The sequence below is a fragment of the Streptomyces sp. NPDC029169 genome (genome assembly GCF_055563935.1).
Genome location: NZ_JBVHXA010000003.1, coordinates 1 through 453726, shown reverse-complemented (window position 1 = coordinate 453726; position 453726 = coordinate 1). Strand labels below are relative to the sequence as shown.

The window sequence follows — 453726 nt, the reverse complement described above, 5'->3', positions numbered from 1 at the left end:
CGCGTCGGGCCGTCGGCCGCCCGGTTCTCGGCCCTGGGCGCCTCGGCGGCGGACTCCGCCGCCTCGCGGGGCGTCGGACCGTCGGCCACCGTGTCCTCGCCCGGCCCGGAGGGCCGGCCCGCGGGGGTTGCCGCGGCGCGCAGCGCCAGCAGCAGTGGGGCCACCGCCGGTTCGTGGCGGAGGGGGGTGTCGGCGGTGTCGGTTTCCAGGGGGACGCCGGCCGAGGTCAGGGCGCGGCGGAGGGCGGGGACGGAGGAGGTCGCGCGGACGAGGACCGCCATGTCGTGCCAGGGGACGCCGTCCTCCAGGTGGGCGCGGCGCAGGAGGTCGGCGATGTTGTCGGACTCCGTGGACGCGGTGGGGTACGTGAAGACCTCGACGCGGCCGCCGCCCCGCACCGGTGCCAGGTCGCGGTGCGCGCGGACCTTGTCGGCAGGCAGTCGTGGCAGCGGCATCCGCCGGGTCAGCTCGCGGGTCGCGGCGAGCAGCTCCTTGCCCGAGCGCCGAGACCGGGTCAGGACGCGGACCTCCGCCGGCCGCCCGTCCCTGCCCACGAACGTGTCGGGGAAGTCGAGGATGCCGTTCACGTCGGCGCCCCGGAAGGCGTAGATCGACTGGTCCGGGTCGCCGAAGGCGACCACCGTCCTCCCGCCCCCCGCCAGCGCCCGCAGCAGCCGCACCTGCGCCGGGTCCGTGTCCTGGTACTCGTCCACGAACACCGCGTCGTAGCCGGGCAGCGTCACCCGCTCCGACAGCAGCACCGCCCGGTGCACCAGCTCCGTGTAGTCGAGCACCCCCTGGAGATCCAGGACGTCCAGGTACTCCGCCAGGAAGCCGGCCGCCGCCGTCCAGTCCGGCCGCCCCACCCGCCGGGCGAACTCCCCCAGCGCCCGCGGCCCGAGCCCCAGCTCGCGCGAGCGCGCGAGGACGGCCCGTACCTCGTCGGCGAAGCCCCGCGTCGTCAGACAGGCCCGCAGCTCGTCGGGCCACCGCACCCGCGCGAGCCCCGCCTTCTCCAGGTCGAGCTGGCCCGCGAGCAGCTCCCGTACGGCGAGATCCTGCTCCGGTCCGGAGAGCAGCCGCAGCGGCTCCGCGAACAGCTCCGCGTCCTGGTGCGCGCGGATCAGGGCGTAGCAGTACGAGTGGAAGGTGGTCGCCTGCGGCGGCCGTGCCCCTCCCAGCCGCACCGCCATCCGGTCGCGCAGTTCCACAGCCGCCTTGCGGCTGAAGGTGAGGACGAGGATCCGCTCCGGGTCCGCGCCCTTCTCGATCCGGGCGGCGACCGCCTCCACCAGCGTCGTCGTCTTTCCGGTGCCCGGTCCGGCGAGGACGAGAAGCGGTCCGCCCGTGTGGTCAACCACTTCCCGCTGCGCTGCGTCAAGGACAGGGGGATCCATCTGCTCCGGGGCGGTACGCACCAGTCGGTACGCGCCCGTGGTCCGCCCCTGGTACGGCGTACGCCGGGTGGTGGAGGAGGAACTCACGTGGATCGACCGGTCCTGAGCGAAGTGGTGGAGAGGTGGAGGGGTAGCGGTGTACGGGGCGAACGACGACGTTACGGGATACGGAGGGCACGGGTGCCGTACTCCGTACGGGCCTCCGCACCGTCATCGGGCCGCCCGGCCCGCCCGGCCATGGGCAAAGCTGTCAGGTGTGAGTTCCCGCACGCGGCTCCCGGCCCGAGCCGCCCGAGCCGTCCGAGCCGGCCGAATCCTCCGGCCTGGCCAGCCCGCCCGAGCCGCCCAGCCCAGCCGAGTCCGCGCCGTCCCACCGCGCCCGCCGCATGTCGAGCTTCGGCACGTGCCCCTCGGCCGCGCGGCCGGCCTCGCGCAGCGGGGTGCCCTCGTCCCGGTAGTGGCCGAGCGCGCGCAGCTCGTGACCCGGCAGCAGCGTGCCGTCCGCGCGCACCACGCGCCACCACGGCACCGCCCCGCCGTAGAGGGCCATCACCCGGCCGACCTGGCGCGGGCCTCCCTCGCCCAGCCATTCAGCGACGTCTCCGTACGTCATCACACGGCCCGGCGGGATCCGCTCCGCGACCTCAAGCACCCGCTCCGCGTACTCCGGAAGCTCCTCCACGCTCATCCGCCCCATCCTGCCTCACCCCACCGACAACGCTCTGTTGCCTCCGTGGGGCCCCGCTTCGTGCCACCATCGTCCGGGCGGTGACTGGTGATACGAGATCAAGAGCGACAAGACGAACAAGAAGAACAACAATTCGAACAGGACGACGAACGCGCGACAGACGCGGAAGACGCGCTACGCACGACACGGGCAGAGACTGACATGGTGATGGGGCACGACGCTCAGCCTCCTGAGGAGGAGGCGCGCCCCGGCACGCCCGACCGCAAGGCAGCTCCCGGAGGCGGCCAGGGCCACGGTCACAGCCACAGCCGTGGTCACGGTCACGGCCATGCCCACGGCCCCTCCCCCGAGCTCCTCCCGGAGACCGTCCCCGGGGGCGAGCCCAGCGAGCGCGTCTCCCAGGACGAGCCGCTGCTCGCCGCGCGCGTGCACCGGCCCTCCGACCTGATGCGGCTGCTCGTCGGCATCCTCGCGATCGCCCTCGTCATCGCCATCGCCGCCTTCGCCCACGGCACGACCTCCGGTCTGGAGGAGGACATCAACAAGGGCGCGGGCGGCGCCCCCGACGTCTTCGTCAAGATCGCCGGACTGGTCTCCAGCATCGCCGTCCTCCTCGTACCGGTCGCCTTCGCCATCGAGCGGCTGATCAAACGGGACGGACTGAGGATCGCCGACGGCGTCCTCGCCGCCGTCCTCGCCCACGGCGTCACCCTCGCCACCGACCTCTGGGTCGCCAAGGCCGCGCCGGGCACCATCCAGGACGCGCTGACCCAGCCGGCGTCCGGGGGCGGGCTCACCGACCCGGTGCACAACTACCTCGCGCCCGTCATCGCGTACATGACCGCCGTCGGCATGGCCCGCAGACCCCGGTGGCGGCTCGGCCTGTGGACGGTGCTGCTGCTCGACGCGTTCACGATGCTGGTCGCCGGGTACACCACTGCGTTCTCGATCATCCTGACCGTGCTGATCGGCTGGACCGTCGCGTACGGAACGCTGTACGCGGTCGGCTCCCCCAACGTCCGCCCCACCGGGCAGACGCTCCTGGCCGGTCTGCGCCGGGTCGGGTTCAAGCCGGTCACGGCGCTGCGCGCCGAGGGCGCCGGGGTGCCGGACCCGGCCGACAGCGGGGACCGCGGGCGCCGGTACATCGTCACGCTGGAGGACGGGCCGCCGCTCGATGTCACGGTCGTCGACCGTGAGCAGCAGGCGCACGGCTTCTTCTACCGGGTGTGGCGCAGGATCACCCTGCGCGCGATCACCACGCGCCGCTCGATCGTCTCGCTGCGCCAGGCGCTGGAGCAGGAGGCCCTCCTCGCGTACGCGGCGATCGCCGCCGGGGCCAACGCGCCGAAGCTGATCGCCACCTCCGAGCTCGGCCCGGACGCCGTGATGCTCGTGTACGAGCACCTGGGCGGCCGGACCCTGGACTCGCTGGACGACAAGGAGATCACCGACGAGCTGGTGCGCAGCGCCTGGCGTCAGGTGCGGGCGCTCCAGTCGCGCCGGATCGCGCACCGGAGGCTCACGGGGGACGCGATTCTGGTGGATCGTTCCGGCAAGGTGATCCTGACGGATCTGCGGGGCGGTGAGATCGCCGCGGGCGACCTGGTCCTGCGGATGGACATCGCCCAGCTGCTCACCACCCTCGGTCTGCGGGTGGGCGCCGAGCGTGCGGTGGCCGGAGCCGTCGACGTACTCGGCCCGGACGCCATCGCCGACTGTCTGCCTCTCCTCCAGCCGATCGCGCTGAGCCGCTCCACGCGCGCGACGTTGCGGAGACTGGCCAGGGAGCGGTCCAAGCGCGAGCGCGAGGCGGTCCTCGAAGCGTCGAAGGCGGCGAAGCGGGAGAGGGCGGAGGCCACGACCGGCACCGCCGAGACCAAGGCCGACCGCAAGTCCGACCGGCGCCTGGAGAGGGCGGAGAAGCAGGCCGAGAAGCGGGCCATCGACGAGGCGCTCGACGAGGCCCGCGAGGAGGATCTGCTGGCCCAGATCCGGCAGCAGGTGCTGCTGATCCGGCCGCAGGCGCCGGTCGAGCCGGTCCGCCTGGAGCGGATCAAGCCGCGTACGCTCGTCAGCCTCATCGCCGGCGCCGTCGCCGCGTACTTCCTGCTCTCGCAGATCGCCCGCACACCGCTGTCCACGATCAGCTCCGCCGACTGGCGGTGGGTGGCCGCGGCCGTGCTGTTCTCGGCGTTGAGCTATGTCGCCGCCGCGATGAGCCTGCTCGGCTTCGTACCGGAACGGGTCGGGTTCTGGCGGACGGTGGTCGCGCAGGTGGCCGGGTCGTTCGTGAAGATCGTCGCCCCGGCTGCGGTCGGCGGTGTCGCGCTGAACACCCGGTTCCTCCAGCGCTCGGGGGTGCGGCCGGGGCTCGCGGTGGCGAGCGTCGGCGCGTCGCAGCTCTTCGGGCTCGGGGCGCACATCCTGCTGCTGCTCGCCTTCGGCTATCTGACGGGTACGGAGAAGTCGCAGTCGCTCACCCCGTCGAGGACGGTCATCGCCGGACTGTTGACGGTGGCGGTGCTGGTGCTCGTGGTCACCGCGATCCCGTTCATGCGGAAGTTCGTCTCGACGCGGCTGCGCTCGCTCTTCGCGGGTGTCGTACCGCGCATGCTGGACGTGCTCCAGCGGCCGCTGAAGCTGCTGACCGGGATCGGCGGCATGCTGCTTCTGACGGGTCTGTTCGTGATGTGCCTGGACGCCTCGATCCGCGCGTTCGGACACGACGCGCAGGGGCTCAGTTACGCGAGCGTGGCCGTCGTCTTCCTCGCGGGCAACGCGCTCGGCTCTGCGGCGCCGACGCCGGGTGGTGTGGGCGCGGTCGAGGGCGCGCTGACCTTCGGTCTGGTGGCGGTCGGCCTCCCCCTGGAGGTCGCGACCCCGGCGGTCCTGCTGTACCGGCTCCTGACGCTGTGGCTGCCGGTGCTGCCGGGGTGGCTCTGCTTCAACTGGCTGACGAAGCGCGGCGCGCTCTAAAGCGCGGGTACCTGGTGTCGGGCCCTTGTGCACAGGGGCCTTGTCAGGGCACCGCTCCCGTGGGTTGTGCCCACCCGTTCCGCCCCAGCGGAACAGTTGCCCACAACCGGGAGCTCCTCCCCCGCCTGGCCCACTCGCCCGCGCGGGCGACGTGTGGGCGGCTGACCATGGCTGTATGCCGATCTCCGCCGCGCAGCGCGCCGCCCTGTTGACCGCGACCACCGTGCTGCTCGCCGCCGGATGTTCGGACGGGGGTGACGAGAGCGGGGCCCCGGACACGCCCACCGATCTCGCGGGGCTCGCCGCGCAGAAGCTGGACTGGGCGCCCTGTCCGCCTCCGTCCGCCGCGGAGGGCGGTGGGACGGCGCCCTCGCCGCTGCCCGACGGCACTGCCTGGGAGTGCTCGTTCATGGACGCGCCACTCGACTACGCGGACCCCGACGGCGAGACCATCGAGCTGGCCCTGATCCGCGCCCGGGCCCGCGACCAGGACCGGCGTATCGGCTCCATGATCTTCAACTTCGGCGGCCCCGGCGGCTCCGGCGTCACCGGCCTGCCGTCCTTCGCCGCGGACTACGAGAAGCTCCGCTCCCGCTACGACCTGGTCTCCTTCGACCCCCGCGGCGTCGGCCGCAGCGCGGACGTCCAGTGCGAGTCCGACAAGGAGCTGGACGCCTACTACGCCCTGGACTTCACCCCGGACGACGCGGCCGAGGAACGCACCCTCTCCGCCGCGCAGAGGAAGTACGCCGCCGCCTGCGAGAAGAACTCCGGCGCCGTCCTCCCCCACGTCGGCACCGAGAATGCCGCCCGCGACCTGGACCTGATGCGCGAGGTCCTCGGTGACGACAAGCTGCACTACTTCGGCATCTCGTACGGCACGGAACTCGGCGGCGTGTACGCCCACATGTTCCCCGAGAACGTCGGCCGCGCCCTCTTCGACGCGGTCGTCGACCCGGAGTCCGGCACCGAGGACGGCGCCCTCGGCCAGGCCAGGGGCTTCCAGCTGGCCCTCGACAACTTCGCGAAGGACTGTGTCGCCCGTGGCGACGAGTGCGCACTGCCCGGCTCGACGGTCGCGGAGATCGAGTCGTTCATCATCGGTCTGCTCGCCGAGCTCGACAAGAAGCCGATCCCCGGCATCGGGGAGCGCAAGCTCACCCAGACCCAGGCCACCAACGGCATCGTGCAGGCGCTGTACTCCAAGGAGTTCTGGCAGTACCTGGAGCAGGGCCTGGAGGCGGCCGACGGCGGCGACGGCGCACTGCTGCTGGCCCTCTCCGACTCGCTGAACGGACGTGACCAGAACGGCAGTTACAGCAACATCCAGGCGGCCAACGCGGCCATCAACTGTGTGGACTTCAAGGAGCGCTACACGCTGGGCCAGGCCAAGGAGCGGCTCCCGGAGTTCCGCGAGGCCTCGGCGGTCTTCGGGGACTTCATGGCCTGGGCGCTGGCGAGTTGCGCCCCGTGGCCGGTCCCCGGCACCTGGGAGCACCCCGACGTCTCCGCGCCCGGCGCCGCCCCGATCCTGGTGCTCGGCACGACCGGCGACCCGGCGACTCCGTACGAGGGCGCACGGGCGATGGCGAAGGCGCTCGGCAAGGGCGTCGGCGTGGAGCTGACGTACGAGGGCGAGGGCCACGGCGCGTACAACGGCGGCAACGCGTGCGTGCGGAACACCGTCGACGCGTACTTCCTGGAGGGGAAGGTGCCGGCCTCGGGGACCGTCTGCCGGTAGGGCACGGACGGCCGCCTAGGATGGCGGTCCGGTCCGCACCTCGGGGGGTTTCGCTTGTCCATACGGATACGGGTGTCGGTCCTTGCCGCCGCCGCGCTGCTGGTCACCGGTTGCACGAGCGCCACGGGCACCACCGCCGAGACGGCACCGCCCTCCCGCGACGCCAAGGCACCCACGGCCTCGGGCCTGCCGGCCGCCCTCACCTCCCAGCGTGCCGACTGGAAGCGGTGCGAGGCGCCCGAGGACGGCGAGAAGCCCGGCGCCGACTGGCGCTGCGCCACCGTCAAGGTCCCGCTGGACTACACGAAGCCCGCCGGCAGGACGATCGACATCGCGCTGATCCGCAAGGAGGCCCGCGACAGGAACGAGCGGATCGGCTCGCTGCTCTTCAACTTCGGCGGCCCCGGGGCCTCGGGCGTCGACATCCTTCCCCAGGCGGCCCAGGAGTACAGCGGCCTCAACCGCCGTTACGACCTGGTCGGCTTCGACCCGCGCGGCGTCGCGCGCAGCTCCGGTGTCGTGTGCCGGGACGACAAGGAAGTGGCCGCCGCCGAGGCCCGTACGGACGCCACCCCGGATACGGCGGCCGAGGAGGCCGCGTTCCTCCAGGACGGCGCCGACTTCGGCGCCGGCTGCGCCCGCCGCTCCGGCACGGTCATCCCGCACACCACCACCGACAACACGGCCCGTGACCTGGACCTGATCCGGCACGTCCTCGGCGACGAGAAGCTGAACTACTTCGGCATCTCCTACGGCACGCAGCTCGGCGCCGCCTACGCCCACCTCTTCCCGTCGCACGTCGGCCGGACCGTCCTCGACGCGGTGGTCGACCCGACGGCCGACGGCACGGGCAATGCCCGCAACCAGACGATCGGCTTCCAGCGGGCCCTGGACAACTACCTCAAGAGCACCGGCGAGAGCCCCGCGAAGGGAGCCGCCCGGATCGTCCGCCTCCTGGAGAAGCTGGACCGGGAGCCGCTGACCGTCGGCGACCGGAAGCTGACCGACGGCCTGGCGACGACCGGCATCGCCATCACGCTCTACTCGGAGAGCAGCTGGCCCCTGCTGACCGGCGCCCTGGCGAAGGCCGAGCGCGGCGACGGCAGCGAGCTGCTGCGCCTCGCCGACTGGTACAACGACCGGGACGAGACGGGCCACTACGGCACCCAGTCCCACTCCCAGCGGGCGATCTCCTGCGCCGACTCCAGCGAACGTCCCACGCTCGCGCGGGCGAAGGCCCTGTTGCCGGAGTTCCGGAAGCTCTCGCCCGTCTTCGGCGCGTTCCTGGCCTGGGACACGGCCGGCTGGTGCGCGCAGTGGCCGGTGAAGGGCGAGCGGGTCGATCCGGACGCGAGCGCGCCCGGCGCGGCCCCGGTCCTGGTCGTCGGTACGACCGGTGACCCGGCGACCCCGTACGAGGGGGCCGAGCGGATGGCGAAGGAGCTGGGCGCGGGCGTCGGCATCCTGGTCCGCAACGAGGGCGAGGGGCACGGCGCGTACGGCACGGCGTCCTGCGTGACGAAGACGGTCGACGCGTACCTCCTGGACGGCAAGGTCCCGGCGTACGGCACGCGCTGTTCCTGACGACGTAGACGACGTACGAAAGGGCCCGGACCTGATGTCAGGTCCGGGCCCCTTCCGCGCTGCTAGTAGACAGGCTTCTCGGGCTCGATCTGGTGCACCCAGCCGATCACGCCGCCGCCGACGTGCACCGCGTCCGCGAAGCCCGCGGACTTGAGCACGGCGAGGACTTCCGCACTGCGGACACCCGTCTTGCAGTGCAGGACGATCCGCTTGTCCTGCGGCAGGTCCTGGAGGGCGCTGCCCATCAGGAACTCGTTCTTCGGGATCAGCCGCGCGCCGGGGATCGAGACGATCTCGTACTCGTTGATCTCCCGGACATCGATGATGTCGATGTTCTCGCCCTCGTCGATCCACTCCTTGAGCTGCTTGGGAGTGATCGTCGAGCCGAGCGCCGCCTCCTGGGCCTCCTCGGACACGACGCCGCAGAAGGCCTCGTAGTCGATGAGCTCGGTGACGGTCGGGTTCTCGCCGCAGACCGCGCAGTTCGGGTCCTTGCGGACCTTCACCTGGCGGTACTGCATCTCCAGGGCGTCGTAGATCATCAGCCGGCCGACCAGCGGGTCGCCCACGCCGGCCAGGACCTTGATCGCCTCGGTGACCTGGATGGAGCCGATGGACGCGCAGAGCACGCCCAGGACGCCGCCCTCGGCGCAGGACGGGACCATGCCCGGCGGCGGGGGCTCCGGGTAGAGGCAGCGGTAGCAGGGGCCGTACTCGGACCAGAAGACGGAGGCCTGGCCGTCGAAGCGGTAGATCGAGCCCCAGACGTACGGCTTGTTCAGCAGCACGCACGCGTCGTTGACGAGGTAGCGCGTGGCGAAGTTGTCCGTGCCGTCGACGATCAGGTCGTACTGGCTGAAGATGTCCATCACGTTCTCGGCCTCGAGCCGCTCTTCGTGGAGGATCACGTTCACGTACGGGTTGATGCCGAGGACCGAGTCCTTGGCGGACTCCGCCTTGGAGCGGCCGATGTCCGCCTGGCTGTGGATGATCTGGCGCTGCAGGTTCGACTCGTCGACCTCGTCGAACTCCACGATGCCGAGCGTGCCGACACCGGCCGCGGCCAGGTACATCAGGGCGGGCGAACCGAGGCCACCGGCGCCCACACACAGCACCTTGGCGTTCTTCAGCCGCTTCTGACCGTCCATCCCGACATCCGGGATGATCAGGTGGCGGGAGTACCTGCGGACCTCGTCTACGGTGAGCTCGGCAGCCGGCTCGACCAGGGGTGGCAGCGACACGGGGGCTCCGTTGGTCGGTATGTCAGTACGGTTGTTCTCCCCGTAACACTGCCACGGCCCTCCTCATTCCGAGACACCTGGTCCAATGCGCGAGACGATTTCGTCCCAGTAGCCGGGCAGACTCTGGAATGGACTGCTTTGTCCCGTCGGGTCTCCCTGGCCCGTCCGACCCGTCTGATCCGTGAAGAAGATCGTCCCCGCGCCCTGCCAGCGGGCGATCCGCATCGCCTCGTCGAGGTGGCTGCGCGGCACCCCGTGGACGAGGTGGACGAACTTCTCCGGCGGGTACTCGGCGGTCCACTCGGCCACCTGCGACCAGCGGTAGTCGGACCACGGTCCGGAGAAGGTGACCAACTGGTCGGCGGCCTCGGCATAGCCCGGATACGGGTGGGTGCCGTGGCTCAGGACGAGGTGGGCCTCGCCGTCGAGCACCGCCTCCAGGGTGGCCGTGACGCGCCTCACCTCGGGCAGGTCGGCCCGGTCGGTGGGACAGCGGTCCAGATAGAAGCCCTCGACCTTGTACCAGTCGAGGAAGCGGTGGGCATCCGAGACGATCTCGCCGAAGTCCCGCGAACCGTGGCGGAGGTCCAGATGCCCGAGGACCTTCACGCCCGCGTTCTTGAGCCGGCCCGCCGCCTCCAGACAGTGCGGGTCGGGCCGGTCCCCTGGCCCTTCGGCGACGTTGAGCACGGCCCAGTGCAGAGGGGTGCCGGGGCGGGTCAGCTCGGCCCATTCCACGGGGGCGAGCAGCGGGTGGGCGTAGCCGGGGACGCCGAAGCCCATCTCCTGGACGGCTCCCGTCGTGGTCAGATGCGACATGCCGCCTCCATCCAGATGTCGGCGAGGGATTCTTCGAGGTTGATCCGGGGCCGCCAGCCGAGGCGGTCGCGGGCGGTGCGGACGTCGGCCTGCTGCCAGCTGCCGCAGCCGTCGGGGTACGGGAAGGGCGCGGCGGCCAGCTGTTCGGCGATGGACTCGGTACGGGGGGCGCCGATGACCGAGCGCGGGGGCGGGCCGTCGAGTTCGTGCAGGGTTCCGGCGTAGCCGGCGACCCGGGCCAGGACGGCGGCGGCGTCGCGGAGCTTGACGGCGCGTCCGGTACCGATGTTGATGACGCCCTGGGCGGCGGAGAGCGAGGCGGCGTGGACGGCGCGGGCGACGTCCCGTACGTCCACGAAGTCGCGCTGGACGCCGAGGCCGCTGAGCTTGAGCTCGCCGTCACCGGCCTGCATGGCGCGGCGCATCGCCTCGGCGAGCCGCCCGAGGGGCGATCCGGCGGGGGTGCCGGGGCCCACGGGGGAGAACACGCGCAGCACGACCGCGTCGAGGCCGGACCCGAGGACGAGCTCGGTCGCGGCGAGCTTGGAGACGCCGTACGGGCCGCCGGGGCGGGGCACGGCGTCCTCGGCGGTGGAGGAGCCGGGCTGGGAGGGGCCGTACTCGGAGGCACAGCCGACCTGGACGAGCCGGGCGCCGCAGCCGCTGCGGCGCAGCGCCTCGCAGACGGTGGCGACGGCGACGGTGTTGTGCCGGGTCAGTTCGCGGGCTCCGCCACGGGTGGCGCCGGCGCAGTTGACGACGACTCCGGGGTGGACGGCGTCCAGGAAGCGGGTCAGCGCGCCGGGGCTGCCCCCGGCGAGGTCGAACCGTACGTCGGCGTCGTCGCCCCGCCCGAGGGCGGTGAGGTGCACGGCCGGGTCGGCGAGCAGCCGGTCGGCGACGAAACGACCGAGGAATCCGTTGGCTCCGAGCAGCAGCACCCTCATCGTGCGGCCCCTTCGTGCCGACCGGCCGTGGCTGGGGATTGGGAGGTCATGTCTCTTTCGTCTCCTTGGAATGGGGTCCTGCGCGGTGGGTGCGCCCGCGGCGTCGGCTCCGCGGGTGCGCCGGGGTTCAGGTGGCGGCGTGGGCCGAGGCCCGGGAGAGGGCGGCGGTGGCGTGGGCCAGCAGGCCGAGCGCCGCGGTGCCGCAGACGAGGGTGGGTACGGCTCCGGGGCCCCAGTTGTCGACGAGGGTCCGGACCGGGACGGCGAGGGGGTCGCAGCCGGGGACGCGGCCCGCCAGGACGCTCGCGAGGGCGAGCGCCTCGGCGGCGCAGGCGGCGGCGAGACCGCTCGCGGCGGTCTCGGGGAAGCCATGGACGGTGAGGAGCCGGGCGAGCAGGAGCAGGGTGCCGAGGGCGAGGGCGCCGGGGGCGAAGCCGGTCAGGCTCAGCAGGCCGGCGAGGGCGGTGAGATGGAGCGCGACGGTGGCCAGGAGCAGGGGGCGGGTGCCGGCGGCGAAGTCCTCCAGGCCGCGGCTGGCGGCGAGCCGGCGGCGGGCCCGGGCGGCAAAGAGCCGGGCGCACCAGGCGGCGGGGGCGACGGCGAGGGCGAGGCCGAGGAGGGGCAGGGGCGTGATGTCCCAGGGCCCGTCGGGTCCGCCGGTGAGCGTCGCTTCGAGGAGACCGTCGCCGCCGAGCGCGTACGCGAGGAGCCAGAGGGTCCAGAGGCGGGCGGCGGGGACGGTGCGGCCGGCCGCGCGCAGGGGGCCGCGCCGGACGGCGACGGTGAGCGCGGCGGCCAGGGCGAGGGCCCCGGCGGCTCCGACGGCGAGGCGCACGGGTCCTTCGGTGAGCGCGAGCCCGGTGACGGTGAGGGCGGTGACGGCGCCGGGCGCCAGGGCGCCCAGGGTCCACCCGGCCCACCCGGCGCGCGCCTCGCCCTCGCGCGCGGGGCGCATGGGCGCCCCGTTTCCACGCGGCACGCGCGCGTACAGCTCTTCGGCGAGCGAGAACACGTCCCGGTGCCGGAAACGCGCGGCGGTCCGGTCGGTGACCCCGTGCGCTTCGAGCCCGGCGGCGATCTCCAGGGCATCGACGGCCCGCTCACACAGCTCCCGGTGCCGGTGCATGAGCGCCTTGACCGGGTCGGCGGGCCCCCGCCGGCCGGCGGTTCCCGGCGCGCCCGACCCAGCGGCGGCCACGGGGCGGGCCTGCGACAGGGCGGCGGCCTCATCGGCGACGTCGGCCGCCTGAGTGCCAGCCTCGGCCACCTCGTCCCGCACCCCGAAGCCCGCACGGGCTTCCGCGCGGGGTCCCACCTCGGCCTGCGCCCCGAAGCCCGCACGCGCTTCCGCGCCGCATCCCGGCGCGGGCTGCGCCCGCGGCACATCACCGGCCTCCGGCCCCGGGACGGTGACCGTTCCCGCCCCGAGCCGGTCGTCCTCGACGACCGCGGCCGTCGGCCGCGGTCCCAGACCTGCGGCCGCCCCCGGCCCTGCCTCAGGCAGCTGCCAGAAGCCCGCGCGGGCCTCCGCGCCCGGCTGCGCCCGAGACACATCACCGGCCCCCGGAACCGTGACCGTTCCCGCCCCAAGCCGGTCGTCCTCGACGACCGCGGCCGTCGGCCGCGGGCCCGGACCTCCGGCCGCCTCCGGGGCGGGATGCCCGGCCCGGGGGCCGGGCGTTCGGCCTGGACGGGTCGTGGCCGGTTCGCCTGCCGACCGCAGGTCGAGGTCCGTGCCCGGCTCGCTCGGCTCCGGACGGGTCGGAGCGTGCCACGCGGGCTCCGGGGCCTTCATCGGCGGCGGGCCGTCGGTCGTCACGGAGACCGTTACGGCCACGGTCAGCGCCGTCGTCTCGAGGAGCGACTCGGAGTGGGAGTCCCAGGGGCCGGGGCGCATGGGGGTACCTCCTTCAGGCATCGGGGTCTCCCGCGACGGCGGCGGCGCTCACGGGCTGGTCCGCCCAGGTGCCGGGGACGTACGCCTCCGCCGGGTGGCCGAAGGGCACGCCCTCCGCGGCGCGGCGGCGCACCGGCGCGTGGGAGAGAAGTTCGAGGTAGATGCCGCGGAACGCCGCGAGGTTCTGCTCCACGGTGAACAGTTCGAGCGCCCGCGCCCGCGCCGCCGCGCCCAGGCGGTACCGGCGCTCGGGGTCGCGCAACAGCGCCAGGCACGCGTCCGCGAGCGCCCGCGGATTGCGCGGGGGCACCACGAGCCCCGTACCGCCGATGACCTCGACCACCGCGCCGACGTCCGTCGAGACCGTCGCCCGCGCGCAGAACATCGCCTCGACCAGGCTGATCGGGAAGCCCTCCACGACGCTGGAGAGGACGACGACCGCGCCCGCCGCGTACGCCTCGGCGAGCGTCGGCGCCTCCGGCCCGCCGATCTCCTCGAAGGAGACCGGGTTCTCGCCGACGGCGTGCGCCCCCGGCGCCTCGTCGGGGAAGAGCTGCGCCGCGAGCGCCTTGCAGTGCGCGACGTACGCGTCCGCGCCCGGCTCGCGCACCGGCGCGGCGATGATCCGGAGCCGTACGTCGGGCTGGGCCTTCCGCACCTCCGCGAAGGCGTGCAGCAGGGCGATGAGGTCCTTGGCGGGTTCCACCCGGCCGACCCACACGAGGGTCGCCGGGTCACCGCTCTCCTCGTCCTCGCCGACCTCGGTGAACCGCTCGGACTCCATACCCGGGTAGACCGTCCGCAGCTTGGCCCGGTCGGCCCCGCACCTCTCCTGCCAGCGCCGGGCGTGCGTGTTGCCGGGGGTGAGCAGCGCGGCCTGCCGGTAGACCTCGCCGGCGAGCCGGCCGTGGAAGGCGGCGAGCAGCGCCCGCACGGGAGCGGACCGGGTCGCTTCCGCGGCGGCGAGATAGTGCGCGCGCAGCTGTACGCCGTACTCGGTGACCAGCAGCGGAGTGCCGAAGAAGCGTTTGGCCAACAGGCCGGGCAGCGCCGCCGATCCGCCCGACGCGGCGTGGCAGAGGTCGACCGCGCCGAGTCCGTCCTCGCCGTACCAGTCGAGCGACAGCGGGCGCAGTGCGCGCTCCAGCTGGTCGACGACGTCGAGGTAGTCGGGGACGGTCGCGGCGGCCACGCCCCGGCGTGCGCCGGGCGCGCGGCAGGCGGACTCCAGGGTGCGGACCGCCAGTTCGGAGCGCAGGGCCGCGTAGAGGCCGCCGTGCTCACCGGCGAGCTCGGCCAGCCCGTACAGCCCCTCGGCGAAGGAGCGCGCGGCGGTCGCGTCGTCCTCGGCGCAGATGCCCGTCACGAGCGCACCGAAGTGCTCGGCGAAGCACCGCCGTTCGCGCCGCCCGTACGTGCGGCCGTCGTCCTCCGGGGCCCAGAGCGCGGCCGTGCGGACGCGCTGGACCTGCGGCGGCAGGTCGATCCAGCCGGCCTCCTCCTGCCGGGCGCTGCGGCTCAGGGCGTACACGTCGAACTCGTGCGGCGCGAGCCCGCGCACGAGCCGGTCGCACCAGAGCCTGGACTCACCCGTGGCGTATGGGTAGCCACCCTCCGTGAGCAGTCCGATCCGCATGAGGTACACCCCCGATCTCGCTTGTCTCCCGGCCGCCGTGGTCCGGCGACTCGCAGCGGGAAGAACGTAAGCGGATGAGACGGTCGCGCGATGGACGGTTGTCCGTCGCGCCACCGGAAGGGGTGAATGCACGTAACTTTCCCACCCCGGTCGCGTTCCGTCGCGCTACGGGGTGCTTCGTGTACGCAGCGTCATGCTGCGGCCATGCCCGCTCTCAGGTCCGGCGGGCGTTGAGCCGGGCGGCCTGGCGCGTCAGATGGTCGCGCTCGGCAAGGTTGGGCGCCTTCCGGGCCGCCTCGGCGTACAGCCGGGCCGCTGTCCCCAGGTCGCCGTCGCGCTCGTGGAGGTACGCCGCCACCGCAGCGTGGCGGGGCAGGGAGGCGTCCAGCTCGGCGAGCGCCGCCAGGCCGGCGCGCGGTCCGTCGGCCTCCCCGACGGCGACCGCCCGGTTGAGCCGGACGACCGGGCTGTCGGTCAGGCGCGTGAGCTCGTCGTACCACTCGACGATCTGGACCCAGTCGGTCTCCTCGGCGGTGGGCGCGTCGGCGTGGAGGGCCGCGATGGCGGCCTGGGCCTGGAACTCGCCGAGCCGGTCGCGGGAGAGGGCCGCCTGCAGGATCTCGACGCCCTCGGCGATCATCGCGGTGTCCCACCGGCCGCGGTCCTGCTCGGCGAGCGGCACGAGGCTGCCGTCGGAGGCGGTCCGGGCGGCGCGCCGGGCGTGGTGGAGCAGCATGAGGGCGAGCAGCCCCGCCACCTCGGGGTGGTCGATCGCGGCCGCGAGCTGACGGGTGAGCCGGATGGCCTCGGCGGCGAGGTCGACGTCGCCGGAGTAGCCCTCGTTGAAGACCAGATACAGCACCCGCAGCACGGTGGAGACATCGCCAGGCTGGTCGAACCGGACACCGGAGACGGTGCGCTTGGCCCGGCTGATGCGCTGCGCCATGGTCGCCTCGGGCACCAGATAGGCCTGGGCGATCTGGCGGGTGGTCAGCCCGCCGACCGCGCGCAGCGTGAGCGCGACCGCCGACGACGGCGTCAGCGACGGGTGGGCGCACAGGAAGTAGAGCTGGAGCGTGTCGTCCACGGCGGGCGCGGGGCCGGGCGCAGGCTCCTCCTCGACGAGGTCCTCACGCCGGCGGCGGGCCGCGTCCGACCTCGTCGCGTCGAGGAACTTGCGCCAGGCCACGGTGACCAGCCAGCCCTTCGGATCGCGCGGCCGGTCGTTCGGCCAGACGCGGACCGCCTCGACCAGCGCGTCCTGTACGGCGTCCTCGGCCGCCGCGAAGTCGGCTCCGCGGCGGACGAGGATTCCGAGCACGCTCGGCGTGAGGCTCCGGAGCAGGACCTCGTCCATCGGTGAGGTCACTCCGTGATGGTGGGCGACACGCCGTAGAACGGGCGCAGCTCGAGCCACTCGTGGATCGGCTTCCCGCCCGCCCCGGGGGCGGCCGACAGCTCACCGGCCAGCTCGACGGCGCGCTCGTAGCTGTCGACGTCGATCACCATCCAGCCGGCGATGAGGTCCTTGGTCTCGGCGAACGGGCCGTCGGTGACCGGCGGGCGCCCCTCGCCGTCGTACCGGACCCACACCCCCTCGGGGGCGAGCGCCTGGCCGTCGACGAACTCGCCGGTCTTCTCGAGCCGGGCCGCGAACTCGTGCATGTACTGCATGTGGGCCGAGATCTCCTCGGGCGTCCACTGGTCCATGGGCACGTCGTTGACCGCGGCCGGGGCGCCTCGGTAGTGCTTGAGAAGCAGGTACTTGGCCATGGTGTTCTCCTCGGGCTGATGCGACCCATTGTGGTCGCGTTCACTCCGGGGACGAAGCTGGGCACGCGTTCTCGACATCGCCGCCGGAATTTTTTCGAGGGATCACCCGGCACGCCTCAACTCCCCGGATGCACCCAGGGGTTGGGGCGGCATTTGATTCCGTCGATGTCCAGCGACTTGGTCTGCTGCTGCATCACGGGGGCGAGGGCGCCCGGCGTGCGGCAGCTGACGTGGCTGTGCCCGAGCCGGTGTCCGACCTCGTGGTTGATGAGCATCTGGCGGTAAGCCAGCATCGCCTTCGGACCGAACGTCTCCGACCCCTGCGCCCACCGGAACGCGTTGATCATCACCCGGGAGGTGGACAGCGAGTCGCACGACACGTTGTCGACCGTGGTGTCCAGACCCGACTTCGCGCACCAGACACCGGTGGTGCCGGGGCTGGCGAGCGTGATCACGAACTCCGGCTCCCCGCTGGAGATCCGCTCGAACGTCATGGCGCCCTGACCGGCCCAGCTCCGCTCGTCGTTGAGGGTCTTCTGCACGGCCTGCGCGAAGAGCGTCGCGTCGAGCCCGAGCCCCTTCTCGACGTCGACGCGGTAGCGGATCTTGCGGCCCTTGCCCGGCGCCTTGTCGAAGCCGGGCACGGCCTCGAACTCGCCCGAGCCCTTGAGCTTGGGGTCGATCGGGTACTGCCGGGCCATCAGCTGTTCGTACGTGGGCGGTGCGGCGGGTTCCGCGGGCGCGGTCTTGGCGGGCGGCACCTGCCGGTCGTCGGAGCGCGAGGTGCCACCGTTGTCGACGGCCCGGTCGGTGGGGCCTTCCGCCGAGCGGGCGACGGAGCTTCCCGAGTCGCGGTCGATGGCCTGACCGGCCACGACGACGGCGAGGACGGTGGTGACGGCGGCGGCCGCGATGCCGGTGAACGTCCGCCCCTTGCCGGCCTTCTTTGCGGGGGCCTCCTCGGGGAGGTCGGGAAGGTCGTCGGGGCCGCTCTCCCGGCGCGGGGCGGGGATGAAGGGGGCTCGCGAGGCGGTCTCGTCCGGATCGTTCGCGCGGGTGCCCTGCCAGTCGCCGTATCGCTCGGGGGGCGGCGGCGCGGTCTCGGCGTGTTCGGGATGCCCGCCCCGTACGGCCGTGTCGGCGGGGGCGGTGTACATCGGGGTGCCGTGCATGGGCGTGTCCCAGACGGGCCAGCCGCCGCTCTGCTGCCCGTACAAACCCTGAGCGGGGCCCTGCCCGTACGTGCCCTGGGCGTACCCGGTCCGCTGTCCGCCGGGTCCCTGGGGGTACGGATTCTGTGACCCACCCTGGCGGTGCCTGCCCGGGAGGTTCCCGCCCTCGGGGTTCGCGCCCCGGGCATTCGCGGCCGGCGGGTACGTGCCCTGCGGGTACGCGTCCTGCGTGTTCCCGCCCTGCGGGTACGTGTCCTGATCGCCCGGTGCGCGCCTGCGGCGCCCCGTCCCCGTCCCCGGCTCCGCTTCCCGCCGCTGCCCCGTATCGGCGGGGGGAGCGGGCGCGGGCCCCTTGCGACTATGTCGTCCCACGGCCCCGGATCAGCTCCCGCCGCTGTCGTCTGTGCCGGCTCGGTCGGCTGTGCCGACTGCGTTGGCTTCCTTGGCTTCGATCAGCTCCCGTACGGCCTGGGCGACCGTCTCGGGGTACTCCATCATGGCCACGTGCCCGGCGTCCGGAAGCGTCAGGAGGCGCGAGCCGCGGAACGCGGCGGCCGCCTTGCGGGCCATCCGGTACGAGACGAGCTGGTCACGGCCGCCGTAGACGAGCAGCGTCGGCGCGAGCACCCGTTCCGCCTGCCGCCACAGACCGTGCTGACCGCCGAGCGTGTACGCGTTGACGATGCCGCGCGAGGAGCGGGCCATGGCGTCCCAGAAGTACGGGAGCTCCAGGCGCCGTTCCATCTCCTCCACCGCGTGCCGGAAGCCCTCCTCGGTGACCCGCCCGGGGTCTCCGTAACAGAGCGAGAGAACCCCCCGGACGTGCTGCTCCGGCGTCCAGTCCCTGGTCAGCCTCGCGAACAGGGGCGCCATGCCGGGCAGGGCGAACAGCACGGTCGGCCAGGCGCCGCGCTGGGCGCGCAGCTCGGGCAGGGCCGGGGAGACCAGGGTGAGGGTGCGGACGAGATCGGGGCGGACGGCGGCGATCCGGGTGGAGACGGCGCCACCGAGCGAGTTGCCGATGAGGTGGACCGGGCCACGGCCGGCCGCGTCGAGCATCCGGATGACCGCCCGGGCGTGTCCGGTGACGGAGTAGTTGCCGTCGTCGGGCGGCGGGGAGTCGCCGAAGCCCGGCAGGTCGACGGCCTCACCGTCGATCTGGTCCGCGAGGAGCGGCATCAGCGCGGACCAGTTCTGCGAGGAGCCGCCGAGGCCGTGGACGTACAGCGCGGGCGCGAGCCCCGGCCGGCTGCCGGGCCGGGCGCGCACGGTGAGCGTGAGCCCGGGCAGCGCGACGCGCCGCAGCACCTCGCCGTCGGCGACCCGTACGGCGCGGGTGCGCGACGCGGGCGGTGCGGCGGCGGTCCGGGTCTCCGGCAGCTCGGTCGACGACATGGCCGCAATATTACGAGACGATCACGCGGAGGCGCGTGTGTGTGGCGTCACAGGATCGGGTGCGCCGCGCGGGGTGTGCTCCTACGCTCGTAGTGAGGGCCATCGGAGACGCTCCCGCATGCCGGAAGGAACCGCATGACTGTCGATCCGAACGAGCCGGACACATTCGCCGAGGAAGAGGTCGAAGTGCTCGACGAGGAAATCCCCGAGGCCGACGCCGCCGAACAGCACACGGAAGTCCAGCAGCAGGAGGACGAGCACCCCACCCATGTCGAACAGGACTCCGCGAACCCGGCCGACGCCGCCGAACAGACACGGGTAGTCGCCCTGAACGAAGACGACTACCGCTGATTCGTTCGGTTTAATGTTGAATCGCCTATCGCCCTCGGCGTCCGGTCCGTGAAATTCTGCGTCCGCACCGCGCACAGCCGGGTTACCCAAAAGTACGATGGCGGGCGCGGCACCACAGCGCGCATGGATCGATTTTTGGGAGGCGGCGTGACAGCCATCGAGCAGACAGAGGCAGCACGCCCTCGGGGCACGCGCCTTCCGCGCCGAGCCCGACGGAACCAGCTCCTCGGGGCGGCCCAGGAGGTGTTCGTCGCGCAGGGGTACCACTCCGCCGCGATGGACGACATCGCCGAGCGTGCGGGCGTCAGCAAGCCGGTGCTCTACCAGCACTTCCCGGGCAAGCTGGAGCTCTACCTGGCCCTGCTCGACCAGCACTGCGAGGCGCTCCTCCAGGCCGTGCGCACGGCGCTCGCGTCCACGACGGACAACAAGCTGCGGGTCGAAGCGACGATGGACGCGTACTTCGCGTACGTGGAGGACGAGGGCGGCGCGTTCCGGCTGGTCTTCGAGTCCGACCTGACCAACGAGCCGGCCGTGCGCGAGCGCGTGGACCGGGTGAGCCTGCAGTGCGCCGAGGCGATCTCCGACGTGATCGCCGAGGACACCGGCCTGTCCAAGGACGAGTCCATGCTGCTGGCCGTGGGTCTGGGCGGTGTCTCCCAGGTCGTCGCGCGCTACTGGCTCTCCAGCGAGTCGGCCATCCCCCGCGACAAGGCGGTCGCGCTGCTGACCTCCCTGGCGTGGCGCGGTATCGCGGGCTTCCCGCTGCACCCGACGGAGGGCCAGCTGAGCGCCGAGGGCCACTGACGCTCTGTTCGCTCCTGGCGTTCGGCCGGTGCGCCGTACGGGTCGCCTCACCGGGCTAATGTGTGCAGCGTACGGCGCGGGAAGACGCGCAACGCTGACCGTTCGGAGGGACATAGCCGTGGAGGTCAAGATCGGCGTGCAGCACGCACCCCGGGAGATCGTTCTGGAGAGCGGGCAGTCCGCCGAGGAGGTCGAGCGCGCGGTGGCCGACGCGCTGGCCGGCAAGGCGCAGCTGCTCAGCCTCACGGACGAGAAGGGCCGCAAGGTCCTGGTCCCGGCCGAGAAGATCGCGTACGTGGAGATCGGCGAGCCGGCGGTGCGCCGGGTGGGCTTCGGCGCGCTCTGAGACGTACGACCGAACAGGTGAGGGGCCCGGCGGATGCGATCCGCCGGGCCCTTCGTCCGTAAGGGCGCGCGTCGGGCGAAGGTGCAGGTGAGGCGGGCGGGGAGGATTGCGTTCGAGTCGGCCCGGGTAGGACGGCCTACGACCGAATGTCCCGCCCCGCACCGCACGCGAGGTGATCCCGTGTTCCTGGAAGCCCTCGGCTCCGCCCTGCTCGGATTCGCCCTGGCCTGGGCCGCCGTGCACCGGCTGCCCGACCGCCTCCCCGCACGCGGGGTCGTTCTCACCACCGGCACGCTCGGCGCCGTCTTCGGCGCCCTGGTGACCCACGGCGCCCTCGGCCCCGGCCACGCCCTGGCCACGCTCATCGGGGCGGTGGCGATCGCGACGGTCCTGCTCTCCCTGCTGCTCCGCCCGGCCTCCCGCCACCTGCGCCGATCAGCGGCGGCGTGAACAGCGCCACCACGAAGACGGTCCACGTGGGCGCTCTATGCCGTTGGCCTGCGCCCCGGGGCCTGGTCGGCGCAGGGGCCGCGCGGCCCCGCGCCTGAGGGCGCGGGGGCTCGCGTCAGGGGGTTACGCCGCCAGGCCCAGCGCAGCCATGCGCTTCGTGTGGGCCTCGGTGATACGGGAGAACATCCGGCCGACCTCCGCCAGGTCGAAGCCGGCCGCCACGCCGCCGACGAGCATCGTGGAGAGGGCGTCGCGCTCGGCGACGACCCGCTGGGCCTGGGAGAGCGCCTCGCCCATCAGCCGGCGCGCCCACAGCGCGAGCCGGCCGCCGACGCGCGAGTCCGCCTCGATCGCGGCGCGGACCTTCTCCACGGCGAAGTTGCCGTGGCCCGTGTCGTCGAGCACCGACAGCACGAGCCCGCGCGTGTCGGAGTCGAGGCGGGCCGCGACCTCACGGTAGAAGTCGCTCGCGATCGAGTCGCCGACATAGGCCTTGACCAGGCCCTCCAGCCAGTCCGACGGCGCGGTCTGGCGGTGGAAGTCGTCCAGCGCCTTGGCGAACGGCTCCATCGCGGCCGTCGGCTCCGCGTCCACGGCGGCCAGCCGGTCCCGCAGCTGCTCGAAGTGGTGGAACTCGGCGGAGGCCATCTTCGCCAGCTCCGCCTTGTCCGCGAGGGTCGGCGCGAGCTTGGCGTCCTCGGCGAGCCGCTCGAAGGCCGCGAGCTCGCCGTAGGCCAGCGCGCCGAGCAGATCGATGACCGCGGCGCGGTACTGCGGCTCGGCGGATGCCGTGGCCCAGTCCTGGGCGGCGATCCCGGTGAGCTCCTCGGCGGTCTCTTCCGCGGTCTCCCGCCCGGTCTCTTCGGCGGGCTTGGCGTTGTCAGGCGTCTCCATGAAGCGCACAATAGCCCGCTCCCCCGCCCGCTCAAGGCCCTGGTCAGTCACTGTGACCGCGCCCTCATCACGAATCCTCCCGACACACATGCGCGAATCCGGGGTACAGTGATAAAGCGCCTGCTGAGTATGCGGACAAGTTTTCGCACGTTCGGACGTACTCGGTGGGCCGACTCATGAATGAGGATGCCCGGTCGGTGGCCCGACTGGCTCCGACCCGACAACCCTCCCCGCGCACCCGCAGGAGGGACCCTCAGCGGCACGACGCTCGAGCGACGGCAGTGGTCCCGCGCCACCCGGCTGTGATCCATTCGTCGATCCGGCCGGAAGCGAATCGGCACGGTACGACCCCCAGCGTTCGCCTCGCGCCGCGTCTCACAGAAGAGGCAGCACCCTGACTACGACTTTCCGAGAGCTCGGGATCCTTCCCGAGACGGCCGAGGCGCTCGAAGCCGTCGGCATCGTGAATCCCTTCCCCATCCAGGAGATGACCCTTCCGGTCGCCCTCTCCGGCACCGACGTCATCGGCCAGGCCAAGACCGGCACCGGCAAGACCCTCGGTTTCGGTCTGCCGCTCCTGGAGCGCGTCACCGTCCCCGCGGACGTCGAGGCCGGCCGGGCCAAGCCCGAGCAGCTGACCGACGCCCCGCAGGCCCTGGTCGTCGTCCCCACCCGCGAGCTGTGCACCCAGGTCACCAACGACCTGCTGACCGCCGGCAAGGTCCGTAACGTCCGCGTGCTCGCCATCTACGGCGGCCGGGCGTACGAGCCCCAGGTCGAGGCGCTCAAGAAGGGCGTCGACGTCATCGTCGGCACCCCGGGCCGCCTGCTCGACCTGGCCGGCCAGCGCAAGCTCGACCTGTCCCACGTCAAGGCCCTCGTCCTCGACGAGGCCGACGAGATGCTCGACCTGGGCTTCCTGCCCGACGTCGAGAAGATCATGAACATGCTTCCGGCGAAGCGTCAGACCATGCTGTTCTCGGCCACCATGCCGGGCGCGGTCATCGGCCTCGCCCGCCGCTACATGTCGCAGCCGACGCACATCCGCGCCACCTCGCCCGACGGCGAGGGCGTGACCGTCGCCAACATCAAGCAGCACGTCTTCCGCGCGCACTCGATGGACAAGCCGGAGATGGTCTCCCGCATCCTGCAGGCCAACGGCCGCGGGCTCGCGATGATCTTCTGCCGTACGAAGCGCACGGCGGCCGACATCGCCGAGCAGCTGCAGCGGCGCGGCTTCGCCTCCGGCGCGGTCCACGGCGACCTCGGCCAGGGCGCCCGCGAGCAGGCGCTGCGCGCCTTCCGCAACGGCAAGGTCGACGTGCTCGTCTGCACCGACGTCGCCGCGCGCGGCATCGACGTCGAGGGCGTCACGCACGTCATCAACTACCAGTCGCCGGAGGACGAGAAGACGTTCCTCCACCGCGTGGGCCGCACCGGCCGCGCGGGCGCGAAGGGCACCGCGGTGACCCTGGTCGACTGGGACGACATCCCGCGCTGGCAGCTCATCAACAAGGCGCTCGGCCTTGACTTCCACGAGCCGGTCGAGACGTACTCCAGCTCCCCGCACCTGTACGAGGAGCTCGACATCCCGGCGGGCACCAAGGGCGTCCTGCCCCGCGCCGAGCGGACCCGCGCGGGTCTGGGCGCGGAGGAGCTGGAGGACCTGGGCGAGCCCGGCGGCCGTGGCGGCCGTGGCCGCAAGCAGGCCGCCCCGGCTGCCGAGGAGCGTCCGGACCGTACGCGCACCCCGCGCCAGCGTCGCCGTACGCGAAGCGGCTCCACGACGGACGAGACGGCCACGGTCACGGCCCCGGCCACGGCCACGGCCGTCGAGGCTCCGGTGGCGGAGGACGCTTCGGCGGAGCCGCGCACGCCGCGCCGCCGTCGTCGCACCCGTGCCACGGGCGCGTCGAGCGCCCCGGTCGTCGAGGCCGCTGCCGCCGCCCCGGTCGCGGAGGCCCCCGCCCCCGCGGCTCCGGTCGCTACGGCTCCGGTCGCCGTGGTCGCGCCCCGCACTGAGCAGGCCAGGCCGGTGGAGAAGGCCCCCGAGGCCCCGAAGGCCCCGCGCCGCCGCCGTGCGCGCGTGGTGAAGCCGGAGGAGACGGTGACCTTCCAGACCGTGGAGACGGCGGCCGCCGCCCTCGCCGCGGCCGCGCCGGTCGCCGAGAAGGTCGAGGAGCCCAAGAAGGCGGCCCCTCGCCGTCGTACGGCGAAGAAGGCCGTCGCCGAGGTCGTCGAGACGGCCCCCGTGGCCGCCGAGCCGGTCACCGAGGCCGTCGAGGAGCCGAAGAAGGCTCCCCGTCGCCGTACCGCCAAGAAGGCGGTCGCGGCCGAGGTCGCGGAGACCCCGGCCGTCGAGCCCGCAGCCGAGCCCGTCGTCGAGTCCGTCGTCGAGTCCGTCGTCGAGGAGGCTCCCAAGGCCCCGCGCCGTCGGACGGCCAAGAAGGCCGTGGCCGCCGAGGCCCCGGACGCCTCGGAGCCGAAGACGGCCCCGCGCCGCCGGACGACCAAGAAGGCGGCCGCCGCTCCGTCGGAGGCCACCGAGGTCGCCGAGGCGAGCGAGGCCCCCAAGGCCCCGCGTCGCCGCACGACGAAGAAGGCGGCGGCCGCGCAGCCCGAGAGCTGACGCACCGTCGCGCACCACGCAGAGCGGCCCGGCCCCTTTCCCAGGGACCGGGCCGCTCTGCGTTGCCTACGTGGCCGGTGTCGTGTCGATCTCCACCGGCACCGTGCCGACGAGGACCCGGTGATCCGAGCACTGGGTCGGGTCGACCGCCCCGTCCTTCGGATCAGGGACGGTGCAGCCGGTCGGAATGGCGAGGGAGTCCGCGCTGTACGCACCGCCGACGGGGATGCGGTTCTCCCGGACGAAGATGTGGTCGATCTTGGAGTTGCCGCCGCACGGCTCGGATCCCGTGCTGCCGTCGGCCGTCCACTCGCCGTACCCGGGGCAGTGCGTCGCGTCCGCGTCGTCGAGTTCGCGGTGCGCGCCCACGTTGTTCGGGTTGTTCACCGTGTCGGCCGTCGGCGAGTAGTAGCCGCCCAGCCGCCCGTAGTGCGGCTGGGCGTTGAGGTCGCCGGCGAGGAGGTAGGTCTCCCCGGCGGTCTCGAAGCCGTCGAGAATCCCGAGCACCGCTGCCAGCTGTCGCTCGTTGTCCTTCTTCGGCTCGCCCACCTGCCCGGGCGCGACGACGTTGCTGGTGGTGATGTGCACCGTGCAGAACTTCATCTTGTCCAAGGCTGCCAGCGGCGCGCAGAGCATCTTTCGCGGCTCGGGTGTCGGGTTCTCCGCCGTCGGGGTGTCCGCCGGCAGGAGGTACTGGTGTGACGTGCCGAGCGCCCGCTTGCTGAACAGCGCGTTCCCGAAGGACGACTTGCCGTCGCAGAGCCCGGCGCGGGGAGCGAGGGTCTCGGCGAAGCGCGAGAAGTTCGTCGTGGCGCTCTCCTCGGGCCAGCCCTCCGCCACCAAGGCCTGCTGGATGGCCTTGTACTGGCTGAAGCAGATCTCGTTGAACGACACGAAGTCCGCGTTCTGGTAGGTGATGGACGAGACGGCCTTGTCGACGAGCCCCCCGGTCGTCGCCCCGTCCCACATCACGTTGCCCGACACGTTCCAGTGCCAGGCCGTGTACGTCGCGGTGGTGCTGGTCGCCGACGCCGAGGTGGCCCCCGTCAGCAGCAGTCCGACCGACGACAGGACGACCGTCAGTCGTCGTTGCCAGTTCTTCATGATCCCTCCCCTGTCACAAAAAGGGTGATCATAGCCTCGGGTCCGTTCCGACGCCCGACTCGTCGGCGGCTATCGTCGCTGTATGAGCAAGCCCCGGTCCCTGGCGCTGCCACCGCGCACCCGTGCCTACCGGCTGGAGACCACGCGCGGCGGTTTCGCCGTCCTGGACACCGCGCCCGAGGGCGAGACCCGCGGCACGGTGCTGCTGCTGCCGGGCTACACCGGCAGCAAGGAGGACTTCCTCGCCCTGCTCGGTCCGCTCGGCGAGCACGGCTACCGCGCCGTGGCCGTCGACGGGCGCGGCCAGAACGAGACACCCGGGCCGCGCGGACGCCACGCGTACAGCCGCCGTGCCCTCGCCCTCGACGTGGTCGCGCAGGCGGCCGCGCTCGGCGACGGCCCGGTGCACCTGCTCGGCCACTCCTTCGGCGGCCTGGTCGCCCGTGCGGCGGCCGAGCTCGCGCCCGCCGCGTTCCGCTCGCTGACCCTGCTGTCCTCGGGGCCCGGCCGGGTCGCCCGCCCGCAGCGGGTCAGGGTCCGGGTGCTGCGCGGTGCGCTCGCCGTGCTGCCCAAGGAGCGGGTGTGGCTGGCGACGCGCTGGCTGGACAGCCGGGGCGAGGAGCCGGGGGTCGTCGACGCGCCGGAGGTCGTGCTGTTCCTGCGGCGGCGCTGGATGCTCACCCGGATCGCCCAACTGGCGGGCGCCGGCCGGCTGCTGCTGCGCGATCCGGACGGTACGGCGCGGCTGGCCGCGCTGCCGCTGCCGGTGCACATCGCGTACGGCGCGGAGGAGATGGTCTGGCCGGTGCACGGTCTGGCCGCGGCGGCGGCGAGCACGGGCGCGCACCACACGGTGGTCGTGGGCGCGGGCCACTCCCCCAACGTCTCGCACCCGGAGGAACTGGCGGGGCGGCTTGCGGCGTTCTGGGCCCACGCGGACGCACGGGCCGTCGACGCGGGCTAGGTCAGAACTGCGCCTGGAGGTGCTGCCAGAACCCGTCGCGCAGCGCCCGGCGCAGGGCCGCGTGGCCGCGCAGCGAGCGGCTGAGGAGCTTCTCCGCCTCGATGAGCAGGTCCTGGTCGACCGGTCCCGGCAGATACGGATGCCCGGGCAGCAGCTCGGCCAGCGCGTCGCGGCCCCGCTCGCCGAGCCAGGTCGCGGCGATCTGGGCGCCGACGAAGCGGACCTCCTCGCGCGAGGGCGGGGGCTCGCCCTCGTTCTCGTACGTCGTGACGGGCCGTCGGGTGACGTAGGGGCGGCAGAAGTCGAGCTCGAAGGTGCGCCGGCTGTCGACCTCCCAGAGCAGCGGCTCCGCCTGGTTGCGCCCTTCGGCGGCCTCGATGCCCCAGAGGTGGACGCGGGCCCCGTAGCCCTGGGCGGCCTCGACGGCCGGGACGAGGTCCTCGTCGCCGCCGACGAGGGCGGCGTCGCTGATGGCGCGGTGGCGGGCGAGGGACTCCAGATCGGAGCGGATGAGGGAGTCGACGCCCTTCTGCTGGTTGTTGGCGTTGAGGTTGCCCAGCCGGACCTTGACGTCGGGGAGTTCGGCGATGACCTGCTGCTCGGGGGTGTGGATACGGCGCCGTGCGCCGTCGTACCAGTAGACGCGCAGCAGCCGGCTGTCCGCGAAGATCGTGCGGGCCTTGTCGATGAAGGCCTCGATGAGCCCCTCGGCGTCGAGGTCGAAGGAGCGCCGGTCCTCGGTACCCGCCACCAGCAACCCGGCCGCAGCATAGACGTAACCCGCGTCGACGAAGATGGCATGGGTCGACGGGGTCTTCGCCACTTCGGCCAGCATCCGCCGCAGGAGCTCATTGGTGCGCTCCAGGCGGGTGTGCAGCTCGTGGACCGGGTCGCCGGGCGATGGCGTCGTCTGAGTCTGAGGGATCTCTGCGTCGTTCATACGTGCCTCATTCTCCGCCGGTCGGGCCGGGCCCGGCAATGTCCCCTACCGCTTAGTAGTTAGGCATCCAAAAAATTTCCTTAGCGTAGGGAATGTTTGCAGGATGCATCCCGTTGGACCTGTACGTAACACTCCAGACGAAGGGAGAAGCCCGTGCGCTTCGAAATCCTGCGACTCGACGACATCGACGGCACGCCCGTCGACCGGACCGTCGTGGACGCCGCCTCCGTCAACCGGATCGTGCAGCAGGCCGCGTCGATCGGCCAGCGCATCTGGATCCGCCCGGCCGACACCGCGGCCTCGTAACAGGTACGCGCTCGAACGCACCGCGCCCCCGCATGGACTCCGTGAACCGGAATCCGTACGGGGGCGCAGTGGTGTCAAGGGTCAGGCCCCCTGGACGATCTGCATGACGCCGTTGATGATCTGCTGCACGGCGATGGCGGAGAGCATCATGCCGGCGAGCCGGGTCACGAGCACGACGCCGCCGTCCTTGATGACGCGGATGATCAGCAGCGAGTAGCGCATGGTCAGCAAGAGCACGACGTGCATGGCGACGATCGCGGCCCAGACGGAGACCTGCGCGCCGACGCCGTCGGCGTGCTGCACGGCGAGAATCACGGACACGATCGCACCGGGCCCGGCGAGCAGGGGCATGCCGAGGGGTACGAGGGCGACGTTGACGTCCTTGGTCTGCTTGGGCTCGTCCGTCTTGCCGGTGAGGAGGTCGAGCGCGATGAGCAGGAGGAGCAGACCGCCGGCGATCATCAGGGCGGGTACGGAGACGTGGAGGTAGGCGAGGATCTGCTGCCCGAGGATCCCGAAGACGGTGATCACCCCGAAGGCGACGGCAACGGCCTGCCAGGCCATCCGCCGCTGGACCTTGGCGGCCCGGCCGGAGGTGAGGGCGAGGAAGATCGGGGTGATCCCGGGGGGATCCATGATCACGAACAGGGTCAGAAACAGCGAGCCGAATACGGCGACGTCGAACACGGTGTGCCTTGCGATGAGGGGTGTACGAGGGGTGTGGGGCGCGCTTGGGGGAGCGCGATGGGGGTGAACGTGGACGTGGACGAGGACGTTGCGCGACCGCCCCGGCCGCCGGTGGCTCCGCCGAAAGACCCGCCGCGAGCCCAACCGGGCAGCGGCCCTCCGACGGGGGCCCGCAGGGGGCTCCCGGAGGGGGTCCCGCAGGGAGGTCCCGCAGGGAGGTCCCGGATGGGGTCCCGCAGGGAGGTCCCGCAGGGAGGTCCCGGATGGGGGTCCCGCAGGGAAGCCCCGAGCCGGGGTCCCCAGAGGGAAGCCACCCGGCCGGGTCCCGGCAGGGAGCTCCCGGAGGGGCCACCGCAGGGAGCTCCCGGACGGGATCCCCGCAGGGAAGCCACGCCGGCCGGAGTCCCCGCAGGGGGCTCCCGGCCGGAGTCCCCGCAGGGGCTCCCGGATGGGGCCCCCGCAGGGAGCTCCCGGCTGGGGTCGGCCGATGGGCCGAGCCCGGGCCCGAGCGGGACCCGGAGCGGCAGCCGGCGGCGGGCTCCGTCGAGCCTTGGCAGGGTGCGCCCCGGGGGGCCGGTGACGGCCCGGGCTCAGCGCCCGGCACGGGGTACCGCCCCGGAGGCGGGTCCGTGCCGGCCGGTCCTACGTCCCGTAAGGGGCTACGCGGGTCCGCCTGTGCCCGGGACCGGGAAGGCGCCCGTGGCGCGGCGCGTGATCTCGCCGTAGATCTCGGGGTCCGTCGTGTACTCGCCGAGGCCGCACGTCTTGCGGCTGCCGTGGTAGTCGCTGGACCCCGTGGCCAGCAGCCCGAGCTCCTTCGCCAGCCCCCGCAGCCGCGCCCGCGTCGCCTCGTCGTGGTCCATGTGGTCGACCTCGATGCCGTCGAGCCCCGCCTCCGCGAGCCGCGCGATCGCGGACTCCGGGACGACCTCGCCCCGCTTGACCGCGAGCGGGTGCGCGAAGACCGTGACACCGCCGGCCGCCTTGACCAGACGGATCGCGTCGAACGGGTCGAGCTCGTGCTTCTCCACGTACGCCCGTCCGCCGTCCGCCAGCCACTCCGGCGTGAACGCCCCGGACACGTCCGGTACGACGCCGAGTTCGACCAGGGCCTCCGCGACGTGCGGGCGGCCCACCGAGCCGTCCCCCGCGATCCGGGCGACCTGGTCCCAGGTGACCGGGACGCCGAGCTCCTGGAGCTTGCCGACCATCGCCCGCGCGCGCGGCACCCGGTCGTCCCTGACCAGCTCGCGCTCGGCGGCCAGCGCGGGCTCCTCGGCGTCGAAGAGGTACCCGAGAAGGTGCAGACCGACACCGTCGAGGCGGCAGGACAGCTCGGCGCCCGTGACGAGGGTCAGCCCCTCCGGCAGCGCGGCGATCGCGTCCGCGTGGCCCCGCGTGGTGTCGTGGTCCGTCAGGGCGACGACGTCCAGTCCGGCGCGCGCCGCGTTGCGGACCAGCTCGGCCGGGGTGTCCGTACCGTCCGACGCCGTGGAGTGGGTGTGCAGGTCGATGCGCACGACGCGTTGCTCCAGGGCTCAGGGGCGGACTAGGGGGACGCTCCAGCATAACGGCCGAATCCACACCCCGGCCCCGCCCACCGACCCCCGGCCCGCCCCCGGCACCCCGCTCCCGGCGCACCTCCCACCGACCACCGACCACCGACCGCCGACCCCCGGCCGCCCCGCCTACGTCAGCAGACGCGGTGTCAGCGCCCCGCACGGAAGCAGGTCCACCTCGGCGCCCGCGTCCCGCAGGTCCGTGAGGACCAGTTCGTCATACATCAGCAGTCCGGACTGCTCGGGCCACACGATCGCCCACAGCCACAGTCCGCGCGCCTCCCCCGCGAAGACCGCCCGGTCCTGCGGCGTGCCGTTCACGTGCCACAGCGGGGTCGGCCGGCCGGCGGCGAGCACCTTCGTCTGGGCGGGCTTCTCGATGGCCATGCCGGGGCCGGGGTCCGGCCCGTCGATCCCCGCGTACCGCGCCCCGAGTCCGACGCCGAGCTCCTCGGCCACGAGCAGCAGCTCCCCGATCCCGCCGAGCGGTCCGGGCCCCGAGCAGGCGACGACCGTCGCGCGTCCTCCGCTGCGGTCGTCACCGGCGTACGCGACCCCGGTGAAGAGCCATCCCACGGGTAGGGGCCACGGCATCCAGACCGGCACCTGGGCCCGGTGCACCACCACACCGAGGGCCTCGACGCTGGGCGGGATCACGGGCTGCAGCGGGTGCACCGAGCCATGCACGTCGCACTGCCAGGAGTCGGCAAAAAGTCCGGGCGCCCTGACCCGGCCACCGCACTTCGGGCAACTGGGTTCGCCCCTCATAGAGCCCAACGGTCCTACCCCTCCGCGCCCGCGTCAAGGACGATCACCCGTCCGGCCCGACCAGTTCACCCCGAGTGATAGGTGTACGCGTCAACCATGGGAGACCCGGAGGGCGGGTGCGTCAGTCGAGCGGCACCGACCGGCGCAGCGGATCGCGCAGGTCCGTGCCGTTCGCCAGCCAGCGCTCCTCCAGGGCCTGCGCCCCGTGCACCCGCTTCCACGCCGCCTCGTTCGACGTCATCGGCAGCAACGGCAGGAACCGGACCGGCTCCATGGGCTCGTCCAGCTCCAGGTCCTCCACAAGACCGCCCGACTCCGCGACGAGCACCGAGCTGAACGGGGCCCCGGGCCAGAGGGGTTCGCCCACGTCGAGCGAGGCGCCGGGGGCCACGACCACGCCCTCGACCTGAGGGGTCGAGGCGAGGACGGCGAGCGGGCGGAGCACGTTGTCGGTGTCGGCGAGCCCGGCCCGTACCGAGAGCACCAGTTCCGCGCGCGGGCCCTTCACGGGGTCGGCGAGCGCGGCGGTCGGGTCGGTCATCGGGTGCGCGGACATGCCGAGGGTGGCGTAGCGGACCACATCGCCGTCGATGAAGCGGAGCACCTCGATCCGGTCCGTGCCGAGAAACGTCACCGCGGCGCGCGCGTCCGGTTCACCGAGCGCCGAACGCAGCCGGGCCTCGACCAGAGCAAGAACTTCTCCCATGCGGTGAGCATAAAGCGCGTACGGAACGGGCAATGGAAGGGATTGGCCCTCTGTCGGCTGATAGTCTTGGCCGCTGGTCGGTACTCCCGACCACTCGTCATCCCCCAAGGGGGACCGGCCGGAGGAGGTGGGGCTGCGTGGATCGAAGTCGATCGGGCAGTACCAACCGCTCTTCCGCCCCGCACCCGAGCCCGGTGCGTTTCTCCCGGTGATCTGAGGCCTTCCGCAACCGGTCCGCCCACCGTCACCCGGCATCTCGCACGACGGAAGAGCACTTCGCCTTTGCCTGTCTGTAGCGAACGCCGTCACCGCGATCCCGCGGTGCCGCCCGCTTTGTGGACGACGTAGCTCCACGTCCCCATTCCGGGCTGTGCCACGCCTCGCCGACGGCTTCTCCGTGAAGGAGCATGCCAATGTCGATGATCCGTGACCTGCGCGCCGCGGTCCGCCCCTCCCTGCGTACCTCCCTGCGCAAGCCGACCGCCGCCGGTGCCGCCTCGCCGTACGCCAACTACGACGCGACGCGCGACCCGTCCGCCTCCAGCGCCGTCGTCGACTGCGCCGTCTACCGCGACGGGCGCCGCGTGGACGACCGCGCCTGTCTGACTCCGCGCGGCGCGATGCGCCAGGTGCGGGAGAGCGGCGGCTTCGCCTGGATCGGTCTGCACGAGCCGACCGAGTCCGAATTCGCCGGTATCGCGGCCGAGTTCGGGCTCCACCCGCTCGCCGTCGAGGACGCCGTCCACGCCCACCAGCGGCCGAAGCTGGAGCGGTACGACGACACCCTCTTCACCGTCTTCAAGACGATCCACTACGTCGAGCACGCCGAACTCACCGCCACCAGCGAGGTCGTGGAGACCGGTGAGGTGATGTGCTTCACCGGCCCGGACTTCGTCATCACCGTCCGGCACGGCGGGCAGGGCTCGCTGCGCAACCTCCGCCACCGCCTCCAGGGCGAGCCCGAGCTCCTGAGCAAGGGCCCCTCGGCCGTTCTGCACGCCATCGCCGACCACGTGGTCGACGGCTACATCGCGGTCGCCGACGCCGTCGAGCTCGACATCGACCAGATCGAGATCGACGTCTTCTCGCCGCCGGCGAAGGGTTCCACGCGCGGTACGGACACCGGGCGGATCTACCAGCTCAAGCGTGAGGTACTGGAGTTCAAGCGGGCCGTCACCCCGCTGCTGCGCCCGATGCAGCTGCTGAGCGAGCGTCCGATGCGGCTGGTGGACCCGGACATCCAGAAGTACTTCCGGGATGTCGCCGACCACCTCGCGCGCGTGCAGGAGCAGGTCGTCGCCTTCGACGAGCTGCTCAACTCGATCCTCCAGGCCAACCTGGCGCAGGCGACCGTCACGCAGAACGAGGACATGCGCAAGATCACCTCCTGGGCGGCCATCATCGCCGTCCCGACGGCGGTCTGCGGCGTGTACGGCATGAACTTCGAGCACATGCCCGAGCTGGAGTGGAAGTACGGGTACCCGATGGTGCTCGTCGGCATCACGGCGATCTGTTTCGCCATCCACCGCACCCTCAAGCGCAACGGCTGGCTCTGAGAAGGCTGCCGATAGGCTGCGGGCATGACAGACACCCCGCTCGGGCCCGCCCTCGTCGAGGAGGCCACGAAGAAGTCCGGCCTCATCTGGGTCCGTGGGTCCGCGGACGACGCCCCCGCGGCCCGCGCGCTCTGGCACGTCTGGCACGAGGGCGCGGCGTACGTCGTCGGCGACGGACCGGGCGAGCAGCCCCTCCCGGGGCTCGTCGCGGGCTCGACGGCCGAGGTCACCGTCCGCAGCAAGGACAAGGGCGGCCGGATCGTCGCCTGGACGGCGGCTGTGAGCGAACTGGCTCCCGGTACGGAGGAGTGGGACGCGGCGGTCGCCGAACTGAAGGGCAAGCGCCTGAACGCGACGGACGGCGAGGCGATGCCGGAGCGCTGGGCGCGGGAGTGCCGGGTGCTGCGACTGGCCCCGCTGGACTCCACGACGGACCTGCCGACCGGCTCCCTCGCGGCGGCCCCGCAGCCCTCCGACGCGATCACGCGCCGCCCGATCCCGGCGGGCCTCCACCGCCTGCTCCTCAAGCGTCGCAAGCGCTGAGCCCCAGGCCTCGACGCCTCCTTCTCCCGCTACTTCCTCCCGCCACTTCGTCCCGCCACTTCGTCATGCGCGGAAGCTGATCCTCGGGGAACCTGACTGCGACAGAAGCGTCAGAAACGGGGCATCGCATGACGAACCACCACGAGGAGCACGGACGGCGGCGAGGGAGTTCGGTCACCGTCGTGACGACGGCCGTCTGTCTGGCCGTCATAGGCGCGGCCGGCGTCTGGATGGCGGGCAACGACCCGCAGGGCTCCTCGGGTGAGGGTGTCACCAAGGCCCCCGCCGCCAGGCCGCCCGTCACTGCGGACGCCCGCCCCTTCACCCTGGTCGCGACCGGCGACATCATCCCGTACCCGTCGATCATCCAGCGGGCCGCCGCCGACGCCGAAGGCGGCACCGGACACGACTTCCGGAAGATACTCGCGGGCGTCCAGCCCATCGTCTCCGCCGCCGACCTCGCGCTATGCCACCACGAGATCCCCTACGGCGAGCCGGGCGGCCCCTACACCGGCTACCCCACCTTCACGGCGCCCCACCAGCTGGCCGACGCCCTCAAGGAGACGGGTTACGACGGCTGCTCGACCGCCTCGAATCACACCCTCGACGCCGGTTTCGAGGGCCTGACCCGCACCCTCGACGACCTCGACCGGGTGGGCCTGAAGCACGTCGGCTCGGCGCGCGACGCCGAGGAGGCGAAGGCCCCCGCCTGGTACACGGCCGGCGGCGCGAAGGTGGCACAGCTGTCGTACACGTACGGAACGAACGGCATCCCGCTGCCCGCAGGCAGGCCCTGGGCGGTCAACGTGACCGACCGGCAGAAGATCGTCGACCAGGCGCGGGCCGCCCGGCAGGCAGGAGCGCAGGTGGTCCTGCTCAGCATCCACTGGGGCACCGAGTGGCAGGAGGCCCCCGATGAGCAGCAGCGCGAGCTCGCCCGCGCCCTCACCGCCTCCCGGACCGATGGCCTGCCCGACATCGACCTCGTCCTCGGGACACACAACCACGTGCCCCAGCCGTACGAGAAGGTCAACGGCACCTGGGTGGTCTACGGCATGGGCGACCAGGTCGCCAGCTTCTTCACCGCCGACAAGCTGCGCGGCAACATGTCCTCGATCCCGCGCTTCACGTTCGGGCCCTCCACGGAGCACCCGGGCAGGTGGACGGTGACGAAGGCCGAATACCTCACCCAGTACTCCGACATGGGTCCGCCGTTCCGGGTCGTGTGCGCCTCGTGCGACGCGCCGTCCGGCAAGCGCGAGCGGTACGCGGCGGTCGACGCCCGCGTCACCGAGGCCGTGATGTCCCGGGGCGCGGGGGCCGAGGGGCTGACCCGCGCCACCGAGTAGCCCGCGGACGAGGACGGCGTCAGGTGCGCGGCAGCTGCTTGCCGTAGTCGAGCGTCTCGCCCGGGGCCGGGGCCTCCAGCGGGAAGTCCTTGTCCCACTCGGACAGGACCACCACGCCGGCCCCGCCGGCCCGCGCGAACTGGAGCGGGAAGGGGGCGCCCTCCAGGGCGACGTCCAGCGTGCCGCCCTCGCCGTCCTCGCCGCCCTTGACCTTGACCGTACGGATGCCGCCGATCCTGTCGCGGTCGCCCATCACCGGGTCGCCGTGCAGGCCGATCAGCCCGTCCAGGAGCAGGTCCATGTCGGTGAAGCCGCGCAGCTGCTTGTACGAGGGGTCGTCCTGCGGCACCTTGACGTACTTGTCGTCGAGCTTGTCGGCGGCGTCGTCGCCGTTCTCGCCGTCGCTGTTCTGGCCGTCGCCGCCGTGCGTCCAGAACGCCGCGTCGGCCTTCATGTAGAGCGCCTCGCCGATCCGCAGCAGCTCGAAGGTGCTGTTCTTCGTCGTGACCGAGCCCGTCGCGCCGTCGTCCTTGAGGCGCATGTCCAGCTTGAACGTGCCGCCCTTGCTGACCAGCGTGCCCGAGAGCCGGACGGCCTTCGCCCCGTCCGCCGCCGACTGCGCCTTCTCCTCGATGGCGCTCGCGGGCAGCTTCCCGACCCCGTTCGTCCCCTCGTCCGGATCCTCCGCACAGGCGGTGAGTCCCGCCGCGAGACCGGCGCACAGCGCCAGCGGCAGGACGACCCTGCGGATGCGCGATGCAGTGGGGAGTGGGGTCACCTGCGCGCTGCCTCTCGTCGGTGGGGGGACGGCAGATCGCAGCGTACCCGGGCCGCGAGCCGTTGCCGCAGGCAGCCGTACGGGCGCTCTGCCGGGGCGCCACGGATGGGCACGGGCTAGCCTGAATGCGGCATACCTCAGCAATGACCCGAATCGTGCGACACCGAGGAGGCGCGTGGCATGGCGGCAGGCGCCCCCCGGATCTTCGTCTCGCACCTCGCCGGTGTCGCCGTCTTCGACCCCAACGGCGACCAGGTCGGCCGGGTCAGCGACCTCGTCGCCATGCTCCGGGTCGGCCGCCGCCCGCCCCGGCTGCTCGGCATGGTGGTCGAGGTGCTCAGCCGCCGCCGGGTCTTCGTCCCGATGACCCGGATCACGGGCGTCGAGTCGGGCCAGGTCATCACCACGGGCGTGGTCAACATGCGCCGCTTCGAGCAGCGCCCGACCGAGCGGCTCGTCCTCGGCGAGCTCCTCGACCGCCGCGTCCGGCTGGTAGAGACGGACGAGGAGGTCACCGTCCTCGACGTGGCCATTCAGCAGCTGCCCGCCCGCCGCGACTGGGAGATCGACAAGGTCTTCGTACGGCGCGGCAAGCCCGGCGCCCTGCGCCGCAAGGGCGAGACGCTGACCGTGGAGTGGTCGGCGGTGACCGGCTTCTCCCTGGAGGAGGAGGGCCAGGGCGCGGAGAGCCTGGTCGCCACCTTCGAGCGGCTGCGCCCCGCCGACCTGGCCAACGTGCTGCACCACCTCTCCCCGAAACGGCGCGCCGAGGTCGCCGCCGCCCTCGACGACGACCGGCTCGCCGACGTCCTGGAAGAGCTGCCGGAGGACGAGCAGATCGAGATCCTCGGGAAGCTCAAGGAGGAGCGCGCGGCGGACGTCCTGGAGGCGATGGACCCGGACGACGCGGCCGACCTGCTGAACGAGCTGCCGGACGAAGAGAAGGAACGGCTGCTCACCCTGATGCAGCCGGACGAGGCCGCCGACGTCCGCCGTCTGATGTCGTACGAGGAGCGCACCGCGGGCGGTCTGATGACCACGGAGCCGATCGTGCTGCGGCCCGACGCCACGGTGGCGGACGCCCTGGCCCGCGTACGGCAGCAGGACCTCTCCCCGGCTCTCGCGGCGCAGGTGTACGTGTGCCGGCCGCCGGACGAGACGCCGACGGGCAAGTACCTGGGCACGGTGCACTTCCAGCGGCTGCTGCGGGATCCGCCGTTCACGCTGGTCAGCTCGCTGGTCGACAGCGATCTGCCGCCGCTGGCCCCGGACACCCCGCTGCCCGCCGTCACCAGCTACCTGGCCGCGTACAACATGGTCGCGGCGCCGGTGGTGGACAAGGGCGGGTCCCTGCTTGGCGCGGTCACCGTGGACGACGTGCTCGACCATCTGCTGCCGGAGGACTGGCGCGAGACCGAGTTCCACGAGGAGGGGGTGACCCATGGCAAGTGAGCGCTGGGCGGATCGGGAGCGGGAGCGGGAGCGTGAACGGACGACGATGCCCCGCATCCGGCTCGATCTTCCGCGCGAGCGGCGGGCCAGGCTGCTGCCGGAGTACGACCCCGAGGCCTTCGGCCGGCTCTCGGAGCGGATCGCCCGCTTCCTGGGGACGGGGCGGTTCCTCGTCTGGATGACCCTGACGGTCATCGTCTGGGTGCTGTGGAACGTGTTCGCGCCGAGCTCGCTGAAGTTCGACGAGTACCCGTTCATCTTCCTGACGCTCGCGCTTTCGCTCCAGGCCTCGTACGCGGCCCCGCTGATCCTCCTCGCCCAGAACCGGCAGGACGACCGGGACCGGGTCAACCTCGAACAGGACAGGAAGCAGAACGAGCGGTCCATCGCGGACACCGAGTACCTGACCCGGGAGATCGCGGCGCTGCGGATGGGCCTGGGGGAGGTGGCGACCCGCGACTGGATGCGCTCGGAGCTCCAGGACCTGATCAAGGAGATGGAGGAGCGGCAGGACGGCCACCGGGATCTATTCCCTGCCTCCGGGGATCGGGGACGTGACGTACCCGACCGCTGACGGGTCTTTCCGGAGCCGGTGGTGAGCGCCGTACCATCTCCATATGGCTACGGAAGACGCGGTGCGCGAAGCACTGGCGACGGTGAACGACCCCGAGATCAACAAACCGATCACCGAGCTCGGCATGGTGAAGTCGGTGGAGATCGGATCCGACGGCAGGGTCGCCGTCACGGTCTATCTCACCGTCTCCGGCTGCCCGATGCGCGATACGATCACGCAGCGCGTCACGGACGCGGTCTCGCGGGTGGAGGGCGTCTCCGGCGTCGACGTCTCGCTGGACGTGATGAGCGACGAGCAGCGCAAGGAGCTGGCCGCGGCCCTGCGGGGTACGACGGCCGAGCGCGAGGTCCCGTTCGCCAAGCCCGGCTCGCTGACCCGCGTGTACGCGGTCGCCTCCGGCAAGGGCGGCGTGGGCAAGTCCTCCGTGACCGTGAACCTGGCCGCGGCCATGGCTGCCGACGGCCTGAAGGTCGGTGTCGTCGACGCCGACATCTACGGGCACAGCGTGCCGCGCATGCTGGGTGCGGACGGCCGTCCGACCCAGGTCGAGAACATGATCATGCCGCCGTCGGCGAACGGCGTGAAGGTCATCTCCATCGGCATGTTCACCCCGGGCAACGCCCCGGTGGTGTGGCGCGGCCCGATGCTGCACCGCGCGCTCCAGCAGTTCCTCGCGGACGTGTACTGGGGTGACCTGGACGTCCTCCTGCTCGACCTGCCCCCGGGCACGGGCGACATCGCGATCTCGGTGGCCCAGCTGGTGCCGAACGCGGAGATCCTCGTCGTCACGACCCCGCAGCAGGCGGCGGCCGAGGTCGCCGAGCGGGCCGGCTCGATCGCCGTCCAGACGCACCAGAAGATCGTCGGCGTCGTCGAGAACATGTCGGGCCTGCCGTGTCCGCACTGCGACGAGATCGTCGACGTGTTCGGCACGGGCGGCGGCCAGCGGGTCGCGGACGGCCTGACGCGGACCACGGGCGCGACGGTCCCGGTCCTCGGCTCGATCCCGATCGACGTCCGCCTCCGCGAGGGCGGCGACGAGGGCAAGCCGGTCGTCATCACCGACCCGGACTCCCCCGCGGGCTCGGCCCTCCGCGCCATCGCCGGCAAACTGGGCGGCCGCCAGCGCGGCCTCTCGGGCATGAGCCTGGGCATCACCCCGCGCAACAAGTTCTGAGAAAAGGGCGCCCCCGACGGGGGCGCCCTTCCTCGTGCCTAGGAGGCGTACAGCCCGAGGTCCTGCACCCCCGCAAACCCCAGCCCGTACGCGCTCATCCCCCGCCCATACGCCCCGATATGCACCTCACCCGCAGACCCGGCCAGCACCCACCCGAACTCCGACTCCCGGTAGTGGAACGGCACCGGCACCCCGTCCACCGGCAGTGACAGCGTCGACCACGCCGGCCCCGACAGGTCGTCCGCCAGCTCGAAGGCCGTCTCCGTCTGCTGGTCCAGCCAGTCGTCCCGCAGCGCGTGGTCCAGCTGTGCGGGCCAGGTGTACGCGAGGAGCCCCGAGCCGGCCAGCCAGGCGGCGGAGGAGACCGTGGTGGCGTCCAGCACACCCGTACCGTCACCCGTCCTGCGTACGGGGCTCGCCGCGACCGTCACGACGACCGCGAAGCGCTCCTTCTCGGCCCCGCTCGCGTCCGACTTTATGGACGGCTCGTCCCCGTGGCCCATCGACCCGTGCTGGACCGTCCCGTCCGCATCCGTGCCGACCTGCATCAGCCAGCGCGCTCCGGTGAACGCGTCGTCAAGTCCGTACCAGGTGAAGGGTGCGCGCAGATAGCCTTCGGCCGTGCGCCGGGCTGTGGGCAGTCCCTCCACCCGACTCGTCGTCTCCATCTCGGCCGCCTCCTCGATCCGTCGTGCCCGCGTCGGCGGACAACAGATGCGAGGATAGCCACCGGCTCACGCCAGGTCGTGTCAGCCGAGGTCGTCGGGTGTGGTCAGGTCGCGTCGGAGTCGTACGGCGGCCGCTCGCCGGTGCCCGGCTTGTCCTGCTTCTTCAGCAGGTCGGGGGAGCCTGACCCGTTGACGGCCGCAGGGACGGACGGGGTCTCCGGCTCACGCCCGTGCACCGCGTCCGCGACCTCGTTCATCTCCTTCTTGAGGTCGAAGCTGCTGCGCAGCTCCTTCAGCTCCTTGAGGTCCTCGTTCCCCTCCAGCTGCTTGCGCAGGAAGGTCTTGGGGTTGAGGTCCTCGAACTCGAAGTCCTTGAACTCCGGACCCAGCTCGGAGCGGATGTCCTGCTTCGCGCTCTCGGAGAAGTCGCGGATCTTCCGGATGAAGCGCGAGACGTCCTGGATGACCTTGGGCAGCTTGTCCGGGCCGAACACGAGCACGGCGAGGACCACGAGCGTCACGAGCTCGAGTATGCCTAGGTCGTTGAACACCTTGCTGCTCCTTACACCGGGTGCGGGGCCCGCACCACGGTACCCGCCGAAACTGCCGGGCGGGTACCTTGCGGTGTCCCCCACATGGCGCCCAGCCGCCACATGGCGCTCAGCCGCCCTGCGAGGAACCGAGCGTCAACGTCTTGGTCTGCTCCTTGCCGCCGCGCAGCACCGTCAGCTCCAGCCGGTCGCCGGGGCGGTGGGCGCGGATCTTCACGATCAACTCCTCGCCACTGTGCACCCGCTGGCCGTCGACCTTGATGATGACGTCGCCGGGCCGGACGCCGGCCTTGGCCGCCGGGCCGCCCGGGGTGACCGAGGCGGAGCCGTCCTTGCCCTTCTCGCCGACGCGCGCGCCGTCGCCGTTGAACTGCATATCGAGGCTCACACCGATGACGGGGTGGGTGGCCTTGCCCGTGTTGATGAGCTCCTCGGCGACGCGCTTGCCCTGGTTGATCGGGATGGCGAAGCCGAGACCGATGGAACCGGACTGGGCGCCGCTCTCGCTCGAACCGTCGCCGGCCGCGCGGATCGCGCTGTTGATGCCGATCACCCGAGCCTTGGAGTCGACCAGCGGCCCGCCCGAATTGCCCGGGTTTATCGGGGCGTCGGTCTGCAGGGCGTCGACGTAGCTGATGTCGCTGCCGTCGCCCTTCTCGCCACCGGCGGTGATGGGCCGCTCCTTGGCGCTGATGATGCCGGAGGTGACGGTGTTCTGGAGGTCGAAGGGGGCGCCGATGGCGACGACGGGGTCGCCGACGCGGACGTTGTCCGAGTTGCCGAGCGGGAGGGGCTTGAGGCCCGAGACCCCGGCGACCTTGACGACGGCGAGGTCGTAGCCGCTGTCCTTGCCGACCAGCTTGGCGCTCGCGGTCTCGCCGCTGCTGAAGGTGACGGTGATCTTGCCGGAGGCGGCGGCCGCGTCGACCACGTGGTTGTTGGTCAGGATGTGGCCCTGGGTGTCCAGGACGAAGCCCGTGCCGGTGCCGGACGAGCCGGCGCCGCTGACATGGAGGGTGACCACGCTAGGCAGGGCGCTGGCGGCGATGCCCGCGACGCTGTCCGGGGCGCGCCCGGAATCCTCGGCGCCCGCCTGGGGCAGCTCGACGGTGGTGATGCCGCCGTTGCGCTCGACGTACGCGCCGACCGCGCCGCCCAGGACGCCGGTGAGCAGGGCGAAGGTCAGCGCGCCCGCAAGCGCGAGCCCGCGTCGGGAGCGGCGGGGCTTGGCGAGCGGCTCGGCCCCGATGGTCAGCGGGGCGCCGGGGGCACCGGGGGCTCCCCAGGGGTCGTACTGCACCCACTGCGCGGGCTGGGGTGCGACCGGCTGCGGGGCGACCGCCTGGACGGCGACCGCTTGCGGGGCCACCGGCTGCGGGACGGTCGGCTGAGGGGCCGTCGGCTGCGGTGCATTCGGCTGCGGCGGTACGGGGACTCCGTGGGCCGGGGTCGCCACCGGCCGCTGCACGGGCGGGGCGGGAGCCCAGGGTCCGGGCTCGCCGTACGGCGGGGTCCGGTACTCGTCGGGCTCGTGCAGCGGCTGGAGCTGCGGCTGCGCCGGTTCCTGGGGTTCCGGCTGCGCCTGCTGCGGTACGGGTACGGCGGCGGGCGCGGCGTCCTCCGGCGCGGGCACCGGCACCGTGGCCTCCGGGGTCGCGGGAGCGGCCAGCGTGAAGTCCCCCTCGTCCGCGGTCGGCGGCTCCGGCGTAGCAGCCGGTGCAGCCGCCGGAGGCGTACTCGTCGGCCGGCTCCACCACTTGGGCTTCTGGCCGGTCGGCTTCCCGTCGTTCATGCTCTCCCCGCAACAGCTGGCCTGTCCGCGCCCGCCTCACGGCGGGCGCCCGTGCCCTGGATTCAACCAGGTCCCGGGTCAGCGGTGGGAGGTGAGCGGTGTCGTCGTCGGGCTCGGGGCCGTGAGCGGGGTCGGAGCCGGGGTGAGGAGCGGGGCGCCCAACGGGTTGAACCCGGACGTGAACGCCAGGCGCAGGGCCGGTCCCGTGGGCCGTACGAACGGGGAGAGCTCGAGCATCGACTGGGGCGGCGTTCCCTGGCGGCCGGCCACGGCGGGCGTCACCTCACCCGGCACCAGGGGTCCGGCCGACACCGCGCCGGTGGTCCAGCCGCGGCCGCCCCGGGTCGTCGAGGAGTCGGCGGCGGCCCGTTCCTCCGTACGCCCGCCGCGTCCTCCGGCCGTGCCCGCGTTCGTACCCGTGCCCGTACCGGATCCCGTGCCCAGGCCCGAGACCGATCCCGAGGCGGTGCCGCTGCCCGTGGCGGGCGATCGCAGCGGGGTCACGTTCGTGCCCGTGCCCTCGCCGCGCGCGCCGATGTTCACCGTCGACTCCAGCGGCAGGGCACCGCCCAGCGCTATCGCGGCGAACGAGACCGCGCTGGCGGCAGCGATGCCGAAGCGCCGGCCCCGCCAGGACGAGCGGTCCTGATCGGGGCGGCCGCCGACGGCGTGGATACGGAAACCGGAGTGCGGGGAGACGACCGCGGCCGTCGCGAAGCCGTCCGACCTCACTCCGCCGAGGCCTCCGGGGCCTCCGAGGCCGCCGGAGCCGCCGAGGCCACCGGTGCCGCCCAGGCCGAAGAGCTCATCGAAGGGTCCCCCCCGACGGTCCTCACCCCCCGGATCACCAGGGCCCCCGGGCAACCCCTGAAGGCGTGCGAGGAGCCCCTCCGAGGGCGGAGGGGGTGCGGTGGAGGCGAAGACGCTCTTCAGCCGGCGCTGGGCGTCGGCCTCCGCCTTGCATTTGGGGCAGGTCGCGAGGTGCGCGAGAACCCGCTCGCGGGCGTCGTGGCCGAGCTCCCCGTCGACCAGCGCGGCGAGCCGGTCCCCGAGGTGCTGCTCCGCGGGGGTCGGGCCGGCAGGACTGATGCTCACGCCGTTCCGACCTCCCAGCCGACGGTGGCCAGCGCACGCTCCGCCCGGGCTTCGGGCGAACGGTGCTTGAGCGCCTTGCGCAGGTGCGAGCGCCCGCGGTGGATGCGGCTGCGGACCGTGCCGAGCTTCACGCCGAGCGTGGCGGCGATCTCCTCGTACGACAGTCCCTCGATGTCGCACAGGACGACCGCGGCCCGGAACTCGGGCGCGAGGGTGTCGAGGGCCTGCTGGACGTCGGCGTCGAAGTGCGTGTCGTTGAACGCCTGCTGCGGCGAGGGCTCGCGGCTGGGCAGCCGCTCGGCCGCGTCGTCGCCGAGCGCGTCGAAGCGGATCCGCTGCTTGCGGCGGACCATGTCGAGGAAGAGGTTCGTGGTGATGCGGTGGAGCCAGCCCTCGAAGGTGCCCGGCGTGTACGTCGACAGCGAGCGGAAGACGCGGACGAAGACCTCCTGCGTGAGATCCTCGGCGTCGTGCTGGTTGCCGGTCAGCCGGTACGCGAGGCGGTAGACCCGGCCGCTGTGCGTGCTGACGATCTCCTCCCAGGTGGGCGGAGTCCACGCCTGCGATTCCGCATCCGATGCGAAGGTCGCGGTGGTGGGAGCGGAGTCGGCAGTGTGGATTCGGTCAGCGGTGTCGGTCACGGATTTCGGCTCACCCGCCGATCTGAGAAGACGCCGAAGCACTCCTCCCCGATCCACAGGCGCAGCCGCACCTCCCCTGTCGGCTCTGGTGGTGTCCAGTGGAGCCCCTACCATAGCCACCTCGCCCGTTAGCTCCGGATAAGAATCTTTACGCGAATTTGGGACCGGGTCGCCCGCGGCCTCTCCTCGCGTCCTGCCCTCTGTGAACGCGCGGTCCCATCTGCGGGTTCCCGTGTGCAGCGGATACAGTCACCGTTGCGCCAACTACGGGGACAGGAGAGGGCCATTACCGCCAACCGGCAGACGAGCTGGGCGTTCGCCGACGCCTTTGTCGCCGAGGACGAAGCGCTGCACTGGGCCCGTGACCGGGCCCGGGAGGCAGGGGTGCCCTCGGTGTCACCGGGCACCGGCGCCGCTCTGCGCCTGCTTGCGGCGACGGCGGACGCGAAAGCGGTGGCCGAAATCGGTACCGGCACGGGCGTGTCCGGAATCTATCTGCTGCTCGGGATGCGGCCGGACGGCGTCCTGACCACCGTGGACCTGGAGCCCGAGCGCCAGCAGTTCGCGAAGACGGCCTTCCGGGCAGCGGGCTTCGCCGGCAACCGGGCGCGTTTCATCCCGGGCCGCGCCCTGGACGTCCTGCCGCGGCTCGCGGACGGCGGGTACGACCTCGTGTTCTGCGACGGCGACCGGTTGGAGTCCCTGGACTACCTCGCTGAATCGTTGCGCCTGCTGCGACCGGGCGGTCTGGTCTGCTTCGAGGGCGTCTTCGCCGACGGCCGCACCGTCGACTCGGCGGCGCAGTCGGCAGAGGTGCTGCGGATACGTGAGCTGCTGCGGGCGGTCCGGGAGAGCCAGGAGCTGCTGCCCTCGCTGCTGCCCGTGGGAGACGGTCTGCTGTGCGCGGTACGGCGGGGCTGACAGCCCTCAGAACGCCGCCCCACCCCTGAGCCCCACCCCTGAAACACTCTCACCCCTGACACACTCCTGCCCCGGCGCGGTGGGTACCGTGCCGGGGCAGGAGCGGACAATCCTGGCTTGTCGCGTCAGCCGACTACCTGCTTCAGGGCGTCGCCGAGTGCTTCGGCCTCGTCCGGGGTCAGCTCGACGACAAGCCGACCGCCGCCTTCGAGCGGAACGCGCATGACAATGCCCCGCCCCTCCTTGGTCACCTCGAGCGGGCCGTCGCCCGTCCGCGGCTTCATGGCCGCCATGCTTGTTCCCCTTCCTGAAACCAGCTCTTCGTCAGCCGACGGCCCCTGATCGGGAGCACACGTCACCGGCATCGAACACATTGCTTCCAGGTCATTATCCCGCATCACGGGACCCGATGACCAACATCGGGCTGCATCGCTTGCGCAACGCGCTTCCGCAAAACCGCACATTTCGGGGATCGGCCTGCGATACTTCGCCGCCGCTTCGCCACCACGCCACCGCCGGTCTTTGACGCAGCTCACATGTGCGGGGTGGGTGATCTCCGCCATGCTGGGCGGGACAGGGACGCAAAGACGCGAAGGGAAGCCCCGATGGCCGACACCGTGCTGTACGAAGTGACCGACGGACTCGCCACGATCACGATCAACCGGCCCGAGGCCATGAACGCGATGAACGTCGAGGCGAAGGTCGCCCTGCGGGACGCGGCGGAGGCGGCCGCCGCGGACACCGCCGTACGGGCGGTACTGCTGACGGCGGCCGGCGACCGGGCGTTCTGTGTCGGCCAGGACCTGAAGGAGCACGTGGGCCTGCTGATGACGGACAAGGAGACCGGCTCGCAGGCGACCATGAACACCGTCCGGGACCACTACAACCCGATCGTCCGGGCGCTGACGGGCATGCAGAAGCCCGTGGTGGCGGGCGTGAACGGCGTCGCGGCGGGGGCGGGCTTCGGCTTCGCGCTGGCGGCGGACTACCGGGTGGTCGCCGAGACGGCCGCGTTCAACACCTCCTTCGCGGGTGTGGCGCTCACCGCCGACTCCGGAATGTCGTGGACGCTGCCCCGGCTGATCGGCGCGAGCCGCGCCTCGGACCTGCTGCTCTTCCCGCGCTCGATCAGCGCCCAGGAGGCGTACGAGCTCGGCATCGTGAACAAGCTCGTCCCGGCCGCCGACCTCGCCGAGGAGGCCCTGAAGATCGCCCGCACGCTGGCGGAAGGCCCGACGGTGGCGTACGCGGCGCTGAAGGCCTCCCTGGCGTACGGCGCGGACCACTCGCTGTCGGAGGCCCTCGACAAGGAGGACGAGCTCCAGACGGCGGCGGGCGCCTCGGAGGACCACACGATCGCGGTCCAGGCGTTCCTGTCGAAGGAGAAGCCGAAGTACGTGGGCCGCTGACCCCCCAACGGAACCCCTTCGAGCGAGTGGTCTGCGCGTCTATATGATCCGCACACCACTCGTTCATCTCGAGTGCTCCACATTTCACGCACATACCTGGGGGGTTCCGTGCGTCCTCTCTCGGCGTCGCGATCCGTTCGCGGCGCTCTCACCACCGCCCTGGCACTCGGTCTGTCGGCGACGGCCCTCGCGGTCCCGGCGCAGGCCGTCGACGGCTGGGAGCGCTGTCCCTCCGGCAAGGTCTGCGTCTTCAGCCAGCCGCTCCAGCAGGGGGACATGCTCGTCGTGAGCAAGCCGATGTACTCCCTCGGCGCCTGGGACAACCGCATCCGCTCCTTCGTCAACCACAGCGCGGACGCGGTCTGCTTCTATCCGCAGCCCGGCTTGGCTCCCGAAGGGTCCGTGCACTTCTACAACTCGGAGTCCTTCGACGAGAGCGCGTACCCCGAGCTCGACCGCGCGGTCAGCTCGATCGACGTCGGGCCCGAGGCGGACGACTTCTGCGGGGCGGAGAGCCGGCTCCCGCTCTGGTACGGCGACGCCGCTCCGAAGCTCCGGCCCGCCTCGTCGGCGACGCTCGGCGCGTTCGGCGACGTCAACAGCGACGGCTTCGCCGATCTGCTCACCCGTGACGCGGTCGGCGGGCTGTGGACCACCCACGCCTGGGAGAGCACAGGCACCACGCAGCGCATCGGCGGCGGCTGGCACACCATGACCAAGCTGACCCGGCACGGGGACCACAACGGCGACGGCACCGAGGACGTCCTCGCCCGCGACACGGCCGGCGTCCTGTGGTTCTACCCGGGCACCGGCAAGGGCCTGTTCAAGCCCCGCCTCAAGATCGGCGCGGGCTGGAACACCATGCGGGACATCGCCGCCGCGGGCGACCTGACGGGAGACGGCAAGGCCGACCTGCTCGCGGCCGACACCGCCGGTGTCCTGTGGACGTACCCCGGCAACGGCAAGGGCTGGTTCGGCACCCGGCAGAAGGTCGGGGCCGGCTGGACGGTCATGAACGAGCTCGTCGGCGCCGGTGACATGAACTCCGACCGGCGGGCCGACCTCGTGGCCCGGGACACGGACGGCAAGCTCTGGCTCTACCCGGGCAACGGCCGCGGCGCCTTCGGCGCCCGCAAGCTCATCGGCACCGGCGGCTGGAACGGGCTGAAGGAACTGGCCGGCCTGGGCGACCTCACGGGCGACGGCCGGCCGGACCTGGTCGCGCACGCCCCCGGCACCGACCCCTGGGACCGGAACAACCCCATCTACCTCCGGGTCTATCCGGGCAAGGCGGACGGCAGCCTCCAGGCCCCGAAGCCGTTCGCTCTGCTCCGCTCCTCCCACTTCGTCTTCTGAGGGTTCTGAGGCTTCTGAGGCTTCTGATGCCGACTCTCACTCCTCCATCGAAGGGAGTCCGATCCATGGTCGGAACCTCTCGGGCCCGGCGCGCCCTCGGCGCGGCCGTGGCCACCGTGGCCTCGCTGGCCACCCTCGTCGTCGCGGCGCCGAACGCCGCGGCGGACTCGTCCCGCTGTCCGGCGGGCAGGCTCTGCCTGTTCCAGTACCCGGAGTTCAAGGGCGAGATGAAGATCATCTCGACCAGTCAGCCCACCCTGGGCACCTGGAACGACAAGACCTCGTCGATCGTCAACAACTCCGGTCTGTACGCTCATGCCTTCACGGGCCCGAACTACACCGGCGAAGACTCGCTGCACATCAGCCCGCACAACGGCGCGATCGACCTGGGCGGCGGCGCGTTCGACGGGAGCCTCGACAACACGATCAGCTCGATCCGGGTGGCCGCGACCGACTGGGAGCTCTCCTACGGCGTCCCCTGGATGGACTGGCTGGCACCCAGCGCGCGTCCTGAGCCCACGCCCGTGACCGCCCTCGGCGACCTGGACAACAACTGGGTCCCCGACCTCCTCCACCGCGGGGAGGACGGGAGGCTGTGGTTGCTGCCGGGCTACGTCCCCCGGGGCAGCACTACTCCCCCGAAGGGGCGGCTGATCGGTGGCGGCTGGAACGCGATGACCCAGCTCGTCCGGCACGGCGACTACAACGGTGACGGCAACGAGGATGTCTTCGCCCGCGACAAGGCCGGCGTGCTCTGGCTCTACCCGGGGAACGGCCTGGGATGGTTCAAGGCCCGCGTCAAGATCGGCGCGGGCTGGAACACCATGCGGGAGATCGCCGCGGTGGGCGACATCACCGGTGACGGTCGCCGCGACCTGGTCGCCCGGGACACGGCCGGTGTGCTCTGGACGTACCCCGGCAACGGTAGGGGCTGGTTCGGCACCCGTAAGAAGGTCGGGGCCGGCTGGAACGTCATGAACCGCCTGGTGGCGCCCGGCGACATGAACGGGGACGGCAAGGCCGACCTCGTCGCCCGTGACGGCTCGCGCGCGCTGTGGCTGTACCCGGGCACCGGGCGGGGCACCTTCGGTACCCGTACGAAGCTGCCGTACGCCTGGCCCGCCAACGAGCAGCTGCTGACCGTAGGGGACGTGACCGGGGACGGCCTGTCCGACCTCATGCGGACGATCAACTACCGCGAGCTGTACCTCGATGCCGGAAACGGCCGGGGTGGCATCGGCGCCCCGTCGTACCAGATGTCCTTCGACTCCGCCGACGGCGTCCACGTCTTCTGACGCGGGCGCCGGAAACGGCGGGAACGGCCCTGTGTGACCCCGGGGCGCCCCCTAGCGGGCGCCCCGGGACACGCAGCCCTGGACGTGGTCGTCGACCAGGCCGCAGGCCTGCATCAGGGCGTAGGCCGTCGTCGGGCCGATGAAGCGGAGGCCGCGCTTCTTCAGGGCCTTGGAGAGGGCGGTCGACTCGTCCGTCACCGCCGGGACGTCGGTGAGCGTCAAGGGGGCCGGGCGGGTCGCCGGGTCGGGGGCGTAGGACCAGATCAGGCTGTCCAGCTCACCGGGGGCCCACTCCGCCAGCACCTTCGCGTTGGCCATCGTCGCGTCGATCTTCGCGCGGTTGCGGATGATGCCCTCGTCCACGAGGAGCCGCTCCCGGTCCGTCTCGCCGAACTCCGCGACCGAGGCGATCTTGAAGTCGGCGAAGGCCCGCCGGAAGCCCTCGCGGCGGCGCAGGATCGTGATCCACGAGAGCCCGGACTGGAACGCCTCCAGGCACAGCCGCTCGAACAGCGCGTCGTCCCCGTGGACCGGGCGGCCCCACTCCTCGTCGTGATACGCGACATAGTCCTCGGTCGACAGGCCCCAGGGGCAGCGCAGCAGACCGTCCGGGCCGGGGACCGCCTCGCCGGTCACTGGTCCTCCTCCTTACGGAAGGACGGCCCGGACGACGGGCCGTGGCCGTCATGTCTGCCCGCCAGCGCCGCCTGCAGCTCCGCGATCCGCGCGTCCCGCTCCGCGAGCTCCGCGGCCAGCCGGCCCAGCACGTCGTCCACGTCCGCCATGCGGTACCCCCGCACCGTCACGGGCAGCCGGAGCGCCTCGATGTCGGCGCGGTCCACGGGGCGGGCCGCGGGCAGCGGATCCACCAACTGCTCCGGCGCCACCTCGGGCAGCACCTCACTGTCGCCTCCGCCGACCACCGCGAGGGTGACCGCCGCGACGACCACGACCATCGCGATCAGCAAGAACCAGAACACCAGCGCGCCTCTCCCCGGAGTGGAAATCGTCCCAGTGCCGATCGTGCCATGCGCCACCGACAGTTAGGGTCGCAGGCGAATGGACGCGAGGGAGGACAAAAGGGATGCTGCGCTTGGGACGGCGTGAATTCGGGCCGCACGAGCCGGTGATCATGGCGATCGTGAACCGGACCCCGGATTCCTTCTACGACCAGGGCGCCACCTTCCGCGATGAGCCCGCCCTCGCCCGCGTCGAGCAGGCGGTGGCCGAGGGCGCCGCCATCATCGACGTCGGCGGCGTGAAGGCGGGCCCCGGCGAGGAGGTCACGGCCGAGGAGGAGGCGCGCCGCACGGTCGGCTTCGTCGCGGAGGTACGGCGCCGGCACCCGGACGTCGTCATCAGCGTCGACACCTGGCGCGCCGACGTCGGCGAGGCGGTCTGCGAGGCCGGCGCGGACGTCCTCAACGACGCCTGGGGCGGCGTGGACCCGCGGCTCGCGGAGGTCGCGGCGCGCTACGGCGCCGGTCTCGTGTGCACCCACGCGGGCGGCGCGGAGCCGAGGACCCGGCCGCACCGGGTCGAGTACGAGGACGTGATGGCCGACATCCTGCGGGTGACCGTGGGCCTGGCCGAGCGGGCGGTCGAACTGGGCGTGCGGCGGGACGGGATCATGATCGACCCGGGCCACGACTTCGGGAAGAACACCCGCCACAGCCTGGAGGCGACCCGGCGCCTCGGCGAGATGGCGGAGACGGGGTGGCCGGTGCTCGTTTCCCTGTCCAACAAGGACTTCGTCGGGGAGACCCTCGACCGCCCCGTCAAGGAGCGGGTGTTGGGGACGCTGGCGACGACGGCGGTCTCGGCGTGGCTGGGCGCCCAGGTCTACCGCGTGCATGAGGTGGCCGAGACGCGGCAGGTACTGGACATGGTGGCGTCCATCGCGGGGCACCGGGCGCCCGCGGTGGCGCGGCGCGGGCTGGCGTAGCCGGTCGGGCGGCTGCGGCCGGTGGTCGGTCGACCACCGGCCGGGGAGTCGCGCCCGGCACCGTTACCGGCCGACCTCCTTCGACACCAGCGCCACCGCCTCCTCCACGTCGTCCGTCACGTGGAAGAGCAGCAGGTCCCGCTCCGAGGCCTTGCCGCCGGCGACCACCGAGTCGCGGAGCCAGTCCACGAGGCCCTTCCAGTACTCCGTACCGAAGAGCACGATCGGGAAGCGGGTCACCTTGCGCGTCTGGACCAGGGTGAGCGCCTCGAAGAGCTCGTCCAGGGTGCCGAGGCCGCCCGGGAGGACCACGAAGCCCTGGGCGTACTTCACGAACATCGTCTTGCGGACGAAGAAGTAGCGGAAGTTCACGCCGATGTCGACGTGCTGGTTGAGCCCCTGCTCGAAGGGGAGCTCGATCCCCAGGCCCACCGAGATGCCCTTGGCCTCCCGCGCGCCCTTGTTCGCCGCCTCCATCGCGCCCGGGCCGCCGCCCGTGATCACCGCGAAGCCGGCCTCGACCAGCGCGCGGCCGAGCCGCACGCCGGCGTCGTACTCCGGGGAGTCCGGCTTCGTGCGGGCGGAACCGAAGACGCTGATCGCGCTCGGCAGTTCGGCGAGCGCGCCGAAGCCCTCGACGAACTCGGACTGGATGCGCATGACCCGCCAGGGGTCGGTGTGCACCCACTCCGAGTCGCCCTCGGTGTCCAGCAGACGCTGATCGGTGGTGCCCGGCTGGACCTGATCCCGGCGCCTCAGCACCGGTCCCAGCCGCTGCTCCTCCGGCTTCGACGCTCCCTCGGGGATACCCATGGCCTGCTCCCTCCGCCGATCCACTGATCTTCTGATTCGGTCAGGGTAGGTCTACAGACGTGACAAAAAGCAGAATTACGGCTTTCAGGCGGTGAGCCAGTCCCGGAGACGTGCCTCGCACTGGACGACCCGTTCCACCACCACGTGCTCGTCCACCTTGTGCGCGTAGATCGGGTCGCCGGGACCGTAATTGACGGCGGGGACGCCGAGGTCGCTGAAGCGGGCCACGTCGGTCCAGCCGAACTTGGGGTGGGCGGTGCCGCCGACCGCCTTCATGAACGCCTCGGCGGCCGGGTGGGAGAGGCCGGGCAGGGCGCCCCCGCTGTGGTCGTCGACGACGAACTCGGCGACGCCGCAGTCGGCGAAGACCTCGCGGACGTGCGCCTCTGCCTCCTCACGAGTGAGGTCGGGGGCGTACCGGTAGTTGACGACGACTGTGCAGGCGTCCGGGATCACGTTGTTGGCGACGCCGCCCTCGATCCGTACCGCGTTGAGGCCCTCGTGGTACTCCAGGCCGTCGATGACCGGCTTGCGCGGCTCGTACGCGGCGAGGCGGGCGAGGATCGGGGCCGCGGTGTGGATGGCGTTGGAGCCCATCCAGGAGCGTGCGGAGTGGGCGCGCTCGCCCTCCGTACGCAGGAGGACGCGCAGCGTGCCCTGGCAGCCGCCCTCGACCTCGGCGTTCGACCCTTCGAGGAGGACCGCGAAGTCGCCCTCCAGCCAGTCCGGGTGGGCCTCGGCGACCTTCCCGAGGCCGTTGAGGTGGGCGGCGACCTCCTCCTGGTCGTAGAAGACGAAGGTGAGGTCGCGGTTGGGCTCGGGGACGGTGGCGGCGATCCGGAGCTGGACGGCGACGCCCGACTTCATGTCGGAGGTGCCGCAGCCCCACAGGATGCCGTTCTCGTCGAGGCGCGAGGGGACGTTGTCGGCGATCGGCACGGTGTCGATGTGCCCCGCGAGGATCACGCGCTGCCCGTGGCCGAGGTGGGTGCGGGCGACGACGTTGTTGCCGTACCGGTCGACGGTGAGGTGGGGCAGGGTCCGGAGGGCCTGCTCGATCGCGTCGGCGAGCGGCTTCTCGGTCCCGCTGACCGAGGGGAAGTCGACGAGCGCGGCGGTGAGCGCGGGGCCGTCCAGCGTGAGGTCGAGGGGAGCGATGTCAGCCATGTGCCGACCCTAACCCGGCCTCCAGTACGGTGGGCCCCGTGTCCGAGCCCACCCGTAGCCCCCGCAGCGCCCGCACCTCCCGCACAGGCCGTCTCGCCAGGTTCACGGCCGCCTTCGCCGTGCTCTGCGGCCTGATCGTCTATGTGGCCGTGCACCAGGTCACGGGCCCCAAGGGCGCGCCCCGGTGCCGTGTGGGGAGTGGCGAGAACACATACGAGTTCACGCCGGAGCAGGCGTCGAACGCGGCCACCATCTCGGCCGTGGGCACCACGCGCCGGATGCCGGAGCGCGCGGTGACGATCGCGCTGGCGACGGCGCTCCAGGAGTCCGCGCTGCGCAACATCCGGCACGGCGACCGGGACTCCCTGGGGCTGTTCCAGCAGCGCCCGTCCATGGGGTGGGGAACGCCGGAGCAGATCATGGACCCGGTGTACTCCTCGGGGAAGTTCTACGAGGGTCTGGCGAAGGTTCCGGGGTATTCGCGGCTGCCGTTGACGGTGGCGGCGCAGAAGGTGCAGCGCAGTGGTTTCCCGCAGGCGTACGCGAAGCACGAGCCGGACGCGTCGCTCCTTGCGGCGGCGCTGACGGGCCGCTCGGCGGCCGCGCTCAGCTGTACGACGGGCAAGGTGCGGGACGGGAAGCCGGGCGATCCGGCGAAGGTGCGGGCGGAGCTGGTACGCGCCTTCGGCGCCAAGGCCGCTCCGCGGGCGACGGCGGGGGGCAGCGCGGGCGCGAACGCCGCCCCGGCGGCGAGTCCCGCGCTGGTCTCCGTCCCGGTCCCCGCGCCCCGGCGCGGCTGGGAACTCGCCCACTGGGCGGTGGCCCGCGCCGACGACCTGCGGATCACGGAAGTGACCTACGCGGACAAGACCTGGCGCGCGAGCGACGCCACGGGCACGTGGACGAGGACGACGGACGCGGCCGCCCCCGAGACGGTCCGCATCCGCCTGGCCCGCTAGCGGGGCGGAGGCAGCCTGCCGGCGATGCCGGGGTAGCCCCGCCGCAGGTCCGCATCCGCCTGGCCCGCTAGCGGGGGCGGAGGCGGCCTGCCGGCGATGCCGGGGCAGCCCCGCCGCGCGCCGCGCGGTTTGCCAGGCGCCCGCCCGGCGAAGCCCGGGCACCAGCCCCGGCGACTCGCCCCGCGCCGCGCGGGCAGCCCCCAGCAGCCCGCCAGGCGACACCCGGGCAGGACCCTCCGTCAACGCGGGGCAGCAGCCCCCTTGGCAACGCGCGGGTAGCCCGCGCGGCGGCGTCCGGGTAGTCGCTCGGCGGCGAGCCTGGCGCAGCGTGGGTAGTTCCTGGCGGCTCGACCCACAGCCTGCCGAGCGACGCCCCGGCACCCCGCCCGGCGAAGCCCGGGCCGCAGCCGGCAGCTCGCCCCGCGCCGCGGGGGTTGTCCCGGCGCGCCGCCCGGCGAAACCCGGGCAGCAGTCCCCGGCGGCGCGACCGACAGCCAGCCGCGCAACGCCCCGGCACCCCGCCCGGCGAAGCCCGGCCAACAGCCCCCGGCAACGCGCCAGGCCAGGCGCGGGTAGCCCGCCCGGCGAAGCCCGGGCCCAGCCCCGCCCCACGCGCCCCGGCGGCTCGTGCCGCAGCCCGTGCGACCGCGCCCCGGGCAGCCGGGGCCCCAGCCGGGCACATGTACGACCCTTCCCCCGACCGGGTATTCACGGTCGCGGGCGGCGTGCGCCCGCGCAGCTAGCCGTCGCTTCCCTTGTGCCGCAAGGGAAGTGACGGTTCGGCAGGCCCTGGATCTTCGGCGCGTTCGTCCGCTTTCCTCCCCACCCGATAATGCGATGCATTACGCAGCCTTTACCTTCGGCCGCCGCAACCTCCCCCTCCCCCGTCTCGGTTGTCACGGCGTCAGAACGTCCTCTTCGTCGAAGGAGCACCATGTCCCTCCCCCTGACCCGTCGGATCGCCCGCGCCGCCCTCCTCGTCGCGGCCGGAGCAGCCCCCGTGGTCGGTGCGGCCGGCTCCGCGAGCGCCATGGACCACAGCATCGCGCCCACCGGCGCCCTCTCCGGCATCAGCTCGCTCGACGGCGCCGCTGCCGGCAGCGCCGTCGACGGTGCCTCGCAGACCGCCACCGGGGTCGTCGGCGACACCGGCAGCAAGGCCGTCGGCAAGGCCGTCCCGGCCGCCGGCAAGACCGTGGGCAAGGCGGGCAAGACCGCCACCCCGGCCGCGCAGAAGGTCGCGGGCGACACCGCGGGCAGCGCGGGCGAGGTCCTCGGCGAGACCGCCGGCGCGGCCTCCGACAGCGCCCCGTCGACGGGCGGCCTCGGCCAGGCCCTGCCGACCGGCGGTGTGCCGTCGCTGGGCGGCCTGCCGATCGGCGGCTGACCCCCGTCCGGTTCTCCAGCACCGGCACGGGAAAGGGCCCGGGGAGCGTCACGCGTCAGCGTCACGTTCCCCGGGCCCTCTCGCCGTACGGCGTCAGGCGCGCCCAGGCACGTCACGCGTCAGCGTCACGTTCCCCGGGCCCTCTCGCCGTACGGTGTCAGGCGCGCCCAGGCACGTCACGCTCCCCGGGCCCTCTCGCCGTACGCCCGTCAGGCGCCCAGGCGCTTGACCGCCGCCTCGACGCGCTCGTCCGTCGCCGTGAAGGCCACGCGGACGAACCGCTCCCCCGCCACCCCGTAGAAGTCGCCGGGCGCGACCAGGATGCCCTTCTCCGCCAGGTACGCCACCGTCTCCCAGCACGGCTCGTCCCGGGTCGCCCACAGGTACAGGCTCGCCTCGCTGTGCTCGATCCGGAAGCCGTGCGCCTCCAGCGCCGTCCGCAGCGCCGCGCGCCGGGCCGCGTACCGCTCCCGCTGCTCGGCCACGTGCGTGTCGTCGCCGAGTGCGGCGACCGTCGCGGCCTGCACCGGGGCGGCCGTCATCATCCCGCCGTGCTTGCGGATCTGGAGCAGCTCGCCGAGGACCGCCGCGTCGCCCGCGATGAACGCGGCCCGGTAGCCGGCCAGGTTGGAGCGCTTGGAGAGCGAGTGCACGGCGACGATGCCCTCGTACGTACCGCCGCAGACGTCCGGGTGCAGGACCGAGACCGGGTCGGCCTCCCAGCCCAGCTCCAGGTAGCACTCGTCGGAGAAGACGAGGATGCCGTGCTCACGCGCCCAGGCCACGATCCGGATCAGCTCGTCCTTGCCCAGGACCTTGCCGGTGGGGTTGGACGGCGAGTTCAGCCACAGCAGCCTCACCCGCGCCGGATCGAGGTCCGTCACCGGGTCGTCGTACACGACGGGCTCCGCGCCGCAGAGCCGCGCGCCGACCTCGTACGTCGGGTAGGCGAGCCGCGGGTACGCGACCTGGTCCCCGGCGCCGAGGCCGAGCTGGGTCGGCAGCCAGGCCACCAGCTCCTTGGAGCCGACGACCGGCAGCACGTTGTGGTGGGTGAAGCCGACCGCGCCGAGGCGCCGCCCGCACCAGCCCGTGAGCGCGTCCCGCAGCTCGGTGGTGCCCCAGACCGTGGGATAGCCGGGCGAGTCGGCCGCCGCGACCAGCGCCCGCTGGATCAGCTCCGGCACGGGGTCGACCGGGGTGCCCACGGACAGGTCCACGATGCCGTCCGGGTGGGCCACCGCCGTCTTCTTGTACGGCTCCAGCTTGTCCCAGGGGAAGACGGGCAGGCGCGAAGAGACTGCGCCCGAAACTGCGCTCACGAGTTGGCTCACTTCCTCGTACGTACGGAAAACGCGTCGGTCCCGTACAGCGGGCGAGGCCGTACGGGACCGAGGGCGGGTGTATCAGCCGTTCTGCGGCGGCAGAGCGGCGATGAAGGGGTGGTCGCGCTCGATCAGGCCGAGCTTGGAGGCACCACCGGGCGAACCGAGCTCGTCGAAGAACTCGACGTTCGCCTTGTAGTAGTCCTTCCACTCCTCCGGGGTGTCGTCCTCGTAGAAGATGGCCTCGACCGGGCACACCGGCTCACAAGCACCACAGTCGACGCATTCGTCCGGGTGGATGTACAAGGACCGGGAGCCCTCGTAGATGCAGTCGACGGGGCACTCCTCGATGCATGCCTTGTCCTTGACGTCGACACAAGGCTGCGCGATGACGTAGGTCACGCTGTCGTTCCTCCTCGGTAGGGCTGGTCTGCGCGGGAGCGCGGCGTCGTCGATGCCCGCCCCTAGTATCTCCGTTCTTGGGGACGATCCGAACAGGAGGGGCGGAGAAGCTGTGGAATTCACCGCAGGAGGGCGCCTTGAGGTACGTATTACCCGCGCTGACGTGGGAAAACGTGTCTCAGTTCGGTACGTGACGGAGGCGGGTGACTCCGGTGGGAAATTCACCGACGCGGTCGGAGTTCTCACATCCTGGGAAGGTGGTGTGCTCTTGATCACACGCCGGACCGGGGAGACCGTCCGAATCGCGGAATCCTCCCTGGTCGCGGGCAAGGTCGTGCCCGCCGCCCCGGCCCGCAGGCGTGGCCCCGCCGCCTCCTTCGAGGAGCTGGCGCGGGCGATGGCGCGCGCGTGGCAGCCGGTGGAGAGCGAGGCGATGGGCGAGTGGACGCTGCGGGCGGCCGGCGGATTCACCCGGCGGGCGAATTCGGTGCTGCCGCTCGGCGATCCCGGGCTGCCGATGGACGAGGCGCTCGCCCGTGTGCGCGACTGGTACGCGCAGCGGGACCTCCCGCCTTATATCCAGACGGCGACCGGCGCCGAGGGCACGCAGGAGCTCCTCTGCGCGGATCTCGAGCGGCGCGGCTGGCGGTCGGAGGTCACGGCGGAGGTACGGGTCGGAGGCCTTGCCCCGGTCGGCGACCTGGACGCGGACGTGTCACGCGTCCGGCTCGCGCGGAACGTGGACGAGGCGTGGCTCCGTCGCTACAACCGGTCCGGTGTGGTCGGACCCCATGTGCTGAGCGTCCTCTCCAGCGGCCCGAGTGTGTGGTTCGCATCCGTACCGGGCACGGGAGACATACCGGCGGCGATCGGACGGTGTGTGGTCGACGGCCGCTGGGCCGGATTCATGGCGGTGGAGGTCGACCCCGGGTCCCGGCGCCAGGGCCTGGCCACGGCCGTCATGACGGCGCTCGCCCGGCAGGCCCTCGACGAGGGCGCGTCGGCGGCCTGGCTCCAGGTGGAGACGGAGAACGACGGGGCCCGGGCGATGTACGAGGGGATGGGCTTCGCGGTCCATCACCACTACCACCACTACCGGCCGGCGGAGGCGTGAGTGAGGTGACGGGCGTGACCGACTGGCGGAGGGAGTTCGCGGAGGAGGCCCGTACGCGGCGCCCGGACCTCGCGCGGCTCTGTCTGCTGATCGGCGCCGTGGCGGACGACGGGCTGAGCACGGCGGACCTGGACGCGGCGGAGATCGAGCTGGACCGGCTGGCCGGGGAGCTGCCGTACGGCCTGCACGATCCGGAGGACTGGGTGACCGCCCTGGCCCGGCTGCTCGGCGGCCGGTACGGCTTCCAGGGCGTCCCGGCCGACTACCAGCGCCTGGAGTCCTCGCTGCTCCACGAGGTCCTGAAGCGGCGGCGGGGGCTGCCGATCCTCCTCTCCGTGGTGTGGATGGAGGTGGCGCGGCGGGCCGGCGCGCCGGTGTACGGCCTCGGCCTGCCCGGCCACTTCGTGGTCGGCTTCGGCGACCCGGCGGCCCAGGTCTTCGCGGACCCCTTCGCGGGCGGCCGGCCGATGACGGGCATGGACGCGGAACTGCTGGTGGCCGGCGCGACCGGCGAACCCCTTGAGCCCTCGATGCTCCGCCCGGCGGACCCGCTGGACATCGTCCTGCGCATCCTGAACAACATCCGCGCCTGGGCCTCGGCCCGCCCGGAGCGCTCCAGCGTGGCGCTGTGGGCGGTGGAACTGTCCCTGCTGCTCCCCTCCCACCCGGCGCGGCTGCGCTACGAGCACGCGGAGCTGCTGGTGCAGCGGGGCGAGTTCCTGGCGGGCGCGGCGGAGATGGAGGCGTACGCCTCGGTCGTCGACGCGGTCGAGCCGAGCGCGGCGGCCTCGATCCGTCACCGCGCGCAGGCGGCACGGGCGCTCCTCAACTAAGACTTGATCCGCAATTCCCGAAGCGGGTACGGACTGCGAGGTCGCCGCCTCGCGAAGGGTCTCGGGGGCCTATACGGCCGCGGTGATGGACGCCGACGCGGACGCCGAGCTCCCTTGGCTGGCCTCGGTGTTCGTGGCCGGCCCTTCACTGGGCGCGGCCGTGGAGGCCGCCGGGCCGCTGCCCGCGGAGACCGTCCACCGGCTGGCGGTCGGCCTGGTGACGGCGCTGGACGAGATCCACCGGGTGGGCCTCATCCACCGCGACCTCAAGCCGGAGAACGTCCTGCTCGCCGAGGACGGCGTCCGCGTGATCGACTTCGGCATCGCCCGGGCGGCGGAGGCTGTGGGGGCGACGGCGCTGACACAGACCGGGTGGGTGATCGGCTCACCCGCGTTCATGTCGCCCGAGCAGGCCGAGAGCAAGGAACTCACCCCGGCGAGCGATGTGTTCTCGCTCGGTTCGGTCCTCGCCCTCGCGGCGACCGGCCGCGCGCCGTTCGCCGCCGACTCGACGTTCATGACGCTCTACAACGTCGTCCACGCCAAGCCCGACCTCAGCGGTATGCCTAAGGACCTGCGCGGGATCGTCTCCCGCTGCCTCGCCAAGGACCCGGCGGCCCGCCCGGCCCCGGCCGAGCTCCTGGGCCTGCTGGACCCGGTCTCCCCGAAGACCCGGCCGTGGCCGCCCGCGGTCCACCGGCTGATCGCCGAGCAGAAGGACCGCCTGGAGGCACTGCTGGGCGGGGGTGACGACCAGGAGCGCACGCCCACCCCGTCACCGCCCGACCCCCGACCCGCCCCGGACGCCGAGACCGTCACGGCGGCGGCCCGGGTATCCGCACCGGCACCCGCCCGGCCGCCCCAGCGAAGGCGCGGCAGGCTCGTGGCCCTGGTCACCGCGGGCGCGCTCGCCCTGGCAGGCGGCGGAGTCGGTACGTATCTGCTGCTGCGAGAGGAGGGCGGTACGGGCGGCGGTACGGGCGGCGGTACGGGCACCGGTCAACCCGACAAGTACGCGAAGGCGCCGGTCTGCGCGGACGCGGCCCCGAAGCTTCCGCTGCCCGAGCGGCGGAAGAACGAGGACAGCAACTTCCGGAACGGCCCTCTCTCGGTGACCCGCTGCTCCTGGTACGACGAGGAGGACACGCCGGACTGGGCGAACTGGACGGAGAAACCGCACGCGGTCGTCCGGTGGACCCTGCGACGGACCGCCGGCGGGGACGGGAACGCGACGGAACGCCAGAACGAGGCCTTCGACAAGGAGGCGTACACACGCCAGGAGGTCGACTTCGGGGACGAGGCGTTCTGGGACTCGTTCCGCGAGGACTGGAAATGCTCCCTGAACGTCCGCGACGGCAACCTCGTCGTGTGGGTCATGCTGACCGGCGACCAGCACCCCTCCTGCGCCAAGGAGGCCATGACGATCGCCAAGGCGGCCGTGTCGGCGATGCCCAAGTGACCCCGAGCGTAACGTGGGCCACGCCACTGTGTGACCGGTACAACACACAGAGCGAAAGGGCTCGCACGCAATGGAAACCCCCCACGGTCCCGGCGCCTTCGTCGCCCACACCGGGACGGACGTCTACGGCCCCGGCAAGGTCATCGGCATGGACGGAGTCCACCGCCGCGTACGGTTCGTGCACTTCGTGGCCACGGTCCGCGCCGCCGACCTCCGGCCCGCCTCACCCCGCGAGAAGCGGGAGATCCAGGAGTGGCTGCGCTCGAAGCGGCAGCGGTACGGGGGCGAGTGGTGACCATGGCGCCCGTCCTGCCGGTCATGGCCGGCGGGACGGGCGCCGCGGTCGTCAGCCCTCGCCGTTGAGGTCGATCGCCTTCGTCCGCTCGGCCAGGGTCTTGCCCTTCAGCGCGTCGCGCAGGACGAACGCGACGTCGTCGGCGGAGACCTGGTGCTTCTTGCCGTCGGCCTTGGTGATCATGATGCCGTCGAAGACCCCGTCGAGGAGCCTGTCGATCGCCTTCTTGTCGTAGACCTCCACCAGGCGGCCGTTGACGGCCTTCATGGAGAGGATCTGCGGCAGCGACCGCGCCGGGCCGAACTTGATCTCCTTCGGGCCCGCCTTGATCACGACCACGCCGGACATCGCGGGCTGGGCGAACTCCTTCATCGCCCGGTCCAGCTCGGCCTTGGTGATCGTGGGCTCGCGGGTGACGACGGGCAGCTCGACGGCGTTCGACCGGCCCGTCTCGACCTGGGCGCGGAACGCGTCCTTGACGAAGATCATCGAACGGCCCACGTCCAGGCCCTTGCCCGGCTTGCCCTCCACGGCGGTGACCTTGCCCGGGGAGAACGTGATCGTGCCCTCGGTGGCCGAACCGGAGGTGCCGGCCACGTCCCGCAGGGCGACGGCCAACTTCTCCTCGTCGACCGGGAGCTTCGGCTCGGCGACGCGCTCGCCGCCGAAGAGCGAGCCGATCACCGAGACGGGGTTGTAGTCGCTGCCCGCGGCGGCGCGGACGGTCTCCTGGCTGTCCAGGGAGAGACCGGCCTTGTCCGGGGAGAGCTCGACCTTCTTCCCGCCGACGCTGAGCTGGAGCGGGGCGTGGGCGCGCTGCCCGAGGGCGGTCTCCAGCTTGTTGACCGCCTCCTCCTTCGTACCGCCGCCGATGTCGACGCCGAGGACGGTCGTGCCCTTGGGGACGTCGGAGTGGTTGAGGAGCAGCCCGGCGCCGTAGGCGACACCGGCCAGGCCGAACACGCCGACGCCGACGAGGACCAGCTTCGAGCGGCCCTTCTTCGCGGGCGCGGAGGACGAGGAGGAAGGAGCGGGCGCGGGGCGCGGGGCGACCGGAGCCGGGGTGCCGCCGACGAACTCCGGGGCAGAGAAGCCGAGGTCCGGGCCCGCGGGTACGACGGGGATGCCGCTGGTGAGCGTGTCGCCGGAGACATGGCCGACAGGGCCCGGGGGCGGGGCGGCCGGGCCGGGCTTCTGCGGGGTCAGGACGGCGGTGTCGTCGGACATCCGCGGCGCTCCCGCGCCTCCGAAGGGGTCACCGCCCATGCCGCCCAGCGGCGCTCCACCCATGGGGGCCCCGCCGAGCGGACCGCCGCCGCGCGGGGCTCCGCCCATGGGGCTGCTGCCCGTGACCGGGCCCGTGGTCGGACCGGTGGGCGGCTTCGGCGCACCCTGGGGGTACGGCGAGCCGCCGGGGCCGTACGCAGCCTCGTCCTGCGGCGGGGTGGTGAGGAACATCGGCGTACCGGACGCGGGGGTGGCCGAGATCGAGGCGCCGCCGACCCTCGGGATGCCGCCCGTCGCGGGACCGGCGAAACCGGCACCACGGGCCGGGCCGCCCGCCGCCGGGGGTCGTACACCCGCCGGAGGCGTCCGCCCGGGACCGGAAGCACCGGGACCGGAGGCACCGGGTCCGGGGGCACCGGGACCGGAGGCACGCGGACCGGCGGCACCGGGACCGGGCCCCTTCCCCGACAGCTCGGACAGCCCCGACGTCGCCGCCGGAGCCGCGGGCGCCGCGGGAGCGGCGGGAGCGGCGGGCGCTCCGGGCGCAGTCGGCGCGGCCGGCTTGCGCGGGGCGAACCAGTCACTCGCCGGCTTCTCCTCCGCCCGGGGCGGCTCGGCCTCGGCCGGAGCGGGCGCGGGAGCCGGGGCCTTCGGCGCGGGGGCCGGTGCCGCCTCGGCGGCCGGAGCGGCGGTGCCGGGCTCCGCGCCCGCGTCCCCGACCGGCTTGCGGACCACCACGGGCGGGATCGGCCGCGAACCCGGGATGTTGATCCGGATCCGGGTGGTCAGCGTGGTCTCGGTCTTCGGCTCTTCCGGCTGCGCAGGAGCGGGCGGTGCGGCAGCGGCACCGGCCCTCTCGTCGGACCCGTCCTGCGTGGGGTGGAGCGACGGATACTGGCGCGATCCGTACGGCGGCGTGCCCGAGGGGTACGCGGCTCCACCGCGCCCCTGGGCGCCGGAGGACGAACTGTCAGTCTCTCGACCAGTTTCACGACTCAAAGCAGGTTCTCCCGGTTGGCTCCACCGCCCGCTCTTGCTGGTGCACGTGTACCCGGGCGGCTCGGCGGCGCGCACCACCATACTGGCCGTCGCCGACACGCACCCGACGGCCGGGGATCGAGTAAGGGGCAATCCGGCCGAAGTGTGGGCACCCCTTCACCGAAGCTCCTCTCAAGTCGGCCTGTTCACGGGGCCGGTCGAGGAAGCCGCGACATCGTGGCACACATCACAGCGATCGCCATGCCCCCGAGAAGATAGATCATCTCCCCGACTCCGCCGCCGAAGACCCCGTCGCCTTCCGGGCGTCCGAAGCTGAGCAGCACGATGGCGACGAGCCAGCCCGCCCCCGCGGACGCGAGGCCGACCTGGGTGTCGGTGGCCCGCAGCCCGCCGTAGAAGACTCCGGCGGTGGCGAGCAGAGCGAGGATCAACCCGCCGGGGAACCAGGCGGGTTGGACGATCGAGCCGGCGGCCCCGACCAGCGCTCCGAGGACGAGGAACACGACGTACCAGACCATGCGGACGTTCATACGCGCACGCCCGCGAAGAGGTCGTGCTCGCGCACGCCCGCCGGTGCGCCGGGCGTACCCCTCACCAACTGGTAGTACTCCGTGGTGAGGATCGGCTGCCCGAGGTCGTTCGAGAGCGCGAAGAAGGCGCCGTCGACGGCGATTTGTGTGGCATGGGCCCGCATCGCGGCGGTCTTACGGGCCGCCCAGGCCGTGCCGCCGTCGATCTCGGCGGTGATCAGGGACTCCTCGACGACACCCGGTACGTCGTCGATGTCCGCGATGCCGGGGAAGGCGGCGCCCTCGGCGCGCAGCCGGGCGAAGCCGGCCTCGGCGACCGGGCGGGGGACGCGGTTCCAGTAGATCTTCGCGATCGCGTGCGCCGGGCCGAGGTCGGGCCGGTACGCGGCGTCGGCGGCCAGGTCGGCGGCGCGCATGGCGACGCGGTGGGCCTGGATGTGGTCGGGGTGGCCGTAGCCGCCGTCGGGGTCGTACGTGACCAGGACCTGCGGCCGGGTCTCGCGGATGATCTCGACGAGGTACGGGGCGGCGGTGTCGACGTCCGTGTTCCAGAAGGCGTTCGCGCGCCGGTTCTGCTCGACGCCCATCATTCCGGAGTCGCGGAACCGCCCCGGGCCGCCGAGGAAGCGGTGGTCGGTGACGCCCAGCTCCTTCATCGCGTCGGCGAGCTCGCCGACGCGATGGTCGCCGAGCCGGTCCTCCCGGTCGGGTGCGAGGTGGGCGAGCCCGGGCGGGATGACCTCGCCCTCCTCGCCGAGTGTGCAGGTCACGAGCGTGACCTGGGCACCCTCGGCCGCGTACCTGGCCATGGTGGCGCCGTTGTTGATCGACTCGTCGTCCGGGTGCGCGTGCACCAGGAGCAGACGACGGGCTGGGAGAACCGTCATGGCCCCACCCTACGAGGCGGGGCCGGGGACGAGCACGAGGCCGGGAGCACGAGGCTCAGAACTTGAGGCCGCCGATCATGCCCGCCACGTTGGTGGTGAGGGTGCTGATGGACGGGGCGATGGACGAGCTCGCCAGGTAGAACCCCAGGAGCGCGCAGACCGCCGCATGTCCAGCCTTCAGCCCGGATTTCCGGATCAGCAGGAAGACGACGATCGCCAGCAGCACCACCGCCGAAATCGAGAGTGCCACGGCGGTTCACCTCCACACTTCTTCGGTCGGATATTCGGACGGTCAGGTCGGCGAGCATGTGCCAGGTGTCCCCTACCCACCTAGCGCTACGGATCATAACTATGTGTGGCTCCGCATTGATGGTGTACGGGGGCACAAGGGGGCGCACGACGCTAGGTTCGGTCGCATGACCTCCACGCAACTGCCGTCGTTCCCGCTCTCGTTCCCTCGTCAGTACGCCCGCACCCAACGCTTCACCCTGGGCGTTCCACGCGCTTTCACGGTCTCTCCCGACGGTGAAAGAGTCGTGTTCGTTCGCTCGTCCTCCGGTACGGACCGCTCGCACGCGCTGTGGGTCCTCGACCTGGCCCGGGGCCAGGAGCCCCGGGAGCGGCTCGCGGCCGACCCGGAGACGCTGCTCGCGGGCGAGGCCGAGGAGTTGTCGGCGGAGGAGCGGGCGCGGCGCGAGCGGAGCCGTGAGGGTTCGGGCGGGATCGTGGCGTACGCGGTGGACACGGCCGTGGAGTTGGCGGCGTTCGCGCTCTCGGGGCGGCTGTTCGCGGCGGAGCTGCGAGCGGGGACGGCGCGGGAACTCCCGGTGCCGGGACCGGTGATCGACCCGCGGCCGTCGCCGGACGGGCGGCACATCGCCTATGTGGCGGGCGGCGCGCTGCGGGTGACGGGCGCGGACGGGGAGGCGGACGGGGAGGGCGACCGGGCGCTCGCGGAGCCCGAGGACGCCCATACGACGTACGGGCTCGCGGAGTTCATCGCCGCCGAGGAGATGGGCAGGCACCGGGGCTTCTGGTGGTCGCCGGAGTCGGACCGGCTGCTGGTGGCGCGGGCGCACGACCGGGCGGTCCGGCGGTGGTGGATCGCCGATCCGGCGCACCCGGACCGGGAGCCCCATGTGGTGCCGTATCCGGCGGCGGGGACGCCGAACGCGGAGGTGCGGCTGTACGTGGTGGATCTGGCCGGGGAGCGGACGGAGGTCGAGTGGGACCGGGAGCGGTATCCGTATCTGGCCCGGGTGCACTGGTCGGAGGGCGGGGCTCCGCTGATCCTCGTACAGGCTCGTGACCAGCGCACCCAGCTGCATCTGGCGGTGGACGCGGCGACCGGGGCCACGCGGACGGTGCATGTGGACGAGGACCCGGTGTGGCTGGAGCTGCTGCCGGGGGTGCCGGCGTGGGCGCCGGACGGGCGGCTCGTGCGGATCGCCGACGAGGGCGGGGCGCGGGTCCTGGCGGTCGCGGACCGGGCGCTGACGGGTGGGGCGCTGCAGCTGCGGTCCGTCCTCGACATCGGGGAGAACGACGTCCTGGTGTCGGCGTCGGCCGGTGAGGAGCGGGCGGAGCCGGAGACCGGGGAGATCCATGTGTACCGGGTCAACGAGCTGGGGGTGGAGCGGGTCTCGGAGGGCGTGGGCGTGCACTCGGCGGTGCGGGGCGGCGCGGTGACGGTGCTGGTCTCCGCGCGGCCGGACGCGCCGGGGAGTGTGGCGCGGGTACTGCGGGACGGCGTCCAGGTCGCGGTGATCGCCTCGCACGCGGAGACGCCGGTCCTGTCGGCGGGCGTGCGGCTCATGGAGGGGGGCGCACGGCGAATTCCGTGCGCCGTCCTGCTTCCGTCCGGATACGCGGAAGGGGACGGGCCGCTTCCCGTGCTGATGGATCCGTACGGCGGTCCGCACGGCCAGCGGGTGGTCGCCGCGCACAACCCGCATCTGACGTCGCAGTGGTTCGCCGACCAGGGTTTCGCCGTGATCGTGGCGGACGGGCGGGGTGCGCCGGGCCGGTCGCCCGGCTGGGAGAAGGCGATCAAGAACGATCTGACTCCGACCCTCGACGACCAGATCGAGGCCTTGCAGGCGCTGGCGAAGGACCTCCCGCTCGATCTGGGGCGGGTGGCGATCCGGGGCTGGTCGTACGGCGGTTATCTCGCCGCGCTCGCGGTGCTGCGGCGGCCCGACGTCTTCCACGCGGCGATCGCGGGGGCGCCGGTGACGGACTTCCGGCTGTACGACACCCACTACACCGAGCGGTATCTGGGGACGCCGCAGGAGAGCCCGGAGGTGTACGCGGCGAACTCCCTGGTCACGGACGACGGCCTGACGGCGCCGGGGGAGCCGGCGCGGCCGATGATGATCATCCATGGCCTGGCAGACGACAATGTGGTGATGGCCCATACGCTGCGGCTCTCCTCGGCCCTGCTGGCGGCCGGGCGACCCCATGAGGTGCTCCCGCTGTCGGGCGTGACCCATATGACGCCACAGGAGCAGGTGGCGGAGAACCTGCTGTTGCTTCAGGTGGACTTCCTGAAGCGCGCGCTCGGGCTCGACTAGGAGTTCACCAGCCGGGCGGGCGGGGGGACGGCGGGGCGGGCGGCAGCGCGGCCACTGGCTGACGGAGTACGGGACGGGGTGCGCCGCGCACGGAGAGCAGGACGAGCACGGCGGCTCCGGCAAGCAGCCCGTACGCGGAGGTGGCGAGGGCGAGCCGGCCGTCGTCGTCCAGTGCTGCGAGGTGCTCGGGCCGGCCGAACCGTAACGCGATGGCGGTCCCGGCCAGCCCCCAGCCCGCCATGAGCAGCCCGGCAAGGAGGCCGAGGGGGCGGGCGAGCGGGGCGCGGGCGAAGGCGGTGCCGGTGGCGGCGAGGAACAGGACGGCGACCATCACGTTCTGCCAGGCCGGGGGGACGGCGAGCGCGGGCAGGAGGAGCGAGCGGCCGCCGGTGAACCGGTCGACCGTCGCCTCGGCCGGGAGCACGGTCGCCCAGTACACCTCCCAGGCGACCCAGGCGAGCCCGGCCACGGCGCAGAGGACCCCGGCGGCGACGGCGGGACCCGTGCGGGGCGGGGCCGGTAACTCGTACCGGGACTCGGCGGGCTGGCGGCCGGCGGCCGCGGTGACGACGAGCCCGGCGGCGAGGGCGAGCGTGAGGAGGGTCGTGACGAGCGCGTCGACGCCGGTGGCCCACAGTCCGGGCAGCCGCAGCGCGAGCGTGACGGCGCCGGTGGCGGCGAGCGCGGGCGCGGCGAGGGAGGAGCGGCAGACGGCGACGGCGGTGGCGACGTACGCGACGAGCAGGAGGGGATCGACCAGCGAGGTGGCGGCCCTGCGGCGCAGCAGGAAGCTGCGCTCCCCGGCCCAGTACCAGCCAAGTCCGGCGGGCGAGCCGAAGGCCGCGAGGTCCCGCAGAAGCCAGCCGACGCTGACGAGCGCGAGCGCACCGCACAGCGCGGCGCCGGTGAGACGTGCCGGTCGTGTCACTGTCACGAAGCCGATACTCACCGCTACCACGCACCGAAACAAGCGGTTCCGCATATTCGAGCGGCAAGGACGCGGGAGTGTCGGCCGGCCGGGGCGACATGGCGCGTCCCGGCCGGCCTACGGCACCCGCACGGCCGTACGCTGTCGAGCATGACCCGTTCGTATATCGGATCCGGGTCGGCCGAGTTGCCTGCGGGTTAACGAATTTGACGGTGGTTCATACGGAAATGCCCTACCCCGGCTCCTCCTCCGCAGGAACCACCTGCTTCTCCTCCGCGAAGTGGCACGCCGAGTCGTGCTTCGCCGGCGTGTCCGTCAGCCGGAACTCCGCCGGGACCGCCAGCAACGGCACCTCCAGCGCGCAGCGCTCCTGCGCCTTCCAGCAGCGGGTGCGGAAGCGGCAGCCCGAGGGGATGTTGGCCGGGGAGGGCACGTCCCCGGCGAGGAGGATGCGCTCGCGGTGCTCCCGCGCGTCCGGGTCGGGTACCGGGACCGCGGAGAGCAGCGCCTGGGTGTACGGGTGCGTGGGGTGCTCGTAGATCTGGGCGTCCGTGCCGGTCTCCACGATCCGGCCGAGGTACATGACGCCGACCCGGTCGGAGATGTGCCGCACGATCGACAGGTCGTGGGCGATGAACACGTACGACAGCGAGAACTCGTTCTGAAGCTTCCCCATCAGGTTGATGACCTGGGCCTGGACGGACACGTCGAGCGCCGAGACCGGCTCGTCGGCGACGATGATCTCCGGCTGGAGTGCGAGGCCGCGGGCGATGCCGATGCGCTGCCGCTGGCCGCCGCTGAACTGGTGCGGATAGCGGTTGATGTACTCCGGGTTGAGCCCCACCACGTCCAGCAGGTCCTGGACCTTCCGCCGCCGGTCCCCCTTGGGGGCGACCTCGGGGTGGATCTCGTACGGCTCTCCGATGATGTCGCCGACCGTCATCCGCGGGTTGAGCGAGGTGTACGGGTCCTGGAAGACCATCTGGATGTTGCGGCGGACCGCGCGCAGCGCCCGCGGCGACAGCTTGGTGATGTCGTCGCCCTTGTAGCGGATCGACCCCGAGGTCGGGCGCTCCAGGTTGACCAGCATCTTCGCCACGGTCGACTTGCCGCAGCCGGACTCGCCGACGATGCCGAGGGTCTCCCCCGCCGCCAGGTCGAAGTCGACGCCGTCGACGGCCTTGACCGCGCCGACCTGCTTCTTGAAGAGGATGCCCTGGGTCAGCGGGTAGTGCTTGTACAGGTCCCGGACCTCGAGAATCGGCTCAGCCACGGATGGCCTCCTGCCAGTAGTGGCACGCGCTGCGGCGTTCCTCCGACACCTCGTACAGCGGCGGTTCCTCCACGCGGCACCGGTCCCGGGCCAGCGGGCAGCGCGGGTTGAAGGCGCAGCCGGGCGGGATGGCCAGCAGGTTCGGGGGCAGACCCTTGATCGCGTAGAGCTCCTGGCCCTTCTGGTCCAGGCGCGGGATCGAGTCGAGCAGGCCGCGGGTGTAGGGGTGAGCGGGTGACTTGTAGATGTCGTGGACGGGGGCGGTCTCGACGATCCGGCCCGCGTACATCACGGCGATCTTGTCGGCGACGTCCGCGACGACGCCGAGGTCGTGGGTGATGAGGATGAGGCCCATGTCGAGCTCGCGCTGGAGCTCGGCGAGGAGCTCCATGACCTGGGCCTGGACGGTGACGTCGAGCGCGGTCGTCGGCTCGTCCGCGATGATCAGCTCCGGTTCGAGGGAGAGCGCCATCGCGATCATGATGCGCTGGCGCATGCCGCCGGAGAACTGGTGCGGATACTGCCCCACCCGCTCCTTGGCCGCCGGGATGCGGACCCGGTCCATCAGCTCGATCGCCTTGGCCCGGGAGTCCTTGCGGGACAGCCCCTGGTGCACCTGGAACATCTCGCCGAGCTGGTCGCCGACGCTGATGACGGGGTTGAGGGAGGACAGCGCGTCCTGGAAGATCATCGCCATCTTCGCGCCCCGGACCTTGCGCCGGTCCTCCTCCTTGAGCTTCAGCAGGTCCTCGCCCTGGAAGCGGATCTCGCCGCCGGTGATCTTCCCCGGAGGGATGTCGAGGATGCCCATGACGGCCTGAGCGGTGACGGACTTCCCGGAGCCGGACTCGCCGAGCACGGCCAGCGTCTCGCCGGCGTCGACCGAGTAGCTGACCCCGTTGACCGCCTTGGCCACCCCGTCCCGGGTGTGGAACTCCACGTGCAGATCGCTCACTTCGAGCAGCATGGGCGCCTACCTCAGCTTCGGGTCGAGGGCGTCGCGCACCGCGTCGCCGAGCATGATGAACGCGAGCACGGTGATGGCGAGCGCACCCGCCGGCCAAAGCAGCATGTGCGGGGCGTTGCGGATGTACTGCGAGGCCGAGGAGATGTCGATGCCCCAGGAGACGGTCGGCGGCTTCAGCCCGACGCCGAGGTACGACAGGGTCGCTTCGAGCGAGATGTACGTCCCGAGGGCGATGGTCGCCACGACGATGACCGGGGCGACGGCGTTGGGGGCGATGTGCCGCAGCAGGATGCGGGAGCTGGGGGCGCCGAGGGCGCGGGCCGCCTGGACGTAGTCGTTCTGTTTGGCCGTGATGACCGAGCCGCGGGCGATGCGGGAGATCTGCGGCCAGCCGAGCAGCACCATGAAGCCGATGACGGGCCAGATGGTGCTGCTGGTGACGACCGACAGCAGGACGAGTCCGCCGAGGACGACCGGGATGGCGAAGAAGACGTCGGTGATCCGGGAGAGGACCCCGTCCCAGCCGCCGCCGAAGAAGCCGGCCAGTCCGCCGAGGGTGGAGCCGAGGATCGCGACGCCGAGGGTGGCGAGGACGCCGACGGCGACGGAGGTGCGGGCGCCGTAGACCGTACGTGTGTAGACGTCGCAGCCCTGGCCGTTGAAGCCGAAGGGGTGGCCGGGCTGGGAGCCTTCCTGGGCCCTGGCGAGATCGCACTGGAGGGGGTCTCCACTGGCGATCAGGGAGGGCCAGATGGAGATGATCACCAGGAAGACGATGATCAGGCCCGAGACGATGAAGACCGGGTTGCGGCGCAGGTCGCGCCAGGCGTCGGACCACAGGGAACGGGGCTTGCCCGCGGGGCCGGTGCCGAGGGGGCCGCCGGGGGTCTTCTCGAGGGTCTCGGCCTCTTCCATCGCGAGGTCGATCGGGCCTCCGGCGCCGGTGTGGTCGATCGCGCGGCCGTCGTCGAACGGCTGAGGCTGCTCAGGCATAGCGGATCCTCGGGTCAAGGACGGCGTACAGGAGGTCGACGAGGAGGTTGGCCAGCAGGAAGACGAGGACGAGGATCGTCACGAAGCCGACGACGGTCTGGGTGTTCTGGCGGACGATGCCCTGGTAGAGCTGGTAGCCGACGCCGTGGATGTTGAAGATCCGCTCGGTGACGATGGCGCCGCCCATCAGCGCGCCGATGTCGGCGCCGATGAAGGTGACCACCGGGATGAGCGAGTTGCGCAGCAGGTGGCGGGTGACGACCCGGCGGCGCGGCAGGCCCTTGGCGATGGCGGTGCGGACGTAGTCGGCGCGCTTGTTCTCGGCGATCGAGGTCCGGGTGAGCCGGGTGACGTACGCGAGGGACACCGAGGCGAGGACGAGGCCGGGGACGATCAGCTCGTCGAAGGTGGCTTCGGACGAGACGGCGGGCTTGATCCAGCCCCACTTCACGCCGAACAGCAGCTGGAGCAGCAGACCGGTGACGAACGTCGGGACCGAGATGACGACCAGCGTGAGGACCAGCACGGAGGTGTCGACGGGGCGGCCCCGCCGCAGGCCCGTCAGGACGCCGAGGCTGATGCCGATGACGATCTCGAAGAGGATCGCGACGATCGTGAGCCGGATGGTGACGGGGAAGGCGCTGGCCATCAGCTCGGTCACCGGCTGGCCGTTGAAGGCCGTCCCGAAGTCGCCGGTGAAGAGGTTGCCCATGTAGATCAGGTATTGCTGCCACACGGGCTTGTCGAGGCCGAACTCCTTCTCCAGCCGGGCGGCGGTGGCCGGATCACAGGCGCGGTCGCCGCAGAGGCCGGCGATGGGGTCGCCCATCACGTTCACCATCAGGAAGATCAGCAGGGTGGCGCCGATGAAGACCGGGATCATCTGCAGCAGACGCCGGATCACATAACGACCCATGAGGGGCTCCGGGGGTGTGGGGTAGGCGTACGGCCCGGCGCGCGGGAGAACGCCGGGCCGGGCCGTACGCCGACGCGCTGCGTCAGCCGACCTTGATCTGGTCGTAGACCGGGACGCTGAAGGGGTTCAGCACCACGTTGGAGACGTTCGGGGAGTATCCGGCGCTGCCGTTCTGGTACCAGAGCGGGATCGCGCCCATGTCGTCGCGGAGGATTTCCTCGGCCTTCTGGAAGGTCTCGACGGCCTTCGCGGTGTCGGACTCGGCGTTGGCCTGGTCGACGAGCTTGTCGAACTCGGGGTCGGTGTACTTGCCGTCGTTCGAGGAGGCGTTGGTGTAGTACAGCGGCTGGAGGAAGTTCTGGATGAGCGGGTAGTCCATCTGCCAGCCGGCCCGGAACGGGCCCGTCAGCTTCTGCGTGGAGACCTGGCTGCGGTAGTCGGCGAAGGTGCCGATCGGGTTGCCGACGCAGGCCCTGTTGTTGCCGAGCGCGTTGTTGATGGAGTTGCAGACGGCGTCCACCCACTCCTTGTGGGAGCCGGTGTCGGCGTTGTACGAGATCTCCATCGTGCCGCCCGGGATGCCGCCGCCCTCGGCGACCAGCTTCTTCGCCTCTTCGGCGTCGAACTTGCAGAAGTCGCCGCAGATGTTCTTGAAGCCGCCCTCCTCGCCGAGGACCGGGGAGGTCCAGTCGACGGCGGGGGTCCGGGTCTTCTGGAAGATCGTGTCGGTGATCTGCTGACGGTTGATGGCCCGGGAGATGCCCTGCCGGAGCTTCTCCTGACCCGGCTTGTTCCACGCGGGGTCGTAGAACGGGAACCCGAGGGTCTGGATGATGCCGGCCGGGACGTTGATGTACCGGTCGCCGAGGTCCGCCTGGACGTTCTTGAGCTGGGAGGCGGGCACGTCGTCGACGAGGTCGAGGTTGCCGGCCGTCAGGTCGGTGTAGGCGGTGTTGTTGTCGGTGTAGACCCTGAGGGTCACGCCGCCGTTCTGCGCCTTGTCCTCGCCGGGGTAGCCGTCCCAGCGCTTCAGCTCCATCTGCGAGCCCTTGGTGTACGAGTCGACGGTGTACGGGCCGTTGCCGACGGGCTGGTTCAGCCAGGCGGCGTGGTCGTCGAAGAAGGCCTGGGGCAGCGGGGCGAAGGCGTTGTAGCCGAGGGTCTCGGGCCAGGTCGAGAACTTCTGGGTGAGCTTGACCGTGAAGGTCTTGTCGTCGACGACCTTGAGGCCGGACATCGTCTCGGCGGTCGGCTCGCCGCTCTTGGGGTGGACCTGGTCGTAGCCCTGGATCTGGCCGAAGAAGGGGGCGTTCTTCTGGTTGTTCTTCAGATGGGCGCCGTAGTTCCAGGCGTCCACGAAGGACTTCGCGGTGACCGCCTGGCCGTTGGAGAAGGTCCAGCCGTCCTTGAGGGTGATGGTGAAGTTGGTCGAGTCGGTCGTCTCGATGTTCTCGGCGACCATGTTCTTGGCCTCGCCGGTCTTCGGGTCGTACTGCTTGAGACCCCGGAAGATCATGGAGAGGACCTTGCCGCCCTGGACCTCGTTGGTGTTCGCCGGTTCGAGCGGGTTCTGCGGATCGCCCCACGAGGAGGTCACGATGCCGTCGGCGCCACCACCACCACCGCCGCCGTCTCCGCCCCCGCAGGCCGTGGCCGCGAGGACGACGGCTGCGGCGAGTGCGGCCCACTTGACGTGTGTGGCTCCGCGCATGAGGTGCCTCCTGGGGTCCTGATGGTGACGTAGGCCCCAATATCACCCGACTGCATACCCTATGCACCTTTACGACACCCGTACGGAAGCGACCCCGCAGGGAAAAGCACCGAGGGCGCCCCGGCCGTCATGGCCCGGGGCGCCCTCGGTGTACAGCAGAGAGAACTACGACGCGTGGACGACGTCCTTCTCCTCGGCGAAGTGGCACGCCGACTCGTGCGCGGCCGGGGTGTCCTGGCCCTGGAAGCGCTCGGGGATCGCCAGGAGCGGGACCTCCGTGGAGCACTTCTCCTGCGCCTTCCAGCACCGGGTGCGGAAGCGGCAGCCCGACGGCGGGTTGGCCGGCGAGGGGACGTCACCGGTGAGGATGATCCGCTCGCGGCCCTCACGGGCCTCCGGGTCCGGAACCGGGACCGCCGACAGCAGCGCCTGGGTGTAGGGGTGCGTCGGGTGGTCGTAGATCTGCGTGTCCGTACCGATCTCGGCCATCTTGCCGAGGTACATCACGCCGACCCGGTCGGAGATGTGCCGGACGATCGACAGGTCGTGCGCGATGAAGACGTAGGAGAGGTTGAACTCGTCCTGCAGCTGCTCCATCAGGTTGATGACCTGCGCCTGGACGGAGACGTCCAGGGCCGAGACCGGCTCGTCGCAGATGATGATCTCCGGGTTGAGCGCGAGGCCCCGGGCGATGCCGATGCGCTGGCGCTGACCGCCGGAGAACTGGTGCGGGTACCGGTTGATGTACTCGGGGTTCAGACCGACCACATCGAGCAGCTCCTGCACCTTGCGGCGCCGGTCGCCCTTCGGGGCCACCTCGGGGTGGATGTCGAAGGGCTCGCCGATGATGTCGCCGACCGTCATGCGCGGGTTCAGCGAGGTGTACGGGTCCTGGAACACCATCTGGATGTTCCGGCGGACGGCCTTCAGCGCGCGGCCGGACAGCTTGGTGATGTCCTGGCCCTTGTAGAAGACCTCGCCCGCGGTCGCCTGCTCCAGGTTCATCAGGAGCTTGGCGACCGTGGACTTGCCACAGCCGGACTCGCCGACGATGCCGAGGGTCTCGCCCTGGTAGAGGTCGAAGGAGATCCCGTCCACGGCCTTGACCGCGCCGACCTGACGCTTGAACAGGATGCCCTGGGTCAGCGGGAAGTGCTTGACCAGGTTGCGCACCTGCAGGATCGGCTCACCGCGCTCGACCGGGGCGTCGAGGGCGGCTACGGCCTCCGCCTCGCTGACGGCCTCGACCTCGTGCACCTCGGTCACGTTCGGAGTCGCGTCCGCGGCGTCGTCCTTCTTGCTGAGCTCAGCCATGGATCGTCTCCTTCCAGAAGTGGCAGGCGCTGCCGCGGCCCGGCAGCTCCGTGCCGTCCTGCTCGGTGACCGGCACGAGCGCCGGGATCTCCGTGCGGCAGATGTCGTCGGCCTTGGGGCAGCGCGGGTTGAAGGCGCACCCGGACGGGATCTTCAGCAGGTTGGGCGGCAGGCCCTTGATCGCGTAGAGCTCCTGGCCCTTCTGGTCCAGGCGCGGGATCGAGTCGAGCAGGCCCTTGGTGTAGGGGTGGGCCGGGCGCGCGTAGATCTCGTGCACCGGCGACTGCTCGACGATCCGGCCCGCGTACATGACCGCGATCTTGTCCGCGACGTCGGCGACGACGCCGAGGTCGTGGGTGATCAGGATCAGGCCCATGTTGTACTCGCGCTGGAGCTCCGCGAGGAGGTCCATGACCTGGGCCTGGACGGTCACGTCGAGCGCCGTGGTGGGCTCGTCCGCGATGATCAGGTCCGGCTCCAGGGCGAGCGCCATGGCGATCATGATGCGCTGGCGCATACCGCCGGAGAACTGGTGCGGGTAGTCGTTGACCCGAGCGACGGCGGCCGGGATCTTCACCCGGTCCATCAGCTCGATGGCCTTGGCCTTGGCCTCCTTCTTGGAGAGGCCCTGGTGCACCCGGAACATCTCGCCGAGCTGGTAGCCGACGCTGAGCACGGGGTTGAGGGAGGACAGGGCGTCCTGGAAGATCATCGCGACCTTGCTGCCGCGGAGCTTCCGGTGCTCGTCCTCGGACATCTTGAGCATGTCCTGGCCACGGAAGAGGATCTCTCCCTTGGTCACGAACCCGGGCGGGGTGTCGAGGATGCCCATGATGGCCTGCGCGGTCACGGACTTGCCGGAACCGGACTCGCCGAGGACGGCGAGGGTCTCGCCGGCGTTCACGGAGTACGAGACGCCGTTCACGGCCTTTGCGACACCTTCACGGGTGCGGAACTCCACGTGGAGGTCGCGCACGTCGAGGAGTGGACCGTCAAAGGTCTCGCCGTCGCGCGGCGCGGGGACGGTCGCTGTCTTGTCGATGGTGGTCACTGCGTTCGTCCTTACTCTCAGCGCAGCTTCGGGTCGAAGGCGTCACGGACCGCGTCGCCGAGCATGATGAAGGCGAGCACCGTGATAGTGAGCATTCCGGACGGGAACAGCAGCGGGTGCAGCCCCGACGAGATGCGCTGCTGCGCCTCGGAGATCATCACACCCCAGGAGATGGCCGGGGGCCTGATGCCGATACCGAGGAAGCTCAGGGTCGCTTCCGCGCCGATGACCGCACCCAGCGAGATCGTGGCGACCACGATCAGCGGGGTGATGGAGTTCGGCAGGACGTGACGGAACATCATCCGCGAGGTGGAGGCACCGAGCGAACGCGCGGCGGCCACATAGTCGGCCTGCTTGACCTGCATGACGGCGCCGCGCATGACGCGTGCCATGGACATCCAGCCGACGACGGAGAGCGTGATGACCACGGCCATCACACCGGCGTTGCGCATGCCGTTCTCGTCACGGAAGTTGTTCAGGATGACGATCGCGGCGAGCAGCAGCGGCAGTCCGAAGAAGACGTTGGTGACGAACGAGAGGAGGGCGTCCGCCCACTTGCCGAAGAAACCGCCGAGGACACCCACGAGGCCGCCGATGAGCAGGGAGAAGACCGTCGTCAGCACACCCACGATCACCGAGTTACGGGTGCCGTAGATGGTCTGTGAATAGACGTCGCAGCCCAGGAAGTTGTAGCCGAACCAGGCACTGCCGCTGGGGCCCTCCATCGAGTGCTTCAGGTCGCACGAGCGCGGGTCGACGCTGGTGAAGAGGCCCGGGAAGGCGGCGATGGTCAGGATGAAGAGGATGAGGACCGCCGAGACGAGGAACATCGGGTTGCGGACCAGGTCCCGGAAGGCGTCCTGCGCGAGACTGCGCGTCTTCTCCTGCTTGTTCGAGGCCGGGGCGGGCGCGGTGGGCCCGGCGGGGCTCTCGACGGCCGTGTCGGTCTTCTGGGTGGTGTCACTCATAGCGAATCCTCGGGTCAAGCACGGCGTACAGCAGGTCCACGACCAGCGCGGAGATCAGGTAGACGAGCACCAGCAGGCTGACGAATCCGACGACCGCCGGACCGTCCTCCACCCTGAGCGACTGGAACAACTGGTAGCCCACGCCGGGGATGTTGAAGATGCCCTCGGTGACGATCGCGCCGCCCATGAGGCTGCCGAGGTCGGCGCCCAGGTAGGTGACGACCGGGATCAGCGAGTTGCGCAGCACGTGGATGCCGATGACCCGGCTCTTCGGCAGGCCCTTGGCCTTCGCGGTCCGGATGTAGTCGGCGCGGAGGTTCTCCGCGACGGACGCCCGCGCGAGACGCGCGATGTAGGCGAGCGACACCGAGCCGAGCACCAGACCCGGCAGTACATAGCTGATGAATCCGTCATCGGTACTGGAGACGGGGAACAGTCCCCATTCCTGTCCGAGGAAGGTCTGGCTGACATTGCCGAGCACGAAGATCGGGACGGCGATGACGGTCAGGGTGGAGAGAAGCACCAGGTTGTCGATGAAGCTGCCGCGGCGCATGCCGGCGAGCACACCGGCGACGACGCCGAGGACGAGCTCGAAGGTGAAGGCCACAGCAGCGACCTTCAGGGTGTGGGGCCAGGCCTCGGCGAGGAGCTCGGCGATGGGCCGGCCCTGTTGGATGGACTCACCGAAGTTGCCCTGGAGCAGTCCGCTGAAGTAGTACCAGTACTGCATCCACCACGGCTCGTTCAGGTGGTACTGCGCGGTGAGCGTGGCTTTGATGTTGTCGGGTACGGGCTTCTCGCCGTACAGGTTCTGGATGGGGTCGCCACCCATCTGCGTGACGAGCAAGTAGACGATCAACGTGGTGCCGATGAAGACGGGCACCATCTGAAGGATTCGTCGGATGACGAACCGGCCCATGGATCCTCCTCGCGAGAAGCGGCGGGGGCTGGTGTTGCCGGCCCCCGCCGCCGTTCTCGACTCTTAAATGTGGGTCAGATGCCTGAGGCTGTTAGGCCTTGGAGATCTTGGTGACGTCGACCCGGTTGAAGAGGTCCATCTCGACGTTCGACACCTTCTTGCTGTGCGCGAACACGTTCTTGCCGAAGCGCAGCGGGATCACCGGCATGTCCTGGACGAGGACGTCCTCGGCCTGCTGCCAGAACTTGATGGCCTCGGCAGGGGTCTTGGCGGCGCGGCCGTCCTCGACGAGCTTGTCGAACTGCTTGTTGCTGTAGCCGTAGTAGTTCGAGGAACCACCGGTGGTGAACAGCGGGCCGAGGTAGTTCTCCATGGACGGGTAGTCCATGATCCAGCCCATGCGGAACATGCCCGAGAACTTCTTCTGCTCGACCTGGGTCAGCAGCTCGGCGAACTGCGGGACGGCCTGGCCGACGCAGTCGATGCCGAGGTTCTTCTTGACCTGGTTGCAGGTGGCGTCCACCCACTCCTTGTGACCACCATCGCCGTTGTAGCCGATGTTGATCTTGTTGCCCTCAATGCCGCCGGCCTTCGCGAGGAGCGCCTTGGCAGCGGCCGGGTCGAACTTGCAGGACTCACCGCAGGTGTTGTCGCGGTAGCCGCCCACGACCGGGGAGACGAAGGAGCGAGCCGGGGACTGCGAGTCGTTGAAGATCACCTTGGTGATCTCCTCGCGGTCGATGGCCATCGAGATCGCCTTACGGACGTCGGGCTTCGAGTACTTCTTGTCGTACGTCGGGAACGACACGAACTGGAAGGTCGAGGCCGGGGACGACTTGAAGCGGTCACCGAACTGCTTCGGAGCGTTGGCCAGCTCGGAGGTCGGAACCTGCGGGATGACGTCCAGGGCGCCGGCGACGACGTCCTTATACATCGTCTCCTGCGTCTGGTAGATCTTGTACGTCACCGAGTCGACGTTGGGCTTGTTGGTGCCCGTGTAGTCGGGGTTCTTGACGACCTTGATCGACTTGTTGTGGTCCCACTTGCCCTCGATCTTGAAGGCGCCCTGGCCGATCGGGGCCTCCTCGAACGCCTTGATGTTGGCGATCGCGGAGTCCGGCAGCGGGTAGAAGACCGTGTAGCCGAGGACGGTCTTGTAGTCGGCGAAGGGCTTCGCCAGCTTGACCGTGAAGGTGGTGTCGTCGACGACCTTGAGGCCCGACATCTCCTTGGAGGTCGGCTCGGGGGCCTTCTTCGGGCCCTCCTCGCCGTCCGGGTCCGCCGGGTTGAGGGCGTCGTAGCCGTCAATGGTGGCGAAGAAGTAGTTGCCGTCGGCCGCGTTCGGGCCGTAGGCGCCCCAGTTCCAACCCTGGACGTAGCTCTTGGCGGTCACCGGAGTGCCGTCGTGGAACTTCTGCCCCGGCTTGATCTTGATGGTCCAGGTGGTGTTGTCGGTCGTGGTGATCGACTCGGCAGCGTCCTCGACCGGCTGGTTCTTGTCGTCGTAGGAGACGAGCGGACGGAACAGCGCGTCCAGCACCTGCGAGCCCTCGGACTCGGTCGTGGTCTGCGGGACGAGGCGCTTCGGCTCGGAGATGCCGACGCTCACCGCGCCGCCGGCCTTCGCCTTGCCCTCTCCCTTGTCCTCACCCTTGTCGTTTCCGCCACAGGCGGTTGCTGCCAGGGCGACGACGATCGCGCCCGCTACCCACTTGGCGCTCTTGGCACCGCGCATGGGTTCCTCCTCATGAGTCCACTTGTCACTACAAGGGGGGCACTCCGCGTCCGCCGACACCCCTGACGGCATTGGACTCAAGTGCCCCTAGTGTGCTCGTGAGTCGACACTCCCCACAGTGCGTGACCCATTGACCCGAGCTCAACGGAGCCAACTATTAAGTACGTCCGGGCTGTAAACCACACTTAAGTGGTCTCGTTTTGGCAACATCACTCGGGGCCTCCTGACCGAAATCCGGACAAACTGATCACAGACAGACACCCCCGAAACGGACCGTTAACACACGTTCCGGAGAGCGACGTCCGGAAAGCGGACAAGCTGACGGGAAATCAGTTTGACTCGAATCGGTGCGTCCGAAGTGCCGCGTTCGCGTGTTACGCCCACCCGGGGAGCCGCCCGGGAACCACCCACGGAACGGGCCACGGACAACGGGAACGGCCCCCGCGGAGATCCGCGGGGGCCGTTCCCGTGTCAGGCTCTGAGGCTGCTCTCAGGCTCAGCTGTTCTTGGCGCGCGACGCCGTGCGGCCACGCTCCTTCTGGTCCAGGACGACCTTGCGGATACGCACGGCCTCCGGGGTGACCTCGACGCACTCGTCGTCGCGGCAGAACTCCAGGGACTGCTCCAGGGAGAGCTTCCGCGGCGGGACGATCGCCTCGAAGGAGTCGGCGGAGGAGGAGCGCATGTTGGTGAGCTTCTTCTCCTTGGTGATGTTCACGTCCATGTCGTCGGAGCGCGAGTTCTCGCCGACGATCATGCCCTCGTACACCTCGGTGCCGGGGTCGGTGAACAGGACACCGCGCTCCTGGAGGTTGGTCATCGCGAAGGCGGTGACCGCACCCGCGCGGTCGGCGACCAGCGAACCGTTGTTACGGGTCGTCAGGGTGCCGAACCACGGCTCGTGGCCCTCGTGGATCGAGTGCGCGATACCCGTACCGCGGGTGTTGGTCAGGAACTCCGTACGGAAGCCGATGAGGCCACGGGACGGAACGACGAACTCCATGCGGACCCAGCCGGAGCCGTGGTTGGACATGTTGTCCATGCGGCCCTTGCGGACACCCATGAGCTGCGTGACCGCGCCCATGTGCTCCTCGGGCACGTCGACCGTCAGACGCTCGACCGGCTCGTGGACCTTGCCGTCGACCATCTTGGTGACGACCTGCGGCTTGCCGATGGTCAGCTCGAAGCCTTCGCGGCGCATCTGCTCGACCAGGATGGCGAGCGCGAGCTCACCACGGCCCTGGACCTCCCAGGCGTCGGGACGCTCGGTGTCGAGGACGCGGAGCGAGACGTTACCGACGAGCTCGCGGTCCAGACGGTCCTTGACCTGGCGGGCGGTGACCTTGCGGTCCTTGACCGCGGCCTTGGCGTCCGCGCCCTTGCCGGTGCCACCGCGGCCGACGAGCGGCGAGGTGTTCGTACCGATGGTCATGGAGATGGCGGGCTGGTCGACCGTGATCAGCGGCAGCGCGATCGGGTTCTCCGGGTCGGCCAGGGTCTCGCCGATCATGATGTCCGGGATACCGGCGACGGCGCAGATGTCACCGGGGCCGGCGACCTCGGCCGGCTTGCGGGTGAGCGCCTCGGTCATCATCAGCTCGGTGATGCGGACGTTGGAGATCGAGCCGTCCCGCTTGATCCACGCGACCGTCTGGCCCTTGCGCAGCTCGCCCTGCTCGACACGGAGCAGCGCGATACGGCCGAGGAAGTTGTCGGCGTCCAGGTTGGTGACGTGGGCCTGGAGGGGCGCCTCCTCGTCGTACACCGGGGCGGGGACGTGCTCCAGGATCGTGGAGAAGAACGGCTCCAGGCTGTCGCTGTCGGCCGGGACGGTGCCGTCCTCCGGCTTGGTCAGCGAGGCGATGCCGTCACGGCCGCAGGCGTAGACGATCGGGAACTCGATCTGGTCCTCGTCCGCGTCCAGGTCGAGGAAGAGGTCGTAGGTCTCGTTGACGACCTCGTCGATCCGGGAGTCCGGGCGGTCCGTCTTGTTGATGCAGAGGATGACGGGCAGGCGCTGCTGGAGGGCCTTGCGCAGCACGAAGCGGGTCTGCGGGAGCGGACCCTCGGAGGCGTCGACGAGGAGGACGACCGCGTCCACCATCGACAGACCGCGCTCGACCTCGCCACCGAAGTCGGCGTGACCGGGGGTGTCGATGATGTTGATCGTGATCGGGGCCCCGCCGTCCTTGGGGTGATACTTCACCGCCGTGTTCTTGGCGAGGATCGTGATGCCCTTCTCACGCTCCAGGTCGTTCGAGTCCATCATGCGGTCGTCGAGGTGCTGGTGGGCGGCGAAGGCACCGGCCTGCTTGAGCATGGCGTCGACGATGGTCGTCTTGCCATGGTCGACGTGGGCGACGATGGCGACGTTACGGATGTCGTGGCGCGTGGGCATGGGTGCTTGCGCTTCTCTCGGATCGTGGGATGCGGCGTCAGTTCCTCTTACGCCCGCCGGGCGGACGCGCCACGGCTATGTCCTATGGTACGGGGCCGCCACGCAAGGGGCTTCCTCGCCCGGATTCGAGAGGGTCTACTGGGAGGCTTTGGGATGCCTCCGTGATGCACTGGGGTGCACTGGGATGCGCTGGGATGCCCTGGGGAGGGCCGAACCGGCCGGGTCAAGGGGCCGGACGTGATCCTGCCCGCCGGGATCACCGGCGGGCAAGGAACTTGAGCCGCTTCTGAGGTTGCGACCTGCGGTTTCGCCTACTTCTTGGTGTTGCGTTACTTCTTGGTGTTGCGCTCCGCGCCCTTGGCGGATTCGGGCTTCTTGAAGCCGATGTCCTGGTAGCGCGGGGCCGCGAAGCCCCAGGCGCCCGCGTTCACGATCTCGGGCTTGGCCGCCACCAGCTGGGGGCGCTGATAGAGGGGAATCGATCCGGCAGCGGCCCAGATCCGGGCGTCGGCCTGGCGGACCAGGTCCCGCGCCTCCTCCTCGTCGAGGGTGGCCACCGCCTGATCGAACAGTTGATCGATACGGTCGGTGCCGACGCGGGCGTAGTTCTGCTCGACCAGGAGGGAGCCGTCCGAGGCCGGCTCGGGCTTGGCGAAGATCGGCCGTGCGTCGGTCGCCGGGAAGGCGGACGCGGGCCAGGAGTAGAGGGCCAGGTCGTAGTCGCCCGAGGCGATGTGGTCCTTGAAGAAGCTCTCGTCGGCGACCTTGGTGACCTCGGTGCGGATGCCGACCTCGTCGAGCATCCGGACGATCTTGTCGCCGACCGTGCGGAGCGACTCCGAGCCGGCGCCCGACGGCAGGACGAAGCGCAGGCTGAGCGGCTTGCCGTCCTTCCCGAGGGCCTGGGTGGCGGCCGCGGGGACGGCCGGGGCGGCGGTGCCGACCGGGGCGTAGGCGCCGGCGACGCCCTTGTCGGGCCGGGCCGGGTTCTGGACCTTGGCCTTGGCCTCGGTATCCGCGTCCGCGTCGAGCAGGCCGGCCTGGCGCAGCAGCGCCACGTTCTGCAGGACCGCGCCGGGGCCCGGGGCGAGGATGTCGGTGCCGTTCTCGGGGCCTCCGGCGCCGATCACGGGCTCACCGGCCTTGCCGTCGGTACGGGCGGCGGTGCCGCCGCGCTTGTCGTCGCCGACGATGTAGAGGCCCTCGTCGGAGGCGACGTCGGCGTCAGGCTTCTTGGGCTTGTCGCTCTTGGCCGTCTTCGTGGCTTCGGGCTTCGTGCCCGTCTTCTTCTCGGCCTCGCCCCTCTTCTTCTCGGCCTCGCTGCCCGCCTTCGTCCCGGCGGGCTTCTTGTTCGCGCCGCCCGGCACCCAGCCCGCGTCCGCGAGCAGCGCGCGCGCCTCCTTGGTGTCCTGGTCGCCCAGCGCGTCGCTGCTGTCGGCGTACGCCGCCTGTCCCGCGAGCGCCAGGTGGCTGCCGGGCGGCTGGGCGGGCAGCCCCAGCGGCTTCAGTACCGATTCGGCCAGTTCCCGGCGGTCGAGCGCGCGGGCCACCGCCCGGCGCACCCGCTCGTCGGAGAGCGGGCCGGACTCGCCGTTCAGCGAGAGCTGGGTGTAGGCGGGCTCCAGCGACTTGCGCACCACGAACTTCCCGAGCGCCCGCTGCTCGGCCGCGTACCGCTCGATGGCCTGCTGGTTCTTCTCGCGCGCAGCCTGGACGGTCGCCGCCTTCTCCTCGTCGGAGCCGTTCGCGAGCGCCCAGGACTTGAGCGCCGCGGAGGGGGCGATCGCGGCGCCCGGGCCGTGCGGGACGGCCTGCGCGCCGCCCTGGCCGGCGCGGGCGTCCCGTACCGCGAGCGCGATGCGGTCGGCGGCGGCCCGGTCGATCTCGGCCAGATCGAGCTTGCCGGCGGCGAGCGCGGCGATGCGGTCGGCGCGCGCCACGGACTTCAGGACGAGCTGGTCGAGCTTGGCGGGCTGTCCCCACCAGCGGGGGTTGCGGACGAGCGTGACGGTGGCGGCCTTGGTGTCGGCGGCCTTGAGCAGGAACGGTCCTGCGGTCGACTTCAGGGTGGAACGCGCGCCGTCGTTGAAGGCGCCCGGGGTCCCCATCACCTCCTTCGGGTAGAGGGGGGTGAAGAGCGACTGCCAGTCGGCGTACGGCTTGGCGAAGGTGACCCGCACCTCGAGGTCGTTCTTGCCGCGCTCGATCTTCTCGATCCGCTCGTAGCCGGAGTTGCGGGCGGTCCAGTACGCGGTGTCCCGCCCGTTCAGGGCCCGCCATTGCGCGACGAAGTCGGGGGCGCCGATCTCCCGGCCGTCACTCCACACCGCCTGCTGGTTGAGCTTGTAGAGGACGACCTGCTTGGGCTCCGTCTCGACCACCTGGGCGGACTCCAGGTAGTCCGCGTTGCGCTGGGGCCGGCCGCGCCCGTCGAGGGTGTAGAGGGAGGGGAGTACGGCTCCGGTGATGCGCGAGGTCGTGCCGTCGGCGTCGGCCTGGAAGGCGTTGAGCGTGGTGGGCATCGTGTCCACGGCCCAGTTCAGCGTCCCGCCGTCGGCGACCTGGTCGCGGGCGGCGGGCGCGTGGTCGGGACCGGCGGCCGGGTCCACGTCGGCCGGATCACTGGAGCTGCATCCGGCCAGGACGGAGACCGCGAGCACCGCGCTCGTGAGGGTGGCGACGGAGCGGAGCGTGCGGGAGCGGGGGCTCCTGGAACATGTCCTCCCGCGAGGGGCGCCGACCTGGGACATGACTTGTACCCCTTCGTCCAGTTTTATGGCATTTGGCGATGATCACACCTATTGCTCATACACTGAAAACGACGGATCGGATCAGGCCACGGCGACACGGCGGCAGGGCGGACAAACGCCACCCGTGCGGCCCAACCGCCGGGCGGCGCGGCTCACCGGACGAGTGGAATCCCGTACACATGGCTTCACAAAGCGGGATGTGACGCGCGACACTCTCAGGCGCGTGTTCGCCACCCGCACTCGCGGAAGTGAGGGCAGTACATGTCCCTTCAGGATGATCTGGCGGCCGTCAAGCGCTGCCTCGAAGACCTGGTCCGCACAGTCGGACAACTGGAACGCAGCATCGCGGCCGAGCGGGGCGTCCCCACGGCTCCACCCCCGGCCCGCCCGGAGAACCTCGTGACGATCCCCGACACCCCGTACGACCGCGGGCTGTGGACGGACGCCGACGACGAGGGCCTGGGAGCACGCGACCGGCACGCACCCTGAGGGACCGACAGCCCCCAGGAGACCGACCGTCGGAACGCGTCCCAGGAGACCGACCTTGGCCACAGGAACCGAACCGCCGTCCACCGGAAGGGGGGTGCGCGCCACCGGCGTGCACTCCCCTTCCCGTGCGGCCATCGCCCCCCGCCACCTCCGGACCGACCGCTGGTGGCTGGCGCCCGCCGCCACCGCCGCCGGACTGCTCGCCTTCATCGCGTACTCCACCTGGCGAGCCTTCGCCAACAGCGACTACTACGCGGCCCCCTACGTCTCGCCGTTCTACTCGCCCTGTCTGGCTGAGAACTGCGTCCCCATGAAGGGCGGGCCCAACTGGGAAATCCTCGGCAGCTGGTGGGGCCTCTCCCCCGCGCTGCTGATCCTGATCTTCCCGCTCGGCTTCCGGCTGACCTGCTACTACTACCGCAAGGCGTACTACCGGGGCTTCTGGGCCTCGCCCCCGGCCTGCGCGGTCGCCGAGCCGCACCGGACGTACACCGGCGAGACCCGCTTCCCGCTGATCCTGCAGAACATCCACCGGTACTTCTTCTACGCCGCGCTCCCGGTCGCCGCGATCCTCACGTACGACACCGTGCTGGCCTTCCGGGACTCCTCCTACGCCTGGGGCCACGCGGGCCTGGGGACCGTGATCTTCCTGGTCAACATCGTGCTGATCTGGGCGTACACCCTCTCCTGCCACTCCTGCCGGCACATCGTCGGCGGCCGGCTCCGGCACTTCTCCCGGCATCCCGTGCGCTACCGCATGTGGAGCCTGGTCGGGCGGCTGAACACCCGTCACATGGTGCTCGCCTGGGCATCGTTGATCTCGGTCGCGCTCTGCGATCTGTACGTGTACCTGCTTGCCACCGGCACCTTCGAGGACCCGAGGATCTTCTGACATGACGCGAGTCGAGCGGCAGCAGTGGGACGTGGTCGTGGTCGGCGCGGGCGGCGCCGGGCTGCGGGCCGCGATCGAGGCGCGCGAGCGAGGCGCCCGTACGGCCGTCATCTGCAAGTCGCTGTTCGGCAAGGCCCATACGGTGATGGCCGAGGGCGGCATCGCCGCCTCCATGGCCAACGCCAACCCGCACGACAACTGGCAGGTCCACTTCCGCGACACCATGCGCGGCGGCAAGTTCCTCAACCAGTGGCGGATGGCGGAGCTGCACGCGCGCGAGGCGCCCGAGCGGGTGTGGGAACTGGAGGCCTGGGGCGCCCTCTTCGACCGGACACCGGACGGCCGGATCTCCCAGCGCAACTTCGGCGGGCACGAGTACCCGCGCCTCGCGCACGTCGGCGACCGGACGGGCCTGGAGCTGCTCCGCACGCTCCAGCAGAAGACGGTCGCCCTCCAGCAGGAGGACTTCCGGGAGACCGGGGAGTACGAGTCCCGGCTGAAGGTCTTCCAGGAGTGCACGGTCACCCGGATCCTGCTCGATTCCGCCGGCCGGGTCGCGGGGGTCTTCTGCTACGAGCGGGAGACCGGCCGCTTCTTCGTCCTGGAGGCGCCGGCCGTGGTCCTGGCGACCGGCGGGATCGGCAAGTCCTTCAAGGTGACGTCCAACTCCTGGGAGTACACGGGCGACGGGCACGCACTCGCGCTGCTCGCGGGCGCGCCGCTGGTGAACATGGAGTTCGTGCAGTTCCATCCGACCGGGATGGTCTGGCCGCCGTCGGTGAAGGGGATCCTCGTCACCGAGTCGGTGCGCGGGGACGGCGGGGTGCTGCGCAACTCCGAGGGCAGGCGGTTCATGTTCGACTACGTGCCCGACGTCTTCAAGGAGAAGTACGCGCAGACGGAGGAGGAGGGCGACCGCTGGTACGAGGACCCGGACACCAACCGGCGCCCGCCCGAGCTGCTGCCGCGCGACGAGGTGGCGCGGGCCATCAACGCCGAGGTGAAGGCGGGGCGCGGCTCGCCGCACGGCGGGGTGTTCCTGGACGTGTCGACCCGGATGCCGGCCGAGGTGATCAAGCGGCGGCTGCCCTCGATGTACCACCAGTTCAAGGAGCTGGCGGACGTCGACATCACGGCGGAGGCGATGGAGGTCGGGCCGACCTGCCACTACGTGATGGGCGGCATCGCGGTCGACTCGGACACGGCGGCGACGGTCGGCGTGCCGGGGCTCTTCGCGGCGGGCGAGGTCGCGGGCGGAATGCACGGGTCCAACCGGCTGGGCGGCAACTCGCTCTCCGACCTGCTGGTCTTCGGGCGGCGGGCCGGCTGGCACGCGGCGGAGTACGCGGCAGCTGTCGAACACCACGCTGTCTCGGAGTCGGGGGTCGAAGCGGCGGCGGCCGAGGCCCTGGCCCCGTTCGGGGCGGCGGAGGAGCCCTCCGCGGAGAACCCGTACACCCTCCACCAGGAGCTCCAGCAGACGATGAACGACCTCGTCGGCATCATCCGGCGGGAGGGCGAGATGGCCGAGGCGCTGGAGCGGATCGCCGAGCTGCGCGTACGGGCGCGGCGGGCCGGGGTCGAGGGGCACCGGCAGTTCAACCCGGGCTGGCACCTCGCGCTCGACCTGCGGAACATGCTGCTCGTGAGCGAGTGCGTGGCCCGCGCGGCGCTGGAGCGGACCGAGAGCAGGGGCGGGCACACCCGGGAGGACTACCCGTCGATGGACCGGTCGTGGCGCCCGGTGAACCTGCTGTGCCACCCGGCGGAGGACGGCGTCAAGCTCGAGCGGAGGCGTACGGAACCCATCCGTGCGGACCTGCTGGCGCTGTTCGAGAAGGAGGAGCTGGCCAAGTACCTCGCCGAGGAGGAGCTGTACGAGTGAGTACCTATGACGCGCACTTCAGGGTATGGCGGGGCGACACAGACGGCGGGGAGCTGACCGACTTCACGATCGAGGTGAACGACGGCGAGGTGGTCCTCGACATCATCCACCGGTTGCAGGCCACACAGGCCCCGGATCTCGCCGTGCGCTGGAACTGCAAGGCGGGCAAGTGCGGTTCCTGCTCCGCCGAGATCAACGGGCGGCCGCGGCTGATGTGCATGACGCGGATGTCGGTCTTCGACCGCGCGGAGACGGTCACGGTGACCCCGCTCCGCGCCTTCCCGGTGGTGCGCGACCTGGTGACGGACGTGTCCTTCAACTACGCGAAGGCGCGGGAGATCCCGGCCTTCGTGCCGCCGGAGGGGCTCGCCCCGGGCGAATACCGGATGCGGCAGATGGACGTGGAGCGCTCGCAGGAGTTCCGTAAGTGCATCGAGTGTTTCCTGTGTCAGGACACCTGCCATGTGGTGCGGGACCACGAGGAGAACAAGCCGGCGTTCGCCGGGCCGCGCTTCCTGATGCGGGTGGCCGAGCTGGACATGCACCCGCTGGACGCGGCGGCGGAGGCCGGCCTCGACCGGAAGCGAACGGCGCAGGACGAGCACGGGCTCGGGTACTGCAACATCACGAAATGCTGTACGGAGGTGTGCCCGGAGCACATCAAGATCACGGACAACGCCCTGATTCCGCTGAAGGAGCGGGCCGTGGACCGCGCGTACGACCCGCTGGTGTGGCTGGGGAACAAGATCCGCAGGCGGGGGGAGTAGGGCCCCTGGTAAACCGCGAGGGGTCCGCAGGCCGGGGGGTAGGCCCCCCGGCCACCGCGAGGGTCAGTGCCAGCCCTCGCGGTAGGCCGTCCAGTCCTCCTCCTTCGCGGCGAAGTCGACGTAGAGCGCGACGCCGAACCGTTCGCGGTCGCGGTCCGTGCGCCCGAGCCCCAGTCTGGTACCGCGTATCGCGGCCGCGACGGTCTCGGCCGAGTCGTGGTGCCCGAGGTCGTCCTCGTGGAAGAACGGCAGGCCGATCAGCAGATCGGTGTCCTCGGGCGTGACCTCCAGGGCGAGGCTGGTCTGCTGGGCGACGTACCCGCCGTACAGGCTCTCCAGCGGCATCCAGGTGTCGTACGACATGACGGCGATCTGGTCGACCCGGCGAGCGACCTGTCCGAAGAACTCCTGCGACCACCATTTCTCGCTGCCGCTGAGAGCACCGTTCACGGAGTGCGCGGCGGGCAGCGGGTCGATCTGGTGCGCGGCGACGGACAGCGGGGCCTTGCGGGCCCTGGTCAGCTCGCCCAGGTCGTCGAGGAGGGAGAGGTAGTTCGCGTCGTCGGAGAGCAGGGGCTCCAGATCGAAGTGGACCCCCTCGAAACCGGCGTCGAGGATCTGCCGGGCCGAGCCCACCACGGCGGCCCGCGAGGCCGCGTCCTCCAGCCGCAGCCCCTCGGGTCCCTCGGTGGCCAGGATGTCGCCCAGCCAGGCGTGCACCCGTATCCCGGGCATCGTCCGGTGGACGCCGTCGATCAGCCACCGCGCGCGGGGATACCGGGCGGCGGGCAGGGTGCCGTCGTGCTCCAGGGGACCGGCGTGGACGTAGAGGTCGCGTATCCCCGTCCCCTTGATACGGGCCGCGAAGGCCGCGAGGTCGGCGTCCTTCTTCCGTCCGTCCACCCAGGCGTGGCCCAGCCAGATCGCGTCCTTGCCGCGGGTCTTCGTTCCTTCGCGGAGGTCGCCCGCGTAGTTCACGCGCAGCGCGAGCGCGCTGCCGGCCGGGGGCAGGACCAGGAGCAGGACCAGGCCGAGCGCGACCCAGCGCCCCCGCCGCCACCAGGCGCGTACGCGTCCCTTCACCGAACCCCCCAAGATCGTCGTCCGCCATCAGTGATCACCACCGTAGCGGCGACTACCGACAGTGACGCGAGGCTGTGGAGAATGGTTTCCGCGGGGTCGCGAGGGGTCTCCGCCCGGTGGCGAGGCGTTTTCCGCCCGGTCGCGAGGGGTCTCCGCCCGGTCGCGGATCGGTTTCCGCGCGGTCGCGACGGTGCAGATCGGGACATAACCTCCCCCTTGTGACGCGAAAAGCCACCCGAGCCCTTCTCGCGGTGCTGGTGGCGGCGTGGTGGCTGGTCGTGCCCGCCGTTCACGGCGCCCGTGCCGACGACCCTGTCGTGCTGTCCCGCGAGGGCCAGATCACCGACAGGGTGGGGGCTCTCGGCGAACGCCGCGGCGCGGTCGTCCGGGCCCTGGACCAGCTCTACGACGACCGGCGGGTCCAGCTCTTCGTCGTCTACGTACGGGACTTCTCCGGGCGCCCGGCCCAGAGCTGGGCCGACGCGACCGCCGACCGCAACAGCCTGGGCGTCGACGACCTCCTGCTCGCTGTGGCCACGCACGACCGGCAGTACGGCTATGCGGCCGACCCCGGCTCCCGGTTCACCCAGACGCAGCTCGACGACGTCGCACGGACCGCGATCGAGCCCGCGCTGCGGCAGAACGACTGGGCGGGGGCCGCGATCGGCGCGGCGAACGGCTACGGCGCCGTACTCGCCGGACAGCCCGTGCCCACGCCCACGATCACCCCGGGCGCCGCCGATCCCGGCGGCACCGTGGACGAGGGCAGCTGGGAGACGGACCTCGTCCTGCCGGTCGTCCTCGTCGGCGGGGCGGGCGCCGTCGCGGCGTACGCCTTCAGCAAACGCCGGCGGAGCGCGGCGGCAGGCGGCGCGAAGCCGCGGGGCGCGCCGGGTCGGGGCGCGCCGAAGGAGCCCGCGGAGCCCACGCTGGACGAGCTGGACGGCCGGGCCCGGCAGGAGCTGGTCGCCACCGACGACGCCGTCCGCACGAGCCAGGAGGAACTCGGCTTCGCGACCGCCCAGTTCGGCGAGGAGGCGGCCGATCCGTTCACCGACGCGGTGGCGTTCGCGAAGGAGCAGCTGACGGCCGCGTTCCGGCTGCGGCAGCAGCTCGACGACGCCTACCCCGAGGACGACGCGACGCGCCGCTCGATGCTCGACGAGATCATCCGGCGCTGCGACGAGGCGAATACCCGCCTCGACGCGGAGTCCGAGGACTTCGACCGGCTGCGGGCCCTGGAGCGCAATGCCTCGGAGGCGCTGGCCGCCGCGGAGGCCGCGTTCCGCGAGGAGTCCGGGCGGGTCGGTACGGCGGAGGCGGCGCTGACCGCGATGCGGGAGCGGTACGCCGAGTCGGCGGCCGCCCCCGTCGGGAGCGACGTCGAACAGGCAAAGCACCGGCTGGTGTTCGCGACGACCCACCTGAACCAGGCCCGGCAGGCCGTCGACGTGGGCGACACCGGCGTCGCCGCGGTCCACATCCGTGCGGCCGAGGGGGCCGTCGACCAGGCGGCCCGGCTGAGCGAGGCCGTGGACCGGCGGGCCCGGGAACTGGCGGAGGCCGTGGGCAAGCTGTCCACCGCGCTCTCCGAGACAGAGGCCGACCTCGCCGACGCCCGCGGTCTGCTCCAAGGCACGGCCGAGGGGGTCTCCACCGCCGGCCTCCAGGGCAGGATCGCCCGGGCGGAGGCGGTCGTCGCCGATGTGCGGCGGGTGGTGGAGGCGGGCCGCTACGACCCGATGGACGCGCTGCGCCGGATCGAGGAGGCCGACGCGGCGCTCGACGAGGCGCTGGCGGGCGCACGGGAGCGCGAGTCGGGCACGCGGCGCGCCCGCGCGCTCCTCGATCAGGCGATGCTGACCGCCCGTTCCGCGATCGGGGCGGCCGCCGACTACATCACCACCCATCGCGGGGCCGTGGGCAGCGAGGCCAGGACCCGCCTGGCCGAGGCCCAGCGCCTGCTGGAGGAGGCCAGGGCTCTCGCGGACGCCGACGACCCTCAGGCGGGCCTCGCCGAGGCCCGGCAGGCGGACGCGCTGGCCCGTCGCGCCCAGGACCTCGCCGAGCAGGACGTGCGGATGTACGGGAACCCGAACGGCCTGGGCGGTGTAACAGAGGCAGGAGGTGGCGGCGGCGGGCTCGGCGGTGCGGTGCTCGGCGGCATCATCCTCGGCGGACTGTTCGGCGGAGGTTCAGGCAGAGGCGGAGGGGGTTTCGATGGTGGCGGTTTCGGGGGTGGAGGTTTCGGCGGCGGTCCCGGCAGATTCGGCGGCGGGGGCACCCGCGGCCGGCTGGGCGGCGGCGGCCGTTTCTGATCTTTTCAGGCTCATCGCGTCGCTGATCGCGTGGCTCATCACGTGCAAGGAGAAGGACCATGACCAAGCAGACCGTCCTCGGCCGTGTCACCCAGCTGGCGAAGGCCAACATCAACGCCCTGCTGGACCAGGCCGAGGATCCGCAGAAGATGCTGGACCAGCTGATCCGCGACTACAGCGACAACATCTCGGAGGCGGAGCAGGCGGTCGCGACGACGATCGGCAATCTGCGGCTCATGGAGCAGGACCACCAGGAGGACGTGGGCGCGGCGAAGGAGTGGGGCGAGAAGGCGCTGGCCGCGAGCCGGAAGGGGGACGAGCTGCGGGCCGGCGGGCAGACGGCGGAGGCGGACCGGTTCGACAACCTGGCGAAGGTCGCGCTGGGGCGCCAGCTCCAGTCGGAGAAGGAGGCCAGGACGGCCGAGCCGACGATCGCGGCGCAGACCGAGGTGGTCGAGAAGCTCAAGAGCGGACTGGACCGGATGAAGGCCAAGCTGAGCGAGCTCCAGGCCAAGCGCGACGAGCTGGTGGCCCGGGCCACGTCGGCGCAGGCGCAGAACCGGATGATGGACACGGTGAAGAGCATCGACGTGCTGGACCCGACGAGCGAGCTGAGCCGCTTCGAGGACAAGGTCCGGCGCGAGGAGGCGAAGGCGATGGGCAAGCAGGAGCTGGCCGCCTCCTCGCTGGACACACAGTTCGAGCAGCTGGACGCGCTGGGCGACAGCGCGGAGATCGAGGCGCGGCTCGCCGCGCTCAAGGGGTAGCGGGCGGCCCGCGGGCACGGGAGCTGTTCGACCGGGCCCGCGGGGTGGTGCGGCGGCTGTCAGAACATGCTCAGCAACTGCTCCACGGTCGGCTCGGTGGCTCCGTCGCCGTCCGGCAGGGGCAGTTCGAACCAGACGGTCTTGCCGCGGGGGGTACGGCGCGAGCCCCAGGCGGCGCTGAGGAGTCCGACCAGTTGCAGTCCGCGCCCGCCCTCGTCGGTGTCGCGGGCGCGGCGGCGGCGCGGCTGGACGAGACCGGCGTCCCAGACCTCGCAGACCAGGGTCCGGTCGCGCAGCATCCGGAGCCTGATCTCGTCCTCGCCGTAGCGCAGGGCGTTGGTGACCAGTTCGCTGACGAGCAGTTCGACGGTGTCGACCAGCGGTTCGAGGTCCCAGGCGGTGAGCTGGGCGCGGGCCATTTCCCGGGCCCGGCCGACCGAGCGGGGTTCCCGCGGCAGCCGCCAGTCGCCGACCGCGTCGGCGGGCAGTCCCTGGATACGGGCCATCAGGAGGGCGATGTCGTCCTCGCCGTGCCCGGTGTCGAGGGTGGTCAGCACGCGGTCGCAGACGTCTTCGAGGGGAAGGGCCGCGTCGGTGAGCGCGCTGCGGAAGGCGCTCAGCCCCTCGTCGAGGGGATGGTCGCGGGACTCGACGAGTCCGTCGGTGTAGAGGGCGAGCAGGGAGCCCTCGGGCAGTTCGACCTCCACCTCCTCGAAGGGCTCTCCGCCGACGCCGAGCGGCATGCCCGGGGGGACGTCGAGCAGCAGGGCCTTCTCGCCGGGTTCGACGAGGACGGGCGGCAGGTGGCCGGCGTTGGCGAAGGTGCAGCGCCGGGTGACGGGGTCGTAGACGGCGTAGACGCAGGTGGCGAGGTAGACCTCGGAGAGTTCCGGTCCGCGGGCCTTGTGGGCGCGGGCGCTCTGCTGGGCTCCGGCGGGGGCGCCGAGGCCGCGGGCGATCTCGTCGAGATGGGAGAGGACCTCGGCGGGTTCGAGGTCGAGCTGGGCGAGGGTGCGGACGGCGGTGCGCAGTTCGCCCATGGCGACGGCGGCGCGCAGACCGCGGCCCATGACGTCCCCGATGACGAGGGCGGTGCGGTGGCCGGGCAGTTCGATGACGTCGAACCAGTCGCCGCCGACCTCGGTGGCGGTGGTGCCGGGGAGATAGCGGCAGGCGATGTCCAGGCCGGCGGCCTCGGGGTCGCCGGGCGGGAGCAGGCTGCGCTGGAGGATCAGGGCCCGCTCGTGTTCGCGGCGGTAGAGGCGGGCGTTGTCGATGCAGACCGCGGCGCGGGCGGCCAGTTCGACGGCGAGGGCCCGGTCCCGCTCCCCGAAGGGCTCGCTGCCCTTGGTGCGGGAGAACTGGACGAGGCCGACGACGGTGTCGTGGGCGACCATCGGCACCACGAGGGTGGACTGGACGAGACTGCCGTCGCCGCCGGACACGGCTCTCACCCGGCCCGTGCGGAGCGCTCCGGCGCACGGCGAGTTGAACGGGTAGCGGTGCACGGAGCCGACGTCGACGGGGCCGGTGCCGCAGCAGCCGCCGCTCGCGTCCGTGCCGACGGTCGCGTCGGGGGTTCTGAGCGGGGTGTCGGAGACGGCGCTGGCGAAGGCGACCCGGCGCAGTTCGGCGCTGCCGGCACCGTAGCCGACGTCGTGGGAGCTCCCCCACCGTCCGGGCGGGGCCTCCTCGCCGGTCAGCAGGCCCTGGTAGAGGTCGACGGAGGCGAGGTCGCAGAAGCCGGGGACGGCCACGTCGAGCAGTTCGCGGGCGGTCGCCTCCAGATCGAGGGAGTTGCCGATCCGGGAGCCGGCCTCGTTGAGGAGGGCGAGGTTGCGGCGGGCGCTGGCCGCCTCACGGGCCGCGTTGTGGCGGCGGGTCACGTCGATGCCCAGGCCGGCGACGCCGACGGGCCGGCCGGAGCCGCTGTGCACGCGGTAGAGGTTGATCGACCAGTGGCGCCGGTCGGAAGAGCCGGGCGGGGCGCCGACGATCTGCAGTTCGGTGACGGGCTCGCCGGTCTCCAGGACGCGCTGCAGCGCGGCGGTCAGCCGGTCGGCCTCGGGGCGCGCGAGGTAGTCGTGGACGGTACGGCCCCGGTGGTCGTCGGCCGAGCCGCCGAAGACCGCGGCGAAGCGCTGGTTGGCCCGTTTCACGGTGAGGTCGGTGCCGAAGAGCAGAAACCCGAAGGGGGATTGACCGAAAATCGCCTGCGAGGCGGCGAGGTCGGTCTCGATGTGCCGAAGGGCCCGGACGTCGACGACGATGCACAGCGCGGCCCGCTCCCCGGCCGGGGTCTGGCTCGGCATGACGTACATCTCGGCGATTCCGTCGCGGCTCTCGCGGCGGTTCTGCCCGGGTATCCGGAACGGGACGAGGCCCGTCCACTCCCTGCCGTCGAGGATCTCCGTGACCCGGCGACGACCGCGTTCCCGCAGGTCGGCGGGCATGAAGGCCTCGACGGGATCCTTGCCCACGGCCTCCTCGGCGGGCACGCCGAAGAGATCGACGGCCCGTCGGCTCCACTGGTCGACGAGCCCGTCGGGCCCTATCGAGAAGGAGGCGACACGGATGTAGTCATAGATCGAGCCGGGCGGGCTGCTCTGCCACACGACGCCGCTCGCCGTCTCAGGTATCTCGCTCACGCGACCGTCCCCTCCAGCTCACCGCACCGGACCGGCCATGCCCGCAGTATTCAGCACTACGGCCCCCGACGGCACGACGTTCACGATCACAGGGTGGTCTCGTTCATTTCCGGCCGAGCCCTCGGTGATCGTTGTCCCTCCCCTCTCTTAACCCGGCAGGGCCAGCTCGAACCACACTGTCTTGCCCGTTCTGCCCTTGCGGGTCCCCCAGCGGCGCGCGGAACAGGCGACGAGCTGAAGACCGCGACCGCCCTCGTCGTCGGGGCCTGCGGCGCGTTCGGTGGGCGGATCCGGAAGCGGATCGGAGACTTCCACGAGCAGGGCGGGGCGGTGGACGGTGTCGTCGGTGTCCGGCTGAAGGTGGACGAGCCGGACGCCGATCGGGCCGGAGGCGTAGCGCAGGGAATTGGTCACCAGCTCGCTCACCAGCAGAACGGTGACATCCCTCACTGCCGTGTCGATCCGCCAGCTCCGAAGGGTGTCACGTACCGCATGACGCGCGGTGCGCACGGCATTGGCCTCCGCCGGGAAATTCCACTCGACGCAGTCGCCTTCGGTGTCGATCACACCCGATCACTTCCCCAGCCCATCACCAGAAGGAAGGCCCACGTCCTATTTCGGGGGGTTAATCAGCACATACCCGATATTCGGGGCGGGATATCGCGGCACGTGCGCCACTAGGCGCACGGTGGCACGAACGGCGTAGAGGCTCAGCCGCGCGCTCCGTCGGCAGCGACGGGCGGCAGCCGCAGCCCCGCCTCGGCGACGGCGGGCCGGTCCTGCTCGAGCCAGTCGACGGAGTCCAGCTCATGGCGGGCCAGCCAGCGCAGCTCGTCGTGGTCCTCCAGCGGGCGGGGCTCCCCGGAGAGCAGCCGGGCGGTCCACACCTGGAGGACGTAGCCGGGCTTCAGCGGCCACTCGCCGGGGATGCGCTCCCCCGGCTCCGTCTCCACGCCGAGCTCCTCGCGCAACTCGCGCACCAGGGCTTCTTCGGCGCTCTCCCCCGGCTCCAGCTTGCCGCCGGGCAGTTCCCAGCGGCCGGCAAGCTCGGCGGGGGCGCTGCGGCGCGCGGCCAGCAGGCGCCCCTGGTCGAACACGGCTCCGGCGACCACGACCACGTGGTCGGCCACGTGGTCGGCACTGCGTTCAGTCATGGGCCGGAGCGTAACCCGCATGGGTCAGGTGCGGGTCAGACAGCGGGCTGGCCGATGCGCTCCACCCAGTAGAGCTGCTTGTGTCCCCGGTCGTCGAGGCTGTCGGCCACCTTCTGCGCCTCGTCCTCCGTCGCGTACCGCCCGACCCGATAGCGGTTGCCGTTGTCGTCCTGCCGTATGACCAGCCAGGCCAGGACAGGGCCACTGTCGGTCATCGGGCTTCTCCCTCCGCCGGTCCGGTCGTCTCTAAGGATCTCCCTGAAATGGCAATCCGCATATGCCCGACCTTACGCCTGACATTTACACAGCGGATACGGGTTTTCACAAAGAGGTACGGATCCGGCCGGGAACCGACGGAGGGAGGCCGAAGATCAGGCCTCGGCGGCGGCCTTCGGGACGGTTGGCACCGGCATCAGGACCGGACCGGCGGCCTCGGGGTCCGTGCGGCAGATGTCCCCGCACTCGGCGTCCAGGGAGCAGCACAGCGAGCAGATCGGCCCTGACTGGACGGGGCAGTCGGCGATGTCCGGCAGCTCGTACGCCGTCTCGCAGACGGAGCAGGTGTGAGTGGCCGTCACGTCGGCCACGTCCGCGCCGGGACCGTTCACCGGGTTGGGGCGGGCCAGGTAGTAGCGGCCCTTGGTCGCCCAGGCGATCAGCGGGCAGAGGGCCAGTGCGAGACCGGCGGCGATGAAGGTGGAGAACGCCTCCGCGTAGATGCCGAAGAGACCGAAGAAGGCGAGGATCGACACGGTCGAGGCGATCACCATGGCACCGAAGCCCGCCGGGTTCACGGCGTAGAGGTAGGCGCGCTTGAACTCGATGTAGGGCGGGCTCCAGCCGGCCCGCTTGTTGATGACGAGGTCGGCGGCGACGGCGGCGATCCAGGCGATGCCGACGTTGGAGTAGAAGCCGAGCAGCTTGCCCAGCGCCGCGAACATGTTCATCTCCATCAGCGTCAGCGCGATGGCGAGGTTGAGGAAGATGTACCAGACCCGGCCGGGGTGCCGGTGGGTGATGCGGGAGAAGAAGTTCGACCAGGACAGCGAACCGCTGTAGGCGTTGGTCACGTTGATCTTGATCTGCGAGACGATCACGAAGACGGCGGCCGCGGGCAGGGCGAAGGAGCCGAGCCAGGGCTTGAGCGCCTCGATCTGCGGGGCGATCGGCTCCAGGGCGTGCGTCCTGCCGACGGCCTCCAGGGCGACGAAGGCGAGGAAGGCGCCGCCGAGCTGCTTGGCCGCTCCGATGATCACCCAGCCGGGTCCTGCGGCGAGCACGGCGAGGTTCCAGCGCCGTGCGTTGGCCTCGGTCTTCGCGGGCATGAAGCGCAGATAGTCGGCCTGTTCGCCGATCTGGGCGATGAGGGAGAGAGCGATGCCCGTACCGAGGCCGAAGCCGATCCAGGAGAAGCCCGAGCCGGCCCCCTCCGTACCGCCGAAGGAGCCGAAGGCGCCCCAGGCGTCCGGGGCCTCGAAGGCGAGCACGACGAAGGGCAGCACCATGCCGATGATCCAGACCGGCTGGGTCCAGGCCTGCACCTTGGCGAGCGCGCCCATCCCGCGGAAGACGATCGGGATCACGATGAGGGTCGTGACCAGATAGCCGATCTCGACCGGCAGCCCCACGGCCTGGTGCATGGCCTGGGCCATGATCGAGCCTTCGAGCGCGAAGAAGATGAAGGTGAAGGAGGCGTAGATGAGGGACGTGAGGGTGGAGCCGAAGTAGCCGAAGCCGGCGCCGCGGGTCACCAAGTCCATGTCCAGGCCGTACGTGGCACAGGCCTTGGCGATGGGGATTCCGGTGAGGAAGATGATCAACGCGGCGGTGAGGATCGAGGCCGTGCCGCTCGTGAAGCCGTAGGTGAAGACGATCGAAGCGCCGATGGCGAAGTCGGCGAGATAGGCGATACCGCCGAGCGCGGTGCCGGCCACCATCGAGGGGGACCAGCGCCGGAACGAGTGCGGCGCGTAGCGCAGCGAGTAGTCCTCGCGGCTCTCGTCTGCGGCCAGCCTGGCGTAACTGCGGCGGGGTGGCGGCGGGGCCGCCGGGGACTCGGCTGCGGTGACCGTATCCGTCATGGGGGCTCCTGTCGTCCGACCGGATTGCGGGTACGGACGAGGAAGCTAGGAGCCGGTGATGACAGTCCGTCGCGGCCCGCGATTGCCTCGCGGTTACGGGAGTTGACGCCCCGTAAACTCCCGGCAACACCCCCCGGACACACCCGTCCGCCCACCGGGCACGGCTGCCCTGGTCACCGCGCCGCGCCCCTGGTCACCGCACCGGTAGGTGGTAGGCGATGCGGTAGCGGTCGGCCGGGACCACGACGTCGGCCGTCTCGACCGCGCGCCCCGACGCGTAGTACGTCCGCTCGACGACCATCACCACATGGCCCGGGACGCCGCCGAGCGTCAGGAGCTCCTCCGCGAGCCCCGGGCGGGCGCCGACCTCCTCCACCACGTTGTCCACGACCACGTCGATCGCCGCCATCCGCTCCACGACGCCGCAGCCGCCGAGCGGCCCCTCCTCGGGCAGCATCACGGGCGTCCGACCGGTGACCGCGAGCGGCTCCCAGGAGGTGGAGAGCATCATCGGCTCGCCCGCGTCCCGGTACACGTACCGCGTACGCATCACACGCTCGCCCGGCTCGATGCCGAGCCGGGCGGCCACGGCGGCGCTCGCGTGCTCCTGCTCGCTGCTGGACTCCCAGGTGCCGCGCGCCCCGTCGGCCGCCTGCTCCTGCCGGAAGGGGTTGGCGCCGGACGGCGGCCGGTACCCGGAGCGGGCGATCCGGCGCGGCACCGGCCGCTCCCGTACGTACGTCCCCGAGCCCGAGCGGCCCTCGACGAGCCCCTCGGCCATCAGCACCTTGCGGGCCTCGAGCGCCACGGTGTCCGAGACGCCGTACTCCTCGCGGATGCGGGCCTGCGAGGGAAGTCGCGTATGCGGCGGAAGCGAGCCGTTGGCGATCTTCTCCCGAAGATCGCTCGCCACGCGCAGATAGGCGGGCTGCTCACCGAACGTCACAGGACACTCCCCTCAGGTTGACGGACAGCTACAGACTGACAACCCAGGGTGTCCACCGCAAGCATGGGCCAGAGTTTCACCCGAAGTGATGATTCGCCTTTACGCCTGCGCTTACCGCAGGTATAGCCGCCCGCTGAAAATGGCCGGGTCTCCCGAAGGAGGCCCGGACCCGCGCCACGGTCCTCAGGCCGACGAACCCCTCAGACCTCAGGCCGACGATCCTCCGTCCGAGGTGCCGTTCTCCAGCGTCGCCGTCAGCTTCAGGGCCGCGCGCGCCGCGGTCTCCGAATCCCAGTACGTCCCGTCGTACGCCCGGTCGTAGTGCTCCCAGAAGGCGTCCGCGTCGGCCGCCTTCGCCAGCTTGTCCCACTGCTTCACGTTCGCGTCCAGGTCCTTGGCGAGGGCGGCCACCCGGGGCGCGGAGGCGGACGGCCAGGAGTGGCTCTTCAGGCCCCGGCTCGCCCCGCTGAGCACGTCGTGGACCTTCCCCGCCCAAGCCTTGTTGGCGGCCAGATCCTCGTCCGCGTCGTCCTCCGGCTCCGCGTTCAGCACGTCGTCGATCGGGTTCATGGTGGTGAGGAAGTGGAGCTGGTGGGCGTCCAGGGTGGTCTTGTCGCTGCGCAGCGAACCCTTCATCGGCTCGCCGCCGTCGACGATGAACGCGCAGGTCACGGCGCGGTCCCCGGCCCGCCAACTGGCGGGGCTCGGCATGTAGTAGAAGTCGTAGACCTCCTCGGGGAAGGCCCAGGTGTCCAGCGCGTACGCGTTGCCGATGTCCGCGCAGCGCTTCTCCGCGAGGTCGTCGATGGGGCTCTCGCCCGGCCACTCGGTGAAGCCGGTGAGGCGGAAGCCGCCGGTGACCTCGCCCTCGTGCGGCCGCGCGCAGTCGACGACCTCGACCTCCGAGGTCTCGGCCTCCATGTCGCCGTCGACGTTGTAGCACTGGCCCATACGCAGCGAGAACGCGGACCGCGAACTCCCCGCCTCGTCCATGCCCTTCTTGAAGCCCCGCCAGGCCTCTCCGAAGCCGCCGGTGACCAGCCCGAGGACCATCAGGAGGCAGGCGAGGGAGGAGAGGACGATGCCCGTGATCGCGAGTCCCTTGCCGGTCTGGTTCCTCTTCCTGATCTGCGGGAGGGCGATCAGGCCGAAGACCAGGCCGAGGGGCGGGAGGCAGCAGACGATGCCGGAGACCAGGGACGCGATGGCCAGACCGTTGGTGGTGGGCTGCGGGGTGCCGTAGGGAACGGGCCCTACGCCGGGCCCGTAGGGGCCGTACGGGGCGTAGGGGCCGGAGTTGTACGGCCCAGGAGCCCCCGGAGCCCCCGGAGCGGCGTACGGAGACCCCGTCGGGTTCGACGGCTCAGGGGCAGGCCAGCCGTGGCGGGGCGGCTGAGAGTCCTGGGGCGGCTGGGAGGGCTCCACGAGTACGGTGCTCCTGTAGGGGCGGATGAAACGAACGTGCGATCGGGCGCGCATCGTACGTGTTCCAGGGGTGGGGGCGGTATACGGGTGACATCCACGACGATCGGGACACCGGCGAGCGCGGCTCTGGAGGGGCTCGCGCTCAACCCGGCCGCGCCCGTCGACGTACTCCTGCGGCTGCTCGACTCCGAGGACGGCGCCGTGATCTCCGCTCTGTGCCGATCGCGGCAGGCGTTCCCGGACGAGGTGGTGGAAGCGATCCTCGCGCATCCGGAGGCCCTGGTACGGCGGGCTTTCGCCCGCAACCCACATGTGGAGGGGGAGGTGCGCGGGCGGCTGGTCGACGACGACAACTGGTTCGTGCGGGCCATGCTGGCGGACGGTCCGGGGCTGGCGGCATGGCCCCGCTATCTGCCGGACTGGGTGATCGACCGGATGTTCACGACGTACGAGAACGACCACCTATGGTCACTGGTCTCCTCCGGCCAGATCCCGCCCGGCACCTACGTCGCACACGCCACGCACCCCATGGCGTCCTTGCGACGGAACGCGACGGCGGTGTGGCGCTCTCTGTCCGACGAGCGGCGCGCGGCACTGCTCTCCGACCCGCACCCGGACGTCCGCACCTCCGCCGAGCGTAGGGCGGCGGAGGACGACGCGGAGGAGATGGAGCGTCAGCTGCGCGCGCTCCCCGGGACGAGTTCGCACGCCCACAGCCACATCCTCGTGAACTGCCGGCTCTCCCGGGCCGTCGTCGAGGAGCTCCTCCAGGAGCGCCGGGACGACGACCTGTGGTGTCTCGCGCACAACTACAGCACCCCGCCGGACGTCGTCGCGCACGTCGCCCGCGTCGGCGACGCCAAGACGCGCTGTGAGGTCGCGCGGCGGGCGGACCTCCCCCGCGAGCTCGTGGACCTCCTTGCACGCGACCCGGACCCCGGTGTCCGTACCGCCGTCTCCGTACGGCCCGAACTGACCGAGGCCGAGCGGGCCGCCATCGACTACGTCGTCGAACCGGAGGAGGTCCATTGGCTTGGAGTGGATCCCTACCGGGCGCCGCTGTCCTACGCGCACTCGGCCCATCCCCTGCTGCGCCGCCGTGTCGCGTACAACCCCGAACTACCCACCGAGCTCGTCGAACTGCTCGCCGCCGACGACGACCTCGGCGTACGCGTCCTCCTCGCGCAGCACCACCCGGAGGCACCGCCTCAGCTGCTCCTGCGCTGCTATCTGGAGTACGAAGGGAGTCGCCGCGACCGCCTCCTCGGCCTGCCGCGGTTCCCGGTCGCCGGGCTCGGGGCCCGCTTCGGAGCGGCGGAGGACCCCGCCGTACGTCTTCTCGCCACGCTGGACCCGGAGTTGCACCCGGCCCTCGCCGACGCGCTCACGCGGGATCCGGACGCACGCGTGCGTGCCGGGGCGGCCCGCAATCCCGCTCTCCCGCAACAGCGACTTCTTCAACTCCTTGAAGACGAGGAGTTGTCCAGGGAGGCGGCCGCGAACCCGGCCCTCCCCAAGGAGACCATGGACGCGCTTCTCGGCTCACCCTGACGCAGACGAAGGGGCGGCCGCCGAAGCAAGCCGGCGACCGCCCCTCACCTTTCACTCACGTCAGAACTGCAGCGCCCAGGAGTCGATCTTCCCGGTGTCGATGCTCGCGTTGTCGCTGACCCGCAGCTTCCACGTGCCGTTCGCGACCTCGGAGGAGGCGTTGACCGTGTACGTGGTGTTGATGTTGTCGGAGCTGCCGCCGGTTCCGTACCCCTTCAGCGTGTACGCCGTACCGTCGGGAGCGATCAGCTGGACCTGAAGGTCACCGATGTACGTGTGAACGATGTTCACAGGCACCTGGAGGCCGGAGGGGGCGTTGCCCGCGACGCCGCTGACCGTGATCGGGGACTCGACGGTCGAGTGGTCGGCGATGGCGTAGTCCGCGGTGTTCTCGAAGCGCGGACCGGTGGGCGGCGGGGTGGTGCCGCCGCCGACGAAGAGGAGCCTGTTCGGGGAGCCGGTGCCGGGGTTCGTCACCACGCCCGAGGTGGCGGCGTTGGTGAGCGCGGTCGAAACGGCGGCCGGGGTCGCGGTCGGGTTGTCGCCGAGGTAGACGGCAGCGGCGCCCGCGACGTGCGGGGTCGCCATCGACGTACCGGAGATGGTGTTGGTGGCGGTGTCGCTGCTGTTCCAGGCCGAGGTGATGGAGGAGCCCGGGGCGAAAATGTCCAGCACGCTGCCGTAGTTGGAGAAGCTGGAGCGGGCGTCGCTGCTGGTCGTGGAGCCGACCGTGATGGCTTCGGAGACGCGCGCAGGCGAGTAGTTGGAGGCGTTGGAGTTGTCGTTGCCCGCGGCCACGGCGTAGGTGACGCCGGAGGCGATCGAGTTGCGCACGGCCGTGTCGAGGGCCGAGTCGATGCCACCGCCGAGGCTCATGTTGGCGACGGCCGGCTTGACCGCGTTCCGCGTCACCCAGTCGATACCGGCGACGACCTGCGCGGTCGTACCGGAGCCCTGGTTGTTGAGCACGCGGACACCGACGATCTTGGCCTTCTTCGCGACACCGTAGGAGGATCCCGCGACGGTGCCGGCGACGTGCGTGCCGTGGCCGTGGCCGTCCTGGGCGACGTTGTCGTTGTCGATGGCGTCGTAGCCGTTGAACGCCCGGCCGCCGAAGTCGCTGTGCGAGATCCGTACACCGGTGTCGATGATGTACGCCGTCACGCCCGTGCCGGCGCTGTCCGGGTAGGAGTAGCTCTGGTTCAGCGGGAGGGCCCGCTGGTCGATCCGGTCCAGGCCCCAGGACGGCGGGGAGGGCTGGGTGCCCGTGACCGTGAAGACGCGGTTCTGCACGACGGCGGCCACCGCGGGGTCGGCGGCGAGCTTCTTCGCCTGCGCCTCGGAGAGTTCGACGTTGTAGCCGTTGAGCGCCGAGGTGTACGTCTTCTTGATCGTGGCGCCGTGCTTGGCCGCGACCGCCCGGCCCTTCGAGGTCTCCGCCGGGGCGGACTCCTTCAGGGTGACGATGTAGCTGCCCTCGATCGTCCCGGGGGCACCGGCGTTCTGGATGACGCCTTCGGGAGCGGACTCGGCCGCGGCGGCGGGGAAGGTGGCGGCGGTGCCGAGAGCGAGGGCGGCGACGGCTATGGCGCTGGCCGCGGCGAGTCTGCGCCGCGAGTCACGCATCACTGACATGTGAGGGATCCTCCTCATTGGTGGTGCGCTGCTGTGGGGGAATGGCAGGCACATGTCAAGACGACATGAGGTGTCCACGCCGTTTCGCACAAGCGGCTGCCGAGCGAAAGATTGACTGATCCATAGGAATCCCACAAGAGTCCCGAGCGCCCCGTAACGCGTGTGCCACACAGCTGCCATGCTGGCGCCCATGACGGCCTACGTGTGTCCCCGATGCCGGGTTCGCTCCCCCGCGGATGCCCTCACCTGGTGTTGTCCGCGATGCCGCGGCCCCTGGGACCTCGATTTCACGAGCGCGCCGATGTCACTCAAGTCCCTTGCGTCACGTGTGAATTCATTGTGGCGTTACGAAGAGGCGCTGCCGCTGGCCGCCCCGGCGACCGGGGCCCCGGGGGTGACGCTCGGCGAGGGCCGCACCCCGCTCGTCCCCCTCGACGACCATGTTTCGGCCAAACTCGACTTCCTCATGCCGACGTTGTCCTTCAAGGACCGGGGCGCGGTCATGCTCGCCGAGCTCGCCCGCCGGCTCTCCCCGAGCCGCGTCAGCCGCGTCCTCGCCGACAGCAGCGGCAACGCGGGCACGGCGATCGCCGCGTACTGCGCACGGGCGGGCCTCGACTGCGTCGTGTACGTACCGGAGGCCACGTCCGCCAAGAAGCTGGAGCAGATCAGGGCGCACGGAGCACGGCTGACCCTCGTGCCCGGCGACCGCGAGGCCACCGCGCGGGCGGCCCGCGCCGCGGCCGACGAGCCCGGCACGTTCTACGCCTCGCACGTGTACAACCCGCACTTCCTGCACGGCACGAAGACGTACGTGTACGAGCTCTGGGAGGACCTGGGCGGCCGGCTCCCGGACACCGTCGTCGTCCCGGTCGGCAACGGCACGCTCCTCCTGGGCGCCGCGCTGGCGATCGAGGAGCTGTACGGCCACGGGCTCGTCGACACCCGCCCCGCCCTGGTCGCCGTACAGGCCGAAGCCGTGTCTCCGCTGGCAGCGGCGTTCCACGCGGGCGCCGACGAACTCCTCACGACCGCCCCCGCGCCCGTGCGCCCCACGATCGCCGAGGGCATCGCGATCCCGAACCCACCCCGCGCCGCGCAGATCCTGCGGGCGGTACGGGCGACCGGCGGGACCTTCCTCACGGTGACGGAGGGTCAACTCCACACCGCACAGGTGGACCTGGCACGGCGCGGGCTGTTCGTCGAATCGACGGGCGTGGCCTGCTGGGCCGCCGTACGCGCGACGGCCCCGCGCCCGGGCCTGACCGTCGTACCGCTGTGCGGGGCGGGAGCGAAGACGGGCCTGAGCCGGTCTTGAAGGACTCGGCGGGCGCCGACTCTCGGCCATGGCGCGACGATGAGAAAATAGGGAGAACCGGACAAAGCAGATCACCAGGATCCGAACCACGGAGGTGGATCATGGGAGAGGCGCGCGCGGTCATGGACCGCCTGACGGATGCACTGACCACGAAGAACCCGGACCTCGAGGTCGTCGCGGACCTGTACGCGGAGGACGCGGTGGCGTACTTCCCGGACGTGGGCGAGGTGCGGGGACGCGAGGCCATCGTCGAGCAGTGGCGCACGATGACCGAAGCGGAACCGGAGTCCGCGTACGAGCCCCTGAACCAGTACGAGATCGGTGACACGGCCATCGACGAGGGCACCTTCAGCGGCAGGAACACGGGCCCGATCCTGCTCCCCACAGGGGAGACTCTGCCGCCGACAGGCAAGGACGTCCGCATCCGTGGCGTCGACTTCGCGACGGTCAAGGACGGCCGGATCCAGAGCTACCGCCTCTACTACGACCAGATGCAGTTCCTGGACCAACTGGGCCTGCTCCCGGAGGCGTGAGCCGGCCGGATCCGACAAGAGCCCGACCTCTTCCGACCTGCGACGTTGAAGCGGAACGCACACGACACCCTTTTCGCGAGCCCGATGAGCGCCTCCACCTTCGGCAAGTCGGCCACAACCTCCTCCGACGTCACGGTGGGGGCCTCCGACGACCGGTACTCGACTTCGCCGCGCTGGGCTCGCATTCCAGCCACTCGGCGGGGGTCCACCCGACGATCGCCGCATGCCGGAGAAGCGTCCCGTCTCCCAGGCTGGTGGCGAGCGGCGCATCCGCCCGGGAGGCGACGGGTGCCGGCTCCCCCCTCGTCCGCGAGACGCTCAAGACGCTGTACGGGTATGTACGCCCACACCGGTGGGCCGTGGCACTCGTTCTGCTGCTGGCGCCGGCAGGAGCGGCCGGCGGGCTGCTCCAGCCACTGGCCACGAAGGCACTGGTCGACCGGCTCTCGTCCGGCGACACGATCGCCACCATCCTGCTGGCCCTGATCGTGCTCGCCCGTGAACGGGCCCAGCTGGCCCGCGAGATGCACGACGTGGTCTCCCACCAGGTCAGCCTCATCGCCGTACAGGCCGGGGCCCTACAGGTCGCCTCCAAGGACCCCGATGCCCGCGAGGCCGCCCGCACCATCCGCCCACTGAGCGTGGACACCCTGGACGAACTCCGCCACATGGTCACCCTGCTCCGCGCCTCCGGCGGCAAGGAAACCGAACCGCCCGGCCGTAGCCCTGCCCAGCTCCCGCCAGGGCCTGATCGGCCTGCGAGAACGCGCCGAACTGCTCCACGGGCCCCCGCCCGACCCGCCTGAAACCGCCCGCACGAGCCCCTGCCGCCGCGCCCTCGACCTCAGGAACGCGCAGCTCACGCTCAACCGCGCGGGAGCCGACCGCCATCCCAGCACGGGATAGACCAGGGGCCGGACCCCGAAGAGTCGGACCCCTTATGACCTGCGCGTTTACCAGATCAGCGACGTCGTGATGCGTCAGGCACTACACGTTGAAGCGGAATGTCTGGGATCTGATCCTGACCCGCGGCGGAGCCCCCTCCAGGGCTCTGACCTGGGATTTCCTCGTTGGCATGCGTTGGCTCTCGACGGCCGTTTACGAGTGTCCTGCGGACTGGCTGCGGACCGGAGGACACCCTCACTCGGATGACGTGGGCCTCTCGTCCGTCATACCCAGACGTGCCTGTTCCTCCTCGACGATCCGACGTGCCAGCTCGGTGTCCGACACGTCGACCGCGTCCGGGGTGGCTTCGGCCACGGCGCTGCGGCGGGCATAGGCATCGAACAGGCGCGTCTTGGTTTCCAGCATCTTCACCATGCGTTCGTCCACGCCTCGGGTGGCGAGGAGACGGTGCACGCGAACCGGCCTGACCTGGCCCATACGGTGGGCCCGGGCCACCGCCTGATGTTCGATGGTCGGCTTGATCTGGGGTTCGCAGATGACGACGACGGAGGCGGCCTGCATGTTGAGGCCGACGCCCGCTGCCTGGATCTGTCCTAGGAGCACCGCCGGGCCCTGGACACCGGCGAAGTCGTCGACGATCTCCTGGCGACGCTGGGCCGGGACGCCGCCGGTCAGCGGACCGAACACCGGAGTGGCCCTGGCGGTTTCGGCCGCGAGGGCCTCCTTCACCACGCCCAGTACGTCCTTGAAGTTGGAGAAGACCACCGTCTTCTGCCCGTTCTCGCTGGCCTCCTGAACGATCTCCCGGAGCCGGTCCAGCTTGGCCGACTTCTCGGGGCGCATGTACGCGGCCCTGCGCATGGCCATGAAGTTGCCCGCGCGCACGGCTTCGCGGTACGCCTCCTCGTCCGAAGCACTCAGCTCCTCCCACTCGTCGGTCTGCTGAAGGCTCGGGAGTTCCGTCAGCACGTCCTCCTGGTTGCGCCGCAGATAGACCGGGGCCACAGCCTTGCGGAAGGCGACCGATCCGGCCAACGCGTCCCGTTCACCGAGGGAGTCCGCGACATCGCCATCGAGCATCTGGACCAAGTTGCGGAACTCCACCACCCGGTTCTCCATCGGGGTTCCGGTCATGAAGAGGCTGCGCTCACAACGCTCTGTCCACAGGGCGACCGACTGAGACCGCTTGGTCTTCGGGTTCTTCACGGAGTGCGCTTCGTCGACGACGAGGAGTCCGACCTCCCCGCCGCCCGGCGCCGGAAATCCGCGCAGTGCGTCGAACGTGGTCACCCCCACCCCGCCCCGCCCCTTCCAGTCGGCGAACGCGTAGTGCCGGTCGGGGCCGTGGAGCACCATGACGCGAAGGGCGCTTCGGGCCTCGATCTCCCGAGTCCAGTTCACGAGAACGCTCGCCGGGCAGACGACCATGAAGTGACTCTGCCCCTCGGCTGCCAGGTGGGCGAGGACGGCGATCGCCTGGATGGTCTTCCCGAGGCCCATCTCGTCGCCGAGTATCACCTTGCGCTGCGCAAGCGCGAAACGTGCGCCGAATGCCTGGTAACCGCGCAGGGAGACCCGCCGGTGCGTGTCGTCGAGGTGCTGGGTCCGTACCCGCTCCGCGATCTCGTCCGGCAGAAAGCCCTCCGCGGCAGCCGCGTCCGGCAGCCGCCCGGAGATCTCGGCGAGCAGGCTGTAGTACTCGGCGGAGCGGAGTTCGAAGTCCACCCAGGCCGCGACGTCGGACGAGAGCCCCCGGAGCAGGTCCACCGACGCCTGGGCGAGCAGCTCGGGCAGGCCGGCCCGCTCCGCCTCGTCCACCAGCGACCGGGTCTCGGCGACCGCCGCCCACGCGCGAGCCTTCTTCTCCCGGCCGGCCAGCAGCATCCGGACCCTTCCGGCGGCGGGCCTAGCGTCGGCCAGCAGCGGACCGAGCCGTTCCGCCAGGACGGTGGCCTTGTCGACCGCACGCCGGGCGTCCGGGCCGGCCTCCACCAGGACGTGCAGGGCCATGACGAGCGCGGTGGTGCGCGGTTCCGGCCGGTCCACGTCGATGTGGACGGCCACGGTCTCGTGCACAGCCTCGGAGAGCCTGCGGGCGGCGGCGAGCATCTGGTCGACGGTGCGCTGCCCGACACCGGGAATCTGCCGCAGCCGGTAGGGACCCGCTTCGAGAACACTGCCCAGGGTGCGCAGTCCGCTCTTCTCGACGCTCCCCAGCCGCAGCCGCCCTTCGGTGACGTCCTGCAGCCGGGCGACGGGAATGGCGTCGAGCTCCTGCTTCACCGCCGCATCGTGGATCGGCTTCAGTGCCGCCCTTACCTCCTCCACTGCCCTTCCGTGGTCACCGACCACTGCCTGCGCCGCCTCACACAGTCGCGCTCCCCTCGCGACTGTGTCCCGCTCGCCACGCCCCACGCTTCCCGCCCCTCTCTGGCCCTCCCGGCATCTTCCCACCGCCCACACCCGGCCTCGACGGGCGTTCGCAGCTCCCTGTGGACCGATCGAACCTCGGGTCAGTCATTCACACCCCCCAGGCTTACGACCGCCGGTAGGATCGGCACCATGAGCGGTAGTAGGAAGTATTCGATCAGCCTGCCCGAGGATCTCGCCGAGGCCGTACGCGCCCATGTCGGGCCCGGCGGTTTCTCCGCCTACGTCGCCGATGCTCTCGAACAGAGGGTCGCCATGGACAAGCTGCGGGAGATCGTCGCCGACTTCGAGACCGACAACGAAGCTCTCACCCGCCAGGAGGTCGAGGCCGCCCGGGCGCTGCTGCGCCACGACCACCGGCAGGCCGGCGGGGCCGCCGCCTGATGCCCGGCATCCTCCTGCTCGACAGCGAAGGACTCTCGAAGCTCTACCGCAAGGACCGCACCGTCGTGGCTCTGGTCCAGGCGGCGTCGGAGGAGGGCGTCCGCGTCGCCACCAGCGCCATGACCACGCTTGAGGCCGACTACGAGCGCATCCACCCGGCCCGCATCAAGTGGGTCCTCTCCCGCGTCGACGTTCACGACGTCACCAAGGAGATCACCGACCAGGCCGCCGTCCTCCTTCGCCCCCATCACCTTCACGGCCACAAGTACGCCATCGATGCCGCTCTCGCCGCCATCGCCCGCAACGCGCCCCAGCCGGTTACCGTCCTCACCTCCGACCCCGAGGACCTGACACTCCTGTGCGGCCCTTCCGTGGAGGTCGTCCAGGTCTGAGACCGTGTCGCCCCCACGCCGTCCGACCAAACGCTGTCACCGCATCGCGGGATCGAGGACTCACCGCGGACAGACATCTGCGCCCGACCCGCCAACAGGCGAGTCGGGCACAGATATTGACATAGCGTCAGACGTTGAAGCGGAACTCCACCACGTCGCCGTCCTGCATGACGTACTCCTTGCCCTCCATGCGGGCCTTGCCTGCCGCGCGGGCGTCGGCCACCGAGCCCGTTTCGACGAGGTCGGCGAAGGAGATGACCTCGGCCTTGATGAAGCCCTTCTGGAAGTCCGTGTGGATCACGCCGGCCGCCTCGGGGGCCGTCGCGCCCTTCTTGATCGTCCAGGCGCGGGCTTCCTTCGGGCCGGCCGTCAGGTAGGTCTGGAGGCCCAGGGTGTCGAAGCCGACGCGGGCCAGGGTCGCCAGGCCGGGCTCCTCGGCGCCGACGGACTGGAGGAGCTCCATGGCGTCCTCCTCGTCCAGCTCGGCCAGGTCCTGCTCCAGCTTGGCGTTGAGGAAGATCGCCTCGGCCGGGGCGACCAGCGCGCGCTGCTCGTCCTTGAAGGAGTCGTCCGTCAGCTCGTCCTCGTCCACGTTGAAGACGTAGAGGAAGGGCTTGGTCGTCAAGAGGTGGAGGTCGTGGAGGAGCTCCTCGTTGCCGGAGTCCTGGACGATGCCCTGCGAGAACAGCGTGTCGCCGCGCTCCAGGATGTCCTTCGCCGCCTCGACCGCCGCGACCTTCGGGGCCACGTCCTTCTTGATCCGCGACTCCTTCTGCAGGCGCGGCAGGACCTTCTCGATCGTCTGCAGGTCGGCGAGGATCAGCTCGGTGTTGATCGTCTCGATGTCGTCCTTCGGCGAGACCTTGCCGTCGACGTGCACGACGTTCTCGTCCTTGAAGGCGCGGATGACCTGGCAGATCGCGTCCGACTCGCGGATGTTCGCCAGGAACTTGTTGCCCAGGCCCTCGCCCTCGCTCGCGCCGCGGACGATGCCCGCGATGTCCACGAAGTCGACCGTCGCCGGCAGGATCCGCTGCGAGCCGAAGATCTCCGCCAGCTTCGTCAGGCGGGCGTCGGGGACACCGACGACGCCGACGTTCGGCTCGATCGTGGCGAACGGGTAGTTGGCCGCCAGGACGTCGTTCTTGGTCAGGGCGTTGAACAGGGTCGACTTGCCGACATTCGGCAGACCGACGATTCCGATCGTGAGCGACACGGTGGCGACTTCCTGGAGTACGGATGGGGGTGCGGTGGGTGGGCCGATCCCCCAGTTTACGGGGGGTCCGAACCGGCCTGCGACGCCGACCTTCGGCCGTTCTCGACGGCTACGTCACCCAAAGGGCGTGTCCTGTGCCGGTCCCCCGCCCCTTCCCGACCTACGTTGGTGTAGTGGAGCAGCACAGGACAAGTCAGCCGCAAGGCCGCCGACGGCCGCAAACGCCCCTCACGCCGCCCGGCGCGCTCGTGGAGGGCGCCGCCGTCTACCGCGTCGCCGCCCGCCCGGGGCGTCCCGGCAGCGGCCGGGTCGAACGGGCGACCGTGCCCGTACGACGCCCCGTACCGCCCGTCGTATTGGCCCTGCGGCGGCTGCCCAACCCGAGGCTGACCGGTCTCGGCGCCGGGCTCTTCGCCTCCGCCACCATGCTGGTGCTCGGCTTCCTCGACCGGCTGATCCTCGACGGCTCCCCTGTCGTCTTCGGCCTGCTCTTCCTGCCGGTCAGCGCCCTGACCGCGCTCTGGGTCCGTACCGCCGACCTGGTCACGGCCCCGATCAGCGTGCCCATCGCCTTCGCCGTCGGGGTCATCCCGATCTCCGGCGGTAGCGGTGGCTTCGGCGGGCAGGCGATGGCCGTCGTCACCGCCCTCGCCGTGCACGCCGGGTGGCTGTACGGCGGCACGCTCGTCGCCGGGCTGATCACCAGCGTCCGGAAGGTGCGTGACATGGGCCGCCGCCAGCGCCTCGCCGCCGCGAGGGCGGCGGGTGGGAGTGGGGGGGCGGGTGCGGGTGCGGGTGCGGGTGCAGGTGGGGCCGGGAGTGGCTCTGGGGGCGGGGGCAGGTCCGGCGCGGCGCCCCAGGCCGTCCGGCGCCCCGCTCCGTAACCCCTCTCGCCGCCCCGGCCCCACCTGCACCTGCACCCGCGCCCCAGACCCGCCCGCCGCCCCGCGGGCTACCGCCCCGCCGCCATCGCCGCTCCCACGATCCCCGCGTTGTTCTCCAGTTCCGCCGGGACGATCTCCGCCCTGATGCCCTCGAGCAGCGGCAGGAACCTGTCCGCCTTCCGGCTCACTCCGCCGCCGATGATGAACAGCTCCGGCGAGAACAGCATCTCCACGTGCGCCAGGTACTTCTGCAGGCGCCGCGTCGCCCAGTGTTCCCAGCTGAGGTCCTCGTCCTCCTTGGCCTTCGTCGAGGCACGCTTCTCCGCGTCGTGGCCCTTCAGCTCCAGGTGGCCCAGCTCCGTGTTCGGCACGAGGCGGCCGTCCACGAAGAGCGCCGAGCCGATGCCCGTACCGAGCGTCAGCAGGATCACCGTGCCCGTACGGCCCCGGCCCGCGCCGAACGTCATCTCGGCGATCCCGGCCGCGTCCGCGTCATTCAGGATCGTCACCGGGAGGCCGTCGAGCCGGCCGGAAAGCAGCTTGCCCGCGTCCATGCCGATCCACGCCTTGTCGACGTTCGCGGCCGTACGGATCGTGGAGCCGGTGACGACACCCGGGAAGGTGACACCCACCGGGCCCGACCAGCCGAAGCTCTCCACGACCTCGACGACGCAGCCCGCCACACCGTCGGGTGTGGCGGGCTGCGGGGTCAGTACCTTGTGGCGGGGCTCGGCCAGCTCACCGCGCTCCAGGTCCACGGGAGCGCCCTTGATGCCCGAGCCGCCGATGTCCACTCCGAAGACGTTCATGGACCCAACGTTACGGGCAGACGCCGACAGTTACTCCTTGACGAGCTTGGCCGCCTCCGCGCGCAGGTCCTTGTTGCGGAGCTCCTTGGGGAGCGAGAAGGTCAGCGACTCGTCGGCCGTCTTGACGATCTCCACGTCCGCATAGCCGCGCTCGCCGAGCCACTCCAGGACCTCCTGGACGAGGACGTCCGGGACCGAGGCGCCCGACGACAGGCCGACCGAGGTGACGCCCTCCAGCCAGGCCTCGTCGATCTCGCTCGCGAAGTCGACCAGGTACGCGGCCGGGACGCCGGCCTGCTTGGCGACCTCGACCATACGGATCGAGTTCGAGGAGTTCTTCGAGCCGACGACGATCACCAGCTCCGCCTGGCCGGCGAGCTCCTTGATGGCCAGCTGCCGGTTCTGCGTGGCGTAGCAGATGTCGTCGGACGGCGGGGAGATCAGCTGCGGGAACTTCTCCTTCAGCGCGTCCACCGTCTCCATCGTCTCGTCGACGGAGAGCGTGGTCTGGGAGAGCCAGACGACCCTGGACGGGTCACGGACCTCGACCTTCGCCACGTCCTCGGGGCCGTCGACGAGCTGGATGTGGTCGGGGGCCTCGCCAGAGGTGCCGATGACCTCCTCGTGGCCCTCGTGGCCGATCAGGAGGATGTCGAAGTCCTCCTTGGCGAACCGCACGGCCTCCTTGTGCACCTTCGTGACCAGCGGGCAGGTCGCGTCGATGGTCTTGAGGCGGCCCTGGCGGGCCTCCTCGTGCACGGTCGGGGCCACGCCGTGCGCGGAGAACATCACGATGTTTCCCGGCGGCACCTCGGTCGCCTGGTCGACGAAGATCGCGCCCTTCCGCTCCAGGGTCTGCACGACGTACTTGTTGTGCACGATCTCGTGGCGTACGTAGATCGGCGCGCCGTACTGCTCCAGGGCCTTCTCCACGGCGATCACGGCACGGTCCACGCCCGCGCAGTAGCCGCGGGGAGCGGCGAGGAGGACACGCTTCGGGCGGTTGGTCGCGGGCGTCGCAGTCATGCGTCCCATCGTAAGGCCGCGTCGTACCCCGGCCCGCTACGGCCGCGTCGGTGCGGCGAGTGATCGAGAACGTGGCCGAGACTGGGGCGCATGGCCGAGGAAGCACAGGTGGCAGCGCACACCGGACTGCGGCGGACCCTGGGGTTCCGCGACCTTGTCGTCTACGGGCTGCTCTTCATCGCGCCCATGGCCCCCGTCGGCATCTTCGGCACGCTGGACGCGAAGTCGCACGGCGCGGTGGCACTCGTCTACGTCGTCGCGACCGTCGCGATGGCGTTCACCGCTTTCAGCTACGCGCAGATGGTGCGGGTCGCCCCGCTCGCCGGCTCGGTCTTCACGTACGCCCGCAAAGGTCTGGGCGAGGGGCCGGGGTTCATCGCCGGGTGGATGGCGATGCTCGACTACATGCTGATCCCGGCCGTGGCCTACCTCTTCTCGGGCATCGCGATGGAGGCGCTGGTTCCGGAGGTGGACCGGTGGGTGTGGACGGCGATCGCGGTGGTCGTCACGACGCTGCTCAACCTGTGGGGGGTCCGGGCGGCGGCCCGGGTCGGCTTCGCGGTCCTCGCCATGGAGATCGTGGTGCTGCTGGTGTTCGTGGTGTCGGCGGTGGTCGTACTCGTACGGGACGGGGCGCGGCGCGAGTGGTGGTCACCGCTGGCCGGGGACGGGACGTTCTCGATGGCGGCCGTGCTGGGCGCGGTGTCGGTGGCCGTGCTGTCGTACCTCGGCTTCGACGCGATCGCCTCGTTCGCGGAGGAGGTCACCGGGGGCTCGGAGAAGGTGGCGCGGGCCGTGCTGTTCTGCCTGGCGCTCGCGGGCGCGCTGTTCGTGGCGCAGACGTATCTGGTGTCGCTCCTCGAACCGCTGTCGTCGGCCGAGCTGGCGGCGGATCCGTCGCTGCAGGGCTCGGCCTTCTATGACGCGGTGGACACGTCCGTGGGGACCTGGCTGCACGACCTGGTGGCGGTGTCGAAGGCGGTCGGCGCGGCGTTCGCGGCGCTCGCGGGGCAGGCGGCGGCGGGCCGGCTGCTCTTCGCCATGGGCCGGGAGCGGCGGCTGCCTCATCTGCTCGGCCGTACGGACTCGGGGGTGCCGCGGGTGGCGCTGCTGCTCGCGGCGGCGGTGACGATGGTGGCGGCGGTGTGGGCGGCCCAGCGGGACGACGGCCTGGACCACCTGGTGTCGGTGGTCGACATCGGGGCGCTGACGGCCTTCGTGCTGCTGCACGCGAGCGTGGTGGGGTGGTTCGCGGTACGGCAGATGGCGGGGCCGCCGCACTGGCTCCGGCATGTGGTGATGCCGGTGGTGGGGGCGGCGATCCTGATCGCGGTGATCGCGGAGGCGACGGTGTCGGCGCAGGTGGTGGGCGTGATCTGGCTGGGCGTGGGGCTGGTGGTCCTGGCCGTGCAGGGTGCGACTCGGAGCCCTTGAGCCCCGGTTGTGGGCAAACGTTCCGCATGGCGGAACGGGTGGGCACAACCGGGGTGCGGCGCCCCGGCAAGGCCCCTGTGCACAAGGGCGGTGTCCGTGCCCGCCGCTAGTCTCGGTCGCATGGGTCTCAATACGTCCGCCGAAGCGCCGCTGCCCGTCGGGGAGGTCTCCCGGTTGATCGGGGGGTGGATCGACCGGCTCGGTGCCGTGTGGGTCGAGGGGCAGATCACGCAGTTGTCGCGGCGGCCCGGCGCCGGGGTCGTCTTCCTGACGCTGCGCGATCCCTCGTACGACATCTCCATCGGCGTGACCTGCTACCGCCAGGTCTTCGACGCCGTCGCCGACGTCGTCTCCGAGGGCGCCCGCGTCGTCGTGCACGCCAAGCCCGAGTGGTACGCGCCGCGCGGGCAGCTGTCGATGCGGGCGGTGGAGATCAGGCCGGTCGGCATCGGGGAGCTGCTGGCCCGCCTGGAGCAGCTCAAGCGGAGCCTGGGCGCCGAGGGGCTCTTCGCGCTCGACCGCAAGAAGCCGCTGCCCTTCCTGCCCCAGCTCGTGGGCCTCGTCGTCGGCCGCGCCTCCGCCGCCGAGCGGGACGTCCTGGAAAACGCGCGGCGCCGCTGGCCGGCCGTCCGCTTCGAGGTGCGGAACGTGGCCGTGCAGGGGGTGAGGGCCGTGCCCCAGGTCGTCCAGGCCGTGAAGGAGCTGGACGCGCACGACGGGGTGGACGTGATCATCGTGGCCCGGGGCGGCGGCAGCGTCGAGGATCTGCTGCCGTTCTCGGACGAGCAGCTGATCAGGGCCGTCGCCGAGTGCCGTACGCCGGTGGTCTCGGCGATCGGCCACGAACCGGACTCGCCGCTGCTCGACCTCGTCGCCGACCTGCGCGCCTCCACGCCGACCGACGCAGCCAAGAAGGTCGTACCGGACGTCGGCGAGGAGCTGGACCGGGTGCAGGCGCTGCGCGACCGGGCGCTGCGGACGGTGCGGGGGCTGCTCGACCGGGAGGAGCGCGGGCTCGCGCACGCGCTCGCGCGGCCGGTCATGGAGCATCCGCAGCGGATGGTGGAGCTACGCGAGGACGAGCTGGACGCGCTGCTCGCGCGCAGCCGGCGGACCCTCGGGCATCTGCTGGACCGGGCGGACTCGGAGCTCTCGCACACCCGGGCGCGCGTCCGGGCGCTGTCGCCGGCCGCGACGATGGAGCGGGGGTACGCCGTGCTCCAGCGGGCGGACGGGGCGGTCGTGCGGTCCCCCGAGGAGGTCGCGGTGGACGAGGAGCTGCGGGCGCGGGTCGCGGCGGGCGAGTTCACGGTACGGCGCGTTGTCGGACCCGGCGCATAGGGTGGTTCCCATGGCAGCCACCACGGAAGAGGCGCTCGGGTACGAGCAGGCACGCGACGAGCTGATCGAGGTCGTTCGCCGTCTTGAGACGGGCGGGACGACCCTGGAGGAGTCCCTCGCGCTCTGGGAGCGTGGCGAGGAATTGGCGAAGGTGTGCCGGCGTTGGCTGGAGGGAGCGCGCGCCCGGCTCGACGCCGCGCTGTCCGCTCCCGAGGACGGCGACGAGGCCGAAGAGGCTGAGTAGCAGACCGGGGAGATGTGAAGCGGATCACTATCCGGTTGAGATGGTTGAAAGTTCACCAATCACCGTCGTACGGTGATGGCATCGCTTGAAACCACCTGCAGTCGGAAGGTACGCAGCATGTCCCTCGCCCTTGACCCCGCCGCCCAGGACCTCCTTTTCCGCGAGGCCCGCACCGCCAACACCTTCACCGACGAGCCGGTGACCGACGAGCAGGTCCAGGCGATCTACGACCTCGTCAAGTACGGGCCGACCGCCTTCAACCAGACCCCGCTGCGCATCACCCTGGTCCGCTCCCCCGAGGCCCGTGAGCGCCTGGTCAAGCACATGGCCGAGGGCAACCAGGCGAAGACCGCCACCGCCCCGCTGGTCGCGATCCTCTCCGCCGACAACGAGTTCCACGAGGAGCTCCCGAGCCTGCTGCCGCACTTCCCGCAGGCCAAGGACATGTTCTTCGCCGAGCGCCCGGCCCGTGAGGGCTCGGCCCTGCTCAACGCCGCCCTCCAGGCCGCGTACTTCATCGTCGGCGTCCGCGCCGCCGGCCTGGCCGCAGGCCCGATGACCGGTCTGGACTTCGCCGGCCTCCAGAAGGAGTTCCTGGACGACGACCACACCCCGCTGATGGTCGTCAACATCGGCAAGCCGGGCGAGGACGCCTGGTTCCCGCGCTCCCCGCGCCTGGCCTACGACGAGGTCGTCACCACCGTCTGACCCACGTCGCGTACGTGAAAGCCCCCGGACTCCAGGAGTCCGGGGGCTTCCGCGTACGTTTACTACGCCTTCTTCGCCTGCAGCGCGCCCGCCATCTCGGCCAGCCGCTCGAACGAGGCCGTCCCGGTCACGACCGTCGTCGCGCCGCCGTGCGTGCGCACCAGGGCGTCGTACTTCGGGCCCTCCCAGCGCTGCCAGACCTGACCGGCCACCGTCTGCGTCTTCCCGGTGTCCTTGGCCTGCTGGGTGACCTTGGGGACGTACTTCTCCGGCTCCGCCGTCGACTGGTGGAGCGCCACGTACTGCGTGTCGGGGTCGAGGAAGCCCAGCTGCCAGGCGTCGTTCTGCTCGCGCTTGTACGAGACGACGGTCGCCCTCCAGCCCTCCCCCAAGCCCTCGGGGGCCAGCACCTCGTACGGGGCGACCCGCTGGGCCGTCACCAGCTCGACCCGGTAGTCCTTGGTCTTGACCGGGTTCGCGTTCTCGTCGTGCGGGATGAAGAGATACATCACGCCCGCGGCGGCCAAGATCACCGCCAGGGACTGGAACATCCCGCGTACCGTCTGCCTGCCTCGCATACCTGCCACGCCCACCATGGTCGCATCATGGTGTTGTGCTCATACGTGGGCCCCTCTGCTCAATTTGTCGACGTACCGATAGAGTCGCACCACCCTCTTTATTCCGGCCGTCGCCGTACAGAAAGGTGCGCTCCGATGACCGAGCATTCCCTGCCGTCCGAGCTCGAGGTCTCCCCCGAGGCCCCCGACCGCAACCTCGCCCTCGAGCTGGTCCGCGTCACCGAGGCCGCCGCCATGGCGGCCGGCCGCTGGGTCGGGCGTGGCGACAAGATCGGCGCGGACGGCGCCGCGGTCAACGCGATGCGGACGCTCATCTCGACCGTCTCGATGAACGGCGTCGTCGTCATCGGCGAGGGCGAGAAGGACGAAGCCCCGATGCTGTTCAACGGCGAGCGGGTCGGTGACGGGACCGGCGCCGAGGTCGACATCGCCGTCGACCCGATCGACGGCACCACGCTGAACGCCAAGGGCATGCCCAACGCGATCGCCGTCCTGGCCGCCGCCGACCGCGGCACCATGTTCGACCCGTCCGCGGTCTTCTACATGGACAAGCTGGTCACCGGCCCCGAGGCCGCCGACTTCGTCGACATCAACGCCCCCGTCTCGGTGAACATCCGCCGGGTCGCCAAGGCCAAGAACATGTCCCCCGAGGACGTCACCGTCGTGATCCTGGACCGCCCGCGCCACGAGGGCATCGTCAAGGAGATCCGCGAGACCGGCGCCCGGATCAAGTTCATCACGGACGGTGACGTCGCGGGCTCGATCATGGCCGTCCGCGAGGGCACCGGCGTGGACCTGCTGCTCGGCATCGGCGGCACGCCCGAGGGCATCATCTCGGCCTGCGCCATCAAGTGCCTGGGCGGTGTCATCCAGGGCAAGCTGTGGCCCAAGGACGAGGCCGAGCGCCAGAAGGCGATCGACGCCGGGCACGACCTGGACCGCGTGCTCTCCACGAACGACCTGGTCAGCGGTGAGAACGTGTTCTTCGTCGCCACCGGCATCACGGACGGCGAGCTGCTGCGCGGCGTCCGCTACCGCTCGGAGACCGCGACCACGTCGTCACTGGTGATGCGCTCGAAGTCCGGCACGATCCGCCAGATCGACTCCACGCACCGGCTGTCGAAGCTCCGCGCGTACAGCAAGATCGACTTCGACCGGGCCAAGTAACCCGAACCCGGCCAAGGAGCACCGGGCCAATTAGCACCCCGGCCAAGGAGCACCCGGCCGAGCAGAAGCAACGCCCGGAAGCGGTACGAGGAGAGGGGCGCCCCCTGTGCGGTGGGGGCGCCCCTTCCCGTACGGCCGACGTCGAAAGGCGCGTGGCGGCTCAGCCCGCCGCGGCGATCCGGTCCGGTGCCGCGGCCTTCTTGAGCTCCACCTCGCGCCGCCTGCGCCGGGCGAGCACGACGCGGCGCTCGGCCGCGGTGAGCCCGCCCCACACGCCGTACGGCTCCGGCTGGAGCAGCGCGTGCTCCCGGCACTCGACCATCACGGGGCAGCGGGCACAGACCTGCTTGGCGGCCTCCTCCCGTGAGAGCCGCGAGGCGGTGGGCTCCTTGGAGGGGGCGAAGAACAGTCCGGCTTCGTCCCGGCGGCACACCGCCTCCGTGTGCCAGGGGCCGGCCTCGTCCTCCCGAGCGGGGGCACGCTGGGGCGGGACGGCGGCGACCCGCAGGGGCTGATGCGGCGGTTGCAGCACGGTCTACTCCTGACGACGGCTTCGCGAGCGAGAGACGATGCAGCAGCCCTACCCGCTGTGCGCGCGCCTATGCACTGCGTGCCGCCGAGTTCCGGAGTGCGGAACCCGAGGGGCGGAATCCGGTCACTCCGTCACCCCAGGTCGGGGCCGGTGAACCGGTTCAGTGACCGAGGTGCTTGCGCAGTTTGTCGTGCACCTGGTTCTGCAGGTCCGTGATCCACTTGCCGCGCTTGGGCCTGGCCTCGACGTTGCCGAAGACCGAGTAGCCGTTGATCACGACCACCGGGGCCTGCGGGTCGGCGGCCTCCATGGTCACGACCTCGAAATTGCCGAAGATGCCCGTGCCGTTGCCCCGCAGGCTGATGTTCTCCGGGACGCGCACCTCGACGTTGCCGAAGATCGAGGTGGCGTTGATGGTGGTCAGCCGCTGGGCGAAGAGCGCCTCGGTCAGGTCGATCTCGATGTTGCCGAAGAGCGAGAACGCATTGGTCCTGCGACCCACGCGCCATCGGCCCTTGCGGGTGGTGCTGGAGAAGACGGCGACCAGGTTGTCGGCGGGGCCCGAGGTGTCGTCGGGGCCGTACGCGTGGGCCGGCTCGGGCTCCCGGCGGGCGCGGTTCCCCGCGGGCAGGTCGCGGACGATCGGCTCGAGTTCGCCCACGGTCTTGGCGCGATAGACGGCGTCGATGCGCTCGGAGTGCTCCTCGGCGTCGATCCGCCCCTCGGCCAGCGCGTCCCGGAGGATGTCCGCGATCCGGTCCCGGTCGGCGTCCGAGGCCCGCAGGGAATCCCCCGGAGCCGGAGCGACGGGGGCGGGGGCGGGCTCGGCGGGGGCGACCGGCTTCTGGGGCTGCTTTTCGAGGTCCACGGCCCCAGACTAGCGAAACGCGATAGATCGCGACTAGGGGGCGCGGCCGAAGCCGTACATGAAGAAGCCCTCTCCGGCCCTCGGGCGGGCCGGAGAGGGCTCGGAGAGGGTCAACTCACCGTCGTCTGCAGGGTTGCGGTGTTGTTGCCCTGGTTCGGGTCGGGCGTACTGCTGGTGGCCGTCGCCGTGTTGGAGATCGTGGTTCCCGGCGTCGCCCGGACCGTGACCCTGATGCTCACGGTGGCCTGCGCGTTGCCGCCGATCCGGCCCAGGGCGCAGGTCACGGTGTCGGAGGAGCCGACGGGCGGAAGGACGCTGCAACTGCCCCTGCTCGGCGTGGCACTGACGAACCGACCCTCGCCGGGCAGGCTGTCGTCGAGCACCACGTTGTCGGCGGCGGTCGGGCCGTCGTTGCGGACCGTGATCGTGTACGTCAGGTCCTCGCCGTTCGCCACGGGCGCGTCCGAGGTCATCGTGACGCGCAGGTCGGCACGGAGCCGGACGATGGCCAGGCTGTGGAGGCCGCCCGCGGCGATGGCACCTACGCCCTCCAGCAGGCGGGTGCACGGTGCGGTCTGCCCGGGAGCGCACACCCGGGCCGGGGTGAACTTGGTCGTAGAGGTCCCGTCGCCCACGTTGCCGGCGTTCTCGCCCCAGCCTCGTGCGGTTCCGTCGCCCTGCCGGGTCACATTGTGCCGTCGCCCGGCATCAGCGGCGACGACGCCGCCGAGGAACGCGGTGCATGGCGAAGTCGTTCCCGTCGCGCAGACCCGCACGGGCGTGCTTCTGCTGGTGCTGGTGCCGTCGCCGAGCGCGCCATAGATGTTGTTGCCCCACGTGCGGACGCCGCCGTCGGACAGCACCGCCAGACTGTGGTGTTCGCCGGCGGTGACCGAGGCCACTCCGCCGAGGAAGCTGGTGCAGCCCCCGGTCGTTCCGACCGCGCAGACCCGCACGGGCGTGGTTCTGTTGGTGCCGGTGCCGTCGCCGACCGCACCGTAGAAGTTGTAGCCCCAGGCGCGGACCGTGCCGTCCGTCATGGCCGCCAGGCTGTGAATGTCTCCCGCTGCGATGCTCCGCACGCCGCTCGTCAGCGAGTTGGGGACCGGTACGAGCCGGTTCTGGGTGGTGCCGTCGCCGAGCTGACCCCAGCGGTTGTATCCCCAGGCGCGCACACCGCCTCCCGCGACCAGTGCGAAGCTGTGCTCACCGCCTGCGGCGATGGCGGTCACACCGGTGAGGAAGCTGGTGCAGCCGGCGCCGGTGTTCTCGGCGCAGACCTGGACAGGCACCAGGCTGTAGTCGGTCGTGCCGTGGCCGAGTTGACCGTTGCCCCCGCGTCCCCATGCCCAGACCGTTCCGTCCGAGCGCAGCGCGAGGGTGTGATACAATCCCGCGGCGATGGCGGTCACGTTCTCGAGGCCGCCGACCTGTACCGGCGCGCTCCGCCCGATGGTGGTGCCGTCGCCCAGCTGGCCGGTGCCGTTCTCGCCCCAGGTCCAGACGGTGCCGTTCTCCGCGCTCAGGGCCACGCTGTGGCCCCCGCCGCCCTCGACGGCGATCACGTTGTCCAGAGGCTTGGGGCACGGGGCTTTGCCGCATACCTGTACCGGTGTCGTGGTGGTCCCGTCCCCGTCACCGATCCCTTCGTTGTCTCCCCAGGCCATCACGGTGCCGGGCTCGGCCGCCCTGTCCGCGACCGCCTCCCCTGGGGACACTCCCGCCCACAGCAGCACGGTCAGCCCCGCGGCCAGGGCCCGCCTCAACCCACGTCTCATCGATCGTCCTCTCGTACGCATCAGCTCACCGGCGTCCGGAGCGTCGCGGTGTTGTTGACCTGCTTGGGGTCGGGCGTGCTCGTGCTCACCGACACGGCGTTGGTGAGCATGGTCCCTGCCTGGGCGGTGACCGTGACCCTGATGGTCGCGGTGGCCTGGATATTGGCGCCGACCCTGCCGAGCGAGCAGGTCACGGTGCCGGAGGTGCCGGCGGGCGGGCCGGTGCAACTGCCCCTGCTGGGTGTGGCGCTGACGAAGCCGCTCTGGGTCGGCAGCGCGCTGGTGACCGTGACGCCGTCGGCGGCGGTCGGCCCGTCGTTGCGGACCGTGACCGTGTAGGTCAGGGTCTCGCCGTTCGCCACGGGTTCGTCCGCGCTGATCGCGATCCGTACGTCGGCGCGCGGCCGGGCGATCGCCAGGCCGAAGTCGGAGCCCGCAGCGACGGTGCCCACGCCATCGAGGAGACGGCCGCACGGCGCCGTCTGCCCGGAGGCGCAGACGCGGACGGGTGTGGTCCGGGTCGTCTGGGTTCCGTCGCCCAACTGACCGAAGGTGTTCATGCCCCAGGCGCGGGCCGTGCCGTCGGCCTGCCGGCTGAGGCTGAAGAAGGCGCCCGCGGACACCTGGTTGACGCCACCGAGGTACGCGGTGCAGCCGACGGTCGTTCCCGTCCCGCAGACCCGGACGGGCGTGTACCGGTCGGTTGTAGTGCCGTCACCCAACTGCCCGGAACCGTTGTATCCCCAGCTGCGCACGCCGCCGGACTGCACCGCCAGGCTGTGGAAGCCGCCCGCGGCGACGCTGCTCACCCCGGTGAGGAAGCTCGTGCAGCCCGCGGTCGTTCCCACAGCGCAGACCTGAACAGGTTCACTCCTGTCGGTCGTGGTGCCGTCGCCGAGCTGACCCCTGTCGTTGCGTCCCCAGGCCGAGGCCGTGCCGTCGCTCACCGCCGCAAGGCTGTGGGAGCCGCCCCCGTCGATTCCGGTCGCCACGAGGGGGAAGCACCCGTATTCGGTGCTCACGAAAACGCAGACCGGAACGGGTGAGGGCCGGTCGGTGGTGGTGCCGTCGCCCAACTGCCCGAAGGCGTTGCCGCCCCAGGCACTCACGTGGCCCCTCACGTTCATGGCGAGGCTGTGCTCGTCGCCGGCGGCGATGGCGGCCTGGCGATCCAGAGCACCGAAGCACCCCAGTTCCGGATTGCAGTTCACCCGCACAGGCGAGGGCCGGTCGGTGGTGGTGCCGTCGCCCAGCTGGCCCGCGTTGTTGCGACCCCACGCGAAGACGGTGCCGTCCCGCTTGAGCGCGAGCGTGTGGTTACCGCCCGCGGCGATCGCGGTCACATCCGTCAGGGAGGGGACCTGTGCCGGCGTGGTCCGCGCGTTGTTGGTGCCGTCGCCGAGCTGTCCGTACTGGTTGTACCCCCAGGTCCAGACCGTACCGTCGTCACGCAGGGCCACCCCGTGGCCGGATCCCGCCTCCACCGCGACCACGTTGTCCAGGGAGTCGGCGCAGGCGGCGCCGCCGCAGACGGTGACCGGGGTGGTGCTCAGCCCCGAACCGACCCCGCGGCCGAGCCGACCCGAGTCGTCGTTCCCCCAGGCGACCGCCACACCGGGATCGGGCGCCCTGCCTGCCGCGTACGCGCCCACGGCGGCGCCCGTACCCGGGGACAGGCCGGCCCACAGCAGGGCCGCCATTCCGACGGCTGCGGCACTTCTCAACCCACGTCTCATCAATCGTCCTCTCGTGCGCCGTGTCGACACCGCTCAGCTCACCGTCGTCTGGAGGGTCGCGGTGCTGTTGCCCGGATTCGGGTCGGGGTTGCTGCTCGTGACCGTCGCCTTGTTCGTGATCACGGTTCCGGGGATGGCCCGTACCGTGACCGTGATGGTGGCGGTGGCCTGGGCGTTGCCGCCGATACGTCCCAGCGCGCAGGTCACGGTGTCGGACGTCCCGGACGGCGGCAGGATGCTGCAACTGCCCCTGCTGGACGTGGCGCTGAAGAACCGTCCTTCACCGGGCAGGGTGTCGTCGAGCACCACGTTGTCGGCGGCGGCCGGTCCGTCGTTGCGGACCGTGATCGTGTAGGTGAGGTTCTCGCCGTTGGCGACGGGGGCGTCCGAGGTGAGCGTGACCCGCAGGTCCGCGCGTGGCAGGGCGACGGCCACACTGTGGCTGGAGCCCGCCGCGACCGTGCCGACACCGTCGAGCAGACGGGTGCAGGGCGCGGTCTGCCCGGGAGCACACACGCGGACCGGGTTGGTTTCGTACTCCGGTTCCCCGCCCCCCGGGATGCGGCCGGTGCCGAGCTGCCCCGAGAGGTTCTCGCCCCATGCCCGGGCGGTGCCGTCGGCCTGCCGGGTCAGACTGTGCCTGAAGCCGGCAGCAGCGGCGGTCGCCCCACCGAGGTACGTCGTGCAGAACCCGATGGTGCCCGTCGCGCACACCCGCACGGGGATGGGACTGTCGGTTGCGCCCCGGGCGCTGCCGTTGCCCAGCTGACCACTGAAGTTGTCGCCCCAGGAGCGCACACCGCCGTCCGAAAGGACCGCCAGGCTGTGCTCCGGGCCTGCGGCGACCGAAGCCACACCGCTGAGGAAGGTGGTGCAGCCGGCAGTCGTTCCCACGGCACAGACGCGCACGGGTTCAGGCCGGCTCGTGGTGGTTCCGTCGCCCAACTGCCCTGTCCAGTTGCCTCCCCAGGCGCGGACCGTGCCGTCCGACATCACCGCCAGGTTGTGCCCACCTCCGGCCGACATGGTCCTCACACCACTGGTCAGCAAGGTGGGGACAGGGACGAGCCGCTGCTGGGTGGTGCCGTCACCGAGACGGCCTTCGCCGTTGTAGCCCCAGGCACGCACACCGCCCCCCGCGCCCAGCGCAAGGCTGTGGGCACCGCCCGCCGAGATCGCGGTCACCCCGGTGAGGAAGCTGGTGCAGCCGGCCTCGGTGTTCTCGGCGCAGACCTGGACGGGCACGCTGCTGCCGGTGGTGGTGCCGTTGCCGAGCTGGCCGCTGCCGTTGGCTCCCCAGGCCCAGACCGTGCCGTTCGAGCGCAGGGCGAGGTTGTGGTTGCTGCCTGCGGCGATGGCGGTCACGTCGGTGAGGGAGCTGACCTGGACAGGTGCGCTCCGGAGTTCGGTGGTGCCGTCGCCGAGCTGGCCGTAGGTGTTGTCGCCCCAGGCCCAGACCGTGCCGTCGGTGATACGCAGGGCGATGGTGTGGTAGCTCCCGGCGTCGGCCTCGATCACATTGTCCAGGGGCTTCGGGCACGGGGCGGTGCCGCAGACCGTGACCGGGAGGTTGCTGTCGCCCGCGGAGAACGCGTCGCCCAGCTGACCGATGTCGTTGTCTCCCCAGGCCATCGCGTTGCCGGGCAGGGCCGACCTCCCCGCGGTGGCCTCCCAGGGTGCCAGGCCCACCCACAGCAGGCCCGCCACACCGAGGGCCAGGGCCCGCCGCAGGGCGGAGCCGCCGCGCACAGCACGTTCCATCGATCGTCCTCTCGTACGCATCAGTTCACCGGCGTCCGGAGGGTCGCGGTGTTGTTGACCTGCTTCGGGTCGGGCGTGCTGCTGCTGACCTCCACCGTGTTCGTGATCATGGTTCCGGCCGGCGCGGTGACCGTGACCCGGATGCTCACGGTGGCCTCCGCGTTGGCCCCGACCCGACCGAGGGGGCACGTCACGGTGCCGGAGGCGCCGGCGAGCGGGCCGGTGCAGGGGCCACCCCTGCTCGGCGTGGCGCTCACGAACCCGCTCGCACCGGGCAGCGTGCCGGCGACCGTCACGTTCTCCGCCGCTGACGGCCCGTCGTTCCGGACCGTGACCGTGTAGATCAGCTGCTCCCCGGAGGCCACAGGTTCGTCCGCGCCGATCGCGATCCGCACATCCGCCCGGGGCTTGAGGATCGCCAGGCTGAAGTCGGAGCCCGCCGCAACGGTCCCCACGCCGTCCAGGAGGCGTCCGCACGGCGCGTTCTGGCCAGTGGCACAGACCCTGACCGGGGTCGTCCTGTTCATGGTGGTCCCGTCACCGAGCTGGCCGAAGGCATTGGAGCCCCAGCTGCGGACCGTGCCGTCGGCCTGTCGGGTGACGCTGAAGGAGGCGCCTGTGGCGACAGCGGTCGCCCCGCCCAGGAAGACGGTGCATCCCGCGCTGGTTCCCGACCCGCAGACCCGGACAGGCGTGGCCCGGTCCGTCGTGGTCCCGTCGCCCAACTGACCGACGCTGTTGTCCCCCCAGGCGCGCACACCACCACCGGACAGCACCGCCAGCGTGTGGGAGCCACCGGCGTCGGCGCCGGTCACCCCGGTGAGGAAGCTGGTGCAGCCGGCACTGGTGCCCACCGCGCACACCGGGCCGGGCCAGAGCCGGTCGGTGGTGGTGCCGTCGCCCACCTGACCGTTGTCGTTGCGTCCCCAGGTGTAGATCGGGCGGCTGCCGCCGCGGAAGACCGCCGCGCTGTGCGCGGAGCCGGCGGCGAGCGAGGCCACCGTGCCACCCACCCCCGCCGCGACCGGGATCGCGCTCGAAAAGGTGGTTCCGTCGCCCAGTTGACCGTTCGAGTTGCTTCCCCAGGCGTTGACGGTGCCGAACCCGTCCGCCGCGAGGCTGTGCGCACCGCCCGCGGCGATGGCGGTCACCGTGGCGAGCCAAGGCGGATTGAAGCACTCCCCGAACTCCGGACTGGGGCTACAGACCACCCGGACGGGTGAGGGCCGGTCCGTGGTGGTTCCGTCGCCCAACTGGCCTGCGCTGTTACGTCCCCAGGCCCAGACGTAGCCGTCCCGCGTGAGGGCGAGGGTGTGGTTGTCGCCCGCGGCGATGGCGGTCACGTCCGCGAGGGACCCCACCTGGGCGGGCGTGGTGCGCGGGCTGGTGGTGCCGTCGCCCAGCTGCCCGTACTGGTTGTCTCCCCAGGTCCAGACCGTGCCGTCGTCGCGCAGCGCCACCCCGTGACCGGCCCCCGCCTCCACCGCGACCACGTCGTCCAGGGGGCCGACGCACGTGGCACCGCCGCAGACGTTGACCGGGGTGGTGCTCACCCCGGAACCGACCCCGCGGCCGAGCCGGCCCGCGTCGTCGTTCCCCCACGCGACCGCGGTGCCGGGCTCGGACGCCCTGCCCGCCGCGTACGCGGCGCCCGGCGCCGGGCCCTGGGCACCGGCCCACAGCACAGCGGCCAGACCCACGGCCGCGGCACGTCTCAGCCCACGTACCAACCCACGTCTCATCGATCGTCCTCGTTCTCTCGTACGCGGCGGAGACTCCGCGGCCCCCGGGAGGGCCGCGGAGTCATCGGGGTGCCGGGCTCAGCCCACGGGGGTCTTGAGGGTGGCGGTGTTGTTGCTCGGCCGCGGATCGGGCGTACTGCTGCTCACGGTCGCCGTGTTGGTGACCGTGCTCCCCGCCGAGGCCCTGACCGTGACCACGATGCTCGCCGTGGCCTGCGAGTTGACGCCGAGCGTGCCCAGCGAGCACGTCACGGTGTCGGAGGACCCGGCAGGCGGGACGACACAGCTGCCCCGGCTGGAACTGGCGCTGACGAACCTGCCCTCGGCAGGCAGGCTGTCCTCGAGCACCACGTTCTCCGCGGCCGTCGGGCCGTCGTTGCGGACCGTGATCGTGTACGTCAGGTCGCCGCCGGCCGCCACCGGTTCGGGGCTCGCGCCGATGGCGATACGGACGTCGGCGCGGGGCTGGATGATGGCGAGGCTGTGGCCACCGCCCGCGGCGACCGCACCCACACCGTCAAGCAGCCGGGCACAGGGCGCGGTCTGCCCGGTGGCACAGACCCTGACCGGGGTGGTCCTGTTGACGAAGGTGCCGTTGCCGAGCTGGCCAGCACCGTTGGCGCCCCAGCCACGGGCGGTGCCGTCGGAATGCCGGGCGATGCTGTGGTTGCTGCCCGCGGCGACGGCGCTCACGCCGCCGAGGAAGGTGGTGCACCCAGAGGCCGCGCCCGTGGAGCAGACCTGGACGGGGACGGACCGGTCCGTGGTCGTGCCGTCGCCCAGCTGACCGTGACCGTTGTATCCCCAACTGCGCACACCGCCGCCGGGCACGAGGGCCAGGCTGTGGAAGCCGCCGCCGTCGAGGGCGGTCACTCCGCTGAGGAAGCTGGTACAACCCGCACTCGTTCCCACGGCGCAGACCGGGACGGGGACGGACCGGTCCGTGGTCGTGCCGTCGCCCAGCTGGCCATTGCCGTTGTCTCCCCAACTGCGAACCGTGGCGTCCGACCACACGGCCAGACTGTGCTGGCCACCCGCGGCGACGGCGCGCACCTCGCTGCCCGCCTGCACGAGGACCGCTGTCAGCCGCTGCAGGGTGGAGCCGTCGCCCAGCTGGCCATCGGCGTTGGCTCCCCAGGCGGTCAGGGTGCCCTCCGTGTGCAGTGCGAGGCTGTGGGAGCCGCCCGCGGCGACGGCGGTCACGTTCCCGCAGTCCGTGGGTCCCGCGCAGACCGACACGGGCGTCGTCCTCATGGTGGTGGTGCCGTCGCCCAGCTGACCGCTGCCGTTGTACCCCCAGGCCCAGACGGTGCCGTCCGAGCGCAGCGCCAGGTTGTGCAGATCCCCCACCGCGATGGCGGTCACGCCGGTGAGGGAACCGACCTGGACCGGCGTGGTCCTGTCGGTGGTCGTGCCGTCGCCGAGCTGACCGGAGTTGTTGTCCCCCCAGGTCCAGACCGTGCCGTCCGAGCGCAGGGCCACGCTGTGGAAGAGCCCGGCGTCGACAGCGACCACGCGGTCCATCGGCGCCGGGCAGGGGGCGCCGCCGCAGACCGCGACCGGGGTGGTGCTCCTCGGCACGGTGGCCCCGTCACCGAGCTCGCCCGAGCCGTCGGACCCCCAGGCGACCGCGGTGCCGGGCTCGGGCGCCCTGCCCGCCGCGTACGCGGCGCCCGATGCCGGGCCGCCCTGGGCGCCGGTCCACAGCAGGGCGGCCATACCCACGGCCACCGCACGTCTCATCCCACGTCTCAATCCACGTCTCATCAGTCGTCCTCTCGTATGTGCTGGAAGTCCGCGGATCAGCTCACCCAGGTCTGGATGGTCGCGGTGTTGTTGATCTGCTTCGGGTCGGGCGTGGTGCTGCTCACCGTCGCCGTGTTGGTGATGTCCGTGCCGGCGGGAGCCCTGACCGTGACGACGACGTCAGCCGTGGCCTGTGAGTTGACGCCGAGCGTGCCGAGCGAGCACGTCACGGTGTCGGAGGACCCGGCAGGCGGGACGGTGCAGCTGCCCCGGGACGAGGTGGCGCTGACGAACCGGGTGCCGGGCGGCACGGTCTCGTCGATCGTCACGTTCTCGGCGGCGGTCGGCCCGTCGTTGCGGACGGTGATCCGGTACGTCAGGTCCTCGCCGGTCGCGACGGGTTCGTCGGTCGTGGCGATGGCGATGCGGACGTCGGCGCGGGGCAGGGTGATGGCCAGGCTGTGGAACGCGCCCGCGGCCACCGCCCCCACACCGTCCAGGAGCCGGGCACAGGGCGCGGTCTGCCCGGCGGCGCAGACCCGGGTCGGGGTGGGACTGCTCTCCGTCGTGCCGTTGCCCAACTGGCCGAAGCGGTTCCAGCCCCAGCTGCGGGCGGTGCCGTCGGCCTGCCGGGTCAGGCTGTGATTCGTACCGGCGGCGACGGCCGTCACGCCCCCCAGGAAGGATGTGCAGGCCAGGGCGCCCGTGGCGCAGACGCGCACGGGCGTGAGCCTGTCGCTGTTGGTGCCGTCGCCCAGCTGGCCGAACGCGTTGTCTCCCCAGCTGCGGACCCCGCCGTCGGAGCGCCGCGCCAGGCTGTGCTGCTCGCCTCCGTCGACGGCGGTCACGCCGCTGAGGAAGGTGGTGCATCCCGCGGCCGTACCCACATCACACACCGGCACGGGCACGCTGCTGTCGGTGGTCGTGCCGTCGCCCAGCTGCCCGGAGGCGTTCCAGCCCCAGCTGTTGACCGTAGTGTCCGACAGCACGGCCAGACTGTGCGCGGTCCCCGCGCCCACCGCGCGGACCCCGCTGGTCAGCAACGTGGCGACGGGCGTCGTGCGCGGCGACTCGGTGTTTCCGATACCGAGCTGGCCCGAGGCGTTGTATCCCCAGGCGACGACCGAGCCGTTGGAGCGCAGGGCGAGACTGTGCTGGCCGCCCGCGGCGATGGCGGTCACCCCGGTGAGGAAACTGGTGCACCCGGCCGCGGTGCCCTCGGCGCAGACCTGGACCGGATTGCGCTTGTTGTCGATGGTGCCGTCGCCCGCCTGACCGGTGGTGTTGAACCCCCAGGCCCAGACCGTCCCGTCCGAGCGCAGCGCGAGGGTGTGGCCGCCCCCGGCGGAGATGGCGGTGACGCCGGTGAGGGTTCCCACGCGTACGGGAGTGTTCCGCTGCTCACCGGTGCCGTCGCCGAGCTGCCCCGCGCCGTTGGACCCCCAGGCCCAGACCGTCCCGTCGGCGCGCAGGGCGACGCTGTGGAAGTTCCCGCTCTCGACCGCGATCACGTCGTCCAGCGGCGCCGGGCAGGGGGCGCCGCCGCAGACCGCGACGGGGGTGGTCGTCGACTCCACGGTGGCTCCGTCGCCGAGCTGGCCGTTGCTGTCGTTTCCCCACGCCATCGCGGCCCCCGGCTCGGCGGCCCTTCCGGCGGCGTACGCGCCCCCCGCCGCCGCCGGCGAGAGCCCGGCCCACAACAGCGCCGCCGCGGCCACGGCGACGGCGCGCCTCGTTCCATGTCTCATCGCTCGTCCTCCCGGACACATCGGGGTCAGCCGACCCGGGTCTGAAGGGTCGCGGTGTTGTTGACGGTGTTGGGGTCGGGCGTACTGCTGGTGACGGTCGCGGTGTTGGTGACGGTGCCGCCGGAGGCGGCCCGGACCGTGATCACGATCGAGGTATTGGCCTCCGAGCCGACGCCGAGGGTGCCGAGATCGCACGTCACGGTGTCCGAGGACCCGGGCGGCGGGACGACGCAGCTGCCCCGGGCGGGCGTGGCACTCACGAACCCGCCGTTGACCGGGAGGGTGTCGTTGAACACCACGTTGTACGCCGTGGCCGGACCGTTGTTGCGGACGTGGACGGTGTACGTCAGGTTCTGGTCCGTCGTCGCGCTCGCGGGGCCGCTCAGGGCGATACGGACGTCGGCGCGGGGGGTGGTGACGGCGAAGCTGTGGAAGCCTCCGGCCGCGACGGCGCCCACGCCGTCAAGGAGGCGGCTGCAGGGGGCGGTCTGTCCCGCGGCGCAGACCCGTGTCGGGGTGGTCCTGAAGACCACACCGGTGGCGTCACCGAGCTGGCCGTCTTCGTTGTAGCCCCAACTGCGGGCGGTACCGTCGGACTGCCGGGTCAGGCTGTGGCGTTGACCTCCCTCGACGGCGGTGGCGCCGCCGAGGAAGCTGGTGCAGCCCGCTGACGTTCCGGTCGCGCAGACCTGGACGGGTACATTCCGGTCCTGGGTGCTGCCGTCGCCCAGCTGGCCGTAGGCGTTCCATCCCCAGCTGCGGACACCGCCACCGCCCACCACGGCCAGACTGTGGCCGTAGCCGGCGCCGATGGCCGTCACCCCGCCAAGGGCCGCGCCACACGGATCGACCTCCCCGGGGGCACAGACCTGCAGGGGCGAGCTGCTGTCCGTGTTGGTGCCGTCGCCCAGTTGGCCCGTGTCGTTGCGGCCCCAACTGAGGACGTTGCCGAATCTGGTCAGCGCGAGGCTGTGTTGGACCCCGGCGGCAATGGCTCGCGCATTGGTGAACACTTGCGTGTGGACCGGGATGGGTTCCGCGGTGCTGGTGAAGCCGGTGCCCAGCTGGCCGAATCTGTTGTCGCCCCAGGCCGTCACATCCCCGGATGTCCGCAAGGCGAGGCTGTGCCCGGCGCCGGCGGCGATGGCGGTGACGTTTGTGAGGAAGCTGGTGCACCCGAGGCCCGTCCCGACGTCACAGACCTGAACAGGCGTGTTGCTGACGTTGCCTACGTTGCCGTCGCCCAGCTGGCCGCCTCCGTTGATGCCCCAGGCCCAGACAGTGCCGTCCGAGCGCAGCGCGAGAGTGTGGCCCTCACCCGCCGTCACCGCCGTCACACCGCTGATCGCGACCTGGACAGGGGTGGTCCTGTGCGTGAACGTGCCGTCGCCGAGCTGCCCGGCGTTGTTACGGCCCCAGGTCCAGACCGTCCCGTCGGAGCGCAGCGCCACGCTGTGGAGCTGTCCGGCGTCGACGGAGACCACGTCACTCAGCGGCGAGGGACACGCGGCGCTGCCGCAGACGCCGACTGGCGTGGTGCTCCCCACCACGGTGGAACCGTCGCCGAGCTGCCCCTCGATGTTCCTCCCCCACGCGACCGCCGTCCCCGGCTCCGCCGCCCTGCCCGCCGCGTGGGCGTCGCCCTGCCACCCGCCGGGCGAGAGCCCCGCCCACAGCACCGCTGCTGCCACTGCGGCACGTCCCAGTACGGACCGGCCACGGGGAACACGTCTCATCGGTCGTCCTCTCGCATGCGGGTACGCCGGCCCTCGGGCGGGCCGGCGCGCTCGTCGGGCGTCAGCTGACCCGGGTCTGGATGGTCGCGGTGTTGTCGGCGGTGTCGGGGTCGGGCGTGCTGCTGGTCACGGTCGCGGTGCTGGTGACCGTGCCGCCGGAGGCGGCCCGGACCGTGATCACGATCGAGGTGGGGGCCTGCGAACCGACACCGAGCGCCCCGAGATCGCACGTCACCACGCTGTCGGCGGCACCGGCCGGCGGGGTCTTGCAGCTCCCGCGGGTGGGCGTGGCACTGACGAACTCGCCGTTGATGGGGAGGGTGTCCTTGAACACCACGCCGTACGCGGTGGCCGGTCCGTCATTGCGGACCGTGACGGTGTACGTCAGGGGCTGGTCGGTCGTCGCGGAGGCGGGGCCGCTGATCGCGATGCTGACGTCGGCGCGGGGGGTGGTGATGGCCAGGCTGTGACTGCCGCCTGCGGCGACGGCGCCGACGCCGTCAAGGAGTCGGCTGCACGGAGCGGTCTGCCCGGTCGCGCAGACCCTCGTCGGGGTCGCACGGATCGTGGTCGTGCCGTCGCCCAGCTGGCCGTCGTTGTTGTTGCCCCAGCTCCGGGCGGTGCCGTCGGACTGCCGGGTCACGCTGTGAGCGGCGCCTCCGGCGACAGCAGTCGCGCCGCCGAGGAAGGTGGTGCAGCCCCCTGAGGTTCCCGAGGCGCAGACCTGGACGGGAACGTTCCTGTCCTGTGTGCTGCCGTCGCCCAGCTGACCGAGACCGTTCCAGCCCCAGCTGCGGACACCTCCACCGGTCACGACCGCGAGGCTGTGCGACTGACCGGTGTCGATGGCGGTCACTCCACCGAGGGGAGCGGCGCATGGGCTGACCTCTCCCACAGCGCAGACCTGAAGGGGGTTGCTGCTGTCGGTATTGGTGCCGTCGCCCAGCTGACCAGTGTTGTTGCGTCCCCAGCTGAGGACCGTAGTGAACCGCGTCAACGCGAGGCTGTGGTGCGTGCCGGCTGCGATGGCTCTCACATCATTGAACAGGAGCGTGCCGACCGGTGTGGTGCTGGTGATGGTCGTGCCGTCGCCCAGCTGGCCGAAGGCGTTGTTGCCCCAGGCGGTCACGCCGCCGTAGGTGTGCAGGGCGAGGCTGTGCTCACCTCCGGCGGCGATCGCAGTCACACCACTGAGAAAGCTGCTGCACGGGGCGCCCGCACCCGGCTCACAGACCTGAACGGGCGTGTTCCTGAAGGCGGTCGTGCCGTCGCCCAGCTGACCGGAGCCGTTGAACCCCCAGGCCCACACTGTGCCGTCCGAGCGAAGCGCCAGGCTGTGGAACTCACCTGCGGCGATGGCGGTCACGCCACTGAGGGAGCCAACCTGGACGGGCGTGGTCCTGTTGGTGAAGGTGCCGTCGCCCAGCTGGCCTGAGGCGTTGGCCCCCCAGGTCCAGACCGTGCCGTCCGAGCGCAGCGCCACGCTGTGGAAGCTCCCGGCGTCGACGGCCACCACACGGTCCAGCGGAGCCGGGCACGGGGCACCTCCGCAGACGCCGACCGGGGTGGTGCTCGAGTCCACGGTGGCACCGTCGCCGAGCTGGCCATCGGCGCCGGCGCCCCACGCGACCGCCGTCCCGGGCTCCGCCGCCCTCCCCGCCGCGTGGGCCTCGCCCTGCCATGCCGCCCCCGGCGAGAGCCCCGCCCACAGCAGGGCGGCCACACCCAGAACGGCGGCCTGTCTCCTCATGGACCGGGCCCGGAACGCGAATCTCATGTTTCGTCCTCTCGGCGAGCGCGGGCGCTGTGCGCGCGTACGCGCACAATCTGGACGAATTACATGTAGTGACGATGCAGACACGCAAAGTGAGCGGTCATTTGGCCGACATGGACACCCCCCGCCCGGAACTGAGCCTTACCTCACAGGCCCGGCCACGTAGCCGCGCTCTACGCTGGAGTGCGCGCCGCCAATGGAGGCGGCGTCGCGCTGTCTGCCGAGTGAGGAATGGCCGAAATGCCAGAGTTTTCGTACTCCGATCTGCTCCCCCTGGGAGAGGACACCACGCCCTACCGCCTGGTGACCTCCGAAGGTGTCTCCACCTTCGAGGCCGACGGCCGTACGTTCCTCAAGGTCGAGCCGGAGGCGCTGCGCACCCTCGCCGCCGAGGCCATCCACGACATTCAGCACTACCTGCGCCCGGCCCACCTGGCCCAGCTGCGCCGGATCATCGACGACCCCGAGGCGTCGGGCAACGACAAGTTCGTCGCGCTCGACCTCCTCAAGAACGCGAACATCGCCGCCGCGGGCGTCCTCCCCATGTGCCAGGACACCGGCACCGCGATCGTCATGGGCAAGCGCGGCCAGAACGTGCTGACCCGGGGCAAGGACGAGGAGGCCCTGTCCAAGGGCATCTACGACGCGTACACCAAGCTCAACCTGCGGTACTCGCAGATGGCCCCCGTCACCATGTGGGAGGAGAAGAACACCGGCTCGAACCTGCCCGCGCAGATCGAGCTGTACGCGACCGACGGCGGCGCGTACAAGTTCCTCTTCATGGCCAAGGGCGGCGGCTCCGCCAACAAGTCCTTCCTCTACCAGGAGACGAAGGCCGTGCTCAACGAGGCGAGCATGATGAAGTTCCTGGAGGAGAAGATCCGCTCGCTCGGTACGGCCGCCTGCCCGCCGTACCACCTCGCCATCGTCGTCGGCGGCACGAGCGCCGAGTTCGCGCTGAAGACCGCGAAGTACGCCTCCGCTCACTACCTGGACGAGCTGCCCACCGAGGGCTCGGCCGAGACCGGCCACGGCTTCCGGGACAAGGAGCTGGAGGAGAAGGTCTTCGAGCTGACGCAGAAGATCGGCATCGGCGCGCAGTTCGGCGGAAAGTACTTCTGCCACGACGTCCGCGTCGTCCGCCTGCCGCGCCACGGCGCCTCGCTGCCCGTCGCGATCGCCGTGTCCTGCTCGGCCGACCGTCAGGCGGTCGCGAAGATCACCGCCGAGGGCGTCTTCCTTGAGCAGCTGGAGACGGACCCGGCGCGCTTCCTGCCGGAGACGACGGACGAGCACCTCGCCACCGACGAGGACGTCGTGAAGATCGACCTCAACCAGCCGATGGACGAGATCCTCGCCGAGCTGACGAAGTACCCGGTGAAGACCCGGCTCTCGCTGACCGGCCCGCTGGTCGTGGCGCGCGACATCGCGCACGCCAAGATCAAGGAGCGGCTCGACGCGGGCGAGGAGATGCCGCAGTACCTGAAGGACCACCCGGTCTACTACGCCGGCCCGGCCAAGACCCCCGAGGGCTACGCCTCCGGCTCCTTCGGCCCGACGACGGCCGGCCGGATGGACTCGTACGTCGAGCAGTTCCAGGCGGCGGGCGGCTCCAAGGTCATGCTGGCCAAGGGCAACCGGAGCAAGCAGGTCACCGACGCGTGCGGTAGCCACGGCGGCTTCTACCTGGGCTCGATCGGCGGCCCGGCGGCGCGCCTCGCGCAGGACTGCATCAAGAAGGTCGAGGTCGTCGAGTACGAGGAGCTCGGCATGGAGGCGGTCTGGAAGATCGAGGTCGAGGACTTCCCGGCGTTCATCGTCGTGGACGACAAGGGCAACGACTTCTTCCAGAACCCGGCGCCGGAGCCGACGTTCACCCACATCCCGGTCCGCGGCCCGGGCCTCGGCTGACCACGGCGCCCGCCGCGCCGCCCCGGCTGTTACGGGACGCCCACCACGGTCTCGCACTGCGTGGCCGAGTCCGCCGTGCCCGCCTCGCCGTCGCAGCGGTCGTTCTCGGTCCCGCCGTCGAGGCGGTCGTTGCCGGGGCCGGCGAAGAGGGCGTCGTCGGCGGGGCCGCCGCGGAGGAGGTCGTTGCCGCCCGCGGAGCCGACGGTGGTGTCCGCGTCGAAGTTGACGTTGTCGCCGAAGAGCACGTCGGCGCCGCCACGGCCGTCGATGATGTCGTGGCCGACGGCGGTCGGGCTGTCGTCGCCGACGGAGCTCTCCCCGATGAGGAGTTCGCCGGCCGTGCCGCCTGTGATGCGGTCGTTCCCGGCGCCGGTGGCGGGGCCGCCGTCGTGGGCGTTGATGTTGTGGTCGCCCACGGCGAAGAAACCGCCGTCCGCTCCGAGGTCGATGACGTCGTCGCCGTGGTCGCCGTGGGCGGCGGTCACACCCTCGCTGTCCCCGATGACGTTGTCGCCGACGCCGGGGCCGGCGAGGAGGACGTCGTCGCCGGCCCCGGTCGCGGAGCCTTCGAAGGGTGCGACGGAGTCGCCGAGGAGGCCGTCGTCGCCGGGGCCGCCCTCGATGCGGTCGTGGCCACCGCCGACGGCGTTCCCGCCGCCCAGGCTGAGGCTGTCGCCGTCGAGGTGGGCGTCGTCGCCGGGACCGCCGTAGATCCGGTCGTCGCCGCCGCCGACGGCGTTGCCCTTCTCGGCCGTGGAGTCGCCCTGGATCGTGTCGTTGCCGTCGCCCCCGTACAGGGTGTCGTGCCCGCCGCCGACGGCATCGCCGGTCGCGGCGTACCGGTCGCCCTGCATGCTGTCGTCGCCCGCGCCGCCGTCGAGGCGGTCGTGGCCGTCGCCGCCGATGACGTGGTCGGCGCCGCCGAGGGCGCAGATGGTGTCATGGCCGCCGAGGCCGTCGATGGTGTCGGCGCCCGCCGAGCCGACGATGACGTCGCTGCCCGGGGTGCCGGTCAGGGTTCCCGTCCCGGAGATCGTGGCGGGGAGGCCGAAGCAGGTGGGCTGGGCCGCGCCTGTCGCGGTCGCCGGGGTGCCGAGGACGAGCAGGGCTGCCGCGGCCAGGCCAGTGGTGAGCGGGCGCGCCATGAAGACCTCCGTGTCGCAGTGCGTCGGCGCTCCTACGGCGCCCCAATCCGGACGCTAGGCCGATGGGACGCCGTCGGCGAGCGCCGCCCGGCAACCGGGTGAGGGCGCGGCGGCTTCCCCGGCGCCCGCCGCCGACCTCGCTTCTTCCGCTCAGATTGACGCTACCGACCGGTAGCCATCTCTTCACCTACCGGCCAGTATTAGCCGCGAGCATGTCAACCAATGAGCCGGTAGACCACTCGGGAGCCCCCCATGCCCTCCATGCCTCTCCTCAGGCGCGCCGCCGCCGGAACCACGGCCACCTTCGCCCTGACCACCCTTCTCGTCGTCGTCCCCGCGCCCGCCGCCTCCGCGGCCGATCCGGACACGCACTCGACGTCGGCCGCCGCCATCGACGGCGTCGACTACACGACCTGGCGCCGTGACGTGGCGGCCGTCGTCGCCGAGGCCCGCCCGTACATCGAGGAGCGCTCCGAGGACGCCGACAGCGAGAAGCAGGCGATCGTCCTCGACATCGACAACTCCTCGCTGGAGACGGACTTCCACCCCTTCTGGGAGCTGCCGACCCCGGCCATCGCCGACGTCCGCGACCTGGTCCGCGACGCCCACGACCGCGGCGTGGCCGTCTTCTTCGTCACCGCGCGGCCCGGGATCATCTACTCCCTCACCGACTGGAACCTGAGGAAGGCCGGCTACCCGGTCGACGGTCTCTACGTGCGCTCCCTGCCCGACCTGTTCGCGGAGGTCAGCGCGTACAAGACGGAGAAGCGTGCGGAGATCGAGGCGAAGGGCTACACGATCATCGCCAACATCGGCAACAACACCACCGACCTCGTCGGCGGCCACGCCGAGCGGACCTTCAAGCTGCCGGACTACGACGGCAAGCTCTCCTGAACCGTCTGAGCCGTCAACCATCCCTGACGGGCCCTCAGCGGCTGATGTGGAACTCCAGCCGGTCGTATTCCCCCTCAGGGGTCGAGCGGATGTAGCCGCGCGCGTCCTTGAAGTCGCCAGTTCCGCCGGTGATGGCGATGTCGAACGCGGGCGGCTCCCGGTCGGTCTCGTCGAAGGGCAGCAGCGTCTGAGCGGTGATCTGTCCGCCAGGTCCGCCGGTCAGCACAAAGGTGCCCACGCACTGCATGTCGCCCGGATTTCCGGCGCGCACCACGGTGCAGGTCACGCCGTCCCGGCCGACCTTCTCCCCGCCCTTGGCGCGGTAGAGGTCGTCGGCGAAGGAGAACCCTTCTCCGACACCGGGAGGTCCGCCTTGTTCCTGGCCTTCTTCCTGGCCCGTCGCCTCCTTGGAGTACAGGGTGAAAACGAGGTCCTGGGCATGGGCGGTGGTGGCGAAGGTCGGGACGCCGAAGGCGACAACCGCGGCCGCGCAGGCGCCGAGCGCACCGATTCTCCTGAAGTAGCGGGACATGTCCTGCCTCCTGGGCGTAGCGGGACTCCCCCCGTCCTCCCCTGCGGATCGACGGCCTCCTCCATTGTCCGACGGTCGTCGGCAGCCCGCCCGGCGAGCGGATGTCCGGCCCACTCCGGTGTTCAACTAGGCCAGCACTTGGCCTAGTTGGCTCGTACGATCGCGCCATCAGGCCGGGACGCGGTGTCCGTGGCGGTGAGACAAGGGGAACAGCTATGTTGCGAGGGCTCACGACGGTCAGCTTCTGGACCGCCGACCTGGCGGGGGCGAAGGCCTGGTACGCGGAACTCCTGGGTGTGGAGCCGTACTTCGAGCGCCCCGGGTACGCGGAGTTCCGTATCGGTGACTACCAGCACGAGCTCGGGCTGATCGACAGCGCCTACGCCCCCGCCGGGGCCACGCCCGGGCCCGGTGGCGCGATCGTGTACTGGCACGTCGACGACGTGCGGGCGGCCTTCGAGAGGCTGCTGTCCCTGGGGGCGAAGGAGTACGAGCCGGTCACTCCCCGCGGCCCGGGATTCGTCACCGCCTCGGTGACCGATCCCTTCGGGAACGTCCTGGGAGTCATGCAGAACCAGCACTATCTGGACGTGCTCGACACCCCTCGGTAGAGGTCCCGGCCGCCCTGGATACTCTCGCGCGTATGAGACATCCGATACGGGTTCTGGTCCCGGCCCTCACCGTCCTCGCGGCCGCCGCCACGCTGACCGGCTGCCTGGGCACCGAGCCGAAGCCCGACAGGTCGGCCGGCGAGCCGAAGGCACCGGCCACCACCTCCGCCGCCCCCAAGGCCACGCTGGGAGGGCCCGGGACCGCCTGCGCGCTGCCCGTCTCCTTCGAGCTCGCCGCGGCCTGGAAGCCGAAGGCCGTCGAGGTCGGCGACGACGAGGTCTCCGCCGCGCTCGGCAAGCAGGGACCGGCCACCATGGTCTGCGAGATCGACGCGAAGCCCGCCGGCAACATCGGCTATCTGCGCGTCTGGAGCGCCGGAAAGGGCCCCGCCCGCACGGCGCTCGAAGGGTTCGTGAAGGCCGAGCGGAACGCTTCCAAGGTCGCCTTCAACGAGATCGCGGTGGGTGGGATGCCCGCCACCGAGGTGACGTACACGGTCTACAGCAAGATCATGGAGGAGTCCAAGGAAGAGCGGGCCTTTGCCGTCTCCACCCCCAAGGGCACGGTCATCGTGCACCTCGGCGGGCTCGACTCCGAGGAGCACCGGGAGATGCTCCCGGCCTACGAGCTGGCCCGGTCCAGCCTCAAGGCCCTGTAGGCGCCACGGACATGACAGGACCGTGGCCCCCGTCCCGCACCGGACGGGGGCCACGGGGTCGGGTCAGGCGAACCGCTGGTTCGCCGAGCCGTCGCAGTTCTGCAGCCGCAGCGGCTGCTTCGCCGCCGCCTGCGTCAGGCAGAGCCCGGTCGCGGCCGCCGGCCGGATCGTGGCCCCGTCGCGTACGAACTTCTGGTTCGCGGCGCCCGAGCAGTTCCAGATGATCAGCGCCTCGCCGGCCTGGTAGCGGGCGGCCGGCACGTCCAGGCAGCGGTCCTGGGTGAGTTCGGTGTGGACGGTCCGGCGGGCGGAGTCGTACCACCAGCCCTGGTTGCGGCCGCCGTGGCAGTCCCAGCCGAGGACGGCGGTGCCGTTCTTGGAGGTGGCGGCCTCGACGTCCACGCAGTTGCCGGTGGCCTGGTTCTTCAGCGGCTTGTAGACATCGTCCCAGGCGTACGGGAAGAGGGTCGGCGTCCCGCTGGAGTTGACGTCCGCGCAACTCGCCTCACGGAGACCGGAGTCGTAGATCTGCGTGAGGCAGGACGCGAAGGCCCGGTGGCCGCTCGCGTTCGGGTGGAAGGACTGCCGGACCGAGTTCTCGTCCGGGGTGCCGGGCTTGGAGAGGTCGATGTACAGACCGCGGGCCCAGGTGTCCTCCATGCAGACCTCGTGGCCGTGGAAGAGCCGCGAGTTGTCGAGGTAGGTCGCCCCGGTGCTCGCCGCCGCCTTTCGCATGCCGCGTTCGAAGGCGGGGACGGCGGTGTTGCGGCCCCAGACGGTGTCGGAGTCGTATCCCAGGCCGCCGCAGGCGAGCTTGCCGGGGAAGTTCGGGTTGTCGTGGAAGTCGGGGCCGATGGGGCTCGGGTAGCCCATGACGACGAGCTTGTAGTCGCCGTCGGCGTACCCGGCGTCGCGCATCACGGTCCTCAGGTCCCGGACGGTCTGCTCGACCTTGGGCACGAGGGCGTCGACGCGGGCCTGCCAGCCGGAGGCGTACTTCGGCTCGCACGGTCCCTGGAGGGTGAGGTAGCGGGTGACGCAGTCCGTCATCACGGGCCCGAACTGGAGGTCGTCGTTGGCGCCGGCGACGAGCAGGACCATCTTGATCCGGGTGTTGCGGGCCTTGATGGCCAGGTTGTCGCTCTGCACGAGTTCGTCGGCGTACTGCTTCGATCCGCCGATCCTGATGTTGCCGCTGTAGGCGCCGGAGCAGGACACGTTGAACGTGAGGTCCGTGGGGATCCCGGTGCGGTGGATGGCGGCCTCGGGCGAGCGGTGGCACCAGTTGCTCGGGCCGTTGGTGGGCGGCTCGTACGTGCCGACGCCCTCGCCGGAGATCTCGCTGTCACCGAGCGAGATCAGGCCGGTCCTGCGCTGCGCGAGCGGGCGTTCCTCGGGGCTGCCGTAGATCGTGGTCGCCTCGGCCGCCCGGATGGCCTCCAGCTCGGGTGAGAGCGGTACGGAGGAAACGGTACGGGGTGCGGCTTCGGCCGCTCCGGCGGGTGCGGCGGCCGTCATGGACCCGAAGGCCGCGGCTGCCGCGGCCGTGGCCGCGATCGCCCAACGGAGTCTGTACCTGGTGCGCCTCATTGCGCCTCCTGGAAGTGGGGTTACCCACGGTTTTTACTGGCCGGTAAGCGCAATGGGAATAGCCAGAACAAGACAAGTGCTCACCTTTACATGGAGGTTGACGTCATGAGCGAGTACCGGATCGAACACGACTCGATGGGCGAGGTGCGGGTTCCCGCGCACGCCAAGTGGCGGGCGCAGACCCAGCGGGCGGTGGAGAACTTCCCCATCTCCGGGCAGCGTCTGGAGCGCGCCCACATCGCGGCCCTCGCCCGGATCAAGGCCGCCGCCGCCAAGGTCAACGCGGGGCTCGGGGTGATCGACCAGGACCGCGCGGACGCCATCGCGGCCGCCGCCGGCGAGGTCGCCGAGGGCCGCTGGGACGAGCACTTCCCGGTCGACGTCTTCCAGACCGGCTCGGGCACCTCGTCCAACATGAACACCAACGAGGTCATCGCCACGCTCGCCACCGAGCGGCTCCCCGAGGGCCTCGAGGTCCACCCCAACGACCACGTGAACGCCTCGCAGTCGTCCAACGACGTCTTCCCCTCCTCGATCCACATCGCCGCCACGGCCGCCGTGACCGGGGACCTCATCCCGGCGCTCGATCATCTGTCCGCCTCACTGGAGCGGAAATCAGCCGAATTCGCGGACGTGGTGAAGTCCGGCCGTACGCACCTCATGGACGCCACGCCCGTGACCCTCGGGCAGGAGTTCGGGGGCTACGCGGCCCAGGTCCGGTACGGCGTCGAGCGGCTGCGCGCCGCGCTCCCCCGGCTCGCCGAACTCCCCCTCGGCGGTACGGCGGTGGGCACCGGCATCAACACGCCACCCGGCTTCTCGGCGGCCGTCATCGCCGAACTCGTCGACGCGACCGGCCTGCCGCTCACCGAGGCCCGCGACCACTTCGAGGCCCAGGGCGCCCGGGACGGTCTGGTGGAGACGTCCGGCCAGCTCAGGACCATCGCCGTCGGCCTCACGAAGATCGCCAACGATCTGCGCTGGATGGCGAGCGGACCGCGCACCGGACTGGCCGAGATCAACCTCCCCGACCTCCAGCCCGGCTCCTCGATCATGCCGGGCAAGGTGAATCCGGTCATTCCCGAAGCCGTCCTGATGGTCGCCGCCCAGGTGACCGGAAACGACACCACGGTGGCGGTGGCGGGCGCGGCCGGCAACTTCGAGCTCAACGTGATGCTCCCGGTGATGGCCAAGAACCTGCTGGAATCCGTACGCCTCCTGGCCAATGCCGCGCGCCTGCTGGCCGACCGTACCGTCGACGGCATCACCGCCAACGCCGAACGGGCCCGGGAGTACGCCGAGTCCTCGCCGTCCGTCGTCACCCCGTTGAACAGGTACATCGGCTACGAGGAGGCGGCGAAGGTGGCCAAGAGGTCGCTGGCCGAACGGAAGACGATCCGCCAGGTCGTCCTGGAGGGCGGGTACGTCGAGCGGGGGGAGCTGACGGTCGAGCAACTGGACGAGGCACTCGACGTACTTCGTATGACTCATCCGTGACCTGGGTCGCAGCGACGCGGAGGGCGCACCCCTAATATCTGCGCATGACAGGATCGGGCGGTTCTCAGCACTGGGCGCCGGGGGATCACATCCTCTGGCGCTACCGCGACAACGGCTCCGGCGACGTGCACATCTGCCGCCCGGTGACGGTCGTCCAGGACACCCCCGAGCTTCTCGCCGTCTGGATGGCGCCGGACACCGAGCTCGTCAAGCCCGTGCTCGCCGACGGGGCGCCCGTCCACCACGAACCGCTCGCCACCCGCTACACCGCCCCGCGCACCACGGCCCGTTCGCGCTGGTTCGGGGCGGGCGTGCTGAAGCTCGCCCGGCCGGCGGACCCGTGGTCGGTGTGGCTGTTCTGGGAGCGCGGCTGGCGCTTCCGCAGCTGGTACGTCAATCTTGAGGAGCCGCGCACCCGGTGGTCCGGCGGCGTCGACTCCGAGGACCACTTCCTCGACATCTCCGTCTACCCCGACCGCAGCTGGCTGTGGCGGGACGAGGACGAGTTCGCGCAGGCCCAGCGATCTGGTCTGATGAACGCGGCGCAGGCCGCGCGGGTACGGGCGGCGGGCAGCGCCGCCGTCGAGACCATCCGGGCCTGGGGAGCGCCTTTCTGCGACGGGTGGGAGGACTGGCGGCCCGATCCCGGGTGGACCGTGCCCGAGCTGCCGGCGGACTGGGATCGCACTCCGGCCCACACGGCACCGTGAGACCCTTGATGCGCCCCCGGGGTGCAAACGTAGGATCGTCCTCCGCACGGTGGTGATCCACCGGACGAGGCGTCAACCACAGAGTGCAGCGCAGGACCTGACCGTAAGTCATTCTTGAGGGGGAGAGCAGTGCCGGACGTCTGCCCGGGTGTGCCGACCCCTGTCGTAGCCGCTGCTCGCGGGGCATTCACATCCACCGCGTGCCAGGGGTTTATCCCCGGTGAAGGCGCGGCATCGGCGAGAAGAGCGAGTGCATCGCACCACCGGCCCGGACGGACGGAACCCCACGCGTGACGGAGCATCCCACCTCCCACGAAGGCCGACAGCCGCTGGCTGCCCGGCCGCAGGAGCGCACCCGCCCCCGGCAGGAAGCGGACCCGGCCGCCCGGCCGGCCCGCGCCGACGCCCGGGGCGCCTCCCGGGGCGCCTCTCGCCCACAGTCCCCGCGCGGCGAGGCCGCCGCCGAGGCGCCGGTGCCCGCGCAGCAGTCCGGCACGGGCCGCGGCTCGTCCGCGGGCGACGGCAACCCACCGAGCGCGACCGGCCCGGTCGCGGAGGCCCCCGAAGCCCGTCGCCGCGCGGCGGGCGACGAGGCCGCCGCCGAGGCGCCGGTGCCCGCGCAGCAGTCCGGCGCGGGCGGTGCGGACTCCGTGCCCGCTCAGGTCACGCCGGCCGAGGCGCCCGCCGACGGGGAGCACGCCGCAAGCGGGACCGGCGGCGCCATCGGCCGGACGGTGCCCGGGCAGGGCACCACCGCCGCGGCCGCCGTGGGCGGGGTGCACGCCCAGGCCGGCGCGCCCGCCGCCGCGGTGGCCGTGAACGCCGCTCCGGGGGGATCGGTCGCGCCGGACGGCGCCGCGGCCCGGCGGGAGGGCGACCGGCTGCGGTTCGTGGGCGCGGCGACCCGGCGGATCGCCCGCGGGATAGACCTCGACGAGATCGTGCTCGGCCTGTGCCGGGCGTCCGTGCCGACCTTCTCCGACGCGATCCTGGTCTATCTGCGCGACCCGCTCCCGGTGGGCGACGAGCGGCCGGTCGCCCCGTTCGTGCTACGGCTGCGCCGCACCGACCGGCTCCGTTTAACGGACCTGGAGGGCGAGGAGCTGGTGCTCGTCCCGGACCCGGACCCGACCCCCGCGGCCGAACTCTGCGAGGTTCGCTCCGGCGGGGCGCTGGCCGAGGTGCTGCGCGGAGTGCGGCCGGTCTTCGGCGACTCCGCCGCGGCCCGCGCCGCGCTGCCCGAACTGCTCGGTGGCGACCATGTGCTGCCCGGCGGGCACCGGGCGATCCTGGCCCCGCTGCGCGGCCGGCGCCGGGTCATCGGCGCCGCGGTCTTCCTGCGCCGCCCGGAGCGGCCCGGGTTCGAGCCCAACGACCTGCTCGTGGCGGCCCAGTTGGCGACCCACACCGCCCTCGGCATCGACAAGGCGGTGCTGTACGGCCGTGAGGCGTACATCGCCGACGAACTCCAGCGCACGATGCTGCCGGACTCGCTGCCGCAGCCGACCGGCGTCCGGCTCGCCTCGCGCTATCTGCCGGCCGCCGAGACGGCCCGGGTGGGCGGCGACTGGTACGACGCGATCCCGCTGCCCGGCAGCCGGGTGGCGCTGGTCGTCGGCGACGTCATGGGCCACTCCATGACCTCCGCGGCGATCATGGGCCAGCTGCGGACCACGGCGCAGACCCTGGCCGGGCTCGACCTGCCGCCGCAGGAGGTGCTGCACCACCTGGACGAGCAGGCCCAACGGCTCGGCCAGGACCGGATGGCGACCTGCATGTACGCGGTGTACGACCCGGTCTCGCACCGGATCACCATCGCCAACGCGGGCCACCCGCCGCCGATACTGCTCCACCTCGGCGGCCGGGCGGAGGTCCTGCGCGTACCGCCGGGGGCGCCGATCGGCGTGGGCGGGGTCGACTTCGAGGCCGTCGAGCTGGACGCCCCGGCGGGCGCCACGCTGCTGCTGTACACGGACGGGCTGGTCGAGTCCCGGCTGCGTGACGTCTGGACGGGGATAGAGCAGCTGCGCGAACGCCTGGCGGCGACCGCCCAGTTGACCGGCCCGGACCACTCGCCGCCCCTGGAGGCGCTCTGCGACGACGTCCTCGACATGCTCGGCCCGGGCGACCGGGACGACGACATCGCGCTGCTCGCGGCCCGCTTCGACGGGATCGCGCCCAGTGACGTGGCGTACTGGTTCCTGGAGCCGGAGGACGCGGCTCCGGGGCGGGCCAGGCGGCTCGCGCGGCGGGCGCTCGCCCGCTGGGACCTGGAGGAGCTCTCGGACTCGGTCGAGCTGCTGATCAGCGAGGTCGTCACGAACGCCGTGCGGTACGCGGAGCGGCCGGTGACGCTGCGGCTGCTCAAGACCGACGTGCTGCGCTGCGAGGTCGGCGACGACTCCCCGCAGCTGCCGCGGCAGCGGCGGGCTCGGGACACGGACGAGGGCGGGCGCGGGCTCTTCCTGGTGAACCGGCTGGCCAGGCGGTGGGGGGCGACGCGCCTCTCGGGCGGCAAGGTGGTCTGGTTCGAGCTGTCCACCCGTACGTGACGAACGTAAGGCCGGCATGACGAAGGCCGGGCCCTCTCGGGTCCGGCCTTCGTCATGTCACAGCTGGAGGCTTCGTCACGTCACGGCTCGAGGCGTCCGTTCTCCCCGCCGTCGGCCGGCGGTTCGATCGTCGGCGGCACCGGGTCCGTCGTCCCCGTCGGCGGCGGCGGGATCGTGATCGTGTCCGTCGGCTGCGGCGGTGTGGTCGCTGTCGAGGTCGGCGGCGGCGTGGGGTTCGGGTTCACGGTGACGGGCGGCGGGGTCGAGGTCGGTGCCTCGGTGGACCGCGACGGGGTCGGGTCCGGTTCCACGACGTCCTGGGAGCTGTCGGTCTCCAGGTCGAACGTGGCGTCCGAGCCGCCGCCGAGGGCCGCGGTGGTGTAGGCGCCCCAGATCTGGGCGGGCGTCCGGCCACCGTTGGCGCGGCCCGGGTTGATCGTGTCGGTGAGGGTGACCTGGTTGCCCTTGACGTCCTCGCCGAACAGGCCGACGGCGGTGACCAGTTCGGGGGTGTAGCCGACGAACCAGGCGGAGCGGTTGTTCTCCGAGGTACCGGTCTTGCCGGCCGCCGCGTAGTCGCCCGCGGCCCGGGAGCCGGAGCCGCTGCGGACGACGCCGGTCATCGCCTTGGTGACGGTGTCGGCCGCCTCGCGGCTGATGACCTGGCTGCCGATGGGCTTCACCGGGTCGGCCTTGCGGTCCTTGTGCTCGGCCGACTTCACGATGGTCGGGGTGACCTTGACGCCGTGGTTGTCGAGCGTGGCGTAGACGCCGGCCATGTCCCAGGTGGAGGCGCCCATGGTGCCGAGCGACATTGCGGGGGTCTCGCCGAAGTCCGCGCCGTCCTTCATGCCGAGGTCGAGGGCGGTCTTCTTCGTGTTGCCCGGGCCGACGTCCACGATCATCTGCGCGTAGACGGAGTTGATCGAGCTGTTGGTGGCCTTCTGGACGGTGACCGGGCCGTAGCTGCGGTTGTCCTCGTTCTCGGGGGCGAAGCTGATGTCGCTGCCGACGACCTTGCGCTTGCTGGTGCCGTCATAGATCGTGCCGAGGCCGATCTTCCGGCCGTCCTGGGTCTCGGCCCCGTTGTCGAGGGCGGAGGCGAGGACGATCGGCTTGAAGGTCGAGGCGGGCTGGTAGTCGCGGCGGGTGGCGTTCGACGTCCAGTGCTCGGTGGCGCCGATGCCGCCGTACAGGGCGACGACGTTGCCGGTCTTCGGGTCGACCGAGGTCGCGCCGGCCTGGACGGTGGCGTCCTTCTTGTCGCCCTTGCGGTCGAGCTTCTCCTCCAGCTGCTGCTCGACGGCCTTGACCAGCGCCTTCTGCTTCTTCTCGTCGATGTTGAGGGTGATCGTCCAGCCGCCGGCCTTGAGGTCCTCCTCGCTGACGCCCTGGCGCATCAGCTCCTGGTTGGCGGCCTCGACGATGTAGCCGCTCTGGCCGCTCAGGCCCTTCGGGGCCTTGGGCTTCTGCGGGACGGGGAACTTCAGGCCGGCGCGCTCGCCGGCGTCCAGCCAGCCCTCCTCGACCATGTTGTCGAGGACGTAGTTCCAGCGCTGCTCGACGAGCTTGCGGCCCTCGGGGCTCGCGGATGTCCAGTCGTACTGGCTGGGGGCCTGGAGCAGGGAGGCGAGGTAGGCGCCCTGGCCGACGGTCAGCTTGGTGGCGTCGACGCCGTAGTAGGCCTGGGCGGCGGCCTGGATGCCGTAGGCGTTGCGGCCGTAGTAGCTGGTGTTGATGTAACCGGCGAGGATCTCGCTCTTGTCCATGCGCTGGTCGACCTTGAGGGCGATGACCATTTCCTTGAGCTTGCGCGTGGCCGTCTGGTCCTGGCTCAGGTAGTAGTTCTTGACGTACTGCTGGGTGATCGTAGAGCCGCCCTGCTTGCCCTTGCCGGTGACGGTGTTCCACGCGGCGCGGACGGTGCCCTTGATGTCGACGCCGTTGTCCTTGTAGAAGGTCTTGTTCTCGGCGGCGACGAAGGCCCTCTGAACCTCCTGGGGGACCTTCTCCAGGCCGACGATCTCACGGTTGATCTTGCCCGTGCGGGCCATGACCTTGCCGTCGGAGTACTTGTAGACGTTGCTCTGCAGGGTCGCGTCGGCATTGGCCGCCGCCGGCACCGGGACCATCAGATAGAGCGCGTAGAAGGCGCCCATCACGAGCAGGCAGACGACGAAGAACGTACCCAGGAGTTTCCTCCAGGTGAAGAGGCGGCGTATCCGCCCGCCCTTCTTTCCCTGGCCCTTGTCCGCTCGGCCCATGTTCTCCGTCGCTCCGCTCGTCGTGTCTCTCGGCTCGGTGGGGTCGGGTGTCCGCTCCGAATCAGCTCAGCAAGCTAACACCGCCGATGCTGACAAAGGGCTATCGATCCGGTCTTTTCCGGACGTGAGAATCAGCACCTGTCCCGGTGGAACCGACGCTCAGGGGGCCCGGATGGTTGTGCGGTACCGGTCACATCCACCCGATCGGGACGCTATACATGGTGCGTATACACCCGGTGTACAGTGAGCGGTATGTCAATCGGGCACACCCTTCTCGGGCTCCTGGAGTCCGGTCCGCGCCATGGCTACGACCTCAAGCGCGCCTTCGACGAGAAGTTCGGTCACGACCGGCCGCTGCACTACGGGCAGGTCTACTCGACCATGTCCCGGCTGCTCAGGAACGGCCTGGTGGAGGTGGACGGCATCGAGGCCGGCGGCGGCCCCGAGCGGAAGCGGTACGCCATCACCGAGGCCGGCGTCACCGATGTCGAGCAGTGGCTCGCCCGGCCCGAGAAGCCGGAGCCGTACCTCCAGTCCACGCTCTACACCAAGGTCGTCCTGGCGCTCCTCACCGGACGCGGGGCGGCGGAACTGCTCGACGTGCAGCGGGCCGAGCATCTGCGGCTGATGCGGGAGCTGACCCGGCGCAAGAAGGACGGCGATCTCGCCGACCAGCTGATCTGCGACCACGCGCTGTTCCACCTCGAGGCCGATCTGCGCTGGCTGGAGCTGACCGCCGCCCGGCTGGACCGGCTCGCCGAGGAGATCCGCCGATGACCGCCGCTCCCCTGCTGCGGGCGAGCGGCCTGACCAAGGCGTACGGACAGACCCTCGCGCTCGCGGGCGTGGAGTTCGCCATCCGGGCCGGCGAGGTCGTCGCCGTCATGGGCCCCTCGGGCTCGGGCAAGTCCACGCTCCTGCACTGCCTCGCCGGGATCGTCCGGCCGGACGCCGGGACCCTCACGTACGACGGACGGGAGCTGACCGGGCTCTCGGACGGCGCCCTCAGCGCGCTGCGCCGGACCGACTTCGGTTTCGTCTTCCAGTTCGGGCAGTTGGTGCCGGAACTGACCTGCGTCGAGAACGTCGCCCTTCCGCTGCGTTTGAACGGCGAGCGGCGCAGAAGCGCCGAGGCGAGGGCGCGCGACTGGTTGACGCGCCTGGAGGTCGAGGATATTGGATCCAATCGGCCGGGTGAGATATCCGGCGGCCAGGGCCAGAGAGTGGCGGTCGCCCGCGCGCTGGTCACCGCCCCGCGCGTGGTGTTCGCCGACGAACCGACCGGCGCGCTCGACTCGCTCAACGGCGAACGCGTGATGCGGCTGCTGACCGACGCGGCCCGGGACACCGGCGCCGCCGTCGTCCTGGTCACCCACGAGGCCCGGGTAGCCGCCTACTCCGACCGCGAGGTCGTCGTCCGCGACGGCTCGGTGCGCGACTCGGAGTGGGCGGTATGAGCGCCCTCGGGATGAGGCTCCGTACCTGGTCCCGTGATCTCGCGCTCGGCGCACGGTTCGCGGTCACCGGCGGCCGCAGCGGCTGGATCCGTACGACCCTGACGGCCGTCGGCATCGGCCTCGGGGTGTCCCTGCTGCTTCTCGCCTCCGCCGTGCCGCACATGTCGTTCAGCCGCGAGGTGCGCGAGTCGCAGCGGAGCGTCGACGGGAGCCGGGAACTCACCCGCCCCACCGCGGACTCGTTCCGCTACGCCACCCCGTCCACCGTCTACCACGGCGCGTCCGTCACCGGGCTCGTCCTGCGCCCAGAGGGTCCGGACGCACCCGCCCCGCCGGGGCTGCCGAAGATCCCCGGGCCGGGCGAGATGTGGGTCTCCCCCGCGCTCGGGGAACTGCTCGGCTCCCCCTCGGGCGAGCTGCTCCGGGCCAGGCTGCCGTACCGGATCACCGGCACGATCGGCGAGGCAGGGCTCATCGGCCCGGCCGAGCTGCGGTACGTCGCCGGGAGCGCCACCCTCACCACCGACACGAACGGGGGCCGCGGCCGCGCGTACGGCTGGTCCGTGCCGGAAGAGCCGCTGAACGCCTTCCTGCTCCTGCTCGTCGTCATCGCCTGCGTCGTGCTGCTCCTGCCGGTCCTCGTCTTCATCGCGACCGCCGTCCGCTTCGGCGGCGAGCAGCGCGACCGGCGGCTCGCCGCACTGCGGCTCGTGGGCGCGGACACGGCCATGGTGCGGCGGATCGCGGCCGGCGAGTCCCTCGCGAGCGCGCTGCTCGGACTCGGGCTCGGCGCCGTCTTCTTCGCCCTCGGCCGGCAGCTCGTCGGCCTCGTGCAGGTGTGGGACGTCAACGCCTTTCCCTCCGACGTGGTGCCGCTGGCGCCGCTCGCCGCGCTCGTCCTCCTCGTGGTGCCGGTCTCGGCGGTCGTGGTGACCCTCTTCGCGCTGCGCGGGGTCGCGATCGAACCGCTCGGTGTCGTACGGACCTCCACGCCCCGTCCCCGCAGGCTCTGGTGGCGGCTGCTGCTCGTCGCGGCCGGGGTCGCGCTGCTCCTGCCGATGGCCGGCGACGTCGGCCTGGGCGACACGGCGATCAACACCTCCGCCGTCGCCGCGGGCGCCACCCTTGCCCTCATCGGACTCACCACGCTGCTGCCCTGGCTGGTGGAAGCCTGCGTCAAGCGGCTGCGCGGCGGGCCGGTGGCCTGGCAACTGGCGACGCGTCGGCTGCAGTTGAGCAGCGGTACGGCGGGCAGGGCGGTCAGCGGCATCGTCGTCGCGGCGGCCGGGGCGATCGCGCTCCAGATGCTGTTCCACGCGATGCAGAGCGACTTCATGCGGCCCACGAACATGGACACCGCGCGGGCCCAGTTGGAGACCCGGATCGACGCCACGGACGGCGGCGAGGCCCGCGAGATGATCGCGAGGTTCTCGAGGACCGAGGGCGTCACCGGGGTGATCGGCACGATCGAGGCGAACGTGTGGCGGCCCGGCCCGCCGCCGAAGGACAAGGACTTCGCCCCGATCACTTCGATCGGCGTCGGCGACTGCCCCTCACTGAGGGAGGTGGCCGTCCTGCCCTCCTGCGAGGACGGCGATGTCTTCATCGCTCTGACACACGGCGCCCAGGGCGGCCCGGACGACGCCTGGGTCGCGGAGACGGCCAGGCCGGGCGCCCTGGTCGCGCTGCGGGACGTCGAGCGGAACGAGGGCAAGCCGGTGCCGACCTGGCGGATCCCGGCGGCGGCCCGCACGGTCGACTCGCGCCCCGACCCGATGGGCGCGTACCGCTTCGGGGTCCTCGCCACCCCGTCGGCGATCGACATCACGCGCCTGGACGGCCCGATGGCATCGGCGCTGGTCCAGATCGACCCGGCGGTGCCGGACGCCGCCGAGCACGTACGGAACACGGCGGCGTCGATCGACCCGCTGGCCTGGGTCCGCACCCTCCAGGACACCGAGCGGGACGCGCAGTACAGCAGCGTCCGCACCGGCATCCTGGCCGGCGCGACCGCGACGATGACGCTGGTAGCGGCCTCGCTCCTGGTCACGACTCTGGAGCAACTCCGCGACCGGAAGCGGCTGCTGTCCTCGCTGGTCGCCTTCGGGACGCGGCGGACCACCCTCGGCCTGTCGGTCCTGTGGCAGACGGCGGTCCCCATCGGCCTCGGCCTGGCGCTGGCCGTGGCGGGCGGGCTGGGGATCGGTGTCGCGCTCCTGAGGCTGATCGGCAAGCAGGTCGAGGACTGGTGGGTCTTCCTGCCGGTGACCGGCGTCGGCGCCGCGATCGTCCTGGCCGTGACCCTGCTGAGCCTGCCGCCGCTGTGGCGCCTGATGCGGTCGGACGGCCTCAGGACGGAGTAGCGGGCCTACGGTGGTGGGCGCCGGTCATACGGCGCCGGCGCCCACCACCCGTACCGGAAGGCGCTTCATCGCACCGCGCAACGCCTCGGCCAGCTCCTCGAACTCCGCCTGGCGGGCCGCGCCCGCGCGCATGGCGAGGGCGACCTGGCGGGCGGGCGCCGGATCGCTGAAGTAGCCGGTGAACAGGGCCGTGTTGCGGGCCGTCTCGACCTTGACGGCCGTGCGCGGCAGCAGGGTCACCCCGAGGCCGCCCGCCACCAGTTGGACCAGCGTGGACAGGCCCGCCGCGGTCGTGGTGACCGGCGCCCCCTCCGTGCGCCCGGCCTCCCGGCAGATGTCGAGGGCCTGGTCACGCAGGCAGTGGCCCTCGTCGAGGAGCAGCAGGTCGAGCTCCTTCAAGGCCTCGCGCGGAATGTCGCCGCGTCCGGCCAGCGGGTGGCCCTGCGGGGTGACGAGCACGAAGTCCTCGTCGAAGAGCGGGAGTTCGGTGACTCCGGGCACCCCGAGGGGCACGGCGAGCAGCAGCAGGTCGAGCCGCCCGGCCGCGAGCCCCTCCAGGAGCGAGGAGGTCTGCTCCTCGTGGACCTGGAGGTCGAGTTCGGGATAGCGCTCGTGGACCAGGCTCAGGACGGTGGGCAGCAGATACGGGGCGACGGTCGGGATCACGCCGAGCCGCAGCACCCCGGTGAACGGGGCCTGGGCCGCCTCGGCCTCCTCCAACAGCTCCGCCACGGCGTCCAGGACGGCCCGGGCACGCACCGCGAGCCGCTCGCCGGCGGGCGAGAGCAGCACCTTGCGCGTCGTACGCTCGAGGAGCTGGACACCGAGTGCCTCTTCGAGAGCCGACACCGCGCCCGAAAGAGCTGGCTGGCTCATGCCGATGGCCGCCGCCGCGTCCCGGAAGTGCAGATGCTCCGCGACCGCCGCGAACGCTCTGAGCTGGGAAAGACTGGGCTGCTTCACCCGTCGGGTCTGGGCCACTGATAACCACCTTCGATCAACCCGACGCAGTTTAGCTATTTCACTGATCAATGCACCCCGTGTCAGGATGTGAGACGTCCAACCCCTCACGGAAGGCCCCAAAAGGGACCTTCCAACCTGCAAGGAGAGCGCGTGCTCACTGTCGGCGACCAGTTCCCCACCTACGACCTGACCGCCTGCGTGTCGCTGGAGAGCGGCAAGGAGTTCGAGCAGATCGACCACAAGTCCTACGAGGGCAAGTGGCGTGTGGTGTTCTTCTGGCCCAAGGACTTCACCTTCGTCTGCCCGACCGAGATCGCCGCTTTCGGCAAGCTGAACGACGAGTTCGCGGACCGCGACGCCCAGATCCTCGGCGTCTCCGGCGACTCCGAGTTCGTGCACCACGCCTGGCGCAAGGACCACGCCGACCTGCGTGACCTGCCCTTCCCGATGCTCGCCGACTCCAAGCACGAGCTCATGCGCGACTGTGGCGTCGAGGGCGAGGACGGCTTCGCCCAGCGCGCCGTCTTCGTCGTGGACCCGAACAACGAGATCCAGTTCACGATGGTGACCGCCGGCTCCGTGGGCCGTAACCCCAAGGAGGTCCTGCGGGTCCTGGACGCCCTGCAGACCGACGAGCTGTGCCCGTGCAACTGGAACAAGGGCGAGGACACCCTCGACGCCGGCAAGCTCCTGTCGGGCGAGTGATCTGACATGGCTCTCGACGAACTCAAGTCCGCCATACCGGACTTCGCCAAGGACCTGAAGCTGAACCTCGGTTCGGTCATCGGCAACAGCGAGCTCCCGCAGCAGCAGCTCTGGGGCACGGTCCTGGCCTGCGCGATCGCCTCGCGCTCGCCGAAGGTCCTGGCGGAGCTGGAGCCGGAGGCGAAGGCCAACCTCAAGCCCGAGGCGTACACGGCGGCCAAGTCCGCCGCCGCGATCATGGCGATGAACAACGTCTTCTACCGGACCCGGCACCTGCTGTCGGACCCGGAGTACGGGACGATGCGCGCCGGTCTGCGGATGAACGTCATCGGCAACCCCGGTGTCGAGAAGGTCGACTTCGAGCTGTGGTCGCTGGCCGTCTCGGCGATCAACGGCTGCGGCCAGTGCCTGGACTCGCACGAGCAGGTCCTGCGCAAGGCGGGCGTCGACCGCGAGACGATCCAGGAGGCGGTCAAGATCGCCTCGGTGATCCAGGCGGTCGGCGTGACGCTGGACGCGGAGGCGCTGCTCGCCGAGTGAGGCGTGTGACGTGACGCGAAAGGGCCCGGGGCATATACCCCGGGCCCTTTCACTCGTTCGGGCGGATGCTCGCCTACGGGACACGGCGCGAGGGCCCGCCCTACGATGATGGTCTCGACACCAGCCCCTGGGAGGCCCGCGATGTCTGCTGAAGCAGTCGAGTACCCCTACGGCGACGAACAGCCGAAGGGCCTGCTGAGCCTGGCCGACCGTCTGATGGAGCAGAATCCGGGCTGCCGCGTCGAGATCATCGGAGGCGTCATCACCGTGGCCCCATCACCGGACGGCCCGCACGCTCGGGCATTGACCGAGCTCATGTTCCTCTTCTTCGAGGCGGGCCTGCATGGGGGCGAGACTTCGGTACTCCAAGCTGTAGGACTCTGGCTTCCGACCGGGCCCGAGGACTATGCCATCCCGGATCTGTCCCTGGTTGACGCGGACTTCGACGAGCACGTCATCGAATTCAACTGCTACGACCCTGCCTGCTTCCGCCTTGTGCTCGAAGTCACGAGCTCCAACCACAGCCACGACCTCCGTACCAAGGTCCGCGCCTACGCCGCGGCGAAGATCCCCGTCTACGTCATCCTCGACCGCAAGAACGCCCGAATCCGCGTGCTCGCCGATCCGTCCGGCGATGAATACGCCACCCATGCCATGTACGCCCCCGGCCAGCAGCTCACGCTCCCCGAGTCGATCGGCGCGAAGGTCGCCCTCGACGTCACCACGCTCCTGGAGGCCGGAGGGGTCAAGCTCGGCTGATCACCCCTCCTCCCGAGACGCCCCCGGCGCAGGCGTAGGCGCGACCGCCCATGCCGTCGCGCCGCGTGGCTCCGGGGTGCTGAGCAGGGCCTGTTCCTGGCTGTACGCGCGGAGGTAGCCGACCACCGTGTTGGTGACCGCGACCAGCGGTACCGCGACCACCGCGCCGCCGATGCCCGCCGTCAGGCCGCCGGCCGCGACCGCGAGGACGACGGCGAGCGGGTGGACCCGGACCGCGCGGCCCAGGATGAACGGCTGCAGCACATGGCCCTCGATCTGCTGCACGGCCAGGACCACGACCAGCACCATCAGGGCCGTGAACACCCCGTTGGTGACCAGCGCGACCACGACCGCGAGCGCGCCCGAGATGACCGCGCCGACGAGCGGGATGAACGCGAAGAGGAAGATGAAGACGGCCAGCGGCACGGCCATCGGCACGTCCAGGAAGTACAGGCCGAGGCCGATGAACACCGCGTCGATCAGGGCCACAAGCACCGTGCCCCGCACATACGCGGTCAGCGTCCGCCAGGCCCTCGGCCCCGCGCCCGCGACACCGGGCCGGGCCTGCGCGGGCACCAGCTTCAGCGTCCACTGCCAGACCTTCTTCCCGTCGTAGAGGAGGAAGAGGGTCGAGAACATCGCGAGCAGTATCCCGGTGATCGCCTCGATGACGACGGTCACGCCCTGGAGTCCGGCCGAGGTGATCTGCTCGGTGTTCGCGCCGATCGTGTCGCTCAGGTTCTTGGCGATGTCGTTGATCTGCTTCTCGGTCACATGGAACGGGCTGTCGAGCAGCCAGCGCTTGAGCTCCTCGATACCGTCACGGACGCGGTCCGAGAGGTTGTCGATGTTGTCCATGACCTGCCAGACCACGAACCAGCCGACAAGCCCCATGATCACGAAGCCGGAGACGGCGGTGAGGGCGGTGGCGACCCCGCGCGGCAGGCCCATCCGGCGCAGCCGGGTGACCGTGGGCTGAAGCAGCGCGGTGATGAGGAGGGCGGCGACGAAGGCGAGGACGACCAGCTGCACCGAGCTGATCACCTTCATCAGCACCCACACCGTGCCCGCGAGCACGAGCAGCCGCCAGCCGGCCTCGGCGGCAACCCGCATGCCCCACGGGATCGCCGCGACGGGGTCGGGCCGGGCGGCGACCGCGGGGGCGTAGTCGGGCGGCGCGGGTACGGAGACGGCCACCGCGTCCGGCTTCGGCGCCCGCCGCCCGGGCCACCGCTCGGACGGGTCGGACGGGTCGGACGGGTCGGACGGGTCGGACGGGTCGGACGGGGGCATCCCCTCGGGATCCGGGCCTCCGGCGACGGGCCCGGCCGGTCGGGGCGCCCCGTCGACGGGGCCGCCGATGGGGCCGCCCGCGCCCTCGTCGCCCGCGGCGGCCGGCCGGGTGCCGGGGGCACCGGCGGGGAACGGCCCCCGCTCGGCCGACAGGTGCGGCGCGTCCAGCGCGTCCGCACGCTCCGCCCGGGCGCGGCGCTCGTCCAGCTCTTCGGCAAGGCGGCTCAGGCTCCCGCCCAGCCGGCTCAGCCATCCTGGCAGTCTCGACATCTTCTTCCCTCTTCCCCCGCTCACTCCCCCGGGGAGCACGTGGGCCCGAACCTACACGCATGAAGCCCCCCACCGTAGGACGGTGAGGGGCTCCGCGAGGTTGAGACGCCGGTCTAGTACCAGCGGTTGGCCTGCCAGAAGTTCCACGCGCCGCACGGGCTGTCGTAGCGGCTGTTCATGTAGTTCAGGCCCCACTTGATCTGGGTGGCCGGGTTCGTCTGCCAGTCGGCGCCGGCCGACGACATCTTCGAACCGGGGAGGGCCTGGACGAGACCGTAGGCGCCCGAGGACGGGTTGGTCGCGCGGTAGTTCCAGCCGGACTCGTGGTCCACTATGTTGCTGAAGCACTGGAACTGCGAGGCCGGGATCATCTGACGTGCGATCGCCTTGACCTCGGCGATGGAGTACGACCCCTGAGCCGAGAAGCTCGACGCGTCACGGACCGAGGAACGCTCGGCGCGCTCGGCGGCCTCCTTGCGCTCCTGCTCCGCCTTGTCGGCCGCTTCCTTCTTGGCCTCGGCGTCCTTGGCCGCCTGGATGCGGGCAGCCTCTTCCGCGGACTTCTTCGCAGCCGAGTCGGCCGCGGCGGCCTGGACGTCGGCCTGCTCCGAGAGCGAGGAGACCTGTACCTGGGCCTGCTCGCCCGCGGGGATGTCCGCGAGCAGCGTGGTGTCGGCCGCGGTGGCCTCGAAGTTGTCGTCCGAGGGCTGGGTGTTGCCCGAGGCAACACCCACGACGGCGCCGACGGTGGTGACCGCAGTGGCCGAAGCCACCGCGAATCCCCGGACCGAGATCCGGCTCACACGGTTTCCTTCCAGCATCGCCCACGCAGGTGACCAAGCGGGCGAAATCGTGCCCCTGGCGCTGGTCTCCGACGTACTGGGTCACAGAAGACACGGGCCCGTGGTGCTGTGGGCGGCATACGGCGAACGACTGTTGAGTTGTGTGGTGCCGCACCCCTGGGGGTGCACGTGTGCCGTATGCGGGGCCTGACGGAAGCAAGACTCTGCCGGACGGCGACGCCGCAAGGCAATTCCGAGTTGCGTGTGAAAGCTCACACCTCGTACGTCGCAGAAGTTTTGGCGGATTTCCGCGACAGCACGACGCCGCCCGGCTAAGCTCCTGCGCTCTGCCGGGCGGCGCCAACTCCCGTACGGGTACGGGACGGTACGGGACCGTGCGAATCTGATCAATCAGCTCAGATCTGACCATCCTCCAGCATTTCGGTCACCAGGGCGGCGATCTGCGAGCGCTCCGAGCGGGTCAGCGTGACGTGCGCGAAGAGGGGATGCCCCTTCAGCTTCTCGACGACGGCGACCACTCCGTCGTACCGGCCGACCCGGAGGTTGTCGCGCTGGGCGACGTCATGGGTCAGCACCACACGGGAGTTCGCCCCGATCCGGGACAGAACGGTCAGCAGAACGTTCCGCTCCAGGGACTGTGCCTCGTCCACGATGACGAACGCGTCGTGGAGGGAGCGGCCCCGGATGTGGGTGAGCGGCAGGACCTCCAGCATCCCGCGGCCGAGGACCTCCTCGATGACCTCACGGCCCGCCACGGCCGAGAGCGTGTCGAAGACCGCCTGCGCCCAGGGGCTCATCTTCTCGGCCTCGCTGCCCGGCAGATAGCCGAGCTCCTGGCCGCCGACCGCGTACAGCGGACGGAACACCATCACCTTCTGGTGCTGCCGGCGCTCCAGGACCGCCTCCAGGCCCGCGCAGAGGGCCAGCGCGGACTTGCCCGTACCGGCCCGGCCGCCCATCGAGATGATGCCGACGTCCGGGTCGAGGAGCAGATCGAGCGCGATCCGCTGCTCCGCGCTGCGGCCCCGGATTCCGAACGCCTCCCGGTCGCCGCGCACCAGCCGGACGTTGCCCTCCGACGTGATCCGGCCGAGCGCCTTGCCCCGCTCGGACTGCAGGACCAGACCCGTGTGCACCGGAAGCCCGGCGGCCTCCGGGACGTACAGCGTCTCCTCGTCGTAGAGGATGTCCACCTGGTCGGCGGCGAGGGCCAGTTCGGACATTCCGGTCCAACCGGAGTCCGTGATGGCCAGTTCGGCGCGGTACTCCTCGGCGAGGAGACCGACCGAGGACGCCTTGATGCGCAGGGGCAGATCCTTGGAGACGACCGTGACGTCGTACCCCTCGGCCTGGAGGTTGCGCGCGACCGCGAGGATCCGGGAGTCGTTGTCCCCGAGCCGGTAGCCGGCCGGGAGGACACCGGGGTCGGAATGGTTCAGCTCGACACGCAGGGTGCCGCCCAGGTCCCCGATGGGGAGCGGGGCGTCCAGGCGCCCGTACCGGACCCGGAAGTCGTCCAGGAGGCGCAGGGCCGCCCGGGCGAAGTAGCCGAGCTCGGGGTGGTGCCGCTTGGCCTCCAACTCGGTGACCACGACGATCGGGAGCACGACCTCGTGCTCGTCGAACCGTGACACGGCGTTGGGGTCGGCCAGCAGGACGCTGGTGTCGAGGACATAGGTGCGCCTGTCGGACAAGCGGCGCTTAGTGCTGGTCACCACGGAAGGACAGACCCCCTTTGACGACCCCTGAGAGGTCGGGGCGCGACGGAAGCGGTGTCGCTGCGGGATGGGACCGGGCTCTGGCCACGATGCGCGGGCCGAGCTCCGGCCCTCCGCTTCGTCCGTACATGTCCTGCACGGTCGTCCTGGTGCAACGGGCCTCCCGGGTGGCGGTCTCCGTGCCGCTCACTCTGGAAGGGATATGCCCTCGAACGCCCTCGGCCATGCCATGGCATATGACGACGTGTTCGTGAACACCAGGAGGCAGGAGGAGGGTCGGGTGCGGGCGGGCGCCGGGGGGTGCCGGGTGGGGTGTCCCGGGGGGGTGTCGGGGGGCCGGGGGGCGTGTGCTCAGCCGCCGTAACGCCGGTGCCGCGCCGCGTAGTCCCGCAGGGCGCGCAGGAAGTCGACCTTGCGGAAGGCCGGCCAGAAGACCTCGCAGAAGTAGTACTCGGAGTGGGCCGTCTGCCAGAGCATGAATCCGGACAGGCGCTGCTCTCCGCTGGTACGGATCACCAGGTCGGGGTCGGGCTGGTCGCTCGTGTAGAGGTGCTTGCCGATCATGTCGATGTCGACGATCTCGGCGAGCTCCGCCATGGACGTGCCCTTCTCGGCGTGGTCCGAGAGCATCGAACGGACGGCGTCCGCGATCTCCTGGCGGCCGCCGTAGCCGATGGCGACGTTGACGAGTATCCCGTCGACGTGCCGCGTGGACTCCTCCGCCTCCTTGACGACGGACTGCATCCGCGCGGGCAGGATGTCCTGCGTACCGACGTGGTGCACGCGCCAGCGGCCGTCGGCGGCGAGGGTACGGACGACGTTCTCGATGATCCCGAGCAGCGGGACCAGCTCGTCCTCCGGACGGTCGAAGTTGTCCGTCGACAGCAGCCAGAGGGTGACGACCTCGACATCGGTCTCGGAACACCAGCCGAGGAATTCCTCGATCTTGTCGGCCCCGGCCCTGTGCCCCTGGGCGGCGGTGCTGCCCGCCGCCTTCGCCCAGCGCCTGTTGCCGTCCATGATGACGCCGATGTGCTTGGGCACCTGGGCGTGGTCGAGGCGGCCTTCCACCCGGCGTGCGTAGAGCCCGTACACCAGGTCGCGCAGGTTCACTGTTCTTAACCCCTCCATGCAGCGGCGGTCCCCGAAGCCGCCACATTACTGCGGACGGGTCACAGGCTCCCAGCCCGGGACTGTCACAAGTACGTGATAAGCAGTGTGGCGTGACTCATTCCCCGATCTACACCGCCTCGGCGGACCGCTACGAGCACATGGAGTACCGCCGCACGGGCCGCAGCGGACTCAAGCTCCCCGCCGTCTCGCTCGGCCTCTGGCACAACTTCGGCGACGACAAGGCGCTCGACACCCAGCGCGCGATCCTGCGCCGCGCCTTCGACCTCGGCGTCACCCACTTCGACCTGGCGAACAACTACGGGCCGCCGCCCGGCTCCGCCGAGCTGAACTTCGGCAAGATCTTCGCCCAGGACTTCGCGCCGTACCGGGACGAGCTGATCGTCTCGACGAAGGCCGGCTACGAGATGCACCCCGGCCCGTACGGCGAGTGGGGCTCCCGCAAGTACCTGATGTCCTCGCTCGACGCCTCCCTGAAGCGAATGGGCCTCGACTACGTCGACATCTTCTACTCGCACCGCTTCGACCCGCACACCCCGCTGGAGGAGACGATGGGGGCGCTCGCCTCCGCCGTCCAGCAGGGCAAGGCGCTGTACGTCGGCGTCTCGTCGTACAACAGCGAGCAGACGGCGGAGGCCGCGCGGATCCTGCGCGAGATGGGCGTCCCGGCCCTGATCCACCAGCCCTCGTACTCGATGATCAACCGCTGGACCGAGGAGGACGCCCTCCTCGACACGCTGGAGGCGGCCGGCATGGGCTGCATCTCCTTCGTGCCACTGGCCCAGGGGCTGCTCACGAACAAGTACCTGAAGGGCATCCCGGAGGGGTCGCGGGCCACGCAGGGCAAGTCCCTCGACCCGAACCTGCTCTCCGACGAGGTGCTGCGGCGACTGCGCGGCCTGGCCGACATCGCCGAGCGGCGCGGGCAGTCGCTGGCGCAGCTGGCGCTGTCGTGGGTGCTGCGCGACGAGCGGATGACCTCCGCGCTGATCGGCGCGTCCAGCGTCGGGCAGCTGGAGGAGAACGTGGCGGCGCTGGCCGGGCCGCCGCTCACGGAGGAGGAGCTGAAGGAGATCGACTCCTTCGCCGTGGACACCGAGGGCACGAACATCTGGGCCGGACGGGGCTGAGGTCCGGAGCGGCGAAGCCGGACGGGGCCGGCGTCCGGAGGAGCAAAGAAAAACGGGCCGGGCCGGCAAAGAAAAACGGGCCGGTCCGTGGGGGGGATACGGACCGGCCCGAGGGGGGGTTTCCACCATAACCCTTCATAAGCGGTGCTGCGTGCCATGCGGCGCCGCCGGTCTCACCAGGATTCCCCGGAGCCCAGTCGGCACAAGGCCCGTGGGGGCGCCTGGCGGGTTTGCGCCCCGGCGTGGCGGCGGGTTCCGTCCCTCCCAAGAGGGACCCCCGGCGAAGGGCCCCCGGTTGACGGATCGCCTTCGCCGACGCAGGTCGGGCGGTCGTACGACGCTGGTCGGGCGGTCGTACGACGCTGGTCAGGCGGCGTCGGCGTCCTGCCGGGCTTCCGACTCCGCCACTCGGCCCGACTCCTCGGCCAAGGCGGACAGGCCCTGACCTGTTCGGCCCCTACCGTCGGGGCATGACGACCTCCACCCCACCACAGGTCACCTGGGCGCGGGCCGACGCCCGGAGGCTCCACCGGCAGTTTCTGGACGAGCCGACGGACGCCACGCCGGCGGCGGTCGCCGGCGCGATGCTCGGGGCGCACGCCCAGGTCCTGTCGGCCGCCGAGCTGTCCCTCGCGCTGCGTACGGCCGAGGCGACGCGGGTGGACGTACGGGCGGCGCTCTGGGAGGACCGCACGCTGATCAAGACGCACGGCCCGCGCGGCACGGTCCATCTGCTGCCTGCCGCCGACCTGCCGATGTGGACCGGTGCCCTGTCGGCGATCCCCACCGGGACGAATCCGATGCCGTCGGAGGTACGGATGACGGCGGCACAGACGGACGAGGTCCTCGCGGCCATCGCGGACGCCCTGACGGACACGGAGCTCACCGTGGACGAGCTGACCGACGCGATCGTGGCGCGCACCGGCCCCTGGGCGGGTGACCGAGTGATGGACGCCTTCCAGGACAAGTGGCCCCGCTGGCGGCAGATCACCCACGTGGCGGCGCACCGCGGAGTGCTGTGCTTCGGCCGGGACCGGGGCCGGAAGGTCACCTACACCAACCCGGGAGTGGAACCGGCGGAGGGGACGGCGGCGCTCGGCGACCTCGTGCAGCGCTATCTGTACGCCTACGGACCGGCGGCCCCGCGGCACTTCGCGAAGTGGCTCGCGGTGCCGCCCGGCTGGGCGACCGGGCTCTTCGCCTCGCTGGCGGCGGCCGGCCGGATCGAGGAGGTCTCCTTCGACGGCGCGCCGGCCTGGGTCATCGCCGGGGACACCGACTTCCCCGACGAGCGGCCGGCGCGCGGGGTGCGCCTGCTGCCGTACTTCGACGCCTTCACCATTGCCTCCCAGCCACGCGAACGGCTCTTTCCCGGCGGGGCCTACGAACGGGCCCTGGCGGGCGGCCAGGCCGGCAACTATCCGGTGCTCCTGATCGACGGGGTCGTTGCCGGGGTGTGGCACCAGCGGCGGTCCGGGAATCGGATCACGGTGACGGTCGAGCCGCTGGAGCGGCTGAGCGCGACGCGGCTGCGGAAGGTGGAGGCGCAGGCCGAACGGGTGGCGGAGATCCTGGAGGGCCGGCCCGAGCTGGTCGTGGGCGAGGTGACGGTGGGCCCGCACGCGTGACCGGAGCCGCCCGTTGTGGGCATACGTTCCGCAGGGGCGATGGGGGTCCCCCCGGACGAAGTCTGGGGGAGGGTGGGCACAACCCACGAGCGCGGTGCCGCTTCCGGGCCGTTCACCCCGAGCGCCTCGCACGGAGCAACGTCACGCCCTCCCGGGTCGCCACCACCTCGTAGCCGCCTCGCCGCCCTCAGGGGGAGGCGGAGAGCGCGCCGAGGAGCAGCCCGAGCAGGGCGCCGGCGATCATGAAGGGCCCGAAGGGGATCGCGGACTTCCGGCTCCCGCGCCGGGCGAGGACGAGACCGAGCCCGTACAGCGAGCCGAGGAGGAAGCCGGCGAACGTACCGGCGAAGAGGACGCCCCAGCCGTACCAGCCGAGGGCCGCGCCGAGGGAGAGCGCGAGCTTGACGTCGCCGAACCCCATGCCGCCCGGGTGGATCAGGAACAGCACGAAGTAGCCGCCGCCCAGGGCGAGTCCGCCGAGCAGCGCGTGGAGCCAGGAGCCGGCGTCGTACGGCAGGAGTTCGGCGCCGAGCAGGAGCAGCGGGGTGACGGCGGCGAGCGGGAGCGTGAGCTGGTCGGGCAGCCGGTGGACGCGGACGTCGACGGTGGCCAGGAGCACGGCGAAGGGCGCGTACAGCAGCCAGACGGCCAGCTCGGGGCGGGGGCCGGTGGCGGCGGCGAGGGCGGCACAGGCGAGGGCGGTGAGGAGGGGCGGGGCGAGGGCGTGGGCTTGCGCTTGCGCTTGCGGGGTGAGGTGGCGTTCAGCGGAGGCGGTCGCGCAAGAACCGCAGCCCGGGGTGGAGAGCCAGCCGCGCGCCGGGCCGGACAGGGCGTGGCCCGCCTCACAGGTGTTGCGCCACGGCTCCTCCGGTTCGACGGAGAGCCGGTACGCGGCGCGCGGCACGAGCAGCCCGGCGGCGGCGCCCCACAGCGCGGCGACGGTGATCAGCGTGGCGAACACCCGCCGCACCCTACCCAGCCGCACCGCTACCGTCTCCCCCATGGGGAGACCGGGGAAGTGGCGCGACGGCACCGGCAGCCTGCTCGTCGGGGAGGACGGGGACGATCCGATCCCGCTCGGGATCGCGGCCTCCTACCGGGCGCGGCGGCGCGGGCTCCTCGGCCGGGACGGCGTCGAGGGCGCGCTGCTCATCACCCCGACGAACAGCATCCATACCTTCGGTATGCGCTTCACGATCGACGTCGCCTATCTGGACCGGAACCTCAGGGTCCTGGACGTCGTGACCATGAGGCCGGGGCGGCTCGGCCTGGTGCGCCTCCGGGGCCGGCACGTCCTGGAGGCGGAGGGCGGGGCGATGGCGGGCTGGGGGCTGCGGAAGGGCGTGCGGGTCACGGTGGTCCCGAGCCGAGGAGCGTGAAGGCGCCGTAGGCCCCCGAGGCGAGGGCGAGCCCGGTCAGGACCAGGACCCGGTTGCGTATGCGGAGCCGTACGAGCGCCACGGCGGCCGGCAGCAGGAGCCCGAACGCGGGCATCATCAGGCGCGGCCGGGAACCGAAGTACGCGGCGCCGATGAGCGAGACGACGACGACCCCGATCGTGTACACGAGCAGCGGCAGCGGCTGCTTCTGCCGTACGCACAGGACGACCAGCCAGGCGAGCAGGGCGAGCGCGGCGCACAGGCCGAGCGCGGCGAGCGGCGGCAGGCCCCAGATGAAGCGGGCGAGGGCGACACCGCCGTCGATGGAGTTGCCCCAGGCGGCCTGGACGTCGAAGTAGGCGGTGGGGCTGGACTCGCGGACGCCGACGTAGACGATGTACGCGAGCCAGCCCAGCGGCGCGAGGAGGACACCGGCCACCATGCGCGCGGGCAGCTTCCGTTCGCGTACGACGGTGACGAGAGCCGTGATCCCGAGGGCGGCGATCAGGGCGGCGGCCGTCGGCCGGGTGAGCCCGGCGAGCGCGCAGAGCGCGCCGGCCAGGATCCAGCGGTCGCGCAGCACGGCCAGGATCGACCAGGCGGCGAGGGCGGTGAAGAGCGTCTCGGTGTACGCCATCGACTGCACGAACGCGGTCGGGTACACGCCCCAGAGGACGGCGAGCACGACACCGGCAGGCCGGCCGGCGACGTGCGCGCCGACGGCGTAGACGCCCCAGGCGGCGGCGAGTGAGGCGGCCCAGGAGACGAGGAGTCCGGCGGTGGCCGCGTCGAGGGGGAGAGCTCGTTCCAGGAGGGGGAAGAGCGGGAAGAAGGCGAGGTCGGAGTGGACGCTGCCGTTGGGGAGGGTGACCACGTAGCCGTAACCGTGCTCGGCGATACGGACGTACCAGACGGAGTCCCAGCGGCCCGTCAGCCGGTGCAGTCCGTCCTTGCCGGTCGCGGCGGCGGCGAGGAAGAGGATCGCGAGGCCGATGACGCGGGTGGCGGCGTAGCCACCGAGGGCGAGGGCGAGGGAGGACCGGGGTGGAGCGTGGGACATGTGCTCGATTATGTCCGGCGGGCGGAGGGGGTCCGAGGCGCGGGGGCCGAGGCTCAGCCACCGGGGCGGAGGGGGCCCGAGGCGGGGGCCGAGGCTCACCCCGCGGGGAGGAGAGGGTCCGAGGCGCGGGGGCGAGGCTCAGCCCCCGGGGCGTATGCGGCCGAACCTCGCCGCCATGACCGGGCCGAGCTCCTGGACGATGGCGTGTCCGGGCTCGTGCGGATACGGCAGGTCGTTGAGGAACGAGGTGACGATGACCTCGTCGATGCCCAGGACCCCGCGCGCGCTCTGCTCCTCCAGGAACTGGAGCGTGCGGCGCCAGTCGGCCGCCGCCGGGTCCTCCCCGAGGAAGGAGCGCACGGTGTTCTGGACAACGTCCCAGAAGAACACGTGCGGCAGCACACCGCCCTGGCTGAAGACGTGGGCCTCGTACGCGTCCCGGAACTCCGGGATGTGCGTCACGAGGTCGCTGACCAGTCGCACGCTGGGGGATGTCGTCGGCATCGGCAGTCCACTTCGGTGCGGGCCCGGCGCCCGTTCGCACCAGGATGCGGCATGACAGCGCAAGTTATCCACAGGGGATGCGAACCTTCCCCCGTCCGGGGATCGTTGGGGCATGGCGGGAGAGACGGAGGAGTTGGTGAGGGTCGCCCGGGGCGGGGTGCTCCTGACGGTGTGGGCGTACGAAGCGGGGTGGCCGCCGGGCGGCCGGGTCGGAAGACGGTTGCGCGCGGAGGGGTGGCAGCGGATCTGCCGGGGTGCGTGGGCGGCCCCCGGCAAGGACGTGGACTGGCGCGTCCGCGCCCGGGCCCACCAGCTGATGCGCCCGGAGCTGGTGTGCAGCCACGGCACGGCGGCGGCACTGCACCGGATCGAGGTACTCGGGGGCAGGGGGGAGGGGGTGGGGGCGGGGGACCCCCGGGGCACAGGTGGTGACGCAAGGGACTTGCTCGAGTTCACCGTCCGACGCCCTCACTCCTCCCGTACCGCCGAGGGCGTGCGCGTCCACTCCACGGAGTTCCTGGCCGACGGCGACTGCGTCACGCGCGGGGGCCTCAGGACGACGGGTCCGGCGCGGACGGTCGGCGACCTGATACGGAGTTGCCGTACGCGCGAGGCGGCCGTCGTGGTCGCGGATTCGGCGCTGTCACGGCGCACGGTCCGGGGCGTCCGCCGCGAGCCGCTCGTCCACCGCGCGGAGCTGGCGGCCGAACTGTCCGCACCCCGCCCCGGCGCCACTCTCGCCCGCCGCTGGCTGAAGCTCGCGGACCCGGCGTGCGGCTCCCCGGCGGAGACGGTCGCACGCCTCCACATGCGCGACGCCGGCCTGCACCCGGAGTCCAAGCCGCTCCTCGGTTCCCGCTCCGGCCGCACCCTGCGCCCGGACTTCCTCTTCCGTACGGCGGGCCTGGCCGTCGAGATCGAGGGGTACGCCTTCCACGGCACCCGCCAGGCCCACGACCGCGACATCCGCCGCTACAACGACCTCGCCGACTGCCCGGAGGTCCGCCGCGTCCTGCGCTTCACAGCACGGGACGTCTTCCACCGCCCGGAGGCGGTGATCGCGACGATCCGGGCGGTGCTGGGGCACTTGGCGGCCGGGGCCTGACGGGATCCGCCGAAAAAACTTCCCGGAACCGGTCACATCTCCGTGCGCCCCTCCGTCAGTGCTGTGAAGACGGCGACAAGGCCTGAACGAAGGAGAACAGCCATGACGAACAAGACGCCCATCTCGCGGATGTCCAACCCCGGCGAGTTCGTCCCCGAGCTGGCGGACGTCAGCGCCGCCCTGTTCCGGGCCACGGGCAACCAGTCGGTGCCGCGTACGACGATGAACCTCATCCACCTGCGGGCCGGGCAGATCGTCCACAACACGTACCTGACGATCCTGAACACGAGCTTCCTGCGGAAGGCCGGGGAGTCCGAGGAGCGCATCACCGCGGTCTCCTCCTGGCAGGACGCCCCGTACTTCACCGACGCCGAGCGCGCCGCGCTCTCCCTGGTGGAGGCCACCCTCCAGCCGGCCCCGCACGGCAGGGAGCGCGTTACCGACGAGCTGTACGCGGAGGTGGCGAAGCACTACGACGAGAAGGCGCTGGCCACGCTCACGGTCGCGATCGGCCAGATCAACTTCTTCATCGCCCTGGCCGTCATCGGCAAGCCGCAGCCGGTCACCTCCCTCGCGGACCAGCAGTGGGACTGACTACCTGACCCCGTCCGTCATCGGCTGTCCACGGCCCCGGCGCTCGGCCCGTGGCGCTGGGGCGCGTATCGAGTCGTGATCAACTGCCCGCTGCATAAGTCCGTGGCGGCCGCCTGCGGCGACTCGCGTGAGATCATCCGTCCATGAGCAGTGACCTGGAAGTGAGTGCTCTGGCGATCAATGTCACGATCCCGCAGGCGCTCCGCTGGACGGACACTCGACGCGGCGAAGCGTTCACGCTGACCACACTCAACGTCCGGCTGCTCCCGGACGGTCGCCTCGCCGCAAAGGCCTATGGCCGACCAGTCGGTGGTGGTCGGGGCGCATACGTCTCGTTCCCTGTCCCCGACAAACCCGAACTGGCGGCCCTGGTCGCCGACGCTGCCGGCCGTGCCGGGGCATTGTGGGCCGCTCATCGTGGTCTCGGCTGACCCTGTTCGACTCGAGGGCGGACGGTGGCAGTCCCGGACTTCGCCCTCGCGGCGCGGCGGGACGGCACCTCAGCCGGCGTAGTCGCGGATGACGGTCCGTGCCAGCGCGCTCCGGGCGGGCGCCAGTTCGTCGGCTATCGCCGCAAGGCGCTTGTCGTCGCAGACCACCCCCGCTGGGTGGGGCCCGCCCGCGGCCGCGCACCGCCGCCGCAGATGTGTCGGCGGATGAGTGTCGTCCACGCTGTGGCCACGGCGGGCGGAAACCCTCCGCAACCGCTCGTATTCGTGCGCTGGTACCGCCCTGATTCGCTCGGCCATCAGCCCCCACAGGACCTGCTCGGCGAGCGCCCTGGCTTCCCGGCCGGCCGCTCCGCCTCGCATCTGAGCGGCCACCGCCTCCCGTTGCAGCTCCGCTTCGGCCGACCTGCACAGCAGCAGCCGGTCCATCAGAGCGACGGCGGCCTCGGTGGACCCTGCCCGGGCCGCACTCACATCGGCCAGGTACTCGGCCCGCTGCGAGGCGCGCAACGTCAGGAGGTCCAGTACGGTCACCGCTCCCAGAACCAGGCATCGGGGCAGGAAGGTCATGGCATTCACGAATCGGTCCATCAGCCCCTCTGGCTCGGAGGGTGCCAGGAAGTAGAGCCACAGGTGCAGCGAGCGCAGTGCACCGCTGGTGACTGTTCCGTGGCGGATGTCGCCGTGGGCGAAGTGCCCGAGCTCGTGACCCAGCAGAGCCACGCGTTCCTGCGGATCGAGCATTTCCCAGAGCCCAAGCCCCAGGTACAGCACACGTCGGCTGCGCAGGCCGTACGTTGTGACCGCCGCGTTGGCCTTGGCATCGACGACCACGGTGTCCACCCCGGTCGTTCCAGCCACAGCGCCGACCTCGTCGATCAATGCGAACAGCTTCGGCGCGTCGGCGCGGTGCATCACCAACGCGTCCTTGGGCAGGCGCCCGAACCGCGGTCGCAGCACCGCCGCGACCGCGAGGAGCAGCGCCCCCACGACAGGCAGGGCACCGGAATCCCACCCGAGCGCAACCAGCATGACTCCGGCGACGGCGAGGAAGACGGTGAGCCCATGGACGAACATCGAGAGCGTCAGCGCGAGAACAGCGGCGGCGTCACGCCCAGGCCGTGCGACCGCGGCCCCCTCCATCTCCCTGGCCAGCTCCTGCCCGTACCGATGCGCGAGCCGACGCCGCGCCGCCGCGATCCGTCCGGGCTCCGGATCAGGAGCCCCCGGATCCACGTTCCAGTCGCAGGAGGCACACCACTGCACGTAGTTGGCGTCCGCAGGCAGCAAGGCCGAGCACTCGGGGCACGCTCTGGAGGCCAATGCGGTCCTCGACCGCACGTCACCGCTGGCATCCATGTTTCCTCCCCACACTGCGGCCCCTCCCCAGGACCTACGGCACGGAGGATATCCGGCTCGTGGACGCGGGCCGGCCGCGTTGTTCCCGGCTGTCGATCACAGAGCCGAAATCCCGCGAGCAGCCGGCAGGCATGCGCCCACGATGTTCTTCCTGGACGTCGTTTCATTTGGTGGGTCGCGGACCTGCTTCGGATACGAGTTGAGCCAGCTGATGCAGGCGCTGCCAGTAAGGGGGGTCCTCTGTTGCGCTGAGCAACGGCAGGATCTGCTCCAGGTCTGCGATGCGGGTGCGCAGGATCCTGCGGCGCTCTACATCGAGAGAACCGTCGTTGTTCTGCCAGCTGGACACGCAGCCGGCGATGCCGGCGTCGAGTAGTACCAGGTCGATGCCTGCCCGCTCCGCACCGCGTAGTCCGGCGGGGAACGGCGCGCGCATGTGTTGCTGCCACAAGTGGGCCACGACAGCTTCGGGCGCATGAGCTCTGTTCACCCGATTCATCATCGTGCAGCGTTCCCTGTGAAGGGTGCTGTTCACCTGTTGAGGCGGCGGTGGCAGATGAGGGCTGCAGCTATGCCGACGAAGGCGAGGAAGTGCTCCGTGCATCCGGGCGATGTCGCGCATGGCGTTGCGTGCCCCGTCAGCAGGCCCTCCCCGCCTCAGCGGAACTCGTGGACCACCTGGATCTCGCCGACAATGTGGGCGTTGAAGTCGTCCAGTTCCTCGGCCGGAACCCAGAGCTCGAGGATCGTCTGCCCGCCTGCCTGCTGGATGGGATACCGGCTCAAGAACTCCGACTCGACCTCGAATCGGGTGACGAAGCCCGCGCCGCTGTGCTTCACGTTCCAGCCCCGCGCGATCCTGATCGCGTAGTCCTCGTTGAGGACCGGGTAGAAGATCGGCTGCTCGGGCAGCCGGGGCGGCCACGCACGCCAGTTCAGCTCCCGGACCAGATCCAGCTCCTTGGGGCCGGTCGGGCGCCACAAGGTCGTCGTTGCTTGCCGGCTGGTCATGTGCATCGCTCTCTGAACGTAGGCCGCCGGTACGGCGGGGCGGGAGACCGGACGATACCGGCACCGCGAACTCGGCAGCTACGCAGTTTCCGCACCTGGCCAGCTTCGTGGCCAGCAGTTACGGGCCGGGCAAACGGTCAACTACGCCGAAGCGCCGGTCCCTGCTGTAGAGAGCACAAAAGTCGCACGCGCATTTGCTACCAGCTTTGCCACTCTGGGCTCATGGACAGTCCCCTGGAGTACGGGCCGGACGAAGGCCCCGCACAGAAGGTCAGCCTCTCGATGCCGGCCGGGCGGATCGCGGCCGTGAAGGCCCGCGTGGGAGCGCGGGGCTTCTCGGCGTACGTGAGCGCGGCCGTCGAGCGGCAGATACAGCGTGATCTTCTGGATGAGCTCATCCGAGCGAGCGAGCAGGAAACCGGCGAGATCCCCCCAGGCGATGCGAGACCGCGCCGCCGAGGCAATCCTCACCGCTGAAAGTCTCGCCGCCATGGAGAACAGCGAGGACGTCAATCGGGGGGACGAGAAATGGCGCGACCGCCCGGACAGTTGAGCCACGGAATCCTGCTGCTCGACAGCGAGGGCCTCTCCAAAGCCGTGAACGCCGACCCCCTGGTGACCGCTTTCATCAAGGCCGCACAGGAAAAGGACCTCCTGGTCGCGGTGAGCAATCTGACCCTGATCGAGGCGTGGCACGCTCGGATCCAGATGCCCCGATTCCGTTGGTACGTGTCACGGCTCGAAGTGCTGCCGGTCACCGAGCCAGTCACCTGGAGCTCCATCGACCTGCTCCGCAACGCGAACCTGCACGGACACAAGTACGCCATTGCCGCCGTCGTCGCGGCTACCGCGTTGAGCAACTCGCCCGGCCGCGGATCATCCTCACCTCGGACGTCGACATGACCGACCGTGATGCACCGGCCCGTCCGTGCGCGTAGTGCCATCCCGGGCGTACATCAACGACGCCGCATCGGTGCTGCTGTGGTGGCGGCGGGCGCGCGTCATCGTGGAGGCCACCGCAGCCTCTTACATTCTCTACGACCAGAACTCGTCGCACGTTGCTTGGTCAGCCCAGAGCTCCCAACCTTCGACGATCCTGCCGTCGCTGATGTGGAAGACGATCGCGTAGTCCATGTCGAGCTGCTTGCCCTCGCGCGACGCAGTGGCATGGAGCAGGGCGACTGTATGGGCATCGTTGGCGAGGACATCGTGGAGCTGAGGGCGGTACGTGCCACCTGACAGCTCGAAGTCACGAGCGAACATCTCGAATGTGGCCTCTCGGCCGTGAAAGTCCCCCGACAGCGGCCCGTGACCCCCGCTGTGCCAGACGACGTCGGGGTGGAAGACCTCCGCCAGCGCCTTCATGTCGCCTGCTGAGAAGGCCTCCATGGCGCGCCGGAACACACCGATGTGCGGGTGATCAGTCATCGCTTCCTCCCTTACCGGCTGTCAACGTAGGCCCAAGCCCGTGAGCCGCTTGATGGGCACACCGACCCGGTCGGCGATGCCACCTGATCGGATGCGACCACAGCAGACAGCGGCCAGGGCAGCCCACTGTTGGGCAAAGACGGAGTCCGCCTACGAAACGACAGAGCACTGACATCACGCGCCGTCAGCCCTCCACGGAATAGCGAGCCAGAACCCGAGAACGGGAGTCACCGCGTGGGGCGGTGAGATTGAGAGCCACCGCGTCGGCAATGAGGTTGGGAGCCAACCTCTCTGACGGTGTGTGACATGCCGTTGATGGCGTAATAGTGGCTTTGGGCTGTTTAGCCGGTCACGCTGTGCTGCGTCATCAATTTGCAGGACCGACTGTGCTGCCAGCACCTGCATATCGACCCTACCGCCTGCCTGGTTAGCTCCATCGACGCCATCGCCGTCGATGAACACGCGAAGGAGGAAACGGATGCCGCGCGTTGAGGGCTCCGTCGAGGTTGCTGCTCCTCGAGAAGTCGTGTGGGACCTGCTCGCCGACCCGCGCCGACACACGGAATTCGGGACCTTCGTCAACGAGGTCACGCTAGTTGGCGAGGGCGAGATCGGTGAGGGGACGGTGTACCGGGAGCGCAGCGGGCCAGGTTTCATGAAGTCGGAGAGCAACTGGACGATCACGACGTTCAATCCAATGCGCAAGCTGGTGCACGTGAGCAAAGAGAGTTCGATGGCAGCTGAGGCGACCTGGACCTTCGATGAGGTGGACGCAGGTTCCACCCGAGTTACACAAGCTCTTGAGTTTGAGATGACGCCGCGGTTCAGACCCCTAGGAAGGCTGCTCGAGGCGGCCTTCGCGAAGCGACTGACGCAGCGCGAGACCGCCAGGATGTTGCACGACATCAAGCGCCTAGCTGAAGCCAACGCCCCCGGATCGTCATAAGCCTCCCACGCGGTCGAGGCGCGAACGTCATCACAGCAGAACCGGGACTTCAAGATCATCCCATGGCCCCTCTTGGACTCACCGATACTGACCCTCCATAACGGAGCCGGGTCCTGCTGAACCGCGACATCGCTACAGCGGACACTCCCGCCCCATCCCGGCATGGCCGGATGTCACCCGATAGGGGTGGCTCCCCTTCTTGTTGCCGATCACGGGCTTGTGTCGTGCCCATCCCCTTCACCGATGGAGCAACGTGGCTCTCGTTCCCATTGCCCAAGTGGCACCCGTTCACCCTGTCGAAAACACTGAGTGTCACTGAAGCAGGATCGTGCGGAGACCTACCCGGTCGTGGTGCGGGGGAAGGAGATCTCGACGCGGCGGTTCTTGGTGCGGCCTTCCTCCGTGGCGTTGTCGGCGATCGGGTAGTCCTCGCTGTAGCCGCGGATGTCGAAGGTCTTCCCCGGGGCGAGCGTCCTGGCCAACTCCTGCTGCACGGCGTCGGCGCGCTGCTTGGACAGCTTGAGCCCGTGCTCGTAGGTCCCGAGGTTGTCGGTGAACCCGAAGACGCGGACCCGGCTGGAGTTCTGCTTGTTGATCTCGATCGCGATGGCGGCGATACGGGAGGTGGCGGCGGGGCTGAGCTTGGCGCTGTCCTTGGAGAAGAGGACCTCGGCCTGAAGCGCGAAGGTCACGTCGACATTGGTGTCCTCCCGCCGCTGCTCCCCGCCCTCCTCCTCGACGACCTGCTTGATGTCGAGGATCTTCGGCGCGGCGAGGGTGGCCCCGTCGGGAAGCATGAGCTCGGGCGAGTTGGCGTCGATCTCGGGGGGCGGGGAGGCGGCGGATGTGGAGTTGGGGGGATCGTCGGCGAGGACGGGGCCGGCTCCGCCGGCGTAGAGGAGGAGGGTGGCGGCGGCGAGGGCGGCGAGGCGGTGGGGAGTCATGGCGGCGTCCGTCAGGAGAGTTTGATGGTGCCGGGCCGGAAGGTGGGCAGCTGGAGCGTGACCTCGGAGGCGTTGGCCGGAGGCGCGGGGAACTGCATGAACACGTTCGTCGAACGACCCGCTCCGAGGTCCGTCAGGCCGGTCGTCGTCAGCGGTCGGCCGTCCGTGTCCCGCAGGACGTAGTAGCGCTTCTTGCCGACGGAGTCCACAAGAGTCGCACCGCCGAGCGAACTCCCGTGTTTGACGATCTCGGTCTCGCCGCCCGCCAGTTGTGCCGGAATGATCTGAGGCCCATCGGAGGTATTGGTCAGCTTGCCGCTGACGGTCAGGAACCCTCCAACGTCGCGCTTCGCCGACTCGACGCTGAACTCGAGCCCCTGCTGTCCCTTGAGTACGGCCAGGACCTCGGTGGGTTCCTCAGTCTGTGCGCCCTTGTTGCCTTCCGGGGTCTTGGGGGGCTGAGAACTCGCTGAGGTGCCCTTCTGCGGAGGCTCGTCGTCACTGCCGCAGGCGGCGGCACCGAGGGTCAGACCAGCCGCAAGGACGACAGCGACCATCCCCCTGCGGGTCTTCGTCGCGTAGCGAACACTCATGAGTCGGGATTCCTCTGCTTGTCAGTCGGCCAGTCGAACGGTGAAGAGATCAGCGGCGCTGGGCAACTGCGGTCGCTCCGGATCGATCTCCCAGGGATCACCGTCGCATGACAGGCCCAGGATTGGGGCGGGTTCCGTCGGCGTGGGGCGCGGATCCGGCACGGGGTCAGGTGCCGGTTCCTCGGTCGGCTCGGGAGCCTCGAAGGTGCACAGCGGCTCGATCACGGCCGTGGCTGTCGCCGTTGCGTGCTGGTTCTCCGTGCCCGGGATGACGGATTCGCCGACAGAGTTCAGCGTGCGCACCTCCACGCGGAATCCCTGCTCGCCGGAGGAAAGGGGGTTGCATCCCTCACCCCAGAGTTCCGCGTCGTTCTTGGCTGCGAAGGAAGCCGCGCGCTGACAGGCGGCGTACTTGTCGTAGTCCGCACCCGAGAGGAACTCGCCCCACTGCGCGGGGTCGAGGATGACTCCCAACCAGCCGTCCCGGAGCTGGTCCCGAGCGTCCTGTGCCGCCGCCAAAGCAGCGGCGTCTGCGGCCGTCTGCGCTCCATTGCGGGTCGCGGCAGCCTGCCCTACGGCGAAGTACACGAACGAGAGGAAGAGCAACCCCGCCACTACCGTGATGTAGATGGGGAAGGCCTGCCCCGCATCGCCGGTTCGGCGATCGGTCACTCGCCTCCGCCACCGCCGGTAAGACTGGCGATCTTGGTGCTGATGGCGTTCTTGATCGACTGGCCGATATCCGTGCCGGTGATCGCCACCACGATCGCCACCACCACCACGATGATCCCCAGGTACTCGACCGCCGTCTGCCCCCGGTCGTTCGCCCTCGCGCGCACCCAGCCGCCGAAGTGGACCTTCGCCCTCGTCACGGCCTTCAGCAGCACGTCGCTCATGGTGGTCCCCTCCGGATGTGTAGGCACGCGCACCGTACGCCCCTGTGCCCTCCTCCCCACAGGGCCCGTAGGCCCAAACCCGGGCCCACCTCGTCTCTCCGGTCACGACGCCGCCCTCGTGCCCAGCCAGGCTGCTATCGCCTCGCTGCGCGAGGTGGCGTGGAGCTTGGCGAAGATGCGGTTGATGTGGTTCTTGACCGTCTTCTCGCTGATGAAGCACGTGTCGGCGATCTGGCGATTGCTCAGGCCCGACGCGATCAAGTCCATCACCTCCCCCTCCCTCACGCTCAGTCCAAACCGTGCCACATCTGGTTGCACCTGCGAAGACATTCCGCCAAATCGCAATGAAGTCGAGACGATTGGTCTTACATCGTCGTGTGCAGTCGCACCCCGCACCAACCCCAGCAACGCGTTCGCCGCCGTCGGTGTGAACCGCGCCCGGCCCGCCCCCACATCGCGGACCGCCGTCACCAACTCCTCCGCCGTGAACTCGCCGTGGACCAGGTAGCCGCCCGCGCCGAGGCGTAGCGCCTCCTGGACCACCTCGGTCTCCCCGCTGTACGTCAGCATCAGCACCGGGGCCACCCGGACCAGGTGCGGGAGGGCTGTCAGGCCGTCGACGATCGGCATGCGGACGTCGAGGAGGACCACGTCCGGGCGGTGGCGGCGTGTCTCGTCCATCGCCGTGCGGCCGTCGGGGGCCTCCGCGACGACCCGGAGGCCTGTGCCGGCCGCGTCGAGCAGGGCGCGCAGGCCCGCGCGGACCACCGGGTTGTCGTCCGCGACGACCACCGTGAGCGTCATCGCGGAACCCCCTCCAGCGGGAGTTCGAGGCGAACCTCCGTGCCCCGCGCCACGCTGCCCCGTCCGATCCTGATCCGCGCGCCCACCCCGGCCGCCCGCTCCACCATCCCGACCAGGCCGAAGTGGCCCGTCCTGCGCAGGCCGTCCAGGGTCGTGCCCGGCGGCAGGCCCCGGCCGTCGTCGCAGACGCTGATGCGCAGGAGGCCCGCGACGACGCCCGCCGAGACGTCCACGCGCGTCGGCCGCGCGTGCCGACCCGCGTTCTCCAGCGCCTCCGAGGCGATCGTCAACAATTGTCGAGCCACCGCATACGGCACTGGCGGGACGGATGGTTCACCCACGTACCGCGCCTCGATGCCCGATCGCCGCCCGAAGTCCCTTACACGGTCGCTGAGTTCTGAGGGCAGGTCGACCTCCGAGCCGGAGTACGCATGGCTTCGTAGGTCCGCCAGCAGCTCCCGCGACTCCGCCGCCGCCCTCCGCGCCGAGCGCGCCACCACCCGCGCCTGCTCTCTCGGGTCCGGCACGACCGCCAGGGCGTCCGCCGCCAGTGCCAGGCCGTGCAGGGTCTTCGCCACCGTGTCGTGCATGTCGCGGGCGAGGCGCGCCCGTTCCACCGCCGCCGCACGGGCCGCCGCTCGGGCCGCCGCGAGGGCCTGCGTCGCCGCGCCGAAGCGCAGCAGGAGCTTGCGCATCGTGACCCCGAGCGCTCCCGTGATCACGCACAGGCCGGGGAGCAAGGTCGCCCCGCCCACGCCCGCTGCGTAGACCGCCAGCAGGATCAGCGACTGGAGGCACGCGAAGAAGGCCGCGCCCCGCCAGCCGTAGGCGAGGCCCGCGAGCAGCGGGGTGCAGACGCTGACGTACCCCAGGGTGCTGTCCGGGCCCGCCGTGATCAGGAGCAGCGAGCCGAAGAGGGTGTCCGCCCCGAGCAGCGCCGGGTGGCGGAGCAGCAGGGGGCCGAACCGTTCCCAGTCCCGGAACATCACGTACGAGCCCATGAAGGTGACGAGCACGGCCGCGCCGACCAGCCACACCGCGAGGCCGGAAGCAGCCCCGAGCAGTGCGCTCGGGCTCGCCAGGGCGATCATCGCCAGCCGGAAGCCGAAGATCTGCCGGCACAGCGCCTGGAGGGCGTTCACCTCGAGCGACACAGAGACGGACACGGGCGCCCTCACTCTCCCGTGATCGAGCCGAAGTTCGTGCCCGTGCCCAGGAACAGCCCCGCGCCCAGCAGGATCATCGTCGCCGGGACCATCAGCGTCGTGATCACCATCGTCGCCTTGGGGACCGCCTTCGCCGCCTTCCTGCGCGCGTTCTGCGCGTCCGTCCGCCGCATGTCGTTGGCGATCTGGATCAGCGTCTCCACGATCGGCGCGCCCAGCTCCTCGCCCTGCTGGAGCGCCGTGACGAACTGGGCGACCTGCTCGCTGTCGTTCCGCCGGCGCAGTTCGTCGAAGGCCTGCCGCCTGCTCACGCCCATGTCCATCTGCCGCAGGGTGATGCGGAGTTCGTCCGACCACGGGCCCTCGTACTTCTCCGCCACCCGGTCGAGCGCCTGCCGGAAGCCGAGTCCGGCCGACACCACCACCGCGAGCACGTCGAGGAAGTCCGGCAGCGTCCGCTCGATCTGGTCCTTGCGGATGCGGATCGCCGACCAGATGCCGACCTCGGTCCAGAACGCGCCGAAGGCGAAGAGAAGGAGGGCCACCAGGACGTCTCCGTTGGAGAGCATGACCAGGCCGCCCAGGCCGCCCAGGAAGCCGTAGACCGCGCGCCTCGCTCCGTACCGGTCGATGGTCAGCCCGCCGGGGTTGCCCGCCAGGTCGATCCTGCGGCGGACGGCGTTGACGCGCTTGGGGCCCATCAGGCGCAGCACAAGGGGGGAGTACCGCATGCCCAGGCGGTCCACCACCGAGTCCACGGCACCCGTGCGCGTGGAGCCGACCTCCAGGGCGAGTCGCAGGTCGTCGGGGAGTTTGGCGTCGGCCCGGTAGAGGCGGACGCCGTAGAGGATTCCGGCTACCGACAGGCCGGCGGCCAGCGCGAGGAGCAGATCCATGCCCATCCACCTCACACGTCGATCTTCGAGAAGCGGCGGATCACCGCGAAGCCGACCACGTACAGCACCACCGCGCTCACGACCGCGAACTGGCCCAGGCCCGAACCCGTCATCCGGTCCAGCGCCCCCGGCTGCATGTTGTCGATGAGGAGCAGGGAGCCGACCCCGATGACCGGGACCGCGTACGCCGTCATGCTCACCTGCGATAGCTGCGTACGGACCTCCCTGCGTGTCTCCTTCCGCTCCTCCAGCGTCTCCGTGAGGTTGCGCAGCGAGGAGACGACCGTGCCGCCCGCCTTGTTGGCGAGGACGAGGGTGGTGACGAGGACGACCAGCTCGCGGGAGGGGAGTCGCTCGGCCAGTTCGCCCAGCGCGTCGTCGATGGACGTGCCGACGGCGAGCTGCTGGGCGACCTTCTCCAGTTCGTCGCCGGCCGGTGCCTCCAGTTCGTCGGCGGCCATGCTCAGCGCCATCCGCAGGGCCAGTCCGGCCTGGGTGGCGTTGGCGAGGATCCTCGACAGCTCGGGCAGCTGGTTGATGAACTTCTCGATCCGCTTCTGCCGCTGCCAGTTGAGGAAGCCGATCGCCACCCACACGCCGAGGAAGCCGCAGATCGGGCCGAAGAACGGGGAGAGCGCGGCCTGACCCGCGATCCACAGCACGGCCACGGTCACCGTCATGGCGACGACGAACTCGCCGGGTGTCACGTCGAGTCCGGTGGCGGAGATCCGCAGCTCCAGTTTCCGGCCGAACGCCGTACGCCGTACCCGCCGGTCGAGGGAGCGGAAGCGTCGTCTGCGGCGCCCCGCGCCCTCCGGCTCGCCGCTCTGCGTGAGCCGGGCGACCAGCTCCGCGCGCTGGGCGGACCCGCGCGCGTAGGTGTGGACGCCGAGCACGCCGAGGACGCAGGCGAGCAGTGCGGCGCCGGTCACCAGCCACGTCAGGTCGTTCACGGACGATCCCCCCTACTTTGCTTCTCGGGTGGCGAGCTGGTCCTCGGACGCGGCGACCCCGAAGGCCTGCGGTATCGGCTGGCCCGCCAGGTACAGCCGGTCGGCGACCAGGCGGGGCAGCGGGTGGTACTCGTACACGCCGTAGACCCGTCCGTCGGCCGCGATCGGCTGGGCGCGGAAGGCGCAGACGGTGGCGAGGGTAAAGCGTTCGCGGCCGTTCGACGCGAGGACGGCGATCTCGGTGATACGGCGAGTGCCGTCGGCATGCCGGGTGAGCTGGACGAGGACGTCGACGGCGCTGTTGATCTGGTCCCTCAGCGCCTCGAAGGGGACTTTGACCTCGGACATCGACGCCAGGGTCTGGAGCCGCATCAGGGCGTCCTCGGCCGAGTTGGCGTGGACGGTGGCGAGCGAGCCGTCGTGGCCGGTGGACATGGCCTGGAGCATGTCGAGGGTCTCGCCGCCGCGGACCTCGCCGACGATGATGCGGTCGGGGCGCATGCGCAGGGAGTTGCGGACGAGGTCGCGGATGGTGACCTGGCCGCGGCCCTCGATGTTCGGGGGGCGGCTCTCCAGGCGGATGACGTGGGACTGCTGGAGCTGGAGTTCGGCGGAGTCCTCGATGGTGATGACCCGTTCGCCGTCCGGGATCAGTCCGGAGAGCGCGTTGAGGAGGGTGGTCTTTCCGGTGCCGGTGGCGCCGGAGACGATCAGGTTGAACTTGGCCTGGACGAGTCCGGCGAGCAAGAAGAGCATCTGCTCGTCGAGCGAGCCGAGGCCGATCATCTCCCGCAGGGTGTACGCGCGGGGGAAGCGGCGGATCGTCAGGGTCGCCCCGGTCAGGGAGAGCGGCGGGATGATCACGTTGACGCGCTCGCCGGACGGCAGCCGGGCGTCGACCATCGGATTCGACTCGTCCACGCGCCGGTTGACGGTGGAGACGATCCGCTCGATGGTCTGCATCAGCTGCTCGTGGGAGGCGAAGCGGAGGGGGAGCAGTTCTACGCGTCCCGCCCGCTCGATGTAGATCTGGTCGGGGCCGTTGACCATGATCTCGGTGATGGACGCGTCTTCGAGGAGCGGTTCGAGGACACCGAGGCCGAGCGCCTCGTCCACGACACGACGGATCAGCTGGGCCCGTTCGACCGTGGAGAGGACAGGGCCCTCGCGGCTGATGATGTGGCCGAGGACGCGTTCGAGCCTGGCCCGCCGCTCGGCGGCGGCGAGGGCCGACATCTCGGTGAGGTCGATCTCCTCCAGGAGCTTGGCGCGGAAGGAGGCGACGAGGTGGCCGTCCTCCCTGGCTCCCGCGCCGTTCTCCTCGGGGGTGCTGATACGGGCCCGCAGACTCATGGTTGCTCGTCCTCCTCGGGCAGGGGCAGGGTGGCGCTCTTCTCCACCTGACCGAAGTCCCAGAAGGGGACGACGGACGGGATCTGTACGGTGACGGTCGCCACAGCCTCGTCGCCCCCCTCGTTGACGGAGACCCGCGCGCGTTCGGCGATCCAGTCGCTCATCGCCGCCGTGCCCGCCGCTTCCGGGCCGAGGGTCGTGTCGTCGTGCGAGGCGGCCCGGGCGGCGGCGCGCGCTCCCGTGCCCGCCTGCTGGGCGGCGTACGCGGCGATGCCGAGCTGGATGCCCGCGAGGGCGACGAAGAGGAGGATGGGCAGGAAGCCGAGGTACTCGACGGCGACCTGGCCCCGGTCGCGTCGCTTCATGACCCGTTCCTCTCTTCCCGTACGGATCCGGCCTCACCGGTCACCTTGAAGGGGAAGCTGATCGCCCCCGGGAAGAGGACGGGAACCTGGAGCACCACCGTCGCCCGCACCATGTCGGTCCCGTCCGGGCCGCAGCGCACGTCGGCCTCCCACGCCCCGCCCACGTGCCGCCTCCCGGCCTCCGCGCAGTCGCCGCCCACCGCCGCCGCCCGTGCCGCCTCGTCCGCCGCGTTGGCGGCCAGTGTGAAGGTGTAGCCAACCAGGACGCACTGCCAGAGCAGGACGAGCGTGATCAGGATGAGCGGCACCATGCCGAGGAACTCGACGGCCACCTGCCCCCTGTCGTCCCTCCGCGTACGCCCGGAAGCCGGCATGGCTCAGCGCCCGCCCTTGCCGCGCGTCAGCCGCGCGAGCTGCTTCCCCGACCCGCCCGCCGCCACCCCCGCGGCCCCCTGCCCCGGAACACCGATAAGCCCCAGCTCCCCGGCCAGCGACCACAGGGCCTGCTTCACGCTCGACTTGGCGTCGAGCTCGTGCATGCGGCCCGCGTCGACAACGCCTTGCAGTTCCTTGAAGTTGGCGGGCACGACCACGCCCGCCATCCGGGTCCCGGTGATCTTCTGGATGAGCGCGGGCTGGATCTCGGTGGCGCGCGCGTACCGGTTCACCAGGACCGTCGTCTCCTCCGCCTTGCGGATCTGGAGCCGGTCCCACATCCGTACGATCCGCTTCGCCGCCCGCACCGCGACCACGTCGGGCGTGGTGACGAGGAGTGCCGTGTCGGCCATCTCGACGGCCGCCGCGTTGGCGCCGTTGAGGTACGTGCCGCAGTCGACGACCACGACGTCGTAGCGGGTCCGCAGCGCGCTGACGATCTGGCGGGCGGAGCGGTCGGCGACGTCCTCGGCGCGTTCGCCCTCGCCGGGGGCGAGGAGCAGGGCGATGCCCGTCTCGTGGACGTACACGGCGTCCTGGAGGACGCGGGGTGAGATGTCGTCGACGGCCGCGAGGTCGGCGACCGAGCGGCGGAACTGGACGTCGAGGTACGAGGCGATGTCGCCGCCCTGGAGGTCCATGTCGACGAGGGCGACGCTCCGGCCGGAGGCCCGGGAGGCGAGGGCGAGCTGGACGGCGGTGACGGTGGTCCCGACGCCGCCCTTGGCGCCGCTGACGGTGACGACGGTGCCGCCGGGGCCGGAGAGGACGTCCGCGCCGCCGCCGAGGTGGCGGCGGACGCCGGCGGACCACTGGGCGGCGGCCTGGACGCGGCTGGCCAGCTCCTCGTACCCGAGTGGGAGGGTGACCAGGCCGCGGGCGCCGGAGTCCATGGCGGCGGAGAAGAGCACCGGGCTGGCGTCCGCGGTGATGAGGACGACGCCGACGGCGGGGAAGCGGAGGGCGACCTCGCGGACCAGTTCGAGGGCCGGGACCGGGCCGATCCGCTCGTGGACCAGGACGACTTCGGGGAGTTCGTCGAGGGACTCGGCGGCCAGCCGGGCGAGGGTGTCGACGAGCTGGGTGGAGTCGGCGACGGGCGGGGCGGGTTCGGCGTCGGGGAGCTGGCTGAGGAGGGTGGTGACGGCCCGGGCCGCGTCGGGGTCGGCGACGGCCGGCAGGATCCTGGTGGTCATACCGGGCCTCACTTGTCCTTGTCGAGCGTGTAGGTGCGGTCGCCGGGGCCGAGGGCGGGCTCGCCGCCGGGTGCGACGAGGGCGAGCCGTACGTGCTCGGCGAAGGACTCGGCGTACGCGACGCGCTGGGTGTCGAGGGTGGAGAGCGCGAAGGTGATCGGGACGGCCTCGGTGGGACGGCTGCTCCGGTCGGTGGTGTCCTGGATGTGGGTGAGCCTGCCGACGTCCAGGACGCGGGCGTTGCTGACGATGACCTTGGACTGGGCGGCCTTGCCGCCCTTCTCGCCGGCGAAGGTGGCGTAGATGTTGACCGTGGCGCCGGGGGTGATCTTGCCGGCCACGCCCGTGGCGGCGTCGATCATGATGGCGATCTCCTGCTGGCCGGGCTGGAGCGCGGGCCGCTGGACGATCATGTCGGACTGGAGGAGGGAGCCGGCTTTGAGGGTGGTGACGGCGATCTTGCCCTTGATCTGGTCGAGATCGGTGACGGCGGTGTCCGAAAGCCAGCGTTTCGGCATCGTGATCTTCTCGAACTGCTCCGCGCTCAGCGGGGTGTAGGGCGCTACCTTCTCCTTGACCTGGTACGCCGTCACCTCGGGTCCGACCTTGGAGTTCACGTCGCCGATCACCGAGAGGACACCGGCGAAGACGCCGAGGGCGCACAGGACGGACAGCAGGAGCAGGATGACGCCACGACGCTGGCGGGAGTTCATTGCCGGACAACCTCGTTCGGGGTACGTGTGGCTCAGCGGACGGGGGACGTGAGCGCGCGGGGTGAACTGGCCGGCCCGAGCGCCCGTGCCGACCGCCGGCCGGCCGCCGTGATGGCGCGCGGCCCGGAGGCATGGGTACCGGCGGCCGGGACCTCGGAGGTCAGCGGGGCGGAGCAGAAGCCGCAGCGGTCGCCGATGAGCTCCATCCGGCACCAGTGGCAGGTCTCGCGCCGTACGGAGGAGACCAGTCGGTGCAGGACGGCGATGTCCGGCAGGTACGCGGCGAACTCCACCAGCTTTCCCGTTCCCCACCAGCGGGGCGACTCGGCGGGCAGCGGCGCCTCCTGCACCGCTTGGACCTGCCAGCGCGGGGCGAGGGTGCCGGTGGGCCAGTCGGTCTGCAACTGCCCTCTGGCCAGGAGGAGCTGGGTGGCGAACTCGGGGCCCGCGGGCGGTTCGGCGCCCGGTCCGATGCGGACGAGCTGCGGGACGGGCCCGGCGAGTACGGCGAACTGGGCGCCGGGCAGCCAGCCTTTGAGGTGGGACGTGAGGCCGACCGGGACGCGGTCGAGCTTGGCGACGGAGCCGAGGACGGCTCCCGCGTAGATGTAGTGGGCGAGGAGCCTTGCCGCCGAGGCGACGACGCCGGGGCTGAAGTCGCAGACGGAGAGCTGGCGCAGCTGCCGGGCCAGTACGGCGGTGCCGAGGGGCGGCAGGTCGGTCTTGACCAGGGCGATCCGGTCGCTCTCCAGGAGGGAGCGGACGGCGTGCAGTCGCTGTTCCGCGACGGTCGGCAGGGAGGTCGGGCAGACCACGACCACATGGCCGTAGCGGTCCAGGAGGAGCTGGAGGTCGGCCACGGCGGAGGCGAGGGACCGGGTCTCGAGTGCGGGCAGGACGGCGGCGGTGGGTGTCTGCTGGTCGGTCGGTGGCAGCACCAGGTCGGCACTGGTGACCGCGATCGCTGTCGGCACGTCGGGCTCCCCGTCCCCATGTCCCATGTCCCCATGACTCACTGCGTTCACTGCGTTACTGCACAGCGCGATGCTCCTGCACTTTATCCACCACCTGCGGGGTGGTGAACACACAATCCGCCAAGCACAACGAGAAATCTGGGCCCGAATGGGTCTTGTGATGGGCCTGGTCCTAGGCCCGGACATAGGTCCCCGCGTGGGTCCTCGCGTAGGCCCCGCATGGGTCCGGAGGCCCATGCCCCCAACTCCCCTTCGCTCCACAGGACTTGACAACTCGATTGGTCTGGACCAGCTTGTTCCCTCAGCGGTGGCCACCGTTCCCGACCCCTCCCCTCCCCCGAATCCCCCACCGGAGGCAGCAAGTGGACCGCACCACCACACGCTCGCGCAGATGGATCGGCGGCGCCCTCGCGCTCGCCGTCGGCTCCGGGCTCGTGCTCGTCGGCGGCGCAGGCACCGCGCAGGCCGCGGACGTCAACGTGGCCAAGAACGCGGGCTTCGAGTCCGGTACCGCCAACTGGACCTGCACCGCGGGCAGCGGCACCGCCGTCTCCTCGCCCGTACGGACCGGGGCGGGCGCCCTCAAGGCGACCCCCGCCGGCCAGGACAACGCCCGCTGCAGCCAGGTCGTCACCGTCAAGCCCAACTCGACGTACACGCTGAGCGCCTGGGTGCAGGGCGGGTACGCCTACCTCGGCGCGACCGGGACCGGGACCACGGACGTCTCCACCTGGACCCCCGACAGCGCCACCTGGAAGCAGCTGACCACCAGCTTCACCACCGGCGCGAGCACCACCTCGGTGACCGTCTACACCCACGGGTGGTACGGCCAGTCCCCGATCCACGTCGACGACGTCTCCGTCTTCGGTCCCGACGGAGGCGGCGGCACCGACCCCGACCCGGTCGTCCCGTCGACCCCGGCGGGCCTCGCCGCGGGTACGGTCACCTCGTCATCCGTCGCCCTGAGCTGGAACGCGGTCTCCGGCGCCACCGGCTACAAGGTGTACCGCGACGGCGCCCTCGCGCAGACCGCCTCCGGCACCTCGGCCACCGTGACGGGCCTCGCCGCCGGCACGACGTACCAGTTCCAGGTCTCCGCGACCAACGCGGCGGGCGAGTCCGCCAAGTCCACCGCCGTCTCCGCCCGGACGAGCGCCACCAACCCGGGCCCCGGCCCGTCCGTCCCCAAGCACGCCCTGACCGGCTACTGGCAGAACTTCAACAACGGGGCGACCGTCCAGAAGCTGCGGGACGTGCAGGCGCAGTACGACATCATCGCCGTCTCCTTCGCCGACTCGACCACGACGCCCGGCCAGATCGTCTTCAACCTCGACCCGGCCGTCGGCTACGCCTCGGTCGCCGACTTCAAGGCCGACATCGCCGCGAAGAAGGCAGCGGGCAAGTCGGTCATCATCTCGGTCGGCGGCGAGAAGGGGAACGTCACGATCAACAGTGACGCCTCGGCGACCGCCTTCGCCGACAGCGCGTACGCGCTGATGCAGGAGTACGGCTTCAACGGGGTCGACATCGACCTGGAGCACGGCATCAACTCCACGTACCTGACGAAGGCGCTGCGCCAGCTCTCCGCCAAGGCCGGTTCGTCGCTGGTCCTGACGATGGCCCCGCAGACCATCGACATGCAGAACACGGGCACCGAGTACTTCAAGACCGCGCTGGCCGTGAAGGACATCCTGACGGTCGTCAACATGCAGTACTACAACAGCGGTTCGATGCTGGGCTGCGACGGCAAGGTGTACAGCCAGGGCTCGGTGGACTTCCTCACCGCGCTCGCCTGCATCCAGCTCCAGGGCGGCCTCGACGCCTCCCAGGTCGGGCTCGGCGTGCCGGCCTCGACCCGGGGCGCGGGCAGCGGCTATGTCGACCCGTCGATCGTGAAGAACGCCCTCGACTGCCTGGCCCGGGGCACCAACTGCGGCTCCTTCAAGCCCTCGCAGACCTGGCCGAACCTGCGCGGTGCGATGACCTGGTCGACCAACTGGGACGCGACGGCCGGCAACGCCTGGTCCAACGCGGTCGGCCCGCACGTCCACAACCTCCCGTAACACCGGTAACCGCGATACACGCAGCGCCGCCGGGGGAACCGGCGGCGCTGCGCCACGTCCGGCCTACCAGGGCAGTTCGCGCACCTGCTGGACGCAGAGCACGACGAAGAGCAGCCCGGCCGCCCCGAGCATCACGTTGCTCAGCGGACCGTTGCGCCATTCGGCGGGCGTACGGGTGGAGTTGAGGAGCCGGATCAGGGTCAGCGCCAGGAACGGCATGAAGAACGCGCCGATCACTCCGTACACGATGACCAGGCCGAACGGCTGGTCCAGGAAGAGCAGCGAGATCGGCGGGAAGGTCAGCCAGAGCAGGTACGCGCGGAACGGCAGCGACCTGTCGCGGTCCGTGCCGGCGGGCACGAGGGCGGGCCGGTAGTGCGCCACGAAGTCCGCGAACATCAGGCTGACGCCGTGCCACACCCCGATGAGCGAGGTGAAGGAGGTGGCGAAGAAGCCGATCAGGAAGAGCTTGGCGGTGGCGTTCCCGTACCGCTCGGACAGGATGCCGCTGAGGTCGAGCAGACCCTTGTCGCCCTTGGCGAGCGCGATGCCGGAGGAGTGCAGCAGCTCCGCGCCGACGAAGAGCATCGCGACGACGAAGAGGCCGGTGGTGATGTAGGCGACGCGGTTGTCGAGCCGCATGACCTTCATCCAGCCGGTGTCCCGCCAGCCTTTGGCGTTGATCCAGTAGCCGTACGCGGCCAGGGTGATGGTGCCGCCGACGCCGCCGATCAGCCCGAGGGTGTAGACGAGCGAGCCGTCGGGGAGCACCGGGGCGAGACCGGCAAAGGCCTCGCCGAGGTGGGGCGTGACGCGGACCGCCAGATAGACGGTGACCACGAACATCACGCCGACCAGGACGGTCATGACCTTCTCGAAGACGGCGTAGCGGTTGAACCAGACGAAGACGAGACCGACCAGACCGCACAGCACGGCCCAGGCCTTGAGGTCCATGAGGCCAGGGAAGAGCGCGCCGAGCGGCAGGGCGCTGGAGGACATCGCGGCCGCTCCGTAGACGAAGCCCCAGACGACGACGTAGCCGACGAAGTAGACGGTGGTCCAGGCCCCGAGGCTGCGCCAGCCGTCGAACAGGGTGCGGCCGGTGGCCAGATGCCAGCGGCCGGCGGCCTCGGCGAGGAAGATCTTGACGAGGCAGCCGATGACGGCGGCCCAGAGCAGGGTGTAGCCGAACTTCGAGCCGGCGACCAGGGTCGCGACCAGGTCGCCGGCGCCGACCCCGGTGGCCGCGACCACGATGCCGGGGCCGATGTACCGCCAGGAAGCCTTGCGCGGGCGGGCATCCGCGTCACCGATGCCCCCCTCCTGAGTGATCTCCGCCATGTCCGACCGCCTTTCACCCGTCCGCTGTGATCTTCTGTGTGACCCAGGTCACCAAAGCGGGTGCGGCGCGGCAGCGCAAGAGGGCACATGGCCGAACTACTACTTGACCGGTTCATGTCACCGTCGGACGATGTGCCCGGACACCCCGCACAGCCTGTCGCACACCCCCACACTCCCCACCCAGGAGACAGCATGCGACTTCGAACCCGCGGAAGAAGGTCCGCCACCCTCGCGGCCCTTCTGGCGCTCGCCCTCGCGGCGCCGCTCTCCGCCGGCGCGTACCAGGCCGGAGCCGACTCCGAACCGACCCCCGCCGCCGAAGAAGTGATCCGCCAGTACGAGATCCACGGCCCGTCCACCGTTGCCGAACGCAGCGCGCTCGCCGCGACCGGTGTCTCGATCGACGAGGCCGACGCCCACAGCGTCGTCGTCAGCGCCAACTCGGCCCAGCTGCGCAAGCTCCGCGCGCTCGGCCACCGCCCCGAGGCGCTCCCGGCCCCGCCCGACCGGACGGCCAAGGGCCTGGCCGTCGAACCCTTCGACTTCCCCTCCGCCGACGCGAAGTACCACAACTTCGCCGAGATGAACGCGGAGATCGACCAGCGCCTCGCCCAGTACCCGAGCATCATGAACAAGCGGGTCATCGGCAAGACGTACCAAGGCAGGGACATCGTCGCGATCAAGATCAGCGACAACGTGGCCACCGACGAGGCCGAGCCCGAGGTCCTCTTCACCCACCACCAGCACGCCCGCGAGCACCTCACCGTCGAGATGGCGCTGTACCTGCTGCGCGAACTCGGCGCGGGTTACGGCTCCGACAGCCGCGTCACGAGCATGGTGAACAGCCGCGAGATCTGGATCGTGCCGGACCTCAACCCGGACGGCGGCGAGTACGACATCGCCTCCGGCTCCTACCGCAGCTGGCGCAAGAACCGGCAGCCCAACTCCGGCTCCTCGTACATCGGTACGGACATGAACCGCAACTGGGACTACAAGTGGGGCTGCTGCGGGGGCTCCTCGGGCTCGTTCAGCTCCTCGACATACCGGGGCGCGGCCCCCGAGTCGGCCCCCGAGGTGAAGGTCGTCGCCGACTTCGTCCGCTCCCGGGTGGTGGGCGGAAAGCAGCAGATCAAGGCGGCGATCGACTTCCACACGTACAGCGAACTCGTCCTCTGGCCCTTCGGCTGGACGACGGCGGACACCGCGACGGGCATGACCCAGGACGACCGCGACGCGTTCGCCACGGTCGGCCAGAAGATGGCGGCGAGCAACGGCTACACCGCCGAGCAGTCCAGCGACCTGTACATCACGGACGGGTCGATCGACGACTACCTCTGGGGCGCGCAGAAGATCTTCGGCTACACCTTCGAGATGTATCCGGCCTCGTCCTGGAACGGCGGCTTCTACCCGCCCGACGAGGTGATCGAGCGCGAGACGAGCCGTAACCGGGATGCTGTCCTCCAGCTCCTGGAGAACGCGGACTGCATGTACCGATCGATCGGCAAGGCCTCGCAGTACTGCGCCAGCTGACGCAGCTTCAGGGCCGGTCCGTCCCGATGCCCTCGGGACGGACCGGCTCCCGCGTTCTGCCTCAGTCCTCCCGGAAGACGATCCGGCGGTGGCCCCCGGCGCCCGGAGTCGCCGCCGCCATCGCCGCCCGGCCGGCCGGGACGGCCCGCTCGCGGCCCCACGCCCGGATCTCCTCGATCTGCTCGGGGTTGACCCTGCTCAGCGGAACGGTGTTGGCGAACGTGTCCAGGATGAGCGAGGGCTTCAGGTGCCCCGCGCCGCCGCTCAGGTGCGCCTCGACACCCACGTCGTGCAGCGCAGCCGCGATGTCCGAGCCCGCGAAGCCCTCGGACAGGTCCACCAGCCGGTCGAGCTGCTCCGCCTCTGGCTCCTGCTGGAGATAGAGGCGGTGGTACAGCTGGATGATCTCCCTGCGGTCCTGGGCGTCCGGCAGGTCGACGAAGAAGAGCTCGTCGAAGCGGCCCTTGCGCAGCAGCTCCGGCGGCAGACTGCGGACGTCGTTCGCGGTGGCGACCACGAACGCGCGGGAGTCCGACTCCTGGAGCCAGAAGAGGAACTGGCCGATGATGCGCTGCGGCACGCCCGAGCCGTCGTCCCGCCCGGCGAGCCCCTTCTCGATCTCGTCGATCCAGAGGATGCAGGGCGCGACCCGGTCCGCCATCGCCAGCGCCTCCCGGAACCGGCCCTCCGACTCGCCGAGGTACTTGCCGTGGATGCTGCCCATGTCGAGTCGGTAGAGCGGCAGTTGCCACTCATGGGCGATGGCCTTGGCGGACAGGGACTTGCCACAGCCCGGGACACCCACGAGCAGCACCCCGCGCGGCGGGCGCAGCTTCGTCTCCCGCAGGTCCTCGTGCATCAGCTGGTGCTTGACCTGGAGCCACTTGCGCAGGCTGGAGAGCCCGCCGATCGAGTAGTCCTCGTCCTTCAGCTGGACGCGCTCCAGGCCCGTCAGATCGCTGAAGATCCGGTCCTTCGCCTGGGCGAGACCGAGCACGTCCTGCTTCTCGATCGCGCCCTTGGCCGCCACGGTGGCCATCAGGTTGATCGCCTCCGCTTCGGTGACCCCGCGCAGGAACTCGGCGGCGCGGCGGGCGTCGCTCTCGTCCCAGCGGACCGGGATGTGACCCTCGTGGTCGGAGAGGAAGGCGCTGAGGATCTCGTACATCTCCTCCGGGTGCGGCAGGTCGAGGTGCAGGCTCATGCCGAGCCGCTGGAGTCCGCTCCAGATGGGGTTGTCGGTGATGACGACGATGCTGCCCATGTTGTTTCCGGCCAGTCGCGCCAGCTCGGACATGTGCCGGGCGACCGGGGTGTCCACTTCCAGGTCCGTCGGGTCGACGAAGACGACGGTGGCGTTCGCCCGGCTGGTGAACTGGGAGGCGGCGAAGTCCATCGCGCCGGTCAGCGAGCGGTCGTCGATGACCGTCGCGTTGGTACGCAGGTCCCGCAGGCCCGTGGCCCTGGTGTAGATCCAGAAGGGCAGGCTGCTCCGGCGCGGCTGGGTGGCGGCCTCCCTGAGCAGACGCAGGGCCCGCTCCTGCTCGATGGTGCGCATGCCGATGACCGGCACGCGCGCGGAGATGTAACTGTCGAGGTGCTGCAGACAATCGGCGTAGTTCGACATCCGGACCTTCGGGTCTCGAAGCGGGAAGAAGAGGGAAGAGGACGGACGGAGGGAGCGGGCCGGTGCTGGGTCAGTCGCTCAGGATCCGCCGGCGGGGTGTCGCGGCCGGATCGTAGGACCAGGCGTCGGCGGCGGCCCCGGGCCGGGGCGCCGACGACGGAGGCTGCGGCGGCTGCGGCGGCTGCGACAGGACGGCCGTGAGGGCGTTGTCGCGGAGGGTGCGGCGGCGCTCCTCGACCCAGCGGGCCCCGGGTTCGTCGTGGGCCGCCTGCTCGAGGAGCCGCTCCAGCTGTGCCTGGAGTTCGGGGATCTGCCGGTCCACCATCTCGGTCAGCCGCTCGCGCAGCCGTTCCGGAAGGCCGGGGTGGCCGGCCAGGTCCCTGATCGTGCGCAGCCCGGTCCGCGCCTGGGCCAGCTCGCGCCCGGCCGAGAACTCGTCGGTGGCCGCGTCCATGGCCCGGACCAGCGTGTCGGCCCAGGTCTGCAGCCGGGTGCTCAGGGCCTCGCTGAGGTGGTCGGCAAGCCGGGCCACCGTGTCACCGTCGTACGCGTCCGCCGGGATCGCGGGCAGCCGTGCCGGGTCCACCGGCTCGAACGCTGCCCAGGAGCGCAGGAACGTCACCCACTCCTCGTACGGGCCCTGGTGCCCCCAGAACCCGCTCACAGCCCGACGCCCGGCCGGCGCACCAGCGTCTCCCCGGGCGGCAGCGGCTCCCAGTCCGGGAGTCCCTCGACGACACGGCGCAGCCGGCTGGTCGACCGCTCCGTCGAGGCGGGCCGCTGGTTCCCCCACGGCGAGTCGGCGACGGGCCTGCGGACGGGCGGCGGCGGCACGGGCGCGGCCTGCGGCGTGACAGGCGGGACAGGCGCGCCGTGCGGCGGGACAGGAGGGGCGGAGGCGGCGCGCGGCCGGGCGGCGGGCTGGCGCGGTACCTGTGGGGTGCTCACCGGTGGTCCTCCTTCAGGACGGTACGGCCCTCGAACGGGGAGGCACCGTGGTGGGCGGTCTCGAGTGACGTGATGAGCTCGCGGCACTGGGCCTCGACGGCGTCGGCGGCGCGGAACTTCTCGTACCAGTCGGTCAGTTCGGCGGCGGCGCCGCGCAGCTGGTGCAGCGAGTCGAGCTTGGCCTGCTCCAGGAGCCTGCGGGCGTTGTCCTGGTGGTTCTGCGCGGCCTTGGCCTGCTTCTGGATGACCAGGCCCCAGATGCCACCGGTGACCAGGGCGGCCACGAGGGCGAAGGGGAGGCTGATCTGGCCGATGATGAACAGGATGCCGGCCACCACAAGGGCGGCGGGCAGCACCTTCTTCGCCATCGGGTAGGCGAGCGCCGCGATGAACGGCGCCATGTGCTGGTCCCAGTGCGCGGCGAGCGAGGCTTCGTTGCTTGCCAGCGGCTGGGTGAAGGAGCCCTGCCACGGGGGCAGTTGGAAGGTCTGCGCGCCGACGGAGTGCGTCGTGCCGAAGACCGCCTGGACGTCCTGCGGCACGGCGCCGCGCGTGTCACGGGTGAACCCGGTGTGCGCCTGGAAGAACCACTCGTGGCAGGCGGCGACCGCGAGCCGCTGGGTGGCTCCCGACGTGCCGATGGCCGAGGGGTTGAGCGCGGCGGCGCTCTGCACCGTCAGGTAGTCGAGCGTCTCCTCGTACGAGGCGGAGTCGGCGTCGGTGTCCTTGCGGGCCGAGTCGAGGTCACCGCCCAGCTCGACGACCTTCTTGTTGAAGGCGAGGTCGCGGCGGAGCGGCAGCTCGTCGTTGTCGTACTCCGAGACCAGCCGGTCGAGGATGTCGTCGACCGTGTCCTCAAGGCGCCCCGTCGGCTCGGGCTCCCGCTCCATGATCCCCCGGTACTTGTCCAGTACGTGCTGGTGTGTACGGGCGGCGGAGAGGACCCCGTCGAGTTCGGGCCACTGCGGGGAGAGGACGGACAGCTTCGGGAACTCGTTCTTCGCCGACGGGGCGCGCAGCGACTCGATCTCGTCGCGCCAGCGCTGGACCTGCCGGGCCCGGCTGTCCGAGTCCCCGGTCAGGAACTCGCGCCACTCGCCGAGGGTCTTGGTGAGCATCTCGCGCCCCTCCGGGCCGAAGGCGCCCTGCGCGATCGACTCCAGGATGACCGCGAACTCGCGTCCCAGGCGCGCGGGGTCCTGGGCGAGGAGGTAGTGCCTCAGCCAGCGCACCGCCCCCTGCCGCCGGTTCTGCCGGCGCAGGACGAGCGCGAAGAAGAGGGACGTACGCCCCGGGGAGCGGCGGAACGCCTCGTCGACCGCGCGCTCGCACAGGTCCCGGTCGTCGGACGACCAGGAGGCGAGCGCGACGAGGGCGGGGGCCAGCCAGTAGCGCGGGGTCTGGAGCATCAGCTGATCGCTGACCGCGCGGACGCTGTCCTCGGAGACGATGCCCACGTCGAAGGCCTGGAGCATGCCGACGGCGGTGCGCCGCACCGACTTGTGGTGGCCGTACTCGTGGTCCAGTTCGTCCTGGATGACGCCGATCCGGGTCTCGGCGCGCTGTACGTTCGCGATGAGCTGGGACGTCTGCATGAAGGCGAGGAAGTCGGCGCGCAGCTGCTGGAGTTCGCTGCTGGTCTGCTGCTGCCTGGCTTCCACGGACTGGACCTGGCCCGACACCGAGCCCACCTGTTCGCTGAGCCGGGCCACGAGGTTGCCGACCTCCCGCACCTTCTGGTGAAGGGCGATGTCCACGTCGACCATTGCGTCGGATCTCCGTTCGGGATGGGGAGTGCGGGTGTGCGAGGGGTTGTTCAGGGAGTTTCAGGGAGTTCAGGGACGGACGACGGTGCCGTCGGTGAGGACGGGAAGGATCAGTCCGTTGTCGTAGATCTCGATGTAGGCGTAGCCGTCGGAGCGCGCCAGCATCCTTGCCTGGGCGAAGGGGTCGGGCATCTGCTCGCCCGGCGTGAAGTGCTGGACGATCACATGGAAGAGGTTCAGGATGTGGTCGACGTAGGGCGGGCCGAGGTAGCAGCGGGCCACGAAGCCCAGGGGTACGGTGCCGTGGGCGCCCGCGTACTCCTCGCGGGCCCAGTCGGCCAACTGCGCCCGCGCGGCCTCGTCGAGACCGGCGTCGAGCCGGGCGACGGCCCCGCGCAGCCCCTCGGACCTGCGCTCGTAGAGCGCGCGCGCCGCCGGTCCGCCGGACGCGGCGCCCGGACGCGCGACGGGTCCTGCCGGGCCCGTGGTGAGCCGACGGGCGGGTCCGCTCCGGCGCACCTGACCGGGCGTCTCCGTCTCGCCGGACCGCACGACGCGTCGTGGTCGTTCGATGTGACCCATGTGTCCCCCGAATGACGTCTGTTCTGTCACCACTTCTGTCACCACTGGTCACGGGCGTGGCCGTGCCGCACAGAGGTGTATGACACCTCGTCAATAGTGATCGGTGAAGGCCATATTGTGGCGGCCGATTCCGGACTGCGCCCAGAACACGACCAGTTTCCGGCCGCCCCCGGCGATCCTCGACCTCCGACCTGCTGGAAGACTCTCCGTATGGGTTCGCTCTACGCACTGCTGGTGGGGGTCGACGACTACCCGCCCCAGACCGCCCCGCCGCTTCGCGGGTGCCTCAACGACATCGAGGAGGGCCGCCGTCTCCTCGAGGAGCGCGCCGCGGGCGATGTCGACGTCCGTGTCCTGCTCGACCACGAGGCCACGCGCGACGCGGTCGAGGACGCCTTCCGGAGCCACCTGGGCCGGGCGGGCGCCGGGGACACCGCGCTGTTCTGGTTCTCGGGGCACGGCACGCAGTCCCTCGCCACGGAGGAGACCCACCTCCGTATCGAGGCGACCGGACGGAACCAGGCCATCGTCTGCATCGACGGACCGCTGCTCGACAAGCGCCTGGGCGGGCTCCTCGACGAGGTGGCGGCCCGCGGCGCCCATGTCGCCGCCGTCCTGGACTGCTGCTTCTCCGGCGGCGCCACCCGGGACGAATTCGTCGCCCGCTACGCGCGCCCGGCCCCGGAGTGGGATCTGGACGACCCCGGCGGCACGTCGACGGCGCCCCGGGACGCCTCGGTCGGCGACGGGCAGGGCAGGCAGCTCCATGTGCTCCTTGCCGCCGCCCGCCTCAACCAGTACTCGTACGAGGGCGACTACGGCGGCCGGCGCCACGGCGCCTTCACGCACGCCCTCCTGGGTGCGGTGCGCGACGCGGGTCCCGACGTCTCGTACCGGGAGCTGATGGCCTCCGCCGACGCCCGGCTGCAGCGCTCCGGGGGGCAGCAGCAGCCGGTGCTGTACCCGGCGGAGTACGGAGGCATCGCCGACACCCCGTTCCTCGGCGGCGCGGCGGCCCGCCGGGTGAGTCCGCATCTGCTGCGCTTTGGCGCGCACGGCTGGGAGGTGGACTGCGGCGCCGTCCACGGTCTGGCGGAGGGAGCGGACGGCCCGGACCTCCCGGGCGCCGAGTTCACCGTCGTACCGGACGGCGAAACGGGTCACCTCCCCGTCCCCGCGCCCGCTCTCCGGGCGCGGGCGGTGCACACCGCGCACACCCTCGTCGAGCCCGTCGGCTGGACTCCCGTACCCACGCGCGTCTACCCGGTCGCGCTCTCCGCGCTGCCGCAGCCGCCCGCCACCGTGTCGCTCCCCGGCCCGGACGGACCGGGCGCCCACCTGTACGAGGCGGTCCGTAAAGCCGTCGCCGCCTCTCCCCTCCTGCGGGTGCTCGACGACCCGGCGGATGCGGGCGACCTCCACTTCCGCATCCAGGCGGAGGGCGACCTGGCCCATGTCCTGCGCCGCGACGGCACCCCGTTCACCGAGCCGCTTCCACTGCGGCGCCCCGAGGACGCCGCGCGGGTGGCCGACTGCCTCACCCACCTGGCCCGCTGGCACCAGATCCGCGATCTGACGCCAGGCCCCTCCCCGCTGGACGGTCTGGTACGGGTCGAGATCAGCCCCTGGGACGCACCGGACGACCGGCCGCTGACCCCCGACGGCAGCGGCGAGATCGTCTGCTCGTACGCGACGGGCCCGGCCGGCCTCCAGGAGCCCCGGGTCTCCATCCGGCTGCACAACCGCTCGGCCGACCGGACCCTGTGGTGCGTCCTGATCGAAATGACCGACCGCTACGCCAGTCATACGCTGCTCTACCCGGGGCACTTCATCGGTCCCGGCCGCACCGGGTACGCGTTCGACGGCGACGCCGTACAGCTCTCCCTGCCGCCGACCCGTCCCGCCGTACCCGGAGCGAGCGTCCGGGATTGGCTGAAACTGATCGTCGCCGAGAGGGAACTCAACACCGCCCCCTACCTGATGGATGCCTGGGACCCAGATCCGTGGGCGTCCGGCTCGCGGCCGCTGGGGCGCGTGAGCGGGCCCCGGGGCCGCTGGACGGCGCGCACCATCCCCCTCCGTACGGTCGTGCCTACTGGCCCAGGTGCGTGAAGCCCGCCCAGGCGCTCAGATCGTGCGGGTCGACCCGCCGGGCCCGCTCGGCGAGCAGCGGTGGCAGCCCGGCCGGCGGGCGGCGCTCCGGGTCCAGCATCCACAACTGGGCCCGGCGCAGGGCCTTCGCGGGCGTCTCCCCCTCCCGGCGCAGGAAGTGGTGGGTCAGGAACATCAGCACCGACGTCGCGTCGTCGGGCACCGGCCAGAGCGAGCCGATCACCGAGCGGGCACCGGCCACCAGGAACGCGGTGGCGAGGCTGTACGCCTCGTTGTGACCGCGCCCCGACACATGGCTGCGGCAGGCCGCCAGCAGGACCAGGCCGAGCCGGCTCCGGCCGGCTCCGATCGCCTCGGTCAGCTCCTCGGCCGCCAACTCCCCGCCGTGCAGGGACAGATGAGCCGTCCGGCGGGCGTCGCGGGCGATCGCGGCATGGCAGGCGAGATGGAGCACGCCGCCCTCGTCGGCACCGCCGTCGGCCAGCCACGCCACCACGTCGCCCGGGGTGCCGGGGCCGTCGGCGGTGCCGTCGGCCCGCCGCCCGAGGAACGTGCCCCTCGGGTAGAAGACCCGCTGCACGGCGTCGGCCTCCTCGCCCGCGTACGGCAGGTCTCCCGTCGGGTTCCCCACCACCAGGGCACGGCCGGTGTGCTCCGCGGGGGTGCGGGCCGCCACGTCGCACAGGAGCCGCGCCGATGCCGCGTACGAGATCTCCGCCTCGTGCACCGCGTAGCGACGGCGGCCGTCCGCGCCCTCCTCCCAGGCGGCGTGCCACGGGACGAGCCCGAGGGCGTCCATCGGCACGAGGACCAGACGCGGAACCCGATCCGGATCGGCGGGGGCGGCGAAGGCGTCGAAGAGCGGCCGGATGCCCGCGTACCAGGCCCAGCCGCCCAGCCGTTCCAGCTGCTGGCGGAGGGACGCGGCGCGCGGGACGGCGTGCCCTCCGCCGGGTACGGGCCCCAGATCGCGGCCAGCGCCCGCGGGCCCCTGGGCGTAGTCCCGCAGGGGTGCGGCGTCCTCCTTGAGGCGCGGAAGGGGCACCGCATGGACGTCGCCGCCGGAGGTGACGACCACCGCGGTCCCGCCCGCGTCGTCCGAGGCGGGCACCAGATAGACCAGGGCGTCCTTGCGCAGCGAGCGCAGCGCCGTGGCGATCTCCTCGACCGTGGGCGGGTCGAGGAGGCGGTCCTGGCTGCTCTCCGCGCCGGTGAGGGCGGAGAGCACGCGGCGGCGGAGCGTGCTCGGTATCGAGAGCGGTGCCTGCGCCGCGGCCAGGGGGTCCGCGGCGGGTTCCGCGGTGACACCCGTGGCGCGCCACTCCTCGGCCAGGTCCCGGTGGCCCGCCGCGACGAGCCGCTCGGGCACCTGGCGGGAGGTGACGGCGGCGTGCAGCACCAGGCCGCGGCAGGCGTCGAGGGCCTGGACCGCCTCCTCAAGGGCGTTGTCCCGCAGGCACCAGGCCGCGACCTCCCGTGCGGCCGAGGTGGCCTGGAGGGCGGCGTTCGTGGCGTGGTCGGTGCCGGACTGGAGCAGCGCGGCCCAGGTGTGGCCGCGCAGCGAGTCGAGGCCGACGTGGCGGCCCGTCGTCCGGTCGTCGCGCCGCAGCTCGTTGCGGGTGCGGTAGGCGCGGCCGAGGGCGAGCCCGGTGGAGGCGTACAGCCGGTGCTCGGGCCCGCCCACGCCACGGAAGGCGATCTCCAGGAGGGCGATCCCCTGGGCGAGTTCGCGCGACCGCGCGACCGGGTTCGGCTGCACGGAGGCGAGACCGCAGTGCGCCACGCCGAGGACGGAGGCGTACCGCAGCCGGCTGTCGGTGCCCTCGTCGACCATGTCGTGGGCTTCCCGCAGCAGGCCCATGGCCTCCTGCAACGCGACCGCGTTCCCGCTGTTCACCGCGCGCTGGAAGAGGGCGACGCCGTTGTCACCGAGCACCCAGGCGGCGTGGTCCCTCGGGAGCCGGCGTGCGGCGCGGCGCAGCTCGGTCACGGTGGGGCGGCCCGCGAGTGGCGGACCGGGCGGGGCGCCGATCCTGCGGGCCAGATCGTCGCGGCCCATGCGGGCGTTCTCGATCGCCGTCCACAGTTCGATGCGGGCGGGATCCTCGGGGTCGAGAGCGGCGTGCGTCTCCAGCATCCGGGCGAGATACCCGTCCGCCGCGCCGAGGTCACCGGCCTGGAGGGCCCGCTGCGCGTCGATGCCCGCCTGGTGGGCGTCCATCATCCGGCGCACGTACGGCGAGATGTCCGGGTCCTCGCGCAGCCGCTGCCATGTCGCGCCGGCCGCCTCCACGTCGTCGATGGCGCCCGCGGTCTGCCCGCGGTGGGTGGTGGCCATCATCCGGGTGAGGTCGATGGCGTTCCCCATCGCCGGCGTCGTGCCGGCGGCGGCCGAGGCGCGGGAGAGGTGGTCCATCACGTCGTCCGTGCCCGCGCCGCCGAGGCCGGTCATCTCCTCCCAGAGCCGTACCTGCGCGACACCGGCGTGCGCGCGGCGCTGCCAGTTCGGGTCGTCGTCCTCGACCTCCAGGACGCAGGTGATCAGCGCGGTCTTCTGCTCCGCCGTGATGTGGGTGCCGTGCGGGTCGAAGATCATCACATGGGACAGCAGCGCGAGCGCGAACTCGGCGCGTTTGCGGTCCGGTTCCATGCCGAGCCAACGCGCGTACATCTCGTCGAAGGCGGTCCGCAGCCGGGACGGATGGGCCGTCGCCTTGAGGAGACCGGGGAAGTCGTCGTCGGTCTCGCTGAAGTCCAGGAAGCTGCGCCCCTGCCCGACCTCCTCGAAGAGCCGCCGGTAGGACTTTCCCATCTGGGCCAGGCGCATCCCCTCGGGCACGTCCTCCGGGGACTCCGGGCGGACACCGTGGTCCTCCAGGGTGAGCCAGGCCCAGCCGCCCATCATCCGGGCCATGTCGCGCATGTCGTCCGAGAGTTCGTCGTCCTCCAGGACCAGAGCGGCCGCCCAGGTGACGTCGTGCAGTCGCTCCGGGTCCGGATCGTCCTGGTAGCGGCCCTGCTGGAAGGCCGCGAGGAAGAAGGCGGTCGCGGTGATCTTTCCGTCTCTGGCCGGCTGCCACCCCTCGACGGCCCGCCGCAGCAGGCCGATCGCCCGGTCCTGTCCGGCGCCGTCGCCCCGGACGCTCGCCCGCTCGAACAGCAGCCGCCCGAAGCCGTCGAGGTAGTGCGGCAGGAGCTGGTCGACGGCGTCCGGCTCGGCGAGCAGGCCGTTCAGCTCCACCTCGGCCGCGGCGCCCTGGGCCTGGTCCTTCCAGGTGGACCAGATCATGGCGCGGACGAAGGTGGCGCGGATCTCCGCCTCCCAGGCCCAGGAGGGCCGTTCCCCGGACCGCCGGGCTTCCTGGACCGCTGCCTCGAACGCCTCCCTCGCCTCCTCCAGGAGGTCCCGGCTGCCCGTCGCCCGCCCCTGGATGATCAGGGCCAGGCCGACGCTGTTCCGCACGAGCGGCAGGTCGCTGGTGGGCAGCGCGGCGTCGAGGACCGCGCGGTAGTGCGTGGCCGAGGCCGCGGCGTCCTCCACGTCGCCACCGCCGCCCGAGGCCCGTTGCAGATGCAGCCAGCCCAGGGCCTCGTGAAGCTCCACCTCGTCCTGGCTGCCCGGTTCGAGCAGCGGCAGCACCGCCTCGTGGAACGCGATCGACTCCACGAGGAGTTCGGCCCGGCGGCCGTCGCCGTCCTGTTCCGCGAGCCCCAGGACGCGCGTCTTCGTGCCGTTCGCGAGGAGTTGGAGGCCCATGAGGCGCTCCTGGTCGTACTCCTCGTCCTCGGGCAGCTTCGCGAACCCCTCGCGGACGAGGTCGAGGGCCTCCTCCAGCAGCTCGGGGTTCTCGTCCCTGTCGTACTCGCAGGCGCGCACGAACCCGTACCGGACGCGCCAGGCGGCCCAGAGGGCGGTGTCCCCCGGGGTATGGAAGGCCAGCTCGAACGCCTCGGCGGCAAGCGTCAGGTCCTCCGGCTCGCCGAGCCGTGCGAAGAGCACGGCGCTCAGCGCGCCGACGCGCGCACAGTGCTCGGGTGCCTCGGGATCGTCCGGCGCGGTACGGGAGAGGAGGTCGAGGTACGCGTCCCGCTCGGCGGCCAGTTCCTCGTCGGTGAGATCGTCGGTGGGTTCGAGGTCGGTCAAGTCCTGCTGTCCGTTCATGGTCAGGTCGCGAGCCTCACGTGGTACGGCTGGAGTACGGAGTCGAGCCACTCCTCGCCCTCGGGCGTGGAGAAGTCCACGGCCCCCTCGGGAACGGTCTCGATCGCGTCGGGCGGGCAGCGGTCGCCAAAGAGGACGACGGTCCGGTCGCCCGGCTCCCTCTTGGAGGACCAGATCAGCCCCTGCGCCCAGGGTTCGGTGTGCCGCCGGATCCAGTGCGCCCAGTCCCGCGTGTAGGCGTAGTCGTGCGCCTCGGTGTGGACGAGCCAGCTGTCCTGGTGCACGGCGGCCAGGTCGCGCGCGGACACCAGGGGGACGACGTCCAGGTCCGCGGCCAGCCGGAGCCGGGACAGCTTCCGCCGCGCGATGCTCACGCGGGGCAGCAGCCGGGGCCCGCCGGACGGGTCGAACGGCAGGGACCGCAGCAGCGTCTCGCAGAGCGCCGCCTCGGCGCCGAGACCCGCGTACAGATAGCCGTACGGGTCGCACGCCGTGCCGTCGAACCGCCCGCCGCCGTACAGGCAGTGGGCCGGCACGGGGTTGAACGCGGCGGCGTCGCGGTGGGCCGCGTGGACGCGGTACAGGATGGTGCCCCGCGACAGTGTGACCTTGCCGGGGGTGCCGGTCATCGCGGCCGGCGGCCGGTAGTGGGGCACGGCTACTCCCCTTCCATCAGGAGCAGTGCCAGGTCGGACAGTTGGCGCTCCCGGGGGCTCCCGAGGAGCTCGGCGGGCGCGGCGCCCAGCCAGGCGTTCGGGGACAGCCACCAGTCCGCCGCGCCCCAGGGGTCGCGGTCGGCCTCCAGGAGCCGGTTCACCTCCAGTACGGCCATCCAGGGCAGGCTCTCCTCGGCGAACTGGAACCGCGGCAGCCGCAGCACGCCTCCCGCGCCCCGCAGCCGGATCAGTTCGCGCGCGTACGGGTCGCCCCCGCGCCGCAGTACGGTGTCGGCGTTCAGCGCGGGCGCCGCGAGGAGCCGTTCGCGTACCGGTCCGAGTACGGGCCCGACCATGCGGTGCCCGTCGAGGACCAGGACCGCGAGGTCCTCCGCGCGGAACCCCCGGTAGACGTCGTCGAGGACGTCGGCGGAGAACCGCCCCTGCGCCTCGGCCTCGCCGAACTCCTCCGGCAGCCCCTCCCGCAGCACCTCGACGGCCGCCTCCACAGCCGCGTCACGGTCGCCCGCGTCCTGCGCGCGGCGCACGGCGGCCAGGTGCCCGGCCAGCCGCTCGCGCAGCGGTCCGTGGAGGCCGTCGACGACATGCTCCCAGTGGGCCGCCGCGGCCGCCAGCACGGCGTACGGATTCACGCTGTCCCCCTGTCGTGGTGGGTGGTCGGGGCGGTCGGGGCCGCGAGGGGTGCGAGGAGGCGCTCGATGAGATCCGCGCGCTCGTGGGCGCGTACGACGAAGTGGATCTCCCAGTCGTGGCGCCGGGCGAGCTCCGCCTCGACGGCCGGCCAGAGCGCGCCGAAGCTCTCCAGCGGGGTGAGCCCTCCCCGGCCGGCGCCGAGCAGCGGCAAGCACACGGAGGTGAGGGGCGGGTCGAAGCGGGGCGCCTCCTCGGCGAGCACCGCGAAGGCCCGCGCCACGCCCCGGGTGACGTCGGCCGGCTGGACGTCGTAGTCGTTGGTGCCGGGCCGGGGCTGGGCGACGGCCACGTGGTAGATCCGCCGCACGCCCTGGTCGGCGAGGGCTCCCGCCGAGGTGACGGCGACCGTCCCCGGAAGGGCCGCCCGACCCCCCGTTCCGCGCCGGGCGGCCCATTCCCCCAGCTCGTCGTGGATGTGGTCCTCGACGAGTCCCCCGGCCGGGTCCAGCCGTGCTCCGGCACGCCGGAGCGTGGCGGAGACGGACGATTTGTAGGGCGCGGGGAGGGCGAAATACGTGTTGGAGGGCGAGAGGACGACGTCGACGTCGCGCAGCAGATCGACGGAGTGGACGTGGATCCGCGCGGTCACCGGTTCGGACCGCCCGTGGATCCGCAGCCGCAGCGACCGGTGCACGGGGGCCAGCGGCCGTGCGGTACCGGCGTTCGGCCGGCCGGCGAGCACGATGATCTGCTCGGTGATCTGCCCGAGCACCATCAGCTCGTGGTGCTTGCGGAACCGCTCCACGCTGACCCCGTACACCTGGGCCGCCCGCCGTCGCCGGTCGGAGGCGGGCCAGTCGCGGGTGCCCTGCGCGAGGCCGAGGCTGTACTCGGCCGCGGCCTGGAGGGATCCGCCGCCGATCCGGGAGACCGCGGTCCGTAACAGCTGTTCGACACCGGCGGTGGATAACTCGCCTGCGATTCGGGTGAGTCCGGGCAGGGACAGCTCACGCAGCCTGACGACGCCCGCTCGCCTCACCTGTCTCACCTCCGCGAGGACCGATCCGTGTTCCGGCAGTTCCGGCACGAGGGAGTGAGCAGGCATGACGGCAAGCTTCGCACCGCCACCGCCCAGCTCACAAGCCTCGTTCTCTCCCCCTCCATTGCACCGGACCGCCCGGTCGGACACCGGCCGCTTCCGGGGCGGAAACGGGTCGGCGTACGTTCAGCCGAGTACGGCGAGGGCGTCGATCTCGATGAGGAGCCCCTTGGGGAGGCCGACGTAGACCGTCGTACGGGCGGAGGCGGGGGCCTTGAGGCCCTGCTCCTCGAAGTACGCGTCGTAGATCTCGTTCATCTCGGCGAAGTGGTCCACGTCGGTGAGGTAGACGCGCATCATGATCACGTCGTCCCAGCTCGCGCCGCCCTCCTCCAGGATCGCCCTGACGTTGGCGAAGGTCTGGAGGGTCTGCTCGCGCAGGGTGGGCCCGGCGGGCGTGGGGGCCTTGCCCTCTTCGGCGGGCAGGAAGCCGACCTGGCCGGCGACCTGAAGGATGTTGCCCTTCTTGACGCCGTGCGAGAACTTCGCGGGCGGGGCGGTGTGGGTGGCGGGGGTGAGCGCGATCTTCTCGGTCATGCGTGGTCCTTGCCTGAGTAGTCACGGCTGATGGCGTCGGCGGTGCGGCGCACCAGCGGGAGCAGGGTGAGGAGTTCCTCGGCCGTCACGACGACATTGGGCGCCGAGACCGACATGGCGGCGGCGACACGGCCGTCGGCGCCGCGGATGGGCGCGCCGACGCAGTTGATGGACTCCTCGTGGCCACCGAGGTCGGTGGCCCAGCCCTGTTCGCGTACGGTCGCCAGCTCCTTGAGGAAGGCGGCGGCGTCGGGGGTCGAACGGGGCGTGTACATGGGGTAGTCGAGCTTGGCGGCGAGGGCGCGCCGCTCGGGCTCGGGGAGGTCGGCGAGCAGCAGCTTGGCGACGGCGGCGACGGTGATCGCGACGGGCTTGCCGATACGGGAGTACATCCGGACCGGGTAGCGGCTCTCGACCTTGTCGATGTAGAGGACCTCGCCCTCCTCGTGGACGGCGAGGTGGACGGTGTGCCCGGTCTGCTCGTTGAGCGCGGCGAGGTGCGGGTGCGCGATCTCCCGGATGTCGAGGTTCTCGACGGCCTCCTGCGCGAGGGCGAAGAGGCGGGCGCCGAGGCGGTAGCGCAGGTCCTGCTGCCGGTGGACGAGCCCGTGCTCGTGCAGGGTGCGGAGCAGCCGCAGGGCGGTGGACTTGTGCACGCCGAGACTGTCGGCGACCTGCCCGAGGTCGGCGGGGCCCTGGGCGAGCAGCGGCAGGATGCTGAGCGCGCGGTCGACGGTCTGGCTCATGGCGTACGTACCTCCTGGTCCTCCCCGGTCCGCGTCCAGCCGGGGCCGAGGTGCAGTCTCCCCCAGCCCTCGTCGTCGAGCCCGACGAGCCGGTCGGCGTGCACGGTCCGGGCGGGGGCGCCCAGGTCTCCTTCGGCAGTGAGCGCGGCGGCGGCCATGAGATGCCCGTGCCGCATCCGCTCCCGTACGGGCAGCCCCCGAAGGGTCCCGGAGAGGAAACCCGCGGCGAAGGCGTCCCCGGCCCCGACGGGGGAGACGACGTCGACGCGGGGGGCGGGGACGGAGGTGACGGTATCGGGGGCGGGTGCGGGTGCGGGTGCGGGTGGGGGTGCGGGCGTGGGGGCATGGGGGCCGCTGCGCGGGGCCTTCCCCCACCCCGCCCCTTCCCGAAACTGGGGCTCCGCCCCAGACCCCGTACGGCCTTCGGCCGTGTCCTCAAACGCCGGACGGGCTGAACATTCAGCCCCCAGTTCGGGAAGGGGCGGGGTGGGGAAAGAAGCCGCGCAGCGCTCGAAGACGACCGCCCCCGCCCCACCCCGCTTCACCACCAGGACCCCCGGCTCCGGGAGCGCGCGCCGGATCGCGCCCGCCCCCACCACCCCCCACGCCGACTCCCCCTCGTCCTCCCCCACGAACACCACATCCGCCCCCCGCGCCAGCTCAAGCAGCACCCGCCCACCCTCCGCGGCGTCACGCCACAGCCCCGGCCGGAAGTTCACGTCGAACGACACCAGGGGGCGACCGGCCCGGGGCGCGGTCAGCTCGCGCATCAACGCGAGGCAGCCGTCCGACAGCGCGGCGGTAATGCCGGACAGGTGCAGGATCCGCCCATCCGAAACCGCCTCCCACCGCACCGTCTCCGGCGACATCGCCGACGCCGCCGACCCCGCCCGGTAGTACGCGACTTCATGCGCCGCCGTCGCCCGGTCCGTGGCGGTACGGAAGTAGACCCCGGTCGGCCGCCGGCCGTCCCGCCCGACCGCCGACACGTCGACCCCGTACGCCCCGATCGCCTCCACCAGGTGGTCGCCGAAGCCGTCAACCCCCACCCGGCTCACCCACTTCGCCCGGTGCCCCGCCGCGGCCAGCGCGCAGGCCACGTTGGACTCGGCGCCTCCGATGGCGCGGCGGAAGGACGGCACGTCGGCGAGGCGGCCCGGCCGGGAGGGCAGAAAGGTGACCATGGACTCGCCGAGGCAGACGACGTCCAACGGCGGGCTCCCGGTCATGGCCACGTACGGGCTCCTCGTCGATCATGTAGGTCCATTGACCCGCGCTGGCCCGGATGTTAGACACCCGTAAGCGACATACGCAATGAACGTTGCACAGAATGCAACGCACAGGAGACCTCATGCAGCCCACCCCCACCCGGCAACTGGCGGACGAGCGCGTCGACCACCGCTTCAAGGCCCTCCCGCCCGACGCCGAGGGGCTGACCGTCGGCGAACTGGCCGCCCAGCGCCGCAACCTCTTCACGGGCGGCTTCACCACCCCCGTCCTCGCCCTCTCCGCCGAGTCCGTCGAGCACAACCTGCGCCTCCTGGAGACCTACGCCGAGCGCCACGGCCTCGCCTTCGCCCCGCACGGCAAGACGTCCATGGCCCCGCAGCTCTTCGACCGCCAACTGGAGCACGGCGCCTGGGGCATCACCGCCGCCGTCCCGCACCAGGCCCGCGTCTACCGCGCGTACGGCATCGCCCGGATCTTCCTCGCCAACGAGCTCGTCGACGCGCCCGCCCTGCGCTGGCTGGCCTCCGAGCTCGATGCCGACCCCGGCTTCCGCTTCATCTGCTACGTCGATTCGGTCCGCGGGGTCGAGCTGATGGACGCGGCGCTGACCGAGGCCGGGGCCCGCCGCCCCGTCGACGTCGTCGTCGAGCTCGGCGCCGGCAAGGAAGGCCGTACCGGAGCCCGTACCGAAGCCGACTGCGCCGCCGTCGCCGACGCGGTCGCCGCGACCACGACCCTGCGCCTGGTCGGCGTCGCCGGATACGAGGCGCAGGTGCCGCAGGCCACACCCGAGCGCGTCAAGTCCTGGCTGAACCGCCTCGTCTCCCTCGCCGCCGACTTCGACAAGGCCGGCCTCTTCTCCCCCGGGATCGAGGAGATCGTGATCAGCGCGGGCGGCAGCGAGTGGTTCGACGCGGTCGCGGACGTCTTCGCGGAGATCCCCGAACTCTCCCTGCCCGTACTGAAGTTGCTCCGCTCGGGCGCGTACGTCTCGCACGACTCCGGCCACTACCGCGACCTCACCCCCTTCAACCGCGTCCCCGAAGAGGGCGCGCTGGAGCCCGCGTTCCGGCTCTGGGCCCAGGTCGTCTCCCGCCCGACCCCCGAGCAGGCGTTCACCAACGCGGGCAAGCGCGACGCGGCGTACGACCTCCGTCTCCCCGAGGCTGAGGTCGTACGCGACGCCCGCACCGGAGCCGTCCGACCCGCCACGGGCATGACCATCACCGCCCTCTCCGACCAGCACGGCTGGGTCCGCACGGAGCCGGGCGCCGAGATCGAGGTCGGCGACTGGCTCGGCATGGGCCTGTCCCACCCCTGTACGTCCTTCGACAAGTGGCAGTTGATCCCGCTGGTCGAGGCGGACGGCACGGTCGTCGACTACATCCGTACGTTCTTCTGACCGAAGGAGCCGGTCGCCGTGGACCTCGTCATCCGCGACGTGGACGTCATCGACGGCTCCGGCGGCGACTCGTACCGCGCCGACGTCGCCGTCGACGGCGGCCGTATCGCCGCCATCGTCAAGGAGGGCGCGGCGGCGGGCTGTCAACGCCCCATCGCCCGGCGCGTCCTGGACGCCGAGGGCCTGGCCCTGTCCCCCGGCTTCATCGACATGCACGCGCACTCCGACCTCGCGCTGCTCCGCGACCCGGAGCACACCGCGAAGGCCGCGCAGGGCGTGACCCTCGAAGTCCTCGGCCAGGACGGTCTGTCGTACGCCCCGGTCGACGACCGCACGCTCGCGGAGGTCCGCCGGGCGATCACCGGCTGGAACGGCGACGGTTCCGACATCGACGTCGACTGGCGCACGGTCGGCGAGTACCTGGACCGCCTCGACCGCGGCATCGCGGTGAACGCGGCGTACCTCATCCCTCAAGGCACGGTACGGATGTACGCGGTGGGCTGGGACGACCGCCCGGCGACGGAGTCCGAGCTGAACCGGATGCGACAGCTGGTGGCCGAGGGCATGGAGCAGGGCGCGGTAGGCATGTCCTCCGGCCTCACGTACACGCCCGGCATGTACGCCCCCGACGCCGAACTCACCGACCTCTGCCGCGTGGTGGCCCAGTACAACGGCTACTACTGCCCGCACCACCGCTCGTACGGCGCCGGTGCGCTCCAGGCGTACGAGGAGATGGTCGCCCTCACCCGGGACGCGGGCTGCGCGCTGCACCTGGCGCACGCGACGATGAACTTCGGCGTGAACAAGGGCAAGGCGCCGGACCTCCTGGCCCTGCTCGACAGGGCCCTGGCGGAGGGCTCCGACATCACCCTGGACACGTACCCCTACACCCCCGGCTGCACGACCCTGGTCGCCATGCTCCCGAGCTGGGCGAGCGAGGGCGGCCCGGAGGCGGTCCTGGCGCGCCTCCGGGACGAGGAGACGTCGGAACGGATCCGTCACGACCTGGAGGAGACCGGCTCGGACGGCTGCCACGGGGTGCCGGTCGAGTGGGACACGATCGAGATCTCGGGTGTGAGCGACCCGGGCCTCGCGGGCGTCGTGGGCCGCCGCCTGGACGGCTGGGCCACGGCCCGCCGCCTCCTGGTCGACGACAGGCTGGGCTCGGCGATCCTCCAGCACGTCGGCCACGAGGAGAACGTCCGCACGATCATGCGCCACCGGGTCCACACGGGCGGCTCGGACGGCATCCTCCAGGGGGTCAAGCCGCACCCGCGGGCGTACGGCACGTTCCCGGAGTACCTGGGGAAGTACGTACGGGACGAGGGCGTCCTCTCCCTGGAGGAGTGCGTGGCCCACCTGACCTCGCGCCCGGCAGCCCGCCTCCGCCTCCCGGACCGCGGCCTGATCCGCGAGGGCTACGTCGCGGACCTGGTCCTCTTCGACCCGACGACGGTGGCAGCAGGCTCGACATACGAGACCCCGCGCACGCTCCCGACGGGCATCCCGCACGTCCTGATCAACGGCAGATTCGTGATCGAGAACGGCAAGCGGACGGACGCCCTGGCGGGCAGATCAATCCGCCGATCCCCCTGACCCCACCCCACCCCGTTGTGGGCAATCGTCCCGCAGGGCGGGACGGGTGGGCACACGGGACGGCGCCCTTACGGGCGCGTCCGCTCCATGTGCCCGCCCACCACGGGAACCCGCACCGACCCGAACCCCGGCGCCTCCGGCGCCCACCGCACCCACACAAGCCCCAGCGCCAGCACAACCCCCGCCACCACGAACCCGTACCACGGCGTGTGCCCCGACGGCGCCGTCTCGTACACAAGCGCCGCCGAGAGAACGGCCAGCACCTGCCCCACCCGCCCCCGCCACGCCCCCGCCGCCACCACAACCGTCCCCCACAGCAGGTACCACGGCTGCACCATCGGCGACAGCGCCACCAACGCCACCAACGCAAGCCCGAGCCCCCGCACCGGATCGATCCGCCCGCGCCACGCCCGCCACGCCAGCGCCAGGATGATCACCACCGCCGCCACAAGCCCCAGCTGCTGCACGACGCCCTTCACCGCCCCGGAGCCGTCCCCGAAGAGCAGCCCGAGCCCCACCCCCACGTCACTCGTCACGGACAGCGCCGTGTGAATCGTCCCCGCGACGCTCTGCGTCCGCAGCCACCCGAAGCCGGTTCCGGCGGCGACCGTGGCCGCCGCGGCGACGGCCCCCGCGACCGCCCCGGGCAGGACGAGGCCCTTGACCAGGCCGCGCACCCCGCCGCCCCGCGCGACCATCACGCCGATGAACAGCAACGCGACCGCCGCCGGCGACTTGACCATCATCGCGAGCCCGACGAGCACGCTCCCGAGCACCCACCGCCCGCGGGTCGCCAGCAGCACCCCGCCCAGCATGAGCCCGATCATGAGCCCGTCGTTGTGCATCCCGCCGACGACATGGATGAGCACCAGCGGATTGAGCACGCCCAGCCACAGGGCTCCCCCACCACCCCCCGGCCCCGCCAGCCCCCGCACCGCCCACACGATCAGCGCGAGCGCGCCCAGCGCGATCAGCCGCATCCCGAGGACCGCCGGGACGATCTCCCCGCCGGTCACCTTGACCACGGCCTGCGCGAGCACGAGAAAGACCGGTCCGTACGGCGCCGGGGTGTCCGTCCAGTGCCCGCCGACGCTCGCCGCCGCGTCCACGCCGAGGTCCCCGGGGCCGAGGACCGAAGGACCCGCCCCGTACACGTCGTACCCCTCCAGGACCATGGCGCCCTGGGCGATGTAGCTGTAGACGTCCGCGCTGTACAGCGGTGGCGCGAGGACCAGCGGAGCGGTCCACCAGGCGAGCGTGCCGAGCACCCGCTCCCGCGCCCCGCGCGCGAGCAGCACCCCGTACCGCCACCAGGCCGCCACGAGCAGCGTCAGCCCGACGTACGCGAGGAGGGCAGCGGCCACGGTCGGTCCGGACCCCTGGGGCACCCACACCCCCCACGGCTCACGCACCGGCAGCGTCCCGGCCGCGTAGCCGCCCACCGCGACGGCGAGCGATCCGATCGCACCGAGCCACCGGCACCCGGAGGCGTCGAAGACGGCGCTCAAGACGGGACGCCTCACCGCGGGCGCTTCGTCTTCCCCGGGGCCGAGGCCGACTTCCCGGGCCTGACACCGGTCGAAGCGTCGGAGCCGTCGGAACCGTCAGAACCGTCGGAGCCGTCCCCCGTGGCCGTCGGCCGCTCGGTCGCCTCGCCGGACTCGGTCGGCCGGGCAGCGGCATCCGAGGCGGACGCGGACGCCTTCGCCCCGGTCGGCGTCGGGACCCCCGTGGCCGACGACTCCCGGGACGGGCCGTCCGTGGGATCGGCCTGGATCAGGGCCGGCAGCCCCGGACGACCGTCGTCGCCCGTCGGCGCCGACCCGCCGGCCTGACCGGACCGGAACGCCCCGGAGACGACCGCGACCAGCAGCCCGAGGCCGAGGATCCCGCCCCCGGCCAGCAGCAGGCGCGGCCCCGGGCCCCGTCGCGCCGAGGCATGACGGCGGCGGCGCCCGGGGGCGCCTTCGGCACGGTCGTCCTGGTGGCTCATGGCCGCGAATTCTACGGAGCGGGGTCCCCGCCCAGCGACCCAGGTCACATTCGGGCCGAGCGCCCGACGGCAGTCGTCCGACGCCCCCGTCCGACGCCCGACGGCTGGCGTCCGACGACCCCGTCCGGCATCCGACGGCAGGCGTCCGACGACGGGCGGCTGGCACCCGACGGCGCACCTCCGACGGCCCCGTCCGGCACCCGGCGGCGCACGTCCGACACCGCACGTCCGACCTCTCCCTTCCGCCCGACGTGTCCCAAAACACGAAGCGTCCCGCGCCGCCCCGCCGTAAGCTCAGGACATGCAGGTGATCCAGTCCACGAAGCTCGCCAACGTCTGTTACGAAATCCGGGGCCCGGTGCTCGAAGAGGCGATGCGGCTGGAGGCTGCCGGTCATCGCATCCTCAAGCTCAACACCGGAAACCCGGCCGCCTTCGGTTTCGAGTGCCCGCCGGCGATCCTCGAGGACGTCCTGCGCAATCTGCACGACGCGCACGGTTACGGCGACGCAAAGGGCCTGCTCTCCGCCCGCCGCGCGGTGATGAGCCACTACGAGACCAAGGGCATCCCGCTCTCCGTCGAGGACATCTACCTCGGCAACGGCGTCTCCGAGCTGATCCAGATGTCGATGCAGGCGCTGCTCGACGACGGCGATGAGGTCCTCGTCCCCGCCCCGGACTACCCGCTGTGGACCGCCTCCGTCGCGCTGGCCGGCGGCACGGCCGTGCACTACCGCTGCGACGAGCAGGCGGACTGGATGCCGGATCTCGCGGACATCGAGCGGAAGATCACCGACCGCACCAAGGCGATGGTGATCATCAACCCGAACAATCCCACGGGCGCCGTCTACGACGACGAGATGCTCCGCTCCCTCACGGAGATCGCCCGCCGCCACAACCTGGTGATGTGTTCGGACGAGATCTACGACAAGATCCTCTACGACGGCGCCACGCACACTCCGACCGCGGCCATCGCCCCCGATCTCCTCGTCCTGACGTTCAACGGGATGAGCAAGAACTACCGGGTGGCCGGTTTCCGCTCCGGCTGGCTGGCGGTCTGCGGCCCCAAGGCCCACGCCTCCTCGTACATCGAGGGCCTGACGATCCTCGCGAACATGCGGCTGTGCGCCAACATGCCGGCGCAGCACGCGGTGGCCGCCGCGCTCCAGGGCCGGCAGTCGATCGAGGACCTGGTGCTGCCGGGCGGGCGGCTGCTCGAACAGCGTGATGTGGCGTACGACCTGCTGACGCAGATCCCGGGCGTGACCTGTGTGAAGCCGAAGGGCGCCCTGTATCTCTTCCCGCGGCTCGACCCGAGCGTCTACAAGGTCAAGGACGACCGTCAGATGGTCCTCGACCTCCTGCGGGCCGAGAAGATCATGGTGGTCCACGGGACGGGCTTCAACTGGCACGAGCCGGACCACTTCCGGATCGTCACGCTGCCGAACGCCAAGGACCTCGCCGACGCGGTGACCCGGATCGGCACGTTCCTGGACGGCTACAGCCAGCCGTAACGGCCGCCGCGCCCGAGACCGCACTCAACTTTAGATTGAATCTAAGCTAGGATGGATCCAGAGATACCTCAGGAGGCCATCCCCATGTACGAGCCGATCCGCACGAAGTCGGTCCACCGGATGGCCGACGACGACCAGAACGCGTACCCGCACCGCTCCCGCGAGGAGGAGCTGGACATCCAGCTCGCCGGACACCTCGCCGCGCTGCTCGCCGTCACGGACGAGCTGGGTGACGCGGAGGCCGGCGACCTCATCGCCCGCCAGGTCGCCCGGCTGCGCGGCGCGCCGCCCGCCCGGCACGCGGGACTGAGCGGCTCGGACACCCCGTCTCTGCACCGGCGCGCCCACGCCCTCGCGGGCCGCGCCCTGGTCGTCGCCGCCTCCCGGGCCGACACGGCCGCCGCGATCCTCGCCGCCGAGCGCATGGACGCGCACACCGCGGCACTGACCTCGCCCGAGCCGGCCGGCGCCCTCTGACGGCCCCGGTCCGCGCGCGCCACCGCCGCGCGGCCCGGGCGCCACCCACACCACCGGCCCACCTCCGAGGCGCCACCCACACCACCGGCCGCCTCCGGGGCGCCACCCACACCACCGGCCGCCTCCGGGGCGACGCCACCCACAGCACCCCCCTCCGGTTCTGTACCGGGATCACCACTTCACCCCCCGTCCACCCAACTCCCCCTGGAATGTGGGCTTCCGCGAGCAACCTGCCCTCGTGAGACGCATCCTGGGAATCGTCCTTGCCGTCCTGCTCCTGGGCGGCGTGGCCGCCGTCCTCGTGGCGGGCGGCGACACCAAGGACAAGGGCACGGCAACGAAGACCGTGCGAGGAGTGATCGGATCGGAGAAGGCGGAGTTCTTCGCCGATCCCAAGGTGGTGAAGGCCCTGGCCGACAAGGGCTTCACCGTGCGGACGGAGACCTCCGGGTCCTGGGACATGGAGGAACTGCCCCTCACGGGCTACGACTTCGCGTTCCCATCCTCCAAGGCACCCGCCGACGAGCTGCGGGCCAAGGCGAAGGTGAAGGGCGCCCCGCTGCGGCCCTTCTACTCGCCGCTGGTCGTCGTCGCCCACCGCGGCGCCGCCGAGGTCCTCGCCGGAAACGGCCTGGCCACGCTCGGCTCCGGGGGCCAGACGGGCACGCTCCGCATGGAGCCGTACCTGGCCGCCGCGAAGGCCGACCGGACCTGGCAGCAGCTCAAGGGGGTAGCCGGGCGGCCCGAGTTGAGCGGCACGGTCTTCATCACCTCGACCGACCCCATCGCCTCCAACTCCGGCGCGCTCTACCTCGCCGCGGCGAGCTTCGTCGCCGACGGCGGCAAGGTGGCCGGCGACAAGGCGGCTGTGGACCGCACGGCACCGCTGCTGCGGAAGCTGATCCAGGTCCAGGGCGCCCAGCAGTCCAGCTCCGACGCCCCGTTCCGCGACTTCATCAGCGGCGTCGGCAACCAGCTGGTGCTCGTGTACGAGTCCCAGGTCGCCTCCCAGCTCCTCGCGAAGCGGCAGATGGGCGACCTCGTGGTGCTCTACCCGGACACCACCGTGATCAGCGACCACACGGTCGTCCCGCTCACCGACAGCGGCCGCGAGCTCGGCGAACTCCTCACCATCGACCCGGAGTTGCGGGAGCTGGCGGTACGCCACGGCTTCCGCCCGCAGGGTGCCGCCGCCGAGTTCACGGCCGGCACCAAGGGTCTCGAGGACCGCCTCAACCAGACACTGACCGGGGTCCGCCAGGCGCCCGTGCCTACCAGCGAGGTGCTGCACGACATGGCGCGGCGGGCCCGCAACCAGGGGGACACCGCATGACCACGCCCAACGACCCCGCCACCGCGCAGCTGATCCTCACCCCGCCGGAGCCGGTGCCCCCGGTCCGTGCGGAGCAGGCCTCCGGCCTCGTCCCGCTGGAGGAGTCCGTCCGTACGGAGATGAGCAGGCGCGCGGTCGAGTACGTCGACTCGCTCGCCGGACTCGACACCCGCTCGCCCGAGTTCGCGGGCCGCATCGGGGAGATCGCAGCCCTCGGGGCGGGCGAGATGCGCAGCGCCGCCGCCCAGTCGAACCGCATGCTCGACCGCACGGTCCGCTCGCTGAGCGAGGGCGGCGGCGACGCGCAGTCCCGGGTCGGCGCCTCGCTGGTCGAGCTGCGCCGCACCGTCGAGGACCTCGACCCGCGCGATGCCCCCGGCAAGGGAATCAACAAGTTCCTGTCCAAGCTGCCGGGCGGCAACAAGCTGCGCGACCACGTCGCCACGTACGCCTCCTCGCAGGGCACGCTGACGAAGATCGTCAGTACGCTCCGGGGCGGCCAGGACGAACTGCGCCGCGACAACGCGGCGTTGCAGACCGAACGGGCCCGGCTCTGGGAGACCATGGGCAAGCTCCAGGAGTACGCGGTGCTCACCGAGGCCCTCGACGCGGCCGTCGAGGAGCGCATCGCGCTGACCCCGGACCCGGCCGCGGCGGACGCGCTCCGCTCCGACGTGCTCTTCCCGGTCCGCCAGAAGCACCAGGACCTGCTGACCCAACTCGCCGTCTGTGCCCAGGGATACCTGGCGATGGACGTGGTCCGGCGCAACAACGACGAGCTGATCAAGGGCGTCGACCGGGCTGCGACGACCACGGTCTCGGCGCTGCGGATCGCGGTCATGCTCTCCTCCGCGCTGGAGAACCAGCGCAAGGTGGCCGAGCAGGTCAATGTCCTCCGCTCGACCACCGAGGACCTGATCCGCGGCAACGCGGAGATGTTGGCGACCCAGAGCGGCGAGATCCAGCGCATCGCGGCGGACCCGGCGGTCGGCGCGGAGACGCTGCGCACGGCGTTCCAGCAGATCTACCGGACCCTCGACGCCATCGACACGTACAAGGTCCAGGCGACCGAGTCGATGGCGGCGACGGTCGAGTCCCTGACCGCGGAGCTCCAGACGGCCAGCGCCTACCTCGCCCGCACCCGCCGCACGAGCGCCCTGGAAGGCGGCCCCGAATGAGATCCGTCCCCCGAGGCATGAGATCCCTCCCCCGCCGTGCGACGGCCGCCCTCGCCCTCCTGACCGCCCTGACCCTCGCCGCCTGCACCGCCGACGGCGGGACCGGCAGCGAAACCGGGGACGGCAACGCCGCCGCCCCCCACACCCTGCGCGTCCTCGCCTCCTCCGAACTCGCCGACATGGAGCCCGTCCTCGAAGAGGCGCGGAAGGCGACCGGTGTCACCGTCAGGCCCACCTACGCCGGCACTCTCGATGCCGTCGAGCAGATCGCGTCCGGCGCGGCGGAGAAGTCGTACGACGCGGTCTGGCTCTCCTCCAACGACTATCTGCGGCTGCGCCCCGACACCGCGAAGAAGATCACCGCCGAGACGCCGGTCATGACCTCCCCGGTCGCCCTCGGCATCCGCCCGGGCGCGGTGAAGGAGCTCGGCTGGGACCCCGCGAAGGTCACCTGGTCGCAGATCCACCAGGCGGTCGCCGAGAAGAAGCTCGGCTACGGCATGACCGACCCGGCCCGCTCCAACTCGGGCTTCTCCGCCCTGGTCTCCGTCGCCTCCGGCCTCTCCGGCGCCCAGTCCGCGCTCACCGAGAAGGACGTCGCCGCGGCCACACCCAAGCTCAAGGAGTTCTTCGGAGGCCAGCAGCTGACCTCCGGCTCCTCCGGCTGGCTGGCCACCGCCTGGTCCCGCCGCACCGACGTCGACGCGCTGATCAACTACGAGTCCGTGCTGCTCAAGACGGCCGAGAAGCTCACGGTCGTCCGCCCCGCCGACGGTGTCGTCACCGCCGACTACCCCTTCACGCTCCTGACCTCCGCGAGCCCGGACGCCAAGCAGGCCGCCGCGCGGCTCACCGCCCATCTCCGTACGCCGGCCGCGCAGCGGATGATCACCGAACGGACCCTGCGCCGCCCGGTCGTCCCCGGCGTGGAGCTCGCGAAGCCGCTCACCGCCGACCAGCGCCGCGAGCTGCCGTTCCCCGGCAGCCGGGCCGTCGCCGACGGCCTCCTCGACGCGTACGAGAACAAGCTCCGCCGCCCCTCCCGTACGGTCTACGTCCTCGACACCTCCGGCTCCATGGCGGGCGAGCGGCTCACCCGGCTCAGGTCGGCGCTCGCCGAGCTGACCGGGGACTTCCGGGACCGCGAGACGGTCACCCTGATGCCCTTCGGCAGCGCGGTGAAGCGGGACGAGGTCCGTACGTACACGGTCGACCCGGCCGCCCCGCGGAAGGCCATCGACGCCATGCGCGCCCAGGCGAACGGGCTCTCCGCCTCGGGCGGTACGGCGATCTACTCCAGCCTGAAGGAGGCGTACGAGCAGCTCGGCAGCGCCCCCGACGGCGAGGTGTTCACGTCGATCGTGCTGATGACGGACGGCGAGAACACCGACGGCGACCCGGCCGGCGCGTTCGACGCCTTCTACCGGGACCTGCCGCCCGGCCGGCAGCGGACGCCGGTCTTCCCGATCCTCTTCGGGGACTCCGACCGTGCCGCACTCGACCACATCGCGACCCTGACCGGCGGCCGGCTCTTCGACGCCACGAAGGGCTCGCTCGACGGAGCCTTCGAGGAGATCCGTGGCTACCAGTAGTCCGGTCCTGCGGTACCTGGAGTCCCGCAAGAACTTCACCGGCAGCGCCTGCGGGATCGCGGGCCTCGCCCTCTCCTTCACCGGCGCGGCCGGCGCGCTCTGGCCGCTGGTCGTCGTGGGCCTGTACGCCGCCGGCGCGCTGATCGCCCCGCCCGAGCGGCCGCCGGCCCCGGCGTTCCCGGACGCGGCGGAGCAGCTCGACGCCCTGCGGGCGGACTTCGTGACCCTGCGCGGCTATCTCACGGAGGTCGAGCTGCCGCCGGCCGCGGCCGGCCGTCTCACCGATCTCGACGCGCTGGTCGAGGCGCTCCTCGAACCGGGCTGGGTCAGCGATCCCGAGCATCTGCACGTCCTGGCCCGCGCGGTGCGCCAGGACATTCCGGAGGCGGTGGACACCTTCGTACGGACGCGTTGGTGGAGCAGGGTCACGCCGGGCTCCGAGCCGCCCGAGCGCCATCTCGAGCGGCAGCTGGCGGCGCTGCACGAGGAGGCGGCGGGGATCGCGGCGGCGCTCCAGGACGCGGAGGCGATCCGGCAGGAGGCGCACACGCGCTACCTGGAGGAACGTGGAAAATCCTGACGGCGGAAGATCCCCCTACGTCGTCACGATCGGTTATGTTCCGGCCATGACCATGGATCATGCCTCCGCCCCTCGTTCCGCCTCCCGCCGCACGGTGCTCACGGCCCTCGCCGCCGCGGCCACGGTCGGTTCCCCGCTGCTCGCCCACCTGGCCTCCGCCGCGCCCGCGTACGCGGAGGAGGCCGAGTACCCCTCGAACACCGCCATGTACCAGGAGCTGGCCGGCCAGGAGGGCACCACCTTCAGCCGACGCTTCCGGCGCCACGAGCAGTTCGACACCTCGATGACCACCGTCGCCCCCTTCCGCCGGACCGCGATCCTCGCCCTGCACGGCGGTGGCATCGAGACCGGCACCAGCGAACTCTGCCTGGGCATCGCCGGCTACAGCCCGAGCGACGCCGCGGGCGCCCCGGTCCTGCCGGTCGTGCACGACTACTGGATGTTCGAGGGGCTGCTCTCCTCCGGCAACAGGGCGCTGCACGTCACCTCGAAGAACTGCGACGACCACGTCGCCCTGTCGACGGCGGCGAGCCATCTCAACGTCCTCAGCCTGCACGGCTGTACGTTCGACCAGCTGGCGCTGCCCACGGCCACGTACCCGCCGACCGGGGACCGCCGGGTCGCGGTCGTCGGCGGGCTCAACGCGACCTTCCGGCAGGAGCTCGTGAAGGAGCTGAACGCGGCCGGCTTCCCCGCGATCGACTCCCTGTCCCCCGAGTGGGCCGCGAAGCTCACCGAGTACAACGGCGACCACATCTCGAACCCCACCAACAGGACGATGCTCGGCAAGGGCGGCCAGCTGGAGCTCACCACCGAGCTGCGCAGGAGCCTGTTCGACGACCCCGACAGCCGCGGCGGCCGGGCGGCCACCTGGAACGGCGAGTTCGTGAAGTTCCGCGACGCCTGCCGCCGGGCGATCGCGACCGTCGAGGCCGGTCAGCCGATCCTGTAGGAGGACATGCGCCGGCCCCCGAAGCCGTGAGGGGGCTCCGGGGGCCGGCGTGCATCGCGGCGAGCCGTTCGTGACCCCACTGGTCAGGGCGGCGTTCGGGGCGACTCGCCACGAGTCTTGGGGTGCGGGTCTAGCCCAGGCGCTCCACCAGCGCGCGGTACTCGTCCCACAGCTCCTTCGGCGTGTGGTCGCCGAAGGTGTTGAGGTGCTCGGGGACCAGAGCGGCCTCCTCGCGCCAGACGTCACGGTCGACCTTGAGCAGGAACTCCAGGTCCTCCGCCGGCAGGTCCAGGCCGTCGGTGTCGAGCGCGTCCGCGGTCGGCAGGATGCCGATGGGGGTCTCGACGCCCTCGGCCTTGCCCTCCAGGCGCTCCACGATCCACTTCAGGACGCGGCTGTTCTCGCCGAAACCGGGCCACACGAACTTGCCCGCGTCGTTCTTGCGGAACCAGTTCACGTAGTAGATCTTCGGCAGCTTGGCCTGGTCCGCGTTCTTGCCGACCTTGAGCCAGTGCGCCATGTAGTCGCCCATGTTGTAGCCGCAGAACGGCAGCATGGCGAACGGGTCGCGGCGCAGCTCGCCGACCTTGCCCTCGGCGGCGGCGGTCTTCTCGGAGGCGACGTTCGCGCCGAGGAAAACGCCGTGCTGCCAGTCGAAGGACTCGGTCACCAGCGGGACGGCGGTGGCGCGGCGGCCGCCGAAGAGGATCGCCGAGATCGGCACGCCCTTCGGGTCCTCCCACTCCGGCGCGATGATCGGGCACTGCCCGGCCGGAACGGTGAAGCGGGCGTTCGGGTGGGCGGCCGGGGTCCCGGACTCCGGCGTCCAGTCGTTGCCCTTCCAGTCGATGAGGTGCTTGGGCGCCTCCTCGGTCATGCCCTCCCACCACACGTCGCCGTCGTCGGTGAGCGCGACGTTGGTGAAGACCGAGTTGCCCCACATCGTCTTCATGGCGTTGGCGTTGGTGTGCTCGCCGGTGCCGGGCGCGACGCCGAAGAAACCGGCCTCGGGGTTGATCGCGTACAGGCGGCCGTCCTCGCCGAAGCGCATCCAGGCGATGTCGTCGCCGATGGTCTCGACCGTCCAGCCGGAGATCGTGGGCTCCAGCATGGCGAGGTTGGTCTTGCCACAGGCGGACGGGAAGGCGGCGGCGACGTACTTGGCCTCGCCCTGCGGCGGGGTGAGCTTCAGGATCAGCATGTGCTCGGCGAGCCAGCCCTCGTCACGCGCCATGACGGAGGCGATGCGCAGCGCGTAGCACTTCTTGCCGAGCAGGGCGTTGCCGCCGTAGCCGGAGCCGTACGACCAGATCTCGCGGGTCTCGGGGAAGTGCGAGATGTACTTGGTGGTGTTGCAGGGCCACGGCACGTCCTCCTGGCCCTCCGCGAGCGGGGCGCCGAGGGTGTGGACGGCCTTGACGAAGAAGCCGTCCTCGCCCAGTTCGTCGAGGACGGCCTGTCCCATGCGGGTCATGGTGCGCATGGAGACGGCGACGTACGCGGAGTCGGTGATCTCGACGCCGATCGCGGAGAGCGGCGAGCCGACGGGGCCCATGCAGAAGGGCACGACGTACATCGTGCGGCCCTTCATCGAGCCGCGGAAGATCCCCTGCTCACCGCGGAAGATCTCTTTCATCTCCGCCGGGGCCTTCCAGTGGTTGGTCGGGCCCGCGTCCTCCTCCTTCTCGGAGCAGATGAAGGTCCGGTCCTCGACGCGCGCGACGTCGGACGGGTCGGAGGCGGCGTAGTACGAGTTCGGGCGCAGAGTCGGGTCGAGCTTCTTGAACGTGCCCTTGGCGACGAGCTCCTCGCACAGGCGCTCGTACTCGGCCTCGGATCCGTCGCACCAGACGATGCTGTCCGGCTGCGTGATCTCGGCGATCTCGTTCACCCAGGCGACCAGTTCCTGGTGCCGAGTGGGGACGGCGGTGGTGGGAGCCGCGTTGTCGCGCGCCACGATTGCTCCTTGATGAGGGGTTTTTTGATGTCTGCCCCGTGGGGGCTGCGACCCGGACGCGTCGTAGCTGCTCATCCGGTGCCGACCACACTCATTTGATCATCCGACGCAAGTGCCCATATGTCCAGAGGGCCGCACACGTGAGCATCACCACTCGTATCCGGGACCTACGGACGCGTAGGTAGCATTCGGCTCATGACTTCTGCCGTGCCGGACGTGACCCGGATAGACCGCACCTCGTCCCACCCGTCGCACGCGCTGAAGCCACGACTCAGGGGCTGGCTGCACGCGGGCATGTTCCCGGCCGTGATCGTCGCCGGTCTCACGCTCGTCGCCCTCGCCGACTCGCCCCGGGCCCGGATCGCCTGCGGCGTCTACGCCCTCACCGCCTGTCTGCTCTTCGGCATCAGCGCGCTCTACCACCGCGGCACCTGGGGACCGCGCGGCGAGGCGGTACTGCGGCGCCTGGACCACGCCAACATCTTCCTGATCATCGCGGGCACCTATACCCCGCTGACCCTGCTCCTTCTCCCCGATTCGACCAGCCGGCCCCTCATGTGGGCGGTCTGGGTCGCCGCCGCGGCCGGCATCGCCTTCCGCGTCTTCTGGGTCGGCGCCCCCCGCTGGCTGTACACGCCCTGCTACATCGCGATGGGCTGGGCCGCCGTCTTCTTCCTGCCCGACTTCATGCGGGCCGGCGGCATCGCCGTCTTGGTCCTGGTGATCGTCGGCGGGGTGCTCTACAGCGCGGGCGGGGTCATCTACGGCATGAAGCGCCCGAACCCGTCCCCCCGCTGGTTCGGCTTCCACGAGGTCTTCCACTCCTTCACCCTCGCGGCCTTCATCGTCCACTACGTCGGCATCTCCCTGGTCGCCTACAACGTGTGACCCTCACGGCCGGCCGCCCAGCGCACCCCTGACCACCTCGCCCGACTCCGGATTGTCCGCGCACCCCCACACTCCGTGCGGGCAGTAGTCCGTGAACGTCTGGTAGACGGGCCGGTGCCGCGCGAACCAGTCGAGCATCCCCCGTACGTACGCCGGATTGTCCCCGTTGCGGAAGAGCCCCCACTCCGGATACGAGACGGGCTTGCCGTGCTCCGCCGCGAACCCCACATGGTGCGCGAGCCCGAAGTCCTCGGTCACCTGCTCCTCGAACCCGAGCCCCTCCGGCTGGTCGTAGGCGTCGAGACCGATGATGTCGACGTACGCGTCGCCCGGGTAGCAGCGCGGCCACTCGACGGCGTCCCGCCCCCGGCTCGCCGTGAAGTCGAAGCGGAACCGCTGCCCCGGCACCTCCCGCAGCACTCCCACGACCCGCTTCCAGTACGCCTTCCAGGCCTCGGGGTCCGGACCGCAGCGATGGCTGTACGTGGTGCCGTTCATCTCCCAGCCGAGGACCAGGACGGCGTCGGAGAGCCGGTGCGCGACGAGCCGCTCCCCCAGGGTGCGGAAGTGGCCGTCGTACGCGCCCGCCGCCCCGCGCCGCAGCCCCGCCCGGACCTTCTCGTCCGCCAGCCGCTCCTCGCTGCGGTCGAGCAGCGGCACGTTGAGGACGAAGAGCCGCCCGGGCCGCTGCTCCTTCCACCGCGCCCACGGCCCGAAGAGCGCGGCATGGCCCTCGATGTTGGACCACCGGTCGCCCGGCAGGTAGGTGTGCCCGACGGTCAGCGACCCGCCGCCGAGCCAGCGCTCCACCTCGGCGATCCGCGCCACCCCGGCCGCGTCGGAGCCGGTGAAGAACCCGGACGGAACGTTCCACCGCTCCGGTACGGACCGGGGCTCGGGCCCCCCGGGCGCGAGGCGGCCGGCGGCCAGGACGGCGAGCGCGAGAACGGCCGCGAGCAGCACGGTCAGTGCGGCCCGCGGCCAGGAGAAGAGGGTCACGTCAGCTGGTCCAGAAGTCCCACCATCGGGTCAGGATCAGCATCCCGATGATCCCGACGTGCAGCACCGGCAGGGCGAAGGTGAACTCCTCGAGGAAGCCCTTCACGGCGGCGGGCGCCGGCAGCACACCCGTACGGACGTTGTGCGAGGTCACGTACCAGAACATGACGAGGGTGGCGACCCAGGCGAGGCAGCACCACAGGCAGAGCGCGTTGATCTCGTACAGCGACTGGTACATCAGCCAGGTGCAGAACCCGACGCCGAACACCATCCCGGCGTTCAGCCCGAGCCAGAACCAGCCGCGGTAGCGGGCACCGGCGAGCAGCCCGGCACCGATCGCGACGACCATCGCGTACGTCACGAGACCGAGCATCGGGTTCGGGAAGCCGAACACCGCCGCCTGCTCGCTCTTCATGATGTTGCCGCAGGACACGACCGGGTTCAGGCTGCAGCCCGGCTGGAAGTTCGGGTCCTCCAGGAGCTTGAACTTGTCGATCGTGATGACCCAGCCGGCCAGTACCCCGGCCGCCCCGGTGATCACGAGGAGCAGGCCGAGCGCCCGGCTCGCACCGACCGTCCCGGCGCCCTCCCGGGACTCCTCCTGCCGCTGCCCCGGCTCTCCGCCCCGTACGTTCACCGTCGCCATGCCGCCGCCCCCTCCCTCCGTCGTCTCCGCTCAGCCCTGCAGGCGCCGCACCGGCAGCAGCACGTGGGCTGCGGCCGCCACGACCTCGTCGTCGGTGACGAAGGACTTCAGCCGCTCCTCGGTGACAGGCTCGCCGGGCACGGCGTCGGGCCAGGGGCGTACCGAGCAGATCAGGTAGACGTGCCCGTTCTCCTTGGCGGCCGCCTCCCACTCCGGGGGCACCGGGCACTGCGCCTTCATGAACGGCATCGTGAGCACGGCCCGCTGGGCCTCGACGAGCAGGTGGGCGCCGGTCGCGCGCTCCTGGGAGGCGTCGAGGACACGGTCCCCGAGCGGCAGGCCCATGCCTTCCAGGGCGGCCCGCATCGCTTCCTCGCCGGCCTCGGGACCGTCACGGCCGTCCCCGAGCGAATACACCATCAGAAAGGGGGTGACGGGGGTGTCGGCGGTGGGACCGATGGTCCACGGAACGACGGTGAGCGTTCCCAGCGGATTGTCGCTGCGCGCCGCGGAAACGACGTTTGGAGTGGTCATGCATCCGGATGCTAGTGGTCCAACGGCCGCCGCCCCGCGCCGAATTCACTCGATCGGCCGACATTCCACCGGCTGGCATTTCCCTCGCAACGAACCCGGGTTTCGATCGTTGTCCCCTGAGGGCATTCTCCGACCACCTGGAGATCACTCATGATCGTCCCTCGCCGCTTCGCACTGCGGTCCCTCTTCACCCTGGCCGTCGCCGCCTTCACCGGCGGCACCCTGGCCCGCATCGCCGCCGCACCCCGCGAGCGGCACCCTCGCGCCTCCGACGAGACGTCCGACGCCTTCGACGAGATGTACCGCGGGCGGCACATCCGGGGCCTCGCCGGTCCGTCGGGCGAGCCGCTCGTCCTCGTCGACGGCCGGCCGCTGCACCTGATGCGCCGCGCCGACGGCGGCTATCTCACCCCCATCGACCACTACGAGTCCCATGCGACACCACTGGCGGCCACCCGCGCGGCCGTGGACGAGCTGGGGTCCGCCCCGCTGACCCGCTACGCCGCCGCCCACGGCGTCCACCCGGGAGGGAGCCCGCGTGGCCTACACGCGTAAGAACCAGCGCGATCTGACGAGCGCCGAGCGGAAGAAGTTCGTCTCCGCCGTCCTGGAGCTCAAGCGCAGCGGAAAGTACGACGACTTCGTCCGTACACACATCGACTACTACGTCGCCGACGGCGACAACCGGCTCCGCGTGGCCCATATGACCCCCAGCTTCCTGCCCTGGCACCGCAAGTTCCTGCTGGAGTTCGAGCGGGCGCTGCGCCGGATCGACCCGACGGTGACCGTGCCGTACTGGGACTGGACCCGGGACAACACCCCGGCGGCCTCCCTGTGGAGCGAGGACTTCATGGGCGGCAACGGGCGCCGCGGAGACCTCCAGGTGATGACCGGCCCCTTCGCCTACGCGGGCGGACGCTGGACGGTGAAGCACAACATGACCGAAGGCCGCTTCCTGACCAGGGACTTCGGCCGCCCCGACAACCCGGTCGCGCTGCCGACGAAGGCGCAGCTGGACGAGGTGATGCGGGAGACGGTGTACGACGTGGAGCCGTGGAACTCCATGAGCCGGTCCGGGTTCCGCAACGCGCTGGAGGGCTGGGCCCCGGGCCGGGGCAACGACCGGTTCCGTATCCACAACCGGGTGCACCGCTGGGTCGGCGGCCTGATGCTCGGCGGAGCGTCGGTCAACGATCCGGTCTTCTGGCTCCACCACTCCTTCGTCGACCTGCTCTGGTCGCGCTGGCAGCAGCGCAACCCGCGGGCCGGCTATCTCCCCGTCGAGCCGCCGCAGCTGGGCGAGTCGCAGTACCGCAGGATCGCGGCCCGTGACGAGAAGATGGGGCCCTGGGGGGTCACCCCGGCCGAGATGCTCGACCACAGCGCGATCTACCGGTACGCATGACAGAACGTCCCCCCGGCCGACGGGCCGGGGGGACATTCCGACGAGAGTGGGAAGGTCAGCCGCCGTAGCCGCCGTCACCCTTGCCGTTGCCGTCGATGTTCGCGCAAGTGTTGCCGAACGCCGGGTTGATCAGGCCGATCACGCTGACGGTGTTGCCGCACAGGTTGACCGGGATGTGGATCGGCACCTGGACGGCGTTGCCCGAAGCGACGCCGGGCGAGTGGGCCGCGACGCCGTGGGCGCCCGATTCGGCGACGGCCATGCCGGCTCCGCTGAGGGCAACGGCACCCGTGCCGGCGAGGACAGCGGCAGCCTTCGCGATGCGAGACATCAAGAACTCCTTGGACGTGGAAAGCCGACCGCGAGAATCACGGCCGTCGTTCCCCTTCAACGCCGAAATGGCGCACGGGTCACGGCCTTTAGGCCGGACGGGACGGAAAGTCGAAGGAAAGGCCCGCAGAACCGGTGGGCCGCCCGCCGTCGGATACGACGGAACGAACCGGGGATCTGCGGGCCACGGCCATGCGACCAGCCTTCTGTTGCAACGAGCAACGACCCCTCGGGTGGCGGGGAAGAATCGTGTCTTCACCCGCCGGGTAATTGGTCGTACAAACGAACGCGGTCAGGCCGTCGGCTGCGCCAGACCCAGCTGGGAGTCCAGCGCTCCGCGCAGCGTCGGGGCGACGAGGCCGGCCTGCGGCACGGCGAGGTCCGGCAGCCCGAGCCGGTCGCCGCGCGGCGTGACGACCGGGTTGCCGACCGTCGCACCGGGGGTGGCGGCCGCCATCTCCGAGCGCGGGGTGGTGAAGAGGGCCTTGCCCGGCTCGCTGCCCTCGACGACCTCGGGCAGCGGGGCGGCCAGGACGGTCTCCGGGAGCGTGCTGGTGAGCGGCACGCGCGGCAGGGTGACGTCCGGAAGCACGCCGGACTGCCCCTCCGCGAAGCCGGTGGGTCCTCCCGGCACGGGCAGCGGTACGCCGGTGGCCACGGTGGGGGCGTCCATCGGGATCACCGGCTCCAGCCCCTGGAGCGGAACGACGACCGGCGCGTCGGCGGCGACGGCGGGGGAGGCCATGGCCGCGGAGGCGAGAGCGGTCATGAGGATTCCCATGCCGGCGTGAGAGCGCAGATTCATGACTGCGTAGGCCCTTCAGAGCAAGTGTCGACGGTACTGAGGCATTGCGCCCTGAGAACGAGCCCGCCCGGAGAAACGTCGCTGAATTCCCCTGGTTGCAGCAATGCGAAGGCCCCCACCGGTGAAGGTGGGGGCCTTTGTTGACGCTTCGCCACGAGGCGGGATCGAAGTGCGCGGTGGAGCGGCGGTGCCGGGTGTGCGGGGTGTGCGTCAGCCGCCGACCGGGAGGCCGCCGAGCAGCGGCGCGCTCTTGGTCGTCTGGTTCAGCTGGTTCGCCGTGTCCCCCACGGTCTTGACCACGGAGCCGTCGGTGGTGCTGCTCAGCGCGTCCGTCTTGAGACCCTCGCTGGTGAGCGCCGAGAGACCACCGTTCAGGCTGGTGGGGGTCGCCATCGGCTCAGCGGCCATGGCGGGCGCGGCAGCACCCAGGGCCATGACGGAACCGGCGACGACCGCGGCAACCTTGGTGGGCTTCATCAATCGAGTCCTTTCCTCTTTCGCGTCACTGTGAAGCAAGCAAGTCGCTTGCCGTACAGGCCTCTTGGCCGATTCCTGTACGTCGTTCTGCCTTCTGTAACGAGAGGTGCGCTCCCCGGAAACTCCGGGAGGGGGGATTTCTCCCCACTGCACTCGAATGAATGGGCCCGGTGCTATTTGCCTATCGGATACCTGGACGCCGTGCCGTCCGGCGGACAGCCGGGCGACACGGCGCGGGTGGTGCGGGTGGTGCGGGTGGGGCTACCTGACGGGCAGCGGCGCCTTCGCCGGAAGCTCGACGGGCGGTTCGACCGGCACCTCGGGCGCCTCGACCGGGAGTGTCGGCAGGGTCGGCAGGCCCTCGAGGTCCGGCGCGGGCAGCCCGCTGCCGAGCAACGTGGAGACGACCAGGTTGACCAGGGAGGTCAGGGTCGCGGTGACGGTCGGTACGACACCGGTGGCCTCGCCCGAGGTGACCGCCGCCAGCAGATCGGCGACGGCCTTCTCGATGGTGGCGAGTGCGTCGCCGATGAGGTCGGCGGGGGCGGCCGCCTCGGCCTTCGCCCCACCGGCGACGAGCAGGGCGGCAGGCGCCTGGGCGGCGGGTGCCTGGACGGCCGGCACCGCGGCAGCGGGGGCCTCGACGGCAGGCGCTTCGGCAGCGGGGGCCTCGACGGCCGGCGCTTCGGCAGCGGGGGCCTCGACGGCCGGGGTCTCGGGGAGCGGCGCCGGGGCGGTTCCCTTGGCGGCCTCGACGGCCGCCGCGACCTTCGCCTTGAAAGCATCGGCGTCGGCTGCGGGGAGCTGGCCGTCGTCGGCCTTGAGGGTGGCCTCGAGGAGGCCGGTGACCGGCGTGATCACGGAGCCCAGGTTGCCCAGCGCGCCGACCTGGCCGAGCAGTGCCGTGGCGTCGGGCAGGGGCGCCTCGGCGGTCACGGCGGATGGGCGGGACGGGTGGTGTACGTCGGCCAGGGCGGGGCCCGCCGTGCCGAGGGTGATGGCGGCGGATATCGCCAGGGCGGTGAGTCGGCTTGTAGCCAGGGGACGCATGTCTGTTCCTTTTCCGTATGCGCCGGACAACATCTCGACCACCGTGCCTGCGGACATAACGCTCCGCAACGAGAGGACTACGGAGCGCCACCCCTCCGTTCGAGTGAATCCGTCGCCCTGACCTGGTCCTCCGAGGGGCGTACGCCGTTGCACCGGTACGGCGCACGAGGGTGCGTCCGAATGAGCAGAAGGCCGGCGCGTCGCCCGGGGAAGGGGCGGCGCGCCGGCCTCGGAAGGACCGCGATCCGGCGTGCGAGATCAGGCGTTGATGCAGGTGTTGCCCCAGGTCGGGTTCAGGGCGCCGATGACGCTGACGGTGTTGCCGCAGACGTTGACCGGCACGTGGACCGGGACCTGCACGAGGTTGCCCGACAGGACACCCGGGGAGTGCACGGCCTTGCCCTCGCTGTGGGCGTCGGCAGCGGCGACACCGGCGGCACCCGCGACGGACGCGGCGACACCCATGGACAGGACTACAGCCTTCGCGATACGGGACATGGAGAAGCGCTCCTCGATTGTTGACAGACCACTGAGACGGCGCGGACGGATTTGCCCGGCCCCTTCAACAACGCTTGCGCAATTCAACGGTTGCTCTCCCGAACGGGTGACGTTCAACCGATCTTTGGGCCATAAGAGCGCTGTTCGGGCGAGTGGTCGAGGAATGGCACAACACGTCCAACGAGGAAAATGCCGAACAGATACGGGAGTTAGCGTTTGTGAGCATCTAATGCTTACTATCGCTCGGCGTCGGGGTTATAACGATCCCGAACGTCGCTTCCGGTCGTCCAGCCGCGCGAACACCCTTTTCGCACGGTCGACATCGCCATCTCCCCCGGTCTTCACGGGTGTTCCTTTGCTTCTCTCATCAAAGCGGAGAACCTGTATGCGGAATTCAGCGGTTCGTGCTGTGCGCCGCGGTCTGTTGTGCGCCCCGTCGCGTGCGGCCCTGTCCGCCACGCTGCCGGCCCTGCTCTCGGAATGCGCCCATTCCGCGGACACTGTCCGGCGCTGACGTGCTGTCATTCTCCGTTCTGCACGCCGTCCAGCCCGGTGACGGCGGGGTCGCGCGGGTCGTCGTCGACCTCGTGCGCGCCCAGCTCGGCGCGGGGCTGCGGGTCGCCGTCGCCTGCCCGCCGGGCACCCGGCTGGCCGCGGCCATCCAAGCCGAGGGCGCGGTCCTGTTCGCCTGGCGGGCCGGGCGCGACCCCGGCCCCGGCCTGGTGCGGGAGACCCGCGACCTCGCCCGGGTGATCCGTACGGTCCGCCCCGCCCTGGTCCACGCGCACAGCGCCAAGGCGGGGCTGTGCGCCCGGCTCGCCCTGCGCGGGCGGATCCCGACGGTGTACCAGCCGCACGCCTGGTCGTTCGAGGCGGTCGACGGCACGGTCGCGGCGCTGGCCCGCCGCTGGGAGGGGTGGGCGGCGCGCTGGACGCACCGGATCATCTGCGTCAGCGAGGCGGAACGCCGTACGGGCGAGGCCGCGGGCGTACGGGCTCCGTGGTCGGTCATCCACAACGGGGTGGACGTGGCGCGGTTCGCGAGGGCCGGGGCGACCGGCCCCGACGCGGACGGCAACCTGCCGAAGCCCGGCGACTCGGCTGCCGTGGCTGCCGGTCCCGGCGACTCGGCTGCCGGTCCCGGCAGGCCTGGCACGTGTGCCGACGGCGGCGCTGTGGCCGGCGTGCCCGCGCGGCACCACGACGGGCCCCTCGTCGTCTGTGTGGGGCGGCTCTGCCGGCAGAAGGGGCAGGATGTCCTGCTCGCCGCCTGGCCCGCGGTGCTCCAACACGCGCCCGGCGCCCGGCTCGTGCTGGTCGGCGACGGGCCCGACGGGGAGCGGCTGCGGGCCGCCGCTCCGCCGTCCGTGCGCTTCACCGGGAACGTCGACGACACCGCGCCCTGGTACCGGGCGGCCGATCTCGTCGTACTGCCGTCCCGTTGGGAGGGGATGGCGCTCGCGCCCCTGGAGGCCATGGCGAGCGGAAGCCCCGTCGTGGTCAGCGATGTGGACGGAGCGCGCGAGAGCCTGCCGCCCGGCCACGAACCCCTGTGCCTGGTCCCGCCCGAGGACCCGGCCGCCCTCGCCGCCGCCGTCGGCCGACTGCTCGGCCCGCCGGAACTGCGGCGAACCCTGGGCCGCGAGGCCCACGAACACGTACTCAGCAGATTCGATGTGCGGCGCACCGGCGCGGCCGTCGCGGACGTGTACCGCGAGCTGACCGGAGTGCGGTGCACCGAGCACAGAGAGCCGATTTCGCCGTGACTACGGAAAGCACCAGCGTTCCTCCTTCAGCGGGCCCCTGGCCCTCGGCGAACCAGGGCCCGGCCCTCGGACTCGCCTCACTCGCCCCGCAGCGCGGCGCGCCGGACCGGCTCGCGCTGCCGCCACGCCGGCCGGCGCCGCTGCGGCGGCTCGCCGCCGTGCCGCTGATCGCGGCCGACGGTCTCGCCGTGCTGCTCGCGGCCGGGCTGCTGCCCGAACCGCAGCGCGGGCTCCGGCTGTTCCTGCTTGTCGCCGTCTGCGTTCTCGTCCTCGACGCGCACGCGGGGCTGTACCGGCCGCCCGGCACCCTCACCGCCGTACTGGACGAACTGCCCGCGCTCGCCGCCCGCGCCGGGGTCGCCTGGTGTGTGGCCGCCGCGGCCGTCGCCGCGTTCGCCCCCGCCCTGGCCATCGGTCCGGTCGCGCTCTGCTCCGCGTACGCGACACAGCTCGGCGCGGTCTGCCTGGTGCGCGCGACGGTGCACGCCCGCAGGCGGCGTACGGCCCGGGCGCATCCGCGCTCGGCGCTGGTCGTCGGCGGGCCGGCCGCCGCGCGCAGGTTCGCGGCGGCGCTGGCGCAGCACCCGGAGTACGGCATCCGGCCGGTCGGGATCGTCGGTTCACGGCAGGACGGGGAGCCGGGCCTTCCGTTCCTCACGTCGGCCGAGGAGATCCACCGGGCGGTCATCCAGAACACGGTGCGCGACGCCGTGTTCCTGACCGACGACCCGAGCCTGGTGACGCTCTTCCAGCACTACGGCTGCGCCACCTGGCGGGTGGGCGGCCGGGGGCAGGGCGGGCCGATGGGCGACCACCTGTGGGGGTACGCCTGCCGCCCCCTGGTCCCGATGGGCGAGCGGCGCGGGCTGACCGCGAAGCGCGCGCTCGACTTGGTCCTGGCCGGTCCCGCCCTCGCCCTGGCCCTGCCCGTCCTGCTGCTGTGCGCGCTGGCGGTACGGCTCTCCGACGGGCCCGGGGTGCTGTTCCGGCAGGAGCGGGTGGGGCAGCACGGGCGGCTGTTCACGCTGCTGAAGTTCCGTACGCTGCGCCCGGCCGACGAGACCGAGTCGGCGACCCGGTGGAGCGTCGCCAACGACCGGCGGATGAGCGCGGTCGGCAGCTTCCTGCGGCGGTCCTCGCTCGATGAGCTGCCGCAGCTGTGGAACGTGCTGCGCGGGGACATGAGCCTGGTCGGGCCGCGGCCCGAACGGCCGTACTTCGTCGCGCAGTTCAGCCGCATTCACGCCGGTTACGCGGACCGGCACCGGATGCCGGTCGGGCTGACCGGCCTGGCGCAGGTGCACGGGCTGCGTGGCGACACGTCCATCGAGGATCGCTGCCGCTTCGACAACCACTACATCGACCACTGGTCGCTCTGGCAGGACGTCCGGATCCTGCTGCGGACCGCGGCCGGCCTGGTCCGGCCGGCGGGGAGCTGATGATGACGACGGCGACCGGGGTGGTTCCCTGGGCGGCCGGGACCGAAGTACGGGACTGGGCGCGCCGGGCCGGTGCGCTGTCGCCGGTCCTCGCGGTGATCGCGCTGCTGCTCGTCCCGGGCGGGGGCGGCGCGGACGGTGGCACCGGGGGGACGGGGACGGTCGCGGACGCGGCCTCGGGCCTGCTCGTCCTGATCTGTCTGGTGCGGGTGTTGCGCAGCGGAGCACGGCCGTTGACCCGGGGGGCGGCGGTGGTGCTCGGGCTGCCGGTGCTCGGGATCTGTCTGGCGGCTATCACGTCGAACGACCCGGCGGCGAGCCTGCCTGGGGTGGCCCGTTACGTACAGGTCTTCGTGCTCGTGCCGGCGGCCGTGCTGCTGATGATCCGCGACCGGCGGGACTTCGCGGTGGTGGCATGGGCGCTGGTCGGACTGGCGCTGCTGCAGGGCGCGGTCGGGGTCACGCAGTACCTGACGGGGACGGGCGCGTCGTACCAGGGCGAGGACATCCGGGCGGTGGGGACGTTCGGGCCGACGGATGTGATGGGGATGGCGACGGTCGTCTCGTACGGCCTCGTGATCGTGACGGGGATCGCGCTGGGGAGCGGGCGGGGCCGGGCGCGTACGGCGGCGCTGGCGTGTGCGGCGCTCCTCGTCGTTCCACTCGTGCTCTCGTTCAGCCGGGGGGCGTGGATCGCGACGGTGCTCGCGATCGCGATCCAGCTGGTGCTGTCGGGGCTGCGGCGGGCGGGGCGGGTGGCGCTCGTGGTGGGGGCCCTCGGGGTGGTGCTGGTGGGCGGGTTCGGGGTGGGCTCGGCGATGGTGGAGGAACGGGTCGCCAGCATCACGCAGGTGGCCGGGGCGCCGGACCAGTCGGTGACGGACCGGTACACGATGTGGGCGGCGGCGGGGCGGATGTGGCGGTCGGATCCGCTGACTGGGGTGGGCCTGAAGGGCTTCCCGGCGTACCGCGACTCGCACGCCTCGCTGGCGCTGTCCTCGGGCAGCGACACGGCGGGCGCGGGTGCGTCGTTCCACCGGCAGCCGCTGCTGTCCCCGCACAACATGTACCTCCTGGTGCTGAGCGAGCAGGGCCTGGTGGGGCTGCTCGCGCTCGCGGGGAGCTGGGCGGCGCTGCTCGTGGGGGCGGTGCGACGCCTTGGCCTCGTCGCGATCGGCCTGCTGTCGTGGCAGCTCATCGACTTCTTCTACGCGGACATCGGGGGCCCTTCGACGGTCCTGATGTCGGTCGTCCTCGGCCTCGCGGCCTGGTGGTCGCTTGCGGAGGTGAAACGTGCGTGACCCCTGGGGCGGGGAGCCCGAGCCCACGGACCGCCTCCCGCCTCCGGACCCCCCCGGCACCCCCGTCTGGGCGGACCCCTGGTCCACCACCGAAGGCGGCTGGCGCTGGGCAGGCACCCCCTCCCTGGCCCCGACGGAGGCAACGAGGGCGGGGGCGTCCACGCCGGCCTGGGGTCGCGCGGCTACGTCCGCGTCCACGACGGACCGGGGCCGCACCGCCACGTCCGCGCCCACCACAGGCCATGGGCGCAGCGCCACGGACCGGGGCCGCACCGCCACGTCCGCGTCCGCCGCGGATCAGGGCCCCGAGCCCTGGCCCCGTACGGCCGCCTCACGCGTCCACGGCACCCCGAGCGGGGGTGCCTCCGCCGGAGCGCCGTACGGCGAAGCCGACGGCATGGTGCCTGTCGCCGACCCGCCGGCGCCCGGCGATCCCGCCAGCCTCTGGGCGCACGGCGGGAGCCGACCCTGGGCAACGGCCCCAGGCACGCCGTACGGCGAAGCCGACGGCGCCGTCCCGGTCGCCAACCCCCCGGGGCCGGGCGATCCCGCAGGCTTCCGGCCGCACGCCGGAAGCCCGGCCGGAAGCCGACCCGGCGCAACGGCCCCGGGCGCACCGTACGGCGAAGCCGACGGCACGGCGGCCGGTCGGCCCGGCGGCCACCGGCCGCACGCCGGAAGCCCGGCCGGAGGCCGACCCGGGGCAACCGCCCCAGGCACGCCGTACGGCGAAGCCGACGGCACGGCGGCCGGTCGGCCCGGCGGCCACCGGCCGCAAGTCCGCGGTCTGGCGGCCGGGGCGGACGAAGGCCGCTGGGCAGCCGTGGAGTACCCCGTCGACTGGCGGCCGCGCGGGATGCGGGCCGTCCGCCCGGCGCGCAGCGCGGTCGGGCGGCCCGTTGCCGCGGCGGCAGTCGGGCGGTCCGCTTCCGCGGCGGCGGGCGGGCAGCCGCTGGGGGACCGGCCGCGGAAGGCCGCCGCGTCCGGGGGGTTTCTCGCGCGGGCCGCGGCCGTCACCGCCGGGCTCACCGCGGCGGGGGCCGTGCTCGGGCTCGTACGGGACCAGAGCCTCGCGCACTTCTTCGGCGCCGGGGCCGAGACCGACGCGTTCCTCGTCGCCTGGACCGTGCCCGAGTTCGCGTCGACGCTGCTCATCGAGGACGCGATGGCCCTCATCCTCGTACCCGCGTTCAGCCGCGCCCTGACCCGGCGCGGCGCCGTCCGCGCCCTCGTACGCTCCACGCTGCCTCGGCTCGTGCTCGCGACGTCCGCCCTCGCCTGCGTGCTGATCCTCGCCGCGCCCCGGCTCGTCGCCACCCTCGCGCCCGGCCTCCCCGACCCGCGGCTCGCCATCGACTGCACCCGGCTCACCGCGACCTGCGTCCTGTCGTTCGCACTCGCCGGCTACTGCTCCGCCGCCCTGCGCGCCCACGGCTCGTTCCTGGCCCCGGCCGCCATCTACGTCGCGTACAACACCGGCATCATCGGCACGATCGTGGCGCTGCGCGAGCCCTTCGGCGTACGGTCCGCCGCCGCCGGGGTCGCCGTCGGCGGCGTGCTGATGGTGGCGGTCCAGGCGCCTTACCTCGTACGGGAGTTGCGCCGCCGCCCCGCGCCGTACGCCGGGCCGGCGGTCGGCGACGGGCGCCTCCTCGTCCTCGGGCTCATCGCCCCCGTCATCGCCTTCACCGTCTCCCGCCAGTCCCAGATCCTCATCGAGCGTTTCCTCGCCTCGCCCCTCCCCGCCGGCGCCATCTCGCATCTGAACTACGCGCAGAAGATCGCGCAGATGCCGATGATCCTCTCCCTGATGCTGTGCACGGTCAGCTTCCCCCTCGTCGCCCGCGCCATGGCCGCAGGCGACACGGACGGCGCCCGCCGCCGCGTCGAGCGGGACCTCCTGCTCGCCGCCGTCGTCGTCCTCACCGGCACCGCGATCGTCATCGCCGCCGCCCCCCAGATCGTCGAAGTCCTCTTCCAGCGCGGCGCCTTCGACCACGGCGACACCGCCGCGACCGCCGCCGTGATGCGCGTCTACGCCCTCGGTCTGCTCGGCCAGACGACCGTCGGCACGCTGGTCCGCTGCTACTTCTCCGTCTCCCGCCCGCTCTGGTACCCGGCCGTCGCGATGGCCGCCGGTCTCACCCTCACCGCCGTCGCGGGAGTCTTCGGCGCCCGGCTGTGGGGCGCCGCGGCCATCGCCGCCGCCAACGCCCTCGGGATCACGCTGACCGCCGTGATGATGCTGCTCGGCGCCCGCCGCCAGGCCATCCCGGTCCGGATCCGCTACCTCGGCGAGGGGCTGCTGCGGCTCGCCACCGCCGCCGCGTGGGCCACCGCCGCCGGCTGGCTGTGCTCGGTCCTGATTACCCCCGCGCTCCTCTCCCTCACCGTCGCGAGCGTGGTCTGCGTCGCCGTCTTCCTGCTCTTCCTCGCCTGCGCCGCCCGCGCGCCGGACATCCCGCCCCTCACCCGCACCGCGTCACGAAGGCTCGCCCATGCCCGCTGCCACGGCGCCCCGCGCCGCCGCGATCCGTCGACTGCTGCCAAAACCGCCTCCGTGGGTGGCGATGTACCACTCGATCGCCGACACCACGGATGACCCGTACCGGGTGACCGTCTCCCCCGTGCGGTTCGCCCGGCAGCTGCACTGGCTGAACGACCGGGGGCTGCGCGGTGTCTCCGTGCGCGAGCTGCTCGCCGCGCGAGCCGCGGGCCGCGCGAAGGGGCTCGTCGGCCTCACCTTCGACGACGGGTACGCCGACTTCGTCGAATCGGCCCTGCCGCTCCTGCACCGCCACGGATTCACCGCCACCGTCTACGTCCTGCCCGGCCGCCTCGACGGCGTGAACGCCTGGGACGGCGACGGTCCGCGCAAGCCGCTGCTGTCGGAGGACGGCATCCTGCGCATCGCCGGGGCCGGCATGGAGATCGGTTCGCACGGCCTGCGGCACGTCTCGCTGCCCACGCTCGACTCCGCGACGCTCGAACAGGAGACGGCGCGCAGCCGGGAACTCCTGGAGGAGATCACGGGCGCGCCCGTGCACGGCTTCTGCTACCCGTACGGGCACGTCGACGCCCGCACGGTCCAGGCCGTACGAGCGGCCGGTTACCGCTACGGCTGCGCCATCGACCCGGGCCCGCTGACCTGCGCGCACGCACTGCCCCGCGTCCACATCGGCGAGCAGGACACCCCCTGGCGGCTCACCGCCAAGCGCGTCCTGCACCCGCTGCGCCGCCGCGCGATCCAGGAGACGTCATGAAGGTCCTGCACATCATCACCGGTCTCGGGATCGGCGGCGCCGAGCAGCAGCTGAGGCTGATGCTCCGTCATCTCCCGGTGCGCAGCGAGGTCGTCACGCTGACCAACCCGGGCCCCGTCGCCCGCGGCATCGAGTCCGACGGGGTCCCGGTGACCCATCTCGGCATGACCGGCAACCGGGACCTCGGCGCGCTGCCCCGGCTGGCGCGGTTCGTCCGCCGCGGCCGGTACGACCTCGTCCACACCCACCTGTACCGGGCGTGCGTGTACGGGAGGATCGCCGCCCGCCTCGCCGGGGTCCGTACGGTCCTCGCGACCGAACACTCCCTCGGCGACACCCAGATCGAGGGCCGGCCGCTGTCAGCCGGCACGCGCGCGCTCTATCTGGCCACCGAGCGGCTCGGCACCGCGACGGTCGCCGTCTCGCCCAGCGTCGCCCGCCGTCTGGAGACCTGGGGCGTGGCGCCGTCCCGCATCCAGGTCGTCCCCAACGGCATCGAGCGGGCGCGCTTCGGCTTCGACGAGGACGCGCGCCGCACGACCAGGAAGCTGCTCGGCCTGCCGGGGGGCGCGTTCGTCGTCGGCGGGGTGGGACGCCTGGCTCCGGGCAAGCGCTTCGACCGTCTCGTACGGGCAGTGGCGTCGGTCCCGCAGGCGCGGCTGCTGCTGGTCGGGGAGGGCGAGGAGCGGGCGCGGCTGCTCGCCGTGGCCCGCGAGTGCGGGGCCGCCGACCGGGTGCTCCTCGCGGGCGCCTGCGAGGATCCGCCGTCGGCGGCATCCCCGGGGCCCGGCCTGCCGTCGCTGCTCGCGGCGATGGACGTCTTCGTCTCCACCTCCCCCGACGAGACCTTCGGGCTCGCGGTCGTCGAGGCGCTGGCCGCCGGACTGCCGGCGCTGTACGTGGCGTGCCCGGCGATCGACGACCTGCCGCCGGACGCGGCCCCGGGCGCCCGGCGGGTCGGCGAGTCCGTACCCGAACTGATCTCGGCGCTGCGCGGCATCCGCGACGCCCGGCTCGCCCGGCTGCCCCAGCCGGCCGCGGCCGGCCGCTACGACATCGCGCACAGCGCCCGGCAGTTGATGTCCCTCTACGAACAGGCCGTCCACGGCACCCCTCTCCCCGCGAAGTGAGTCACCGATGTCACCGATGTCCTTGAGTCCTCAACGCTCCCGTCTCACGACAGCCCTGCGCACCCCCCGCCGCTGGTGGGTGCTGCCCGCGTCCGTGCTGGTCGGCACGGTCCTCGGCGGCGGCTACGGGGCCGTGAAGACCCCGCAGTACGCGGCCACGAGTTACGTCATCGTCGTCCCCGGCGAGAAGTCCGACCCGGCCGCCGCGCTCGGCTTCGCCCAGGCGTACGGGAGGGTCGCCACCGACATCGCGGTGACCGGCGACGCGCAGGCGTGGGCGGGCGTGTCCGCCGCGACGCTGCGCTCCAGCGTGCAGGCGGCGACCTCCCCCGACGCGCCGATGATCTCGATCACCGCGCGGTCCGCCACGCCGGCCAAGGCCGTGTCGATGGCGGACGGCGTCGCCCGCGCCCTGGTCCTCGACAGCGCGCACGTCTCGGGCAGCACGGGCGTGAAGGTCGTGCAGTTCGCCCGGGCGACCAGGCCCGTGGAGCCCGTCTCGCCCTCCGCCCCGCTCTCGGCGCTGGTCGGCGGCTGCGCGGGCGGCCTGCTCGGCGGCCTCGCACTGCTGGTACGGCCCCGGCGGGCCGCGCAGGCGGAGGACCGGCACTCCCGGCAGACCACGACCGCCGCCGTCCCCGGCCCGGCGGGCGCCCGGCACCAGCCGGAACCGGAGGCGGTGTGACGGAGGGCGGGATGAGAAGCGAGGTCTGCCGGGACAGCGCGGAGTTCGGCCGGCTCGGCGAGCGCTGGGCGTCGCTGTACGCCCGCTGCTCCACGGCCACCCCCTTCCAGTCCCACGCGTGGCTGCACTCCTGGTGGGTGTCGTACGGCACCCCGGGCGCGCTGCGGGTGGTGCTCGTACGGCGCGAGGACGGCGAACTGGTCGCGGCGGCGCCCCTGATGCGCGCCCGCGGCCCGCTCCCGGTCCTGACCCAGCTCGGGGGCGCGATCACCGACTTCACGGACGTGCTGCTCGACGACGCGTGCCCGGAGGCGGCGCCCGCGCTGGCCCGTGCGCTTGCCAGGGCGGCGCGCGGCGCGGTGGTCGATCTGCGGGAGGTCCGGCCGGGGGCGTCGGCGGAGCAGGTCTTCGCCCGCTGGCAGGGACCGCGCCGACGGCTTCCGGACTCGCTCTGCCTGGAGCTGCCCGCGGTGCCGATGGACGCCCTGCTCCAGCGGATCCCGTCGGGCAAGGCGCAGCGGGTGCGGGCGAAGCTGCGGAAGCTGGACGCGCTCGGGATCGACGAGCGGATCGTGCCCGGGGAGGAGGTGCCGGCGGCGCTCGACCGGCTTCTGAAGCTGCATCAACTCCAGTGGCGGGGGCGGGGCGTGACCGTCGAGCACACCAGCGACCGGTTCGCCCAGCATCTCGCGCGGGCCGTGCGGCCGATGGTGGAGCGCGGGGACGCGCGGGTCACGGAGTTCCGGCTCGGCGGGGACGTCGTCGCGGCCGACCTGACCCTGATGTCGCCGCGCCTCGCGGGCGGTTATCTGTACGGCGCGGATCCCGTGCTGCGCGAGCGGAAGATCGACGTGGCGACGATGCTGCTGCGGCACGGGGCCCGGGAGACCAGCGGGAGCGGGCGGGCGACGCTGAGCATGCTGCGGGGCACGGAACCGTACAAGCAGCACTGGCGGCCGGAGACCGTCCCCAACCAGCGGCTGATGCTCGCGGGGCGGGGTACGGCCCCGCTGCTGTGGCTGCGCGCGGGCGCGGCGGACGGGCGGCGCTGGGCGTCCCGGCAGGCGCGGGAACGGGAGTGGGTGGGGCGGGCGCTCGGGCGGCTGCCGGGACGGACGAACGGCGGCGGCGGATGATCTCCGCCGCCGCCGTGGGGGGTGCCGTCAGAACGGCCAGGTCTCGCTGTCCAGGATGTCCTCCCAGGCTTCGTTGACCTCCGCCTCGACCTCGGGCTCGTCGTCGTCCATCAAGTCGCTCTTCCAGTCGACCTTGGGAACGCAGACCGGGCCACCGATCCAGCTCTCGACCCACGAACCGAGATTCACGGTCCAGCACTCGGGCTTGGGCTCGGGCTCGGGCTTGGGTTCGGGCTTGGGCTGAGGCTCGGGCTTCGGCTGGGGCTTGGGCTCAGGCTGGGGCTTGGGCTCGGGCTTCGGCTCGGGCTTGGGTTCCGGCTTCGCCTCGGGCTTCGGCTCGGGCTTGGGGTCCGGCTTCGCCTCGGGCTTCGGCTCGGGCTTGGGTTCCGGCTTCGCCTCGGGCTTCGGCTCGGGCTTGGGTTCCGGCTTCGCCTCGGGCTTGGGCTCCGGCTTCGGCTCCGGCTTCGCCTCGGGCTTGGGTTCCGGCTTCGGCTCAGGCTTCGGCTGGGGCTTGGGCTCCGGCTTCGGCTTGGGCTCGGGCTTCGGCTCCGGCTTCGGCTCCGGCTTCGGCGGGGCCTGCGGCTTCGGCTCGGGGGCCGTCGGGACCTCGGGCTCGGCGGGTACCTCAGGAACATCAGGTACGTCCGGGAACTCCGGCAGGTCCAGGAAGTCCGGGAACTCCGGGTCCTCCGGAAGCTCCGGGAACCCCGGGTCCTCCGGAAGCTCCGGGAACCCCGGGTCCTCCGGAAGCTCCGGGAACCCGGGGTCCTTGGGAAGCTCCGGCTCCTCGGGCTCCGTCGGAAGCTCCGGCTCCTCCGGGATCTCCGGGATCTCCGGCTCCCCCGGCTCCTCCGGTTCGGCGCCCGAGAGCATGTCCCGGAACACCTGCGAGGACCGCGGATTGTCGTCGCACTGCCAGACGCCGTGCGGGCAGTAGTCCGTGATCGTGTGGTACAGCGGCTTGTGCTCGTCCATCCATTCGATCATCCGCCGCATGTACTCGGGATTGTCGCCGTTCCGGAAGAGCCCCCATTCCGGATAGGAGATCTGCTTGCCGTGCTCGGCCGCGAACTCCACCTGCTTCTGCAGCCCGTACGGTTCGCTGACGTGCTTGTCGAAACTCGACCCGGGCGGCTGGTCGTACGAATCCATGCCGATGATGTCGACCACGTCGTCACCCGGATAGCATTCCGTCCACGGAATGGCGTCCGTCCCCCGGCTCGGATTGAAGTCGAAGCGGAACTTCTGGCCGGGAACGGACCGCATCGCGGTGACGATCCGCGTCCAGTACTTCTTCCACGCCGTGGGGTCCGGTGCGCACCGGTGCGTGTACGTCGTGCCGTTCATCTCCCAGCCGAGGACGATGACGGTGTCCGTGGCCTTCAGGGCGACGAGCCGCTCGGCCAGCGTCTTGAAGTGGTCGTCGTAGTACCCGGCCGCGCCGAGCTGGAGCTGCCGGCGGACCTCGTAGTCGGAGACCCCGGCCTCGTTCCGCTCCAGCATCGGCACGTTGAGGACGAACAGCCGGTCGGCCCGCTCGTTGCGCCACTTGGCCCAGGCGTCCAGGAAGCCGGGGGGGCTCTCGATGTTCGACCAGAGGTCGCCGGGGAGGTAGGTGTGCCCGACGCGGAGCTCCCGTCCGCCGAGCCATCGCTCCAGCTGGCCGATCCGGTTGACGCCGACCGGTCCCGATTCGAGGAACGCGCCCAGTGCGGTGGAGAGAGCCGGCGCGGGGTCCCGTGTCGTGACGGATTCGGCGGCGTGGACGGGGGACGACAGCACGACGGAACCTGAGGCGACGAGACCTGCGGTGAACACCCCCAGCCACACACTCGATGTTTTCCGCTTCCGGTTGGCCATGGCCACTCCTTCACTTTCCAAGCCTCGTGATGACCCGTCAGTCAGATACTCAGAAAGTATTCCTAATGAGCCGACCGTGAACGCACGTCCTCTCTGATCAGTAGTCCATTGGTGTATTTCATCGCCCGGTTGGGGCACTGTCGTCGGCGCGTCGGCCGTGCAGGCATGACGAAGGGCCGGTCCCGCAAGGCGTCGAAGACGTCTGCGGGACCGGCCCTGAGCGTGCGTCAGGCGTTGACGCAGGTGTTGCCGTACGCCGGGTTCAGCGCGGCGATCACGTTCACGGTGTTGCCGCAGACGTTGATCGGAACGTGCACCGGAACCTGAACCAGGTTGCCCGAGAGCACGCCCGGCGAACCGACGGCCCAGCCCTCGGAGTGGGCGTCCGCCATCGCGGGGGCGGCGGCACCCAGAGCCATGAACAGACCGGCGACGACGACCGCAGCCTTCTTGCACTTCATTTCGTCTAAGTCCTTTCCGCGGCGGACGGAATTTCACGGATTTCGCGAATCGCCGGTGGACATCGCAGCCCCCCGGCCTCCGCCGCACACATCACAACGACCATGCCCCGAAAAGGAAACCCGATTGTCGCCGACCGGGCGGTATTCACTCCATTGAGCCCAAGCTCCCACCCTCAACGCGGCCAGACGGGCATCGCGATGAGCCGCTCCCACTCGCGGTCCGGCATCCCCGGCACGGTGCGCCCGGCCAGTGCCCACTGCTGGACCAGCGAGGAATACACGGGGAAGGGCCCCCGGTCGACAGGTGGCGGGTCCGCCACATAACGGCTCTTCGGAATGAAGGCCAGCCGCTCCCATTTCCCGGGATCGGGTGCCATCTTCCCTCCCATCCACGGTCGTTCACGCATCATTACACACACCCCGCAGGAGAGTGATTCCCGCTGACCATGTCGCGTCGCGAACCTGTGTGCGACGCACATCGACTTACGGTGCGGTCATCCCATTTCCGAACTCGGTGGTGTGCACGTGACCGTCAGGAACCCCTTCACGAAGTCCGGCAGGAAATTCTTTCGCCCGGGACGGATCATGCTCGCCTCCGCGGCGCTCGTGGCCCTGGGATCCGGGACGATCGCCTGGACCCCGGCCCTGCCGTCCCCCCGGTACGGGCTCAACATCCTGGTCGCCGGGGTGGACAGCCGCGCCGGCCTCACGGCCGACGAGCTGAAGCGGTACCGGGCCGGCGGCAAGGGCTGCGATTGCACCGATGTGATGATGCTGGTGCACATCTCCGCCGCGAACGACCGCGTCAGCGTGGTGAGTCTGCCGCGCGACTCGCTCACCGAGTTCCCCGAGAACCACGTCGACCGGCGGACGGGCGCGGCGCACACACCGCACGCGGCGAAGATCAACGCGGCTCACACGGAAGGCGGACCGGCGTTCACGGTCGAGGCCGTCGAACGGATGACGGGCACACCCGTCCACCGCTACCTGGAGCTCGACTTCCGGCGTTTCATCGACAGCGTGAACCGCATCGACGGCGGCGTGCCGATCTGCACCGAGAAACCACTCAAGGACCCGGTCACCGGAATCGACCTGGCGCCGGGGACCAAGCACGTCCAGGGCGGCGAGGCACTCCAGTACGTACGGTCGCGGCGTGACGGGGCGATGGACTTCGGCCGGATGCGGAAGCAGCAGAAGTTCGTCGTCAACACGCTGGCGACGATCCGGAAGGGCCTGCTCCAGGACCCCGCCCGGCTGCGTCTCCTCGCCTCGACTCTGCGCGGCACGGCGACGGTCGAACGCTCCCTGTCGGTGCCCGAGATGCTGCTGCTCGCCGCACGGCTGCGCGGCCTCACCCCGGCCCGTACGGAGTTCGCGACCGTACCGGTCAGCCGCTTCAACCCCGTCATCCAGGGCGTGGGGTCCACGGTCGCCTGGGACAAGGAGCACGCGGCGGAAATCTTCGAGGCGCTGCGCTCCGACCGCCCACTACCCGCCGCCCGCCCCAACTCGACGAGCAGCATCCCGCAAGGTCTGGGCGACTACCGGCCGGCCGGAGGCGCCTCCCTCGTCTGCCACCCGATGATCACGACTCGATATGCCCCTAGGTGACGCGCCGAGGTGCCGGACGCCAAGGGCGGGCAGGAGTTGAGTCAACGGTCAACCAGCCGTGGACGCGGGGCCTCACCCGTGGATTCCGCGTCGGTGTCGTCGGTGCCGACCGGGCCGCGGGGAAGCATCCAGTCCAGCCACTTCGGCAGCCACCAGTTGGTCCGGCCGAGGAGTGTCATGGTCGCCGGTACCAGCACCATGCGTACGACCGTGGCGTCGATGACGATCGCGGTGGCCAGGCCGAGCCCGAACATTTTGGTGGAGGGGTCCTCGGCGACGGCGAAGGACAGGAAGACCGCCACCATGATGAGGGCGGCCGAGGTGATGATCCGGGCGGTGCCCGAGACGCCCTCAACGATCGCCGTGCCGTTGTCGCCGGTGCGCAGGTACTCCTCGCGTACGCGGGAGAGGAGGAACACCTCGTAGTCCATCGACAGGCCGAACAGGATGGCGAAGAGGAACATCGGGATGAACGACACGATCGGAACCGTCGCTTCCAGCCCGATGAGTGCGCCTCCCCAGCCCCACTGGAAGACCGCGACCATGATGCCGTAGGCCGCGCCGATGCTCAGCAGATTCAGCAGTACCGCCTTGAGCGGTACGAGTATCGAGCGGAAGACCAGCATCAGCAGCAGGAAGGACATCGCCAGCACGGCGGCGACGAACACCGGCAGGCGTTGGCTGGTGCGTTGGCCCACATCGGACAGGCTCGCGGCGGCGCCGCCGACGTGGGCCCTGGCCGGGCCGTGCCCGATCGCCGTGGGCAGCACGTCGGTGCGCAGCCGGGCGATGGTGTCGGCCGTGGCCTTGTCCTGAGGGCTGGTGGTCGGGAACACCACGAGGGTCGCGATGCCGGTGGCCCGATCGATGTGCGTCGGCGCGACGGATGCGATGCCCGGATCCGCCGCGACCGTTGCGACGAGTCGGTCCAGCACTCCCGGATCACCGGTGGGGTCCGCGGCGATGACGAGGGGACCGTTGGTGCCCGGGCCGAACCCCTCGGCGACGAGGTCGTAGGCCCGGCGCTCGGTACGGCTGTGGGGCAGTGAGCCGTCGTCGGGCAGGCCGACGCGCAGGCCGAGCACGGGCAGCGTCGCGGTCAGCAGCAGCCCCGCCGCGCCGACCGCGTACGGCACCGGGTGCCGGCTGACGTGCCCGATCCAGCGACGCCACCCGGCGGCGTGGGCGGCGCCTGCCGCCGGGTCCCGCCGCCGTGCGAGTCGGCCCAGCTTCCTGGTCTGCAGAGCCCGGCCGATCCGACCGGCCCGGCCCAGGCGTGGGCCGGCCGCGCCGAGGAGGGCCGGCAGCAGCGTCACCGACGCGAGCACCATGGTCAGGACGACGATCGAGACGGCAAGCCCGCCCACCGTCATGAACGGCACGTTCGCGACCGCCATGCCGAGGATCGATACGACGACGGTTCCGCCGGCGAAGACCACCGGCCGCCCCGCCGTGGCCACCGCTCGTCCGGCCGCCTCGTGCGGATCGAGCCCGCGCGCGAGGTACTCCCGGTGCCTGGCGAGCACGAACAGCGCGTAGTCGATGCCCACTCCGAGCCCGACCATGCTGCCCAGGACCGGTGCGAAGGTGGGGACGTCCGTGACCCCCGCCAGTACCGTCATCGTGGCGACCCCGACGGTCAGTCCGAAGACCGCCATGCCGATCGGCAGCGCGGCGGCGACGAGCGAACCGAACGCCAGGAACAGGATCGCGGCCGCGGCGACGAGGCCGATCAACTCGCTCACGCCGCCGTCGGGGTCGGAGAAGGCGTAGAAGAGGTTCCCGCCCATCTCGATGCGCAGGGGCAGTTCGGCGCGCAGCCGGTCGCCGAGATCGACTAGGGCGTCGAGGTCTTCGGCCGACAGCCGGCTCTGGTCGGGGTACTGCACCCGGACGACCGCGATCCGCCCGTCGGCCGAGACGAGGCCGCCGCGCACGGCGGTGTCCCCGCCCGCGTCGAGCGCCCCCGCCGGGTCGCTCGTGCCGAGCACGTGCGGCAGCCGCTTCACCTCGGTCTGCAGCCGCGTGAGAGCGGTGCGCGCGCTGTCGTGGTCGAAGAACGTCGCAGCGCCGTCGAGGGGGGTGACGACCACTTGGGCGGTCATCCCCTCCTGGCCGGTGCCGGCCCGCTCGATCAGTTCCGCGGCCCGCTGGGAGTCCAGTCCCGGAGCGGTCATCGAATCCGCATTCCGCCCGCCGAAGGCGACGGCGGCGAGGACGGCGAGCGTGGCGGCGACCAGCCATGCCGCGATCACCCGCCAGGGATGGCGGGCGGCGCTTGCGCCCAGGCGCAACAGGGCTTTCGAGAGCATCGGGTCCTCCAACCACCTCGTCGGCCGTCCTTGTACGGCCGCCGATGCCGAGGCTCGTCGCCACGGCGCTCTGCGGCATCGGCTCGCGGGCCACGGATCCGTCGGCCCCAAGTCGGAGTGACGCCCCGTCCTTTCGGCCGATGCGCGGCACGGCGCGGTCCCTACGCTGAGAACCGTGCTGCGAGACGACCTGCGAACCCTGTGGACCGAACCCCGGCCGCGCGACGCGCCTGCCCGGGTGCGGCGCGACTGGGCGCTGCTCGCCGCGGGCCTGGGCGGTGTGGTGCTGGAGGCCACCCTGCGCGAGAACGTCGTGTGGCGGCCGGTGGCGGTGGGTTTCACCGTATGGCTGTGCCTGCTGCCCCTGTGGCGCCGGACCCGCCCGCTGGCGATGGTCACGCTGGCGTTCGGCTCGACGATGCTGCTCCAGGTGGCCTCGCTCGTCGCCGCACCGCGCGAGCCCGTCGGCCTGGACACCGGCGCGGTCGTGCTCGTGCTGGTGTACGCGCTGCCCCGGTGGGGATCGGGACGGGAGATCGTGCTGGGCGGCGCGGTGATCCTGGCGGCCTTCGCGCTGTGTGCCGTCACGGACGAAACCCCGGCCGCCGAACAGGTCGGGGGCTTCGTCTTCCTGTCGCTGCCCGGCTTGATCGGGGCCGCCGTGCGGTTCTGGGGGACCGCTCGCGAGCGGCAGTTGGAGCAGGTACGCTCCCGCGAGCGTGAGCAGCTCGCCCGGGAACTGCACGACACGGTGGCCCACCACGTGTCGGCCATGGTGATCCGCGCCCAGGCGGGCCGGGTGCTCGCCGGCACCGACCCGTCCGCCGCCGTCGAGGCGCTGGAGGGGGTCGAGGAGGAAGGGGCGCGCACGCTGGAGGAAATGCGAGCCATGGTCGCCGCGCTGCGCGACCGCGGGGTCGGCGCCGAGCTGGCGCCGCCTGCCGGCGTCGCGGATCTGGAGCGCCTGGTGCGCACGCCGGGTGGTCGCCTCAAGGTCGACCTGGGGCTCGACGGCGAGCTGGACTCGCTGCCGCCGGCCTTGGACGCGGCCGTCTACCGCATCGTGCAGGAGTCGGTGACCAACGCGATGCGCCATGCGCTCAGCGCGACCGAGGTCGTCGTCCGGGTCACCGCGGAACGGCACACGGTACGGGTGAGCGTGCGCGACAACGGCCAACGCACCGGCCGAGGTCGCGACGGATACGGACTTGCCGGACTGCGCGAGCGCGCGGCCCTGCTCGGCGGCGCACTACGAGCCGGCCCGGGCGCCGACCAGGGCTGGCATGTCGAAGCCGAGCTGCCCAGAGCAAGGAGCGACCGTGGCCATTCGCGTCCTCGTCGCTGACGACCAGGCGATCATCCGCACCGGGTTGCGGATCATGCTGAACGCCCAGCCCGGAATCGAGGTGGTCGGCGAGGCCGCCGACGGACACGAAGCGGTACGTCTGGCCCGCGAACTGCGCCCCGACGTCTGCCTGTTCGACATCCGCATGCCCGTGCTCGACGGGCTCGAGGCCACCCGGCTGATCGCCGGCCCGGGCGTCGCCGACCCGCTGGCCGTGGTCGTCATCACCACGTTCGACCTCGACGAGTACGTCTACGGCTCACTGCGTGCCGGCGCCCGCGGATTCCTCCTCAAGGACACGGGACCGGACCTTCTGGCCCAGGCCGTACGGTCGGCGTCCGACGGTGAGGCGCTCATCGCGCCCAGCGTCACCGTCCGTCTGCTCCAGGCGTTCGCGGACCTGCCCGCCGGCCGGCCCGCGGCCCAGCCGGTCTCCCCCGTCACCGCCCGCGAGGAGCAGGTGCTCCTCGCCGTCGCCCGCGGGCTGACCAACACCGAGATCGCCGACGCGCTGCACATCAGCCTCAGCACGGTGAAGACGCATCTGGCGAGCCTGATGGCCAAACTCGGCGCCCGCAACCGGGTCGAGATCGCGATGTGGGCCTACGAAACGCGCCGTATCCTCCCCGGAACCTGAGCCGGGTGCCGGGCCATGTCCCATGAGTCCCCGCCCGGACATCAGTGCACCGGTCGGCTCACGTCGGCTCCACGTGCCTCACCCGCCCCAGAGCGTGACGTACCAGGAGGCCGGAACTGGGACGGTGAGACACCCGATACGACATACGCGCCCTAGTCGCCGACCCGGCTAGCGGGAGAGCGTCCGGGCCAGCTCGGCCGGGTCCGTCGTCGGCGCGTCGCAGGTGAAGTGGCGGCAGACGTACGCGGCCGCTCCCCCGTCCACCAGCGGGCGGTCCCTGAGCAGCGGGAACTCCTCGCTGTCCGGGGCGCCGAAGGCGACCACGGCACCGGGCGCCGGGGCCAGCAGCGCGGTGCGGTGCAGCGCCCGGCCCAGGTCGTCGTCACCGCGGCCGACCACCGCGATCTCGCGCGGCCCGTCGAGCAGGGCCTCCGCCGTGGCAAGCCCCCAGCCGATGAAGCGGGGGGCGCGCGGACCGAGCGCCTTGACCACGCCGAGCGCGCCCTCGGCGGCGGCGCGGTGCGCCTCGGAGCCGGTGTGGGCGGCGTACGAGAGGAGTGCGCCGGCGGCGGCCGTCCAGCCGGAGGGGGTCGCGTTGTCGGTGGGGTCCTGCGGGCGGCGGATCAGGGCCTCGGCGTCGTGGGCCGTGTCGTACAGCGCCCCGCCCTCGGCGACGAACTGGTCGAGGACGATGTCGAGCAGGAAGCCCGCGAACTCCAGCCAGACGCCCTCGCCCGTCACCCCGGCGAGCGCGAGGAAGCCCTCGGCGACATCGGCGTAGTCCTCGAGCACCCCGGCGTTGGTGCCCGCCTTGCCGTCCTTGGAGGTACGGAAGAGCCGCGCGCCCTCGCCCATGTGGAGCCGTACGAGCAGGTCGGCGGCCTCCGTGGCGCGCTCGACCAGATCGGGCCGGTCGAAGAAGGCGCCGGTCTCGGCGAGGGCCGCGATCGCGAGGCCGTTCCAGGCGGCGACGATCTTGTCGTCACGGCCGGGGCGCGCGCGCCGGTCGCGGGCGGCGAGCAGGCGCTCCTTGACCGAGGCCACCCGGTCGGCGTCGGCGACCCCGGCGTCCTGCGGGAGCTGGAGGACGGAGGCGCCCTCCTCGAACGTGCCCTCGGGCGTCACCCCGTAGTACCGGGCCGCGTACCGGGCGTCCTCCTCGCCGAGAGCGGCGCTCAGCTGTTCTGGCGTCCACACGTAGTACGCGCCCTCGACGTGCCTGCCCGTACCGTCATCCGAGTCGGCGTCGAGCGCGGAGGCGAAACCGCCCTCGGGAGTGCGCAGTTCACGGACCATGAAGTCGGCCGTCTCCAGCGCCACCCGCTGGGCCAGATCGCTGCCGGTGGTCCGCCACAGGTGTGCGTACGCGCGGCACAGCAGGGCGTTGTCGTAGAGCATCTTCTCGAAGTGGGGGACGACCCACTCGCGGTCCACCGCGTAGCGGGCGAAGCCGCCGCCGAGCTGGTCGTAGATCCCGCCGCGGGCCATCGCCTCGCACGTGTCGGCGGCCATCTGGAGGGCGCCCTCGGCTCCCGTACGGGCGTGGTGGCGCAGCAGGAACTCCAGCACCATCGACGGCGGGAACTTGGGCGCCCCGCCGAAGCCGCCGCTGCGGCTGTCGTACTCGCGGGTGAGGCCGAGCAGCGCCTCCGCGAGCTCCTGCTCGCCGGGGACGCCTTCGCCGCCGAAGGCGAGGGAGCGGCCGGACAGGTCCCTGACGATCTTCCCGGCGACCTCGCCGACCTCCTCGCGGCGCTCGGTCCAGGCCCGGGAGACGCCGTCGAGGACGTCGCCGAAGGAGGGCATGCCGTGCCGGGACTCGGGCGGGAAGTACGTACCGAAGTAGAACGGCTCCGCGTCGGGCGTGAGGAACACGGTCATCGGCCAGCCGCCCTGCCCGGTCGCCGCCTGCACGGCCTCCATGTAGACGGCGTCGACGTCGGGGCGCTCCTCGCGGTCGACCTTGACGGCGACGAAGTGCTCGTTGAGCTGGGCGGCGGTGGTCTCGTCCTCGAAGGACTCGTGGGCCATCACATGGCACCAGTGACAGCTGCTGTAGCCGACGCTGAGCAGCACGGGAACGTCGCGGCGGCGCGCCTCCTCGAATGCCTCGGCCGACCACGGCCACCAGTCGACCGGGTTGTCGGCGTGCTGGAGGAGGTAGGGGGATGTCTCATGGGCCAGTCTGTTCGGCATGTCTCCATCCTCGCGCACACGACGATGCCCCGGTCGTACGCCACGGGTGGCGGCGCGCGAACGGGGCAGTGATGGTCGTACGGAAAGCGGCCCCGTTCCTCGCAGGTCGAATGCGAGGAACGAGGCCGTTTTCAGTGGTGCGGCAGGTGTCAGCCGGAGACGTTGCCGTTGCCGGACAGAACCTCGCTGAGGACGTTCGCCAGCGGGTCGTCGCCCGTCTGCTGCACGGAGTTCTGGGTGCAGGTCTGGTTCGACATGTCGTTGCCCAGAACGTCCTGGACCGCGACCGGGACGGCGATGACGCCGACCGGGACCTGCGCCTGGAGCTTCTGGATGTCGAAGCAGTGCAGAACGCCACCGTTGATGAGGCCGAAGTTCGGGCTCATGTAACCGCTGGTGGAGTTGGAGCCGATCGACTGCTTCGACGTGTTGCCGACGACGTTGGAGCTGTTGCCGTCGTCGCCCGCAGCCGACGCAGTGGCAGCCGACATTCCGACGACGGAGGCCGCAACCGCCGCCGTGGCAAGAACCTTCTTGATCACGAGTTTTCCTTCTTGAGCTGGAGGGCCCTGGAATGCTCCGTTAGCCGAAGCACGCTGATCAACTGCCGGAAAATGGATTGGTTCCGGGGCGTCACTCGGACGCGGTATTCGGCAGATGAACGCCATCGGACGCGGTGTCGAGGGGCAGGCGTTCGGTACGCCGGTCGCCCTGCTCCCTCGCGCCGACGCGCGTCCCGCAGGACACTTGGGGCCGGAAGCGGAAGCTCTCGGAGGGGGACGCACATGCGGGACAGCCACCGGGCCGAAGCCGAACGGCTGTTGGTACGCGCCGTGGAGGAGGAGGTGCGGCGCTCCGGGGGCCGCCTCGACGCCACGGCTCTGCTGGCACGCGGCCGGGCCGCGCTGGACACCATGGCGGGGAGCGCGGGCGAGGAGTACGAGGCCTACCTGCGGGCCCTCGAGGAGGCGGAGGCCGGGCAGCGGTCCCTGGGGGACCGGTTCAGCAGAGCCGCCGTGGGAACCCCCGCGCTGGTCACGGCCGTCGCGGCGGCCGCGGCCTTCGGGGCGGACCTGGCGCTCGGGACGGCGACCGGGACGGCGCTGGGCGCCGGTGCCGTCGTGGCGGTGGCGGGCGCGGCGGCCACGGTCCTGAAGGTGACCGCGGGGCACTGGCCCGCCGCGCACCGCCGGGCGGGTGCGCTTGGCCAGCCGGGCGGCCCCGAGCAGTTGCGGCTGCAGTGGCTGACGGCGCTCGAGGTACGGGGCATACGGCCGTTCCTCGATCAGCAGCGGGTGCTGATCGCGACGGCGCCGCAGCCCGCACAGAAGGTCGTGTCCCAGCTGAGGGGCGCCGACCGCAGCGCGGCGGCCCGGCGGCGGACCGTGCTCGAGCAGTCGTTCGGTCATCTGCCCGATCCGGGAGGTCCGTTCACGGGCCGGCGGGCCGAGCTGGCCCAGATCACCCAGTGGGTGCAGGCCGGGCGGGCCTCGACGCGGACCCGGCCGACGGTCGTGATGCTCCACGGCGAGCCGGGCTCGGGCCGTACGACGCTCGCGGTGCGGGCGGCGCACGCGCTGCGGGACCAGTTCCGCGGGGCATGCGTGGTGGACCTGCGGGGCGGGACGCGCGGGGAGAAGCCGCTGTCGACGCGGGAGGCGCTGCTGCATCTGCTGAACCGGCTGGGCGCGCCACGCGAGCAGCTGCTGTTCCGCGAGCGGTCCTCCGCCGAGCAGCAGGTGCGGAGGCTGGCCGAGTTGTACCACCAGCATCTGACCGGGCTGCCGGTGACGGTCATCCTGGACGACGCGGTGGAGGCGGAGCAGGTCCGCACGCTCCTGCCCGAGCGCTCGGACAGCCTGGTCCTGGTCACCTGCCGTGAGCCGCTGGATCTGGGGGCGGAGGTGCCGGCGTCCGTGCACCGGCTGCCGGTCGCGGCGCTCGACGCGGCGGGCGCGGAGGAGCTGCTGCGGGAGGCGGCCGGGGCGCCGGCCTCGGAGCCGTACGACTCCGAGGCCTTCGAGGAGATCCGGGAGCTGTGCGGCGGGCTGCCGCTGGCGCTGCGGGCCGCCGGTTCCTCGCTGGGCCGCCGCTCGATGGCCGATCTGGCGCATCTGCTGGCCCGGCCCTGGGGTGGGGATCCGGTCGAACGGGCGCTGTCCGTACGGTACTTCACCGATCTCGACGAGGACGGCAGGCGGCTGCTGCGGCGGCTCGCGCTCGCCGGGCGGGCCTCGCTGGGGGCGGCGGCGGCCGGTGCGCTGCTGGGGGCGAGCGGGCAGGAGGGGGCGCGGCTGCTCGCGGAGCTGGCCCGGGCCGGTCTCCTCGACCACGTCCGGGGAGAGCGGTACCGGCTGCACGACGCGGTGCGCGGGTTCGCGTCAGCCCGGCTCACGGACGAGGAGGACGCGGCGGCGATCGCGGCGGCGCAGGAGCGGCTCATCCAGAACTACGCGGAGCTCGCGGACGCGGTGATCCGGATGGTCGACGGCAAGATGTCGACCCGCGCGGACCGGTTCGACGGGCACGGCTTCGGCTCCCTGGAGGCGGCGCTTCGCTGGCTGGACGACGAGTCGAGCTTCATCACGGCGGCGCTGCGGCACGCCGAGGGCGTCGACCAGCGGGCGGTACTGAACCTGCTCGGCGCGCTCTGCGACTACTGCCTGCTGCGCGGCGACCTCTACCGGTTGGGCGAGATCAACGAGCTGACCGACGCGGTCGGGCAGGGGCTGCTCTCCCGGTCGGTGCAGTGGCGGACCGGTATCGCGGCCCGGCAGCTCGGCGAGCTCGACAAGGCCCGCACCACGCTGACCTCGGTGGTCTCCCTCTACCAGGAGGCGCACCAGGACGCGGGGGCCGCGCTCGCGCTCTGCTCGCTCGGGATCACCCTGCACCACCAGGGCAATCTGGCGGAGGCCTCGGCGAAGCTGCGGGAGGCGCTGGTGCTCCAGGAGCCGGAGTCGCTGGCCGCCGACCGGGGCTGGACCCTGCACGCCCTCGCGGCGGTCGAGCGGGACCGGGCGAACCTGGCCGAGGCGCTGACGCTGCTGCACACGGCCCTGGAGCTGCACCGGGAGAACGAGTCCCTGCACGGCGAGGCCTGGGCGCACTTCCAGCTCGGGCAGGTGTGCCTGCGCATGGGCGACGCCGAGCGGGCCGACGCGGAGCTGCGCGTGGCCCTCGACCAGTACGGGCGGACCCGCGACGGGCGCGGCGAGGCGTGGGCGCTGACGCAGCTGGCCCGCGCGCGGCTCGTCGAGGGCGAGTTCGCCGCGGCGGTCGAGGGCCTGCGCCAGGCCCTGGCCCGGCACCGTGACCAGGAGGACGCGCGGGGCGAGGCCTGGACGCTGTACTACCTGGGGCACGCCCTGGAGGAGCGCGGGGATCTGGACCAGGCGGTACGGGAGCTGGAGCGGGCGCGCACGATGTTCTCCCGGATGCGGGACGTGTACGGGCTCGCGTGCGCCCGGCACCACTCGGGGCGCGTCACCCGCGACCAGCGGGCGGCGCAGACCGGCAACCTGCGGAACTCCGGCTTCGCCCGGCAGCTCCTGGTGGACGCCCGCGCGGACTTCCACCGCGTCGGCGTGGCCCACGGCGAGGCCTGGACCTGCCTGGAGCTGGCGATCGTGGACGCCGGGAACGGCAAGGCGGCGCAGGCCCTGGAGCTGTGCGGGGAGTCGGAGCGGCTCTTCCTGTCGTACGGCGACCGGCGGGGCGCCGACTGGGCCCGCTTCCTGCGCTGCACGCTGCTGCCGTACGCCTCCCCGGGCGGCGTGGAGGTCGGCACGGCGGTGGCCCAGGAGGAACTGGCCCTGCTGATCCAGGACCGGCATCCGGCGCGGGACGGCAAGGTGGAGGACTGCGCGGAGGCGTACGCCCTGGTCCTGGAGCGGGGCGTCCAGCTGGACGCGGGCTGGCAGGCCTGGCAACTGAACATGGTCCCCACCCGCCACGCCCGCGAGGTGATGGGCGTCCCGCTCCCGGGGCGGGAGGCGGACGCGGGGCGCACGGCGCCGACGGGCTGATGCGCCCGGAACGCACGGCGCCGACGCGGCCGAGGCCCGTCCGGGCGGTGGGCCGTCGGCTCACCGCCCGGACGGGCTCCGCCCTACTCCTGCGTCGTCTGCGCCGTCGCCTTGGGCGAGGCCGGCGCCTTCGGGTCCGGGGTCTCCTCGAAGGAGACCTTGCCCATGTGGCGATTCATCGACTTCATCAGCATCCAGACGGCCACGGCCATCACCGCGAAGACGACGAAACCGAGGACGCCGGGGGTCACCTTGTTCTTGTCCAGCTCGGCGGCGAGAGGGACAAGCTGGGTCAGTGCCAGGTGTGCGCTCATGTCAGGCATTGTCGCGGATGCCCGCGAAGAGGTCGTCCTCGGGGAGGGAGACGGCGACCAGCGACTTGCTGAGCTCGTACTCCTCCGTGGGCCAGACCTCCTTCTGGATCTCCATCGGCACCCGGAACCAGCCACCGTCCGGATCGATCTGCGTACGGTGGGCGATCAGCGCCTTGTCGCGGATCTCGAAGAAGTCCGCGCACGGCACGTGCGTGGTCAGCGTCCGCTCCTTGCGCTCGAACTCCTTCCACCGCTCCAGCCACTCGCCGTAGGGGGACTCCATGCCCCGGTCGAGCAGCGCCTGGTGCAGGGCCATGGTGCGCGGCTTGTTGAAGCCCTGGTTGTAGTAGAGCTTCTGGGGCTGGTACGCCGATCCGAACTCGGCCTCCGGGTACTTCTCGGCGTCCGCCGCACCCTCGAACGCCACCATCGTGATCTTGTGGGTCATGATGTGGTCGGGGTGCGGGTACCCGCCGTTCTCGTCGTACGTCGTGACCACCTGCGGGCGGAACGCGCGGATCTTGCGGACGAGCGCACCGGCCGCCACGTCGACGTCCTCCAGGGCGAAGCAGCCCTCGGGCAGCGGCGGCAGCGGGTCGCCCTCCGGCAGCCCGGAGTCGACGAAGCCCAGCCACTCCTGCTTCACGCCCAGGATCTCCCGGGCCTCGTCCATCTCCTTGCGTCGCACCTCGTGGATGTTCGCCTCGATGTAGGCGTCACCCTGGAGCTTGGGGTTGAGGATGGAGCCGCGCTCGCCGCCCGTGCACGTGACCACGAGCACGTCCACCCCCTCGGACACGTACTTGGCCATCGTCGCCGCGCCCTTGCTCGACTCGTCGTCGGGGTGGGCGTGAACGGCCATCAGTCGCAGCTGCTCAGTCAAGGCTCGATCCTCTGTGATGTGGCGTGGAGGCAGGTCTCTATAGTGACGGAACCGGGGGGCGCAAAAATTCCCACCCCCGCGGCGAGAGGAACGATCATGAGCGGCGTGCGAGAGCGGCTGCCCGAGGGGCGCTACGGGCGTTCCGGGGACGAGCGCGCCGACCGCAAGCTCAAGATCGCGGGCGCCGTGCTCGGCGCGCTGTTCCTCGGGCTGATGGGCTGGTTCGGCTGGTACTACGTCGTCGACAGCAGGATCAGCGCGGAGACGATCAAGTTCGACGTGGTGAGCGACACCGAGGTGCAGGTCCACCTGGAGGTGCGCAAGGACGTCGACGCCCAGGGCGTCTGCACGCTGCGCTCGCGCTCCGAGGACGGGGCCGAGGTGGGCAGGAAGGACGTCCGCTTCGACGAGGCGAGCGACCGGATCGACCGCGTCGTGACCATCCGTACGACCGCCAGGGCGACCAGCGCCGAGCTCATCGGGTGTACCGCCAGGTAGCGGTGGGTAGAGGACCCGGTGGCGCGCCGAGCCGCGGTTTCGACGCGCTGACCAGGAGTGACGCCATCTTTATGGTTTATGTCCTCCCCCTTTTCGCCACTAATTGTTAGGCTCGTGGTTTCGCCCACTCAGGAAGGACAATCCTTCTGGGTAGGGCGATGCTTTGTATTCCCAGTACCTACGAGGAGCACCTGTGACCCAGACCAGCGACAACGTCACCTGGCTCACCCAGGAGGCGTACGACCAGCTCAAGGCCGAGCTGGAGTACCTGTCTGGTCCCGCGCGAACCGAGATCGCCATCAAGATCGCGGCGGCGCGCGAGGAGGGCGACCTGCGCGAGAACGGCGGGTACCACGCGGCCAAGGAGGAGCAGGGCAAGCAGGAGCTCCGGATCCGCCAGCTGACCCAGCTCCTCGAGAACGCCAAGGTCGGCGAGGCTCCCGCGGACGACGGTGTGGTCGCGCCCGGCATGGTCGTCACGATCGCCTTCGACGGCGACGAGGACGACACGATGACCTTCCTGCTCGCCTCGCGCGAGTATGCGAGCGACAGCATCGAGACCTACTCGCCGCAGTCCCCGCTCGGCGTGGGCGTCAACGGCAAGAAGGTCGGCGAGGATGCCGAGTACGAACTGCCGAACGGCAGGAAGGCGGCGGTGAAGATCCTCGACGCCAAGCCGTACACCGGCTGAGCCCAGTCCCGAGCGCCCTGTGAGGGCCGGACCCCACCGTGGGTCCGGCCCTCACGCATGTCCCCAACTCCCTCCGTACGCACATGCGATGATGCGGACGGAAAGATCAACAAGGGGGGATCGGAGACGTGCTGGGACCGCTGCGCGACGGGGCACCACGGCAGATCGGACCGTACGAGGTGCTGGCCCGGCTCGGGGCCGGCGGCATGGGCGAGGTGTTCCTCGCCAGGTCGGGCGAGGCCGGCGGCGACGGCGGCGGGACGTACGTCGCCGTGAAGACCGTACGGCGGGACGTCGCCGCCGAGCCCGCGTTCCGGGACCGCTTCCGCCGCGAGATCAAGGTCGCGAGCCTGGTCGCCAGCCGGTACGCGGCCGCGCCGGTCGGCGGCGACGCCGACGCCGAGGTGCCGTGGCTGGCGACCGCGTACGTCCCCGGGCCCACGCTCTCCCAGGCCGTGCGGCGGAGCGGCCCGCTGCCGGTGCCGGCGGTACGGGCGCTGGGCGCCGCTCTCGCCCGCGCGCTCGCCGATCTGCACACGGCCGGGGTGCTGCACCGCGACCTCAAGCCCGGCAACGTCATGCTCGCCGTGGACGGCCCCCGCCTGATCGACTTCGGCATCGCCCGCAGCACCGGCGCGACGACGATGACGGCGACCGGGGTGATGGTCGGCACGCCCTCCTTCATGTCGCCCGAGCACGTCGCGGGCGCGCGGAACGTCTCCGGCGCGTCCGACGTCTTCTGCCTCGGCTCGGTCCTCTGCTACGCGGCGACCGGCGAGGACCCCTTCGGGGACGGGCCCGTCGCGGCCGTGCTCTACCGGGTCTCCCAGGCGGAGGCGGACCTCGGCCGGGTGCCGGAGGAGGGCGGACTGCGGGACGTGATCGCGGCCTGCCTGGACGCGGACCCGGCGCGGCGACCGACGCCCGAGCGGCTCGTCGAGCTGCTTGGCGGCGTTCCGGCGGCCCCCGGCTGGCCGGGCGGCGTCCAGGAGCACATCGGCGAGTACGGCCGTGAGCTGGCCCAGCTCGTGGCCGCGGGCATCGCGCTGGTCGCGCCCGCCCCCGCGCCGCCCGCAGCCGCGCCCGCACCCGATCAGCTGCCGACCCTGCCGCCGGTCGCGCCGACGCCGTCGCCCGAGCCTCCTCGGAAGCGGCGCCGGGCGCTCGTCGCCGCGGCGGTCGCGCTGACCCTGGTGGGCGGCGGACTCGGCGCGTACCTGCTCTGGCCGCAGGGGACGCAGAAGCCCGCGCCGGGGAACGCCGCCCCGCCCGCCGGGCCCACGATCCCCGGAGTCGACTTCAAGGGTCTCGCGGACTCCTCCGGTGTCGTGCCGCAGAACCCGGCGCAGCGGCCGAAGGGCTGGAAGAGCTGGACGGGCAAGCTGTCCGCGCCCGCCTACGGCTGCGCGGCGGGCACGACGGTGCTCGTGTGCCGGCTGACGAACGGGCAGTACGAGGCGCTGGACACGGCGAACGGGACGAAGCTCTGGTCGGCGGACCTGGGCGGCACGGAGACGGACCGGAGCACGATCAGCCCCAGTGGCGCGGTACTCATCGCCGACAGCGCGACCCGGCCGACCGTCCACGGCGACGCCGTCGTCCTCGCCGCCGACGAGCTGCTCCAGGTCCGCGACGCCCGCAGCGGGAAGGTCCGCTGGGAGAAGCCCGCCTGGGGCACGCAGGGCACCGCCTCCCGTCCGATCGTTGGCGGCGGGGTCGTCTTCGCCGCCACCAAGGCGACCGAGAAGCAGAGCGGGGAGCGGGTCGGCATGACCGCGTACTCCCTGGCCGACGGCACCGAGCTGTGGACCAAGGCGCTCACGAACGCGACCACCCCGAACTCCGACACCCGCCCGTACGAGCCGGTGGCCTTCGCCCACGGTCAGGTGTACGCGCTCAGCGACGGCGGGCTCGTCGCGTACGACGCGAAGACCGGCGAGGTGCGCGGGCAGGTCGACAAGGACGCCGAGAACTGCAGTGAGCTGAAGATCGTCGGGGCGAACGCCTCCTGCGAGTCCTTCCTCTCCCAGCGGGACCCGGAGGCGAAGCTGATGCTCCTGGACTCCGCCACCCTGGCCTCCAAGGGCGGCCTGGCCACGCCCATCGCGGGACTCCGTCCGGACGTCATCACCCCCACGGCCGCCATCACGTTCGACGGCGGCCTCAAGATCCACGACCCGCGCGACGGAAAGTGGACCGGAACGTACGCGGCGAAGGCCGCACCCAAGGGCCTGGAGCAGCGCTGGTCCACCCCGATGCTCGCCGGGGACCAGGTCGTCTACGCCGACTACAGCGCGCTGTACACCGTGCGGCTCGGCAAGGACGGCAGGCCGGCCAGGCTCGCGACCACGGCCGTGCCGGGCGCGCCGGGCCCGCGTGCCCCGGAGAAGGCGTACGACATCAACTGGGGTTACATCATCGAGAAGATGACCCGCGAGCCCGAGGTCCTGCCGATCGGCGGGATCGCGCACATCGTCTACGACAAGGGCGTCGTCGCCTCCGTAGAGCTGCCCAAGTGACGTACCCAAAGTGACGTAGCTTCCCAAGTGACGTACGGAAAGGACGTGTTCGGTGCTGGAAGCACTGCCCGCCGGGCAGCCCCCGCGCCTCGTCGGCCCCTACCGGCTGCTCGCCCGGCTCGGGGCGGGCGGTATGGGCGAGGTCCATGTGGCGTGCCGGGCGGACGCGCCGACGGCCGATCCGTACCGGATGGTCGCCGTGAAGACCGTACGGGAGGACCTGGAGGTCGACGGGGACTTCCGGACCCGCTTCCGGCGCGAGATCGCGGCGGCACGGGCGGTCTCCAGTCCGTACGCGGCTCTGCTCGTCGATGCGGACGCCGAGGCGTCCGTGCCGTGGCTGGCGACCGAGTACGTGCCCGGCCCCTCGCTCGCCGAGGCCGTCGTACGGTCCGGGGCGCTGCCCGTCGCGGCGGTACGGGCGCTGGGCGCGGCGCTCGCGCGGGCGCTGGACTCCGTGCACGGGGCGCAGGTGCTGCACCGGGATCTGAAGCCCGCGAACGTGCTGCTGGGCGCCGCCGGGCCGAAGCTGATCGACTTCGGTATCGCGCAGGCCTTCGAGGCGACCGCGCTGACATCGACGGGTCTTGTGGTCGGCTCGCCCGGCTTCATGTCACCGGAGCATCTGGTCGGCAGCCGGGCCGTGGTGCCCGCGTCGGACGTGTTCTGTCTGGGCGCGGTGCTCGCGTTCGCGGCGAGCGGGCGCGGGCCGTTCCACGACGACGAGATGGCCGCGGTGATCTTCCGGATCAGCCGGGCGGAGGCCGAACTGTGCGGTGTGCCGGAGGAGTTGCGGCCGGTCGTGGAGCGGTGTCTGCGGCTCGACCCGGCGGAGCGGCCGTCGGCGGCGAAGCTGGTGGAGCTGCTTGGCGCCGAGGTGCCGACGGTGTTCCCGTGGCCAGGCGGGGTGCTGTCGCTCCTCGCGGAGTACGGGGATGCGGCGCGGCGTGCCGGTGAGGCGGCGGCGTCCGGGGCGGGCGTGGCGGACCTGCCGACGGTGGCCCCGCAGGTGCCGTACTCCCCCACCGCGATGACCTCCCGGCCCGGCGCGCCTCCGGTGGGTCCGCAGCGCAGGCGCCGCCCGTGGGCGGCGGTGGCGGCGGGCGTGGTCGCCGTCGCCGTACTGGCGGGCGTGGGCGCGGCGCTCCTCAACAACGGTGACGCGCAAGGGAGTTCGTCCGGCGGGAGCTCGGCAGGGGCCGGTTCCGGCTCCGGCGGGGCCACGCCGACCGGCGGGAACAAACCCGTGGCGCTCGACCACGTCGTGCAGCCGTACGGCGGCGAAGGCCACACCAACGACTACGGGAAGGACGGCACCGACCGCAGCGCCCGGCCGGCCGGGTGGTCGCCCTGGTCGGTGAAGGCCGACCAGGGCGTGGGCCCGTGTGCCCTCGCCCCCGAGGTGCTCGTCTGCACGGGCGAGGGCGGCGCGGTCGTCGCGCTGAAGGCGGCCGACGGCACCACGCTCTGGTCGCGTCCCGCACGCGGCGAGCTGCCCCGCCCGACCGCCCAGCACCCGGCCGTCGTCGGGGACCAGGTGTACGTCACCGGGCCGGACGGCGTGACGGCGTACGGCCTGGAGGACGGCGGGGAACGGAGCCGTACGCCCGTACCGGACGGCGGCTGGGCCGTTAAGGGCACCGACCTGCTGGACGGGGTGCTCTACACGACGTACGTGAACGTGGCGGACGAGCAGTCCGGTCTGGTCACCGCGGTGCGGCTGGGCGACGGCGGTCGGGTGCTGTGGAGCACGCGGCTCGACGCCGTCCCGGAGTGGCCGGTGGCCGCGGGCGGGCGGGTCTACGTGCCGGGGAACGGGATGCCGATCGCGCTGGACGCCCGTACCGGCGAGGAGACCGCGCGGAACACGGGCGCGAAGGGCTGCTTCGTCCTCGTCGTCCACAGGGAGTCCGTGCTCTGCCAGGCCGGGGAGGGCGGCGGGGTCGCCGTCTTCGACGGTGGCACGCTGAAGAACGTCCGGATGTTCGCCCGGGGGATCCAGGGCTGGGGCGGCTTCGCGGTGAACAAGCGGGGGGTCGTGGCGCTCAGCGACCGGGACAGCTTCCACCTGTACGACCTGGCGACGGGGAAGGAGCGCTGGAGCGACACCGACCCGAAGCGTGCGGCCGCGGAGCAGCTGTCCTTCGCGGGCGACCGGCTCCTGCTCGTCAGCGGCACGGCGATCGGGTCGATGCCGCTGGACGATCCGGAGGCCTCGGACGACGCCGGCAACATCGTCGCGCTCGAGACCGCGGCGGGCGGATCCGTCAACGACGGCGCGAACAGCGTTCTGGCCGCCGGAGGGGCGCTCTTCGTCACCACCTTCGACGGCCAGATCGTGTCGGGCTACGCCCCTTGATCCCCGCGATCAGGCCGTAGCCGAGCGGTACTTGAGAGGATCGGCGCCCACACCGGGTGCTGCATCGGCCACGCGTCGGACGACGATCGCGAGCACGACGACCGTGAGCGCGGTCGGCATCAGCCTCCCTGAGCCGCATGTTCGACGGTGTACTTCGGATCGGCCGAGCCGGTCACCTCCATCGGCGGGAGCACGTAGGGCGGCGGCACAGGACTCCCCTCGTAGGGCGCCAGAGCCTCCAGCGCCCGCGCGTACTCGCCCGAGCCCCACCAGTGGTGCACGCGCCGGTACAGGGCCCCGTAGCTGCGTCCTCCGATGGCCTCGCATCCGCTGTACTCGTTCCATGCCCGCCCGGTACGCAGCTTGTCGAGCATGACCTCGAACCCGCCGCGTACGTCCTTCCATTGCCGGTTCCCGGAAAGGATCGGCTCGACCTGGGCCCACTGATCGTCGGTGATGTGGACCGGGATCGTGACGCCGGTCTTGCGGTGCCATTCGGCGATCGGGTCGGCCAGTCCCTTGTGCCGGGGCATCCCCTTGCCAGTGATCTGGACCCGGACGTCGAGCAGGTCGAGCAGGCCCGTCTTCTGGTCGAGGGTGAAGTCGTCGAGGCGACGGTCGTCGAGCTTGTCGACCCTGGCCAGCATCTCCCTTGCCCGATCCTCCTGACCCTCCACCTCGTGAAGCCAGTCGGCGACGCGGTCGCGCTCCTGGACGAGCTCCGCCTCCTGCTCCTTCATCTCCGCCTTCAGTTCCTCGACGAGTTTGGCGTCGTCCTCGTCCTCCCCCTCGGCGGCGGCAAGCAGGAGGGCGATCTTGCGCTTACGGGCGCCGCGCCTCTTCTCGATCAGCTCGTCCAGCTCGCCCAGACGCTTGCGGTAGGACTCGGCGCGATCCGGGATGGTGCCCAGGTTCTCCTCGATCAGCCCGCGGAGCTTGTCCTTGTCGGCCAGGAGACCCTTGGCCTCCTCCCAGACTGCGGCGTCCACTGCGTCAACCGGGATCTCCCAGCAGTCGTGGTTCTCAACACCTTCGCGCGTCCCCATGCACCGGTAGTACCGATCACCCGTGTCGGGCACGATCGAGCCGGTTCGGTGGCTCCCGCAGGTGCTGAAGAGGCGGCCGGAGAGCATGTACGTGCTGTGCTTGCTCTTGGAGCGGGAGCCACGGGCGAGGGCAGCCTTCAGTTCCTCCGCGCGGTCGTCCGGGAGGGTTTTGGGGACGTCGACGCGGTACGAGGTGGTGATTTCCTCGCCATCCTCGTTCTCGCCAGTGAAGACGAAGTCGACGTAGCCCTTCAGGCCGGCGAGCAGGCGCGCGGCGAGGTTCCCGCCCTCCCACTCCTTCCCCCGACGCGTGCGGTAGCCGAGGGCGTTGAGCTGACGGGCCACCTCCTCACGGGTGGGCGTCACATCGGATTGGACGAAGAGTTCCTCGGCCTTCTCGACCTGCTCGATCTCGGCCGGGTTCAGGACGGGTTTTCCGTCGCCGTCGAGCATGATGCCGAACGGCGGCTCGCCGAGGGGCCAGCCCCCGACCGCGACCTTCTGCATCCGGCCGCCCGTCGTGCGTTCCAGGATGAGGGCGTGTTCGACCTCGGCCATGTAGGCGAGGAGGGAGAGCTGGGTGCCGAACTTGTCATCGTCGGAGTCGAGCCGGCCGTCTGCGGTGGCGACTCGGATGCCCTTGACCGTCACGTCGTAGACCCAGCGGTGGATGTTGTGCATCGTGCGGCCGATACGGTCGAGCTTGCCGAAGACGATCAGGTCGAGGCGCCCGCCCATGGCGTCAGCGGTCAGGCGGTCCAGGTCGTCGCGGCCGGCCAGCTTGCCTGAGACACCACCGTCCACGTATACGTCCACGATGGTGTGCTTGACCCCTCGTAGCGCGAACGCGATCCAGGCTCGGCACTGATCCTTCTGGACCTTCAGTCCGTAGCCTTCGAGCTGCTGCGCAGTGGACACGCGCAGGTAGATGGCGACCCGAAGGATCGCCTGGGGGCTCACAGGGCGTTCTCCGAGATCGCGTTACGGACTGCCAGGCGCACGCTCAGCTCTTCCCGCGCCGACAGGAAGTCGACATGCTCCGGCACCGCGTCCCACTCGACTCCACCATTGACGGGCCGCATCTGGTACCGGCCCCCTACATCGCCCATGATCACGCCCGTCATCCCGGTGGCCATGTCCTTACCCAGCTCACCGACCTTGGGACGCCTCGTTTCTTCGTCGCTCGTCATGGCCACGAAGTTAGGGTCGCTGCGGGTGAGCGACCAAGTACGGTCCGTAGCGATTCCCTGACGCGTCGACAGGAAGTGCTACGGGCCGTGGTAGTTAGCCGGAAATCCCCAGGTGAACAGCCATGTTGCGCATCTCTTGAGTCAGCGTCCTCTTACGGCGCTCCAGGATGTCGGTCATGATGTAGCGGGCCATCGCCTGGTGCCGCAGCCACTCGGGAGACGACTCCTTGATCGTGCCCAACTCGTCCATCGCATCCTGGTGTGACCCGAGCTTGGCGTGGGCCCTTGCGACATCAAGGCGGTGCCTGTCCCAGTTGTTGGCGCTCGGCCGGCCGAACTTCTTCAGCCCCTTCGGCCCGATGGGGCCCTCGTCAGCCCTGCTGATCACGCCTCGGTAGTCTCCGATGAGCGCGAGGTCTTCGATCGCCTTCGCCTCGGCCGTCACCGGCCCGAAAGTGGTCCAGTGCTGCCGGAAGTCGACGTGTTCGCGACCCAGGCCGCTTGCCGCCGTGGCAGTCATGCGCCGGGCCTCCCGGGCGATGTCAGGGCGGTTGTTCCGCATGGCGGCGGACGCCACACGCTGAAGAAGCTCACCCCAGAGGGCCAGTTCGCCCGGGGCGGCCTTGGACATGCGCGGCTCGATCTCCTCAGCCGTCACGGTGGCCAGGTGCTCGGCCTCGTCGAAGCGGTCCTGCCGCAGGAGGAGCCAGGCCATGCCTACAACGCCCGTAGCCGCGATGTGCTTCTTGTCAGCGTCGCGAGCGTCCCTGATGCCCAGCGAGAGGGCGTGGTAGGCCATGTCGTAGCGCCGGACCTGCGTCAGGTACTTGCCGGCGAGCAGGTAGGCGCCGGCGCGCACGACGATGGCGTCGTGCCGGGCCTCCGCTTCTTCGGCGAGGTTCACGGCGGCCTCGGCGTTGCGCAAGATGCCTGGCAGCTTCTTGGCCACGCTGTCGTAGTGGTCGGCTTGGTACAGGGCGTGGCTGTCGTCGATGTCCCGCTGCACCGAGGACAGTACGGGCGCTTCCTCGGCCTCGACGAGCACTTCACGCAGGCCGACCGGCGGCATGAGTGCACGGCGCAGCTCGGAGAGCTTCGGGCCATCGCCTGCGCTGATGTGGACGGGGTCAGGGGCCTCGGTGGCGAAGAGTTCTGAAGTCGTCGTGCCGAGGGCGCGAGCGAGCGCATGGATGGACTCGACTGAGAGGTTCCCGCCTTGCTCGGCCTTACGGACGAGGCCCACGGACAGGTCGGCAGCCTCGGCGAGTTGTTCCTGACTCATTCCGGTCCGGCGGCGGTGCTTACGGACGTTCTCGCTGAGCGACGACATCGAATCACCTCCAGTCCAGGGTATGCCCTGGGAAGGCAGGCCCCCCACAACGACGAAGGCCGGAGGGTCAGTTCCTCCGGCCTTCGGTCCGGGCTGCTGCGATCAACCGTCTGCGCGGCGGTACTTCCGTACCGCAAGGGTGCTGAACACCACGATAATCAGGACCGAGTAGATCAGCGACGCCCACACCGGGTACTGCATCGGCCATGCGTCGGACGGGGACAGGCCCGGGTCGCCGAAGAGCGTGCGGCACGCCTGCACGGTGGCACTGAACGGGTTCCACTCGGCGATCGGCTGGAGCCAGGACGGCATCTGGCTGGAGTCCACGAAAGCGTTCGAGATGAACGTGACCGGGAACAGCCAGATCAGGCCGCCGGACGTCGCCGCCTCCGGCGTGCGCACGGACAGACCGATGAGCGCGCCGATCCACGTGAAGGCGTAGCCGAGGAGGAGGAGCAAGGCGAAGCCCGCCATGACCTTCCCGAAGTTTGTCGGCTCCGCGTAGCCGGGTCGCCAGCCGATGATCAGCGCGACGGCCGCAAGGACCATCAGCGTCAGCGCCGTCTGCACCAGGTCGGCGAGCGTACGGCCGGTGAGGACCGCGCCCCTGGCCATCGGCAGCGAGCGGAAGCGGTCGATCAGGCCCTTGTGCATGTCGTCGGCGATGCCCGCGCCCGCGCCGGCCGTGGCGAAGGTGACCGTCTGGGCGAAGATGCCCGCCATCAGGAAGTTCTTGTAGACATCCGGGTCGGTGGTGCCACCGATACTCATAGAGCCGCCGAAGACGTACGTGAAGAGGACCACGAACATCACTGGCTGGATGAGCCCGAAGAGGATCATCTCGGGAATCCTGGTCATGCGAATCAAGTTCCGCCGGGCGATGACCAGGGAGTCGTTCATGGTGCTCACTTCGCCTGCTCCCCCCACGCGTTGGGCACGACGAGCGAGTCGCTGATGGACTGGGCGATTCCGCCGCGCGGCTTCGGGGCCGTCACGGCGTCGGTCACTGCGGTCACTTCACCGCCTCCTTTCTGGCCTTACGGTGCGGCTCTCCGGCAGCGGCGTCGCCGTTCTCCTCGGCGACCTCGGCAGCGTGGCCGGTCAGCGAGATGAAGACGTCGTCGAGGGTGGGCCGGCGCAGGCCGATGTCGTCGATCTCGACGCCGACGGTGTCCAGGTCGCGGATGACCTCGGCGAGCAGCTTGGCGCCGCCGGTGACCGGGACGGTGAGCTTGCGGGTGTGGTTCTCGACGGAGACCTCGCCGTGGCCGATGCCCGCCACGCCGTAGCGGGCGAGGACGTTCCGCGCCGGGTCGATCATGTCGGGCTCGTGGACGACGACTTCGACGCGCTCGCCGCCCGTCTGGGCCTTCAGCTGGTCCGAGGTGCCACGGGCGATGACCTTGCCATGGTCGATGACGCAGATGTCGTGGGCCAGGTGGTCGGCCTCCTCCAGGTACTGGGTGGTCAGGAGGAGGGTCGTACCGCCCGCGACGAGTTCCTGGATGACCTCCCAGAGCGCCTGGCGGTTCCGTGGGTCGAGGCCGGTCGTGGGCTCGTCCATGAACATCACGGGCGGCGAGACGACCAGCGCTGCTGCCAGGTCGAGGCGGCGGCGCATGCCGCCGGAGTACGTCTTGGCGGTGCGGTCGGCCGCGTCGGCGAGGTTGAACCGCTCTAGCAGCTCGTCGGCCCGGGCCTTCGCCCGCTTGGCGTTCAGCTGGTAGAGCTGCCCGACCATCTGGAGGTTCTCGCGGCCGGTCAGATACTCGTCGACCGCCGCGAACTGGCCGGAGAGTCCTATCGAGCGCCGCACCTCGTTGGGATGCTTCAGCACGTCGATTCCCGCGACGAGGGCCTTCCCGCTGTCCGGCTGGAGAAGCGTCGTCAGTACGCGCACGGCGGTCGTCTTCCCCGCGCCGTTCGGGCCGAGCAGGCCCAGGACCGTGCCCTCGGGTACGTCGAGGTCCACGCCGTCCAGAGCTCGTACGTCGCCGAATGTCTTCACCAGACCTTCGGCGTAGATCGCGCCTGGCATGTGGGTTCTCCCAGTGAATTGGGCGTTTTCCACGCAAGTTTAGGTTTGAACGGCGGGTGCCGCCCAGCGAATTGGTGACCTGCCCCACAAAGCTAACGCGATACATCGCGATACACAAGAGGGTTTTCGCGCGCGACGAGAACGGCGCCGGGGATCGATTCCTCGATCCCCGGCGCCGCCGGTTCCGGTGAGCCGTGCCCGCCCGTTACGTCATCACCACGTACCCCGCCTCCCGCAGCGCCGCCTCCACCTCGCGGCAGTGCTCCGGGCCCTTCGTCTCCAGGTGCAGTTCCACCTCCGCCTCCGTCAGGCCCAGCCGGGGATCGGTACGCACATGGCTGACGTCAAGCACGTTCGCGTCCACCACCGTCAGCACCGCGAGCAGCGTCGCCAGCGTGCCCGGCCGGTCCGTCACCCGCAGCCGTAGGCTCAGATAGCGGCCCCCGGCCGCCATGCCGTGGCGCAGGATCCGCTGCAGAAGGAGCGGGTCCACGTTCCCGCCCGACAGGACAGCGACCACCGGACCCTGGAACGCCTTCGGGTCGCTCAGCAGCGCCGCCACCGGGCTCGCACCGGCCGGCTCGACCACCAGCTTCGCCCGCTCCAGACAGAGCAGCAGCGCCGAGGAGAGCGCGTCCTCGGAGACCGTACGGACCTCGTCCACGTACTCGCGGACGATCGCGAACGGCACGTCGCCCGGCCGCCCGACCTTGATCCCGTCCGCCATCGTCACCGGCGACGCGATCGCGACCGGATGCCCGGCGGCCAGCGACAGCGGATAGGCGGCCGCGCCCTCCGCCTGCACGCCGATCACCTTCACATCGGGCCGTACGGACTTCACCGCGAGCCCGATACCGGCGACGAGCCCGCCCCCGCCCACCCCGACCAGGATCGTGCGGACCTCAGGGCACTGCTCCAGGATCTCCAGGCCCACCGTGCCCTGTCCGGCGATGATGTCCGGGTGGTCGAAGGGGTGGATGAAGACCGCGCCGGTCTCCGCCGCGTACTGCTCCGCCGCCGCGAGCGTCTCGTCCACGACATGGCCGTGCAGCCGCACCTCGGCGCCGTAGTCCCGGGTCGCCGCGACCTTCGGCAGCGGGGCGCCGACCGGCATGAAGACCGTGGAGTGCACCCCGAGGAGCGCGGAGGCCAGCGCGACCCCCTGCGCGTGGTTGCCCGCCGAGGCGGCGACCACCCCGGCCGCCCGCTGCTCGGGCCGCAGCCCCGCGATCCGTACGTACGCGCCGCGCAGCTTGAACGAACCGGTTCGTTGAAGGTTCTCGCACTTGAGGTGGACCGGGGCCCCCACCAGCGACGACAGATGGCGGCTGCCCTCCATCGCGGTCACTCGGGCCACCCCGGACAGCATCTTCTGCGCCCCGCGGACGTCGTCGAGGATCAGCGGATGCAAGGGGTCTGGCCTACGGAAGCTCATGACAGCAAGTCTCGCAGCTCAAGGGCCCCGTGGCCGCCCGGGGAACGGCCGTCGCAGCAGGTTTGCGCAGCGCAGGTACGCACCCCCGAAGGTCCGCGTACTCTGTCCCCCACCAACCGACCACCGCACGAGAGAGCCACCGCAGCCATGCCCACATCTCAGGACATGACGACTCAGCTCGACCCCGGTCTCCTCGATGCCCTCCAGCACCAGGTGGCCGTCTTCGCCCGGCGGGCCGAACAGACCCGTCTCGGCGGCACCGGGCAGCTCCGCAACTCGATGGACCGGGCCGCGTACCTGCTCCTGAACCGGCTCGACCAGGAGGGTCCGATGGGCGTCAAGGCGCTCGCGGCGGGCATGGGCATCGACTCCTCGACCGTCACCCGCCAGGTCGCCCCGCTCGTCGACACCGGCCTGGTCAAGCGCACCTCGCACCCGGAGGACGGCCGCGCGGTCGTGCTCCAGCTCTCCCCGCGCGGCCTGGCCCGCCTGGAGGAGGTCCGCGCCTCGCGCCGCGAGCTGATGGCGCAGGTGACGGACGGCTGGACGGCGTCCGAGCGCGAGTCGTTCTGCACCCTGCTCACCCGCTTCAACTCGGCGCTCTCCGCGCGCCAGTCGGGCCTGCCGCCCGCTGCAGAGACGGAGTCCGCCGCGACCTCTTGACCCGGGCCGCGCCCTGTCCTCATATGAGGACGTGCGCGATCGACAGGGCGGCCCAAGAGGAGCCCCAGGAGACGGCCTGGTGGGCGAACACCGCCGCCGCACCCGGCAGTTCGAGGCCTTCGTGGCGGGGGCGGCGGGGCGGCTGCTGCATGCCGCGACGCTGCTCACCGCCGAGACCCGCGACCGCAGCCCGCGCGCCGAGGCCCTGTTGACCGCGTCCCTCGCCCACACCTACGCCCACTGGGACCGGCTGCGCGGCGAGGATCCGTACGACCGCACCCGCGCCGACCTCGCCGCCCGCTTCGCGCGCACCGCCTGGCGGCACCACCGCGGCCGGGGCGGCATCCTCTCCGCGCTCACCCCGCAGGAACGTCTCATCGTGGTGCTGCGGCTGTACGAGGGGGTGGCCGAGGAGCAGACCGCGGCGCTGCTCGGCCTGCCCGAGGAGCGGGTACGGGCCATCTGCGCCCGCTCCGTGTCCGCCCTGCGGGACCGGCGGGGGCAGCCGCCGGGGAGGCTCGCCTCGTGAGCCGGTACGGGGACAAGGAGGACGAGGTACGGCGGATGCTGGAGTCCCCGCACCCGCAGGTCCCCGCCGACCTGGTCGCCCGGGCCGTCGCACGCGGCGCCCGGCTGCTCCACCGCGACCGGGCGGTGCGCCGGGCCCTGTGGGCGCTGCTCGTCGCGGCCACGCTCGCGTTCGCGGTCTGGGCGTCGGTGGCCGAGCCCTGGCACGTACCACCGGCGGAGACGACGCCGCCGCTCGAAGGCTGGTGACAGGGCCCGGGCGCCCCACGAGAGAAGGCTGACTACCCCAGCGCCTGGCGCAGGTCCGCCAGCAGGTCGTCCACGTTCTCGATGCCCACCGAGAGCCGGACCAGATCCGCCGGGACCTCCAGGGCCGAGCCGGCCACGCTCGCGTGCGTCATCCGGCCCGGGTGCTCGATCAGCGACTCGACGCCGCCCAGGGACTCGCCGAGCGTGAAGAGCTTCGCGCGGTTGCAGACCTCGACGGCCGCCTCCTCGCCGCCCTGCACGCGGAAGGAGATCATGCCGCCGAAGGCCTTCATCTGCTTGGCGGCGATCTCGTGCCCCGGGTGCTCCGGCAGCCCCGGGTACAGGACCTGGGTGACCTTGGGGTGCTGGGTCAGCATCTCGGCGACCTTGCCCGCGTTCTCGCTGTGCCGGTCCATGCGGACCGCGAGCGTCTTGATGCCGCGCAGCACGATCCACGAGTCGAACGGCCCGGCGACCGCGCCCATCGCGTTCTGGTGGTACGCCAGTTCCTCGCCGAGCGCCTCGTCGGCCGTCACCAGCGCGCCGCCCACGACGTCCGAGTGCCCGCCCATGTACTTCGTCAGCGAGTGCACGACGATGTCCGCGCCGAGCGCCAGCGGCTGCTGGAGGTAGGGCGAGGCGAAGGTGTTGTCGACGACGAGCTTCGCGCCCGCCGCGCGGGCCACGGCCGCGACGGCCGCGATGTCGGTGATGCCGAGCAGCGGGTTCGACGGGGTCTCGACCCAGATCACCTTCGTACGGTCGTTGACCGCGCCGCGCACCGACTCGACGTCGGAGGTGTCGGCGACGGAGAAGTCCACGCCCCAGCGCTGGACGACCTTGGCGAAGAGCCGGAAGGTGCCGCCGTACGCGTCGTTGGGGATCACGACGTGGTCGCCGGGGACGAGCAGCGTCCGCAGCAGGCAGTCCTCGGCGGCCAGGCCGGAGGCGAAGGCCAGTCCGCGCCGGCCGCCTTCGAGGGCCGCGAGGTTCTCCTCGAGGGCGGTGCGCGTGGGGTTGGCGCTCCGGCTGTACTCGTAACCGCCGCGCAGCCCGCCCACGCCGTCCTGCTTGTACGTGGACACCTGGTAGATGGGCGGGACGACCGCGCCGGTCAGCGGGTCGGCGGTGTTGCCCGCGTGGATCGCGCGGGTCTCGAAGCTCTGGTGGATGTGCTCGTCGCTCATGGTTCAGGAGCGTAGTCCTGAGAGGCGGGGACCGCCGCTCATCGTCTCACCGGGTGTCCTGGACAATGGACGCATGGAGATTCTCTGGTTCCTGATCGCGGTCGGGCTGCTGGTCGCGGTCGTGACCCCGTACGTGAGGCGCCGCCGCGGCGGGGTCGGCATCCAGCAGGTCGCGCCCGGCTCGCCGGACGCCGCCGACCCCGAGGCGTACGGCTTCCTGCTCCAGGAGGAGCAGGACGTACGGATGCCGGGGCCGGACCAGGACCTGCTCGACGTGCTCGACGTGGTCCAGGCGACCCAGGACTGGCGGGCGGCCTCGCAGCTGCTCGCGGGGACGGAGAAGGAGGGCGAGGTCCGCTGGCAGCGCGTGCAGGCGTTCGCGGGCGCGGCCTCCCTGGAGCTCCAGCAGAAGCCCGGCGTCGGCGGGGCGTGGCTGCGCGCCTGGCGGGCGGACTCCCCGAAGGACCCGGGCGGGGCCGCCGTGCACGCCGAGTTCCTGGTGCAGCAGGCGTGGCGCTCGTCCGCGGCCGGCACGGACGACTTCCGGATCATCCTCGAAGAGGCGAAGAAGGTGAGCGAGGAGGCGGCGCTGCTCGCTCCCGGCGACCCCGTCCCGTACATCACGCAGCTCGCCGTCGCCCGTGGACTCGGCTACAGCCACGAGGAGTTCGACCAGGTCTGGGCGAAGATCATCGACCGCGCGCCGCAGCACATGGGCGCGCACCTGGCGGCGCTGCACTACTGGTGCGAGAAGTGGCACGGCTCGCGCGAGGACGCCGACCGCTTCGCGACGGCGGCCGCGGCCCGCGCCCCGCAGGGCTCGCTGCTCGCCGCGCTGCCGCTGTTCGCGGTGTACGAGCACCTGCCCGAGATCGTGCTGGTCCAGGACTTCTTCCGGACCGAGGTGGTGCGCAAGGCGATGGAGGGCGCGCTGTACGCGGTCCACTCGGCCCGCCCCGACGACCCGATGCTCGCGCACGTCCGGCATCTGCTGGTGCTCTTCCTGGTCCGGGGGGAGCGCTGGTCGGAGGCCATGCACCAGCTGGTGCACGTGGACGGCCACGTGGGCGCGCTGCCGTGGACGCTGAGCGGCGACCCGGCGGCGGAGTACACGGTGTACCGGAACCTGGCGGTGGCGGGGTACGAGGCGAACGGCGGGAGCCCGGCGACACTGCCGCGGTAGCCGCCGCCCGTCCCGCGCGCGTGCGTGTGGCAGGAGCCTGAGGGCCCGGGGGCCGGGGGGAATCCCTCCCGGCCCCCGGGCGTTGTGCGTAACGCCCACCGTCGAGGAGATGCCGCATGTTCCTGTCACGCACCCCCGTCCTCCCCACGCCCGAGCAGGCGCTGAAGGGCCGCCCCGAGCCCGAGTTCGCGGTGCCCGAGCGCCACACGGTCCTGGGCAACCCGCTGCTCGGCCCGTACCCCGAGGGGCTTGAGGTGGCCGACTTCGGCCTCGGCTGTTTCTGGGGCGCCGAGCGCAAGTTCTGGCAGACCGAGGGCGTCTGGACGACGCTGGTCGGCTACCAGGGCGGTCTCACCCCGAACCCGGTGTACGAGGAAGTCTGCTCGGGCCTCACGGGGCACACCGAGGTCGTCCGGGTCGTCTTCGACCCGGCGAAGGTCTCGTACGAGCAGCTGCTCAAGCTCTTCTGGGAGTCCCACGACCCGACCCAGGGCTTCCGCCAGGGCAACGACGTCGGCACGCAGTACCGCTCGGCGGTCTACACCCACACCCCGGCCCAGGCCACGGCCGCCGAGGCCTCCCGCGCCGCGTACCAGAAGGTCCTGACGGGCTCCGGCTACGGCACGATCTCCACGGAGATCCTCCCCTCCGAGGGCCGCCCGTTCTACCCGGCCGAGGCCTACCACCAGCAGTACCTGGACAAGAACCCGGCCGGCTACTGCGGCATCGGCGGCACGGGCGTCTCCTGCCCGATCGGCGTCGCGAAGGCCGATGATTGAGCCCCTCCCTCCGGACGCGACAGCGACGCTGAACGCGCTGCTCGCCGGTCCCGATCCGGTGAGCAGCGCCCTGCGCGCTCAGATTCCGCATGCGCGAGTGACGGGCCGGTGCGGCTGCGGCTGCGGCTGCGGCTGCGGCTGCGGCTGCGGCTGCGCGACGGTCGACCTGACGGTGGACCGCGCGGCCGTGCCGCGGGCCCCGGAGCACGGAATCCGGCCGCGGACGCCTGGTATGCCGTATCTGACGACGCCGGGGTGGTGGTATTCACCAAGGACGGTTACCTGTCACTCCTGGAGATCTACTCGTCGTCCAGCGAGCCGATCACCGCGTGGCCGGAGCCTCGCTTCCTGAAGCGCTGAGCGGGCCCTGGAGGTCCATGCGATGTCCGACGTGCGCCGCCGTTCGCCGGCGTCGAGATCGACCAGCGGCCGGCCCGCAGCCCGGAGGGTTCACCGGCTACGCTCCGGGTGCCCACCAGGTGAGGGCCGTCCCGATGAACAGGCAGGCCAGCGCCAGCGCGACGGCGCGGCGGGCGAGCGTCAGCCGGCGCGCAGCCCGGATCGCGGTGGCGAGCTCGAAGCCGTCCACCGAACCGTACTCGCGGTGGATGTCGGCCAGAGTGACCGCCAGCGGCTTCGTCCCGGACTGCGCGGCCAGGGCGTGCCACAGGCCCGTCACGGCGAGGGCGAGACCGCCGCCGATCATCACGGTGACGGCCAGCCGCCACAGCGGTGGAAGGTCGGCTGTGGTGGTCCGGCCCTTGATCACGACCGCGGCGCCGACCAGGGTGACAAAGGCCGCCAGGCCGTTGCGCCATGCCTCCGCGCTGGCCCGTACGCTCGGCAGCGACTCGCGCACCATCGCCTGGAACCGGTCGCGCTCCGCCAGATCCGTCTCGGTGGGCGGCCGCGCCGGCAGGCGGGGCACGAGGTTCATCCGGCGACCACTTCGATCCGAAAGCTGACTCCGCAACCGATCGCCCCCGCCGGGGCGTTCCCGTGCTCGCTGCCGCAGCCGCAGGTCACATCCAGCATCACGACGGCCGGCTGCTCGCCATCCTCGCCGCGGCTGGGCCCGGACAGGCCGGTGAGCGCAGTGGTGACCTGACGGTCCACCAGGTGGTGGTCGCAGCGGGGGCACCGACCGGAGACCACGAAACAGGGCGCGCCGCCCCCTGCGTACGGGGTGATGGTGAGTTCGCCCGTCCCCAGGAGTTCGAAGGCGCGTTCGGTCCACCTGTAGTCGGTGGTGAGCACGTAGTCGAGGGCGGCTGCTTCGAACATGGCATCACTGTAGTGAGCGGCGGCCTACGCTGGGGCCGCATCGAACCATCTGCTGCGGCAAGGGGGGCCATGCCGGTCGACGAGGGTGAGTACGGCGGTTTCCACCGGAGCGGCGTGCGCGCGTTGGGACGGCAACAGTACGCGGAGGCGTTCTACTGGTTCTCCCGCGCGCATGCCGCCGGGCATCCGGAGGCAGCCGACCAGATCTACCGGCTGGTCCACACTGCGAGCGAGCCCGGCGATCCCTTCTTCGTCTGGCAGCCGATGACCGAGCCGGTGGTGCTCTACGCGGCCGCGGCGCGCTCGTACGGGGAGTTCACGGCCACAGGCGACGTGGACCTGCTGGACCGGGCGGTCACCCTCAACCGGGAGAGCGTGCGGTCGGCGTCTTCGGACCTTCCCGCCCGAACCCTCATGCTGGCCTCACTGCGTGACCTGCTGAGAGACCGGTACGACCACCGGGGACGGACCGAGGACCTCGTCGAGGCGCTCGGCGTCGCGTACGAGGCCCTGTCCGTCCTGCCGGCCGGTCACTTCGCGCGGCTGAGGGCCACTCAGCTCCTGATCGCCCTGGAGCACACGCGGTACCGGGCGACCGGAGACGCGGGCGCGCTGCGCACCGCCGTAGAGGCGGTCGGCAGACCGGCCCTGGCACAGCCCGGCGGCACCCCGAAGGACCGGGCGGCACTGGAGTCGAGCCTCTGCGGGGCACTGTCGTCCCTGGCCGAGGACGCCGACGAGGACCCGCTCCTGGACGAGGCCGTCGACCTGGGCCGGGCGGCGGTCGGACGCACGACCTCCGGCGACGCGGACGTGGTGTCACGGAACAACCTGGCAGTCGCACTGATCACCCGCGGCGCAGGGCGCGGTTCACTGGACGATCTGAATGCCGCGATCGAGGTGCTGCTCGCGGCTGGGGCAGCGGATACCGCCACGCACGCCTCCGAGGCGGCGACGACGCTCATGGCAGCGTTGCATGCGCGGGCCGACGTGACCGGACGGGCCACGGACAGGCGGGACGCCGAATTTGTCGGAGAACACCTGCGGAAGGTCTTACGGGGCGCGCCGGCGGGCCACCCGCAGAGGCTGGTGCAGGAGACAGTCGCCGCCCAAGGGGAGGCCGCCGTGGACGCGGCCCGGCGCGCGCTGGACGCCCTGCCGCCGGCCCATGTGGAGCGGCCCTTCGTCGCGGCGCTGCTTGCCCAGGAGCTCAAGGCCGCCGGGCGGTGGAGCGAGGCTGTCGAGGTGGCGCGACAGGCGGCTGCCCTGGCGACCGGCGGCAGGCCGGAGGTCGACACGAACCGGGTGCTGGGCCACGTACTGATGGGTGCCGACAAGCATGGGATCGTCGTCCACGAGGACGAGGTACTGGCAGCCTTCACGGCGGCCGCTGCCGCGTGTGACGAGACGGACTACGTCTACGCCCAGGTGAAGACGGGCCAGGCCGCAGCCCTGGTCGACCGGTTCCTCCGCCATCAGGACGAATCGGACCGCCGGGCGGCTGTGGCGGCTTTCCGGGCCGCGACGGAAGCGACGGGCTCCTCCGTCCAGGACCGGCTGTTCGCAGCGCGCTGCTGGGCCGGGGTCGCGATCGAGGCCGACGACCAGGCCGACGCACTGGCGGCGGGCTGCGCCGCGGTCACACTGCTCCGCGAGTTCGGCTGGGCCGGCCTGGACCGGGACGACCAGGTGCAGAGCATCCACGACGGCAAGGCGATGCCGCGCGTAGCGGCGGCCCTGGCAATCGCCACCGGGCAGCCCGAACTGGCCGTGGAACTGCTCGAACAGGGCCGGTCGGTGCTGTGGGGCTCGACCCTGCACCTGCGCGCGGATCTCGCCGCTCTCGCCGCCTACGACCCCGCTCGCGCCGCCGAGCTTGAGCAGGTCCGTGCAACGCTCAACGAGGATGGCGGACTCGACCGGGAAGAACGTCTGCGGCTGGCCCGGCGCTGGCAGCAACTGGTGTGCGAGGTACGGGAGCTGCCCGGGTTCGCCGCGTTCCTCGGACCGGCCGCGTTCGACGAACTCGCCCCCGCCGCGGCGGAAGGGCCCGTCGTCATCGTCAACATCAGCACCATCCGCTGCGACGCGATCCTCCTGCTGCCGGAGGGAGGGATCGACGTCGTGGAACTGCCCGACGTGGACGTACCGGGCATCGACGCGGTCGCCAACACCTACATGAGCCACCTAGCAGCAGCGATGGAGTCGGACGCCACCGGCCTGACACGCGAGCGTGCCCGGCACACTGTGCACGACACGCTGGAGTGGCTGTGGAAACACATCGCCCTGCCCGTCCTCGACCGCTTGGCCTGGCCGACCAAGTCGACAACCCCGCCCCGGCTGTGGTGGTGCCCTACGGCGTCCCTTACCGCTCTGCCGCTGCACGCCGCCGGACGCTACCCGCGCGCCGCCGCCGACCGCACCGAACCGGTCGGCCTGCCGTACGCGGCTGTGTCCTCGTACACCACCACACTGTCCGCCCTCGTCGACGCCCGGCGGCGGCCCGCGCCCGCGGATCCCACGCTGCTGGCGGTCGCGCTGACCGACACCGAACGCGGCCACGCCGTGCTGCCCGGAGTGGCGGCGGAACTCCGGGCGCTCGACGAGATCCTCGGCCGCCGCCGGCTGACGGTTCTGGCCGAGGACGCGGCCACTACGGCAGCAGTACGGCAACAGCTGCCCGCGCATGCCTGGGCGCACTTCGCCTGCCACGGCTGGCTCGACATGGCGGCACCCGACGGTTCGGGCCTCTGCCTGAGGGATGGTGACCTCAACCTCCTCGACATTGCGGACCTGCGACTCGACACGGCTGACCTCGCGTTCCTGTCCGCCTGCCACACCCGTCTGGGCGCCGGGCAGCTCCCGGACGAGGCCGTGCACACCGCCGCCGCACTGCGCATCGCGGGATTCCGGCACGTCGTGGCGACCCTGTGGTCCATCAACGACCAGGCCGCACCCCAGGTGGCCGCCGCCTTCTACCGCCATCTCGCCGGCCCGGACGGCCCGACCTCCGCCGACGCCGCCCGGGCCCTCCACCGCGCCGTCGGCGAACTCCGCGCCCTGCACCCCACCGACCCGACGCTCTGGGTCCCCTTCGTCCACGACGGCCCGTAAGCGAGACTGCGGGTCTGTCAGGTCGTTCGCGGAACGGTGGTTCTTGTGCCGGTTGGTCGTGTGCGCGACCGGGGTCGGGGCGGGTGCCGGTAACGTCACGATTCGGACTTTCGGCACTCTTTCCGAGGATGCGCGTTGCGTCGAATCACCGTTGCTCTCACGTTGCTGGCAGCCCTCGCCGGAGGCTCCTACGCGGGCTCGCGGGCGGTCTCCAGCGAGCGTGAGTCGCCTGGCGGCGGGCGCGGCACGAACATCCTCGTCGTCGGCATCGACAGCCGCGCGGGGCTCTCCGCCGCCGAGAAGGAGCGTCTCCACGTGGGCGGAAAGGGCTGCAACTGCACCGACGTGATGATGCTCGTCCACCTCTCCGAGGACCGGCGGCGGGCCGGCATCGTCTCCATCCCCCGCGACTCCTACGTCCAGTACGCCGACGCCCCGGTGACAACCGCGGCCGCCGGGCCGGCCCCCTCCGGAAAGATCAACGGGGCGTTCGCGCGTGGCGCGGGCCTCCTGACCGTACGAACCGTCGAGAAGGTCACCGGTCTGCGCATCGACCACTACCTGGAGACCGGGTTCACCGGCTTCGAGCAGGCCGTCAACGACCTCCGCGGTGCGACCGTGTGCACGGACAAGGCCCTCAAGGACAGCGGCTCCGGCCTCGACATCCCCGTCGGCGTCCACCACCTCGACGGAAACGGCGCGCTCCGCTACGTCCGGGCCCGGCACCTCACCCCGCCCGGGGACCTTGGCCGCGTCCGTCGCCAGCAACGCATGGTGAACGACCTGCTGGCCCGCCTCACCGCCGAAGGCGCCCTGTCCGACCCGGTGGGCACGGCTCGCACGGCCCGGGCCCTGCTGCGGTCCGTACGCACCGACGAGGGAACGGAGTTGGGCGACCTGGTCCGCATCGGCCGGGCGCTCGGCCGCCTGCGGCCGGAGAACATCGAGCTCGCCACCGTCCCGATCCGGCTCTTCGACCACCGCGTGCCCGGAGTGGGTTCCACTCTGGTGTGGGACGAGGCCCGCTCCGCCGCCCTGTGGAACGCGCTGAGCGCGGACCGCCCCCTCACGGGCGACCCCCGCATCCAGCCCGTTCCGGAGACCCCGGTCAAGACGAACCCCGCTCTGATCGCGGTTCGCGTGGACGACCCGATCGTCGCCGACGCCTTGCGCCGTAACGGATTCGTCGTCACCGACACCTCGCACTCCGCACCATCCGTACGCCCCGACGGCCCACCGGTCATCAGCTACGCCCCCGGCCGGGAGGCAGACGCGGCCACCCTCGCGGCCGCCCTGCCCACCGCCCGCCTCCAGCCCGTCGCCCACCACGACAGGCACTTCGACGTCGCCGTCGGCACACGCCCTGTCACGGTCAAGACCGTCACCTACGACCGCAACACAGCCGAGGGCGCCCCCGTCACCGGCGACACCCTCCGCTGCCCATCGCCGTCCGACGCGGGCGCCGGGTCGGCCGTGGCGCGCAGCAGTGCGGCGGTCGCGGTCGGGTCGTAGCCGGGGGCGACTCCGTCGACCAGGAGGACGTCGCCCGGCATGTGCCGGGTCCGCAGCGGTATCAGGGCCTGGTAGGCGGCGGATTCGTACCAGCGGCGGGCGTTCTCCATCGACGGGAAGCCGATGATGACGAGCGCGCCCGGCCACTGGCCCTCGCGGACCTCGCGCTCGGGGGCGCCGTGGACGAGGAAGCGGCCGCCGAAGGGGTCGAGGGTCGACTGGATGCGTTCGATGTAGGTGAGGACCTCGTCGTCGAGGACGGGCTTCGGGTGCAGGTTTCCGATGGCGTAAGCGGTCATGACGCAAGCGTGCCGGGGCATGCCGTACGGGGTCGATTACCTCGCACGTCATGCCCGGCACCGTCTCGACCACCATCACGTCGCCGCGGCCCTGCGAAAACCCGTCAGATCGTCGACGTGTCGATCACGAAGCGGTACCGCACGTCGCTCGCCAGCACCCGCTCGTACGCCTCGTTGATCTGGTCCGCGCTGATCACCTCGATCTCCGCGCCCAGGCCGTGCTCCGCGCAGAAGTCGAGCATCTCCTGGGTCTCGGCGATGCCGCCGATCATCGAGCCGGCGAGCGTCTTGCGGCCGCCGATCAGGGAGAACAGGTTGAGCGCGATCGGCTCCTCGGGCGCGCCGACGTTCACCAGCGCGCCGTCCGTCTTGAGCAGGCTCAGGTAGGCGCCGAAGTCGATCGGGGCCGAGACGGTGGAGACGATCAGGTCGAAGGAACCGGAGAGTTCCTCAAAGGTCTTCGGGTCGCTGGTGGCGTAGTAGTGGTCGGCGCCCAGCTTGAGGCCGTCCTCCTGCTTCTTCAGCGACTGGCTGAGCACCGTCACCTCGGCGCCGAGCGCGTGGGCGATCTTGACGCCCATGTGGCCGAGGCCGCCGAGGCCGACGATCGCGACCTTCTTGCCCGGGCCGGCCTGCCAGTGGGCGAGCGGCGAGTAGAGGGTGATGCCGGCGCAGAGCAGCGGCGCGGCCTCGTCGAGGGCGAGGCCGTCCGGGATGCGCAGGGTGTAGTTCTCGTCGACGACGATGTGGGTGGAGTAGCCGCCGTAGGTCGGCTCGCCGTTCTTGTCGAGGGCGTTGTACGTGCCGGTCCCGCCCTTGACGCAGTACTGCTCCAGGCCCTGCTCGCAGTACGCGCACTCCCGGCAGGAGTCGACGAAGCAGCCGACGCCGACCCGGTCGCCGACCTTGTGCCTGGTGACGCCGGCGCCGACCTCGGTGACGATGCCGGCGATCTCGTGGCCGGGCACCATCGGGAAGATGCCCTCGCCCCAGCCGTCGCGGGCCTGGTGGATGTCGGAGTGGCAGATGCCGGCGTACTTGATCTCGATGAGGACGTCGTGCTCGCGGACCGCGCGGCGCGGCACGGTGGTGCGCTCCAGCGGGGCGTTGGCGGCGGGTGCGGCGTAAGCGGGAACAGTGGTGGCGTTCGTGGTCATGGCGGCAAGCCTGCCGGAGCGCGGAAGGGTTACCCAGACCTCTGTTCTGCCTACGTCCAGCGTGCCTACCACTGGCAGGGACAGGAACAGCCGTCCGTGCGGTCGTACGACCTGGGATAATCGGGACGCATGGATCTCAGTGCCGAACTCAGCGAATTCCTGCGCTCGCGCCGGGCCCGGCTGAAGCCCGAGGACGTCGGCCTGCCGGACTTCGGGCGCCACCGGCGCGTGCCGGGCCTGCGCCGCGAGGAGCTGGCGCAGCTGGCCGGGGTCTCCGTCGCGTACTACACCCGGCTCGAGCAGGGCAACGGGCGCAATGTGTCCATGGAGGTCCTGGACTCGATCGCGCGGGCGCTGCGGCTGAGCGACACCGAGCGGGCGCATCTGACGCATCTGGCGAAGCCGACGGCCAAGAAGAAGCAGCACCGGGCAACGATCGCCCGGCCCCAGCAGGTGCGGCCCGGTCTCACCTACCTGCTGGACGCGATGGACGACGTGCCCGCCTTCGTCGTCGGCCGGCGCCTGGACATCCTGGCCTGGAACCGGATGGCCCGGGCGCTGCTCGGTGACTTCGCCACGTGGGAGCCGCGCGACCGGAACATGGCGCGGATGGTCTTCCTCGATCCGAACGCCCGCGATCTCTACCTCGATTGGGAGTGCAAGGCGACCGAGGTGGTGAGCGTGCTGCGGCTGTACGCGGGCTGCTATCCGGAGGACCCGGCGCTGCTTGAGCTGGTGGGCGAACTGTCCGTACGGAGTGAGGAGTTCCGCTCGCTGTGGGCGGCGCACACGGTCGCCGACAAGGGGCACGGCACCAAGCGGCTGCGGCATCCGCTGGTGGGCGAGATGACCCTCCAGTACGAGTCGCTGAAGGTCGCCGGGCCGGACCCGGATCTCGTGCTTGTGACGTACCACGCGGAGCCGGGGACGGCCTCGGCGGACGCGCTGCGGCTGCTCGCGCAGTGGGGCGTGGAGGAGCCCGCCGTACGGTAGCGGGAACGCGAAACGGCGGCTCCCTCCATACGGAGGGGGCCGCCGTTCTCGTACGCGTACCCGGGTGTCGGACCGTACGCATACCCGGGTGTCAGACCGCCGAGCCGGCCTTCCACGCCGACCAGCTCAGGTTCCAGCCGTTGAGGCCGTTGTCGGGGGCGATCGTCTTGTCCTTGGAGTTCTTGACGATCACGACGTCACCGACGATCGAGTTGTTGTAAAGCCAGGCGGCCTGCTGGTTCGGGTCGCCGGCGCCCTTGACGTCGTTCAGGCCCACGCAGCCGTGGCTGGTGTTGGCGGAGCCGAAGATCGAGTCCGGGCCCCAGTAGTTGCCGTGGATGAACGTGCCCGAGGTGGACAGGCGCATGGCGTGCGGCACGTCCTTGATGTCGTACTCGCCCTTGCCGTCGTCGTCGGTGAAGCCGACGGTGGCGCCGTTCATCCGGGTCTCCTTGAACTTCTCGGAGATCACCATCTGACCGTTGTAGGTCGGGTTCTCCGGGGAGCCGGCGGAGATCGGGATGGTCTTGACCGTCTTGCCGTCCTGCTTGACCGTCATGGTCTTGGTGGCCACGTCGACGGTGGAGACCTGGTTGCGGCCGATCTTGAAGGTGACGGTCTTCTGCTGGACGCCGTAGACACCCTTGGCGCCCTCGACGCCGTCGAGGTTCAGCTTCAGGGTGACGGTGGAGCCCTCGGTCCAGTAGTCCTCGGGGCGGAAGTCCAGGCGCTGGGAGTTGAACCAGTGCCCGACGACCTCCTGGCCGCTGCTGGAGGTCACCGTGATGCCGCCCTGGACGGCGGCCTTGTCGGTGATGGCCTTGTTGAAGTTGATCGACACCGGCATGCCCACGCCGACGGTGGAGCCCGCCTCGGGCGTGAAGTTGCCGATGAAGCTGTTGGCCTGGGAGACGGTGGTGAAGGAGGCGTTCTCGTGCGCCTCCAGGCCCTCCGCGTCCGTGGCAGTAGCGCTGATCTTGTAGACCGTGGCGCGCTTGAGCTGCTCGCTGGGCTTCCAGCTGAACTTGTCGGCGGACAGCTCGCCCTCGACGCTCTTGCCGTCCTCGGTGGTCATGGTGACCTGGCTGAGCGTGCCCTCGGTGACCTTGACCTCGGTGCCGTTGTTGATCGACACGTTGTCGGCGCCGTTCTTGGGCGCGATGGATATCTGGGCCTTCGACGTCTTCTGCGCCGCGGCCTCGTCGACCTGAGCCTGTGACTGTGGCGTCTTGGAGCCGTCGGCCGCGCCGCCCTTGTCCGTGTCGCCGCACGCCGAGAGCACCAATACGCCGCCGAGCACCGCGGCAGCAGCCGCCAGGCCCTTGCGGCGCTTGCTGTCCGTCATCACACGCTTCTCCATCGTCGCCGAATCCCTGCCAACACTTGCCTGAACATCCATGACACCCCGCCCGGTTCCGGAAGCGGGGGGTTTGTGGGGAACACCACTGATCCACACGTGCGTCCGGGGCGTCCGGTTCCGGTACCGGCACGGTCGAGTCCAAACCGTTGCCGTACAGGTGCCGGACACGGGGAAGCCCCGGGGCGCGCGAACGTCTCACGACGTCGCCCCGGGGCTCCGAGCAGGGCGGATGCGCTGCTAGGCCGGTACTTCGTCGTCTTCCTCGTCTTCTTCGTCCTCATCTTCCTCGTCGAGGTCCCACTCCTGGGCATCGGGGTCGTACTCGATCTCCTCGCTGGTCCAGGAGGCCTGGACGAGGTCGACCCCGGGGACGTCCCGGACGAGGTCGAAGGGCTCGATGAGGTACGCCAGGGCCTCGGCGCTGTCCTCGCGTACGGAGGAGCGGGCGTGCACGCGCTCCTCCTCCGGCATGAACTCGTCGGTGTCGATACGCCCCAGGGCCGCCCCGGTCAGCTCCTCGGGGCCGGCGATCTCCAGGACGACTTCCACGCGAAGCCGTACATAACGTGATGTCTCGGAAGTAGTCATACGACGGAGCGTAGGCCGCCCGGGGTCCGGACTTTCCTGCGACCCGCTGTGTTCATTAGCATCGGCGCACCTACCAATTCGCGGTTTCCGCTAGGGGGATCGAATCTCTGTGTCCGTCGCCCGACGTCCGCTGCTGACCGCCACGGCGGCCGGGGCGCTGCTCTTCGCTCTGTGGTTCGTCCCGTCCGCGAACGCGACCGACGAGGGTCGGGTCACCGCGACCGAGCAGGAGCGCGCGGCGAGCGGGGCGCGCCTCGCGGAGACGGGCGGCCCGGACACGACGCCGTACGTGATCGGCGGGACGGGTTTCCTCGCGGTGGGGGCCGGGTTCGTGGCGCTGGCGATGAGACGCGGCGGCCGGGCGTACTAGCACGTACGGGGACGTACTGAGACGTACGGAACACACAGCGGAGGGCCGCCCCCGGTGGGGACGGCCCTCCTCGCTGTCCTTACCCGTTACGCCAGCGGGCCGGTGACCGGCTCCACGGCGGCGACGAGCTTCCCCGCGCGGACGAAGGCGTCGGCGGCCTCCAGGTCGGGGGCGAGGAAGCGGTCCGGGCCCGGGCCCTCGACCCCGGCGGCGCGCAGGGCGTCGATGGCGGCCTGCGAGGCGGGGGCGGGTGTCAGGTGACGGCGGAGCTCGATGCCGCGGGTGGCGGCGTAGAGCTCGACGGCGATGATCCGGTTGAGGTTGCCGATCGCGGTGCGCAGCTTGCGGGCGGCGGACCAGCCCATGGAGACGTGGTCCTCCTGCATCGCGGAGGACGGGATGGAGTCGGCGGAGGCCGGGACGGCCAGCCGCTTCATCTCGCTGACCAGGGCGGCCTGGGTGTACTGGGCGATCATCAGGCCCGAGTCGACGCCGGCGTCGTCGGCGAGGAAGGGCGGCAGGCCGTGGGAGCGGTTCTTGTCGAGGAGCCGGTCGGTGCGGCGCTCGGCGATGGAGCCGAGGTCGGCGGCGGCGATCGCGAGGAAGTCCAGGACGTACGCGACGGGGGCGCCGTGGAAGTTGCCGTTGGAGCGGACCTGGCCGTCGGCGAGGACGACGGGGTTGTCGACGGCGGAGGCGAGCTCGCGCTCGGCGACGAGGCGGGCGTGGGCCATGGTGTCGCGGCCGGCGCCGGCGACCTGCGGGGCGCAGCGCACGGAGTACGCGTCCTGGACGCGCGGGGCCTCCTCCTCCTGGAAGTGGCCGGTGAGGCCGGAGCCCTTGAGCACGGCGAGCATGTTGGCGGCGGAGGCGCCCTGGCCGGGGTGGGGGCGGATGGCGTGCAGCTCGGGTTCGAGGACCTTCTCGGTGCCGAGGAGGGCTTCGAGGGAGAGGGCCGCGGTGATGTCCGCGGACTTGTAGAGGGTGTCGAGGTCGGCGAGGGCCATGATCAGCATGCCGAGCATGCCGTCGGTGCCGTTGAGGAGGGCGAGGCCCTCCTTCTCGCGCAGTTCGACGGGCTGGATCCCGGCGGCGGCGAGCAGCTCGCCGGCGGGCTTCACGGTCCCGTCGGGACCTTCGGCGTCCCCTTCGCCCATCAGCGTGAGCGCGCAGTGCGAGAGCGGCGCGAGGTCGCCGGAGCAGCCGAGGGAGCCGTACTCGTGCACGACCGGCGTGATGCCCGCGTTGAGGACGTCGGCCATGGTCTGGGCGACCTCGGGGCGGACGCCGGTGTGCCCGGAGGCGACGGTCTTGAGCCGCAGGAACATGAGCGCCCGCACGACCTCCCGCTCGACGCGCGGTCCCATGCCGGCGGCGTGCGAGCGGACGATGTTGCGCTGGAGCTGCGCCCGCAGCTCGGGGCTGATGTGCCGGGTGGCGAGGGCCCCGAACCCGGTCGAGACGCCGTACACGGGCTCGGGCTTGGCGGCGAGCGCGTCGACGACGGCACGGGAGTCGGCAAGCGCCTGCACGGCCTCGGGGGACAGCTCGATGCGGGCGCCGTGGCGGGCGACGTCGATGACGTCCTGGAAGGTGGTTCCGGACGTGCCAAGGACGACTGAGTGCATATCCATATTCAGCAGCCTACGGATTGAAGAGCGACCTGTCACTAGCTGACCGGCCTACGGGTCCTTACTACGCCTCCTTGGACAGCACGGCCACGTCACACCGGCGGCGCGTCCCGGAAGCGACGACGGTCCCGCGCCCCAGGAGGCGCGTCGGCCAGGGGGATGACCGTGCCGTCGCGGCCTGCCACGACCGGCTTCGCCGAGCGGGCCGCCTTGGCCTGGTACTGGGCCGCGTCGGCGAGGCGGAAGAGGCGGCGGGCGGACTTGACCGGGCCGATGGGGTCGCCCGTCGAGGCGACACCGCAGGCGACGCCCTCGCCGAGCTCCAGTTCGCCCGCGCGGACGCAGAGTTCGTCCGCGACCGCCACCACCTCGTCCGCCGACGGGCCGACCGACAGGAGGCAGAACTCGTCGCCGCCGAGACGCGCCGACAGGGCTCCCGGGAGCATCGCCCCGCACCGGGAGAGCACCGAGCCGAACCGTTCGAGCAGGCGGTCGCCGACCGCGTGCCCGTGGGTGTCGTTGACCCGCTTCAGGCCGTTGAGGTCGCAGACCGCCAGGCTCACCACGGACCCGTCCGCCCGGTAGCGCTCGATCGCCTCGTCGAGCCGGGTGTCGACGGCGCGCCGGTTCGCGAGGCCGGTCAGCGGGTCGGTGAAGGCCAGCTTCCGTACCTCCTCCAGGCGCTCCGCCTGCGCGATGCCCGCCGCGACCACGGCCGCGAGCACCGCCGCGAAGTCCGCGTCGTCACGGTCGAAGACCGGCGCCCCGGCCGGGCGGGCCACGTACAGCTCGCCCCAGGCCCGCCCGTGCAGCACGACCGGCGCGACCACGCAGCAGCCGCGCCCGCGCGTGCGAAGGCCGGTGACGCGGCCGGTCGGGACGGGGTCGCCGGCGGTCTCCACCCAGGCGTCGGGCTCGCCGCCGCCGGCCCACTGCGCGTGCAGGAACTCGGTGATCTCGGGGAACTGGTGCACCGGGTACGTCTCCGCGTCGGGGAACTCCTCCTCCCCCACGGCCCGCTCCCCGGCGTTCACCAGCACTTTCAGCCGGCCGTGGTCGCGTTCCCAGACCGACAGTGCGGCGAAGGTCCCGCCGAGCCCGTCACGGGCGCCCAGCGCCGCGGCCCGCCAGAACTCGCGCGGGGTGTGCGCCGCCGCCATCGCCTGCGCCAGCGCCACTACGGCCCGCAGCCGCACGTCCTCTCCCATTCATTCAGTTTAGGGAGGTTCGTCCGGTTTTACGTGCGGAGTGTCACAGAAAGTGACACGTGCGGGATTCTCACACGCCCGGCCACTCCGGCTTCCGCTTCTCGTTGAACGCCGCCACGCCCTCCGCCCGGTCCCCGGAGAAGGCCACCGCACGCCAGGCCGCGTCCTCGACCTCCATGCCCGCCTTGAGATCCAGGCCCAGCCCGAGCCGCAGCGCGCGCTTCGCGGCGCGCAGACCGACCGGCGAGTTCGCCGCCATCCGCCCGGCGAGCTCGAGGGCCGCCGTACGGGCGTCCTCCGCCAGCACATCGACGAGCCCCAGCTCACGCGCCTCCATCGCCTTCACCCGCCGCGCCGTGAAGACCAGCTCGGCCGCGCGCGCCGCGCCCACCCGGCGCGGGAGCAGCTGCGTACCGCCACCGCCCGGGATCACGCCCACCGAGACCTCCGGCAGCCCGACCACGGCCGTCGCGTCGGCCACGATCACGTCGCAGGCGAGCGCCAGCTCGTAGCCACCGCCGAGCGCGAAGCCGTGGACGGCGGCGACGGCCGGCATCGGCAGATCGAGCACGCCGCCGTAGGCGCCGCGCGAGACGGGGCGCTGGCGGACCATGTCGGCGTCCGTGAAGGAGTTCCGCTCCTTGAGGTCGGCGCCGACGCAGAAGGCCCTGTCGTTGGAGGACGTCAGCACCGTCACCCGTACCGAATCGTCCGCGCCGAGCGCCGCGCACGCCGCGCTGATCGACCGGGCCATCTCCAGGGAGACCGCGTTCATCGCCTTGGGCCGGTCGAGGACCAGCTCGGCGACGTACTCGTGCCGACGGACCGCGACGAACTCACCGAACCGCTGCTCGGACATGACCGCACCCTCCCGGTTAACGCGTGTTAACGACTGTTCACCGGGATCCTAGGTGGGACGGCGGGTCAGCTGCCAGGGCTCCACGACACCGAGTCCGCGCACCGGCCGCTGCCACATGGGCTGGAGCGCGAAGCGGTACGTCGGTGGCGGAGCGCCCTCCTTCTCGGCGCGGGCCGCCTCCTCGGTCGCCTGCGTCTCGGAGACGGGCGCGTCGCCGGTGCGGGTCAGCTCCTCGGCGAGCGCCCCGTCGACCAGGACGGTGTCCTTGGGCGCTATCGAGGTGAGCCGGCTCGCGAGGTTCACCGTCGTACCGAAGACGTCTCCCATCCGGGTCGTCACCGTGCCGAAGGCGATGCCGACGCGGAGGGCGGGCATGGTCTCGTCGTGGCTGAGCGTCTCGATCAGCCGCAGGGCGATCTCGGCGGCGGTGCCGGCGTCGTCGGCGGCGTACAGGACCTCGTCACCGAGCGTCTTGATGAGCCGGCCGCCGTGGGCGGCGACGAGGTCGGCGCAGGTGGTCTCGAAGGCCTCGACGAGCTCGCCGAGCTCCTCCTCCTCCAGGCGGCGGGTCAGCCGGGTGAAGCCGACGAGGTCGGCGAAGCCGACGGCGAGCCGCCGGTCGACCATCTCCTCGTCGTCGGCGGCCTGCACGACGCGGCCGGTGGCGGCGGCGAGCTGGCGGCGCCAGACGTAGATCAGGAACTCCTCCAGCTCGGGCAGGAGCAGCTCGATCAGGGGGTACGTGACCTCGGTACGCGTCATCCCGGGCTCGGGCGGCTCGGTGAGGCCCTCCAGGAACGAGTCGATCTGCCACTCGGCCAGCCGGGCGGTGGTCTGGCCGGTGGAACGGGCGACCTGGACGGCCATGGGCTCGCTGAGCAGGCCCGCCTCGACGAGACCGGCGAGCCGGCGCAGGGCGAGGACGTCGGCCTCGGTGAGCGCCTTGGCCTGGCCGATGTCGGCGAAGCCCATGGCGCGCCAGAAGCGGGAGGCCAGCTCCATGGAGACGCCGGCGGTGCGGGCGGCCTGGAAAGGGGTGTAGCGGCGGTCGGCGCCGAGGATGAGCTGTTCGAGGCGGATCGCGAGGGGGTCGACGGACGGCTCGGCCGTGTGGTCGACGTGGTGGTGCGGGGTCGGGTACGCCGGAGGTTCGGCTTCGCCGCCGCCGTTGTGCGCGTCGTCGACGGTCACCGGCCGCCTCCTGCCGTTTCCCTGCCCACTGCCCTGCCGATCTGTCGCCCTGGATCGCGCTCCACGATACGACAGGTGTGTGCCAGCTCACGCCGTTACGACGTCCCCAGGGGTTGTGGGCACCCGTTCCGCCAAAGGCGGAAGGTGCCCACAAACGCTCCTACGACTCCGCGCGCAGGTGGACGATGTCGCCGGCCGAGACCGCCTCCGTGCCGCCGCCCTCCGTCGCCACCACCAGACGGCCGTCGCCGTCCACGGCCACCGCCTCGCCCTCCAGCATCCGCTCGCCCGGGAGGTCCGCCCGCACCCGCAGGCCCAGGGTCGAGCAGCCCGCCGCGTACGCCTCCTGGAGGCCGGAGGCCGCGGGGTCGCCGTCCGCCCGCACCCACTCCCCGTACCAGTGCTCCAGCGACCGCAGGACCGCCCGCAGCAGCGTGTCCCGGTCCGTCGAGATCGCGTTCGCGAGGAGCAGGGAACCGGCCGCAGGCACCGGGAGTTCGTCCTCCCTCAGCGTCACGTTGATGCCGAGCCCGACGACGATGCCGTCCGCGCCCGCCCGCTCGGCGAGGATCCCCCCGGTCTTCCGCTCCTCTCCTCCGACCGAAACCAGCAGGTCGTTCGGCCACTTGAGGGAGAGGTCCACGCCCGCGGACTTCGCGAGCCCGGTCGCCGCCGCGACGCCGGCGAGCAGCGGGACCCAGCCCCAGCGGTGCACCGGCACGTCCGGCTTGAGCAGTACGGAGAAGAAGAGCCCGGCCCGCGGCGGCGACACCCACTCACGGTCGAGGCGCCCGCGCCCCGCGGTCTGCTCCTCGGCGACGAGCACGGCACCCTCGGGCAGCTCGTCGGCGCGCGCGGCCAGGTCGGAGTTGGTGGATCCGGTCGTGGTGACCAGGTCGAAGGAGGTCCACAGACCTTCGGGGAGGACGAGCGCGCGGCGCAGCGCGGTGGCGTTGAGCGGGGGCCGGTCCAGGTCGGACCACCGCGCTCCTGAGGCATCGGAGGACGTCATGCACGTCAGCGTAGAGCGTGCGGGAGGCCGTGACGGGGCAGGTCGGGGCCGGTGGTTGCATCGGCATCGCCGTCTGCAGAGCCGGGCAATACGGATGCGCGTGCGACGAGTCGCCAGCATTGATGAACATGTACGAAGTGCGCCTGTCAGTACGAAAGCCCTCTCTAGTTTGAGGCAGGGAGGTGACGGTGAAACAGACCGCCCAGAAGTCACGGAAGTTCCGGGGGAGGAACAAGCGGAAGGCTTGGCGGAACGACGGCCTTGTCTCGGTGATGGTGCTGCCGCTCGCCATCACCGACCCGTCAGACCTGAGCCGTCTGGAGAAGCTGTTCGGCGCGATGTGGAGCATCAAACGGGCTGTGCAGCGGGATGCTCGCGCCAAGATCGATGCTTACTGGGCAGCAAAGCGCGAGCGTGGCCGGCTGGGGGCGAAGGAGGTGCGGCAGCGCCTCGGCCTCAACCGTGAGGCCCTGGAGCGGTGTGCCTACGCTCATCTGGAGAACTCCGGCCATCTCGCACACCACGTCTCGAAGGCGCTTGCGATGCACATGGCGGACGAGGTGTGGAACGGCGTGCAGCGGCATCTGTTCCCCGACGCGACCGGCCACCACCATGGGCGCCCGAAGCCCGGCACGTGGCACGGCTTCACCCGTATCCCCGGCCGCGCCCGCTCCCACACCACCGCCAGGAAGTGGGAGACATTCCGCCTGGTCGGCACCCTCCCCGGCCACGCCATGGCGTACACCGATGGTGTCCTGCGCCCGATGAGGCAGCCGCGCCGGATGCCGAAACCCACCGTTCCAGACCACAGGATGGCCACCGGCCGGCTGACCGCCGCAGGAGAGCCAGGGACGCGGAAGGCCACATGGTGGGACCACGACGGCCCTCTCGCCGTTGTCTTCGCCGGTGGCCCCGACAGCAGGGCGGGTGACCTCGTGCTGCCGGTGCGCATTGCCCAAGGTCCGGGCCAGTGGGACCGCGTACAACACTTCCTCTCCCATCCCGGACGCTGGCACAAGGTGGACCTCGTGCGCCGTCGCAAGACCAGCGCTCCGGGAGGTTGGGTGTACGAGGCACACCTGATGGTCCTCGGCCCCGGCTACACCGCCCCCGCCGTCCGCGCCCTGCGGGACCGGGCCTCCGCCCTGGACCGGATCGGCGGGGTGGACGGCAACGTCTCCAACATCTCCGTCGTCTCTTTCCCGGCCGGTCTGGATCCCGCCCAAGGACAGCCGCGGTCCTCCGAGATCACGCTCAGCCTGGAGGAGCGAACGCTGCTGGAGCAGCAGGCGAAGAAGCAGCGAGGCCGAGCGCGGGCTCTGGAGCGCTCACGCCGGGCGACGAACACGGCGCAGTACGGGCTGTCGAAGAAGCAGGCCGAGCGCGCCGAACGGCGCGCAGCCAAGGCCCTCAAGCCCAAGGTCGTCTCCGTGCCCGGCGGCGCCCGAGCCGCCCGCTCCGATGGAACGCCGAAACAGGCGCACCGGCGGGACCAACTCTCGAACGGCTACCGGGAGCTGCGGGCACGCCAGGCCGAGCAGGCCACCGGCATGGCCGAGCACCGCCGCCACCGCGCCCGTGACCTGGCCCGGCAGATCATCACCGTCCACGGCCCGAACCTGGTGGTGGAGGACTGCGACATCCGTAGCTGGTACCGACTGTGGGGCAGGCGCCTCTCTCAGACCACACCCGGCCTCGTGATCGCCGCGCTCGACCGCGAATGCCGAGCGGCGGGCGGGCGCCTGGTCCGAGTCTCCACGTGGAGCACAGCCCTTTCACAGCACTGTCTCTGCGGGGAGCGCGTCCCGAAGTCGCTGCGGGACCGCGCACACAGGTGCCCTGCCTGCGGCTTGGCCGGCAAGCGGGACCTGGTGTCCGCCGCCCTTGCCGCCTTCGTCCGCCTCACCGACGCGGACGACCCCTCCACCGCGTACCGGGACGACAGTCTGTCCCGGCACGCACAGACCGTCTTCGCACGAGGGCTGGAAGAAGCCCTGCGGGAGTCAACCGCACCGAGCCCGAAACCGGTTCGCCGGTCGGGCCGCGTGGCAGTCTCACGGCAGCGCTGTGCGACCTCTGCTCCCCGAACCGCCGGACGGCGGTACCGAGCGACCCCGGATGAGCCACGCCCCGCGCGTGACCACGCTGGACAGCCCGCTACCCGCCCCGGCCGCATCCCGCAACAGCTCACACTCTGGGGTATATACCCCACTGGGTGACATGCGGGGCGACTCTTAGGTGTGGCAAAGACCGCAGTGCCGAACCGTATCGCCGTCGATACGCTACGGGTCAGTAGCCGAGCAGTAGCCCATTCGTACCCACCGAACCCCCCGTGACCAGGCAGGGAGCCGCATCCCGATGTCCGAGTCGGTAGAGCCACACGAGATCGACATTCACACGACCGCGGGCAAGATCGCGGATCTGCAGCGCCGTATTGACGAGGCCACCCACGCCGGTTCCGAGCGTGCCGTGGAGAAGCAGCACGCGAAGGGGAAGCTGACCGCGCGGGAGCGGATCGCGCTCCTGCTCGACGAGGGCTCGTTCGTGGAGCTCGACGAGCTGGCGCGGCACCGGTCGACCGCCTTCGGCCTGGAGAAGACCCGCCCGTACGGCGACGGTGTGGTGACCGGCTACGGCACGGTCGACGGCCGTCCGGTCGCCGTGTTCTCGCAGGACTTCACGGTCTTCGGCGGCGCGCTCGGCGAGGTCTTCGGGCAGAAGATCATGAAGGTGATGGACTTCGCCCTGAAGACCGGCTGCCCCGTGGTCGGCATCAACGACTCGGGCGGCGCGCGGATCCAGGAGGGCGTCATGGCCCTCGGCATGTACGGCGAGATCTTCCGCCGCAACACCCATGCCTCCGGTGTGATCCCGCAGATCAGCCTGATCGTCGGTCCGTGCGCCGGCGGGGCCGTGTACTCCCCGGCCATCACCGACTTCACCGTCATGGTCGACCAGACCTCGCACATGTTCATCACCGGACCCGACGTCATCAAGACGGTCACCGGTGAGGACGTCGGCTTCGAGGAGCTGGGCGGCGCGCGCACGCACAACACCACCTCCGGTGTCGCGCACCACATGGCGGGTGACGAGAAGGACGCGATCGAGTACGTCAAGTCCCTGCTGTCGTACCTGCCGTCGAACAACCTCTCCGAGCCGCCGGCCTTCCCGGAGGTCGCCGAGACGGAGACGACGGACGAGGACCGCGAGCTGGACGTCCTGATCCCGGACTCCGCCAACCAGCCGTACGACATGCACACCGTCATCGAACACGTCGTGGACGACGGCGAGTTCCTGGAGACGCAGGCCCTGTTCGCGCCGAACATCCTCACCGGCTTCGGCCGGGTGGAGGGCTTCCCGGTCGGCATCGTCGCCAACCAGCCGATGCAGTTCGCCGGTTGCCTCGACATCAACGCGAGTGAGAAGGCCGCGCGCTTCGTCCGCACCTGCGACGCCTTCAACATCCCCGTCATCACCTTCGTCGACGTGCCGGGCTTCCTGCCGGGCGTGGACCAGGAGTACGGCGGCATCATCCGCCGCGGCGCCAAGCTGATCTACGCGTACGCCGAGGCGACCGTCCCGCTGATCACCGTCATCACCCGCAAGGCGTTCGGCGGCGCGTACGACGTCATGGGCTCCAAGCATCTGGGCGCGGACCTGAATCTCTCGTGGCCGACCGGACAGATCGCGGTCATGGGCGCGCAGGGGGCCGTCAACATCCTCCACCGGCGGACCATCGCCGCCGCGGAGGACCAGGAGGCCGAGCGCGCCCGGCTGATCCAGGAGTACGAGGACACGCTGCTCAACCCGTACACGGCGGCCGAGCGCGGCTACATCGACGGCGTGATCATGCCGTCGGACACCCGCCCGCAGATCGTGAAGGGCCTGCGTCAGCTGCGGACGAAGCGGGAATCGCTGCCTCCGAAGAAGCACGGCAACATCCCCCTCTAGGCCTCAGGGAGTCGACATGATCAAGGTCGTACGAGGTAACCCGACCCCGGAGGAGCTGGCCGCCGCACTGGCGGTGGTCCAGGCCCGGGCCGCGGCGACGGCGGCGGCGACCGCGGCCGGCGGCGGCCCGGTGGCACCGGAGGGCTGGTCGGACCCGGCCCGCATCGCCCGCTCGGTACGCCCCCGGCCGGGACCGCGCTCGTGGGCGCGCTCCTACTGGCCGGTGTAGCGAGACACGTACGCCGAAGGCCGGACCCCGTGGGTCCGGCCTTTCGTGTGCCCGGATCACGCCTTGCGGAGGAAGAGTCCGGCGAGGACCGCGCCCACGACGACGATCGCCGCGTTGACCAGGACCGCGAGGCCGATGCCGTCCAGGACCGTGGTGGAGGTCACGACGACGGCGCTCATGATCGGCGTGCCCATGGTGATGCCGATCTGCTGGGTCATGGTGGCGAGGCCGGTCGCCATGCCCTGCTCGGAGTCGGGCAGTCCCGAGGTGGCGGTGACCATGAATCCGACGATGGCGAGCATGTTGCCGACCCCGCCCGCGAACGTGGCGGCGAGCAGCAGCCAGAGCCAGCTCCGGTCGTCGCCGAGGGCGTAGAGGGAGACGGTGGCGGCGGCCTGGAGCAGCCCGCCGAAGACGAGCGCGGAGCGGGACCCGTACCGGCCGATGAAGCGCGGCGCGAGAACCCCGCCGAGGACCGTGCCCGCGCCGAGCACGCCGAAGGACAGCCCGGCAGCGAGCGGCGAGAAGCCCAGGACGTCCTGGAGATAGAGCGTCATCAGGAAGACCAGCGAGGTCTCGGTGACGAAGGCGACGAGCCCGGCGAGGTTGCCCCAGACGACGGTGCGGCGGGTGAGGATCCGTACGGGTACGAGGGGTGAGGCGGCCCGTCGCTCCACGAACCAGAAGGCGACGAGGAGCGCGGCGCCGACGGGGAGGGCCAGGGGCTCGGTGGTGAGGCCGTAGACGAGCGCGAGGAGTCCGCCGGTGACCGTGATGGCGCCGGGGACGTCGAGGCGCGGGCGGGCGGTCGGACGGCTCTCCTTGAGGACGGCTGGGGCGACGAGGAGGACCGCGAGGGCGACGGGCACGTTGATGAAGAAGGCCCAGCGCCAGGAGAGCAGGTCGGTCAGGACCCCGCCGAGGATCGCGCCGGTGGTGAACCCGGCCGACATGAGCGCGCCGTTGAGGCCGAGCGCCTTGGCCCGCAGGGGACCCTCGGGGAAGGAGGAGGTGAGCAGGGAGAGCCCGGCGGGGGTGACGGCGGCGGTGGCGAGGCCCTGGGCGACGCGGGCGGCCATCAGGACCGCGGGGTCGGTGGCGAGGCCGCCGGCGAGGGAGGAGATCCCGAGGAGCGCCATCCCGCCGAGGAACAGGCGGCGGCGTCCGACGAGGTCGGCGACGCGCCCGAAGAGGAGGGTGAATCCGGCGGCGGCGAGGGCGAAGGCGGTGCCGATCCACTGGAGGTTCGCCAGGGAGAAGCCGAGTCCTTCGCCGATGACGGGCAGGGCGACGTTCAGGATCGAGAAGTCGACGGCCAGCATGAACTGGGCGACGAGGAGGACGAGGAGGACGAGCCGCATCCGTCCGTCCATACGGGCGGTGGCGGACGGGACGCCAGGCTGGGCGTCGACCTGTGACCGGACGTCGGTGACATCGGTGGCATCGGTGGCAACCATGAGCGGCCCCTTAATGGGCTTTCGGTTCCGTTAAGATGTCCCGTACCGTAGCAGACTCGGAAGCGTTAATGGAACAGGAGACCCGTTTGAGTGAGAGCCAGCCGGCCGTGCCCGGCACCGTGCGCCCCGGGGGCCGTACCGCGAAGGTGCGCCGGGCCGTCCTCGAGGCGACCGAGGACGCCCTGGCCGCCACGGGCTTCCACGGGCTGAACATGGACCACGTCGCCGCGAGCGCGGGCGTCGGCAAGACGACCGTCTACCGGCGCTGGGGCTCCCCCGTCGGCCTCGTCGCCGACCTGCTGCGCGACATGGCGGAGCAGTCCCTGCCGGCCTCCGACACGGGCAGCCTGGCCGGTGACCTCCGGGCCAACGCCGCGCTCGTCCTCAAGACCCTCACCGACCCGCGGATGGGCGGCGTCTTCCGCGCGGTCATCGCGGCGGCGGCCTGCGACCCGGAGTGCGCCGAGGCGCTGAACGGCTTCTACCGGGCCCGCCTGGAGGAGTGGGCCCCGGTGGTGAAGCGGGCCACCGCGCGCGGCGAGATCCCACCGGCGACGGACGGCCTGGAACTGCTCCGCGCGGTCTCGGCCCCGCTCTACTACCGCTTCATGATCACGCGCGAGCCGCTGGGCCCCGAGGACGCGGAACGGGCGGTCCGGGCGGCGCTGACGGCGGCGGAAGCCGGGGTGTTCACCTCGATGTGACTAGTTCGTCGGCACCGGGTCGCTTGAGTACGGGTACTCAGGTGCCCCGGCCGTCCCACGAGCAGGATCGGAGGCATGCTGTGGTCCGACCCGGAGAACGAGCCGCCGAAGGAGATGCGCGACATGCAGGCGATGCTGCGCCGCGCATCGATCCTGCTGGCCCTGGCGATGGTGGTGGCGATGTTCGTAGCGGGCATCCACTGAGTGGCGGGCATCCACTGAGTGGCGGGCGTCCACTGAGCGGGCGTCCACTGAGTGGTCGGCGTCCAGGAGCGAGCGCCCGGAGCGTCCGCGTACAGCCGGGAGCCTCCGTACTGGCTACGCTTCCCTCATGACTGCTGATCGCCGCCGTGTCGTGCTCGCCTCCGCCTCGCCCGCCCGTCTCGGACTGCTGCGGCAGGCCGGACTCGCCCCCGAGGTCATCGTGAGCGGCGTCGACGAGGACAAGGTGCACGCCCCGACGCCCGCCGAACTCGCCCTCGCGCTCGCCGAGGCCAAGGCCGCCCACGTGGCCGCCCGCCCCGAGGCCTTCGGCGCCCTGGTCATCGGCTGCGACTCGGTCCTGGAGCTCGACAAGCAGGCCCTCGGCAAGCCCGCCGACGCCGAGGAGGCCACCGCCCGCTGGAAGGCGATGCGGGGCAGGGCGGGCATCCTCCAGACGGGTCACTGTGTGTACGACACGGCCGCCAAGCGCTACGAGTCGGCGACCGCCTCGACCCTGGTCCGCTTCGGCGAGCCCACCGACGCCGAGATCGCCGCGTACGTGGCGAGCGGCGAACCGCTGCACGTGGCGGGCGCGTTCACCCTCGACGGCCTCTCGGCACCGTTCATCGAGGGCATCGACGGCGACCCGGGCAACGTGATCGGCCTCTCGCTGCCCATGCTGCGCACGCTGCTCGGCAAGCTGGGGATCTCCATCACCGACCTGTGGGCCAACGACGTCACGGCGTAACGACGTAACGACGTCACGGCGTACCGACGGTCACGCGGGCGCCGGTGCCCCTTCGGGGGTGTCGGCTTCGGGGGCGTCGGTTCCGGGGGCGTCGGCGCCCTTCCCGTACGTCACGAGCGTCAGGACGATCAGGCCGAGCACGACGGTCATGAACGCGAAGGCCCCCCAGCCGATCAGACCGATCGTCACCGCGCCCAGCAGCCCGTGCACGACGGCGCAGCCGATGAGCAGGGCCCGGCCGGCGCGCCCGGGGCGCCGGTCGCGGATGCCGGCGATCAGCGCGACGGTGGCGCAGAGCGCGAGCAGCAGGCCGGAAACGATGCCGAGCACCCAGGTGCCGGTGACCATCGCGTCCGGGTCGAGCCCGTCGAGGGACATCGACTGGGCCTCGAGAAGACGTGCCATGACGGCGTTGAGCGCGACGATGCCCGGCGCCTCCAGGAACAGCACCCCCGCCGTCACGAGCGCTATCGGTCTGCGGGCCATTTCGGCCACCCCCTGATGACGACTGTTACCGACAGTACGTACGACAGCGCGAAGGCTACTGCCGGGTAAACCCGCGGACAAGGGTCGGCGACGGACGAAGGCAGGGCAAAGAATCATTGCGCCATTCGTAGGGACTCGACAAAGAAACCTGATCGTCCACTGGTCGCCCGAACAGAGACCTGTGCCACACCTCGGAGCTACTGTGCCGTAGAGGAGTCCTGCGTACCGTGGTACGACAAGGGATTTCATGACCCCGAACGCCTCGTATCACGCTCCGTGTGGGCAAGCTCACCACTGGGGACGGGTCGAAAGGCCGTGTCGGCAGTCCCTAAACTCAGCTTGTTTTCAAGGAGGGAGCCATCGTGCGCAAGGTGCTCATCGCCAACCGTGGCGAAATCGCTGTCCGCGTCGCCCGGGCGTGCCGGGATGCCGGGATCGCGAGCGTAGCCGTCTACGCCGAGCCGGACCGGGACGCTCTGCACGTCCGCGCGGCCGACGAGGCGTTCGCCCTGGGCGGTGACACCCCGGCCGCCAGCTATCTGGACATGGCCAAGGTGCTCCAGGCCGCGAAGGACTCCGGCGCGGACGCGATCCACCCCGGTTACGGCTTCCTCTCCGAGAACGCCGACTTCGCCCAGGCCGTCATCGACGCCGGTCTGACCTGGATCGGCCCGCCGCCGCAGGCCATCCGCGACCTCGGCGACAAGGTCGCAGCCCGCCACATCGCCCAGCGCGCCGGCGCCCCGCTCGTCGCCGGCACCCCCGACCCGGTGTCGGGCGCCGACGAGGTCGTCGCGTTCGCCGAGGAGCACGGGCTGCCGATCGCGATCAAGGCCGCGTTCGGCGGCGGCGGGCGTGGCCTGAAGGTCGCCCGCACCCTCGAAGAGGTCCCCGAGCTCTACGACTCCGCCGTCCGCGAGGCCGTCGCCGCCTTCGGCCGCGGCGAGTGCTTCGTCGAGCGCTACCTGGACAAGCCGCGGCACGTGGAGACCCAGTGCCTGGCCGACACCCACGGCAACGTGGTCGTCGTCTCCACCCGCGACTGCTCGCTGCAGCGCCGCCACCAGAAGCTGGTCGAGGAGGCGCCCGCCCCGTTCCTGTCCGAGGCGCAGAACGAGCAGCTCTACGCGGCGTCGAAGGCGATCCTGAAGGAGGCCGGCTACGTCGGCGCCGGAACCGTCGAGTTCCTCGTCGGCGTCGACGGCACGATCTCCTTCCTGGAGGTCAACACCCGCCTCCAGGTCGAACACCCGGTGACCGAAGAGGTCACCGGCATCGACCTCGTACGGGAGATGTTCCGCATCGCCGACGGCGAGGAACTGGGCTACGACGACCCGGCCGTGCGCGGTCACTCCTTCGAGTTCCGTATCAACGGCGAAGACCCGGGCCGCGGCTTCCTCCCCGCCCCGGGCACCGTCACCGTCTTCAACGCCCCCTCCGGCCCCGGCGTCCGCCTCGACGCGGGTGTCGAGTCCGGCTCGGTCATCGGCCCGGCGTGGGACTCGCTCCTTGCCAAGCTGATCGTCACCGGCGCCACCCGTGAGCAGGCCCTCCAGCGTGCCGCCCGCGCGCTCGCGGAGTTCAAGGTCGAGGGCATGGCCACGGCCATCCCCTTCCACCAGGCGGTCGTGGTCGACCCGGCGTTCACCGCGGACCCGTTCACCGTCCACACCCGGTGGATCGAGACCGAGTTCGTCAACGACATCAAGCCGTTCGCCCCGGCGGGCGGTGAGGCCGAGGAGGACGAGACCGGCCGCGAGACCATCGTCGTCGAGGTCGGCGGCAAGCGCCTCGAAGTCTCCCTCCCCTCCTCGCTCGGCATGACCCTGGCCCGCACCGGTCTGGCCGCCGGCGCCAAGCCGAAGCGTCGCGCCGCGAAGAAGTCCGGCCCCACGGCCTCCGGCGACACCCTCGCCTCGCCCATGCAGGGCACCATCGTGAAGGTGGCCGTCGAGGAGGGCGCGGAGGTCAAGGAAGGCGACCTGATCGTCGTCCTGGAGGCCATGAAGATGGAGCAGCCGCTGAACGCGCACCGCTCCGGCACCGTCAAGGGCCTGGCCGCCGAGGTCGGCGCCTCCGTCACCTCCGGCGCGCCCATCTGCGAGATCAAGGACTGATCGGCTCACAGGTACGGTACGAAGGGCCCGCAGGCACACCGCCTGCGGGCCCTTCGCCCGTATCCGGAGGGGAGGCCCCATGCGCGCCGACGCGCGCCGCAACCACGAGCGGCTGCTGACCGAGGCCCGTGCCGTCTTCGCCGAGCACGGCACCGACGCCTCCCTGGAGGACGTGGCCCGGCGTGCGGGGGTCGGTATCGGCACGCTCTACCGGCACTTCCCCACCCGCGAGGCGCTGATCAACGCCGTCTTCCAGGACGCGCTGGCCGCACTGCTGCAGCGGGGCCGGGAGCTGGCGGAGGCCGAGGAGCCGTGTCCGGCACTCGTGGAGTGGCTGCGCTCCCTGGTCACCCATGCGAGTGAGTACCGGGGGCTGGCTCGCGCGCTCATGTCGGCTTCGCACGACGAGAGTTCGGCGCTCGCGCAGTGCAGCGTCCCGCTGCGCGCGGCCGGCGAGATCCTGCTGTTCCGGGCCCGGGAGGCGGGCACGGTGCGTGACGATGTGTCGATCGGCGACCTGATGCAGCTCACCAACGCGATCGCGCTCGCGGCGGAACAGTCGCCGGAGGACGAGAAGTTGGCCGATCGCCTCCTTGCCCTGACCCTGCGGGGCCTGAAGGTGTGAGCCTCGGGCCGCCCCCTGGGGGGAGGGGCCCCTCCGGCGGGTCAGCGCCTGCGCATGTCCGCCACCCGCGCCGCGCGCTCGGGGGCGAGCACCTCACTTGTCAACGCCCCTCCCGCGCTGCGGAGTTGACCGCCGGGGTGGCGGCCCCGCTGACCCGGGAGCGGGACGTCGCGGCGGGGGCGTCCGGGCGGGGGGACCGCCGCGTCACCGCCCGCGCCGGTGCCCGCCACGGCGATCTGGACGCCCTGGTCGGCCAGCGCCTGGAGCTCCGTCGCGGCCCGGTCGTCGTGCGCCGGGGGCTCGTCGGTGACCAGCCGGGTGATCACGTCCGTCGGCACCGTCTGGAACATGGTGTCGGTGCCGAGCTTGGTGTGATCGGCGAGCACCACGACCTCCGCCGCCGCCTGCACCAGCGCCCGGTCCACGCTCGCGGAGAGCATGTTGGACGTGGACAGACCGCGCTCGGCGGTCAGACCGCTGCCGGAGAGGAAGGCCCGGGAGACCCGCAACCCCTGGAGGGACTGCTCGGCCCCGCTGCCCACCAGCGCGTAGTTGGAGCCGCGCAGCGTGCCGCCGGTCATGACGACCTCGACCCGGTTGGCGTGGGCGAGCGCCTGGGCGACGAGCAGGGAGTTGGTGACCACGGTCAGACCGGGCACGCGGGCGAGCCGACGGGCCAGCTCCTGCGTGGTCGTCCCGGCGCCGACGACGATGGCCTCGCCCTCGTCGACGAGGCTCGCGGCGACATCGGCGATGGCCGTCTTCTCCGCGGTCGCGAGATGGGATTTCTGCGGGAAGCCGGACTCCCTGGTGAATCCGCCCGGCAGTACCGCACCGCCGTGCCGGCGGTCGAGGAGTCCTTCTGCCTCCAGTGCCCGCACGTCTCGCCGTACGGTCACTTCTGAGGTCTGGACGACGCGGGCGAGCTCCCGGAGCGACACGGCTCCGTTGGCGCGCACCATTTCGAGGATCAACTGACGACGTTCTGCAGCGAACACGAAACTGACAGTAACCCCACCCGCCGATACTTTTCAGCACTATGCGCCGAATTGCAGAAGATGCGCACGGACGGGGCCTCCAAGTGGTATGGGAGACCCCGTCGTTGATCGTTCTATGCCCCGCCTTGCCGGGGGTTGTCCAGATCGCCCCAGGCCAGAGCGGGCCCGAGGGCGGCTCAGCCCTCGCCCGCGGCCTTTCGGGTGTGCAACTGCCGTGCCACTTCCGCGATCGAGCCCGACAGGGAGGGGTACACGGTGAAAGCGTTTGCGATCTGTTCGACCGTCAGATTGTTGTCGACCGCGATCGAGATGGGGTGGATCAGCTCGCTCGCCTTCGGGGCGACGACACAGCCGCCGACCACGATCCCGGTGCCCGGACGGCAGAAGATCTTGACGAAACCGTCCCGGATGCCCTGCATCTTGGCGCGCGGGTTGCGCAGCAGCGGCAGCTTGACGACCCGGGCCTCGATCTTGCCGGCGTCGATGTCCGCCTGGGTGAAGCCGACGGTCGCGATCTCCGGGTCGGTGAAGACGTTCGAAGAGACCGTCTTCAGGTTCAGCGGCGCCACCGCGTCGCCGAGGAAGTGGTACATCGCGATCCGGCCCTGCATGGCCGCCACCGAGGCGAGCGCGAAGACGCCGGTGACGTCGCCGGCCGCGTAGACGCCGGGGGCGGAGGTGCGGGAGACCCGGTCGGTCAGGATGTGCCCGGAGTCCTTCAGCCGGACACCGGCCTCCTCCAGACCCATTCCGGCCGTGTTCGGGATCGCGCCGACGGCCATCAGGCAGTGGGAGCCGGAGATGACCCGGCCGTCGGCCAGGGTGACCTCGACCCGGTCGCCGACCCGCTTGGCGGACTCGGCGCGCGAGCGGGCCATGACGTTCATGCCGCGGCGGCGGAAGACGTCCTCCAGGACGGCTGCGGCGTCCGGGTCCTCGCCGGGCAGCACGCGGTCGCGGGAGGAGACCAGGGTGACGCGGGAGCCGAGGGCCTGGTAGGCGCCGGCGAACTCGGCGCCGGTGACACCGGAGCCGACCACGATGAGCTCCTCGGGGAGCTCCTTGAGGTCGTAGACCTGGGTCCAGTTGAGGATCCGCTCGCCGTCGGGCTGGGCGTCGGGCAGCTCGCGCGGGTGGCCGCCGGTCGCGATCAGTACGGCGTCGGCGATGATCGTCTCCTCGCTGCCGTCGGCGGCGGTCACGATCACCGTGCGGGAGCCGTCCGCTGCCTGGAGACCGGAGAGCCGGCCGCGGCCGCGCAGCACCCGGGCGCCGGCGCGCGTGACGGATGCGGTGATGTCGTGGGACTGGGCGAGCGCGAGGCGCTTCACCCGGCGGTTGACCTTGCCGAGGTCGACGCCCACGACGCGGGCGGCCTGCTCCATGGGCGGGGTGTCGTCGGCGACGATGATGCCCAGCTCCTCGTACGAGGAGTCGAAGGTGGTCATCACCTCGGCCGTCGCGATGAGGGTCTTCGAGGGGACGCAGTCGGTCAGGACGGACGCGCCGCCGAGACCGTCGCAGTCGACGACGGTCACCTCCGCGCCGAGTTGGGCGCCCACCAGGGCAGCCTCGTATCCGCCGGGTCCGCCGCCGATGATCACGATCCGGGTCACTGGGATCTACGCCTCGCGCTCTCGTTCTGCCGGGGGGTCCCCCGCTGGGCTGCAGTGCGTACGCCATTGTCCCGCACGCTTCAAGTGCGTACCCCATTGTCCCGTACGCCGGGGGTGCTCTCGCGCCGGGGCCTCGGTACGGCCGCGTCCGCGGTTCGGGCGGGGCGCGGGCCGGGGGCCGGGGCGGGGTCCCGCGGGGGCGCGGCCCCGCCACGGACTTCCGCGGACACCCTCTCCCCTCCCGTACCCTCGATCCCATGTCGCTCTACGCCGCGTACGCCGGCAACCTCGACGCGCGGCTCATGACCCGCCGCGCCCCGCACTCCCCGCTGCGCGGCACCGGCTGGCTCAACGGCTGGCGGCTGACCTTCGGCGGCGAGCAGATGGGCTGGGAGGGCGCGCTGGCCACCATCGTCGAGGCCCCGCGTTCCCAGGTCTTCGTCGCGCTGTACGACATCGCGCCGATGGACGAGGACTCGATGGACCGCTGGGAGGGTGTCGGCCTCGACATCTACCGGCGGATGCGGGTGCGCGTGCACACCCTGGACGGCGACGAGCCGGCCTGGGTGTACGTGCTGAACGCGTACGAGGGCGGGCTGCCCTCGGCCCGCTACCTGGGCGAGGTCGCCGACGCGGCGGAGTCGGCGGGCGCGCCGCACGACTACGTGATGGAGCTGCGCAAGCGGCCGTGCTGAGCGGTGTCGCCGCCCTACACTCGGCGGGAGGACCGGCGGAGGAGAGAGCTGTGCCGACGTACCAGGTGTATTACACCGAGCAGGCCGCCGCGGTCCGCGACCGCCTCGACGACGGTCAGCGCGCCGCCTTCGACAAGGGCATCTCGCTCCTGGCCCGGGACCCGTTCCTCGACGTCTCGCGCCCCATAAGCGCGACGGGCGACGACCGTACGATCCGGCTCACGCAGAACATCCTCGTGGAGTACAGCGTCAGCATGGGGCGGCTGCTGATCTTCATCGTCGAGGTCTTCAACGACAAGGACGTGCTGATCACCGACGTCAACGGCTGATGACGCAGCCGAGGACAGAGCATTCGTCGGAAACGACAACACAACGATCGGATGTCCGTCAGCATCGTCATCTACGCGCGTAGGGATTCTCGGGCTACGCTTCTGCGCGTAACAAATCCGTCCGGGGCTCCCCTCGGACCCCCCTCCCCGAGGCGAGAGAGTCAGTGAACGCAACTGCCACCCCGTACGAGGCCGCCGAGGCCGCTGCCGCGCGACTTCGCGAGCTGACCGGAGTCGAGAACCACGACGTGGCCCTCGTCATGGGCTCCGGCTGGGCGCCGGCCGTCGACGCGCTCGGCGCTCCGGAGGCCGAGTTCCCCGCGACCGAACTGCCCGGCTTCCCGCCGCCGGCCGTCGAGGGACACGGCGGCAAGGTCCGCTCGTACAAGATCGGCGCGAAGCGCGTACTGGTCTTCCTGGGCCGCACCCACTTCTACGAGGGCCGGGGCGTCGCCTCCGTCGCCCACGGGGTGCGCACCGCCGTCGCCGCCGGCTGCAAGACCATCGTCCTGACCAACGGCTGCGGCGGTCTGCGCGAGGGCATGCGCCCCGGCCAGCCGGTCCTGATCAGCGACCACATCAACCTGACGGCCGCCTCGCCGATCGTCGGCGCGAACTTCGTGGACCTCACCGACGTGTACTCGCCGCGGCTGCGCGCGCTGTGCAAGGAGGTCGACGAGACCCTCGAAGAGGGCGTGTACGTGCAGTTCCCCGGGCCGCACTACGAGACCCCGGCCGAGATCAACATGGTCCGTGTCATGGGCGGCGACCTGGTCGGCATGTCCACCGTCCTGGAGGCCATCGCGGCCCGCGAGGCGGGCGCCGAGGTCCTGGGCATCTCCCTGGTCACCAACCTGGCGGCGGGCCTCTCGGGCGAGCCGCTGAACCACGAGGAGGTCCTCCAGGCGGGCCGCGACTCGGCGGCCCGGATGGGCGAGCTGCTCACACGGGTCCTCGACCGCATCTGACGTCCCCGGGGCGGGGCCGGGCGGGGCCGCTGCGCGGAGCCTCCCCCACCCCGCCCCTTCCCGTGACCGGGGCTCCGCCCCGGACCCCGCGCCCTCGTCGCCGGCGGGGCTGAAGTTTCCCCCGCCGGGCGAAACTTCACCCCGTCTGGGGTCCCCCCCAACGGGGGTCTGGGGGCTTGCCCCCAGTTTCGGGAAGGGGCGGGGCGGGGGAAGGCTCCGCGCAGCGGCCCACCACCCCGCGCCCCTCCCACCCGCACCCCGAAAGGCACACCGTGACCCAGGACGACCTCCTCACCCGGGCCCAGGCATGGCTCGCCGAGGATCCCGACCCGGAGACCCGTGACGAGCTGGCCGCGCTCCTCGACGGCGGCGCGACCGACGAGCTCGCCGCCCGCTTCGCCGGCACCCTCCAGTTCGGCACCGCAGGCCTCCGCGGCGAGCTGGGCGCCGGGCCCATGCGGATGAACCGCTCGGTCGTCATCCGGGCCGCCGCCGGCCTCGCCGCGTACCTCAAGGCCAAGGGCCAGGAGGGCGGGCTCGTCGTCATCGGCTACGACGCCCGCTACAAGTCGGCCGACTTCGCCCGCGACACCGCCGCCGTGATGACCGGCGCCGGACTGCGCGCGGCCCTGCTCCCCCGACCGCTGCCGACGCCCGTCCTCGCGTACGCCATAAGGCATCTGGGCGCCGTCGCCGGTGTCGAGGTGACCGCGAGCCACAACCCGCCGCGCGACAACGGCTACAAGGTCTACCTCGGCGACGGCTCGCAGATCGTGCCGCCCGCCGACGCCGAGATCGCCGCCGAGATCGCCGCGGTCCGCTCGCTGAACGAGGTCCCGCGCCCGGCGGCCGGCTGGGAGACCCTCGGCGACGAGGTTCTGGAGGCCTATCTGGCCCGTACGGACGCCGTCCTGACCCCTGGAAGCCCTCGCACCGTCCGGACCGTCTACACGGCCATGCACGGCGTCGGCAAGGAGGTCCTGACGGCCGCCTTCGCCCGCGCCGGCTTCCCGCCGCCCACGCTCGTCGTCGAGCAGGCCGAGCCGGACCCGGCGTTCCCGACGGTCGCGTTCCCGAACCCGGAGGAGCCGGGCGCGATGGACCTCGCCTTCCAGGCGGCCGTCGCCGTGGAGCCGGACATCGTGATCGCCAACGACCCGGACGCCGACCGCTGCGCCGTGGCCGTGCCGGACGGCACGGTCGAGGGCGGCTGGCGGATGCTGCGCGGTGACGAGGTGGGCGCGCTGCTCGCCGCGCACCTGGTCCACAAGGGCGCCCGGGGCGTGTTCGCCGAGTCGATCGTGTCGTCCTCGCTGCTCGGCCGGATCGCGGAGGCGGCGGGCGTCGGCTACGAGGAGACGCTGACCGGCTTCAAGTGGATCGCCCGCGTGGAGGGCCTGCGGTACGGCTACGAGGAGGCGCTCGGCTACTGCGTCGACCCCGAGGGCGTCCGCGACAAGGACGGCATCACGGCGGCCCTGCTCGTCGCCGAGCTGGCCTCGGAGCTCAAGGCGCAGGACCGTACGCTGACGGACCTCCTGGACGACCTGGCGGTGGCCCACGGGCTGCACGCCACGGACCAGCTGTCGGTGCGGGTCGAGGACCTGAGCGTCATCGCGAACGCGATGAGCGCGCTGCGCGAGAAGCCGCCGGTCCACCTCGCGGGTCTGACGGTCACCACGGCCGAGGACCTGACGAAGGGCACGGAGTCGCTGCCGCCGACGGACGGTCTGCGCTACTACCTGGAGGGCGACTACAAGGCCCGGGTGATCGTCCGCCCGTCCGGCACCGAGCCCAAGCTCAAGTGCTACCTGGAGGTCGTGGTCCCGGTCGCGGACGCGAGCGAGCTGTCGACGGCCCGCGCGAAGGGCGCCGAGATCCTCGCCGCGATCAAGCGGGACCTGTCGGAGGCGGCCGGTCTCTGAGGCGTCCTCTGAGGCGTGAGGCCCGTACGGAAACGGTTCCGTACGGGCCTCACGCCGTTCCCGTACGGGTGAATTCGGTACGGGCAGTCGACGTGACGCGCGTCCCGCGATCAGGTGGTTCCGGCCAGAGTGACCCGGGCCTCAGCCGGTCGCGAGGAGGATGAGGAGGATCACGAGCAGGACGAGCCCCGCCGTCGCCGGCGCGATGACCTCGTACGCCCAGCGCACCCGCGGCTCCCCCTGCGCCTCCGGGCGCGCCGCGCAGCGCTCCTTGAGCTCGCGCAGGTCGGCGATCGTCCGGTCGGCGGGGGCGAGCCTGCCGTGGTCGTCCCCTCCCGGGTGCACGGAGGTGCGCCCGCTCTGGTCGCCCTGGGCGTCACGCGCCTGGCGCCGGGCCGCCTGCTTGCGCTGGCGCAGCGAGACGGGGATCGCCCAGAGCTGGAACTTGCCCCCGGCGTTGGTGAACACCTCGCTGGAGTACCCGGCGCGGACGTCCGCGACCGAGGCCCACGGCAGCGTGATGTACCGGAAGGGGTTACGGATCCGCAGCCGGTCCTCGTTGGCGAAGACCGCGGGGCGGATCGTGAACGCCACGACGAGCGGCACCACGAGCAGCAGACTCGCGAGGGCCAGCCACGGCGTGCGCCCCGTGCCGCGGACCATCGCGTCGACGCAGAACCAGACGGTCAGCCCGATCAGCAGGACCCCGCCCGCGATCCCGAGGGGCGAACGGAAGACGCGGTCGGCGAAGGCCGGCTCGGTGGGCTCGGCGGGCGGCTGGGAGCTCGTCATGGAGCCGATTCTGCCTCAGCGCCCGCCGCCCGGCTCAGGCGGCTCGGGCGACCAGATCGGCGTAGAGAATGATGTTGTCGGGGCGGTGCCCGTCGACGAGCGCTCCCCCGCAGGTGATGAGCCGCAACTCGGGCCGGGCGGTGTCCCCGTAGACCTTCCGCGTCGGGAAGGCCTTCTTGTCGACCTGCTCCAGCTCGCGGACGCGGAAGACGGCGGCGGTGCCGTCAGCGCGGGTCACGGTGATCTCGTCGCCGACGCGCACCTTCGCGACGTCCTTGAGTACGGCGGGTCCGCGGGCCGTGTCGAAGTGGCCGATAAGGATCGCGGGGCCGGTCTCGCCAGGCGTCACGCCCTTGTCGTACCAGCCGATGCGGTCGGCGTCGGCGACGGACGGCACCTCGACGCTCCCGTCGGCGGCGAGCCCCAGCTCCAGGACCGGGCCCGTGGGGCGGGTGTCGATCCCGGCCGAGGGGAGCTGGACGCGGACCGGCTTGGAGCGCGGCAGCGGCGTGACCGGGGCGAGGCTCGCCGCGGGCGCGGGCGAGGCCGTCTCCACGACCTCCGCGGGCGGCGCGGCGGCGGCCGGGGCACCGGCGGTCCCGGCGCAGCCCGTGAGCGCGGTCAGGGCTGCGAGGACGAGCAGGGCGGGGGCGGTACGGCGGCGGTTCACGGGGCGGCTCCGGGCGGGGATGCGACCGGCCGCCGCACGGTGTGTGCGGCGGCCGGCCCGGGGTGGGGTGATGCTCCTGCTCGGGTCAAGGGGCAGGGGTGGGGTGATGCTCCTGCTCGGGTCAAGGGGCAGGGGTGGAGCGTCTGCTGTCAGCCGCGGGCGGCGGCCCGGCGGCGCAGGACGGTGAAGCCGAGACCGGCCGCGACGACGGAGGCGGCGCCCAGGCCTGAGGCCATCAGCGCCGTGTCGTTGGCGCGCTCCACGGCCCCGGTCTCCGCTCCGGCGGCGACACCGCCCTTGGGCACGACGGTGGTCTGGGCCGAGGAGCCGGCGGGCGCGGGCGTGCTCGGTGCGGGGTCGGGGGTGCCGTCGGCGCAGCCCTTCGGCAGCGCCGGGAACTCCAGGTCGAAGTTCACCTTCGGGTCGACGGTGCGCATGAGCAGACGCGGCACCGCCGCGCCGGCCGGCTGCGTCATCCACACACCGCCGGCCAGTCCGGTCGGCTCCTTGAGGGTCAGGGTCTCCAGGACCTTGCTGTCGCGGGTGACCCGGGCGACCGCGCCCGAGGGGCTGTTGACCAGCGCCAGGCTCACCTCGTCGAATCCGGAGCCGCTGTACCGGGTGACCGTGCAGCCCTTGGTACGGTCGCCGTAGTCGGTGCCGAGGTTCCGGTTGAGCCAGGAGCCCACCTGACCCGCGTTGTCGAGGGTCACCCACATCTCGCCGAACTGAGCACCCTTCTCCGCGGCGCCGCCGGGGCCACCTGCACTGATGCTGCCGCGCGGCTTGCCACCGGCCGTCCGCAGCTCAAGGGTGTACCAGCCCTTGTCCTTGCGCCACAGCTCGCCCACCGTGCCGTCGGCGAGCTGGTGCCGACCGAGGAGGTCACCGACGGGGGTGACGGGGCCCTGGCCGCCGCCGCCCTGGTCCTGCACGGAGGTCACCGCGCCGGTGGAGTCGAGCGTGACCGCGTATCCGGCGAAGACCTTGGTCTCCTTCGGGGCGTGACCGGCGCCGGCCTTCAGCGTGCCGAGCTCTTTGCCGTCCTTGAGGACGGTGGCCGTGAAGTACGACGGCGGCTCGCCTTCGGCGAAGACCTGTGCGGTCAGTCCACCGTTCAGCGCGACGGTGCGGACCGGGGTCTTGCCGGCGGGCTTGTCGGCGGTCGCGACGGGGTTGTCAGCGGTACCGACCGGCTTGTCCTCGGCGGGGGTCGACTTCGACCTGCCGTCGGCGGCGAAGGCGGCGCCGGCCGTGAGGGCCGGGGTGGTGAGGACGACGCCCGCGAAGAGGGCGGTGGCGACGGCGGTGCGAAGGGCGGTGCGCATAACGACTCCTGTGGATCAGAACAGGTCGGGTGAGGAAGAGCCGCATGCCGCTGACATCTCGTTCGGGTGGGGCCGGTGAGTTCTGGCTGGCTGCAAGAAGAAATCTAATGATCTTGTATCCGGGAGCCGTCCACTCCCTGTCACAGGCGTGTGACAGGCCTCACGCCCCCGCGCTCCCCCCGCGCTCACCTGGGGATTCGCAGGCGCGTACGAGCGCGGGGCTGTACACGCCGCTACGCGCGTAGATATGCTCGACTGGTGACCATGCCCACCACTGCATCCGCAGCATCCGCTTTCGCCGACGTGACCGCGTCCGACGGCACGCTGCGCCGCTTCCTCCACGGGCTGCCCGGCGTCGACGCCGTCGGCCTGGAGGCGCGCGCCGCGTCCCTCGGCACCCGCTCGATCAAGACCACGGCCAAGGCCTACGCCATCGACCTGGCCATTTCCATGATCGACCTGACGACGCTCGAAGGCGCGGACACCCCGGGCAAGGTCCGGGCGCTCGCCGCCAAGGCCGTCAACCCCGATCCGACCGACCGTACGACCCCGACGACCGCCGCGGTCTGCGTCTACCCCGACATGGTGGCCACCGCCAAGGCCGCACTGAAGGGCTCCGGCGTCAAGGTCGCCTCCGTCGCGACGGCCTTCCCGGCCGGACGCGCCGCGCTCCCCGTGAAGCTCGCGGACACCCGTGACGCCGTCGCCGCCGGGGCCGACGAGATCGACATGGTGATCGACCGCGGCGCCTTCCTCGCGGGGAACTACATGAAGGTCTACGAGGAGATCCGGGCCGTGAAGGAGGCCTCCGGCGAGGCCCGCCTCAAGGTCATCTTCGAGACCGGCGAGCTCTCCACGTACGACAACATCCGCCGCGCCTCCTGGCTCGGCATGATGGCGGGCGCGGACTTCATCAAGACCTCGACCGGCAAGGTCGCGGTCAACGCCACCCCGGCCAACACGCTCCTCATGCTGGAGGCGGTCCGCGACTTCCGCGCGCAGACCGGCGTCCAGGTCGGCGTGAAGCCGGCCGGCGGCATCCGCAACACCAAGGACGCCATCAAGTTCCTGGTCCTGGTCAACGAGACCGTCGGCGAGGACTGGCTGGACAACCACTGGTTCCGCTTCGGTGCCTCCAGCCTGCTCAACGACCTGCTCATGCAGCGTCAGAAGCTGGCGACCGGCCGCTACTCCGGCCCCGATTACGTGACGGTGGACTGATCATCATGGCATCTGCATTCGAGTACGCACCGGCGCCCGAGTCCCGGTCCGTCGTCGACATCGCCCCCTCCTACGGCCTGTTCATCGACGGCGAGTTCGTCGAGGCGGCCGACGGCAAGGTCTTCAAGAGCATCTCCCCCGCCACCGAGGAGGTCCTCTCCGAGGTCGCCCAGGCGGGCGCCGAGGACGTGGACCGCGCGGTGAAGGCGGCGCGGAAGGCGTTCGAGAAGTGGTCGGCGCTGCCCGGCTCCGAGCGCGCCAAGTACCTCTTCCGCATCGCCCGGATCATCCAGGAGCGCAGCCGCGAGCTGGCCGTCCTGGAGACCCTGGACAACGGCAAGCCGATCAAGGAGACGCGCGACGCGGACCTCCCGCTGGTCGCCGCGCACTTCTTCTACTACGCGGGCTGGGCCGACAAGCTCGACCACGCCGGCTACGGCGCGAACCCGCGCCCGCTCGGCGTGGCCGGCCAGGTCATCCCCTGGAACTTCCCGCTCCTGATGCTGGCGTGGAAGATCGCCCCGGCGCTCGCGACGGGCAACACGGTCGTCCTGAAGCCCGCCGAGACGACCCCGCTCTCCGCCCTGTTCTTCGCGGACATCTGCCGCCAGGCGGGCCTGCCGAAGGGTGTCGTCAACATCCTTCCGGGTTACGGGGAGACGGGCGCCGCGCTCGTCGAGCACCCGGACGTGAACAAGGTCGCCTTCACCGGCTCGACGGCGGTCGGCAAGGCCATCGCGCGCTCGGTCGCGGGCACGTCGAAGAAGCTGACCCTCGAACTGGGCGGCAAGGGCGCGAACATCGTCTTCGACGACGCCCCGATCGACCAGGCCGTCGAGGGCATCGTCAACGGCATCTTCTTCAACCAGGGCCAGGTCTGCTGCGCGGGCTCGCGCCTGCTGGTCCAGGAGTCGATCCAGGAGGAGCTGCTCGACTCGCTCAAGCGCCGCCTGTCCACGCTCCGCCTCGGCGACCCGCTGGACAAGAACACCGACATCGGCGCGATCAACTCCTCCGAGCAGCTCGCCCGCATCACCTCGTTGGTGGAGCAGGGCGAGGCGGAGGGCGCCGAGCGCTGGACGGTGGCCTGCGACATCCCGTCCGCCGGCTACTGGTTCGCCCCGACGCTCTTCACGAACGTCACGCAGGCGCACACGGTCGCCCGCGACGAGATCTTCGGCCCGGTGCTGTCCGTGCTGACGTTCCGTACGCCGGACGAGGCGGTCGCCAAGGCCAACAACAGCCAGTACGGCCTGTCGGCCGGCATCTGGACGGAGAAGGGCTCGCGGATCCTGGCCGTGGCCAACAAGCTCCGTGCGGGTGTCGTCTGGGCCAACACGTTCAACAAGTTCGACCCGACCTCGCCCTTCGGCGGCTACAAGGAGTCGGGCTTCGGCCGCGAGGGTGGCCGTCACGGTCTGGAGGCCTACCTCGATGTCTGAGCAGCAGACGCGCCTGAACGTCTTCAAGACCTACAAGCTGTACGTCGGGGGCAAGTTCCCCCGCTCCGAGAGCGGCCGGGTGTACGAGGTGACGGACTCGAAGGGCAAGTGGCTGGCGAACGTGCCGCTCTCCTCGCGCAAGGACGCCCGTGACGCGGTCGTCGCAGCGCGCAAGGCGTTCGGCGGCTGGTCGGGCGCGACGGCCTACAACCGGGGCCAGATCCTCTACCGCATCGCGGAGATGCTGGAGGGCCGCCGGGAGCAGTTCGTGCGCGAGGTGGCGGACGCGGAGGGCCTGTCGCCCTCGAAAAAGTCAGACACAGCCAAGGCGGCCGCGGTCGTCGACGCGGCGATCGACCGCTGGGTCTGGTACGCGGGCTGGACCGACAAGATCGCCCAGATCGTGGGCGGGGCGAACCCGGTCGCGGGCCCGTACTTCAACCTGTCGACCCCGGAGCCGACGGGCGTCGTGACGGTGATCGCGCCCCAGGACTCCTCGTTCCTCGGCCTGGTGTCGGTGATCGCCCCGGTGATCGCGACGGGCAACACGGCGGTGGTGATCGCGAGCGAGAAGTCCCCGCTCCCGGCCCTTTCCCTGGGCGAGGTCCTGGCCACCTCCGACCTGCCGGGCGGGGTGGTCAACATCCTCTCCGGCAAGGCCGCGGAGATGGGCCCGCACCTGGCGGCCCACCAGGACGTCAACGCGATCGACCTGACGGGCGCGGACGGGGACCTGGCCCGCGACCTCGAGATCGCCGCGGCGGACAACCTCAAGCGCGTCCTGCGCCCGCGCGCGGTGGACTTCACGGAGTCCCCGGGCACGGACCGCATGACGGCCTTCCTGGAGACGAAGACGGTCTGGCACCCGACGGGTTCGCTGGGCGCGAGCGGCTCGGCGTACTGATTCCCGCCGAAACGGCCCCTGGATCCCCCAGGGGCCGTTTGCCATGCCCGCGCGAGCTACGCCGTCGGCAGCAGCCCGGTCGCCTCGCCGACGACCGGCAGGTCGGCAAGACCGCCGCCCTTCGTGACGTGGTCCGTCACCATGGTCGTGCCCACCGGCTGGAAGTCGGCGACCTGGGTGCCGACTCCGTTGTCCAGCGGGTCGACGCCGGTGTTGGCCAGCGGGTCGAGCTGAAGGTTCGTCAGCGGGCCCACGACGTGACCGGTGGCGCCGAGGGCCGCGACGGCGTCGCTGCCGGCCAGCGAGTCGACCGGCAGCGGCAGCGGGGCCGCCTGGGCGCCCGCGGCGCCCAGGCCGCCGAGTACGGCCGCTCCCGCTGCCGTCGCGGTCAGCCCGGCCTTCAGCAGGGCGCCGCGGCGGGAGGTCCTGGATTCCTTGTGACGCGCCATGAGAGTCCTTAGACGTTGAGTAATCACGGAGACACTGAGCGTAGTTGAGGTGTGATGCTCGATACCAACCCCCTCCCTCGGTGGTCCCCTGCCCGGGGGAATGGTTCACACTGGTGTCCCGTGAGTTCCCAACCGATCCCGACTCGTGTCGTCCTGCTCGCGGGCCCTTCCGGCTCCGGCAAGTCGTCCCTCGCCGCCGTCACCGGCCTCCCGGTCCTGCGCCTCGACGACTTCTACAAGGAGGGCGACGACCCGACGCTCCCGCTGGTCGCGGGCAGCGCCGACATCGACTGGGACTCCCCGGGCTCCTGGGACGCGGACGCGGCGGTCGCGGCGATCGTGGAGCTCTGCGCCACGGGACGTACGGACATCCCCGTGTACGACATCGCCACCAGCGCGCGCGTGGACCGCGAGGCCCTCGACATCGGCCGGACCCCGCTGTTCGTGGCGGAGGGCATCTTCGCGGCGGAGATCGTGCAGCGCTGCCAGGAGCTCGGCGTCCTGGCCGACGCGCTGTGCCTGCGGGGCCGCCCCTCGACGACGTTCCGACGCCGCCTCCTGCGCGACCTCAAGGAGGGCCGCAAGTCGGTCCCGTTCCTGCTGCGCCGAGGCTGGCGCCTGATGCGCTTGGAACGCTCCATCGTCACCCGCCAGACCGAACTGGGCGCCCACCCCTGCGCCAAACAGGAGGCCCTGGGCCGCCTGGCCGCCGCGGCGGCGGGCCGCCACCGCACGCCGGTGGCGCGGTAACGCGCAAAGCGACGCGGGTCGTACAAGCTCCCCCGGCTTGTACGACCCGCGCCTTTTCCCCCGTACCCCCGTACGTTCCCCCGTGTTTCCCCCGTACCTTCAGGCCACCAGCTCGCCGAAGGACTCCTCCTCGTCACGGCCGAAGCTCAGCACCTCGTCCTCGCGCAGCCTCCGCAGGGAGCGCCAGATGCTCGACTTCACCGTGCCGACACTGATGTCCAGGATCTCCGCGATCTCCGGATCCGTACGGCCCTCGTAGTAGCGCAGCACCAGCATCGTGCGCTGGAGCTCGGGCAGCCGGGCCAGGGCCTGCCACAGGACCGCGCGCAGCTCCGTGCCGCGCATCGCGTCCGTGTCGCCCGCCGTCTCCGGCAGCTCCTCCGTCGGGTACTCGTTGAGCTTCCGCCGGCGCCACGCGCTGATGTGCAGATTCGTCATGGTGCGGCGCAGATAGCCGCCCACCGCCGCCTTGTCGCTGATCCGGTCCCACGCCCGGTACGTCGAGAACAGCGCGCTCTGCAGCAGATCCTCGGCCTCGAACCGGTCGCCGGTCAGGTGGTAGGCGGTGGCGTACAGGGAGGCGCGACGCTCGGCGACGTAGGCGGTGAACTCCGCTTCCGAGGCCGACTGCCGCTCCCCCTTGACCTCCCCGTACGCCGCTCCCCCGTCAGCCACGGCGACCATGTACGGCGCCTTGTGCTGACGCCCGGCGCTGCGAACGCACCCCCGCCCGTTCACCGCGCCGGACTTCTCCGCGCTCCGCACGACGACATCGTGGAGACGCGTGACAACTGCGCTCGTGGTGGTGCTGTGCAGTGCGTTCATCTCGCGCCCCCCGTCGGTTGGAGTGTGTTTCTGTCCGTGTGCCAAGAAGCTTGCCCGGGCCACTTCATCGGGGTGTCCGCCGACTGTCACAGCCCTGTCACAGGGGCGGGTCCGGCCACACAGTCGAACTCCGGTGGCCGCATGGGACAGAATGACGTCCGTGCCTTTCCTGTTGCTGATCGAGGACGACGACGCCATCCGCACGGCCCTCGAGCTCTCCCTGTCACGCCAGGGCCACCGAGTGGCCACCGCGGCGACGGGCGAGGACGGCCTGAAGCTGCTCAAGGAGCAGCGTCCGGACCTGGTCGTGCTGGACGTCATGCTGCCCGGAATCGACGGCTTCGAGGTGTGCCGGCGTATCCGGCGCACCGACCAGCTGCCGATCATCCTGCTCACCGCGCGCAGTGACGACATCGACGTCGTCGTGGGCCTTGAGTCCGGCGCCGACGACTATGTCGTCAAGCCGGTCCAGGGCCGGGTCCTGGACGCCCGGATCCGGGCCGTGCTGCGGCGCGGCGAACGCGAGTCCACCGACTCGGCGACCTTCGGCTCGCTGGTCATCGACCGTTCGGCGATGACCGTGACGAAGAACGGCGAGGACCTCCAGCTCACGCCGACCGAGCTGCGGCTGCTCCTGGAGCTGAGCCGGCGGCCCGGACAGGCCCTGTCGCGCCAGCAGTTGCTGCGCCTGGTGTGGGAGCACGACTACCTGGGCGACTCGCGGCTCGTGGACGCCTGTGTCCAGCGGCTGCGCGCCAAGGTGGAGGACGTGCCGTCCTCGCCGACCCTGATCCGTACCGTGCGGGGCGTGGGCTACCGGCTGGACGTCCCTGCGTGAGAAGAGCGATATTCGCCGGGCTGCGCTTCACCAGCCTCCGTCTGCGGCTGGTCGTCGTCTTCGCGCTGGTGGCGCTCACGGCCGCGGTGTCCGCGTCCGGGATCGCGTACTGGCTGAACCGTGAGGCGGTGCTGACCCGGACGCAGGACGGGGCGCTGAACGACTTCCGGCAGGAGATGCAGAACCGGGCCGCGTCGCTGCCACTGCGTCCCACCCAGGAGGATCTGCGGCGCACCGCCGAGCAGATGGCGAGCGGCAGCGCCGGGTACAGCGTGGTGCTCATCGGGGAGCGGGACGAGGGCAAGCCGATCGTCGGCGCCTCGGACCCGGACACCTTCACGATGGCCGACGTACCGGGCGCGCTGCGGCTCGCGGTGGACACGCGGCGGCCGGTCAAGGAGGGCGACACCAGCCCGTACCACCTGTTCTGGCAGCGGACGCAGCGTGGCCGGACGCCGTATCTCGTCGGCGGGACGCGGATCGCCGGCGGCGGGCCGACCGGCTACATGTTCAAGTCGCTGGACGCCGAGCGGGCGGATCTGAACTCGCTCGCCTGGTCACTGGGGATCGCGACGGCGCTCGCGCTCGTCGGCTCGGCGCTGCTCGCGCAGGCGGCGGCCACGACCGTGCTGCGGCCGGTGCACCGGCTCGGCGAGGCGGCCCGGAAGCTGGGCGAGGGCGAACTCGACACCCGGCTGCGGGTCTCGGGCACGGACGAACTGGCCGATCTGTCACGGACGTTCAACAGCGCGGCCGAGTCCTTGCAGAAGAAGGTCGCGGACATGAGCGCGCGGGAGGAGTCCAGCCGGCGTTTCGTCGCGGACATGTCCCACGAGCTGCGTACGCCGCTGACGGCGCTGACGGCCGTGACGGAGGTCCTGGAGGACGAGCAGGACGACCTCGACCCGATGATCGCGCCGGCGGTGGCGCTCGTGGTGAGCGAGACGCGGCGGCTGAACGACCTGGTGGAGAACCTGATGGAGGTGACCCGCTTCGACGCGGGCACCGCCCGGCTCGTCCTCGACGACGTCGACGTGGCCGACCAGGTCACCGCGTGCATCGACGCGCGGGCCTGGCTGGACGCCGTGGAGCTGGACGCGGAGCGCGGGATCATGGCCCGTCTCGATCCGCGCCGGCTGGACGTGATCCTGGCGAACCTGATCGGCAACGCGCTCAAGCACGGCGGGTCGCCGGTGCGGGTGTCGGTGCGTACGGAGGACGGCGAGCTGGTCATCGCGGTACGGGACCACGGTCCTGGCATCCCCGAGGAGGTCCTGCCGCACGTCTTCGACCGCTTCTACAAGGCGAGCGCGTCCCGGCCCCGGTCGGACGGCAGCGGTCTCGGCCTGTCGATCGCCATGGAGAACGCGCTGATCCACGGCGGTTCGATCACCGCCGCGAACTCGCCGGACGGCGACGGCGCGGTGTTCGTCCTGCGTCTTCCGCAGGACGACGAGCAGGGCGAGGACGAGGTGGAGGAGAGTTGAGCCGGCTTCGCCGTACGGGAGTGGTGGCGGCGGCCGTCGTGGTGGCCGCGCTCGCCTCCGGGTGCGGGATCAGGACGACGTCGGTGCCCGTGGACGCGGGACCGGCGCCCTCGCGGGTGCCGTGCAGTGTCACGGGCGACGAGGTCACGACGCAGACGACGGGGATCCCGGTGCGGGTCTTCCTGCTGTGCGGTTCGCAGTTGGAGGCGGTGGACCGGAGGTCGCCGCTGCCGGAGAAGAAGGCGACGGGGGAGCCGGTGCCCACGGCGTCGGCGCTGCTCGCGCAGTTGCTGAGCGAGCCGTCGGAGAGCGAGCGGCAGGCGGGGTTCTCCACGGCCGTGAAGGGGCCGCTGGTCGTCACCGGCGGGTACGAGGGCGATCCGGCGGCCACGCTGCGGCTGAGCCGGCAGCCGGAGGACCTGACGCCGACGGCGCTGTCGCAGATCGTCTGCACCTTCGCGCACAGCTCGGCCGGCGCGGGCGAGGCAAGCGTGATCCTGGGCGGCCCCGGCCGCTACCCCCCGCGCCGCTACGCCTGCACGACCCAACTGAAGGAACGCCCGGAATCCGCGGCCCCGACGCTCAGCCTGCCCAGCCCCTCGGCGTCCTGACGGCCCGGGGCGGGCGACGGCTCGGGCCGGATGGCGGCCCGGGCCGGATGGCGGCCCGGGGCGGATTGCGTCCTGAGGCCGCGGGGGAAGCGGGTGTTCCGGGGGGCGGAACCGAATTCGGGGTGGGGCGCGTCTTGGGGGGCGTGCAGCGTCAAGGTTCGGGCGGCAGTGCCGCCGTGGTCGTACGCGTGGCGGGGTTCGTCCTCCTCCTCGCGCATCTGCTGCTCGTCGCCTGGGTCACGCTCCGGCCACGCGACGTGGCCTGGGTGACCGCGCCGAACCTGACCCCACTCGCCGGGATCCAGGCGGATCTCGCCCTCGGCCCGGCCGAGGCGGCCCGGCGGATCGGCGAGGGCCTGCTGCTCCTGGCCCCGCTCGGTGTCCTGCTCCCGATGGCCGAGGGACGGCTCCATGTGTCGCCGTGGGCGTCCCTGGCCCGTACGGTCGCGGCCGGAGCGCTGGTGTCGCTCGCCGTCGAGCTGCTGCAGACCGCCGTACCGGGGCAGGTCGTGGACGTCGACTCGCTGCTCCTGAACACCACCGGAGTGGCGCTCGCGCATGTGCTGCTGGTCCCCGCCGGGCGGGCGCGGCTGCGCCGCAGGTGGGACGCGAAGACCGGCCGGTCCCGCGGGCGGACGAGGCCGGACCGGGGTTCGACCCTGCTGCGGGAGGAGGCCCCTCAGGGGCGTACCCCGACGATTCCCAGGGTCGGGATCGCCCCGTAGACCGACGCTTTGTCCCCGCTCCGCGGCGAGTATGGAGTCATCGGAAGCCCGACGGAGCGGCTTCCGGACAACGCCTCCTGAAGGAGCCCACCATGGCCGCACTTGCCCGCCCCCGTGACGGACGCATGATCGGCGGAGTGTGCGCAGCGCTGGCACGGCGCTTCGGCACCTCGGCCACCACCATGCGGGTCATCTTCCTCGTCTCGTGCCTGCTGCCCGGTCCGCAGTTCCTGCTGTACCTGGCGCTGTGGATGCTGCTGCCGGCGGAGAAGTCGGCGAGCGCGGCCTGGTAGAGACACGCCGATGGGGCGCTCACCCGGACCGGGTGAGCGCCCCATCGGCGTGTGCGGCGTGATCAGCCCATGAGCGGCAGGCCGCCGTTCACCGGCAGGCTGCCCACCGGCAGGCCGCCGAGCAGGCCGCCGACCGGGGTGTTGGCCAGCGGGCCGTTGGCGGCGTCGAGCGGGAGGTGCTGCGTGGCCTCGTCGGCGGCCTGGCCGGCGACCTCCGGGAGGCCCTTGACGCCGCGGTCGACGCCCTCGCCGAGCGCACTCTGGCCTGCGCCCAGAGCGGCCTGGCCACCCAGGAGGGATTCGGCGGCGCCGTCGGGGAGCTCGGTGAGGCCGTCGCCCAGCGGCACGGTCTGGGTGACCAGGCCGTGCGCGTCCGGGCCGGCGGGCAGCGCCGGGGCGGCGGCGGCCGTGCCGGCGGCGGCAGCGGCGAAAGCGGCACCGAGAGCGGCGACACCGAGCGTCTTGGCGGCAGACTGCTTCATCAGAAAATCATCCTTGGGGATCTTGGGGATGGTGGAGCTTCGGGAAAAGCGGGAATTCGGGGAATGCAGAGCGGCTTTGCAACTTAGCCACCGGATGTCGCTCCCGCAAACACCGAAAGGCGGCCGGGCGCATGCTCCCCGACCGCCTCACCCCTTGCTCCCAGGCCTTCCCTCAGTCCGCCTGACCGGGAGACTCGCTGGTCGTGGACGTTTGCTGGAACAGCCATTCGGACTTCAGCTCGGCATATCCGGGCTTGATGACGTCATTGATCATGGCGAGACGTTCATCGAAAGGAATGAACGCTGATTTCATCGCATTGACCGTGAACCACGCCATGTCATCGAGCGTGTAGTCGAATGCCTCGACCAGCAGCTCGAATTCGTGGCTCATGCTCGTACCGCTCATCAGCCGGTTGTCGGTATTGACGGTGGTACGGAAATGCAGCCGGCGGAGCAGGCCGATGGGGTGCTCGGCAATGGAGGCCGCCGCGCCGGTCTGGAGGTTGGAGGTCGGGCACATCTCCAGCGGGATGCGCTTGTCCCTGACGTACGCGGCGAGCCGGCCGAGCCGCACCGAGCCGTCGTCGGCGACCTGGATGTCGTCGATGATGCGGACGCCGTGGCCGAGCCGGTCGGCTCCGCACCACTGGAGGGCCTGCCAGATGGACGGGAGCCCGAAGGCCTCGCCGGCGTGGATCGTGAAGTGGTTGTTCTCGCGCTTGAGGTACTCGAAGGCGTCGAGGTGGCGGGTGGGCGGGTAACCGGCCTCGGCGCCCGCGATGTCGAAGCCGACGACCCCGGAGTCGCGGTAGCGGTTGGCGAGTTCGGCGATCTCCAGGGCGCGGGCCGCGTGCCGCATGGCGGTCAGCAGGGCGCCGACGCGGATGCGGTGGCCGCTCGCCCTGGCCCGCCGCTCGCCCTCGCGGAAGCCCTCGTTGACGGCCTCCACGACCTCCTCCAGGGTGAGCCCGGCCTCCAGGTGCTGCTCGGGGGCGTAGCGCACCTCGGCGTAGACGACACCGTCCTCGGCGAGGTCGACGGCGCACTCGGCGGCGACCCGGAACAGGGCCTCGCGGGTCTGCATGACGGCGCAGGTGTGCGCGAAGGTCTCCAGATAGCGCTCCAGGGAGCCGGAGTCGGCGGCCTCGTGGAACCAGATGCCGAGCTTGTCGGGCTCGGTCTCGGGGAGGTGCTCGTAGCCCTGCGCGAGGGCGAGTTCGATGATCGTGCCGGGGCGCAGTCCGCCGTCGAGGTGGTCGTGGAGGAGGACCTTCGGGGCGCGGCGGATCTGGTCCGCGGTGGGGACGCTGTGGGTCGGGCTCGTCATTGCCGCACTCTAGCCCCTACGCGCGTAGAGCGCCTCTCCCCAACTCGCCTGTCGATACGTAACAGTGACCGCACGTACGGATGGCGTACACCTCGGCTTCTGAGACTGTTCTGCCGTGACGTACTCCGCACTCGTAGGGACTGCCGGCAGCCGGACACCCCGGCTCGGACGGCCCGTCGGCGCATCGCACCCCGGTACGGCGGTGGGCGGTGTGGTCCTTCTCCTTCCGGACGGGGAGGTGGCGTCCGCGCGGGGCGCCTCGGTCCGGGCGCACGCGGCGCTGCTGCCGCTGGGCCGACGGCTGGTCAGGGCGGGGCGCGGGGACGGTCTGGTGGCGCACGTGGTGCGGTACCGGGGGCGCGGCTGGAACGGTACGGACGCACAGTTGGCGTCGGACGCGGCGTGGGCGGTGGCGGAGGCGGTACGGCGGTACGGCGACGTCCCGGTCTGTCTGGCCGGCCACGGGATGGGCGCGCGGGCGGCGCTGCGGGCGGCCGGGCACGCGGCGGTGGACGCGGTGCTCGCGCTGGCGCCGTGGCTGCCGGAGGACGACGTGGCGGCGGAACCGGAGCCGGTGCGGCAGCTGGTGGGGCGGCGGATCCTGATCGTGCACGGCACGAACGACGCGCGGACGGATCCGGAGCTGTCGTACCGGCTGGCGGAGCGGGCGAAGAAGGCGAACCGCGACACGTGCCGCTTCGAGGTGCACTCGGACGGGCACGCGCTGCGCCAGTACGCCGAGGAAATCCACGCCCTGGCCGCGGACTTCGTCCTCGGCTCCCTCTTCGCCCGCGCCTACGCCCGCCCGGTGGCAGACGCCTTGGCGGCTCCGCCGCCGCTGGGCTTGCGGATGCCGCTGGCGGCGGGGTTCGGGCGGGCGCTGCGGCGGTAGGCGGCGGGCCGGGAATTCCCCCACCCCACCCCTTCCCGAAACCCTGACGAGACCGGGGGCGCCGCCCCCGAACCCCGGGCGGCAGCTTCGCGCCGCGAGGGACGGCACGGGTGCGCCCGGGGCTCCGCCCCGCACCAGAGGCGGCCGCGGCGCGCCGCAGGACCCCCCATGCCCCCACGCCCGTCGAACGGGCGTGGGGTAGGCCACGGCGCCGGCGGCCGCGGTGGATCTCGCCAGTACATGACGGACCGCGGACGCGAGGGGCCGCAACCCGCGCCCGGGCGGCAGCTGCGCGCCGCGAGGGACGGTGCGGGTGGGTGCGCCCTGCGCCCCGCCCCGCACCAGAGGCGGCCGCGGCGCGTCGCGCCACTACGCGACGACCGTGGACACGAGGGGGCGCACCCCGTGCACCGGGCGGCAGCTGCGCGCCGCAGTTGCCTCGCCTCGCGAGCTCGGGGGCGGGGCCCTGGGCCGGGCGGACGAGGCCCGCCGCGACCAGGCCGCGCAGGGTCTCCGCCCCCGAACCCCGGGCGGCAGCTGCGCGCCGCAGTTGCCTCGCCACGTGAGCTCGGGGGCGGGGCCCTGGGCCGGGCGGACGAGGCCTGCCGCGACCAGGCCGCGCAGGGGCTCCGCCGCCCGGTAGCCCGGGCCGGGGGGCTAGGTCGGGAGCAGCGTGCCCCTCTTGCTCAGGAGGAATCGCTTGAAGGCTGCCACCGGGGCCGTGTCCGGGTGGCCGTCCAGCCAGGCGACGCCGATCTCGCGGACCGCGCGGGGGGCCGTGACCGTGAGTTCGACGACGCCGGGGCGGGGGACCGCCGGTGGGGGGAGGAGGGCTACGCCGAGGCCCGCGGCGACCAGGCCGCGCAGGGTCTCCGCCTCCTCGCCCTCGAAGGCGACGCGCGGCTTGAACCCGGCCTCGGTGCACAGGTCGTCGGTGATGCGGCGCAGCCCGTAGCCGGGCTCCAGGGTCACGAAGGTCTCCTCGGCTGCCTCCGCGAGGCGGACCCGCTTCCGGGAGGCGAGCCGGTGGTCGTCGGGGACCACGAGGCGCAGGCGCTGCTCGTCGAGGCGGCGGGCCACCAGGTCCGGGGCGTCCGGGACCGGGGACGTCAGGCACAGGTCCAGGTCCCCGGCCCGTAGCCGCTCGATCATCGCCTCGCCGTAGTTCTGGACGAGGGTGAAGCGCACCCGGGGGTGGTCCACACGGAAGGCCCGGATCAGGCCTGGGACCGTCTCCGAGCCCAGTGTGTGCAGGAAGCCGAACGCGACCCGGCCCGCCGTCGGGTCCGCGTCCGCCCGGACCGAGTCCGCCGCCTTCTCCACCTCCGCGAGCGCCCGCTCCGCCGAGGCGAGGAACGTCCGGCCCGCCGGAGTCAGCGAGACCGTACGGCCCTTGCGGGCGAACAGGGCGACCCCCAAGTCCTGTTCGAGCCGGACCATTGCCCGGGACAGGGTGGACTGGGGGACGCCCATCTCCTCCGCCGCCCTCGTCACATGCTCGTGCCGCGCCACCGCCGCGAAGTACGCAAGCCGTGGCGCGAGCACCAGCCCCATGTCTTCTTCGTTACTGTTCGGTGACAGCCGAACCCGTGACCTGTACTCATGCACCATGGGAACGATTACAGCAGTTCCGTGCATTGGACGCATCAAACCGCGGCGGCCTACGGTCGTTCCATGCCTTCCGCCAGTACCAAGGCGGCCGCCACACGCACGGCCGCCGACACCCGCCTCGCCCCCGGAGCTCCCGGCTACCGCCGCATGAGCTTCGCTCTCTTCGCCGCCGGTCTCGCCGCCTTCGCGCTCCTCTACTCCACCCAGGCCCTCCTCCCCGCGATCTCCGCCGAGTTCGGCGCCACCGCCTCCGCGGCCTCCTGGACGGTCTCCGCCGCGACCGGCACCCTCGCCCTCCTCGTCCTCCCGATGAGCGCCCTCTCCGAGCGCTTCGGCCGGCGCACGATGATGACCGCCTCCCTCGCGGTCGCGGTCGCCGTCGGACTGCTCGTCCCCTTCGCCCCGAGCCTGGAGTGGCTGGTCGCCCTGCGCGCCGTCCAGGGCGCGGCGCTCGCGGGCCTGCCGGCGTCCGCGATGGCGTTCCTGGCCGAGGAGGTACGGCCCAAGGCGCTGATCGCCGCGATCGGCCTGTTCGTCGCGGGCAACTCGATCGGCGGCATGAGCGGCCGCATCGTCACCGGCTGGGCGGCCCAGCTGTGGGGCTGGCGCGCCGGGCTCCTCGCGGTCGGCCTGATGGCGGTGGCCTGCGCGGTCGCCTTCCGGATCCTCATCCCCAAGGCCCGCCACTTCCGGCCCGGTTCGCTCAACCCGAAGGCACTCGCGGCGACCGTCCGCACCCACCTCGCCGACCCGCTGCTGATGCGGCTGTACGCGATCGGCGCCCTGTTCATGACGGTCTTCGGCGCGGTCTACACCGTGATCGGCTACCGCCTGGTCGAGGCCCCCTTCTCGCTCCCCCAGGGCGTCATCGGCTCGATCTTCCTGGTCTACCTCGTCGGTACGGTCTCCTCGGCCGCGGCCGGGAAGCTGGTCGGCCGGCTCGGCCGGCGCGGGGCGCTGTACCTGGCCGTCGGCACGACCGCGGCCGGTCTGCTGCTCTCGCTCGCCGACACCCTCGCCACCGTCCTGCTCGGCCTGGTCCTGATCACGGCCGGCTTCTTCGCCGGGCACGCGGTCGCCTCCTCCTCGGTGAGCCGGACCGCGAAGACCGGCCGCGCACAGGCCTCGGCGCTGTACCAGTCCGCGTACTACATCGGCAGCAGCGTGGGCGGCACGCTCGGCGCGGTCGCCTTCCACTCCGGCGGCTGGGCGGGCACGGTCCTCCTCGGCCTCGTCGCGGTCCTCGGCGTCGTGTCGATCACGCTGTACGGCACCCACAGCGCCCGGCTCGAGGCGCGGCGCCTCCACCTCCGTACGGCGTGCTGATCACTCAGGCGATCCGGTGGCGGATCCGTACAACCACACCGCTCCCCCGCTCGTCCTAAGTCATAGGACTCAAGGGGGAGTTGGTGATCATGAGCGGTATACGGAAGCGGGCGGGGATCGTCCTCGGCATCACCTCCATGGTGGTGCCGCTGACGGTCGCCCTCGGCGCGGGGACGGCGCAGGCGGCGTCGTGCAACGTGACGACGGGGCCGTACCAGAAGCAGGTGGAGAAGTTCCTCGGGCGGACCGTCGACGGGCGGCAGTCGCTCGCCGACTGCAAGGCCATCCAGGCGTTCCAGCGCACGCACGGCATCACCCCGACCATGGGGTACGCCGGTCCGGTGACCTGGCGGACGATGAGCACGATGCTGGCGCAGAGGGCGGCCGGCACGAACCCGAACAAGGCCGGGAAGTGCCCGACCAACAAGGGCCGGATCGCCTGTGTCGACCTGACCCGGCAGCTGAGCTGGATCCAGGACGGGTCCCGGCTGAAGTACGGACCGGTGCCGGTCCGTACGGGCAAGGACGGGACCGAGACCCGTACCGGCGCCAAGAAGATCTACTGGCGGAACATCAACCACTGGTCGACGATCTACCACGTGTCCATGCCGTACTCGCAGTTCTTCGACGGCGGGCAGGCCTTCCACTCCACCACCAAGTCGATGTGGAACCCGCCGGGTTCGGGCGGCTGCGTCAATATGCGGCCGGCCGACGCCAAGGCCTACTGGAACCTGCTGCGGAACGGCGACGACGTGTACGTCTACGGCAGGAAGCCGGGAACCTGACCCTGGCTGTCAGTGGGCTGCGGTAGCTTCCCCTCATCGGCACAGAACCGGTGCCGATGAGGGGCGAGTGGGGTGGACCGCATGACTGAGGAGCTGGAGAAGTACCGTACGGAGCTGACCGGTTACTGCTACCGGATGCTCGGCTCGTCCTTCGAGGCGGAGGACGCCGTGCAGGACACGATGGTCCGCGCCTGGCGGTCCTTCGACTCCTTCGAGGGACGCTCGTCGCTGCGCTCCTGGCTGTACCGCATCGCGACGAATGTCTGCCTGGACTCGCTCAACGCCGGGAACAGACGGGCCCGGCCGATGGATCTGACGCCCGCGACGCCGGTCGCCCAGGCGCAGCTGACCGCCCGGCCGGAGATCACCTGGCTGGAACCGGTCCCGGACGGCCGGGTGCTGCCGTCGGTGGCCGACCCGGCCGACACGGCGGTGTCCCGCGAGACCGTACGCCTTGCGTTCGTCGCGGCCCTGCAGCATCTGCCGCCGAAGCAGCGGGCCGTGCTGATCCTGCGCGAGGTGCTCGCCTGGAAGGCGAGCGAGGTCGCGGAGCTGCTCGACACCTCGGTCGCCTCGGTGAACAGCGCGCTCCAGCGGGCGCGCGCGACGATCGCCGAGAACGAGCCGGCGGCCTCGGACCCGGCGGACCCGCTGGACGAGGAGCAGAAGGAGCTCCTGGAGCGCTATGTCGCCGCCTTCGAGGGGTACGACATGCAGGCGCTGACCGCGCTTCTGCACGAGGACGCGACGATGTCCATGCCGCCGTACGACCTGTGGCTGCGCGGCCACGACGACATCGTGGGCTGGATGCTCGGGGTCGGCGACGTCTGCCGCGACTCGAAGCTGGTGCCGACCGTGGCGAACGGTTCGCCGGCGTTCGCGCACTACCACCCGGACCCGGAGGGCGGATACAGCCCGTGGGCCCTGATCGTCCTGGAGCTGCGGGACGGCAAGGTCGGCGGGATGGACTTCTTCCTGGACACCAAGCGCTGGTTCCCGCTGTTCGACCTGCCGGAGCGGCTCGAGGCCTGATCAGAGCAGGTGGCCGAGCCCGACGAGTGCGAGGACGTCGCGCAGCTCGGGCCGGGCCCCCCGGAAGGTGAGCCGGTGCCCGCGCCGCCGGGCGGTGAGCCGCAGCCGGGCGAGGGCGTCGACGGCGCCGAGATCGGCGTGCGTCAGCCCGCCGACGTCGCAGATCACGTCGGCGGACGGCGCCCCTTCGAGCACGGCGCACAGCCGGGCGGCCTCATCAGGGGCGGCAAGGGTCAGTACGAGCGGTTGACTGGTGTCCACACCAGGGAGACCTGCGCCACGGTCAGAACTCATCGGAACCCCTAGGCTGCGGCCCATGGTGGAACTGGTGATCTTCGACTGTGACGGCGTCCTGGTGGACAGCGAGCGGATCTACTGCCGGGTCGACCGCGAGGTCTTCGCCTCGCTCGGCGCGGAGTTCACTGAGGCGGAGATGGTCGAGCAGTTCGTCGGTACGTCGAGCGAGATGCTGACGGCGATCGTCGAGGCGCGGCTGGGACGTCCCCTGGAGCCGGACTGGCACCAGGCGTACCGGCACCTGTACGACGAGGCGCTGGACGCGGAGCTGACGGTGGTCGAGGGCGTCACGGACGCGCTGGACCAGCTGGAGGTCCCCTTCTGCCTGGCGTCGAACGGCAGCCACGCCACGATCCGCCGGAACCTGACGCGGGTGGGCCTCCTGGACCGCTTCGAGGGCCGTATCTTCAGCGCCCGCGACGTGCCCCGCGGCAAGCCGGCCCCGGACCTCTTCCTCCACGCGGCGGCCACGCTGGGCGTCCCGCCGGAGCGTTGCGCGGTGGTCGAGGACAGCCCCTACGGCGTCCAGGCGGCCCGCGCCGCCGGAATGCGCGCCTTCGGCTACTGCGGCGGCCTGACCCGCGCGGACCGCCTGATGGGCCCGCGGACACTGGTCTTCGACGACATGAGCGAGCTGCCGAAGCTGCTCGGGGAGTCGCTGGCATGAGCACGGTCGACTGGTCGCGCGTGTTCCACGCGTACGGCACGGCGACGGACACGGGCGAGCTGCTGAGGGGCCCGCTGGCGGACGCGGAGGCCCACCTGTGGTCGGCGATCCTGCATCAGGGCTCGGTCTGGCCGGCGACGCCGCCGGTACTGCGCCTCGTGGCGGGCAGGCTGCGTGAGTCGCCGCTGCTGGGGTTGAGGTTCGTACGCGACGTGGCGAGCGCGGTGAACGTCGGCGACGCGGCCGACGACCTCCGCGCCCGGGTGGCCGCGGCGCCGACGGAGGCGTGGATCGCGGAGTACGTGGCCGCCGACGAGGACGACCAGGTCGACCTGTGGTCGGACGACGACGGCACCGGTGACCTGGTGCTCGCGGGCGCGGCGCTGGAGTGCTGGGACCTGTTGCCGGAGCTGGTGGATCCGGTGTCGGAGTTCCTCGGCTCCCCCGAACCGGAGACCCGCGCGCTCGCCTGGGCGACGGTGGCCCGGCTCCTGAACCACCCGCGGACCGCGGCCCGTACCGCCGAACTCCTTCCCCGGCTGGCCGAGTCGGCCCGCGCGGCGCGGTCGGTCGAGGAACGCGCCTCCCTGGTCATGGACCTCGGCGGACTGGGCGGCGACCCGAGCGCCTTCCTTGCCGACCCGAGCCCGCTGGTGCGGTGCGCCGCGGCGATGACCCCGCCGCTGGCGGACGACCCGGTGGCGCGGGCGGAGTTGCTGGCGATGGCCCGTACGCCGACGGCCTTCGACGCACTGTCGGGCCTGGCCCGCTTCGAGGGCGAGCCGCCGCGCTGGACGCTGATCGCGGTGCTGTCGCGTCGGGTGAGGGACCTCTCGCTGCTGTACGAGGCGGCCTGTGCGGCGCTGCCGTACGCCTTCAGGATCGCCCCCTGCCCGGATCTGGGCCCCTACCTGGAGGTGGCCTTCTCGGAGGGCCGGCCGGAGGCACCCACGCCCGAGCAACGCTCGCTGGCCCGAGAGTTGGCCTCCCGGGACGAGCTATGGGCCTCGACGAACGGCAACCGGAAGATCACCCTGCGCGGGCTGCGGCTCCCGGACAGCCGGGAGGCGTGGCGAGAGTTGGGCGGGGCCTAGACCAGGAACGGGCCCAGCACGCCGAACGGGACCGGCGGTGGTCCACCGGTCCCGTTCACCCGGACGTGCCAGGGGCACATGCCTCAGGCGATGCGGTCCAGGACGATCGGGTTCGGGGTGAACTTCGCGTCGGCCGACGCGATGTCCCACGCGCCTTCCAGGGACTTCAGGGCGTAGTCGAACTTCTCCGGGGTGTCCGTGTGGAGGGTCAGCAGGGGCTGGCCCGCCGTGACCTGGTCGCCCGGCTTGGCGTGGAGTTCGACGCCTGCGCCCGCCTGGACCGGGTCCTCCTTGCGGGCGCGGCCGGCGCCCAGGCGCCAGGCGGCGATGCCGATGTCGTACGCGTCCAGGCGGGTGAGGACGCCCGAGGACGGGGCCGTGACGACGTGCTGTTCGCGGGCCACCGGGAGCGTCGCGTCCGGGTCGCCGCCCTGGGCCGCGATCATCCGGCGCCAGACGTCCATCGCCGAGCCGTCCGCCAGCGCCTTCGCCGGGTCCGCGTCCTTGATCCCGGCCGCGTCCAGCATCTCGCGGGCCAGCGCGATCGTCAGCTCGACGACGTCCGCCGGGCCGCCGCCCGCCAGGACCTCGACCGACTCGCGGACCTCCAGGGCGTTGCCGGCCGTCAGGCCGAGCGGGGTCGACATGTCGGTCAGGAGCGCCACCGTCTTCACTCCGCTGTCCGTGCCCAGGCCCACCATCGTCGACGCGAGTTCGCGCGCGTCGTCGATGTTCTTCATGAACGCGCCGGTGCCGACCTTCACGTCCAGGACCAGCGAGCCCGTGCCCTCGGCGATCTTCTTCGACATGATCGACGAGGCGATCAGGGGGATGGCTTCCACCGTGCCCGTCACGTCACGGAGCGCGTAGAGCTTCTTGTCCGCCGGCGCCAGGCCGTCGCCCGCCGCGCAGATCACCGCGCCGGTCGTGTCGAGGACGTGCAGCATCTCCTCGTTGGAGAGCAGCGCGCGCCAGCCGGGGATGGACTCCAGCTTGTCGAGCGTGCCGCCCGTGTGGCCGAGGCCCCGACCCGAGAGCTGCGGCACGGCCGCGCCGCAGGCGGCGACGAGCGGGGCGAGCGGGAGGGTGATCTTGTCGCCGACACCGCCGGTGGAGTGCTTGTCGGCGGTCGGGCGGGACAGCGAGGAGAAGTCCATGCGCTCGCCGCTGGCGATCATCGCGGCGGTCCAGCGGGCGATCTCGGTACGGTTCATCCCGTTGAGCAGGATGGCCATCGCCAGGGCGGACATCTGCTCGTCGGCGACCTCGCCGCGGGTGTAGGCGTCGATGACCCAGTCGATCTGCTCGGGGCTCAGCTCACCCTTGTCCCGCTTGGTGCGGATGACGGAGATGACGTCCATGGTGGTGCCTCTTTCTACGCGCATAGAGGGGTATAGGAGGAGCGGCCCTTCCCATCGTGCCGGAAGGGCCGCTCCGAGGTGCTACTTGGCGAGGTGGTCCGGGCCGAACGCCTGCGGGAGCATCTCGTCCAGCGTCAGCCGCCCGGCCGGGGTCTCCAGGACGAGCGCGGGGCCGCCGAACTCGTACAGCAGCTGCCGGCACCGTCCGCACGGCACCAGCGGCTCGCCCTTGCCGTCCACGCACACGAAGTGCGTCAGCCGGCCGCCTCCGGTCGCCTGGAGCTGCGAGACAAGACCGCACTCGGCGCACAGGCTGAGGCCGTACGAGGCGTTCTCCACGTTGCAGCCGGTGACCGTCCGCCCGTCGTCGACCAGGGCGGCCACGCCGACCGGGAAGCCCGAGTACGGGGCGTACGCGCGGGACATGGCGTCCCGTGCCGCCTCGCGGAGGGTCTCCCAGTCGGCCTCGGTCACGGGAGTGGTCACTTGCCCTCGCCCTTGCGGTACCGCATGCCGTCCGCCTTGGGCATCCGCAGGCGCTGCGCGGAGAGCGACAGCACGAGCAGCGTGACCACGTACGGCGTGGCGCTGACGAACTCGACCGGGACCGTGTCCGTGGCGAGGTACCAGATCAGCACGCCGACCGCGATGACGGCGCTGATCGCGGCCGTGATCCAGCGCTTCTTGTACGCCTTCCAGGCCGCCATGATCACGAGGATGCCGGCGAGCAGCAGGAGCAGTGCGTGCACGGACGGGCCGCCGCTGCGCAGTTGGAGCGCGTCGGCGAAGCCGAACAGGCCCGCGCCCATGGCGAGGCCGCCCGGCCGCCAGTTGCCGAAGATCATCGCCGCGAGGCCGATGTAGCCGCGGCCACCGGTCTGGCCCTCGTTGTAGATGTGCGAGGTGACCAGCGACAGGAACGCGCCGCCGAGACCGGCGAGACCGCCGGAGACGATCACGGCGATGTACTTGTACTTGTACACGTTGACGCCGAGGGACTCCGCGGCGATCGGGTTCTCACCGCAGGAGCGCAGTCGCAGACCGAACGCCGTCTTCCACAGCAGGAAGAACGTGCCGATCACAAGCAGCACGGCGAGGATCGTCACCAGCGACAGGTTGGTGACCAGGCCGCCGAGGATGCCCGCCAGGTCCGAGATCAGGAACCAGTGGTGCTTCTCGACGTCGGCCAGCCAGTCGGAGAGCCCCGGGATGGTGATCGAGGTGATCTCCTCGGCCGGCGGGGACTGCTTGGGGCTGCCGCCCTTGGCTGCCGCCTCGCCGGTGTTGAACCACAGCTTGGCGAAGTAGGTGGTGAAACCGACGGCCAGGATGTTGATCGCGATACCGGAGATGATGTGGTCGACGCCGAAGGTGACGGTGGCGACCGCGTGCAGCAGACCGCCGAACATGCCGCCCACGATGCCGGCGAGAATGCCGATCCAGGGGCTGGTCTGCCAGCCGGCCCAGGCACCGAAGAAGGTGCCGAGGATCATCATGCCTTCGAGGCCGATGTTGACCACGCCCGCGCGCTCGGCCCACAGGCCGCCGAGACCGGCGAGGCCGATCGGCACGGCGAGCGAGAGCGCGGCGCTGATCTGGCCGGCCGAGGTGAGGTCCTGCGCCCCGGTGATGGCCCGTACGGCGGAGAGGGCGAGGAGCCCGGCCGCGACGATCAGCAGGATCCAGGGGAGGGAGAGGCGGGTGCGGCCGCCCTTGCCGCCGGCCACCTTGGGGGCCGCGGGCGGCGGGGTGGAAGTCGCCGTGGCGGTCACGCCGACACCTCCGTCGTGTCGTGGGAACGGGCCTGGGCGGCGAGCTTCTCGCCGACCTGGCGCTGCTGACGCTTGAGGCCGTACCGGCGCACGACCTCGTAGGCGATGACGACGCAGAGGACGATGACGCCCTGCATGACGCCGACGATCTCCCTGTCGTAGTCCTCGAACTCGAGCTTCTGGCCGCCGCGCTCCAGGAAGGACCAGAGGATCGCGGCGAGCCCGATGCCGATCGGGTGGTTGCGGCCGAGCAGGGCGATGGCGATACCGGTGAAGCCGATGCCGACGGGGAAATCGCCGCCGAACTCGTACGACTCGTTGAGCAGCGTCGGCATACCGATCAGACCGGCCATGGCGCCGGAGATCAGCATGGAGGTGACGACCATCTTCTTGACGTCGACACCGCTGGCGGCGGCGGCCGTGTCGGACTGGCCGACGGTGCGCAGGTCGAAGCCGAAGCGGGTGCGGGAGAGCGTGAACCAGTACCCGATGCCCGCGAGGACCGCGATGACGACGAAGCCGATGATCGGCTCCGGCGTGGTCGGGAACTCGAAGAAGTGCGAGGACTCCGGGATCGGGGTCGTGGCGACCTTGGTTCCGGAGGGATCCAGGTGGCCGAGGCGGCCGGGCTGGAGGAGGTAGCCGATGATCGCGGTCGCGATGAAGTTCAGCATGATCGTCGAGACGACCTCGCTGACACCCCGGGTGGTCTTGAGAACACCGGCGATGCCCGCCCACATGGCACCGACGATCATCGCGGTGATGATGATCAGCGGGATCTGGACGATGCCCGGCAGGGTCAGCGCGCCACCGACGGCGCCGGCGAAGAAGGCCGCGAGCCGGTACTGGCCGTCGACACCGATGTTGAACAGGTTCATGCGGAAGCCGATGGCCACCGCGATGCCCGCCAGGTAGTACGTCGTCGCCTTGTTGATGATGATGACCTGGCTGTCCGACTTGATGCCGTAGTCGAACATGATCCCGAAGGCGCTGAACGGCTCCTTGCCGGTGGCCGCGAGCACCAGGGCGGTGATCAGGAAGGCGGCGACGATCGCGAGCAGCGGTGCCGCGATGCCGAGGAGCAGCCGCTCCTTGTCGAACTTCTTCATCGGGCCTCGTCCTCCGGGCCGTCGGTGCCCTCAGGGCGCTCTTCGTGCTCAAGGTGGCCGGCGGCGGCGCCGGTCATGGCGGAGCCCAGCTCCTCCGGCGTGATGGTCGCCGGGTCGGCGTCCGCGACGAGCCGCCCGCGGTACATCACGCGCAGGGTGTCGGAGAGGCCGATCAGCTCGTCCAGGTCGGCGGAGATCAGCAGGACCGCCAGGCCCTCGCGGCGCGCCGCGCGGATCTGGTCCCAGATCTGCGCCTGCGCGCCGACGTCCACGCCGCGGGTGGGGTGCGCGGCGATCAGCAGCTTGGGGTCGTGGCTCATCTCGCGGCCGACGATCAGCTTCTGCTGGTTTCCGCCGGAGAGGGAGGCCGCGGTGACGTCGATACCGGGGGTACGGACGTCGTACTCGCGGACGATCCGCTCGGTGTCCTTGCGGGCACCCTTGAGGTCCAGGACCGCGCCCTTGGAGTTGGGCCGCTCGGTGACGTGGCCGAGGATGCGGTTCTCCCAGAGGGGGGCCTCCAGGAGCAGACCGTGCCGGTGGCGGTCCTCGGGGATGCAGCCGATGCCGTCCTCGCGCCGCTTGCGCGTCGGCGCGGCGGAGATGTCCTGGCCGTCCAGGGTCACCACGCCGGTGTCGGCGTGGCGCATGCCCATGATCGTGTCGACGAGCTCGGACTGGCCGTTGCCCTCGACGCCGGCGATGCCGAGCACCTCGCCCTTGTGGATGGTGAAGGTGATGCCGCCGAGGACCGCGCGGATCACGCCGTCGGGGTCGACGGCGCTCAGCGACAGGTCCTGGACCGTCAGCATCGGCACGTCCGTCACCGTCGACTCGCGGGTCTCCGGGGAGGGCAGCTCGGCGCCGACCATCAGCTCGGCGAGCTGCTTGGTGGTGGTGGTCTTCGGGTCGGCGGTGCCGACCGTGGTGCCGCGCCTGATGACGGTGATCTCGTCGGCGACCGACAGGACCTCACCCAGCTTGTGCGAGATGAAGATGACGGTCAGGCCCTCGGCCTTGAGCTCGCGCAGGTTGTCGAAGAGCGCGTCGACCTCCTGCGGGACGAGCACGGCGGTCGGCTCGTCGAGGATCAGGGTGCGGGCGCCGCGGTAGAGGACCTTGAGGATCTCCACGCGCTGGCGGTCGGCCACACCGAGGTCCTCCATGAGGGCGTTCGGGCGGATGCCGAGGCCGTACGCGTCGGAGATCTCCTTGATCTTGGCGCGGGCCTTGTCGCCGATGCCGTACAGCTTCTCGGAGCCGAGGACCACGTTCTCGAGGACGGTGAGGTTGTCCGCGAGCATGAAGTGCTGGTGCACCATGCCGACGCCGCGGACGATGGCGTCGGCGGGGCTGTGGAACGTCACCTGCTCGCCGTCGACCGTGATCGTGCCCTCGTCCGGCTTCTGCATGCCGTAGAGGATCTTCATCAGGGTCGACTTGCCCGCGCCGTTCTCGCCCACGAGGGCGTGCACGGTGCCGCGGCGCACGGTGATGTCGATGTCGTGGTTGGCCACGACTCCGGGGAAACGCTTGGTGATGCCGCGGAGTTCTACGGCGTTCGGACTGCTGGGGCTGGAGGCTTTGATGACGCACTCTCCTAGGCAGGGAGCGTGAGGAGGATGAGCTGGCTGAACGGGCTGGGACGCAGGCGCTGTAGGTGGCGAAAAATACCCTGAGGGGCGCGTGCTACGCGCGTAGCGTCAGGAAAATCGTTCAACTGCCCGCGGACATACGTGTGAAGGGGGCCCGGAGTGTCGGCCGAAGCCGCTCTCCGGGCCCCCGTCCGACGTGTGTCAGAGGCTCATGGCGACCTTGATCTGACCGTCGACGATCTTCTTCTTGGCCGCGTCGATCTGGGCCTGGATGTCCTTGAGGTGGCCACCGGTGGTGGTCAGGCCGACACCGTTCTGGGCCAGCGAGTAGACGTGCGTGCCGGTCAGCGGCTTGCCGTCCTTGACGGACTTGATGAGCTCGAAGACACCGGTGTCGACGTTCTTGACGACCGAGGTCAGGATCGAGCCGGCGTACTTGGACAGGGCCGGGTCCTTGGCCTGGTCCGAGTCGACGCCGATCGCCCAGGTGCCCGGCTTCGCGGCGACGGCCTCGATGGCGCCGGCGCCGGAGCCGCCCGCGGCGGCGTAGATGACGTCGATGCCCTTGTCGAGCATGCCCTTGGCGGCGGCCTTGCCCTTGTCCGGGGCGCCGAAACCGGACATGTCCGTACCGGTGGACAGGTACTGGATCGTGACCGAGGCGTCCGGCTTGGTGTCCTTGACGCCCTGCTGGAAGCCGGCGGCGAACTTCTTGATCAGCGGGATGTCGACACCGCCGATGAAGCCGATCTTGCCGTCCTTGGACTTCAGCGCGGCCGCGACACCGGCGAGGTACGAGCCCTGCTCCTCGGTGAAGACGATCGAGTCGACGTTCTTCGCCTCGGAGACCGAGTCGACGAGGCCGAAGTTGACCTTCGGGTACTTCGCGGCGACCTTGTCTATGGCGTCCTTGTAGGCGAAGCCGACGCCGATGACGGGGTTGAAGCCGCCCTCGGCCAGGGAGGCGAGGCGCTGCTCACGGTCGGCCGGGGTCTCACCGGTCTTGGCGGTGAGCTCCTTGGTCTCGACACCGAGCTCGGCCTTGGCCTTGTCCAGGCCACGAGCGGCGGAGTCGTTGAACGAGTTGTCACCACGGCCACCGACGTCGTAGGCCATGCCGACCTTGATGGTGCCCTTGGGGGAGCCGGAGTCCTCGGTGGAGGACTCGCCGCAGGCGGTGGCGGTGAGAGCGAGGGCCGCGGTCACTACGGACGCGGAAGCGATCTTGGATACCCGGCGCAAGAGGAGGGTCCCTTCGAGACTGACCGAAAGCGCCTCTTCCGGCGCTGGTTTCGCGTGGATCGTAACGCGCGTAGATGTCAGTTAAAGACCCGTTCATGAGTCGTTATCGGATCGTCGCGAACCGGCCAGCGTGGCGACTGGCCGGCGACTGGCTGGCGACTGGCGGCGTCCGACCCGGCACGGTCGGTTATACACCCTGGTACGCGGGTGCGCGCGCGGCCCGCGCGAGGGCACGCGGGCGGCTGGGCCGGACGGGTGAACGGGTGAACGGCGTTTCGGGGCGTCAGTGCTTGGGGGCGGAGTCGATCAGGGCCGCGGCGGTGAAGAGCTCGACGCCGACCTCGATCGCCTCCTCGTCCACGTCGAAGTCGCCGCAGTGCAGGTCCCGGCGTGTCGTGTCGCCGGGGGCACGGACGCCGAGCCGGGCCATGGCGCCCGGCACGTGCTCCAGGTACCAGGAGAAGTCCTCGCCGCCGAGGCTCTGCTCGGTGTCCTCGATCGCATACGGTCCGCGGCGGGCGGTCATGGCGTCGCGGAGCAGCTCGGTGATCACCGGGTCGTTGACGACCGGCGGGACGCCCCGGACGTAGTTGATCGTCGACTTGGCGCGGTGGAGGGTGGCGATCTCGTCGATGGCCGCGTGCACGAGGTCGGGGGCCTCGCGCCAGCCGGGGAGGTCCAGGCAGCGGACGGTGCCGGAGAGCTCGGCGTGCTGCGGGATGACGTTGCAGGCGTGACCGGCGTCGATCCGGCCCCAGGTGACCGCGAGGCCGGAGCGGGCGTCCACCCGGCGGGCGAGCAGGGCGGGGACGTCGGTGGCGATCCGGGCGGCGGCGGTGACCAGGTCGGTGGTGAGGTGCGGGCGGGCCGTGTGACCGCCGGGGCCCTGGAGGGTGACTTCGAGGCGGTCGCAGGCGGAGGTGATGGGGCCGGGGCGCAGTCCGATCCGGCCGGCGTCCACCTTCGGGTCGCAGTGCACGGCGATGATCCGGCCGACACCGTCCAGGACCCCGGACTCGATGGCGTCGGCGGCGCCGCCGGGCAGCACCTCCTCGGCGGGCTGGAAGATCAGCCGCACGGCGTTGGGGAGCAACCCCTGCCGGTCGAGCTCGGCGAGGACGAGCCCGGTGCCCAGGACGGTGGTGGTGTGGACGTCGTGGCCACATGCGTGGGCCCGATTGGGCACGGTGGATCGGTACGGGACGGTCTTGACGTCCGGAATGGGCAGCGCGTCGATGTCGGCGCGGATCGCCAGCATGGACCGGCTCCTGTCCCAGGTGCCGATGTCGCACACGAGGCCGGTGCCCGTCGCGAGGACCTTCGGCGCGAGTCCGGCGGCCTCGAGGCGGGCCTTCAGGGCCGCGGTCGTACGGAACTCCTGGTTGCCGAGCTCGGGGTGCATGTGCAAGTCGCGGCGGAAGGCGATCAGTTCGGCGCGCAGCGACGCGGACAGCGTTCCGGGCAGAGCGACGGAGCCGGGCTCACGGGACTTCAACTGGTTCACCTTTTGAAGGGTAGGCCCCTTCGGAGATCAACTGCCCGTTGATCACGAAAAGTTCAGCCCGATAGGGGAAAGAATCTCGGTTCACCAGGCTTGACGACCACCCTGTGTGGGTAAGCTCACCCGAATTCGAGCCGCTGTGAGGACGGGGCGGCCTGGGCGGTGAGGCGGTCGACCTCGTGAGCCGCCGTGCCCGTGACCCCGGCCAGGAAGCCCTGGGCGCGCGGGGAGGCGTTCTCCTTCAGCCACTCGGGCGCGATCTCGCAGACGGCGACCTTCACGCCCGTGCCGGCCAGTGCCAGCGGGAGGGTGTGCACGACCGTCGAGGGAAAGCTGACCACGGTACGGCCGATCGGGCCGCGCCGGGCGATCAGCTCCAGCGGCAGGTCGGGCCGGACGATCTCCAGGCCGGTCTCCACCGCGATCCGGTGCAGCTTCTCGGTGGCCTCGCGGCGGTGGGCGAAGTAGCGGGTCGCCCCGTGGAGACGGGCCAGCTCGGCGACGACGAGGGCGTACTGGTCGGGGTCGACGACGCCCGTCTCGACCAGCGAGGTCCCGACGAGGTCGGCGCCCTTGGTGATGCGGGGCGGGCCGAAGCGCTGCCGGGTCCAGGCGAAGGTGTTCCGGGTGACGGTGGTGCCGGGCGGCGCCTCCACCGGGAGCGAGGTGAAGATCTCGACGGTACGGCGCCGGGTGGGGGCGAGCTTGCGGCGGGCGGCGGCGGTGACCGGGGCGAGCACGAGCTCGCGGGGCCCCCCGCTGCCGCGCCGGTGCCAGCGCACGAGGCGTTCGCCACGGGCGAGTTGGGCGGCGTACTCCATGGTGGCGGTGCCGTCGTCGACGACGGTCAGCCGCTTGGGGGCGAAGAGGGTGAGCAGCAGCTGGACGTACCGGGAGAACGGGTCCCCGACGATCACGCGCTCGGCGCCCCGCAGCAGCGGGGCGAGCTCCCGCAACGTCCGCCCGAGCGACCCGCGCCCACCCCGGGCCTCCTGCCAGTGCACGGCGAACCCGTCGTCCCGGGCCAGCTGCGCCATCCGGCGCAGCTGGCCGCGCGACATCGGATCGGTCGGCGAGAGCACGACGACGGTGAGATCGCGAGGGGCGGGGGCCGTGCGGCCGGGGGCGGTGGCGGCCTCGGTGGCCGCGCGGCCGGGGGCGGTGGCGGCCTCGCGGCCGTCGGGGTCCGCGTCGGCGGAGGCCTCCTGGCCGTCCGGGCCGACGGCTGCCACGGCCTCCTGGCCGTGGGTGCCGACGGCGGCCGTCCGGCCGGCGGTGGCCGAGTGGCCGGGGTCGGCCCCCCGGCCGTCCGGGCCTGCGGCTGCCGCCCGGCTGTCGGTGGCCGTCTGGCCGTCGGTGGCTGTGACGGCGGGGGCGGGGGTGGTCTCGCTGGCGTGCGTGGCGACGGGGGCGGGGGCCTGCGCGTCGCCGGGCCCGGTGGGCCGGGCGGCCGCGTGGGGCTGCTCCGTGCCGTCGCGGTCCACAGGGGCTCCGGACGTCGTGGGCGCGAGTATCGCGGGCCCCCGGCCGTCGGGGGCGGTGGTGCCCCCGACGGTGAGGGACTGGGCGTGTGCCCACTCCAGGACGTTCAGGAGCTGGACCGGGCTCTCGACGAACGCCAGCTGGCCGGTCATGCGGCGACAGGCCCCTGGACCCGGCGGAGCTTCTTCATCGGGCCGAGCTCCGACTCGTAGACCTTCTTCACGCCGTCGCCGAGCGCGGTCTCGATCGTGCGGATGTCGCGGACCAGGCGCTGCAGGCCCTGCGGCTCGACGGACGCGGCCTGGTCGGAGCCCCACATCGCGCGGTCGAGGGTGATGTGACGCTCGACGAACGTGGCGCCGAGAGCGACGGCGGCCAGCGTGGTCTGGAGGCCGGTCTCGTGGCCGGAGTAGCCGATCGGGACGTTCGGGTACTCCTCCTTCAGCGTGTTGATCACGCGGAGGTTCAGCTCCTCGGCCTTCGCCGGGTACGTGGACGTCGCGTGGCACAGCAGGATGTTGTCCGAGCCGAGGACCTCGACCGCGTGACGGATCTGCTTCGGGGTGGACATGCCGGTCGACAGGATGACCGCACGGCCGGTGTCGCGCAGGGCGCGGAGCAGCTCGTCGTCCGTGAGGGAGGCGGAGGCGACCTTGTGGGCCGGGACGTCGAACTTCTCCAGGAAGGCGACGGCCTCGGTGTCCCACGGGGAGGCGAACCAGTCGATGCCGCGCTTCTTGCAGTGCTCGTCGATGGCGCGGTACTCGTCCTCACCGAACTCCACGCGGTGGCGGTAGTCGATGTAGGTCATCCGGCCCCAGGGGGTGTCGCGCTCGATGTCCCACTGGTCGCGCGGGGTGCAGATCTCGGGCGTGCGCTTCTGGAACTTCACGGCGTCGCAGCCGGCCTCGGCGGCCACGTCGATCAGCGCGAGGGCGTTGTCGAGCTCGCCGTTGTGGTTGATGCCGATCTCACCGGTGACGTAGACGGGGTGGCCGGGGCCCGCGGTCTTGCTGCCGAAGGTACGGAGGCGAGTGGTCATGGTTCTGGTGTTCCTTAGGAGTTGGGGGTGTGGAGCTCGGGTCCGAGAAGCCAGGCCGCGATCTCGCGGACGGCTCCGGAGCCACCGGGGGTGAGGGTCACCGCACGGGCGGCGGCCCGTACGGAGTCGTGCGCGCTCGCCACCGCGACGGGCCAGCCGACGAGGTGGAAGCACGGGAGGTCGTTGACGTCGTTGCCGGCGTAGAGGACGCGCTGCGGGTCGATGCCCTGTTCCTCGCACCACTGCTTGAGGGCGAGGTCCTTGTGGTCGATGCCGTGCAGGACGGGGATCTGGAGCTTGCGGGCGCGGGCGGCGACGACGGCGTTCTGCTCGGTCGAGAGGATCAGGACCGGCATGCCGGCGCGGCGCAGGGCGGCGATGCCGAGGCCGTCGCCGCGGTGCGCGGAGACGAACTCGTGTCCCTCGGAGTTGAGATGGACGCGGTCGTCGGTCTGGGTGCCGTCGAAGTCGAGGACCACGGCGTCGATGTCGTCGAAGGCGGGGGTGACCGGGTTGTCGAGCAGCGGCGCGAGCGCGCGGGCGCGGGCCAGGTCGTGCGGGTCGTCGATCTCCAGGACCCGTGCGGGGTCGGTGACGACGAGCGCGGTGTGGCCGAAGAAGCGGTGCCGGTGGGTACGGAAGCCCTCGCCGGCCATCGCGTAGACGGCCCCGGTCTCCAGATACTCGGCCTCCCGATCCTGCCGACGGGGGCGGTACGCCTTGTCGTGGTTGACGCCATAGGCGCCTGCGGGGCGGGCGGCGTCGGCGGGTCCGCCGACGGCGGATGCCGTGGCGGTCCCGGTCGCCGTGGCGGTCCCGGTCGCCGTGGCGGTCCCGGTCGCCGTGCCGGGTCCGCTCGCCGTGGCGACGCGAGACGGCCCGGCGGGGCCGCTTGCCGTGCCAGGTCCGGTCACCGTGCCGACGCCAGACGGCCCGGCGGGGCCAGTCCGCGTGGCGACGCCGGACGGCCCGGCGGGCCCGGTCGCCGTGCCGACGGCGGACGGCCCGGCGGTCGCGTCGGCGACGGCGCCCGTCGCGACGCCGGAGACGTGCGCGCCCGAGCCGTCCGCGCCCCAGTCGGTCCGCCCCTCGCGCCACAGGAAGCCGTGGCTCGGGGCCACCGTCAGGGCCGTGTCGGCTATGCCCGAAGTGACGTGGGCGGCGGCCTCGTTGATCTCCTCCGCCGTGATGAAGGGGCTCGTGCACTGGACGAGGAGGACCACGTCCGGGCGGCGGCCGCTCGTCGCCTCGAAGGCGTCCATCGCGTGCAGGACGGCCGACTCGCTGGTCGCCGTGTCGCCCGCGATCGACGCCGGGCGGTGGATCGCCTCCGCACCGGCCGCGCGGGCCGCCGAGGCGATCGCCGCGTCGTCCGTGGAGACGACGACGTCGGTGACCAGGGGCGCGCCGAGGCAGGCGCGGACCGCGCGGGAGACGAGCGGCACACCGGCCACCGGGGCGAGGTTCTTGGCGGGGACGCCCTTGGAACCGCCCCGCGCCGGGATGACGGCAAGCACGCTCGTGGTCATCAGAGTTCTCCAAGACGGCGGATGACGGGGGCCACGCGCTGCACGCCGTGGCGGTACGCGCCGCGCGCCGCCTCCCGGACGATCCGGCGCAGCCCGCTGTCGCGGGTCTGCGTCGCGGTCACGTCCAGGCGGTGGCGGGCGAGGATCCCGGGCAGGTAGCCGGGGGCCGACTCCGCTGTGTAGTAGGGGTTGATCGGGGGCAGCGCCGGCCCGGCGAGCAGCTCGGCGACCCGCTCACGCGCCGCGTCGAAGGCCTTCTCGTACGAGCCGTCCGAGGCGACGCCCTGCCGCGCCAGCCACTCCTCGTCCGCTGCCGGCCGCACGTCCGCGTCGAGCCGGTCGAACGAGGTCAGCAGCCCCGAGCCGATGAAGTGGTGGTTGCCGAGGACCTCGCGGACACCCATGTCGGTGAGGATCGCCGTGGGGATCCGCCGGTGCAGCGCCTCCAGGGCGGCCGTCGAGGAGACCGTGACCAGCAGGTCGGTGTGGTCCAGGACCTCGCCCATGTGCCCGTACACCAGGCGGAAGTTGGGCGGCGGGTCCAGGTCGCGTACCAGCTTCTGGTACGGCAGCTCCTCCAGGTGCGTCGTGTGCTCGCCCGGCTTGGAGCGGAGCTTGAGCAGCACCTCCCGCCCCGGGTGCAGCCGGGCGTGGTCGACGAGCCTGCGGAGCAGGTACGAGCGATCGGCGCGGGTGACCGGCACGGACGGCTGGGCGGCGAAGACGAGGGTGTCCCGGCCGGCCTCGGGGGCGTAGGGCGCGCCGCCGAGGAAAGGCAGCGCGGCCTCCACCACCGAGGAGGCGTCGGCGCCCACTCCTTCGTACACGGCGCGGAAACGCTCCGCGTCGTGGCGGGAGTTGGCGAGGACGACGTCCGCGCCGTGGCGCAGGAGGAGACCGTCGGCGAGCTTCTCGTAGACGACTCCGACATAGCCGGTGACGATCAACGGGCGGCGCTCCAGGCGCAGTTCGGCGATCCCCTGGAGGACCGCGCGGACCGTGCCACCGACGAGGGCGAGCACGACGAGGTCGTACGCCCCGTCCCGTACCTCACGAAGGAACTCCGCGCCCGTCACCTCGCGCGGGAGCGTCGTGGACACCCCGGTCTCGGCGAGCTGGCGCGCGGTGGGAGTGGCCCGACCGCGCAGGACGAATCCGGTGGGCTCCTCGGAAGCCGCGACAGCCGCGCCGGCCGCGATACGGCGCGCGGTGAGCGCGCCCCATTTCCACCGGGTGTCGGAGTCGGCGAGTACGGCGACGCGTACTCGTTCATGGGTACGTGATGGCACGTCGAGGACGCTAGATAGGCATTCCGTTCGCTGGCCCAACTGAGCCACAACAAACGGTGAACAGAGCCTCTCCGCGCACTGAAAACGAACAGGATCGGGGGCGGTTAAGGCGCCCGCCGCTTCGTGTTCACCGAACATCCCTCTGCCGGTCAGAACGAATGCCGGGGCGGCGCCTAGCGTCGGCCGGGTGGTCAAGCTCTCCGTCGTCGTGCCGTTCTTCAACGTGCAGACATATGCCCCCGACACCCTGACAAGCCTGCGCGCGAACGCCCGCGAGGACTTCGAATTCCTTCTGGTCGACGACTGTTCGACGGACGGAACGCCGGAGATCCTCGAACGGGCCGCGCGCGAGATCCCGGGGGCCGTTCTGCTCCGACACGAGAAGAACGAGGGCCTCGCCACCGCGCGCAACACCGGCCTCGACGCCGCCCGGGGCCGCTACCTCGCGTTCCTCGACGGCGACGACTGGCTCTCCCCCGGTCACCTCGCCCGGCTCGTCGCCGCCATGGACGACCTGGACTGCGACTTCCTCCGTACCGACCACGTGGTGAACACGGGCCGCGCCCGGTCCGTGAAGCGTGCCCCGATCGGGCGCCGGGGCGAGCTGCTGCGCCCCCGGGACGCGATCCTGCCGGCCAACCGGACGACCTCGGTCGACTATCCGTACGCCTGGGCCGGGATGTACCACCGGCGACTGCTCGACCGCGGGCTGCTCCACTTCACCCCCGGGCTGCGGACGGCGGAGGACCGGCCGTGGATCTGGAAGCTGCACCGGGAAGCGGATTCCTTCGCCGCGGTGAGCACGCTCGGAATCTTCTACCGGCGCGGTGTCGCCACCTCGCTCACGCAGATCGGCGATATCCGCCAGCTCGATTTCATCCGGGCATTCGACCAGGTGATCGAGGAAACGGCGAACGACGTGGACGCGGACCGGCTTCTCCCGAAAGCCGTCCGCACGTATTGCGCTCTCATTTCGCACCACATCTCTTCCATGGAACGATTCGAACCGGCGGTGGCGAAGAAATTGCGCTCGATGAGTGCGGGGGCGCTGCGGCGTATGCCGCAGGACGTGCTCGACGAGGCGCTGGCCTCGATGGACGAGGAGCGGGCGGGCGGGCTGCGCAGGCTGCGCCGCCGCCGCGCGGGCTCCTCTCCCTCCCCTTCCACGGGCGCGGGGGTCGCCGCGTGAGGACCACCCAGATCTTCTACGCCTCCACCCTGTATGGCGCGACGACGCTGGCCGCCGCCCTGGACAGCGGCTGCTTCGGCCCCGCCGACCGGCGCCTGCTGCTCGTCGGCAACAACGCGGCGGTACCGGAGACCACGCCCGCCCTCGACGAGATGCCCGGCTTCGAGCGGCTGCGCGGCCGCTTCGACGACGTGCTGTCCTGGAACGAGGCGATCGAGCCGCTCCACCCGGCGGGCTGGTCGCCCCGCGCGGACGACGTGCCGCTGCTCGAACGCCATCTGCGGCTGCTGTGGGATCTCGGCGACGACCGGATCGAGCTCGCCCTGGAGTCGATCCAGGTCGCGCCGGCGCTGACGATCGCCCGGCTGTTCCCCGAGGCGGTGCTCGATGTGTACGCCGACGGCCTGATGAGCTACGGCCCCACCCGTAACAAGATCGACCCGCTGGTCGGCGACCGGGTGCGGCGGCTGCTCCATCTCGACCTCGTGCCCGGTCTCGCGCCCCTGCTCCTGGGCGAGTTCGGGGCGACGGCCGAGGTGGTGCCGACGGAGGCCTTCACGAAGGTGGTCGCGGAGCTGGCGGACTCGGCCGGTCCCGCCGCCGGGGAGGAGGGCCCGGCGCTGCTGCTCGGCCAGTACCTCGCGGCGCTCTCGCTGCTCACCCCGGCCGAGGAGGAGGAGCTGCACGTACGGATGGTCCGCGGCGCGGTCGCCCGCGGGCACCGGCGGCTCGTCTTCAAGCCGCACCCCACGGCGCCGGACGCCTGGACGCGGCGGCTCGCCCGGGAGGCGGAGGCGCTCGGCGCCGAACTGACGGTCCTCGACCGGCCGGTGCTCGCCGAGGTCGTGTACCGGGAGCAGCGGCCCGCGCTGGTGGTGGGCTGCTTCTCGACGGGGCTGATGACGGCGCACACCTTCTACGGGATCCCGGTGGCCCGCGTCGGCACGCGGACGCTCCTGGACCGGATGACCCCGTTCCAGAACAGCAACCGCGTCCCGGCGACCCTCGTCGACGCGCTCGTCCCCGACCTGGAGGCCGCCGACGCGCCGGCCGCCCGGGTCCCGGACGGGGAGGCGCTGGCCGGCCTGGTCGCGGCGGTCGGTTTCGCGATGCAGCCCAAGGTCCGGCCGGATCTGCGGGGTGCAGCGGTACGTCACCTGTCGGGCCCGCTCGCGGAGACCACACGGCACTACTTCAAGCGCCGCCGCCTCACCGTCCTGGGCCTCCCGGGCGGCCTACCGGTGCCCCGCCACCCGACGGTCCGACGGCTTGCGCGGCGCGCACTGAAGCTGAAGCGGGCGCTGGCGAAGTGAGCTGAGGACGGGTGACGGCGCCGCACGGCCGGCCCGCTGCCGCCCCCTGGGCCTGAGCCCCGGGGACGGCAGCGTTTCGGCGCGGGCCGGCTCGCGCGGGCGACGACCGGCTCGGCGCGGGCCAGGTCCTGTTTCGAGAGCGATCGGCTCCTGCCCGCGATCAGGTCGGTGATGGGGGAGGCGGGAGTAACCGAGGCGCCAGGGGCTCGGGGGAAGCTCTTTGAGCTCCACGAGTTCATGCGGGGTTAGCTGTTCGTCGGCCGGTCCGTCCTTCTTGCCGAAGCGCGCTCGATCCAGGAGTGAACTCTAGGTTCAGCCACCTCAGCCCGGCCTTGACCTGGGCCTCGCTCAGGCCGGCCTTCTCGGCCAGCGCCTCCGCTCTGAGGCCCTGAGGATGCTTCTCCAGCACTCGGGTGATCTTCCCGGCCCACTGCTCGGCGTCCACGACCTTGGCTCAGAGCGCGACATACGGTGCGAACAGGACCGGGCAGGGTCAACTCACACCTTCTCGCCCTACCTCGGTTCCTCTCACCCACCGCCCCGGATGGGGGCGCTCAGCAAGCGGAGGTTGGCATGACTCCTCGTGATACCCCTGAGCCACGGCCCGTGGCCGCCAAGGGAAAGCGGCGCACAGCGGCGATGCTGTGGGCCGGTGTTCTCGCGGCGGGGTTCATCGTCGGTTCCGGAGCGCCGAGCGCCACTGCCCAGGCGACGTGCTTCGGGCAGGCTTTCACGATCGAAGCGGTGGCCGGCCAGGAGACCCTGGGGACTCAGGGCCCGGACGTGATCGTCGGTACGGAGGAGGCCGACACGATCGACGGCCGCGGCGGCAACGACCTGATCTGCGGCCTGGACGGGAACGACACCCTCATGGGCGGGCTGGGCAACGACCGGATCGACGCCGGCGCCGGCAATGACGGCGTGCGCGGCGACAGGTTCAACCCGGACGGGAACGCCGCAGGCGGCGGGAACGACATCCTGTTCGGCGGTGACGGCAATGACCGCATCATCGGCGACAGCCTTGCCTTCGGCGGCAACGCCTCCGGCGGAGGCAGGGACGAGATCCACGGCGGGAACGGCGACGACGGCCTGACCGGCGACAGTAGAACCGCCTTCGAGAGCGGGGGCACGGCCTCGGGTGGCGGCAATGACCGTCTGTTCGGCGATGCGGGAATCGACAGCATGCTCGGTGATTCCTCCTCGGCAACGGTGGGGGCCACGGGCGCCGGGGACGATCAGCTCTTCGGGGGCTCCGACCTCGACTTCATGGTCGGCGACAGCCAGGCTCCGAGGGATGCGCGCGGAAGCGGCGGCGACGACCTGCTGGACCTGGGCGCTGATGGCGGGGTCCTTGCCCTCGGGGATCACAACATCTTCGACCCCCAGGGCGGGACCGGGATCGGCGCCGGTAACGACCGGATCATCGGCGGAAGCGCGAACGAGGAGCTCATCGGCGACAGTTCCGTACCGGACGGGACCACCCGCACCTCCGCCGGCAACGACGTGATCACTGGTGGCGGCGGAGACGACAGGCTGTTCGGCGACAACGCCGGCTTCAATGCCGACTTCGAGACCACCACAACCGTAGGGACCGCAGGCGGCGACGACAGCCTCGACGGCGGCGACGGCGCCGACGCGATCAAGGCAGGCCCCCGCAACGACACGCTCGACGGCGGCACCGGTGCCCCGGACGTCTGCGACGGCGAGGCCGGCACCGACACCGCAACCGCCGCGTGTGAGTCAAGCCCGAACGTGCCGTAAGCGCCGACCGCGCCACGCCCCCGAGCCACCACGGTTCGGGGGTGTATCGGCCTTCAGGAGGCGGGGAAACGGCCGTCCTTGACGGCATTCACGAACGCCGCCTTGTATCGACGCGCGTACTGGATGGCACCAGACGGGCTCCACGTAGGACGCGCTCTGACGTGGGAGGAGTCGATCACGCACCACGACCAGTCCAACCGCGCGGCAGCGTTGAGTTCGGCAAGCAGCACCTCGTGCAGCTGCTGCCCACACGTCGGCCTCGTTCAAGTCCCGGAGTCTGGGCCAGCACGTCATCCCCGAACCGGAGCCGAGTTCCTGCGGCAGGTGCTCCCACTGGATCCCGGTGTGCAGCACGTACAAGATCCCGGACAGCACCTCCCGGTCAGGCAACGGCTTCCGCCCCGGGTATGGGAAGCACCGCTCGCGCTGCGGCAGCAACGGCTCCAGGCGATCCCACAGCTCATCGGGCACGATCCACGGCGCAGTCCCCACACCGAGCCGAACGCCCAACTCCCGTCCCGGTCATGGCCAGCAGGCCAGGTCCACCTCATTGTGTCAGCCCTTGTCAGCGGATGCTTCGGGCGAGGGCGACGACGTTCCGCTCGTCTCCCTCAACGGTCTCTGTGGCGATCTCGTTGTCGAGGGTCCCGTCGACCATGAGCCACTGCAAGGTGTCCATCCGGACCGGGGAGGCGCCTTGTCCGGTGTGGGCGGTCACGACTCGTCGTCCTCGTCCTCGTCCTCGTCCTCGTCGTCTTCGTCCTGGTCGTCGTCTTTGAGGTATGCGGGGTCGAGGACGTCGACCAGGCGCTCATCGATCGGCATACCAGAGGAGTCTTCGTCTTCCAGGATCCGGCACAGGATGTTCAGCGGGTAGAACCCCTCATCCGGCCCGGCATCTGGGAAGGCGACGCTGGGGGTGTCGAGGGCCGGGGTGTCCGCGGGATCGAACAGCGGCGGATAGCCGCCCTCGTCCAACGGCTCCGGCGTGTATCGCCACACCATGCCGTGGGTGCGGCACATCATCTCGCCGACGTACCACACCGCGCCCTGCACGAACGGGGTCCGGCGCTGCTCGGTGAGCTGATCCAGGCCGCTGGCGGTCTCGCGGATCAGGGTGTCGAGGACGTCGAGGGAGGCCGGGGTGAAGTCGAACAGCGCGGCGCCCCCGGCCTGGTCGGCCCAGGACGGGAAGGTGTTCCGGCGTTCCACCAGCCACGCCACCAGCTCGGGGTGACGGGTGGGGTGTTCGGTGGGGTTCACGTCGTCGCTCATGGGACGTCACGGTAGCGGGCCGCGCTGACACAAGCCCAACGGACCTTTTTCTTCACCGAGTTGACACACGCACACCGTGTGGAACCTGTTGCATCTGGCGTGCCGTCAGTGGCTAGGCTGGCCGGCGAACGGGTGGCAAGCCACGGGGGCCCTTACGCCGCCCGGTTCCTCTTCTGTCCCATGAGCCCCCACCCAGGGACATGTACGTGAGAACATCCATGACCACCCGCATACGGCGGCGCCTGACTTCGTGTCTGGCGGTCGCCGCGGCGGCGGGGATGATGCTGGTCGGTCTCCCGGCCGACGCGCAGGCTGCGCCCGGTGACTACGCCAAGGTCAGCTCCGGCGGCAGGTGCGACACCATGCACCTAAAGAAGCCGTTCCCCCGCACCCCGAACAACTCCGGCGCTCCGACCGGGCAGCACCACTGGACCCGGTCCGGCCCGGACGAGGAGTACTACTTCAACCTCTTCTACAAGGGCTTCGAGAACGTCCCCACCCCCACCCAAGCCGATCTGAACGCGGCCGGGTACAGCCGGGCGGACATCGACAAGTGGGACAAGGCGTACGCCGCGTCGAAGGACCCCGAGGACATGAAGCGCGCGATCTGGGCGCGCTACAACCGCTACAAGCGGGACACGAAGGGAACCCCGAAGCCGTTCGCCAAGTGGGTGCCCCAGCACCTGATCGGCGGTCAGCACGTCCGCGAGAAGGGCGGTGTCTTCGAGCGGAAGACCGTCCAGGACTACAACCTCATCGGGCCCGATTGGCTGTGTGAGGTGAAGGTCGAGATCTTCGACAGGAACGGCAACAAGATCGCCTCCCGCCGCTACGACGCGTGGAACCAACGGACGGGCGACCTGGGCGAGTTCAAGTCCAACGGCAAGCGCATCAAGGGCCAGTTCGCGAACGACAAGATCATCCTTCGCCACAAGGACGCGAAGTACGACTTCACGAAGTCGAAGTTCACCATGTTCACCGGCGAGAAGCCCAACAAGGTCACCACCCGCGAGTACAAGGCGGAGAACGACAAGCTCCGCGGCGAGCGCGGCACCGGGAACAACCCGATCCGGATCGCCGAACGCCGCGCGACCGCGAAGGGCGTCTATCCGCAGACGAAGTACACGAAGACGTACATGCCGTTCTCCCCCAAGCCGAACATCGGCACACAGGGGCCGATCAACTCCCTCGCCTACGGCTCGGGGAAGAACCCCGCGGAGGCCCGGCAGCTCCAGAACCAGTACAACAAGATCGACACCCGGGGTGCGCTCGGCCGCGGCCCCGGTGGCGTCGACTTCTCCACCCTGGAACTTCAGTACGTCGGCAACCCCGTCAAGGGCAAGGGCCTGGACTACTCCATGAAGGCCGACTTCGTGGACGACGAGGACACCAACCCGGGCTGGGGTGGTCAGGCGAAGCTCGAACTGGCCTCCGACGCCCTGTTTACGTGGCTGGCCCTCACACCGGACCGCATGTGGGTGAACCTTAACCCGGACCAGCCCGAGACGATCATGGACAAGGGCTTTGGTGAGACCGACACCGGTCGTGTCCTCCTCGAAGCCGACATGGAGATGAAGCGGGACTTCTCCCGCGCCATGGACCCCAAGAAGTCCCCCGGACGCGAGTTCATGAACGCCGCCCCCAAGGTCAACGGCGTCCCCTGCTGGGGGTCGGGCCGTAACTGGATCGTCCCCGGCCGGGCGAAGGTCCGCGAGCAGGACGGCGGCATCTACATCCTGGACGCGCCGCTGAAGGTCAACCACGCGGCGATGGAGTTCAGCACCCCGCCGAACGGCGAGCGCTGCGACACGAAGCTGACCAAGGCGGAGAAGGACTACAGCCACAGCCTGATCACGCGTCTCCTCGTCCCGCACGTGCAGAAGCAGATCAACACCGAGGCGAAGTACGCCGACCTGCGGCGCGTCTACAAGTCCCGCGTGGCCGCCGAGTGGATCCGCCTCCAGGACGCCAAAACGCCCACCGATTTCCGGCCCATCATCAACAGCAATGATCTGAAGCGGTGGCCCCTGCGTGCCCCCAACGCGGACTGGGACAAGCGGACCGTGTGGAAGGAGATGGTGAAGTCCTTCACCAAGGGTGACTTCACCTACGAATGGCCCCTCGCTGACGGGCGGATCTACACCTTCTTCGTCGGCGGCGTCGACTTCTCCAAGGCCCCCAAGCGGAACATCACCCCCGTAGAGTTCCAGACCCAGCACCGCACCCTCCCCAAGGAGACGAAGGACTCCGTCCGGGCGGAGACCTCCGCCCGGAACGCCGACATCGCGTTCCTCGGCGGGAACGGGTCGGCCAAGACCGACGACGGCAAGCCCGACCCCACCCCCACGCCGACACCGACCGGCCCCGGGAAGCCTGACCCGACCGACAAGCCCACCCCCACGCCGAGCAATCCCGACCCGACGGACCCGACGTCGCCGCCCGCCACCAGCGGGCCCGGCCCGAAGGACCCTGACGGCGACCTCGCCGACACTGGATCCGACACCCCCATCGGCCTCATCGGCGGCATCGCCGCCGCCCTGGCCGCCGCGGGCAGCGCACTCGTCTGGTGGCGCCGCCGCCAGACCCGCACCGAGCACTGACCCGGCGCAGTACCTGTAGGAACAGCAGAGGGCCCCTTCCCGCGGGAAGGGGCCCTCTTGTCCTGTGCCACCACAGATGCTCCGGCATCGTGTTCCTCGGCGAGAACGGGGGAAGCCCCCAGCGTCGGCGCCCACCTGCGCCTGAAGTGCGGAGGACGCTGCCGTTGGGCAGATGAGGAATCACGGGCAACAGCCGTAACCCGACCGCTCACCCACCGACAAGGCGCCGTCCCGCAGGCACACCGGCCGCCTCGCCAGCCCGGCCAGCACCGTGCTGGTGCTGGCCGGAGCCGGCGCTCATGACCACATGCCCTCAGCCGACCCGCCGCGCCGAGGTAGTCAGACGAGGACCTGCTTGACGAAGGTGATGATGGCGTCTGCGGAGTCGCTCAGGAAGCTGAGTCCGCCGGCGGGGCCGGTGTCTGGGAGGGCCATAGCCTGGGCGGGCATGGCGGCGGTCAGGATGATGACGGCGGTGGCGGCAAGGCGACGACGAGTCGTGGGCGGTGCACGCTGAGCCGCGGAGAACTAAATGCGTCGACAGCGCCCCTCGGCACCAGGCACAGTGGCCCGCCGTGACGAGCAGTGAACTGTGGACCCGCGCGACCGCCGACCGCTACGACGCCGAGGAAGCCGAAGCGTCCTCGGCTGCCGTTCTCGGACCAACCCTCGCCTTCCTCGCCGAGCTCGCCGGAGACGGCCCGGCGCTGGAGTTCGCCATCGGAACCGGACGGGTGGGAGTCCCGCTCCGGGAACGCGGCGTGCCGGTGGTGGGCATCGAACTGTCCGAGCACATGGCAGCGGTGCTGCGGCGCAAGATCGACGAGGGCACCCTCCCGGTAGTCATCGGGGACATGGCCACCACCGTCGTTCCCGGCGGGTTCACCCTGGTCTACCTCGTCTACAACACCATCACGAACCTGCTCACGCAGGACGAGCAGGTCGAGTGCTTCCGCAACGCCGCACGGCATCTGGAGCCCGGCGGCCGGTTCGTCATCGAGTTGGGTGTGCCGCCGCTGCGGTTCCTGCCGCCCGGCCAGGTCGCGGTGCCGTTCGACGTCTCTGAGCAGCATCTCGGCTTCGACACCTTCGACCTGGTCGAGCAGATGCTCGTCTCGCACCACTTCACCCGCGACAGCGACGACGGCCGCTACCGCCGCGAAAACTCCCGGCACCGGTACGCCTGGCCGGCGGAGCTCGACCTGATGGCGCGGATCGCTGGGCTCGAGCTGGAACGTCGCGTTGCGGACTGGGACGGGTCTCCGTTCACCCAGGACTCCGCGAAGCACGTCTCCGTGTGGCGCAAGCCGGCCTGAGGTCGGCAACCGGGCCATCAACGTTGGCCGTGCCTGTCTTGAACTCCTATCGGGAGTTCAGGCGTCGCCAGCAGATCGGTGCGCATCCGAGGGCGAGGAAGGCTTCGTGGATGTCGTCGCGGATCTCCCAGCGGATCCGCAGGCGGCGGAACCAGTGCAGGTGGGCGAATGCTCGCTCCACGACCCAGCGTTGCGTGCCCAGGCCCGAGCCGTGCTCGGTGCCCCGGCGGGCGATCAGCGGCTTCACGCCGAGATCCCGGACGAGGCGGCGGTACTTGTCGTGGTCGTAGCCGCGGTCGCCCAGCACCACGTCCGGGCGGCGCCGGAGCCGGCCTCGCTTGCCCCTCACCGGCGGCACCGCCTGAAGCAGCGGGATCAGCTGGGTGACGTCGTTGCGGTTGCCGCCGGTCAAGGTGGCGGCGAGCGGGATACCGGTGGCGTCGGTGATCAGGTGATGCTTGCTGCCCGTCCTGCCCCGGTCAACAGGGCTTCGTCCCGTCTTGGATCCCCCTTTCAATGCCCGTATGTGGGAGCCGTCGACGGCCGCCCGGGAGAAGTCCAGGGCGTTCACGCTGCGAAGCTTGGCCAGAAGGACTTCGTGAAGCCGGGGCCAGACTCCAGCCTCGGTCCACTCGGCCAGGCGGCGCCAGCAGGTCATGCCCGAGCCGAAGCCGAGTTCCTGCGGCAGATGTTCCCAGGCGATCCCGGTGTGCAGGAATGAACAGGATGCCCTGGAACACCAGCCGGTCCGGATGCCGCTTGCGCCCGGGGTACCGGGGCCGACGTTCCACCCTCGGTAGCGGCCGCTCGATCACCGCCCAGCCACGGCGAGTGCTGCGGTCAGGCGAGGCGAGATCGCGAACACCACGTACCCATCATCGCCCTGGCCGGTCACGATACGAGGCTCGCTGGCTTCGACGAGTTCCTCGAAGCTGCCGTCGGCGAGAAGGCACTCCCACTCGACCACAGCCTCTTCGGGATCGAAGTTGCCGAAGGAGAGCGACTCGAATGCGCGTCGCGGCCCGGCCTGAAGAACCAGAGCCGCTGACGCGTCATCCGGAGCCGCGAAGAACTCGACGATGATGCTCGCCCGAGCATCTTGCCGGACCCCCCACGACCATGATCGGCCGGACAGGACCTGGTTCGCGCAGGCGACGACCCGCTCGGCGCAGGCTAGTTCGCGCGGGTGACCGGCTCCTGGAGCTCCGTCACCCACTTCGCCTTGTCGTCCGGGCACTCCAGGTACAGCTCGCGGCTGTAGCCCTGGGACCGGTAGCCGTTGGCGTCGATCCAGGTGGCCAGGGTCTGGACGGTCGGCAGGAGGTCGTCCATCGGACCCCGGTGGACGACCGTCGCCGCCTCCTCAAGGCCCGGCAGCACGACGACGTCGACGCCCGGCACCTCCTCCGTACCCGCCGGGAGCGTCATCCCCGCGTGCACGACGACCGAGCCGTCGCCGCGGCCTGCGTCCTCGTAGTACGCGATCCCCGGGCCGAACCCGGTGACGCCCGCCGCCTCCAGGCGCGCGCACAGCTCCTCGTACAGCGGCTGGATGACCGGGCCGATCTCGCCGGGGCCGAACCCGGCCGCCACCCCGCTCAGCTCGGCGAGCCGCACCGGCGGAACCTTCTTGATCACGACGTCCTGCGTGGACATGTGTCCCTCGCTCTCGATGGCTCGGAGCCGCGCGCCGACCTGGGCCAGCCGTCCCGCCGCCTCCGCCAGGGCCGTCTCCAGCTCGGCCTGGCGCAGCCGCAGCATGCCGCGCAGCTCCTCCGCACCGACCTGCTCGTCGAGGATCGACCCCACCTGTTCGAGGGTGAAGCCGAGTTCCTTGAGCGCGATGACGCGGTTGAGGCGGGCGAGCTGGTCCGCCTCGTAGAAGCGGTAGCCGCTGTGCGGGTCGACATGGGCCGGGCGCAGCAGTCCGATGGCGTCGTAGTGACGCAGCATGCGGACCGACACCCGTCCGTGCCGGGCGAAGTCTCCGATGGTGAACATGACGACTCCTACGACACGGCCTCACACGATGTGAGGGTCAAGCGGTGCTGCTGAGGGAGAGCTTCACCGCGAAACCGAGGAAGAGCGCCCCGGCGGCCGAGGTCGCCCCCGCCGAGAGGCGCTTGCGGCGCCGGAATGCGGCGGCGAGCCGCGTACCGCCGAATATCAGCATCGTCAGATAGAGGAAGCTCCCGAGCTGAAGCAGGGTGCCGAGAACGAGGAACGAGAGCGCCGGGTAGGCGTAGCCGGGGTCGACGAACTGCACGAAGAAGGAGATGAGGAAGAGGATCGCCTTGGGGTTGAACAGGCTGATGATCAGGGCCCGCCGGTACGGGCGCTCGGAGGATCCCGCCACGGCCTCCTCCTGGCCCGCGCTCTCCTCACCGCGCGAACGCCACATCGACCAGGCCGCGCGCAGCATCCCGTACGCCATCCAGGCCAGATAGCCCGCGCCCGCGTACTTCACGATCATGAAGAGCAGGGGCGTGGTCTGAAGCAACGAGGCCGCACCGAGCGCGGCCAGTGTCATCAGCACCGCATCGCCGGTGAAGACACCGGCGGCGGCCTTGTATCCGGTCCGCGTTCCCTTGCGGGCGGCGACGGACAGCACGTACAGCGAGTTCGGCCCCGGCAGAAGGATGATGAGGACGAGGCCCACGAGATAGGTCGGAAGATCGGTGACACCCAGCATGAGGCGGAGTGTCGCACGTGGGTACGACACTCCGCTTCGGGGTTTCGCATGCCGGAAGATCGGCTGACACTCAGACCGCGTCAGGCCACGCGCCCCACCTTGGCCACGTGGACGGTGACCGGCGGAGGCGGCGGAACTCCTCCATGGCCCGCTGCTCCCACACCACCGTGTGGCTCACGAAGCCGCCTGCCGGTCCTCGGCCTCAAGCTGCGCCATGAACGCCTCGTGCGTCATCGAAGGCCCGGCCGGAGCAGCCTCGCGGGCCTTCACCTCCGCGAGGTCGGCCTCGTCCCGAAGACGTTCGAGCTCTTCCAGTTCCTCAATCGGAACGCGGGCCGCCGCAGGTCTGCGGGTGTGTACGTACCGCACTGGACCGGTCCACCGCGCCGGATCAGAACGCGTCGGTCGGGACGTACGTGCCCCAGACCTCGCGCAGTGCGTTGCAGACCTCGCCGACCGTCGCTCGCGCCCTGAGCGCGTCCTTCATCGGGTAGAGCACGTTGTCCGTGCCCTCCGCCGCCTTCTTCAGCTCCGCGAGCGCCGCGTCCACCGCCGCCTGGTCGCGTTCGGCGCGGAGCTTGGCCAGGCGTTCGGCCTGCTGGGCCTCGATCGCCGGGTCGACGCGCAGGGGCTCGTACGGCTCCTCGACGTCGATCGTGTAGCGGTTGACGCCGACGACGACCCGCTCGCCGCTGTCGGTTTCCTGCGCGATCCGGTAGGCGGAGCGCTCGATCTCGTTCTTCTGGAAGCCGTGCTCGATCGCGCTGACCGCGCCGCCCAGGTCCTCGACCTTCTGCATCAGTTCCAGCGCGGCCGCCTCGACGTCGTCGGTCATCTTCTCGACGACGTACGAGCCGGCGAACGGGTCGACGGTGGCGGTGACGTCCGTCTCGTACGCCAGGACCTGCTGCGTACGCAGGGCCAGGCGCGCGGACTTGTCCGTCGGGAGGGCGATGGCCTCGTCGAAGGAGTTGGTGTGCAGCGACTGCGTGCCGCCGAGGACGGCTGCGAGGCCCTGGACGGCGACCCGGACGAGGTTGACCTCCGGCTGCTGTGCGGTCAGCTGGACGCCCGCCGTCTGGGTGTGGAAGCGGAGCATCAGCGACTTGGGGTTCTTCGCGCCGAACTCCTCCTTCATCACCCGCGCCCAGATCCGGCGGGCGGCCCGGAACTTGGCGACCTCTTCGAGGATCGTGGTGCGCGCGACGAAGAAGAACGACAGGCGGGGCGCGAAGTCGTCCACGTCCATGCCCGCGGCGACGGCGGTACGGACGTACTCGATGCCGTCGGCGAGGGTGAACGCGATCTCCTGCGCGGGCGAGGCTCCGGCCTCGGCCATGTGGTAGCCGGAGATCGAGATCGTGTTCCACTTCGGGATCTCGGCCTTGCAGTACTTGAAGATGTCCGCGATCAGCCGCAGCGAGGGCTTGGGCGGGAAGATGTACGTGCCGCGCGCGATGTACTCCTTGAGCACATCGTTCTGGATCGTGCCGGTCAGCTGGTCCGCCGGGACGCCCTGCTCCTCACCCACGAGTTGGTAGAGGAGCAGCAGGAGAGAGGCGGGGGCGTTGATGGTCATCGACGTGGAGACCTTGTCCAGCGGGATCCCGTCGAACAGCACGCGCATGTCGTCGATCGAGTCGATGGCGACGCCGACCTTGCCGACCTCGCCCGAGGCGATCGCCGCGTCCGAGTCGTGGCCCATCTGCGTCGGCAGGTCGAAGGCGACGGACAGACCCATCGTGCCGTTCGCGATCAGCTGCTTGTAGCGGGCGTTGGACTCGACCGCGGTGCCGAAGCCCGCGTACTGCCGCATCGTCCAGGGGCGGCCCGTGTACATCGACGGATACACACCGCGCGTGAACGGGTACGAGCCCGGCTCGCCCAGCTTCTCGGCGGGATCCCACCCGTCCAGAGCGTCCGGTCCGTAGACCGGCTCAATGGGCAGCCCCGACTCCGACTCGCGCGCCATCTGTTGTGCCTCCCGATAGACCTGCTGCAGACCTACTGCCTGGTACCGACCCTCGCGACGGACTGTAGCGGCGGCCGTGCGGCGGGTGGAGAGCCGCACGCTGGGACCTTCCTCACAGCATGCTCCGTCCTTCCGCCGAGTGCGCAACCACGAGTGCGCAACCAAGCGGGCGTGGGAAGCATCCATACGTACACACGCTGATTCCGGGGGGCTTCCGATGCGCCGTTCGTCCGTCATACGCAGAGCACTCATGGCCGCGGCCGCCGTGGCGATCGCCACAGGCTGTACGGCCCAGGCCGCCGGCGGCGGGGGCGCCTCGCCCTCGACCGGCGCGCCGACGACTTCTTCCTCGGCGCCGGCCACGACCCCGCCGTCGAGCTCGGCCGCTCCTAGCGTTACGCCGACTACGGACGACAAGCCGTCCTCCTCCCCCACCTCCGCGCCGCCTGTCGCCAAGGTCCTGATGAAGGACGGCGACGAGAGCGCGCAGGTACGTGAGCTGCAGGCGCGGCTGCGGCAGATCGGCTACTTCGACCGGGCGCCCACCGGCTTCTACGGCTCGATCACCGGCAAGGCCGTCGAGGCCTTCCAGAAGAAGCGGGGGCTGCCGCAGACCGGCTCGGTGGACGAGGTCACCTGGCAGAAGCTGCTCGGGATGACCCGTAAGCCCACCGCTGAGGAGCTGAAGCCGTCCACATCCAACGCGCTGGACACGCCGGACCCGCGCTGTATGACCGGGCGGGTGATGTGCATCAGCAAGGAGACCCGCACGCTGGCCTGGATGATCGACGGCAAGGTCGTCTCGTCGATGGACGTGCGCTTCGGCTCGGAGAACACCCCGACCCGCGAGGGCACCTTCAAGGTCGACTCCAAGAGCCGCGACCACGTCTCGACGATCTACCACACGCCCATGCCGTACGCGATGTTCTTCAGCGGCGGCCAGGCCGTGCACTACTCGTCGGACTTCGCCGCCCGCGGCTACAACGGGGCCTCGCACGGCTGTGTCAACGTCCGTGACCGGGGGAAGATCGCGGCGCTCTTCGGCCAGGTGAAGGTCGGCGACAAGGTCGTCGTCCACTGGTAGGAGCGCTAGGAGCGGCAGGAGAGGGCGAGAGAAGAAGGGGCGCGGGTGGGACCGGGGGAACGTGTCCCACCCGCGCCGGTGCGCGGAGCCGAAGGTACGGGGGGAACCCCGGCTCACGCGCGGCCGATGACCAGTCGGCTCACTCAGTACTGCGCCGACGGGCCGAAAAGTGTCACACCTTGTTCATCGCGGGCTTTCGGTCTGGCCGGAGGCGCGGTCCTTGGCCGGGTCCTCTGCGGGATCCTTGGCGGGATCCTTCGTAGGGTCGGAACCCTTCTCGCGACCGGTCTTCCCGTCGTCGCCGCCGTCGTCGCGGCCCCGGGAGCCTCCTCGTTCGCCTTCCCCGGACGAGTCGCCGTCGCCCTTGTCGTCTCCCGTACCGCCCTTGGATCCGCCCCCCGAGCCGACGCCCAGGACACGGTCGCAGTAGCGCTGTACGGTCTCGCCGCTGCGGGTCGCCTTCGCGAGCCGGACCTGGGCGGCGGCGTCGAGGCGTCCGGCCCGGTAGTCCTGGCAGGCCTTGACGGCCTTGGCGTCGGAGAGCGCGCCGTCCTGGTCCGAGCCGGCCGTGCTCGTCCCCGGCTTCGGGGTGCCGTCGCCCTGGCCGGCCGTACCGCCGGGACCGGCCGTGGCCGGGGCCGTGGAGGCCGAGGGGGACGCGCCCGGCGAGCGGCCGTCACCGGAGGGGGCCGCGGAGGGCGTACCCGTGAGGGAGCCGCCGTCCGGGGAGCCGGAGGCGTTCGGGGAGTTCGAGGCGACCGGGTCGGGGGTGTCCACCGCCGACACGGATCCGGCCGGTCCCGGGCTGTCCGTGGTGAAGGGCAGCATGCCCGTGCCGGAGGCGACGGCGACCCCGCCGACCGCCACGGCGGCGACCGCCGCGGCCAGTCCGTACCGCAGGGAGCGGCCCCAGCGCCGGGCGGCGGGGACGGGCGCGAGCCGGACCGCGCCGAGTTCGGAGGCGGACGGAGAGGTCTGCGACTGGTACGCGGCTGCCGAGGACACGGCGAGGCCGCGCTCGGCCGTGGCCTTGCGGAAGGCGGCCAGGGCGGCCGCCTCGCCGGGAAGTTCGGCCTGCGCCGCGTGGGCGAAGGGTTCCGGGCGGGCCGCCGCGAGGGCCTGGGCAAGGCGTGCGGCCTCCGCGCGGGCGTGATCGTCGACGGCATCGACGACGGCATCGACCGGCTCGCCGCGCAGCAACCGCTCCGCGACGTCCTGGTCGAGCCACTGGTACTGCTCGTCGGCCATCACATGTCCTTCTGCGTCCGCGCGCGCGATTGCGTCACACCACCGGGGGCCGGTGCCGCCCCCGGCCTGCGACCGCGCTGCGGCGGTACGCCCCCGAGAGGGGCCGCGCTGCCGTCGCCCTCGGCGCCGAGGAGTTCGGCGAGCCGCTTGAGACCGCGGTGCGCCGCGGTCCGTACCGCGCCGGGGCGCTTCCCCAGAGTGTCGGCGGCGCTCTTGGCGTCCAGGCCGACCACGACCCGCAGGACCACGGCCTCGGCCTGGTCCTGGGGAAGTTGGGCGATCAGGTGCATGGTGTCGCCGGTGGCCAGTGCTTCCAGTGCCTCGTCCGCGGTGTCGGAGTCGGCGGGCTTGTCGGTGAGTTCGGTCTCGTCGCCACTCGCGGCGGGGCGTCTGCCCCGCATGCGGATGTGGTCGAGCGCCCGGTTGCGGGCGATCCGGGCCGCCCAGCCGCGGAACCGGTCGGCGTCGCCGCTGAAGCGGTCGAGGTCCCGGGCGATCTGGAGCCAGGACTCGGATGCGACGTCCTCGGCTTCGGCGTCGCCGACGAGCGTGCGCACATAGCCCAGCAGCCGGGGATGCACGGCGCGGTACACAGTACGGAAGGCGTCTTCGTCCCCGTCCTGCGCAGCGAGCACCGCGGCCGTCAGCTCCGCGTCGTCCCCCAGCACTCCCCACCCTGTTCGTCATCACGGCTGGTCACCACCGCCGCACCGTCCGGTACGCACGAGCACGCTACGTCCTCGGCCCTGGTGTCGTCCATGTCCGTCCGTCCTTTGTGCAACCTGCAACCAACTTGGGACATGGGGTGGTGTGACAGAAAACGGTGGTACGGCGCTGAAGGGAGTACGGGGCCGTGCTGCGGCTCCGGCGGACGGCGACCGGGGCCTCTCCTGTGGGGGGTGGCGGCCCCGGTCGTCTCTCGCATGATCGCCCTGACCAGGTGTTATCCAGGGCGCGGGGCGTCCGACGAGCTCCCGTGAGGAGCCCTGCCCTCACCGCGACGCGAAGCCTGGTGGCGGCCCCGTCAGCCCTTGCGGACCTCGCGCGGCGCGTGGCTGTAGTGCGCGTGGTCGCGCTCGAACACCCCCCTCCGAAGAGACCGCCCCCGCCCGGCCTGTCAGCAGTGGGCGCACTTCCTGGACGGGTGAAGTTCGTCAGCCTCGCATCGCCACAGCACTTGCAGCGACCTCTCCGCCCGCTTCAAGGCCCATCGAACTGTCAACCGATGGTTGACACCATCGGACTGTCAACCTAGGGTTGCACTCATGACGAAACCAGTCGGCATGACCATCCCCGTCCGGCTCGACGACCTCATCGAAGCGATCAAGAAGAGCAACACCGACGCGCTCGACCAGCTGTCGAACGCGGTGATCGCCGCAGACCACCTCGGCGACGTGGCCGACCATCTGATCGGTCACTTCGTCGACCAGGCCCGGCGCTCCGGCGCCTCCTGGACCGACATCGGCAAGAGCATGGGCGTCACGCGTCAGGCGGCCCAGAAGCGGTTCGTCCCCAAGGACCCGGACGCGGAGAAGATGGACCCGAACGCCGGGTTCAGCCGCTTCACCCCCCGGGCCAGGAACGTCGTCGTGGCCGCCCAGAACGAGGCCTCGGCCGCCCGTAACGCCGAGACCACCCCCGGGCACCTCGCCCTGGGCCTGCTCGCCGAGCCCGAGGGGCTCGCGGTGCACTGGATCACCGCGCAGGGCGTGACGCCCGAGGCGCTGCGCGAGGCGGTCACCCCGACGCTGCCCCCGGCGGCCGAGGAGATGCCCGCACTCATCCCGTACGACGCGGCGGCGAAGAAGGTCCTGGAGCTGACCTTCCGCGAGGCGCTCCGGCTCGGGCACAACTACGTCGGCACCGAGCACATCCTGCTGGCGCTGCTGGAGTTCGAGGACGGCGAGGGCGTCCTCACGGGCCTCGGCCTCGACAAGGCGCGGGCGGAGGCGGACATCGCGGCGATGATCGACCTGATCGCGGTGAAGCCGGCGGAATAGGAAACGACGACGACAAAACGGCCGGGTGCCTTCGGGAGCGCCCGGCCACCGTCGCGTACGAGACCGTCAGGCCGTCAAGCCGTGCGGGCCCGGCGGGAGACCACCGCACGGAGCACGCGGCCGCCCTCCGTGGAGAGTTCCCGGGCGCGGCGCAGGCCCGTGGGCCCGTGGGCGACCGACTCCAGGACCGTGCGCTGCCGGCGCAGCTCGCCCGCGAGGAGCGGACCGGCCCCGGTCGCGTCCCCGCCAAGGCACCGCTCGATCAGCTCGTCCGTGACCTCGGCGGCCTCGTACCGGCCGTGCAGGGCGAGCGCGCCGGCGGAGCAACCGGAGGCCCACGCGCGCAGGGGCCCCACGGCCCACTCGGCGGGCGCGGCGCCCAGCATCTCGCGGACGAGCCCGGCCGCCTCGTCGTCCCCGGCCGCGGCGCCGTCCAGCTCGACTCGGGCCTTGGCGACCGCCTCGCCCCACGCCCCGCCGTCACCGCGGGCGACCGCCGCCCAGACGGGCCGCAGCACGTCGCCGCCGTCGGGGGCGAGCACGGGCAGACACCGGTCCAGACAGGCGAGCCCGGCGGCCGCCAGGCTCCGCTCGTCGGCCAGGTCGATCAGTTCCAGCAGGCTCATCGAGGCCTCCCGTTGCGGACGCAGTACTTCCCCTTACTGCGCCGCCTGGCGCGATTACGTCACTGCGCGGCCGGAATCATGCCAGTGGCCTTGCGGTGCTGCATAGAGGTCAGACGGCGGACGAAAAGGATCGCGAGGACGGCGGCGGCTATGTCGACGGCGTACTCGAAGAGTGACACCCGTGTCGCGGTGACGTACTCGTCGACTGTGTCGGCCCGCTTGGACAACTGCGACGCGACCCGGCCCGCGATCGCGTCGACGACCCAGAGCGTCCACCAGCTGTTGAGGAGTGTCAGCTCCCACTTCCCGTCGGCCGCGTACGGCGACCAGCGGCTGGATCGCCAGATGTCCGCGGCGATCCCGTGCGGGATCCACAGGTTGGCGATGGGGATGAACCAGCCGCCGATCGCCCAGCCGGAGCTCCGGCTCTGCAGGTCGGGCGCCCATACCTCCGCGTTCATCCGCAGCCGGTGGAACCAGATGATGAACACGACGACGGTCGCCACGTACAGCGTGAACGCCATGCTGTAGGCCACGCTCACGTCGAGGGACCCGATCTCTGCCGGGTCGTCCACGTGGTCGGAGACCAGGACGCGGACGTCCAGCACGGCCAGCAGGACGTCGAAGGCGATGTTGCCGCCGAGCAGGGACACGACGGCGTACGACAAGCCGTTCGGATTGCGGAGCATGGTTGAGCGAACCCCCCACGGGTCAACGGCGCCCCTCCCCGAGGCGCCGGCGCGGCCGAGCGGCCGCCGCGAACGGGACCGTACGCCAACGGAAGCCTCCCGTCCACGGGGAAACCGCTGGTCAGCCGCGCACCCGCACCGCCAGCGCCCTGAACTGCTCCCAGCTCATCGCCGGCGCCCGCTCGTCCCACAGCTTCTGCGCCGTCGCCGTCAGCGGCATCCGGATCCCGGCTGCCACCTGCGCCTGCGTCTGCGCGCCCGGCACATCGCTCCAGACCGCGAACCGGCCACCCAGGATCTGCGGCCCGTACCGCGCCGCCACGGGCGTCTTGCCGCGCAGGACCAGCGGGGTCCACTGCTCGTAGATCAGGCGCCCGGTGGGGATCGGGAACAGGTTCGGCTTGCCGAGGACGTAATAGAGGTACGCGTCGTTGAGGTTCACGACCCTCCGGCCCTCGGCCAGGTACTCGGCCGGCGGCCTGGCGCCGATCTCCTTGCCGGTCCAGTACTCGACCTCGATGCGCTGGTCGGCGGTGACGACCCCGCCCCGGAAGAAGCCGTCGTTCCAGGCCTTCGCCACCTTGCCCGCGTCGCGGACGACGGCCGCCCGGTCGTTCAGCCAGCCCTCCGCCAGGTCCGCCACGCTCGCCTGGGGGCCGTACTTCTGCCGCGCCGCCGTGGCCAGCTGCGGATAGGAGGCCGACGGGGAGCTGACGGTCAGCGCCTGGTACTCGTCGGCGCCGACGTGGAACCAGCCCCCGGGGAACAGGCCGGAGTACTCGCGCAGCAGCTCGTCCACGAGCCGCGCCGAGGCGGGCTTCGAGATGTCGATGGCGCCCTGGCGCGGGGTCCCCTGGACGTTGCGCAGTTGCAGGTCCGGGTGGGCGCGCAGGACGGCGCCGAGGTGTCCGGGCGAGTCGATCTCCGGGACGACGGTGATGTGCAGGGTCTGCGCGAGGGCCAGGATCCGGCGCACCTCGGCCTTGGTGAGGTGCTGGGCGGAGACGATCTCGGGGTGGGTGTCCGACTCGATCCGGAAGCCCTGGTCGTCGGAGAAGTGCAGGCCGAACTGGTTGAGCTTGAGGTCGGCCATCTCGCGGAGGCGGGCCTCGATCCAGGCCGCGGTGTAGTACTTGCGGGCGATGTCGAGGTTCAGTCCGCGCTGGGGCTTCGCGGGGGCGTCGGTGACCGTGCCCTCGGGCATCGCGCCGGAGCCCTTCACGGACTGCTTGAGGGTACGGGTGCCGTAGAAGACCCCCGCCTGGTCGGGGCCGGTGATCCTCACCCGGTCGTCGCGGGTGGTGAGGGTGTACGACTCGGGGGCGCCCTTCCCGCCGAGCGCCAGCTCGACGTCGCCCGCGCGGGCGGGGACGGCGCCCCGGTACGCGATCCTGAGCTCCCCCGCGAGCAGCCGGCCCTCGTCGGCGAGCCCCTCGCTGCCCGGGGCGACGACGACGCCGGCCTCCGGCGTGGGGCGCCAGCCGGGTCCGCGGGCCGCCTCGTGCGACCGGACGGCGGGGACGGTGAGCGGGGCGGAGGAGAGGGGGTACGTCCGGGTGGGCGTGGGACTGGGCGGCGGGGGGCTCGGCGGCGTGGGGCTCGGGGGTGGGGCGCTCGTCGGCGCGCTGGTGACGGGGGACTGCGGGACGGGCGTGCCCGGTCCGGAGGGGGAACCATTGGCGCAGGCGGACACGGTGACCAGCGCCACCGCGGCCGCGAGAAGGGTGGGGCCCGCGGGGGGCCTTCGTATGGCGTACCGCATCATTCGGATCCTCCCTCAGCGGGTGGCGTGCGGCCATTCGAGGCAGCGAAGCCGAGCCGGAACGTCACGCATACGTTCCGAAACTCTCCCTTCCGGGTGAAATTCGCGCATCCGTCGGACAGTCCCCCCTCCCCGTCGATAACGTTGCGTCACACCCTCCCCACCTTTCCCGGAGTCCACGCTGACCAGCGACACCCGCGCCCCTTCCCGGAACCGGAACCTGGGCTCCGCCGCCCCCGCGATACCTGCCCAGCACGGCGACCCCTGGCACCCCGTCGGCGCGCCCATCGGTCTCGGGCGCTTCAACGCGGCCCCGGCCGCCGTCGCCCACGAGCTGCTCCTCTCCTGCTGCCACAGCCACCGCTGGGCCGAACGGGTGAGCGCGCACCGCCCGTACCCCACCCTCGACGCGCTGCTCGCCGCCGCCGACGAGGCCGGTTACGACCTGTCCGCCGCCGACCGGGACGAGGCACTGGCCGCCGAGTGCTCCGCCGCGCCGCACCCCGACGCCCCGCCCGCCGCGCACACCGCCCTGCGGGCCGCCCACGCCGCGTACGAGAGCCGGTTCGGGCACGCGTTCGTGATCAGCCTCGACGGCGTACGCCCCGGCGAGCGCCTCGACCAGGTGCTCGCGGGCATCCGGTCCCGGCTCGGCAACGAGCCCGACGAGGAGCGGGTGATCGCCGCCGACGAGCTGCGCCGGCTGGCCCGCGCCCGGCTCACCTTCAGGATCGCCGCCTCGTGATTCCGTCCGGAATGCGGCGATTCCCGCCCACGCGATAGCCCGTCCGGGGTCCTTCCGTGCCACTTCGATCACACCTATGGACCCCGCGCGAGCGAACCGACAAGTCGTCGCTACGATGACCGGGGCCGGTGGACCGTACCCGGCCGGGTTCAGACCGACATCACTGCGCTCAATTAAGTAGAAGATGGCGGCCGACCCTGATCCCCGCTCCCGGAGGGTTTTTCCGTGCCGGCTGGAACGCTGTACCGCGGCCGGGAAGGAATGTGGTCCTGGGTGGCTCATCGAGTCACCGGCGTCCTCATCTTCTTCTTCCTGTTCGTACACGTGCTGGACACCGCTCTCGTCCGCGTCTCCCCCGAGGCGTACGACGACGTGGTCGCCACGTACAAGACGCCGATCGTCGCACTCCTCGAGTACGGCCTCGTCGCCGCCATCCTCTTCCACGCGCTCAACGGCCTCCGGGTCGTCGCGGTGGACTTCTGGTCCAAGGGCCCGCGCTACCAGAAGCAGATGCTCTGGACCGTCGTGGGCATCTGGGTCGTGCTGATGGCGGGCTCCGTCTACCCCGTCCTCGGCCACGCCGCACGTGAACTGTTCGGGAGCTGACGCCAGAGATGTCCACTGACCTCACCAAGTCCGCGGTAGGTCCCGTCGAGGGTGGAAGCCTCTACGACGTGGACAACCCGGCCCCGTACATCGAGGCCCCCCGCAAGCGCACCGGCAAGACGCCGAAGGCGACCCGAGGCAACTTCGAGATGGCGGCATGGCTCTTCATGCGCCTCTCCGGCATCGTCCTCGTCGTCCTGGTCCTCGGCCACCTGCTGATCCAGCTCTTCCTCGACGGCGGCGTCTCCAAGATCGGCTTCGCCTTCGTGGCCGGCCGCTGGGCGTCCCCGTTCTGGCAGGTCTGGGACCTGCTGATGCTCTGGCTGGCCATGCTGCACGGCGCCAACGGCCTCCGCACGGTCATCAACGACTACGCGGAGCGGGCCAACACGCGCCTGTGGCTCAAGGGCCTGCTGTACACCGCCACGGTGTTCACCATCCTTCTGGGCACGCTGGTGATCTTCACCTTCGACCCGAACATCCGCTAGGCACGGGGCTGAGGTAATCCACGTCATGAAGATCCACAAGTACGACACCGTCATCGTCGGCGCCGGCGGCGCCGGCATGCGCGCCGCCATCGAGGCGACGAAGCGCAGCCGCACCGCCGTGCTGACGAAGCTCTACCCCACCCGCTCCCACACGGGCGCCGCGCAGGGCGGCATGGCCGCCGCGCTCGCCAACGTGGAGGAGGACAACTGGGAGTGGCACACCTTCGACACGGTCAAGGGCGGTGACTACCTGGTCGACCAGGACGCCGCCGAGATCCTGGCGAAGGAGGCCATCGACGCCGTCCTCGACCTGGAGAAGATGGGTCTGCCGTTCAACCGGACCCCGAACGGCACCATCGACCAGCGCCGCTTCGGCGGTCACTCCCGCAACCACGGCGAGGCCCCGGTCCGCCGGTCCTGCTACGCCGCGGACCGCACCGGTCACATGATCCTCCAGACGCTGTACCAGAACTGCGTCAAGGAGGGCGTGGAGTTCTTCAACGAGTTCTACGTCCTGGACCAGCTGATCACCGAGGTCGACGGCGTCAAGAAGTCCGCCGGTGTCGTCGCGTACGAGCTGGCGACCGGTGAGATCCACATCTTCCAGGCCAAGGCCGTGATCTACGCCTCCGGCGGCACGGGCAAGTTCTTCAAGGTGACCTCCAACGCGCACACCCTGACGGGTGACGGCCAGGCGGCCTGCTACCGCCGCGGTCTGCCGCTGGAGGACATGGAGTTCTTCCAGTTCCACCCGACGGGCATCTGGCGCATGGGCATCCTGCTGACGGAGGGCGCCCGTGGTGAGGGCGGCATCCTCCGCAACAAGGACGGCGAGCGCTTCATGGAGAAGTACGCGCCGGTCATGAAGGACCTCGCGTCCCGTGACGTCGTCTCGCGCTCCATCTACACGGAGATCCGCGAGGGCCGCGGCTGCGGTCCCGAGGGCGACCACGTCTTCCTCGACCTGACGCACCTTCCGCCGGAGCAGCTCGACGCCAAGCTCCCGGACATCACCGAGTTCGCCCGTACGTACCTCGGCATCGAGCCGTACACGGACCCGATCCCGATCCAGCCCACCGCGCACTACGCCATGGGCGGCATCCCGACCAACGTCGAGGGTGAGGTCCTGGCGGACAACACCACCGTCGTCCCGGGTCTGTACGCGGCCGGCGAGGTCGCCTGCGTGTCGGTGCACGGCGCCAACCGTCTGGGCACCAACTCGCTGCTCGACATCAACGTCTTCGGCAAGCGCGCCGGTATCGCGGCCGCCGAGTACTCCGCGAAGTCCGACTACGTGGACCTGCCGGAGAACCCGGCGACGTTCGTCGAGGAGCAGGTCGAGCGGCTGCGCAACTCCACCGGCAACGAGCGGGTGGCCGACATCCGCCGTGAGCTGCAGGAGACGATGGACGCCAACGTGATGGTGTTCCGCACCGAGCAGACCATCAAGACGGCCGTCGAGAAGATCGCCGAGCTGCGCGAGCGCTACCTGAACGTCTCCATCCAGGACAAGGGCAAGCGCTTCAACACGGACCTCCTCGAGGCCATCGAGCTGGGCAACCTGCTCGACCTGGCCGAGGTCATGGCCGTCTCGGCCCTGGCGCGCAAGGAGTCCCGCGGCGGTCACTACCGCGAGGACTACCCGAACCGCGACGACGTCAACTTCATGCGCCACACCATGGCGTACCGCGAGGTCGGCGACGACGGCTCCGAGACCGTCCGTCTCGACTACAAGCCGGTCGTCCAGACCCGCTACCAGCCGATGGAGCGTAAGTACTGATGGCTACCCCCGTACTGGACAAGGTCGAGGCGGAGTCCGCCGCCTCCCCTTACATCACGGTCACCTTCCGCATCCGCCGCTTCAACCCCGAGGTGTCGGACGCGGCGGTCTGGGAGGACTTCCAGATCGAGATCGACCCGAAGGAGCGCGTGCTCGACGGTCTCCACAAGATCAAGTGGGACGTCGACGGCTCGCTGACCTTCCGCCGCTCGTGCGCGCACGGCATCTGCGGCTCGGACGCGATGCGGATCAACGGCAAGAACAGGCTCGCCTGCAAGACGCTGATCAAGGACATCAACCCCGAGAAGCCGATCACGGTCGAGGCCATAAAGGGCCTGACGGTCCTCAAGGACCTCGTGGTCGACATGGAGCCCTTCTTCCAGGCGTACCGGGACGTCATGCCGTTCCTGGTCACCAAGGGCAACGAGCCGACGCGTGAGCGTCTGCAGTCGGCCGAGGACCGCGAGCGCTTCGACGACACGACGAAGTGCATCCTCTGCGCCGCCTGCACGTCGTCCTGCCCGGTGTTCTGGAACGACGGTCAGTACTTCGGCCCGGCCGCGATCGTCAACGCGCACCGCTTCATCTTCGACTCGCGCGACGAGGCGGGCGAGCAGCGCCTGGAGATCCTGAACGACAAGGACGGCGTGTGGCGTTGCCGCACGACGTTCAACTGCACGGACGCCTGCCCGCGTGGCATCGAGGTCACGAAGGCGATCGCCGAGGTGAAGAAGGCGCTGATCACGCGCCGCTTCTGACACCCTTTCCGGGGCAGTGGCCCGCTTCTGTACGCTGCGGCGTGCAGGAGCGGGCTTTTTCTTGGCGGAGAGCGGGGACAGATGAGCGAGCCGAACCCTTACGCGTCGGACGGCGAGTACAAGTGGGGGCCGGACCAGCAGGCGGGGGCGCCCGGTTACGGGTATCCGCAGCCCGGCGTGGCGGGGCAGCAGTACCAGCCCACGCTGCCGGGCGGGGTGCCGGTGCCGCCGCAGTACCCGGTCGCGCAGGGCGGGCCGCAGGGCTACGGCGGCGCGCCGCAGCTGAGCCTCGGTGACATCACCGTCGTCGGGGACCAGATCATCACGCCCGCCGGAGCGATGCCGCTCAAGGGCGCGGTGTGGAACGCGATGGACATGTCGCGGACCGAGGAGAAGATCCCGACGGTCGCGATCGTGCTCGCGATCGTCTTCGCGCTGCTCTGCCTGCTCGGTCTGCTGTTCCTGCTGATGAAGGAGAAGCAGACGACGGGCTTCATCCAGGTCACCGTGACGAGCGGCGGCCGCCACCACGCCACGATGATCCCGGCGACGGGTCCGGACACGATCCACTGGGTGATGAACCAGGTGAACTTCGCGCGCTCGCTCAGCATCTGAGCCGGCGCTTCTTCGCGGCCGTGGTCGTCAGCCGTGCCAGGGGTGGGGCCCGCTGTGTTCCTCTGCGACGACCATGATCCGGCGGAGCATGTCGTTGAGCAGGTTCCGCTCGTCCTCGTCGAGGACGCCGAGGAGGCGGTCCTCCTCGTGGCCGAGGACGTCCATCGCGCCGAGCCAGGTCTCCCGGCCGGTAGCGGTGAGTTCGACGACGACCCGGCGGCGGTCGGTCGTGGACTGCCTGCGGCGGACGAAGCCGCGCCGCTCCAGGGCGTCGACGCGGCCGGTGACCGAGGCGGGAGCGAGATCGAGGTCCTGGGCCAGTTCGGAGGGGGCGGCGCTGCCGCCGCGGCCGGCCAGCTTGTGGAGCGTGTCGAACTCGTGGCGTTCCAGTTCGAAGTCGACCAGGGACTGCTCGCGCACCCGCCGCAGATGCACGGAGAGCTTCTTCATACGGGTGACAGCGCCCTCGACGACCGGATCGAGGCCCGGCAGGACGGGCTTCCAGCGGTCCACGTGGTCGTCGGTCCAGTCCCGCTTCGTGGGCTCTGTGGGCTCGCTCGACTCCATGATTCGATCCTACGTCGGCGAGCGAGCTTCTTCGGGATCAAATATTTCGTTGACGAATCATTCGGGACCGAAATAGTGTCCCCGCCATGCCCACCGCCCCCTCCGGCACCACCGCCGTGCCCCCGCCCGCATCCGTCCCCCACCCCCTGCGCACCCGCCCCTTCCGGCTGCTCTTCACCGGCCGCGCCCTCTCCCTCCTCGGCGACGCCGTCATCCCCGCCGCGCTCGCCCTCGCCGTCTGGAAGGCCACCGGATCGAGCTCCGCGCTCGCCCTCGTCCTGGCCTGCGCGATGGTCCCCAAGCTGCTCCTGCTGCCCGTCGGCGGAGTCGTCGGCGACCGCTTCGACGCCCGTACGGTCGCCCTCACCACCGACCTCGTCCGCTGCGCCACCCAACTCCTCGTCGCCGCCCAGCTGCTGGGCGGCGAGCCGTCCCTCTGGGTCATCGCCGGCGCCGAGGTCGTCGGCGGCGCGGCCGGCGCCTTCTCGATGCCCACCGGCTCCCCGCTGATCAAGGGAACGGTGGCCCCCGAAGCGCTCCAGCGCGCCAACGCCGCCATGGGCGTCGCCCAGAGCGCCACCCGCCTCGCCGGCCCCGCCCTCGCCGGCACGCTGATCTTCACGGTGGGCGCCGGCTGGGCGTTCGTCCTGGACGCGGCCACCTTCGCGATCAGCGCCGCGCTGCTCCTCGCCGTACGGGTCGAACGGGTGCCGATCCCGCGCCGTTCGCTGCTCGCCGACCTCAAGGAGGGCTGGCAGGAGGTCAGATCCCGCGACTGGTACTGGACCAGCCTCATCGGCCACAGCGCCTGGAACGGCGCCGCCGCCGTCCTGATGACCCTCGGCCCGTCGATCGCCGTCACCCGGCTCGGCGGGGACACCGTCTGGGTGGTGTTCCTCCAGGTCGGCGCGGTGGGCTTCCTCCTCGGCGCGCTGCTCGCCGACCGGCTGCGCCCCCGGCGCCCGGTCCTGACGGCGAACCTCGGCCTCGCCGCGTACGCCCTGCCCCTCCTGCTCCTGGCCATGCCCGCGCCTGCGCCGGTGACCATCGCCGCGTACGGGATCGCCCAGGCGGGACTCGGCTTCCTCTCCCCCGTCTGGGAGACCGCCGTCCAACAGGCCGTCCCGGCGCACGCCCTGGCCCGCGTGACCTCCTACGACTGGCTGCTCTCGCTCGCCGCCATGCCGCTCGGCTACGCCCTGGCCCCCGTCGCCGCCTCGGCCTGGGGCCCGGAGGTCCCGCTGATCGTCGCCGCGGTCCTGGTCGGCGGCTGCTGCCTGGGGACGGCACTGGTCCCGGGGGTACGGAAGTTCACCTGACGGGCCCGGGGCGGGCATGCGCGCCGCCGCGGCGGGTACGACTCCTGGGGCGTCGCGGAAGCGGCTGAAGAGCGAGGGGTGTCGGAAGTGATTCGAAAGCTGCAGGCGGTCGCGCTGGACTGCGATGATCCGGTACGGCTCGCGGAGTTCTACGCGGATCTGCTCGGCGGGCGCGTGGTTGCGGATCCGGAGGATTCCGACTGGGTCGAGGTGCACGGGTTCGAGGGGACGCCGCTGGCCTTCCAGCGGGTGGACGGCTACCGAGCGCCCGAATGGCCCGGCCAGGAGCGCCCGCAGCAGGTCCACCTGGACTTCGACGTGGACGACCTCGACGGCGAGGAGAAGCGGGCGCTCGCCCTCGGCGCGACCGTGCTGGAGCGGACGGACCAGCTCCGCCCGGAGGCCAACTGGCGGATCTACGCGGACCCGGCGGGCCATCCGTTCTGCCTCTGCATCCACTGAGCCCACCGGGCCTGTCGGCGGCCTACCTGCTCGCCGCCGACGCCCGGATCAACCGACCGCACGATCACGGACCGGATACGGCGGGGGCTTTAGCGGCACCTCGGCTGCCGGCCTGCGCGGTCAGAAACTCGGCGAGCAGCTCCGTCGTCTCCTCCGGGCGTTCCAGCGCGGGGAGATGACCGGCCCAGTCCAGGTCGATGTGCTGGACGTCCGGCAGGACGGCGGCGAGCCGGGTGGCGATCTCCCGGAAGTCCGGTACGTCGTGCGCCCCGGAGACGACCAGGCACGGCACGTCGATGCCGGCCAGCTCCGCCGCCTCCACACCGGCGTCGACCGGGCGGAACTCCCCGGGGGCGGCGAGCTGGACGTCGAAGGCGCGGCGCTGCATCAGCCGTACGCGCTCGCGCGCCTCGTCCCCGGCCTCCGGGCCGAGCCAGGTGTCGACGTTGAGCTCGACCGCGCCGTCGAGGTCGCCCGCCTCCAGCAGCTCGTCCTCGCGCCGGCCCCAGGCACGCAGCTCGTCGCTCGCCGCGTAGCCGGGCATCCCGGCGCAGAGCAGCGCGAGCGCCGAGACGCGCCCGGGGTGGCGGACGGCGACCTCCAGGGCGACCTCGCCGCCGAAGGAGGAGCCGACGAGGGCGGCCCGTTCGATCCCGAGCGCGTCGAGGAGCTCCACGACATCGTCGGAGTGGGTGTGCGGGGCGTCGATCGGGGTCTCGCCGAAGCCGCGGAGGTCGCAGCGGACGACGCGGGTGCCGGCGGCGGCCAGCGCCGCGAACTGCGCGTCCCACATCCTCCGGTCACAGACGCCGGAGTGGAGCAGGACAACGACGGAAGGGCCTTCACCGGCCAGGTCATGAGAGAGCATCAGGCGTCACCCTAAGCCCCAGGCGCGACGGCAGCCCCTCCTTTTCGCACACCCTCTCCAGACCCCTACTTGAACATGTTCAAGAAGGGGTCTACAGTCACGCCTGCCAGCTTTTGAACGCGTTCAAGGGAGGGTGGGGCATGGACCTCACTGTCGTCGCGTACATCGTCTACCTGCTGATCAGCGTGGCTCTGACCATCTGGGTCGCCCGCACACTCAGCCGTAACGGAAGGATCTTCCTGGCAGACGTCCTGCACGGGAACGAGAAGCTCGCCGAGGCCGTCAACCACCTCCTGGTGGTCGGCTTCTACCTCGTCAACTTCGGCTTCGTCGCCCTCTACCTCAGCCAGGACGAGGCCGTCGCCGACGCCCGGGCGCTTTTCGAGGCCCTGTCCGTGAAGCTCGGCGTGGTCCTCCTCGTCCTCGGCGTGATGCACCTGGGCAACGTCTACGTCCTCAACAAGATCCGCCGCCGGGGCGTGATGGAGCGCGAACAGGTCCCGCCGGTGCCCCCGCAGGGCTGGACGGACAACGCCAAGGGTCCGTGGGCCCCGCCCGTGGCCGGAGCCTGAGAGGAGAGTCGGATGAGCCGGACGCCCGTCACCCCGGTCACTCCCGTACACCGCCTCACCGTGCTGTACGACGCCGACTGCTCGCTCTGCGTCCATCTGCGCCACTGGCTTCTGCGGCAGCGTCAGCTCGTCCCGCTCGACCTCGTCCCGGCCGCCTCCCAGGAGGCCCGGCGGCGCTTCCCCGGCCTCGACCACGCGTCCACCCTCAAGGAGATCACCGTGATCGGGGACCGGGGACAGATCTACCGCGGCGCCCCCGCGTGGATCGTCTGCCTCTGGGCGCTGGCCGAGCACCGGCCCAAGGCCCACTGGCTGGCCACCCCGGCCGGACAGCCCTTCGCCCGCGCGACCGTCCTCGCCGCCGCCAAGTGGCGTGAGGCGGTCAAGGCCTACGGACCGGCCTGCGAGGACGGGACGTGTGAGCCGCCCGGCGCACCCGGTTAGGCTCGGGCACTGTGAAGGACGCGAAGGCAGTGCAGCCCACCGAGCCCGCCGCCGACGGGGCGAAGGCCCCGGCCAAGGCCGCGAAGAGCGAACAGACCCGCACGCTCATCCTCGAAACCGCCCTCCGGCTCTTCAAGGAGCGCGGTTACGACAAGACGACCATGCGGGCCATCGCCCAGGAGGCCGGGGTCTCCGTCGGCAACGCGTACTACTACTTCGCCTCCAAGGAACACCTCGTCCAGGGCTTCTACGACCGGATCGCCGAGGAGCACCAGGCGGCCGTCGCGGAGATCCTCGACAGCGACGAGAAGGACCTCACGGCCCGCATCCGCGGGGTCCTCCTCGGCTGGCTCGACATCGCCGAGCCGTACCACGAGTTCGCGGCCCAGTTCTTCAAGAACGCCGCCGACCCGGACAGCCCGCTCAGCCCGTTCTCCCCCGAGTCGGAGGGCCCGCGCGAGGCCGCGATCGAGGTCCACCGCCGCGTCATCTCCGGGGCGGACGTCAAGGTCGATCCCGAACTGGCCGAGCCGCTGCCCCAGTTGCTCTGGCTCCAGCAGATGGGCCTGGTGCTGTTCTGGGTGTACGACCGCTCCGAGGGCTGCGCCAACAGCCGCCGCCTCGTCGAGCGCCTCGCACCGGTCACCGCCCGGGCGATCTCGCTCTCCCGCTTCCGGCTGCTGCGCCCCCTGGTGCGCGAGACCCACGACCTCCTCGCCGACTTCATGCCGACGGCGGCCGGCATGGCCGCCTCGGGCAAGCCGAAGCGGACGAAGGCCGCGAAGGACTGACGCACGAGGGGCCCCGAGCCGTGTGATGCGGCTCGGGGCCCCTCGGGGTCCGTACAGGTCTCGGGCCTCAGGCCCACGCCTCAGATCCAGCTGAGCTCCCAGAGCCGCCAGATGCCGGTGCCGTCGGTGAGGTACTGCGAGCCGGCGACCTCCGTCGTCGCCAGCACGTAGTCCTTCTTCTGCCAGAGCGGCACCAGCGGAACGTCCTCGGCGACCTCCGACTGGATGTCCTCGAAGTCGTTGGCGGCCGCCGCCCGGTCGCTGTACTGCTGCGTCGCGGCGATCAGCGAGTCGATCTTCTTGCTGGCGAAGCCGGTGTGCATCGCGCTGCCCGCGCCCACGAGCGGGGCGGTGAAGCTGTCGGAGTCCGGGAAGTCGGGCAGCCAGCCCACGGGGTAGGCGTCGTAGTCGCCCTTCACGTACGCCTTCTGGAAGTCCTGCCACTCCGCCTCGACGAGCTTCACCTTGAACAGCCCGGTCGCCTCCAGCTGCCGCTTCAGCTCGGCCGCCTCGGCGCCGTACGTGGCGTCCTTGCGGTAGCCGAGGGTGAAGCTGACGGGCGTCTCGACGTCCGCGTCCTTCAGGAGGTTCTTGGCCGTCTTCTTGGACGGCTCGGGGTAGGCGTCGTAGAACGAGGTGCTGTGGCCGTTGTAGCCCTGCGGGATGAGCGAGTACAGCGGCTGGACCGTGCCGTGGTACGCGCCGGTGACGATCGCCGGGCGGTCGATCACGGCGGCGACGGCCTGCCGGACCGCCTTCTCCGCCATCGGCGAGCCGGACTTCACGTTGAAGTAGAGATTGCGGATCTCGGCGGTCTGCGCCTCGGTGACCCGGGCGGAGTCCTTGCTGCTCCCCACCGTGGAGAGGAACTCCGGCGGCATCTGCCGGTGCGTGATGTCGACCTGCTTCGTCTTCCACGCGTTGGCGAGCTGCTCGGACTCCGTGAAGTACTTCACGACGACCGTCCCGCCCGTCTTGGAGACCGCGCCCCGGTAGTTCGGGTTGGGCTCCAGGCGCGCGCTCTCGCCGGGCTTGTACTCCTTGAGGACGTACGGCCCCGAGCCCGCGACCGTGTTGCCCACGCGCAGCTGCTTGGCCGGGTACTGGGTGCGGTCGACGATCGAACCGGCGCCGGTGGCGAGCTTCAGCGGGAACGTCGCGTCTCGGCCGGCCAGGTTGAAGGTGACGGTCTGACCCTCGGCCACGACGCTCTTCAGGGTCGGGAAGAGCGAGGAGGGACCGACGTCGGCCTTGATGTTCAGCATCCGCTCGAAGGAGTACTCGACGTCCTCGCCGGTCACCTTGCGGCCGCCCGCGAAGGTGAGGTCGTCCCGGAGCTCGCACTGGTACGTGGTGAGCCTGGTGCCGATGAACTTGCAGCTCTCGGCGGCGTCCGGGACGGGCGTCGTGAAACCGGGCTTGAACGTCAGCAACGACTGGTAGACGTTGCTGTACATCGCCCACGAACCGGCGTCGTACGCGCCGGCCGGGTCGAGCGAGGTCACCTCGTCCGTGGTGCCGACCTTGATCGGGTCCGTCCGGACGTCGTCGGAGGGCAGCAGCTGCCAGCCCCCCACCCCGGCGGCCACCAGAACTCCAGAAGTGATGAGGATCCGCAGACGGACCTTCGACCGCATCGCCGTGCTTCCTTTTGTCGAAACCCACCCCTGCCGCGGCGGCGCCGAGCCGTGCCGCGATGGCGACACCCAATCACACGGATTTCACAAGTGGAAGAGTAAACCTTCACAGTGCAGGTATATGTCCGGGATAGCCGACTTCTGGTGACCCGCCAGTAGTATCCGCCCCGGCGCGATGAGTCACTGGTGGGGCTGCCGCGTGGGCTACGCGTGCCGGGAGGCCAGCTCCACGACGGTGATGTCGGAGGGCGCGCCGACCCGGACGGGAGGACCCCAGGCACCCGCGCCACGGGAGACGTAGAGCTGGGTGTCGCCGTACCGCTCGAGACCGGCGACGGTCGGATTGGCGAGCTCGGCGAGGTAGTTGCCGGGCCAGAGCTGACCGCCGTGGGTGTGGCCGGAGAGCTGGAGGTCGACGCCGTGGCGGACGGCGTCGTGGACGACGATCGGCTGGTGGGCGAGGAGGACGGCGGCCCTGGCGCGGTCGCGGTCACCGAGCGCGGCGGCGAAGTCGGGGCCCTGGCCCTCGCTCTCGCCGGCGATGTCGTCGACCCCGGCGAGGTCGAACCCGGCCGCGATCTCCAGGCGTTCGTTGCGCAGCGGGCGCAGGCCGAGCTCGCGGACGTGGTCGACCCAGGCGTCGGCGCCGGAGAAGTACTCGTGGTTGCCGGTCACGAAGAAGGAGCCGTGCCGCGCCCTGAGCTGAGCGAGGGGCTCGGCGGCGGGCCCGAGGTTCTCGACGGTGCCGTCGACGAGGTCGCCGACGACGGCGATCAGATCGGGCTGGGTGCCGTTGATGGCGTCCACGATGCGCTGGGTGTGGGCGCGGCCGAGGACGGGCCCGAGGTGGATGTCGGACACGACGGCGATCCGGTACCCGTGGGCGGCCCGCGGCACCTTGGCCAGCGGCACGGTCACCCGCTTGATCCGCGGCCCGCGCAGCACGCCGTACGTCCCGTACCCGACGGTCCCGACGGCGGCCGCGGCGGCGGCCCCGCCGACGACCCGCGACACGAACAGCCGCCGCGACACGGGGGTGGCTCCGGCCGGGTCTTGGGGCTGTACGTCCTCTGGCGGGGCTGTGGGCTCGCGAGCGGGTACGGGCACGGGCACGGGCACGGGAGCCTGGGCGGGTGCGGGAGCCGGGGTGGCCGCCCGTCGCTCCAAGGCGCGCCGCAGCAGCGGGCGGACGGCCTCGCCGACCACCAGGGCGAGGGTCACGTACAGGAGCAGGGCCAGCCAGAGGTAGCCAGGCCAGGCCACGACCTGCTGGAGCCAGAACGGGGCGCCGGCCCGCGCGGAGACCAGGGCCCCGAGCGACAGCACGGGCAGTACGGACGCCGCGGCCGTCCCCAGCCGCCGCGCCACGCTCCCCCGCGCGGTGACATCGCGCACCAGGCGCCGCCACACGTACCAGTGGACCGCGCCCAGAAGGCCGAGGACCACGACAAGCACCAGCAGAAAGACGAGCACGCGCCCCAACCCCTGTCCGCTATCCACTATCCGCGCTCGCGCCGCAGAGCGCGCACGCCACGCAACCCGATCACGCCGACCACCGTCCCCAGGACAAAGGACGTGATGGCGAGCAGCAGATGAACCCAGAAGTAGGCCGTCGGGTCGCCCGCGTCGTCGAAGGCGAGACCGCTCCCGTCGTTCCACAGATTCTTGACGAAAGTGATCCAGATGAACCAGCTCCACACCCCGAACGCGAGCAGGAACCAGGAGACGGGCCGGCTGAGCTTCATGCCCCCAGTATCACCACCCGCCCCACCCGCCTCGCCGTCGGGGCGTCGCGGGCATCGGGGGCACCCGGCGTGTCCTGGGCGTCCGGAGCGTCCGAGTGGTCAGCTCCGGACGAACCGCCCTGCGGGGTTCGGATCGCGGCTTCGTACCTGTACGTTTTCGATCGTGTCTGCTTCGAAGAAGACCGCTTGGGCGGTCACTGCTGCTGCCGCGTTGCTCCCTCTGCTCGCCGCCGCCCCCGCCCATGCGGACAAGGTGGACAACAAGGAGGAGAAGCAGCCCAAGCCGCCCGCTCGGATGTCCTCCGTCGGCGGGACGCTGCTGAGCGTGCCCGGTACGCAGGTGCGGCTCGGGCCCGGGGCGCCCGTGCTGCCCAAGGAGTTGAGCGCGCGGTCATGGATCATCGCGGACGCCGAGACCGGTGACGTGCTCGCCGCGCACAACGCCCACTGGCCACTGGCCCCCGCCTCCACGCTCAAGATGCTCTTCGCGGACACGGTCCTGCCCAAGTTCCCCCGGACGGCGACCCACACGGTCACGGCCGCGGACCTGGCCGGCGTCGGCGCGGGCTCCAGCCTGGTCGGGATCAAGGAGAAGCAGACCTATACCGTCCACGACCTCTGGCTCGGTGTCTTCCTTCGCTCGGGCAACGACGCCGTGCGCGTGCTCTCGGCGATGAACGACGGCATCGAGAAGACCGTGCAGGACATGAACGACCGCGCCGAGGAGCTCCAGGCCGTCGACACCCACGTGGTCTCGCCGGACGGTTACGACGCCCCGGGCCAGGTCTCCTCCGCGTACGACCTCACGCTGATCGCCCGCAGCGGTATGCAGAAGGCGGACTTCCGTGAGTACGCCGCGACCGCGCGTGCCGCATTCCCCGGCGAGGTGAAGCCGGGCAAGAAGCGGGAGACCTTCGAGATCCAGAACACCAACCGGCTGCTCACCGGCGACCTCGGGGTCGCGCAGTACCAGGGCATCGCCGGCGTCAAGAACGGCAACACCACGCACGCCGGCTCGACCTTCACCGGCGTTGCGGAGCGCAACGGCAAAGTCCTGCTCGTGACGGTGATGAACCCGTCCTCCAAGGAGCAGCACGCGGTCTACAAGGAGACCGCCCGGCTCCTCGACTGGGGCTTCGCGGCGGCCGGCAAGGTGAAGCCGGTCGGCGAGCTGGTCCCGCCGAAGTCCGCCCGTACGAACCCCGGGACCGAGAGCGACGGCTCGGCGTCGCCGGCGCCCGGCAAGAACGCCCCAGGCACGAACACCTCCGCGACCGTCGCCGCGGACAAGTCCGGTGGCGTCGGGATCGCCCTCGCCGTCGTCGCCGGGGTCCTGCTGCTGCTCGCGGGTGCCTTCTTCCTGGTCAACCGCCGCTGGCCGGTCCGTCGCCGCCCCCAGGATGCTCAGGCCGGCGCCCAGGACGGTCAGGACGCTGAGGAGGTTGCTCAGGACGGTCAGGACGGTCAGGACGGTCCGCAGGATCCGGTGCGTCCGGGTCCGAGCGTGACCCCGTAGCCGTCCAGGCGGCGCAGTACAGCAGCAGCTTCGCGGAGAAGTTGATCCAGAGCAGCAGCGCGACCGGCACGCCGAACGCGCCGTACATCGACTTCCCCGCGACGTCCCGCATATAGCCGCCGAGCAGCAGTTTCAGCAGTTCGAAGCCGATCGCGCCGATCACCGCCGCCACCACCAGGCGGCGGCGCGGCGGCTGGACGCCGGGCAGCAGCGTCAGCAGGTACAGCAGGATGAGGAAGCCCGCGACGGCGGCGACGGCGACCGCCGCGGCCTGGAGCAGGATGCCGCCGGCCCCGGAGTCGGAGATGCCGATCCGGTCGGCGCTCCAGCCGACCGCCGTCGAGCCGAGCCAGGACGCGGCGAGCGAGCAGAGCCCGACCCCGCCGAGCCCGAGCAGCACGACCGCATCCTTCCCCTTGCGCACGAAGGGGTTGCCCTCGTCCTCGTCCATCCCCCACACCGCGCGCAGACAGTCCCGCATCGAGCCGACCCAGCCGATGCCGGTGAAGAGCAGCAGCGCGCCGGCGACGAGCCCGATCGTGCCCGCGTTGTCCACGAGCCCGCTGATGTCGAGCTGGTCGGAGATGCCGGGGACCTGCTCGGAGACCTTCTCCTCGATCGTGTCCAGCTGCTTCTGACTGAGCGTCGCTGCACCGACCGCCGCTGCGACGGCGATGAGGGGAAACAGCGCGAGGAAGCTGATGAAGGTGATCGCGGCGGCGAGCCGGGTCCAGTGGACGGCGTCGAGGGTCTCGTACGAGCGCCAGGCGTGGGTCCGCATGAGCCGGGCGACCCAGGGGCCGATGACGGGGAGCTTGGTCAGCCAGTCCATGTCGTAGGTGTACCCCTTGATCCACCGTGAATCCGGAAGGCGGGCGTCCGGGTTCCCCAGAATCGCAGACAGGCGGCAAGAACCCTGCCGATGCCGGTTCCTGACGCCGTGTCGACGCGAGGTCGCAAACCAGGCATCACACCTGGACCGGGCGATACGGTCGCCCTCATCACTGCCGCTCTCTCGTCGTCTCGCCCCCTGAGGAGCATGATCGTCATGAAGGACGCCTTCGGTATCCCGCAGTCCCTGCTCGTCCTCGGCGGTACGTCCGAGATCGGGCTCGCCACCGCCCGCCGGCTGATCGCCCGCCGCACCCGTACGGTGTGGCTCGCCGGACGCCCCTCGCCCGCGCTCACGGCCGCCGCGGACTCACTGCGCGCGCTGGGCGCGGCCGTGCACACGGTGCCGTTCGACGCGCTCGACACCGCGTCGCACGAGGAGCGGCTCGGCAAGGCCTTCGCCGAGGGCGACATCGACATGGTGCTGCTCGCCTTCGGGATCCTCGGCGACCAGGCGCACGACGAGGCCGATCCGCTCGCCGCCGTCCGGGTCGCCCAGACCAACTACACGGGCGCGGTCTCGGCGGGCCTGATCTGCGCGGGCGCGCTCCAGGCGCAGGGACACGGCTCGCTGGTGGTGCTGTCGTCGGTGGCCGGGGAGCGCGCGCGGCGCGCGAACTTCATCTACGGCTCGTCCAAGGCCGGTCTCGACGCGTTCGCCCAGGGGCTGGGGGACGCGCTGCACGGGACCGGGGTGCATGTGATGGTCGTACGGCCCGGATTCGTACGGCCGAGGATGACGGCCGGTCTGGAGGACGCGGCGCTCGCGACCACGCCGGAGGAGGTCGCCCTCTCCATCGAGCTGGGGCTGCGGCGCCGCTCGGAGACGGTGTGGGTGCCGGGGGCGCTGCGGATGGTGATGTCGGCGCTGCGGCACGTGCCGAGGCCGGTGTTCCGGCGGCTGCCGGTGTGATCCTGGGTGTCAGCCCGTCGGGGTCGGGGTGTCCACCGAGGTGCCCTGGGCCGGGACCGCGGCGACCTGGCGGCTGTCGCCGAACTCGAACGCGCGGAGCTTGCGCCACACCCCGTCCGCGCCCTGCTCGTAGAGGGCGAAGGAGGAGCAGGTCCACGCCGCCTCGAAGTCGGCCAGCTCCGCGTACGCCCGGTCCATCGCCTCCTCGGCGATGCCGTGCGCGACGGTGACGTGCGGGTGGTACGGGAACTGGAGCTCGCGCACGAGCGGCCCGGACTCGTCCCGTACCCGCTCCTGGAGCCAGGCGCAGGAGGAGACGCCCTCGGCGAGCCTCACGTACACGACCGGGGAGAGCGGGCGAAACGTTCCCGTGCCGCTCAGCCGGACCGGGAAGCAGCGGACGCTTGCGGCGACCTCGGCGAGATGCGCCTGGACCGCGGGCAGCCGCTCCTGGTCCACCTCGGTCGGCGGGACGAGGGTGACGTGCGTGGGGATGCCGTGCGCGGCGGGATCCCCGAAGCCCGCGCGCAGCTCCTGGAGCAGGCTGCCATAGGGCTCCGGGACCGCGATCGAAACGCCGAGCGTTACGGTCCCCACGTCGTTCTCCTCCGCAGTCGTGTCATATCGGGAAACGGTGGTGGTGCAGCCGCCAGTGTGCGGCCTGCACCACCCCTGAGGCCAGAGTCCTTGGACTCAGTGCTTCGCGGGCAGGAAGCCCACCCGCTCGTAGGTCTGCGCCAGGGTCTCCGCGGCGACCGCGCGGGCCTTCTCCGCGCCCTTGGCCAGGACCGAGTCCAGCGTCTCCGGGTCGTCCAGGTATTCCTGCGTACGGGTCCGGAACGGCGTGACGAAGTCCACCATGACCTCGGCCAGGTCGGTCTTCAGCGCGCCGTACAGCTTGCCCTCGTAGCTCTTCTCCAGGTCGGGGATGCTCGTCCCGGTGAGCGTGGACATGATGGAGAGCAGGTTGGAGACGCCGGCCTTGTTCTCCGGATCGAAGCGGATGACCGTGTCGGTGTCGGTCACCGCGCTCTTGACCTTCTTCGCCGTCGCCTTCGGCTCGTCGAGGAGGTTGATCAGGCCCTTCGGCGTGGACGCCGACTTGCTCATCTTGATCGACGGGTCCTGGAGGTCGTAGATCTTCCCCGTCTCCTTGAGGATGTACGGCGCCGGGATCGTGAACGTCTCGCCGAAGCGGCCGTTGAACCGCTCCGCGAGGTCGCGGGTCAGCTCGATGTGCTGGCGCTGGTCCTCGCCCACCGGGACCTGGTCGGCCTGGTAGAGCAGGATGTCGGCGACCTGGAGGATCGGGTACGTGAAGAGGCCGACGGTGGCCCGTTCGGCGCCCTGCTTGGCGGACTTGTCCTTGAACTGGGTCATGCGGGAGGCCTCGCCGAAGCCGGTGAGGCAGTTCATGACCCAGCCGAGCTGTGCGTGCTCGGGGACGTGACTCTGGACGAAGAGGGTGCAGCGCTCCGGGTCGAGGCCGGCGGCGAGCAGCTGCGCGGCGGCGAGCCGGGTGTTGGCGCGGAGCTCCGCGGGGTCCTGCGGGACTGTGATCGCGTGCAGGTCCACCACCATGTAGAAGGCGTCGTGGGACTCCTGCAGCGCGACCCACTGACGGACCGCACCGAGGTAGTTGCCGAGGTGGAACGAGCCTGCGGTGGGCTGGATTCCGGAGAGCACGCGGGGACGATCAGAGGCCATGCTCCACATTCTCTCAGGTGCGGGAAGTTGTCCCGGACTTCCCGGGCTGCCCGGACGGGGAACCGATCCCGTTCCGCCGGTGTATCAAAGGTGTGAGGACGCTGGAGGGGGGCCGGGTCGTCGTAGACGGGGCCGAGGCCGAGGTGATCGCACGCGTACGCGCCGGGGAGGCTGAGGCGTACGCGGCGCTGGTCCGCGCGCACACGGCGGTAGCGCTGAGGGCGGCGGTGGCGTGCGGCGCGGGCGCGGAGGCCGAGGACGTGGTGCAGCAGGCCTTCTTCAAGGCGTACCAGGCGCTGGGGCGGTTCAAGGAGGGGGCGGCGTTCCGTCCGTGGCTGCTGCGGATCGTGGTCAATGAGACGAGGAACACAGTGCGCGCGGCGGGCCGGCAGCGGGCGGTCGCGGGGCGGGAGGCGGAGCTGCTGGCCGCCGAGCCGCTGATACCGGACGGGGCGGACCCGGCGGTGGCGGCCGAGGAGCAGGAGAGGCGCCGTCAGCTGCTCGCGGCGCTTGACGGACTGGGCGAGGACCACCGGCAAGTGGTGATCCACCGCTATCTGCTGGAGCTGGACGAGTCGGAGACGGCGGCCGCGCTGGGCTGGCCGCGCGGGACGGTGAAGTCCCGGCTGAGCCGGGCGCTGAAGAGACTCGGGCTGGTGCTGGAAGGAGGTGACGAGCATGACGGAGGAGAGGTCCGGCGACGGGCTCCCGGATGAGCTGCGGGAGCTGGGGCGTCGGCTGAAGGTGCCGGACGTGGGCGGGGAGACCATGGCGGAGCGTGTGCTCGCTCAGCTCCTGGCGGAGCGGGTGCCGACGCCGGTCCGGCGGCGCCGGTTCGAGGGGCTGCGCAGGCTCTGGAAGGCGTTGCTCGCGGCGTTCTCCGGGCTCCTGGTGGTCCTGGTGCTGACGCCGCCGGTGCGGGCGACGGTGGCGGACTGGTTCGGCTTCGGCGGGGTCGAGGTGCGGTACGACCCGTGGGCGCGCCCCGCCGCGGACCCGCCGGTGCCGGGCTGCCCCGACCCGGTGCCGCTGGAGGAGGCCGGGCGCAGGGCGGGGTTCGAGCCGCTGATACCGAGCGCGCTCCGCACCCCGGACGCGGTCTCGGTGACCGGCTCGGCCGAGCGGGGACGGGCGGTGATCAGCCTGTGCTGGCGCGGGGACGGCACCCGGACGGTCCGGCTCGACGAGTTCCCGGCGCGGCTCGACGTGGGCTTCGCCAAGCAGATCCGGACGCATCCCGAGTGGGTCGAGATGGCGGACGGCGCGGCGGGTTACTGGTTCGCCGAGCCGCACCTGCTGCGGTTCCCGATGACGGACGCGAGCGGGCAGGAGTGGACCCACGAGATACGCACGGCGGGCCCCACGCTCCTCTGGACGAGAAACGCGGGAGCCCTGACCCTCCGCCTGGAGGGCGAGCCGACCCTGAAGGAGGCCCGCCGCATCGCCGAGTCGGCGAGCTGAGCGGCGACCACCGACGACCGCAGGCGACCGCCACGACCCGCCGCACCCGCCGAGCCGGGCGGGCCCGGCGGGCCCGGCGAGACGGGCGAGACGGGCGAGACGGGCGGGCCCGACGGGCCGGGCGGTGACGCACGGCCCGGGCGGTGCCGGACGGTCCGGGACGGTGCCGCACGGCCCGAGCCGTGCCGGGAAGCCCGGTCGGTGCCGAGCAGCCCGAGCCGTGCCGGGCAGCCCGAGCGGTGACGTACGGCCCGGGCGGTGCCGCACGGCCCGAGCCGTGCCGGGAAGCCCGGGCGGTGCCGCACGGCCCGAGCCGTGCCGGGAAGCCCGGTCGGTGCCGAGCGGCCCGGTCGGTGCCGGGCAGCCGCGCGGTGACGCACGGCCGCCGGGGCGGGCGGCCCGGGCCGGGCGCCCGCGTCGGGTCAGGTCGGGAGGCCGGGGGCCGGGAAGGCTGCCATCAGCTCCGCGACCTCGGCGCGGATCGTGTGGAGTGCGTCCTCGTCGCCCGAGCCGGCGGCGGCGACGCCGCGGTCGATCCAGTCGGCGACCTGGGTCATGTGCTCGGTGCCGAGGCCGCGGGAGGTGAGGGAGGGGGTGCCGATGCGAAGGCCGGAGGGGTCGAAGGGCTTCCGGGGGTCGTAGGGGACGGTGTTGTAGTTGGTGACGATGCCGGCCCGGTCGAGGGCCTTCGCGGCGACCTTGCCGGGGACCTCCTTGGGGGTGAGGTCCATCAGGATCAGGTGGTTGTCGGTGCCGCCGGAGACCAGGTCGAAGCCGCGGGCGAGGAGGGCCTCGGCGAGGGCCCTGGCGTTGGCGACGACCGCGTGGGCGTAGTCGCGGAAGGAGGGCTGGGACGCCTCGTGCAGGGCGACGGCGATGGCGGCAGTGGTCTGGTTGTGCGGGCCGCCCTGGAGGCCGGGGAAGACGGCCTTGTCGAGGGCCTTGGCGTGCTCCTCGCGGGACATCAGCATGGCGCCGCGCGGGCCGCGCAGGGTCTTGTGGGTGGTCGTCGAGATGACGTCGGCGTGCGGGACCGGGGAGGGGTGGGCGCCGCCCGCGATCAGGCCGGCGATGTGGGCGATGTCGGCGACGAGGACGGACCCGGCCTCGTGGGCGATCTCGGCGAAGGCGGCGAAGTCGATCGTGCGGGGCAGCGCGGTGCCGCCGCAGAAGATCACCTTCGGGCGCTCCTTCAGGGCGAGCTCGCGGACCTGGTCGAAGTCGATGAGCCCGTTGTCCTGGCGCACGCCGTACTGCACGCCGCGGAACCACTTGCCGGTGACGGAGACGCCCCAGCCGTGGGTGAGGTGGCCGCCCATCGGCAGGGCCATGCCCATCACGGTGTCACCGGGCTCGGCGAAGGCGAGGTAGACGGCGAGGTTGGCGGGGGAACCGGAGTAGGGCTGCACATTGGCGTGGTCGACGCCGAAGACGGCCTTGGCGCGCTCGACGGCGAGGGTCTCGACCTGGTCGATGTTCTGCTGGCCCTCGTAGTAGCGGCGGCCGGGGTAGCCCTCGCTGTACTTGTTCTGGAGGACGGTGCCGGAGGCTTCGAGGACGGCATGGGAGACGTAGTTCTCGCTGGGGATCAGCCGCAGGGTCTCGGCCTGCAGCCGCTCCTCGGCGCCGACGAGCGCGGCGAGTTCGGGGTCGGTGGCGGCAAGCGCCGGGTGGTGGGCGGGAAGATCGGCAGCGTGGGGGGTGGTGGTGCTGTTCATGGCGTTCCTCCGGGCGTGGCGGCGGGTCCCGGGGCACGGCGGCGACGCGGCACCACACGGGACGGGGTCCGTGGTGCCCAGGCGGGCGGCACCTCGTGTGGTCTGCCGCGCACGGCTCCCCCGGGGTCGCTTCCCCGTACGCCAGTCGCCGCGCGTGTTTCCAGATTAGCGGGCGCGCCGTCGCCCAAGGTTTCTTCTTCCACCATCCGAGCGACGATAAGAAAGGGAGCCACACCCACCCCCGAGCCGCAGGACGAACGGAGATCCCGTGTCGAGTACGCAAGACGCGATCGCTTCCGCGGAGGCGCACAGCGCGCACAACTACCACCCCCTGCCCGTCGTCGTCGCCTCGGCGGACGGGGCCTGGATGACCGATGTCGAGGGGCGCCGCTATCTCGACATGCTCGCCGGGTACTCGGCGCTCAACTTCGGGCACGGCAACCGGCGGCTGATCGACGCGGCGCGGGCGCAGCTGGAGCGGGTGACGCTCACGTCGAGGGCGTTCCACCACGACCGGTTCGCGGAGTTCTGCACGCGGCTCGCGGAGCTGTGCGGCAAGGAGATGGTCCTGCCGATGAACACGGGCGCGGAGGCGATCGAGACGGCGGTGAAGACCGCCCGGAAGTGGGGGTACGAGGTCAAGGGCGTGCCGGACGGGCACGCGAAGATCGTGGTCGCGGCGAACAACTTCCACGGCCGGACGACGACGATCATCAGCTTCTCCACGGACCACGAGGCCCGCGACCACTACGGCCCGTACACGCCGGGCTTCGAGATCGTCCCGTACGGCGATCTGACGGCGATGCAGGCCGCGGTGACCGCCCACACGGTGGCGGTGCTCCTCGAACCGATCCAGGGCGAGGCAGGCGTCCTCGTCCCGCCGGCCGGATATCTGCGCGGGGTACGGGAGTTGACCCGCGAGCGGAACGTGCTGTTCATGGCGGACGAGATCCAGTCGGGTCTCGGCCGGACCGGGCGGACGTTCGCGTGCGAGCACGAGGGTGTGGTGCCGGACGTGTACGTCCTGGGCAAGGCGCTCGGCGGCGGTGTCGTCCCGGTCTCGGCGGTGGTCGCGGACCGGGATGTGCTGGGGGTGTTCCGGCCGGGTGAGCACGGTTCGACGTTCGGCGGGAATCCGCTGGCGTGCGCGGTGGCCCTGGAGGTGATCGCGATGCTGCGGACGGGCGAGTACCAGCAGCGGGCGGCGGAGCTGGGCGAGCATCTGCACGCGGAGCTGAAGCTGCTGGTGGGCGGGGGCGCGGTGGAGGCGGTGCGCGGGCGCGGCCTGTGGGCCGGTGTGGACATCGCGCCGTCCCGGGGCACGGGCCGGGAGATCTCGGAGAAGCTGATGGAGCGGGGTGTGCTGGTGAAGGACACGCACGGCTCGACGATCCGGATCGCGCCGCCGCTGGTGATCTCCAAGGAGGACCTGGACTGGGGCCTGGAGCAGCTGCGGGCGGTGCTCTCGGCCTGACGGGCCGTTCGGGAGCCGTGGCGGTGGGGGCAACTCGGGGCATTGACAGCACAGTTGGTCTAGGCCAATGTTGCGGCCATGCCGAGACCCCGCCCCCGCCGCGCGCTGCGTGGCGCCCTCGCCGCCCTCGTCCCGCTCGCGCTGCTCGGCGCGTTCGGGGGCCCCGCGCACGCCGCGCCGAAGGCGGCCTGGCCCGAGCCCGTGCCCGTCGTCTCCCACATCGAGACCACCGACCCGGTCGTCTTCATCACCATCGACGACGGCTGGTACCACGACCCCGCCGCCGCGAAGATGCTCCTCGACCGCCGGGTGCCCGCCTCGCTCTTCCTGCTCCCGGGCGCGTACTCGTACGACTCCGGCTACTTCCACACCCTCCTCGACCAGGGCCGCTCCCGCGTCGAGAACCACACCGTCAACCACCCGGACCTCACCATGCTCGACGCGGCCGGCCAGAAGGCTGAGGTCTGCGGCGCCCGCGAGCAGCACCTCGCCGAGTTCGGCGACGGCCCGCGGCTGCTGCGCCCGCCCTACGGCACGTACGACGAGACGACCCGCACCACGGCCCGCGCCTGCGGGGCGAAGGCCGTGGTGACCTGGACCTACGACCTCACGACTTGGGGGCAGTGGACCCCGCCGACGCCCACGCTCAAGGCCGGCGACATCATCCTGCTGCACTTCAACGAGACCCTGGAGCAGGATCTGACGCGCGCCCTGGCGGCCGCCGAGGCGGCCGGCCTGAAGCCCGCGCCACTGAGGGAGTACGTCTCGGAGTAGCGGTCAGAGGATGACGTGCGGCAGGAAGCGGGCGTACTCGTCCGTGATCAGGCCCGCCGACTCCCGGATGCCGAGTCCCGCCGCCTCGTCCTCGACGACCCACGCGCCGAGCACCACCCGGTTGCCGTCGAAGTCGGGCAGCGGGGCCAACTCCTGGTAGCAGCAGGGCTCGTCGCGCACCACGCGCTCCGAGCCCGGCTGGTGGACGGTGACGCCCGCGCCCTCGCGGCCGAGGAGGGGCTTGGCGACATAGCCGCCGCGCGCGGCCAGTTCGCGCGGTCCGTCCAGGTAGGCCGGCAGCAGGTTCGGGTGGCCCGGGTAGAGCTCCCACAGGACCGCGAGCAGGGCCTTGTTGGAGAGCAGCATCTTCCAGGCGGGCTCGATCCAGCAGGTGGTGCCCGTACCGCCGCCGTTGTCGAGGGTGTCCAGGACGTACGGGCCGAAGCGGTCGGTGGCCAGCCACTCCCACGGGTAGAGCTTGAAGCAGCTCCGGATGAACCGCAGCCGGTCGTCCACGAAACGTCCCGAAAGCCGGTCCCAGCCGATCTGCTCGACCGACAGCGCCTCCGTGTCGAGCCCGGCCTGCTGGGCGGTCTCGCGCAGATACGCGACCGTCATCAGGTCCTCGCCGAGCTCGTCGCCCTCGGAGTGGACGAAGTGCACCGGGCTGCCCGGCGGCAGCAGCGGGGCCTGCCGCTTCCAGGCGTCGACGAGCCGCTCGTGCAGCGAGTTCCACTGGTCGGCGCCGGGGAAACGCTCCTCCATCCAGAACCACTGCGGGCTCGCGGCCTCGACCAGCGAGGTCGGCGTGTCGGCGTTGTACTCCAGCATCTTGGCCGGGCCCGTACCGTCGTAGCGGAGGTCGAACCGACCGTAGAGCGACGGCAGTTCGGCGCGTCGGCGCCAGGACTCGGCGACGAGGGAGGCGAGCCGGGGGTCGGTCAGGCCGAGATCGGCGAACCGGTCGTGCTCGACGATGTGGGCGGCCGCTGCCAGACACATCGTGTGCAGCTCCTCGACGACCTCCTCCAGGGCCTCGACCTCGGGCAGGGTGAAGGAGTAGTACGCGCTCTCGTCCCAGTACGGGCGCAGGGAGCCGTCGGGGTAGCGGGTCAGGGGGTAGACGAGCCCCTGCTCCTCCACCGTCTGCTGCCAGCCGGGCCGGGGCTCGATGGTGTGCCGCCGCATCAGCCGCCGCCGGATCCCGAGCATCCGAAGCCGCCCGTGTCGACGGCCGTCTTGTCGAAGCTGCCGCCGCTGACCTTGTTGTCGCTCACCTTGCCGCCGTAGTAGTACGAGCCGCGGGTCGAGCTGCCGTTGCCGCTCTCGCACTCGTAGCTCGGCAGCTTCTCGCGGGTCAGCGGGTCGACACACCGCCGGTCCGGCTCGGAGCCGCAGGACGTGATCGTCGCCGCGAGCACCCCCATACCGCCGAGCACGACCGTGCTCGACCTCAGCCTGCGCATGTCACCCTCCCCATCGCGTGGTCGCGACCGCACAGTTTAGGCCGGTGGCCGACCGGCCCCGCACGACCACCCCCGCCGTGGGCGCCCCACCGCTGCCCCCGCCCACCCCCGTGTGGGCAATCGTCCCGCTGGGGCGGGACGGGTGGGCACACGGGACGGCGCCCCTGCGGGCGCGTTCCGCACATGGGCCCCTGTACCCCGGGGCCGTCGCGCGTGCAGGCGCCTCGGGGTGGGCGGGGTGCACGGGGCGGAGGCGCCCGCAAGGGCGCCGCCCGTTGTGCCCACCCGTTCCGCCCCAGCGGAACGAATGCCCACAACGGGCGGGGGGCGGGGCCCACACGGGGGCGGGGCGGAGGCCCCGGTCACGGCAGGACGCGGCAGAGGGATGACAGCGCGCCCGACCACGCGCTGTCCGGCGGCGTCCCGTAGCCGACGACCAGGCCGTCCTGGGTCGGCGGGACGTCCGGGTGGCGGAAGCGGTTGACGCCGTGGACCGCGAGGCCCTCCCACGCGGCCGAGCGGAGGACCTCCGGCTCCCGGCCCGGCGGGAGGGTCAGGACCGCGTGGAGGCCGGCCGCGATGCCGCTCACCCGGGTCTCCGGGGAGTGCGCGGCCACCGCCGCCACCAGTTCGTCGCGGCGCCGCCGGTAGCGCAGCCGCATTGCCCGTACATGGCGGTCGTACGCCCCCGAGCCCAGGAACTCCGCGAACGTCAGCTGCTCCAGCGAGCTGCACATCGCGTCCATGTGCCCCTTCGCCGCGACCACCTCGTCCACCAGGCTCTCCGGCACCACCATCCACGCCAGCCGCAGGCCGGGCGCCAGGGACTTGCTGGAGGTGCCCAGGTAGACGACCCGCTCGGGGTCGAGGCCCTGGAGCGCGCCCACCGGCTGGCGGTCGTAACGGAACTCCCCGTCGTAGTCGTCCTCCAGGACGAGTCCGCCCGAGGCCCGGGCCCAGTCGATCGCCGCCACCCGCCGGTCGGGGTGGAGCGCGCCGCCGAGCGGGAACTGGTGCGCGGCCGTCATCAGGACCGCCCCCACCCCCTTCATCCCCGCCAACCCCTCAGTCCGGGTGCCGAGTTCGTCGAAGGGCAGGGCGGGCAGCCGCAGCCCGGTGCGGGTGAGCAGCTGCCAGTGCTCGTCGAGGCCGTACGACTCGACCGCCACCTCCCGTACCTTCCGGGCGCGCAGCACCTGCCCCATCAGCATCAGCCCGTGTACGAACCCCGAGCAGATCACGATCCGTTCGGGCCGCGCGTGGACGCCCCGGGCCCGGGCGAGGTATTCGGCGAGCACGGTGCGCAGTTCGATCCGGCCGCGCGGATCGCCGTAGCCGAAGGCCTCGTGCGGCGCGGCCGTCAGCGCCCGCCGGGAGGCCTTGAGCCATTCGGCGCGCGGAAAGGAGGCGAGGTCGGGCACGCCCGGCTTCAGGTCGTACGCCGGCCGGGCCCGGACCGCGTTCCGGGCCGCCGTCGCGGGCCGCGCGCCCGATCCGGCCGGCCGGCGCGGCACCGACCGCTGCGCGACCCGCGTCCCGGAGCCCTGCCGGGCGGTCAGCCAGCCCTCGGCGACCAGCTCGGCGTACGCGTCGGCGACGGTGTTGCGGGCGATCCCCAGGTCCGCCGCGAGCGAGCGGGAGGACGGCAGCCGTACGCCGGCCTCCAGGCGCCCGCTGCGCACCGCCTCCCGGAGGGCGTCCATCAGCCCCGTACGCAGCCCGGGTCCGCGCAGTTCCAGATGAAGATCGGCCCCAAAAGTGGCCCACTCGTCTGTCATGTGAATGGACCATACTCCTGCGCCATCACGACCGTACGGTGAGATCCATGACGACCACGACGCAGCACGACACCACGACCGCCTACGCCCACGAGCACGGCCCCCGCCTCAACCTCGCCGAGCGCATCCCCGAGTTCTACCGGGCGATGCTCCGGCTCGAACAGGCCGCCGCGAAGGACGTCGACCCGACGCTGTACGAGCTGATCAAGATCCGGGCCTCCCAGATCAACCGCTGTGCGTTCTGCCTCGACATGCACACCAAGGACGCCCTGGCGGCCGGCGAGTCGGTCGAGCGGATCGTCCAGCTGTCCGCCTGGGAGGAGTCGCGGCACTTCTACACCGAGCGCGAACTCGCCGCGCTCGCGCTGACCGAGGCCGTCACGGTCCTCACCGACGGTTTCGTCCCCGACGAGGTGTACGCGAAGGCCGCCGCGCACTTCGACGAGACGGAACTCGCCCAGGTCATCGGCGCCATCACCGTCATCAACGCCTGGAACCGGATCGCCGTCACCACCCGCTCGACCCCTGGCCACTACACCCCGGGGCAGTACAAGAAGTGAGCACCGCCGACGGGGCCGAGGTCCTCCGCACCCTGCACTCGGGGCGGTCCGGCGGCCACCCGCTGATCGTTCCCGGCCCCTGGGACGCCGCCTCCGCCCGGGTCTTCGAGGAGGCCGGCTTCCCGACGCTCGCCACACCGAGCGCCGGCATCGCCGCCTCCCTCGGGTACGAGGACGGGTCGACCCCGCCCGAGGAGATGTTCGCGGCCGTGGCGAGGGTCGTCAGGGCCGTCTCCGTACCGGTCACGGCCGATGTGGAGGACGGCTACGGCCTGCCGGCCCGGGAGCTCGTGGAGCGGACCCTGGAGGCGGGCGCGGCCGGGGTGAACCTGGAGGACAGCGACCGGTCCGGCGGGCTGAAGGACCCCAGGGAGCACGCCGACCGGCTTGCGGAGGTACGGGCGGAGGCCGGGCCGCGGCTCTTCGTCAACGCGCGCGTGGACACGTATGTGCGCGGGGTGGACGACGTGGCCGCCGCGATCGAGCGGGCGCGGCTCTACGCGGCGGCGGGCGCGGACTGCGTCTACCCGATCAAGGCGCCCGTGGCCCATCTTCCGCTGCTGCGCGCCGGGATCGACGTACCGCTCAACGTCCTGGGCGGCCTGCCCGGCGGTCCGTCGTTCGCGGAGCTGGGGCGGCTGGGCGCGGCCCGGATCACCTTCGGGCCCGGGCTGTTGCTGCGGACGCTGAAGGGCGTGGCCGAACTGGCCGGGAGACTCGGAGAGTCCCTCGGAAGGTCCTGAGAGAAGACGACCGCCCCCGGCCTCTGAGGCCGGGGGCGGTCGGGTGCGTCAGTGCGCGCGATGCTCTCAGATGAGGCCGAGCTCGCGGACCGCGTCGCGCTCCTCCGCCAGCTCGCGCACCGAGACGTCGATGCGGGCGCGGGAGAACTCGTTGATGTCCAGGCCCTGGACGATCTCGTACTTGCCGTCCTTGCAGGTGACGGGGAAGGAGGAGATCAGGCCCTCCGGGACGTCGTAGGAGCCGTCCGACGGGATGCCCATGGAGGTCCAGTCGCCGGCGGCCGTGCCGTTGACCCACGTGTGGACGTGGTCGATGGCGGCGTTGGCGGCCGAGGCGGCCGAGGACGCGCCACGGGCCTCGATGATCGCGGCGCCGCGCTTGGCGACGGTCGGGATGAAGGTGTCGGCCAGCCACTGCTCGTCGTTGACGACCTCGGCGGCGTTCTTGCCGGCGATCTCCGCGTGGAAGATGTCCGGGTACTGGGTCGCCGAGTGGTTGCCCCAGATGGTGAGGCGCTTGATGTCCTCGACGGACGCGCCGGTCTTGGCCGCGAGCTGCGAGAGCGCGCGGTTGTGGTCCAGGCGGGTCATCGCGGTGAAGCGCTCGGCCGGCACGTCCGGGGCGGCGGCCTGGGCGATCAGGGCGTTGGTGTTGGCCGGGTTGCCGACGACGAGGACCTTGATGTCGTCCGCGGCGTGGTCGTTGATGGCCTTGCCCTGCGGCTTGAAGATGCCGCCGTTGGCGGCGAGCAGGTCGCCGCGCTCCATGCCCTTGGTGCGCGGGCGGGCGCCGACGAGCAGGGCCACGTTCGCGCCCTCGAAGCCCTGGTTCGGGTCGTCGAAGATGTCGATGCCCTTGAGCAGCGGGAAGGCGCAGTCGTCGAGCTCCATGGCGGTGCCCTCGGCGGCCTTGACGCCCTGCGGGATCTCGAGGAGGCGCAGCTTGACCGGCACGTCCGCGCCGAGCAGGTGGCCGGAGGCGATGCGGAAGAGCAGCGCGTAGCCGATCTGGCCGGCCGCGCCGGTGACGGTGACATTCACGGGAGTGCGGGTCATGGCGATCTCCGTAAGACAGCTGGCGGTGGGGGTCCCTGCCCCGGGTGCTGGACGGCTCTCCTGATCGATCGGTGTCTCGACGTGAAGAGATATCCAGCGGTCAGGCTATCCGACCCGGGACCGGTCGAACCCCCACCCCCTTGTGGTCCGGCTCACTGCCACCCGACTGCCCATCACTCACGGGATGCACACCTGTGCGCCGCCCCGGGGCGTCACGCACGCGGTCGCATCCGTTCCCCGCGCGACGGCGACCATCGGGCTGTACGCGTCGGGGTCCGCGCCCACGGTCGCGTCCTGGCTGGTACCGGCGGCGGTGACGCGCAGGACGTCGCCGGGGGCCGCCCCCGTGACGCGAGCCCACGCGGCCCCGCAGGTCCTGCTGTGCCGCACCTCCAGGAGCCCGGCGGCGCCGACCGGGGCGCGGGAGACGGTGGTCGCGAACGTGCCGCCGCAGCCCATGACTTCGGGGTCCTGGCCCGTACATCCGGCGCCGGCGCATTTCACCCCTGCGGGGAGGGCCGTGCTCGCCCCGGCGCTCGGCGGCGTGCTGGCCGGACGCGCGACCGCCCGCCCCGGGTCGCCGGTTCCGCCGCTCCCGCCAAGGTCGGCGAGAAGGACGGCGGACGCGATGACGAGCAGGGCGCCGAGGATCCCGGTGAGGACGAGGACGGCGCGGCGGCGGGGCGGTAGGGCGCCACGCTCGGGGGCGGGTGGCCGGTCGCCGGCCGGGGCGGCGGGGAGGGCGCAGCCTGCGGGGAGGGCGGGGCCCGGTGGGGCCGCGGGAACGACAGGGCCGGTGGGGCTGGCGGGTCCCGCAGGGGCCGTCGGCACCGCCGGGCCCGCTGGGCCCGCAGGGGCCGCCGCGCGGCCGGGCAGGGCGGAGTCTGTGCCGGCGCCGGGGGCTCCGGCCGTTGGGGTGGTGGTGGCGCTGGTTTCGGTCGAGGCGTTGGTGGTGAGGGCGGCGGGGGGCTGTGAGAGTCGCAGGGTGTCGGGGGTGGTGGGTTGGGAGCCGCTCCAGGCGCGCTCGGCGCGCTCCCACATCGCCGTGAGCCGGCCGGTGTCGGCACCGGTCACCTCGGCGAGCGCGACGACGGCGCTTCTGGGCGCGAGCTGCCGTCCGTCGAGAAACCGCTCCCACGAGGTCCTGCTGTGGCCGGTGCGGTCGGCGACGGCGGCGACGCTCAGTCCGCTGCGGTCGACGAGGCGCCGTAACAGGCTCGCGAACTCCCGTACCAACGGGTCGAGTTCGTCCGGCAGCGCCTTCCAGCGAGGCATCCGCGCTCCCCCCTTGTCCCCACATGCTCGCGGCCAGGATGACAGTTCCCGGCGCCGGGGCGCACGGGTGCGTACGGATCGGGCGGGCGCCCCCGCGGGATGTGACGGAGTGGCGGAATGGTCACTTCCGTGCCACAAGGATCAAGCGGCACTTGAGCCTCGTTGGCACGTACATGACCCTCATAGGGGAACGGCGCCCGTCCTCCCTCGGGGGAGAGGACGGGCGCCGTTTCCATGAGAGGTGCCGGACGCCGTCTACGTGATCGTCAGGTGGAGGATGTCCTCCAGAAACGGGATCTTCAGCCAGGGCGCCGGCTGCACCATCAGCGCGAGCAGCACGATTAGCCCGCCCATGACGCCGTACGTGACCATGTCGGTGAACCGCGACCGTACGGCGAGCATGCCGACGGACGGCAGCGCGCGCCGCAGCCCGGCGCCGGTGAGCAGCGCGACCCCGACCAGCATCGTCCCGACCCGGAACGACTGCGCGAAGAGATCCGTGCCGACGATCAGCAGCCCGAGCACGGCGAGTCCGAGCACGGTCAGCAGCGGCCACTGGCGCGCGGGCGCCGAAGCCCCGCCGGCCGCGGCCCGCCCGCCGCCTTCGGGCCGGGCGGTGTCGGTCGTGAGCGCCGGAGGCCGCCGCGACCGCCCGGAGGCGGGGCCGGCCGCGCCGTCCGGCGCCGTACCGGGGTCGGCTACGGATACACCCGAGGCAGCCCCCGCAGGGGCCGGGGGTGCCCCATTCAGCCGTCCCTCGACGCCCTGACCGCCTTCGGCGCCCGAAACCGCACCCGACGTCCCCTCGGCCCCCGGCGTGTCGCCCCCCGTCACCCGCGACGTCATCGTCAGAGCGCCTCGGCCGCGCGCTCGGCGGCCTCGACGACGTTGACGAGCAACTGCGCGCGGGTCATCGGGCCCACGCCGCCGGGGTTCGGGGAGATCCAGGCGGCCACCTCGGCAACGCCCGGGTCCACGTCGCCGAGGATCTTGCCCTCGCCGTTGCGCGAGACGCCGACGTCCAGCACGGCCGCGCCCGGCTTCACGTCCTCCGGCTTGATCAGGTGCGGCACACCCGCCGCCGCGATGATGATGTCCGCCCGCCGCAGGTGCGCCGCCAGGTCACGCGTGCCCGTGTGGCACTGCGTCACCGTCGCGTTCTCCGAGCGCCGCGTGAGCAGCAGTGGCATCGGCCGCCCGATCGTGACACCACGCCCGACGACCACGACCTCCGCGCCGTTGATCTCCACACCGTGGCTGCGCAGCAGCGTGATGATGCCGTTCGGGGTGCACGGCAGCGGCGCCGGCTCGTTCAGCACGAGACGGCCGAGGTTCATGGGGTGCAGACCGTCCGCGTCCTTGGCAGGGTCCATCAGCTCCAGGACGCGGTTCTCGTCGATGCCCTTGGGCAGCGGGAGTTGCACGATGTAGCCGGTGCACTCGGGGTCCTCGTTGAGCTCCCGTACGACCGCCTCGATCTCCTCCTGCGTGGCCGTCGCGGGCAGTTCGCGCTGGATCGACGCGATGCCGACCTGCGCGCAGTCGCGGTGCTTGCCCGCGACGTACTTCTGGCTGCCCGGGTCGTCGCCGACCAGGATCGTCCCGAGGCCGGGCGTGACGCCCTTCTCCTTCAGGGCCGCCACGCGGACGGTCAGATCGGACTTGATCGCGGCTGCGGTGGCCTTGCCATCGAGAATCTGGGCGCTCATGAGCCCATCCTCCCGGATGACCCCTCGCTTGTTCCAATTCCGGCCGCGCCCGGCCCGCCGCCGAGCCCTCGCCCGGCCCCTCAACCAGCCCTCGACGAGCCCCTCAACCAGCCCTCGCCCGAACCTGTGGAGGTTGCACTTGCACAACTCCCGGCAATCCGACTGGACAAACAGTCGATGCTACGACGACGATGACCCCGCAGTGCCGCGGGCAGTGCCGGGGGGCAGACCAGACATAGCGTGACGTTCCTTCGCGCGGGCCGCGTCGTCCCCGCACAACCCCACGGAGGAAACCCGCGATGAGCTTCGGCGATCCGAACAACCCCTACGGCCAGCAGCAGGGCGGCCAGCAGCAGCCCGGCTACGGATACCCGCAGCAGAGCCCGCAGCAGAGCCCGCAGGGCGTGCCGCCCCAGTACGGCTACCCGCAGGCTCCCCCGGTCCAGCAGCCGTACGGCGGTTACCCGCAGGGTCCGGCCAAGATGCCCGGCCTGATGACCGCCGCCCGCGTGATCATGTTCATCGTGGCCGGCCTGCAGATCCTCATCGGCGTCATCTTCGGGATCATCCTCGCCGCGGCCTCGGACGTGGCGGACTCGGAGGTCGCGACGGGCCTCGCCGGTCTGGGCTTCATCCTCGTCTTCATCCTGCTGCTGTTCGCGGGTCTGGCGATCTTCCTCGCTGTGAAGTTCTCCACCGGCGGTACCGCGATCCGTGTCCTCACGATCATCTACGGCTCGCTGGTGATCCTCGGCTCGCTCGGCAACTTCACCTCCGGGCAGGCCAGCGGCGCGGTCGGCGGCATCGTCAGCCTCGCCATCGGCGGCATCATCCTCGCCTCGATGGTGACCCCGCAGGCGTCCGCCTGGTTCAACCGCCCGCGCGGCCAGTACTGATCCATTCACGCCGAAGGGGCCCGGTTCCGCACGGAACCGGGCCCCTTCGGCGTCTCTCGACGCTCGCGGCTCTCTCAGCTCCGCTTGAGCACCACGAACTGTCCGGCCTGCGCCGACACCTCGTACCGCGCCTCCGGGTGCAGCTGCGACGCCAGCTGCACCGGATCCGTGACCGGCTGGGACCAGCCCCCGGCGAGGTCGAGGGCGAGGTAGTCCGGGCTGACGCCCTTCGCCCCGCCCACCCAGTAGACCTTGTGGTCCGCGGTGAGATGGGCCATGAGCGGCACGTTCGTCTCCACGCTCGCCCCCTCCGGCACCGCGTCGACCGCCCGCCGGGCCTCCAGCGTCCGGGCGTCCGTGCGGTACGTCTCCGAGCGCAGCAGCTCCCGCAGCGGCAGGTCCAGGGCGAGCACGATCGCGACCGCCGTGACGACCGGGACGACGACCCTTCCGTACGCCACGAGCCAGGCGCGCGGGGAGGTGCGGACGGCCCGGACCGCGTCGACCAGGGCGAGGAAGACGATCGGCATCAGGATGGCGCTGTAGTGCCAGATCATCCCCCAGTGGTTCGGGTCCTGGGAGAGGAAGCGCCAGCCGAGCGTCGGCAGCACGAGGAGCATGAGCGGGGAGCGCAGGGCCAGGAAGCCGGTGATGCCGACGAGGAAGAAGACCATCTCCCATTTCACGCCGGAGCCGAGCGAGCCGAGCAGCACCTGGGCGAACGAGACGTCGGCGCCCTCGCTCGACTTCTCGATCTTGGCCCAGTAGTCGTACTGGCCGACCCGGCTCGCCACTGGGATCAGGACCAGGACCGTCAGGGCGAAGAAGGCCGTGCCGAAGGCGGCCAGGGCGGCGCCGAGGCGCTTCTGCCCCTTCAGGAAGAGCACGGCGCCGACCATGGCGACTGTGAGCCCCATGTCCTCCTTGACCAGGACCAGAGGCGCGGACCAGGCGACGGCGGCCGTCCAGCGCCCGAGGAGCAGGGCGCGGCAGGTCAGGGCGAGCAGCGGGACGGCGAAGGCGATCTCGTGGAAGTCGGACTTGACGGCCTCCTGGAGACCCCAGGACAGGCCGTAGGCGACCGTGAGCCCGAGGCCGGCGGCGCGGCTGCCGAGGACCTGGTGGGCGGTGCGTCCGACGACGACGGCGGAGGCGGCGAAGAGCGCGGCCTGCGCGAAGAGGAGGGCGAGCGGGGAGGACCAGATCCAGTACAGGGGCGCGAGGAGCGCCGTCACGGGACTGAAGTGGTCCCCGAGTATGAGGAAGCCGGGGCCCTTGATGTCGACGATCGGCGCCCTGAACTCGGCGTAGGCGCGGACGGACTGGTTGAAGATCCCGAGGTCCCAGGAGGGAGTACGGAAGTGCGCGTACTGAACCCAGGAGTACAGGAAGTAGAGCGCGCAGAGCACGCCCGCCACCAGCACGTACGGCCGGAGAGGCGCCTCGGCGAGCCCGCCTTCGGGAGGCCCGGATCCGACGCCGGTACCCGTACCCGTATCGGCCCCGGCGCGGGGCCCGGGCACGGTGGTCTGGGCCGCAGCCCCGTTCTGTACTTCCAACACCGCGCCCCCACCTAGAGCCGTCCGACAAAAGAGCAACCCATTAGACCAGAGGGGACGCGGCAGGCCCGCCGTACCGCACACGGGTACCGGCGGGCCTGTCGTCGTGGATCAGTGGAAGAAGTGGCGCGTGCCCGTGAAGTACATCGTCACGCCCGCCTTCTTCGCCGCCTCCACCACCTGCTCGTCCCGCACCGATCCGCCCGGCTGCACGACCGCCTTGACGCCCGCCGCCGTGAGGATCTCCAGGCCGTCCGGGAACGGGAAGAACGCGTCCGAGGCCGCGTACGCGCCGCGGGCGCGCTCCTCGCCCGCGCGCTCGACCGCGAGCTTCGCGGAGTCGACGCGGTTGACCTGGCCCATGCCGACGCCGACCGAGGCGCCGTCCTTGGCGATCAGGATCGCGTTGGACTTGACCGCGCGGCACGCCTTCCAGGCGAAGGCCAGCTCGGCCAGCTCGGCCTCCGACAGGGCCTCGCCGGTGGCAAGCGTCCAGTTCGCCGGGTCGTCGCCCTCGGCCTGGAGGCGGTCGGTGACCTGGAGGAGGGCACCGCCGTCGATCGGCTTGACCTCGACCGGGGCGGACGGGGCGTCGGGGCAGCGCAGCACCCGGATGTTCTTCTTGCGGGCGAGGACCTCGACCGCGCCGGCCTCGTAGTAGGGCGCCACGATGACCTCGGTGAAGATCTCGGCGACCTGCTCGGCCATCTCCACGGTCACCGGCCGGTTGACGGCGATGACGCCACCGAAGGCGGACAGCGGGTCGCAGGCGTGCGCCTTGCGGTGCGCCTCGGCGACGTCCGCGCCGACCGCGATGCCGCACGGGTTGGCGTGCTTGATGATCGCGACGCAGGGCTCGGCGTGGTCGTACGCGGCCCGGCGCGCGGCGTCGGTGTCCGTGTAGTTGTTGTACGACATCTCCTTGCCGTGCAGCTGCTCCGCCTCGGCGAGGCCGCCCGTGCCGTCGACGTAGAGCGCGGCGCCCTGGTGCGGGTTCTCGCCGTAGCGCAGCACGTTGTTCCGCTCGTACGTGTGGCCCAGGAAGTCGGGGAAGCCGCTGTCGTCGGCGGCGGCGTAGTCGTCCGCGAACCAGGAGGCGACGGCCACGTCGTACGCGGCGGTGTGCTGGAAGGCCTGGGCGGCGAAACGCTTGCGCTGCTCCAGCGTGAAGCCGCCCTCCTGGGCCGCCTGGAGGACCGCGTCGTACGCACCCGGGTCGGTGACCACGGCCACGGACGGGTGGTTCTTGGCGGCGGCGCGGACCATCGAGGGGCCGCCGATGTCGATCTGCTCGACGCACTCGTCGGGGGTGGCGCCGGAAGCGACGGTCTCCCGGAACGGGTAGAGGTTGACGATCACCAGGTCGAAGGGCTCGACCCCCAGCTCGGCGAGCTGGTTGCGGTGATCCTCCAGGCGCAGGTCGGCGAGGATGCCGGCGTGCACGCGCGGGTGGAGGGTCTTGACGCGGCCGTCCAGGCACTCGGGGAAGCCGGTGAGCTCCTCGACCTTGGTGACCGGGACGCCGGCCGCGGCGATCTTGGAGGCGGTGGAGCCGGTGGAGACGAGGGAGACACCCGCCTCGTGCAGGCCGCGGGCCAGCTCCTCAAGGCCGGTCTTGTCGTAGACGCTGACGAGTGCGCGGCTGATGGGGCGCTTCGTACCTTCGGCGGTCACGGGATTGTTACCTTTCGTCCCTCAATGCGGTAGCCGTGCCGGGCCAGACGCCCCACGACCTCGACGAGCAGCGAGCGCTCGACTTCCTTGATGCGCTCATGGAGAGCGGCTTCATCGTCCTCGTCCCGGATCTCGACCACGCCCTGGGCGATGATCGGGCCGGTGTCGACGCCGTCGTCGACGAAGTGGACGGTGCATCCGGTGACCTTCGCGCCGTACGCGAGTGCGTCCCGCACTCCATGGGCACCGGGAAAACTGGGCAGCAGCGCCGGGTGGGTGTTGACGACCCGGCCGCCGAAGCGGGCGAGGAACTCCTTGCCGACGATCTTCATGAAGCCGGCCGAGACGACGAGGTCGGGCTCGTACGCGGCGGTGGCCTCGGTCAGGGCGCGGTCCCACTCCTCGCGGGTCGCATAGTCCTTCACCTTGCACACGAAGGTGGGCAGTCCGGCGCGCTCGGCCCGCTCCAGGCCGGCGATGTTGTCCCGGTCGGCGCCGACCGCGACGATCTCGGCGCCGTAGCCCTGGGGGTCGGCGGCGATCGCGTCGAGCAGGGCCTGGAGGTTGGTGCCGGAGCCGGAGACCAGGACGACGAGGCGGGCGGCGGCCACTGGGTCACTCTTTCCGTGGTGTTTGTACGGTCGCACGAACGAATCGTGCCTCTGGATACGGGGAACCCTACGAAGGTCCCGACCGTCAGCAACGATACCGGCACACCGGAAGGCCCCCACGGGACGGGGGCGTGGCCGGGGGGTAGCGTCGGGGTTCGAGGACAGTTGAGCCTGTAGGGGACCCGGAGTCGGGTCCGTAGCCGAACCCGTAGTTGACCCGTAGTTGAACCAGTAGTTGAAACGGCAGTTGAGACAGCAGTTGCGACGACAGAGGGAAGACGTTCAGCAGATGCCGGAACGCCAGTCCACGGACGACAACAACCCGTTCGCGCCGCCGCCCGAGGGGCAGCCGGACCAGCCGTGGCAGCCGCGGCGGCCGGAGGGCTCGGACGACGACGCGTCGTCCGGGTCGTCCGGATCCGACGGCTCCGACGGCTCCGACGGCTCGGGCCGCTCCGGGAACCGGGGACGCTGGAGCAGCCGCCAGCCCGGCCGCTCGTCCGACGGCTTCGGTCGCCGCCCGGAGCGACCCGGCGGTTCCGACGGCCAGGGCCAGAAGCCGGGCCCACGGTGGGATCCCACGGACCCGGCGCAGCGGCGGGCACGGTACGCGCTGCTCGCGGGCATGTGGGCGTTCTTCTTCGCCGTCTTCGAGATCCAGGAGCTGGCGCTGCTCCTGGGCGCGCTGGGTCTGTACTGGGCGATCAGCGCCCTGCGCGCCAAGCCGAAGGCGGAGGCCCAGGCTCAGGCCGTTGCGGGCGCAGCCGCGGGTGCGGGCGCGCGTCCGTCCGGGGCTGGCGAGGCGGGTGCCGGGCAGCCGGCGGCCCCGGCTGCGGCCACTCCCGGCGCGGCCCGCTCGCAGCGCACGGCGGCGGTGAGTGGTCTGGTCGCCGCGGCCCTGTCCCTGCTGATCGTCGCGGGCAGCTTCACGGTCCAGCTCGTCTACCGCGACTTCTACACCTGCGCCGACGACGCCCTGACCAAGTCGGGCCAGGTGGCCTGTAACGATCTGCTGCCCGAACCGCTGCGGGACGTCTTCGGGGTACGGGAGTAGGACCCCGCCTACGGGTCGTCGACGGGAGCCTCCGGTGCCGATGGCGCCGGGGGCTCCGTCGGCTTCGGCGGCTCCGGCGTCGCTGGGCCCGGCGGCGGCACAGCGGGCGGGGGCGGCAGGGCGGGCAGGGGTGGCAGGGCGGGCTCCCAGGCCGCCGGAAGGAAGTCGTACGGCTCGAACCCGGCCTCGTCGTCCTCCTGCACGTCGTCGGCCGACAGCACGGGAGCGGGCACGGCGGCGGCCGCCGCCGGTACGGCCCGCGCCGGGGGCGCCGGCAGCACCTCGGGCGCTGGTCTCGTGCCGCGCCGCGCCCACCCCCGTACCCCCAGCGCCACCGGTACGCCCAACGCCGCGCACCACAGCACCGCCGCCGCGCCGGCCTGCCACCACACCGGGCCGAACGCCGACAGCCGGCCCGTGCCGAGCGGGCCGCCCGCGGCCCCCGCGAGCAGGGCCGTCGCCGCCCCGCACACCCAGGCGCCGATCAGGGCCGTCAGCGCCGTCTCCCGGCCCGTCCAGGCCGACGCCGCCCGGCCGACGCCCACACCGAGGATCACCGACGCCACGAGCGGGACCGCCGCGGCCGCCCAGTGCGGCCAGCTGCCCGGGCCCTCGGCGGGCACGGCGGCCAGGAGCGGGAAGGGCGGGACGGCCGGGTCGCCGGTGAGGCCCAGCGGGGTCGCCGAAGCGCCCGTACCGAGCGCGAATCCGGGCCCGAGACCGTACGAGGCACCCCACACCGCCGCGTTCGGCACCAGCGCGGCGGCCAGGAGCAGCACCGACACGCGCCCCGACCACTCGCCCGCGACCCCGGCGAAGGACTCCTGCGCGGCGCCCGCGTGCCACACCAGCGAGGCCCCGAACACCACCGCTCCACCGCCGAGCAGGGCCACGACCGCCGGAGCGGCCGAGCGCAGCGCCACGGCCGTCTGTTCCTGCCCGGGCAGGGGCCGCCCGGCCGCCGTCCAGACGCCGAGGCCCGCGGCCGCGGTCACCATCATGGGCATCCACAGGCCCGCCGTCAGCAGATCGGCGGGCAGCGGTCCGCTCGCCGAGTAGACCACCACGCATGCCGCGACCAGCAGATATCCGCCGGACACGGCGGCCACGGTGCCGCTCGCCGAGGGCTGGGGCCGGGGCCGGGCGGTCTCCTCCGCGTACGGCTCCATCGTGTCCCGCGCGGTCCGGTGCACGAGCCAGCCCGGCAGGGCCATGAGCAGCAGCGGGGCGACGCCGAGCGGTGCGGACACCCCGAAGAGGGTCTCTGTACGGATCAGGTCCACCCCGTGGGCGAGCAGCCAGAGGCCCGCGGCGGTGTGCAGGGCCCCGCCGGGACCGCTGTCGGGGTACGGCGAACCGATCCACGCTGCCGTCACGAGCACCGCCAGCGCCCCGAGCCCGAGCCCCGCCGCGAGTCCGCCGCGCACGAAGGCGGTCGCCAGGGCGGCGGACCGGCCGCCGTGGACCATCGGTTCGGCCGGCAACGAGGGGGTGTGCTCGGTCAGATGGGTCACGCGCCCCATGCTCCCAACGACACGCGCTTTTCCCGCGTAACAGGCAAAACGCCGTTGTGTCGCTCAATATACGTTTATGTACTTTTCGGCTCGGAGCTGCCCCGCGGGAGGTCGTCCCCGATGAACCGGAGCATGCCGTCCCCCAAGGAACGGCGCAGACTGCGCGAGGCCAGAGGTCTGAGCGAGGACCAGGTCGCCGAGGCCATGGGCGTCACGCGTGCCACGGTCAGGTCCTGGGAGACCGGCCGCACCGCACCACGGGGGCGCAAGCAGGACGCGTACGCGAAGCTGATCGGCGCGTACGAGGAACGGAAGCCACGGCCCGCCGTGGCGCCGGAGCCCCCGACGCACGTCCAGCCGGCCATCGACGCCGAGCCCACGGCCAAGCCCGCCGAGCGCAGGCCCGCCGAGCCCACGCGCGCCGGGCCCGCCAAGCCCGTCGCGCATACCGCGGCGGCGTCCGCGAACACGCGACCGAGGGCCGCGACCAAGCGCGCCGCGAAGCCGCCGAAGGCCCCCGCGGCAACGGCCCTCGGTATCGGCGCCGGTAGCGGCAGCGGTGGCGGTGGTGGCCAGAAGGCCCCGCGTGCCGTCCGGGCGGGCGCGTCGGCCGCCCCGGCCACCCAGCAGCCGCTGGAGAAGCTGAAACCGGTCGAGGTACCCGAGGAGCCCCCCGAGCCCTCCCTCACGGAGCCACCCCTCACCCCGGAGGAGGCGTTCGACGCCCTCTACGCCCACGCCGCGCCCGGTCTCGTCCACCAGACGTACCTGCTCACCGGCCGCCGGCGGCTGTCCCGGGAGTCCGTCGAGCACGCCTTCCACCACGCCTGGCAGCACTGGCCCGAGGTCGCGGTCGACCGGGACCCGGTGGGCTGGGTGCGGGCAGCGGCGTACGAGTACGCGCTCTCCCCCTGGCACCGGCTGCGCCGCACCCACAAGCACCCGGACACCCCGCCCACCGAGGCCGGGCGGCGGGACCTGCTCGCGGCGCTGCTCGAACTGCCGCCGCCGTACCGCCGTACCGTCCTGCTCTACGACGGTCTCGGCCTCGACCTGCCCGACACGGCGGCCGAGACCGAGGCGAGCACCCCCGCCGCCGCCAACCGCCTGCTGCACGCCCGTACCGTCATCGGACAGCGCGTGCCCGAACTCGCCGACCCCGACGTCCTTCACCGGAGGCTGGCGGCGCTGGTCGCGGAGGCGCCGACGGCGACGCTCGCGGAGGCCCGGGCCGTACGGACCGGCAGCGAGCGGCGCAGCCGGATGTGGACGCGCGCGGTGCTCGGGGGGACGGCGGCGCTCATCGCGGCGACGGCCTTCACTGCCGCGACCGCGCCGACGCAGTACCTGCCGGTCAACCATCCGGGCGGGACCGTCAACGGCGTCCCGATCCGGAGCGGCTCGCAGCCGCTCACCCCGGAGGACGTGGAGCTGCGGGACACGCTCCGCTCGCAGCCGCACCCCGGTCCGGAGCGGCTGATCCCCCAGGCGGTGTAAGGCGTACGCAAGTGGGCCCTGCACCCTCGCGTACGCGAGTGGGCCCCGCCCCCGCCCGGTTTCCCGGGAGGGGCGGGGCCCACCTGTGCGGTGTCGCTGTTCAGCCCGCGAGGATGGCGCGCGCCAGCTTGGCGGTCTCGGTCGGCGTCTTGCCGACCTTGACGCCGGCGGCCTCCAGGGCCTCCTTCTTCGCGGCCGCCGTGCCGGAGGAGCCGGAGACGATGGCGCCGGCGTGGCCCATGGTCTTGCCCTCGGGCGCGGTGAAGCCCGCGACGTAGCCGACGACCGGCTTGGTGACGTTCTTCGCGATGAAGTCCGCCGCACGCTCCTCGGCGTCGCCGCCGATCTCGCCGATCATGACGATCAGGTCGGTGTCGGGGTCGGCCTCGAACGCCGCGAGGGCGTCGATGTGCGTGGTGCCGATGACCGGGTCGCCACCGATGCCGACGGCGGACGAGAAGCCGATGTCACGGAGCTCGTACATCATCTGGTACGTCAGCGTGCCGGACTTCGAGACCAGGCCGATGCGGCCCGGCTTCGTGATGTCGCCCGGGATGATGCCGGCGTTGGACTGGCCCGGGGTGATGAGACCGGGGCAGTTCGGGCCGATGATGCGGGTCTTGTTGCCCTTCGACTGCGCGTACGCCCAGAAGGCGGCGGAGTCGTGGACGGCGATGCCCTCGGTGATGACGACGGCGAGGGGGATCTCGGCGTCGATCGCCTCGACCACGGCGGCCTTGGCGAAGGCCGGCGGGACGAAGAGGACGGAGACGTCGGCGCCCGTCTTCTCCATCGCCTCGGCGACGGAGCCGAAGACCGGGACCTCGGTGCCGTCGAAGTCGACGGACGTACCGGCCTTGCGCGGGTTCACGCCACCGACGATGTTGGTGCCGTCACCCAGCATGAGCTTGGTGTGCTTCATGCCCGTGGCACCGGTCATGCCCTGGACGATGACCTTGCTGTCCTTGGTGAGGAAGATAGCCATGGTGTGCTTGACCTCGTCCCTTACTTCGCAGCCGCGAGCTCGGCGGCCTTGTCGGCCGCGCCGTCCATGGTGTCCACACGCTGCACGAGCGGGTGGTTCGCGTCCGACAGGATCTTGCGACCCAGCTCCGCGTTGTTGCCGTCGAGGCGCACGACCAGCGGCTTGGTGACTTCCTCGCCCTTGGAGGCGAGGAGCTCCAGCGCCTGGACGATGCCGTTGGCGACCTCGTCACAGGCGGTGATGCCGCCGAAGACGTTGACGAACACGGACTTGACGTCCGGGTCGCCCAGGATGATCTCCAGGCCGTTCGCCATGACCTCGGCGGAGGCGCCGCCGCCGATGTCGAGGAAGTTGGCCGGCTTCACGCCGCCGTGGTTCTCACCGGCGTACGCGACGACGTCCAGGGTCGACATGACCAGGCCGGCGCCGTTGCCGATGATGCCGACCTCGCCGTCGAGCTTGACGTAGTTGAGGTTCTTGGCCTTGGCCGCAGCCTCGAGCGGGTTGGCTGCGGCCTTGTCCTCGAGCGCCTCGTGCTCGGGCTGACGGAAGTCGGCGTTCTCGTCGAGAGACACCTTGCCGTCCAGGGCCAGGATGTCGCCGGAGGCGACCTTGGCCAGCGGGTTGACCTCGACGAGGAGCGCGTCCTCGGCGATGAAGGTCTTCCACAGGGTCACGAGGACCTCGGCGACCTTCTCGGCGACCTCGGCCGGGAACTGCGCCTGGGCGACGATCTCGCGGGCCTTCTCGATGGTCACGCCCTCGACGGCGTTGACCGGCACCTTCGCGAGCTTCTCGGGGGTCGTCGCGGCGACCTCCTCGATGTCCATGCCACCAGCCACGGAGGCCATGGCGAGGAAGGTGCGGTTGGTGCGGTCGAGGAGGTACGAGACGTAGTACTCCTCGAGGATCTCCGGAGCGGTCTCCGCGATCATCACCTTGTGGACCGTGTGGCCCTTGATGTCCATCCCGAGGATGTCCGTCGCGCGGGCGACGGCCTCGTCGGGGGTGGCGGCCAGCTTGACGCCGCCGGCCTTGCCGCGGCCGCCGACCTTCACCTGCGCCTTGACGACCGACTTGCCGCCAAGACGCTCGGTGGCCTCGCGCGCCGCCTCAGGCGTGTCGATGACTTCACCGGCCAGCACCGGTACACCGTGCTTGGCGAAGAGGTCCCTCGCCTGGTACTCGAACAGGTCCACGCGCGTCCGTCCCTTTTCTGATGATCGCGGTTCGTTGTCTGCGTGGGCGTGCCGCGGAGGGCAACGTGACTGCGCTGTCACAAGGGAGGCGTACACGGTGTCCGTGGACGCGGCATGTCCGTCTCGCAGGTTATCCCCGAGGGACGTGGGTCCCTAAATCGCAGGTCACACAGGAGCGGTGATACGGGTCACAGGGTGTAGGGGCCAGGGGGCGGTCCGTAGGGGGCCCCGGGGATGGCCTCGGGGCCCATGGCACAGGTGGGAACAGGGCTTTACGACCCTCACGACGCGCCGGGCCGCTAGGTGAGGGCCTGACGGGCCCTGGTGTGATATGGGCCTCAATGCGCCCGGGCGCGCCCGGCCGGGTGGCTGCGCGGCTACGGATTCCGCAGCCCCTGGGCCGTGTCCGGCACGGGCAGGGGGCGCTTCTCGATCGCCGCCGCCATCACCTCCGGGAAGAGGTCCGGGGTGCAGGCGAAGGCCGGGGCGCCGAGCGCGGCGAGGGCCGCCGCGTGCTCGCGGTCGTAGGCCGGGGCGCCCTCGTCGGAGAGCGCGAGCAGGGCGACGAACTGCACGCCGGACGCCTTCATCGCCGCGACCCGCTTCAGCATCTCGTCGCGTATGCCCCCTTCGTAGAGGTCGCTGATCAGGACGACGACGGTGTCGGCCGGCCGGGTGATCTGGGACTGGCAGTACGCGAGGGCTCGGTTGATGTCCGTGCCGCCGCCGAGCTGGGTGCCGAAGAGCACGTCGACCGGGTCCTCGAGCTGGTCGGTCAGATCGACGACCGCCGTGTCGAAGACGACGAGCCGGGTCGCGATCGACCGCATGGAGGCGAGGACCGCGCCGAACACGGAGGCGTAGACGACGGAGGCCGCCATGGAGCCGGACTGGTCGATGCAGAGGACGACGTCCTTCTTGACCGACTGGGCCGCCCGTCCGTAGCCGATGAGCCGTTCGGGGACGACCGTGCGGTACTCGGGGAGGTAGTTCTTGAGGTTGGCGCGGATGGTGCGGTCCCAGTCGATGTCCCGGTGGCGGGGGCGGCTGATCCGGGCCGAGCGGTCGAGCGCGCCGGTGAGGGTGGCCCGAGTGCGGGTCGCGAGGCGCTTCTCCAGGTCCTCGACGACCTTGCGCACGACGGCCCTGGCCGTCTCCTTGGTCGTCTCGGGCATGGCCTTGTTGAGGGAGAGGAGGGTGCCGACGAGATGGACGTCGGCCTCGACGGCCTCCAGCATCTCGGGCTCCAGGAGAAGGGTGGAGAGCCCGAGGCGGTCGATGGCGTCGCGCTGCATGACCTGGACGACGGAGCTGGGGAAGTACGTCCTGATGTCGCCGAGCCAGCGGGCGACGGAGGGGGCGGAGGCGCCGAGGCCGGCGGACCGGTCACGTGCGGTACCGGCTTTCTCCATACCGCGGCCGTAGAGCGCGGCGAGGGCCCCGTCCATGGCGGCGTCCGTACCGGCGAGGGAGCAGCCGGTGCCGTCGGCCTCGCCGCCGCCGAGCACCATGCGCCAGCGCCGCAGGCGCTCGTCGTGTCCGGTTCCGTTCATCGGTCCGGTCATCGGGCCACCCCCACGAGGTCGATGTCTCCCAGGATCAGCTTGAGCACCGGCAGGACTCCGTCGGCCCGGTCCTCGTCGAGGCCGGTGTCGAAGCCGGGTGTGCCGGCCTCCGTACGGCTCGCGGCGGCGGACGGGCCACGGGCGACCAGCTCGCCCAGGGTGCGGCGTACGCCGGGCTCGTACGCCGAGAACGTGCGGCGCAGCAGCGGCAGCACGTCGGTGAACGCGTCCGCCGACACGCCGGTCAGCCAGGCGTCGACCAGGGCGAGCAGCCGTTCGTCGTGGACAAGGAGCATGCCGCCTCCGGAGGCGCCCCCGACGAAGCCCTCGATCCAGGCGGCGGCGTCGGCGGGCGGGGTACCAGGCGAGAGGGCAAGGCCCATCAGCCGCGCGGCCTCGCCCTCGTCGAGCCGGCCCTCGTCGAGGAGCAGCCGGGCGGCGCGGCCCCGGATCGCGCCCGGCACACTGTCGCGACCGGCGAGCCCCCGCAGGACGCCGGCCCACCGGCCGGCCAGCTCGGGGCTGCGGGCACGGTCGGGGATGGCGGAGCTGCCGGGACGGTTAGGGATCGCGGAGCTGGCGGGGCGGTCAGGGATCGCGGAACTGTCGGGGCGGCCAGGGATCCCGGAGCTGTCGAGGCGGCCAGGGATCGCGGAACTGTCGGGGCGGTCAGGGATCGCGGAGCTGGCGGGGCGGTCAGGGATCGCGGAGCTGGCGGGGCGCTCGGGGCTGCCAAGATGTTCGGGGAGCAGGTGGAGCGCGCTGTGGACGGCGTCGAGATGGCCGCGCATCTCGGCGGCGGCGTCGGTGTCGAGGTTCGTGCAGGCGGGCGGCAGGCCGACGCAGATCCGCTCCGCGAGCCCGGCGGCGACCTCACCGAGCGCGGCCGTGTCGGTGGCGCGCACGTCGCCGTAGCGCAGGGAGCGGGCGAGCGCGGGCAGGGCCTGGGCGAGGTGTCCGACGTCGGTGTCGAGCGCGGCGCGGTCGGCGAGGGCGGTCATGACGACGGGGAGGGCTGCCCCCAGACCACCGAGCAGGCACTGCTCGGCGAGCGCGGTGACGTCGGCGAGGGCGGTGGCCTCCAGGGCGCGGGCCTCGGCCTTGGCGGTGGCGGCGGATTCGACGGTGGTGCCCCAGACGCCGGCCTCGGCGACCCGGACGTGCAGTTCGGGCTCCCAGCGCAGCCGCCAGGTCTCCCGGAAGGTGCCGGTGCTGCCGCGTCCGGTGACGGGTGCGCCCCAGCCGACGGCGAGCAGCCGCAGCCGGTGCAGCAGCCGGCTGCGGGCGGCGTCGTTCTCCTTGCGGAGGTCGAGCTCCAGCTCCCGCTCCTGCGCCTCGGGTTTGAGGCGCAGGCCGCGCTGGAGCCGGGCGAGGTCGCGCTGGAGCGGTACGGCGGGGGCGGCGGCGGGGACCTCGCCGAGGACGTCGCCGACGACGAGGCGGTCGCGCACGAGGTCGAGCGGGACGTCGGAGCCGTCGCACATCACGGCCCGTACGGCGTCGGTCGTCTCGCCGAGCCCGGGCAGGGGCCTGCCGCGCATCGCCGCGAGGGTCTCCGCGAGCCGCACGGCCTCGATGACATGGGCGGAGGACACGATCCTGTCCTCGGCTCTGAAGAGACCGGCGACCTTGGTCATCCAGCGCTCGACCGGGCGGTCGGGGGCGGCGAAGAGGTGTCCGTACCAGCCGGGGGCGTCGATGCCGGCGCCGTAGCCGGAGCGGCGGGCGAGGCGGCGGTGGGTCCAGGGCACCCACGTCATCTCGGTCTTCACCTTGGGCAGGCCCTTGAGCAGGGCGCGGTCGGCGGTGGCGGTGGTACGGCGGTTCAGCGCGGGCACGTGCCAGGCGCCGCAGACGACGGCCACGTCCTCGCCGAACTCCTTCCGGGCGGCCCGGAGTTGGAGCCGCATGTACGCCTCCCGGACCAGATCGCGGGCGTGGCCTCCGTGGCCGTACGCCTCGCGCAGGGCGCCCATGGCGTCGGCGAGCGCCTCGAACGGGGTGACGGGGTCGGCGGCGCCGCGCAGCTCGACCACGTCCTCCCACCAGCGCTCGGGGTCGTCGTATCCGGCGGCACGCGCGAGTTCGGCGATCGGGTCGATCCGCAGTCCCTGGTCGGCCTCGTCCTCCTCGCCGTCGCCCCAGGTGGGGTCGGTGGCGGCGAGGGTGTGGGCGGCGGGGAGGTCGATGAACCGGACGGCGGCGCCGTGGGCGAGGGCCCAGCGGATCGCCACCCACTCGGGCGAGAACTCGGCGAAGGGCCAGAACGCGGCCCGCCCGGGATCGTCCACGGCGTGGGCGAGCAGCGCGACCGGCGGCCGCATCCCTTCGTCCCCGGCGAGCGGAAGGATCGCGTCGGCCTCGGGCGGCCCCTCGACCAGCACAACGGCCGGCCGCCTCGCCTCAAGCGCCCCCCGCACGGCCCGCGCCGACCCAGGCCCATGATGCCGCACCCCAAGAAACAAGGGCCCCCCGTCCCGGCGCGCGGAGTCGGCCGGGCGGGCCGCCGGGGCGGGCGGCGGCGGCGGCGTGAGGGTGGACGGACGCAGCGGGGACGACGTCATGCGCTCACCTCGCGGCACGCGCGGTAGAAGTCCTTCCAGCCGTCTCTCTCCCGGACGACCGTCTCCAGGTACTCCTGCCAGATGACACGGTCCGCGGCCGGGTCGCGGACGACCGCTCCGAGGATGCCGGCGGCGACGTCGGCGGGGCGCAGGATGCCGTCGCCGAAGTGGGCGGACAGCGCGAGGCCGCCGGTGACGACGGAGATCGCCTCGGCCGTGGACAGCGTCCCCGAAGGGGACTTGAGCTTGGTACGGCCGTCGGCGGTGACTCCGTCGCGCAGTTCGCGGAAGACGGTGACGACCCGGCGGATCTCCTCGAAGCCCTCCGGCACGGCCGGCAGGTCGAGCGAGCGGCCGATCTGGTCGACGCGGCGCGCGACGATGTCGACCTCCGCCTCCGGGGTGGCGGGCAGCGGCAGCACCACGGTGTTGAAGCGGCGGCGCAGCGCGCTGGAGAGGTCGTTGACCCCGCGGTCGCGGTCGTTGGCGGTGGCGATGAGGTTGAAGCCCCGTACGGCCTGCACCTCCTGCCCCAGCTCCGGCACGGGCAGGGTCTTCTCGGACAGGATCGTGATCAGCGTGTCCTGCACGTCGGCGGGGATGCGGGTGAGCTCCTCGACGCGGGCGGTCAGCCCCTCGGACATGGCGCGCATGACCGGGCTGGGCACGAGCGCGTCCCGGCTGGGGCCATGGGCGAGCAGACGGGCGTAGTTCCAGCCGTACCGGATGGCTTCCTCCGGTGTCCCGGCGGTGCCCTGGACCAGCAGCGTCGAGTCGCCGCTGACGGCGGCGGCCAGGTGCTCGGACACCCAGGTCTTGGCCGTGCCGGGCACGCCGAGCAGCAGCAGCGCCCGGTCGGTGGCGAGCGTGGTGACGGCTACCTCGACGATCCGGCGCGGCCCGACGTACTTCGGTGTGATCACCGTGCCGTCGGGGAGCGTCCCGCCGAGAAGATAGGTGGCGACGGCCCACGGCGAGAGCTGCCAGCGGGCGGGCCGCGGCCGGTCGTCCGCGGCGGCGAGCGCCTTCAGTTCGTCCGCGAAGGCGTGTTCGGCATGCGGCCGCAGGGCCTCGGAGCCGAGGTCCGCGGCGGCCGGGGCGGCGCCGGGCACGGCGCTCGCGATGGTTTCGGACACGGTCATGGATCCCCCTCCAGATCGTTCGACCTGATGTGGGATCAACCGTGCACCATGCCACTGACAGTCGGCCGACGCCGCAGGTCAGAGGCTGAATCCGGGTGCGCGCAGGGCCGCCGGCCGGCGATCGTCGGCCGGGTCGACCGGGCGGCCGACCGGGCCGAGCGCGATCGGCATGCCGGCCGCCGGCCGAAACAGCAGGTCAAGTCCGTTGTCAGTGGCGCCCCCTACCGTCGAGGGCATGGACACACAGGGGGTGCGCTGGACGGCGGATCAGGTGCTGGCACTGGCTCCTGACGACGCGTCGCGCAAAGCGGGAGGCAAGCTCGGCACGGCCGGGCCGTGGTCCGGTGCGGGCACCGGCGGCGAGGGGGCCGTCTGGGGGCTGTGCCGGGGCAGCGGCAGCAAGCCGTACCGGACGGTCGTCGACATCACGGGCCCGGCGTATGCGTGCAGTTGCCCCAGCCGGAAGTTCCCGTGCAAGCACGCGCTGGGGCTGCTGCTGCTCTGGGCCACGGACACGACGGCCGTCGCGGGCGCCGACGTGCCCGACTGGGCGGCGGGCTGGCTGGAGGGACGACGCGAGCGGGCCGCCACGCGGGCGCGCGGAGCAGACGGGGCGGGACCGGCGGGCACCGCCGATCCGGAGGCGGCGCGCCGCAGAGCGGAGCGGCGGTTGGCCCGGATCACCGCGGGAGCCGAGGAGTTGGAGCAGCGGCTCGCCGATCTGCTGCGCGGCGGCCTTGCCTCGGCCGATCAGTCGGGTTACGGCCTGTGGGAGGAGACCGCGGCCCGCATGGTCGACGCCCAGGCGCCGGGCCTCGCGGGCCGGGTCAGGGAGCTGGGCGCGATACCGGGCTCGGGTCCCGGCTGGCCGGTCCGGCTTCTGGAGGAGTGCGCGCTGACCCATCTCCTCGACCGGGCCTGGCTCTCCGTCGACCGGCTCCCCGGCCCGCTCGCGGCGACCGTACGGACCCGGGTGGGGCTGACCGCGCCCGCGGAAGGCCCCTCGGTGCGGGACCAGTGGCTCGTCCTCGCCCAGTACGACACGGGCGACGGCAAGTTGACGACCCGTCGCATCTGGCTGCACGGCCGCACCACGGGGCGCACGGCACTGCTCCTCTCCTTCGGGGCGGCGGGACGCGCACCCCAACTGGCCCTGCCCGTGGGCGTGGTGCTCGACGCCGTGCTCACCCCGCACGCGGGCGCGGGGGCGCTCCGGGCCGAGCTGGGCGAGCAGTTGGCCGCCCCGGCCCCGCTCGACGCCCCGCCCCGGGGCGGCACCGTCGGCGACGCGCTGACCGCCTACGGTCTCGCGCTGCGGGAGGACCCCTGGCTGGACTCCTGGCCGGTGACGCTCTCGGACGTCGTACCGATACCGACGGACCACGGCTGGCAGCTCGCCGACGAGGCGCCCGGGGCGGGCGCCCCGGGCGAGGCGCTGCCGCTGAGTGGTACGGCCCTCACGCGGCCCGGTCTGTGGCGGCTCGCCGCGCTCTCCGGGGGCGGCCCGGTGACCGTCTTCGGCGAGTGCGGGCACCGGGGGTTCACCCCGCTCGCCGCCTGGTCGGCCGACGCCCCCGGCGAGACGGTCCCGCTCCACTGACTCCGCTCCACCGACTCCGTACGACCGACTCCGTACGACCGCCCGACGACAGCCTGGAGGCCTCGATGGACACCTGGGAAGAACTCGTCACCTCGGCGCTGCTCGGCACGGACCGCCGGCCGCCCGCACTCCCCGCGGCGGCGTCCGGCGGCGCTCCCGTCGCGCTGCTCGACGCCGCCGCGCTGCACACCGTGCGGCGCAGGGCGGGCCTGCGGCCCGGGCCCGCCGCTCCGGCGCCCGAGCCCGCGCCGGAGGACCACCGCAGCCCCCTGCCCGAGGCCGCCCGCCGCCGGCTCGGCCAGCTCCTCGCGGGCCGCGCCGCCCCCGCCCCGTCCGGTGGGCGGCGCGGGGCCGCGCCCGACCTCACCGAGCTGCTCCCCCAGTGGCTCGCCGCCGCCAACGAGCAGGGCTACAAGGCGCCGGCCTCCGCGCTGCCCGCCCTCCTCGACGCGGCCCGCGCCCGTACGGATCTCCGGCCTCAGGCGCTGGCCCTGGCCGGGCCACGAGGGCTGTGGCTGGCCCGGCTCAACCCGGACTGGAAGTTCGCCCTGCGCGGGGCGGGGAGCGGCGTCGCACTCCCCGATGCCGGGGACGGCGACGCGGTCAGGGCGCTGTGGGAGGAGGGCCTCTTCGCGGAGCGGGTCGCGCTGCTGGCCTCCGTACGGGCCGAGGATCCGGCGGCGGCGCTTGCGCTGCTGCGTTCCACCTGGGCGGCGGAGCGGGCCGAGGACCGGCTGATGTTCCTGGACTCGCTGCGGGCCGGACTCTCCGGCGCGGACGAGGAGTTCCTGGAGGAGGCGCTGTCCGACCGCAGTCGTAACGTGCGCTCCACCGCTGCCGAACTGCTCTCCGCCCTGCCCGAGTCGGCGCTGGCCGGCCGGATGGCGGACCGCGCGTCGTCCTGCGTCTCGCTGGACCGTACGGAGGGGGGCGCGACGATCGTGGTCGAGGCGCCGCACGAGTGCGACGCCGGGATGCAGCGGGACGGAGTCGTCGCCGTGCCGCCGACGGGGCGCGGGGAGCGGTCCTGGTGGCTGGGCCGGCTCGTCGAGTCGGCGCCGCTGTCCTGCTGGCCGGCGCGGTTCGGGGGGCGCTCGCCCGAGGAGATCGTCGCGCTGCCGGTCGCGGACGGCTGGGAGGGCGAGCTGCACGCCGCGTGGTGCCGTGCGGCGGTCCGCCAGCGGGACGCCGACTGGTCCCGGGCACTGCTCGGCGCCCCGGCCGCCCCGCCGGCGACCGGCCCGGGCACGTCGTCCCTCGCGGAACGGGCGCAGCTGCTCTCGACGCTCCCGGACGAGGAGCGGGCCCTCTGGGTCGCCTCGTTCATCGCGGCCCACGGCCTGTCGGAGGCCTTCCAGCTGCTCGGCGTCTGCACGGTGCCGTGGTCGGAGGCGCTGGGCGGGGCGGTGATCGACGCGCTGGACATCGCACGGGACGCGGGCAGCTACCCGTGGAGCTTCAGCGGAGTGATGGGCCTCGCGGAACGCTGCCTCTCCCCGGACGCGGCCACCCAGCTGGAGTCCCTGACCGCCCTCACAACGGAACCGGAGGACGCCTCCCCAGGAGCCGGGGGCTACTGGTCGGAGGCCTTCCAACGCCTGGTGTCGACACTGCGCCTACGCGCCCAGATGCGCGCGGAACTGACCGCCCCGACGAGCTGAGCGCGCATTGCGGCGGCCGGGGCAAGCGGCAGCCGCGCCGTTGTGGGCATTCGTTCCGCTGGGGCGGAACGGGTGGGCACAACGGAACGGCGCCCTGGCGGGCGCGTTCCGCCCCTGCGCCGGCCCCGCCACGTGTCCGGCCCACCGCTCAGGCGGTGGGCGACGCGGGGGGCGGCACGGACACCTCCGGCCAGGGCACCGGACGCACCGGTTGGTGGGGCGGCCTCCGGTCGCCGTGGCGGTCCGGCCGTCAGGGTCGGCGACCCTACCGGTCTCCGGGGCGCCCTCCGGGCCACCGTTGTCCGGCGCGCCCTCCGGGGCGCACCCTCGTCCCCGGCGCCGGTCTCCGGGGCAGGCCCTCCCTGGCCGGGACTCATCGGCGTCCAGGGCGCCTCCGGGCCGGGGCCACCAGTTCCGGGGCGCCGGGCGGGGCTCCGAGGGGCCGTGGCGCGCCGGACCGCACCTCGGCCCCGCTCCGCGGGGCTACGCCGCGACGCGGACGTTCGCGTTGACCCAGTCCACGATGGACGCCGTCGTCGCGCCCGGCGTGAAGATCTCCGCCACGCCCTTCTCCTTCAGCGGCGGGATGTCCGCGTCCGGGATGATGCCGCCGCCGAAGACCTTGATGTCCTCCGCGTCGCGCTCCTTCAGGAGCTCCAGAACCTTCACGAACAGCGTGTTGTGCGCACCCGAGAGGATCGACAGGCCGATCGCGTCGGCGTCCTCCTGGATCGCCGTGTCCACGATCTGCTCAGGCGTCTGGTGCAGCCCCGTGTAGATGACCTCCATGCCGGCGTCGCGCAGTGCCCGCGCGATCACCTTGGCCCCGCGATCGTGGCCGTCGAGACCCGGCTTGGCCACCACCACGCGGATCGGACCGGTCACACCCATCACTGCCTCCACATGCGACCCCCGCGCCTGATTGCCGGGGAGGTGAACGAACGTTATCGCCAGCATCCCGCACGCTGCCGTTTCGCGGTGGACAGCGAGGGGGAAATCACACGTGGGACAATGTTCGCCTGCGCCTGACCCTCCCCGGGCCCTCCTCCTGGGCCCACCAGCCGCAAGGGGTCGTGCGCAAGGGAGCCGCTACGGGGTTGCCGTACGTCCGGGCCGTCAGCCGAGGGCCCGGGCGTACGGCACACCGGACTGCCGTTCGGCGCCCGCGTGCCGTTCGGGAGGTCGCCGATGGAGCTCACCAGGCTCACCAAGGTCACCACTGCGCTGAAGGCCAACGCCCTCGAGCTGGCGATCCTCACCGGCCATCTGCTCCTCTACCCCTCCGGCATCGTCTCCGAGCGCCCCGAGGACGGCCCCGGCACCAAGCAGGCCACCAGCGCCGACACGGGCCCCGGGCGCCCCGTCGTCCTCCTCCACGGCTTCGTCGACAACCGCTCCGTCTTCGTCCTGTTGCGCCGCTCCCTCTCCCGGCACGGCCGTCGCCCTGTCGAGTCGTTCAACTACTCTCCGCTCACCGGCGACCTCCGCACCGCCGCCGCCCTCCTCGGCCGCCACGTCGAGGAGCTCTGCGCCCGCACCGGCCACCACGAGGTCGACATCGTCGGGCACAGCCTGGGCGGCCTCATCGCCCGCTATTACGTACAGCGCCTGGGCGGTGACGCGCGGGTGCGCACGCTGGTCATGCTCGGCACCCCGCACAGCGGCACCACCGCCGCCCCGTGGGCGGGCGCCCATCCCCTGGTCCGCCAGATGCGCCCCGGCTCGGAGGTGCTGCGGGAGCTCGCCGAGCCCGCCCCGGGCTGCCGGACCCGCTGCGTCAGCTTCTGGAGCGACCTGGACCAGGTGATGGTCCCGGTGGAGACCGCGCGGCTCGACCACCCCGATCTACTGGTGCACAACATCCAGGTCAGCGGGATCGGCCATCTCGCCCTGCCGGTCCATCCGACCGTCGCGGCGGGAATCCGCGAGGCCCTCGACGCCGACGAACCCGCCGCCACGCCCGGAGCAGAACCGGGAACCGAACCGGGAGCCGCCTCCGTGGCGTGAGCCGGACACGACGCCCAGACGCCTGACGACCCGCCAGAAGGTGTCTGTTCTTCGAACGTTCCTCGAACACAGAGCCAAAGCTCTCCCCCGAGGCCGCCGAAACACCGCCGATTGCCCGTTTCCTGCGGACCCGAAACCCTCCGAAGATTGTCGCTGCCGTATACCGCCGGGTACAGTCGCGCCACTGCTTTACCCCGGGACACCCTCGTCGGGTCCGCCCCGGACTGGTCCTGCCGCCGAGGCGAGAGAGAAGTTGGTGAACGACCAGCACCCCCACGCCGGGTACGTCGGAGACGACGCCCACAGCACCGGCAGCTTCGCCACCGACCCGCTCTTCGGCGCCCTCCCGGGCGGCTACGACGCCGGTCACAGCGGCCAGTACGACACCACGCAGTGGAGCGGCACCCAGCAGTGGGACACCGGTGCGTACGCGACCACCGGGCAGTACGACACCACAGGTCAGTACGACACGACCGCGCAGTACGACACCACCGGCCAGTACGACACCACGGGGCAATACGGCACCACCGGCCAGTACGACACGTCCGCCCAGTACGACACCACCGGCCAGTGGGACGCCTCCGCGTGGAACGAGGCCCAGCAGACCGGCCAGTACGAGAACGCGCAGGTCACCTCGTACGACACCACAGGCCAGTGGACGACCCCCGCCTTCGAGACGGGTACCTATGACGCCACCGCGTGGAACTACGCCGCGCCGCAGCAGGACGTCCTGGTCGCCGAGCACCCCCTGGTTCCGCAGCAGTACACCCCCGAGTACGAGTTCGTCCCCGAGCCGCAGACGGCCGAGCAGCCGGGCACGCACGAGGAGTCGTACGAAGGCGACCACACCTACGAGTACGACTACGAGTACGAGTACGACCACGAGGCCCCGGCAGAGTCCGAGGAACCGGCCGTCGAGATCCGTGACGAGTCTCCGGCCCCGGAACCGGCCGTCACCACGGCGACCGCCGCCCGCCCCGTGCGCCGCTCCTCCGGTGGCAGCCGAGGCCGTCGCCGTACGCCCGCCAAGCGCTCCGCGCTGCTGACCGTCGCCGTCCCGTCCGCCTGCGTCATGGGCGTCGCCGGGATCGCCGCCGCCTCGGTCGGCGGGCTCACCGACCCGGGCGCCGACAAGGACGACACGACGGCGCTCGCCGCCGCCGACCCCGCCTCGGTCAAGCCGGTCGCCGCCAACAACGAGCTGGACACCCAGCTCGCGGCACTCAGCGCCGACGCCCGTGACTTCGGCGACCGCGCCAGCCGCACCCAGGAGCGCCTCGACCTCAAGGCGCGCCAGGAGGCGGAGAAGAAGAAGCGCGAGGAGGAGGCGGCCCGCAAGGAGGCGATGCGCCCCAAGTTCGCGCTTCCGGTGAAGCTGCACCAGCTCAGCGCGAGTTACGGCCAGGCGGGCGTCAACTGGATGTCCGTGCACACCGGCATCGACTTCCCCGTCCAGTACGGCACGAAGGTCATGGCCGCGACCGACGGCACCGTCCGCACCCAGTGGAACAGCGCCTACGGCAACATGGCCATCGTGACCGCGCCGGACGGCACCGAGACCTGGTACTGCCACCTCAGCAGCACCAAGATCCGCTCGGGCAAGGTCAAGGCCGGCGATGTCATCGCGTACTCCGGCAACTCGGGCAACTCCACCGGTCCGCACCTCCACTTCGAGGTCCGGCCGGGCGGCGGGGCGGCGATCGACCCCGAGGCATGGCTGCGCAGCCACGGTCTCAATCCGACCGGCTGACGCACTCGCACGAACGACACGAACGAACAGAGGGGCCTTGGCCGAAGCCGGGCCCCTCTGCCGTATGCCCTACAGCTTCTCGACCGGCGCGTACCGCAGCAGCAGCCGCTTCGGCTTCTCGTCGCCGAAGTCGATCGTCGCCTGCGCGTCGGCGCCGACGCCCGTGACCTGCATGACCGTGCCGAGGCCGAACTGGTCGTGCGTGACCCGGTCGCCCACCTGGAGCGCGATCACCGGCTTGTCGCTGGTCCGGCGGGTGGCGAAGCCCGAGGGGCCCGAGCGCGCGCGGGAGGAGGAGAGCGAGGACGTGATCCCCGAGGTCGGCCCGGCGGGCTTGACCATGGGGCCGGTCCGCTTCCACTCCAGATACGTCGGCGGGATCTCCTCCAGGAAGCGCGAGGCCGGGTTGTACGAGGGCTGGCCCCAGGCGCTGCGCATCGAGGAACGGGTCAGATACAGCCGCTCGCGGGCGCGCGTGATGCCCACGTACGCGAGCCGCCGCTCCTCCTCCAGCTCCTTGGACTGACCGAGCGCGCGCATGTGCGGGAAGACGCCGTCCTCCATGCCGGTCAGGAACACCACCGGGAACTCGAGGCCCTTGGCGGTGTGCAGCGTCATCAGCGTGATGACGCCCGACCCCTCCTCGTCCTCGTCGGGGATCTGGTCGGAGTCGGCGACGAGCGCGACCTGCTCCAGGAACTCCGGGAGAGTCCCGCCCTCTTCGCCGCGCTCCTGCTCGAACTCCAGGGCCACGGCGGCCAGCTCCTGAAGGTTCTCGATGCGGGTCTCGTCCTGCGGGTCGGTGGAGGCCTGCAACTCGGCGAGGTACCCGGTGCGCTCCAGGACGGCTTCGAGGACGACGGCCGGGCCGGCGCCGGAGTCGACGACCGTACGGAGCTCCTCCATGAGGGTGTTGAAGCGCTTGACCGCGTTCGCGGACCGGGCCGCCATGCCGTACGCCTCGTCGACCCGCTTCAGCGCCTGCGGGAACGTGATCTTCTCCCGGAGCGAGAGGGCGTCGATCATCGCCTCGGCGCGCTCGCCGATGCCGCGCTTGGGCACGTTCAGAATGCGGCGCAGCGGGACGTTGTCCTCGGGGTTGGCGAGGACGCGCAGGTACGCGAGGACATCGCGGACCTCCTTGCGCTCGTAGAAGCGCACGCCGCCGACGACCTTGTAGGGCAGGCCGACGCGGATGAAGATCTCTTCGAAGACACGGGACTGGGCGTTGGTGCGGTAGAAGACGGCGACGTCGCCGGCCTTCGCCTCGCCCGCGTCCGTGAGCCGGTCGATCTCGTCGGCGACGAACTGGGCCTCGTCGTGCTCGGTGTCCGCGACGTAGCCGGTGATCTGCGCGCCCGCGCCCGCGTTCGTCCACAGGTTCTTGGGGCGGCGGGACTCGTTGCGCTCGATGACGGCGTTGGCGGCGGAGAGGATCGTCTGCGTCGAGCGGTAGTTCTGTTCGAGCAGGATCGTCGTCGCGTTCGGGTAGTCCTCCTCGAACTGGAGGATGTTGCGGATGGTCGCGCCGCGGAAGGCGTAGATCGACTGGTCCGCGTCACCGACGACGCACAGCTCGGCCGGCTCCAGATCCTCGTAGCCGGTGCCGACCAGTTCCCGTACGAGGGTGTACTGGGCGTGGTTGGTGTCCTGGTACTCGTCGACGAGGACGTGGCGGAAGCGGCGGCGGTAGTGCTCGGCGACGTCCGGGAACGCCTGGAGCAGGTGGACCGTCGTCATGATGATGTCGTCGAAGTCCAGGGCGTTGGCCTCGCGCAGCCGAGCCTGGTACATCCGGTACGCCTCGGCGAGCGTCTTCTCGAAGCCGTCGGCGGCCTGGTCGGCGAAGGTCTCCTCGTCGATCAGTTCGTTCTTCAGGTTCGAGATCTTGGCGCTGAAGGACTTCGGCGGGAACTTCTTCGGGTCGAGGTCCAGGTCGCGGCAGACCAGCGCCATGAGGCGCTTGGAGTCGGCGGCGTCGTAGATCGAGAAGGAGGACGTGAAGCCGAGCTTCTTGCTCTCGCGGCGCAGGATGCGGACGCACGCGCTGTGGAAGGTCATGACCCACATGGCGTTGGCGCGCGGGCCGACGAGGTGCTCGACGCGCTCCTTCATCTCGCCGGCGGCCTTGTTGGTGAAGGTGATCGCCAGTATCTGGCCGGGGTGGACGTGCCGGGTGGCCAGGAGGTGGGCGATGCGGTGGGTGAGCACCCTGGTCTTGCCGGAGCCGGCGCCCGCGACGATGAGCAGCGGGGAGCCGGTGTGGACGACGGCGGCGCGCTGCTGTTCGTTCAGCCCCTCCAGGAGGGCGGCGGCGTCCACGACGGGGCGGTGGGCTCCGTCGCGGTAGTACGCGTCCCTGGCCGGCGGCGCGTCGAAGCGCCCCTCGAAGAGGTCGTGCGGGACCTCCTCCGCGGCCGGGGCGCCGTGGGCGTGGTGCTCGTCGTCCTCGGGCGGGGGCGGGGGCTCCTCCGAGGAGTGGTTCTGGAGGCTCGCCAGGAAGCTGTCGTCAAAGAGGCTGCTCATCGCTTATCGAGTCTAGGCCGCCGCACTGACAGCCCGCTGCCACCTCTCGAAGTGACCCCATTCTCACGGAGGGTAATAGTCCGCTTCAGGTCACGAAAATGTATCGGGCATATCGAACATCGGCCTTCACAGGCCCACCACGAGTTGGCTAGCGTGCTCGCCCAGGCAGCCCGTCCGCTCCGACGGCGAAACGCGCCGAACGGGCCGCTCACGCCGAAACCGGCCCTGCCTCGCGGCAGTTGACGCCGGTCGTCCCCCTCGGCGGCCACGGAAGGAGATGCCGGTCTTGGCGTCCCATCGCAAGCCGCGCAGCACCCGTTCGCACTCCCCCGCCGTCGGGGTCACGACGGCAGCCCTGGCCGGGGTCACGCTGCTGACCACGCAGAGCGCCCAGGCCGCACCCGCCGCCCCGACGAAGCCGACGGTGGAGGAGATCCAGAAGAAGGTCGACGACCTCTACCGGCAGGCCGGCACGGCGACGCAGGAGTACAACCGGGCCAAGGAGGCCACCGACGAGCAGCGCCGCAAGGTCGACCGGCTCCTCGACGACGTGGCCCGCCGGACGGACGAGATCAACGAGTCGCGGCGCGCACTCGGCTCGTACGCGGCGGCGCAGTACCGCGCGGGGGCCGTCGGCCCGACCGCCGCGCTGATCTTCGCGGACAGCCCGCAGGCCTACTTCGACCAGACGCACCTCATGGACCGGCTCTCCGAGCGTCAGCGCAGCGCGGTGGCGGAGTACGAGGGCAAGCGCGTCGCGGCGGCGAAGCAGCGGGCGGAGGCGACGAAGAGCCTGGAGACCCTGACCGAGTCGCAGGAGACGCTGCGCACGACCAAGCAGACCGTCCAGCGGAAGCTGGGCGAGGCGCGGACGCTGCTGGCCCGGCTGACGGCCGAGGAGAAGGCGCGGCTCGCGGAACTGGAGCGCAAGCGGGAGGCCGAGGCGCGGCGCAAGGCGGAGGCGCGGGCCAAGGCGGAGGCCGAGGCCCGGGCCGCGGCGGCGGAGGCCGAGCGGCGCAGGCAGGAGGAGGCCCGGCAGGAACAGCCCACGACGCCCGTCGAGCCGCCCGCAGGCGACACGTACGCCGCGAAGGCGGAGAAGGCGCTGGCCTTCGCCCGCGCCCAGATCGGCAAGCCGTACGTATGGGGCGCGACGGGCCCGAGCTCGTACGACTGCTCGGGGCTGACCCAGGCCGCCTGGAAGGCCGCCGGCGTCGACCTGCCCCGTACCACCTGGGACCAGGTGGAGGTGGGGACCCGGGTCGCGACGGCCGATCTGCTCCCGGGCGATCTCGTCTTCTTCTACGACGACATCAGCCACGTCGGCCTGTACATCGGCGGCGGGAAGATGATCCACGCACCGAAGCCGGGCGCCAACGTCCGCGAGGAGTCGATCTACTACATGCCGATCTACGGGAGCGTGCGCCCGGCCTGACTGCTTCGTCAGTTCGTCAGGTCCAGAGCGTCGCGATGAAGATGTTGGCGATCGTCAGGCCGCCGACCGCGGCGAACATGCCCTTGTCGACCGATTCCTCGTCTCGCTTCACGTACACGAGGGCGAGGATGACGACGAGGACGGCCAGCTTGATACCGACCTTCAGGTTGTTGACGGCCTGGTCGTCCGCCTGGTTGAGGCCGACCAGCGCGACGCCGGTGACCAGCATGGTGAGCGCGCCGTGCAGCATCGCGGGGCTGAAGCGGGCCGTACCCGCGCCCATCGCCTTCATCTGCGTGAGGAATCCGCCGAGCAGCGAGCCGATTCCGATGATGTGCAGGGCGACGAAGACATTGATGAGTACGTCCATGGGCCGGAGCCTAACCGGGCCATAGCACCCGCGTTCGGCCGGGTCCAGCTCGTCCGGCTCTTCGGTCAGGCCCGCGCCGGAATGCGGCGCCCACCCGTCGCCGCGGCCGGCCGCGAACGGTCCCGAAGGGTCAACTGACGCCAATAGCGGTCAACTCCCCGCCGCCCCGTGACGGGCAGGTTTAGCGTCCTCCCCCAGGTGGCCGGCTCCCCACCACCGTCGGTCCGTCCGGCGGCAGTCGGCCGCCCCCGCCGAGAAATCCGGCGGTGGGCCGTCTCCCCTGTGCGGTCCATCGCCGGACCCGGTGGGCATCGACCCCCACAGGGAGAGGATGTGACCCGCCCTCGTGGCAGCACACCGGAAGCCCAAGCAGTCCCCCCTCGGCGGCCAGGCGGCTCGGACCGCCGCCACGCTCGCCCTCGCCTCCGCGGCGACGGCGACCGTCTTCGAGGGCTCCGGGCACGCCGAGCCCCGGCTGACCCCCGCCCAGGTCAAGGCGAAGGTCGACCGGCTGTACCAGGAGGCCGAGGTGGCCACCGAGAAGTACAACGGCGCGAAGGAGAAGGCGGACGCGGCACGGGACGCGCTCGACCGGCTGCGGGACGAGGCGGCCCGCCGGACGGACCGGCTCAACACCGTGCGCAACGGGCTCGGCTCCATCGCCGCCGCGCAGTACCGTTCAGGCGGCCTGGACCCCGCCGTGCAGCTCGCGCTGACCTCCGACCCGGAGCAGTATCTGGAGCGCGCCGCGCTCGCCGAGAAGGCCGGGGAGCGGCAGGCGGCGACCATCACCTCCGTACGGCGTGAACTCGCCGGGATCAGGCAGGTGCGGGCCGAGTCGGCGGAGCGGCTGACGGAGCTGAACGGGCACGAGGCCGAGCTCCGGCGGCAGAAGACCGCCGTGCAGGGCAGGCTCGACGAGGCGCGCACGCTGCTCGCCCGGCTGACGGCGGAGGAGCGGGCGCGGTACGAGGCGGCGGCGGGCGGGTCGGGTCGGAGCGACGCCTCCACGGGTACGGACGGGAGCAGCCGCGCGGACCGGACCTCGGGGCCGCGCGGTCCCGTCACCGCGCCGAACAGCCGCGCCGCACAGGCGATCTCCTTCGCCCACGACCAGATCGGCAAGCCGTACGTCTGGGGCGCGACGGGCCCGTCCTCGTACGACTGCTCCGGGCTGACGCAGGCCGCCTGGCGCTCGGCCGGGGTGGCGCTGCCCCGGACGACGTACACGCAGATCAACGCCGGACAGCGGGTCTCGCGCTCCCAACTGGCCCCGGGCGACCTGGTGTTCTTCTACTCGGGGATCAGTCACGTCGGCCTCTACATCGGCGGCGGCCAGATGATCCACGCACCCCGGCCGGGCGCGCCGGTACGGATCGCCCCGATCGACGAGATGCCCTTCGCGGGGGCGACCCGGGTGGGGTGACGGGCGCGGCGGTCGCAGCGACCGAACCCTTGACGCCCCCTCCGGTCCGCCGGTCCCTCAGACCAGCCGGCGCGCGGTCGCCCAGCGGGTCAGCTCGTGCCGGTTGGACAGCTGGAGCTTGCGCAGGACCGCCGAGACATGGGACTCGACCGTCTTCACCGAGATGTAGAGCTGCTTGGCGATCTCCTTGTACGCGTATCCACGGGCGATCAGCCGCAGCACCTCGCGCTCGCGCTGGGTGAGCCGGTCGAGGTCCTCGTCCACGGGCGGGGCGTCGGTGGACGCGAACGCGTCGAGCACGAAGCCGGCCAGCCGGGGGGAGAACACCGCATCGCCCTCCTGGACACGGAAGATCGAGTCGACCAGATCGGTCCCGGTGATCGTCTTGGTGACATAGCCGCGGGCGCCGCCCCGGATCACCCCGATCACGTCCTCCGCGGCGTCCGAGACCGAGAGGGCCAGGAACCGCACCGGGTCCTCGGCCGCCGTCATCAGGCTCGTGCAGCGGCGCAGCACCTCCACCCCGCCGCCACCCGGCAGGTGCACGTCGAGCAGAACCACCTCGGGGCGGGTCGCCTTGATCACCGTGACCGCCTGGTCGACGTCGGCGGCCTCGCCGACCACTTCGACGCCGGTGACCTCGGTCCGGCCGATCTCGGCCTGCACGCCCGTACGGAACATCCGGTGGTCGTCGACGAGCATGACCCGCACCCGACGCTCCGTGGTCGGTGCCGCCGTCGTCCCGGTCCCGGTCTCGTCGCTCATCCGTCCGCCCTCTCCATCTCAAGCTCCACTTCGGTGCCCCCGCCCGGCACGGACCGCAGCCGGGCCGAACCGCCGTTGCGCTGCATCCGGCCGATGATCGATTCTCGTACGCCCATCCGGTCGCCGGGCACCGCGTCGAGGTCGAAGCCGGGGCCCCGGTCCCGCACGGAGACGAACACCGTACGGCCCTCGACCTCCGCGTAGACCTGCACCGCCCCGCCCTCGCCACCGTACTTGGCGGCGTTGACCATCGCCTCGCGCGCGGCCTGCATCTGTGCGGCCAGTCTCTCGTCGAGCGGGCAGTCGCCCACGACCACGACCTCCAGCGGGACGCCGTGCTTGTCCTCGACCTCGGCGGCGGCACGCTTCACCGCCTCGGCGAGGGTCTCGGGCTCCTCGCCCTCGTCCTTGCCGGTGCCCTCCGGCTTGTACAGCCAGTTCCGCAGCTCCCGCTCCTGCGCTCGGGCGAGCCGGCGCACCTCGCCCGGCTCGTCCGCGTTGCGCTGGATCAGCGTGAGCGTGTGCAGGACGGAGTCGTGGACATGGGCCGCGACCTCGGCCCGCTCCTGCGCGCGGATCCTCATGGTCCGCTCCTCGGAGAGGTCCTGGGACATGCGCACCAGCCACGGTCCTGCGAGCAGCGCTATGCCGGTGAGCACGGCTATCGCTGCGGTCAGCGCCGTACCCAGCTGGGCCGCCGAACCCCGGACCACCATGAAGACGGTCAGTCCCATGCCGACGAGGGCGACTCCCGCGAAGCCGCGGGCGAGTTGCAGGGTGCGTCTACGGCGGCCCGGCTCGGTCCAGCTGGCCCGCCGGGCGTTGTCCGCCTGCCGCCAGACTAGGACCACGCCGACGCCGATCAGAAGCGTCGGCCAGACATAGCGGTCCGTCTGATTGCCCCAGTCGATGTTGCCGGCGAAGATCGCGGCACCGATCCCCAGCGCGATCAGCGCGAAGACCTGGCCCCGGTCGGGCTTGCGCAGCCGACGCCGGCCGTCCGGCGTGGTCTCGAAGACCGGGCGGGGCGCGCTCCGGCCGCCGACGCCGAGCGGGACGACGATCCAGAACACCGCGTACAGCAGCGCGCCCAGGCCGTCCGCGAGGAGCAGGCCCACGAACAGGACGCGGACCCAGACCACGGGCAGCCCGAGATGACCCGCCAGACCGCGCGCGACACCGCCGAGCCACCGTCCGTCGGCGCTCCGGTAGAGCTTGCGCACGGGCGGTTCGTCGGTCTCGGTGACACGGGCGGATGCTGACATGCACCGATCGTCACACGTCCGGCCGGGCGAGGACATCAGGGTCGGTCCCTGAGATCGCCCCTAGGAATCGGCCCCTAGGAAGTTCTCGGGGTGGACCGCCCGCGGAATATCAGGGTCGGGCCAGGGTCGATCCCGGTGCCGCGGCGGGGCGGCGGCCGTCACCATGGACGCATGACGAGTTCGACGCCTTCTTCGCACGAGGCCCCGCCGCCGGCGGAGGCCCCACCGGTCGCGCCCCTGCGCCGCTCGCGGCAGCACCGGGTCGTGGCCGGCGTGTGCGGCGGCCTCGGCCGGCACTTCGACCTCGATCCGGTGATCTTCCGCATCGTGATCGGTGTGCTGTCCGTGTTCGGTGGCCTCGGGCTGGTCTTCTACGGTTTCGCGTGGCTGCTCCTGCCGCTCGCGGGCGAGGAGGAGAACGAAGGCCGCCGACTGCTCTCCGGCCGGGTCGACGGGGCCGCGCTCGCGGCCGTGCTGATGGCCCTGGTCGGCTGCGGGATCTTCCTGTCGACGCTCAGCAGGGGCGGGACGCTCGCGTTCGCGATGATGCTGTCGATAGCGGTGTGCGGCGCGGCGGTCTGGTCCCAGCGACGCATGCAGGCCGCCGCCGGAGACACCGAGGGCGGCCGGATGGACGCGGCGACGGCGGCCGCGGTCGCGGAAGCACCGCCGGAGGCGAAGGCCCCGCCGCTGGTGGAGTTCCCGTCCTGGTGGAAGGACCCCATAGTCAAGGACGGCTCGACGGGGAAGGTCGCCGTCGGCTACCTCTGGGGCCCGCACGGCGTGGGCCCGGACGGTCGGCTCCCGAGCGGCGAGGTCCCGGTGCCCGGCAGCCAGTGGGGCACGGACGGGCCCGCGGACGGGCGGCGGCCCGAGGCTTCGGCGGTCCGGCGCGGCCCGCGCTCCATCGGCGGCCTGGTCTTCCTCCTCGCGCTGCTCGCGGGCGGCCTGGGCACGGGCCTGTCCTGGGAGACCCAGCCGTTCGGCACGAGCCTGCAGATCGGTCTGGTCGCCGCCCTGGCGGTGTTCGGTCTCGGTCTGGTGGTCGGCAGCTTCCTCGGCCGGACCGGGTTCGGGACGATCTTCCTGACCGTGGTCACCGCGGGCCTGCTCGCGGTGGCGGCGGCGCTGCCCAAGGAGATCTCCACGGAGTGGGTCAGGACGACCTGGACACCGGCGTCGGTCGCCGCCGTGCAGCCCCGCTACGAACTGGGCACGGGCGTCGGCACGCTCGATCTGTCGCGGCTCGCGGTCCCCGCGGGCACGACGGTCGGCACGGGGGCGGAGGTCGGCGCCGGAAAGCTGGAGGTGATCGTGCCGAAGAACGTCACGGTGACGCTGCGGGCGCAGGTGGGCCTGGGCGATGTCCAACTGCCGCAGCAGAGACCCGAGGACATCGACATCGCGCCCGACCGCGACGAGAGCCGGACACTGCCCCCCACCGCCGGCACCCCACCCGGGGGGACGGTGAACCTCTCGCTGGAGGTCGGTCTCGGACAGGTGGAGGTCACCCGTGCTGCTTCATGAATTCCGGCCGGGCCGCCTGGTCGCCGGGGCGACCGCCCTGAGCCTCGCCGTGATGTACGCGGGGGACGCGGCGGGCGCCTGGGAGACCCCCTGGTACGAGGTGATCCCCGTCCTCTGCGGCGGCCTGGGCCTGGCCGCCCTGGCGACCTGGGTCGCCTACCGGGTGCGCCGTCGCTCGGCGAGAACGGCGTCGAGCGAGAAGTACGAGGCCCCGGCGAGCACGAGGGGGAGCCAGGACATCAGATAGGCGAGGTCGTTCCCGTAGTAGTACGGGTCGGTCTGCCAGCTCACCGTCAGCCACAGGCTCAGCGAGATCAGCGCCCCGCCGAGCGCGGCCACCCGGGCGAACAGGCCCACCAGGGTCCCGATTCCGACGGTCAGCTCGCCGATGCCGATGGCGTACCCGAAGCCGACGGGGCTGTTGAGCGCCAGGTCGACGAGGGCGGGGATGGCCGAGGTGTCCCGAACGCCGCGCATCATCTCGCCGATGGACCCGCTGCCGGTGTCGGACATGAAGGTGGAGTCGGTGAGCTTGTCGAGGCCGGCGTAGATGAAGGTGACGCCGAGGAAGAGGCGCAGCGGGAGCAGTGCGTACTTCGACCCGACGGCCTTCCACGCGGTCAGCCCGCCGGGACCGCCATGAGCACCATGACGGCCGGGAGCACCCTGACCGCCTTGACCGCCCGGACCGCCATGAGCACCGTTGCCGCCGTGGCCTCCGTCAGCGCCTTGACCGCCGTGGCCGCCTTGACCGCCGGGCCTCCCGGGGTCGTTGCCCATCCGTCCGTACGAACCGGAAGCGCCGGACGCCCCTTCCGTTCCCCTGCTGCCCTGTGACATCGCCGGCCTGCCTCTCCACGCCACTGTCCGCAGAACCGATTGTCCCCGGACCCCCTCCCCGTGGATACGTGGGAGACGCGGCGAAGGTTCAGTCGACGACGTCGATGGCGACCCGATTGGTCTCCACGCCCGAGGCCGTCACCACCCACACCTCGACCCGCCCCGGCTCCACGTCGACCGGGAGCGGGACCGTCAGGACCGAATCCGTCGGGTTGGCGAAGCCGCCCGGGACCGGAACCAGGGGGACATGGGCGTGGACGGGGCCGACGCGCACGACCAGACGGGTCAACGGGTCCGGCCCGGAGGCGCCGGGCGGGACGAAACCGGTGCCCCGGATCTCGATGTCGTCCCCGGTGCGGATCGGGGCGTCCAGGTCGCCCGCCTCGCGGGACCGGACGACGGAGAGGATCGCGGGCCGGCCGCCCTCCGTGCACTTGGCCGCGAGGTAGCCGGCCGCCGCCACGGCGACGAGGACCACCAGGGACCAGGGCACCTCGGGCAGCCGGTCGGGGTCCTGACCCAGCCGCACGGCGGCGAGCACGAGGACCGCGCCGGAGACCAGGACGTGGGCGACGTCGGTGAGGCAGGCCCGCCCGTTGTCGTCGCAGAGCAGGTCGGCGGCGCGGGGCCGGTCGGCGCGGACCTTCTGCAGCCGCTGCGCCGCCACCCTGCCCCACACGATCCGGCGGGTGGCGACGGCGACAGCCGCCGTCAGCGCGAAGACGGTCAGCAGTCCGGCGCCGTGGTCGATCCCGAGGCCGGAACGGTCGACGGCGCCCGTGACCAGGCGCAGCGCGAGGAAGAGCACGGTGTAGACGGCGAAGAGCAACCAGCCGGCGGCGACCGCACGGGAGGTGGAGAGCCGGTTGTCCTCCCCGATCAGCGGCGCGAGGACCCCGCCGCGTGCCCGGTGCGCGTGGGCGGCGAAGGTGAGCGGGACGGCGAGGAGGAGCGCGGCGACCAGTCCGGCCGTGCGCGGTCCCGTCCAGCCGGTGCCGATCGCGGTGAGCGCCTGCCCGAGCAGCAGGGCGAGGATCCCGCCCCAGACGGCGCCCAGCGTGGCGTAGCGGACCCGCCGCAGCCAGGCGTCGCCCGCCGCACGTCCGCGCGCCGCGACCACGCGGGCGGACTGGGCGAGCGCGTCGGAGACCCACTGCCGCGAGGCGCCCGGCGAGTGCGCGACGGCGGCGGGCACGCCCGCGCCGACGGCGAGTTCGTCCCGCTGGGCGAGGAAGGCGGCGACCGCACGCCGGTGACCCGCGCGCCCGCCCTCCGCGCATCCCTCGTGGTCACCGCACTGTCTCGCCTCTTGCACCGCCACGGCGCTCACTTCCCGATCCGTCCACTGACGACCGGCCGCCAACCATCCGTCAACTGGCCGTTGAATACAGCGAATTGTGCCGCACCAGCAAGCCTCCGGAGCGCTCCGAGCGCCCCGCACGAGAGTGATTGAACCGTCATCACATTGACGTAAGGACAGCTAAGGCCACCTTCTACGACAGCAGTTCGGGCTCCGCGCGGCTGATCCGGCGCCACAGAGGCTGGTAGTTGATCCAGGCGGCGAGGTCGGTGCCGAGCTGCTCACGGGTGGCGACCGCGTCCTTGTGCCCGATCGGCACCGGCTTGCCCGCGGCCCGCGCGGTCAGCTGGACCCCGGCGCACCGTTCCATGGCGATGAACCACCAGGCGGCCGCGTCGACCGAGGTCCCGACGGTCAGCAGCCCGTGGTTGCGCAGCACGATCGCCTTGTACGGGCCGAGGGCGTCGGCGATCCGCCGCGCCTCCTCGCGGTCGACGGCGACGCCGGTGTACGCGTTGTAGAGCGCGTGGTCCTGGTAGAACCCGCAGGCCTCCTGGGTGATCGGCTCGATCAGCTCGCCGAGCGCAGCGAGCGCCCGCCCGTGGACGGAGTGGCTGTGCGCGACCGCGACGACGTCCGGCCGGGCCCCGTGCACCTCGGCGTGGACGGCGAAGGCGGCCTGGTTGACAGGTGCGCTGCCCCGCACCACCTGCCCGTCCCCGTTGACCAGGACGAGGTCGCTCGCGGTCAGCTCGGCGAGGGGCGCGCCGAACGGGTTCACCCAGAAACAGTCGGCGTGCTCGGGGTCCCGGGCGGTCACATGACCCGAGACGCCGTCCTCGTACCCGAACCGCGCGAAGAGTCTGAGCGCGCCCGCGAGTCTCTGCTTGCGGTACGTCCGCTCCTCCTCGACAGTCTCGTGGACGGGAGGCATCGCCACGTGGAGCTGATCGGCGGGTACGGGGGCCGGTGTCTCGCTCATGCGCGGGAAGGTAACGCCGGGCCGCCCAACTGACCAGAGAGATCACACGCCGAAGACGCCGAACACGACGAAACCGCCGCCCCCGGATGGTGGGGGCGGCGGCTTCACGAACGGATCTGCGGGATCACTCCCACTCGATGGTGCCCGGCGGCTTGCTCGTCACGTCGAGCACCACGCGGTTCACATCGGCGACCTCGTTGGTGATCCGGGTCGAGATCTTCGCGAGCACGTCGTACGGCATCCGCGTCCAGTCCGCCGTCATGGCGTCCTCGGAGGAGACGGGGCGCAGGACGATCGGGTGACCGTACGTCCGGCCGTCGCCCTGCACGCCCACGGAGCGCACATCGGCGAGCAGGACCACCGGGCACTGCCAGATGTCGCGGTCGAGACCGGCGGCCGTCAGCTCCTCGCGGGCGATGGCGTCGGCCTCGCGCAGCAGGTCGAGACGGTCCTTGGTGACCTCGCCGACGATGCGGATGCCGAGGCCGGGGCCCGGGAAGGGCTGCCGCTGGACGATCTCCTCCGGCAGGCCGAGCTCCTGGCCGACCATGCGGACCTCGTCCTTGAACAGCTGGCGCAGCGGCTCGACGAGCTCGAACTCCAGGTCCTCGGGGAGGCCGCCCACATTGTGATGCGACTTGATGTTCGCGGTGCCGGTGCCGCCGCCGGACTCGACGATGTCCGGGTAGAGCGTGCCCTGGACGAGGAAGGCGACGTCCTCGCCCTCCTCGTGCCCCTCGGCGACGATCTCGGCCTGCGCCTGCTCGAAGACGCGGATGAACTCGCGGCCGATGATCTTCCGCTTCTCCTCGGGGTCGGAGACCCCGGCGAGCGCGGTGAGGAACCGCTCCTGCGCGTCGACGACCTTCAGCTGGACGCCGGTCGCGGCGACGAAGTCCTTCTCGACCTGCTCGGTCTCGCCCTTGCGCATCAGACCGTGGTCGACGTACACGCAGGTCAGCTGCGAGCCGATGGCCTTCTGCACGAGCGCGGCGGCCACGGCGGAGTCGACGCCACCGGACAGACCGCAGATGGCGCGCTTGGTGCCGACCTGCTCGCGGATGGCCGCGACCTGCTCGTCGATGACGTTGCCGGTGGTCCAGGACGGCTCGATGCCGGCGCCCCGGTAGAGGAAGTGCTCCAGGATCTGCTGGCCGTGCGTGGAGTGCAGCACCTCGGGGTGGTACTGGACGCCGTACAGCTTCTTCTCGTCGTTCTCGAAGGCGGCGACCGGCACGACGTCCGTGGACGCGGTGACGGTGAAGCCCTCGGGGGCGGCGGAGCAGGCGTCGCCGTGCGACATCCACACGGACTGCTCGGTCGGGGTGCCCTCGAAGAGGGTCGATCCGGCCTTGGAGACGTGCAGCGGCGTACGGCCGTACTCACGAGCGCCCGTGTTGTCGACGGTGCCACCGAGGGTGGTCGCCATCAGCTGGAAGCCGTAGCACATGCCGAAGACGGGCACGCCGGCCTCGAAGAGGGCCCGGTCGAGGCGCGGGGCGCCTTCGGCGTACACGGAGGACGGGCCGCCGGAGAGGATGATCGCCTTCGGCTTCTTGGCCAGGATCTCGGCCACCGGCATGGTGGACGGGACGATCTCGCTGTAGACCCGCGCCTCACGGACGCGACGGGCGATGAGCTGGGCGTACTGGGCGCCGAAGTCGACAACGAGGACTACGTCCGGGTTGGTGACGTCGGGCGCGGCAGCGGGGGTCGCTGATGACACTTCGGCGGCCTTCCGGCGGTAGGAGGGGTTCCCCCGAAGGGGGCTCTTTGTCGATTCTACCGGCGCGCCGGTGTCGCTTTTCGTCTCACCATCCGAGTCAGACGTCACGACAGGGCTCTGGCCTGCTAAGCAGCGTCCTGAGCCGGGCCAGAGGGCACAGGGAGGACACTTTCGATGATGATGCCGACCATCGCACGGGTGTCCTCTTCCTCGTCCGGGAACAGGTGCGCGTACACGGACATGGTGATGGCCACGGTGCCCCCGAGCCGGACGGAGACCGTCTTCGGTCCCTCAACAGCGGCGATCAGGACCGAGGCGTAGGTGTGCCGAAGGTCATGCAGCCGGGTACAGGACGGCAGCCCGGAAGCCCTGGTCGCCGGACGCCAGACCCGCTTCGGGAACAGCTCCCAGTACATCGGCTTACCGGGGTCACAGGCAGACATGGGGAAGAGGTAGTCGTCCGGCTCACGGCTCCGTCCCGCCAGGTCCTCCGCCAGCACGTCTGTCACCGCAGCCGGAACCGGAACCGTCCGCTACGAGCGGCGCGTCTTGGGCGGGCTGATCATCGCCCCCTTGCCGCTCTCCCACTGCACCTGCTGTGCGACCGTGACGGTCCGCCGTAGGAAGTCCACGTGCTTGACCTGAAGCCCCAGCAGCTCGCTCGGGCGGAGTCCGCTCGCCGCTGCGAGGATGACCAGCGCCCGGTACGGCCTGTCGATCGCACTGGCAAGCCGCTGCACCTGACCTGTGGATCGGGGTGCCTGTCACGAATGCCACGGACCCCGGAGTTTCGGTCTGTGGGGGCCTCATCCCTTGACGTGAGGAAGGCGCGGCCTCCGGGGGATGACGCCCCGCCCGGCTCACCAGGTCTTGCCGGCCTGCTCTCGGATCGTGCGGTTGATCCGGTTGAAGAAGTTGGTCATCGCGATCTCCAGGATGATCGCGGACAGCTGCTCCTCGCTGAAGTGGTCGGCGGCGGCGTCCCAGATCTCGTCGGTCACGCCCGGTGCGCCGTCCTGGAGCCGGGTGGCGGCCTCAGTCAGCTCGAGCGCTGCCCGCTCCTCATCGGTGTAGAAGGGCGTCTCGCGCCAGGCGACCACGTTGTGCAGCCGCTCCTCGGTCTCACCGGCCTTCTTCGCGGACTGGAGCGTGGCAAAGACGCACGGGCTGCAGCCGTTAATCTGGCTCGCGCGCAGGTGGACCAGAGACAGCAAGCGCTCGTCGACACCCCCGGCATGAATCGCCTTGTAGAGGTGCTGGATCGCGGTGATCACGTCGGGATTCGCCGAGCCGTTCATGCGTGCTTCCATCGGACTCGCTCCTTCATCGGTTACCTGTGCCCTTCCGGGCACGTCATCACCCATGACGGAGCAGAGCCGAGGAAGGTAACAACATGTCCGACACCAGCCCGACGGACCCGGTAGCCGATGCGTTCGAGGCGCAGCGTGACCGGCTGCGCGCGGTCGCCCACCGCGTCCTGGGATCGCACGCCGATGCCGAGGACGTGGTCCAGGAGGCGTGGCTGCGGCTCTCCCGCCAGGACGCGGCGGCCATCGACAACCTCGCCGGCTGGCTGACCACGGTGGTCGGCCGGATCAGCCTCGATGTCCTGCGATCGCGCCAAGTCCGCCCGGAGGCGTCCTACGACAACCGTCTGCCCGAGTTCGTGGTGACGCTCGACGACAGTCCTGTTCCCGAGGACGACGCGGTGCTCGCCGACTCGGTCGGGCTCGCGCTCCTCGTCGTTATGGAGTCGCTCGGGCCGAGTGAGCGGCTGGCGTTCGTGCTGCACGACCTGTTCGCGGTGCCGTTCGACGAGATCGGCCAGATCCTCGGCAAGTCCACCGCCGCCACCAAGATGCTCGCCAGCCGAGCCCGCAGAAAGGTGCAGGCGACCGAGCGGCAGACAGGTGTCGGACGGGAGCGACGAAAGGTCGTCGAGGCGTTCCTGGCGGCGGCTCGCCGCGGCGACTTCGAGAAGCTGCTGCGGGTACTCGACCCCGAGGTGAAAATGACCGTCGACACCCCGGACGGCGTGGTCGTCGCCCTCGGCGCCACCAAGGTCGCCGCCGGCGCACAGCTGTCCGCCACCGCGGCCGCACAGGGGCGAGCGGTGCTCGTCAACGGCCTCCCAGGGATCATTTCCTGGCACGAGGACGGCACCCCGCTCTCGGTCCTCGCGTTCACCGTCACCAACGAAAGGATCACCGGCATCACGGTCGTGATCGACCCGGCCAAGCTCGCGCTGATGGACCTGCCCGATCCGGCGTGAGTACCTGCCGATTCGGGGCGCCGCCATCGCGAGCGGCCACGCTGCGGGGGCTTCGGGGCGTTCGATGATCTGGCCGCGTTCGAAGCGGCCCGGCGCGGACGAGGGTTTCGCGAGCACCCCTTCCTTCCGTATCCGCTCGTCGTCTCACCATCCGAACCGTTCCTGGCGATGTTGGCCGGTGTTGGCCGAGTCGCGTGAATCCGGACGGGTGGTCCGGTGACCTCGCGAACGGTCTTCGAGGTCGGGGAACAGCGTGAGCTGGTCACTTCGGCGCAGGTCCGTCTTGCCGCCTCTGTTTGGCGTGCGTCCTGTCCTGGTTGGGCTCGCGGTCCCGCGTGGTCTGGGCTCGAATACGGTCTGGCCGGTAGCTCTCCGCTGTCCGATCCTCCGGTCGGGAGCGGTCACACCTGGCCGACGCCGAATTCGGTGTCCCAGGCCACGCCTGCCGATCGCCACGGCGGCGCCGTGATGCCGCGTGACGGTGGTCTTCTGGTTCTGCTGCTGGAGCGGCTTGCGCCAGTACCGTCCGCCCCAGACCGAGGTGTACGCCGGATCGACCGCGATCACCACGAGCCCGGCATGGAAGGCCATGCCGCGCAGGCGTTCCCGGAAGCGGGCGGTGGGGATACCGGCCACGGTACGGCGGAACTTCTTGCCCCGGGCGCCCCGGCCCATGGTCTCCCGCCCGGTGGCGCGGGCGTCGTCGAAGCCGAGGTTCTCGACTGCGATACCGGCACAGTCCTGCTGTTTCGCGATGTCGATGATCGCGGTGATGGCGGCCCGCAGGCGGCCGTCCCGCGTGCTGGCGGAGCCGGTGAGGACGATCGGGACGGTGATCGGTTCGCCGATGGGGTTGCCGTGCGGGTCGAGGACGGTGGCCGCGAGGTGGTCGGCGTTGAGGTCGATGCCGAGCAGGCGTTCGCCGAAGGATCGGATCTCCTCCGGGGTCGGCAGTACGACGGTGTCCGCCGACCAGGAGGCATCCAGGTACCAGCGGTCTCGTACCGGGTTGAAGGTGATGTCGTACCGCACCGCCCGGCGGGCGGTCACGCGGTCGAGCCACTCCTCGCGGCGATGTGAGAAGGCCGCGGTGCAGCCCAGTCGGTAGCGGCTCCGCGGACTGTTGGCCAGATGCCGCAGCGGCTCGGGCAGCACCATCGTCACGCTGCCGTCGTTCGGATCCACAGTGATCGTGTAGTTGCCGTGCGGGGCCCCGGACTCGCCGTCCGCGGTGAGGAACAGCCGCTCGGCGTCCCACCGCTGACGCCACTCGTGCTCGGTGAGGTGGGCGTCCTCAAGGTTGTGACGCAACTTGGCCAGCCGCTTACCTCCGACCACAATCGCCGGGCGGCCGGCCTCGATACGCTCTTCCACCTCATCGAGACGCGCCTTAAGGACCTGCAGGCGGCGCTGCTTCTGCGCCCGTTCGCCTTGGTCGGCGTAGCCACGGACCCTGCCCACGCGCCTACCGCACGGCGCGGCCAGACGGCGTTCGATCTTCCGGATCGCCCGACACAGGCTGGCGCGCTCGTCGAACAGGACACGAAGCGAGAGTTGGTACTGGTCCTCGCTGGCGCGAGTCATCGCCCCGGCCCAGCGCGAGGACGACACGGCGGTGAGCTTCTTCTTCCGCTCAGTCCGCCGGTTCTCCTTGGCCCTCACCTTCCCCATGCTGACGCGTTCGGCAAGGTCGGCCCGCTGATGGCGCCCATTGTGCTCGCCAACCAGCCACAGCACTTGGGCTTCCTCGGCGGTGACCCGGAGCCGGTCCCGGATACGGGCCCCGGACGGGGCAACGATGGTGAACGGGGCAGCGATCACTCGCAGCTCACGCTTCCCTCCCCGCTTGCGCGCCACCCACCACCCCCCTTTCCTAGCCGCATCGCACTCAGCCACCACCACCGATCATGCGTTCCTCACACGCGCAAGATCCTGGAAACCGGCCCCGTTCACCCCATCGAGGGACACCCCGGCCAACCACAGCCAACAACCGAATCAGCAGTTGGCGACGCGGGTTGTCCAGGACCCCAGGGCCGGTCCATACTGTCCGCATGCGCAAGCTCATGACCTTCGTCTTTACCTATGGCACCGGCCCGTCCGGCTGCCATGGTCGTGCTGCTTGAGCAACTGACAAGCGACTTCCCAGGCGCCCCGGGCCGACAAGGCCCGGGGCGTTCTGTCGTTTCCGGGCCGTGCCGCTCCGGGGCATCCGAGACACAGAGGAGCCCCACCGTGACCACGACCACTCAGACCGCCGTGACCCCGACCGAGAAGACCGGTGCCAGGACCGACGAGGCCGCCGCGCTCATCGGCGACGCGCGCGAGCGGATCGACGCGCTCGACGACCGGATCATCGGCCTGATCCAGGAACGGATGGCCGTCTCGGCCGTGATCCAGGAGGCCCGGATCGGCTCGGGCGGCCGCCGGGTGAACCTCGCGCGCGAGATGGAGGTGCTCGGCCACTACCGGGACGCGCTGGGCAAGCCGGGCACGGCCCTCGCGATGACGATGCTGGAGCTGTGCCGGGGCCGCGTCTGAGTGCGCTCCCGCGGGCGGCGGGGCCCGCGTCTGAGTGCGCTCCCGCGGGCGGCGCTACGGACCTGAGTTCGGGCCGGGTCTCACCCGTACGGCGCGTGACCGGCTCCCGCACCCCTTCGTTGGTCCCGTTGTCCGTGCCAGCCAGGGGCGGGCCCGAAAAATCCACGCGTGGCTTCGCTGGGGCGTGTGACGTACCGCAAGTACGTCGTGGGACCTCGCCCCAGCGCGCGTGACCGGACGGCAGGGGACAGCAGCCCGGTCACCCATAAAGGGCGGTCGGCCCCCGGGGACGCCCGGGGCCGACCGCAACCGGTCGAGATGAGCACCCCCACCTCCCGTCCCCCATCACCTCCCTCGCGGCGCACCCCCCGGCGCCGCGCCCCCTCGGCACCGCCGCTGCCCGGACACCGGTGCCGATCCCCCAAGGGCCCCGCGGCGCGACCGGAATCGCGCAGCGGGGCCCTTGCGTATGCGTACCGCACGTGACGCGCGTCACATGACATTTCCGGTTCTGCCCTACAACCAATCCCCCTGGCCACAGGTCATGTATGCAGCACCACCCAGAAGCTGGAGAGGCGCTGCGCTCGGAGGGGGGTGCAGCGCCTCTTCCGTTTCTCCGCTCCAGGGCGGCCAGGCCGCCCCAGGACGGCTACGCCTTCTTCGGCGGGACCGCCGGCATCCCCAGGAACGGGAGCTTCAGTGCCCCGAAGGCGTCCGCCGGGACCGCCGGGGACTTCGGCTCGACCGGGGACAGCCGGACGTACGCCTCGGTCTGCGCCGGGCGCGGGTCCTCCTCCCCCTTGTTCGGCCAGAAGGACATCGCCCGCTCCGCCTGCGCCGTGATCGTCAGCGAGGGATTGACGCCGAGGTTCGCGGAGACCGCCGCGCCGTCGACGACCGAGATGCCCGGGTGCCCGAAGAGACGGTGGTACGGGTCGATGACACCGGACTCCGCGTCGGCGCCGATCGGGCAGCCGCCCAGGAAGTGCGCGGTGAGCGGGGTGCCCATCAGCTCGCCGATGTTGGAGCCGGCGAATCCGTTGATCTCCTCGGCGAGCAGGGACGCCGCCCTGGTCGCCTCGGGGATCTGGTTCGGGTTCGGCGCGCCGTGCCCCTGGCGGGCCGTGAGCAGGCCCTTTCCGATGCCGCCCGGCTTGCGGTAGGTCGTCAGCGAGTTGTCCAGGGACTGCATGACGAGACCGATGATCGTCCGCTCCGACCAGCGGCGGTTGGAGAGGGACCGGACGGCGAGCGTGGGGTGCTTGACCAGTTCGAGGAGCCAGTTCCGTACGCGATGGGCGCCGTACGGCACCTGGAGGACGGTCATGCCGCCCATGGCGTTCGAGCCCTTGCCGTAACGGACCGGCTCGATGTGGGTGTTCTCGTCCGGGTGGATCGAGGACGTGATCGCGACGCCGCGCGTGAAGTCGACCTTCGGCGCGCCGTGCTTCTTGCGGTAGCGCCGGTCGGTGGTCTGCGAGCCGACCAGCGCCTCCGAGTTGGTACGGGTCAGCTCGCCGAGCCGGGCGGAGATCCGGGGCAGAAGGCCGGAGTCCTTCATCCGGTGCAGCAGCGTCTGCGTCCCGTACGTACCGGCCGCGACGACGACCCGCCGTGCCGTGAACGTCCGCCCCTGCCCCTTCTTCTTGTTGTCGGTGGGGAGGGTCTTCACCGCGTACCCGCCCCGGGAGTCCTCCGTCAGGGCGACGACCGAGGTCATCGGGTGGACGACGGCGCCGGCCTTCTCGGCGAGGTGGAGGTAGTTCTCGTTGAGGGTGTTCTTGGCGCCGTGGCGGCAGCCCGTCATGCACTCGCCGCACTCGGTGCACGCCGTGCGCGAGGGCCCCGCGCCGCCGAAGTACGGGTCGGCGACCTCCGCGCCCGGCTTCGCCTTCACCTCACCGGTGGCGTCCTCCCCGTCACCGAAGAAGACCCCGACCGGCGCCATGTGGAAGGTGTCGCCGATCCCCATGGCCTGCGCGGTGGCCTTGAGGTGGACGTCCGAGGGGGTCATGGTCGGGTTGAGCCGGACGCCCAGCATCCGCTTGGCCTGGTCGTAGTAGGGGGCCAGCTCCTCCTGCCAGTCCGTGATGTCCTTCCACTGCGGGTCGTTGAAGAACGGCGCGGGCGGTACGTAGAGGGTGTTGGCGTAGTTGAGCGAGCCGCCGCCCACTCCCGCGCCCGCCAGCACCATGACGTTGCCCAGCAGATGGATGCGCTGGATGCCGTAGAGGCCGAGGGCCGGGGCCCACAGGAAGTTCTTCAGGTCCCAGGAGTTCTTGGGCAGTTCGGTACGGGTGAAGCGGCGGCCCGCCTCCAGGACGCCGACCCGGTAGCCCTTCTCGGTGAGGCGGAGGGCCGTGACCGAGCCGCCGAAGCCGGAGCCGACGACGATGACGTCGTAGTCGTACGCACCGTCCGCGTCGCTCACTTCCTGATTCTGGGCAGGGGGTACCGCGGTCATGGCTCTCCTCGTACGAAAAGGGGCAGTTGGGGCGGCGGGATGGTCAGCGCAGGCGCAGGGCCTTCATTGCCTTGAGGGACAGGCTCATGAGCGCGGCGTACTTCTCGTCGTCCATCCCGAAGGAGGGCGCGAGCGGCATCAGCCGCTGCTGGGCCACGGTCTGGGCCTCGGTGAACTTGAGGATGCCCTCCGAGCCGTGGCGCCGGCCGAGTCCGGAGTCCTTCATGCCGCCCATGGGCGCCTGGACGCTGCCGTACGCCGGCGCGTACCCCTCGTTGATGTTGACGGTGCCGGTACGCAGCCGGGCGGCGACGGCGTGGCCGCGGCGCGAGTCCTTCGTCCAGACCGAGGAGTTGAGTCCGTACGGGGTGGCGTTGGCCAGCTCGACGACCTCGTCCTCGTCCGTGAAGCGGTAGATGGAGACGACCGGTCCGAAGGTCTCCTCGGTGCAGACGGCCATCGGGGACTCGACGCCGTCGAGGATGGTCGGCTCGTAGAAGAGCGGGCCGATGTCGGGGCGGGCGACACCGCCGGCGACCAGCTTGGCGCCCTTGGCGACGGCCTCCTCCACGTGCTTCGTGACCGTCTCCAGCTGGCGCTCGCCGACGAGGGAGCCCATGTCGGCGCCGTAGGAGAGGGAGTTGCCGAGGCGCATCGCCTTCGTACGGGCGGCGAAGCGGGCGACGAAGTCGTCGGCGACCGACTCGTGGACGTACAGGCGCTCGATGGAGATGCAGAGCTGGCCGGCGGAGGAGAAGCAGGCGCGGACGGCGCCGGCCGCGGCCTTCTCGATGTCAGCGTCCTTGAGGACCAGCATGGCGTTCTTGCCGCCGAGTTCGAGGGTGACGCCGACGAGCCGGGCCGCGGCGCCCTGGGCGACCTCGCGGCCCGTACGGGTGGAGCCGGTGAACGAGACGTAGTCGGCGTGCTTGACGACCTCGGGGCCGACGACCGGTCCGTCGCCGATGACGACCTGGAAGACCTCGGCGGGCAGCCCGGCCTCGATGAGCAGGTCGCGGGCCCACAGCGCGGTGAGCGCGGTCTCGGTGTCCGGCTTCATCACGACGGCGTTGCCCGAGACGAAGGCGGGCAGCGCGTCGCCGACCGACAGCTCCAGGGGGTAGTTCCAGGGCGCGATCTGGCCGACGACACCGCGCGGCTGGCGCAGCTCGGTGACCTTGGTGAGGGTCGGTACGACGCCGGTGTGGCGCTTGGGGCGCAGGTAGGAGGGGGCCTTGCGGCCGTAGTGGCGGGCGGCGACGGCGACCGCCTGGACTTCTTCGTGGGCGTGCAGGCGGGCCTTGCCGGTCTCCAGCTGGATGAGGTCGAGGACCTCGGCCTGGCGCTCGAGCATCAGGTCGTGGAAGCGGAGCAGCACGGCGGCGCGGGCCTTGACGGGGGTCGCGGCCCAGGCGCCCTGGGCCGCGCGGGCGCGGGCGAAGGCCTCGGCGACGTCCTCGGGGGTGGACTCGGGCAGCTCGGCCAGCTTCTCCCCGGTGAAGGGGGTGTGGTTCGCGGTGCGGCCGGAGCCGGCGACCCCGCGGGTGAGCTGGGCGACCACCTCGGGCGTGACCACGTCGGCGGCGGTACGGGCACCGGCCGGCGAGGGCGCGAGCGGGTTCGTACGGGGGGCGGTGGTGGCCGTGTCCGTGGCGGCGGGTGCCTGCGTGTCCGTCATGAGGGCGAGAGTAGGCGGCATTCCGGTCTTTGGGTACCCGTCGGTAACGCGTTTTCACGGGGTGCACACAATCACGCCAGTGATCACTGGCACATAAACCCTGATCAGGGGCTTACGGCGACCGGGAGTGTGATTTCGCGGATTCCCGGACCAGTCAGTCGCCCGGCGCCCGCCAGTGCTGCAGGACGATGTCGAACTGTTCCCGGGTGGTCTCCCAGCTCGACTCCGGCGAGGCCATGAACAGGGCGTACTCGGTGCCGTCGTCGCCGAAGTACATCTGGTCGATCGCGTGCCGCGGGCCCGGGAAGTCCGCCTTCTCCTGCCAGGTGAACTCCCACAGCGCGGAGCGGACCTGGTCGCGGTAGGTGTTCTGGTTCAGCAGGACCTTCTGGTACTGGGCCCGCCTCTTCACGGTCTTCTCCAGGTCCAGCGCGTGCATGTAGGGGTTCTCGAAGTCGGGCGTGGGGTCGATGCTGATCCGGATCCGGTGGCGTCCGTTGTCCGGCGTGTAGTCGATGTTGTCACCGTTCATCTGGCGCTTCCAGCCCTTGGGCACCGCCAGGCTGAAGCCCTCGGGGTCCTCGACGCGGTGCCAGCCGGCCGGGAGGGAACCCTTGGCGGGCTTCGTCACCTCGGGCTGCGTGCTGTGACCGGCGTCCCCGGCCTTGCCGCCTCCGCCGGAGTACTGCATGGCGGCGAAGACGGCTCCACCGGCGACCAGACCGGCGAGAACGGCCGCCATGACCGCCGTACGCCACCGGCCGCGACCGCCCCTACCGGCGGGGGCGGCGAGCGTCGGGGTGGTGGTCGAAGGGGCCCCGGCCGAAGGGGGCGCGGCGGAGGGCCCGGCGGGCTCCGGCAGCCGGGCGGTCGCGGAGGTGAGCTCCTCGCGCCCCACGCGCTGCGTCGGCACGTACGCCTGCGCCGCCTGCGGGCTGCGGCCCTCCATGGCGTCGAGCAGCATCCGCTCGGCCTCGTCGGCGCGCGGCCGGCCCTCCGGGTCCTTGCGGAGCAGCGCGACGATGACGGACGCCAGCGCGCCCGCCTTCGCCGGATGCGGCGGCTCCTCGGTCACCACGGCCTGCATGGTGCTGATCGGCGAGGTCCGCCGGAACGGCGACGTGCCCTCCACCGCCGTGTACAGCGTCGCGCCCAGTGACCAGAGGTCGGAGGCCGGGCCGGGGTCCCCGCCCCGTACCCGCTCCGGCGCCAGATAATCGATGGAGCCGACGAGTTCACCGGTCCGCGTGATCGTCGAGTCGCCCTCGATCGCCGCGATACCGAAGTCGGTGAGCAGGACCCGTCCGTCGCGGGCCAGGAGAACGTTGCCGGGCTTGACGTCCCGGTGCAGCACTCCGGCGGCGTGGGCGGCGCGCAGGGCCCCGAGGACGTGCAGCCCGATCCGGGCCGCCTCGCGGGGCTCGATCGTGCCGGCCTCCTTCGCGGCGTCCGCGAGCGAGGGCCCGTCGACGTACTGCATGACGATCCACGGCCGGTCGTCGTGCTCCAGTACGTCGTGCACGGTGACCACGCCCGGGTGGGTGATCCGCGCCGCGGCGCGGGCCTCTTTCTGCGTACGGGCGTGCAGGACGAGGCGGTCGGCCTCGGCCACGAACCGACCCGCCGTCAACTCCTTGACCGCCACCACCCGGTGCAGCACCTCGTCGTGCGCCCGCCAGACCTTGCCCATGCCTCCGCGGCCGATGGTCTCGGCCAGCCGGTACCGCCCGGCGAGCAGCAGCCCCGCTCCCGTGTCCGCGCCCTGAGAATGTTCCACTGTCCCCCGCCTGTTCCTTCGGATGCCAGGTTACGGAGGGGGACATGGGAGACGGAACCTCGGGGCTGGCATAGGAACCGCACTGTGACCAGCCGGCGAAGAACCGTCGCTTTTCGGCCACCTCTCAGCGGGTGGCCCGGTAGGCCTTCACCGCCTGGTCGTAGATTTCGGACACCTTGTCGCGTTCGCTCTCCGGGCCGATGACCTGGACGACGTGGTAGCGGCCGGCCTCGATCAGGGCGAGGTTGCGGACGAAGACGTCGCGGCCCGTACTGTCCTTCCAGGTGAACTGGCCGACGGCCATGGCCTGCTGCCCCACGTCGATCCGCTGCACACCCGAGGCCCCGGCCCACGAGGACTCCCGCCACGGCTGGAGCTCGCGCTCCTTGGTGCGCTGGTACGCCAGCGGATCCGAGCCGTTGGCCTGGACCGTATCCCGGCCGGGGACGACGATCAGGGTGAAATCGCCCCCGGTGTAGCGGACTTGTCCGGCGTCGTTGATCGGGCTGCGGCGCCAGTCCTTGGCGACACCGACCTCGAAGCCTTCCGGGTCCTTGCGCAGGGTGTACCCGGCGGCGAGGGCGGGGGCGCTCGGGGTGGCGGCCGGCGGGGTCGTCTTCGCGGGACTGGGCGTCTGCGTTGGGGTCGGCTTGGCGGGCGGCTGGGAACTCGGTCCGGATGTGGGCGTGACGGTCGAGCCCGCCGGCCGTTCGCCTTCCGCGCCGTTCTTGGGCATGAACATCACCGCGTACGCGACGGTGCCGACGAGCAGAAGGAGGATCAGCAACAGGAGCGTACGGCCGAGAGAGCGCGGGGAGCCGCCGGCTCGGCGCGGCGCTCGGGGCGCACGGGGCGCCCGCTGCGGGAGCTCCTCGTGGAAGTGTTCCTGGGGGAACTCCCGGCGCTGGTCGTACCGCTGGTCGTACCGCTGGTCCTGCCGTACGGCCCGGGGCTCGTCGCGGCCGGGCACGTCCTGGTGGTGCCTGCCCTTCCGGTGGCGATGACGGCCGCCTGCCGCGCCTCCGCGGCGCCTGCGCACCAGCTCGCCACGGCGCCGTACGATCGGCAGCCGCGTCGCGTCCACGGACGGCAAGGGCACGATCCCCACGCCCGCCTCCGGCTCGGGAGCCGACCGCACGAGGGAGCGCAGCCAGCCACGCAGCTCCTCGAAGTCGGGGCGCTCGGTGGGGTCCTGGCGCAGCAGGGACTCGACGACGGGGCGCAGCGGGCCGCACTCCTCGGCGAAGGCCGGGGGCTCGGCGCAGACCAGCTGGACGAGCTCGGCTGCGCTGTCCTCGGGGTACGGGGCATGGCCCTGGACGGCGCGGTAGAGGAGCGCGCCGAGCGCCCAGAGGTCGGTGGCGGGGCCGATGGGCGGGGCCAGGCGCCAGTTCTCGTGGACCGGTCCGGCCTGCTCGGGCGCCCAGCGCTCGGTGACCGCGCCGACGACGGCGATCCGGGCCTGGCGGGCGCGTTCGGCGGCGAGCCGGGTGGCCGGGCCACGGTAGACGGCCATGGGCGGGCTCGCCTCGCCGGGCCCGTCCCAACCGGCGGAGGCGGGTACGGGGGCGGGTGCGGGTACGCGGACCGGCGCCGGTTCCGGGGCGGCCGCGGGGGTGTAGCCGGCCGGGAGTGCGGGCAGCGCCTGGCTGCCGCCCGCCGGTACGGGGCCGGAGGCGTCGCGCGAGGCGTGTGGCCCGTCGCTCCAGGTGCCGGCGAGCAACGCCCGGGGCGGCCCGCCGCCTTCGCTGCCGTAGCCCTTGCGGTACGGGGCCGGGTACTCGTCGTCCCCGTCGTCCTCGTCCTCGTCGTCGCCGGTCTGGGACCACCAGTGCGGCTCCGGACCGAGGCCCTGCGCGGGGACGGGCGCGGGCGGTGTGGGCAGGGCGGGGGACGCGGCGGGGGGCTCGGGGGCGGGCTCCTGGGTCGGCTCGGGGGTCGGACGCGGAACCGGGACGGCCCCGGTCTCGCCGATGTGCGCCGCGGCACGGGCTCCCGCCCGGTACGCGGCGATGGCACCCGCACGGACCGCCCGTACGTCCGGCGCCGCTGCCGATGTGCCGGTCCCCGCCGGGAGTTCGGGCCGCGCCACCGGGCCGCCCGCCGTACCGGCCGGTTCCGCCTCGGCGACGGGGGGCCCGTGGCGGCCGGGACCGTGGTCCCCCTCGGTCCCGTACCCCCGCTCGTCCTCCTCGGTGAACGGCACCGGTGCGTAGCCGCAGAGGGCCTCCTCCGCCGCGCCTGCCGCGAGGCCGGTGAGGACCACCCGTCCGTCGTCGCAGACGAGCACGGTCCGCGGGGTGATGTTCCGGTGGGTCCAGCCGTGCGCGTGCAGCGCGCGCAGGGCGGTGAGGACGTCGGAGCCGATCTCGGCCGCGCGGTACGGGCTCAGCGGCCGCTCGGCGAGAAGCGCCGCCAGGGGCCTGGCCTCGACCAGTTCACTCACTATCCACAGCGAACCGGCCTCCGCGAACACGTCGAAGACCTGGTCGAGCCGTGGGTGGTCCGGGATCTGCGCGGCGGCCTGCGCCGCCTCGACCGCGCGCCGCACCGCGGGGTCGGCCGGCCGCCGGGTCGCCCGGCCGGAACTCGCCCGGTGCGGGGTGTATCCGGTGCCGTCCTCGTCGACGACCTCGGCGTCGATCACCTCGGGCAACGGCACCTGGCGGACCAGGACTTCCTGCCCGCTGTAGGTGTCGAAGGCGCGCGTCTCGACGAGTTCGTACGCGTCCTGCGGCGGCACGGGCAGGCGATAGCGGTCGGCGAGCACCCTTCCCGCGTAGTCGTCCACGACGCCTCCCCACCGAGCGCGCTGTCCCCCGGGTCGCACGGATCCCGTTCAGCTCATGAATCGCACGGAACGCGCGAAACCGTCAATTCCGATCCTGGCCCGTACAGTTGGCGGCGGTTTTCGGCTGCGTACGGTCCACGGCTTCTCACGATACGTGGCGCCGGTCAGTCCTTGGGGCTGAACGTGGCGAACGCCGTCTCCCGCAGGGTCTTGCACGCGGCGGCGTCCCACTCGTCCGCCTTGCAGCTGATCATGATCGAGTAGCCGTGTGTGGCGTCGACCTTGAAGCCCCGGTTCAGTATCCGGACCCGCATGCCCTTCTCGTTGCGCTCGAACTCCCAGTCGGCGGCCGTCGGGTAGCCCTTGTACGAGACGGGCTTGATGTCGATGTGCCGGTAGCCGTTGCTGCTGGCCGAGACACCGGCCACGGCCGCCGCCCACGCGGCGGCGGCGTCGTCCTTCGGGCTGCTGTTGTAGTCGACCTGCACGCGCGGGTATCCGCCGTCGGCGTTGAAGATGCCGCCCGAGTTCCGGCCCGCTATGGCGTTGAGCTTGAAGGAGGACGGCATCGCCATGGAGAAGTGGAACCGGCTGTTGGTCACCATGGTGTACCCGGCGGGCAGTTGCGTCCCCGGGGCGCCGGTGCCCGGCTCCCCGGACGGCGTACCGCTCTGCCCGCCCGAGCCCGAACCGGAGCCCGAGCCCGTCGGCTGCTCGTCGTCCTGCTGACCGGGGTCGCTCGGGGTCTGGCCCTTGCCCTGGGTGTCTCCGCTGCCGGCCGTGGCCCCGGCCGAGGTGACCTTGTCGGAGCCCTTGCCGCCGCCCTTGGCGTCCGTACCGTCGTCACCGCCGCCGAGCGCGACGGCGAGGATCGTGCCGAGCAGGGCGAGGACCACGATCCCCGCGATGATGACGAGCGTGCGGCGCGGTACGACGTCGGTGAGCGAGGCCCGCGGCTGCGCCGGCCTGGTGCCGCCCTGCAGCGGCTCCGGTCTGGGCTTCTGCTCGAAGCGCGCCGAGGCGGCCGCGTTCCGTACGGACTGCAGCGCGCCACGCATCCGATCGGCGCCCGCGTCCGGGGACTTCGGCTGCTTGTGCTGCTTCGGGGGCTCCGGCGGAATCGGGGGCAGCGGTACGACCCTGGTCGCCTCGGCCGACGGCTCCGGCACCACGACCGGCGCGGGCGCGTCGAGCACGGCCCGGAGCAGCACGCGCGCACCGGCGTCGTCGAGCCGCTGGTCCGGGTCCTTGGCCAGCAGACCGTAGATGACCTTTTCAAGGAGCGGCCCCGCGTTCTTCGGCGGGTCGACGGGCTCGGTCATCACGGCGGTGAGCGTCGCGATCGCGGAACCCTTGTCGTACGGCGGGCTGCCCTCGACGCTCGCGTACAGCAGTCCGCCCAGCGACCACATGTCGGCGGCGGGGCCGGGCTTGTGGCCGCGGGCCCGCTCGGGCGAGATGTAGGAGGGGGCGCCGACGAGCATGCCGGTGGAGGTGATCGAGGGGTCGCCCTCGACCTGCGCGATGCCGAAGTCGGTGAGCACGACCCGGCCGTCCTCGGCGATCAGGACGTTGGACGGCTTCACGTCGCGGTGCAGGATGCCCTGGCGGTGCGCGGAGCGCAGCACGTCGAGGATCGCGAGGCCGACCTCGGCAGCGCGGTGCGGCGTGAGCGTGCCGTCCTCACGGACGGCTTCGGCGAGGGACTTGCCCTCGATGAGCTCCATGACGATCCACGGCCGGTCGTCCTCGTCGACGACGTCGTAGACGGTGACGGCGCCGTTGTTACGGATCCGGGCGATGGCCTTCGCCTCGCGCAGGGTCCGGGTGATGAGGCGTCGCTTCTCGTCCTCGTCGATGCTGTTGGGGAAGCGGAGTTCCTTGACGGCGACGGTCCGGCCGAGGGTCTCGTCGACCGCACGCCACACGGTGCCCATGCCGCCACGCCCAAGGACGCCGTCGAGCCGGTACCGCCCGGCAAGCAGACGCCCTTCGGCCGTCACACCGCCCCCCGCGGCCACCCCAGAACGCCCGCCGCCCGCGGACTTGCCGACCCCAGGAGCCTCACTCCTCGCCTTCGCCTCGGCCGCACCGCCGGCCGGCGCGACCTCGGCCCTCCGGGCACCAGCCGGCGAGGCACCGGCCGGCTCACCGTCAGATGGCATGCCGTCAGCCGGCGCGGCGTCGGAGGGCGCGGCACCAGCCGGCCCAGGGGTCCCGGACTTCTCCGGCGCGCCCGGCGCGTCCTCGGCGGCGTCCGCTTCGACGGCCGCCTCGGCGGCCGCTTTCGCACCGCCCGCCGGGACCTCCTCCGCACCCCCCGCCGGGACCTTCTCCGTACCGGACTTCGCGTCCGGTTCCGCCTCACGTGCCGCTGGAACAACACCCCGGTCGCCGTCGGTTCCGGCACCCGCTGCGGCGTCCCGCCGAGGGTCCCGCGCCGTGTCCCGCGACTGCTCCGCCTCCGACATGCGTCCCCTCTGCGATCCCTGATCTCCGCCCGCGTCCGCCGCTTCCCGCGCGATGCGGTAACCCGCCCTGGAAGAGAGCTCATTGTCTCTCACCCGGGGACCGATGCCGATCCCGGGTCCGCACTCCGAGAGGACGGCCCGGGGGAAAGCGCTCCCACCGCGCTCCCACCATGCCACCCGACGCCGAGTCCCCCCTCCCGGGTTCCCTGTCCGTACCCACAGGATGCCGCAACCCTCCCCCAACCGGACCAATCGTCAGATGGGCACGATGTCCGGGGCGCCGAGCCGGGCCGCGTCCGCCGTCAGGTCGTCGGGCTGCCGCTGGGACTCCCGCTCCGCTTCCACCCGCTTCTCGTAGTGCTCCACCTCCTTCTCGATCTGGCGCGCGTCCCAGCCGAGCACCGGCGCCATCAGCTCGGCGCACTCCAGCGCGCTGCGCGTCCCGCGGTCGAAGGTCTCGATCGAGATCCGGGTGCGCCGGGTGAGCACGTCGTCCAGGTGCCGGGCCCCCTCGTGCGAGGCCGCGTAGACGATCTCGGCGCGCAGATAGTCCTCCGCTCCCGTCAGCGGGTCGGCGAGGCCGGGGTCGGCGGCGATGAGTTCGAGGATCTCCTCGGTCAGCGACCCGTACCGGTTGAGCAGATGCTCGACCCGGACGACATGGAGTCCGGTCCGGGCGGCGATCCTCGCCCTGGCGTTCCACAGGGCCCGGTAGCCCTCGGCGCCCAGGAGCGGGACGTCCTCGGTGACGCAGGCGGCGACCCGCTGGTCGAGTCCGTGCACCGCCTCGTCCACGGCGTCCTTGGCCATCACCCGGTAGGTGGTGTACTTGCCGCCGGCCACGACCACCAGGCCGGGGACCGGGTGGGCGACGGTGTGTTCGCGCGAGAGCTTGCTCGTGGCGTCCGACTCGCCGGCAAGCAGCGGCCGCAGGCCCGCGTACACCCCCTGGACGTCGTCCCTGGTGAGCGGCACCGCCAGGACGCTGTTGACATGCTCCAGGAGATAGTCGATGTCGGCGCTGGACGCGGCCGGATGCGCCTTGTCCAGGTCCCAGTCGGTGTCCGTGGTGCCCACGATCCAGTGCCGCCCCCACGGGATCACGAACAGCACCGACTTCTCGGTCCGCAGGATCAGTCCGGTATTCGAGTGAATCCGGTCCTTCGGTACGACCAGATGGATGCCCTTCGACGCCCGTACATGGAACTGTCCCCGCTCCCCGATGAGCGCCTGGGTGTCGTCCGTCCACACCCCGGTCGCGTTCACGATCTGCTTCGCGCGGATGTCGTACTCCCCGCCCGCCTCGACGTCCTGGACCCGGGCGCCGACCACCCGTTCGCCCTCGCGCAGGAAGCCGATCACCCGCGCGCGGCTGGCCGCCTTCGCGCCGTAGCTCGCGGCCGTGCGGACCAGCGTGGCGACGAAGCGGGCGTCGTCCATCTGGGCGTCGTAGTACTGCAACGCGCCGACCAGGGCGTCCTTCTTCAGACAGGGGGCCACCCGAAGGGCGTTCTTGCGGGAGAGGTGGCGGTGGACCGGCAGTCCGCGGCCGTGGCCCGAGGAGACCGACATCGCGTCGTACAGCGCGACGCCCGAGCCGGCGTAGAGCCGCTCCCAGCCCTTGTGCTGCAAGGGGTAGAGGAAGGGGACGGGCTTCACGAGATGGGGTGCGAGCCGCTCCAGGAGCAGGCCGCGCTCCTTCAGCGCCTCCCGTACCAGCGCGAAGTCCAGCATCTCCAGATAGCGCAGGCCGCCGTGGATCAGCTTGCTCGACCGGCTGGAGGTGCCGGAGGCCCAGTCACGGGCCTCCACGAGGCCCGTCGAGAGTCCTCTCGTGACCGCGTCGAGGGCCGTCCCGGCGCCGACCACCCCGGCGCCCACGACCAGCACGTCCAGTTCACGCTCGGCCATCTCCGCCAGCGCCTCGGCGCGCTCGGCCGGTCCCAGTGTCGCTGTCCTCACCGCTGCCTCCCGTCGTCCCCCCGCGTGATCGGGCTCACAGACTCGATTCTGTCCCCGCCCTCCGACTTCAGCCACCGCCTGTGGATAACACTCGGCGACCTTCGACCACGCAATGCGGCATATCGGTCATATTTACGCCTAGTCTGACATTGCACTCGCCCCGTTCTGTCCACAGGGGTTGCGCTACTCGTCCCCTCCGGCTACTGGGAAGGACGGCCCACCTTCATGCCCGCTGATCTCGCCGTCATCGGCCTCGGTCACCTCGGACTCCCCCTCGCCCAGGCCGCGACCGCCGCCGGCATCGACACCATCGGCTTCGACACCGACCCCCGCCCCGTCGCCGAACTCGCCGCCGGCCGCCCACCCGTCGACGGCTCGCTCACCGCGTCGGAGATCCGCCGGATGCTCTCGGGGGGCTTCCGGCCCACCACCAACCCGGCCGAACTCGGCCGTGTGCGTACGGCCGTCATCTGCGCCCCGACCCCGCTCGGCGCGGACCGGACCCTCGACCTCACCGCCGTCACCGCCGCGGCCCGGGCCCTCGCCGTGCGCCTGCGCCCGCACACGACGGTGCTGCTCGAATCGCCCGTCCACCCCGGCACCACCGAAGGTGTGCTGCGAGACCTCCTGGAGGAGGGCTCGGGGCTGCGCGCGGGCCGCGACTTCCATCTCGCGTACTCCCCCGGGCGGATCGACCCCGGGAACCGCACCCACGGCTTCGCGGGCACCCCCAAGGTCATCGGCGGCCTCACCCCCGCCTGCACCGAGTCCGCCGCGGCCTTCTACGGCCGGCTCACCGACAAGGTGGTACGCGCGCGTGGCCCGCGGGAGGCCGAGACGGTCAAGCTCCTGGAGACCAACTTCCGGCACGTCAACATCGCCCTCGTCAACGAGATGGCGGTGCTCTGCCACGAACTCGGCGTCGACCTCTGGGACGTCATCCGCTGCGCCGAGACCAAGCCGTTCGGCTTCCAGGCCTTCCGCCCGGGGCCGGGCGTGGGCGGCCACGGCGTCCCCGTCGAACGCCTGGGCCCGCACCGCCCGCTCCGCATGGTCGAGCTGGCGACGCAGGTCAACGAACGCATGCCGCAGTACGTCATCCAGCGCTGTGCGACCCTCCTCAACGAGCACGGGAAGTCGGCCCGCGGAGCCAGGGTGCTTCTGCTCGGCATCACGTACAAACCCGATCTCGCCGACCGGGAGAGCTCCCCCGCCGACGAGATCGCCCGCCGCCTGATGGACCTCGGCGCGGTGGTCGGCTACCACGACCCGCACGTCCCGGACTGGCGCGTCCGCGACCTCCCGGTCCCCCGCGCCGACTCCCTCTACGAGGCCGCCGCCCACGCCGACCTGACGGTCCTTCTGCAACACCACCGCACGTACGACCTCCAGGGCCTGTCGGTGAAGGCCCAGTTGCTCCTGGACACCCGCGGCGCCACCCCGGCGGGAGCGGCGCACCGGCTCTGAGCCCTCACGAAAACCCCCGGGCGAGGTGTCGGAGCGGACTGCTAGTCTCCGGGCTCTTCGATCGCACATCCGTGCGCACGTGTCCCTGGGGGGATCAGCACCATGTCTCAGTCCGTTCCGCCGCCCGGCAACCCGTTCGCCGACGGCGCCGCGCCCACCTCGTATCCGCCCGCCCCGCCGGCCGCCCCGGCTCGCGACAACGTAGGCCTGGGCCTGGTGGCCGCCCTGGTCGCCGCTCTCGTCGCCGCGGGTGTCTACGGCGGGATCGCCGGAGCCATCGAGCGCGAGATCGGCTGGGCCGCCATCGGCGTCGGCTTCCTCATCGGCTTCGCGGCCTCCAAGGTCGGCGGCACCAACGCGGCCCTGCCGGTGGTCAGCGCCGTGCTCGCCCTCGGCGCCGTCTACCTGGGGCAGCTCCTCGGCATCGCGATCATCGGCGGCAAGGAGCTGGGCGTCCCGGTGACGGAGATGTTCTTCGAGCACTTCTCGCTGCTGACGGAGGTGTGGAACGAGGGCAGGGACCTCATGACGTTCGTGTTCCTCGCCGTGGCCGCCGTCGCCTCGTTCGGCGGAGCCCGGAAGGCCGTCCGCTAGGACACCGCGTGTACGGAGAGGGGCCCCGCACCGGCTGGGATGCTGTTGGCAAATCCGGGGCCTGTGCGTGACGTCGGCCTTCGAGACCTGGTTGTGGTCTTGAAGGCCGACGTTGTCGTATGGGGTGGGTGC

The 453726-nt window shown here is 71.6% G+C and carries 402 protein-coding genes, 8 pseudogenes and 1 riboswitch (1 of these 411 only partly in view); of the genes and pseudogenes, 177 read left to right on the top strand and 233 right to left on the bottom strand.

Features of this window, described 5'->3' with window-relative positions:
• Positions 1–1484, bottom strand: the 5' end (the start) of a protein-coding gene (locus ACZ4VI_RS08790; protein WP_467997936.1) for a UvrD-helicase domain-containing protein. It extends 2305 nt beyond the left edge of the window; 1484 of the gene's 3789 nt are visible here — the first part of the coding sequence; the start codon lies at positions 1482–1484; the stop codon falls past the left edge of the window.
• Between the two features lie 163 nt (positions 1485–1647).
• The gene (locus ACZ4VI_RS08785; protein ID WP_467997935.1) at positions 1648–2094 is read right to left on the bottom strand and encodes an MGMT family protein; all 447 of its coding nucleotides are present in this window, start codon (positions 2092–2094) and stop codon (positions 1648–1650) included.
• A gap of 198 nt (positions 2095–2292) precedes the next feature.
• On the opposite strand from ACZ4VI_RS08785, the gene ACZ4VI_RS08780 reads away from it, so the two are divergent.
• The 3 genes from ACZ4VI_RS08780 to ACZ4VI_RS08770 all read left to right on the top strand — a co-directional run bounded on the left by ACZ4VI_RS08780 (position 2293) and on the right by ACZ4VI_RS08770 (position 8389).
• Complete coding sequence (locus ACZ4VI_RS08780) at positions 2293–5064, top strand: lysylphosphatidylglycerol synthase domain-containing protein (RefSeq protein ID WP_467997933.1); 2772 nt, start codon at positions 2293–2295, stop codon at positions 5062–5064.
• 175 nt (positions 5065–5239) lie between these two features.
• Positions 5240–6805 (top strand): alpha/beta hydrolase, encoded by a 1566-nt coding sequence (locus ACZ4VI_RS08775; protein WP_467997931.1) that lies wholly within the window; start codon positions 5240–5242, stop codon positions 6803–6805.
• A gap of 54 nt (positions 6806–6859) precedes the next feature.
• Complete coding sequence (locus tag ACZ4VI_RS08770; protein WP_467997929.1) at positions 6860–8389, top strand: alpha/beta hydrolase; 1530 nt, start codon at positions 6860–6862, stop codon at positions 8387–8389.
• Between the two features lie 62 nt (positions 8390–8451).
• On the opposite strand, the gene moeZ is transcribed toward ACZ4VI_RS08770, so the two are convergent.
• The 9 genes from moeZ to ACZ4VI_RS08725 form a co-directional block, all read right to left on the bottom strand.
• A complete protein-coding gene (moeZ, locus tag ACZ4VI_RS08765; RefSeq protein ID WP_329116300.1) occupies positions 8452–9630 on the bottom strand; it encodes an adenylyltransferase/sulfurtransferase MoeZ in 1179 nt (392 codons plus the stop codon).
• Between the two features lie 63 nt (positions 9631–9693).
• On the bottom strand, positions 9694–10449 hold the full coding sequence (locus ACZ4VI_RS08760; protein ID WP_467997927.1) for a spherulation-specific family 4 protein: 756 nt from the start codon (positions 10447–10449) through the stop codon (positions 9694–9696).
• Positions 10437–11396 carry an NAD-dependent epimerase/dehydratase family protein gene (locus tag ACZ4VI_RS08755; protein ID WP_467997925.1) on the bottom strand — a complete coding sequence of 320 codons (960 nt, stop codon included), beginning with the start codon at positions 11394–11396 and terminating at the stop codon, positions 10437–10439. Before ACZ4VI_RS08755 ends, ACZ4VI_RS08760 begins: the two co-directional genes overlap by 13 nt.
• A gap of 127 nt (positions 11397–11523) precedes the next feature.
• On the bottom strand, positions 11524–12675 hold the full coding sequence (locus tag ACZ4VI_RS08750; RefSeq protein WP_467998103.1) for a hypothetical protein: 1152 nt from the start codon (positions 12673–12675) through the stop codon (positions 11524–11526).
• Between the two features lie 631 nt (positions 12676–13306).
• A complete protein-coding gene (locus ACZ4VI_RS08745; protein ID WP_467997923.1) occupies positions 13307–14929 on the bottom strand; it encodes a DUF3492 domain-containing protein in 1623 nt (540 codons plus the stop codon).
• Positions 14930–15143: 214 nt separating this feature from the next.
• Entirely contained in the window at positions 15144–16286 is a 1143-nt protein-coding gene (locus tag ACZ4VI_RS08740) for an RNA polymerase sigma factor (RefSeq protein WP_467998102.1), read from the bottom strand.
• A gap of 8 nt (positions 16287–16294) precedes the next feature.
• Complete coding sequence (locus tag ACZ4VI_RS08735) at positions 16295–16702, bottom strand: YciI family protein (RefSeq protein WP_467997922.1); 408 nt, start codon at positions 16700–16702, stop codon at positions 16295–16297.
• 116 nt (positions 16703–16818) lie between these two features.
• Positions 16819–17919: a DUF3152 domain-containing protein gene (locus ACZ4VI_RS08730; RefSeq protein WP_467997920.1), complete on the bottom strand. Its 1101-nt coding sequence runs from the start codon at positions 17917–17919 to the stop codon at positions 16819–16821.
• 336 nt (positions 17920–18255) lie between these two features.
• Complete coding sequence (locus tag ACZ4VI_RS08725) at positions 18256–19269, bottom strand: alpha/beta fold hydrolase (RefSeq protein WP_467997917.1); 1014 nt, start codon at positions 19267–19269, stop codon at positions 18256–18258.
• Between the two features lie 135 nt (positions 19270–19404).
• Here ACZ4VI_RS08725 and ACZ4VI_RS08720 point away from each other — a divergent pair, with 135 nt between their 5' ends.
• From ACZ4VI_RS08720 to ACZ4VI_RS08705, 4 genes are all read left to right on the top strand, one after another.
• The gene (locus tag ACZ4VI_RS08720; RefSeq protein WP_467997915.1) at positions 19405–19620 is read left to right on the top strand and encodes a hypothetical protein; all 216 of its coding nucleotides are present in this window, start codon (positions 19405–19407) and stop codon (positions 19618–19620) included.
• Positions 19621–19767: 147 nt separating this feature from the next.
• Positions 19768–20427, top strand: a complete 660-nt coding sequence (locus ACZ4VI_RS08715; RefSeq protein ID WP_467997913.1) for a TetR/AcrR family transcriptional regulator — start codon at positions 19768–19770, stop codon at positions 20425–20427.
• A gap of 118 nt (positions 20428–20545) precedes the next feature.
• Positions 20546–20773, top strand: a complete 228-nt coding sequence (locus ACZ4VI_RS08710) for a DUF3107 domain-containing protein (RefSeq protein WP_217510274.1) — start codon at positions 20546–20548, stop codon at positions 20771–20773.
• Positions 20774–20953: 180 nt separating this feature from the next.
• Positions 20954–21223, top strand: a complete 270-nt coding sequence (locus tag ACZ4VI_RS08705) for a hypothetical protein (protein ID WP_467997911.1) — start codon at positions 20954–20956, stop codon at positions 21221–21223.
• A 123-nt stretch (positions 21224–21346) separates the two neighbouring features.
• Here the strand turns inward: ACZ4VI_RS08705 and ACZ4VI_RS08700 are convergent, their stop codons facing one another.
• Positions 21347–22117 (bottom strand): ferritin-like fold-containing protein, encoded by a 771-nt coding sequence (locus ACZ4VI_RS08700; protein ID WP_467997909.1) that lies wholly within the window; start codon positions 22115–22117, stop codon positions 21347–21349.
• A 487-nt stretch (positions 22118–22604) separates the two neighbouring features.
• Here ACZ4VI_RS08700 and ACZ4VI_RS08695 point away from each other — a divergent pair, with 487 nt between their 5' ends.
• Complete coding sequence (locus tag ACZ4VI_RS08695; RefSeq protein ID WP_467997908.1) at positions 22605–24746, top strand: DEAD/DEAH box helicase; 2142 nt, start codon at positions 22605–22607, stop codon at positions 24744–24746.
• A gap of 66 nt (positions 24747–24812) precedes the next feature.
• Here ACZ4VI_RS08695 and ACZ4VI_RS08690 read toward each other — a convergent pair whose 3' ends face one another.
• Positions 24813–25850: an endonuclease/exonuclease/phosphatase family protein gene (locus ACZ4VI_RS08690; RefSeq protein ID WP_467997907.1), complete on the bottom strand. Its 1038-nt coding sequence runs from the start codon at positions 25848–25850 to the stop codon at positions 24813–24815.
• A gap of 82 nt (positions 25851–25932) precedes the next feature.
• On the opposite strand from ACZ4VI_RS08690, the gene ACZ4VI_RS08685 reads away from it, so the two are divergent.
• Complete coding sequence (locus tag ACZ4VI_RS08685; protein WP_467997905.1) at positions 25933–26814, top strand: alpha/beta fold hydrolase; 882 nt, start codon at positions 25933–25935, stop codon at positions 26812–26814.
• A 1-nt stretch (position 26815) separates the two neighbouring features.
• On the opposite strand, the gene ACZ4VI_RS08680 is transcribed toward ACZ4VI_RS08685, so the two are convergent.
• A complete protein-coding gene (locus tag ACZ4VI_RS08680; protein WP_467997904.1) occupies positions 26816–27754 on the bottom strand; it encodes an NYN domain-containing protein in 939 nt (312 codons plus the stop codon).
• A gap of 153 nt (positions 27755–27907) precedes the next feature.
• Between ACZ4VI_RS08680 and ACZ4VI_RS08675 the strand changes: the two genes are divergently transcribed.
• Positions 27908–28060 (top strand): hypothetical protein, encoded by a 153-nt coding sequence (locus ACZ4VI_RS08675; RefSeq protein WP_147981095.1) that lies wholly within the window; start codon positions 27908–27910, stop codon positions 28058–28060.
• 81 nt (positions 28061–28141) lie between these two features.
• Here the strand turns inward: ACZ4VI_RS08675 and ACZ4VI_RS08670 are convergent, their stop codons facing one another.
• The 4 genes from ACZ4VI_RS08670 to ACZ4VI_RS08655 all read right to left on the bottom strand — a co-directional run bounded on the left by ACZ4VI_RS08670 (position 28142) and on the right by ACZ4VI_RS08655 (position 31780).
• A complete protein-coding gene (locus ACZ4VI_RS08670) occupies positions 28142–28747 on the bottom strand; it encodes a MarC family protein (protein WP_467997902.1) in 606 nt (201 codons plus the stop codon).
• Between the two features lie 659 nt (positions 28748–29406).
• A complete protein-coding gene (locus ACZ4VI_RS08665) occupies positions 29407–30267 on the bottom strand; it encodes a PHP domain-containing protein (RefSeq protein WP_467997900.1) in 861 nt (286 codons plus the stop codon).
• Between the two features lie 168 nt (positions 30268–30435).
• Positions 30436–31074: a DUF6758 family protein gene (locus tag ACZ4VI_RS08660; protein ID WP_467997898.1), complete on the bottom strand. Its 639-nt coding sequence runs from the start codon at positions 31072–31074 to the stop codon at positions 30436–30438.
• Positions 31075–31195: 121 nt separating this feature from the next.
• Positions 31196–31780, bottom strand: a complete 585-nt coding sequence (locus tag ACZ4VI_RS08655) for a suppressor of fused domain protein (RefSeq protein WP_467997896.1) — start codon at positions 31778–31780, stop codon at positions 31196–31198.
• Between the two features lie 413 nt (positions 31781–32193).
• On the opposite strand from ACZ4VI_RS08655, the gene ACZ4VI_RS08650 reads away from it, so the two are divergent.
• The 3 genes from ACZ4VI_RS08650 to ACZ4VI_RS08640 all read left to right on the top strand — a co-directional run bounded on the left by ACZ4VI_RS08650 (position 32194) and on the right by ACZ4VI_RS08640 (position 35228).
• Complete coding sequence (locus tag ACZ4VI_RS08650) at positions 32194–33336, top strand: magnesium and cobalt transport protein CorA (RefSeq protein ID WP_467997894.1); 1143 nt, start codon at positions 32194–32196, stop codon at positions 33334–33336.
• A gap of 24 nt (positions 33337–33360) precedes the next feature.
• Positions 33361–33879, top strand: coding sequence for a hypothetical protein (locus ACZ4VI_RS08645; protein WP_467997892.1), 519 nt, complete (start codon positions 33361–33363; stop codon positions 33877–33879).
• Positions 33880–34007: 128 nt separating this feature from the next.
• The gene (locus ACZ4VI_RS08640; RefSeq protein WP_467997890.1) at positions 34008–35228 is read left to right on the top strand and encodes a CapA family protein; all 1221 of its coding nucleotides are present in this window, start codon (positions 34008–34010) and stop codon (positions 35226–35228) included.
• A gap of 19 nt (positions 35229–35247) precedes the next feature.
• Here ACZ4VI_RS08640 and ACZ4VI_RS08635 read toward each other — a convergent pair whose 3' ends face one another.
• Entirely contained in the window at positions 35248–36006 is a 759-nt protein-coding gene (locus ACZ4VI_RS08635; RefSeq protein ID WP_467997888.1) for a hypothetical protein, read from the bottom strand.
• A gap of 180 nt (positions 36007–36186) precedes the next feature.
• Between ACZ4VI_RS08635 and ACZ4VI_RS08630 the strand changes: the two genes are divergently transcribed.
• The 3 genes from ACZ4VI_RS08630 to ACZ4VI_RS08620 are packed head-to-tail and all read left to right on the top strand — an operon-like array spanning position 36187 to position 39209.
• Positions 36187–37458, top strand: a complete 1272-nt coding sequence (locus ACZ4VI_RS08630; RefSeq protein WP_467997886.1) for a magnesium transporter MgtE N-terminal domain-containing protein — start codon at positions 36187–36189, stop codon at positions 37456–37458.
• The gene (locus ACZ4VI_RS08625; protein ID WP_467997885.1) at positions 37448–38032 is read left to right on the top strand and encodes a DUF1003 domain-containing protein; all 585 of its coding nucleotides are present in this window, start codon (positions 37448–37450) and stop codon (positions 38030–38032) included. Before ACZ4VI_RS08630 ends, ACZ4VI_RS08625 begins: the two co-directional genes overlap by 11 nt.
• 43 nt (positions 38033–38075) lie before the next feature.
• Positions 38076–39209 carry an Mrp/NBP35 family ATP-binding protein gene (locus ACZ4VI_RS08620; RefSeq protein WP_467997883.1) on the top strand — a complete coding sequence of 378 codons (1134 nt, stop codon included), beginning with the start codon at positions 38076–38078 and terminating at the stop codon, positions 39207–39209.
• A 38-nt stretch (positions 39210–39247) separates the two neighbouring features.
• On the opposite strand, the gene ACZ4VI_RS08615 is transcribed toward ACZ4VI_RS08620, so the two are convergent.
• The 5 genes from ACZ4VI_RS08615 to sigE all read right to left on the bottom strand — a co-directional run bounded on the left by ACZ4VI_RS08615 (position 39248) and on the right by sigE (position 44070).
• The gene (locus tag ACZ4VI_RS08615) at positions 39248–39877 is read right to left on the bottom strand and encodes a hypothetical protein (protein WP_467997881.1); all 630 of its coding nucleotides are present in this window, start codon (positions 39875–39877) and stop codon (positions 39248–39250) included.
• A gap of 104 nt (positions 39878–39981) precedes the next feature.
• Positions 39982–40428, bottom strand: a complete 447-nt coding sequence (locus ACZ4VI_RS08610; protein ID WP_467997879.1) for a sec-independent translocase — start codon at positions 40426–40428, stop codon at positions 39982–39984.
• 109 nt (positions 40429–40537) lie between these two features.
• A complete protein-coding gene (locus ACZ4VI_RS08605) occupies positions 40538–42220 on the bottom strand; it encodes a S1C family serine protease (RefSeq protein WP_467997878.1) in 1683 nt (560 codons plus the stop codon).
• A gap of 78 nt (positions 42221–42298) precedes the next feature.
• Positions 42299–43309, bottom strand: a complete 1011-nt coding sequence (locus ACZ4VI_RS08600; RefSeq protein ID WP_467998100.1) for an anti-sigma factor family protein — start codon at positions 43307–43309, stop codon at positions 42299–42301.
• Between the two features lie 2 nt (positions 43310–43311).
• Positions 43312–44070, bottom strand: a complete 759-nt coding sequence (gene sigE, locus ACZ4VI_RS08595; protein WP_467997877.1) for an RNA polymerase sigma factor SigE — start codon at positions 44068–44070, stop codon at positions 43312–43314.
• Positions 44071–44211: 141 nt separating this feature from the next.
• Between sigE and ACZ4VI_RS08590 the strand changes: the two genes are divergently transcribed.
• Positions 44212–44877 carry an O-methyltransferase gene (locus tag ACZ4VI_RS08590; protein WP_467997876.1) on the top strand — a complete coding sequence of 222 codons (666 nt, stop codon included), beginning with the start codon at positions 44212–44214 and terminating at the stop codon, positions 44875–44877.
• Positions 44878–45002: 125 nt separating this feature from the next.
• Here ACZ4VI_RS08590 and ACZ4VI_RS08585 read toward each other — a convergent pair whose 3' ends face one another.
• Positions 45003–45170, bottom strand: coding sequence for a DUF3117 domain-containing protein (locus tag ACZ4VI_RS08585; RefSeq protein ID WP_006346801.1), 168 nt, complete (start codon positions 45168–45170; stop codon positions 45003–45005).
• 312 nt (positions 45171–45482) lie between these two features.
• On the opposite strand from ACZ4VI_RS08585, the gene chcB reads away from it, so the two are divergent.
• The 3 genes from chcB to ACZ4VI_RS08570 all read left to right on the top strand — a co-directional run bounded on the left by chcB (position 45483) and on the right by ACZ4VI_RS08570 (position 48937).
• Positions 45483–46286 (top strand): 2-cyclohexenylcarbonyl CoA isomerase, encoded by an 804-nt coding sequence (gene chcB / locus ACZ4VI_RS08580; RefSeq protein ID WP_467997875.1) that lies wholly within the window; start codon positions 45483–45485, stop codon positions 46284–46286.
• Positions 46287–46394: 108 nt separating this feature from the next.
• On the top strand, positions 46395–47642 hold the full coding sequence (locus tag ACZ4VI_RS08575) for an FG-GAP-like repeat-containing protein (RefSeq protein ID WP_467997874.1): 1248 nt from the start codon (positions 46395–46397) through the stop codon (positions 47640–47642).
• Positions 47643–47707: 65 nt separating this feature from the next.
• Positions 47708–48937, top strand: a complete 1230-nt coding sequence (locus tag ACZ4VI_RS08570; protein ID WP_467997872.1) for an FG-GAP-like repeat-containing protein — start codon at positions 47708–47710, stop codon at positions 48935–48937.
• Positions 48938–48988: 51 nt separating this feature from the next.
• Here ACZ4VI_RS08570 and ACZ4VI_RS08565 read toward each other — a convergent pair whose 3' ends face one another.
• Together ACZ4VI_RS08565 and ACZ4VI_RS08560 are read right to left on the bottom strand one after the other, a co-directional pair.
• The gene (locus tag ACZ4VI_RS08565) at positions 48989–49573 is read right to left on the bottom strand and encodes a DNA-3-methyladenine glycosylase I (RefSeq protein ID WP_467997870.1); all 585 of its coding nucleotides are present in this window, start codon (positions 49571–49573) and stop codon (positions 48989–48991) included.
• Positions 49570–49917 carry a DivIVA domain-containing protein gene (locus ACZ4VI_RS08560; protein WP_467997869.1) on the bottom strand — a complete coding sequence of 116 codons (348 nt, stop codon included), beginning with the start codon at positions 49915–49917 and terminating at the stop codon, positions 49570–49572. Before ACZ4VI_RS08560 ends, ACZ4VI_RS08565 begins: the two co-directional genes overlap by 4 nt.
• A gap of 104 nt (positions 49918–50021) precedes the next feature.
• Between ACZ4VI_RS08560 and folP the strand changes: the two genes are divergently transcribed.
• Positions 50022–50882 carry a dihydropteroate synthase gene (gene folP, locus ACZ4VI_RS08555; RefSeq protein WP_467997867.1) on the top strand — a complete coding sequence of 287 codons (861 nt, stop codon included), beginning with the start codon at positions 50022–50024 and terminating at the stop codon, positions 50880–50882.
• A gap of 63 nt (positions 50883–50945) precedes the next feature.
• Here the strand turns inward: folP and ACZ4VI_RS08550 are convergent, their stop codons facing one another.
• Complete coding sequence (locus ACZ4VI_RS08550; RefSeq protein ID WP_467997865.1) at positions 50946–51695, bottom strand: LOG family protein; 750 nt, start codon at positions 51693–51695, stop codon at positions 50946–50948.
• An 84-nt stretch (positions 51696–51779) separates the two neighbouring features.
• The gene (gene dapE / locus ACZ4VI_RS08545; protein ID WP_467997864.1) at positions 51780–52862 is read right to left on the bottom strand and encodes a succinyl-diaminopimelate desuccinylase; all 1083 of its coding nucleotides are present in this window, start codon (positions 52860–52862) and stop codon (positions 51780–51782) included.
• Positions 52863–52891: 29 nt separating this feature from the next.
• On the opposite strand from dapE, the gene ACZ4VI_RS08540 reads away from it, so the two are divergent.
• On the top strand, positions 52892–53821 hold the full coding sequence (locus ACZ4VI_RS08540) for a hypothetical protein (protein WP_467997862.1): 930 nt from the start codon (positions 52892–52894) through the stop codon (positions 53819–53821).
• A 934-nt stretch (positions 53822–54755) separates the two neighbouring features.
• Positions 54756–55208, top strand: a complete 453-nt coding sequence (locus ACZ4VI_RS08535; protein WP_467997860.1) for an ATP-binding protein — start codon at positions 54756–54758, stop codon at positions 55206–55208.
• Between the two features lie 209 nt (positions 55209–55417).
• Here the strand turns inward: ACZ4VI_RS08535 and ACZ4VI_RS08530 are convergent, their stop codons facing one another.
• Together ACZ4VI_RS08530 and fdxA are read right to left on the bottom strand one after the other, a co-directional pair.
• Positions 55418–56530 carry a bifunctional succinyldiaminopimelate transaminase/glutamate-prephenate aminotransferase gene (locus ACZ4VI_RS08530; RefSeq protein WP_467997858.1) on the bottom strand — a complete coding sequence of 371 codons (1113 nt, stop codon included), beginning with the start codon at positions 56528–56530 and terminating at the stop codon, positions 55418–55420.
• An 84-nt stretch (positions 56531–56614) separates the two neighbouring features.
• Positions 56615–56935, bottom strand: a complete 321-nt coding sequence (fdxA, locus tag ACZ4VI_RS08525; RefSeq protein ID WP_003985062.1) for a ferredoxin — start codon at positions 56933–56935, stop codon at positions 56615–56617.
• 112 nt (positions 56936–57047) lie between these two features.
• Between fdxA and ACZ4VI_RS08520 the strand changes: the two genes are divergently transcribed.
• The 4 genes from ACZ4VI_RS08520 (at position 57048) to ACZ4VI_RS08505 (ending at position 60636) form a co-directional block, all read left to right on the top strand.
• Positions 57048–58049 carry a GNAT family N-acetyltransferase gene (locus tag ACZ4VI_RS08520; RefSeq protein ID WP_467997856.1) on the top strand — a complete coding sequence of 334 codons (1002 nt, stop codon included), beginning with the start codon at positions 57048–57050 and terminating at the stop codon, positions 58047–58049.
• Between the two features lie 5 nt (positions 58050–58054).
• Positions 58055–58882 carry a transglutaminase family protein gene (locus ACZ4VI_RS08515; RefSeq protein WP_467998098.1) on the top strand — a complete coding sequence of 276 codons (828 nt, stop codon included), beginning with the start codon at positions 58055–58057 and terminating at the stop codon, positions 58880–58882.
• An 85-nt stretch (positions 58883–58967) separates the two neighbouring features.
• Entirely contained in the window at positions 58968–60341 is a 1374-nt protein-coding gene (locus ACZ4VI_RS08510) for a protein kinase domain-containing protein (RefSeq protein ID WP_467997854.1), read from the top strand.
• Between the two features lie 70 nt (positions 60342–60411).
• Complete coding sequence (locus ACZ4VI_RS08505; RefSeq protein WP_467997852.1) at positions 60412–60636, top strand: hypothetical protein; 225 nt, start codon at positions 60412–60414, stop codon at positions 60634–60636.
• 51 nt (positions 60637–60687) lie between these two features.
• Here ACZ4VI_RS08505 and ACZ4VI_RS08500 read toward each other — a convergent pair whose 3' ends face one another.
• The 4 genes from ACZ4VI_RS08500 to ACZ4VI_RS08485 form a co-directional block, all read right to left on the bottom strand.
• Entirely contained in the window at positions 60688–62862 is a 2175-nt protein-coding gene (locus ACZ4VI_RS08500; RefSeq protein WP_467997850.1) for a peptidoglycan binding domain-containing protein, read from the bottom strand.
• A 185-nt stretch (positions 62863–63047) separates the two neighbouring features.
• The gene (locus ACZ4VI_RS08495) at positions 63048–63380 is read right to left on the bottom strand and encodes a DUF6113 family protein (RefSeq protein WP_467997849.1); all 333 of its coding nucleotides are present in this window, start codon (positions 63378–63380) and stop codon (positions 63048–63050) included.
• Between the two features lie 8 nt (positions 63381–63388).
• On the bottom strand, positions 63389–64279 hold the full coding sequence (gene mshB, locus ACZ4VI_RS08490) for an N-acetyl-1-D-myo-inositol-2-amino-2-deoxy-alpha-D-glucopyranoside deacetylase (RefSeq protein ID WP_467997847.1): 891 nt from the start codon (positions 64277–64279) through the stop codon (positions 63389–63391).
• 55 nt (positions 64280–64334) lie between these two features.
• On the bottom strand, positions 64335–64529 hold the full coding sequence (locus ACZ4VI_RS08485; protein ID WP_137993529.1) for a hypothetical protein: 195 nt from the start codon (positions 64527–64529) through the stop codon (positions 64335–64337).
• Between the two features lie 166 nt (positions 64530–64695).
• On the opposite strand from ACZ4VI_RS08485, the gene ACZ4VI_RS08480 reads away from it, so the two are divergent.
• Entirely contained in the window at positions 64696–66852 is a 2157-nt protein-coding gene (locus ACZ4VI_RS08480) for a S9 family peptidase (RefSeq protein ID WP_467997845.1), read from the top strand.
• 4 nt (positions 66853–66856) lie between these two features.
• Here ACZ4VI_RS08480 and ACZ4VI_RS08475 read toward each other — a convergent pair whose 3' ends face one another.
• From ACZ4VI_RS08475 to ACZ4VI_RS08415, 13 genes are all read right to left on the bottom strand, one after another.
• Positions 66857–67786, bottom strand: coding sequence for a hypothetical protein (locus ACZ4VI_RS08475; RefSeq protein ID WP_467997843.1), 930 nt, complete (start codon positions 67784–67786; stop codon positions 66857–66859).
• 226 nt (positions 67787–68012) lie between these two features.
• On the bottom strand, positions 68013–69053 hold the full coding sequence (locus tag ACZ4VI_RS08470) for an ABC transporter ATP-binding protein (RefSeq protein ID WP_467997841.1): 1041 nt from the start codon (positions 69051–69053) through the stop codon (positions 68013–68015).
• Entirely contained in the window at positions 69046–70020 is a 975-nt protein-coding gene (locus tag ACZ4VI_RS08465) for an ABC transporter ATP-binding protein (RefSeq protein ID WP_467997840.1), read from the bottom strand. Before ACZ4VI_RS08465 ends, ACZ4VI_RS08470 begins: the two co-directional genes overlap by 8 nt.
• A gap of 6 nt (positions 70021–70026) precedes the next feature.
• Positions 70027–71013 (bottom strand): ABC transporter permease, encoded by a 987-nt coding sequence (locus ACZ4VI_RS08460; RefSeq protein ID WP_467997838.1) that lies wholly within the window; start codon positions 71011–71013, stop codon positions 70027–70029.
• The gene (locus ACZ4VI_RS08455; RefSeq protein ID WP_467997836.1) at positions 71006–71929 is read right to left on the bottom strand and encodes an ABC transporter permease; all 924 of its coding nucleotides are present in this window, start codon (positions 71927–71929) and stop codon (positions 71006–71008) included. Before ACZ4VI_RS08455 ends, ACZ4VI_RS08460 begins: the two co-directional genes overlap by 8 nt.
• 82 nt (positions 71930–72011) lie before the next feature.
• Positions 72012–73640 (bottom strand): peptide ABC transporter substrate-binding protein, encoded by a 1629-nt coding sequence (locus ACZ4VI_RS08450; protein WP_467997835.1) that lies wholly within the window; start codon positions 73638–73640, stop codon positions 72012–72014.
• A gap of 165 nt (positions 73641–73805) precedes the next feature.
• Complete coding sequence (locus ACZ4VI_RS08445) at positions 73806–74954, bottom strand: ABC transporter ATP-binding protein (protein ID WP_467997833.1); 1149 nt, start codon at positions 74952–74954, stop codon at positions 73806–73808.
• The gene (locus ACZ4VI_RS08440) at positions 74947–76005 is read right to left on the bottom strand and encodes an ABC transporter ATP-binding protein (protein WP_467997831.1); all 1059 of its coding nucleotides are present in this window, start codon (positions 76003–76005) and stop codon (positions 74947–74949) included. Before ACZ4VI_RS08440 ends, ACZ4VI_RS08445 begins: the two co-directional genes overlap by 8 nt.
• Before the next feature lie 17 nt (positions 76006–76022).
• Positions 76023–76973, bottom strand: coding sequence for an ABC transporter permease (locus tag ACZ4VI_RS08435; protein WP_467997829.1), 951 nt, complete (start codon positions 76971–76973; stop codon positions 76023–76025).
• A complete protein-coding gene (locus tag ACZ4VI_RS08430) occupies positions 76966–77892 on the bottom strand; it encodes an ABC transporter permease (RefSeq protein ID WP_467997828.1) in 927 nt (308 codons plus the stop codon). Before ACZ4VI_RS08430 ends, ACZ4VI_RS08435 begins: the two co-directional genes overlap by 8 nt.
• 91 nt (positions 77893–77983) lie before the next feature.
• A complete protein-coding gene (locus ACZ4VI_RS08425) occupies positions 77984–79627 on the bottom strand; it encodes a peptide ABC transporter substrate-binding protein (protein WP_467997826.1) in 1644 nt (547 codons plus the stop codon).
• A gap of 496 nt (positions 79628–80123) precedes the next feature.
• A complete protein-coding gene (typA, locus tag ACZ4VI_RS08420; protein WP_467997825.1) occupies positions 80124–82025 on the bottom strand; it encodes a translational GTPase TypA in 1902 nt (633 codons plus the stop codon).
• Between the two features lie 329 nt (positions 82026–82354).
• Complete coding sequence (locus ACZ4VI_RS08415; protein ID WP_467997823.1) at positions 82355–84775, bottom strand: ABC transporter family substrate-binding protein; 2421 nt, start codon at positions 84773–84775, stop codon at positions 82355–82357.
• Between the two features lie 261 nt (positions 84776–85036).
• On the opposite strand from ACZ4VI_RS08415, the gene ACZ4VI_RS08410 reads away from it, so the two are divergent.
• From ACZ4VI_RS08410 to ACZ4VI_RS08395, 4 genes are read left to right on the top strand one after another with little or no spacing between them, the layout of a single operon-like run.
• Positions 85037–85264 carry a hypothetical protein gene (locus tag ACZ4VI_RS08410; RefSeq protein ID WP_467997821.1) on the top strand — a complete coding sequence of 76 codons (228 nt, stop codon included), beginning with the start codon at positions 85037–85039 and terminating at the stop codon, positions 85262–85264.
• A gap of 55 nt (positions 85265–85319) precedes the next feature.
• Positions 85320–86156, top strand: coding sequence for a hypothetical protein (locus ACZ4VI_RS08405; protein ID WP_467997820.1), 837 nt, complete (start codon positions 85320–85322; stop codon positions 86154–86156).
• Position 86157: 1 nt separating this feature from the next.
• Positions 86158–88041: a fumarate reductase/succinate dehydrogenase flavoprotein subunit gene (locus tag ACZ4VI_RS08400; protein WP_467997819.1), complete on the top strand. Its 1884-nt coding sequence runs from the start codon at positions 86158–86160 to the stop codon at positions 88039–88041.
• Complete coding sequence (locus ACZ4VI_RS08395) at positions 88038–88808, top strand: succinate dehydrogenase/fumarate reductase iron-sulfur subunit (RefSeq protein WP_467997817.1); 771 nt, start codon at positions 88038–88040, stop codon at positions 88806–88808. Before ACZ4VI_RS08400 ends, ACZ4VI_RS08395 begins: the two co-directional genes overlap by 4 nt.
• A gap of 63 nt (positions 88809–88871) precedes the next feature.
• On the opposite strand, the gene ACZ4VI_RS08390 is transcribed toward ACZ4VI_RS08395, so the two are convergent.
• On the bottom strand, positions 88872–89891 hold the full coding sequence (locus ACZ4VI_RS08390) for a glycoside hydrolase family 18 protein (protein WP_467997816.1): 1020 nt from the start codon (positions 89889–89891) through the stop codon (positions 88872–88874).
• Between the two features lie 218 nt (positions 89892–90109).
• Here ACZ4VI_RS08390 and ACZ4VI_RS08385 point away from each other — a divergent pair, with 218 nt between their 5' ends.
• On the top strand, positions 90110–92209 hold the full coding sequence (locus ACZ4VI_RS08385; RefSeq protein WP_467997814.1) for a TPM domain-containing protein: 2100 nt from the start codon (positions 90110–90112) through the stop codon (positions 92207–92209).
• Positions 92210–92268: 59 nt separating this feature from the next.
• Complete coding sequence (locus ACZ4VI_RS08380) at positions 92269–92976, top strand: PspA/IM30 family protein (protein WP_467997813.1); 708 nt, start codon at positions 92269–92271, stop codon at positions 92974–92976.
• Positions 92977–93035: 59 nt separating this feature from the next.
• Here the strand turns inward: ACZ4VI_RS08380 and ACZ4VI_RS08375 are convergent, their stop codons facing one another.
• The 7 genes from ACZ4VI_RS08375 to ACZ4VI_RS08345 all read right to left on the bottom strand — a co-directional run bounded on the left by ACZ4VI_RS08375 (position 93036) and on the right by ACZ4VI_RS08345 (position 101230).
• Positions 93036–95624: a SpoIIE family protein phosphatase gene (locus tag ACZ4VI_RS08375; protein WP_467997811.1), complete on the bottom strand. Its 2589-nt coding sequence runs from the start codon at positions 95622–95624 to the stop codon at positions 93036–93038.
• 147 nt (positions 95625–95771) lie between these two features.
• On the bottom strand, positions 95772–96191 hold the full coding sequence (locus ACZ4VI_RS08370) for an ATP-binding protein (protein ID WP_467997809.1): 420 nt from the start codon (positions 96189–96191) through the stop codon (positions 95772–95774).
• Between the two features lie 143 nt (positions 96192–96334).
• Positions 96335–96778, bottom strand: a complete 444-nt coding sequence (locus tag ACZ4VI_RS08365; RefSeq protein WP_467997808.1) for a (deoxy)nucleoside triphosphate pyrophosphohydrolase — start codon at positions 96776–96778, stop codon at positions 96335–96337.
• Between the two features lie 35 nt (positions 96779–96813).
• On the bottom strand, positions 96814–96993 hold the full coding sequence (locus ACZ4VI_RS08360) for an SPOR domain-containing protein (RefSeq protein WP_467997806.1): 180 nt from the start codon (positions 96991–96993) through the stop codon (positions 96814–96816).
• A 156-nt stretch (positions 96994–97149) separates the two neighbouring features.
• Positions 97150–98859 carry a purine-cytosine permease family protein gene (locus tag ACZ4VI_RS08355; RefSeq protein WP_467997804.1) on the bottom strand — a complete coding sequence of 570 codons (1710 nt, stop codon included), beginning with the start codon at positions 98857–98859 and terminating at the stop codon, positions 97150–97152.
• 193 nt (positions 98860–99052) lie between these two features.
• On the bottom strand, positions 99053–99805 hold the full coding sequence (locus ACZ4VI_RS08350; RefSeq protein ID WP_467997802.1) for a GntR family transcriptional regulator: 753 nt from the start codon (positions 99803–99805) through the stop codon (positions 99053–99055).
• Positions 99806–100012: 207 nt separating this feature from the next.
• Positions 100013–101230, bottom strand: coding sequence for a DUF4190 domain-containing protein (locus ACZ4VI_RS08345; RefSeq protein WP_467997800.1), 1218 nt, complete (start codon positions 101228–101230; stop codon positions 100013–100015).
• A gap of 87 nt (positions 101231–101317) precedes the next feature.
• On the opposite strand from ACZ4VI_RS08345, the gene ACZ4VI_RS08340 reads away from it, so the two are divergent.
• Positions 101318–102781 carry a translation initiation factor 2 gene (locus ACZ4VI_RS08340; RefSeq protein ID WP_467997798.1) on the top strand — a complete coding sequence of 488 codons (1464 nt, stop codon included), beginning with the start codon at positions 101318–101320 and terminating at the stop codon, positions 102779–102781.
• 60 nt (positions 102782–102841) lie between these two features.
• Here ACZ4VI_RS08340 and ACZ4VI_RS08335 read toward each other — a convergent pair whose 3' ends face one another.
• Positions 102842–104416 (bottom strand): S8 family peptidase, encoded by a 1575-nt coding sequence (locus tag ACZ4VI_RS08335; RefSeq protein ID WP_467997796.1) that lies wholly within the window; start codon positions 104414–104416, stop codon positions 102842–102844.
• A gap of 178 nt (positions 104417–104594) precedes the next feature.
• Here ACZ4VI_RS08335 and ACZ4VI_RS08330 point away from each other — a divergent pair, with 178 nt between their 5' ends.
• The 4 genes and pseudogenes from ACZ4VI_RS08330 to ACZ4VI_RS08315 form a co-directional block, all read left to right on the top strand.
• A complete protein-coding gene (locus ACZ4VI_RS08330; RefSeq protein ID WP_467997794.1) occupies positions 104595–105734 on the top strand; it encodes a threonine synthase in 1140 nt (379 codons plus the stop codon).
• Between the two features lie 101 nt (positions 105735–105835).
• Positions 105836–106267: an ester cyclase gene (locus tag ACZ4VI_RS08325; protein ID WP_467997792.1), complete on the top strand. Its 432-nt coding sequence runs from the start codon at positions 105836–105838 to the stop codon at positions 106265–106267.
• Positions 106268–106521: 254 nt separating this feature from the next.
• Positions 106522–106761, top strand: a pseudogene (locus ACZ4VI_RS08320) (ABC transporter ATP-binding protein); the annotation flags it as partial.
• Positions 106741–106977 (top strand): annotated as a pseudogene (locus tag ACZ4VI_RS08315) (histidine kinase); the annotation flags it as partial. The pseudogenes ACZ4VI_RS08320 and ACZ4VI_RS08315, both read left to right, overlap by 21 nt.
• Before the next feature lie 430 nt (positions 106978–107407).
• On the opposite strand, the gene ACZ4VI_RS08310 reads toward ACZ4VI_RS08315, so the two are convergent.
• A complete protein-coding gene (locus tag ACZ4VI_RS08310; RefSeq protein WP_467997791.1) occupies positions 107408–109588 on the bottom strand; it encodes a DEAD/DEAH box helicase in 2181 nt (726 codons plus the stop codon).
• Positions 109589–109735: 147 nt separating this feature from the next.
• On the opposite strand from ACZ4VI_RS08310, the gene ACZ4VI_RS08305 reads away from it, so the two are divergent.
• Together ACZ4VI_RS08305 and ACZ4VI_RS08300 are read left to right on the top strand one after the other, a co-directional pair.
• Positions 109736–109987 (top strand): hypothetical protein, encoded by a 252-nt coding sequence (locus ACZ4VI_RS08305; protein WP_467997789.1) that lies wholly within the window; start codon positions 109736–109738, stop codon positions 109985–109987.
• On the top strand, positions 109987–110379 hold the full coding sequence (locus tag ACZ4VI_RS08300; RefSeq protein WP_467997787.1) for a DNA-binding protein: 393 nt from the start codon (positions 109987–109989) through the stop codon (positions 110377–110379). Before ACZ4VI_RS08305 ends, ACZ4VI_RS08300 begins: the two co-directional genes overlap by 1 nt.
• A 127-nt stretch (positions 110380–110506) precedes the next feature.
• Here the strand turns inward: ACZ4VI_RS08300 and ychF are convergent, their stop codons facing one another.
• Positions 110507–111595, bottom strand: a complete 1089-nt coding sequence (gene ychF / locus ACZ4VI_RS08295) for a redox-regulated ATPase YchF (RefSeq protein WP_467997785.1) — start codon at positions 111593–111595, stop codon at positions 110507–110509.
• 173 nt (positions 111596–111768) lie between these two features.
• On the opposite strand from ychF, the gene ACZ4VI_RS08290 reads away from it, so the two are divergent.
• Positions 111769–112479 (top strand): DUF6542 domain-containing protein, encoded by a 711-nt coding sequence (locus ACZ4VI_RS08290; RefSeq protein ID WP_467997783.1) that lies wholly within the window; start codon positions 111769–111771, stop codon positions 112477–112479.
• A gap of 68 nt (positions 112480–112547) precedes the next feature.
• Here the strand turns inward: ACZ4VI_RS08290 and ppgK are convergent, their stop codons facing one another.
• Both ppgK and ACZ4VI_RS08280 read right to left on the bottom strand, forming a co-directional pair.
• Entirely contained in the window at positions 112548–113288 is a 741-nt protein-coding gene (gene ppgK / locus ACZ4VI_RS08285) for a polyphosphate--glucose phosphotransferase (RefSeq protein ID WP_467997782.1), read from the bottom strand.
• 30 nt (positions 113289–113318) lie between these two features.
• The gene (locus ACZ4VI_RS08280; RefSeq protein ID WP_467997780.1) at positions 113319–114323 is read right to left on the bottom strand and encodes a 4-hydroxy-3-methylbut-2-enyl diphosphate reductase; all 1005 of its coding nucleotides are present in this window, start codon (positions 114321–114323) and stop codon (positions 113319–113321) included.
• 81 nt (positions 114324–114404) lie between these two features.
• On the opposite strand from ACZ4VI_RS08280, the gene ACZ4VI_RS08275 reads away from it, so the two are divergent.
• The 4 genes from ACZ4VI_RS08275 (at position 114405) to ACZ4VI_RS08260 (ending at position 118041) form a co-directional block, all read left to right on the top strand.
• Complete coding sequence (locus ACZ4VI_RS08275) at positions 114405–115748, top strand: APC family permease (RefSeq protein WP_467997778.1); 1344 nt, start codon at positions 114405–114407, stop codon at positions 115746–115748.
• A gap of 120 nt (positions 115749–115868) precedes the next feature.
• Positions 115869–117089, top strand: a complete 1221-nt coding sequence (gene xseA / locus ACZ4VI_RS08270) for an exodeoxyribonuclease VII large subunit (protein ID WP_467997776.1) — start codon at positions 115869–115871, stop codon at positions 117087–117089.
• Positions 117090–117099: 10 nt separating this feature from the next.
• Positions 117100–117333, top strand: coding sequence for an exodeoxyribonuclease VII small subunit (locus tag ACZ4VI_RS08265; RefSeq protein ID WP_467997774.1), 234 nt, complete (start codon positions 117100–117102; stop codon positions 117331–117333).
• 117 nt (positions 117334–117450) lie between these two features.
• Complete coding sequence (locus ACZ4VI_RS08260; RefSeq protein WP_467997773.1) at positions 117451–118041, top strand: malonic semialdehyde reductase; 591 nt, start codon at positions 117451–117453, stop codon at positions 118039–118041.
• Between the two features lie 62 nt (positions 118042–118103).
• Here the strand turns inward: ACZ4VI_RS08260 and ACZ4VI_RS08255 are convergent, their stop codons facing one another.
• Positions 118104–118637: a DUF4245 domain-containing protein gene (locus ACZ4VI_RS08255; RefSeq protein ID WP_467997771.1), complete on the bottom strand. Its 534-nt coding sequence runs from the start codon at positions 118635–118637 to the stop codon at positions 118104–118106.
• Positions 118638–118754: 117 nt separating this feature from the next.
• Here ACZ4VI_RS08255 and glpX point away from each other — a divergent pair, with 117 nt between their 5' ends.
• A complete protein-coding gene (glpX, locus tag ACZ4VI_RS08250; protein WP_376439622.1) occupies positions 118755–119786 on the top strand; it encodes a class II fructose-bisphosphatase in 1032 nt (343 codons plus the stop codon).
• A gap of 160 nt (positions 119787–119946) precedes the next feature.
• On the opposite strand, the gene ACZ4VI_RS08245 is transcribed toward glpX, so the two are convergent.
• The 10 genes from ACZ4VI_RS08245 to ACZ4VI_RS08200 form a co-directional block, all read right to left on the bottom strand.
• Positions 119947–120318: a WhiB family transcriptional regulator gene (locus ACZ4VI_RS08245; protein WP_467997769.1), complete on the bottom strand. Its 372-nt coding sequence runs from the start codon at positions 120316–120318 to the stop codon at positions 119947–119949.
• A 160-nt stretch (positions 120319–120478) separates the two neighbouring features.
• Positions 120479–121186 carry a DUF1707 SHOCT-like domain-containing protein gene (locus ACZ4VI_RS08240; protein WP_467997767.1) on the bottom strand — a complete coding sequence of 236 codons (708 nt, stop codon included), beginning with the start codon at positions 121184–121186 and terminating at the stop codon, positions 120479–120481.
• 110 nt (positions 121187–121296) lie between these two features.
• Positions 121297–122964, bottom strand: a complete 1668-nt coding sequence (locus ACZ4VI_RS08235) for an RCC1 domain-containing protein (RefSeq protein WP_467997765.1) — start codon at positions 122962–122964, stop codon at positions 121297–121299.
• A gap of 20 nt (positions 122965–122984) precedes the next feature.
• On the bottom strand, positions 122985–124688 hold the full coding sequence (locus ACZ4VI_RS08230; RefSeq protein WP_467997764.1) for an RCC1 domain-containing protein: 1704 nt from the start codon (positions 124686–124688) through the stop codon (positions 122985–122987).
• A gap of 45 nt (positions 124689–124733) precedes the next feature.
• Positions 124734–126461, bottom strand: a complete 1728-nt coding sequence (locus ACZ4VI_RS08225) for an RCC1 domain-containing protein (RefSeq protein WP_467997762.1) — start codon at positions 126459–126461, stop codon at positions 124734–124736.
• 20 nt (positions 126462–126481) lie between these two features.
• On the bottom strand, positions 126482–128161 hold the full coding sequence (locus ACZ4VI_RS08220) for an RCC1 domain-containing protein (protein ID WP_467997761.1): 1680 nt from the start codon (positions 128159–128161) through the stop codon (positions 126482–126484).
• A gap of 120 nt (positions 128162–128281) precedes the next feature.
• A complete protein-coding gene (locus tag ACZ4VI_RS08215; RefSeq protein WP_467997759.1) occupies positions 128282–129946 on the bottom strand; it encodes an RCC1 domain-containing protein in 1665 nt (554 codons plus the stop codon).
• A gap of 59 nt (positions 129947–130005) precedes the next feature.
• On the bottom strand, positions 130006–131697 hold the full coding sequence (locus ACZ4VI_RS08210) for an RCC1 domain-containing protein (RefSeq protein ID WP_467997757.1): 1692 nt from the start codon (positions 131695–131697) through the stop codon (positions 130006–130008).
• Between the two features lie 26 nt (positions 131698–131723).
• Positions 131724–133433, bottom strand: coding sequence for an RCC1 domain-containing protein (locus tag ACZ4VI_RS08205; protein WP_467997756.1), 1710 nt, complete (start codon positions 133431–133433; stop codon positions 131724–131726).
• 61 nt (positions 133434–133494) lie between these two features.
• The gene (locus ACZ4VI_RS08200; RefSeq protein ID WP_467997754.1) at positions 133495–135210 is read right to left on the bottom strand and encodes an RCC1 domain-containing protein; all 1716 of its coding nucleotides are present in this window, start codon (positions 135208–135210) and stop codon (positions 133495–133497) included.
• A gap of 237 nt (positions 135211–135447) precedes the next feature.
• On the opposite strand from ACZ4VI_RS08200, the gene ACZ4VI_RS08195 reads away from it, so the two are divergent.
• Complete coding sequence (locus ACZ4VI_RS08195) at positions 135448–137118, top strand: fumarate hydratase (RefSeq protein WP_467997752.1); 1671 nt, start codon at positions 135448–135450, stop codon at positions 137116–137118.
• Positions 137119–137147: 29 nt separating this feature from the next.
• Here ACZ4VI_RS08195 and ACZ4VI_RS08190 read toward each other — a convergent pair whose 3' ends face one another.
• Entirely contained in the window at positions 137148–138263 is a 1116-nt protein-coding gene (locus ACZ4VI_RS08190) for a calcium-binding protein (protein ID WP_467997750.1), read from the bottom strand.
• Positions 138264–138515: 252 nt separating this feature from the next.
• On the opposite strand from ACZ4VI_RS08190, the gene ACZ4VI_RS08185 reads away from it, so the two are divergent.
• Positions 138516–139157, top strand: a complete 642-nt coding sequence (locus ACZ4VI_RS08185; protein WP_467997748.1) for an HAD family acid phosphatase — start codon at positions 138516–138518, stop codon at positions 139155–139157.
• 34 nt (positions 139158–139191) lie between these two features.
• On the opposite strand, the gene ACZ4VI_RS08180 is transcribed toward ACZ4VI_RS08185, so the two are convergent.
• Positions 139192–139689, bottom strand: a complete 498-nt coding sequence (locus tag ACZ4VI_RS08180; RefSeq protein WP_467997746.1) for a hypothetical protein — start codon at positions 139687–139689, stop codon at positions 139192–139194.
• Positions 139690–139904: 215 nt separating this feature from the next.
• On the opposite strand from ACZ4VI_RS08180, the gene ACZ4VI_RS08175 reads away from it, so the two are divergent.
• Complete coding sequence (locus tag ACZ4VI_RS08175; protein ID WP_467997744.1) at positions 139905–140300, top strand: VOC family protein; 396 nt, start codon at positions 139905–139907, stop codon at positions 140298–140300.
• A 32-nt stretch (positions 140301–140332) separates the two neighbouring features.
• Positions 140333–140959 (top strand): lipoprotein, encoded by a 627-nt coding sequence (locus tag ACZ4VI_RS08170; RefSeq protein ID WP_467997742.1) that lies wholly within the window; start codon positions 140333–140335, stop codon positions 140957–140959.
• Between the two features lie 63 nt (positions 140960–141022).
• Here the strand turns inward: ACZ4VI_RS08170 and ACZ4VI_RS08165 are convergent, their stop codons facing one another.
• The gene (locus tag ACZ4VI_RS08165) at positions 141023–142549 is read right to left on the bottom strand and encodes a ricin-type beta-trefoil lectin domain protein (protein WP_467997741.1); all 1527 of its coding nucleotides are present in this window, start codon (positions 142547–142549) and stop codon (positions 141023–141025) included.
• 105 nt (positions 142550–142654) lie between these two features.
• Between ACZ4VI_RS08165 and ACZ4VI_RS08160 the strand changes: the two genes are divergently transcribed.
• From ACZ4VI_RS08160 to ACZ4VI_RS08150, 3 genes are all read left to right on the top strand, one after another.
• Positions 142655–144046: a class II fumarate hydratase gene (locus ACZ4VI_RS08160; RefSeq protein WP_467997739.1), complete on the top strand. Its 1392-nt coding sequence runs from the start codon at positions 142655–142657 to the stop codon at positions 144044–144046.
• 44 nt (positions 144047–144090) lie between these two features.
• The gene (gene fomD / locus ACZ4VI_RS08155; protein WP_467997737.1) at positions 144091–144756 is read left to right on the top strand and encodes a cytidylyl-2-hydroxypropylphosphonate hydrolase; all 666 of its coding nucleotides are present in this window, start codon (positions 144091–144093) and stop codon (positions 144754–144756) included.
• Between the two features lie 290 nt (positions 144757–145046).
• Complete coding sequence (locus tag ACZ4VI_RS08150) at positions 145047–147308, top strand: SpoIIE family protein phosphatase (protein WP_467997735.1); 2262 nt, start codon at positions 145047–145049, stop codon at positions 147306–147308.
• 80 nt (positions 147309–147388) lie between these two features.
• Here ACZ4VI_RS08150 and ACZ4VI_RS08145 read toward each other — a convergent pair whose 3' ends face one another.
• A complete protein-coding gene (locus ACZ4VI_RS08145) occupies positions 147389–149572 on the bottom strand; it encodes a transglycosylase domain-containing protein (protein ID WP_467997733.1) in 2184 nt (727 codons plus the stop codon).
• 252 nt (positions 149573–149824) lie between these two features.
• Here ACZ4VI_RS08145 and ACZ4VI_RS08140 point away from each other — a divergent pair, with 252 nt between their 5' ends.
• From ACZ4VI_RS08140 to ACZ4VI_RS08130, 3 genes are read left to right on the top strand one after another with little or no spacing between them, the layout of a single operon-like run.
• Complete coding sequence (locus ACZ4VI_RS08140) at positions 149825–150349, top strand: PadR family transcriptional regulator (protein WP_467997731.1); 525 nt, start codon at positions 149825–149827, stop codon at positions 150347–150349.
• A complete protein-coding gene (locus ACZ4VI_RS08135) occupies positions 150346–151029 on the top strand; it encodes an ABC transporter ATP-binding protein (protein ID WP_467997730.1) in 684 nt (227 codons plus the stop codon). The genes ACZ4VI_RS08140 and ACZ4VI_RS08135 overlap by 4 nt, the downstream gene beginning before the upstream one ends.
• Entirely contained in the window at positions 151026–153392 is a 2367-nt protein-coding gene (locus tag ACZ4VI_RS08130; protein ID WP_467997728.1) for an FtsX-like permease family protein, read from the top strand. The genes ACZ4VI_RS08135 and ACZ4VI_RS08130 overlap by 4 nt, the downstream gene beginning before the upstream one ends.
• A 24-nt stretch (positions 153393–153416) precedes the next feature.
• Here the strand turns inward: ACZ4VI_RS08130 and ACZ4VI_RS08125 are convergent, their stop codons facing one another.
• Complete coding sequence (locus ACZ4VI_RS08125) at positions 153417–154373, bottom strand: hydrogen peroxide-inducible genes activator (protein ID WP_467997726.1); 957 nt, start codon at positions 154371–154373, stop codon at positions 153417–153419.
• Positions 154374–154505: 132 nt separating this feature from the next.
• Between ACZ4VI_RS08125 and ACZ4VI_RS08120 the strand changes: the two genes are divergently transcribed.
• From ACZ4VI_RS08120 to ACZ4VI_RS08110, 3 genes are all read left to right on the top strand, one after another.
• Positions 154506–155060: a peroxiredoxin gene (locus ACZ4VI_RS08120; RefSeq protein ID WP_467997724.1), complete on the top strand. Its 555-nt coding sequence runs from the start codon at positions 154506–154508 to the stop codon at positions 155058–155060.
• Between the two features lie 6 nt (positions 155061–155066).
• Entirely contained in the window at positions 155067–155600 is a 534-nt protein-coding gene (locus ACZ4VI_RS08115) for an alkyl hydroperoxide reductase (protein ID WP_147980985.1), read from the top strand.
• A 141-nt stretch (positions 155601–155741) separates the two neighbouring features.
• Complete coding sequence (locus ACZ4VI_RS08110; protein ID WP_467997722.1) at positions 155742–156359, top strand: Uma2 family endonuclease; 618 nt, start codon at positions 155742–155744, stop codon at positions 156357–156359.
• Here the strand turns inward: ACZ4VI_RS08110 and ACZ4VI_RS08105 are convergent, their stop codons facing one another.
• From ACZ4VI_RS08105 to ACZ4VI_RS08090, 4 genes are all read right to left on the bottom strand, one after another.
• Entirely contained in the window at positions 156360–157922 is a 1563-nt protein-coding gene (locus tag ACZ4VI_RS08105) for an AI-2E family transporter (RefSeq protein WP_467997720.1), read from the bottom strand.
• Between the two features lie 113 nt (positions 157923–158035).
• Complete coding sequence (locus ACZ4VI_RS08100; protein ID WP_467997718.1) at positions 158036–158725, bottom strand: aggregation-promoting factor C-terminal-like domain-containing protein; 690 nt, start codon at positions 158723–158725, stop codon at positions 158036–158038.
• 395 nt (positions 158726–159120) lie between these two features.
• A complete protein-coding gene (locus ACZ4VI_RS08095; protein WP_467997716.1) occupies positions 159121–160443 on the bottom strand; it encodes a PhoH family protein in 1323 nt (440 codons plus the stop codon).
• A 351-nt stretch (positions 160444–160794) separates the two neighbouring features.
• Positions 160795–161556: an isoprenyl transferase gene (locus ACZ4VI_RS08090; RefSeq protein ID WP_467997714.1), complete on the bottom strand. Its 762-nt coding sequence runs from the start codon at positions 161554–161556 to the stop codon at positions 160795–160797.
• Positions 161557–161666: 110 nt separating this feature from the next.
• Between ACZ4VI_RS08090 and mgrA the strand changes: the two genes are divergently transcribed.
• Together mgrA and ACZ4VI_RS08080 are read left to right on the top strand one after the other, a co-directional pair.
• Positions 161667–162704, top strand: a complete 1038-nt coding sequence (gene mgrA / locus ACZ4VI_RS08085; protein ID WP_467997712.1) for an L-glyceraldehyde 3-phosphate reductase — start codon at positions 161667–161669, stop codon at positions 162702–162704.
• A gap of 470 nt (positions 162705–163174) precedes the next feature.
• A complete protein-coding gene (locus tag ACZ4VI_RS08080) occupies positions 163175–164332 on the top strand; it encodes a winged helix DNA-binding domain-containing protein (RefSeq protein WP_467997710.1) in 1158 nt (385 codons plus the stop codon).
• Between the two features lie 187 nt (positions 164333–164519).
• On the opposite strand, the gene ACZ4VI_RS08075 is transcribed toward ACZ4VI_RS08080, so the two are convergent.
• Complete coding sequence (locus ACZ4VI_RS08075) at positions 164520–165293, bottom strand: prepilin peptidase (protein WP_467997709.1); 774 nt, start codon at positions 165291–165293, stop codon at positions 164520–164522.
• Positions 165294–165333: 40 nt separating this feature from the next.
• Here ACZ4VI_RS08075 and ACZ4VI_RS08070 point away from each other — a divergent pair, with 40 nt between their 5' ends.
• On the top strand, positions 165334–165711 hold the full coding sequence (locus tag ACZ4VI_RS08070) for a DUF192 domain-containing protein (RefSeq protein WP_467997707.1): 378 nt from the start codon (positions 165334–165336) through the stop codon (positions 165709–165711).
• On the opposite strand, the pseudogene ACZ4VI_RS08065 reads toward ACZ4VI_RS08070, so the two are convergent.
• Together ACZ4VI_RS08065 and ACZ4VI_RS08060 are read right to left on the bottom strand one after the other, a co-directional pair.
• A pseudogene (locus ACZ4VI_RS08065) lies at positions 165683–166759 on the bottom strand (hypothetical protein); the annotation flags it as partial. The gene ACZ4VI_RS08070 and the pseudogene ACZ4VI_RS08065 overlap by 29 nt on opposite strands.
• 150 nt (positions 166760–166909) lie before the next feature.
• The gene (locus tag ACZ4VI_RS08060; RefSeq protein ID WP_467997705.1) at positions 166910–167275 is read right to left on the bottom strand and encodes a hypothetical protein; all 366 of its coding nucleotides are present in this window, start codon (positions 167273–167275) and stop codon (positions 166910–166912) included.
• 112 nt (positions 167276–167387) lie between these two features.
• Between ACZ4VI_RS08060 and ACZ4VI_RS08055 the strand changes: the two genes are divergently transcribed.
• The 3 genes from ACZ4VI_RS08055 to ACZ4VI_RS08045 all read left to right on the top strand — a co-directional run bounded on the left by ACZ4VI_RS08055 (position 167388) and on the right by ACZ4VI_RS08045 (position 169405).
• Complete coding sequence (locus ACZ4VI_RS08055) at positions 167388–168380, top strand: endonuclease domain-containing protein (RefSeq protein WP_467997703.1); 993 nt, start codon at positions 167388–167390, stop codon at positions 168378–168380.
• Positions 168381–168482: 102 nt separating this feature from the next.
• On the top strand, positions 168483–168974 hold the full coding sequence (locus ACZ4VI_RS08050) for a carboxymuconolactone decarboxylase family protein (RefSeq protein ID WP_467997701.1): 492 nt from the start codon (positions 168483–168485) through the stop codon (positions 168972–168974).
• A gap of 143 nt (positions 168975–169117) precedes the next feature.
• Positions 169118–169405: a hypothetical protein gene (locus ACZ4VI_RS08045; RefSeq protein WP_467997700.1), complete on the top strand. Its 288-nt coding sequence runs from the start codon at positions 169118–169120 to the stop codon at positions 169403–169405.
• A gap of 69 nt (positions 169406–169474) precedes the next feature.
• Here the strand turns inward: ACZ4VI_RS08045 and ACZ4VI_RS08040 are convergent, their stop codons facing one another.
• The 3 genes from ACZ4VI_RS08040 to ACZ4VI_RS08030 all read right to left on the bottom strand — a co-directional run bounded on the left by ACZ4VI_RS08040 (position 169475) and on the right by ACZ4VI_RS08030 (position 171799).
• A complete protein-coding gene (locus ACZ4VI_RS08040) occupies positions 169475–170782 on the bottom strand; it encodes a M48 family metallopeptidase (protein ID WP_467997699.1) in 1308 nt (435 codons plus the stop codon).
• Between the two features lie 163 nt (positions 170783–170945).
• Positions 170946–171317, bottom strand: a complete 372-nt coding sequence (locus ACZ4VI_RS08035) for a hypothetical protein (protein ID WP_467997697.1) — start codon at positions 171315–171317, stop codon at positions 170946–170948.
• Between the two features lie 122 nt (positions 171318–171439).
• Positions 171440–171799: a hypothetical protein gene (locus ACZ4VI_RS08030; RefSeq protein WP_467997695.1), complete on the bottom strand. Its 360-nt coding sequence runs from the start codon at positions 171797–171799 to the stop codon at positions 171440–171442.
• 216 nt (positions 171800–172015) lie between these two features.
• Here ACZ4VI_RS08030 and ACZ4VI_RS08025 point away from each other — a divergent pair, with 216 nt between their 5' ends.
• Entirely contained in the window at positions 172016–172270 is a 255-nt protein-coding gene (locus tag ACZ4VI_RS08025; protein WP_467997693.1) for a hypothetical protein, read from the top strand.
• A gap of 51 nt (positions 172271–172321) precedes the next feature.
• Complete coding sequence (locus ACZ4VI_RS08020) at positions 172322–172696, top strand: DNA-binding protein (protein ID WP_467997691.1); 375 nt, start codon at positions 172322–172324, stop codon at positions 172694–172696.
• 132 nt (positions 172697–172828) lie between these two features.
• On the opposite strand, the gene ACZ4VI_RS08015 is transcribed toward ACZ4VI_RS08020, so the two are convergent.
• On the bottom strand, positions 172829–173221 hold the full coding sequence (locus ACZ4VI_RS08015; protein WP_467997690.1) for a nuclear transport factor 2 family protein: 393 nt from the start codon (positions 173219–173221) through the stop codon (positions 172829–172831).
• 478 nt (positions 173222–173699) lie between these two features.
• Here ACZ4VI_RS08015 and ACZ4VI_RS08010 point away from each other — a divergent pair, with 478 nt between their 5' ends.
• On the top strand, positions 173700–174167 hold the full coding sequence (locus tag ACZ4VI_RS08010) for an SRPBCC family protein (RefSeq protein ID WP_467997689.1): 468 nt from the start codon (positions 173700–173702) through the stop codon (positions 174165–174167).
• A 338-nt stretch (positions 174168–174505) separates the two neighbouring features.
• Here ACZ4VI_RS08010 and ACZ4VI_RS08005 read toward each other — a convergent pair whose 3' ends face one another.
• The 14 genes from ACZ4VI_RS08005 to ACZ4VI_RS07940 all read right to left on the bottom strand — a co-directional run bounded on the left by ACZ4VI_RS08005 (position 174506) and on the right by ACZ4VI_RS07940 (position 185455).
• Positions 174506–175111 carry an OmpA family protein gene (locus tag ACZ4VI_RS08005; protein ID WP_467997687.1) on the bottom strand — a complete coding sequence of 202 codons (606 nt, stop codon included), beginning with the start codon at positions 175109–175111 and terminating at the stop codon, positions 174506–174508.
• 11 nt (positions 175112–175122) lie between these two features.
• A complete protein-coding gene (locus ACZ4VI_RS08000) occupies positions 175123–175704 on the bottom strand; it encodes a hypothetical protein (RefSeq protein ID WP_467997685.1) in 582 nt (193 codons plus the stop codon).
• Between the two features lie 21 nt (positions 175705–175725).
• Complete coding sequence (locus ACZ4VI_RS07995; RefSeq protein ID WP_467997683.1) at positions 175726–176376, bottom strand: pilus assembly protein TadG-related protein; 651 nt, start codon at positions 176374–176376, stop codon at positions 175726–175728.
• A complete protein-coding gene (locus ACZ4VI_RS07990) occupies positions 176373–176600 on the bottom strand; it encodes a Flp family type IVb pilin (RefSeq protein WP_467997682.1) in 228 nt (75 codons plus the stop codon). The genes ACZ4VI_RS07995 and ACZ4VI_RS07990 overlap by 4 nt, the downstream gene beginning before the upstream one ends.
• A gap of 102 nt (positions 176601–176702) precedes the next feature.
• Positions 176703–177404, bottom strand: a complete 702-nt coding sequence (locus ACZ4VI_RS07985; RefSeq protein WP_467997680.1) for a response regulator — start codon at positions 177402–177404, stop codon at positions 176703–176705.
• Entirely contained in the window at positions 177401–178570 is a 1170-nt protein-coding gene (locus tag ACZ4VI_RS07980; protein ID WP_467997679.1) for a sensor histidine kinase, read from the bottom strand. Before ACZ4VI_RS07980 ends, ACZ4VI_RS07985 begins: the two co-directional genes overlap by 4 nt.
• An 8-nt stretch (positions 178571–178578) precedes the next feature.
• Positions 178579–179466 (bottom strand): DUF5936 domain-containing protein, encoded by an 888-nt coding sequence (locus ACZ4VI_RS07975; RefSeq protein WP_467997678.1) that lies wholly within the window; start codon positions 179464–179466, stop codon positions 178579–178581.
• Positions 179467–179477: 11 nt separating this feature from the next.
• Complete coding sequence (locus ACZ4VI_RS07970; protein WP_467997677.1) at positions 179478–180419, bottom strand: type II secretion system F family protein; 942 nt, start codon at positions 180417–180419, stop codon at positions 179478–179480.
• A gap of 12 nt (positions 180420–180431) precedes the next feature.
• A complete protein-coding gene (locus ACZ4VI_RS07965; RefSeq protein WP_467997675.1) occupies positions 180432–181772 on the bottom strand; it encodes a CpaF family protein in 1341 nt (446 codons plus the stop codon).
• On the bottom strand, positions 181769–182137 hold the full coding sequence (locus ACZ4VI_RS07960; RefSeq protein ID WP_467997673.1) for a TadE/TadG family type IV pilus assembly protein: 369 nt from the start codon (positions 182135–182137) through the stop codon (positions 181769–181771). The genes ACZ4VI_RS07965 and ACZ4VI_RS07960 overlap by 4 nt, the downstream gene beginning before the upstream one ends.
• Positions 182134–182511 (bottom strand): TadE/TadG family type IV pilus assembly protein, encoded by a 378-nt coding sequence (locus ACZ4VI_RS07955; RefSeq protein ID WP_467997671.1) that lies wholly within the window; start codon positions 182509–182511, stop codon positions 182134–182136. Before ACZ4VI_RS07955 ends, ACZ4VI_RS07960 begins: the two co-directional genes overlap by 4 nt.
• Positions 182512–182514: 3 nt before the next feature.
• Positions 182515–183768 (bottom strand): AAA family ATPase, encoded by a 1254-nt coding sequence (locus ACZ4VI_RS07950; protein WP_467997669.1) that lies wholly within the window; start codon positions 183766–183768, stop codon positions 182515–182517.
• Positions 183769–183776: 8 nt separating this feature from the next.
• Entirely contained in the window at positions 183777–184481 is a 705-nt protein-coding gene (gene cpaB / locus ACZ4VI_RS07945; RefSeq protein ID WP_467997667.1) for a Flp pilus assembly protein CpaB, read from the bottom strand.
• A 32-nt stretch (positions 184482–184513) separates the two neighbouring features.
• Positions 184514–185455 carry a hypothetical protein gene (locus tag ACZ4VI_RS07940; RefSeq protein ID WP_467997666.1) on the bottom strand — a complete coding sequence of 314 codons (942 nt, stop codon included), beginning with the start codon at positions 185453–185455 and terminating at the stop codon, positions 184514–184516.
• A gap of 362 nt (positions 185456–185817) precedes the next feature.
• Between ACZ4VI_RS07940 and ACZ4VI_RS07935 the strand changes: the two genes are divergently transcribed.
• On the top strand, positions 185818–187518 hold the full coding sequence (locus tag ACZ4VI_RS07935; protein WP_467997664.1) for a chitinase: 1701 nt from the start codon (positions 185818–185820) through the stop codon (positions 187516–187518).
• A gap of 63 nt (positions 187519–187581) precedes the next feature.
• On the opposite strand, the gene ACZ4VI_RS07930 is transcribed toward ACZ4VI_RS07935, so the two are convergent.
• Positions 187582–188859 (bottom strand): Nramp family divalent metal transporter, encoded by a 1278-nt coding sequence (locus ACZ4VI_RS07930; protein WP_467997662.1) that lies wholly within the window; start codon positions 188857–188859, stop codon positions 187582–187584.
• A 192-nt stretch (positions 188860–189051) separates the two neighbouring features.
• Between ACZ4VI_RS07930 and ACZ4VI_RS07925 the strand changes: the two genes are divergently transcribed.
• Entirely contained in the window at positions 189052–190389 is a 1338-nt protein-coding gene (locus tag ACZ4VI_RS07925; protein ID WP_467997660.1) for a M14 family metallopeptidase, read from the top strand.
• Positions 190390–190450: 61 nt separating this feature from the next.
• Here the strand turns inward: ACZ4VI_RS07925 and ACZ4VI_RS07920 are convergent, their stop codons facing one another.
• The 5 genes from ACZ4VI_RS07920 to ACZ4VI_RS07900 all read right to left on the bottom strand — a co-directional run bounded on the left by ACZ4VI_RS07920 (position 190451) and on the right by ACZ4VI_RS07900 (position 195312).
• Positions 190451–192016, bottom strand: a complete 1566-nt coding sequence (locus ACZ4VI_RS07920; protein ID WP_467997659.1) for an AAA family ATPase — start codon at positions 192014–192016, stop codon at positions 190451–190453.
• A gap of 70 nt (positions 192017–192086) precedes the next feature.
• Positions 192087–192680 (bottom strand): hypothetical protein, encoded by a 594-nt coding sequence (locus ACZ4VI_RS07915; RefSeq protein ID WP_467997658.1) that lies wholly within the window; start codon positions 192678–192680, stop codon positions 192087–192089.
• On the bottom strand, positions 192677–192964 hold the full coding sequence (locus tag ACZ4VI_RS07910; RefSeq protein ID WP_467997656.1) for a hypothetical protein: 288 nt from the start codon (positions 192962–192964) through the stop codon (positions 192677–192679). The genes ACZ4VI_RS07915 and ACZ4VI_RS07910 overlap by 4 nt, the downstream gene beginning before the upstream one ends.
• Positions 192961–194730 carry a hypothetical protein gene (locus tag ACZ4VI_RS07905; protein WP_467997655.1) on the bottom strand — a complete coding sequence of 590 codons (1770 nt, stop codon included), beginning with the start codon at positions 194728–194730 and terminating at the stop codon, positions 192961–192963. The genes ACZ4VI_RS07910 and ACZ4VI_RS07905 overlap by 4 nt, the downstream gene beginning before the upstream one ends.
• 69 nt (positions 194731–194799) lie before the next feature.
• Positions 194800–195312: a hypothetical protein gene (locus ACZ4VI_RS07900; RefSeq protein WP_467997653.1), complete on the bottom strand. Its 513-nt coding sequence runs from the start codon at positions 195310–195312 to the stop codon at positions 194800–194802.
• A gap of 210 nt (positions 195313–195522) precedes the next feature.
• Here ACZ4VI_RS07900 and ACZ4VI_RS07895 point away from each other — a divergent pair, with 210 nt between their 5' ends.
• Positions 195523–197424: a caspase family protein gene (locus ACZ4VI_RS07895; RefSeq protein WP_467997652.1), complete on the top strand. Its 1902-nt coding sequence runs from the start codon at positions 195523–195525 to the stop codon at positions 197422–197424.
• Here the strand turns inward: ACZ4VI_RS07895 and ACZ4VI_RS07890 are convergent.
• The 7 genes from ACZ4VI_RS07890 to ACZ4VI_RS07860 all read right to left on the bottom strand — a co-directional run bounded on the left by ACZ4VI_RS07890 (position 197405) and on the right by ACZ4VI_RS07860 (position 206507).
• Positions 197405–201586: a CHAT domain-containing protein gene (locus ACZ4VI_RS07890; protein WP_467997650.1), complete on the bottom strand. Its 4182-nt coding sequence runs from the start codon at positions 201584–201586 to the stop codon at positions 197405–197407. The two genes, ACZ4VI_RS07895 and ACZ4VI_RS07890, sit on opposite strands and share 20 nt — an antisense overlap.
• A gap of 2 nt (positions 201587–201588) precedes the next feature.
• The gene (locus tag ACZ4VI_RS07885) at positions 201589–202242 is read right to left on the bottom strand and encodes an RES family NAD+ phosphorylase (RefSeq protein ID WP_467997648.1); all 654 of its coding nucleotides are present in this window, start codon (positions 202240–202242) and stop codon (positions 201589–201591) included.
• A gap of 2 nt (positions 202243–202244) precedes the next feature.
• Positions 202245–202895, bottom strand: coding sequence for a hypothetical protein (locus tag ACZ4VI_RS07880; protein WP_467997646.1), 651 nt, complete (start codon positions 202893–202895; stop codon positions 202245–202247).
• Positions 202892–204001 carry a macro domain-containing protein gene (locus ACZ4VI_RS07875; RefSeq protein ID WP_467997645.1) on the bottom strand — a complete coding sequence of 370 codons (1110 nt, stop codon included), beginning with the start codon at positions 203999–204001 and terminating at the stop codon, positions 202892–202894. Before ACZ4VI_RS07875 ends, ACZ4VI_RS07880 begins: the two co-directional genes overlap by 4 nt.
• A 120-nt stretch (positions 204002–204121) precedes the next feature.
• On the bottom strand, positions 204122–204532 hold the full coding sequence (locus ACZ4VI_RS07870; RefSeq protein WP_467997643.1) for a RidA family protein: 411 nt from the start codon (positions 204530–204532) through the stop codon (positions 204122–204124).
• Positions 204529–205278, bottom strand: coding sequence for an IclR family transcriptional regulator (locus ACZ4VI_RS07865; protein ID WP_467997641.1), 750 nt, complete (start codon positions 205276–205278; stop codon positions 204529–204531). The genes ACZ4VI_RS07870 and ACZ4VI_RS07865 overlap by 4 nt, the downstream gene beginning before the upstream one ends.
• A complete protein-coding gene (locus ACZ4VI_RS07860; RefSeq protein ID WP_467998096.1) occupies positions 205275–206507 on the bottom strand; it encodes a sugar kinase in 1233 nt (410 codons plus the stop codon). Before ACZ4VI_RS07860 ends, ACZ4VI_RS07865 begins: the two co-directional genes overlap by 4 nt.
• A 122-nt stretch (positions 206508–206629) precedes the next feature.
• On the opposite strand from ACZ4VI_RS07860, the gene ACZ4VI_RS07855 reads away from it, so the two are divergent.
• A complete protein-coding gene (locus tag ACZ4VI_RS07855; protein WP_467997639.1) occupies positions 206630–207910 on the top strand; it encodes an alanine racemase in 1281 nt (426 codons plus the stop codon).
• Between the two features lie 18 nt (positions 207911–207928).
• Positions 207929–209506 (top strand): N-acyl-D-amino-acid deacylase family protein, encoded by a 1578-nt coding sequence (locus ACZ4VI_RS07850; RefSeq protein WP_467997637.1) that lies wholly within the window; start codon positions 207929–207931, stop codon positions 209504–209506.
• 68 nt (positions 209507–209574) lie between these two features.
• Here the strand turns inward: ACZ4VI_RS07850 and mptB are convergent, their stop codons facing one another.
• Positions 209575–211014: a polyprenol phosphomannose-dependent alpha 1,6 mannosyltransferase MptB gene (gene mptB, locus ACZ4VI_RS07845; protein ID WP_467997635.1), complete on the bottom strand. Its 1440-nt coding sequence runs from the start codon at positions 211012–211014 to the stop codon at positions 209575–209577.
• A gap of 11 nt (positions 211015–211025) precedes the next feature.
• Positions 211026–211499, bottom strand: a complete 474-nt coding sequence (locus tag ACZ4VI_RS07840; protein ID WP_467997633.1) for a hypothetical protein — start codon at positions 211497–211499, stop codon at positions 211026–211028.
• Between the two features lie 301 nt (positions 211500–211800).
• Here ACZ4VI_RS07840 and ACZ4VI_RS07835 point away from each other — a divergent pair, with 301 nt between their 5' ends.
• From ACZ4VI_RS07835 to ACZ4VI_RS07805, 7 genes are all read left to right on the top strand, one after another.
• The gene (locus ACZ4VI_RS07835; protein WP_467997631.1) at positions 211801–213012 is read left to right on the top strand and encodes a pyridoxal phosphate-dependent aminotransferase; all 1212 of its coding nucleotides are present in this window, start codon (positions 211801–211803) and stop codon (positions 213010–213012) included.
• An 84-nt stretch (positions 213013–213096) separates the two neighbouring features.
• Positions 213097–213489: an SCO4983 family protein gene (locus tag ACZ4VI_RS07830; RefSeq protein ID WP_467997630.1), complete on the top strand. Its 393-nt coding sequence runs from the start codon at positions 213097–213099 to the stop codon at positions 213487–213489.
• Between the two features lie 211 nt (positions 213490–213700).
• Positions 213701–214822, top strand: a complete 1122-nt coding sequence (locus ACZ4VI_RS07825) for a hypothetical protein (RefSeq protein WP_467997628.1) — start codon at positions 213701–213703, stop codon at positions 214820–214822.
• Positions 214819–216000, top strand: coding sequence for a toxic anion resistance protein (locus ACZ4VI_RS07820; protein ID WP_467997626.1), 1182 nt, complete (start codon positions 214819–214821; stop codon positions 215998–216000). Before ACZ4VI_RS07825 ends, ACZ4VI_RS07820 begins: the two co-directional genes overlap by 4 nt.
• A gap of 17 nt (positions 216001–216017) precedes the next feature.
• Entirely contained in the window at positions 216018–217592 is a 1575-nt protein-coding gene (locus ACZ4VI_RS07815; RefSeq protein WP_467997624.1) for a substrate-binding and vWA domain-containing protein, read from the top strand.
• Positions 217579–218172 carry a hypothetical protein gene (locus ACZ4VI_RS07810; RefSeq protein ID WP_467997622.1) on the top strand — a complete coding sequence of 198 codons (594 nt, stop codon included), beginning with the start codon at positions 217579–217581 and terminating at the stop codon, positions 218170–218172. The genes ACZ4VI_RS07815 and ACZ4VI_RS07810 overlap by 14 nt, the downstream gene beginning before the upstream one ends.
• A 46-nt stretch (positions 218173–218218) precedes the next feature.
• Entirely contained in the window at positions 218219–219124 is a 906-nt protein-coding gene (locus ACZ4VI_RS07805) for a poly-gamma-glutamate hydrolase family protein (protein ID WP_467997620.1), read from the top strand.
• 130 nt (positions 219125–219254) lie between these two features.
• On the opposite strand, the gene ACZ4VI_RS07800 is transcribed toward ACZ4VI_RS07805, so the two are convergent.
• On the bottom strand, positions 219255–221081 hold the full coding sequence (locus ACZ4VI_RS07800) for a phosphoenolpyruvate carboxykinase (GTP) (RefSeq protein ID WP_467997618.1): 1827 nt from the start codon (positions 221079–221081) through the stop codon (positions 219255–219257).
• 195 nt (positions 221082–221276) lie between these two features.
• Here ACZ4VI_RS07800 and trhA point away from each other — a divergent pair, with 195 nt between their 5' ends.
• Positions 221277–221969, top strand: coding sequence for a PAQR family membrane homeostasis protein TrhA (gene trhA, locus ACZ4VI_RS07795; protein ID WP_467997616.1), 693 nt, complete (start codon positions 221277–221279; stop codon positions 221967–221969).
• A 3-nt stretch (positions 221970–221972) separates the two neighbouring features.
• Here trhA and ACZ4VI_RS07790 read toward each other — a convergent pair whose 3' ends face one another.
• From ACZ4VI_RS07790 to ACZ4VI_RS07780, 3 genes are read right to left on the bottom strand one after another with little or no spacing between them, the layout of a single operon-like run.
• Positions 221973–222968, bottom strand: coding sequence for a glycoside hydrolase family 26 protein (locus ACZ4VI_RS07790; RefSeq protein ID WP_467997614.1), 996 nt, complete (start codon positions 222966–222968; stop codon positions 221973–221975).
• 1 nt (position 222969) lies between these two features.
• Positions 222970–223614: a vitamin K epoxide reductase family protein gene (locus tag ACZ4VI_RS07785; protein ID WP_467997613.1), complete on the bottom strand. Its 645-nt coding sequence runs from the start codon at positions 223612–223614 to the stop codon at positions 222970–222972.
• Between the two features lie 30 nt (positions 223615–223644).
• On the bottom strand, positions 223645–224148 hold the full coding sequence (locus ACZ4VI_RS07780) for a DUF5949 family protein (RefSeq protein ID WP_467997611.1): 504 nt from the start codon (positions 224146–224148) through the stop codon (positions 223645–223647).
• A 150-nt stretch (positions 224149–224298) separates the two neighbouring features.
• On the opposite strand from ACZ4VI_RS07780, the gene ACZ4VI_RS07775 reads away from it, so the two are divergent.
• Positions 224299–224703 (top strand): tyrosinase family oxidase copper chaperone, encoded by a 405-nt coding sequence (locus ACZ4VI_RS07775; protein WP_467997610.1) that lies wholly within the window; start codon positions 224299–224301, stop codon positions 224701–224703.
• Positions 224687–225553, top strand: a complete 867-nt coding sequence (locus ACZ4VI_RS07770; RefSeq protein ID WP_467997609.1) for a tyrosinase family protein — start codon at positions 224687–224689, stop codon at positions 225551–225553. The genes ACZ4VI_RS07775 and ACZ4VI_RS07770 overlap by 17 nt, the downstream gene beginning before the upstream one ends.
• Before the next feature lie 55 nt (positions 225554–225608).
• Here ACZ4VI_RS07770 and ACZ4VI_RS07765 read toward each other — a convergent pair whose 3' ends face one another.
• From ACZ4VI_RS07765 to ACZ4VI_RS07745, 5 genes are all read right to left on the bottom strand, one after another.
• Complete coding sequence (locus tag ACZ4VI_RS07765) at positions 225609–225884, bottom strand: chaplin (RefSeq protein ID WP_467997607.1); 276 nt, start codon at positions 225882–225884, stop codon at positions 225609–225611.
• 291 nt (positions 225885–226175) lie between these two features.
• The gene (locus tag ACZ4VI_RS07760; RefSeq protein ID WP_467997605.1) at positions 226176–226652 is read right to left on the bottom strand and encodes a hypothetical protein; all 477 of its coding nucleotides are present in this window, start codon (positions 226650–226652) and stop codon (positions 226176–226178) included.
• A 246-nt stretch (positions 226653–226898) separates the two neighbouring features.
• Positions 226899–227165, bottom strand: a complete 267-nt coding sequence (locus tag ACZ4VI_RS07755; RefSeq protein ID WP_467997604.1) for a hypothetical protein — start codon at positions 227163–227165, stop codon at positions 226899–226901.
• A gap of 261 nt (positions 227166–227426) precedes the next feature.
• Complete coding sequence (locus ACZ4VI_RS07750; RefSeq protein WP_467997603.1) at positions 227427–228215, bottom strand: hypothetical protein; 789 nt, start codon at positions 228213–228215, stop codon at positions 227427–227429.
• Positions 228216–228473: 258 nt separating this feature from the next.
• Positions 228474–228713: a chaplin gene (locus ACZ4VI_RS07745; RefSeq protein WP_467997601.1), complete on the bottom strand. Its 240-nt coding sequence runs from the start codon at positions 228711–228713 to the stop codon at positions 228474–228476.
• A 515-nt stretch (positions 228714–229228) separates the two neighbouring features.
• Between ACZ4VI_RS07745 and ACZ4VI_RS07740 the strand changes: the two genes are divergently transcribed.
• The 8 genes from ACZ4VI_RS07740 to ACZ4VI_RS07705 all read left to right on the top strand — a co-directional run bounded on the left by ACZ4VI_RS07740 (position 229229) and on the right by ACZ4VI_RS07705 (position 239433).
• Positions 229229–230479 (top strand): glycosyltransferase, encoded by a 1251-nt coding sequence (locus ACZ4VI_RS07740; protein ID WP_467997599.1) that lies wholly within the window; start codon positions 229229–229231, stop codon positions 230477–230479.
• Positions 230476–231918 carry a sugar transferase gene (locus ACZ4VI_RS07735; RefSeq protein WP_467997597.1) on the top strand — a complete coding sequence of 481 codons (1443 nt, stop codon included), beginning with the start codon at positions 230476–230478 and terminating at the stop codon, positions 231916–231918. The genes ACZ4VI_RS07740 and ACZ4VI_RS07735 overlap by 4 nt, the downstream gene beginning before the upstream one ends.
• Positions 231919–231920: 2 nt before the next feature.
• Complete coding sequence (locus ACZ4VI_RS07730) at positions 231921–233219, top strand: O-antigen ligase family protein (protein WP_467997596.1); 1299 nt, start codon at positions 231921–231923, stop codon at positions 233217–233219.
• An 856-nt stretch (positions 233220–234075) separates the two neighbouring features.
• Positions 234076–235821: a lipid II flippase MurJ gene (locus tag ACZ4VI_RS07725; RefSeq protein WP_467998094.1), complete on the top strand. Its 1746-nt coding sequence runs from the start codon at positions 234076–234078 to the stop codon at positions 235819–235821.
• Positions 235790–236482: a polysaccharide deacetylase family protein gene (locus tag ACZ4VI_RS07720; RefSeq protein WP_467998092.1), complete on the top strand. Its 693-nt coding sequence runs from the start codon at positions 235790–235792 to the stop codon at positions 236480–236482. The genes ACZ4VI_RS07725 and ACZ4VI_RS07720 overlap by 32 nt, the downstream gene beginning before the upstream one ends.
• Positions 236479–237612 (top strand): glycosyltransferase, encoded by a 1134-nt coding sequence (locus ACZ4VI_RS07715; RefSeq protein ID WP_467997595.1) that lies wholly within the window; start codon positions 236479–236481, stop codon positions 237610–237612. Before ACZ4VI_RS07720 ends, ACZ4VI_RS07715 begins: the two co-directional genes overlap by 4 nt.
• Positions 237613–237628: 16 nt before the next feature.
• On the top strand, positions 237629–238297 hold the full coding sequence (locus ACZ4VI_RS07710) for a YveK family protein (RefSeq protein WP_467997593.1): 669 nt from the start codon (positions 237629–237631) through the stop codon (positions 238295–238297).
• A gap of 11 nt (positions 238298–238308) precedes the next feature.
• Positions 238309–239433 (top strand): GNAT family N-acetyltransferase, encoded by a 1125-nt coding sequence (locus ACZ4VI_RS07705; RefSeq protein WP_467997592.1) that lies wholly within the window; start codon positions 238309–238311, stop codon positions 239431–239433.
• 866 nt (positions 239434–240299) lie between these two features.
• Here the strand turns inward: ACZ4VI_RS07705 and ACZ4VI_RS07700 are convergent.
• The 3 genes and pseudogenes from ACZ4VI_RS07700 to ACZ4VI_RS07690 all read right to left on the bottom strand — a co-directional run.
• A pseudogene (locus tag ACZ4VI_RS07700) lies at positions 240300–241293 on the bottom strand (glycoside hydrolase family 26 protein); the annotation flags it as partial.
• A 227-nt stretch (positions 241294–241520) separates the two neighbouring features.
• Positions 241521–241754: a chaplin gene (locus ACZ4VI_RS07695; protein ID WP_467997590.1), complete on the bottom strand. Its 234-nt coding sequence runs from the start codon at positions 241752–241754 to the stop codon at positions 241521–241523.
• Between the two features lie 173 nt (positions 241755–241927).
• A complete protein-coding gene (locus tag ACZ4VI_RS07690) occupies positions 241928–242131 on the bottom strand; it encodes a hypothetical protein (RefSeq protein WP_467997588.1) in 204 nt (67 codons plus the stop codon).
• 208 nt (positions 242132–242339) lie between these two features.
• Here ACZ4VI_RS07690 and ACZ4VI_RS07685 point away from each other — a divergent pair, with 208 nt between their 5' ends.
• The gene (locus tag ACZ4VI_RS07685; protein ID WP_467997587.1) at positions 242340–243365 is read left to right on the top strand and encodes an LCP family protein; all 1026 of its coding nucleotides are present in this window, start codon (positions 242340–242342) and stop codon (positions 243363–243365) included.
• A gap of 41 nt (positions 243366–243406) precedes the next feature.
• Here ACZ4VI_RS07685 and ACZ4VI_RS07680 read toward each other — a convergent pair whose 3' ends face one another.
• Positions 243407–245677: an MMPL family transporter gene (locus ACZ4VI_RS07680; RefSeq protein WP_467997585.1), complete on the bottom strand. Its 2271-nt coding sequence runs from the start codon at positions 245675–245677 to the stop codon at positions 243407–243409.
• Between the two features lie 175 nt (positions 245678–245852).
• On the opposite strand from ACZ4VI_RS07680, the gene ACZ4VI_RS07675 reads away from it, so the two are divergent.
• Entirely contained in the window at positions 245853–247022 is a 1170-nt protein-coding gene (locus ACZ4VI_RS07675) for a sensor histidine kinase (RefSeq protein WP_467997583.1), read from the top strand.
• Positions 246997–247659 carry a response regulator gene (locus ACZ4VI_RS07670; protein ID WP_467997581.1) on the top strand — a complete coding sequence of 221 codons (663 nt, stop codon included), beginning with the start codon at positions 246997–246999 and terminating at the stop codon, positions 247657–247659. The genes ACZ4VI_RS07675 and ACZ4VI_RS07670 overlap by 26 nt, the downstream gene beginning before the upstream one ends.
• A 168-nt stretch (positions 247660–247827) precedes the next feature.
• Here the strand turns inward: ACZ4VI_RS07670 and ACZ4VI_RS07665 are convergent, their stop codons facing one another.
• The gene (locus ACZ4VI_RS07665) at positions 247828–249855 is read right to left on the bottom strand and encodes a thioredoxin domain-containing protein (protein ID WP_467997579.1); all 2028 of its coding nucleotides are present in this window, start codon (positions 249853–249855) and stop codon (positions 247828–247830) included.
• Positions 249856–250004: 149 nt separating this feature from the next.
• Complete coding sequence (locus ACZ4VI_RS07660; protein ID WP_467997578.1) at positions 250005–250397, bottom strand: rodlin; 393 nt, start codon at positions 250395–250397, stop codon at positions 250005–250007.
• Between the two features lie 243 nt (positions 250398–250640).
• On the opposite strand from ACZ4VI_RS07660, the gene ACZ4VI_RS07655 reads away from it, so the two are divergent.
• Complete coding sequence (locus tag ACZ4VI_RS07655) at positions 250641–253883, top strand: tetratricopeptide repeat protein (protein ID WP_467997576.1); 3243 nt, start codon at positions 250641–250643, stop codon at positions 253881–253883.
• Positions 253884–253966: 83 nt separating this feature from the next.
• On the opposite strand, the gene ACZ4VI_RS07650 is transcribed toward ACZ4VI_RS07655, so the two are convergent.
• Together ACZ4VI_RS07650 and mca are read right to left on the bottom strand one after the other, a co-directional pair.
• Complete coding sequence (locus tag ACZ4VI_RS07650; RefSeq protein WP_467997575.1) at positions 253967–254206, bottom strand: hypothetical protein; 240 nt, start codon at positions 254204–254206, stop codon at positions 253967–253969.
• Positions 254199–255080 carry a mycothiol conjugate amidase Mca gene (mca, locus tag ACZ4VI_RS07645; protein WP_467997573.1) on the bottom strand — a complete coding sequence of 294 codons (882 nt, stop codon included), beginning with the start codon at positions 255078–255080 and terminating at the stop codon, positions 254199–254201. The genes ACZ4VI_RS07650 and mca overlap by 8 nt, the downstream gene beginning before the upstream one ends.
• Before the next feature lie 96 nt (positions 255081–255176).
• Between mca and ACZ4VI_RS07640 the strand changes: the two genes are divergently transcribed.
• The 4 genes from ACZ4VI_RS07640 (at position 255177) to ACZ4VI_RS07625 (ending at position 261147) form a co-directional block, all read left to right on the top strand.
• The gene (locus ACZ4VI_RS07640; RefSeq protein WP_467997571.1) at positions 255177–255578 is read left to right on the top strand and encodes a DUF4307 domain-containing protein; all 402 of its coding nucleotides are present in this window, start codon (positions 255177–255179) and stop codon (positions 255576–255578) included.
• 193 nt (positions 255579–255771) lie between these two features.
• Complete coding sequence (gene greA, locus ACZ4VI_RS07635) at positions 255772–256269, top strand: transcription elongation factor GreA (protein ID WP_467997570.1); 498 nt, start codon at positions 255772–255774, stop codon at positions 256267–256269.
• A gap of 128 nt (positions 256270–256397) precedes the next feature.
• On the top strand, positions 256398–258788 hold the full coding sequence (locus ACZ4VI_RS07630; protein ID WP_467997568.1) for a protein kinase domain-containing protein: 2391 nt from the start codon (positions 256398–256400) through the stop codon (positions 258786–258788).
• 52 nt (positions 258789–258840) lie between these two features.
• Entirely contained in the window at positions 258841–261147 is a 2307-nt protein-coding gene (locus tag ACZ4VI_RS07625; protein ID WP_467997567.1) for a protein kinase domain-containing protein, read from the top strand.
• A gap of 119 nt (positions 261148–261266) precedes the next feature.
• On the opposite strand, the gene ACZ4VI_RS07620 is transcribed toward ACZ4VI_RS07625, so the two are convergent.
• The 6 genes from ACZ4VI_RS07620 to ilvA form a co-directional block, all read right to left on the bottom strand.
• Entirely contained in the window at positions 261267–263153 is a 1887-nt protein-coding gene (locus tag ACZ4VI_RS07620; RefSeq protein ID WP_467997565.1) for a recombinase family protein, read from the bottom strand.
• On the bottom strand, positions 263150–263383 hold the full coding sequence (locus ACZ4VI_RS07615; RefSeq protein ID WP_467997564.1) for a hypothetical protein: 234 nt from the start codon (positions 263381–263383) through the stop codon (positions 263150–263152). Before ACZ4VI_RS07615 ends, ACZ4VI_RS07620 begins: the two co-directional genes overlap by 4 nt.
• Positions 263384–263477: 94 nt before the next feature.
• On the bottom strand, positions 263478–264713 hold the full coding sequence (locus ACZ4VI_RS07610; RefSeq protein ID WP_467997562.1) for a helix-turn-helix domain-containing protein: 1236 nt from the start codon (positions 264711–264713) through the stop codon (positions 263478–263480).
• Positions 264714–264815: 102 nt separating this feature from the next.
• Positions 264816–265613, bottom strand: a complete 798-nt coding sequence (locus tag ACZ4VI_RS07605; protein WP_467998091.1) for an ABC transporter permease — start codon at positions 265611–265613, stop codon at positions 264816–264818.
• 112 nt (positions 265614–265725) lie between these two features.
• Positions 265726–266751, bottom strand: coding sequence for an ATP-binding cassette domain-containing protein (locus ACZ4VI_RS07600; protein ID WP_467997560.1), 1026 nt, complete (start codon positions 266749–266751; stop codon positions 265726–265728).
• Positions 266752–266956: 205 nt separating this feature from the next.
• Entirely contained in the window at positions 266957–268186 is a 1230-nt protein-coding gene (gene ilvA / locus ACZ4VI_RS07595) for a threonine ammonia-lyase (protein ID WP_467997558.1), read from the bottom strand.
• Between the two features lie 147 nt (positions 268187–268333).
• Here ilvA and ACZ4VI_RS07590 point away from each other — a divergent pair, with 147 nt between their 5' ends.
• The 3 genes from ACZ4VI_RS07590 to ACZ4VI_RS07580 all read left to right on the top strand — a co-directional run bounded on the left by ACZ4VI_RS07590 (position 268334) and on the right by ACZ4VI_RS07580 (position 269626).
• Positions 268334–268849 (top strand): MarR family winged helix-turn-helix transcriptional regulator, encoded by a 516-nt coding sequence (locus ACZ4VI_RS07590; protein ID WP_467997556.1) that lies wholly within the window; start codon positions 268334–268336, stop codon positions 268847–268849.
• 79 nt (positions 268850–268928) lie between these two features.
• Positions 268929–269378, top strand: a complete 450-nt coding sequence (locus ACZ4VI_RS07585; protein ID WP_467997554.1) for a sigma factor-like helix-turn-helix DNA-binding protein — start codon at positions 268929–268931, stop codon at positions 269376–269378.
• Positions 269375–269626, top strand: coding sequence for a hypothetical protein (locus ACZ4VI_RS07580; RefSeq protein ID WP_467997552.1), 252 nt, complete (start codon positions 269375–269377; stop codon positions 269624–269626). The genes ACZ4VI_RS07585 and ACZ4VI_RS07580 overlap by 4 nt, the downstream gene beginning before the upstream one ends.
• A gap of 32 nt (positions 269627–269658) precedes the next feature.
• Here the strand turns inward: ACZ4VI_RS07580 and ACZ4VI_RS07575 are convergent, their stop codons facing one another.
• Entirely contained in the window at positions 269659–270813 is a 1155-nt protein-coding gene (locus ACZ4VI_RS07575) for a cystathionine gamma-synthase (protein ID WP_467997550.1), read from the bottom strand.
• A 73-nt stretch (positions 270814–270886) separates the two neighbouring features.
• Between ACZ4VI_RS07575 and ACZ4VI_RS07570 the strand changes: the two genes are divergently transcribed.
• The 3 genes from ACZ4VI_RS07570 to ACZ4VI_RS07560 all read left to right on the top strand — a co-directional run bounded on the left by ACZ4VI_RS07570 (position 270887) and on the right by ACZ4VI_RS07560 (position 273135).
• Entirely contained in the window at positions 270887–271996 is a 1110-nt protein-coding gene (locus tag ACZ4VI_RS07570) for a hypothetical protein (RefSeq protein WP_467997548.1), read from the top strand.
• Between the two features lie 116 nt (positions 271997–272112).
• The gene (gene msrA / locus ACZ4VI_RS07565; RefSeq protein WP_467997547.1) at positions 272113–272775 is read left to right on the top strand and encodes a peptide-methionine (S)-S-oxide reductase MsrA; all 663 of its coding nucleotides are present in this window, start codon (positions 272113–272115) and stop codon (positions 272773–272775) included.
• 108 nt (positions 272776–272883) lie between these two features.
• The gene (locus ACZ4VI_RS07560; protein WP_467997545.1) at positions 272884–273135 is read left to right on the top strand and encodes a hypothetical protein; all 252 of its coding nucleotides are present in this window, start codon (positions 272884–272886) and stop codon (positions 273133–273135) included.
• A 97-nt stretch (positions 273136–273232) separates the two neighbouring features.
• Here the strand turns inward: ACZ4VI_RS07560 and ACZ4VI_RS07555 are convergent, their stop codons facing one another.
• Both ACZ4VI_RS07555 and ACZ4VI_RS07550 read right to left on the bottom strand, forming a co-directional pair.
• Positions 273233–273712, bottom strand: a complete 480-nt coding sequence (locus tag ACZ4VI_RS07555) for a hypothetical protein (protein ID WP_467997543.1) — start codon at positions 273710–273712, stop codon at positions 273233–273235.
• Positions 273709–274059, bottom strand: a complete 351-nt coding sequence (locus tag ACZ4VI_RS07550) for a hypothetical protein (RefSeq protein ID WP_467997542.1) — start codon at positions 274057–274059, stop codon at positions 273709–273711. Before ACZ4VI_RS07550 ends, ACZ4VI_RS07555 begins: the two co-directional genes overlap by 4 nt.
• 69 nt (positions 274060–274128) lie before the next feature.
• On the opposite strand from ACZ4VI_RS07550, the gene ACZ4VI_RS07545 reads away from it, so the two are divergent.
• Both ACZ4VI_RS07545 and ACZ4VI_RS07540 read left to right on the top strand, forming a co-directional pair.
• Complete coding sequence (locus ACZ4VI_RS07545) at positions 274129–277173, top strand: CHAT domain-containing protein (RefSeq protein WP_467997540.1); 3045 nt, start codon at positions 274129–274131, stop codon at positions 277171–277173.
• A gap of 348 nt (positions 277174–277521) precedes the next feature.
• Positions 277522–277959: pseudogene (locus ACZ4VI_RS07540) on the top strand (LCP family protein); the annotation flags it as partial.
• Between the two features lie 599 nt (positions 277960–278558).
• Here the strand turns inward: ACZ4VI_RS07540 and ACZ4VI_RS07535 are convergent.
• Together ACZ4VI_RS07535 and ACZ4VI_RS07530 are read right to left on the bottom strand one after the other, a co-directional pair.
• Positions 278559–278984, bottom strand: a complete 426-nt coding sequence (locus ACZ4VI_RS07535; protein WP_467997538.1) for a DUF1330 domain-containing protein — start codon at positions 278982–278984, stop codon at positions 278559–278561.
• A gap of 104 nt (positions 278985–279088) precedes the next feature.
• Positions 279089–280141, bottom strand: coding sequence for an NAD(P)-dependent alcohol dehydrogenase (locus ACZ4VI_RS07530; RefSeq protein ID WP_467997536.1), 1053 nt, complete (start codon positions 280139–280141; stop codon positions 279089–279091).
• Positions 280142–280270: 129 nt separating this feature from the next.
• On the opposite strand from ACZ4VI_RS07530, the gene ACZ4VI_RS07525 reads away from it, so the two are divergent.
• Complete coding sequence (locus ACZ4VI_RS07525; protein ID WP_467997534.1) at positions 280271–281134, top strand: helix-turn-helix domain-containing protein; 864 nt, start codon at positions 280271–280273, stop codon at positions 281132–281134.
• 91 nt (positions 281135–281225) lie between these two features.
• Here ACZ4VI_RS07525 and ACZ4VI_RS07520 read toward each other — a convergent pair whose 3' ends face one another.
• Together ACZ4VI_RS07520 and ACZ4VI_RS07515 are read right to left on the bottom strand one after the other, a co-directional pair.
• Entirely contained in the window at positions 281226–282494 is a 1269-nt protein-coding gene (locus ACZ4VI_RS07520) for a L,D-transpeptidase (protein ID WP_467997532.1), read from the bottom strand.
• Positions 282495–282731: 237 nt separating this feature from the next.
• Positions 282732–283082, bottom strand: coding sequence for a hypothetical protein (locus tag ACZ4VI_RS07515; protein ID WP_467997530.1), 351 nt, complete (start codon positions 283080–283082; stop codon positions 282732–282734).
• Positions 283083–283191: 109 nt separating this feature from the next.
• Between ACZ4VI_RS07515 and ACZ4VI_RS07510 the strand changes: the two genes are divergently transcribed.
• Positions 283192–283452, top strand: coding sequence for an LAETG motif-containing sortase-dependent surface protein (locus tag ACZ4VI_RS07510; protein WP_467997528.1), 261 nt, complete (start codon positions 283192–283194; stop codon positions 283450–283452).
• An 86-nt stretch (positions 283453–283538) separates the two neighbouring features.
• Here ACZ4VI_RS07510 and hutH read toward each other — a convergent pair whose 3' ends face one another.
• The 5 genes from hutH to ACZ4VI_RS07485 all read right to left on the bottom strand — a co-directional run bounded on the left by hutH (position 283539) and on the right by ACZ4VI_RS07485 (position 289353).
• Positions 283539–285080, bottom strand: a complete 1542-nt coding sequence (gene hutH, locus ACZ4VI_RS07505; protein ID WP_467998090.1) for a histidine ammonia-lyase — start codon at positions 285078–285080, stop codon at positions 283539–283541.
• A 95-nt stretch (positions 285081–285175) separates the two neighbouring features.
• The gene (locus ACZ4VI_RS07500; protein WP_467997526.1) at positions 285176–286291 is read right to left on the bottom strand and encodes a GGDEF domain-containing protein; all 1116 of its coding nucleotides are present in this window, start codon (positions 286289–286291) and stop codon (positions 285176–285178) included.
• Positions 286292–286361: 70 nt separating this feature from the next.
• Positions 286362–287150 (bottom strand): enoyl-CoA hydratase/isomerase family protein, encoded by a 789-nt coding sequence (locus ACZ4VI_RS07495; RefSeq protein ID WP_467997524.1) that lies wholly within the window; start codon positions 287148–287150, stop codon positions 286362–286364.
• A 48-nt stretch (positions 287151–287198) separates the two neighbouring features.
• The gene (locus tag ACZ4VI_RS07490) at positions 287199–288341 is read right to left on the bottom strand and encodes an adenylate/guanylate cyclase domain-containing protein (protein WP_467997522.1); all 1143 of its coding nucleotides are present in this window, start codon (positions 288339–288341) and stop codon (positions 287199–287201) included.
• Positions 288342–288501: 160 nt separating this feature from the next.
• Positions 288502–289353, bottom strand: a complete 852-nt coding sequence (locus ACZ4VI_RS07485; RefSeq protein ID WP_467997520.1) for a biotin--[acetyl-CoA-carboxylase] ligase — start codon at positions 289351–289353, stop codon at positions 288502–288504.
• A gap of 188 nt (positions 289354–289541) precedes the next feature.
• Between ACZ4VI_RS07485 and ACZ4VI_RS07480 the strand changes: the two genes are divergently transcribed.
• From ACZ4VI_RS07480 to ACZ4VI_RS07470, 3 genes are all read left to right on the top strand, one after another.
• The gene (locus ACZ4VI_RS07480; RefSeq protein WP_467997519.1) at positions 289542–291572 is read left to right on the top strand and encodes a zinc ribbon domain-containing protein; all 2031 of its coding nucleotides are present in this window, start codon (positions 289542–289544) and stop codon (positions 291570–291572) included.
• A gap of 139 nt (positions 291573–291711) precedes the next feature.
• Positions 291712–293304 carry an acyl-CoA carboxylase subunit beta gene (locus ACZ4VI_RS07475; RefSeq protein WP_467997517.1) on the top strand — a complete coding sequence of 531 codons (1593 nt, stop codon included), beginning with the start codon at positions 291712–291714 and terminating at the stop codon, positions 293302–293304.
• A gap of 16 nt (positions 293305–293320) precedes the next feature.
• The gene (locus ACZ4VI_RS07470) at positions 293321–293533 is read left to right on the top strand and encodes an acyl-CoA carboxylase epsilon subunit (RefSeq protein ID WP_467997515.1); all 213 of its coding nucleotides are present in this window, start codon (positions 293321–293323) and stop codon (positions 293531–293533) included.
• 56 nt (positions 293534–293589) lie between these two features.
• Here the strand turns inward: ACZ4VI_RS07470 and ACZ4VI_RS07465 are convergent, their stop codons facing one another.
• A complete protein-coding gene (locus ACZ4VI_RS07465) occupies positions 293590–294906 on the bottom strand; it encodes an MFS transporter (protein ID WP_467998088.1) in 1317 nt (438 codons plus the stop codon).
• A gap of 119 nt (positions 294907–295025) precedes the next feature.
• Between ACZ4VI_RS07465 and ACZ4VI_RS07460 the strand changes: the two genes are divergently transcribed.
• The 3 genes from ACZ4VI_RS07460 to ACZ4VI_RS07450 all read left to right on the top strand — a co-directional run bounded on the left by ACZ4VI_RS07460 (position 295026) and on the right by ACZ4VI_RS07450 (position 296646).
• Entirely contained in the window at positions 295026–295694 is a 669-nt protein-coding gene (locus ACZ4VI_RS07460; RefSeq protein WP_467997513.1) for a TetR/AcrR family transcriptional regulator, read from the top strand.
• Between the two features lie 75 nt (positions 295695–295769).
• A complete protein-coding gene (mmpB, locus tag ACZ4VI_RS07455) occupies positions 295770–295898 on the top strand; it encodes a morphogenic membrane protein MmpB (protein ID WP_467997511.1) in 129 nt (42 codons plus the stop codon).
• Between the two features lie 127 nt (positions 295899–296025).
• The gene (locus ACZ4VI_RS07450; RefSeq protein WP_467997509.1) at positions 296026–296646 is read left to right on the top strand and encodes a Maf family protein; all 621 of its coding nucleotides are present in this window, start codon (positions 296026–296028) and stop codon (positions 296644–296646) included.
• 30 nt (positions 296647–296676) lie between these two features.
• Here the strand turns inward: ACZ4VI_RS07450 and ACZ4VI_RS07445 are convergent, their stop codons facing one another.
• Positions 296677–297132 carry a hypothetical protein gene (locus ACZ4VI_RS07445; RefSeq protein ID WP_467997507.1) on the bottom strand — a complete coding sequence of 152 codons (456 nt, stop codon included), beginning with the start codon at positions 297130–297132 and terminating at the stop codon, positions 296677–296679.
• A 362-nt stretch (positions 297133–297494) separates the two neighbouring features.
• Here ACZ4VI_RS07445 and ACZ4VI_RS07440 point away from each other — a divergent pair, with 362 nt between their 5' ends.
• Together ACZ4VI_RS07440 and ACZ4VI_RS07435 are read left to right on the top strand one after the other, a co-directional pair.
• Positions 297495–299249, top strand: a complete 1755-nt coding sequence (locus ACZ4VI_RS07440; RefSeq protein ID WP_467997505.1) for an acetyl/propionyl/methylcrotonyl-CoA carboxylase subunit alpha — start codon at positions 297495–297497, stop codon at positions 299247–299249.
• 79 nt (positions 299250–299328) lie between these two features.
• Positions 299329–299874, top strand: a complete 546-nt coding sequence (locus tag ACZ4VI_RS07435; protein ID WP_467997503.1) for a TetR/AcrR family transcriptional regulator — start codon at positions 299329–299331, stop codon at positions 299872–299874.
• A 41-nt stretch (positions 299875–299915) separates the two neighbouring features.
• Here ACZ4VI_RS07435 and ACZ4VI_RS07430 read toward each other — a convergent pair whose 3' ends face one another.
• Entirely contained in the window at positions 299916–300872 is a 957-nt protein-coding gene (locus ACZ4VI_RS07430; RefSeq protein ID WP_467997501.1) for a DeoR/GlpR family DNA-binding transcription regulator, read from the bottom strand.
• Between the two features lie 176 nt (positions 300873–301048).
• The gene (locus tag ACZ4VI_RS07425; protein ID WP_467997499.1) at positions 301049–302488 is read right to left on the bottom strand and encodes an NAD(P)H-quinone dehydrogenase; all 1440 of its coding nucleotides are present in this window, start codon (positions 302486–302488) and stop codon (positions 301049–301051) included.
• A gap of 257 nt (positions 302489–302745) precedes the next feature.
• Here ACZ4VI_RS07425 and ACZ4VI_RS07420 point away from each other — a divergent pair, with 257 nt between their 5' ends.
• The 4 genes from ACZ4VI_RS07420 (at position 302746) to ACZ4VI_RS07405 (ending at position 306405) form a co-directional block, all read left to right on the top strand.
• Complete coding sequence (locus tag ACZ4VI_RS07420; protein ID WP_391102330.1) at positions 302746–303183, top strand: gamma-glutamylcyclotransferase family protein; 438 nt, start codon at positions 302746–302748, stop codon at positions 303181–303183.
• Positions 303184–303233: 50 nt separating this feature from the next.
• Positions 303234–303512, top strand: a complete 279-nt coding sequence (locus ACZ4VI_RS07415; RefSeq protein WP_467997497.1) for a hypothetical protein — start codon at positions 303234–303236, stop codon at positions 303510–303512.
• Positions 303513–303676: 164 nt separating this feature from the next.
• Positions 303677–304480, top strand: a complete 804-nt coding sequence (locus ACZ4VI_RS07410) for a purine-nucleoside phosphorylase (protein ID WP_467997495.1) — start codon at positions 303677–303679, stop codon at positions 304478–304480.
• Positions 304481–304752: 272 nt separating this feature from the next.
• The gene (locus tag ACZ4VI_RS07405) at positions 304753–306405 is read left to right on the top strand and encodes a phospho-sugar mutase (RefSeq protein ID WP_467997493.1); all 1653 of its coding nucleotides are present in this window, start codon (positions 304753–304755) and stop codon (positions 306403–306405) included.
• A 141-nt stretch (positions 306406–306546) separates the two neighbouring features.
• Here the strand turns inward: ACZ4VI_RS07405 and ACZ4VI_RS07400 are convergent, their stop codons facing one another.
• From ACZ4VI_RS07400 to ACZ4VI_RS07390, 3 genes are all read right to left on the bottom strand, one after another.
• Positions 306547–307197, bottom strand: coding sequence for a PH domain-containing protein (locus ACZ4VI_RS07400; protein WP_467997491.1), 651 nt, complete (start codon positions 307195–307197; stop codon positions 306547–306549).
• A 34-nt stretch (positions 307198–307231) separates the two neighbouring features.
• Positions 307232–307867 (bottom strand): class F sortase, encoded by a 636-nt coding sequence (locus ACZ4VI_RS07395; RefSeq protein ID WP_467997489.1) that lies wholly within the window; start codon positions 307865–307867, stop codon positions 307232–307234.
• 149 nt (positions 307868–308016) lie between these two features.
• Positions 308017–309195, bottom strand: coding sequence for a hypothetical protein (locus ACZ4VI_RS07390; protein WP_467997488.1), 1179 nt, complete (start codon positions 309193–309195; stop codon positions 308017–308019).
• Positions 309196–309459: 264 nt separating this feature from the next.
• Here ACZ4VI_RS07390 and deoC point away from each other — a divergent pair, with 264 nt between their 5' ends.
• The 3 genes from deoC to ACZ4VI_RS07375 are packed head-to-tail and all read left to right on the top strand — an operon-like array spanning position 309460 to position 312762.
• Positions 309460–310416 (top strand): deoxyribose-phosphate aldolase, encoded by a 957-nt coding sequence (deoC, locus tag ACZ4VI_RS07385; protein WP_467997486.1) that lies wholly within the window; start codon positions 309460–309462, stop codon positions 310414–310416.
• A 5-nt stretch (positions 310417–310421) separates the two neighbouring features.
• Positions 310422–311858, top strand: coding sequence for an aldehyde dehydrogenase family protein (locus tag ACZ4VI_RS07380; RefSeq protein ID WP_467997484.1), 1437 nt, complete (start codon positions 310422–310424; stop codon positions 311856–311858).
• On the top strand, positions 311851–312762 hold the full coding sequence (locus tag ACZ4VI_RS07375; protein WP_467997482.1) for an aldehyde dehydrogenase family protein: 912 nt from the start codon (positions 311851–311853) through the stop codon (positions 312760–312762). Before ACZ4VI_RS07380 ends, ACZ4VI_RS07375 begins: the two co-directional genes overlap by 8 nt.
• A gap of 56 nt (positions 312763–312818) precedes the next feature.
• Here the strand turns inward: ACZ4VI_RS07375 and ACZ4VI_RS07370 are convergent, their stop codons facing one another.
• A complete protein-coding gene (locus ACZ4VI_RS07370) occupies positions 312819–313211 on the bottom strand; it encodes a hypothetical protein (RefSeq protein ID WP_467997481.1) in 393 nt (130 codons plus the stop codon).
• Positions 313212–313265: 54 nt separating this feature from the next.
• Here ACZ4VI_RS07370 and ACZ4VI_RS07365 point away from each other — a divergent pair, with 54 nt between their 5' ends.
• On the top strand, positions 313266–313961 hold the full coding sequence (locus ACZ4VI_RS07365; protein ID WP_467997479.1) for a uridine kinase family protein: 696 nt from the start codon (positions 313266–313268) through the stop codon (positions 313959–313961).
• 99 nt (positions 313962–314060) lie between these two features.
• Here ACZ4VI_RS07365 and ACZ4VI_RS07360 read toward each other — a convergent pair whose 3' ends face one another.
• Positions 314061–314786, bottom strand: coding sequence for a SigE family RNA polymerase sigma factor (locus ACZ4VI_RS07360; RefSeq protein WP_467997477.1), 726 nt, complete (start codon positions 314784–314786; stop codon positions 314061–314063).
• Positions 314787–314946: 160 nt separating this feature from the next.
• Between ACZ4VI_RS07360 and afsQ1 the strand changes: the two genes are divergently transcribed.
• The 5 genes from afsQ1 to ACZ4VI_RS07335 all read left to right on the top strand — a co-directional run bounded on the left by afsQ1 (position 314947) and on the right by ACZ4VI_RS07335 (position 318740).
• Positions 314947–315624, top strand: a complete 678-nt coding sequence (afsQ1, locus tag ACZ4VI_RS07355; RefSeq protein WP_181019089.1) for a two-component system response regulator AfsQ1 — start codon at positions 314947–314949, stop codon at positions 315622–315624.
• A complete protein-coding gene (locus ACZ4VI_RS07350; RefSeq protein ID WP_467997476.1) occupies positions 315621–317111 on the top strand; it encodes an ATP-binding protein in 1491 nt (496 codons plus the stop codon). The genes afsQ1 and ACZ4VI_RS07350 overlap by 4 nt, the downstream gene beginning before the upstream one ends.
• Positions 317108–317722: a hypothetical protein gene (locus ACZ4VI_RS07345; protein WP_467997474.1), complete on the top strand. Its 615-nt coding sequence runs from the start codon at positions 317108–317110 to the stop codon at positions 317720–317722. Before ACZ4VI_RS07350 ends, ACZ4VI_RS07345 begins: the two co-directional genes overlap by 4 nt.
• A gap of 143 nt (positions 317723–317865) precedes the next feature.
• Entirely contained in the window at positions 317866–318447 is a 582-nt protein-coding gene (locus tag ACZ4VI_RS07340) for a VanZ family protein (RefSeq protein ID WP_467997472.1), read from the top strand.
• 92 nt (positions 318448–318539) lie between these two features.
• Entirely contained in the window at positions 318540–318740 is a 201-nt protein-coding gene (locus ACZ4VI_RS07335) for a PspC domain-containing protein (protein ID WP_467997470.1), read from the top strand.
• A gap of 62 nt (positions 318741–318802) precedes the next feature.
• On the opposite strand, the gene ACZ4VI_RS07330 is transcribed toward ACZ4VI_RS07335, so the two are convergent.
• Both ACZ4VI_RS07330 and ACZ4VI_RS07325 read right to left on the bottom strand, forming a co-directional pair.
• Positions 318803–319222: a hypothetical protein gene (locus ACZ4VI_RS07330; protein ID WP_467997469.1), complete on the bottom strand. Its 420-nt coding sequence runs from the start codon at positions 319220–319222 to the stop codon at positions 318803–318805.
• A 172-nt stretch (positions 319223–319394) separates the two neighbouring features.
• Positions 319395–320549 carry an adenosine deaminase gene (locus ACZ4VI_RS07325; protein WP_467997467.1) on the bottom strand — a complete coding sequence of 385 codons (1155 nt, stop codon included), beginning with the start codon at positions 320547–320549 and terminating at the stop codon, positions 319395–319397.
• A gap of 211 nt (positions 320550–320760) precedes the next feature.
• Between ACZ4VI_RS07325 and ACZ4VI_RS07320 the strand changes: the two genes are divergently transcribed.
• Complete coding sequence (locus ACZ4VI_RS07320; protein ID WP_467997466.1) at positions 320761–321441, top strand: alpha/beta hydrolase; 681 nt, start codon at positions 320761–320763, stop codon at positions 321439–321441.
• Positions 321442–322098: 657 nt separating this feature from the next.
• On the opposite strand, the gene ACZ4VI_RS07315 is transcribed toward ACZ4VI_RS07320, so the two are convergent.
• Positions 322099–323052: a LysR family transcriptional regulator gene (locus ACZ4VI_RS07315; RefSeq protein WP_467997464.1), complete on the bottom strand. Its 954-nt coding sequence runs from the start codon at positions 323050–323052 to the stop codon at positions 322099–322101.
• A 63-nt stretch (positions 323053–323115) separates the two neighbouring features.
• On the opposite strand from ACZ4VI_RS07315, the gene ACZ4VI_RS07310 reads away from it, so the two are divergent.
• From ACZ4VI_RS07310 to ACZ4VI_RS07300, 3 genes are all read left to right on the top strand, one after another.
• The gene (locus ACZ4VI_RS07310) at positions 323116–324378 is read left to right on the top strand and encodes an MFS transporter (RefSeq protein ID WP_467997463.1); all 1263 of its coding nucleotides are present in this window, start codon (positions 323116–323118) and stop codon (positions 324376–324378) included.
• 137 nt (positions 324379–324515) lie between these two features.
• Positions 324516–325163, top strand: coding sequence for a L,D-transpeptidase family protein (locus ACZ4VI_RS07305; protein ID WP_467998086.1), 648 nt, complete (start codon positions 324516–324518; stop codon positions 325161–325163).
• Between the two features lie 81 nt (positions 325164–325244).
• Entirely contained in the window at positions 325245–326195 is a 951-nt protein-coding gene (locus tag ACZ4VI_RS07300) for a sigma-70 family RNA polymerase sigma factor (RefSeq protein WP_467997461.1), read from the top strand.
• Here the strand turns inward: ACZ4VI_RS07300 and ACZ4VI_RS07295 are convergent, their stop codons facing one another.
• The gene (locus ACZ4VI_RS07295) at positions 326196–326456 is read right to left on the bottom strand and encodes an STAS domain-containing protein (RefSeq protein WP_467997460.1); all 261 of its coding nucleotides are present in this window, start codon (positions 326454–326456) and stop codon (positions 326196–326198) included.
• Positions 326457–326511: 55 nt separating this feature from the next.
• On the opposite strand from ACZ4VI_RS07295, the gene ACZ4VI_RS07290 reads away from it, so the two are divergent.
• Entirely contained in the window at positions 326512–327159 is a 648-nt protein-coding gene (locus ACZ4VI_RS07290) for an HAD family hydrolase (protein WP_467997459.1), read from the top strand.
• Positions 327156–328253 carry a hypothetical protein gene (locus ACZ4VI_RS07285; protein WP_467997458.1) on the top strand — a complete coding sequence of 366 codons (1098 nt, stop codon included), beginning with the start codon at positions 327156–327158 and terminating at the stop codon, positions 328251–328253. Before ACZ4VI_RS07290 ends, ACZ4VI_RS07285 begins: the two co-directional genes overlap by 4 nt.
• An 83-nt stretch (positions 328254–328336) precedes the next feature.
• Here ACZ4VI_RS07285 and ACZ4VI_RS07280 read toward each other — a convergent pair whose 3' ends face one another.
• From ACZ4VI_RS07280 to ACZ4VI_RS07230, 11 genes are all read right to left on the bottom strand, one after another.
• Positions 328337–329614 (bottom strand): thymidine phosphorylase, encoded by a 1278-nt coding sequence (locus ACZ4VI_RS07280; RefSeq protein WP_467997457.1) that lies wholly within the window; start codon positions 329612–329614, stop codon positions 328337–328339.
• An 81-nt stretch (positions 329615–329695) separates the two neighbouring features.
• The gene (locus ACZ4VI_RS07275) at positions 329696–330100 is read right to left on the bottom strand and encodes a cytidine deaminase (RefSeq protein ID WP_467997456.1); all 405 of its coding nucleotides are present in this window, start codon (positions 330098–330100) and stop codon (positions 329696–329698) included.
• Positions 330097–331386 carry an ABC transporter permease gene (locus ACZ4VI_RS07270; RefSeq protein ID WP_467997454.1) on the bottom strand — a complete coding sequence of 430 codons (1290 nt, stop codon included), beginning with the start codon at positions 331384–331386 and terminating at the stop codon, positions 330097–330099. The genes ACZ4VI_RS07275 and ACZ4VI_RS07270 overlap by 4 nt, the downstream gene beginning before the upstream one ends.
• Positions 331383–332495, bottom strand: coding sequence for an ABC transporter permease (locus ACZ4VI_RS07265; RefSeq protein WP_467997452.1), 1113 nt, complete (start codon positions 332493–332495; stop codon positions 331383–331385). The genes ACZ4VI_RS07270 and ACZ4VI_RS07265 overlap by 4 nt, the downstream gene beginning before the upstream one ends.
• Entirely contained in the window at positions 332492–334084 is a 1593-nt protein-coding gene (locus tag ACZ4VI_RS07260) for an ABC transporter ATP-binding protein (protein ID WP_467998085.1), read from the bottom strand. The genes ACZ4VI_RS07265 and ACZ4VI_RS07260 overlap by 4 nt, the downstream gene beginning before the upstream one ends.
• A 207-nt stretch (positions 334085–334291) precedes the next feature.
• The gene (locus tag ACZ4VI_RS07255; RefSeq protein WP_467997450.1) at positions 334292–335332 is read right to left on the bottom strand and encodes a BMP family lipoprotein; all 1041 of its coding nucleotides are present in this window, start codon (positions 335330–335332) and stop codon (positions 334292–334294) included.
• 283 nt (positions 335333–335615) lie between these two features.
• Positions 335616–336836: a M20 family metallopeptidase gene (locus tag ACZ4VI_RS07250; protein ID WP_467997449.1), complete on the bottom strand. Its 1221-nt coding sequence runs from the start codon at positions 336834–336836 to the stop codon at positions 335616–335618.
• A gap of 116 nt (positions 336837–336952) precedes the next feature.
• Positions 336953–338065, bottom strand: a complete 1113-nt coding sequence (locus ACZ4VI_RS07245; RefSeq protein ID WP_467998083.1) for a hypothetical protein — start codon at positions 338063–338065, stop codon at positions 336953–336955.
• 398 nt (positions 338066–338463) lie between these two features.
• The gene (locus ACZ4VI_RS07240) at positions 338464–339357 is read right to left on the bottom strand and encodes an N-acetylneuraminate synthase family protein (RefSeq protein ID WP_467997448.1); all 894 of its coding nucleotides are present in this window, start codon (positions 339355–339357) and stop codon (positions 338464–338466) included.
• Between the two features lie 14 nt (positions 339358–339371).
• Positions 339372–340886, bottom strand: coding sequence for a cytidylyltransferase domain-containing protein (locus ACZ4VI_RS07235; RefSeq protein ID WP_467997447.1), 1515 nt, complete (start codon positions 340884–340886; stop codon positions 339372–339374).
• The gene (locus tag ACZ4VI_RS07230) at positions 340886–342175 is read right to left on the bottom strand and encodes a DUF6716 putative glycosyltransferase (protein ID WP_467997445.1); all 1290 of its coding nucleotides are present in this window, start codon (positions 342173–342175) and stop codon (positions 340886–340888) included. The genes ACZ4VI_RS07235 and ACZ4VI_RS07230 overlap by 1 nt, the downstream gene beginning before the upstream one ends.
• A gap of 187 nt (positions 342176–342362) precedes the next feature.
• Between ACZ4VI_RS07230 and ACZ4VI_RS07225 the strand changes: the two genes are divergently transcribed.
• The 3 genes from ACZ4VI_RS07225 (at position 342363) to ACZ4VI_RS07215 (ending at position 346438) form a co-directional block, all read left to right on the top strand.
• Positions 342363–343364 carry a glycosyltransferase family 2 protein gene (locus ACZ4VI_RS07225; RefSeq protein ID WP_467997444.1) on the top strand — a complete coding sequence of 334 codons (1002 nt, stop codon included), beginning with the start codon at positions 342363–342365 and terminating at the stop codon, positions 343362–343364.
• Positions 343361–344677: an alpha-2,8-polysialyltransferase family protein gene (locus ACZ4VI_RS07220; RefSeq protein WP_467997442.1), complete on the top strand. Its 1317-nt coding sequence runs from the start codon at positions 343361–343363 to the stop codon at positions 344675–344677. The genes ACZ4VI_RS07225 and ACZ4VI_RS07220 overlap by 4 nt, the downstream gene beginning before the upstream one ends.
• Positions 344678–345283: 606 nt before the next feature.
• Complete coding sequence (locus ACZ4VI_RS07215) at positions 345284–346438, top strand: calcium-binding protein (RefSeq protein ID WP_467997440.1); 1155 nt, start codon at positions 345284–345286, stop codon at positions 346436–346438.
• 149 nt (positions 346439–346587) lie between these two features.
• Here ACZ4VI_RS07215 and ACZ4VI_RS07210 read toward each other — a convergent pair.
• The 3 genes and pseudogenes from ACZ4VI_RS07210 to ACZ4VI_RS07200 all read right to left on the bottom strand — a co-directional run.
• A pseudogene (locus ACZ4VI_RS07210) lies at positions 346588–346930 on the bottom strand (transposase); the annotation flags it as partial.
• 73 nt (positions 346931–347003) lie between these two features.
• Positions 347004–347156 carry a hypothetical protein gene (locus ACZ4VI_RS07205; RefSeq protein ID WP_467997438.1) on the bottom strand — a complete coding sequence of 51 codons (153 nt, stop codon included), beginning with the start codon at positions 347154–347156 and terminating at the stop codon, positions 347004–347006.
• A complete protein-coding gene (locus ACZ4VI_RS07200; protein ID WP_467997436.1) occupies positions 347153–347713 on the bottom strand; it encodes a hypothetical protein in 561 nt (186 codons plus the stop codon). The genes ACZ4VI_RS07205 and ACZ4VI_RS07200 overlap by 4 nt, the downstream gene beginning before the upstream one ends.
• A gap of 218 nt (positions 347714–347931) precedes the next feature.
• On the opposite strand from ACZ4VI_RS07200, the gene ACZ4VI_RS07195 reads away from it, so the two are divergent.
• On the top strand, positions 347932–350313 hold the full coding sequence (locus ACZ4VI_RS07195; RefSeq protein WP_467997435.1) for a hypothetical protein: 2382 nt from the start codon (positions 347932–347934) through the stop codon (positions 350311–350313).
• A 575-nt stretch (positions 350314–350888) separates the two neighbouring features.
• Positions 350889–351629, top strand: coding sequence for a class I SAM-dependent DNA methyltransferase (locus tag ACZ4VI_RS07190; protein ID WP_467997433.1), 741 nt, complete (start codon positions 350889–350891; stop codon positions 351627–351629).
• A 46-nt stretch (positions 351630–351675) separates the two neighbouring features.
• Here the strand turns inward: ACZ4VI_RS07190 and ACZ4VI_RS07185 are convergent.
• The 6 genes from ACZ4VI_RS07185 to ACZ4VI_RS07160 all read right to left on the bottom strand — a co-directional run bounded on the left by ACZ4VI_RS07185 (position 351676) and on the right by ACZ4VI_RS07160 (position 356293).
• Positions 351676–352444, bottom strand: a protein-coding gene (locus tag ACZ4VI_RS07185) for an IS5 family transposase (protein ID WP_467997432.1) whose coding sequence is annotated in 2 segments (ribosomal slippage) — positions 351676–352344 and positions 352346–352444 — 768 coding nt in all. Because the reading frame shifts where the segments join, the coding sequence is not laid out codon by codon here.
• The gene (locus ACZ4VI_RS07180; RefSeq protein ID WP_467997430.1) at positions 352441–352845 is read right to left on the bottom strand and encodes a hypothetical protein; all 405 of its coding nucleotides are present in this window, start codon (positions 352843–352845) and stop codon (positions 352441–352443) included. Before ACZ4VI_RS07180 ends, ACZ4VI_RS07185 begins: the two co-directional genes overlap by 4 nt.
• Positions 352803–353630 (bottom strand): MerR family transcriptional regulator, encoded by an 828-nt coding sequence (locus tag ACZ4VI_RS07175; protein ID WP_467997428.1) that lies wholly within the window; start codon positions 353628–353630, stop codon positions 352803–352805. Before ACZ4VI_RS07175 ends, ACZ4VI_RS07180 begins: the two co-directional genes overlap by 43 nt.
• A 37-nt stretch (positions 353631–353667) precedes the next feature.
• Positions 353668–354321, bottom strand: a complete 654-nt coding sequence (gene leuE, locus ACZ4VI_RS07170; protein ID WP_467997426.1) for a leucine efflux protein LeuE — start codon at positions 354319–354321, stop codon at positions 353668–353670.
• A gap of 174 nt (positions 354322–354495) precedes the next feature.
• Positions 354496–354690: a hypothetical protein gene (locus ACZ4VI_RS07165; RefSeq protein ID WP_467997424.1), complete on the bottom strand. Its 195-nt coding sequence runs from the start codon at positions 354688–354690 to the stop codon at positions 354496–354498.
• Between the two features lie 22 nt (positions 354691–354712).
• Positions 354713–356293: an acyl-CoA mutase large subunit family protein gene (locus tag ACZ4VI_RS07160; RefSeq protein WP_467997423.1), complete on the bottom strand. Its 1581-nt coding sequence runs from the start codon at positions 356291–356293 to the stop codon at positions 354713–354715.
• Positions 356294–356543: 250 nt separating this feature from the next.
• Between ACZ4VI_RS07160 and ACZ4VI_RS07155 the strand changes: the two genes are divergently transcribed.
• Entirely contained in the window at positions 356544–357377 is an 834-nt protein-coding gene (locus ACZ4VI_RS07155) for a L,D-transpeptidase family protein (RefSeq protein WP_467997421.1), read from the top strand.
• 183 nt (positions 357378–357560) lie between these two features.
• Here the strand turns inward: ACZ4VI_RS07155 and ACZ4VI_RS07150 are convergent, their stop codons facing one another.
• A complete protein-coding gene (locus ACZ4VI_RS07150) occupies positions 357561–358625 on the bottom strand; it encodes a hypothetical protein (protein ID WP_467997419.1) in 1065 nt (354 codons plus the stop codon).
• A complete protein-coding gene (locus ACZ4VI_RS07145) occupies positions 358625–359293 on the bottom strand; it encodes an RNA polymerase sigma factor (protein ID WP_467997417.1) in 669 nt (222 codons plus the stop codon). The genes ACZ4VI_RS07150 and ACZ4VI_RS07145 overlap by 1 nt, the downstream gene beginning before the upstream one ends.
• A gap of 597 nt (positions 359294–359890) precedes the next feature.
• Between ACZ4VI_RS07145 and ACZ4VI_RS07140 the strand changes: the two genes are divergently transcribed.
• The gene (locus ACZ4VI_RS07140; protein WP_467997415.1) at positions 359891–360625 is read left to right on the top strand and encodes a Clp protease N-terminal domain-containing protein; all 735 of its coding nucleotides are present in this window, start codon (positions 359891–359893) and stop codon (positions 360623–360625) included.
• Between the two features lie 74 nt (positions 360626–360699).
• Here the strand turns inward: ACZ4VI_RS07140 and ACZ4VI_RS07135 are convergent, their stop codons facing one another.
• From ACZ4VI_RS07135 to ACZ4VI_RS07125, 3 genes are all read right to left on the bottom strand, one after another.
• Complete coding sequence (locus ACZ4VI_RS07135) at positions 360700–361251, bottom strand: hypothetical protein (RefSeq protein WP_467997414.1); 552 nt, start codon at positions 361249–361251, stop codon at positions 360700–360702.
• Positions 361252–361310: 59 nt separating this feature from the next.
• Positions 361311–361940, bottom strand: a complete 630-nt coding sequence (locus tag ACZ4VI_RS07130; RefSeq protein WP_467997412.1) for a DUF4328 domain-containing protein — start codon at positions 361938–361940, stop codon at positions 361311–361313.
• A gap of 121 nt (positions 361941–362061) precedes the next feature.
• Positions 362062–363705 carry a beta-N-acetylhexosaminidase gene (locus tag ACZ4VI_RS07125; protein ID WP_467997410.1) on the bottom strand — a complete coding sequence of 548 codons (1644 nt, stop codon included), beginning with the start codon at positions 363703–363705 and terminating at the stop codon, positions 362062–362064.
• 238 nt (positions 363706–363943) lie between these two features.
• On the opposite strand from ACZ4VI_RS07125, the gene ACZ4VI_RS07120 reads away from it, so the two are divergent.
• From ACZ4VI_RS07120 to ACZ4VI_RS07095, 6 genes are all read left to right on the top strand, one after another.
• Positions 363944–364447, top strand: a complete 504-nt coding sequence (locus ACZ4VI_RS07120; protein ID WP_467998081.1) for a 2-oxo-4-hydroxy-4-carboxy-5-ureidoimidazoline decarboxylase — start codon at positions 363944–363946, stop codon at positions 364445–364447.
• A gap of 225 nt (positions 364448–364672) precedes the next feature.
• The gene (gene sdhC, locus ACZ4VI_RS07115) at positions 364673–365053 is read left to right on the top strand and encodes a succinate dehydrogenase, cytochrome b556 subunit (RefSeq protein WP_467997408.1); all 381 of its coding nucleotides are present in this window, start codon (positions 364673–364675) and stop codon (positions 365051–365053) included.
• 8 nt (positions 365054–365061) lie between these two features.
• A complete protein-coding gene (locus ACZ4VI_RS07110) occupies positions 365062–365541 on the top strand; it encodes a succinate dehydrogenase hydrophobic membrane anchor subunit (RefSeq protein WP_467997406.1) in 480 nt (159 codons plus the stop codon).
• Between the two features lie 25 nt (positions 365542–365566).
• Positions 365567–367321, top strand: coding sequence for a succinate dehydrogenase flavoprotein subunit (gene sdhA / locus ACZ4VI_RS07105; RefSeq protein ID WP_467997404.1), 1755 nt, complete (start codon positions 365567–365569; stop codon positions 367319–367321).
• The gene (locus tag ACZ4VI_RS07100) at positions 367321–368079 is read left to right on the top strand and encodes a succinate dehydrogenase iron-sulfur subunit (protein WP_467997402.1); all 759 of its coding nucleotides are present in this window, start codon (positions 367321–367323) and stop codon (positions 368077–368079) included. Before sdhA ends, ACZ4VI_RS07100 begins: the two co-directional genes overlap by 1 nt.
• 81 nt (positions 368080–368160) lie before the next feature.
• The gene (locus tag ACZ4VI_RS07095; RefSeq protein ID WP_467997400.1) at positions 368161–368694 is read left to right on the top strand and encodes a hypothetical protein; all 534 of its coding nucleotides are present in this window, start codon (positions 368161–368163) and stop codon (positions 368692–368694) included.
• 27 nt (positions 368695–368721) lie between these two features.
• On the opposite strand, the gene ACZ4VI_RS07090 is transcribed toward ACZ4VI_RS07095, so the two are convergent.
• Positions 368722–369261, bottom strand: coding sequence for a MarR family winged helix-turn-helix transcriptional regulator (locus tag ACZ4VI_RS07090; RefSeq protein WP_467997398.1), 540 nt, complete (start codon positions 369259–369261; stop codon positions 368722–368724).
• 86 nt (positions 369262–369347) lie between these two features.
• Between ACZ4VI_RS07090 and ACZ4VI_RS07085 the strand changes: the two genes are divergently transcribed.
• Both ACZ4VI_RS07085 and ACZ4VI_RS07080 read left to right on the top strand, forming a co-directional pair.
• Entirely contained in the window at positions 369348–370580 is a 1233-nt protein-coding gene (locus tag ACZ4VI_RS07085; RefSeq protein ID WP_467997397.1) for an MFS transporter, read from the top strand.
• A gap of 87 nt (positions 370581–370667) precedes the next feature.
• Positions 370668–371042: a VOC family protein gene (locus ACZ4VI_RS07080; RefSeq protein WP_467997395.1), complete on the top strand. Its 375-nt coding sequence runs from the start codon at positions 370668–370670 to the stop codon at positions 371040–371042.
• Positions 371043–371106: 64 nt separating this feature from the next.
• On the opposite strand, the gene ACZ4VI_RS07075 is transcribed toward ACZ4VI_RS07080, so the two are convergent.
• Positions 371107–371913: an alpha/beta fold hydrolase gene (locus ACZ4VI_RS07075; RefSeq protein ID WP_467998079.1), complete on the bottom strand. Its 807-nt coding sequence runs from the start codon at positions 371911–371913 to the stop codon at positions 371107–371109.
• Positions 371914–372050: 137 nt separating this feature from the next.
• Here ACZ4VI_RS07075 and ACZ4VI_RS07070 point away from each other — a divergent pair, with 137 nt between their 5' ends.
• The 3 genes from ACZ4VI_RS07070 to ACZ4VI_RS07060 are packed head-to-tail and all read left to right on the top strand — an operon-like array spanning position 372051 to position 373717.
• Positions 372051–372482, top strand: a complete 432-nt coding sequence (locus tag ACZ4VI_RS07070) for a hypothetical protein (protein ID WP_467997394.1) — start codon at positions 372051–372053, stop codon at positions 372480–372482.
• A 12-nt stretch (positions 372483–372494) separates the two neighbouring features.
• Complete coding sequence (locus ACZ4VI_RS07065) at positions 372495–372926, top strand: thiol-disulfide oxidoreductase DCC family protein (RefSeq protein WP_467997392.1); 432 nt, start codon at positions 372495–372497, stop codon at positions 372924–372926.
• Positions 372927–372937: 11 nt separating this feature from the next.
• On the top strand, positions 372938–373717 hold the full coding sequence (locus ACZ4VI_RS07060; RefSeq protein WP_467997390.1) for a TetR/AcrR family transcriptional regulator: 780 nt from the start codon (positions 372938–372940) through the stop codon (positions 373715–373717).
• A gap of 80 nt (positions 373718–373797) precedes the next feature.
• Here ACZ4VI_RS07060 and ACZ4VI_RS07055 read toward each other — a convergent pair whose 3' ends face one another.
• The 3 genes from ACZ4VI_RS07055 to ACZ4VI_RS07045 form a co-directional block, all read right to left on the bottom strand.
• A complete protein-coding gene (locus ACZ4VI_RS07055) occupies positions 373798–375354 on the bottom strand; it encodes an ABC transporter substrate-binding protein (RefSeq protein ID WP_467997389.1) in 1557 nt (518 codons plus the stop codon).
• Positions 375355–375558: 204 nt separating this feature from the next.
• Positions 375559–376827, bottom strand: a complete 1269-nt coding sequence (locus ACZ4VI_RS07050; RefSeq protein WP_467997387.1) for a metallophosphoesterase — start codon at positions 376825–376827, stop codon at positions 375559–375561.
• Between the two features lie 26 nt (positions 376828–376853).
• Entirely contained in the window at positions 376854–377099 is a 246-nt protein-coding gene (locus tag ACZ4VI_RS07045; protein ID WP_362365345.1) for an SCO4848 family membrane protein, read from the bottom strand.
• Here ACZ4VI_RS07045 and ACZ4VI_RS07040 point away from each other — a divergent pair.
• Positions 377038–378117 (top strand): annotated as a pseudogene (locus ACZ4VI_RS07040) (D-alanyl-D-alanine carboxypeptidase); the annotation flags it as partial. The gene ACZ4VI_RS07045 and the pseudogene ACZ4VI_RS07040 sit on opposite strands and share 62 nt — an antisense overlap.
• A gap of 346 nt (positions 378118–378463) precedes the next feature.
• Here the strand turns inward: ACZ4VI_RS07040 and ACZ4VI_RS07035 are convergent.
• A complete protein-coding gene (locus ACZ4VI_RS07035) occupies positions 378464–379447 on the bottom strand; it encodes a YihY/virulence factor BrkB family protein (protein ID WP_467997386.1) in 984 nt (327 codons plus the stop codon).
• A 216-nt stretch (positions 379448–379663) separates the two neighbouring features.
• On the opposite strand from ACZ4VI_RS07035, the gene ACZ4VI_RS07030 reads away from it, so the two are divergent.
• Positions 379664–380419 (top strand): decaprenylphospho-beta-D-erythro-pentofuranosid-2-ulose 2-reductase, encoded by a 756-nt coding sequence (locus ACZ4VI_RS07030; protein WP_467998077.1) that lies wholly within the window; start codon positions 379664–379666, stop codon positions 380417–380419.
• Between the two features lie 9 nt (positions 380420–380428).
• Here the strand turns inward: ACZ4VI_RS07030 and ACZ4VI_RS07025 are convergent, their stop codons facing one another.
• Both ACZ4VI_RS07025 and trpS read right to left on the bottom strand, forming a co-directional pair.
• Positions 380429–381016 carry a 2'-5' RNA ligase family protein gene (locus tag ACZ4VI_RS07025; RefSeq protein ID WP_467997384.1) on the bottom strand — a complete coding sequence of 196 codons (588 nt, stop codon included), beginning with the start codon at positions 381014–381016 and terminating at the stop codon, positions 380429–380431.
• Between the two features lie 96 nt (positions 381017–381112).
• Positions 381113–382126, bottom strand: coding sequence for a tryptophan--tRNA ligase (gene trpS, locus ACZ4VI_RS07020; RefSeq protein WP_467997382.1), 1014 nt, complete (start codon positions 382124–382126; stop codon positions 381113–381115).
• A 92-nt stretch (positions 382127–382218) separates the two neighbouring features.
• On the opposite strand from trpS, the gene ACZ4VI_RS07015 reads away from it, so the two are divergent.
• The gene (locus ACZ4VI_RS07015; protein WP_467997381.1) at positions 382219–382842 is read left to right on the top strand and encodes an RNA polymerase sigma factor; all 624 of its coding nucleotides are present in this window, start codon (positions 382219–382221) and stop codon (positions 382840–382842) included.
• Positions 382805–383587, top strand: coding sequence for a hypothetical protein (locus ACZ4VI_RS07010; RefSeq protein WP_467997380.1), 783 nt, complete (start codon positions 382805–382807; stop codon positions 383585–383587). The genes ACZ4VI_RS07015 and ACZ4VI_RS07010 overlap by 38 nt, the downstream gene beginning before the upstream one ends.
• Before the next feature lie 422 nt (positions 383588–384009).
• On the opposite strand, the gene ACZ4VI_RS07005 is transcribed toward ACZ4VI_RS07010, so the two are convergent.
• A complete protein-coding gene (locus ACZ4VI_RS07005) occupies positions 384010–385305 on the bottom strand; it encodes a serine hydroxymethyltransferase (protein WP_467997379.1) in 1296 nt (431 codons plus the stop codon).
• Between the two features lie 68 nt (positions 385306–385373).
• Positions 385374–385464: riboswitch (ZMP/ZTP riboswitch) on the bottom strand.
• 109 nt (positions 385465–385573) lie between these two features.
• On the opposite strand from ACZ4VI_RS07005, the gene rocD reads away from it, so the two are divergent.
• Together rocD and ACZ4VI_RS06995 are read left to right on the top strand one after the other, a co-directional pair.
• Positions 385574–386779, top strand: coding sequence for an ornithine--oxo-acid transaminase (gene rocD / locus ACZ4VI_RS07000; RefSeq protein WP_467997377.1), 1206 nt, complete (start codon positions 385574–385576; stop codon positions 386777–386779).
• Between the two features lie 78 nt (positions 386780–386857).
• Positions 386858–387553 carry a polysaccharide deacetylase family protein gene (locus tag ACZ4VI_RS06995; RefSeq protein ID WP_467997376.1) on the top strand — a complete coding sequence of 232 codons (696 nt, stop codon included), beginning with the start codon at positions 386858–386860 and terminating at the stop codon, positions 387551–387553.
• Positions 387554–387556: 3 nt separating this feature from the next.
• Here ACZ4VI_RS06995 and ACZ4VI_RS06990 read toward each other — a convergent pair whose 3' ends face one another.
• The 3 genes from ACZ4VI_RS06990 to pdxR all read right to left on the bottom strand — a co-directional run bounded on the left by ACZ4VI_RS06990 (position 387557) and on the right by pdxR (position 390797).
• Entirely contained in the window at positions 387557–388741 is a 1185-nt protein-coding gene (locus ACZ4VI_RS06990; protein WP_467998075.1) for a glutathionylspermidine synthase family protein, read from the bottom strand.
• A complete protein-coding gene (locus ACZ4VI_RS06985; protein WP_467997374.1) occupies positions 388741–389019 on the bottom strand; it encodes a hypothetical protein in 279 nt (92 codons plus the stop codon). The genes ACZ4VI_RS06990 and ACZ4VI_RS06985 overlap by 1 nt, the downstream gene beginning before the upstream one ends.
• A gap of 362 nt (positions 389020–389381) precedes the next feature.
• Complete coding sequence (pdxR, locus tag ACZ4VI_RS06980; RefSeq protein WP_467997373.1) at positions 389382–390797, bottom strand: MocR-like pyridoxine biosynthesis transcription factor PdxR; 1416 nt, start codon at positions 390795–390797, stop codon at positions 389382–389384.
• Positions 390798–390844: 47 nt separating this feature from the next.
• On the opposite strand from pdxR, the gene ACZ4VI_RS06975 reads away from it, so the two are divergent.
• Together ACZ4VI_RS06975 and ACZ4VI_RS06970 are read left to right on the top strand one after the other, a co-directional pair.
• Positions 390845–391357, top strand: coding sequence for a carboxymuconolactone decarboxylase family protein (locus tag ACZ4VI_RS06975; RefSeq protein ID WP_467997372.1), 513 nt, complete (start codon positions 390845–390847; stop codon positions 391355–391357).
• Positions 391354–392100 carry an isocitrate lyase/PEP mutase family protein gene (locus tag ACZ4VI_RS06970; protein WP_467997370.1) on the top strand — a complete coding sequence of 249 codons (747 nt, stop codon included), beginning with the start codon at positions 391354–391356 and terminating at the stop codon, positions 392098–392100. The genes ACZ4VI_RS06975 and ACZ4VI_RS06970 overlap by 4 nt, the downstream gene beginning before the upstream one ends.
• Before the next feature lie 66 nt (positions 392101–392166).
• Here ACZ4VI_RS06970 and ACZ4VI_RS06965 read toward each other — a convergent pair whose 3' ends face one another.
• The 4 genes from ACZ4VI_RS06965 to ACZ4VI_RS06950 form a co-directional block, all read right to left on the bottom strand.
• The gene (locus ACZ4VI_RS06965; protein ID WP_467997368.1) at positions 392167–393156 is read right to left on the bottom strand and encodes a malate dehydrogenase; all 990 of its coding nucleotides are present in this window, start codon (positions 393154–393156) and stop codon (positions 392167–392169) included.
• A gap of 177 nt (positions 393157–393333) precedes the next feature.
• Complete coding sequence (locus ACZ4VI_RS06960) at positions 393334–394431, bottom strand: helix-turn-helix domain-containing protein (protein ID WP_467997367.1); 1098 nt, start codon at positions 394429–394431, stop codon at positions 393334–393336.
• Positions 394432–394686: 255 nt separating this feature from the next.
• Positions 394687–395277, bottom strand: coding sequence for a DUF3017 domain-containing protein (locus tag ACZ4VI_RS06955; RefSeq protein WP_467997365.1), 591 nt, complete (start codon positions 395275–395277; stop codon positions 394687–394689).
• 2 nt (positions 395278–395279) lie between these two features.
• A complete protein-coding gene (locus ACZ4VI_RS06950) occupies positions 395280–396140 on the bottom strand; it encodes a bifunctional methylenetetrahydrofolate dehydrogenase/methenyltetrahydrofolate cyclohydrolase (protein ID WP_467997363.1) in 861 nt (286 codons plus the stop codon).
• A 299-nt stretch (positions 396141–396439) separates the two neighbouring features.
• Between ACZ4VI_RS06950 and ACZ4VI_RS06945 the strand changes: the two genes are divergently transcribed.
• Positions 396440–397036 carry a proline-rich domain-containing protein gene (locus ACZ4VI_RS06945; protein ID WP_467997361.1) on the top strand — a complete coding sequence of 199 codons (597 nt, stop codon included), beginning with the start codon at positions 396440–396442 and terminating at the stop codon, positions 397034–397036.
• A 74-nt stretch (positions 397037–397110) separates the two neighbouring features.
• Here ACZ4VI_RS06945 and ACZ4VI_RS06940 read toward each other — a convergent pair whose 3' ends face one another.
• The 3 genes from ACZ4VI_RS06940 to purN form a co-directional block, all read right to left on the bottom strand.
• The gene (locus ACZ4VI_RS06940; RefSeq protein WP_467997359.1) at positions 397111–398598 is read right to left on the bottom strand and encodes a DUF2079 domain-containing protein; all 1488 of its coding nucleotides are present in this window, start codon (positions 398596–398598) and stop codon (positions 397111–397113) included.
• 108 nt (positions 398599–398706) lie between these two features.
• Positions 398707–400269, bottom strand: coding sequence for a bifunctional phosphoribosylaminoimidazolecarboxamide formyltransferase/IMP cyclohydrolase (purH, locus tag ACZ4VI_RS06935; protein ID WP_467997357.1), 1563 nt, complete (start codon positions 400267–400269; stop codon positions 398707–398709).
• Entirely contained in the window at positions 400266–400880 is a 615-nt protein-coding gene (gene purN / locus ACZ4VI_RS06930) for a phosphoribosylglycinamide formyltransferase (protein ID WP_467997355.1), read from the bottom strand. Before purN ends, purH begins: the two co-directional genes overlap by 4 nt.
• A 289-nt stretch (positions 400881–401169) precedes the next feature.
• On the opposite strand from purN, the gene ACZ4VI_RS06925 reads away from it, so the two are divergent.
• The gene (locus ACZ4VI_RS06925) at positions 401170–401934 is read left to right on the top strand and encodes a hypothetical protein (RefSeq protein ID WP_467997353.1); all 765 of its coding nucleotides are present in this window, start codon (positions 401170–401172) and stop codon (positions 401932–401934) included.
• A gap of 8 nt (positions 401935–401942) precedes the next feature.
• Here the strand turns inward: ACZ4VI_RS06925 and ACZ4VI_RS06920 are convergent, their stop codons facing one another.
• On the bottom strand, positions 401943–403457 hold the full coding sequence (locus tag ACZ4VI_RS06920; RefSeq protein ID WP_467997351.1) for a cell division protein PerM: 1515 nt from the start codon (positions 403455–403457) through the stop codon (positions 401943–401945).
• Between the two features lie 111 nt (positions 403458–403568).
• On the opposite strand from ACZ4VI_RS06920, the gene ACZ4VI_RS06915 reads away from it, so the two are divergent.
• Complete coding sequence (locus tag ACZ4VI_RS06915; protein ID WP_467997349.1) at positions 403569–404945, top strand: sigma factor-like helix-turn-helix DNA-binding protein; 1377 nt, start codon at positions 403569–403571, stop codon at positions 404943–404945.
• Between the two features lie 100 nt (positions 404946–405045).
• Here the strand turns inward: ACZ4VI_RS06915 and sucD are convergent, their stop codons facing one another.
• The 5 genes from sucD to ACZ4VI_RS06890 all read right to left on the bottom strand — a co-directional run bounded on the left by sucD (position 405046) and on the right by ACZ4VI_RS06890 (position 412400).
• Positions 405046–405930, bottom strand: coding sequence for a succinate--CoA ligase subunit alpha (gene sucD / locus ACZ4VI_RS06910; RefSeq protein WP_467997347.1), 885 nt, complete (start codon positions 405928–405930; stop codon positions 405046–405048).
• Positions 405931–405950: 20 nt separating this feature from the next.
• The gene (gene sucC, locus ACZ4VI_RS06905) at positions 405951–407129 is read right to left on the bottom strand and encodes an ADP-forming succinate--CoA ligase subunit beta (protein ID WP_467997345.1); all 1179 of its coding nucleotides are present in this window, start codon (positions 407127–407129) and stop codon (positions 405951–405953) included.
• A gap of 377 nt (positions 407130–407506) precedes the next feature.
• A complete protein-coding gene (locus ACZ4VI_RS06900) occupies positions 407507–408694 on the bottom strand; it encodes a VWA domain-containing protein (RefSeq protein WP_467997343.1) in 1188 nt (395 codons plus the stop codon).
• A complete protein-coding gene (locus tag ACZ4VI_RS06895; RefSeq protein ID WP_467997341.1) occupies positions 408691–411258 on the bottom strand; it encodes a DUF5682 family protein in 2568 nt (855 codons plus the stop codon). Before ACZ4VI_RS06895 ends, ACZ4VI_RS06900 begins: the two co-directional genes overlap by 4 nt.
• Positions 411255–412400: an ATP-binding protein gene (locus ACZ4VI_RS06890; protein ID WP_467997339.1), complete on the bottom strand. Its 1146-nt coding sequence runs from the start codon at positions 412398–412400 to the stop codon at positions 411255–411257. Before ACZ4VI_RS06890 ends, ACZ4VI_RS06895 begins: the two co-directional genes overlap by 4 nt.
• A 235-nt stretch (positions 412401–412635) precedes the next feature.
• Between ACZ4VI_RS06890 and ACZ4VI_RS06885 the strand changes: the two genes are divergently transcribed.
• Positions 412636–414000, top strand: coding sequence for an SWIM zinc finger family protein (locus ACZ4VI_RS06885; protein WP_467997337.1), 1365 nt, complete (start codon positions 412636–412638; stop codon positions 413998–414000).
• A gap of 65 nt (positions 414001–414065) precedes the next feature.
• Positions 414066–415661: a DUF5691 domain-containing protein gene (locus ACZ4VI_RS06880; RefSeq protein WP_467997335.1), complete on the top strand. Its 1596-nt coding sequence runs from the start codon at positions 414066–414068 to the stop codon at positions 415659–415661.
• Positions 415662–416144: 483 nt separating this feature from the next.
• On the opposite strand, the gene ACZ4VI_RS06875 is transcribed toward ACZ4VI_RS06880, so the two are convergent.
• Entirely contained in the window at positions 416145–416552 is a 408-nt protein-coding gene (locus ACZ4VI_RS06875) for a cobalamin B12-binding domain-containing protein (RefSeq protein WP_361859136.1), read from the bottom strand.
• A 297-nt stretch (positions 416553–416849) separates the two neighbouring features.
• Here ACZ4VI_RS06875 and ACZ4VI_RS06870 point away from each other — a divergent pair, with 297 nt between their 5' ends.
• Positions 416850–417668: an esterase/lipase family protein gene (locus ACZ4VI_RS06870; protein WP_467997333.1), complete on the top strand. Its 819-nt coding sequence runs from the start codon at positions 416850–416852 to the stop codon at positions 417666–417668.
• Positions 417669–417924: 256 nt separating this feature from the next.
• Positions 417925–419418 carry a M23 family metallopeptidase gene (locus tag ACZ4VI_RS06865; RefSeq protein WP_467997331.1) on the top strand — a complete coding sequence of 498 codons (1494 nt, stop codon included), beginning with the start codon at positions 417925–417927 and terminating at the stop codon, positions 419416–419418.
• Between the two features lie 69 nt (positions 419419–419487).
• On the opposite strand, the gene pcrA is transcribed toward ACZ4VI_RS06865, so the two are convergent.
• The gene (pcrA, locus tag ACZ4VI_RS06860) at positions 419488–421944 is read right to left on the bottom strand and encodes a DNA helicase PcrA (RefSeq protein WP_467997329.1); all 2457 of its coding nucleotides are present in this window, start codon (positions 421942–421944) and stop codon (positions 419488–419490) included.
• A gap of 277 nt (positions 421945–422221) precedes the next feature.
• Between pcrA and ACZ4VI_RS06855 the strand changes: the two genes are divergently transcribed.
• Positions 422222–423379: a C40 family peptidase gene (locus tag ACZ4VI_RS06855; protein WP_467997327.1), complete on the top strand. Its 1158-nt coding sequence runs from the start codon at positions 422222–422224 to the stop codon at positions 423377–423379.
• A gap of 16 nt (positions 423380–423395) precedes the next feature.
• On the opposite strand, the gene ACZ4VI_RS06850 is transcribed toward ACZ4VI_RS06855, so the two are convergent.
• On the bottom strand, positions 423396–423749 hold the full coding sequence (locus tag ACZ4VI_RS06850) for a hypothetical protein (RefSeq protein ID WP_467997325.1): 354 nt from the start codon (positions 423747–423749) through the stop codon (positions 423396–423398).
• Between the two features lie 346 nt (positions 423750–424095).
• Here ACZ4VI_RS06850 and ACZ4VI_RS06845 point away from each other — a divergent pair, with 346 nt between their 5' ends.
• A complete protein-coding gene (locus tag ACZ4VI_RS06845; RefSeq protein WP_467997323.1) occupies positions 424096–425175 on the top strand; it encodes a C40 family peptidase in 1080 nt (359 codons plus the stop codon).
• Positions 425176–425232: 57 nt separating this feature from the next.
• Here the strand turns inward: ACZ4VI_RS06845 and ACZ4VI_RS06840 are convergent, their stop codons facing one another.
• Both ACZ4VI_RS06840 and ACZ4VI_RS06835 read right to left on the bottom strand, forming a co-directional pair.
• Positions 425233–425940 carry a LuxR C-terminal-related transcriptional regulator gene (locus ACZ4VI_RS06840; RefSeq protein ID WP_467997322.1) on the bottom strand — a complete coding sequence of 236 codons (708 nt, stop codon included), beginning with the start codon at positions 425938–425940 and terminating at the stop codon, positions 425233–425235.
• Complete coding sequence (locus ACZ4VI_RS06835; protein WP_467997320.1) at positions 425937–427205, bottom strand: PspC domain-containing protein; 1269 nt, start codon at positions 427203–427205, stop codon at positions 425937–425939. Before ACZ4VI_RS06835 ends, ACZ4VI_RS06840 begins: the two co-directional genes overlap by 4 nt.
• Before the next feature lie 171 nt (positions 427206–427376).
• Here ACZ4VI_RS06835 and ACZ4VI_RS06830 point away from each other — a divergent pair, with 171 nt between their 5' ends.
• A complete protein-coding gene (locus tag ACZ4VI_RS06830; protein WP_467997318.1) occupies positions 427377–428732 on the top strand; it encodes a PspC domain-containing protein in 1356 nt (451 codons plus the stop codon).
• Between the two features lie 156 nt (positions 428733–428888).
• Here the strand turns inward: ACZ4VI_RS06830 and ACZ4VI_RS06825 are convergent, their stop codons facing one another.
• The 6 genes and pseudogenes from ACZ4VI_RS06825 to ACZ4VI_RS06800 all read right to left on the bottom strand — a co-directional run bounded on the left by ACZ4VI_RS06825 (position 428889) and on the right by ACZ4VI_RS06800 (position 434890).
• A complete protein-coding gene (locus ACZ4VI_RS06825) occupies positions 428889–429512 on the bottom strand; it encodes a DoxX family protein (protein WP_467997316.1) in 624 nt (207 codons plus the stop codon).
• A gap of 148 nt (positions 429513–429660) precedes the next feature.
• Positions 429661–430893, bottom strand: coding sequence for a hypothetical protein (locus ACZ4VI_RS06820; RefSeq protein WP_467997315.1), 1233 nt, complete (start codon positions 430891–430893; stop codon positions 429661–429663).
• Positions 430894–431065: 172 nt separating this feature from the next.
• Positions 431066–431854, bottom strand: coding sequence for a class II aldolase/adducin family protein (locus ACZ4VI_RS06815; protein ID WP_467997313.1), 789 nt, complete (start codon positions 431852–431854; stop codon positions 431066–431068).
• Positions 431855–431978: 124 nt separating this feature from the next.
• On the bottom strand, positions 431979–433580 hold the full coding sequence (gene guaA / locus ACZ4VI_RS06810) for a glutamine-hydrolyzing GMP synthase (protein WP_467997311.1): 1602 nt from the start codon (positions 433578–433580) through the stop codon (positions 431979–431981).
• Positions 433581–433705: 125 nt separating this feature from the next.
• Positions 433706–434320 (bottom strand): annotated as a pseudogene (locus tag ACZ4VI_RS06805) (site-specific integrase).
• Positions 434321–434440: 120 nt separating this feature from the next.
• A complete protein-coding gene (locus tag ACZ4VI_RS06800) occupies positions 434441–434890 on the bottom strand; it encodes a carboxymuconolactone decarboxylase family protein (protein WP_467997310.1) in 450 nt (149 codons plus the stop codon).
• A gap of 83 nt (positions 434891–434973) precedes the next feature.
• Here ACZ4VI_RS06800 and ACZ4VI_RS06795 point away from each other — a divergent pair, with 83 nt between their 5' ends.
• A complete protein-coding gene (locus ACZ4VI_RS06795; RefSeq protein WP_467997308.1) occupies positions 434974–435852 on the top strand; it encodes a sigma-70 family RNA polymerase sigma factor in 879 nt (292 codons plus the stop codon).
• 144 nt (positions 435853–435996) lie between these two features.
• Here ACZ4VI_RS06795 and ACZ4VI_RS06790 read toward each other — a convergent pair whose 3' ends face one another.
• Complete coding sequence (locus tag ACZ4VI_RS06790; RefSeq protein ID WP_467997306.1) at positions 435997–437709, bottom strand: nuclease/transposase family protein; 1713 nt, start codon at positions 437707–437709, stop codon at positions 435997–435999.
• A 375-nt stretch (positions 437710–438084) separates the two neighbouring features.
• Between ACZ4VI_RS06790 and ACZ4VI_RS06785 the strand changes: the two genes are divergently transcribed.
• The gene (locus tag ACZ4VI_RS06785; RefSeq protein ID WP_467997304.1) at positions 438085–438390 is read left to right on the top strand and encodes a chorismate mutase; all 306 of its coding nucleotides are present in this window, start codon (positions 438085–438087) and stop codon (positions 438388–438390) included.
• Positions 438391–439039: 649 nt separating this feature from the next.
• On the opposite strand, the gene ACZ4VI_RS06780 is transcribed toward ACZ4VI_RS06785, so the two are convergent.
• From ACZ4VI_RS06780 to ACZ4VI_RS06755, 6 genes are all read right to left on the bottom strand, one after another.
• Positions 439040–440854 carry a GMC oxidoreductase gene (locus ACZ4VI_RS06780; protein WP_467997302.1) on the bottom strand — a complete coding sequence of 605 codons (1815 nt, stop codon included), beginning with the start codon at positions 440852–440854 and terminating at the stop codon, positions 439040–439042.
• A 43-nt stretch (positions 440855–440897) separates the two neighbouring features.
• Positions 440898–442532 carry a succinic semialdehyde dehydrogenase gene (locus ACZ4VI_RS06775; protein WP_467997300.1) on the bottom strand — a complete coding sequence of 545 codons (1635 nt, stop codon included), beginning with the start codon at positions 442530–442532 and terminating at the stop codon, positions 440898–440900.
• A gap of 154 nt (positions 442533–442686) precedes the next feature.
• Positions 442687–444309, bottom strand: a complete 1623-nt coding sequence (locus tag ACZ4VI_RS06770; RefSeq protein ID WP_467997298.1) for a serine/threonine-protein kinase — start codon at positions 444307–444309, stop codon at positions 442687–442689.
• 124 nt (positions 444310–444433) lie between these two features.
• Entirely contained in the window at positions 444434–447100 is a 2667-nt protein-coding gene (locus tag ACZ4VI_RS06765) for a protein kinase (protein ID WP_467997296.1), read from the bottom strand.
• A 164-nt stretch (positions 447101–447264) separates the two neighbouring features.
• Positions 447265–449571, bottom strand: coding sequence for a serine/threonine-protein kinase (locus ACZ4VI_RS06760; RefSeq protein ID WP_467997294.1), 2307 nt, complete (start codon positions 449569–449571; stop codon positions 447265–447267).
• Positions 449572–449826: 255 nt separating this feature from the next.
• Positions 449827–451533, bottom strand: coding sequence for a glycerol-3-phosphate dehydrogenase/oxidase (locus tag ACZ4VI_RS06755; RefSeq protein ID WP_467997292.1), 1707 nt, complete (start codon positions 451531–451533; stop codon positions 449827–449829).
• 225 nt (positions 451534–451758) lie between these two features.
• Here ACZ4VI_RS06755 and ACZ4VI_RS06750 point away from each other — a divergent pair, with 225 nt between their 5' ends.
• Together ACZ4VI_RS06750 and ACZ4VI_RS06745 are read left to right on the top strand one after the other, a co-directional pair.
• A complete protein-coding gene (locus ACZ4VI_RS06750; protein ID WP_467997290.1) occupies positions 451759–453000 on the top strand; it encodes a nucleotide sugar dehydrogenase in 1242 nt (413 codons plus the stop codon).
• 102 nt (positions 453001–453102) lie between these two features.
• Positions 453103–453594 carry a hypothetical protein gene (locus ACZ4VI_RS06745; RefSeq protein WP_467997288.1) on the top strand — a complete coding sequence of 164 codons (492 nt, stop codon included), beginning with the start codon at positions 453103–453105 and terminating at the stop codon, positions 453592–453594.
• The last annotated feature ends 132 nt before the right edge of the window (positions 453595–453726 follow it).

Excerpts from the sequence above, each read along its gene's own strand:
- ACZ4VI_RS08785 (WP_467997935.1), bottom strand. The coding sequence starts at position 2,094 with ATGGGGCGGATGAGCGTGGAGGAGCTTCCGGAGTACGCGGAGCGGGTG.
- ACZ4VI_RS08780 (WP_467997933.1), top strand. The coding sequence starts at position 2,293 with ATGGGGCACGACGCTCAGCCTCCTGAGGAGGAGGCGCGCCCCGGCACG.
- ACZ4VI_RS08775 (WP_467997931.1), top strand. The coding sequence starts at position 5,240 with ATGCCGATCTCCGCCGCGCAGCGCGCCGCCCTGTTGACCGCGACCACC.
- ACZ4VI_RS08760 (WP_467997927.1), bottom strand. The coding sequence starts at position 10,449 with ATGTCGCATCTGACCACGACGGGAGCCGTCCAGGAGATGGGCTTCGGC.
- ACZ4VI_RS08755 (WP_467997925.1), bottom strand. The coding sequence starts at position 11,396 with ATGAGGGTGCTGCTGCTCGGAGCCAACGGATTCCTCGGTCGTTTCGTC.
- ACZ4VI_RS08745 (WP_467997923.1), bottom strand. The coding sequence starts at position 14,929 with ATGCGGATCGGACTGCTCACGGAGGGTGGCTACCCATACGCCACGGGT.
- ACZ4VI_RS08740 (WP_467998102.1), bottom strand. The coding sequence starts at position 16,286 with ATGGACGAGGTCCTGCTCCGGAGCCTCACGCCGAGCGTGCTCGGAATC.
- ACZ4VI_RS08735 (WP_467997922.1), bottom strand. The coding sequence starts at position 16,702 with ATGGCCAAGTACCTGCTTCTCAAGCACTACCGAGGCGCCCCGGCCGCG.
- ACZ4VI_RS08725 (WP_467997917.1), bottom strand. The coding sequence starts at position 19,269 with ATGTCGTCGACCGAGCTGCCGGAGACCCGGACCGCCGCCGCACCGCCC.
- ACZ4VI_RS08720 (WP_467997915.1), top strand. The coding sequence starts at position 19,405 with ATGACTGTCGATCCGAACGAGCCGGACACATTCGCCGAGGAAGAGGTC.
- ACZ4VI_RS08700 (WP_467997909.1), bottom strand. The coding sequence starts at position 22,117 with ATGGAGACGCCTGACAACGCCAAGCCCGCCGAAGAGACCGGGCGGGAG.
- ACZ4VI_RS08695 (WP_467997908.1), top strand. The coding sequence starts at position 22,605 with ATGACCCTTCCGGTCGCCCTCTCCGGCACCGACGTCATCGGCCAGGCC.
- ACZ4VI_RS08690 (WP_467997907.1), bottom strand. The coding sequence starts at position 25,850 with ATGAAGAACTGGCAACGACGACTGACGGTCGTCCTGTCGTCGGTCGGA.
- ACZ4VI_RS08685 (WP_467997905.1), top strand. The coding sequence starts at position 25,933 with ATGAGCAAGCCCCGGTCCCTGGCGCTGCCACCGCGCACCCGTGCCTAC.
- ACZ4VI_RS08680 (WP_467997904.1), bottom strand. The coding sequence starts at position 27,754 with ATGAACGACGCAGAGATCCCTCAGACTCAGACGACGCCATCGCCCGGC.
- ACZ4VI_RS08660 (WP_467997898.1), bottom strand. The coding sequence starts at position 31,074 with ATGAGGGGCGAACCCAGTTGCCCGAAGTGCGGTGGCCGGGTCAGGGCG.
- ACZ4VI_RS08655 (WP_467997896.1), bottom strand. The coding sequence starts at position 31,780 with ATGGGAGAAGTTCTTGCTCTGGTCGAGGCCCGGCTGCGTTCGGCGCTC.
- ACZ4VI_RS08650 (WP_467997894.1), top strand. The coding sequence starts at position 32,194 with ATGTCGATGATCCGTGACCTGCGCGCCGCGGTCCGCCCCTCCCTGCGT.
- ACZ4VI_RS08645 (WP_467997892.1), top strand. The coding sequence starts at position 33,361 with ATGACAGACACCCCGCTCGGGCCCGCCCTCGTCGAGGAGGCCACGAAG.
- ACZ4VI_RS08640 (WP_467997890.1), top strand. The coding sequence starts at position 34,008 with ATGACGAACCACCACGAGGAGCACGGACGGCGGCGAGGGAGTTCGGTC.
- ACZ4VI_RS08630 (WP_467997886.1), top strand. The coding sequence starts at position 36,187 with ATGGCGGCAGGCGCCCCCCGGATCTTCGTCTCGCACCTCGCCGGTGTC.
- ACZ4VI_RS08625 (WP_467997885.1), top strand. The coding sequence starts at position 37,448 with ATGGCAAGTGAGCGCTGGGCGGATCGGGAGCGGGAGCGGGAGCGTGAA.
- ACZ4VI_RS08620 (WP_467997883.1), top strand. The coding sequence starts at position 38,076 with ATGGCTACGGAAGACGCGGTGCGCGAAGCACTGGCGACGGTGAACGAC.
- ACZ4VI_RS08615 (WP_467997881.1), bottom strand. The coding sequence starts at position 39,877 with ATGGAGACGACGAGTCGGGTGGAGGGACTGCCCACAGCCCGGCGCACG.
- ACZ4VI_RS08605 (WP_467997878.1), bottom strand. The coding sequence starts at position 42,220 with ATGAACGACGGGAAGCCGACCGGCCAGAAGCCCAAGTGGTGGAGCCGG.
- sigE (WP_467997877.1), bottom strand. The coding sequence starts at position 44,070 with ATGGTAGGGGCTCCACTGGACACCACCAGAGCCGACAGGGGAGGTGCG.
- ACZ4VI_RS08585 (WP_006346801.1), bottom strand. The coding sequence starts at position 45,170 with ATGGCGGCCATGAAGCCGCGGACGGGCGACGGCCCGCTCGAGGTGACC.
- chcB (WP_467997875.1), top strand. The coding sequence starts at position 45,483 with ATGGCCGACACCGTGCTGTACGAAGTGACCGACGGACTCGCCACGATC.
- ACZ4VI_RS08570 (WP_467997872.1), top strand. The coding sequence starts at position 47,708 with ATGGTCGGAACCTCTCGGGCCCGGCGCGCCCTCGGCGCGGCCGTGGCC.
- folP (WP_467997867.1), top strand. The coding sequence starts at position 50,022 with ATGCTGCGCTTGGGACGGCGTGAATTCGGGCCGCACGAGCCGGTGATC.
- ACZ4VI_RS08550 (WP_467997865.1), bottom strand. The coding sequence starts at position 51,695 with ATGGGTATCCCCGAGGGAGCGTCGAAGCCGGAGGAGCAGCGGCTGGGA.
- dapE (WP_467997864.1), bottom strand. The coding sequence starts at position 52,862 with ATGGCTGACATCGCTCCCCTCGACCTCACGCTGGACGGCCCCGCGCTC.
- ACZ4VI_RS08535 (WP_467997860.1), top strand. The coding sequence starts at position 54,756 with ATGTCCCTCCCCCTGACCCGTCGGATCGCCCGCGCCGCCCTCCTCGTC.
- ACZ4VI_RS08510 (WP_467997854.1), top strand. The coding sequence starts at position 58,968 with ATGGACGCCGACGCGGACGCCGAGCTCCCTTGGCTGGCCTCGGTGTTC.
- ACZ4VI_RS08505 (WP_467997852.1), top strand. The coding sequence starts at position 60,412 with ATGGAAACCCCCCACGGTCCCGGCGCCTTCGTCGCCCACACCGGGACG.
- ACZ4VI_RS08495 (WP_467997849.1), bottom strand. The coding sequence starts at position 63,380 with ATGGTCTGGTACGTCGTGTTCCTCGTCCTCGGAGCGCTGGTCGGGGCC.
- mshB (WP_467997847.1), bottom strand. The coding sequence starts at position 64,279 with ATGACGGTTCTCCCAGCCCGTCGTCTGCTCCTGGTGCACGCGCACCCG.
- ACZ4VI_RS08480 (WP_467997845.1), top strand. The coding sequence starts at position 64,696 with ATGACCTCCACGCAACTGCCGTCGTTCCCGCTCTCGTTCCCTCGTCAG.
- ACZ4VI_RS08465 (WP_467997840.1), bottom strand. The coding sequence starts at position 70,020 with ATGCTGCTCGAAGTGAGCGATCTGCACGTGGAGTTCCACACCCGGGAC.
- ACZ4VI_RS08460 (WP_467997838.1), bottom strand. The coding sequence starts at position 71,013 with ATGCCTGAGCAGCCTCAGCCGTTCGACGACGGCCGCGCGATCGACCAC.
- ACZ4VI_RS08455 (WP_467997836.1), bottom strand. The coding sequence starts at position 71,929 with ATGGGTCGTTATGTGATCCGGCGTCTGCTGCAGATGATCCCGGTCTTC.
- ACZ4VI_RS08450 (WP_467997835.1), bottom strand. The coding sequence starts at position 73,640 with ATGCGCGGAGCCACACACGTCAAGTGGGCCGCACTCGCCGCAGCCGTC.
- ACZ4VI_RS08445 (WP_467997833.1), bottom strand. The coding sequence starts at position 74,954 with ATGGCTGAGCTCAGCAAGAAGGACGACGCCGCGGACGCGACTCCGAAC.
- ACZ4VI_RS08435 (WP_467997829.1), bottom strand. The coding sequence starts at position 76,973 with ATGAGTGACACCACCCAGAAGACCGACACGGCCGTCGAGAGCCCCGCC.
- ACZ4VI_RS08430 (WP_467997828.1), bottom strand. The coding sequence starts at position 77,892 with ATGGGCCGGTTCGTCATCCGACGAATCCTTCAGATGGTGCCCGTCTTC.
- ACZ4VI_RS08425 (WP_467997826.1), bottom strand. The coding sequence starts at position 79,627 with ATGCGCGGTGCCAAGAGCGCCAAGTGGGTAGCGGGCGCGATCGTCGTC.
- typA (WP_467997825.1), bottom strand. The coding sequence starts at position 82,025 with ATGCCCACGCGCCACGACATCCGTAACGTCGCCATCGTCGCCCACGTC.
- ACZ4VI_RS08415 (WP_467997823.1), bottom strand. The coding sequence starts at position 84,775 with ATGTCCCAGGTCGGCGCCCCTCGCGGGAGGACATGTTCCAGGAGCCCC.
- ACZ4VI_RS08410 (WP_467997821.1), top strand. The coding sequence starts at position 85,037 with ATGTCCCTTCAGGATGATCTGGCGGCCGTCAAGCGCTGCCTCGAAGAC.
- ACZ4VI_RS08400 (WP_467997819.1), top strand. The coding sequence starts at position 86,158 with ATGACGCGAGTCGAGCGGCAGCAGTGGGACGTGGTCGTGGTCGGCGCG.
- ACZ4VI_RS08380 (WP_467997813.1), top strand. The coding sequence starts at position 92,269 with ATGACCAAGCAGACCGTCCTCGGCCGTGTCACCCAGCTGGCGAAGGCC.
- ACZ4VI_RS08365 (WP_467997808.1), bottom strand. The coding sequence starts at position 96,778 with ATGACTGAACGCAGTGCCGACCACGTGGCCGACCACGTGGTCGTGGTC.
- ACZ4VI_RS08360 (WP_467997806.1), bottom strand. The coding sequence starts at position 96,993 with ATGACCGACAGTGGCCCTGTCCTGGCCTGGCTGGTCATACGGCAGGAC.
- ACZ4VI_RS08355 (WP_467997804.1), bottom strand. The coding sequence starts at position 98,859 with ATGACGGATACGGTCACCGCAGCCGAGTCCCCGGCGGCCCCGCCGCCA.
- ACZ4VI_RS08335 (WP_467997796.1), bottom strand. The coding sequence starts at position 104,416 with ATGTCAGTGATGCGTGACTCGCGGCGCAGACTCGCCGCGGCCAGCGCC.
- ACZ4VI_RS08330 (WP_467997794.1), top strand. The coding sequence starts at position 104,595 with ATGCTGGCGCCCATGACGGCCTACGTGTGTCCCCGATGCCGGGTTCGC.
- ACZ4VI_RS08325 (WP_467997792.1), top strand. The coding sequence starts at position 105,836 with ATGGGAGAGGCGCGCGCGGTCATGGACCGCCTGACGGATGCACTGACC.
- ACZ4VI_RS08305 (WP_467997789.1), top strand. The coding sequence starts at position 109,736 with ATGAGCGGTAGTAGGAAGTATTCGATCAGCCTGCCCGAGGATCTCGCC.
- ACZ4VI_RS08300 (WP_467997787.1), top strand. The coding sequence starts at position 109,987 with ATGCCCGGCATCCTCCTGCTCGACAGCGAAGGACTCTCGAAGCTCTAC.
- ppgK (WP_467997782.1), bottom strand. The coding sequence starts at position 113,288 with ATGAACGTCTTCGGAGTGGACATCGGCGGCTCGGGCATCAAGGGCGCT.
- ACZ4VI_RS08280 (WP_467997780.1), bottom strand. The coding sequence starts at position 114,323 with ATGGGACGCATGACTGCGACGCCCGCGACCAACCGCCCGAAGCGTGTC.
- ACZ4VI_RS08275 (WP_467997778.1), top strand. The coding sequence starts at position 114,405 with ATGGCCGAGGAAGCACAGGTGGCAGCGCACACCGGACTGCGGCGGACC.
- xseA (WP_467997776.1), top strand. The coding sequence starts at position 115,869 with ATGGGTCTCAATACGTCCGCCGAAGCGCCGCTGCCCGTCGGGGAGGTC.
- ACZ4VI_RS08265 (WP_467997774.1), top strand. The coding sequence starts at position 117,100 with ATGGCAGCCACCACGGAAGAGGCGCTCGGGTACGAGCAGGCACGCGAC.
- ACZ4VI_RS08260 (WP_467997773.1), top strand. The coding sequence starts at position 117,451 with ATGTCCCTCGCCCTTGACCCCGCCGCCCAGGACCTCCTTTTCCGCGAG.
- ACZ4VI_RS08255 (WP_467997771.1), bottom strand. The coding sequence starts at position 118,637 with ATGGTGGGCGTGGCAGGTATGCGAGGCAGGCAGACGGTACGCGGGATG.
- glpX (WP_376439622.1), top strand. The coding sequence starts at position 118,755 with ATGACCGAGCATTCCCTGCCGTCCGAGCTCGAGGTCTCCCCCGAGGCC.
- ACZ4VI_RS08235 (WP_467997765.1), bottom strand. The coding sequence starts at position 122,964 with ATGAGACGTGGGTTGAGGCGGGCCCTGGCCGCGGGGCTGACCGTGCTG.
- ACZ4VI_RS08225 (WP_467997762.1), bottom strand. The coding sequence starts at position 126,461 with ATGGAACGTGCTGTGCGCGGCGGCTCCGCCCTGCGGCGGGCCCTGGCC.
- ACZ4VI_RS08215 (WP_467997759.1), bottom strand. The coding sequence starts at position 129,946 with ATGAGACGTGCGGTGGCCGTGGGTATGGCCGCCCTGCTGTGGACCGGC.
- ACZ4VI_RS08210 (WP_467997757.1), bottom strand. The coding sequence starts at position 131,697 with ATGAGACATGGAACGAGGCGCGCCGTCGCCGTGGCCGCGGCGGCGCTG.
- ACZ4VI_RS08205 (WP_467997756.1), bottom strand. The coding sequence starts at position 133,433 with ATGAGACGTGTTCCCCGTGGCCGGTCCGTACTGGGACGTGCCGCAGTG.
- ACZ4VI_RS08200 (WP_467997754.1), bottom strand. The coding sequence starts at position 135,210 with ATGAGATTCGCGTTCCGGGCCCGGTCCATGAGGAGACAGGCCGCCGTT.
- ACZ4VI_RS08195 (WP_467997752.1), top strand. The coding sequence starts at position 135,448 with ATGCCAGAGTTTTCGTACTCCGATCTGCTCCCCCTGGGAGAGGACACC.
- ACZ4VI_RS08190 (WP_467997750.1), bottom strand. The coding sequence starts at position 138,263 with ATGGCGCGCCCGCTCACCACTGGCCTGGCCGCGGCAGCCCTGCTCGTC.
- ACZ4VI_RS08185 (WP_467997748.1), top strand. The coding sequence starts at position 138,516 with ATGCCCTCCATGCCTCTCCTCAGGCGCGCCGCCGCCGGAACCACGGCC.
- ACZ4VI_RS08180 (WP_467997746.1), bottom strand. The coding sequence starts at position 139,689 with ATGTCCCGCTACTTCAGGAGAATCGGTGCGCTCGGCGCCTGCGCGGCC.
- ACZ4VI_RS08175 (WP_467997744.1), top strand. The coding sequence starts at position 139,905 with ATGTTGCGAGGGCTCACGACGGTCAGCTTCTGGACCGCCGACCTGGCG.
- ACZ4VI_RS08170 (WP_467997742.1), top strand. The coding sequence starts at position 140,333 with ATGAGACATCCGATACGGGTTCTGGTCCCGGCCCTCACCGTCCTCGCG.
- ACZ4VI_RS08165 (WP_467997741.1), bottom strand. The coding sequence starts at position 142,549 with ATGAGGCGCACCAGGTACAGACTCCGTTGGGCGATCGCGGCCACGGCC.
- ACZ4VI_RS08160 (WP_467997739.1), top strand. The coding sequence starts at position 142,655 with ATGAGCGAGTACCGGATCGAACACGACTCGATGGGCGAGGTGCGGGTT.
- fomD (WP_467997737.1), top strand. The coding sequence starts at position 144,091 with ATGACAGGATCGGGCGGTTCTCAGCACTGGGCGCCGGGGGATCACATC.
- ACZ4VI_RS08145 (WP_467997733.1), bottom strand. The coding sequence starts at position 149,572 with ATGGGCCGAGCGGACAAGGGCCAGGGAAAGAAGGGCGGGCGGATACGC.
- ACZ4VI_RS08140 (WP_467997731.1), top strand. The coding sequence starts at position 149,825 with ATGTCAATCGGGCACACCCTTCTCGGGCTCCTGGAGTCCGGTCCGCGC.
- ACZ4VI_RS08135 (WP_467997730.1), top strand. The coding sequence starts at position 150,346 with ATGACCGCCGCTCCCCTGCTGCGGGCGAGCGGCCTGACCAAGGCGTAC.
- ACZ4VI_RS08130 (WP_467997728.1), top strand. The coding sequence starts at position 151,026 with ATGAGCGCCCTCGGGATGAGGCTCCGTACCTGGTCCCGTGATCTCGCG.
- ACZ4VI_RS08115 (WP_147980985.1), top strand. The coding sequence starts at position 155,067 with ATGGCTCTCGACGAACTCAAGTCCGCCATACCGGACTTCGCCAAGGAC.
- ACZ4VI_RS08110 (WP_467997722.1), top strand. The coding sequence starts at position 155,742 with ATGTCTGCTGAAGCAGTCGAGTACCCCTACGGCGACGAACAGCCGAAG.
- ACZ4VI_RS08105 (WP_467997720.1), bottom strand. The coding sequence starts at position 157,922 with ATGTCGAGACTGCCAGGATGGCTGAGCCGGCTGGGCGGGAGCCTGAGC.
- ACZ4VI_RS08080 (WP_467997710.1), top strand. The coding sequence starts at position 163,175 with ATGACGACCTCCACCCCACCACAGGTCACCTGGGCGCGGGCCGACGCC.
- ACZ4VI_RS08070 (WP_467997707.1), top strand. The coding sequence starts at position 165,334 with ATGGGGAGACCGGGGAAGTGGCGCGACGGCACCGGCAGCCTGCTCGTC.
- ACZ4VI_RS08060 (WP_467997705.1), bottom strand. The coding sequence starts at position 167,275 with ATGCCGACGACATCCCCCAGCGTGCGACTGGTCAGCGACCTCGTGACG.
- ACZ4VI_RS08055 (WP_467997703.1), top strand. The coding sequence starts at position 167,388 with ATGGCGGGAGAGACGGAGGAGTTGGTGAGGGTCGCCCGGGGCGGGGTG.
- ACZ4VI_RS08050 (WP_467997701.1), top strand. The coding sequence starts at position 168,483 with ATGACGAACAAGACGCCCATCTCGCGGATGTCCAACCCCGGCGAGTTC.
- ACZ4VI_RS08045 (WP_467997700.1), top strand. The coding sequence starts at position 169,118 with ATGAGCAGTGACCTGGAAGTGAGTGCTCTGGCGATCAATGTCACGATC.
- ACZ4VI_RS08040 (WP_467997699.1), bottom strand. The coding sequence starts at position 170,782 with ATGGATGCCAGCGGTGACGTGCGGTCGAGGACCGCATTGGCCTCCAGA.
- ACZ4VI_RS08030 (WP_467997695.1), bottom strand. The coding sequence starts at position 171,799 with ATGCACATGACCAGCCGGCAAGCAACGACGACCTTGTGGCGCCCGACC.
- ACZ4VI_RS08025 (WP_467997693.1), top strand. The coding sequence starts at position 172,016 with ATGGACAGTCCCCTGGAGTACGGGCCGGACGAAGGCCCCGCACAGAAG.
- ACZ4VI_RS08020 (WP_467997691.1), top strand. The coding sequence starts at position 172,322 with ATGGCGCGACCGCCCGGACAGTTGAGCCACGGAATCCTGCTGCTCGAC.
- ACZ4VI_RS08015 (WP_467997690.1), bottom strand. The coding sequence starts at position 173,221 with ATGACTGATCACCCGCACATCGGTGTGTTCCGGCGCGCCATGGAGGCC.
- ACZ4VI_RS08010 (WP_467997689.1), top strand. The coding sequence starts at position 173,700 with ATGCCGCGCGTTGAGGGCTCCGTCGAGGTTGCTGCTCCTCGAGAAGTC.
- ACZ4VI_RS08005 (WP_467997687.1), bottom strand. The coding sequence starts at position 175,111 with ATGACTCCCCACCGCCTCGCCGCCCTCGCCGCCGCCACCCTCCTCCTC.
- ACZ4VI_RS08000 (WP_467997685.1), bottom strand. The coding sequence starts at position 175,704 with ATGAGTGTTCGCTACGCGACGAAGACCCGCAGGGGGATGGTCGCTGTC.
- ACZ4VI_RS07990 (WP_467997682.1), bottom strand. The coding sequence starts at position 176,600 with ATGAGCGACGTGCTGCTGAAGGCCGTGACGAGGGCGAAGGTCCACTTC.
- ACZ4VI_RS07985 (WP_467997680.1), bottom strand. The coding sequence starts at position 177,404 with ATGACGCTCACGGTGGTCGTCGCGGACGACAACCCGGTGGTCCGCGCG.
- ACZ4VI_RS07975 (WP_467997678.1), bottom strand. The coding sequence starts at position 179,466 with ATGGATCTGCTCCTCGCGCTGGCCGCCGGCCTGTCGGTAGCCGGAATC.
- ACZ4VI_RS07965 (WP_467997675.1), bottom strand. The coding sequence starts at position 181,772 with ATGAGTCTGCGGGCCCGTATCAGCACCCCCGAGGAGAACGGCGCGGGA.
- ACZ4VI_RS07960 (WP_467997673.1), bottom strand. The coding sequence starts at position 182,137 with ATGAAGCGACGCGACCGGGGCCAGGTCGCCGTCGAGTACCTCGGCTTC.
- ACZ4VI_RS07955 (WP_467997671.1), bottom strand. The coding sequence starts at position 182,511 with ATGCCGGCTTCCGGGCGTACGCGGAGGGACGACAGGGGGCAGGTGGCC.
- ACZ4VI_RS07950 (WP_467997669.1), bottom strand. The coding sequence starts at position 183,768 with ATGACCACCAGGATCCTGCCGGCCGTCGCCGACCCCGACGCGGCCCGG.
- cpaB (WP_467997667.1), bottom strand. The coding sequence starts at position 184,481 with ATGAACTCCCGCCAGCGTCGTGGCGTCATCCTGCTCCTGCTGTCCGTC.
- ACZ4VI_RS07930 (WP_467997662.1), bottom strand. The coding sequence starts at position 188,859 with ATGGCGGAGATCACTCAGGAGGGGGGCATCGGTGACGCGGATGCCCGC.
- ACZ4VI_RS07925 (WP_467997660.1), top strand. The coding sequence starts at position 189,052 with ATGCGACTTCGAACCCGCGGAAGAAGGTCCGCCACCCTCGCGGCCCTT.
- ACZ4VI_RS07920 (WP_467997659.1), bottom strand. The coding sequence starts at position 192,016 with ATGTCGAACTACGCCGATTGTCTGCAGCACCTCGACAGTTACATCTCC.
- ACZ4VI_RS07905 (WP_467997655.1), bottom strand. The coding sequence starts at position 194,730 with ATGGTCGACGTGGACATCGCCCTTCACCAGAAGGTGCGGGAGGTCGGC.
- ACZ4VI_RS07900 (WP_467997653.1), bottom strand. The coding sequence starts at position 195,312 with ATGGGTCACATCGAACGACCACGACGCGTCGTGCGGTCCGGCGAGACG.
- ACZ4VI_RS07895 (WP_467997652.1), top strand. The coding sequence starts at position 195,523 with ATGGGTTCGCTCTACGCACTGCTGGTGGGGGTCGACGACTACCCGCCC.
- ACZ4VI_RS07890 (WP_467997650.1), bottom strand. The coding sequence starts at position 201,586 with ATGAACGGACAGCAGGACTTGACCGACCTCGAACCCACCGACGATCTC.
- ACZ4VI_RS07875 (WP_467997645.1), bottom strand. The coding sequence starts at position 204,001 with ATGCCTGCTCACTCCCTCGTGCCGGAACTGCCGGAACACGGATCGGTC.
- ACZ4VI_RS07870 (WP_467997643.1), bottom strand. The coding sequence starts at position 204,532 with ATGACCGAGAAGATCGCGCTCACCCCCGCCACCCACACCGCCCCGCCC.
- ACZ4VI_RS07865 (WP_467997641.1), bottom strand. The coding sequence starts at position 205,278 with ATGAGCCAGACCGTCGACCGCGCGCTCAGCATCCTGCCGCTGCTCGCC.
- ACZ4VI_RS07860 (WP_467998096.1), bottom strand. The coding sequence starts at position 206,507 with ATGACCGGGAGCCCGCCGTTGGACGTCGTCTGCCTCGGCGAGTCCATG.
- ACZ4VI_RS07855 (WP_467997639.1), top strand. The coding sequence starts at position 206,630 with ATGCAGCCCACCCCCACCCGGCAACTGGCGGACGAGCGCGTCGACCAC.
- ACZ4VI_RS07840 (WP_467997633.1), bottom strand. The coding sequence starts at position 211,499 with ATGAGCCACCAGGACGACCGTGCCGAAGGCGCCCCCGGGCGCCGCCGC.
- ACZ4VI_RS07835 (WP_467997631.1), top strand. The coding sequence starts at position 211,801 with ATGCAGGTGATCCAGTCCACGAAGCTCGCCAACGTCTGTTACGAAATC.
- ACZ4VI_RS07830 (WP_467997630.1), top strand. The coding sequence starts at position 213,097 with ATGTACGAGCCGATCCGCACGAAGTCGGTCCACCGGATGGCCGACGAC.
- ACZ4VI_RS07820 (WP_467997626.1), top strand. The coding sequence starts at position 214,819 with ATGACCACGCCCAACGACCCCGCCACCGCGCAGCTGATCCTCACCCCG.
- ACZ4VI_RS07815 (WP_467997624.1), top strand. The coding sequence starts at position 216,018 with ATGAGATCCCTCCCCCGCCGTGCGACGGCCGCCCTCGCCCTCCTGACC.
- ACZ4VI_RS07805 (WP_467997620.1), top strand. The coding sequence starts at position 218,219 with ATGACCATGGATCATGCCTCCGCCCCTCGTTCCGCCTCCCGCCGCACG.
- trhA (WP_467997616.1), top strand. The coding sequence starts at position 221,277 with ATGACTTCTGCCGTGCCGGACGTGACCCGGATAGACCGCACCTCGTCC.
- ACZ4VI_RS07785 (WP_467997613.1), bottom strand. The coding sequence starts at position 223,614 with ATGGCGACGGTGAACGTACGGGGCGGAGAGCCGGGGCAGCGGCAGGAG.
- ACZ4VI_RS07780 (WP_467997611.1), bottom strand. The coding sequence starts at position 224,148 with ATGACCACTCCAAACGTCGTTTCCGCGGCGCGCAGCGACAATCCGCTG.
- ACZ4VI_RS07775 (WP_467997610.1), top strand. The coding sequence starts at position 224,299 with ATGATCGTCCCTCGCCGCTTCGCACTGCGGTCCCTCTTCACCCTGGCC.
- ACZ4VI_RS07765 (WP_467997607.1), bottom strand. The coding sequence starts at position 225,884 with ATGTCTCGCATCGCGAAGGCTGCCGCTGTCCTCGCCGGCACGGGTGCC.
- ACZ4VI_RS07760 (WP_467997605.1), bottom strand. The coding sequence starts at position 226,652 with ATGACCGCTCTCGCCTCCGCGGCCATGGCCTCCCCCGCCGTCGCCGCC.
- ACZ4VI_RS07755 (WP_467997604.1), bottom strand. The coding sequence starts at position 227,165 with ATGAAGCCCACCAAGGTTGCCGCGGTCGTCGCCGGTTCCGTCATGGCC.
- ACZ4VI_RS07750 (WP_467997603.1), bottom strand. The coding sequence starts at position 228,215 with ATGCGTCCCCTGGCTACAAGCCGACTCACCGCCCTGGCGATATCCGCC.
- ACZ4VI_RS07745 (WP_467997601.1), bottom strand. The coding sequence starts at position 228,713 with ATGTCCCGTATCGCGAAGGCTGTAGTCCTGTCCATGGGTGTCGCCGCG.
- ACZ4VI_RS07730 (WP_467997596.1), top strand. The coding sequence starts at position 231,921 with ATGACGACGGCGACCGGGGTGGTTCCCTGGGCGGCCGGGACCGAAGTA.
- ACZ4VI_RS07725 (WP_467998094.1), top strand. The coding sequence starts at position 234,076 with ATGCGGGCCGTCCGCCCGGCGCGCAGCGCGGTCGGGCGGCCCGTTGCC.
- ACZ4VI_RS07720 (WP_467998092.1), top strand. The coding sequence starts at position 235,790 with ATGTACCACTCGATCGCCGACACCACGGATGACCCGTACCGGGTGACC.
- ACZ4VI_RS07715 (WP_467997595.1), top strand. The coding sequence starts at position 236,479 with ATGAAGGTCCTGCACATCATCACCGGTCTCGGGATCGGCGGCGCCGAG.
- ACZ4VI_RS07710 (WP_467997593.1), top strand. The coding sequence starts at position 237,629 with ATGTCCTTGAGTCCTCAACGCTCCCGTCTCACGACAGCCCTGCGCACC.
- ACZ4VI_RS07705 (WP_467997592.1), top strand. The coding sequence starts at position 238,309 with ATGAGAAGCGAGGTCTGCCGGGACAGCGCGGAGTTCGGCCGGCTCGGC.
- ACZ4VI_RS07695 (WP_467997590.1), bottom strand. The coding sequence starts at position 241,754 with ATGAAGTGCAAGAAGGCTGCGGTCGTCGTCGCCGGTCTGTTCATGGCT.
- ACZ4VI_RS07690 (WP_467997588.1), bottom strand. The coding sequence starts at position 242,131 with ATGGCACCCGATCCCGGGAAATGGGAGCGGCTGGCCTTCATTCCGAAG.
- ACZ4VI_RS07685 (WP_467997587.1), top strand. The coding sequence starts at position 242,340 with ATGCTCGCCTCCGCGGCGCTCGTGGCCCTGGGATCCGGGACGATCGCC.
- ACZ4VI_RS07680 (WP_467997585.1), bottom strand. The coding sequence starts at position 245,677 with ATGCTCTCGAAAGCCCTGTTGCGCCTGGGCGCAAGCGCCGCCCGCCAT.
- ACZ4VI_RS07665 (WP_467997579.1), bottom strand. The coding sequence starts at position 249,855 with ATGCCGAACAGACTGGCCCATGAGACATCCCCCTACCTCCTCCAGCAC.
- ACZ4VI_RS07655 (WP_467997576.1), top strand. The coding sequence starts at position 250,641 with ATGCGGGACAGCCACCGGGCCGAAGCCGAACGGCTGTTGGTACGCGCC.
- ACZ4VI_RS07650 (WP_467997575.1), bottom strand. The coding sequence starts at position 254,206 with ATGCCTGACATGAGCGCACACCTGGCACTGACCCAGCTTGTCCCTCTC.
- ACZ4VI_RS07640 (WP_467997571.1), top strand. The coding sequence starts at position 255,177 with ATGAGCGGCGTGCGAGAGCGGCTGCCCGAGGGGCGCTACGGGCGTTCC.
- ACZ4VI_RS07615 (WP_467997564.1), bottom strand. The coding sequence starts at position 263,383 with ATGACGAGCGACGAAGAAACGAGGCGTCCCAAGGTCGGTGAGCTGGGT.
- ACZ4VI_RS07610 (WP_467997562.1), bottom strand. The coding sequence starts at position 264,713 with ATGTCGTCGCTCAGCGAGAACGTCCGTAAGCACCGCCGCCGGACCGGA.
- ACZ4VI_RS07605 (WP_467998091.1), bottom strand. The coding sequence starts at position 265,613 with ATGAACGACTCCCTGGTCATCGCCCGGCGGAACTTGATTCGCATGACC.
- ACZ4VI_RS07600 (WP_467997560.1), bottom strand. The coding sequence starts at position 266,751 with ATGCCAGGCGCGATCTACGCCGAAGGTCTGGTGAAGACATTCGGCGAC.
- ilvA (WP_467997558.1), bottom strand. The coding sequence starts at position 268,186 with ATGAGCTTCCGTAGGCCAGACCCCTTGCATCCGCTGATCCTCGACGAC.
- ACZ4VI_RS07590 (WP_467997556.1), top strand. The coding sequence starts at position 268,334 with ATGCCCACATCTCAGGACATGACGACTCAGCTCGACCCCGGTCTCCTC.
- ACZ4VI_RS07575 (WP_467997550.1), bottom strand. The coding sequence starts at position 270,813 with ATGAGCGACGAGCACATCCACCAGAGCTTCGAGACCCGCGCGATCCAC.
- ACZ4VI_RS07570 (WP_467997548.1), top strand. The coding sequence starts at position 270,887 with ATGGAGATTCTCTGGTTCCTGATCGCGGTCGGGCTGCTGGTCGCGGTC.
- msrA (WP_467997547.1), top strand. The coding sequence starts at position 272,113 with ATGTTCCTGTCACGCACCCCCGTCCTCCCCACGCCCGAGCAGGCGCTG.
- ACZ4VI_RS07555 (WP_467997543.1), bottom strand. The coding sequence starts at position 273,712 with ATGAACCTCGTGCCCCGCCTGCCGGCGCGGCCGCCCACCGAGACGGAT.
- ACZ4VI_RS07550 (WP_467997542.1), bottom strand. The coding sequence starts at position 274,059 with ATGTTCGAAGCAGCCGCCCTCGACTACGTGCTCACCACCGACTACAGG.
- ACZ4VI_RS07545 (WP_467997540.1), top strand. The coding sequence starts at position 274,129 with ATGCCGGTCGACGAGGGTGAGTACGGCGGTTTCCACCGGAGCGGCGTG.
- ACZ4VI_RS07535 (WP_467997538.1), bottom strand. The coding sequence starts at position 278,984 with ATGACCGCTTACGCCATCGGAAACCTGCACCCGAAGCCCGTCCTCGAC.
- ACZ4VI_RS07530 (WP_467997536.1), bottom strand. The coding sequence starts at position 280,141 with ATGACCACGAACGCCACCACTGTTCCCGCTTACGCCGCACCCGCCGCC.
- ACZ4VI_RS07525 (WP_467997534.1), top strand. The coding sequence starts at position 280,271 with ATGGATCTCAGTGCCGAACTCAGCGAATTCCTGCGCTCGCGCCGGGCC.
- ACZ4VI_RS07520 (WP_467997532.1), bottom strand. The coding sequence starts at position 282,494 with ATGGAGAAGCGTGTGATGACGGACAGCAAGCGCCGCAAGGGCCTGGCG.
- ACZ4VI_RS07515 (WP_467997530.1), bottom strand. The coding sequence starts at position 283,082 with ATGACTACTTCCGAGACATCACGTTATGTACGGCTTCGCGTGGAAGTC.
- hutH (WP_467998090.1), bottom strand. The coding sequence starts at position 285,080 with ATGCACTCAGTCGTCCTTGGCACGTCCGGAACCACCTTCCAGGACGTC.
- ACZ4VI_RS07500 (WP_467997526.1), bottom strand. The coding sequence starts at position 286,291 with ATGGGAGAGGACGTGCGGCTGCGGGCCGTAGTGGCGCTGGCGCAGGCG.
- ACZ4VI_RS07495 (WP_467997524.1), bottom strand. The coding sequence starts at position 287,150 with ATGTCCGAGCAGCGGTTCGGTGAGTTCGTCGCGGTCCGTCGGCACGAG.
- ACZ4VI_RS07485 (WP_467997520.1), bottom strand. The coding sequence starts at position 289,353 with ATGACGTCCTCCGATGCCTCAGGAGCGCGGTGGTCCGACCTGGACCGG.
- ACZ4VI_RS07475 (WP_467997517.1), top strand. The coding sequence starts at position 291,712 with ATGTCCGAGTCGGTAGAGCCACACGAGATCGACATTCACACGACCGCG.
- ACZ4VI_RS07470 (WP_467997515.1), top strand. The coding sequence starts at position 293,321 with ATGATCAAGGTCGTACGAGGTAACCCGACCCCGGAGGAGCTGGCCGCC.
- ACZ4VI_RS07465 (WP_467998088.1), bottom strand. The coding sequence starts at position 294,906 with ATGGACGGACGGATGCGGCTCGTCCTCCTCGTCCTCCTCGTCGCCCAG.
- ACZ4VI_RS07460 (WP_467997513.1), top strand. The coding sequence starts at position 295,026 with ATGTCCCGTACCGTAGCAGACTCGGAAGCGTTAATGGAACAGGAGACC.
- mmpB (WP_467997511.1), top strand. The coding sequence starts at position 295,770 with ATGCTGTGGTCCGACCCGGAGAACGAGCCGCCGAAGGAGATGCGCGAC.
- ACZ4VI_RS07450 (WP_467997509.1), top strand. The coding sequence starts at position 296,026 with ATGACTGCTGATCGCCGCCGTGTCGTGCTCGCCTCCGCCTCGCCCGCC.
- ACZ4VI_RS07445 (WP_467997507.1), bottom strand. The coding sequence starts at position 297,132 with ATGGCCCGCAGACCGATAGCGCTCGTGACGGCGGGGGTGCTGTTCCTG.
- ACZ4VI_RS07435 (WP_467997503.1), top strand. The coding sequence starts at position 299,329 with ATGCGCGCCGACGCGCGCCGCAACCACGAGCGGCTGCTGACCGAGGCC.
- ACZ4VI_RS07420 (WP_391102330.1), top strand. The coding sequence starts at position 302,746 with ATGTCGCTCTACGCCGCGTACGCCGGCAACCTCGACGCGCGGCTCATG.
- ACZ4VI_RS07400 (WP_467997491.1), bottom strand. The coding sequence starts at position 307,197 with ATGACGAGCTCCCAGCCGCCCGCCGAGCCCACCGAGCCGGCCTTCGCC.
- ACZ4VI_RS07390 (WP_467997488.1), bottom strand. The coding sequence starts at position 309,195 with ATGCGCACCGCCCTTCGCACCGCCGTCGCCACCGCCCTCTTCGCGGGC.
- deoC (WP_467997486.1), top strand. The coding sequence starts at position 309,460 with ATGCCCACCACTGCATCCGCAGCATCCGCTTTCGCCGACGTGACCGCG.
- ACZ4VI_RS07380 (WP_467997484.1), top strand. The coding sequence starts at position 310,422 with ATGGCATCTGCATTCGAGTACGCACCGGCGCCCGAGTCCCGGTCCGTC.
- ACZ4VI_RS07375 (WP_467997482.1), top strand. The coding sequence starts at position 311,851 with ATGTCTGAGCAGCAGACGCGCCTGAACGTCTTCAAGACCTACAAGCTG.
- ACZ4VI_RS07370 (WP_467997481.1), bottom strand. The coding sequence starts at position 313,211 with ATGGCGCGTCACAAGGAATCCAGGACCTCCCGCCGCGGCGCCCTGCTG.
- ACZ4VI_RS07365 (WP_467997479.1), top strand. The coding sequence starts at position 313,266 with ATGCTCGATACCAACCCCCTCCCTCGGTGGTCCCCTGCCCGGGGGAAT.
- ACZ4VI_RS07360 (WP_467997477.1), bottom strand. The coding sequence starts at position 314,786 with ATGAACGCACTGCACAGCACCACCACGAGCGCAGTTGTCACGCGTCTC.
- ACZ4VI_RS07335 (WP_467997470.1), top strand. The coding sequence starts at position 318,540 with ATGGCCGCACTTGCCCGCCCCCGTGACGGACGCATGATCGGCGGAGTG.
- ACZ4VI_RS07330 (WP_467997469.1), bottom strand. The coding sequence starts at position 319,222 with ATGAAGCAGTCTGCCGCCAAGACGCTCGGTGTCGCCGCTCTCGGTGCC.
- ACZ4VI_RS07325 (WP_467997467.1), bottom strand. The coding sequence starts at position 320,549 with ATGACGAGCCCGACCCACAGCGTCCCCACCGCGGACCAGATCCGCCGC.
- ACZ4VI_RS07315 (WP_467997464.1), bottom strand. The coding sequence starts at position 323,052 with ATGGTGCATGAGTACAGGTCACGGGTTCGGCTGTCACCGAACAGTAAC.
- ACZ4VI_RS07310 (WP_467997463.1), top strand. The coding sequence starts at position 323,116 with ATGCCTTCCGCCAGTACCAAGGCGGCCGCCACACGCACGGCCGCCGAC.
- ACZ4VI_RS07305 (WP_467998086.1), top strand. The coding sequence starts at position 324,516 with ATGGTGGTGCCGCTGACGGTCGCCCTCGGCGCGGGGACGGCGCAGGCG.
- ACZ4VI_RS07300 (WP_467997461.1), top strand. The coding sequence starts at position 325,245 with ATGACTGAGGAGCTGGAGAAGTACCGTACGGAGCTGACCGGTTACTGC.
- ACZ4VI_RS07290 (WP_467997459.1), top strand. The coding sequence starts at position 326,512 with ATGGTGGAACTGGTGATCTTCGACTGTGACGGCGTCCTGGTGGACAGC.
- ACZ4VI_RS07285 (WP_467997458.1), top strand. The coding sequence starts at position 327,156 with ATGAGCACGGTCGACTGGTCGCGCGTGTTCCACGCGTACGGCACGGCG.
- ACZ4VI_RS07280 (WP_467997457.1), bottom strand. The coding sequence starts at position 329,614 with ATGGACGTCATCTCCGTCATCCGCACCAAGCGGGACAAGGGTGAGCTG.
- ACZ4VI_RS07265 (WP_467997452.1), bottom strand. The coding sequence starts at position 332,495 with ATGAAGAAGTTCGACAAGGAGCGGCTGCTCCTCGGCATCGCGGCACCG.
- ACZ4VI_RS07240 (WP_467997448.1), bottom strand. The coding sequence starts at position 339,357 with ATGACCACTCGCCTCCGTACCTTCGGCAGCAAGACCGCGGGCCCCGGC.
- ACZ4VI_RS07235 (WP_467997447.1), bottom strand. The coding sequence starts at position 340,886 with ATGACCACGAGCGTGCTTGCCGTCATCCCGGCGCGGGGCGGTTCCAAG.
- ACZ4VI_RS07200 (WP_467997436.1), bottom strand. The coding sequence starts at position 347,713 with ATGAGCGACGACGTGAACCCCACCGAACACCCCACCCGTCACCCCGAG.
- ACZ4VI_RS07195 (WP_467997435.1), top strand. The coding sequence starts at position 347,932 with ATGACCACCCGCATACGGCGGCGCCTGACTTCGTGTCTGGCGGTCGCC.
- ACZ4VI_RS07175 (WP_467997428.1), bottom strand. The coding sequence starts at position 353,630 with ATGTTCACCATCGGAGACTTCGCCCGGCACGGACGGGTGTCGGTCCGC.
- leuE (WP_467997426.1), bottom strand. The coding sequence starts at position 354,321 with ATGCTGGGTGTCACCGATCTTCCGACCTATCTCGTGGGCCTCGTCCTC.
- ACZ4VI_RS07160 (WP_467997423.1), bottom strand. The coding sequence starts at position 356,293 with ATGGCGCGCGAGTCGGAGTCGGGGCTGCCCATTGAGCCGGTCTACGGA.
- ACZ4VI_RS07155 (WP_467997421.1), top strand. The coding sequence starts at position 356,544 with ATGGCCGCGGCCGCCGTGGCGATCGCCACAGGCTGTACGGCCCAGGCC.
- ACZ4VI_RS07150 (WP_467997419.1), bottom strand. The coding sequence starts at position 358,625 with ATGGCCGACGAGCAGTACCAGTGGCTCGACCAGGACGTCGCGGAGCGG.
- ACZ4VI_RS07140 (WP_467997415.1), top strand. The coding sequence starts at position 359,891 with ATGACGAAACCAGTCGGCATGACCATCCCCGTCCGGCTCGACGACCTC.
- ACZ4VI_RS07135 (WP_467997414.1), bottom strand. The coding sequence starts at position 361,251 with ATGAGCCTGCTGGAACTGATCGACCTGGCCGACGAGCGGAGCCTGGCG.
- ACZ4VI_RS07130 (WP_467997412.1), bottom strand. The coding sequence starts at position 361,940 with ATGCTCCGCAATCCGAACGGCTTGTCGTACGCCGTCGTGTCCCTGCTC.
- ACZ4VI_RS07125 (WP_467997410.1), bottom strand. The coding sequence starts at position 363,705 with ATGATGCGGTACGCCATACGAAGGCCCCCCGCGGGCCCCACCCTTCTC.
- ACZ4VI_RS07110 (WP_467997406.1), top strand. The coding sequence starts at position 365,062 with ATGTCCACTGACCTCACCAAGTCCGCGGTAGGTCCCGTCGAGGGTGGA.
- sdhA (WP_467997404.1), top strand. The coding sequence starts at position 365,567 with ATGAAGATCCACAAGTACGACACCGTCATCGTCGGCGCCGGCGGCGCC.
- ACZ4VI_RS07100 (WP_467997402.1), top strand. The coding sequence starts at position 367,321 with ATGGCTACCCCCGTACTGGACAAGGTCGAGGCGGAGTCCGCCGCCTCC.
- ACZ4VI_RS07095 (WP_467997400.1), top strand. The coding sequence starts at position 368,161 with ATGAGCGAGCCGAACCCTTACGCGTCGGACGGCGAGTACAAGTGGGGG.
- ACZ4VI_RS07090 (WP_467997398.1), bottom strand. The coding sequence starts at position 369,261 with ATGGAGTCGAGCGAGCCCACAGAGCCCACGAAGCGGGACTGGACCGAC.
- ACZ4VI_RS07085 (WP_467997397.1), top strand. The coding sequence starts at position 369,348 with ATGCCCACCGCCCCCTCCGGCACCACCGCCGTGCCCCCGCCCGCATCC.
- ACZ4VI_RS07070 (WP_467997394.1), top strand. The coding sequence starts at position 372,051 with ATGGACCTCACTGTCGTCGCGTACATCGTCTACCTGCTGATCAGCGTG.
- ACZ4VI_RS07065 (WP_467997392.1), top strand. The coding sequence starts at position 372,495 with ATGAGCCGGACGCCCGTCACCCCGGTCACTCCCGTACACCGCCTCACC.
- ACZ4VI_RS07055 (WP_467997389.1), bottom strand. The coding sequence starts at position 375,354 with ATGCGGTCGAAGGTCCGTCTGCGGATCCTCATCACTTCTGGAGTTCTG.
- ACZ4VI_RS07045 (WP_362365345.1), bottom strand. The coding sequence starts at position 377,099 with ATGAAGCTCAGCCGGCCCGTCTCCTGGTTCCTGCTCGCGTTCGGGGTG.
- ACZ4VI_RS07035 (WP_467997386.1), bottom strand. The coding sequence starts at position 379,447 with ATGGACTGGCTGACCAAGCTCCCCGTCATCGGCCCCTGGGTCGCCCGG.
- ACZ4VI_RS07030 (WP_467998077.1), top strand. The coding sequence starts at position 379,664 with ATGAAGGACGCCTTCGGTATCCCGCAGTCCCTGCTCGTCCTCGGCGGT.
- trpS (WP_467997382.1), bottom strand. The coding sequence starts at position 382,126 with ATGGCCTCTGATCGTCCCCGCGTGCTCTCCGGAATCCAGCCCACCGCA.
- ACZ4VI_RS07010 (WP_467997380.1), top strand. The coding sequence starts at position 382,805 with ATGACGGAGGAGAGGTCCGGCGACGGGCTCCCGGATGAGCTGCGGGAG.
- ACZ4VI_RS07005 (WP_467997379.1), bottom strand. The coding sequence starts at position 385,305 with ATGAACAGCACCACCACCCCCCACGCTGCCGATCTTCCCGCCCACCAC.
- ACZ4VI_RS06995 (WP_467997376.1), top strand. The coding sequence starts at position 386,858 with ATGCCGAGACCCCGCCCCCGCCGCGCGCTGCGTGGCGCCCTCGCCGCC.
- ACZ4VI_RS06990 (WP_467998075.1), bottom strand. The coding sequence starts at position 388,741 with ATGCGGCGGCACACCATCGAGCCCCGGCCCGGCTGGCAGCAGACGGTG.
- ACZ4VI_RS06985 (WP_467997374.1), bottom strand. The coding sequence starts at position 389,019 with ATGCGCAGGCTGAGGTCGAGCACGGTCGTGCTCGGCGGTATGGGGGTG.
- pdxR (WP_467997373.1), bottom strand. The coding sequence starts at position 390,797 with ATGACAGACGAGTGGGCCACTTTTGGGGCCGATCTTCATCTGGAACTG.
- ACZ4VI_RS06975 (WP_467997372.1), top strand. The coding sequence starts at position 390,845 with ATGACGACCACGACGCAGCACGACACCACGACCGCCTACGCCCACGAG.
- ACZ4VI_RS06965 (WP_467997368.1), bottom strand. The coding sequence starts at position 393,156 with ATGACCCGCACTCCCGTGAATGTCACCGTCACCGGCGCGGCCGGCCAG.
- ACZ4VI_RS06960 (WP_467997367.1), bottom strand. The coding sequence starts at position 394,431 with ATGCCTCGCTGGAAGGCGCTGCCGGACGAACTCGACCCGTTGGTACGG.
- ACZ4VI_RS06955 (WP_467997365.1), bottom strand. The coding sequence starts at position 395,277 with ATGACGTCGCGGGTGACGGGGGGCGACACGCCGGGGGCCGAGGGGACG.
- ACZ4VI_RS06950 (WP_467997363.1), bottom strand. The coding sequence starts at position 396,140 with ATGAGCGCCCAGATTCTCGATGGCAAGGCCACCGCAGCCGCGATCAAG.
- ACZ4VI_RS06945 (WP_467997361.1), top strand. The coding sequence starts at position 396,440 with ATGAGCTTCGGCGATCCGAACAACCCCTACGGCCAGCAGCAGGGCGGC.
- ACZ4VI_RS06925 (WP_467997353.1), top strand. The coding sequence starts at position 401,170 with ATGCCGGAACGCCAGTCCACGGACGACAACAACCCGTTCGCGCCGCCG.
- ACZ4VI_RS06920 (WP_467997351.1), bottom strand. The coding sequence starts at position 403,457 with ATGGGGCGCGTGACCCATCTGACCGAGCACACCCCCTCGTTGCCGGCC.
- ACZ4VI_RS06915 (WP_467997349.1), top strand. The coding sequence starts at position 403,569 with ATGAACCGGAGCATGCCGTCCCCCAAGGAACGGCGCAGACTGCGCGAG.
- sucD (WP_467997347.1), bottom strand. The coding sequence starts at position 405,930 with ATGGCTATCTTCCTCACCAAGGACAGCAAGGTCATCGTCCAGGGCATG.
- ACZ4VI_RS06900 (WP_467997343.1), bottom strand. The coding sequence starts at position 408,694 with ATGACCGGACCGATGAACGGAACCGGACACGACGAGCGCCTGCGGCGC.
- ACZ4VI_RS06895 (WP_467997341.1), bottom strand. The coding sequence starts at position 411,258 with ATGACGTCGTCCCCGCTGCGTCCGTCCACCCTCACGCCGCCGCCGCCG.
- ACZ4VI_RS06890 (WP_467997339.1), bottom strand. The coding sequence starts at position 412,400 with ATGACCGTGTCCGAAACCATCGCGAGCGCCGTGCCCGGCGCCGCCCCG.
- ACZ4VI_RS06885 (WP_467997337.1), top strand. The coding sequence starts at position 412,636 with ATGGACACACAGGGGGTGCGCTGGACGGCGGATCAGGTGCTGGCACTG.
- ACZ4VI_RS06880 (WP_467997335.1), top strand. The coding sequence starts at position 414,066 with ATGGACACCTGGGAAGAACTCGTCACCTCGGCGCTGCTCGGCACGGAC.
- ACZ4VI_RS06875 (WP_361859136.1), bottom strand. The coding sequence starts at position 416,552 with ATGGGTGTGACCGGTCCGATCCGCGTGGTGGTGGCCAAGCCGGGTCTC.
- ACZ4VI_RS06870 (WP_467997333.1), top strand. The coding sequence starts at position 416,850 with ATGGAGCTCACCAGGCTCACCAAGGTCACCACTGCGCTGAAGGCCAAC.
- pcrA (WP_467997329.1), bottom strand. The coding sequence starts at position 421,944 with ATGAGCAGCCTCTTTGACGACAGCTTCCTGGCGAGCCTCCAGAACCAC.
- ACZ4VI_RS06855 (WP_467997327.1), top strand. The coding sequence starts at position 422,222 with ATGCCGGTCTTGGCGTCCCATCGCAAGCCGCGCAGCACCCGTTCGCAC.
- ACZ4VI_RS06850 (WP_467997325.1), bottom strand. The coding sequence starts at position 423,749 with ATGGACGTACTCATCAATGTCTTCGTCGCCCTGCACATCATCGGAATC.
- ACZ4VI_RS06840 (WP_467997322.1), bottom strand. The coding sequence starts at position 425,940 with ATGAGCGACGAGACCGGGACCGGGACGACGGCGGCACCGACCACGGAG.
- ACZ4VI_RS06835 (WP_467997320.1), bottom strand. The coding sequence starts at position 427,205 with ATGTCAGCATCCGCCCGTGTCACCGAGACCGACGAACCGCCCGTGCGC.
- ACZ4VI_RS06830 (WP_467997318.1), top strand. The coding sequence starts at position 427,377 with ATGACGAGTTCGACGCCTTCTTCGCACGAGGCCCCGCCGCCGGCGGAG.
- ACZ4VI_RS06825 (WP_467997316.1), bottom strand. The coding sequence starts at position 429,512 with ATGGGCAACGACCCCGGGAGGCCCGGCGGTCAAGGCGGCCACGGCGGT.
- ACZ4VI_RS06815 (WP_467997313.1), bottom strand. The coding sequence starts at position 431,854 with ATGAGCGAGACACCGGCCCCCGTACCCGCCGATCAGCTCCACGTGGCG.
- ACZ4VI_RS06800 (WP_467997310.1), bottom strand. The coding sequence starts at position 434,890 with ATGGAAGCACGCATGAACGGCTCGGCGAATCCCGACGTGATCACCGCG.
- ACZ4VI_RS06795 (WP_467997308.1), top strand. The coding sequence starts at position 434,974 with ATGTCCGACACCAGCCCGACGGACCCGGTAGCCGATGCGTTCGAGGCG.
- ACZ4VI_RS06780 (WP_467997302.1), bottom strand. The coding sequence starts at position 440,854 with ATGACCGCGGTACCCCCTGCCCAGAATCAGGAAGTGAGCGACGCGGAC.
- ACZ4VI_RS06775 (WP_467997300.1), bottom strand. The coding sequence starts at position 442,532 with ATGACGGACACGCAGGCACCCGCCGCCACGGACACGGCCACCACCGCC.
- ACZ4VI_RS06760 (WP_467997294.1), bottom strand. The coding sequence starts at position 449,571 with ATGTCGGAGGCGGAGCAGTCGCGGGACACGGCGCGGGACCCTCGGCGG.
- ACZ4VI_RS06750 (WP_467997290.1), top strand. The coding sequence starts at position 451,759 with ATGCCCGCTGATCTCGCCGTCATCGGCCTCGGTCACCTCGGACTCCCC.
- ACZ4VI_RS06745 (WP_467997288.1), top strand. The coding sequence starts at position 453,103 with ATGTCTCAGTCCGTTCCGCCGCCCGGCAACCCGTTCGCCGACGGCGCC.